This is a genomic window from Pantoea sp. B623 (assembly GCF_024814475.1).
In the GTDB taxonomy this organism is placed as follows: Bacteria; Pseudomonadota; Gammaproteobacteria; order Enterobacterales; family Enterobacteriaceae; genus Pantoea; species Pantoea ananatis.
Map to the genome: position 1 here is coordinate 3,443,000 of NZ_JANUXM010000004.1, position 461,373 is coordinate 3,904,372.

Consider the following 461,373-nt stretch of genomic DNA (forward strand, 5'->3'; position numbering starts at 1 on the left):
GTGTTTCTGGGTCAGGAAAAGCGTGACTACACGCGAGCAACGACGTCACAACGCTGCGTACGTGCCGGCGGGAAACACAACGATCTTGAAAACGTCGGTTATACCGCACGTCACCACACCTTTTTTGAAATGCTGGGCAATTTCAGCTTTGGCGACTACTTCAAAAAAGAAGCTATTGCGTTTGCCTGGGAACTGCTGACCGGCGAGCAGTGGTTTAAGCTGCCCAAAGAGCGCCTGTGGGTCACCGTGTATGAAACCGATGACGAAGCTTACGATATCTGGGCCAACGATATTGGCGTTCCCCGTGAGCGTATTATCCGTATCGGTGATAACAAGGGCAGCGCCTACGCGTCAGATAACTTCTGGCAGATGGGTGATACCGGGCCTTGCGGTCCCTGCAGCGAAATTTTCTACGACCACGGCGACCATATCTGGGGTGGACCACCGGGCAGCCCTGAAGAGGATGGCGATCGCTATATTGAGATCTGGAACATCGTTTTTATGCAGTTTAACCGTCAGGCGGATGGCACGATGTTGCCATTACCTAAGCCCTCTGTGGATACCGGGATGGGGCTGGAACGTATTACTGCGGTTCTGCAGCATGTTAATTCAAACTATGAAATCGACCTGTTCCAGACGTTGATTGAAGCGGTTGCGAAGGTCACCGGCGCGACCGATCTGAATAATAAATCCCTGCGCGTTATTGCCGATCACATTCGTTCCTGCGCCTTCCTGATTGCCGATGGCGTCATTCCGTCGAATGAAAACCGTGGCTATGTCCTACGTCGTATCATTCGCCGCGCCGTACGTCACGGCAATATGCTGGGTGCTAAAGACGCATTCTTCTACAAGCTGGTTGCACCACTGATTCAGGTCATGGGCGCGGCAGGCGAAGAGTTACAGCGTCAGCAGGCACAGGTTGAGAACGTTCTGAAAAGTGAAGAAGAGCAGTTTGCTAAAACGCTTGAACGTGGCCTGGCACTTCTGGACGAGGAACTGGCAAAACTGCAAGGTGATACATTGGATGGCGAAACCGTCTTCCGCTTATACGATACCTTCGGATTCCCTGCCGATTTAACGGCTGACGTTTGCCGTGAACGTAACCTCAAAATCGATGAAGCCGGTTTTGAAAAGGCGATGGAACAGCAGCGTCAGCGCGCACGTGAAGCCAGCGGCTTCGGCGCAGACTACAGCAATGTGATTCGTATCGACGCGGCTTCGTCGTTTAGAGGCTATGAGCAGTTGGATCTGACGGCGACCGTCAAGGGGCTGTTCGTGAACGGTGAAGCCGTTGACGCCCTGTCTGCCGGTCAGGACGCGGTGATTGTGCTGGATGAAACGCCATTTTATGGCGAGTCTGGCGGTCAGGTGGGCGACACAGGCGAGCTGAAAGGCAATAACGCGCTGTTTAGCGTACAGGATACGCAAAAATATGGGCAGGCGATTGGTCATATTGGCAAACTCAGCAGCGGACAATTACGCGTTGGCGATCGTCTTGAGGCGGTGGTTGATGAGGCGCGCAGGGCTCGTATTCGTCTGAATCACTCCGCAACGCATCTGTTGCATGCTGCATTGCGTCAGGTTTTAGGTGAACATGTTGCTCAGAAGGGCTCGTTGGTTAACGACAAATATTTGCGTTTTGACTTCTCACATTTTGAGGCCATGAAACCTCAGGAGATTCGTCAGGTCGAAGATATTGTTAACGCACAGATCCGTCGCAATTTGCCTGTTGAAACCCGTGTCATGGATCTTGAGGCGGCGAAAGCCAAAGGCGCGATGGCCCTGTTCGGTGAAAAATACGATCAGCAGGTTCGCGTTCTGACCATGGGGGATTTCTCGGTTGAGCTGTGTGGCGGAACGCACGCTGCGCGAACCGGTGATATCGGCCTGTTCCGCATTCAGGCCGAGTCCGGTACTGCCGCAGGGATTCGCCGTATTGAGGCGATCACAGGCGAGGCGGCTCTGGCACAGGTTTATGCGCAGAGTAGCCAGCTACAGGATATTGCCCAACTGGTGAAAGCCAACAGCAGTAACCTGAATGAAAAAGTGCGCGGGCTGGTTGATCATCTGCGTTCGCTGGAGAAAGAGTTACAGCAGTTACGCGATCAGCAGGCGGCGCAGGAAAGTGCGCAGCTGGGCAATCATGCGGTCGACGTCAAAGGCGTTAAGCTGCTGGTGACTGAGCTCAGCAACACCGATCCGAAAATGCTGAGGACCATGGTGGATGATCTGAAAAACCAGCTGGGCTCGGCGATTATCGTGCTGGCTACGGTAGCAGATGGCAAAGTGTCACTGATTGCTGGCGTAACGAAAGATTTAACCGACCGTGTTAAGGCTGGGGAACTCATCGCCGAACTTGCGCCTAAAGTGGGTGGTAAGGGCGGTGGCAGACCTGACATGGCGCAGGCAGGTGGCAGTGATGCTACTGCACTGAAAGGTGCGCTGGCAGGTGTTGAAGGATGGGTTTCGAGCCGTCTGTAATGAAATAAAATAATTCATCGTAGCAAGCGCCAGAACTGATGTTCCGGCGCTTTTTAATACGATGTTAAATTTGCTAGTGACAAAGTCGGGTTGATGTAGCGTATTTCGGCTAAACTATTTATCAGCAGAATGTATTGGCGCGTTGATGTGCAATGGTGTATTTCTCATAGCCTGTGTACAGCGTTAAGTGATGGATAACGCCGGGAAGCTTTATCAAGCCCGACTCTTTTAATCTTTCAAGGAGCAAAGAATGCTTATTCTAACTCGTCGAGTTGGTGAAACCCTCATGATCGGTGATGAGGTGACTGTAACGGTACTGGGCGTCAAAGGTAACCAGGTCCGCATTGGTGTTAACGCACCAAAAGAAGTGTCTGTGCATCGCGAAGAGATTTATCAGCGCATCCAGGCCGAAAAAACGCAACAAACCAACGTTTGACAGATTCAGCGTCTCGCACCTGTGCGAGACGCTACCCTTTGTTCCCACAGTCTCGCTTTTTCTTTTTCCTCGTTATCTACCCTTTTTGTTAACTTCATCATCTTTGATTGTTGATTATTCACTCTTTTTGCGGTCATTTTGTCCCAATTGCCTGTCATTTGTGCAAACGGAAAAAACCTTCCGAAAAATTGTTTGACTTATAAGTGCGGGAAAGTAATATGTGCGCCACGCAGTGCCGATGAGCAGAAACAAGTTCAGAAGCGCAGTTCGGAAGAACGCGTAAGGTGAGGTGGCCGAGAGGCTGAAGGCGCTCCCCTGCTAAGGGAGTATACGGTCAAAAGCTGTATCGAGGGTTCGAATCCCTCCCTCACCGCCATTTCCGATGCATCCGTAGCTCAGCTGGATAGAGTACTCGGCTACGAACCGAGCGGTCGGAGGTTCGAATCCTCCCGGATGCACCATATCGTTGAATATGGATATGTTGATGTCAGGCGAAGCGCCGCAGAAAACATTGTCGGAACAGAGTTGTAAAGTGAATTAGCAATTCCTTCATGGTGAGTCGTTAGCACCCTGCGTTGTACAAGAATTTCATAATGCATCCGTAGCTCAGCTGGATAGAGTACTCGGCTACGAACCGAGCGGTCGGAGGTTCGAATCCTCCCGGATGCACCATATTTTTCGGTATGGACGTGTATTCCTGGTCTGTAAGACATAGTCGATTTGTCAGGCAGAGCCAGGGAGGATAACGTTGCTTCAGCAACGGCCCGAAGGGCGAGGCGTCAGCCGAATAATCCTCCCGGATGCACCATTCTTCGTATTATCCCCAGGTTGATTTCTGCCAGTCCATAAAAGATTACCTATGCATCCGTAGCTCAGCTGGATAGAGTACTCGGCTACGAACCGAGCGGTCGGAGGTTCGAATCCTCCCGGATGCACCATATTTTTCGGTATGGACGTGTATTCCTGGTCTGTAAGACATAGTCGATTTGTCAGGCAGAGCCAGGGAGGATAACGTTGCTTCAGCAACGGCCCGAAGGGCGAGGCGTCAGCCGAGTCATCCTCCCGGATGCACCATTCTTCGTATTACCCTCAGGTTGATTTCTGCCAGTCCATAAAAGCTTTCCTGTGCATCCGTAGCTCAGCTGGATAGAGTACTCGGCTACGAACCGAGCGGTCGGAGGTTCGAATCCTCCCGGATGCACCATATTTTTCGGTATGGACGTGTATTCCTGGTCTGTAAGACATAGTCGATTTGTCAGGCAGAGCCAGGGAGGATAACGTTGCTTCAGCAACGGCCCGAAGGGCGAGGCGTCAGCCGAGTCACTGTCTTGCGAATCTTCTGGCCGAAATCCCCCGCATATGACCTGTGAAGCCATCGTGTTATCAGGCGCAGGACAACACTGTTCGTTCTCTCTGTTTACTCAGACGATCTGAGAACGCCTCACCTGAATGCCCTCAAACCACACCTGTGTCGCGCAAGCTTCGGTTTATGCGGCCTGAACGCGTTCGGGCTTTAAGGCGTGAGCGTAGTCGCGATCTTGTGCCAGAATCACATTGATTGTGGTGATACATTTTCTGCTGAACATTGTTAATCCTTGATAACATTCCTGGCATAGCGCTTACCTTGTGCATCGCTGCTAAAATCACAGGGAATTCGCGACCTTACAGGCTTTCCAACCCGATCACCTTTATCTGAAAACTAAAATAGCTAATGCTTTCAAAGCATTTGCTGTTCATCCCGCCTGGCGACAACCTACGCACATTCAGCTAAAGTAATGGCTCATTTGTTGGAGGTCCTCAGTGACAATCTACGATCAATACGACGCCCTGATTTTCGATATGGACGGTACTATTCTTGATACTGAACCGACACATCGAAAAGCGTGGCGTCAGGTGCTGTCACGCTATGGCCTGGCGTTCGATGAAGCGCGCGTAACGGCGTTCAACGGTGCGCCCTCATGGCAACTGGCGAAGTTCATTATTGAAACCAATAATTCAGATCGCGATCCTTATTTGCTCGCCGCTGAAAAAACGGCAGCGGTAAAAGCGATGCTGCTGGATAACGTGCAGCCGCTTCCGCTCATGGAGGTCGTCAAGGCGTACTATGGCCGCCGCCCTTTGGCTGTGGGTACAGGTAGTGAGCACGCTATGGCTGATGCGCTGCTCAGCCAGTTGGGTGTCAGAGATCTCTTTTCTGCTGTGGTGGGGGCCGACGACGTGCAGCGTCACAAGCCTGAGCCCGATACCTTTCTACGCTGTGCTGCGCTGATGGGCATCGCGCCAGAGCGCTGTGTGGTGTTCGAAGACGCTGATTTTGGCGTGCAGGCAGCGAAGGCCGCAGGAATGGCCGTGGTTGATGTTCGCCTGCTGTGAGCGAAACACTGGCTTATGTGTCTTTATTGAGTAGCAGCTTTCTCAGTGCGACGTTACTTCCGGGTAGCTCAGAGGCGCTGTTAGTTGCACTACTGATCGCGAAAAGCGCATCAGTTTATGGGTTGATTTTAGTCGCATCGTTAGGGAATACCCTGGGTGGCTTGACCAACATAATTTTGGGTCGCTTATTGCCGTTAAAACGTCAGGGGCGATGGCATGAGACAGCGATGACGTGGTTGCAACGGCTGGGGCCGGCAGCACTGTTGTTAAGTTGGCTACCGGTTGTAGGCGATCTGCTCTGCGTTCTTGCAGGTTGGTTACGCTTTGGCTGGTTGCCCTCGATACTGTTTCTGGCTATCGGTAAAACGCTGCGTTATATCGTTATTGCGACCGCCACATTACAGGGCATGGAATGGTGGCATTGATTCGTACTGATTCGGGGCTAGGGTTAACACTATGCTGAACAAAAATAAATTATTCACACAGCGGGAGGTTAATGTGATCCCCGACGTATCAAAAGCGTTATCCTGGCTGGAAGCGCATCCTGATGCACTTAAAGGCATTGGCCGTGGCATTGAACGTGAAACGCTGCGAGTGCAGCCAGATGGTCATCTTGCGACGACCGCGCATCCAGATTCACTGGGGTCGGCGCTTAAGCATGACTGGATCACCACCGACTTTGCTGAAACGCTGCTGGAGTTTATTACCCCGGTTGATCACAGCATCGATCACATGCTGGCGTTTTTGCGTGACGTTCATCGTCATGTTGCCCGCGAACTCGGTGAAGAGCGCATGTGGCCTTTCAGCATGCCTTGCCTGATTGAAGATGCGGATAAAATTACGCTGGCACAATACGGCAAATCCAATATCGGTCGTATGAAAACCCTTTACCGTCAGGGATTAAAGAACCGCTATGGTGCGTTGATGCAAACCATCTCCGGTATCCACTACAATTTCTCGCTGCCGTTGTCCTTCTGGCAGGCCTGGGCGGACGTAAAAGATTATGAAAGCGGTAAAGAAACCATTTCTGCCGGTTATCTGCGGCTGATCCGCAACTACTATCGTTTTGGCTGGATCATCCCTTATCTGTTTGGCGCATCGCCTGCAATTTGTTCCAGTTTCCTGCAGGGCGGCGAGAGCGCACTGCCGTTTGACACCGATAATAAAGGTACGCTCTGGCTCCCCTATGCCACTTCGCTGCGTCTGAGTGACCTGGGCTATACCAATAAGTCGCAGAGCTCGCTGGGTATTACCTTTAACTCTCTTGAGGGTTATGTCAGCGCCTTGAAAAAAGCGATTAAAACGCCTTCTGAAGACTTCGTGAAGATGGGCACGCGGGATGCAGACGGAAACTGGTTGCAGCTGAACACCAACGTCCTGCAGATTGAGAATGAGCTCTATGCGCCGATTCGTCCCAAGCGCGTTACCCGATCCGGTGAAGCGCCTTCCGATGCCCTGCAACGTGGCGGCATCGAGTACATCGAAGTGCGCTCAATGGACATTAACCCTTTCTCGCCCATCGGGGTGGATGAAAACCAGGTGCGGTTCCTGGATCTGTTCCTGATTTGGTGCACGCTGGCAGATGCGCCAGAGATGAGTTCTGATGAATTGCAGTGCAGTCGGCAGAACTGGAATCGCGTGGTGCTGGAAGGGCGCAAACCCGATCTGAAAATTGCAGTCGGCTGCGGTGAAGCAGAGTATTCACTGGTCGAGGTCGGCAAGACACTGTTTGCTGATTTGCGCCGCGTTGCGGAAGCGCTGGACAGCAATCAAGGCACAACAGAATATCAGCAAGTCTGTGACGAACTGGTAGCATCCTTCGACGATCCTGAGCTAACCTATTCGGCGCGTATTCTTAAAGCCATGAAAGAAAGCGGCGTGACGGGAACGGGCATCGCTCTGGCAGAGCAGTATCAGCAGTTGCTGGTTAACGAGCAACTGGAAGTGCTCAAGCCGGAAGACTTTGCGCGTCAGGCACAGGCGTCCGTTGCCGCGCAGCAGCAGCTTGAAGCGAATGATACGTTAGATTTTGAAACCTATCTGGCTGGCCGGGAAGGGTAGAAAAGAAAAAGGCCACATCAATGTGGCCAAATTAACATCTCTGTTGTCAGGGATGGATGATAACAAATGCGCGTCTTTCATATATTCAGACGCTGGACGATCGGAAAAGTTTCATCGTTCTCAAAAAATTTTTCAGACCAAGAGGTGACGTATGCCATTACTGGATAGTTTTACTGTTGATCACACCATCATGGCCGCGCCCGCAGTGCGTGTAGCAAAAACCATGAAGACTCCCCATGGCGATACGATTACTGTTTTTGACCTGCGTTTTTGTCGCCCCAATATCGACATTCTGACTGAACGTGGGATCCACACGCTTGAGCATTTGTTTGCGGGCTTTATGCGTAACCATCTCAACGGTAACGGCGTAGAGATTGTTGATATTTCACCTATGGGTTGCCGCACAGGCTTCTACATGAGCCTGATTGGTACACCAGACGAGCAACGTGTGGCACAAGCCTGGAAAGGCGCGATGGAAGACGTGCTGAAGGTGAAAGATCAGAACCAGATTCCAGAGCTCAACGAATATCAGTGTGGCAGCTATAAACTGCATTCTCTGGATGAAGCTCAGCAAATTGCCCGCAACGTGCTGGCGCAGGAGATCGGTGTTAACCACAATGACGATCTGAAACTGCCTGCCGAAAAACTGAAAGAGCTGCACATCTAGTCAGTTAGGTTAGTCCGGACAGTAAAACGCCGCACATGAGCGGCGTTTTTTTATAACAGCGCCTGCATGACGACGGCGGGCTTTTCAAAAACCTGCGGGTCAGGCGAAAAAAACCGCCTTGCAATGAACTGCACCCAAAAAGTTGGACACCCAACTGAGTAAGGTGCAGTTTTTTATGAGCATCAGGATCCTACGGATTGCTTGAGCGGTGTCTGTGGTGTGATGCGAACCTGCTTAATCATATTGTCCTGCACATCCAGAATATCAACATCATAGTGATTCACCTGAACGCGCGTGTTCACTGTTGGAATCTCTTCCAGTGCTTCCAGTAACATACCGTTGATGGTACGCGCTTCCTGCTCAGGCAGTTGCCAGTTGAAGGCTTTATTGATCTCACGAATATTCGCGCTACCTTCAATCAGCACGGAGCCATCATTTTGCGGCATCACTTCTTCAGCCAGCGACGGAGACATTGAGGTCGTGAAATCACCCACAATCTCCTCCAGAATGTCCTCTATCGAAATCAGGCCTTTGATATCGCCGTACTCATCCACGACCAGACCGGTCTTTTTCTTGTTGCGCTGAAATTTCACCAACTGAACGTTGAGCGGCGTGCCTTCGGGAATGTAGTAGATCTCATCGGCGGCACGCAGCAGCATTTCTTTCGTAAACTCTTTTTTCTCGGTCATCATGCGCCAGGCTTCGCGCACCCGCAGCATCCCCACACAATCATCCAGCGAATCACGGAACAGGACAATGCGGCCGTGCGGTGAATGGCTTAACTGACGGATGACTGATTTCCAGTCATCGTTGATGTTAATACCAACAATCTCGTTACGCGGCACCATAATGTCGTCCACACTGACCTTTTCAAGGTCCAGTACAGATAACAACATATCCTGATTGCGGCGCGACATGTGCGTACGCGATTCGTAAACGATGGTACGCAACTCTTCTTTACTGAGCGCTGAACTGATCGCACCATCCGCCCGGATGCCCACCAGTCGCATCAGCAGTCGGGTAATGGTGTTAAGCAACCACACCAGGGGCAGCATGATGTATTGCAGCGGACCGAGCAGAAAGCTACTGGGGTAAGCGACTTTTTCTGGATAAAGTGCAGCAACCGTTTTGGGCAGCACTTCTGCAAACACCAGTACAACAAATGTCAGGATACCGGTCGCGATCGCGACACCGGCATCGCCATACAAACGCATCCCTACAATAGTACCAATGGCGGACGCCAGAATATTGACCAGGTTATTACCGATAAGGACCAGGCTGATGAGGCGATCCGGGCGCTTTAACAATTTTTCGACGCGGCGGGCTGCGCGATGGCCATGTTTAGCCTGATGGCGCAGTTTATAACGATTGAGCGTCATCATGCCGGTTTCAGAGCCTGAAAAATAGGCTGAAACCAACACCATAATGATGAGTGTGACAATCAACGTCGTGGTCGAAACATGTTCCACCGCAAAACTTCCTTTTATTAAGAACTGTGAATGAGCAGGTGTTGCAGTACGCGACTGCCAAAGTACGCCATCGTGAGCAGCGCTGCGCCGCCGCAGTTAAACCACACTACGCGGCGACCGCGCCAGCCTTCATGATAGTGGCCCCAGAGCAGAACGATGTAGACAAACCAGGCAATAATCGACAGCACGGCCTTATCTACGTTTTCGGCGCTGAACAGGTCATGCATATAAAACAGGCCGGTACACAGCACCAGCGTCAGTAACACAACGCCAACCTGGGTGATGTGAAACATTTTACGTTCAATGGTCAGCAGCGGTGGCATGTCCTGAGTGAAAGCCAGTTTTTTGTTCTTAAGCTGGTAATCAATCCACGCAAGCTGCAACGCGTACAACGCCGCGATGATGAGCGTTGCATAGGCAAACAGCGACAGCCCGATATGAATCATAATGCCGGGCGTGGTTTCAAGGTGCGTAATAAACGCATTCGGGACAAAAGTGGCAAAGGCCAGGTTAATTAATGCAAAGCTGTAAACAATCGGCAGCAGTAGCCAGCCACGATTTCGGGAGGCAACAATGGTCATGATTGCACAAATCAGCAGGCTGACCAGAGAGCCGATATTCAACAGGCTAAGATTTTGCCCGCCATCAACGGCAAAGATACGCTGCTGCAGGGCGACAGCGTGCGTGACTAACGCCACACAGGCCGACAGCACAGCTAACCTGCGCCAGCCGCTTTGACGCTTCAACAGGCTGGGGATGATGAGTGCAAGACTCAGGGAGTAGGCGAACAGCGCCACAATCGAGAAAACGGACATAGTTCCTTTCAGGCATCAGTCAGATAAAGGAAAAGGGCAGTATAGCGCCAGCCGCAGCAGGCTCCAAACGATCTGAGGTGGAATTGAAGAGGAACTGAGGTGGAAGTGAAGAGATCGCCTCGGCTTCGTGTTATAATCCGCCGCATTCTGCCGGTATGGTGCCTCGCGATTTTTTTTAAGTGAGAGACAATGTTTGACAATTTAACCGATCGTTTGTCGCAAACTCTGCGCAATATCAGCGGCCGCGGAAGGCTGACTGAAGACAACATTAAAGATACGCTGCGCGAAGTGCGCATGGCGCTGCTGGAAGCTGACGTTGCGCTGCCGGTGGTGCGTGACTTCATTAATCGCGTCAAAGAGAGCGCGGTAGGCCACGACGTCAACAAAAGCCTGACGCCGGGCCAGGAATTTATCAAAATTGTCCGTAACGAACTGGTTACGGCGATGGGCGCAGAAAACAACGCGCTGGATCTTGCCGCACAGCCGCCGGCCGTTGTGCTGATGGCCGGTCTGCAGGGTGCGGGTAAAACCACCAGTGTCGGTAAGCTGGGTAAATTTCTGCGTGAAAAGCACAAGAAAAAAGTGCTGGTGGTATCTGCTGACGTTTATCGCCCGGCGGCGATCAAACAGCTTGAGACACTGGCACAGCAGGTCGGTGTGGATTTTTGCCCCTCGGATCTGAGCCAGAAGCCTGTTGATATCGTCAACAACGCGCTGCGTGAAGCCAAACTCAAGTTTTATGACGTATTACTGGTCGATACCGCGGGTCGTCTGCACGTAGACGAAGCGATGATGGACGAGATTAAACAGGTTCACGCCGCAATTAATCCGGTAGAAACCCTGTTTGTCGTGGATGCCATGACCGGTCAGGATGCGGCGAATACCGCCAAAGCCTTTAATGAAGCGCTGCCGCTGACAGGGGTTATTCTGACGAAGGTGGATGGCGATGCACGTGGTGGTGCTGCCCTGTCTATTCGCCATATCACCGGCAAGCCGATCAAATTTATGGGGATGGGCGAGAAGACCGATGCGCTGGAAGCTTTTTATCCTGACCGCATTGCCTCGCGTATTCTTGGCATGGGCGACGTGCTGTCGCTTATTGAAGATATCGAAAGTAAAGTTGACCGCGCGCAAGCGGAAAAACTGGCGAAGAAACTGAAAACCGGCGACGGTTTTGATCTCAATGACTTCCTTGAGCAGTTAAAGCAGATGCGTAACATGGGCGGTATGGCGAGCCTGATGGGCAAGCTGCCGGGCATGGGGCAACTGCCAGACAACGTGAAATCGCAGATGGATGACAAAGTGCTGGTGCGCATGGAAGCCATCATCAATTCGATGACACGCAAAGAGCGTGAAAAACCAGAAATTATCAAAGGTTCGCGCAAGCGCCGCATCGCTACCGGCTCGGGCATGCAGGTGCAGGACGTTAACCGCTTATTAAAGCAGTTCGACGACATGCAGCGGATGATGAAGAAAATGAAGAAGGGCGGAATGGCGAAAATGATGCGCGGCATGAAAGGTATGATGCCGCCAGGTTTCCCAGGACGCTAAGGGGTTCCACAAAAAAGCCTGGGATTACTCGGTTTAGGTTGCTTTTTGCGCCAAAATGAGTAAAATTTTCGGGCTTTTTATACAGCACCCGGACCCCGTTCCTCGATGGGGGCCGGGTGTTTTATTAACTGAAGAGGATGTTATGGTAACAATTCGTTTGGCACGTCACGGCGCTAAAAAGCGTCCGTTCTATCAGGTCGTCGTCACTGACAGCCGCAATGCACGCAACGGTCGCTTCATCGAGCGCGTAGGTTTCTTCAACCCGATCGCATCTGGTCAGGCAGAAGGTCTGCGTCTGGATCTGGATCGTATCGAGCACTGGGTTGGCCAGGGCGCAACGCTTTCTGATCGCGTTAACGCGCTGATCAAAGAAGCAAAGAAAGCAGCTTAATCTGTCACGGTGGTGAGCATGAGCAGACAACTTGCCGCACAGGCACCTGTTAACCCGATTGTTTTGGGGAAAATGGGTGCGGCATACGGCATTCGCGGCTGGCTCAAAGTGTTTTCCTCCACTGAAGACGCTGAAAGCATCTTTGACTACCAACCCTGGTTTATCCAGCGCGCCGGTAAATGGCAGCAGGTGGAACTGGATGGTTGGAAGCACCACAATCAGGACCTGATCATCAAAGTCAAAGGCATTGACGATCGGGATGCGGCGGCACAGTTGACCAATTGCGAAATTCAGGTCGACTCGACGCAGCTGCCTGCGCTGGATAACGGTGAGTACTACTGGAAAGACCTGATGGGTTGCAAGGTAGTCAACGTTGAAGGCTACGAACTGGGTAAAGTCGTCGATATGATGGAAACCGGTTCGAACGACGTTCTCGTCGTGAAGGCAAACCTGAAAGATGCGTTTGGTGTACAGGAGCGGTTAATTCCGTTTCTTGATGAACAGGTTATCAAGAAAGTCGATCTCTCTACTGGCCTTATTGAAGTAGATTGGGATCCTGGTTTTTGATCTCCGAATCAAACGGTAACGTAACGGCGAAGACAATGTGGATTGGTGTAATTAGCCTGTTTCCAGAAATGTTTCGCGCTATTACCGATTACGGGGTAACTGGCCGGGCAGTAAAAAATGGCCTGCTCAGCGTTCAAAGCTGGAGTCCACGTGACTTTACGCACGACCGGCACCGTACTGTGGACGATCGTCCTTATGGTGGCGGACCGGGAATGCTGATGATGGTACAACCTTTACGGGATGCCATCTCCGCAGCGAAAGCAGCGGCGGGAGAGGGTGCCAGGGTGATATATCTTTCACCTCAGGGCCGCAAACTTGACCAACAGGGCGTTTGCGAACTGGCATCACGAGACAAGCTCATCCTTGTCTGTGGTCGCTATGAAGGGATTGATGAGCGCGTAATCCAGACCGAAATTGATGAAGAATGGTCAATCGGTGATTACGTTCTCAGCGGCGGGGAACTGCCAGCAATGACGATGATTGACGCGGTTGCCCGGTTCATTCCGGGAGTACTCGGCAAACAGGCGTCAGCCGATGAGGATTCGTTCTCTGACGGATTGCTGGATTGTCCGCACTATACCCGACCTGAAGTGTTAGAAGGGATGGACGTTCCGCCAGTTTTGCTGTCGGGCAACCATGCCGATATTCGCCAGTGGCGCCTGAAACAGTCGCTAGGCCGTACCTGGCTAAGAAGACCTGAACTTCTGGAAAACCTGGCTCTGACTGAAGAGCAAGCAAGGTTGCTTAAGGCGTTCCAACAGGAACACCAGCAACAAAACGATGATGCGGGAGAGTGATCTTCCCTGACTATCAGTTTACCCAGGATAAGAGATTTAATTATGAGCAACATTATTAAGCAAATTGAACAAGAGCAGATGAAACAGGACGTACCTTCCTTCCGTCCGGGTGATACCGTGGAAGTGAAAGTATGGGTCGTTGAAGGTTCTAAAAAACGTCTGCAGGCATTCGAGGGCGTGGTTATCGCTATTCGTAACCGCGGTCTGCACTCTGCATTCACTGTTCGCAAAATTTCTAACGGCGAAGGCGTTGAGCGTGTCTTCCAGACTCACTCTCCGGTAATTGACAGCATCGCTGTTAAACGTCGTGGCGCTGTGCGTAAAGCCAAACTGTACTACCTGCGTGAGCGTACTGGTAAGTCTGCTCGTATCAAAGAGCGTCTTAACTAAGGTATCGCTAACGCGACATCTAAAAGTTAATAGCAAACAAGGGGTTGGCAATGTGCCAGCCCCTTTTTTATGCCAGTGCCTACAAAATGCCTACGCCGAATGTTTGCCGTCATCTGCAGGCAAAGTGTGCCAGACCAAAGCGCTGTCTCACATAAAGGAAAACCTGTCGGAACAGAACAGGTATCTTTGCGATGCTGTGCATGCCAACCGCCGGGATGCTGCGTAACGCAATCTGCTCGTCATCGGACACAACCGATTATTCTCTTATTCAATCTCATTGCCCTAAGGACAGGTTTTGAAAGACGTCGTTTTTTTAGTTTCCGGCTTTATATTTTCGCTCGCCTCATTCTATTCAGCCCGATATGCACTGGAAGGCAACAAGCATAAGTGGCTTTGCCGCTGCCTGACCGCAGTCTGGGTAAGCATGGGATTCGTGTTGTTTCCCCTTTTTCTTGCGCTGGGGTTGTATGGTCCGGCCCTTATCTTTGTGGCGGCTAACGTGATCCTTGTTTGGGCAGGCCGCGAACACAAAAAGGAACTGGCACGTAAGAACAAAACGTCCACGGCGGTGACGGCGCATGTGCCCCTGGTCGAGGTTGATATGCCCTGGCTGAGTCTAAAAGAGATCGGGTTCAGCTATTTTGACTACGAGGGTAAGGTGGCTTACCGGCGCGTGGATGTGGAGTCCTGCGATGGGATGTTTATCAAAGGCTATTGTCATTTCCACAGAGAGATGCGCGCATTCGAACTGGTACGGATCGAATCCGGCATTATCATTCTGCGTAATACCGGGAAAACCATAGACGTTAACAGCTGGCTTGTCGCTTATGTTGAGGCCTACGACCGCTGAGTACAATCTCATGCCTTTTCATGAGGGGCGCTGGAAATGATAGATCGCCGCGTTGACCGGCCCGCTGTCTAAAACAATTAAACCATAACGGTAATCGATAAAGCGCCCGCCACTCTTTTCCGCTACACGTCTGCTGGCGAAGTTATTCTCAACCGCCAGCAGTTCTATTGTCTGTACATCCGGGCGCGCAAAGCCAAATTCCAGTAACAGCTTTACCGCTTGCGTGGCAACACCCTGACATTGCGCGTCACTGCGAACCCAGTACCCCAAAGCGCAAAACTCTCCCGGTTTTTTAGCAAAGCGAAAGCCTGCACCACCTAACAGGCGGTTCTGGGCATCCACGATGGCAAATTCTTCTGCTTCTTTAAGTGCGCGTTGTAAGTGTGTAAAGCGAATCCAGCTTTCGGCTTCATCCGGCTGATAATCCGGATGCGCCCAACTCATCCAGGGCAATAACGTATCCAAAGAGTCATTAACGGCTACGGTGAAGGCCTCAATATCGCTTAGATCAAAAGGACGCAGGCGAATGGCTGCGGTGGTCTGGGTCATGTTTTCGTCCTTGTCAGTTAACGTATCAATATTAACAGGGGGATTTCGGTGGTGGAACAGATGCTATGTATATTTATGTTTACATAATGACAGCCTGACTGATTGTGTTTTTATTTTTTTAATTCATTGATATTAAATATATTTTATTGATATTTTCAGGTGTTTTATTTTTGATGGTAAATAAAGTGTACATAAGGGATTGTCGAGTGTACTCATTATGATACAGTTTCATCTCTCCTCCATGAGGATCCCGTGACCGCATAAATGAGTGTAAAGGACAGGACGATGCAAAAAGACGCGTTAAACAATGTTCATATCGCCAATGAGCAGGTGTTGATTACTCCCGAAGAGCTTAAAACGAAATTCCCGTTGAGCAATGCGCAGCAGGCGCAAATCGCCGCCTCGCGCCAGACGATTGCGGATATCATTGCAGGCCGTGATTCCCGCCTGTTAGTGGTTTGTGGCCCATGCTCAATTCACGATACAGAAGCGGCTCTGGATTATGCGCGTCGTCTGCAAAGCCTCTCTGAGCAGGTGAAAGATCGACTGTACCTTGTTATGCGCGTCTACTTTGAGAAACCCCGCACGACCGTTGGCTGGAAGGGGTTAATTAACGATCCTTACATGGATAACTCATTTGATATGGAAGCGGGTTTGCACATTGCCCGTGAGTTGCTGGTGAATCTTGTCGATATGGGCTTGCCGTTAGCGACGGAAGCGCTGGATCCAAACAGCCCGCAATATTTGGGCGATCTTTTTAGCTGGTCGGCGATTGGCGCACGCACGACGGAATCACAAACCCACCGTGAAATGGCTTCAGGCCTGTCAATGCCGGTGGGCTTTAAAAACGGTACCGACGGCAGCCTGGGGACGGCGATAAATGCCATGCGCGCGGCGGCAATGCCTCATCGGTTTGTGGGTATCAATCAGTCAGGCCAGGTTTGCCTGTTGCAAACACAGGGAAATCCTGACGGGCACGTTATTTTACGCGGCGGCAAAGCACCAAACTACAGTCCGGAAGACGTGGCACAATGTGAAACGGCCATGCTTAAAGCGGGACTCCGCCCGGCCTTAATGATAGATTGCAGCCACGGTAACTCTGATAAAGACTACCGCCGTCAGCCTGGCGTCGCGCAATCGGCCATCGATCAGATCAAGAAAGGCAACCGTTCGATTATTGGCCTGATGCTGGAAAGCCACATTAGCGAAGGCAATCAGTCTTCCGAGCAGCCGCGCAGTGAGATGAAGTACGGCGTCTCTGTTACCGATGCCTGCATCAACTGGAACGTCACCGAGGCGTTACTGCGCGAAATGCATGATGAGCTAAACGAGGTTCTGTCGGCGCGTCTTTCACACGAGGTGTAGTGGGCAATGGTGGCTGAATTAACTGCATTACGCGAACAAATTGATACGGTAGATAAAGCACTGCTGGATCTACTGGCAAAACGTCTGGAACTGGTAGCGGAAGTCGGCGAAGTTAAAAGCCGCCATGGTTTGCCAATCTATGTTCCGGAGCGGGAAGCTTCTATGCTGGCGTCCCGTCGCAAAGAGGCAGAAGCGCTGGGCGTGCCTGGCGATCTGATTGAAGACGTATTGCGCCGCGTCATGCGAGAATCCTATACCAGCGAAAATGATAAAGGGTTTAAAACCCTGCGTCCCGAGTTACGTCCGGTGGTGATCGTCGGCGGTAATGGCCAGATGGGACGCCTGTTTAATAAAATGCTGACGCTGTCGGGCTACCAGGTAAAAACGCTGGATAAAGATGACTGGGATCGGGCGGAAACGCTGTTCAGCGATGCCGGTATGGTGATCATCAGCGTGCCTATCCATCTGACCGAGCAGGTGATTCAACAACTCCCTACGCTGCCGGATGACTGTATTCTGGTGGATCTGGCGTCCGTCAAGAATCGCCCCCTACAGGCGATGCTGGCGGCGCATCAGGGACCGGTACTCGGTCTGCATCCTATGTTCGGGCCGGACAGCGGCAGTCTTGCCAAGCAGGTTGTTGTCTGGTGCGATGGGCGGCAGCCGGAAGCCTATCAGTGGTTTCTGGAGCAGATACAGGTCTGGGGAGCGCGCCTGCATCGCATTGGGGCAGAAGAACACGATCAGAACATGGCATTTATCCAGGCGCTGCGCCATTTCGCGACTTTTGCTTATGGCCTTCACCTGGCTGAAGAGAATGTCAATCTTGATCAGCTCCTGGCTTTGTCCTCGCCCATTTACCGGCTTGAGCTGGCAATGGTGGGCCGCCTGTTTGCACAGGATCCGCAGCTGTATGCGGATATCATTATGTCGTCTGAAAATAACCTGAACCTTATCAAACGTTATTATCAGCGCTTTGGTGAAGCCATTGCCCTGCTGGAAAAAGGTGATAAAAACGCCTTTATTGCCAGCTTCAACCGGGTAGAAGAGTGGTTTGGCGATCACGCCAAGCGCTTTTTGGTTGAGAGCCGAAGCCTGCTGCGCTCGGCGAACGACAGCCGGCCATAAGCTAAAAAGGCATCCAGTTGGATGCCTTTTTACTGATTACTTGTCGGGTTCAACAGGAATGATATTTTCGCTGGGGTAGCAGCCAAGTACTTTTAACGAACGCGTCATTGCCCTCAGCTCTTCTAATGCCTGCTGCATCTTTTCAGACTGCAGATTGCCCTGCACATCCAGATAAAACATCTCTTCCCACGGGTTACCGTTGATAGGCCGTGATTCCAGTTTGCTCATAATCAGGTTGTGCTGGCGCAAGACCAACAGTGCGTCAACCAGTGCACCCGCCTGCTGGCCGGTTGCCATGATCAGCGTCGTTTTCGCCGAAATCTGATCGGATACTTCGATGGGCTTACGGGCCAGGACAATAAAGCGTGTGTGATTCTGCTGTTGGTTGGCCAGATTACGCTCCAGCACCTGTAACTGATACAGCTCGCCACCGGCTTCGCTACCGATCGCCGCGACATTAGGTGAGTTGAGCGCGGCCACTTTTTCCATGGCAGCGGCGGTGCTTTCGGTGTAGACAATCTTCCAGTGCGGGAAGCGGTTAATGAAGTGGCTGGTCTGCTGAAAAGGCTGCGGATGGCTGTAGACCGTTTCAATCTGTTCCAGGTCGCTCTGGCTACTGACCAACATACAGTGCTCAATCGGAAGCGTCAGTTCCCCTACGATAGAGAGGTTGGTCTGTTGCAGCAGGTCGTACACATCGTTGATTGAACCGGAGCTGGTATTCTCGATCGGTAAGACGGCGTAATCCGCCGCGTTATTCTCCACCTGCTTGATAATGTCATGAAATTTCAGGCAACCGCATTCAACCATGTTACTGAAATGACGCGCGGCATACTGACGGGCAGCCAGATGAGAGTAAGAGCCTTTCGGGCCTAAGAAGGCGATGCGGGCCGCATGAGCATGCGTATGGTTGAGGTTTTTTTGCAGCAAGGCCTGCTGAGTCAGAACCGAATCTTCAATCACTAACTGAAACAGGCGGGTAATGTAGTGCGCATCCAACTGATGTTTTTTACCCAGTACGATGAGGTGCTCAATCAGTGCGCGTTCACGTTCGACGTCGCGGACAGGGCGGTGCGTTGCCAGCTTCGCCTTTGCAACCTCCACGGCCAGCAAACGCCGTTCAGCGAGTAACGTCAGTAGTTTTTCATCAACGGCGCTGATTTTATCACGCAGTGCCAGAAGCGGATTGTCCGGGGTCATAAGGCTCACCTGTAAGCTATCCAATAAAAAAGCCTCCCGATTGGGAGGCTTTGTTGTTCGTCTTCGCTTTCTTTTTACACGACGAATGGCCTCCCAGTCAGGGGAAGGTAAAAAAGAAAGCGAAGAAAAACGACAGTGTTTTCATGACAGGTTCCAAAAATAAGCTGTTCTGAGAGTAACCGCACAGATGAAAAGCTGTCAACAAAAAACGCGCCCGTAGGCGCGTCAGGAAGGTGAGGACAAAACTTACTCTTCGGCGGCGGGGGTAAAGTCTTTAACGCTGGTGGCCGCGCGGCGCGCTTCAGATTTGTGCTGCACTTTATTAAGTTGGCGCTCGAGTTTTCCTATTAGGTCGTTGATAGCAGTGTACATATCGTCATGTTTGGCACTGGCGACCAGTGTACCGTTTGGCGTATTAATCGTGGCGTCTGCCACAAACTCTTTGGATTCTTTCGACAGAACGATATGCGGGTTAATCAGGTCGGTTTGCCACTTTTCTAGCTTGGCGAGACGGTCTTCGACGTGTTCACGGATGGCTGGAGTAATTTCCATTTGCTTACTGGTAATATTCACGATCATTATGCTTACCTCTCTGTGATTGCCGTCTGAATGGATCCAGCATAGCGCGATATCTCTGTAGATTTGTGATTTTGATCACAAAAAAATGTCACTTTTTGTCAACTACAGCAAATTGTGAGAAAGAGCGAGAATGTGGCCGAAAAGCCTTGAAGCTAACACCTTATCAAGGCATTCTTGATAAGTTAGCTCAACAGGTAAATCAACATTTTGCCTGTTTTATGCGCATAAAAAAGCAGCCTCCAGGGCTGCTTTTTTTTGTGGCTCAACGCGCGAACGTCTCAGTCGTTGTTTGCTGCGATAATTTTTGCGACTTTATCCGCCTCGGCGTTCAGTTGCAACTGGCGATAGGCGTTTTCCATCAGCGGTAATGCATCGTGCGTCGCCTGCGTGTCCGGATAATCGCGCATCATGCCTTCAACACGGTTAACAACCGCGACATAGGCCCCACGCTTGGTATAGAATTGCGCCACTGAAAGCTCATATTTTGACAAACGGTCTTTCAGATAGACCTGACGTTTATAGGCATCGGCTGCATATTGGCTGTTTGGATAGCTGCGCAGCAGCTGTGCAAAGTCGCGGAATGCATCACGAGCATGGGTAGGATCGCGATCGGAACGGTCGATGCCGAAAAAGCCCTGCAATGCCGAATCATCCAGCGCCATATCCGTCAGCCCTTTCATATAGATGACGTAATCGATATTAGGATGCGTAGGATTTAAACGCATAAAGCGGCTGATGGCAGCCTGCGCCATCGGCAGATCGGCATTTTTATAGTACGCGTAGATCAAATCCAACTGAACCTGCTGCGAATAGGGACCGAATGGGTAACGATTATCCAGCGCTTCCAGTTGCTTAATCGCCGCTTTAAAGTTACCGTCCTGCAGCTTTTGTTGCGCTGTAGCATAGATTTCAGAAGGCGGGTTGTCCGGTACCGCGTCATTTGAGCCGGAACAACCAACAAGTGCCAGGCTCAGTGTGGCTGCAGCCACCAGATATTTCATACGCGTCATGACGAAGTGATTATCCTCAAAATGTTATGGCGGAAGCTGTCCGTATAGCTCCCGGTAATGACCAGGTACGATAGCACATTATATTAAACGGCATCGCCGTAAAACCCAACGTTAACGAAGAAGCTGTATATGGCACAACAAGTTCAACTCACCGCAACGGTATCCGAATCACAACTCGGACAACGTTTAGATCAAACTTTGGCGGAATTGTTCCCTGATTATTCACGTTCCCGCATAAAAGAGTGGATCCTTAACCAGCGCGTCAGTGTCAACGGCACTGTGACTGATAAGCCGAAAGAAAAAGTGCTCGGCGGCGAGCGCGTGACCATCGATGCTGAGATCGAAGAAGAGCAGCGCTGGGAACCCCAAAATATCCCGCTGGATATCGTCTACGAAGATGAAGATATCATTGTCATCAATAAACCACGTGACTTTGTGGTGCATCCGGGCGCGGGCAATCCTGATGGCACCGTACTCAATGCGCTGCTGCATCACTATCCCGCCATTGCCGATGTGCCGCGCGCGGGCATCGTTCATCGCCTGGACAAAGATACAACCGGGCTGATGGTCGTGGCGAAAACCGTCCCGGCGCAAACGCACCTTGTCGACGCCCTTCAGCGCCGTGAAATTACACGTGAATATGAAGCGGTCGCCATCGGTACGATGACTGCTGGCGGCACGGTCGATGAACCGATTAGCCGTCACTCGACTAAACGTACGCATATGTCCGTGCATCCCATGGGGAAACCGGCTGTCACTCACTATCGCATCATGGAGCATTTCCGTGCTCATACGCGGTTGCGTCTGCGCCTGGAAACCGGCCGTACGCACCAGATCCGTGTGCATATGTCGCATATTAATCACCCTCTGGTGGGCGACCCGCTTTACGGTGGCCGTCCGCGTCCGCCAAAAGGCGCATCGGAAGACTTTATTACCACGCTGCGCGGATTTGATCGCCAGGCGCTGCATGCGACGATGCTCCGGCTTTACCATCCTATCTCTGGGATTGAGATGGAATTCCATGCCGCGATACCTCAGGACATGATTGATCTGATTGATGCGCTGAAAGCGGATACAGATATGTTCAAGGATCAGCTGGACTGGCTATGAGCCTGATTATTCCACAATGGCCGGCACCCGATCGGGTGCGTGCCGTCTCAACGTTACGGCAGGGCGGCGTGAGCGAGGGGAACTGGCGTTCGCTTAATCTCGGCAGCCATGTCGGTGACAAGCTGCATCATGTGGCAGCCAACCGTGAGCGGCTGATAGCGGTTGCGGCGTTGCCCGCGATGCCGCAGTGGCTGGAGCAGGTTCATTCCATCGACGTTGCCTGCCTGAGCGCAGGGGGAACCGCGCCGCTACAGGCAGATGCTTGTATCACACGGGAAACGGGCGTGGTATGTGCAATCATGACGGCTGACTGCCTGCCTGTGCTGTTTTGTTCGGATGACGGCCGTGAAGTTGCTGCGGCTCATGCAGGATGGCGCGGGCTGTGTGGCGGCGTACTGGAAAATACCCTGGCACAGTTTCAGGCTGCGCCCGGCAATATTCACGCCTGGCTCGGGCCGGCCATTGGTCCTGATGCGTTCGAAGTCGGTGCAGAAGTGCGTCGCGCGTTTATGGATCACGATCCTGAGGCAGCTGCCGCTTTTCGTCCGGCGGGGGAAAAATTCTACGCGGATATCTGGCTACTGGCCCGTCAGCGGCTGCATGCTGCAGGCGTGAAATCAGTGAGTGCAGATTCACGTTGTACCTTTAGCGAGCAGGACGATTTCTTCTCCTATCGTCGGGATGGCATCACCGGCCGTATGGCAACTTTAATTTGGCTGTTATAGTCTTAGCCCGTAAGACGATCCAGACAGCGCGTTTTTTAGTCCTTTTTCAGGTCATTAACCTTGAATATTTGAGGAATGACCTCATTTTAATCTCCAGTAGCATTTGACCTGTAATGGGAGGAATTATGCGTCTGGATCGTCTTACTAATAAATTTCAACTCGCTCTGTCCGACGCGCAGTCTTTGGCTTTAGGACAGGATAACCAGTTTATTGAACCCTTGCACCTGATGAGCGCGTTGCTCAAGCAGGAAGGGAGTTCCGTTGCGCCCCTGTTGTCCTCAGCCGGTACTGACGTAGCATCGTTACGTACGCAAATTGATCAGGCTATTGACCGTTTGCCGCAGGTAGAAGGCAGCGGCGGAGATGTGCAGCCATCATCCGACCTGATCCGAGTGCTTAACCTGTGCGATAAGCTGGCACAGAAGCGCAACGACAACTTTATCTCATCAGAATTATTTGTTTTGGCAGCCCTGGATTCACGTGGCTCGCTGGCGGACATATTGAAATCCGCAGGCGTCACCAACGAAAAGCTCACCAAAGCGATTGAACAACTTCGTGGAGGCGACAACGTGAACGATCAGGGTGCTGAAGATCAGCGTCAGGCTTTAAAGAAATATACGATCGATCTCACCGAGCGCGCCGAGAAAGGCAAGCTCGATCCGGTGATTGGGCGTGATGAAGAGATTCGCCGTACCATCCAGGTACTGCAACGTCGTACTAAAAACAACCCCGTGTTGATTGGTGAGCCCGGCGTAGGTAAAACCGCCATCGTCGAAGGGCTGGCGCAGCGCATTATCAATGGTGAAGTGCCGGAAGGGCTGAAAGGCCGCCGTGTGCTGGCACTGGATATGGGCGCGCTGGTGGCAGGGGCTAAATACCGTGGTGAATTCGAAGAGCGTCTGAAAGGCGTGCTCAGCGACCTGTCTAAGCAGGAAGGCAACGTCATTCTGTTTATTGATGAGCTGCATACCATGGTGGGCGCGGGTAAAGCAGATGGTGCAATGGACGCCGGCAATATGCTGAAACCTGCGCTGGCGCGCGGCGAGTTACACTGTGTCGGCGCTACCACGCTGGACGAATATCGCCAGTATATCGAGAAAGACGCAGCGCTGGAGCGCCGTTTCCAGAAAGTGTTTGTGGCAGAGCCCAGCGTTGAAGATACCATCGCGATTTTGCGGGGTTTGAAAGAGCGTTATGAGTTGCACCATCATGTGCAGATCACTGACCCGGCTATCGTCGCGGCAGCAACGCTTTCTCATCGCTACATAGCCGATCGCCAGTTGCCAGATAAGGCGATTGACCTGATTGATGAGGCGGCATCCAGTATCCGTATGCAGATTGACTCCAAGCCGGAAGCACTGGATCGTCTGGAGCGCCGTATTATTCAGCTGAAGCTGGAACAGCAGGCGTTGAAGAAAGAATCTGATGATGCCAGCGTCAAACGTCTGGATATGCTGGAAGCCGAGCTCAACCAGAAAGAGCGTGAATATGCCGAGCTGGAAGAAGAGTGGAAAGCGGAAAAGGCCTCGTTGACCGGCACGCAGAATATCAAAGCGGAGCTGGAGCAGGCGCGCCTTACCCTTGAGCAGGCACGTCGCTCAGGCGATCTGGCACAGATGTCTGAACTGCAGTACGGCAAGATCCCGGCGCTGGAGAAACAGCTGGCTTCCGCTACACAGTCTGAAGGCAAGACGATGAAGCTGCTGCGTAACCGCGTAACGGACGTTGAGATTGCCGATGTTCTGGCGCGCTGGACCGGTATTCCGGTCGCCCGGATGATGGAAGGGGAGCGCGACAAACTTCTGCGTATGGAGCAGGAACTGCATTCACGAGTCATCGGACAGGATGAAGCGGTTGAAGCGGTTTCCAATGCCATTCGCCGTAGCCGCGCAGGTCTGGCCGATCCTAATCGTCCTGTCGGGTCGTTCCTGTTCCTGGGCCCAACAGGTGTGGGTAAAACGGAACTGTGTAAATCACTGGCTAACTTCCTGTTCGACAGTGACGATGCGATGGTTCGTATCGACATGTCAGAATTTATGGAAAAACATTCTGTGTCGCGGCTGGTGGGCGCACCTCCGGGTTATGTCGGCTATGAAGAGGGCGGCTATCTGACTGAAGCGGTTCGCCGTCGTCCTTATTCTGTGATCCTGTTGGATGAAATCGAGAAGGCGCATCCCGATGTCTTCAATATTTTGCTGCAGGTTCTGGATGATGGCCGGTTGACGGACGGACAAGGGCGCACCGTTGATTTCCGCAATACGGTCGTGATCATGACCTCTAACCTGGGCTCAGATTTAATTCAGGAACGTTTCGGCAATCTGAATTATCCCGAGATGAAAAATCTGGTGATGGGCGTAGTGGGTCAACATTTCCGTCCAGAGTTCGTGAACCGTATTGACGAGGTAGTGGTGTTCCATCCGCTGGGTGAGAAACACATTGCGTCTATTGCACAGATTCAACTGCAGCGGCTGTACAAACGTCTGGAAGACCGAGGCTATCAGCTGCATATCTCTGATGCGGCGATCAAACTGTTGGGCGAAAACGGTTATGACCCGGTTTACGGTGCGCGTCCACTGAAACGCGCTATCCAGCAGCAGATAGAAAACCCACTGGCACAGCAGATTCTTTCTGGTGAGCTGGTCCCGGGCAAAGTGATAGAGATGGACGTAAAAGACGATGTCATTACTGCCCACCAGTAAAGGCATATTTATTAAAAACGGGCGTTACGCCCGTTTTTTGTACGCGGAATCTGTGGTTTTGACTTTTTTTAAAGCGTATTGCCTGGAAAGTAATCACTCGAAAGATTTATTTGAATTAGCGCTTGTCAGCCTAAAATATTTGCCTATAATGCGCCTCCACTGACACGGCACAACGGCTTACGTAACGCGGTGTTCAGCAGGAGGCTCCCAGGAGTTTCCGCCGGAGAAAAACTTCTGAAAAAGAGGTTGACTCTGAAGGAGGAAAGCGTAATATACGCCACCTCGCGACAGACGGTTAACCCGCTGTTCGCACTGCTCTTTAACAATTTATCAGACAATCTGTGTGGGCACTCGCAGGATTGATATCAGCGTCTCCGGACGTAAAAAATATCAAAGCCTCACGAGTGAACACATAATGAAATTCATTATGACGTTTTACAGATGAGCACCGCTGGACTTGTTTCAGCAAATCAAACTTTAAATTGAAGAGTTTGATCATGGCTCAGATTGAACGCTGGCGGCAGGCCTAACACATGCAAGTCGGACGGTAGCACAGAGGAGCTTGCTCCTCGGGTGACGAGTGGCGGACGGGTGAGTAATGTCTGGGGATCTGCCCGATAGAGGGGGATAACCACTGGAAACGGTGGCTAATACCGCATAACGTCGCAAGACCAAAGAGGGGGACCTTCGGGCCTCTCACTATCGGATGAACCCAGATGGGATTAGCTAGTAGGCGGGGTAACGGCCCACCTAGGCGACGATCCCTAGCTGGTCTGAGAGGATGACCAGCCACACTGGAACTGAGACACGGTCCAGACTCCTACGGGAGGCAGCAGTGGGGAATATTGCACAATGGGCGCAAGCCTGATGCAGCCATGCCGCGTGTATGAAGAAGGCCTTCGGGTTGTAAAGTACTTTCAGCGGGGAGGAAGGCGATGTGGTTAATAACCGCATTGATTGACGTTACCCGCAGAAGAAGCACCGGCTAACTCCGTGCCAGCAGCCGCGGTAATACGGAGGGTGCAAGCGTTAATCGGAATTACTGGGCGTAAAGCGCACGCAGGCGGTCTGTTAAGTCAGATGTGAAATCCCCGGGCTTAACCTGGGAACTGCATTTGAAACTGGCAGGCTTGAGTCTCGTAGAGGGGGGTAGAATTCCAGGTGTAGCGGTGAAATGCGTAGAGATCTGGAGGAATACCGGTGGCGAAGGCGGCCCCCTGGACGAAGACTGACGCTCAGGTGCGAAAGCGTGGGGAGCAAACAGGATTAGATACCCTGGTAGTCCACGCCGTAAACGATGTCGACTTGGAGGTTGTTCCCTTGAGGAGTGGCTTCCGGAGCTAACGCGTTAAGTCGACCGCCTGGGGAGTACGGCCGCAAGGTTAAAACTCAAATGAATTGACGGGGGCCCGCACAAGCGGTGGAGCATGTGGTTTAATTCGATGCAACGCGAAGAACCTTACCTACTCTTGACATCCAGAGAACTTAGCAGAGATGCTTTGGTGCCTTCGGGAACTCTGAGACAGGTGCTGCATGGCTGTCGTCAGCTCGTGTTGTGAAATGTTGGGTTAAGTCCCGCAACGAGCGCAACCCTTATCCTTTGTTGCCAGCGATTCGGTCGGGAACTCAAAGGAGACTGCCGGTGATAAACCGGAGGAAGGTGGGGATGACGTCAAGTCATCATGGCCCTTACGAGTAGGGCTACACACGTGCTACAATGGCGCATACAAAGAGAAGCGACCTCGCGAGAGCAAGCGGACCTCATAAAGTGCGTCGTAGTCCGGATCGGAGTCTGCAACTCGACTCCGTGAAGTCGGAATCGCTAGTAATCGTGGATCAGAATGCCACGGTGAATACGTTCCCGGGCCTTGTACACACCGCCCGTCACACCATGGGAGTGGGTTGCAAAAGAAGTAGGTAGCTTAACCTTCGGGAGGGCGCTTACCACTTTGTGATTCATGACTGGGGTGAAGTCGTAACAAGGTAACCGTAGGGGAACCTGCGGTTGGATCACCTCCTTACCTGAAGATACCTTCCCGCGAAGTGCTCACACAGATTGTCTGATAGAAAGATAAAGAAGCAAGACGGCTGCGAAGTCGAGACACGTCAGTGTCCCCTTCGTCTAGCGGTTAGGACTCCGCCCTTTCACGGCGGCAACAGGGGTTCGAATCCCCTAGGGGACGCCACTTGCTTGGTGACAGGTGAAAGGTGTCTCCACGAAGTATCTCAAAACTGGCCTCAGGGTCACGTTTGAGATATTTGCTCTTTAACAATCCGGAACAAGCTGAAAATTTGAAACGACGCATTGTCGTGTTCCTCCGTAATAAGGAACACAGCACAACGCGTTCGAGTCTCTCAAAAGCTCACGACACGCAGCGTAAAACGCCTGTGGGTTGTGAGGTTAAGCGACTAAGCGTACACGGTGGATGCCCTGGCAGTCAGAGGCGATGAAGGGCGTGCTAATCTGCGATAAGCGCCGGTAAGGTGATATGAACCGCAACAACCGGCGATACCCGAATGGGGAAACCCAGTGTGTTCCGACACACTATCATGCAGTGAATACATAGCTGTATGAGGCGAACCGGGGGAACTGAAACATCTAAGTACCCCGAGGAAAAGAAATCAACCGAGATTCCCCCAGTAGCGGCGAGCGAACGGGGAGGAGCCCAGAACCATCATCAGCTTGTGCATCAGTGGAAGCGTCTGGAAAGTCGCAGGGTACAGGGTGATACTCCCGTACACAAAGGTGCACAGGCTGTGAGTTCGATGAGTAAGGCGGGACACGTGGTATCCTGTCTGAATATGGGGGGACCATCCTCCAAGGCTAAATACTCCTGACTGACCGATAGTGAACCAGTACCGTGAGGGAAAGGCGAAAAGAACCCCGGCGAGGGGAGTGAAACAGAACCTGAAACCGTGTACGTACAAGCAGTGGGAGCCTCTTTATGGGGTGACTGCGTACCTTTTGTATAATGGGTCAGCGACTTATATTCTGTAGCAAGGTTAACCGCATAGGGGAGCCGCAGGGAAACCGAGTCTTAACTGGGCGTTAAGTTGCAGGGTATAGACCCGAAACCCGGTGATCTAGCCATGGGCAGGTTGAAGGTTGGGTAACACTAACTGGAGGACCGAACCGACTAATGTTGAAAAATTAGCGGATGACCTGTGGCTGGGGGTGAAAGGCCAATCAAACCGGGAGATAGCTGGTTCTCCCCGAAAGCTATTTAGGTAGCGCCTCGTGAACTCATCTCCGGGGGTAGAGCACTGTTTCGGCTAGGGGGCCATCCCGGCTTACCAACCCGATGCAAACTGCGAATACCGGAGAATGTTATCACGGGAGACACACGGCGGGTGCTAACGTCCGTCGTGAAGAGGGAAACAACCCAGACCGCCAGCTAAGGTCCCAAAGTCATGGTTAAGTGGGAAACGATGTGGGAAGGCCCAGACAGCCAGGATGTTGGCTTAGAAGCAGCCATCATTTAAAGAAAGCGTAATAGCTCACTGGTCGAGTCGGCCTGCGCGGAAGATGTAACGGGGCTAAACCATGCACCGAAGCTGCGGCAGCGACGCTTATGCGTTGTTGGGTAGGGGAGCGTTCTGTAAGCCGTCGAAGGTGGCCTGTGAGGGTTGCTGGAGGTATCAGAAGTGCGAATGCTGACATAAGTAACGATAAACAAGGTGAAAAACCTTGTCGCCGGAAGACCAAGGGTTCCTGTTCAACGTTAATCGGAGCAGGGTGAGTCGACCCCTAAGGCGAGGCCGAAAGGCGTAGTCGATGGGAAACAGGTTAATATTCCTGTACTTGGTGTTACTGCGAAGGGGGGACGGAGAAGGCTATATCAGCCGGGCGACGGTTGTCCCGGTTTAAGCGTGTAGGTGTGTGTTCCAGGCAAATCCGGTTCACTTTACACTGAGGCGTGACGACGAGGCACTACGGTGCTGAAGTGATAAATGCCCTGCTTCCAGGAAAAGCCTCTAAGCATCAGGTAACACAAAATCGTACCCCAAACCGACACAGGTGGTCAGGTAGAGAATACCAAGGCGCTTGAGAGAACTCGGGTGAAGGAACTAGGCAAAATGGTGCCGTAACTTCGGGAGAAGGCACGCTGGCGCGTAGGTGAAGGGACTTGCTCCCGGAGCTGAAGCCAGTCGAAGATACCAGCTGGCTGCAACTGTTTATTAAAAACACAGCACTGTGCAAACACGAAAGTGGACGTATACGGTGTGACGCCTGCCCGGTGCCGGAAGGTTAATTGATGGGGTTATCCGCAAGGAGAAGCTCTTGATCGAAGCCCCGGTAAACGGCGGCCGTAACTATAACGGTCCTAAGGTAGCGAAATTCCTTGTCGGGTAAGTTCCGACCTGCACGAATGGCGTAATGATGGCCAGGCTGTCTCCACCCGAGACTCAGTGAAATTGAAATCGCTGTGAAGATGCAGTGTACCCGCGGCAAGACGGAAAGACCCCGTGAACCTTTACTACAGCTTGACACTGAACACTGAGCCTTGATGTGTAGGATAGGTGGGAGGCTTTGAAGCGTGGACGCCAGTCTGCGTGGAGCCGGCCTTGAAATACCACCCTTTAATGTTTGGTGTTCTAACGTAGGCCCGTGATCCGGGCTGCGGACAGTGTCTGGTGGGTAGTTTGACTGGGGCGGTCTCCTCCCAAAGCGTAACGGAGGAGCACGAAGGTTGGCTAATCCTGGTCGGACATCAGGAGGTTAGTGCAATGGCATAAGCCAGCTTGACTGCGAGAGTGACGGCTCGAGCAGGTGCGAAAGCAGGTCATAGTGATCCGGTGGTTCTGAATGGAAGGGCCATCGCTCAACGGATAAAAGGTACTCCGGGGATAACAGGCTGATACCGCCCAAGAGTTCATATCGACGGCGGTGTTTGGCACCTCGATGTCGGCTCATCACATCCTGGGGCTGAAGTAGGTCCCAAGGGTACGGCTGTTCGCCGTTTAAAGTGGTACGCGAGCTGGGTTTAGAACGTCGTGAGACAGTTCGGTCCCTATCTGCCGTGGGCGCTGGAGAATTGAGGGGGGTTGCTCCTAGTACGAGAGGACCGGAGTGAACGCACCGCTGGTGTCCGGGTTGTCACGCCAGTGGCACTGCCCGGTAGCTAAGTGCGGAAAAGATAAGTGCTGAAAGCATCTAAGCACGAAACTTGCCCCGAGATGAGTTCTCCCTGAGCCTTTAAGGCTCCTGAAGGGACGTTGAAGACGACGACGTTGATAGGCCGGGTGTGTAAGCGCAGCGATGCGTTGAGCTTACCGGTACTAATGACCCGTGAGGCTTAACCTTACAACGCCAGAGGCGTTTTGGTAGAGAGACGATTTAAATTTTCAGCATTGTTTACCGGATAAAGAATTTAGTTCTGTTCTGCGGACGTGAGTCCGAAGGATTTTGCGCTGAGTGCAAGGCGGCAACCGAGACGGGGTGAAGGAGCATACTGAGGTATGTGACTGAGCGGCGCGAGGGAAGCCAGCGCGGCAGCAGCGTGAAAGACGCAGGACGGAGCACAAAGAATTTGCCTGGCGGCTGTAGCGCGGTGGTCCCACCTGACCCCATGCCGAACTCAGAAGTGAAACGCCGTAGCGCCGATGGTAGTGTGGGGTCTCCCCATGCGAGAGTAGGGAACTGCCAGGCATCAAACAAGTAAAAAAGCCCTGAACGAAAGTTCAGGGCTTTTTTACTTGCGTAACCGGTGAAAAGCGGGGCGTCAGACCGGCTGTCCTGCACGGCCGGGACCGCGCGAGCGCCTTCCGCGTCATTAAAACCGCCGGATCGGGAAAATGGCGCGTGAGAAAGCCGGATGGCATGCCGCGCCCGGCGTCATATACCTGCACCCCCTGCCCAAAGACGACGAACCGCCCGATCATCGTGATACAACAAACGCCATCGATACAAAAGCCGCAGGTCAACAAAAGCCGCAAGTACCTGACCGCAATCCACCGCATTCCTTCTCTGTTTGAGATCCAGCACAATGCAATAGCTGTTTTTTTAACCGATAGCATTAATCAGGCAACAAGGAATTTGCCGACTACCCAGCTATGAAGGGTAGAACGAGTGAAAAGCAACTTTGCATTGCATCCTGCAAAATCGCGACACCGTTAAACCGGTAGCGGATGCGTTTTCTTCACTTCTCTGAGCGAAATCGAAGAATTAATACTCAGTATCCCCGGTAATTTACGCAGTTCCTTTTCGATAAAAAGACTGTAATGGTCTAAGTCGCGCGCCACGACCTGTAAAAGGAAATCAGCTTCACCGGTAATGTTGTGGCAGGAAAGCACATAGGGATTGGCATTAATCCTGTCTTCAAAATCCCGCGTTGCCGCTTCACTGTGCTGGCTACAGACCAGACGGACAAATGCCATCACGCCAAAGCCCACTTTTCTGCGGTTAACCACCGCCTGATAACCCTCAATAAACGCCTCATCCTCAAGCCGTTTCAGACGTCGCCATGCAGAAGCCGGGCTAACATCCAAATCCTGTGAAAGTTTAAGACTCGATACCCTGCCGTCCTGCTGCAGATAACGCAGCAGCGCCAGATCTTTCTTATCAAGAAGACTCACTGAAATATCCACTCAACCATTGCATGTTTGATGAAAGATAATTTCATAAATAATTATCCGCCTGCAACAGATGAAAAGTAATTTCCGGATCGAAAGGTATAATTTTATGAACGCCTACGATGAGGGTTTACTGATGAAAGCAGTGATATACGAGTCATTTCTGTCGCCGCCGATGCTGCAAACGGTCCCGGACCCTACTCCCGAGCCGCACGGCGTTGTGATTCGGGTCAAAGCCACCGGTGTTTGCCGAAGTGACTGGCACGGCTGGGTCGGGCACGATCCCGATATTCCTCTGCCTCATGTGCCGGGACACGAATTCGCAGGCACAATTGAAGCCGTTGGCAACGCGGTGACTAAATGGCGGCCGGGCGATAATGTCACGGTACCCTTCGTATCGGGGTGCGGCTTTTGTCACGAATGTCATACCGGTAATCAGCAGGTCTGTGACCATCAGTTCCAGCCTGGCTTCACGCACTGGGGATCGTTCGCCGAATACGTAGCGATACAGCAGGCCGACTTAAACCTTATCGCACTGCCGGACACGCTGAACTTCACTACCGCAGCCAGTCTCGGGTGCCGTTTTATTACCTCGTTCAGGGCAGTGGTCGATCAGGGAAGAACGTCGGCAGGACAGTGGCTTGCCGTGCACGGCTGTGGCGGTGTGGGACTTTCCGCCATCATGATCGCGAATGCGCTCGGAGCAAACGTGGTGGCGGTGGATATTTCGGATGAAAAGCTGCAGCTGGCCCGTGATTTGGGTGCAGTTGCCGTAGTAAATGGCGCTCGCGTGCACAATGTGGCGGAAGCGATCAGAGAAATCACCCAAGGCGGAGCACATGTGTCACTGGATGCGCTGGGTCATACGGTGACCTGCGTGAACTCCATTCATTCCTTAAGAAAAAGAGGCAGGCACATCCAGATAGGCCTGATGGCGGGCGAACACAGTGTACCGCCCATTCCAATGGCCAGCGTTATTGCTAACGAACTGGAGATTATTGGCAGTCACGGCATGCAGGCTCATCGTTACGGCGACATGATGAACATGATTGCCACCGGTAAACTCTGTCCTGAAAAGCTCATTGGCCGCACCATCAGCCTCAAGCAATCCATAGAAGCGTTAATCAATATGGATAAGTTTGAATCACCGGGCGTCACGGTAGTCACGACGTTCTGATGCACTAAAACACCGGCCTGTCTGCACTGCTCGTACACATGTTGTAGAGAAAGGTCGGTCGTTTTTGATATCCGTAGCGGGCTGGCGCGGTGGTCTGACACTTTCAGTTGTTACAGCAAATTAACAACATAAGTCACATTTTGTCATCCAGAACCAACACCTCTTTCCGTTTTATTCCCGTCCATGCTTTACTCAACGCTTTAACGCTGCTTATCAGCATGGAGCCGAGGCATAGCATGTCAGATGTGATCAACAATCCACAATCGCAGTTGCTCGACAGAAAAAAACGTATCTGGGCCATCGTAGGTGCATCCTCAGGTAATCTCGTCGAATGGTTCGACTTTTATGTGTACTCGTTTTTCTCACTCTACTTTGCCCATATCTTCTTTCCGCAAGGGGATACGACAACCCAGTTGCTCCAGACGGCAGGCGTGTTTGCCGCAGGCTTTTTAATGAGGCCGATTGGCGGATGGTTATTTGGCTATATTGGTGACCGCCACGGGCGAAAAAAATCCATGCTGATTTCTGTCTGTATGATGTGTTTCGGATCGCTGGTCATCGCCTGTCTGCCGGGCTATAACAGCATTGGGATAGCCGCGCCAGCCCTGCTGTTACTGGCTCGTATGTTCCAGGGGCTGTCGGTGGGCGGGGAGTACGGCACAAGTGCAACCTATATGAGTGAAGTGGCCCTGGAAGGGCGCAAAGGCTTTTATGCCTCCTTTCAATACGTCACCTTAATTGGTGGGCAGTTAGGCGCTGTGCTGACGGTGGTGGTGCTGCAGTTCATCTTAACCGACCAGGAGCTACGCACATGGGGCTGGCGCATCCCGTTCTTTTTAGGCGCTGCGCTGGCCGTGGTGGCGTTATGGCTGCGCCGCTCTCTGGACGAAACGTCCGATAAACAGAGCCGTGAGCATCGGGATGCCGGTAGCGTCATTGGCCTGTTACGTAATCACACCAAACCCTTCCTGATGGTGCTGGGCTTTACGGCGGGCGGTTCGTTGAGCTTTTACACTTTTACAACCTACATGCAAAAGTATCTGGTAAATACCTCTGGTATGGATGCGAAAACCGCCAGTGCATTGATGACCGGTGTGCTCTTCGTCTATATGCTGCTGCAGCCCGTTATTGGCGGTTTGTCGGATAAAATAGGCCGACGCACGTCCATGATGATTTTCGGTGCCGGTGCAGCAATCTGTACCGTACCCATCCTTACCCTGCTGCAAAACGTACAGAGTCTGGGCATGGCATTTGTTCTGATTATGCTGGCACTGCTTATTACCAGCTTTTACACCTCGATCAGTGGGATTCTGAAAGCTGAGATGTTTCCGCCGCAGGTGCGAGCCCTGGGCGTCGGGCTGTCTTATGCGGTGGCGAATGCGATCTTCGGTGGGTCTGCAGAGTACGTGGCGTTGCTGATGAAGCACAAAGGGATGGAGACCACCTTCTTCTGGTACGTGTCTGCGATGGGCGCGCTGGCGTTTCTGGTTTCGCTGCTGCTCCACCGGCATGGGAAAGGAATTAAGCTGTAGCAGAGGAAAGGAGTGCCGCAGGCAGGCTGCGGCATTCTGAGGGTTTACAGTATGCGGCTGATGAGGCGGTCAATACGAATACGGCGTAGACGGCGAATCAGCTTACGCACTTTCGCCGGGTAGTCAGCGATGCTCTCCAGCTCGCGAAAGTGTCCAACGACCGTGGTATGTTGACGGATCAGCATCAGCTCATGCTGTCGTTGTTCGGCCAACTGCTGATGCGGGTCGTGGATCAGTACCGCATTCTCGAGATCCAGCCGCCAGGCGCGGGGATTAAGATTGTTGCCTGTAATGAGCTGCCACTCATCGTCAACCCACATTCCTTTCAGGTGATAGCTGTTTTCACCGTCTTTCCATAAACGTACGGTCAGCTGCCCGTTGCTAACGTAGTACTGCAGCCGGCTTAAAAAGCGACGCAGGTTAATTTCGTAGAGGTAGGGCAGTGCACCGATGATCTTAAATGGCTGATCGGGTGCGATATAGAAGTCATTCGCTGTTTTATCACCCACGATGATCTCAACGTCACGACCCTGACGTAGCAGGCCAATGATATTGCGCACCAGCAGCGCAGGCAGGTTGAAATAAGGCGTGCAGATGGTGAGCTTCTTTTCAGCGCAGGGCATCAAATGGAAAATGGTCTTGTTCAGCAGGCTACGCTTGCCCAGGCCGACCAGTGGCGTCACGGTGAGTTCATCGTTGCCGGCGTTGCCTTCAAACTGATAGTTGAACCCGCGCAGGTCCTGACGAAACTGACGCGTTTCATTTTTAATTTCCGGACTGGAAGGACGCTCAGCATAGTCCAGGCGATTGACTGCCTCGGCGTCTTTTAAATGGTGGTTGATCCATTCAAACATGGTGTCGGCCAGCGCGGGATTACGAATGAGCTGGTAGCGATCGTAGCGATATTTATCGTGCTGATGCAGGTAAACGTCATTCAGGCTGGCCCCGCTGTAGAGCAGCGTATCATCAATGATGAAGCCTTTCAGATGCAGTACCCCGAGTGCCTCGCGAGTATTAACCGGAATGCCGTAGACAGGAATGACATGATCGGGATGCTGTTGGGCCATCTCACAATACCAGTCGGCATTGGTCACGCCTCGTGCAGCACCAATGCGGCCACGTTGGGCACGGTGCCAGTCGACTAAAATACTGATGTCGAGCTGTGGGCGAGCGAGTTTCGCAGCATACAGTGCATTCATGACGGCGCGGCCCGCATCGTCATTTTCCAGATAGAGTGCGACGATACAAATGCGCGATTGCGCTGACGCAATCTTTTCCAAAAGCGTCTCACGAAATTCGGCGGGCGAATAAAGCGTCGACACATCCGCAACAGATTGTGACAGTTTAGGCAGCTGTGCGAGGTGTTGTTGGTGTTTATTGCGTTTAAATTTAGACAACATCACAGTGCACTTCTTCTCGGTTCATTGTATGGCCTTTTGCCACCAAATCAGGGTCATAACGCTAAATAATAACATCAACCACGACGAACTGGGCGATTTTTACTTTTCTCTACACGGCAAACTGACATTATCCTGTAACAAAAGCTTAAGACTGACGATGCCATCGTCCATTTGGACATCCACGTCAAAGTTGAGTTTTTTCGCCAGCGTCACCATGCCGCGGTTGCCGGGCATGGTAATGCCATTCAGTTGTTGCAGGCCATGCGCGCGGGTGTAACGGATCATTTTTTCCAGTAAACGTCTTCCCATCCCCAGCCCTTTAAGATCGGAGCGCACCAGTACCGAAAACTCGGCATCAACGTTGTCTGCATCCGAAATCGCGCGGGTCACACCGATGATTTCTGGCTGCCCCTGATGCTGCCGAACGGCGACAATCGCCATCTCCCGGTCGTAGTCAATCTGCGTCATATTGGCCAAATCGTCATGGGTGAATTCATTAATTTCGCTAAAGTAGCGGTAGTAGAGATCTTCTTTCGTCACCTGGCTGATAAAGTCACGCAGCAGCGGTTCATCTTCCGGCAGGATAGGGCGGAATAAGCAATGCTGACCGTCCTTCAACTCGACCTGTTCTTCCAGGTGCTGAGGATAGGGTCGGATGGCCAGACGCGTTTCACTGTCACCGTCAAAAGGCGCAAGCGTCAGCGTAACGTCCAGTAAGGTGAAATCGCTACCTGCCGCCAGCAGTGGATGAATATCCAGCCGTTGTATTTCCGGGCAATCTACCACCAGGTTGGAGACCTGAACCAGCAGTTGGCTCAGGCCAGCTACATCAAGCGGAATCAAGGCACTTCGGCTGCGGACCTTGCCGCTTTTTATTGCCTGGATCACCAGATAGCGCGCCAGGGTCATATTCAGCGGCGGCAAAGCAACCGCCGCCTGTTTCTCTGCCTGCCACTCTACGCCGCCTTCACCCAGCATGATGATAGGGCCAAACAGCGCATCCTGCTCCACCACAATCCGCAGCTCCTGGGCACCAGCCCGGTTCGCCATGCTCTGCACCACCAGTCCTTCAATACGCGCGTGCGGCAGCGTCTGCCTGACCCGGTCAATAATCGCGTCCGCCGCGCGTTTAACTTCGGCGGCGTTACGTAGGTAGAGCATGACGCCCTGCACTTCAGACTTATGCGCCACATCGGGCGAACGGAGCTTCAGCGCGACCGGATAGCCGGTTTGTTCAGCAATCGTGACGGCGTCCTCACTGTCTTTTGCTATCCAGGTGGGTAACGTCGCGAGGCCGTAAGCTTTAAGAACGGGCTGCACTTCGTGCGTATCCAGCGACAGGATGCCCTTATCCAGCGCCTGAGACAGCAACTGGTGGGCCTGAGCGCTGTCCTGGGTCAGGTTTACCGGCAGGGCGGGGGTTTCCCGCAACAATTTCTGGTTACGCCGGTATTCAACCTGATGCATAAAGGCTGTGACGGTGCCCTCCGGCGTTCGCCAGGTGGGAATGCCGGCCTGAGTAAAAGCACGGCGCGCCGCCTGAGAGGAGAATTCGCCGCACCAGTTGGTCAACAGCGTGAGCTGTTTTCCGCGCGGATGCTGATGAATAAGCTGAATGATTTTCTCTGCGGTTTCGGTCGCCGGGGCAACAGCGCTGGGGGCATGAATAATCATCAGGGCATCTAAATCATGGCTGTCGAGCAGGACGGCCAGGCAGGCCAGATAGCGTTCCGGCGTTGCATCGTCCTTTAAATCGACCGGATTGCCGTGCCCGACGCCTTCCGGCAGAACGGCACTAAGCTGCTCTATCGTTTGCTCGCCCAGCGTGGCGAGCTTACCGTTGCGGGCATAGAGTTCATCTAACGCCAGCGCGGCGGGAGCCGCGCCATTGCTGATAATCATCAGCCGGTGCCCGCGTGGTGGACGCATATGGCTCAGGGACTCAACTGCGGTGAACAGCTCGTGCGTATCCTGCACCCGTAACAAGCCCGCACGCTGGATCGCCGCATCCCAGGCGGCATCGAGACCGCTGTGCGTACCAAGCAGCGCCTGTGCCTGCCGACTGCGGCCGCTTTTGATAATCAAAATAGGTTTGTTACGGGATGCGCTACGGGAGGCCGAGACAAACCGGCGGGCATCGCTAAGGTGTTCAAGATAAAGCAGAATCGCGCTGGTTTTGCCGTCACGGGCCAGAAAATCCAGCAGATCGTCCACGTCGGTATCCAGGCTGTCGCCTAAGGCGATAAACCATGAAAAACCCAGGTTACGTTGCTGCGCCCAGTCAAGGATGGTGTTGGAGACGGCTGATGACTGCGATATGAACGCAATACGGCCTTTGGCGATGGGAACAGGAGAAAAGCTGGCGTTAAGCCCCTGCCACGGGGCCAGCAATCCCAGACTGTTTGGGCCTAACAATCGGATCTGCCAGCGGCTGGCGCAGGCTTTTAACTCGGCGAGCTGACTGGCGGGGGCGGAGAGGATGATGCAGGCTTTACAGCCTTTCTCGCCGAGCTGTTGTAACAGCACCAGATTTCTTTTGTGATGGGTACAGATCACCGCCAGGTCGGGGGCGAAGGGCAAACTGTGAATATCAGGCCAGGCCAGCACGCCGCTAACGGCTTTATATTTTGGCGTCACCGGCAACACCGGGCCGCTAAAGCCGCCCGCCAGCAGATTACGCATCATAAAATAGCCTGCCCGTCCCGGCTTGACCGAGGCGCCGATTACCGCAATTGATTTTGGTCTTAACAGCGCTTCCAGTCCACGTTGACTCATCACCTTCTCCATTCGTCGGCATTTAGGGGAGTGTAAACGCTTTTGGGCTTTTTTACCGTCGGGCAGATCCCAGCCTGAATAATGACAATCGGCCTGCCAGGGCGAGTGTTACTCCTCCTGGCCGGGATGATGCGGCTTACCGGCAAGATAGGCCTGACGGAACTGCTCAAAGTGCAGGGTCAATGCCTCGCCAGCCGCACGGTCGCCGGCCTGGTGCAGCAGCGCCGCGGCAATCTCTGCGGTGCAGTGCTGACCTTCGCCATGCGCTTCGCGCAGCCTGTAGCGGGACGGCGCGGTGACGTTGAGCGAGATCACCGGAAAGCGGTCAAGCCAGGGGCTTTTACGAAACATCTTGCGGGCTTCATTCCAGGTACCATCCAGCATGATAAACAGCGGCGGTTTACCTGACAGCGGCGGCGAATGCACAATCTGGCGACCTTCATCGGCGTAAGATGCAGGGAAAACCACCAGGGGCTGATAAGCCTCACTGGCCACGGCCTGCAGCAGTAAAGGATCGGGCTCGGTGCGTGACCAGCTAAAGGCCTGGGTATCTGGCAAGACGTCGGCGATCAACCGGCCCGTATTACTTGGCTTCATCGGTTCGGTATCAAACATCACCAGACAAAAGCGACTGCGGGCAGACTGCACACGAATGCTGGCGCACAGACAGTGTTTTTCCGGCAACAGACATCCCTGGCAACGAAGCACACGGTTCCCACGCGCCAGAAAGGGACGTGTGGCGCGGGCCAGACGTTGGGCACGTAAACGCAAAACGGCATTTTCAGACATGATTATTCAGGACAGGAAAAAGCGTAGTGTAATCGAAGCGTCGGACAAAGGGAAAAGGCCAGCACGGGCTGGCCTTTTGCGCTTACAGGGATTCGTCGAGCCACTCGTTGAAGGGCGCTTTCGGCATGGCACCGTTTAGCATGTCCACCATCTCACCTTTCTTAAAGACCATAATAGTAGGAATGCTGCGAATGCGGAAGCGACTGCTCAGCGCCGGTTCGGCCTCCGTATTCACTTTAATGAAGCGCACCTTGCCGCTGCGCTCCTGTGCGACGTCTTTAAACACCGGGGCAAAATTAACGCAGGGGCCGCACCATGGCGCCCAAAAGTCCACCACGACCGGCAGATCGTCCTGCAGATAGCTGTCCAGCGTGGCGGCGGTGGCGTTGATGACCTCGCCAGAAAACAGGCTTTCGCCGCAACGACCACATTTGGCACCATCGGCAAGCCGTTCTTCGGGAACGCGATTGGTTGCCTGACAAGACGTGCATACCGTATTCATATAAACCTCTGATAATGAACTAGAGCACTTTGCTCAATATTGTCCATTATGAAAGGGTGGTAAGATCGTCTCAATGTGGATTGCTCTATAGGTACAATAGTTGATAGCTAAGCGCAGTCACATCAGGTAATCTTCGCGCTCTCAATGCAGGAGGAAGAAATGAACGACGAATTTAAAGGCAAAAGTGGTAAGGTCAAAGTCATGTATGTGCGTGGCGAAGATGAGCAAAGCGCGCGCGCGCCGAATCCTCGTACAGGCAAAGGTGGCCGTCCTGCTGCTCGCCGTGAAGACAATCGTCGTTCATCCGGCCCGCGCACTGAGCGTAGTGAAGAAGGCGGACGCGGCACAGGCCGTCGCAGCGATAGCGCGCCACGCCGCAACGATCGCGGCAGCGACAATCGTGATGCTTACGGCAGCAGTGATTCCCCATGGCGCACCGTCTCCCGCGCGCCGGTCGTGGAAGACAACAAACCGGAAAACCCAGGGATCAGCGGTAAAGGCGTGGTGGACGTTGAGCAGATTCGTCGCCAGCGTCTGGAAGAAACCCGCGTTTACGGTGAAAACGCCTGTCAGGCGCTGTTCCAGAGCCGTCCTGAATGCATCGTTCGCGCCTGGTTTGTGCAAAGCGTGACGCCACGTTTCCGCGATGCGCTGCGCTGGCTGGCGGCTAACCGCAAAGCCTATCACGTGGTCGATGACGCAGAGATCACCAAAGCTTCCGGTACTGAACACCACGGCGGCGTCTGCTTCCTGATCAAGAAACGCATGGGCATGGACGTAGCAGAATGGCTTAACAAGGCCGAAAGCAAAGACTGTGTACTGGCGCTTGAAGATGTCAGCAATCCCCATAACCTTGGCGCGATCATGCGCAGCTGCGCGCACTTTGGTGTGAAAGGTCTGCTGGTTAACGATGCCTCGCTGCTGGAATCCGGTGCAGCGGTTCGCACGGCGGAAGGCGGCGCTGAACACGTTCAGGCTATCAGCGGCGCAACCTTTAATGAAGGCCTCGAAGCCTTCCGCAAAGCGGGTTACACCATCGTGACGACCTCGAGCCATCAGGGCACATCCCTGTCTGACGCGGTGCTACCGGCCAAAATGGTACTGGTGTTGGGTCAGGAGCGTGAAGGCTTGTCTGACAGCACGTTCCAGCAGGGCGATATGAGCCTGTCGATTGGCGGCACCGGCAACGTGGAAAGTCTGAACGTCTCCGTCGCTACCGGCGTTCTGCTGGCCGAATGGTGGCGTCAGAACGCCTGATGTTAGCTGATGTATGGTGCCGTGAAACGTGCCATACAGGTTCAGCGTTCCCGGCGGGGCGTGAAAGATGCTCCGCCAGCCCGTTACCCCGCCTTACCCTCCCCGGTGTCGGATGTAGCCTGTTCAACATGTTCGTCCATCTCATCAAGCGCCCGTTGATTATCCAGCCCCCATTGATACAGCTGCTCTACCGGTTCCGCGAAGGTCTGGCCCAGCGCCGTTAACGCATAGTCGACTTTGGGTGGGATCACGTCGTAAACATGGCGGGTGATCAATCCGCGCTGCTCCAGCTCCTTCAGCGTCTGAAACAACATCTTTTTTGATATCCCCTGCAAACTTCGCTGCAACTCGCCCGTGCGTGCGCGGCCTCCCGGCCAGTGATACAGCGCATGCAGCACCATCGGATTCCACTTGGCAGAAAAAAGATCCATGAGTCGGCGCGGCGGTGAATCCACATAAAAAACCAGTTTACCCTCTACCCAGGCAGGCATCGTCTTCTCCCTCCTTTATGGTCACCAAATGGTAACTACTATCAATAATGGCTCTATTTAAGTAGAGTTTGCCGCCCTCCGTTATCAAAAGCCAGTCACTATGAGAGGCACCATGAAAATTAATGCACTGATCGCGCACGATGCGACCCAGCCCCTTACCGCCGGCCAGATCGCGCTGCGTCCGCTTCAACCGCAGGATGTCCGGATAGAAATCCTTTATTGTGGCGTTTGCCACTCAGATTTGCATATGGCACGCAACGAATGGGCGGTAAGCCATTATCCCCTGGTGCCAGGACACGAAATCGTTGGACGGGTGAGCGAAACCGGTAGCGCTGCCACCCGATTTACGCCGGGTGATATTGTTGGCGTGGGCGTGATGGTGGATTCCTGCCGCACCTGTCATTTCTGTCAGCAGCAGGAAGAACAATATTGTGAAGCCGGTTTCACTGCGACCTATAACGGTACGGATAAATACACCGGTGAATCTACCCGAGGCGGCTATGCTGAGCACGTGGTGGTCGATCAGGACTTCGTGGTTTCGGTGCCACAGCACCTGCCGTTGGCCGGTGTTGCGCCGTTGCTGTGCGCAGGCGTCACTGTCTGGTCACCGCTGCGCCATTTTAACGTGAAAACGGGCGATAAGGTTGGCGTGATTGGCCTGGGTGGGTTAGGCCACATGGCGGTGAAGCTGGCGAGTGCGCTGGGAGCTGAGGTGACGCTTTTCACCACGTCGGCTGACAAAGCCGCGGATGCCCGCCGTCTCGGTGCCCGTCATGTGGTGGTATCACGCGATGCTCAGGCTATGCAGGCCAGCCAGAACGCGCTGGATCTTATCGTTGACTGCGTGGCGGCCCCGCACGATCTTGACCCTTATCTGGCGACGCTCAAAACCAATGGCCGCCTGGTGCTGGTGGGCATTCCCGACAGTCCGCACGCTTCACCGAACGTGACGCCAATGGTGTTCCGTCGTTTAAGCATCAGCGGCTCGTCCATCGGCAGCATTAAAGAAACCCAGGAGATGCTGGATTTCTGCGGCGACAACAACATCACCGCAGACATTGAGATGATTCGTGGAGAGCAGGTCGAAGAAGCCTTTACGCGAATGCTAAAAGGTGACGTGAAATACCGGTTCGTGATGGATATGAAAGCGACGCGCTGGGCGTAAAAACGGGTTCTGGCGGGCGTGACTTCCACGCCAGAACCCCATCGCGTTCGTCTAGTGCGCACCACCACCACCGCCACCGGCGGTAAAGGGCGGACGGGCAAACCAGATCAGCACCAGCAGCACCAGAAAGACGCCCGCCGACGCCCAAAAAATCTCGTTGGCGGAAATGATCAATCCCTGATTGGTGATCTGCTGAGCGATGTACGCTGAGGCCTGCTGATGCGTCATGCCCATCCCCTCAAGCTGACTGTACATCTGCTGCGCATTAACGTTATAAGGCGTCACCGATTCGCTGAGATTACTGTGATGCATTGCCTCACGATCCGTCCACATCGTGGTGGTGATCGACGTCCCTATCGAACCCGCCAGCGTACGCACAAAGTTCGATAAACTGGACGCCGCCGCCATCCGGTCGGGTGTCAAACCCGACAGCGTAATTGTGGTAAGTGGCATAAAGAAGCAGGCGACCGCGAAGCCCTGAATAAACTGCGGCCAGGCCGACGCGCCAAAGTCCATGCCCGGTTCAAACGTGTAAGCGCGCCAGTAGAAACAAATGGCATACATGATGAAACTGAAGGTGACCAGTTTCCGCATATCAAGCTTATGGGAGAACCGACCAATGATGGGCGACAGGATAACCGGGATAATCCCGACCGGCGCTGAGGCCAGCCCTGCCCAGGTCGCGGTATAACCGTAGACCTCCTGCAGCAACTGCGGCAAGAGAACGATCGATCCAAAATAGAGCATGTAGGCCAGGCTAATGGATAAGCAGCCTATGGTGAAGTTGCGCGATTTAAACAGCGACAGATCGACTATCGGGTGATCGTCTGTCAGCTCCCAAATCAACAGCATCACCAGCGCCAGCACCGCGACAATCGTCAGCACAATAATTTCTGTTGAGCTAAACCAGTCCAGCTCTTTACCGCGATCCAGCATCACCTGCAACGAGCCAACCCCGACCACCAGCAGCACCAGGCCAACGGTATCAATGGGGCGGATCTGGGTAGCGGTTTCACGACCACGCAGGGTTTGCAGCGTGAGCATGATGACCACAACACCAATCGGCACGTTGATAAAGAAGATCCAGCCCCAGTGATAGTTATCACTGATCCAGCCGCCGAGAATGGGGCCACATATGGGGGCCACAATCACCGTCATCGCCCAGAGTGACAGGGCGATACTGCGTTTTGCAGGCGGATAATTATTCAGCAGCAGGCTTTGCGACAGCGGAATCAACGGACCTGCAACGATCCCCTGAATTATCCTGAAGAAAATCAGCATTTCCAGGCTTTCGGACATGCCGCAGGCCCAGGAAGCCAGCGCAAACAGGATGGTCGACCAGGTAAAGAGTTTGACTTCACCGATGCGTTTGGCCAGCCAACCCGTTATCGGAATCGAGATGGCGTTTGCCACCCCGAAAGACGTGATGACCCAGGTCCCCTGGGAGTTTGAGGCCCCCAGATTACCCGCAATGGTCGGTATAGCAACGTTCGCAATGGTGGAATCCAGAACCTGCATGAACGTCGCCAGGGAGAGCGCAATGGTCATTAAGACCAGCGGCATCCCTTTAAGCGGTGCTTGTGCCATTACAGCCTCCGGGTGATCATCCGGCGTTCGCGTGGACGATATCGGTAATCAGCTTATCAACCGGTGCAAGGTCAATGGCCAGGGCGTTGCTGCTGTAGGCAGCCTGCTGACGAACGCTGGTAGCCAGTGCGCTGCCGTCTTTATTATCGGTATCAATTTCTACCAATGTTGACAGCCCGATACGCAGAGGATGTTTAGCCACTTCGTCCTGATTCAACTCAATACGGACCGGCAGACGTTGAACCACTTTGATCCAGTTACCGGTGGCGTTTTGCGCCGGCAGCAAGGAGAACGCGCTTCCGGTTCCCATGTCCAGACCGACAACTTTACCGTGGTAAACCACATCGTCACCGTAGATGTCCGCCACAACGGTTGCCGGTTGGCCGATACGCACGCCAGCCAGTTGGGTCTCTTTGAAGTTAGCGTCTACCCACAAGTCGGTTGCAGGCACCACCGCCATCAGCGGCGTACTGGTATTGATTTGCGAGCCAACCTGCACGCTGCGGCGCGAGACATAGCCATCCATTGGGCTGCGAATGTCAGTACGTTGCAGTGCCAGCCAGGCATCACGCAGCTGTGCCGCACTCTGCTTCACGGCAGGCTGGTTTTCCAGAGAGGTATTCAGGATCATCGCCTGGTTCGCGTTATACTGCTGAACCGCCACATCCAGCTCCGCTTTCGCTGAAGCCACGGCATCGCGTGCATGTTGCAGCTCTTCACGCCCAATCAGGTTAGAGGCGCCCAGCGGCTCGCGGCGTTTCAGGTCGGCCTGCGCCTGATCTAACGCGGTCTGACGGAGCGCAATGGTGGCCTGATACTGTTTCGCGTTGATCATCTCCTGATGTACCTGGCGCACGCTGGTCGCCAGCCCGGTCTGGGCTTTTTCAAACGCCTGCTGTGCGTCGGTTTTATCCAGCGATACCAGCACATCCCCTTTTTTGACAAAATCGGTATCATCAAACCAGACTTTATTGACGCTGCCTGAGACCTGGGCCATCACCTGCACCTGGTTACCGGCAACGTAAGCATCGTCCGTTTCCTGATAGTGGCGTAGCACCAGGTACCAGTAAACGCCCCACGCAATGCCAAGCAGTACGACGACCAGCGCCAGTAATAGCAGCGCGCCTTTGCGCTTTTTCTTCTTGTTATTTACTGGCTGATGCGGGCTTTGCGCCTCTGATGCACTCATTTATTTCTCCACGTTTTCCACTTAATCGGCGGGTTAAACTCCGTTTTCACCATCGCCCGAGCCAAAAAAGCCAGCGACTAAGCGCTGGCCGGATAAAAGAGGGTTAAAATAACGATTTCGTCAGGTGATTGTGTCGCAGATCTTGCTATTACCGCGACAGGGAAGCAGTTAGTTTATCTTCTTCCATCTTATCCAGACGGGTAAGCAGCTTGCGGGTGATGTTTTCCAACTGTGACTTCTCATCACCGGTCAGTGAAGACCACAGGTATTGCAGGCTCTGATGTTGAGGCGGCAGCACCTGCTGCAGAAATGCATTGCCTTTGTCGGTCAGATGCAGATGCAGACAACGGCGATCCTGCGCGCTTTCACGACGTTCAATCCAGCCCCGTTTTTCCAGCTCATCGGCAATGCGCGTGGCATTAGTCCGTGAGGAACCCAGGGCGGTGCTCAGCTCAGAAGGCTGAATGCTCTGGTCTTCCTGCGCATCCAGCGTCAGTAACGCCATAAACAGGGTTTCATTAATACCCTGTTCTTTAAGCATTTTGTTGCGATTGTCCAGCAATTTACCCTGCATATGCATGCAAAGGCGCGTCAGGAGAATTTCCTGGAAGGGGAAATCCGTGTGACGATTGGCACGGATATTTAACATTTGCTCAATGGGCGTAAACGAACTTTCCATTAGAAAAAACCTCACTAATTTCAACTTTTATAATCACCACGGTGGCAGCGTCATTGCTGAGTATTCTGGCCTTAACAGGTCATCCTCAGGCTGTCGCACTGTGGTAGTTCAAGATCTGTCCTTGACCCCAGGGTAAAGGTTTTGCGCATCGATTTCATACGCGTTGGTCGTACAGTGAAACGGTACGACATCAAATGATTGCAAAAGAAAAAATAACTGGCGTGAATAACTTTGGGCCAACGATAGCAAACTCACACTCCGCTGAACAGGCTAAATCACACTATTCTGGCTATTCCTTTGTTCCAGGCGATGATTCCGCCACCAGATCAGTAAATTCAGGCAAGTCAGTGTCGCACCGGCCGCGCAGACGCCATACCAGCCCGCGAAATGGTAGGCATTGGCCGACAGCAATGAGCCTAGCGCACCGCCAATAAAGTAGCTGGTCATATAACCGGCATTCAGTCGGTTTCGTGCCTCAGGCTGGCGTGCATATATCACGCTTTGATTGGTGATGTGCACGGCCTGAACCGCCAGATCCAGCACTAAGATGCCGACAATCAGCGCCACAAGCTGCTGCGCGCCCCAGGCAATGGCCGCCCAGGACAGCAACATCAGCAGCAAGCCTGCGCTGGTGGTGAGTTTGGCATGACCTCTGTCCGCCAGCGAGCCGGCTTTCCTTGCTGCCAGCGCCCCGGCGGCGCCGACCAGTCCCAGTAACCCGATTTCTCCTTCCGAGAAACCGTAAGGCGTGGCAGAGAGCAGAAATGCCATTGATGTCCACAGGATGCTGAAATTCGCAAAGGTAAGACAGCCGGTAACGGAACGGGTGCGCAGCACAGGATCGGCGGCATACAGCCGAAATAGGGAAATCAGCAATTGCGGATAATTCAATGAAACAGAAGGTGTGATGCGCGGCAGCGTGCGCCACAGCGCAATCGCCATCAGCAGCATAAATACGCTGGCGACCCAGTATACGGTTTGCCAGCCACCTAACTGCGCCAGCCCGCCCGCAACGGTTCGCGCCAGCAGGATGCCCAGCAGCAAGCCGCTCATGACCGTGCCGGTAACGTTGCCCCGCTTTTCCGGCTCTGCCAGCGTCGCGGCCAGAGGCACCAGAATCTGGGCCGCCACCGAAAAGAGTCCGGTGATCACCGTGCCTAACAGCAGAAAGGGAAATGAGGAAGAGAGAGCAATGATCACCATGCCCGCCGCAGCCAGCACCATCATGCCCACTATCAGGCCGCGCCGTTCCAGCATATCGCCAAGCGGGACCAGCAACAGCAGCCCACAGGCATAGCCAAGCTGTGCGCTGGTCACAATGAACCCCGCGAGCGCCACCGACAGGTCAAAGTGCTGGGCAATGGTATGAAGCAGTGGCTGAATATAATAATTGCTGGCAACACAGAGGCCAGTGGCAACGGACATCAGTCCCACCAGTGCAGACGTTAAACCAGGGCGAGATGTTGTCATAGGGAGGCAGAGGTAAATATTAATAAAGTGGCGTTAATAATAACCTAAAAAATTATTTGAGAGCTATGTTTATGTCATGCGCCTGTTAATCAGTCATAACGGAAAAAGGGCAGACAGGTGTCCGCCCTTCGTCTGCCTGCCGAGCCTTACTGAGTCGCGGCGCGCGCGTCGTTAATCCACTTATCAAACTGGGCCTGATGGCCCTTGATCCAACCGTCTACGTGGCGATTGATATCCTCTTCAGAATTTTGCCCTGTGTGCATGGCGGCATTTTCCGCATTGATATCACCAATCGGCAGTGTCATCTCGGCAAACAGTTTCGCGGCGGCGGGATTTTTTTCCGCCCAGGCTTTGTTGGCCACAATGTGCATCGTGTTGACCGGGAAGCCATAGTTCGCGCCGTTAGCCAGTTTGGTATCCACGCCTTTCTGTTCGCCCGGCAATGAAGAGAATGGCACCTGCAGCCAGACAACGTCGCGGCCCGGTTTAAGCACATCACTCAGCCAGTAAGGCGTCCAGGTGTAGTAAAGGACAGGTTTTCCCTGTTTAAAGCGCGCCAGAGTATCCGCGATCATCGCCGAATAGTTGCCCATGTTGGCGGTGACGGTGTTGCTCAGGCCATAAGCTGTGTTTTGGTGGTTAATGACCGCCTCGCAGCCCCAGCCAGGCGTACAGCCAGTCATATCCGCTTTGCCATCGCCATTGCTGTCGAAAAGCTTGGCAATCTTGGGATCTTTCAACTGGGCGATATTGGTGATGTGATACTTTTCAGCCGTTTTTTTGTCGATGAGATAGCCCTGAGCCGCGCCGGAAACATAGGTTCCCTCGCGATAAAACGCCTGGCTCCCGCCTGCGGCTTTATACATATCGTCATGCAGTGGCCGCCAGTTGGTTGCCAGGAAGGTCGCATCACCCGAGGCGATGGTGGTATAGGCGACGTTGTAATCCACTTCGCTCGGTTTCTCAACGGTATAGCCCAGCTTCTCCAGGCCCCGGCTCACGAGCAGCGTCTGAAAAGTCTCTTCGGCAATCGTACTTTGTACCGGTTTCACCGTGATGCCTTTACCCGGCAGATCGGCCGCGAAAGCGTGAGAAGCAGAGAAAGTGGCCAGAATGGCAACGGCAGCAGGGAGCGTCTTGCGCATGATTATTCCTCGTTTTTATTGTCGCGATAACGGCGGCAGCTGACTGCCGCGCTCAAGATTCAGGATTGACGGAAAGGACGCGTCAGCAGGCCAATGGGGCCGGTGTGGTACCAGTGGCGACGGCCACGGCTGCGTTTGTCACGCGCCACCGACTGCGTCAGGCGGTCAAGGATAATGGCCAGAATCACGATGCCGACGCCGCCCACGGAGGCCAGGCCCATGTCCAGGCGACCAATGCCGCGCAGCACCATCTGGCCCAGTCCACCCACGGCAATCATGGAGGCAATGACCACCATCGACAGGGCGAGCATCAGCGTCTGATTCACACCCGCCATGATGGTGGGCATGGCCAGCGGCAGCTGTACCTTAAACAGCAGCTGGCGCGGACTGGCGCCAAAGGATTCACTGGCTTCGATCAGGTCGGCAGGAACCTGTTTAATTCCCAGGATGGTCAGCCTGACAATCGGCGGCAGGGCAAAAATGATGGTGACGACGACGCCCGGGACATTCCCGATACCAAACAGCATGACAATCGGCACCAGGTAAACGAAGGCCGGTGTGGTCTGCATGGCGTCCAGCAGCGGACGCACAATACGTGCCGCACGTTCACTGCGCGCCAGCCAGATGCCCATAGGCAGGCCAATGATGATGCAAAACAGCAGGGCGGTGAGCACCAGCGCCAGCGTAATCATCGCCTGCGACCAGGCACCAATGGCGCCAATGGCGATCAGCGAAATCAGCGTGGCAATGCCCATTGCCGGACTGGCGATTTGCCAGGCGATTAACGCAAACAGCGCGATAGCCACCGGCGCGGGCATGCCCAGCAGCAGCTGTTGAAACGCGCTGAGGATATAATCCACCGGTACGCGAATGCTTTGAAAGACCGGACGGAAATGATTCACGACCCAGTCGATCCCTTCGGTGACCCAGTGATCCAGCGGAATCCAGGTTTTATGGAACGGATCCATAATAGTGAAATGGTCCGCCTGGGGTGCAGGCGCGTTGTTCAACCAGTCTGTGCTGCCGCTGGAGCCTGTCGCGGCACCGCCATCTGGCGTGCCCCACGCATCTGCACCGCCGGTGGCGGCATGATGACCGCTGTCGGCGGCACCGCCCTGATCTGCGGCACCCGACCAGGGATCGCTCGCCGGGGCGCTCTGCGTATCGGTGGTCGTGGGGTTACCCCATGGGGTTGCTGTGTCTTTACTCATTGCTGGCTCCTTCACGATCTAAAGCACGTAGCAGCGTGCTTTTCGATATCACACCGACGTATTGATTTTCTTCTCCCACCACCGGAACGGCACAGGGAGCCTGCGCCACGTGTGAGAGCAGTTCGTTTAACGAGGTCGTGGCAGGAACCGCCGCTGGCGCGTCGAGCAGGGCGCTTTCCAGCCCTTGCCCTGCCGCCAGGGCCGCCTTGAGAGAATCGGTTGACACTACGCCGATGAATTTCTGTTTCTCCAGCACGTAGCCGTAATCACGATCTTCTTCCTGCAGCAGTTGTATGGCCGAGCGCGGGCCTAATCCGGTCGCTTTGCGAATGAGCGCGCCAGCATTTCGGCGTGCAATATCGTTAGCGCTAAAGACGTGACTGATATCGACGCCGCGGAAGAACGTGCGGACATAATCATTGGCGGGATTATTCAGGATTTCATCGGGTGAGCCGACCTGAATGACTTCACCATTTTGCATAATGGCAATACGATCGCCAATGCGCATGGCTTCGTCCAGGTCGTGTGAAATAAATACGATAGTGCGCTGATGTCTGGCCTGTAATTTCACCAGCTCATCCTGCATTTCGGTACGAATTAAGGGATCGAGTGCAGAAAAGGCTTCATCCATTAATAAAATATCGGGATTAATGGCTAAAGCGCGTGCCAGACCTACACGCTGACGCATGCCGCCTGATAGCTCATCAGGATAGGCGTGGGCGTAATTCTCCAGCCCAACCTGACGTAATGCCTCAAGGGCTTTTTCCTGACGTTCTGCTAAGGGGGTGCCGGCTAATTCCATGCCAAAAGCGGCATTATTTACAACGTCAAGATGCGGCATTAAGGCGAATGACTGAAATACCATGCTGATCTTATTTCGGCGAACCTCACGCAGTTCGCTGTCCGATATTTTTGCAATATCGACACCGTCAATAATCACCTGGCCGCGCGTCGGCTCTATCAGACGATTGAGAAGGCGAACCATGGTGGATTTCCCTGAACCGGATAACCCCATGATGACGAAGATCTCGCCTTCTTCAATGGCCAGACTGGCATTTTTGACACCGAGCGATAAGCCTGTTTTTTCGAGGATTTCCTCTTTACCACAGCCCTTATCAATATATTTAAATGCCCTCTGTGGATTATCACCAAATACCTTATAAAGATTTTTTACTTCTAATTTTATTGTCATCCGTAATTAATGCCCTGATTAAATTATTTTAATGTAAAATGACGTACCCTGGTTCAATTTAAGCAGGCTATAACCTGACATACTCAGATTATCTGTCAACCCTGGTGTGAAATATTCATGGCTTGAAATCACGCCTTATCGCGATAATTTCCAGTCATCACAAGGGATGCGGGGAGATGAATTTTTTATGATTTATTTTGAAAAACGACAGTAATTAGACCGTGCAGTGCTGAGATATTGGCAGAATGACGAGCGGAAGGGAGGGAATGAATAAGAAATAATGACGCTGATTTAAGGGAAATAACAGCTTATTAATCAGCGCCAGTAATCATGACCGCCTGTGACCTGTTATGACGGCACAGACAACCTTAGAAACTCCAGTCTTCGTCTTCGGTTTCGACCGCTTTGCCCATTACGTATGAGGAGCCCGAACCCGAAAAGAAGTCGTGATTTTCATCCGCGTTTGGGGATAACGCCGACAGAATTGCCGGGTTAACCTGAGTTAATTCTGCCGGGAACAGCGCTTCATAGCCAAGATTCATCAAGGCCTTGTTGGCGTTGTAGTGCAGGAAGGTTTTTACTTCTTCCGCCCAGCCGACATCGCCATAGAGCGCTTCTGTATAAACAACCTCGTTTTCATACAGCGCCAGCAGCAGATCGATGGCGAACTGCTGCAATGCTTCGCGGCGGCCTTCATCAACCTGCTCAAGGGCTTTCTGGTACTTGTAGCCAATATAGTAGCCGTGAACGGCCTCATCGCGGATGATGAGCCGAATCAGATCGGCGGTATTGGTCAGTTTGCCACGGCTTGACCAGTACATCGGCAGCCAGAATCCTGAATAGAACAGGAACGACTCCAGAAAGACGCTGGCGATTTTTTTCTTTAACGGATCGTCAGCGCGGTAATGAGTAAGAATGATCTCGGCTTTATTTTGCAGCGCCTGATTCTCTTCGCTCCACTGATAAGCGGCATCCACATCGCTGGTATGACACAACGTCGAAAAAATCGAGCTGTATGAGCGGGCATGTACCGCCTCCATAAAGCTGATATTCGACAAGACGGCCTCCTCATGCGGCGTCAGCGCATCGGGCATTAAGCCCGGCGCACCCAGCACGTTCTGGATGGTGTCCAGCAGCGTCAGGCCGGTGAATACGCGGATGGTCAACTGCTGATGCTGTTTATCCAGCGTCTGCCAGGCCGGCAGATCGTTGGACAAGGGGACTTTTTCCGGCAACCAGAAGTTGCTGGTCAGACGGTTCCAGACTTCAAGATCTTTCTCATCCTGAATACGGTTCCAGTTAATGGCATGAATTTGTCTGAGTTGCATAATGGGTTCTCACAGTGCGCAGGAGACGCAGCCCTGAATTTCAGTGCCTTGCAGGGCCATCTGGCGCAGTCGAATGTAGTAAAGCGTTTTAATCCCTTTCTTCCAGGCGTAAATCTGCGCTTTATTAATGTCGCGCGTGGTCACGTCATCCCGGAAAAACAGGGTTAATGACAGGCCCTGATCCACATGTCGGGTCGCCTCTGCGTAGGTATCAATAATGGCTTCCGGCCCAATCTGGTAAGCGTCCTGATAGAGTTCCAGATTGTCGTTGGTCATGAAGGGAGCCGGATAGTAAACGCGACCGGTTTTGCCCTCTTTGCGGATCTCTATTCGCGACACAATCGGATGAATACTGGACGTGGCGTGGTTGATATAGGAGATCGATCCGGTAGGCGGTATCGCCTGCAGGTTTTGATTATACAGCCCCGAGGCCATCACCGATTCACGCAGTGCCAGCCAGTCGTTGTGACAGGGCAAGCTGATGCCCGCATCGGCAAACAGGGCGGCGATGCGGGCGGTTCGCGGCTGCCAGTCGCTTTGCAGATATTTGTCAAAATACGCGCCGGTGGCATAGGTTGAGGCGCTAAAACCGTCGAAAGTCTGCTGGCGCTCTTTTGCCAGCTGATTCGAGGCACGCAGGGCATAATAAGTCACACAGTAAAAATAGAGATTGGTGAAATCCAGCGCCTCGGGTGATCCGTAAGCAATGCCTTCACGGGCCAGGTAACCATGCAGGTTCATCTGACCCAGACCGATAGCATGCGAGCGGCGATTGCCTTCCGCAACGGAGGGAACCGAGCCAATGTCACTCATATCTGACACCGCAGTCAGCGCCCGAATTGCCGTTTCCACCGTGTGGGCCAGATCGCCAGAATCCATCGCATGGGCGATATTCAGCGAGCCAAGGTTACAGGAGATATCTTTGCCCATGCGGCGGTAGCTGAGATCCTCGTTGAATTCGCTGGCGCTGTTCACCTGCAAAATCTCTGAGCAGAGGTTGCTCATATTGATGCGACCGGCAATCGGGTTGTCCCGGTTTACGCTGTCCTCATACATGATGTAGGGATAGCCTGATTCGAACTGGATTTCCGCCAGCGTCTGAAAGAAATCGCGCGGCTGAATATAGGTTTTACGGATTCTGTCGTCCGCCAGCATCTCCGCGTATTTCTCGCTGATGCTGATATCGCCAAACGCCTGACCGTAGATTCTTTCAACATCGTAGGGCGAGAACAGCGCCATCGGCTGATTCTCTTTGGCAAGCTGGAAGGTGATATCCGGAATGACCACGCCCAGCGACAGCGTTTTAATGCGGATTTTTTCATCGGCGTTTTCGCGCTTGGTATCCAGGAAGCGCAAAATATCCGGATGGTGAGCATTCAGCCAGACTGCGCCGGCTCCCTGACGCGCGCCGAGCTGGTTGGCATAAGAAAACGCATCCTCCAGCATTTTCATCACCGGAATAACGCCGGAAGACTGGTTTTCAATGCGCTTGATCGGCGCGCCGGACTCACGCAGGTTCGACAGCAGAAACGCCACGCCGCCGCCGCGTTTAGACAGCTGGAGCGCAGAGTTCACGGCCCGGCCAATCGACTCCATGTTGTCTTCAATGCGCAGCAGGAAGCAGGAAACCAGTTCGCCGCGCTGTTGCTTGCCGCTGTTCAGAAACGTCGGCGTGGCGGGCTGAAAACGGCCACTCAGGATGGCTTCCAGCACCGAGCGCGCCAGGGTTTCATCGCCCTGTGCCAGCGTCAGCGCCACCATACAGGCACGCTGCTCGAAGGTTTCCAGGTAACGCTTGCCATCAAAACTTTTCAGGGTGTAGCTGGTGTAGTACTTCCACGCACCCAAAAAGGTCTTGAACGCAAAGCCCCATGCATCGGCTTCGTCGTGCAGCCCGCAGACAAAGTTAAAATCATACTGATTAAGTACGGAAGCTTCGTAGTAGCCTTCGGCGACCAGATAGCGCAGGCGCTCTGCGATGCTGGCAAAGTGCTGGGTGTTGGGCTGCACGTGCTGAATAACAAACTGACGTGCGGCCTGCTGATCCTTATCAAACTGGATACGGCCGTCAGCGTCATACAGGTTCAGCATGGCGTTCAGCGCATGGTAATCCAGCGCTACGTCGTTGAGGGTATCTGTCGTTGCCAAAATTGGGTTACTCCCGCTTTCACATTGGCGATATCGTCGGGGGTTCCCATCAGTTCAAACCGATACAGGTAGGGAACCTGACATTTCTTAGCAATGATGTCGCCAGCCAGGCAGTAACCTTCGCCAAAATTACGGTTACCGGCGGCGATAACGCCGCGTAAGCCGTTGCGGTTGGCGTCATCATTGAGAAACTGAATAACCTGTCTGGGCACCGCACCGCGGTGGCTGCCGCCGCCATAGCTGGGCACGACCAGAATATAGGGCTGGTCAATGTGCAGCTGTTGCTTCGCGTCAATCGGTATGCGGCACGCGGGCAGGCCCAGACGGAGAATAAACCGATGGGTGTTTTCCGACTGGCTGGAAAAATAGACCAGTGGAAACATGCGGCTATCCGCCCATCGCCACGGACTGAGACAGGCCAGCTATCTTGTCAGGGCGGAACCCACTCCAGTGATCGTCACGCGTCATGACGACCGGTACCTGGCGGTAACCCAAGGCCTTGAGGTTATCGATGGCCTCCGGTTGCGTATCCAGGTTGATGAGGTGGTAGTCGATGCCCTGACGATCCAGTGCATTTTTCGTGGCATTACACTGGACACAGTTGTTTTTAGTGTAAATAATAATGCGCATGATTCGTATTCCTCTTTCATTGCGGTGCCGCTGCGGATAACGAAGTTTTTTTCCATGAATCAGGCTTCGTCCTTGCAAACATCTTGTGGTGTGACAATGAAATGAATACTAGATGTAGCGTTAATTGCGGTCAAGCGTACTATATATGGGGTTAATGGCCCCGGATGCGGCAAGCCAGTGGCGACGCGCCCTGCCACGTGAAAAAATATTTTGTAAAGCCAGTTGCGCAAAAAACAGGCATAAAAAAAGCCCCGCTCATTGAGCGAGGCTGATGATAACGGCAGGGCAGGGATTAGCGGCGGGACACTAACAGCGCGCCCAGCACAATCCCGACCGCAGCGCCGATGCCGACACCGTACCAGGGTTTATCATGCACATAGGCATCAACCTGATAGCCGGCATCGCGGGCGGCCTGCGAAACACGATTGCCGCCACCGTTTAATTTCGCACGGGTTTGCTTCAGCAGCGCTTCCGCCTGGCTGCGGGCTGAATTAACCTCATCCTTCGCTTCGCTGCCGTAAGATTTCAGCAACGCTTCAAGTGAATCAGCCAGCTCGTTCACATCCTGATTGATATCAATGTCATCGTTTTTTTGCGTTCGATTAAACATTTTTGGCTCCCTTGTCATTAACACGTAATACTCAATGTAGACCACGTTTGACTTAACGAGGCGCGGGATGGCCCTTTAGGGAAAATTCCGAATGCCCGTGTAGCCACGCTGATGTAAGGTTGCGTGGCTTTTGAAGAGGAGAAGATCAAGCATGTATTTACGACCAGATGAGGTAGCGCGCGTACTGGAAAAAGTAGGCTTTGAAGTCGATGAGATTACACCACGCGCTTATGGCTACCGTCGTGGCGACAACTATGTTTATGTTAACCGCGAAGCGCGTATGGGGCGCACGGCGCTGATCATTCACCCAACGTTGAAAGAAAAAAGTCAGCCTTTTGCCGAACCGGCGTCAGAAATGAAAACCTGTGATCACTACACGCAGTTCCCTCTCTACCTAGCGGGTGATTCGCAGGAACATTATGGTATTCCACACGGTTTCAGTTCCCGCATGGCGCTTGAACGCTATATACAGAGCGTGTTCGGCTAGCGCATCCCGCCCCGTTAACGCGGGGCAACGATCCCTTCCCGTCGATGCCTGACCGTTTCGCCCGTTGCATTTCGGCGCCGTAATGCGTATAAATCTGCTGCATATAGATGTTTAGACGTCCATACGGATGGGATATATGAGCGAGCAGACGACTTCTTCGCAGGATCAATTTAAGCGAACCATGAAAGTTCGCCACCTGGTGATGCTATCGCTGGGCGGCGTCATCGGGACCGGCCTGTTTTTTAATACCGGCTACATTATTTCCACCACCGGGGCCGCAGGCACGCTGCTGGCTTATCTGATTGGTGCGCTGGTGGTATGGCTTGTGATGGCCTGCCTGGGTGAGCTGTCGGTCGCCATGCCTGAAACGGGGGCATTTCACGTCTATGCCGCTCGCTATCTGAGCCCGGCCACGGGCTATACCGTCGCCTGGCTGTACTGGCTGACTTGGACCGTCGCGTTGGGCTCCAGCCTGACGGCGGCAGGGTTCTGCATGCAGTACTGGTTTCCACATGTGCCGGTCTGGCTATGGTGCCTGGTCTTCTGCATCGCCATCTATCTGCTCAACGTGATTTCCACCCGTTTCTTTGCCGAAGGGGAATTCTGGTTTTCCATCATCAAGGTCATCACGATTGTCGCCTTTATCGTCCTGGGCGGCGCGGCCATGTTTGGCTTTATCCCGATGAAAGACGGCACGCCCGCGCCGGGTTTGAGCAATATCACCGCACACGGCTGGCTACCTAATGGTGTATTACCGATTCTGATGACGATGGTCGCGGTGAACTTTGCCTTTTCCGGCACCGAGCTAATTGGCATTGCCGCAGGCGAAACCGAAAACCCGCAAAAAGTCGTGCCGCTGGCCATTCGCACTACCGTCGCGCGCCTGATCCTGTTCTTTGTCGGCACCGTTTTCGTGCTGGCCGCCTTAATTCCAATGGACCAGGCCGGCATCGTTAAAAGTCCCTTTGTGCTGGTATTTGAGAAGATCGGCATTCCCTGGGCGGCAGATATCATTAACTTTGTGATACTCACGGCCATCCTGTCTGCGGCGAACTCGGGTCTGTATGCCTCAGGCCGCATGCTGTGGTCGCTGGCCAATGAGAACACGCTGCCGCGCGCCTTCGCCCGGGTCAACAAACGCGGGGTACCGCTGCTGGCGATAACGGTCAGTATGATCGGCGGCCTGTTGGCGCTGTTCTCCAGCGTGGTCGCGCCGGATACCGTATTTGTGGCGCTGTCTGCTATCTCTGGCTTTGCCGTGGTGGTCGTGTGGTTGAGCATCTGCGCGTCGCACTACGTTTTTCGTCGTCGTCATGTGCAACAGGGTAAATCGCTGCAGGAACTGGTTTATCGCGCGCCGCTGTATCCGCTCACTCCCATCCTGGGCTTCCTGCTTTGCCTGCTGGCCTGTGTGGGGCTGGCTTTCGATCCCTCGCAGCGTATTGCCCTGTGGTGCGGAATTCCGTTTGTGCTGTTTTGCTATGGCGCTTACCATGTCACGCACAAAAAAACACAGGCTAAGGAGGCCAGGGATGTCGCATAATCCTGTTTCGCGCGCATTACAACAGTCTGCCCCGCTAATTCTTGACGGCGCGCTGGCGACCGAGCTTGAGGCACGTGGTTGCGATCTGGCGGATGCGTTATGGTCCGCTAAAGTGCTGGTGGAGAACCCTGAGCTGATTTACCAGGTGCACTACGACTATTTTGCTGCCGGCGCGCGCTGCGCCATTACTGCCAGCTATCAGGCAACGCCGCAGGGCTTTGCGGCGCGGGGCCTCAACGAAACGCAGTCTCTGGCGCTGATCGCGCAAAGCGTCGAACTGGCTAAACGTGCCCGCGCAGATTATCTGGCGACGCAGGCCGAAGCAAAGATCCTGCTGGTGGCGGGATCGGTCGGACCTTACGGCGCGTTTCTGGCCGATGGATCGGAATACCGGGGGGATTACGCGCTGCCAGAGACTGAAATGATGGCGTTCCATCGCCCACGGATCAACGCATTACTGACGGCGGGCGTGGATGTACTGGCCTGCGAAACGCTGCCCTCCTTTGCAGAAGCCCAGGCGCTGGTTGCCCTGTTAGGCGAATTCCCTGACAGCCGCGCCTGGTTCTCGTTCACGCTGCGTGATGCCGAACACATCAGCGACGGTACGCCGCTGCGTGAGGTGGCGGCTTACCTCAATGCGCAACCGCAGGTGGTGGCATTAGGAATCAACTGTATTGCGCTGGAAAGCGTTACGCCGGCCCTGCAGCAGCTCCAGCGCCTGACGGACAAACCGCTGGTGGTCTATCCCAACTCGGGCGAGCAGTACGACGCCAGCAGCAAAACCTGGCACTCTGCGCCCTCTGGCTGCACCTTGCATGACAAGTTTAGCGAGTGGCAGCAGGCCGGAGCCCGGCTCATTGGCGGCTGCTGCCGCACCTCCCCCAAAGACATCGCGGCTATTGCCCGGCATTGTCAACCGCAATAAAGCGGCAGAATCGGGCGATGATAGCCCGATTGAGACAGATGAAAAGGTGGGAAGGGCGGTTTACACTGTGCTTCCTGACTTTTATCGGATCCTTCCATGAAACAGCACATTCTGGCGCTTGCCGCCGCGATGCTTCTGAGCGGCTGCGCCACCATTGTTGGCACTGAAACTCAATCGGTTCTGATCGATTCACAGCCGCCGGGCGCGCGTTTTACCGTGCAGGATGAAAACGGCCGCCCGGTTGCGGAAGGATACACGCCGAAAACCGTCGTCCTGGAGAAATCCAACCACCGCTACTTTGGCAAAAAACACTATCTGCTGATGCTGGAAAGTCCGGGCTATGTGCCAGTAACGGTGCCAATTGAGGCCCGCGCCAACCTCTGGTATCTGCTGGGAAATATTCCCCTGCTGGGTTTACCCGGTTGGTTACTGGTGGATCCGTTCTATGGCGGCATGTACAACCTCGAGCCAGAGCATCCCAGCCCTTACATGAATCCGGTCGGCGCGCGCGGCTGATTACTGGGCAGTGGGTTTGACCATGCTGCCCTGGGTTTTATGCCGTTCCAGATACTGATGCTGGAAAATGCACATACGGATCGTATTGCGGTACTCGCCATTGATAAAGAATTCGTGTTTTAGCACGCCTTCGATCTCAAAACCGAGTTTGCTGTAGATATGGATCGCTTTCTCATTTTCCTGATCGACAATCAGGTACAGCTTGTACAGGTTGAGGACTGAGAAACCGTAATCCATCGCCAGTCGGGCGGCCTGGGTTGCCAGGCCTTTGCCCTGATGGGTCGGATCGATGATGATCTGAAACTCAGCGCGGCGATGGACATGGTTAATTTCGACCAGTTCCACCATTCCCGCTTTTTGCCCCTCATGTTCCACCACGAAACGTCGCTCGGTCTGATCGTGAATGTGTTTGTCGTAGAGATCGGACAGCTCAACAAAAGCCTCATACGGCTCTTCGAACCAGTAGCGCATGACGCTGGCATTGTTATCAAGCTGGTGCACAAAGTGCAGATCTTCTCTTTCCAGCGGGCGGAGTCTGATGGTCATTATCTTTCCTTACTTAGGCTGGAGCGGCAATGTGCTCAACGATCCGCCCCTGCGCCATGCGTACGGCACGGTCACACATATGGTCAATCACGTCAGGATCATGACTCACCAGAACCATGGTCAGGCCATCCTGACGCTTGAGATCGTTAAGCAGATTGAGGATTTCAGCCTGTATTGACATATCCAGTGCTGATGTCGGCTCATCCAGCAGCAGTATTTTGGGCTGCAGCAACAGAGCGCGAACAATCGCCACGCGCTGACGCTGGCCGCCGGACAGCTGATGAGGATAACGATCGGCTAACGACGGGTCCAGCCCGACATGGCGAAATCTGTCATCAATACGATCGTCAATGTTATCCTGCTTAAGCAGCCTGAGCGGCTCAGCCAGCGTGCGGCGCAAACGGTGGCGCGGATGCAGGGAAGCATAAGGGTCTTGAAACACCATTTGCACGTCCTGGCGCAGCGCACCGGTAAAGGTTTTGCCTGGCTGCACCGGATGCCCGGCCAGCTGCATCTCGCCCTGCCAGTGGGGATTCAGTCCAGCCATAACCCACAGCAGCGACGATTTACCACAGCCGGACGGGCCGACCAGGCCAAAGCACTCACTGGCGTTCACCTGAAGATTCACGTCGTGCACCACCGTGCGGAGATCGTAACCCTGCTTGTGTGACACACTGAGGTTATGCAAATTAATCATTGTGGTTGGCCTCCAGCGCCGCGCGGTCCAGAACCGGCAGCGGTTGTCCATGTGTTGCTTTACTGGGACGGCATGACCACAGCGTGCGGGTGTAGGGATGCGTGGCCTGAGGCAGATCGGCGGCCGGCAGCGTATCCAGCACCCGGCCTTTGTACATCACCATAACCCGCTCGCAGTGTTCCGAGACCTGTTGCAGGTCGTGGCTAATCAGCAGCAGGCCCATGTTGCGTGACTCAACCAGTTGGCGGATCAGCGACAGCACCTGATCGCGCATGGCGTGATCCAGCGCGGAGGTCGGCTCATCCGCAATCAAAAAAGCCGGATCGGTAATCAGGGCGATCGCCAGCATCACGCGCTGGCCCATACCGCCCGAAAGCTGATGCGGATAGAACTGCATCAGGGCTCGCGGATCGGGCAGGCCCACCGCGTCCAGCATATCGCAGACTTTTTCTTTTCGTTCCGCCCGACTCAGGCGGCGATGCAGAATCAGCGGTTCTTCAACCTGCCAGCCGATCGTCCGCGCCGGGTTCAGCGCATACTTGGGATCCTGCATCACCATGGCCACGCGATCGCCACGAAGCTTACTCCAGCTGCGTTCGTTCAGGGTCAGGGCATTTTCACCGGCGACCTGGAGCTGGGTAGCCTGCAGATGCAGTGACGGAGACAGCAGTCCCATCAGGGTTCGTGCAGTAAGGGATTTGCCAGAGCCGGATTCGCCGACCAGCGCCACGCGCTCACGCCCGATAGAAAAGCTAATGTTATCGACCAGCGTCGCGTCGTCGCTGCGGATGCTGAGCGACTCTACCAGAATGTTATTTTGCATGTCGGGTATCCAGTCGGTCACGCAGGCCATCGCCTGTCAGGTTAAAGGCCAGGCTGGCAAACAGAATGGCCGCGCCGGGTGCAGCAGCGACCCACCACTGGTCAAATATGACCTTACTGCCTTCTGCCACCATTGAACCCCACTCGGCGGTCGGCGGTTGCACGCCCATGCCAAGGAAGCCCAGTCCGGCGGCCGCCAGAATAATCCCACCCAGGCTGAGAGCGGCGCGCACCACCGCGGTGGGCAGGCACAGCGGCAGAATATGGCCGAACATCAGGCGAAAACCGGTAATCCCCTGCATTCGGGCCGCCGCCAGATAGTCGCTGCGGCGCAGCGCCAGGGTTTCGGCTCGTGCCTGGCGGGCAAACGGAGGCCAACTGGTCAGCGCCAGAGCCAGCGCGCCGTTCATCAGTCCCGGTCCCATCATTGCGACCAGCGCCAGCGCAATCACCAGGTTAGGCAGCGACAGAAAAATATCCGTAATGCGCATTAATACGCGCTCGGTCCAGCCGCCCGCGTAACCCGCGGTGATCCCCACCAACAGGCCAACCGGAATGGTCAGAACCAGGATCAGCGAAACCAGCAGCAGCGTAGGGCGCGCGCCATAAATCACTCGGGAGAGTAAATCGCGACCAAATCCATCGGTGCCGAACCAGTGTGCAGCCGAAGGGGGCAGCAACCGGCTGGCGATGGTTTGCAGATTCGGATCGTAGGGGGCAATAAGCGGGGCCAGAACTGCCATCAGAATCAAAATCGTCACCAGCGTCAATCCAATGGTTAACGAGGTTATGCGGCGACGGCGGCGACGGGGTCGCACCGTTTCAAGTTCAGTGAGTTGTTGCGTCATCGTGTTCTCGGGTCGGTTAACCAGGTGAGGGCATCCGCCAGCGCGTTAATCAGGATAAAGCAGCCGCCGATCAGTAAGGTGGCGCCTAAAATCGCCGGCACATCGCCAGAGAAAAGCGCATTGGTCATGTAGCGCCCCACGCCGGGCCAGGCAAATACGGTTTCCGTCAGGACCGAGCCTTCCAGCAAGGTCGCGTAAGAGAGCGCAATCACGGTAATCAGGGTGCCGAGCACGTTGGGGAAAATATGGCGCAACAGAATGCGCCCCCGTCCCGCGCCTTTGGCTCGTGCCAGCACCACATACTCTTTGCTGCTCTCTTCCAGCAGCGCCGCACGCAGCAGGCGGGTAATGCCTGCCATCGCCAGCAGGCCCAGGATCACCACCGGTAACCATAAGTGCGCCACCGCATTCCAGAATATTTCCCGGTCACCCGACAGCCAGCTGTCAATCAGCACGAAGCCGGTTTTCGGCTCCAGCGTATAGGCCCAGATATCATCCAGCCGCCCCGGTCCGGCAGACCAGTGCAGAACCGCATAAAACAGCAACAGGCCCAGCAGGCCCAGCCAGAAAACCGGCACAGAGTAGCCCAGCAGGGAGATAAAGCGGGCGACGTTATCAATCCAGCTGCCGGGTTTCCACGCGGCAATCAGTGCCAGTGAAACGCCAAAGATGACGGCAAAAATCATCGCGCAGGTCGCCAGCTCAATGGTGGCCGGAAACGTCTGAAGCAGGTCGCTGCTCACCGGCTGGTTGGTCAGGCGGGATACGCCGAGATCGCCGCGCAGCAGGTGTTCAATGTAGTGCCAGAACTGCATCAGTACCGGCTGATCTAATCCCAGATCGTGACGCACCTGCGCATAGGTCGCTTCGCTGGCATGATCGCCAGCGATTTGCTGTACCGGATCGATAGGGGACAGATGCGACAGCATAAAAGTGAACGCCAGCAAACCCAGCAGGGTGATCGCCAGCGACAGCAAGCCTGATGAAAGGCGGCCAACGCGCCGCCAGACATGCCGGGCGGGCCCGGCAGAAGAGGCAGACTGTGCCATTACTTCGTTACCTGCGAGTAGTAAACCATGTCCGGGTTGATGCCCTGAACATAGCCCTTGAGGTTATCGCGCAGGGCGATGAGGTTTTTCGCCTGCAGGCCAATCACATAAGGCGAGCTTTTCAGCACTTCACGCTGCATGGCCTGATACAGCTCAACGCGTTTTTTCGGATCGCTTTCAGCCGTTGCCGCCAGCACCTGTTTGTTCAGCTCCGGAATGTGCCAGTCGGAACGGTAAGCAATCGTCTTGCTGCCATCTTCCGGGTTATAGGCAAATGACGCGGCGTTGGTGTTCGGATCAAAGTAGTCTGCGCCCCAGGCGTTGATCGTACCTTCGTAATTATGCGCTTTGACGCGGGTCGAGACTTCAGAGCTCAGTCCCGGTAACACTTCCACTTTCACGCCGCCCTTGGCAAAGCTGCCCTGCAGGGCCTGAGCGATATCCAGGTAGGGAGGCTGATTGCTGGTAGACAGGGTGAAGCTGACGTTAGTCAGGCCGGCCTTTTTCAGAATCGTTTTGGCTTTTTCAGGATCGTAACTGTAGGGGTTGTCGTTTAATGCACCCAGAAAACCTTTCGGCAGAAACGTCTGGTGCACATCGAACTGGCCTTTCAGCAGCTGTCCGGCAATGCCCTTGTAGTCAAACAGGTAGCGCGCGGCTTCCCAGAAGGCCGGATTTTTTAAGGCGGCGTTGTTTTTGTTGCCGATGTTGAACTGAATGTAATACAGCGAGGCCATCGGAATGGCTTCGGTTTTCACACCGCTTTTGCCCTGCAGCGAGGCGATCTGATCGGCCCCCAGGTTACGGGCGATGTCTGCATCACCTTGCTCAAGCAGCAGACGGCGGGCCGCGGGTTCCGGCACGTTCTTGATCAGAATATTTTTGATCTTTGGCGCCCCGGCTGGAGAGGTCGGATTGGCGGTCAGGATCACGGCCTGGTGCATCACGACCTTGCGAATCTGATACGGGCCGCTACCGGCGGAGTGCGTGGCCAGCCAGCCGTTCCCCAAATCGCCTTTTTCGGCGTGCGCGCTAACGGTTTTTTCATCGACGATGGAGGACACCGGTGCTGACAGCAGGCTCAGCACATAGGCCGGGCTGACGTCGGCCGTCCAGCTGATTTGCACATGGTCGTCATCGACCTTTTTCAGGAAGCTATCCACATTATCTTTATTCCAGCCGAGCTGGGTAAGAATAAAGGAGGGATCCAGATTCAGTTTCACGACGCGACCCAGCGAGAAGATCACATCTTCCGGACGCAGTGGATTGCCGCTGGAGAATTTAGCGTCTTTACGCAACGCAAATGTCAGGCTGCGATTGTCACTGCCTGGCTGCCAGGACGTTGCCAGCGTGGGTTTTAAATCAATTGGGTTCTGCGGGTCGGACTGGACCAGCCGCTGATAAATATTGGTGAACGCCTGTACGCTGGTGAGTTCAAATCCCTTCGCCGGATCGAAGCTGTCGGCATCATCGGTCGACTGCACCACGACTAACGTATCTTTTGGTGTGGCAGCATTGACGCTAAAGGCGGTGGCCAGTGACAAGGCCAGTAGTGATGGAATTATTTTTTTCATGGAAAATCCTTGCCTGAGAAAGTAACGCGAGTGTACGAAAGGGCTCATGCAAAGAATAGTCCATTATCGGCTAATGATATGCAAAAAAGTTATAACAAATGCAGCCCGGTTATAAGACGCAAACAAAATGGCTGTGCGAAACAGAAACGGTTAATAAACGAGATGGCGATTGAACGGTTATTTTCCTTTACCCGAAGGGCCCGGCGTTTATACTACGTGAAAATATTTGCAGGAGTCATACATTGGACAGTCACCCTAAACGCGATTTAACTCCGGCAAGCTAACTGCATTTCGCTGCTTGCCACACGGCGGGCAGCAATCCCTTCTTTAGATCACGATTGCTCTCCTTGAAATTAACGCTGTAGTCACCGCGAGAGCACGCTATGTTGATGTATATTCTGGCACTTTTTCCTCCGCCTCGACAGGCGTAGCTGCGGGCTGCGCACCCTTTCACTTTCAGCTTTCTTTTGCTTTGCGTTTATTTCGCAAGGCCCGACATCTGTCGGCCTGATATTACGGCCGCAGGGTGGGGAAAATAACTTTTTCTATGAGACGGGCTGATTCAATAAACCGGTAATCACCGGAAAACCAGGCATGCATTATTTGGCATGCAGGATATCTGTTGCTTTAAATCAGGGAGATGTCGACATGAGCGACATGAAACTCGAACAAGCCGCGATGGCTTACCATGCGCATCGTGCAGCAAAAAAATCAAACACCCCTTATGCCATTGAACGTGAAGCACGTTATCGCACCGATGTGACGCTGACGAATCTGCACAGCAGCTTTGAGGGGCTGACCCATGCGGAAGCCAGCGCACGGCTCAATGACTATGGTCGTAATGAAGTCATGCATGAGAAGGCGCCCTCTGCGTTTATCCAGCTGATTACGGCATTCAATAATCCGTTTATTTATGTGCTGATGGTTCTGGCACTGGTGAGCTTTATAACGGATTACTGGCTGCCGTTGCGGGCTGGTCAGGACACCGATCTCTCGGGCGTGACGATTATTCTTACCATGGTAACGCTGAGCGGGCTGCTGCGTTTCTGGCAGGAGTTTCGCACCAATCGTGCCGCTCAGGCGCTGAAATCTCTGGTGCGCACTCAGGTGACCGTGCTGCGTCGTGAAGAGGGCTGTGCGATCTCCCGGCGCTATGATATCGATATGCGCGAACTGGTGCCGGGGGATGTCATTTTACTGAGCGCGGGCGATCTGGTGCCTGCCGATGTGCGCCTGCTGACCTCACGCGATCTGTTCATCAGTCAGGCGATCCTGACCGGGGAATCCCTGCCGGTAGAAAAAAACGATCTCAGCGCAGGCGTGGAGATTGAAGAGCAACCCGGTCGCAGCGTGCTGGAGCTGAAAAACAGCTGCCTGATGGGGACCAATGTTGCCAGCGGCACGGCCAGAGCGTTAGTGGTCGCCACCGGCAGCGAGACCTGGTTTGGTTCGCTAGCGGCCTCTCTGTCCGGCCGCCGTCCACAGACATCGTTTGACCGCGGCGTGAACAGCGTTTCCAGACTCCTCATCCGTTTTATGTTGGTGATGGTGCCGATTGTCTTACTGCTAAATGGCTTTACCAAGGGCGACTGGATGGATGCCATGCTGTTCGCGCTGGCCGTTGCGGTGGGCCTGACACCGGAAATGCTGCCCATGATTGTCAGCGCCAATCTGGCAAAAGGCGCCATTGCGATGTCGCGCCGCAAAGTGATTGTTAAACGCCTGAACGCCATTCAGAACCTGGGAGCAATGGATGTGCTCTGTACTGATAAAACCGGCACGCTGACACAGGACAATATTTTGCTGTCGGCGCATCTCAACGCTAACGATGAAGAGGATGCCCGCGTCCTGCTTCTGGCATGGCTTAACAGCAGCAGCCAGAGCGGTGCGAAAAATTTAATGGATCGCGCCGTGCTGAAGTTTGGTGAGCAAACGCTGTCTAAAGCGCAGTGCAGCCAGTTTCAGAAAGTGGATGAGCTTCCTTTCGACTTCGTTCGTCGTCGTGTCTCGGTCATCGTGGAGGATTTGCAAAGCCACCGCCCGTTGCTGATCTGCAAAGGCGCTGTAGAAGAAATGCTGGCGGCGGCGACCACGCTACGTCAGGGCGATACCACTCTTCCACTGTGCGAGCAAAAGCGCGCAGAGCTGCTCGCGCTGACACGGCATTATAACCAGCAGGGTTTTCGTGTGTTGCTGGTGGCCACGCGTGAGCACGGGATATCGGTGCCGCTCAGCCGTGAAGATGAGTGCGAATTAACGATTGAAGGCCTGCTGACATTCCTTGATCCGCCTAAAGAGAGCGCGGGCAAGGCGATACAGGCACTGAAAGACAGCGGAATTCGCGTTAAAGTGCTGACCGGCGATAATCCCCTTGTGACGATGCGCGTCTGTCAGGAAATCGGGCTGGCTTCAGAAGCCATGCTGACCGGTAATGAAATCGAGGCCATGAGTGACGACGATCTGCGCCGGGACGTCGAGCGCTGCATGATCTTCACCAAACTTACGCCTCAGCAGAAGTCACGCGTGCTTAAACTGCTGCAACAGAATGGACATACCGTTGGCTTTCTTGGCGATGGCATTAATGATGCGCCTGCGCTGCGCGAGGCGGATGTCGGCATTTCGGTCGACAGCGCGACGGATATTGCCAAAGAGTCGTCCGACATTATTTTGCTGGAAAAAGACTTAGCGGTGCTGGGCGAAGGCGTACTAAAAGGGCGTGAGACCTTTGGCAATATCATCAAGTACCTGAACATGACGGCCAGTTCGAATTTCGGCAACGTGTTTTCCGTGCTGATAGCGAGTGCGTTTATTCCTTTTCTGCCCATGCTCTCTGTACAGCTACTGATTCAGAACCTGATGTATGACGTCTCTCAGTTGGCGTTGCCCTGGGATAAAATGGATCGCGAGTTTCTGCGCAAACCGCGTAAATGGGATGCGGGTAACATCAAACGTTTTATGCTGTGGATGGGGCCAACCTCTTCCATTTTCGATGTCACAACCTTTGCGCTGATGTGGTATGTGTTTGGCGCCAACCACGCCGGTGCGCAGTCGCTGTTCCAGTCCGGCTGGTTTGTTGAAGGTTTACTGTCCCAGACGCTGGTGGTGCACATGTTACGGACGCAGAAAATCCCCTTTGTTCAGAGCTGTGCCCGGTTACCAGTGCTGCTGACCACGCTGAGTATTTCCGCCGCCGGTATTCTGCTGCCGTTCTCGTCGCTTGGCGCAATGGTCGGGTTAGTGCCCCTGCCATGGCACTATTTCCCCTGGCTGGTGCTGACGCTATTCAGCTACTGCCTGGTCGCGCAGGGAATGAAAATGTTTTATATCAAACGTTTCGGCCGCTGGTATTAATCCGGCTGCAGGAATAAACCGATAACGTCATAAACGACAGGTGGATGCCGAAACCGCGTTGGCAAGGCATCCACCGCCCGCCGTACTCTCCCCGCATTGCTGCCGATCGCACACTTTGTTTTGGATCAATCCGTCGAAAGTGATGCCATAAATGTAAGCAAGCTACTGGTCATTCCCTCTCTCCCGCCAGATTTCTCTGATACAATTTGCACATTATTCACCGCGCCAGCGTCGGGGGATCTTGAGGTGAGCCGGTATGGGGCAGGCCGCGTTCACTGCCGCGGGTGCAGGTTGTTAACCACCTGAACCTGCGATCACCACGACGAGGGCCGGGTCCTGTCGTAGCGGATTCCGCATTCACCGTTTGTGTGCCTTCGCGAGCCATTGCGCTTTTGTCCCATGCCGATAAGGGTTTGTTGCCACGCATGTGTTGCTTATTGATTAAACACGCAGTTTGTTGCCGGAGAACAGGATGCAACAAACGGAGTATGTGATTGACGATTTGGTGCGGTTTATACCGGCTCAGGGCCTGCTATGCCTGGTGGATTCCAGCGAGACCAGCGTGCCGCTATCGCCTGCCTGCAACCATTTACTGGAAATGTTCCTGAAAAGCGCCGGCGTCGTGCTGGCCCGCGAGCAGATCCTGGATAACTTCTGGCAAGAGACGGGCGCAACGCCTTCTTCCAACAGCCTCAATGCCTACGTTTCCGCCATTCGACGCGGGCTGTCTTCACTGGGCATAGAGCAGGAGGCGATTACCACGGTGTACAAGGTGGGCTTCGTTTTCAATCCCGCCATTCGCATCCAAAAATCGGCCCTCCAGCCCCCAAATCCCGCGGGCGAACCGGCGTCCACTTCCACTTCCACATCCGTTACGCGACGCAGCCCGCGCGCCTACTGGCTGTCTGGCGGTTTTATCTTGCTGTTACTCGGCGTGCTTCTTCTTCCGCTGCTTCTGAAAGAGAAAAGCATCACGCCCGTCAGCGTCGCCCGGCTGGACGGCTGTGACGTCTTTTATCTTCCCGTTCACCCCGGTGAATCGACCTTTCCTGCTGAACGTGTGTGGCACAAGCTGATTGCAGACAGCGGAATGGCGTGTCAGAAGGGCGGTCGGTATATGTTTTATGTGGACAGAAATGTCACGGCAGGCCACAGCGGCAACGTCTATGTCTCCTACTGCGTGAGAACGAAAGACGAAAAAATAGCGTGCTCAAATTATACCGAGCTGGGATGGAGGCCAGATAATGATAAACCCTAAACGACGCCTCGCCTTATTGCTGTGCCTCATCATTGCCCTGGCGGGCGTGGTCATTTATGCCAGCTATTATTACGTGCGATCGCACAGTGACATGTTTGAATTTACCTGCGCGGCTAATTTACAGCAGCGCGATGCCGCCACTGACTTTCATCTGGACGCCAGTTTTGTGCTGACGCTGCGTTATTCTGGCGACGCAATGGTCTCCGTTGATGGCATCGTACATAAAAATGGCAAGGATTACGTATTAAGGCGTAATGCCGAATTCCACTATTCACCTTATATTCAGTCTCTGTATAAACTCAATCATTTCACCCTTCATCCGGGTCTGCGGGATAATGTTCCTGACAGCGTATTGAATACCAACTTCTCCTATCTTTATATCAGCAAAATAACCGGTATGAACGATGCCGTACTTATCGGTAGCCGTGTATTGCCACTGATTGTCTGTCATACCCGCTAACGGATTGACCGGGCGGGCACGAGCTTGCCTGCCGCTCGCCTGTCCTCATTCTTCTTGCCTCACCGCTGCCTTTGTCTGGTTTATTATTTTGTATTTATTTATAAATTCAGAATATTAAATCTAAAAACAAGCGTGGATAAGTGTTTGTGGTTGCCTGAGGGCGGTAATTGTTAAATTGCATCGTCGGTTAAGGTTGCGGTCGGTTGTGGCAGAGAGCCGTCGCCGATACGCGCTTATACAAGCGTTTGATTTCGAAAATGAAGTCGGATTTTTACCTTACGGGGAGCCAGCGATGAAAAATTTAGCTTATAAAATTCAGTGTGAGGCGAAATGGAATCAGCTTCAGGAAACGGAAAAAAAACCAAAAATGAAAGATGTGATGATGTGCCTGATAAAGCGCCAGGCGGAAGGAATCATGACTCGTGATGTCGCGGATGAATGCGATATGTCTATTTATGCTGCGCGAAACTGGTTATTGAAACTGGAAAACAGTGGTTTATTAAAAAAAGAACCCGGGGGTAAATCCTGCAAGTGGTTCATCCTCTGAATTTTAATTATCTTATTTCTGTCGTGATAACAGGCCCAGCCCTGAACGCTACGCTTTTTTTAAGGGACAACACATTATCCGCATGGCAACGGCGTGCATGAAAGGAAAAAGCGCCAGCTTAGTATGGCCTGGGGAAAGGGGAATAGCGCAGCAGCAAGCTGGCTGCCCATGATGAGATTTCGGCCAGCACGGCAAAAACGCCCTCGTCTCAAGCGCGCCGTAGCACGCGACCAGTCTGGCAGCCCGACAAGCAGCCCGTCCTTGCACAGAAAGAGGCCTGAAGGGGCACGACCGAATAAAAGCTGAGAGTAAACACAAACCGGCAGGCAGAACAGGCGATCACAAACGGCTGGCCGGGCGCAGCGGAAACGGTGACATCGCGTTAAACATTTAACGCAGCACTGAATCAGGCATAGTAATGAATATGCTTCTTGCCATGGACGGGCGACGTCTCGATTTTCGTCCTGACCTTGAACACGTCCCACAGAAGCGACTCAGTGAGTATCTCATCAGGCGTTCCCTGCGCAATCAGTTCGCCCTCCAGCATCACAATCAGCCGGTCACAAAACAGCGCCGCATGATTCAGATCGTGGATGGCGACAATGCTGGTGACCGGAAGCTCGCTAATGAGTTTCATCAGCTGGATCTGATGGTGAATATCCAGGTGGTTAGTGGGCTCATCAAGCAGAATTTCATTAGGCGCCTGGGCTAATGCTCTGGCGATGTGTACGCGCTGGCGTTCACCGCCGGACAGACTCTGCCAGCCCTGATCGCAGCGTGAGCACATATCCACCCGCGTCAGCGCGGCTTCCACTATCTCATCATCGTGATGTGTCCAGCTGGAAAAAGGGGAGTGATGCGGGATCCTCCCAAGCTTTACGACGTCACGTACGGTCATATTGGCGCTGGTTAACGCATGTTGCTCAACAAAAGCCACACGGCGGGCAAGCTGCTTTCTGGCAATCAGGGACAGATCCTTGCCATCCAGCATCACCTTGCCCGTGTGTTGCTTACGCAGACCGGCCAGCAGGCGCAGCAGCGACGATTTACCGGATCCGTTGGGCCCCAGTAAGCCCACGGTTTCGCCCGACGAGACCGCCAGGGATACATCGTTAACGATGACTTTTTTTCCTACCCGCCAGGTAAGATTTTCCGCGCTGATGCTCATTATTGCGTCCTGGAGCGATAAATAATAATTGCAAAGAAAGGCACGCCAACCAGCGCGGTCACGACGCCAACCGGCAGGCTCTGCGGCGCAATCAACATACGTGAAGCAATATCCGCCAGGACCATCAGAATCGCGCCCGCGATGGCACAGGCAATCAGTAAGCGGCTGTGTAGCGGGCCGAAAAAGAAGCGCATCACGTGGGGAACGACCAGGCCGACAAACCCGATCGAGCCAGCCATACTGACAATCGTGGCGGTCATCAGGGCGGTTGCCGTGAACAGCACCAGACGCACCACGCCGACCGGAATCCCCAGCGAGGCGGCGGCGTCGTCACCAAAGGTAAATGCGTCCAGCGCGCGGGAATAGTACAGGCAGACCGCTAAACCGATGACCACTATCACCAAAACCAGCTGAAACTCAGGCCAGCGCACGCCGCTAAAGCTACCCAACAACCAGAACATCACGTCACGCGCCTGTTGGGCATTGGCTGAGGTACTGATGGTATAGGCGGTAATCGCATTGAAAAGCTGCGACGCTGCCACGCCCGCCAGAATGGTACGCTCTGTGCCACCGCGTGCGCCATTGGTGAGCAGTGCAACAAAGGCAAAGGCGGCAAAGGCGCCGGTAAAGGCGCCCAGCGACAGGGAAATCGCACCGGCCCCGACGCCCGAGACCACGATCAATACCGCACCCGTCGATGCGCCGGCAGAAACGCCCAGTACGTAAGGTTCGGCAAGGGCATTTTTCAACAGGCTTTGCAGTACAGCACCGCAAATGGCCAGACCGGCACCGCTCAGCGCCGCAACCAGCGCACGGCTTAAACGAAAGTCCCAGATAACGCTTTCGTGAATACGGTTCACGGGCACATCCGTCATACCCAGTTTATTGGTCACGGTGTACACCACGGATTTCAACGGTATCGATAATTCGCCTACGCTGACGCCGAGCGCGATAACCATAAACAGCACGACGATGGCGATGATTGCGACAGCAATAAAACCCATGCCACGTCGTGCCTGAACAACCCCTTCACGCATTAATTCAGGCCCATCTTACGTAACTGTTCGCCAACCTGTTCTGCCCCGTAAAGGGTACGAATCGTCGGGTTCATTGCCTGACCGTCCATCACCACGATATGGCCTTTCTTCACCGCATCCAGCTGGCTGACCGCCGGATCGCTTTTCAGGAACTTAATCTTTTCTTCGGCGTTATCCAGTTTCCAGCGATTACGGTCAAGGCTGGTCACAACGATCACATCCGGATTGGTGGCAATAATGCTTTCCCAGCTCACGGTGGGCCATTCAGTTTCAGTGGTAATCGCATTATGGCCGCCTAACACATTGGCAATAAAACCGGATGCGCCGTTCTTACCGCCGACGTAAGCGTCGGCAGAGGGCGAGGAGCTGGAGAACCAAAACAGGAAGGAGAGATCTTTCTTACCTTTCGGGAAGGCTTTTCTCAGGGCGCTTTCGCGTGCTTTAAAGTCGTTGATCACCTGCTGGCCGCGATCTTCTACGTTAAAGATTTTGGCAAAATCGGCGATCTCTTGATAAACGTAGGACATATTCCACAGCGTGGCACGGCTACCGTAGATATCGCCGGTGTTCTGTTTTGTGGCACACATGCCTGGAGACAGATAGGTGTTGATGCCCACTGACTCAAAGTCTTCACGTTTGGCGACCTTGCTGTTCGGCCCCATCAGCAGCTGGATCTGTGCCGCAACAAAATCGGGGTTCTTCGCCAGAATGGATTCCAGCGTTGGGATCTCGACGGTCAGTACCGGCACTTTGGCATTTTGTTCCGCTAACTGCGGTAAGACTTTGGTCGGCCAGAATGCGCTGGCCACCATTTTGTCCTGCAGTCCCAGCAGCAGCAGAATTTCAGCGGTATTCTGCCCAAGCGCCACCACGCGTTCAGGTGCCTTGGTGAATGTTTCTTTCTGACCACAGTTTTCAATCGTCAGAGGATAGGTGGTTGCCCAGGCGGAACTCGTTGTCAGGAAAATAAAACTTAACAGGCTAAGCATTTTTTTCATTAGTATCTGTCCATTAATAAATGAGACTGCGTGCTTTTAACATTCTGGCGCGGCGGATTTTATCAGACCTAAAATGTAAATAGAAATCATTATTATATGAGTTGGCTTTTAGCTGAAATGTATAAAAATTACTTGAGTGAAAGAAATCAACGTGCCAGCCTGGTCATTATTAAAATAAATAACACTGAGCTAAAACAGATGAGTAAACCCTTCATTACAATTAGAGGCGTAATAGTTAATGTAATGATAGATGAAATAATATTAACCATAGGAAGAGGGTGAAGTACGGCAATGCGCGGTTTAGCGTTCCTGACTGACTGACTGACTGACTGACTGACTGACTGACTGACTGACTGACTGACTGACTGACTGACTGACTGACTGACTGACTGACTGACTGACTGGGTTGCGGGCGCGTTACGCGGGAAGGCGTCTGCGTTGCCCCGGCGCGGCGCGTCGGCAGCGCCAGCGACGTTTTCGGCTAGGGCTGGCGGCTCCATCTCTGCTCCATCATTCACACAAACTCCAGCAATCTATTCTGCTTATCATCCTGCCACTTTCGGGGAGGATAAGATGAAGACGCTGAACTATATCGCTAAATATGTTGAATATAACCTCAAAATCATCAGGTGTTTTTTAATTAGCGACGTACTTTTCCATACGCAACGACTGCGCCCGTTGTTAAACAGAGAGCCGGATCTGATTCATCCTGTCACGTTGAATGAAAAAATGTGCTACAGGCTGCTCTATGACAGGAAGCCGCTTTATACGCTGCTGGCAGATAAGCTCGCTGTCCGTCACTACGTTGCCAGCCGCACGGATGAAGTCACGGTCGCGCCCTTAATTAAGACCTATAAAAGCACCAAAGAGATTGATTTTGCCGCGTTGCCCGATACCTTCGTTTTAAAGTGCAATCACGACAGTGGCAGCACGATAATCTGCAAAGACAAAACGGCGTTCGATAGTCAGTCTGCTTTATTAACGCTGGATTTAGCCCTGAAAAAGAACATGTATTACTGCACGCGAGAGTGGCAATACAAAGACATTACGCCCACCATTCTGTGTGAAGAATATATTGAACTGTTTGAGGGAAGGGACAGAAGCACTACGCCCGAGATGTTGCGTATTCACTGCTTCGACGGCAATGCGAGCATTATCGAAGCCGACTTTACTGATGAACAGGGCAGGGAGTACGTGAATGTGTACAACAGAAAATGGGAACTGCAGCCCTTCCAGATAGCCTATCCCCATCATCCGGCTTTTATACCGGAACCGGCGCTGTTTTATCGCGCCCTCTCTGCTGCGCAGGCGCTGGCAAAAGATATCGACTATTGCCGGGTCGATTTAATGCTGAAGGACGACAGCCTGTACTTCAGCGAGATCACGCTTACGCCACAGCGCGGTAAGCTCAAAATCATTCCCCAGGAATGGGACGCGATACTTGGCGCGATGTGGCAACAGCAGGCGTACCATAAAACCTTCCGCCTGCCTTCAAGCCCAGAGGTGGATTTGCGCTAGTCAGCGTCAGGCCAGCGCAGTAAAAAAAGGGAGCCGCCCTGGGATGATGTGCGGTAACGAATATCGCCCCCGTGAGCCTGCATAATCGCCTTCGCAACGGATAAACCCAGCCCGCATCCCGCCGGGTTTATCGCACGACCTGCGGCGCCGCGTTGAAACGGCTCAAACATATGACGCTGGAAATCGTCGGGCACGCCCGGCCCCGTATCTTCCACCTCAATAAAAAACAGGTTGTCCCGATATCCGCTTCGGACCCTGACGATGCCCGGCGTGGCGTAATTAAGCGCGTTATCAAATAAAATGGTCAGGCACTGGATAATGCGCAGCGGATCACACCGCGTAACGGCATTATTTTGCTCAATGATGAGGTTAAATCCCTGCTCCTGAAACGGGTGACCAAACGATGCGCCAACGTTTTCCAGCACATCGCTCATTGCCACGGCTTTCACATCCAGCGTAAAGGATCCGCCTTCTGCCGCTCCCACGACGCGCAAATCGTCGATAAGCCGTGATAATCCTTCTGTCTGCCGCAGCAGGCTTTTGAACAGCGGCGGATCGGGTTCAAACACCTCTTCAACCAGCCCCTGCAGCCTGCCGCGTAAAATCGTGACCGGCGTTCTGAGTTCATGGGCGATCGCCGCATTCCAGGACTTTCTTTGGTTGTCCAGCGTCTGCAGCTTTTCCGCCATTTCGTTAAAGTCCCTGACTAACGTATTCACCTCCCCTAGGCTGCTCTGACTGTTTGCGGCGCGGGCGCTCAAATCGCCCTGAGAAATCCGGCGCAAACTGGTGGCAACGGAACTCAGGGGATTCAGTATCTTGGAGGAGAGTTTGAAAGCAAACAGTAATGCAATCAGGAAGCTGATTATCGAGCTGATAGCGATCCAGACCCAGTCAAAAACCGTCATGCTTTCACTGTTGCTGGCGGACAAACCGCCGGGGAAGTTTTCAATAATGAAGCTGTAAAACAGATAGGAACCGACCACGGCCACAATAATGATGGTGAACGTCAGGGACAGCATAAACAGAAGAATTTGCCGACTGAGCGCTTTATCTTTATTCACTTCTGTTCACCCAGCCGATAGCCTATCCCACGAATGCTTTCCGGTACGCCGTTTAAGCCACAGCCTTCAAATTTTTTACGCAACTTACTCATGTGGCTGTCTACGGTTCTGTCGAGCGTGTCGCTTTCGGGCAGGCAGGCATTGAGCAGCTCTTCACGGCTGAAGACCTTACGGGGATATTTTGCCATGTGCGTCAGAAGCTTGAATTCTGTGGTGGTCAGCACCGGCGTAAACGTCTGTCCACCGCTGTGGATCTCCACACAGAACTCATCGGTGTAGATGGTCATAAAGCGGGTTCTGATCAGGGATTGAGGGACAGCCTGATTTTTTGCTCTGCGCAGCACGGCCTCAATACGGGCGACCACTTCCGAAGGATTAAAGGGTTTAACGATATAGTCATCGGCACCCAGGCGAAGCCCCATCAGCTTATCAATATCCTGATCCAGCGCGGTCACCATGATCACCGGCGTGTTGCTTTCTTTACGCAACGTTGAAAGCACATTCCAGCCATCGATTAGCGGCAACTGGATATCCAGCAGCACCAGGTCAGGCTGTAAGGTTTTAATTAAGGCCAGAGCGCTTTCCCCCTCTGCCGCATGTACCGCTTTCATTCCGGCGCGTTTGATATAACTCATTAATATATCAGAGATTTCAAAGTCATCCTCAGCCACAAGGATTAGATTGTCGTTGCTCATAACGCCCTCAAAATTAAAAACACCTGTTGCGGATGATGGGGCAGCACAGCCGGAGGAGAAGCGCGTACTTTCATCAGGAACATTACGCCTGTCATGACAGGCAGACCAGCAAAAGCACTGCGCACAGCATGAAACCCACAATCAGACCTTAGCCAAAAGAAAAGCAACGTCACGCGGCGACAGAAAGCATGGAACGCCTGTTAGCTGATGCACCACTCTCTTTGCAGGATGGCGTAAATCTGCGTATTTTCATAAATCGCGATGCCATTGTGATCCGTGAATGACACATGCTCTTTAAAGCATCCTTCCAGCCGCATCCCCAAACGCTGACATAATCGCTGCGAACCCGCGTTGTCATCGGCGACATAGGCATAAATCCGCCTGACATTTTTTATCCGAAATAAATAATTAAACAGGCAGATTGCGGCTTCCTGAGCATAGCCATGGCCTTGATAGGCAGGATTCAGATACCATCCCACGTTCCGGGTACGGGCATCCGGTTCTTCGTCATCGCAGGCAAAAAGATGACCGATTAATTCGCCTGTCTGTTGCAGACACAGGGCAAACTGCGTGGCGTCAATGCTCCTTTTCCGCGCCTCCTTGACGGCGGCCTCAAGATCGGCCAGTTTCTCATCGAAAAAGCAGGCCGGATAAGGCGCGGATAAATAATTTAACAGGCCCTGAGCATCCTGTTGCAAAAAACGCCTGATGAAGACGCGTTCACTTTCAGCTATTTTCATCTCAAACCCTTTCCCGGGATAAAATAAAGGCGAATACCTTGTAATTTTGTGCCCTGATAATCTCTGTCCCTGTCAAAGTTCAGCATATATTATGTCCTGCGCTTTTAAATTGTCTATCGAATATATTGCGCGGTGTGCGACGTTTTTTTATTTTTACCGATCCATACTCTCTCCATAAACTTTACATAATAGGTCATTGTCAGGCGGGTACACTCCGGAATAATGCGCATTATTGGAGAGTATTCGTGATGACGCCGCGTAATTTAGTGAGGTCCGGTTTTTGCTTTTTATTTTTGCTGCTGTTCACCACTGGTTTGCATCCTTCCGGCGTCACACCGCTACAGCAAGCGTTAAGCGTTAAGGGGAGAAGCGTGATCGCGACGATGTATCGGCCTGTGAAAAAGATTAATCGCCATGAGCGAAACGCCCAGACGCCGTTCTGGGAGGCGGTCACCACCAATGCGCTGGCCTGCCGGGGCGGGCGCGTGACCCGGCTCCTGTATAAGGCCGCGCTGCGCCGACTAAAGGAGGCGTAATGCACACAGCAAACAAGCCAGTTACCACCACGATGAATTGACAGACTGGCGTCTCACTCTAAAAAGCGCGCACACCTGCGGGGCTTGCAGCGTAACAGGTGACGGTTTTCTGCCCTCATCTTTTTTATATTCAGTCAGGGTAAATCATGCCTCAGTTTTTTATTAATCGACCGGTATTTGCCTGGGTTATTGCCGTTTTTATTATTTTGTTTGGCCTGCTCTCCATTCCAAAATTACCCGTAGCGCTTTATCCCTCGGTGGCACCGCCGACTATCAGCATCACCGCCTCATATCCAGGATCAACGCCGGAAACCATGAACAACAGCGTGGTGGCGCTGATTGAGCGTGAGCTTTCATCGGCAAAGCACGTGCTGTATTACGAATCGTCCAGCGATACCAGCGGTATGGCATCCATTACGGTGACTTTTGCGCCCGGCACCGATCCTGAGCTGGCTCAGATTGATGTGCAAAACCGTATCAAAGTGATTGAGCCGCGCTTGCCCCAGGTCGTGCGGCAGAATGGCCTGAGCGTTGAGGCCTCGGGCGCTAACTTTTTGATGATCGTCGGGCTGACGTCTAAAGATGGCAAACTCACTGAGGCCGATCTGAGCGACTACTTTTCACGCAATATCACGGAAGAGCTTCGTCGTATTGAAGGCGTGGGCCGCGTGCAGCTGTTTGGCGCAGAGAAAGCGATGCGGGTCTGGGTCGATCCGGTCAAGCTTAGCCAGTATCGCCTGACCGTCAGCGATATCAGTCGGGAAATCAACACGGAAAATACCCAGATCGCGCCCGGACGGACCGGTGACGCACCGGCGGTTGCTGGCCAGCAGGTCAGCTATCCGCTACTGGTCAAAGGCCAGCTTGGTTCACCCCAGGAATTCGCCAGTATTACCCTGCGCGCCAATCCGGATGGATCTCGCGTGGTGCTGAGCGACGTGGCGCGGGTTGAGCTCGGATCGCAAACCTACAGTTTTGCCACCCGTGAAAACGGACGCGTCTCTACCGCGGCAGCGATTCAGCTTTCGCCAGGCGCCAATGCGGTTAAAACCGCAGAGCGGATCAAACTCCGTCTGAACGAGCTGCGTCAGGCTATGCCAGAGGGAATGGCTTACAGCATTCCGTTTGATACGACGCCCTTCGTGAAGATCTCGATTGAGAAGGTCATTCATACCTTTATCGAAGCCATGATACTGGTCTTCCTTGTGATGTATCTGTTCTTACAGAATGTTCGCTATACCTTTATCCCGGCGATTGTTGCGCCGATTGCGCTGCTGGGCACCTTTACCGTGATGCTGCTGGCGGGATTCTCGGTCAACGTATTAACCATGTTCGGTATGGTGCTGGCGATTGGAATCATCGTTGACGATGCGATAGTGGTGGTGGAAAACGTCGAACGAATCATGACGGAAGAGGGGCTGGGCCCGAAAGCGGCAACGCAAAAGGCGATGAAGGAGATTACCGGTGCGGTCATCGGGATTACGCTGGTGCTGAGCGCGGTCTTTATCCCGATGGCGATGGCCAGTGGTTCCGTTGGGGCGATATACCGGCAGTTTACGCTCTCAATGGCGGTTTCTATCCTGATCTCCGCCTTCCTGGCGCTCAGCCTGACGCCGGCGCTGTGTGCCACGCTGTTAAAACCTGTTGATCGGCATGCTCATCAGAAAAAGGGCTTCTTTGGCTGGTTCAACCATAAGTTTGCAGCAATGACTTACCTTTACGGCCAGGGCGTAAGCTGTTTATTAAAACGGGTAGGCGGTGCGTTAGCGGTTTATGCGGCGCTGTGCCTGCTGTTCTTCCTGGCGATAAAAAACCTGCCGTCTTCGTTTCTGCCGGAGGAGGATCAGGGCTACTTTATGACCTCCATTCAGCTCCCCTCGGACGCGACCAGCGAACGCACGCTGAACGTGGTAAAAGCTTTTGAACAGCAGGTGCTTTCAAGCCCGGCGACGCAGTCAACTATCGCGATAATGGGGTTCAGCTTTGCGGGTTCCGGGCCTAACTCCGCCATGGCTTTCACCACCTTAAAAGGATGGGAAGATCGTCAGGGGGCCACCGCCTTTTCTGAAGCCGCGCGCGCGCAGAAAGTGATGTCAGCGAATCCTGAAGCGGAAACCTTTAATCTGATCCCCCCGGCTATTGACGAGCTGGGGAACTCATCGGGCTTTACGTTGCGCCTGCAGGATCGCGGCGGCAAAGGCTATGCGGCGCTGAAAAAGGCGGAGGAGCAGTTGCTGGCGCTTGCGGCGAAGAGTTCTGTCGTCCGGGATGTGTACGTTGACGGCTTACCCGATGGGCAGATGATCCGGCTTAATATCGATCGACAAAAAGCCTTTGCGATGGGCGTGGCTTTTGATGAGATCAGCCAGACGCTTTCCGGCGCGATAGGTTCGCTTTACGTCAATGATTTTCCCAACAGCGATCGTATGCAGCAGGTCATCATTCAGGCCGATGCGAAATATCGTATGCAACCCGAGGATATTCTCAGGTTATACGTGCGCAATGCGTCCGGCGGAATGGCACCGCTCGCTGAGTTTGTTCATGCGGAGTGGGAAACCTCCCCGTTGCAGCTGGTTCGTTATCAGGGTTATCAGTCAATCAAGATAACCGGCAATCCCGCACACGGCTATTCAAGTGGCGATGCGCTGAACGAGATGAGCCGGCTGGCGAAACAGCTGCCAGAAGGTTTTGCAATAGAGTGGACCGGTGGCTCGTTACAGGAGCAGCAATCGGCCTCTGAAGCGCCTATGCTGATGGTGCTGTCCATGCTGGTGGTGTTCCTGGTGCTGGCGGCGCTTTATGAAAGCTGGTCAGTGCCGGTCTCCGTTATGCTGGTCGTGCCGCTTGGCCTGCTGGGCGCGGTCATTGCCGTCAGCCTGATGGATATGCAGAACGACGTATTCTTCAAAGTTGGGATGATTACGATTATTGGACTGTCGGCAAAAAATGCCATTCTGATTGTCGAATTTGCTAAGCAGATGCACGAAGGCGGCAAAGGGCTGGTTGAGGCAACGCTGGAAGCCTCGCGGATGCGTTTACGCCCGATCCTGATGACGTCGCTGGCCTTTACCCTGGGCGTGGTACCTTTGATGCTGGCTAGCGGAGCAAGTGCCAGAACGCAGCAGGCGATCGGCAGTGGCGTATTTGGTGGCATGATCAGCGGCACGCTGCTGGCCATATTCTTTGTACCCCTGTTCTATTTTTCAGTGATGAAGGCGGTCGAAAAACTAAAACCGAAGCAGCGCTAAGCGCCTCTGAATCAGGCCGGGCGAGGGCAACATAGCCATTCGTCCGGTTGTCGGGTCAGATAGCGCACTAGGTTGTTAAGATGGCGTGATGATCTTTACTGCTGTGAGGTGGCGTGACTGCGCCGCTGGCGTCAGTGCATGAGGGATGGCTGAGGAAACCGATTAGCGGTGCGGCATTCTGGCTTCGAACGCTTTGCCACTAAAGCGGGCATATTGCCCTGTAAGGCGCCAGAAGGCAGGCTGAGTCTCGGTGTAGATTTCAGCGGCCAGCACCAGACGGCGCTGCACATCTTCAGTCAGGTCAAGCTGTGTCCAGGGAATAAAGTAGCGTTGGCTGTCAGTCAACAACAACCACATTGGAGAACCACAGCCGGGGCAAAAATAGCGTTTACCCTGTAAAGACGAGGTGAAACATGAGGGCGAGGCTGACTGCCTGAGTAATGCTGGCGCACTGGCCGCTTCCATGTACATGGCAATCCCGCCTGACCATTTTTGACACAACGTGCAATGACAGGCATGCACGTTCAGTTCATCGATCTCGACGGCGAACTGACACTCACCACAAAGGCAACGCCCGGTAAATGTTGTCAAAACCATCCTTGTACCCCAGAGCGGTAAATATGCGGGTGATAAAAAAGCCAGCTCTGAGAGCTGGCTTAACACGAGTGCGTCGGAATTAGAATTGATAAACCAGGCCGACGGCCAGAATATTGTCAGTTGAAATGCCCGCTGCCTGAGTGAAGTCGGTTTCATCCAGCAGGTTGATTTTATAATCGATGATGGCTGACATATTTTTGTTGAAGTAATAGGCCGCACCTAAATCAACATATTTCACTAAATCCCGGTCGCCAAAGCCTTCAAGATCTTTCCCTTTTGATTGCAGATAAGCGATGCTGGGGCGCAGACCAAAGTCGAACTGATACTGCGCAACGACTTCGAAATTCTGTGCTTTGTTGGCGAAGCCTGGGTTGCCATTACCAACGCGTGTGGCATTGTAGGTTTGGGTATATTGTGCCGCCAGATAAACGGCATTGGCATCGTATTTCAGCGCGGCTGAATACGTTTCGGCATTATCACCCTCACCCAATGCCAGACCGTTCTGGTCCAGTGTGCGTTTGGAATGAGAATAGGCCACACCGGCATTGATGCCCAGAGGAGAGGCATAGGTCACTGCTGCACCGTAGCCGTCGCCGTTTTGCTTCGCAGCATTACGGTTATTATTCGTCACACTGTTGCCTTCACCATCAGCACCGCCGTTTCTGCCTTGATACTGTAAGGCAAAGTTAAGTCCGGATACCAGGCCAAAGAAGTCGGTATTACGGTAGGTCGCCAGGCCATTGGCACGTTGTTGCATAAAATTATCGGAGCCATAGGTGTCGCCGCCAAACTCCGGCAACACGTCGGTCCAGGAGGTAACATCGTAAACCACGCCGTAGTTACGGCCGTAGTTGAACGAACCATAGTCACCGTATTTGAGCCCCGCGAAGCCTAAGCGCGTCCATGACTGGCTCTCAGATTTTTCATCGCGGTTCGCCTGCATGTTGTATTCCCACTGGCCAAATCCGGTCAGTTGGTCGGTGATCTGCGTTTCCCCTTTTACACCGAGGCGAGCATATGAATTATCACCACGCTCACCTTTATCACTGGTGAAATAGTGCAAACCCTGCATTTTACCGTAGAGATCTAATTTATTACCGTCTTTGTTATAGATTTCTGCAGCATTTGTTACACCTGCTGCTAACAATGTAGTTACTGCCACTGCAACTAATTTAAGTTTCATGAGAGAAATCCTGTAGTTTTATTTTATATTAACCAGAGCCACTGATGGATGAGGCGCGCTTAAATGGCTCACTATTTTTAAATGACAATGCGGTATGAATTCAATAATAAGTTTCCTGCCATTTCGATTTGTTTGTGTTTGTATGATCTGCGTCTAAATAGAAGGGCTGGTGTGTTTTCTGTTTGTCTTAAAATTATTGCTTTTATCTTTTCGTTGTTGCTATTTTTGGAATTATCCGTTGTTTTTTATGGGTTCTTTCTTTTGTTCTTATTATGACTTATTTGTTAATTGTTTTTTCTGACATGCTCTGTTTTTTATAACTTCATTAATAAAAGAATAAAGATGAGGGAAGTGTTTTTACGTAATTAAAGGTTTTGCATTTATTGACACGGAAGGTGAGATCTTACCATAAGAGACGGGTTGATAATGTACAGCGTCTCTATTGCACTCTGTTAAAATAGTGTTTAATAAGAACGAGGTGTTTAAAAAAGTGGATATGTTTATCACAAGTATTTGTTAACCGCGTTTATCTTCCCGGATCTGCGTCCTCAGCAAAACTGTTGAGTTTCTCAATATCCATTCACCGTTAACTGCCTCACATCTTCACTTTCAGAATGAAATGGTTAATCAATCTCTCTTTTCTTTTTGAAAAGCTCCCGTTTTTTATTCGTGATAATTATCACGCGTATCATCACCCAAACTCAAGGGGATAAGGTCAGGGCGGCAGCCATCCTTGGCATCAGCCCGACCACCCTGTGGCGTAAGTTGAAAGAGTACGATCTTAACAGCTAACCGCGGCTGGCGAAGCGGCTTTGATGTGGTCAATAAATGCTCTTAACGCCGATGACATATAGTGGCGATTAGGATAGTAAAACTGCAGGCTGGGCTGCTCTGGTAACCACGCTTCCAGTACCGGAACCAGACGGCCAGCTGCCAGTTCATCTTTTACCTGTTCGTGATAGAGGTAGCCCAGTCCGGCACCGCACAGCACGGCATCACGTTGAGCGTCCATATCGTCCAGCAGGATATTACCGGCCGGAAGTATCTCAAGCCTGCCTTCCGGGCCGCTGAATTCCCATTGATAAATGCGACCGCTGCCGTGACGGAACATCACGCACTGATGATTCATGATGTCACGCGGGTGCTCAGGCGGTGCATGGCGGGCGAAATAGTCCGGGGTTGCCACCACAACCAACCTGATTTTGGGCCCAACGGGAAGCGCGATCATATCTTTTTCAAGCCTGCTGCTGAGGCGAATACCCGCGTCAAATCCCTCTTTCACGATATCGACCAGCCGGTCTTCCGTTGTGATTTCCACACGGATATCCGGATAAAGCCGACTGAATGTTGCCACCAGTGGGATTAACACCATGCGCGAGGCAAGACGCGATGAGTTAATTTTTAGCGAGCCCATGGGCGTCTGACGAAAACAGTTAGCCTCATCGAGTATCACATTGATTTCATCAAAGGCCGGGCGCAAACGCTCATACAGATTTGCTCCGGCTTCTGTCAGGGCTACGCTACGCGTTGTGCGATTGAACAGCCGGATTTTCAGCCGCTGCTCAAGTTGCTTTATTGCGTGGCTAACCGCCGAGGGCGACAGGCCAAGCTCGTCACCGGCCGCGCGAAAACTTTTGTGCCGTGAAACCGCGATAAAGGTCGCAAAGTCATAGACGTTCAGTTTCATTGGTGAAAATCTCTCATTAACCCATCTCAAATCATACGTTTCACACACTAATGTGGCGAGCGTAATGTGAATGCCTCAACACAAGATGAGGTGAAAGATGAAATCAACAAACCTGTATATCGTCTGGTCACATCCCCGTGCCGATTCACTCACCGCACAGATGGTGGAAAGCCTGCGCCATCGGGGGGAGCAGCGGGGCGCACATGTTAAGACGCTGGATCTCTACCGCAGTGGCTTTGATCCGGCGATGCGGGAAGAGGACGAACCCGAGTGGCAAAATCCGGCTAAGCGCTACTCACCGGAGGTGCATCGTCTGTTCAGTGAGCTTGACGATCGTGATGCGATCATTTTTGTCTTTCCGCTGTGGTGGTACAGCTATCCCGCCATGCTCAAAGGCTATCTGGAACGCGTATGGAACTATGGTCTGGCCTACGGTGAAAACAGCGCGTTAAAAGATAAAAAAGTACGCTGGCTGGCGCTGGTCGGCGGTTCTCAGCAAACCTTTATTAAATATGGCTGGGAGAAAAACATCACGGATTACATGATGGGCGTTACGGGCTATCTGGCGATCGGTGACGTGGAGGTTCATTTCCTCTATAACACCTTGGGTGTTGAGGAGACGATTGATGACAGCCACTCGCATTATGAGCAACTGTTTGCACAAGCGCAGGAGGTCGTAGACAGCACCATTGAATAAAGCATGGCAGGGCGATCGCTGCCCTGCAAAACGGCGTACATGACAGCCTGGCCTGTATCGGGCGTCGACAAGAGATGACCAAAATGAAAATAGCCATAGCGTGCCTGTTACTGATATCCGGCTCTGCCATTAGCGCGGTGGGCAGTTGCGATGTCATTGGAGGTGGGGCGCAGTATCAGGATCGTCTTACGCCGGATAACGTCGCCCACTATGTTACTGTCCGCACTTTCGATGCGTTGAAACAGGCTGTCGACAGCAATCATCCCTTCATCTATGTTCCGGGTGATGTCACCATCACGGTGCCGAATCAGCCACAGGCATTGCGCATTAAAGCCGGGCAGACGCTTTTTAGCAATCGTGGTGAAAAAGGCAGTCGGGGCGCTTTATTACAAACGCCATGGCTCAATGACGGACTTAATCAGTATCCCGTGTATGTTGTTGAGGCTAAAGCAAGGATAACCGGGCTGCGTATTGAAGGCCCCTCTGGACAACCGGACACGCCGAATAAAACGATTGGCATCCAGTTTTTACCCGGCACCGATCATATTGATATCGACAACAATGAGATTTATCACTGGCCGTGGGCCGGGATTAGCGTAAAAACGTCCGTCGACAATAAAATTCATCACAACGTTATCCACGATAATATCCGTACCCAACTGGGCTACGGTGTGGTGGTACAAAATGGCCATGCCCAGGCCGATATCTACTGCAATACCTTTAACGCTAATCGTCATGCTATTGCAGGAAAAGGCGATGACGGTGAGGGCTATCACGCTTATAACAACCTTGTGCTCAATGGCGGAGCACGGGGCGCTTACCATCAGTTTGATATGCACAAGGGCGCGCAGGGCCATGGCGGGAAAAACATCATCATAAACAATAATCTGTTTGATTATGGCCGCTACGGGACGTCAAACCGAGGCAGTGTTTATATTCGAGGTGTACCGACCGACGGGCCGGTTAGCGTTAACGACAATCTGTTTACCCAGCCTTGGACGGTAGGCTTGCAAACCGCAGTAGGTGGTGTGCCTGGCTCAATCCCGCCGGTTGAGGAGATTAAACGCCACAATCGTTTCAGTGTGGCGGCACATTACAGCAAAGATGCGGCCGGATTTTGTGTTGTCTCCGTGGCAGAGCACAGGATGCCGGTGAACTGTGAGTCGGTTGCTTCTGTGCTTGAGAAATAAGTAATGGCGAGACAGCACAGAAAACCGGTCATCGGTTGCTGCGGGCCACCTTGTGATGTGGCAGATGGAAACGTACTGAACGACTGAACCTCACCACCGGCGTTTCAGGTTCCTCCCCATGATATCCTGCGGAGGAACCTGTCCAGGATCAGTCATAACAGGTTTTGGGGGCACCGCGCACGGCCATTCATTGTGCTTCAGCCTCGGACGTTTCCGGCACAACGGCGGGGTTTTTTTTGCCTAATAAGGCCAGCGCGTGTTGCTCTCCCCACTGCTTTAACAGCCCAAGCAAGGGCGCAAGCGAAGCGCCTTCTTCGGTCATGCTGTACTCCACCTTCGGCGGAACTTCAGCATACACTTCGCGATGAATTAACCCGACGTTTTCCAGTTCCCGAAGTTGCCGCGTGAGTACCCGCGGCGTGATATCACCCAGCCGTCTTCTTAGCGCATTAAACCGCAGCGTTTCGTTTTGCAGGTGGTAAAGAATCATCCCTTTACCCTTGCCGCCAATCAGTTCCAGCGTGGCTTCAACCGGGCAGGCCACCGCATCGTAATTTTCATATCCTGGGGTTTTTACAGTATCCAAAATGTACCTATATCACCTAAATGACCGTATTTAATAAAATGCACATATGGTCTATGTTTAGCAACTGCTGATTAAGACATCCCTCTTTTAACGGAGAAAAGCATGAAAGCACTTACCCTTAAAGCACCAGGCGGACTCAACAATATCCATGTGTCTGACATCGCCGATCCGGGCCAACCGGGCAAAGGTGAGATTCGGGTCGCTATCAAAGCCGGCTCCCTGAATTTTCACGATCTGATTGTCGCTACCGGGCAGTTTCCAACCGAAGATGGCCGCATCCTGCTGTCTGATGGCGCAGGCGTGGTAGAAGCCGTTGGCGAAGGCGTTAAGGATTTCCGCGTGGGCGACAGCGTTGTGTCAACCTTCTTTCCCGTCTGGCTGTCCGGCAAACCTTCCGCAGAAGTGGGAGGCTTTGCCCATACGCCGGGCGACGGCATTGATGGCATGGCCAGTGAGTATGTCGTGCGTTCGGAGAATGCCTTTACCCATGCCCCGCAAGGCTGGACGCACACCGAGTCGGCCACGATCACCACGTCTGGCCTGACAGCCTGGCGCGCCCTGATCACTGAAGGCAAACTGCAGGCCAACGACACGGTGCTGGTGCAGGGAACGGGCGGCGTGTCCATGGCCGCCCTGCAGATCGCCAAAGCGATGGGCGCGAAAGTGATCGCCACATCCTCATCAGATGAAAAGCTTAAGCACGTTAAAGCGTTGGGTGCCGATGAAACCATCAACTACCGCACCACTCCGAACTGGGGCGATAGCGTCCTCGCACTGACCAACGGCGTGGGCGTGGATCATGTTGTTGAGGTGGGCGGCCCGGCGACGCTGGGCGAGTCACTGAAAGCGGTCAAAATCGGTGGGCACATCACCCAAATCGGTATCATTTCCGGCGATGAAGCAACGCTCTCCATTCTGTCTGTTCTGGCGAAGCAGGTCACCATTAAAGGCGTGATCGTTGCCAGTCGTCAGGACCAGATTGACTACGTGAAGGCGCTGGAAAGCATGAACCAGAAGCCGGTTATTGACCGGACGTTTAAATATGACGATATTGCCGAGGCCTTCGCCTGGCAGCAGAGCGGCTCGCATCTGGGCAAAATCTGTGTTGAGTGGTGACAGATAGATAAAGTGGGCATGTAAGCCTTGTCATAAGAGGCGAAAACCTGCTTGTCGTCGGTCAAAAAAGGGTGCATACGCTGTGCACCCTTTTCAACAAAACCCCCTGCACAGCACGGGTAAGTGAGCGGTGTTATCATCCAACGGCTCGAACCTCGTCTGACTTGCAGGCTCTGCCCCTCTTCATCATCCTTTAGTCATTATCATGAATATAATACGCGGCATCAGCAGGCTGAAAATCGGTCATTTCGCCTGTGGCGATGCCCGTGGCTAATGCCTGCTTGTTGTCCAGCAGCTTATGGTTATCTTCACTGTAGGTGATCTTTTCAATCTGCTCGTCAGTGAGGTGGGTGCAGGACTGATAAATCGTTTTTATCATGTTCCGGTATCTGCTGGTAAATTCGGTTTTCTCGTCCAGCATATTTTCACTGACATTGCTACGCGGCGCGTTTCCAACGGTTGGCGCATGCAATAAGAAAATGCTGTCACCCATAACCTGCCTCTTTTGTGCGCCGCAGTAGATCATCGTCGCCGAGGACTCGACGGAGGAGGCGTTCACGGTCGTAACGGGAATGGGGGAGTTTTTAACGATCTGATAACCAATTTTCCCGGCATCAATGTCACCACCGGGGCTGCTGATATAGAGCAGCACCTGCGTGGCTGATTTATAATTCTGGCCGATCTCGTCGAGCACGGATGAAAGCGACATCACCTTATTAAGCGTGACCACGCCGGTAAAAAACACCTTTACGGATTTAACCGTATTTGGCGGGCGTTTGACGTCAACGACTCTGTTGATAGCAGCCAAAGAGGGTGCACTGATCGTAATAAACAGGGCCGCTATCAAAGCGTTATATTTCATTGTTGAATCATCACTCCGTTTTTTTCATTTCTTATCAGCCACAGGGATTTTATGCAATGCCGATTGGTTATTTGCAGGGCTTTGTTACCCTTTAATATATTTCACATTATTATTTATCAGGCATTTTTAATCGTTAGGGTGCGAATTTTTTTTCCTCGCGATAGTAATAGCGTGAATCTCGGAATACCTGATGCTTAACACTGTTTTGGATATCGCGAAACCTGTTATCAGTGAACACCTGCGCCTCTGAACGGAGTGCTGTCACCTGAAAGCAAATGGCGGCGCATGGAGGATAATCCAGCTGTCGAGTGATTGCCGGATGACCGTGAATGCGTTGACCAGGCACGTTCGACGCGTGCACTGAAGGCGCTCTCAACACAAAACGCTGTCAGTGTCGGTCAGGTCATCGATTCGCGCCTTATCCTGTGTGTATTTTCGCCTGTCTGCGCTCGCGTGCAGTGAAAACATGAAGAGACCTTCGCGCGACATCACGTTTTTAGTGGCGGTGTATTAAGGCGCAAAATGAAACTGATAAGATGCCTTTTTTAAATTGTTACTGCTGCGGCAGGCAAAACCTGATTTCCTGGCCTGTGCCGGAAGTCGGGTTTTTTTGTTTCTGGGGTTCTGATGAAAATCGCCAAAATACTTAATAACAATGTGGTGGTTGTTCTGGATGAGCACGGACGTGAGCAGGTTGTTATGGGCCGGGGGCTGGCCTTTCAGAAACGGGTCGGTGAAGAACTGGATAAACAGCGCGTCGAAAAGGTGTTTGCGTTGCAAAACGATGAGCTGGTTCACCGCCTGGGGGAACTGCTCAACCAGATCCCGCTGGAGGTCATGACGACCTGCGATCGCATTATCGAACGGGCAACAGAATGTCTGGGAAAATTGCAGGAAAGTTTGTACATCACCCTGACCGATCACTGCTACTTTGCGATTGAGCGGCAGAAGAAAGGGCTGGCGATAAAAAATGTGCTGCTGTGGGATATCAAACGTCTTTATCCCAAAGAGTTTGCGCTAGGGCAGGAGGCCAGGCAAATCATTGCCCGTCGTCTTCACACCGAGTTGGACGAGGACGAGGCGGGTTTTATCGCGTTGCACCTGGTCACGGCGCAACTTAACAGTGAAATGCCTGAAGTGATGCACGTCACCCGGGTTATGCAGGAAATCCTGCAGTTGGTGAAATATCAACTGAGGCTGGAGTATCAGGAGGAATCGCTCAGCTATCAGCGTTTTGTGACGCATCTGAAGTTTTTTGCGCAGCGTATGTTAACGCGCACCGTGGTGGAAGATGATGATGTTTCACTGCATTCAGCCGTAAAAGACAACTATGCGAAAGCCTGGAAATGCGCGGAGAAGGTTTCACAGTATCTACAGCAAAACTATCAGCGTGAGCTGACAACAGAAGAGATTGTGTTTCTTGCCATTCATATCGAACGGGTAAGAAAAGAGGCGCATTAAGCCTGATTAACACAGGATTGTAACTGCATTGCGCAGGCAAAACCTGAGCGCGGCCCATGACACACAAGGGGGCCGTTCTCAGGTTTTTTTATTTTTAACGGATGCCAGCGGCATCGCTCTGAGGACATCAACATGAAATATCAACCGTTGGCCAGGGATATTCTCAGCCACGTCGGCGGCAAAGAGAACATCGTCAGTCTGGTGCATTGTGCCACGCGTCTTCGCTTCCGGGGCAGGCACCCTGGCACCCTGGCACCCTGGCACGCAGTCACAAGAAAAGCTTCTACTGGTATCAGGACGTGATTGCATCCAAAGGCGCATCGTTAACAGCCCGTCCTTAACAGCATAACGTCCCTCAGGCGGGTTGAGGCTGTGCGATTCTGTTGCCTCAGCTTGCCTGCCATTTTGCGGCTGGCCTCTGTCTCGTCGGCAGCCGACGCTGCCACATCATCCATCAGGCGACTCTGCCTAACGCCAGCCTTGCCGGTCTCTGCTGATATTTTGACTGTCGCATTTCCCCAACATCGCTCCCGTTTAAAAGCGTAAAAACTCCTCCAGCGTCACATATCGCCGCTTATGCTGATACCTTTTTGTGACAAATAACACAACCTCATAACATTTACCTGCGGCGGAAAAAGTTTGACCAGATAATGAGTGTACTTTGTACACCACGGTTTTACAGAGTAAAACAAACGATGTATCCAGGCGTAAAACCATGACAATTCTGCGAGGAACACCATGTTTGAAAAGATGCCGAATGGCGCATTAACCTCCGATATCGAACAGCAGACCGTAAAACGCGTGATAAGACGGATCCTTCCCTTCCTGATCGTCTGCTATCTGATCGCTATCATTGACCGGGGCAACATCGGGATGGCGGCGTTGCAAATGAACGAGGATCTCGGCCTGTCCAAAGCGGTATTTGGTCTGGCAAGCAGTCTGTTTTTTGTCGGCTATTTTCTGTTCGAAGTGCCCAGCAACTTAGCGATGCAAAAGATTGGCGCAAAGATTTGGATATCTCGCATTATGGTGACGTGGGGCATCGTGTCCGTCTGCACCGCCTTTGTTTCAAGCGCTGAAATGCTCTATTTCCTGCGCTTCTTACTGGGTGCTGCCGAGGCGGGGTTTTTTCCCGGCGTTATCCTGTATTTGACCTACTGGATCCCCGGTAAGTACCGCGCCCGCGTCATCGCGACGTTTATGGTGGCCATTCCGGCGGCAAACTTTATTGGTTCACCGATCTCGGGCGCAATACTCTCGCTGGATGGCTGGTTCGGGTTACGCGGCTGGCACTGGCTGTTTATTTTAGAAGGCATTCCAGCCGTGCTTTTAGGCGTCGCCGCCTTTTTCCTGTTAAGCAATCGCCCTGAAAATGCGACCTGGTTAACCGAAGAGCAGCGCAACTGGCTCAGCACCACGCTGGCTGAAGAGAACGCAAAACGTAAAGTGATTGGTCATATTTCGTTGTGGCAGCTTCTGCGTCACAAACATATCTGGGTGATGGCGCTGATTTACGCAGGGGCTTCGGCTGCCGGTTCTACATTGAGCGTCTGGTCGCCGCAGTTGCTTAAGTCGTTTGGACTCGACAACTTCACCACCGGGCTGGTCAACGCGATTCCTTATGGCCTGGCGTCGGTGTTAATGATTGTCTGGGGACGTAGCTCTGACCGCACGGGCGAACGCCGCTGGCATACCGCGTTAACGCTTTTCCTGATCGCGGGTGGGCTGCTCTCTGCCTTCCTTACGCAGTCGCTGGCGGGAAGCGTGGTGATTCTTTCGCTGGTTCTGATTGGTGCTTACTCCATGAAAGGCCCGTTCTGGGCGCTGGCGTCCGGCTGGATGTCTTCTACCACCGCAGCGGCGGGCTTAGCGGCTATCGGCGCAATGGCGAATTTGATTGGTGGTGGCCTGATGGTCAACGTCTACGGCATTATCAGTGAGCAAACTGGCAGCCATGCGCTGGCGATGGTGCCACTGGCGGTACTCTGCGCGGCGGGCGGTATCGCGGTGCTGATCATGGGCCGCAAAAGCGCCGCAAAAATCGAGGTTGATCAGAGCCTGTCACCGGCAAGCAAATAGTGGGTTCAACCTGAAAAACCAGTAAAGCGCCTGCGGGCGCTTTTTTTGTAGCCGATGACATGGCGGAATAATGCTTAACAGGAAAAGGTAAAGGCGCCGGAGCGCCTCAGGGGAGGGGATGACTATGCTTTGCGGTAAGGATCTTTGATTAACGCTACGGTAAACGCGCCAATCAGCAACACGGCGGAAACTGCCAGCAGCGCCCACATAAAACCCCCGCTTGTCTGACGCACATAACCAATAAGCGAAGGCCCGACAAATCCTCCCAGATTGCCGACAGAAACAATCATGGCTAATCCGCCTGCGGCCGCGCTTCCTGTGAGACAACCCGAAGGCAGTGCCCAGAATGACGCCTGAAAAGCCAGAATGCCGCTGACGGTAAAACAGAGCGCAAGCATCTTCACCACCGGCTCATTCACGACGGCGCTGCAGGCCAGCGCGATGGCGGCGATAACCAGCGCAGCGCTGATCCAGCGAATGCGGTGGCCGGAGGCATTGGCCCGCTGCGCCCAGAACAGCATGCTGAAGGCACCACAAATATAAGGTAGCGCGGTCAGAAAACCCGTGGCGGTATGGCTCACGCCAATCTGCTTGATGATCTGCGGCATCCACAGGCCCACGCCGATAGAACCGACAATGCCGCAAAAATTAATGAAAGCCAGCAGGTAAAGCAGGGGATTGCGCAGCGCGTCACGCAGGCTGGCACCGTGCGCCCTTTCAATTTGCTGCTGCTCGTTTGCCAGTCGTCGGCTCAGCAACGTTTTTTCCGCCTCGCTCAGCCAGTTGGCCTTTGCCGGGCGATCGTTGAGGAAGAACAGGCACAGGACGCCGAGGATAACGGCCGGAAACCCTTCCAGCAGCAGCAACCATTGCCAGTTACGAATGTGTTCATGCCCGGTGAGTTGCATCAACATGCCGGATAAGGGCGCGCCGATGATATTGGCCACGGGGATGCCGACTAAAAATGCCGCCGTGATTTTTGCACGCCAGCTTCCGGGAAACCAGTAGGTGAAGAACAGATAAATACCCGGTGTAAAGCCTGCTTCAGCCACGCCCAGGCAAAAGCGGGCAAAGGCAAAGCTGACCGGCCCGGTAACGAAGGCGGTCGCCATGGAGATGATGCCCCATGAGATCATGATGCGGGCGATCCAGATACGAGCCCCCACTTTTTGCATAATCAGGTTACTGGGCACCTCAAACAGAAAATAGCCGATGAAAAACATCCCGGCACCAAACCCGAACTGCTCAGCCGTAATGCCCAGATCGGCGTTCATGCCCAGTGCGGCGAAGCTGACATTGGTGCGATCCAGATAACTGACCACGTAGCAGATGAAAATAAAAGGCAGGATACGGCGGAACGCTTTAGCCGCCGCCCGTTCGCTTTGTTCAAAATCAGTTTGATTCATGTCTTCATGGGATGCAGACACGGCTGCTGGCTCAACAGGTGAGCCAGTGCTTACAGAATGCAGATTCATGGTTGCCTCCGCTGCGTTCAGAAAACGCAGTGTTGTTCTCAGAGAAAATCGGTGGACAGGAAGGGCAGTGGATGGCCTGGTGTTTTCATTGAACAGGTAAGAATGCTGCCGCTGACCGATTCGGTAATAAACAGCTGCTGTAAATTTTCGCCACCAAAACAGAGATTGGTGGTGGAGCGTCCGGCGGGACTGGTGAGAATTTCTGCGGGCTCAGCCAGATCGTTCAGCAGCCAGACGCGGCCCAGGCCAGGGTTGGCAATCAGCAGCTTGCCGTGCGCGTTCATGGCTAATCCATCGGGACCGCTGGGGCCGTGCGAGGTAAAATACTGACCGACCTTGCTGACTGAACCATCGCGCTGAAGCGGCACGCGCCAGATCGCATTGCCACGCGTCATTGCGACATACAGCACTTTTTCGTCTGGCGACAGCACCAGTCCGTTTGGGCTTGGGCAGTTATCCAGCAGAATATCCAGCCTTCCCTCCTGGCTGAGCCGATAAACCCGTCCTGTGGGATCGTGCAGCCCGGTTTGCCCCTGATCGGTGAAATAGAGGTTCCCCCGGCTGTCGGGCGTTAAATCGTTCACGCCGCGAAAACTCTCGCTGTTACGGCGCGACAGCCATGGCGTGATTTTTTGCGTTTTGAGACAGAGCTTCATTAACCCGTGACGATAATCCGTAATCAGAAGCGTCTCCGGACCGACAAGTTTCATGCCGTTGGGTTCGCCATCGTATTGCACGACGATGTCCCAGTTGCCTGCCATATCAACGCGGAATATCCGGCCATAGGGAATGTCGGTCAGGTAAATACAGCCCGAAGGATGCCAGACCGGCCCTTCAAGAAAAGAGTCGGTAAGCTGGCCGCCGCGATTCGCGGTGGCCCAGGCATTGTGACGGTCAGGTGCGCGGAAGCGGTCGGGCAACCGGGTAAAAACCGATGTCTGCCTGACCTCCGGTGTGGTCAGGCACATCATACGGTGGCTTCCTTTTGCGCTAATACCTTAAGCAGATTGGTCACGGAGGCCGTGCCCATTTTCACGTAAGAATTATCACTCACGCCGCCGATATGCGGCGTAATGATGACGTTTTCCACCTTCTGCCAGATGTGCGGCGCAGTCAGCGGCTCAACGGTAAAGCTGTCCAGCGCCGCGCCGCTGAGTCTGCCGCTGTTAAGGGCACGAATCAGGGCATCATCATCAATCAGTCCACCGCGCGCGGTATTCACCAGCACGGCGCCGGGTTTGAACTGTGCCAGGGCCTGGTCATTGATCATCTTGCTGTTTTGCGCGGTCAGCGGACAGTGCAGCGACACAATATCTGCGCGCGCATACAGCGTGGCTAAATCGTCCACCTGCTCACAGCCTGCGGGCAGCGTTTTCGCCCAGGGATCGTAAGCTATCACCTGCATGCCAAACACCCGACCAATGTCCGCCACCCGGCCGCCTATCGCCCCCAGCCCAACCAGCCCAAGCGTCCGGCCTTCAAGTTCAAGCGACTTGTGGGTGGATTTATCCCAGTAGCCGTCACGCATCCGGCGATCCAGCGGGATCAGGGATTTGGTGCAGGCCAGAATCATGGCCCAGGTATGTTCTGCCACCGCTGCCGCATTGGCACCAGGCGCAGACTGGACGCTGATGTTTCGTTCGGCCGCCGCCGTTTGATCGATAACGTCAATGCCGCTGCCATGCTTGGAGATCACGCGCAGGGCAGGCGCTGCATCCATGATGCGGGCGTTAATTTTTCCATAGCGCACCACAATCCCGACCGGATTGTGCTGCTCACAAAGCGCAACCAGATCGTCTTCTGACGGCTTAGTGCCCGCAAAGACCACCTCATAATCCTCCAGCATCGCGAGCGCGGCGGGAGCGATGTCTGCGCCGGTAATGATGACAGTGTCCTTTTTACGCATCACAGTTCCTCCCCTTCCGCTAACATGCCCGCTGCACGCAGGGCACCGTTCAACCAGCCCGGCCTTTTGTCACCGGCTTTGATCGCCGCAATACGGCGGGTTTCCATATCCAGTTTTTTCGCCGCGAGCTCCAATACCACTTCTACTTCATCGCGTGGCACCACCACCACGCCATCGATATCACCCACCACCAGATCGCCTGCGTTAATCGTGGCGCCGGCAACAGAAACCGGGTAATTCACGCGACCAGGAATGAACTTCGTTGGGCCACAGGGATTGAGCCCGGCCGAGAAAACGGGATAGGTATGCGTGCTCAGTGCGTCCGCATCCCTGACCGCACCATCGATGATAATCCCGGCAATGCCTGATGCTTCGGCCTGGGTTGCCATGATCTCGCCTAACAGCGCGCAGCTGATATCGCCCTTGCCATCCACGACGATGACATCGCCGGGTTTGGCCACCGCCAGCGCAGCATGGATCGCCAGGTTATCACCCGGGCGCACTTCCACTGTCACCGCCGGCCCGGCCACTTTCATATGTGTGCCCAGCGGTTTGATACGGCCATGCAGCGTGCCGCGTCTGCCCGCGACATCCGCAATAATCGCGGCCTGAAATTCAGCGGCACGTCTGACATAATCACTGCTGACTCGCGTAACGTCTCGGTTGATCATCGGTTTTTCGTTCGCGGACATGGGTCACCTCACAGGTTGTTTGTTTTACAGAGTAAAACTGTGTTGTACATAGTGAAATAACTATATCGGTGACACTGACCACGGCGCCAGTGTTGCGAGCTTGTTTGTGATGTAAACAAGATGTGACTCACAGTTTCGGGTACACTCGGTGCCAGCAAAAATCAGGAGAAGCGAAATGGGAAACGAAGGCGTTAATGCGGTAGAGAAGGCGCTGGCCTTGCTGGATTGTTTTAAGCCAGGCGAAGAAAGCCTGTCCCTGACGACGCTGTCGCAGCTTTCGGGCTACCACAAAACCACCGTTTATCGACTGATGAATTCGCTGGAACGTATGAGTTACGTGGTCAGAAGGGATAACGGCATTTACACCCTGGGGCCAAGGCTGCTTTATCTGGGCAAGCTCTATGAACAGTCGTTTCATCTGGCCAGCGTGGTTCAGCCCGAACTGCAAACGCTGGCCTTAGCCACAAAGGAAAGTGCCAGCTGGTATGTGATTGATAGCGGCCAGCGTCTTTGTGTCTTTCGTGCCGAATCCTCAGATGGCTTACGGCATACGCGACTGCCAGGCTCGCTGTATCCGTTGGACAACTCCGCAATTGGTCAGGTGCTGCGTCACTGGGGGATGGGCGAAACCTTGTTTGACGACGCACCGGATTTACCGCTCTATACCTCGGGCGCGCGCGATCCCCATACTGCCGCCTTTGCCATCCCGGTGTTTGGCGAAGGGGATAAGTTAGCCGCAGCCCTGGCGTTAACCGGCCCATCATCACGGTTAACGCTGGATCGCAAAGAGGCGGGATTAGGAGAACTGATGCGAGAGTCCGCAGCCAGACTTTCCGCTCAACTCGGCGCGAGAAAAGCGTTCTGTGATGTTGTTTACGCACACAGCGCGTAAAAAACCTGTTGCTGAACGCGTGCATAAATACAGCCACAGGCTCTACATGCACGCGTTGGCCCGCAGGTTGACTGAAAGCGCCGATGGCATAACCACCTGCGTTTCGCCCGGTGCGCAAGGTTAACGGTAGTAAACCGCAATGTGCTGTCCCGCCACGGTTTCAACCGCGACAGGTATTTCAAAAAGGCGCTCAATAAGATCGGGTTTCATCATATCAGCCGGCGAGCCGCAGAAAAAAACCGCACCGTTCTTCATGGCGATAATATGGTCTGAATACGTCGAGGCGAAGTTAATATCATGGATAACCAGGATGATGGATTTTCCCAGCTCGTCAGCGGCGCGCCGTAGCTGCTTCATCATGGTCACGCTGTGTTTCATATCCAGATTATTCAGCGGCTCATCCAGCAGCACGTATTTTGTATTTTGACACAGCACCATCGCGACAAAAGCGCGCTGTCGCTGGCCTCCCGAGAGTTCATCAAGATAACGTTCAGCAAGCGGGAGCAAATCCAGAAAATACAGTGCCTGATGGATATGATGCTTATCGTTTTCCGTGATGCGCCCTTTGGAATAGGGATAGCGACCGAAACTCACCAGATCGTACACTGAGAGCCGGCTGGTGACCTGATTTTCCTGCCGCAGTACCGACATAATTCGCGCCAGCTTCTCGCTGTGCGCTTCATTGACGATGAGCGAATCGATTCTGACCTCACCGCTGTCGGGCTTCAACAGGCGGCTAATCACCGACAGCAAGGTTGATTTGCCTGCCCCATTGGGCCCGATGATTGAGGTAATGCCTGATGAGGGCAGGGTTTTGTTGATGTTTTTAAGGACAGATAACGGGCCGTATGCCTTATTCACATTCACAACTTCAATCACGTCGCCACCTTTTTCAGAATCAGGTAAATAAACAGTCCACCGCCTAAAAATTCAATAATGACGGACAGCGTGCCCGCCATGTTAAACACCTGCTCCAGGATTAACTGTCCGCCCGTCAGCATGATGATGCCAATCAGCACCGTACCCGGAAGCAGGTAGCGATGACGCCACGATCCCACCACGGGCCAGGCAAGGTTGACCACCAATAGCCCCAGAAATGTCATCGGCCCGACCAGCGCAGTTGAAATTGCCACCAGGAGCGAAACCAACAGCAACAGACCGGTGACATAACGCTGAAAAGGGACACCAAGTGCCGTCGCGCTATTGCGCCCTAACGCAATAACGTCCAGGCGGTGCCGTATGCGCCAGACGATAATCGTGATTGCAGCAATCAGCACGGCCGAAAGGGCCAGCACCGCCGGGTCAGCATGGGTAAAGGTGGCAAACATCCGGCTTTGCAGCACCGCGAATTCGCCAGGGGAGAGTAAACGTTGCATCAGACCCGAAAGGCTGCGAAAGAGGGTGCCAAATACCAGGCCCGTTAACAGTACCCGGTGAAGATCCAGCCCACTGCGGTTAAATAGCCAGCGATAGAGCAGCGTGGCAAAGATCATCAACAGTGCCGTTTCGCCAAGAAACGGCACCATACTTCCCAGTTGGCTCAGTTGCGAAAGCTGAACAAAAAACACCAGCAGGGTTTGGATAAACACAAAAAGCGACTCAAGGCCCATGACCGAGGGCGACAAAATGCGATTTTGCGTGATGGTTTGAAAAAGCAGCGTACTGATGCCGGATGCAAAGGCGACCAGCGCGATGGTGAATAAAATCTGCCCCCGATGTTTTAATACGTAGCTGATGTTTCCCTGCAGATGCAAGGTCATAAAGACAAGGGAAACAATGACCGCAAGCAGGGCTAAAAGGCTGATTCGCCAGACGGGCGAGGAGACGTTTTTCAGGGAGCGGGACAGCGGTGACAGATCAGTTGCCATAGCGCCTTCCTCTGATAATCAGCACCAGAAAAACCGCCGCGCCCAGTACGCCGAGTAAGGCACTGACCGGGACTTCAAAGGGATAAATAATCAGCCGCCCCAGGATATCGCAGCTTAAAACCAGTATGGCACCTGTCATCGCGACCCAGGGCACGGTGCGGCGCAGGTTATCGCCGAAAATCATGCTGACAATATTCGGCACAACCAACCCCAGGAAAGGCAGAACACCGACGACAACGATCACCACGCCGCTGACAATGGCGATCATCGCCATCCCCGTTAACTGGATCTGGCGATAGTTCAGCCCGACGTTAACCGAGAAGTCCTGGCCCAGACCGGCCACCGTGAAGCGATCGGCAATCAAGGCCGCCAGCAGGGTAATCAGTCCGACAATCCAGATCAGCTCATAGCGGCCCTGCATTACACTGGAAAAGTCACCGGATTCCCAACTGCCCAGCGACTGCAGGATATCAAACTGCATCCCCAAAAATGTCGTTACCGAGCTGAAAACGGCGCCCAGCATGATGCCAGCCAGCGGCACAATAAACGCGCTTTTCTGCCGAATGCGCTGAATGAGCAGCATAAACAGCACCGTACCGGCCAGCGCAAACAGGGAAGCGATGCACATTTTGACGATAACGGGCGCCGCCGGATACCAGACCATCACCAGCAGAAGCCCCAGGCTTGCGGACTGGGTTGTACCCACCACAGAGGGCTCAACAAAGCGGTTCTGCGTCAGCATCTGCATGAGCTGGCCTGCCACGCTCATCGCGCTGCCGGCAAGCACCAGCGCGACAGTACGTGGAAAGCGGCTGACAAACAGAATTTCCCGCATCTCGGCATCGTGCCACACGTCGATTAATGACATGCGGGTTACGCCCGTGACTAAGCTCAGCATAACCAGCGTAGACAGCAGCCCCAGGCCGATGAGATAAGCCCCGTATTTCATTCAGGCTGCTCTCTGGCAGCGAGCAGTTGTTGTTTGATCTGGCTCATCATGAGGCTGTAGCTCTGGATCCCGCCGGCAATATACAGCGAGGCGGAATCCAGCCAGATAATCTGCTGCTTTTTCCATGCGGTGGTGCGGCGCACCAGCGGATTATCCAGAACCTGACGGGCCGACAGGCCTTCTTTACTGCCGATGGCGCTGTCACGGTCCAGAACGAACAGCCAGTCTGGGTTTGCCTGCATGATCAACTCGGGCGAAATAGCATTGCCATGTTTGCTGGCATTGGGCAGAGAGAGTGCAGGCTTGAACTGCAGCACATCAAAAATAAAACCAAAGCGGGAGTGCGGCGTATAGGCGCTGAGTTTGCCGCCGTTAACCATCAACATCATGGCGCTTCCCGACCGGGCGGCGAGGGGGCGAAGGTCTGCAATCTGCACGTTAAATGCGGTTAAAACGGCTGTTGCCTGCGCCTGTTTGCCAAAGATTTCCCCCAGTTGCGTCGTGCGCTGCGTCAGGCTTTGCATGAAATCATGCGGGTCAATATCCAGAGAAACGGTGGGGGCGATACCGCTGAGTTTGTTGTAGGCCGCCAGGGCTCTGCCACCGGCAAAGATCGCCTCCGGTGCGGCGGCGCTTAAGGCTTCATAGGCGGGCTCAAACAGCGTTCCGGCATTGAAATAGCCCTGACCATTATATTTAGCCAGATGCGCCGGATAGGTGAAACCGGCTTGCGGGACGCCCGCCGGTGTAATGCCTAATGCATCGGCAATATCCAGCGTGGACGGATTGAGGATCACCACGCGTTGAGGATGCTGCGGCAACGTCGTGGTTCCCTGCAGGTGCGCGACCCTGACCGTTGGTGCTTCACCAGCAGATGCCGGAGGCAAAACCGTCAGTACCCAGGCCAGGGGCAATAAAATCGACAGAAACGGGAAACGCATGTGTTCTCCTTGCGCGTGGTTAGGGTCCGTATAAGGTCAGTGGTTTTGGGTTATATGCAGTTCTGAATACCTGCTCTGCGCGCCTGTATCACGCAGCGGCCGCAATGCATAAAACGTGATGCCGGGCCAGTTACTGTTCAGGCTGCTCTCTGTCCATCCCATGCTCGCTGAGATAAATCATCCTGTGACGGCGCCATTGACGGGGCGGCGTGAAAGCATCAGTGGGGCGATCAGAATGACGCCGTTATTGAGGCATACATCGCCTGCTTTACGCGCCTGTATCACGCAGCGGTCGCAATGCATAAAACGTGATGCCGGGCCAGTTACTGTTCAGGCTGCTCTCTGTCCATCCCATGCTCGCTGAGATAAATCATCCTGTGACGGCGCCATTGACGGGGCGGCGTGAAAGCATCAGTGGGGCGATCAGAATGACGCCGTTATTGAGGCATACATCGTGCGGCCGGGAACCGCGTAGTTGTTGCCTGAAACCCCGCTTGAGGATGGATGGTCAGAGACAGGGTTTTTATCAAAAAGATTGTCCAGCCCGGCATTAAACTTAAGGTTTTTCGTTGCCCGGTACTGGCCAGACAGGCCATAAATCATGTAGGCATTGCGGATGCGTGCCGTCGCGGTATTGCCTCTCGCCGCCTGGTCTGCGCTGCTGTTCAGCCCCAGCATCTTTCCGTAGTATTTTGCGGTAAATGAAAGGCTGATGTCGTCATTGACCTGCCAGTCAAGGGAGGACCACGTGGCGAGCGTTGGCGTTGTCACGAGCATCACGCCCAGAGAATCTTCGGCTTTGAGCATTCGCGTGAACGTATTACTCAGCGACAGGCGCTTCATCCAGGGGCCCATTTCTTCTGAAATCAGGGGAAGGGTCACATTGCCTTCCAGGCCCTGGGTTCGCGCCGTATCAAGATTGACGCGTTCAAGCCAGTAGCGGCCTGAGGTATCACCGGGTAAATAGCCAACAGGCGCAGAGGCGATTTTGTCTTTGAAGCGGCTGTCGAAGAACGTCAGCCCCGCGCTCCATCCTTCATAATCGAAGATCGCGCCCACTTCCCAGTTTTGTGACGTTTCAGGCTTGAGTTTATCGCTGCCCATCGTGTAACAGCCGCCGCCGTGGTAATCGGCATAGCCGTTACATCCAGCGCCTTTGGAGGATTCAATAAAGCCTTTGCTTGCCTGGCGCACGCTGGGTGCTTTAAAACCTTCTGAATATCCCCCTTTTAACGTCAGCGTATCCGTGGCCTGCCAAACCAGATAGGCGCGTGGCGTTGTCCTGTTACCGTAATCGGTATTATCTTTGCGCAGGCCCAGCGTCAGTGAAACAGTATCCAGCAGGTCGATTTGATCTTCGACAAACAGGCCGGTACTTTTGGCCTGAGCGTGATGTTTGCCATAGCTGCTGGAGGCGTCCGCTACCACGCCAACAGAGCGAGGGTTGTTCAGCTCTTCTTTTTTCCACTGCGCGCCGACAGTCAGATTATGCGGTAAACCGAATTCAAATGGCAGGTTAATATCGCCTTCAACAATGCGTTCTTGATTCCACAGCGCCACATCCTGACTGCCCGTCACCGTACCGCCAGAAATTACCGGAATATCGGTTACCCAGTTTTTAAATTTATTTTGATAAACGTTCAGCTTTGCCGTGCCGAAATCAAAAATACCGCGATAATCGAGCGCATAATTTTCACGTTCAAGTTTATCCACACCGCGCAGCGCAATTTCACTGCCATCCATGGATTCACCGGGAATACCTCGCTCGGTTCCCTGCTGAGTGGAAACGGCGATGCGCTGATGAGGGGTGATATCCCAGCCGAGTTCTGCGCCGTAATTTTCATTTTTGCGGCCCTCCTGGCCGCTTCCCCAACGCAACGCGTCGGTTTCGCTTTTATCCGCTTCGCGCTTGTTCCACGAACCGTTAACACGCAAATCAAATCCCTGGCCCAGCGGACCGCCGATGCTGCCTGTCCAGGTCTGGGTATTGCCCCGGTTGCCATCCTGCGGCCGTCGGGTGCCTGCCGTTAATGCGCCGTGCCAGGTATCGCTATTTTTCTTTGTGATAATATTCACGACTCCGCCCATTGCATCCGAACCATAGAGCGCGGACATGGGCCCTCTGACCACTTCAATGCGTTCAATCGCATCAACGGGGATCCAGTTAATATCGTCGAAATAGTTTTGCTGGGTGCTTTTAATACCGTTACTTGAGCCGATGCGTTTGCCGTCAACCAATAACAGCGTATAAGCCGCGGGCATACCGCGCAGTTGAATACCGGAACTGACGTCTGTGCCAATGGCTTTGGTCACGCCTGCGACACGTTCAAGAATATCGGCAAGGTCCGTGGCGGATTTACCAATGTCTCTTTCCAGCTGTTCTGCCGTGATAACAGAGATTGATGCAGGGGCATCTTTCAGTCGCTGTTCAATCGCCGATGCCGTTACCACCATGACATCTTCACTGTCTTCATTCCTGTCAGACTCAGCCAGAGCGGGGGAGATCATGCCAACAGCGGGAACCAATAAACTCGTGGTAATATGGCGAGTGATTTTTTTCAACGGCATCATAACGATTAATCCTTTAACGATTGTCATCCAGTTGATATATCCCTGAGCGAAAGAAATCATAATTCCATATGCAAATGGGAATCAACTCAATAATCATTATCAATTGCCGGAAAAATAAATCCGTCATGAAACTGAGTGGTTTTTTTAACGAATTAAATTGCCAGCAAGCGTCGTAACAATACCAAGGTGCCACAAATGCGCCTGAGCTAACTGATTAAGACTGCACGGTTTTGGGATTATCTTTGGCTAAATTTAAATTTTCATTAACACTGGCTTGAATAATGAGTTGTCTATAAGTCACGCTTAAATATTAGATATTCTCTTCTTTATCTCAGAAGACATATACAGGCAATTAACAATTTCGGGCTTGGTTATTAACTTTCAATAAGCGTTTTATTTATATTTTAACGATGATCAGGCCGGAATTGCGGTGCAGATAACGCGTAATCTGCGGGAAACTGGAAAATCAGGCGAATCTTTTATTCAGAATAATGATGAATATCGTATTCAGAGGCGGTGGGGATATTGCAGTGGATGGCGGGCGCATCCGCTAAAACGTGTTCCGGGGATGCTCAATCCTCAGACACGTTTTTGACGTCAACGCGCCTTTGACACTCCGCGGCTCTCAGAGGAAAGGGACGCGGCGTTCGGATAGCGCATTCACCTTTATTGTCCACACCGAACGGCCAGCAAAGTTGTGCCGATGGTTTTGTTATCCATGGACAGAGACTGGTCTAATACCTGTACTGGCCAAAAAACGCGGCCAAGGCGTTGGCAGTGGCTTCGGGCTGTTCCTCCGGCTGGAAGTGCCCGCAATTAGCGATGTGCTGGCCGTGTATATCATCGCCGTAGGCTTTCAGCGTCGCCGCCATATCTGCAATCGAGCCTTGATCGGCGGACAGCCCCAGTACCGGCATGACCAGTCGCCCCTGCCTGACCAGCTCCGCATTTTGCGCGGCCGACTGAGACAGCGCTCTGTAAAACGCCAGCCCCGCGCGTAAGCCCCCCGGCGTTTTAAGCAAGCGCTCATATTCGCTCAGTTCAGTCTCGCCATAACAGCTGTGGTTAGCGGCTTTCTCGCGAAAAAACCATTCCAGATAAATGCGCTCACGGCCTGCCAGCAAGGCTTCAGGAAGATCCGCTACGGCATGAAAGGCAAAGTGCCATGTTTTCCAGGATTTGTCAGAAGCCGACGGCAGTTTATCCGGTAATGATATGCCCGGAATACCGGCATCCATCAACGTCAGCGCCCGTATTTCCTCGCCATATAACATCGCATAGGTAAAGGCTACCCAGGCACCGACGTCGTGTGCGGCAAGAAAGTACGATCCTAAACCGAGTGAATCGATAAAGGCATGCAGCCGCGTGGCAACCGTTTGAGTGTCGTAGCCGGAAAGCGGCTTATCGGTGTCCCCCTGGCCCGGCAAATCAACGGCGATAATTCGGTATTGATCAGCCAGAGGCTGCATGACATGTCGCCATGCAAACCAGCTTTCGGGAAAGCCGGCCAGCAACACCAGCGGAAAGCCATCCTCACGACCGCCCGTGACATAATGAAAGCGCAGACCTTCTATTCGGGAAAAATGGTGACTAAAACCATCGGGTGCAGCAGGGAGCATGAGAGCAGACATAGGGTTTTCCTAAAGTAAAAGTACATTACCGGCTTACCACCGCCATGGCGCGTTGTAATCATCCGCCGCTTAAAATGGTGAACCAGGTGCATGGACCAGATGAGTCATGAAGTCCGCTGCAACGGCAATATCGCCCCGGCGAGCGCGGCCTCAACAATCATGCGTTACGCCAGAACCTTCAACGCCTGAGCCACAAAACGCTCAGCATCGTCGGTGAGGGTTGAGGCTTTACCGATGACGCGCATTCCCTGAAGCAACGCCAGAATCACCTCGGCAGCGGCGGTTTCGTTGGTGGTCGCGGCAATGGAGCCGTCCTGTTTTCCGCTTTTGATCAATTCCGCAATGTTGCTGCGCCGCGTTGCCAACTGTTTTTCGAGGCTGGTGGCTGCAGCGCCGAGCTGGTCGACGTTAGTGACACCTGCCACCACCATGCAGCCCAGCTTGCCCTCTTTCCCCTGACTGAGCTCAACGTAGTCCCGCAGCAGTTCAGCAAGCTTGTCTTTAGCTGTCGTGGCCTTTTCCAGCCGGGTTTTTATGTGCTCTTCACGAAGAAACACATACCGTTCAAGCGCCATGGAAAAAACGCCCTGTTTGTCTTTATAAGCCTTGTAAACGCTGCCTGTACTGAGGTTGGTCGCTGCGGTGATGTCGCTGATGCTGACGTCACTAAAACCACGATCGCGAAATAGCCTGATGGCCCCATCCAGAAATTGCGCTTCGTTAAAAGCACGCGGTCGGCCCACAGAGGATTGTGCACTGCCGGTATGGGAAGGGGGTTTCATAGCTAATCTCCAATTAGGAAATGATCGTTTCCTTTTTAGAGCATGGAGGGGGAGGCTGTCAAGGGGGAGGATGGGAAGGCGGGTTTTTTGGCTGGCGGAATCTGTATTTGTATCTTAATTTGTTGAAATATATATATAATATTTTTATTCTGAAGGTGAGGGTATACCTAAACGTATACCAATCAAGCTCCATTGAATATCACTAGGATTGTAAATCATAGAATTTTTCTCATACTGCATGAAGCCCTCTTGAACACCAATCACTCTATTTGTAGGGCGCGAATTATGTAATAGGGCGTGCGTATAGAACATAATGCCCAGCACATCCAGTTATATTCATTAAAATCTCAACATCTTTGAGTGTGTTTCCAGTTATCGGAATCAGATGATGATAAAAGTCGCGTGTAATTTTTACTTTATTCATTGTCAACAAATGGTCTTAATTTTTCAGAAATAAACTGGTTAGGCTTCCAACCACCACACATTTTATCAAGGAAGAAAGTATCGAAAGCTGAAGCCGCAATCCCTGTCAAAGGTCCAGCGAATCCTAAAGCAGTACTTGTCAGATAGCGCAAGGCTTTTCCTGGACCATCACTTAACCATCCTTTAGATGTAATGTCATCAATGTAATTTGAAAGAAGTACTTGATCTGGGGATTTACCTTTTAGCCATTTTTTAAATTTTTTAGCTCTGGTGAGAAGTTCTAAAAATTCCTCAAATGTTCTGTTGCCAGAATTAAGTACTGCTGAAATATTAGGACATCCGTCTAAAGCTATTTCATAAAAGCTGTTAAGGCCTTTTTGATTCAATTTAGCTCTAGTTAATATTTGACTGTTTTTTACTTGAATGATTTTAGATTCTGTTGCCGAAGTATAAAAATCCCCACCATAATGAGCGGCTAAAATCAGTCCGCATGATGCGCTCAATATTCCGGCAGCAATATTTGCAGGGGTGTAGTTCTCATTTTCAGAGGTTTTAGTATTTTGAAATTCATTGATTCGATTAAAGTCTATGTTGGTTGAGACTCGGAATTTGTTATTTTCTGGAAGAACTCTATAAATTATTTCTTCAGATTTTATATCGCCAGGCAATAAGCTTTCAACAATAGTGCGAGCTGCTGAGGAAATGTATACTTCATCGTGTAAATCTTTATTGGCTGCCGATATTATCCCTCCCTCTATAAAATGATTGCTTGTCAGTTTTTTTAATGTTGCATTTTTTTTGAAACGATCAATGAAGTTTTCAACTTCTTTTTTTGTAAAACCCTCTCTGAGAATTCTAAATTCTAATCTTTTTTTCCAGTTTTTGAGCTCGCCAGAGTTTTCCCCGCCAGATATATATGCACTTAAAAGCATGTATTCTTTTTCAAAATTGTTGTTTTCGGTATAAACTCCCAAAAACTCTTCAATATAGGTAGTCTTTACATCGGGGTGGGAAATCAATTTTATGACGCCATGAAGCCCGATTTTTTTGATAAGGCCAATAAGAGTGGATGTGTCCATTACAATATGAACATTCTGATAAAAAAGTAACGCTTCAGCTATTTCGCCAATGGTTATGGATGGTCCGTCGATTGAGCGATTTAATACAATTGACTCGAACATTTATCAGTTGTCCATTTTGTAATTTAGTTGAAAGTGCCATTTTTCATTGCAATACCGGTACAGTAATGACAATTTTAGATGAGGCAATGCTTCACTTGCAATTATTGATGTCTAAATTTTTTTTACTAGTAAAAAAGCAATAATGCAATCTAATTTCAATTTGGAACTATAACTTTTGGTGGTTATTGCGGGAGTGGTAGTTAGTATCATACTGCTTTAGCCCCATGTCAGGAGATACAAGAAAGTATTAAAAGAGTATAAAAAAGTTGCACCAGTAAAAAAGATTTTATGAAAAATTATTCACACTGTTCACCTTTTTATTTTGTCTATTTATATCATATGGTTAACGGGTGATGAATGGGTGAAGGGTGACGCATATCCTTCACCACGGGTGAACGATGGGCGTAAAAAAACCGGCTTTCGCCGGTTCAGGTTGTCATACTGCGTTCGGATCGTCGCACTTCGGCAGCCAGTCGGCGCTGCTTTCGTCCGTCAGGCCGAGGTTGGTCTGCATCCCGAGCTTCGTGCGCCGCTTCAGGTAGCTTTTGCCGTACTCACGCAGGATGCTCTCCAGCGCCTGGCTGAAGGTCTTCATGCTGAGCGGGTTGCGGTAGCCGTTGGCCTCCATGTACGCCAGATAGGCGTGATACAGGTAGCGCTTCGGCTGCAGGGGCCGGATGCTGGCGTTGCCCATGTGCAGGCCGTTCGGCTCGGCGGTGGCAAACAGGTAGCCGCAGAAGTCCACCATCGGGTCGGCGTCGCGCTTGATGCGCATGGCCTCGCCGGAGTTCTGCTGCTGCTGAAGCAGCGCGCGGGCGTCCTGCGGGTTGCTGAAGCGCTGCATCAGCTGGCGCACGATGACGGCCAGCTCCGCCTGTATCTTCTCCTTCAGCTGCGGGTCGCGCTCGTCTGCCGGAATGATTTCCGCGAAGTGCAGGATGACGCGACGGCGCGACACACCCCCGCTGCGGTCGGTGAAGCGCATCGGGTTGTTGTTTACGGCCAGAATCACCGCCGGGATGTGGGTCGAGTAAGCGTCGCGGTACTTCGGGTCAACGGACACCGCATCGCCGCCGGTAATCGCCTTGATGCCCGCGCCGTCGCCGCTCCACTTCTCCTGGTCGGGCAGGCGGATGAGCGAAAAGCCGATGACCGAGGCGCGCTCGCGTGACGACTCCAGCGTCTCGATGGTGGCCGACACGGCGTTATCCGTTCCTGCCAGCATGGTGGCGATTTCCGCCATGATGCTCTTGCCGCTGCCGCCGGGGCCGGTGACCTCCAGAAACAGCTGCCAGTCGTAGCGGTTCGCCAGCACCATGAACAGCGCGGCCAGAATCACGTCCCGCTTGTCGGCACAGCGTCCGGCGGCGCGGTCAAGCCACTGCCAGAAGTGCGGCGCGTTGCTCTCCAGCGTTTCGCCCGCCACCGGGCGGGTGTAGTCCACATCGCTGACCGTGCGCAGCCAGTTCTCCCGCCGGTGCGGGCTGAAGGTGCCGCTGCGGGTGTCGAGCACGCCGTTGCGGAATCCGATGAGCTGGCGCTGCGGCGCGGCCTGCTGGGGCAGCATCAGCTTCAGCGTGTCCACCACGCCCGCCACCTTGCCCGCCGAGAACGGGGCGCGCAGGCGCTGAAACAGCTTCGCCACGTCGCGCCCGAACTGGTTGCCGGAAATCACCTTCCACGCCCCGGCCTCATAGCGGCAGAGGATTTCGCCGCTGGCGTCCACGGCCAGGTTGCGGCCGTAGTGCTCCGCAACGCGCTCCGCCTTCTCGCTGGCGCTCATGGCCGTAAACTCGGCCTCGCTCATGGTGTCGAACGGGCTGGCGGCGGGCGGGGCCGAGGCCTCGCGCAGCGCCTGCCGGGTGGCGTCCTCCCCGTTCGCGGTAAAGGCGTCGTTCCAGTCGCCGAAAACCGGCGGCAGGGCAACCGTTGCGTTGCAGGCCGAGGCGGCGTGCTTCGCCTTACGCTGGCCGTCGCCGTTCAGGTCTCGGTCGGCGGCAATCACCAGCGGCAGCGCCGGGTGCTTTTCACGGACGAGGCCGGCCAGGGAAAGGAGGTTAGCGGACGACAGGGCAACCCACACCGTGTCACCCGTCAGCGCGTGCACGGTCAGCCCGGTGGCGTAGCCCTCGGTGAGCCAGATGCGTTTCGGCGTACCTTTACCGCTCAGGACGTGGCAGGCGCCTTTCACCTGGCCGCCTTTAAGCGTGCGCTTGTCACCGGCGGCGTTAATCAGCTGGACGTTAACCAGCGCGCCGTCCGCGTCGTGCAGCGGCACCATCAGGTCGCCGGGGCGGTAAGCGGTCAGCGCCACCTTGTGCGGCTTCGTGAGCGTCAGGCAGGAATGCTCCGGCAGCCCCTTGCGGGACAGGTAGGCGTTGCCCGTGACCGCTTTTGCGCTGCTGACCAGCTGCTGCGCCAGCGCGGCCGCCGCCGTGCGGGCGGCCTCGTCGTCCGGCTCTGGCGGTACGGCCTCAGTCACCGGCGGCAGGTTGCCGGTCAGGTCGTTCACGCGCGCGGCGGCCCCGGTCAGGCTGACGCCCAGCGCCTTCTGCACCAGGTCCATGCCGTCACCGGCCCCGCACTGGTTGCAGAACCACGTCCCGCGCCCCTCTTTATCGTCAAAGCGGAAGCGGTCTTTGCCCCCGCACACCGGGCACGCCGTGTGCCGGTTCTTCACCACCTTCACGCCCAGCGCGGGCAGGATGCGGGGCCACTGGCCCCGCGCGGCGCTGGCCGCGTCTGATACGGTCATTTTCATTGTGTTTTCCCTCAGTGCAGCGGCGCGTCGTGGATGCGCCCGCAGAGTTCGTCCATCACCACCTGGCCTAAAAAGCTCAGGCACGGGGCGGCCTTCAGCGGCCCGGCGGTCAGCAGGTCGTCGAGCAGCGCGCAGGCAATCTCCAGCCCGTGCGTCCGGCCGTGCTGGCGCAGGTAAAAGCCCTCCAGTTCGGTCTCAATGGCGCGCTCCAGGCGGGCCAGTGTCAGGCCGCAGTGGCGCTTCTGCTCACGGCACAGGGTGAGCCAGGCGCAGGCCACGGCGCGGCGTGACAGCGCGGCGCGCAGCTCAGGGGACAGGTTGCGTGCGTTCATGCGCTCACCTCCCCGTTCATCCAGCCGTCGCGGCAGCGGGTCACCACGTCATCCAGCTGGCCGGTGATGAGGAACAGCAGCGAGGCCAGCTGTGCGCTGTCGGCAGGCTCCGGCGGGGTGCAGCAGTCGCGCAGGGCCGCCGCGTCACAGGCCAGACGCCCGGCGTTGCGCAGGTGCTCCAGGCGGGCGAGGTCGTCAAGCGTAATGGTGGCGTGGTTCATGCGCGCACCTCCGCAACCGGCAGGCGGGCAGCAAAGGCCAGTACGTAGTCGCGGGCGAGCAGCTGGCGGGCGGCGCGTTCGGTGGCGGCGGTAGTACGAAGCATCTGCACGCGGGCGTGACGCTCACAGCGGTGCACGGCGGCAAACACAAAGACAAATTCTGAATGAGGGGAAGTCGGGACGGTAGCCATAAGGGCAGTCTCCAATGTTAGTAGCATACAGCTACCACCGGAAACGCCAATTTCACTGGTGGTAGCCCAGACGGGGTTGGCGTAACCGGCAACATTGGAAACCGGCGCTTCGTGAGAAGCCCCCGCCTGAGCCACCATTACACGGACGGCACAACGGATACAGGACCGTCGCCCGAAAAATGGGTGCATCAGAGCACAGACACAAAAAAAGACGCAAGGCGCGTCTGGTGTCGCCAACGTTGTATTCAGGACGCCAATCCCGGCTGCCGATTTTGCGACAGCAGAGACAATGTACCAGGGAAGGCCCCCGGCGCGCAAGCCGGGGAAAGCAGGAAAATGCAGCATGACGGACAGTCTCAGCGGTGGGTGAAGGTCATGTCGCACGGCCCTGACTCCGGGCGGCGATGCGTTCGTTCATCCAGGCGTTCACCTCGCTGGCCGCCCACGCGACGTTCTTGCCGCCCAGTGAAATCTGCGCGGGAAAGGCGTCGCGGCTGATGAGGTCGTAAATGGTCGAGCGGGACAGGCCACAGACGTGAATGACCTCCGGCAGGCGCATGAAACGCTCCTGAAGCGGCGGCGCGTAAGGGGCTGACGGAGCCGCCGGGGCGGAAGATGGTGCGGTTAAAGCGGTGTGCATGGGCTACCTCTCGTTGATTCCATACAGAGCCGGGCGGGTGCGTCCGGCATCGGGCAGCTCTTTATTCTGAGTAAATTTCTTACGGAATCAACAAGTGAAATTTGTCTGGCGGCTCATACGCCGGGCGCAACTTTTGTGCGGTTTGCCAGTGTTTGCCTCTGTTTGCCATATATTGACATATAGTGACATTTTGATTTTTTCCAGTAACGAAAGGGGATAAATAAGGGTCTTTATATGGATATTTATTATAAGTGGTGCAGGGTTTTAACCGTCACCGGGGGTGAAGGATGGTGAACAGTGGGTGAAGGATGCTTTTTAAACTGTTCACACTCTAATTTACTGTATTACTTATCTTTTTCTTTCTGGTGAAGAATAGTGAAGGATTTATATAAAACTAAAAGCTGAGCAGTGGGTTTCGTGAGACCTTTCCCTGGCTCGCCAGAAGAAGGGCTTTTTGTCTGAGTCGTCACACAATGTCATCCGGTGGCACCGCCTGTGCCAGCCCCGGCACAATTGACTTACTGAAAACGACCACACAGGAAGCCGACATGACCGACACCGCTTTATCCCTTCCCGCCGCCACGCAGGCCGCGCTTGATAAGGTCAGCACCGCAAAGGCGGCATGGCTTGAGGCCCGCCGCGTGCAGGCCGCCGCCGCTGAAAATGCAGAGACCATCCGCCAGCGCCGTGCGGAAACCGAAGCCACCGCGAACGCACAGAACGACGAGTGGCGCGCCCTGTTCCGCGACAGCAGCGGAGCCATGACGCCGGAAATGCGCGCGCTGCGTACCGAAATCGCACTCAACCGCGAGACGCTGGAGGAGTTCGATGCGCTGCTGGCCTCCCACGCCGAAGAAACGGCCCGCCTGCCTTTCGAGACCGCCGACCGGGCGCAGGAGTACATCAGCGCCCACAACAGCCTGGTGGAGCTGCGCGCCATGCAGCTCTGGCAGGACTTCATGCGTGACCACGGCCAGCCGCTGATTCAGACGCTGAGCCTGCTGCACATCACGCTGGGCCGTCAGGCCGCGCTGGTCACCGGCGTGGTGGACTCCGTGAACGACCCCGACAGCGTGCTGAAAAACTTCATCAAGCGTCACATCACTGAACCGGCCGTTTCCGGTGAGGCCATGCCCGACAGCGACCCGGTGTTCCGCCTGTGCGGCGTGTCTCCCGACGCCACCGCCAGGGCTGACGCGGGCCGCACCCTGTCACCGGCCGCCCGTCACAAGGCCAGAATCCGCCTGGAGTCAAAGCAGAAGGAAAACCGCTGATGGCCCTGAAATGTCCCGAATGCGGTCAGGTGGCCCACACCCGCACCAGCGCCTACGAGGCCCCGTCCGTCAAGCGCACCTGGTATCAGTGCCAGAACCTCGACTGCTCCTGCACGTTCACCGCGCTGGAGAGCGTCGAGAAAATCATTATGAAGCCCAACAGGTCCGTGGCGGCAGAGCCGGAGCCGGAAAGTGATGCGCCGGTACGCCAGCCGCAGACTCTGGGCCGCTACGGCTCCGCCTGCACCCGTAAAGACCGCCACGCACAGCCCTGACAGAGAGGAAAAGACATGACACAGAAGCAGATGACCGACGAAGAGATTAAGGCAACCGGCCAGTACGTGGGTCAGCTTGTGGCACGGAGTCAGAAGCCGCTTAAGGATGCGGGCTGGCTCATGAAGCTGCCCGAAGATGAGTTAGCAGAACAGAGCGCCGCGCTGGCGAAAAGCCTTCCGGCTGGCTGGCTGCCCCGCATTCAGGAACTCCAGAAAAAAATGATGGAATGGCTGGAGGCCAAAAAGGCCGAAGCCGCCGCCAGGGAGAGCGTTGAGGCGCTGCGCCAGAGCCAGGCACAGACGGAACAGGCAGGCCAGGATAACCGGGCGCGCTTTCGTGAGCTGCTGGAGCAGAACGGCGGCACCGTCACGCCGGAGATGAAGGCGCTGCGTGCGGAGTATCTGGAGCAGCAGGAAACGGCGACCGAGCTGGCCGGGCTGATTACCCAGAGGGAAAAGCAGTTGCCGGGGCTGGCCGACGTGACCGGGCAAAAGGCTCACGCTTACATTACCTGCCATGAGCGCATTATGGACGAGCGCATCGATGCGCTCATTGACGAATTTTTTATCTTCCACGCCATTGAGCTGACCAGCCTGCTCAGAATGAAGTACAGCCAGTTTGAACGGTATGGCTCACCCCATGCGCCGGGTGTGCTTGAAGGGGCAAACGATGCAGACACGCTGTACCGTGGATATATTATGAATCTGATGCTGAGCTGGACAAATACAAAGCTGCCGCTGATGTTCCGTGATGATGTCATCAGCCTTGCCGGTCCCTACCCCTTCAGGGGTGCCGGAACTGACCGGCGTAAGCGTAAACGGTTCCCAGGCCAGAAATAAAAAAAAACCACAGCCCGGCACCTGCCGGGCTTTTTTGCGTCTTCTACGCGAGTGCATGTCTATGCTGCATGAAAACGCATGAGTCTCAGGCACCCAAAAGTGGCAGCAAAGGCCAGCAGCGGCGCGGCTCGGAGCCTCTCATGCAGGTGCATGAAAACCGCTACATGAAGTGCGCAGGCGTGGCGGGGCTACGAGAGCGCGCTGGCGGTCATAAGCGCATTCATTTTCTCGATCTGGGCAAGTCTTAATGATAAGCGGATTCATTTGGATAACAATGGTTACTACAAGTGAGTTTGAGGCAATGGCAAGGCTATGAGGGGTGTTAGTGAGGAGTAAAAAGCGTCACTTGGAGGTAGTAGGAGTCATTCATTTTAAAAGACAAATAGTTTTTTTCTGAATCATTTAATACGTTTCCCATACATTCGCTTGGCATACGCGGCTGATGTGTAAGTGGCATTGCGCCGAGATAAGCAATATGCATAATGAATGAGAAATCAAATATATCACTTAGAAGTGAATGTTATAAAAAATAAATAGTAAGAATAAAAGCATATTGATATTCAATAATTTTTGGAAAATAAGATGCAGTGCGCGCGAAAATTAATATTTATGGCTTATATCTGAGGGGGTAAAATGGATATTCAAGAAAATAAAGAGAAAATAAAGCTCCAGTTTGATATTATAAAGAGAACTGATGGTTATATTGCTACTACAAACAACAAGGCGGCTTTGCTCTTGGCTGCAAACGCTGCAAGTTTAACTGTAATTTCAAATAAGATTGAAGGGTTTAATGGGCTGTTTCTAAATAATTCTCACTATAACTTATTTTTTTGTGTGATGGTTTTTTTAATTTCTTCGTTTATAGCTTTTTCTGTTATCTATTCTTTGCGAAGCATTGTCCCGAAAATGAAGGCAATAAATAAATCTAATGAGGTGAGTAATTCACTTATTTCATTTGTTTTTATAGAGAGTGAAAGCGGTTATGATGAATATTTTAGAAAATATAATAGCGAGAGTGATGAAGGTTTATTGCGGGATATGTGTACCCAAAGCTATATCTTGGCAGGAATTGCTAAGGAAAAGTTCTTGTTATTTACTAAGGCAGTTAGATATTTGAAGTGTGCATATTTTTGTATTGGCTTTCTTTGTTTATTAAAATTTGTTGATTTTGCAAATGGAGTTCTATTATGAGTTTGAAAGATATTACGGAGAAAAACTTTAAGGGTGTAAGAAATACATCATTAAAAAAAAGAATGGCTATGGATGGTGATTCTTCAGTAGGTGTTGAGAGTTGGAGTGAGGAAGCGGTAGTCATTACCGAGTCCTTTTCAACAAGCCCTAATAATTTCTCAGAGTATGATTATCAGCGTGAGATTAGGCCTCTATTTGATAAGCCTGGATTAAACGAACATAAGATTGGTACTCATCCTGAACTTACAATGCTAAATGGTCTTAGTACAACGCATAACCAATATATTGTAACGATGTTTATTGATATACGTAAAAGCTCACGCCTATCACTTCTATTGCCACTAGAACAAGCCTATATTGTTAAAAACAGAATACTTCAAGCCTGCATTGACATCGTTCGAGCACTAGACGGTTATCCTCATCGACTTATGGGGGATGCTTTAATGGCTTTCTTCGGTAGATCTGATGTAAGCAAAGAGAATGCAATAGCTGATGCAATAAATGCTGCATCAACACTCAGATTGATTTTGAAGGATTATATATTTCCATCATTGAATGAGGATCTCGGTACTGTAATTGATTTAGGGGTTAGAATTGGTTTGGATTATGGTTCAGAAGATGAAGTTATCTGGGGAAACTTTGGTTTAGGAGAATCGTGTGAAGTAACAGCATTAGGGCTTCCAGTAGATATGACAGCGAAGTTACAGCAATTAGCAGACAAAAACACAGCTATGTTAGGCCAAGGAGTTTTAGATTATGTGGATTTTCCTCTCGATTATACTATGTCAAAATTTAAAGCAGGACGAGAGATAGAGTTTATAGAACCGAATATAACAGATAAAGAAGGTAAGGCTATAGATAGGCGAATTAGATTATTAAATATGGATAAATATCAAAGCTTGTTACCTTTTAAGTTAAATGATAAAAAAATGTCCGCGCAAACTTTATACCCTAATCATTTTCTTTTTGGGTGTTATGTTGATGAAGGTGGTCAAGAAATAGAATATAAGTCGTTATCTCGGTTTTTACCTAAAGAAAAAAAATTAATATTTAAATTAAAGATTTACCCAGGCTTGAGTGATCTTAATATTATTTTTTGCAAAAAAAATCATGGAGAAGAAGCTAAGAACAACCTATCCGAAGATTATACTGTTCGTGTTGAAAATGGAAATTTGATTAAGGTTGATAACGCATATAGAGTAAATTTAATGCAGGATGATGATGGTTTAATTTTAACTCTATCAGAAGGGACGTCATTTAGAGGACTACATACGATGGAGGTCATTATTCGGGGGCGTACGGCAGCTATTTTTTATCGTAATATCATTGGGGTGTATATCTTATAAAGACAATGGCAGTGTTTACACTGCCTATGAATTAGATACATGGTTTCCCCACCAATCCATAAGTTCTTTTCTCCGTTCAAGATAAGTTGAGCGATTATAAGCTCTTCTGACTTCATTTTTATCACTATGCGCTAATGCTGCCTCAATGACATCAGAATTAAAACCTTCTTCATTTAAAGCAGTACTCGCAATTGACCTCAGGCCATGTGCGACCAATTTCCCGCCATATCCAATCCGTTTTAGCGCAGCATTAGCAGTTTGGCTATTCATCGGCTGCTTTGGGTCATTCCTGCTAGGAAAAACATGTTCACGATGAGCACTGATAGGCTTCATTGCTTCTAGAATATCTAATGCTTGAGGTGATAAAGGAACAATATGTTCTCGTTTTGCCTTCATGCGTTTGGCTGGGATTATCCAGAGCTTGGCATCGAGATCGATCTCTGCCCATCGTGTACCAGAAGCCTCAGAGGGGCGTACAAGGGTCAAGAGTTGCCATTCAATCAGGCAACGAGTGGGAACGGATAGATTCGACATCACCAGTGAACGTATAAGCTTCGGCAATTCTTCCGGCCTTAATGTAGGCATATTTTGCTTTTTGGGTTTTTCAAAAGCCATACCTATCCCAGACGCAGGGTTAACATCAATCAGCCCGATATTAACTGCATAAATCAAAATCTCATTAATTCGCTGAACCATACGGCGGACGGTTTCAAGAGCACCACGGGCCTTGATCGGCTCCAATGCTTCAACGAGCTTGCGGGCTTTGATTTCCTGAACCGGAATCTCGCCAATGGCAGGAAAAACGTCTCTTTCAAGAGAGCGCCAAATGTCCTTCGCGTAATCCGGCGTAACGCTGGCCTGTTTCAAAGTAAACCAGTTAGCCGCCACGGTTGAGAAAATGCTATCTAAGGCAATCTGCTGCTGTTCTGTGGCCTGTTCTGCCTGAGCTTGTGGGTCAATGCCGTTTGCTAACAACGAGAGGTATTCAGCGCGTAGGCGTCGGGCATCAGCCAGCGACAGAGCAGGGAAGGCACCCAGGCCCATCATGGTGCGCTGCTTTGTCGCTGGCCTTTGATAACGGAAACGCCAAAGCTTCTTTCCTGTGGTTTTCACCACCATAAAAAGTCCGTCGCCATCATGCAGCGTCAGATCTTTATCAATGGCTTTGGAACGAAGTATTTCTGTGTTGGTGAGAGGGCGCGTAGTCCTTGCCATGCGGAGCTTTCCTGCGTTAATTGGTATACGTTATTGGCATACATTCTACCGTATACCAATTCGTATACCAATTATCACCGGATTTTGCCGGCTTTGCTCGGACTATTACAGACACAAAAAAGCCCGCAGGGCTTGTGCCATGCGGGCTTTCAGGATTTCACCGGACGTATCCGGATCATTATGTGGTGGAGCTGGCGGGAGTTGAACCCGCGTCCGAAATTACTACACCGTCGGCACTACATGCTTAGTACAGTCTTTACATTCGCCGGTCAGCTGCGGACAGACACGCCACTAACAGACTAGCCTGATTCAGTTTAACGCTTCAACCCCAGGCAAGGCATCCACGCGATCTCTTTTGGGTTTGACCTCTCTTGATCCCCGTCCTAAGAGCGGAGGCTAGGGAGAGAGGGCTCTAAGCAGGTTATTAAGCTGCTAGTGCGTAGTTTTCGTCGTTTGCGACTATTTTTTTGCGGCTTTTTACGAGGCCAACCGCCCCTCGGCATGCTCCTAAGGCTTCACAATCCCGTCGAATCCAGAATCAGCCCCAGAACTTCAAATACTAGCAAAAAAGCGTATCGAAATCCAGTGTTTAACGATTGGCGTTCTTCATGATACGCGCTTTATCCATTTGCCATTCGCGATCTTTGATATCATTGCGCTTGTCGTGCTCTTTCTTACCGCGAGCAACGCCAATCTTTAGCTTACACCAGGCGTTCTTCCAGTAGAGCGACAGCGCCACAACGGTATAGCCTTCGCGGTTCACACGGCCGTAAAGTGAGTCCAGCTCACGCTGCTTTAACAGCAGTTTACGGCTGCGGGTAGGATCGCAGACCACGTGCGATGAGGCTACCGCAAGCGGTTGAAAAGTGGAGCCGAACAGATAAGCTTCACCATCACGCAGCAGAATGTAGCTGTCGCTGATGTTGGCTTTACCTGCACGGAGTGATTTAACTTCCCATCCCTGTAGCGACAGGCCGGCTTCGAACTCTTCTTCAATGAAGTATTCGTGGCGGGCGCGCTTGTTCATGGCAATGGTGGCAGAACCGGGTTTGTGTGCTTTTTTCTTTGTCATAATGCCGCGTATTTTACATCACTTGGTCGGTTATCGCATCCCCAGTCCAGCGGGGCAGCAGGAAACAGGGTATTCTAGCACACCATGGCAATGAGGAATTTTTGTTTAATCGCTGAAAATGCTATTATTTAGCGGTTTTGTGACGAACAGGAACCATTATGGCTCAGATTAGTCGTTCGGCGCTTGTCCCCTTTAGCGCCGGACAAATGTACCAACTTGTAAATGATGTGGATGCTTACCCGCAATTCCTGCCGGGCTGCACCGGAAGCCGCGTACTGGATGCCTCAGAGAATCAAATGACGGCTTCAGTCGATGTGTCGAAAGCGGGCATCAGCAAAACGTTTACCACCCGAAATACGCTGACCGACAACCAGAGCATTCATATGCAACTGGTCGATGGGCCGTTCCGTAAGCTCACCGGCGGCTGGCGCTTTGTCGATCTCGGGGATGATGCCTGTAAGGTCGAGCTGAGTCTGGAGTTTGAGTTCACCAACATGCTGGTCGAAATGGCATTTGGTCGAATCTTCAAAGAGCTGGCCAACAGCATGGTGCAGGCCTTTACCCAGCGCGCCAAAGAGGTTTACAGTGCCTGATATCTCTGTCGAGGTGGTGTACGCCCTGCCTGAAAAACAGTATCAGCATTACGTAAAACTGGAAGAGGGCAGCACGGTTGAGCAGGCTATCCGCAAATCAGGCTTGCTGGAACTGCGGCCTGAAATCGATCTCGCCAGCAACAAGGTGGGGATTTACAGCCATCCGGTAAAACTGAGCGATACTGTACAGGAAGGCGACCGGGTTGAGATCTATCGCCCGCTGATTGCCGACCCGAAAGAGCTTCGTCGTCAACGAGCAGAGCGCGCGGCAAGCAGTAAAAAATAATCTCTCGGTTCGATTTCTGAGCATGAAAAAGGCGCTGATTAGCGCCTTTTTACGTTCTGTCTTTTACGTTCGCTCTTACTGCGTTCGATGGTGCTAAGTCGCCTGTCGGTAACGACCCTGGCTTCCTGGATTAATTATCCTGTGAAGAAGACAGCGCGGGCTTGTTATCGATGTTGGTCAGTACGCCGCTACGGTCAAAGGTCAGGGTCAGCGTTTGCTGTTTCACCTTCTCGTGGCCTGGCTCCTCACGGAAGACGTAGTACCAGACATTGCTGCCAAAGGGATCTTTCATCATTGGCGTACCCAGCGTATAGGCAACCTGCTGCTGAGTCATACCGGTGTGAATCTTGGCAACATCGTTAGCAACCAGATAGTTGCCCTGATTGATATCGGGGCGATAAACAACGCGCTCTAAAGTGGAACATCCGGCGGTCATCATTAACATTACCACTGCCGCGGCAGTCAGCGTTTTACAGCGCATCTATACATTCCTTTTCCGGGGCGAAACGCCTTTTACAGGCTGTTCTTCTGCCATCAAATTCTGAACTCTGCCTGCGGCAGGCTTTATTATTCAGGCGACATTAGCTGTCGATGATAATAAACCTTTTCGCTATTGGAAACCTCTACAGAGCATGCATATGACCACGCTGTGGTAAAAAAGTGCGTATCAGGCCGCTAAAAGTTCTTTCGCGTTAGCCAGTGTGTTGCGGGTGACCTCGCTGCCGCCCAGTAACCTCGCCAGTTCCTGCAGGCGTGCGCGCTTATCCAGAGGCTGCATATGCGTTTCTGTCATTTCGCCATCGGTTTCCTTGCTGACAAAGAAATGCTGATGGCCACAGCCCGCAACTTGCGGCAGGTGGGTTACGCACATCACCTGGGTAGATTCGCCCAGCTGACGCAACATTTTACCCACTACCGCAGCCGTCGGACCGCTAATCCCCACGTCAACTTCGTCGAAAATCATCGCCGGCGTTTCCATTTTCTTCGCGGTGATAACCTGAATCGCCAGCGCGATACGCGACAGCTCACCACCCGAGGCGACTTTCCCCAGCGGTTGCAACGGCTGTCCGGGGTTGGTTGTTACCTGAAAATCAATGCGGCTGGCGCCGTCGGCGGTCAGTTGCTCCGGGTTAAAAATCAGCTCAATGGCAAAGCGGCCGTGCGGCATCGAGAGCAGATGCATGCTTTGGGTAATCAGCTGCTGTAGCTCGTTGGCATAAAGGGTGCGTTGCGCATGCAGTAGCTCCGCGCACGCCAGGGCTGCCTTGTAGTGTTCGGTTACCAGCGTCTGCAGGCTTTCCTGATCGCTTTCCTGCTGTGACAGCAGTTCCGCTTCATCGAGTAGTTGCTGGTGCACGGCGGGCAGGCCCTCTGGTGCCACATGGTGCTTGCGGGCCAGGGCGATTTGCCGGGAGATACGCTGTTCCAGCTCATAGAGGCGGTTCGGATCCAGATCCAGACTGTCGCAGTAGTGACGCAGTTCGTCACTAGCTTCGCTCAGCTGAATGGCGGCTTCTTCCAGCAGGTTATAAACGCCGCTGACCTTGTCATCCATCGCAGTGAGTTCAGACAGCATCTGACGCGCGCTGTACAGCATGCTGTTCAGATTGGTGTCGTCACTGTCGGCTAACAGCTGCAGCGCCTGCTGGCTGGTCGACAGCAGTTGACCGCTGTTGGCCAGGCGTTTGTACTCTTCGTCAATCTGCTCAAATTCCCCTGCCACCGGCGCAAACTCGTTCAGCTCTTTAAGCTGGTACTGCAACAGCTCACGGCGGGATTCCCGCTCCTGCGCCTGTTGCTGATGCTGCGCCAGCGTGCGGCAGCTCTGGTGCCATGTCTGATAGGATGCCCGCATCTGAACGAGCAGGTCGTCATGACCGGCGTAGGCATCCAGCAGGTGCTTTTGATGATCGGGTTTGAGCAGCAGCTGATGGGCATGCTGGCCGTGGATTTGGATCAGCAACTGGCCCAGATCGCGTAACTGCGAGAGAGGAACGGCCGTACCATTGATAAAGCCGCGTGAGCGACCATCGGCGCTGATGACGCGGCGCAGCAGGCACTCGTTGCCGTCGTCGAGATGATTATCGCTCAGCCAGCGCTGGGCAGACGGCGACGCTTTAATTTGAAAGCGCGCACACAGGTCAGCACGGCTGGCCCCCTGACGCACCATGTCCGCATCGGCGCGACCGCCGAGGCACAACCCAAGCGCATCGATAGCAATAGACTTACCTGCACCGGTCTCACCGGTGATGGCGGTCATACCGCGTTGGAAATCAATGTCGAGCTCACGAACGATAGCGAAATTGCTGATGGTCAGTTGTGCCAGCATAGCGTCACCTGTATGAATAAACACATATGGTTTTTCATACAGTATAAACTGGTTTTTTATCCAGTAAAGAGGGCGCGCTCATTTTCAGAACAATTTTTTTGACCAGCCCAGTTTTGAACTCAGCGTATTGAAATAACTGTAATTTTTAGGATGGATAAGGTTGAGATGATTTTCGCTACGGCGAATCAGCACATCTTCTCCTTCCTGGATAGGCAGCGCAATCTGGCTGTCACAGCTGATCTCAAGGTCGTTACGCCGTGCCGAGAAACGCAGCCGAATCGTACTGCTGCTGTTGATCACCAGCGGGCGCGCCGACAAGGTGTGCGGGAACATGGGCACAATGGTAATGGCGTCCAGAGAGGGCGTTAAAATCGGGCCGCCCGCTGAAAGCGAATAGGCGGTGGAACCGGTAGGCGTGGAAATAATCAGGCCATCGGAACGCTGCGAGAAGGCAAAGACTTCGTCGATGTACACTTCAAACTCGATCATGTGCGCGACTTTGCCCGGATGCAGCACCACTTCATTGATGGCGCTGCCAATACGCGGGGAGCAATCCGTCTTGCAGACCTGCGCTTCCAGCAGAAAGCGGCTTTCGACAAAATAGTTGCCGTTCAGCACTTCATCGAGCTGGTGATGGGCGTTATCGGGGTCAAGATCGGTTAAAAACCCTAAATTACCGCGGTTAATGCCAATCACTTTTATGTCATAACGCGCCAGTACTCTGGCGGCACCTAACATATTGCCGTCGCCGCCCACCACCACGGCCAGATCGGCCTGTTGGCCAATCTCAGCCAGCGTACCGGTCTGAACATCCCCCAGCGACAGTTCCTGTGCAATCTGCTGTTCAACGATAACGGGATAGCCTTTGGCAGTCAGCCAGCGACACAGCATCTCATGTGTAGTGAGCGCGGTAGGATGGCGTGGATGGCCCACAATACCAATGCAGTTAAAGTGTTTGTTCATCGAGTGGGTGTTCCTCATAAGCCAAATCGGCACGATGATGTGACGTGTTCCCTTGAATCCGTCAAACCAATCCCCATAATAAGCCAACCAGCGACGTGAATGTGCAAAACGCGGAGAAATTCATGAGTAGTAAAGAACAGAACACCCCAAACGAGCAAGTCTCAGACGAAATTCAACAGGATCAACACCAACCTCAGGACGCGGAGACAGCAGTAGAGGTGGATCCGCGTGATGAGCGCATCGCTCAGCTTGAAGCTGAGTTAGCCCAGTTGCAGACGGGCGTGCGTGATGCGCAGCTGCGTGCGCAGGCAGAAATTGAAAACGTTCGCCGCCGCACCGAGATGGATATTGAAAAAGCGCACAAGTTTGCGCTGGAGAAGTTTGCCAATGAGCTGCTTCCGGTGATCGATAGCCTGGAACGTGCACTGGAACTGGCCAACAAAGAAGACGAGAAGTCTGCCTCTATGGTTGAAGGCATTGAGCTTACGCTGAAATCCCTGCTGGGCGCGGTGCGTAAATTCGGTGTTGAAGTGGTCGGCGAAACCGGTGTGCCCTTTAATCCTGAAGTGCACCAGGCGATGTCGATGATGGAGTCTGAGGATGTCGAGCCTAACCACGTAATGATGGTCATGCAACGCGGTTATACGCTTAACGGCCGCCTGCTGCGTCCGGCCATGGTTGCCGTGGCGAAAGCGAAAGCCTGATTACTGTCTTACCCTGCAAACGGCCGCGCTCTGACGCGGCCGTTTGTGATTATGGCGTTTACTCAGGTAATACCGGCGTCCAGTTAATCGGCGTTTTACCGGCATCGCGTAACAGCGCATTGGTTTGGGAAAAATGCTGGCAGCCAAAGAAGCCACGATGCGCGGAAAGCGGGGAAGGGTGCGGCGCCTGCAGCACGTGATGGCGCTGGCGATCGATAATGCTGCCTTTCTTCTGGGCGTGCGAGCCCCACAGTAGAAAGATCACGCCTTCACGCTGTTCATTGATAGCTTTAATCACCGTATCGGTAAAGGTTTCCCATCCCAGCCGGGCGTGAGAGTGCGCTTTACCGGCTTCAACGGTCAGTACGGTGTTCAGTAACATCACGCCCTGTTCCGCCCAGCTTGCCAGATAACCATGGCTGGGCCGCTCAAACCCCGGAATGTCCTGCTGCAGCTCTTTATACATGTTCTGCAGTGACGGCGGCGTCTGCACGCCCGGTAGCACAGAGAAAGCCAGCCCGTGTGCCTGGTTCGGGCCGTGATAAGGGTCCTGCCCCAGAATCACGACGTTAACGTCACCTAATTCGGTTAAGCGAAACGCGTTAAACACATCTTTCTGTGGCGGATAAACCGTTACGCCTGCGGCCCGCTGATTCGCGACATGCTTCAGGGTTTCAATGAAGTAGGGTTTTTCTTTCTCTTCGGCCAGCACGTCGTGCCAGGTCAGCTTTTCAGCCATGATCAACTCCCTTGTATTTCGAACCCTAAGCTTAGCGTTTCAGTCTTCAGACATGAAGCCCAAAAATTTTTGAAGAATTAAACAAAATTTTCTTAAGACGGGTTTTTAAAATCAAAAGCTTACCAGGGAGGCGATAAAACGCCCGGCGGTAATTGATGCAGGTCAAAACTATGGCAGACATCGGGTGGTATACCAACAGCTCAAATTGACTGAGTCACGGTGTAGACGAAGGTCGCACCTTGCAGGAGGGATTGAAATGATCACAGGTATTCAGATTACCCAATCGAGTAATCCGGCGTTAATTAACTCTTTCTGGCTGCTGGACGAAGAAAAAGCCGAAGCGCGCTGCCTCTGTGCCGTTGCAGGCTATCAGGAGGATCAGATTGTGAAGATTGGAGAGTTAGGCGACGTGGCTTACCGCGACGTGCCGGTTGAGGTGAAACCTCAGGTTCGCGTAGAGGGCGGTCAGCATCTCAACGTCAACGTATTGCGCCGCGAAACGCTGGAAGATGCCGTGAAACATCCCGAAAAGTATCCCCAGCTGACGATCCGTGTTTCAGGCTATGCCGTGCGCTTTAACTCACTGACCGCGGAACAGCAGCGCGATGTGATTGCCCGTACCTTTACTGAAAGTTTGTAACGGATCGGGCGCTGAAATAAAACGCAGCGCCTGTCTGCGAAATTTATAAATGTTAACAACATGATAGATTTTATTGGGTAAGCGCGCGTTTGGGCTGGCAGGCCAGCGTCACCTATTCGATGCTAAAATCACGCTAAACGCGTATTTACAGGCCTTATAAAAACAAAAATCGCCTCACTGGAGGCGATTTTTTTAAGTCCGTGCTGATTTATTCCGCACTCTCGCTGCCCGGCGTACTGCCGCTCGGCTTGCGACGCTTGCCCACGTTTTTGAGGTCACGGTGACGCTTTTTAACCCGCGGTTTCTCTTCTTCTTTCGCTTTTTTCTCTGCACGCTTGGCAAGCGCCTTTTTCGACGGTTTTCCCGTCGTTTTCGCCGAAGGCGCGCGCGTAACAGGACGCAGCTCGTCAATCACCCGGGCTTTAATCGGTTCATCAACGTAGCGGCTGACTTTACCGAGCAGCAGATGGTCGTGTGCTTCAACCAGCGAAATCGCGATACCTTTACGACCGGCCCGGCCAGTACGGCCAATGCGGTGCAAATAGGTGTCAGCGGTGCGCGGCATATCGAAGTTGATGACGTGGCTGACATCGTCGACGTCAATACCACGTGCGGCAATATCGGTCGCCACCAGCACATTGACGCGCCCCTCGACCAGGCGTTTAATCGCCTCATTGCGCTTAGCCTGCACCATTTCACCTTCAAGGTAGCTGGTGCGGATACCGGCATCATGCAGCCAGCTGACCAGCTCGTGCAGACGTTCACGCTTGCGCACAAACACAATTGAACGGGTCACTTCCGGCTGCTTTAACAGATGAACCAGCAGCTTTGTCTTGTGCTCAAGATCGTCGGCGCGGTGATACCACTGCTGGATCTTCTTACGCTCGCGACGGCTGGGATCGGCTTCCAGTTCAACCGGTTCATTCAGCAGACGCTCTGCAAAATCCTTGATATGCTCGCCTTCCAGCGTGGCAGAAAACAGCATCGTCTGTTTGCGCCAGCGCGTTTCGCCCGCGATGGTTTCAATATCCTGAGCAAAGCCCATGTCCAGCATGCGGTCGGCTTCATCGAGGATCAGCGTTTCAACGGCGCGGCAGTCAAAGTTTTCTTCTTTAATGTATTGCAGCAGACGACCGGTGGTGGCAACCACGACATCCTGATTTTCGCTAAACACTTCAGCGTGGTTCATGAAGGCCACGCCGCCAGTGATGGTGGCGATATCCAGATGCGTGTGTTTCGCCAGTTCCCGTGCCTGGTCGGCAACCTGCATGGCCAGCTCACGGGTTGGCGTTAAAATTAAAATACGCGGCGGGCCAGACTTCTTGCGCGGAAAATCGAGCAGGTGCTGCAACACCGGTAATAAATACGCGGCGGTTTTCCCGGTCCCGGTAGGTGCCGAACCCAGAACGTCGCGGCCCTCCAGCGCGGGGGGAATGGCAGCAGCCTGAATTGCTGTCGGGCGCGTATAGCCTTTCTCCTGCAGCGCTTCAAGCAGGCTTTCGTCGAGTTCAAGTTCGGAAAATGTGGTTACGGTCATGTTCTACCTCAGTTTGGGGCGCTGATTATAGACAGATCGAACATAATCTTCATCTGTTTATCGGTATTGACTGCGCCAGATTACGTCAACGGCGTGAATTCCCCAACCCACCACGTTACACTTACGCCTTGCCGTACGGCAGGATAAAAGGTGAATGGTCGCTGAGTATGATGCAGGACAAGCCGCAGGCGCGGCCACAATTAAAAAAGAACGGTTTTACCTTCAAGCAGTTTTTTGTTGCACATGACCGCTGTGCGATGAAGGTCGGCACAGATGGTATTTTGCTGGGCGCATGGGCACCGGTCGCCGGGGTGAAGCGGATTCTCGATATCGGCACCGGTTCGGGCCTGATAGCCCTGATGCTGGCCCAGCGTACTCCGTCGAATGTCGACGTGGATGCCGTAGAGTTAGATCCGGACGCCGCACAGCAGGCGCATGAAAACATCCAGCAGTCGCCGTGGGCAGCGCGAATGCAGGTTCATCAACAGGATATCGCCCAGTGGGCTGAAAACTGCGAAGCGCGTTACTCGCTTATCGTCAGTAATCCTCCTTACTTTGATCCCGGTGTAGCCTGCGCAACCCCGGCAAGAGACAGCGCACGTGCCACTGGTTCATTAGATCATCAGACGTTATTGCGCTGTGCGGCCGCGCTGATCGAAGAAGAGGGGTTTTTCTGTGTGGTCTTACCCGAAGCGACAGGGCAGCAGGTTATCGCGCTGGCACAGGCTGACGGCTGGCACTTACGCTTTCGTTTTGATGTAGCAGAGTACGCACATCGTCCCCCGCATCGGGTTCTGCTGGGCTTTTCCCCCAGCCCCGGCGAAACCCTGTTTGAGCGGCTGGCTATTCGCGATGCAGACAGGCAGTACTCAGACGCCTGGCAAAGCCTGACGCGTGACTTCTATTTGTTTATGTCCTGACCCGGTTGCAGCACGGTAGGCTGGGCCTCAGGGAGCAAATCCGGATAGTCGCGGATAAAATGCAGCCCGCGGCTCTCTTTTCTCTGTAGTGCACAGCGCACCATCAGCTCAGCCACCTGCACCAGGTTACGCAGCTCCAGCAGGTTATTGGACAGGCGGAAATGATGGTAATACTCGTCTATCTCCTGTTGCAGCAGGGTAATGCGGCGCAGTGCCCGCTCCAGCCGCTTGGTGGTGCGGACAATGCCCACGTAATCCCACATAAACAGCCGCAGCTCATGCCAGTTATGCTGAATCACCACCCGTTCATCGGCATCATCCACCTGGCTGTCGTCCCAGGCCGGCAGGTTATCAACGGCTTCGACCTCCGGTAAAATACGCAGCAGATCCTCTGCTGCCGACCAGCCATATACAAGGCATTCGAGCAGCGAGTTGGAGGCCATGCGATTGGCACCGTGCAGGCCGGTGTAGCTGACTTCACCGATGGCATACAGGCCGTTGATATCCGTACGGCCCTGCGCGTTGACCATGACGCCACCGCAGGTGTAGTGCGCGGCAGGCACCACCGGGATCCTGTCTTTGGTCAGATCGAAACCAAAGGTCAGCAGTTTTTCGTAGATCATCGGGAAGTGTGAACGCACAAAGGCTTCAGGCTGATGGCTGATATCCAGATACATACAGTCAACGCCAAGGCGTTTCATCTCGTGATCGATGGCGCGGGCGACAATATCGCGCGGCGCCAGTTCAGCGCGCGCATCGAAGTCGGGCATAAAACGCGAGCCGTCCGGCCGCACCAGCCAGGCGCCTTCGCCGCGCAGTGCTTCAGTGAGCAGAAAGTTTTGTGCCTGGGGATGAAACAGGCAGGTCGGATGAAACTGGTTAAACTCCAGATTAGCCACGCGACATCCCGCCCGCCAGGCCATCGCAATGCCATCACCGGAGGCGATATCGGGGTTAGTCGTGTACTGATACACTTTGGCCGCGCCGCCCGTCGCCAGCACCACGGCACGTGCGCGGCAGGTCTCAACCCGTTCACGATTACGGTTCCAAATCCAGGCCCCGGTCACCCGGCGCGGGCCCGGCAGGCCGAGCTTATCCGAAAGAATCAGATCCACCGCGTTGGTGCGCTCGAGAATGCGGATATTGGGATGATGCAACGCTTTGCCTACCAGCGTGGTTTCCACTTCGCGACCCGTCGCATCCGCGCTGTGCAGGATACGGCGGTGGCTGTGGCCGCCTTCACGCGTCAGGTGATAGCGCATCTCGCCTGCAGCCTGCGGATCGGTATCAAATGCCACGCCGTTATCAATCAGCCATTGCACGCAGTGCCGCGCATTGCTGGCCACAAAGGAGACGGCGGCCCGATCGCATAAACCTGCCCCCGCGATCAGCGTGTCTTCCACATGTGAATCAATGCTGTCGGTTTCGTCAAAAACCGCCGCAATCCCGCCTTGCGCATACAGCGTCGAGCCTTCATTGACCTGCGCTTTGCTTAATACGGTGACCTGATAATGCTCTGCCAGACGCAATGCCAGCGACAATCCCGCTGCACCGCTGCCGACGATAAGGACATCACACTGATAATCAGAGGAAGAGAAAGTTGTCATAGTGTTTAATTTACTAAACAAGAATGGACCGAGCATAAGCGTTTGGACATTTTTTGTGAAGTATTTTGAACATAAACGCGGCAATATGCGTGTCTGAAAATTAATTCATTAGTGATATCAAGAGGTTAATGTTTTGCAGGTTTAAATCGGGTTTTTTATACCAAACTTAATCGATTACAAGGATTTAAAGATGAAAAAGCTGTTGTCATAGGTTACTCTGCCTGCGATTTGCGCGCGTTACACTGAACGAAAATGAACAAACTGTGTGATTTTGCCGCAAAGTGGCTTAAAAGAGGCCGAGAGTGAACTTTTTGCCACGCAATGACTCAAAGCGCATGCTTGCTCAATAGCGGTGTGCTGGCAGTTCCTTAACGCATAAGAAAGTATTTGGGGAGACATTACCTCGGATGAGCGAGCAGTTAGCGGACCAGGTTCTTGTTGAACGGGTTCAGAAGGGGGATCAAAAGGCGTTTAACTTACTGGTAATTCGTTACCAGCATAAAGTGGCGAGCCTGGTCTCACGATATGTCCCTTCAGGCGATGTGCCTGATGTCGTTCAGGAATCATTTATTAAGGCTTATCGTGCGCTGGACTCGTTCCGGGGCGATAGCGCGTTTTACACCTGGCTGTATCGTATAGCAGTGAATACAGCAAAAAATTATTTGGTCGCTCAGGGGCGTCGTCCGCCTTCCAGTGATGTTGATGCAATTGATGCTGAAAACTTCGAAAGTGCGGGCGCATTGAAAGAAATTTCGAACCCTGAGAACTTAATGTTGTCAGATGAACTGAAACAAATCGTCTTTCGTACCATCGAGGCGCTTCCTGAGGACTTGCGAATGGCAATTACCCTCAGGGAACTTGACGGTCTGAGCTATGAAGAGATCGCCGTCATTATGGATTGCCCGGTGGGCACGGTCAGGTCCCGTATCTTCCGTGCACGTGAGGCCATTGATAATAAAGTTCAACCGCTTATCCAACGTCAGTGATAACGGCTACTGGAAGGGTATTAGGCATGCAGAAAGAAAAACTTTCCGCTTTAATGGATGGTGAGGCTTTAGACAGTGAGCTGTTTTCAGCGCTGTCTAAAGACGCAGAATTACAAAAAAGCTGGGAACGCTACCATCTTATCCGCGATACCATGCGCGGTGACGTGGGCGAGCACCTGCATTTTGACATTGCTGCACGCGTCGCTGCTGCGATTGAAAAAGAGCCTCAGCGCAACGTCACAACCTTGATCCCCGAAGCACAGCCCGAACCTTCTCGCTGGGAAAAAATGCCGTTCTGGCATAAAGCTCGCCCGTGGGCGGCACAGATTACCCAGGTTGGTGTCGCCGCCTGTGTTTCCCTGGCTGTTATCGTTGGCGTTCAGCACTATAACCAACCGGGTAGCGGCAGCGTCGAAAGTTCTGATTCGCCGGTCTTCAACACCTTACCTGTCATGGGTAAAGCCTCTCCCGTGAGCCTTGGCGTGCCATCGGATGCCTTTGGCAACGGTAATGCGACTCAGCAGGTGCAGGATCAACGTCGTCGCGTGAATGCCATGCTGCAGGACTATGAACTCCAGCGTCGCCTGCATGCGGATCAGCTGCAGTTCGAAACCAATGCGCCTAAACAAGCGCAGGCCAATGTCCCTGGTAATCAGTCATTAGGAATGCAGCAGCAGTAATGAAGCCGCTATGGTATGCCGTCAGCCTTCTGGCAGGCAGCCTGTTGTGGTCATCTGCCGCCCCAGCGCAGGTTTCTGCGTCTGGGGCGTTATTGCAGCAGATGGAGCAGGCAAGCCAGACCCTCAACTACGAATTCGCCTACATTAACGTTTCCCGCCTTGGCATGGAATCTCTGCGCTATCGTCATGCGGTTATCGACGATCGCGTTTATGCGCAGGTGCTGCAGATGGACGGTCCGCGTCGTGAAGTGATTCAACGCGGCAACGACATCAGCTATTTTGAACCTGGCATTGAGCCTTTCTCGCTACCGGGCAACCACATTGTGGATGCGCTACCGTCCATTATTTATGCTGATTTTAGCAAGCTGGATACCGCCTACGATTTTATCACCGTGGGCCGTTCACGCATTGCCGACCAGATGTGCGACGTAGTACGCATCGTTTCACGCGATGGCACGCGCTACAGCTACGTTGTCTGGCTGGACGTGGATACCAAGCTGCCGCTCCGGGTCGATTTGCTTGACCGGGATGGTGAAACGATGGAGCAGTTTCGCGTTATCAGCTTCGCGGTGGACGATGGCGTTCGCAATCTGATGCAGGGGCTGGAGAAAGCGAATTTGCCGCCGTCGCTGTCGTTAACTAAAACCGATAACGTTTCGTTAGACTGGCAGCCCGCCTGGCTCCCCGCTGGCATGACGCTGGTCTCGCAAAGTCGTCGCACCATTCCCGCGTTAAATAAATCGGTTGAATCACGGCTCTACAGCGATGGCCTGTTTAGCTTTGCGGTCAATGTCACTCCGGCAGATAAAAACAGCACCGCACAGACATTGCGCACGGGACGTCGTACGGTGCAAACCGTAATACGCGATAATAACGAAATTACGGTCGTCGGCGAACTACCGCCCGTGACGGCCAAACGTATCGCAGACAGCGTCGAATTCGGGGCAAAAAAATGATGAGAGAATGGGCCACTGTGGTGGCATGGCAGGATGGCATCGCCACGCTGCACACTGAAGCTAAAACGTCCTGCAACAGCTGTCAGGCACGTAAAGGCTGCGGTAGCCATATGCTGAATAAGCTGGGGCCAAAGAACGCGCACGTGATGCAGATCGCCAGCAGCAAGCCGTTGACGCCGGGCCAGCGTGTTGAACTCGGTATCAAAGAGAGCAGCCTGCTGGGTTCCGCGCTGCTGGTTTATATGACGCCTCTGTTTGGCCTGTTCCTGTTTGCCGGCCTGTTTCAGGCGCTGTTTGGTAGCGACCTCGCGGCGGCCTGCGGCGCTCTGTTAGGCGGCGTGGGAGGCTTTATCGTGGCCAAAGGTATTTCGATGAAATTTGGCGATCGCGAGGCATTCCAGCCCGTTATTTTGAACATCGCTTTGCCGCCGGATGCACTGCGCGTTGAAAGCGAAGCCTGATCCTCACTCAAGCCGCACTTGCTGCGGCTTCTGTCATTATGGCGCCTCGCCAAAAACTGTTTCGCTTCCACAACGTTCCATTCTTTTATGCGCGGCCTTAACAGTGTAATATGCGTCGTCATTAATGAGGCTGACAGGATTGTGGGTTAAGAGCGATCTTCCTGAATGTGTCTGTGCTCAGGTTTCTAACTGATTCTCTACGTGAAGATATTCCTATAAATGAAGCACATAAGAAATTTCTCCATCATCGCCCATATTGACCACGGTAAATCCACGCTCTCTGACCGCTTAATTCAGATTTGCGGGGGATTAACCGATCGCGAGATGGCCGCGCAGGTTCTTGACTCAATGGACCTGGAGCGTGAACGTGGCATTACTATTAAGGCGCAGAGCGTAACGCTCGATTACAAAGCAAAAGACGGCGAAACTTACCAGCTCAATTTCATCGACACGCCGGGACACGTTGACTTCTCGTATGAGGTTTCCCGCTCACTGGCCGCCTGTGAAGGCGCACTGCTGGTGGTTGATGCCGGACAGGGCGTTGAAGCACAAACCCTGGCCAACTGCTACACCGCGATTGAGATGGATCTGGAAGTAGTGCCGGTGCTGAATAAGATCGATTTGCCAGCCGCCGATCCCGATCGTGCCGCGCAGGAAATCGAAGACATCGTAGGCATTGACGCGACCGACGCCGTGCGTTGCTCAGCCAAAACTGGCGTGGGCGTACCTGAAGTGCTGGAGCGTTTAGTTCGCGACATCCCGGCACCAGAGGGCGATCCGGATGCCCCTTTGCAGGCGCTGATTATTGACTCCTGGTTTGATAACTACCTCGGCGTTGTATCGCTGGTGCGCGTGAAAAACGGCACTATGCGCAAAGGCGACAAAATCAAGGTGCTGAGCACCGGGCAGGTCTACAATGCTGACCGTCTGGGTATCTTCACGCCGAAGCAGGTTGACCGTACCGAGCTGAACTGCGGTGAAGTCGGCTGGCTGGTGTGTGCCATCAAAGACATTCTTGGCGCACCCGTGGGCGATACGCTGACCACGGCACGCAACCCTGCGGATAAAGCCTTACCCGGCTTTAAAAAAGTGAAGCCGCAGGTTTATGCCGGTCTGTTCCCCATCAGTTCTGATGATTACGAAGCGTTCCGTGATGCGCTGGGCAAGCTGAGCCTGAACGATGCCTCGCTGTTCTACGAGCCAGAAAGCTCAACGGCGCTGGGCTTTGGTTTCCGCTGTGGCTTCCTTGGGCTGCTGCACATGGAGATCATTCAGGAACGTCTGGAACGCGAATACGATCTGGATCTGATTACGACCGCGCCGACGGTGGTGTACGAAGTGGAAACCACAAGCGGTGAAGTCGTCTACGTGGACAGCCCTTCGAAGCTGCCACCGCTTAATAATATTGAAGAGCTGCGCGAACCGATTGCCGAGTGTCATATGCTGCTGCCGCAGGAATACCTGGGCAACGTCATCACGCTGTGCATCGAGAAACGTGGCGTTCAGACCAACATGGTTTACCACGGCAACCAGGTGGCGCTGACCTATGAGATTCCGATGGCGGAAGTGGTTCTCGACTTCTTTGACCGTCTGAAATCAACGTCTCGGGGTTATGCCTCACTGGACTACAATTTTAAACGTTTTCAGGCCTCTGACATGGTGCGCGTTGACGTTCTGATTAACTCAGAACGTGTTGATGCGCTGGCGCTGATTACCCACCGTGAAAACGCACCTTACCGTGGACGTGATCTGGTTGAGAAAATGAAAGAGCTCATCCCACGTCAGCAGTTTGATATTGCGATTCAGGCGGCAATTGGCAACCACATTATCGCTCGCTCAACCGTTAAACAGCTACGTAAGAACGTACTCGCCAAGTGTTACGGCGGCGACGTCAGTCGTAAGAAAAAGCTGTTGCAGAAGCAGAAAGATGGTAAGAAGCGAATGAAGCAGGTCGGTAACGTTGAGCTGCCGCAGGAAGCATTCCTCGCCATTCTGCATGTCGGAAAAGACAGCAAATAAGGATCTCAAATGGCTAATATGTTCGCCCTGATACTGGCGATAGCGACGTTGATTACCGGCATTCTTTGGGTGATCGATCGTATTAAGTGGGCACCAAAGCGCCGTGCGTTGCAGGCGGCGGCGCAGGCGCAGGCGGGCGGAACACTCGACAGCAAAGCGCTGGCGAAGATGGCCCCTAAGCCGGGCTGGATTGAAACCGCCGCATCGGTGTTTCCGGTGCTGGCCGTGGTGTTCTTTGTGCGCTCGTTTGTTTATGAGCCATTCCAGATCCCGTCCGGCTCTATGATGCCAACCCTGCTGATTGGTGACTTTATTCTGGTCGAAAAGTTTGCGTATGGCATTAAAGATCCCATTACGCAAACGACGCTGATCCCTACCGGGCATCCAAAACGGGGCGATATCGCGGTGTTTAAATACCCGAAGGATCCCAGCCTGGATTACATCAAGCGCGTGATCGGTCTGCCTGGCGATCGGGTGACCTACGATCCGTACAGTAAAACGCTGACCATTAATCCGGCCTGCGATAACGGCAAGCCTTGTAGCAAAGCGCTACCCGTCACCTATAGCAATATTGAACCCAGCAAATTTGTTCAAACGTTTAGCGGGTTTGATGGTAACGAAGCGGGTAATGGTTTCTATCAGCTACCGCTGAATGACACCATGCGGGGGGGATTACGTCTGGCGACGCGCAAAGAAACCCTGGGCGACGTAACGCATGACATCCTGTTGGTGACAGAAGCACAAAGCCAGGCGAGCATGTACTATCAGCAGCCCGGCCAGCCGCAGGCCAGTTGGGTCGTGCCGCAGGGGCAATATTTCATGATGGGTGATAACCGCGATAACAGCGCCGACAGCCGCTACTGGGGCTTTGTTCCCGAGCGTAACCTGGTGGGTAAAGCGGTCGCCATCTGGATGAGTTTCGAAAAACAAGAAGGTCAGTGGCCAACCGGCGTACGACTCAGTCGTATCGGTGGTATCCACTAACCATAGCCTGACAGTCAGGTGAAAAGGGTGGCCCTCCAGGTGGGGGGCCACTGCACACCAAACAGAATGAGTTGGTTCTCCAGCCCTGTTTGGTATGCAGAGTGACAGACGCAAAACAGAACTGGAATCGCATGAACCCCATCTTGATTAACAAGCTTCAGCGCAAACTGGGCTACACTTTTACACATTCTGAACTTTTACAGCAGGCCCTGACCCATCGAAGCGCCAGCAGTAAACATAACGAACGTCTTGAGTTTTTAGGCGATTCCATTCTCAGCTATGTGATTGCTAACGCGCTCTATCACCGTTTTCCACGCGTGGATGAAGGGGATATGAGCCGTATGCGTGCTACCCTGGTCAGGGGAAATACGCTGGCAGAGATGGCGCGCGAGTTCGATTTGGGAGAATGCCTGCGTTTAGGCCCCGGTGAATTAAAAAGCGGGGGCTTTCGCCGTGAGTCCATTCTGGCGGACACCGTCGAAGCGCTGATTGGTGGCGTTTTCCTCGACAGTGATATTCAGACGGTGGAAAAACTGATCCTCGACTGGTATCAGACGCGCCTGGACGAAATCAGTCCGGGTGACAAACAAAAAGATCCCAAAACGCGCCTGCAGGAGTATCTGCAAGGCCGGCATCTGCCACTACCCAGTTACTTAGTCGTGCAGGTACGTGGCGAAGCCCACGATCAGGAATTCACCATTCACTGTCAGGTGAGTGGCATGGCAGAACCGGTGGTGGGCGTAGGCTCCAGCCGCCGTAAAGCCGAACAAGCAGCCGCCGAACAGGCGCTGATTAAACTTGGTCTGGAATAGTATTATCCCGGCGCTTTAACCGGCGCTAAAACCTCAGGATTCGAATGAGCGAAAACGTTACATACAGCGGCTTTGTCGCGATAGTTGGCCGACCCAACGTCGGTAAATCCACCTTACTGAACCAGCTACTGGGGCAGAAGGTTTCGATTACGTCGCGTAAGCCGCAAACCACTCGTCACCGCATTATGGGTATCCATACTGAAGGCGCCTACCAGGCGATCTATGTGGATACGCCAGGCCTGCACATGGAAGAGAAACGGGCGATTAACCGCCTGATGAACCGTGCTGCCAGCAGTTCTATCGGTGACGTTGAACTCATCATCTTTGTGGTGGACGGCACGCGCTGGACGCCGGATGACGAAATGGTATTAAACAAGCTGCGCGATGGCAAAGTGCCCGTGCTGCTGGCGATCAATAAAGTCGACAATATTCAGGACAAAAGTATTCTGCTGCCGCACCTGCAGTTCCTGAGCCAGCAGATGAACTTTATCGATATTGTGCCGATTTCAGCAGAAACCGGTAAAAATGTGGATACCATCGCCGCCATTGCCCGTAAGCATCTGCCGGAATCTGATCATCACTTCCCGGAAGATTACATTACCGACCGTTCGCAGCGCTTTATGGCCTCAGAAATCATCCGTGAAAAGCTGATGCGTTTTCTGGGGGCCGAACTGCCTTACTCGGTCACGGTTGAAATCGAACAGTTCGTGTCGAATGCGCGCGGCGGTTATGACATCAACGGTCTGATTTTGGTCGAGCGTGAAGGGCAGAAGAAAATGGTGATTGGCAACAAAGGCGCCAAAATCAAAACCATCGGTATCGAAGCCCGTAAAGACATGGAAGAGATGTTCGATGCGAAAGTGCATCTCGAACTGTGGGTCAAAGTTAAATCCGGCTGGGCGGACGACGAACGTGCGCTGCGCAGCCTGGGTTACACAGACGATCTCTGATTAAATGGAAGGCTGGCAACGCGCCTTTGTGCTGCATAGTCGTCCTTTCAGCGAGACCAGCCTGCTGCTTGATCTGTTTAGTGAAAGTGAAGGCCGCGTACGTGTTCTGGCAAAAGGGGCACGTTCACGGCGTTCCCAACTGAAAGGCACCTTACAGCCTTTCACGCCTTTACTGGTGCGCTGGAGCGGGCGCGGGGAAGTCAAAACCCTGCGCAACGCTGAAGCGGTCTCCCTGGCATTACCTCTCAGTGGCATCACGCTATACTGCGGCCTGTACGTTAACGAGCTTTTATCTCGGGTACTGGAACAGCACATTCCCTTCTCTGAACTGTTTTTCGACTACCTGCAATGCATTCAGATGCTGGCGGCAGGCGAAGGATCACCAGAGCCTGCGCTGCGCCGTTTTGAGCTGGCGCTGCTGGGGCATTTGGGTTACGGCGTAGACTTCCTGCACTGTGCGGGCAGCGGTGAACCGGTCAGCGAAGCCATGACCTACAGCTACCGTGAAGAGAAAGGCTTTATTGCCAGCCTGGTGCTGAACCAGCGTAGCTTCACCGGGCGTGAACTGCAGGCGCTGTTTACCCGTGAATTCCCGGATGCAGAAACCCTGCGCGCAGCCAAACGTTTCACGCGTATGGCCCTCAAACCCTACCTGGGCGGTAAGCCGCTAAAAAGCCAGGAGCTTTTTCGCCAGTTTACCCCGAAAAAAAAGCCCACTATTTCTGACGAGACAGAGCACTGACCGTAGCCTGGCCTTATCTCTGCGCGGTACACTCAACGCAATGACCATAATGAACCGAGGATTGTCATGGCTGAGTTACTGTTAGGCGTGAATATCGACCATATCGCTACCGTTCGCAATGCGCGTGGAACCCATTATCCCGATCCGGTACAGGCGGCGTTTATCGCCGAACAGGCGGGTGCAGACGGCATTACCGTGCACCTGCGCGAAGATCGTCGCCACATTACCGACAGGGATGTGCGCATCCTGCGCGATACCATTGAAACGCGCATGAATCTCGAAATGGCCGTGACCGAGGAGATGCTGGCTATCGCCTGTGAAATCAAACCGCATTTCTGCTGCCTGGTGCCGGAAAAGCGCGAGGAAGTCACCACCGAAGGCGGACTGGACGTCGCGGGCCAGCAGGAGAAGCTGAACGCCGCGGTGAAACAGCTCAGCGAAGCGGGCATTCTGGTGTCCCTGTTTATCGATCCCGATCACCGCCAAATCGAGGCGGCGGTGACCAGCGGCGCGCCCTATATTGAAATTCATACCGGTGCCTATGCTGAAGCGCCTGAAGGCCCAGCGCGCGACGCTGAGCTGGCACGTATCCGTCAGGCCGCCACCTTTGCTGCCAGCCGTGGGCTAAAAGTTAACGCCGGTCATGGGCTGACTTACCACAACGTACTGCCAATCGCCGCCCTGCCGGAAATGCATGAGCTGAATATCGGTCATGCGATTATTGGACGTGCCGTGATGAGTGGTCTGCCTGAGGCGGTGAAAGCCATGAAAGCACTGCTGCGAGAAGCGCGTCGCTAATGGCTATCCTGGGACTGGGCAGCGATATCGTCGAAATAGAACGCATTGCCGATGTGATTTCACGTTCAGGCGATCGTCTTGCGCGGCGTGTCCTGAGCGAGGCCGAGTGGCAGCAATATCAACAGCACCGTCAGCCGGTTCGTTTCCTGGCCAAACGTTTTGCGGTTAAAGAGGCGGCGGCAAAAGCCTTTGGTACCGGCATTCGGGGCGGGCTGGCTTTTAACCAGTTCGAAGTTTATAACGACGCGCTGGGTAAACCGCTGCTGCGTTTCTTCGATCATGCCGCCGAGGTGGCGCAACGTCTTGGCGTGCAGCATGTGCATGTCACGCTGGCAGATGAGCGTCACTATGCTTGCGCAACGGTGATCATCGAAAGTTAACCGTGCAGCTGCACAAACTTATCCCACAGCGCATCGCGTGATTCGATGTGCTGTGGATCAATGACGATCGTGTTATCAATCGGGCAAACGCGCTGACAGGTTGGAAGATCGTAATGACCCACGCACTCCGTGCAGCGGCTCACATCAATTTCATAGATTGCCTCACCCATCGCAATCGCCTGGTTCGGGCATTCAGGTTCGCACATATCGCAGTTAATGCATCGTTCGGTAATCAGTAGAGACATCGCGGCTTCTTAATCAAGGCATCGTAGTGGTCGTGCTGCTGTATCGGGCAACGTTCGTCGCAGAGAACGGGCCAGCACCTTACTTCAGACGTTCGGTCCCAAACAGGGCAGCGAGACGTCCTTACTCTGGCTGTTTTTCACCTGCTGACAGCCGGCAGGACAGTAGCATATTTTGTTTATCACAAAAATGATGCAGGTAAACGAAGTGTTGTTGCCGCCGTGTTTATCTCGCCGCTCAGCGCGTTATTGCAACCGCAATGCGCCATTCAGCACTTGAGCATTGAGGCCAGCCTGGCTGGCCTCTTGTCCGGTTATGTCGATTCGCCCTGCCTAGATCAGTTTCTTAACCAGAGCTTCGCTGTGACGAATATGGCTGGATGCTCGCTCAGGATCGTTCTGCACCAGGGCCATAAACAGCAGGTCCGTCAACGCCAGCTGCGCGGTGGTAGATGAGATGGCGGCGCTGCGCGTGCTCTGCTCTTCTGCCACGGTGTACAGGCAATGGGTGGCGCACTGCTGCAGTGTGTTAGGCGTAAAGCCGGTAAAGGCCAGCACATCCGCCCCTACGCGAACGGCTTCCTGAGCGGCAAGGTTGATTTCACGTCGTTCGCCGGTGTAGGAGATCGCCAGCAGCACATCGCCAGATGACATAGCCTGAACACTGGCCAGCAGCGCGTGCATATCCTGTTCCGCCACCGCATTGATACCAATTTTCATCAGCTTCCATGAAAAATCCTTTGCCACCAGGCCGGACGCGCCAATGCCGACCAGCAAAATGCGGCGTGCGCGCTTGAGCAACTGCAGGACGGCGTTTAATTTCTCTTCACTGTTGATATCCAGCGTGGCACGAATCGCAGAGAGCTTCTCCGTGAGTAATTTTTCCCCCACGGCTTTGAGCGGATCGTCGCTCAGGATCTGGTTGTGCACGGTGATGGCATCTTTATCCGCCAGCGATTCACTCAGCGCCAGCTTAAGTGCCGGAAAGCCTTTGTATCCCAGTTTTTGTGCGAATTTAACCACGCTCGACTGGCTGACCCCGGATTCTTCCGCCAGCTTTTGTGAACTCAGATGCCGTGCCCGATCCGGTTGTGACAGTAAAAAATCCGCCAGCCGACGCTCGTTCAGCGCCAGAGAGGGATAAAGCTGGCGAATGCGCAGCAATGAACTCATGCTCAATCCTCATGATTTAGCGGATGTTCCGCATGGAATAAATGATTCTATGCGCATTGTAGTCACTGGAATAAAAAATGACAGCCATCGCCTCGTTGGACGAAGATGACTACAATAGAGGCTGTTGATGCCAATTAGGTAAAAAGGAGTGTTGTTTGACCAACGATATACAACGTCGCGTGGTGTTTTTCGACCTTGATGGCACATTGCACCAACAGGACATGTTTGGCACCTTCATGCGCTATCTGCTGCGCCGCAAGCCGCTTAATCTGCTGCTGGTGGTGCCGTTGCTGCCGGTTGTGGGCGCGGGTTTATTGTTTAAGGGACGCGCCGCGCGCTGGCCGATGAGTTTGCTGCTGTGGTCGATCACCTTTGGCCGCTCTGAAGCCACACTGCTGCGGCTGGAAGCCGAATTCGCGCAATGGTTTCGACAACGCGTTAAAGCATTTCCCGTGGTGCAGAAACGACTCAGTGAATACCTTAGTAGCGATGATGCCGATGTCTGGCTGATTACGGGCTCACCGCAGTCGCTGGTGGAGCAGGTCTATTACGACTCCGCATTTCTACCGCGGGTGAAGCTCATCGCCAGCCAGATGCAGCCCGGTTTAGGCGGACGCATATTGAAAATGCGCTGTCTCGGCCATGAAAAAGTGGTGCAGCTTGAGGAGCAAATCGGCACGCCCTTACAGCTGTATAGCGGTTACAGCGACAGCAAACAGGATAACCCGCTGCTGTTCTTCTGCCAGCACCGCTGGCGCGTCACCCCGGGTGGCGAATTACAACAGCTGGAATAACCGCTGTCACGCTTCGGTTTTACGGATTCGATGGTTATAATGCGCCGCTTTTTTGCTGCCGGGAGTGGTCTGCGTGACTCAAGAACAAGATGAATACTGGATGCGCCGGGCGCTTACGCTGGCGCAGCGCGCATGGGAGCAGGGCGAAGTGCCGGTCGGTGCGGTGCTGGTTCAGGGCGATCGGGTGATAGGCGAGGGCTGGAACCGGCCTATCGGGCAGCACGATCCCACCGCCCATGCGGAGATCATGGCCTTACGTCAGGGCGGGAAAGTGCTGGAGAATTATCGCCTGCTCAATACCACGCTTTACGTCACGCTGGAGCCCTGCATTATGTGTGCGGGCGCGATGGTGCACAGTCGCATTGGCCGTCTGGTTTATGGCGCGCACGATGTAAAAACCGGCGCAGCCGGCTCACTGATTGATATTCTGGGACATCCGGGAATGAATCATCAGGTGGCGCTGCATCAGGGAGTGCTGGAAGAGGAGTGCGCGGCAATGCTGAGCGACTTTTTCCGCATGCGCCGCCAGCAACAAAAAGCGTTGCGTCAGGCGCAGCGCGAAAGTTAATTCATTGCCACCTCAGGCGTGACGGCAGGATAACCTTTGCCCAGCTCTGCCTCCAAGGCCGCCTGTTGGGCAATGCGTTTTTCCTGCTCCTGCAAATAGCCCACCAGGCTAATTTCATATTTGCGGATATTCTCCACGTAATTATAGGCTTCCTGCCCGCGTGCATAGCCATAGGTGGTTTGTGAGTAGTAGCGCTTCTGGCTCAACATGGGGAGCCGCAGTTTAACATCTGCCCAGCTGTCGGGATTTCCACCCTGTTTAGCCGTGAGCTTACGCACATCCAGCATATGCGCATAGCCCATGTTATAGGCCGCCAGGGCAAACCAGATACGCTCATCTTCCGGAATCGTTTGTGGCACCTTTTCCATCATGTTTTGCAGATACTCGCTGCCGCCACGGATGCTCTGCTCAGGATCGGTACGGTCACCTACGTCAACGCTGTCAGCGGTATTCCGCGTTAACATCATCATGCCGCGGACGCCGGTAGGCGACGTCGCCTGCGGATTCCAGTGCGACTCCTGATAGGAGATCGCCGCCAGCAGCCGCCAGTCGATATTTTTGGCGTACTTTTCAAACAGGGGTTTTATATCGGGCAGCACGTTATCAATGGAGCGCAGGAAGGTGCGGGTATCCACGTAGTCGAAGGTGCCGACGTGACCGAGATATTTCTCTTCAAGTCTTGCCATCGCCCCTTCTTCTCCCATGCTGTTAAAGAAATCCAGCATGGCGGCGTTCAGGCTGTCATCGCTTTCGTGCGGTAAATACCACGTTACCGGTTCTTCATCGGTGACGTCGAAAGCCACAGCCAGTTGGGGATGAATGCGCTGAAGCAGGGCAATCGTCACGGAATCGCCAATCGTATAATCCAGCTTGCCCTCAGCCACGGCTTCCAGCAGGGCTTTCGGACTTTGATCGGTCGAAATGGCCCAGTCGAGATCGGGATAGTGATTCGCCCGGGCGTTTTTAAGCGTCGACAGATAAGCCGATCCAGAGGCAACAACCAGCCGCCCCTTTAAGTCACCCAGGTTTTTTGGCCGCGGTTTGTCCACGCGATAGACCAGCTGCTGCGAAACGCTGTAGTAGCCCGGACCGATCTGATAACGCGACAAACGCTCATCGTTATAAATCAGACCTGCCGCCAGCAGATCCGCTTTGCCGTCGTCGAGCGCATCGAACAGATCGCTGAGGTTGGCGCGCACCGTTATATCAAGCTTAACGCCCAGATAATCGGCAAAACGCTTCGCCAGCTCGTAGTCCATCCCGGCCGGTGCTTTATTCACGGTGTAGTAAGTCAACGGCGAGTTTACGGTACTGACGCGTAGCACTCCCCGTGATTTAATCTGTGAAATCGTATCTTGTCCTCCCCCGTACCAGGGAATAGACGGCCACAGTGCCAGAGCCAGCAGCACGGTAAGCAGACCGATAACCAGATAATTAAATTTTAGGCGTTTCAAATAGTTATCTCTCGATGGCTCCAAGGCCTCTGTCTTTTAAGGCAGTATTGATCTTGTTTTAACTCCCAGAGCGAGGGGCATTTTGCGCAACAAACACCGGCAGAGCAACTTATAAAGCAATTTTTGCGCAAATTTCAGGCAAATCTTGATGGCCATAAATTTTGCGCAAACGGTTTCGTCGCGGAGTGGGTTTCTTTATAATACGCCCCGTTTTCCCCTGTTGCGCCCAATGAAGCGTCGCCCGGCGCTTCGAAGACGAGAGATCTTATGATGGAAATTCTGCGTGGTTCGCCCGCCCTGTCGGCATTTCGTGTAAACAAATTGCTGGCCCGCTTTCAGGACGCTCATCTGCCGGTGAGTGATATTTACGCTGAGTACGTCCATTTTGCCGATGTCAGCGCGCCGCTGAGTGAGGATGAAAAATCCCGTCTGCAGCGCCTGCTCAAGTACGGTCCTTCTCTCGCTGAACATGCGCCACAAGGGCGTTTAATTCTGGTCACGCCACGTCCTGGTACGATATCGCCGTGGTCATCAAAAGCCACAGACATTGCTCATAACTGCGATCTGTCGCAGGTGCGTCGTCTGGAACGAGGCATGGCCTTTTATGTCCAGGCACCTCAGCTTTCTGAAAGCCAATGGCAAACGCTGTCCGCACTGCTGCACGACCGCATGATGGAAACGGTTTACAGCGATTTCAGCGAGGCTGAGCAGCTGTTTGCTCACCATGAACCTCAGCCGGTCAAAAGCGTTGATGTGCTGGGTGAAGGCCGTCAGGCGCTGGTTCAGGCCAATATGACGCTCGGCCTGGCGCTGGCCGACGACGAAATTGACTACCTGCTGGCGGCCTTTACCCGGCTGGGACGCAATCCGAACGACATTGAACTTTATATGTTTGCCCAGGCGAACTCTGAGCACTGTCGCCACAAAATCTTTAACGCTGACTGGATCATCGACGGCGAAAAACAGCCTAAATCACTGTTTAAAATGATTAAGAACACCTTCGAGCAAACGCCGGATTATGTTCTGTCAGCCTATAAAGATAACGCGGCGGTAATGGAAGGCTCGGAGGTCGGTCGCTTCTTCGCGGACGCAGAAAAGGGTGAGTACGCCTATCACCAGGAAGCCGCGCACATTCTGATGAAGGTTGAAACGCACAACCACCCAACCGCGATTTCGCCCTGGCCTGGCGCGGCAACCGGCTCCGGCGGTGAAATTCGTGATGAAGGCGCCACGGGGCGCGGTGCCAAGCCGAAAGCGGGCCTGGTCGGGTTCTCGGTGTCGAACCTGCGCATCCCCGGCTTCGAACAGCCCTGGGAGGAGGATTTTGGTAAGCCAGCGCGCATTGTCAGCGCGCTGGATATTATGACCGAAGGCCCACTGGGCGGCGCAGCCTTTAACAACGAATTTGGTCGTCCGGCCTTAAACGGCTACTTCCGGACCTATGAAGAGCAGGTTAACAGCCACAACGGGACTGAACTGCGCGGCTACCACAAGCCCATTATGCTGGCTGGCGGCATCGGAAACATTCGTGCGGACCACGTTCAGAAAGGTGAAATCACCGTCGGGGCCAAACTGGTCGTGCTGGGCGGGCCGGCGATGAATATCGGCCTGGGCGGCGGTGCGGCATCATCCATGGCATCAGGCCAGTCCGATGCGGATCTCGACTTTGCATCGGTGCAGCGTGACAACCCTGAAATGGAGCGTCGCTGCCAGGAAGTGATCGACCGTTGCTGGCAACGGGGCGATGACAACCCGATTCTGTTTATCCACGATGTGGGCGCGGGCGGCCTGTCCAACGCCATGCCGGAACTGGTCAGCGACGGTGGACGCGGCGGTCGCTTCAACCTGCGCGACATCCTGAGTGATGAACCGGGAATGAGCCCGCTTGAAGTCTGGTGTAACGAATCACAAGAGCGCTATGTGATGGCCGTTGCCCCTGAAAAGCTGGCCGAGTTTGCTGCCATTTGTCAGCGCGAACGTGCGCCGTATGCGGTGATTGGTGAAGCCACCGAAGAGCAGCACCTGACCCTGAACGACAGCCACTTTGATAACAGCCCGATTGATATGCCGCTGGACGTCCTGCTGGGCAAAACCCCGAAAATGACGCGCGATGTGGTGAAACTGCAGGCGAAGGGCGATGCCCTGCAGCGCGAGGGCATTACGCTGACGGACGCGGTAAATCGCGTGCTGCACTTGCCAACCGTAGCGGAAAAAACCTTCCTGATCACCATCGGCGATCGCAGCGTAACCGGCATGGTGGCGCGCGATCAGATGGTGGGCCCCTGGCAGATCCCTGTTGCTAACTGCGCCGTTACGACGGCCAGTCTCGACAGCTACCATGGCGAAGCCTTCGCGCTGGGCGAGCGTGCGCCTGTCGCACTGCTGGACTTCGCCGCCTCGGCCCGTCTGGCCGTGGGTGAAGCGCTGACTAACCTGGCGGCGACGCCGGTCGGTTCGCTGAAGCGCGTGAAACTCTCGGCTAACTGGATGTCTGCAGCAGGCCATCCGGGGGAAGATGCGGGCCTGTATGACGCTGTAAAAGCCGTCGGTGAGGAACTGTGTCCGGCGCTCGGCATCACTATCCCGGTGGGTAAAGACTCTATGTCGATGAAAACCCGCTGGCAGGAAGGCACCGAACAGCGCGAAATGACCTCGCCGCTGTCGCTGGTGATCACGGCTTTTGCAAGGGTAGAAGACGTACGTCGCAATGTGACGCCACAGCTGGTCGCCGATCGGGACAACCTGCTGCTGTTAATCGACCTTGGCAACGGCGCTAACACCTTAGGCGCGACGGCGCTGGCTCAGGTTTATCGTCAACTGGGCGACAAGCCTGCTGATGTCCGTGATGCAACGCAGCTGGCTGGCTTCTTTAATGCCATTCAGGCCCTGGTCAGCCAGCAAAAACTGCTGGCTTACCATGACCGCTCAGACGGCGGCCTGCTGGTTACCCTGGCGGAAATGGCTTTCACCGGTCACTGTGGCATCGAAGTCGATATCGCGGCGCTGGGCAGCGATGCACTGGCTGCGCTGTTCACCGAAGAGCTGGGGGCGGTGATTCAAATCAACGCGGCGGATCGCGAATCCGTGGAGCAGATTCTTGCTGAACATGGCCTGGCGCACTGCAGCCATGTGCTGGGCAGCGCACAGTCGGGCGATCGCTTTGTGATTCGCTCAGGCGACAGCGCGGTTTACAGCGAAAGCCGCACCACCTTGCGGACCTGGTGGGCAGAAACCACCTGGCAGATGCAGCGTCTGCGTGATAACCCGGCCTGTGCCGATCAGGAACATCAGGCAAAGCAGGATGACACCGATCCCGGGCTGAACGTTAGTCTGACCTTTAAGCCAGACGAAGACGTTGCGGCACCGATGATTGCAACGGGTGCGCGTCCACGCGTTGCCGTGCTGCGCGAGCAGGGCGTTAACTCGCATGTGGAAATGGCGGCCGCCTTTGATCGGGCAGGTTTTACGGCGGTTGACGTGCATATGAGTGACCTGCTGGCGGGCCGGATCGATCTGGAACCTTTCCAGGCGCTGGTGGCCTGTGGCGGTTTCTCCTACGGTGACGTATTGGGCGCCGGTGAAGGTTGGGCGAAATCCATTCTGTTTAACCCGCGCGTACGCGATCAGTTCGAGTCGTTCTTCCATCGCCCACAAACGCTGGCACTGGGCGTGTGTAACGGCTGCCAGATGATGTCTAACCTGCGTGAATTGATTCCGGGTAGTGAGCTGTGGCCGCGCTTTGTCCGTAACCAGTCTGAACGTTTTGAAGCACGCTTCAGCCTGGTTGAAGTAGCTGCCAGCCCGTCGTTACTGTTGGATGGCATGGCCGGTTCCCGTATGCCGATCGCCGTATCGCACGGCGAGGGCTTCGTGGAGGTGCGTGATGGCGCGCACCTTGCCGCACTGGAATCGAAAGGGCTGGTGGCGCTGCGTTATGTCGATAACACAGGCAAAGTGACGGAAGCCTATCCGGCAAACCCGAATGGCTCACCAAACGGTATTACTGCGGTGACCAATGAAAGTGGACGCGTCACAATTATGATGCCGCATCCAGAGCGTGTGTTCCGCACGGTCAGCAACTCATGGCACCCGGCTGAATGGGGCGAAGACAGCCCCTGGATGCGCATTTTCCGCAATGCACGGAAACAATTGGGTTAAGAGCGGCGAAAAAAGACCGGGAGGCCTGAGTGCCTCCCTTTTTTTATTCCCCGTTTGTTGGCAAAAGGAGACATACGTCACCTTTTGTTGTCGCCGATTGGTGACATCTATCTTTATGATTTCTATAGATTGAAAGGGAAAAGCAAAATTGTGTTGGTATCTGGCGACACTTTTAGCGGACCAGACAGTCTGAAATGAGCGAAGTCAGCTGAATGGTTTTTTCAAAATATTGATTACAAAGGTATTTTAGAAACTGGCATGAACCTTGCTATACTATGCCTGTTGCTCATTCATCTGTTTATGATTGCCACCCCACAGCGGGCAGAGCTCATAAAATCCGAATGACGCACCAAACGGAGCCTGTCGTCCACCCAACCGATAATCGTATGTTCTGCATCGTTATCAAGCATCGGACGCAACGTTGAGTTAGGCTCCACCCATTCTCGCGTACTGCTATGGCGGTGCGTCAACGGCAGGCCATCGCGCCTGCCGTTTTCTTTTCTGCCTCTTCCTTCTCTGGGCTGACTCCGCTAGCATCCGGTAAGCGTATCTTTAAGGAAGCCGTCGCGTGAAAAAATGGCGTTTATTTCCCGGGTCCCTGCGCCAGTTGGTGCTGATGGCCTTTTTGCTGGTGCTCCTGCCGCTGTTGGTGCTGGCCTGGCAGGCCTGGGAAAGTCTCTCAGCGTTAAGTAATCAGGCTGCCGACACTAACCGAAATACCTTTACTGACGTCAGGCGCAGCGAGGCGATGGCCCGCACCGCTATCGAGCTGGAACGGAGTTATCGCCAGTACTGTGTGCTGGGTGATACGTCTCTGGCAAAGCTCTATCAGACGCAGCGTATCCGCTATGGTCAGATGCTCAGTTCCCATGCCGACAGCCTGCCCGATTTACCGGCGTTTAAAACGTTGCAGGCCATTTTGCCGCAGCTGGAAACCATGCAGTGCGATAATGGTAATCCTGTGACCGGTGCGTCACAGGCGCTGGAAAAATTTTCAGCGACAAACGTGCAACTGGTGCAGGATACGCGAGAAGTGGTGTTTGCACGTGGTCTGCAACTGCAACGTGAAATAGCCGACCGTGGTCAGTTTTTTGGCTGGCAGGCGCTTATCCTGTTTATTATCAGCCTGACGTTAACCCTGCTGTTTACCCGCATGATCATCGGCCCGGTAAAAAGCGTAGAGCGGATGATTAACCGACTTGGCGAAGGACGCGAACTGGGCAGCAGCATGGTGTTTCGCGGTCCGCGCGAGTTACGCTCTTTGGGGCAACGTATTATCTGGTTAAGTGAACGCCTGGCCTGGCTGGAAACCCAGCGACATGAATTTTTACGTCATCTTTCACACGAACTTAAAACGCCGCTTGCCAGCCTGCGTGAAGGTACAGAGCTGCTGGCTGATGAGGTTGCGGGCATACTGAATCCTGAACAGAAAGAAATCGTTTCAATACTGGATAACAGCAGTCGCCACCTGCAACGCCTTATCGAACAGCTACTTGATTACAACCGCAAACTGGCTGATGGCCCGATTACCCTGGAAACGGTGGATCTGAATGACATCGTGTATGACGTTGTTAATGCGCATGCACTCTCAGCCCGAACCAAGCTTATGCATGTCAATATCGATCTTAAAGCCACAGATTGCCTGGCAGAACCTATGCTATTGATGAGCGTGATTGACAACCTCTACTCTAACGCCGTGAACTATGGCAATGAATCCGGTAACATTTGGCTGCACAGCCAGCGGCAGGGCGATCGGATAATCATCGATGTTGCTAACAGCGGTACGCCCATTCCCGAAAATGAGCAGGAGATGATTTTTGAACCTTTTTTCCAGGGCAGTCATCAGCGTAAAGGGCCGGTCAAAGGCAGCGGACTGGGGTTAAGCATCGCAAAGGATTGTCTGCGCCGCATGCACGGTAGCCTGCAACTGGTTACCCGTGACGACGCTGATGTTTGTTTTCGCATCGAACTGAACACCACAGCCGGGAAAGTCTGAAGCATGAAATTTTTCACCGCCCTCGTGATAAGCGCACTGAGCAGTATGATGCTCAGTGGGTGTGCCTCATCCCCGGTCACCACAACAGCCCAGCCCGCTTCGGGCAGCGTTGTGGTGCCCGAAGCACGGCTGGTCGACTATCTCACTATGCGCTGCGTCGATATCTGGCGTATTGAGAATAGCGCCGCCATGACGAATCCCCTTTACTGGATGCGCAGTATAGACTGTGCCGAACGACTTTCTCCCGCTGAAGCAAGAGCGGAGGCACATCGCTGGCCGGTGGACAGCTGGTCGCGCGCCTTTAAGCAGGGGGTATTAATGGCAAACGGCAATGTGACGCCACTGGAACGCCGCGACTATATCAACGTGCTTGATGGCTACAGCGAGCAGTTCCCCCCCAATATGCGTGCGTTAATTCAGCTCTGGCGCAGTAATCAGGTCGCCCAGCTTGAACTCAGCGCCATGCGGTCACGCTACGCCCATTTGCAACAGAGCAGCGATGCCCAGTCAGATTCGCTGCGTCAACAACAGATAAAACTGCGTCAGCAGCTCAGTGATACCCAGCGCAAACTCGAGCGGCTAACCGATATTGAGCGCCAGCTTTCGTCGCGCAAAACCTCTGATATGCCTGACGGCAGTCACGGAACGGCACTGCCACAAGAGGAAGATCAGTAATGGTGAAACAAGCGGCCCACCTGCTTTTAGTGGATGATGATCCCAGCCTGCTCAAACTGTTAGGTATGCGCCTGACCAGTGAGGGATATCAGGTGACGACCGCGGCCAGTGGGCCCGATGCGCTTCGGCTGTTGCAGAAAGAGAAGATCGAGCTGGTCATCAGCGATCTGCGCATGGATGAAATGGACGGCCTGGCATTATTTGCTGAAATTCAAAAGCGTCACGCGGGTTTACCGGTCATCATTTTAACGGCGCATGGTTCAATTCCGGAAGCCGTAGCGGCAACGCAGCAGGGCGTGTTCAGCTTCCTGACTAAGCCCGTGGATCGCGATGCACTGTATAAGGCGATAGACGAAGCCCTGGCGCAGCGAGCGCCAGTCAGCGACGACCGCTGGCGTGAAGCCATAGTGACCCGTAGCCCGCAGATGCTGCGCTTACTTGAACAGGCACACATGGTTGCCCAGTCAGACGTCAGCGTGCTGATTAACGGGCAAAGCGGCACGGGTAAAGAAGTCCTGGCACAGGCTATCCATGCCGCCAGCCCGCGCGCGCAAAAGCCGTTTGTGGCCATTAACTGCGGTGCCTTACCTGAGCAGCTTCTGGAATCAGAGTTGTTCGGTCACGCCAAAGGCGCCTTTACCGGCGCGGTCAGCGCGCGTGACGGCCTGTTTAAAGCCGCGGAAGGCGGCACGCTGTTTCTGGACGAAATTGGCGATATGCCGCCTGCACTGCAGGTGAAGTTACTGCGCGTGCTCCAGGAGCGTAAAGTCCGGCCGCTGGGCAGCAATAATGATATCGATATTGATGTCCGGATTATCTCGGCCACGCACCGGGATCTGCCGAAAGCGATGGAAAAAAATGCGTTTCGCGAAGATCTCTTTTACCGCCTGAACGTGGTGAACCTGAAAATCCCCGCGCTGCATCAACGTACCGAAGATATCCCACTGCTGGCTAACCATTTGCTGCGTCAAACGGCAGAACGGCATAAGCCGCAGATACGCAGCTTCTCCGTCGATGCGATGAAGCGCCTGATGTCTGCCAGCTGGCCAGGTAACGTGCGTCAGTTGGTTAACGTCATTGAGCAGTGTGTCGCACTCAGCTCCTCGCCCGTTATCAGCGATGCGCTGGTAGAGCAGGCGCTGAGTGGCGAAAACAGCGCGCTACCGACCTTTGTTGAAGCACGGAATCAGTTTGAACTTAACTATCTGCGTAAGCTGTTACAGATGACCAAAGGGAACGTCACCAACGCCGCGCGTCTGGCTGGACGTAACCGTACCGAATTCTATAAGCTGCTGTCACGGCATGAACTGGACGCCAGCGACTTTAAAGAGTAATTTTTTGCCCCCATAGTCTGCGGCGCTGCCAGCGACATTTATACTTTAATAACCCTCTAACCATGGAGGGCTCGAGGAAAGGATCTGACATGAAAAAGATCGATGCAATTATTAAACCCTTCAAGCTCGATGACGTGCGTGAGGCACTTGCTGAAGTCGGCATTACCGGCATGACCGTGAGCGAAGTAAAAGGATTTGGTCGCCAGAAAGGCCATACGGAACTCTACCGTGGCGCAGAGTACATGGTGGACTTCCTGCCCAAGGTGAAAATCGAAATGGTTGTCGGAGATGATATCGTTGATACCTGCGTCGAAACCATCATGCGCACCGCACAAACCGGAAAAATCGGCGACGGTAAAATCTTTGTTTTCGATGTTGCCCGCGTAGTGCGCATCCGTACTGGCGAAGAAGACGAAGAAGCGATTTAATTCACTTTAGATGCAAAATCTTTAGCTGAAATCCCGGCGATGTTGGAAAAGTTTCATTCGTCGAGATCTCGCCCCGTCCTGATATGAGGGAGGGGCGAAAAGCTGTCTGTTTCACCATAAAGTGTTACCCCCGCCCGCGTTAACGCAGCACTGCACACCGAACGGCTGGCACCACTGCTTCAAGGGCGTCGTTCGCAGTCGCCGATTCATATCTCTTTATGTGGACCGAACAGCTCATAGTGAATTCTGTCCGCCGTAATGCCGACCGCATGCAACTGCTTAACGATAAATTGCATAAAGCCAAGTGGCCCGCATAGATAAAAGTGGGTATTCACATCCCGCAGCCGCGCTGACAGGGTCGCCAAATCCATCATACCTTGCGCATCGTAGCGGCCTGCATCGGGTTCGTCCGGCTCGCGATACCAGATGTGCTGTTCAAAATCAGGAAGCAGAGCACCGGTGGTGGTCACTTCGTCTGCGAAGGCATGCTGTTTGCCATTTTCGGCGGCGTGAAGCCAGTTGACGGGCGCCAGATGCCGCTGTGCAGCCAGCGCGTGGAGCATTGCCAGCATTGGGGTTTGTCCAACGCCGGCGGAAATGAGCGTGACCGGCGTTGTCGGGCTCACCTGCAGGAAAAAATCGCCGTGCGGGGCGGCCAACTGCACTTCACTGCCGACTTCTGCATGCTGATGTAGCCAGCCGGACAGGATTCCCTGCGGCGCCTGTTTCACCGCAATACGGTACATTTTCTCGTTGCTCCCTGTGGTTAGTGAGTACTGACGAATTTGATGATATTCACAACCTGCGGGCTGCAAGTGAAGCGTCAGATACTGACCGGGTTTAAAGGGGGCAACCGGACCCCCGTCCACAGGCGTAAAAGTAAAGCTTTTGATCACGGCACTCTGCTGCTCAATCGTGCTGATGCGAAACGGCCGCGTCCCGCGCCATCCGCCTTTTTGCTGCTCCGATGCCTGATAAATCGCTTCTTCGCGCTGGATAAACACATCCGCCAGTACGCCGTAAGCACGTCCCCATGCTGCCAGCACGTCATCACCGGGATTCAACAGTGTTTTGATGGTAGCAAGTAAATGCTCACCCACAATTGCATACTGCGCGGGCTGAATATTCAGGCTGGTATGTTTTTGCGCAATTTTTTCAACAGCTGGCAGTATCGCCGTCAGGTTTTCGAGGTTTGCGCCGTAGGCACATATCGCATTGAACAGGGCTTCACGCTGCCCGCCGTTACGCTGATTATTCATGTTAAAGACATTTTTTAGTTCAGGATGCTGAGCAAGCATGCGGTCATAGAAATGAGCAGTCAGATCGGGACCGCAGGCGGCAAGGGCGGGAAGGGATGATTTCACGGTAGCAATAGTCTGAGCATCAAGCATGGCAACACCTCATTTAAAGTTGCATTTTAAATGCATCTTATGATCGTTTCTTTCATGCTGTAAATCTCATGCTGGGTTTTACTGGCAGCAACTGGCCGGTTTTCGCGACAAAAGCGCAAAAAATCTTTTACAGAGTGAAAAAATGATATTGGCGGGCAATCGTTGCAAAAAGGGGATAAAAAGGCATGGCGCCTCGGTAGCCAAACGTTTGCGTAAAAAGAGGGAATTCACCCTACCTTACCCCGATAAAACGGTTTACACTGTCTGCCTTCGCCCTCAGGGGCGTAAATTGCCGATTTAAAGATAGCCAGTCAGGAGATGCGGATGTTAAAGCGTGAAATGAACATTGCCGATTATGATGCCGAGTTGTGGCAGGCGATGGAGCAAGAGAAAGTGCGTCAGGAAGAGCACATTGAACTGATTGCTTCTGAAAACTACACCAGCCCGCGTGTTATGCAGGCGCAAGGTTCTCAGCTCACTAACAAATATGCCGAAGGCTATCCGGGCAAGCGCTACTACGGTGGCTGCGAATACGTAGACATTGTTGAACAACTGGCTATCGACCGTGCTAAAGCCCTGTTTGGCGCTGACTATGCGAACGTGCAGCCTCATTCTGGTTCTCAGGCTAACTTTGCCGTTTTCACCGCGCTACTGCAGCCCGGCGATACCATTCTGGGCATGAACCTGGCACACGGCGGTCACCTGACACACGGTTCACCGGTTAACCTGTCGGGCAAACTGTACAACGTTGTGCCTTACGGCATCGACGAAACCGGTAAAATTGACTATACCGAACTGGCCGAGCTGGCACAGACTCATAAGCCTAAAATGATCATCGGCGGTTTCTCGGCGTATTCCGGGATTTGCGACTGGGCTAAAATGCGTGAAATCGCTGACAGCGTTGGCGCATGGCTGTTTGTGGATATGGCGCACGTTGCCGGTCTGATTGCTGCGGATGTTTACCCTAACCCGGTTCCACATGCACATATCGTGACCTCCACGACGCACAAAACCCTGGCTGGTCCGCGCGGCGGTATCATCCTGGCGCAGGGCGGCGATGAAGAGCTGTACAAAAAGCTTAACTCAGCCGTCTTCCCTGGTGGACAGGGCGGCCCGCTGATGCACGTGATCGCCGGTAAAGCCGTGGCCTTCAAAGAAGCCATGGAGCCTGAGTTTAAAGCCTACCAGCAGCAGGTCGCCAAAAACGCTAAGGCAATGGTAGAAGTGCTGATCGCGCGTGGCTATAACATCGTATCAGGCGGCACCTATAACCACCTGTTCCTGATCGATCTCGTCAGCAAAAACATGACCGGTAAAGAAGCCGATGCCGCACTGGGCCGCGCGAATATCACCGTAAACAAAAATAGCGTGCCAAACGATCCGAAAAGCCCGTTTGTCACCTCTGGTGTTCGAATTGGTACGCCTGCCGTTACGCGCCGTGGCTTTAAAGAAGCAGACGTACGCGAACTGGCCGGTTGGATCGCAGATGTGTTAGACAACATCAACGATGAAGCCACCATTGAGCGTACCAAGCAGAAAGTACTGGATATCTGTGCGCGCCTGCCGGTTTACGCATAATCCTTTCTGTTGAAAACACAGTCTGACAAGAGGATGGCCATGGCCATCCTTTTTTATTGCCTGCATAACCCGGCTCTGACAAAGTAACGACCACATATCATTGCCTGGACGCATCATTGCTGGAGGGAACATGGCAATCGGCTCCGCCAAGTGGCTTGGACTAAGCTACTTCACCTACTTTTTCTGCTACGGCATTTATCTTCCTTTCTGGGGCGTCTGGCTCAAAGGTGTGGGCCTGAATGCTGAACAAATTGGCCTGCTATTGGGGTGCGGCATGGTGGCGCGCTTTGTGGGCAGTTTATTCATCGCCTCTCAGGTTAAAAATCCCGGACAATTGATTACGGCATTACGCCTGCTAGCCCTGCTGACCTGCTTTATTGCGGCGGGCTATTGGGTTGGGCAGCAGTGGATGTGGCTGCTGTTAGTCATGACCGGTTTTAACCTGTTTTTCTCGCCGCTGGTTCCTTTAAGCGATGCACTGGCCGCCACCTGGACGCAGCAAATTGGCCTTGCCTACGGGCCCGTTCGCTTGTGGGGTTCGCTGGCGTTTGTGATCAGCTCAGCCCTGACCGGTATGCTGGTGAGCGCCTTCTCTTCGCAGGCGATCTTAATGCTGCTGTCGGTTGGGTTGGTCAGTATGCTGGCAGGAATGCTGCTTACCCCGCGTACCCATCCCCAGGGCAGCGAAAGGCAGGGCAGAGTGGGTGGCGGCTGGCAGGCCTGGCGCGATCTGATAAAGGAAAACGCGGTCTGGCGCTTTATGGTGTGCGTGACGTTATTACAGGGCGCACATGCGGCTTATTATGGCTTCAGCGCCATCTGGTGGCAGGAGAGCGGTTATTCTGCATCGGTAGTGGGTTATCTGTGGTCGCTGGGCGTGGTAGCGGAAATCGTGGTGTTTGCCTTAAGCCATCGACTGTTTCACCGCTGGCGCGCACGGGATCTGCTGTTGCTGTCAGGCATCTGTGCGCTGCTTCGCTGGGGACTGCTCGGCGCCAGCACCGCGTTGCCGCTGCTGATTGTGGGGCAACTACTCCACTGCGGTAGCTTTACGGTATGTCACCTGGCCGCAATGCGCTTTATCGCTTCACGGCAGGGGGCGGATGTGATCCGTTTGCAGTCGCTCTATTCGGCGCTGGCAATGGGCGGCGGAATTGCCGTCATGACCATGATTTGTGGCGTACTCTTTACTCACCTGCACGGTCATCTCTTCTGGGTGATGGCGCTGGTGGCACTGCCCGCACTGTTCCTGCGGCCGCGTCAGGATTCCAGCAAATAGCGAATGCGTTGCTGATGGTATTCAGTCAGCGGCAGTTCGGCGTGGATAAGTGGGGGAGAGAAAAGGGGCAGCGAGGTGACATAAGGCGAAATAATGACATCGACTTCGCGCGGTGCGCCGTCGCGCTGGAAATCTTCAACGCGCTGATAGGTGATGTTAACAGGCAGCAAGGTGATCTCGCGGATTTGCTGCTCGACATCCTGTTCCAGTTCGGGATCGTCACCGGTAAGCAGCAGCACCTGTTTTTCCTGCAATGCGCTGCTTTGCATCAGCCACGCACCGAAAATCACCGTCACCAGGCTGACCTCTTCCGGCGCGAACTGAACCTGAAATGTCTGCTCGAAAGCGTCCAGTGCCTGCTGTGTGGTGCGCAGCAGGCGCGGATAAAGCCTGGTTACGTCTTGTGCCACACTGTCATCAATAGCCATTGTAAAGTAGGTTCGATCCAGCGCCTGTGCCAGGTGGGTATATAACTGCTGCTGGAGTTCGGTGCGGTCATGAAAAGTGGTGCCGGCGACGTGCTCAAAATCATCAATGAGCCGCTGTGTGGCGCGCATCAGTCGCTGCTCGCTGGGATGGTCGACAAGGCTGGCGTCCGGAAAATGGATCAGGCTAAATAACAGCGTCCAGAAATCCGTTTCGCTGGCGTCCGGCGTCAGATGACAGCGCTTTTGCCAGTGATGAATAACATCTTTTGCGGCCTGACGTTCTGCTTTCGCTGACAGCCATGCCTGCTGCTGCGCCGTAAAGATCGCAGGCTGGCGCTGGCACAGGCCGTATTTCATAAATATTTGTAAAAAGAGTTGATCGCGCGTGCTGAACGGGCGATTAAGGCACAGGCTGCAGTGTTGGATCAGCGCCTGTAAATTGGTTTCATCGTACAGCGCTTTTTCAATTTTCATCTGCTTCAGACGCAGGCGTAAGGGCGCGGCAAAATGCTCGCAGACAAAGGCCTGCGACAGTCGCAGGCTGCGTCGCAAATTATGGATTAAGCAAATGCGTCGATCCAGCTCTGTACCATGAATGCGCAGGCTGCCATCCACCATCTGATGAAGTTCCAGTCGATGATAGCGCTGTATCTCATCACCCACTTCCGCGATGTCCTGTCTCGCAGTGGCGATGTCCACTCCGTTTAGCAGGCTTAATCTTTTAAGCGTCAGTGCGGGAGCGGGCAGAAACAGCAGTAACAACAGATGACAGCGACGCTGTGAACCGGTGAAGAGTGGTGCTGAAGATGTAGCAGAACTCATCAATCATTATTCCAGCAGGCTATTTTTAGCTAAGAATAGTCAACCTCCTGAACCCTTGAACGGTTTACCCGTTTTTTTTGTTCAGAGGTTTAAGGCGGGTCACAAAATTTTGTTACTTAAGAAACCTTTTCATCAGGAACGTTACTTTATAACATTATGAGACGCATGTTTTTTGCACTATTTACCCTGGTCAGTTCGTCAGCGCTGGCACATCCACACAGCTTTATTGATATGAAAACCGAGCTGGTCACGAAGGACGATCGTTTTACCGGCCTGAAAATGACGTGGACCATGGATGAGATTACCTCCGCCGACCTGCTGTATGACGCGAGCGATGCCAAACCGGGAACGGTGGTATGGAAGAAACTGGCGGCGGGTGTGATGGCGAACGTGCTCGGGCAACATTACTTTTCCGAAATCTGGCATAACAAGCAGCGGGTGAAGTTCTTGAATTTACCAACGGAATACAATCTGTCGCGCAGCGGCAATAAGGCGGTACTGGAATTTGTTCTGCCACTGGCCGAGCCGCCTTTACTCAAAAATGAACGCTTTGAGATTTTAACCTTCGATCCGACCTACTTCGTGGATATGTTCTACGACAAATCTGAGGCGTTAACTGTACCGCAAGCTTTACAGTCACGCTGTGCATTCACCTTACATACGCCCAAACCGGATGACTCTTTGAAACAGTATGCGCTCTCGCTCGACAAGGCAGATGCGCCGCCTGAGGATATGGATCTGGGAAGGCAGTTTGCACAAACGGTGATACTGACATGTCACTGACGCTCACGACCCAAGCCAAAAAACGGCTGTGGCCGCTGGCACTGTTTACGGCAGGGTTGGTTACTCTGGGCGCGGCCATCTGGCTGCACTGGCCCCAGATACTTCTGCAAAGCGTGCTCTGGCAAAAAGTGCTGCATCGCCAGATGACTCAGCTCCTGCAGCAGGTTGCCGAGCAGCCTCATCATGCCGGACTGTCGTTACTGGCATTCAGCCTGATCTATGGTGTCCTGCATGCCTTAGGGCCGGGTCACGGTAAAGTCGTGATCACGACTTTTCTGGCAACGCATCCGGCAAAACTAAAAACCAGCATGAAACTCACGCTACTGGCCTCGTTGCTACAGGGCTCAGTGGCTATCATCCTGGTCACGCTGATGCTGGTGGTGCTGAAAACCTCATCGCGGCAGCTGCACCTCAGCAGTTTCTGGCTGGAGAAGAGCAGTTATGTGTTGGTTATTGCCCTGGGTATCTGGATAGGCTACCGGGCGATAAAGGCGCTTTGGCTGCTGTTGCGTCCTCAGCCGACAATGAGGATTCATGCGCTGCGCCCTCATCATCAGCATGATGAACACTGTGGCTGTGGCCATGCGCATTTGCCCAGCGCACAGCAAATGGCGGGCGCCGTTAATGGCAAAACGCAGCTGTTGGTGGTGATCTCCATGGGGCTGCGTCCCTGTTCAGGCGCGATCATGATGCTGCTGTTTTCTAAAGTGATTGGCGTGTATCTGTGGGGCGTCCTTTCTGCCGCCGTTATGGCGGTGGGGACCGCCCTGACCATTTCTGCCATTGGCTTACTGGTGCAGCGTTCCCGCGCGCTGGCGCAACGTCTTGGCGCGGACAGCCAGGTGGGTAAAGGTGCGCGCAGCCTGTTGCCTGTGCTGGCGTTAGTGGGCAGCCTGACGTTGATTGTTGTGGGCTGTGCGCTCTGGCAGTCTGCTCAGCCTGGTTTTACCGGCGGTATCCGACCCTTTTAATTTCTGCGGCGGCGGAAGATATTCCCCGCTGCCGGGATCCTCGCATTTTCGCTTCGCAACTATTTTTATTTTCTCTTGCACGTTGAGTGGTGAAAATAGTTTTCACTGACTACGCTGTTTATAGTTATTGCGAACCCCTGTCTGGGAATGAAAAAAACGACACTCACCTGCTATGTGTTGCGAGGGAAATATCTCATGGCTGATACCCGTATTAATAATGGCTACAACGATCCGCTCGTCACCGGAGCGGCAGGCTTACCCCTTAAACGCATTTCCTGGAGTGCCGTTTTTGCCGGTGTAATTTGTGCTTTGATTATTCACATATTATTAACCTTGCTGGGTACGGCAATTGGTGCTACCACCATTGACCCTTTGCAGGAAGATAATCCATTTAAACATCTGGGAACGGGTGCCCTGGTCTGGACGGCCATTGAAATGCTGATCGCTATTGCCGCCGGTAGCTACGTCGCCGGTCGCCTGGCGCAGCGTGAAGGCGCACTGCACGGCTTGCTGATGTTTGGTATTAGTACCGTCTTAACTATTTACCTGGCCGTGAGCCTTGCCAGTAGCGTATTAGGCGGCGCCATGAATATTCTTGGTACGGGTTTCCAGGCAGTAGGAAGTGGTATTTCAGCCGCTGCGCCATCGGTTACCCAAATGGCTAAAGAAAAACTGCAGCAAAATAATATTAATTTAGACAATATGCAGCAAGAACTGGAAACGACGCTGCGTCAAACGGGTAAGCCCGAATTACAACCGGAAAATCTGAAGCAGGATGCGAATAATGAAGCGCAGAATGCCGAAAATCAGGCAAATAACACGGCTAATCATCCACAAACGGCAGACACAGATTTAGCAAACTGGTTTAAAGGCGTTATTGCTCGTCATTCAGATACTTTACAGGCCGCCGATCGTGATGCTTTAAAAAATATTATTAAAGCGCGGACCGGAAAAAGCGATCAGGAAGCTGAGCAGATCGTCAATCAGGCAGAACAAAGCTATCAACAGGCTATGCAGAAATATCAGGAACTGAAAAAACAGGCAGAGCAGAAAGCGCGTGAAGCCGGCGAGCAGGCGGCGAAAGCAACCGCGAAAGCCAGCTGGTATGCTTTCTTTATCCTGATTATTGAAGCGGTACTGGCAGGCGTGATGGGAATGGTAGGACGTCGTACTCAGCCACGTCAGGTGTTAACGCACGAACGTCGTTAATCCCAAGGCAATAAGAAAGGCGGCACGTTATCGTGCCGCCTTTTCTTTTAGCGCTTCAGCGCTTCGCTCAGCTCTTCGCGCATCGCCGATAACAGCGATTTCACCACGCGAGGGTTACCGGCAACGATGTTGCCTGAATGCAGGTAGCCGTGGTTGCCGGTGAAGTCAGTGACCAGTCCGCCCGCTTCGCGCACCAGCAGTTCACCCGCCGCGAAATCCCACGGTTTCAAACCAATTTCAAAGTAGCCATCAACGCGGCCTGCGGCGACGTACGCCAGATCCAGCGCAGCGGAGCCGGTGCGACGGAAATCGGCACACTGCGTAAACAGCTTGGTCATGATGTTCATATAAGCTGGGGCGTGCTGTTTGAGCTTGAAGGGGAAACCGGTGGCAAGAATGGTGCCATCCAGATCGCGAGCGATACTGCCGCGCAGGCGGTAACCATTCAGCTGCGTGCCCTGTCCGCGTACGGCGCTGAACAGTTCATTACGCATAGGATCGTAAACGACAGCCACTTCTGTACGGCCTTTAATACGAACGGCAATAGAAACAGAGAAGTGGGGCAGGCGTTTAATAAAGTTGGTGGTGCCATCCAGCGGATCGATTACCCATTGAATATCCTGATCTTCGCCCTCAAGCTCACCGCTTTCTTCAGTGATGATGGTATGTTTTGGGTAAGATTTACGAATGACTTCGATAATCAGGCGTTCTGCGTCGCGGTCAACATTCGTTACGAAGTCGTTGCTGCCTTTCTGGCTGGCCTCGACAGCGTCCGGGGTTTCATAATTCTTGGCAATTAAATTTCCGGCCTTGCGCGCTGCGCGCACGGCAATGTTGAGCATTGGATGCATCGGTATCTCTCGCTGGATGTTAAAGAACGGGGAAAACGGCGCGGAGTATAGCAGGGTGTTCGGTAAATGTCCTGCTTTATGTTAGAGTACGCGTCATCATTTTCTGACCGATCCCAACTCTTATGCTGCAAAATATTCGTATCGTGCTGGTGGAAACTTCTCATACCGGCAACATGGGCTCCGTAGCGCGCGCCATGAAAACCATGGGGTTAACTAACCTCTATCTGGTGAATCCGCTGGTGAAGCCAGACTCTCAGGCTATCTCTCTGGCGGCGGGTGCCAGTGATGTTATCGGTGAGGCAAAGATTGTAGACTCCCTGGATGAAGCCATTGCCGGGTGCAGCCTGGTGGTCGGCACCAGCGCCCGCTCGCGATCTCTGCCGTGGCCGATGCTGGACGCCCGGGAATGCGGCGTGAAAAGTATTGAAGAAGGGCAGCAGGCGCCTGTCGCGCTGGTGTTTGGCCGTGAACGCGTCGGACTGACAAACGACGAATTGCAAAAGTGTCACTACCACGTGGCCATTCAGGCGAATCCGGAATACAGCTCGCTGAATCTCGCGATGGCCGTGCAGATCATTGCTTATGAAGTGCGTATGGCCTGGCTTCAGGCGCAAGAGAACCAAACCCCAAAACCGCAGTACGACGCTTCCCCTTATCCGCTGGTGGACGATCTGGAACGCTTCTATCAGCACATGGAAAACATGATGCTGGAAAGCGGGTTTATCCGTGAAGCCAACCCGGGCCAGGTCATGAGCAAACTGCGTCGTCTGTATACGCGCGCCCGTCCTGAACGCGATGAGCTCAATATTTTGCGCGGTATGCTCTCGTCTTTCGAGAAGCGAAAAGGAACCAGAACGGACGGCGAATAATAGTTGAGTAAATTACCAGGTTAAATACTTGAGCAATTTACTTGGTTAAATAGTTGACCAAATTACTCAGGAATGTCAGACTTGCTGCCATCTTCGCTAATCCTCCGATAACCGGACGCTATTGAGGTTGTATGCTATGAGACTGACATCCAAAGGACGTTATGCTGTTACCGCCATGCTGGACGTTGCCCTTCACTCTCACCAGGGCCCGGTTCCACTGGCAGATATCTCTGAACGCCAGGGCATTTCGCTCTCCTATCTGGAGCAGTTATTCTCGCGTTTACGCAAGCATGGCCTGGTAGCAAGCGTTCGCGGGCCGGGCGGCGGTTATCTGCTAGGTAAAGAAGCCAATGCGATTGCGGTGGGAGAAGTGATCACGGCGGTAGATGAGTCCGTGGACGCCACCAAGTGTCAGGGCAAAGAAGGCTGCCAGGGCGGCGAACGCTGCCTGACTCACGTCCTGTGGCGCGATCTGAGTGTGCGCATTAGTGAGTTCCTGAACAACATTACGCTGGCTGAGCTGGTGAATAATCAGGAAATCCTGGACGTGGCCGACCGTCAGAACGCCAATGACAACCGCCGTTTCCAGAACTCCCGTTCTCAGGAAATCAACGTGAACCTTCGCGCCTCGTAATCCTCCTCTTCTCCGGCCCTTACTGCTAACGCGGTAGGGGCTGAATCTGCTATAAATACGTATGATTTTCTATACGGAGCTGTAGCGCAATGAAATTACCGATTTACCTGGATTACGCCGCTACCACGCCGGCCGATCCGCGTGTGGCCAGCAAAATGATGCAATTCCTGACGCTGGATGGCACGTTTGGTAACCCGGCCTCTCGTTCACACCGTTTTGGCTGGCAGGCCGAAGAAGCGGTGGACGTTGCGCGTAATCAGGTGGCAGAGCTGGTGAATGCTGACCCGCGTGAAATCGTGTTTACCTCCGGTGCCACCGAATCCGACAACCTCGCCATTAAAGGCGCGGCCCAGTTTAATCAGGCGCGCGGCAAGCACATCGTTACCAGCGTAACCGAACATAAAGCGGTGATTGATACCTGCCTGCAACTTGAACGTGAAGGTTTCGACATTACCTGGCTGACGCCCGCCGCGAATGGTCTGATCGCGATTGAGGATTTGCGCGCTGCACTGCGCGATGACACCGTTCTGGTGTCGATCATGCACGTGAACAATGAAATTGGCGTGATTCAGGATATCGCCGCGATGGGCGCGCTCTGCCGCGAACGTGGCATCCTGTTCCATGTTGATGCCACACAGAGCGTAGGTAAGCTCCCTGTCGATCTGAGTGAACTCCCTGTCGATCTGATGTCCTTTTCCGCCCATAAAGTGTATGGCCCCAAAGGGATCGGCGCGCTGTATGTGCGCCGTAAGCCGCGCGTTCAGATCGATGCACAAATCCATGGTGGCGGCCATGAACGCAATATGCGCTCGGGCACCTTACCTGTGCACCAGATCGTGGGGATGGGTGAAGCCTATCGCATTGCCCGTGAAGTCCGCGAAGAAGAGATGGCCCGCTTGTCTGCCCTTCGGGATCGGCTGTGGCAGGGGCTGCGCCAGACCGGCGGCGTCAGCGTAAATGGCGATTTGCAGCACAGCTGTCCCAACATTCTCAACGTAAGTTTCACTGACGTTGAAGGTGAGTCATTGATCATGGCGTTAAAAGATCTTGCGCTGTCGTCTGGATCGGCCTGTACTTCTGCCAGTCTTGAACCCTCCTATGTCCTGCGTGCGCTTGGCCTGAACGAAGAGCTGGCACACAGCTCGCTTCGCTTCTCGCTGGGCCGTTTTACCACGGAAGACGAGATCGATTATGCCATCGCGCTGGTGCAGAAGTCCGTTACGCGCCTGCGTGAACTCATGAAGTCATGATGCATTTGCCAGCCGAGGCTGACAAACTGTGCGCCGACAACATCTGCGGCGTGCAGCGTAACATCTGAATGAAAAAGCCGTCTTAAAACAGGCTGGATGAAACGAATAACGAATACGGAGCCCTACAATGAATACACAACCGATGAATATTACGCTCAGCAGCCAGCCCGCCGATGCGCGCTGGGGCGAAAAAGCGCTGTTAAGCAGCAATGATAACGGCATGACCCTGCACCTGCGTGAAGCGGATGCCTTGATGACCATTCAACGGGCCGCCCGTAAACTGGATGGCCAGGGCATTCGTCATGTTTCACTGGCTGGCGAAGGCTGGCACCTTGAGCAGTGCTGGGCATTCTGGCAGGGTTATCGCGGGCCTAAGGGCAAAAACCAGGTGGACTGGCCGCAACTGGGTGAACACGAGCAGGCGGAGTTCGATCGCCGCCGCAAAATTGTTGGCTGGGTGCGCGACACCATTAATTTACCAGCCGACGATCTGGGCCCGGAAACGCTGGCGCACAGCGCCATTGACTTACTCAGTGAGCTGGGTGGTGAGGCCGTCAGCTATCGCATCACCAAAGGCGACGACTTACGCGAACAAGGCTACATGGGGCTGCACACCGTGGGGCGCGGCTCTAACCGCCCGCCGGTCTTTCTGGCGCTGGATTTCAACCCAACCGGAGACAGCGAGGCGCCTGTTTACGCCTGTCTGGTGGGCAAAGGCATTACCTTTGATACCGGCGGCTACAGCCTGAAACCGAGCGCTGGCATGGACTCAATGAAGTCGGACATGGGCGGCGCGGCCACCGTCACCGGTGCGCTGGCGCTGGCGATCGCGCGCGGGCTGAATAAGCGGGTCAAACTTTACCTCTGCTGCGCGGATAACATGGTCAGCAGCAATGCCTTCAAACTGGGCGACATCATTCGCTACCGCAACGGCAAGTCGGTAGAGGTGATGAACACCGACGCTGAAGGCCGCCTGGTACTGGCTGATGGCCTGATTGATGCCAGCGAGCAGAACCCAACGCTTCTGATCGATGCGGCAACCCTGACCGGTGCCGCGAAGACGGCGGTCGGCAATGATTATCACGCGCTGTTTACCTTTGACGATGGCCTGGCGCAGTCGGTGATGGGCAGCGCAGTCAGCGAAAACGAACCTTTCTGGCGTTTGCCGCTGGCGGAATTCCATCGCAACCATCTGCCGTCGAACTTCGCCGACCTGAACAACATCGCCAGTCCGGCGCATTCGGCAGGTGCCAGCAGCGCTGCCGCGTTCCTGTCGTACTTCGTCAGCCACTATCAGCAGGGCTGGTTACATATTGACTGCTCAGCGACCTATCGCAAAAGCGCGGTCGATCAGTGGGCTGCCGGTGCAACCGGTCTGGGTGTCCGTACCCTCGCCAACCTGTTACTGAAATAAGCGTAATCCAGCGGTGACCTGGTCACCGCTTTCTCAAGGTAGAAGTAAACTATGAACCGTCTTGAAGAGGTGCTGAAGCTGGCCGCGACCGAGCCTGCGCACCGGCCTGAATTTTTCCAGCTGTTGCTGGAAGCTGACGTCTGGGTGCCCGGCGAAAGCACCAGCCAGCAACTGGATGCCAGTACGCCGGTGGATCTCCAGCACTGGGAAAAAGAGGATGGCAGCAGCGTTATTCCGTTTTTTACCTCCGAAGAGGCGATGAGCGAAGCCGTCGAGAGCGAACAGGCGTATTTACGTTTACCCGTGCGCACCCTGTTTGACATGACGCGTGGCGAAACCCTGTTTTTGAATCCAAAACTGCCGACGGGAAAAGAGTTTTCCGCTGCGGAAATCAGCCATCTGCTGGGCGAAGAGGGCAGTGCACTCACTCAGCAAAGCGTGCTGGAAGGCGGGCAGTCGCTGCTGCTGTCGGAAGTGGCAGAACCGCCTGCCCAGATGATTGACTCTCTGACCCAACTGCTCAGCAAATATAAGCAGGTGAAACGCGCCTTTGTTGCCAGCATTCGTGAACGCGCGGATGAGGAACCCAACCTGCTGATTGGGATTGAAGCGGACAGCGATATTGAGGCCATTATCCAGGCCGCTGGCAGCGTCGCCAGCGACACGTTACTGGATGATGCACCCATTGATATCTGCGAGGTCACGGCAGACGATCGCGGCATCAGCCACTTCTTTACCGCCCACATCACGCCCTTTTATGAACGTCGCTGGGGGAGTTTCCTGCGCGAGTTCAAAGGCGGTCAGCGTATTATCTGACAACGCGCGCGGCCTCACCGGCCGCGCGTCTTCTTATTTCGCAATCGGCAAATCGTCCCGGCTTCCCCATTCGCCCCAGGAACCGTCATAGAGCGTAGCCTCCCGAACGCCCAGCGACGTCAGCGCCAGAATCAACACGACCGCCGTAACGCCTGAGCCACAGGTGGCGACAACGGGTTGCGTCAGGTCCACGCCCGCCTGGGCAAACAGGGCGCGCAGTTCGGACGCCGGCTTCAGTTGTCCCTGTTCAACCAACAGGTTCCACGGCAGATTCAGACTGTTGGGGATGTGCCCACGATGTAAGCCGGGGCGTGGCTCATCTACCTCGGCATTGAAGCGGTTAGCCGCTCGGGCATCCACAATCTGTGCGCCGCCTTCATGGCTAATCAACAGCACGTCAGTCAGGCGTTTCACCAGCCCGTCATCGAACTCAGCCTCGAATTCGCCCTCAGGCAGGCTCACTTCCCCCTCCGCCAGCGCAAAGCCCGCGGCTTTCCAGCCCTGCAAACCACCAGCCAGAATGGAAACCTGGGCGACGCCGAAAGCGCGCAGCATCCACCAGGCGCGCGGGGCAGAAAACAGGTTGCCCTCATCATAAACAATCAGATGTTTATCACTGTTGACGCCAAGCTCGCGCATGGCCACGGCAAAGCTTTCAGCGCGCGGGAGCATATGCGGATAGGGGCTGGTGTGATCGGAAAGTGCTTCAATATTAAAGAAAGGTGCCTGGGGCAAATGACCCGCCAGGTATTCAGCCTGGATATTGCGAACCGCATCCATGCCTGGCGGCAGCATACGTGCGTCCAGTACCTGCAGCGTTTCATCGTTGTAGTGTTCTTGTAACCAGTCGGCGGACACAAACAGTGGCGTCGTCATAACAACCTCATCTCAGCAATCTGTCATGCCAGTGTCGGGTAATGTGCACACCATCTCAAGAGAAGCGTTGATTAAATGCGAGCGTTGATGTGAAATTGCCCAGCGTTATATAACAATTCCCCTGGGGCCCGGTGAAGGATTTACCATGAAAAAACGCATTAACCGGCTGCTGTTCAGCATGCTGATCGGTGGTTCGCTGCTGTCTGTCGCCACCTTACCTGTTTTTCCTGTCAGTGCAGAAACCCCTGCAGCCAGCGCGCAGGCCAGCAAACCACTCACCATTATCGATCTCTCTGAATTACAGCTTGATGGCGCGGCGGCGCTGGTTTTAACCTTTAATCAGCCGCTGGATGACAAGCAGGATCTGGCGCAAAAGGTCAGGTTGATCGACGATAAACACGGCAAAGTCGATGGTGGTTGGGAGCTTTCCAGCAATCGTAAAGCCCTGCGTTTTCGCCATCCTGAACCCTCTCGTCAGTTCACCGTGACCGTCGATTCGGGCTTGCGCGCCGCCAGCGGTGAGACGCTGACAACGGCCTACAGCAAAAAAATCACTACCCGCGACATTGAGCCGATGGTGGGCTTTGCCAGCCGAGGCTCCCTGTTGCCGTTGCGTATCGCGCAGGGGCTGCCGGTACTGGCGTTGAACGTAGACCAGGTGGATGTGGATTTTTTCCGAATCAAAAATGCGGGCCTGGCGGAATTCCTTTCCCAGTGGAATTACGGTAACAACCTCTCTACCTGGCAATCTCAGGAACTGCTGAAAACCAGCCAACTGGTGTATACCGGCCGCTTTGAACTCAACCCGGCCCGTAACACGCGGGAAAAACTGCAGTTGCCGCTGAAAGACATTAAGCCGCTTCAGCAGCCAGGGGTTTATCTGGCGGTCATGAAGCAGGCGGGCACTTATCACTACAGCATGCCTGCGACGCTGTTTACCCTGAGCGATATCGGCCTGTCGCTGCACCGCTTTCCCACCCAGTTTGAACTCTTCGCACAGAGTCTGGAAAACGGCGCACCGCTTTCCGGCGTCAGTATCAGGCTGTTGAATGATAAAGGCCTGGTGCTGCAAAACGGCACCAGCGACAGCAGCGGTCATTTGCGCCTTAATGCAGACGAAAAAGGCAAGTTCCTGCTGGCCATGAAGGGCGAACAAACTTCGCTGATCGACCTGGCGCGCCCTGCTCTGGATTTAGCCGAATTCCCCGTAGCGGGGCCCGAAGGCTATGACAAACAGCTCTTCGTCTTCGGCCCACGAGATATTTATCGGCCTGGCGAAACAGTGATCGTCAATGCGCTGCTGCGCGATGCGGACGGCAAGCCTTTACCTGCCCAACCGGTTAAGGCTGAGCTGGTACAGCCAGACGGCGAGGTAGTGCGCACGGTGGTCTGGCAGCCGCAGGACGGTTTCTATCAGCAGCGGTTTGCTTTACCGGCTTCGGCGATGACCGGCGGCTGGATGCTGCGGCTGAATACCGGTGATAACCAGCTGCGGCAGTGGCATTTCCGCGTTGAGGATTTTCTGCCTGAGCGCATGGCATTAACGCTGAAAAACGATGAACAACCCCAGCCTGCGGATGCCGATATTACGTTCGACATTGAGGGGCGCTATCTGTATGGCGCGCCTGCGGCAGGGAATCAGCTGCAGGGACAGCTCTATCTGCGTCCGGCCCGTGAGGCGGTTGCTGCGCTGCCGGGCTACCAGTTTGGTGACATCACCGAACAGGGCCTGAAGCGCAGTCTGGACGATGTCGATCTTAAGCTTGACGCCAACGGCAAGGCGCAACTGACCGTGGATAATCAGTGGGATCAGCTTCACTCACCGCTGAACCTGATACTGCAGGCCAGCCTGCTGGAAACCGGCGGTCGTCCGGTCACCCGACGTGCTACTCAGGCCATCTGGCCGGCGGACGCGTTGCCCGGTATCCGTCCGCTGTTTGGCAATAAGGCGATCTACGATTACCGCAGTGACAGCTATCACGATGAGCCGACCGTGCCGGAAAACAGCCTGGCAGAATTCGATATTGTTTATGCCAACAGTCAGGGCGCTAAGCTGGCGGCAGATAAGCTTGACGTACGCTTAATTCGTGAACGGCGTGACTACTACTGGAGCTTCTCTGACAGTGAAGGCTGGCAGTCACGTTACGATGCCAAAGACCTGCAGGAAGATGAGCAATCTGTCAGCATTCCCGCTGACGGCAGCACCAAGGTCAGCTTCCCGGTTGAGTGGGGCAGCTACCGGCTTGAGGTCCAGTCGGGTGAAAAAATCATCAGCAGCGTGCGTTTTCAGGCGGGCTATGACTGGCAGGATAATACCAATGGTACAGGCGCGCTGCGTCCGGACCAGGTCAAACTGAAGCTGGATAAAGCGGCATACCAACCGGGTGAAACCGTCCATTTGCAGGTCGAATCGCCCACGGCCGGAAAAGGCTATCTGATGGTGGAATCCAGCAGCGGGACGCTCTGGTGGCAACCCTTAACGGTGCCGCAGGGTGGAACCCAGGTGGACGTGCCGATCGCGGCCAACTGGCAGCGCCACGATCTCTATTTCAGTGCCATCGTGGTGCGGGAAGGGGACAAAACCAGTGGTGCCACGCCGAAACGGGCGGTCGGACTGTTACATCTGCCGATGGCGACCGAGGCGCGACGTTTAACGCTGACGCTGGACGCACCCTATAAGGTTCGTCCTGAGCAGAACCTGACGGTGAACGTTCAGGCCAGCCGTGAAGGCGGCCCGCTGCCTGACAAGGTGCACGTCCTGCTGTCAGCGGTAGACAGCGGTGTGTTAAGCGTGACGGATTATAAAACGCCCGATCCCTGGACGGCTTTTTTCGGTCGCAAGCGTTATAACGTCGATCAGTACGATGTGTTTGGTCAACTGATTGAAAGCGGTGGACGGCTGGCTGCTCTGCGCTTTGGCGGAGACGGTGAAGACGAATCCATGACGCGCGGCGGTAAAAAACCGGTCACCCACGTCAATATCGTGGCGCAGCAGTTGCAGGCCGTTACGCTGGATAAAAACGGCAAGGGTGCCATTACGCTGCCCATTCCGGCCTTTAACGGCGAGTTGCGCTTAATGACGCAGGTCTGGAGCGATGACAGCTTTGGCGCTGCCGAACGTAAGCTGGTGGTGGCTGCCCCGCTGGTCAGCGAACTGGCCACGCCGCGTTTTCTGGCCAGCGGCGACAGCGCTTCACTGGCGCTGGATATCACCAATCTGACGGACCTGCCGCAAACGCTGAAGGTCGATTTGACTGCCAAAGGTCTGATAGGACTGTCGGGCGCGGCCACACAAAATGTGACGCTGGCAAAAGGCGAAAGGACCACCTTGCAGGTGCCCGTGACGGCGAAAACCGGGTTTGGTGACGGCGAAGTGCAGGTGCAGATTTCAGGACTGAACCTGCCCGGTGAGACGGTGCGGCCCAGCCAGCAGACGTGGAAGATTGGCGTCAGGCCGCCTTATCCTGCGCAAACCCTCAATTTTGCCGCTGTGATTGACCACGATCGCCCCTGGCAGGTCACGGCGGCGGCGTTTGCGGGTCTGGATGCAGAAACCCTGAGTGGACAACTGACCCTGAGTAATCGTCCGCCTTTAAATATCGCCAGCTACATTAGTGCGCTTTATGCCTATCCCTATGGCTGTCTGGAGCAGACCACCAGCGGTCTCTGGCCGTCGCTCTATACCAGTCAGGCGCAGCTCAGCGCTATGGGGATAAAAACCAGCAGTGATGACGTTCGTCGGGCCGCCGTTGACACCGGCATCGCCCGTCTGGCCGGGATGCAGCGTGCTGACGGCAGCTTTGGGTTGTGGAGTAAGCAGAGTGAAGAGGAGTTCTGGCTCACACCTTACGTTACTGACTTTTTACTGCGCGCCAGCGAAGCGGGCTATGCCTTGCCCCCTGACGTGATTGATCGGGCTAACGCACGGCTGCTGCGTTATTTACAGGACCCTTCACAAATTACCGCTAGTGGCAGTGCCGACACCGATGCATTGCGTTTCAGCGTTCAGGCTTATGCCGGCCTGGTGCTGGCGCGTCAGCAGCGTGCGCCACTGGGCGCGTTGCGTGCGCTTTATGAAAAGCGTGACAAGGCCAAATCGGGGCTGGCGCTGATGCAGTTGGGTGTCGCGCTGAAGCTGATGGGGGATGGACAGCGTTCGCCGCTGGCTGTGATGCAGGGCGCCACGCTGTCACGACCTGAAAGCAGCTGGTTTGGCGACTACGGCAGTACGGTGCGCGATGAGGGGATGATGATCGCCCTGTTAGCGGAATATCAGCTGCAGCCGGAACTGCAAAACAGCCTGCTGCTCTCTTTGTCGAAAGAGCTGAACGGCAAGCGCTGGCTCTCTACCCAGGAGAACAATGCGCTTTACCTGGCGGCGCGCACGCTGCAAACCGCACAGGGTAAGGATTGGCAGGCGATATTACAGGGTGATCAACCGCCCGTAAGCAGCAGTGGGCCTGTGAATAAAGGGCTGGATAGTCAACAGCTGGCGCAAGGCGTTGACGTGAGCAATCCCGGCACGGCACCGCTGTATGGCAGCCTGAACGTGGTGGGTTATCCGCTGACGCCGCCGAATCCGGTCAGCCATATGCTGTCTGTTAAGCGAGAGTACTTCACCCTGGACGGTAAACCGGCGGATCTCAATAATCTTCGCAGCGGTGAATTGCTGGTGGTCCGTCTTACCGTGGCCGCGAAACGCCGCATCAGCGATGCGCTGGTCGTGGATCTGTTACCGGCCGGACTGGAGCTGGAAAACCAGAATCTGGCAGACAGCAGTGCCAGCCTGGGTGACAGTGCGGATGCGTTAAAAGAGAGCATGATGGATATGCAGCAGGCCAACATCCGGCATATTGAGTTCCGTGACGATCGCTTCGTTGCCGCGCTGGCAGTGGATACGTATCGTCCTGCAACCCTGATGTATCTGGCGCGCGCAGTGACGCCGGGTATCTACCATATGCCGCCACCGCAGGTGGAATCGATGTACGTACCTGAGTGGCGGGCGATTGGTGCGACGCCGCAACAGCTGCATGTACAACAGTAGCCGGGCCGGGTTGTGATCAAAAACAGGCACATCAAAAAGCGGTGGGTAGCCCTGCCGCTTTTTATTCTGGCCTTGCTGCTTATCCCGCTGATTCTGGATCGGTTATTCCCCTTGCCCCTTAAAGAGGTTCAGCCCGCACGTGTGGTGGTCGCCGAGGACGGCACACCCCTGTGGCGCTTCGCTGACGACCAGGGCATCTGGCGCTATCCGGTCACTCCCGCTGACGTGTCGCCGACGTACATACAGGCGTTGCTGACCTATGAAGATCGCTGGTTTTGGTACCATCCCGGGATTAATCCGCTCGCCCTGCTTCGCGCGGCCTGGCAGGACCTGCGTCATGGCAGCGTCATTTCGGGTGGCAGCACTTTAACCATGCAGGTGGCCAGAATCATCGACCCACAGCCGCGAACGCTGCGGGGCAAGCTGATTCAGGCATGGCGCGCTCTGCAACTGGAGTGGCATCTCTCTAAATACGACATCTTAACGCTTTATCTTAATCGTGCGCCCTTTGGCGGCACGCTGGAAGGGATTGGAGCGGCAAGCTGGAGCTGGCTGGGTAAAGCGCCGTCACAGATGACAAGGGGCGAGGCGGCGCTAATGGCCGTATTGCCACAGGCACCCAGTCGTTTGCGGCCCGATCGCTGGCCAGAGCGGGCTGAAGCGGCACGTAATAAGGTGCTGGATCGGCTGGCGCAGTATCATGTCTGGTCGCCCCGACGGGTCGCTGAAATCCGCCAGGAACCGGTCTGGCTCCCGCCGCGCCAGATGCCGCAGATGGCGCCGTTACTGGCGCGGCGACTGTTATCGATGACTACGCACGATAAAATCGTCTCTACGCTGGATCCGTCGCTGCAGCGCGAGCTGGAAAGCATGGCGCTGAATGTGAAAAACCAGCTTCCTCCGCGCACCTCACTGGCGATACTGGTGGTGGATCACACCACTATGGCGGTGCGGGGCTACGTCGGTTCCGCCGATTTCGGCGACGACAGCCTTTTTGGTCATGTGGATATGATTGCCAGCGTTCGCTCGCCGGGATCGGTCCTGAAACCCTTTGTCTACGGCATGGCGCTGGACGAGGGGCTCATCCATGCCGAGTCTTTACTGCAGGATGTTCCACGTCGTTTTGGCGATTACCGTCCGGGTAACTTCGATACCGGTTTTCATGGCCCGGTCAGCGCCAGTGAAGCGCTGGTGCGATCACTCAATCTGCCCGCCGTGCAGCTGCTGGAGGCGCTGGGCCCAAAAAATGTGGCCGCACGCCTGCGCAATGTGGGGCTAAATCTACGTTTCCCACCGGGTACAGAGCCTAACCTGTCGTTGATTCTCGGCGGCACCGGAGCGCGCATGGATGATATCGTGGCGGCCTATAGCGCCTTTGCCCGACATGGCAACGCCGGTCAGCTGCGCTGGATGGCAGACCAGCCCTTACAGGAACGCCCACTGCTTTCGCCCGGTTCGGCCTGGATCATCCGCCGTATTCTGGGCGGTGAGGCTCAGCCTGCGGGTAATGGCAGCGCGCCTGCGGTGGTACCGCTGGCATGGAAGACCGGCACCAGCTACGGCTACCGTGACGCCTGGGCCGTGGGAATCAATCCGCGTTATCTGATTGGCGTTTGGGTCGGACGACCCGATGCAACGCCGGTTGCGGGGCAGTTTGGTTTCGCGTCTGCGGTTCCCGTCATGAATCAGGTTAACAACGTACTGATGAACCGCCTGGCCGGGCGGGCAGTCCCCACCGATCCGCGACCGGCGTCGGTCAGCGTGGCAGGCATCTGCTGGCCTGGCGGGCAGCCGCTGCCCGAGGGAGACGAAAACTGCCGACAACGGCGTCAGAGTTGGGTGCTGAACGACACGCTGCCGCCGACCTTGCTGGCACCGGGACAGGAAAGCCTGAGCGGATTGCACCTGCATTACTGGCAGAACGAACAGGGCTTACGGGTTGCGGCGGATTGCCCACGAGCCATCAGCCATGAACGTCTGGTGTGGCCTTTGCCGCTGGAAGCCTGGCTGCCGCCGCAGGAGCGTCGGGCGCAGCGCTTACCGGCGGTTGATCCCCGGTGTCCGCCCTTGCAGCAGGGCAGTAGCGCGCCGCTGATTGTGACTGGCGTTATAGACGGGCAGCGCGTTCAGCCGCTGCCGGGCAATACTACGCTGGTGATACCGGTCGCGGTGCAGGGCGGTCAGGGCGTTCAGCGCTGGTGGTTTTTAAACGGCGAGCCGCTCGAAACGCAAAGTCAGAACGGCACCCTGTCGCTACCTCTTGATCGGGCAGGGGACTATCAGCTGGTGGTCATGGATGAGGCCGGTCAGCTGGCCTCTGTCGTTTTTACCCGTGGGTGAGTGTTTTTTGCGCTAAATCAGAGTTGAAAAGTATTAGCCCCGACTCAGATCAAGATTTTTCAATAAATTATGGGTTCGGTGATAGGCAACGTCACACTCAACCCCTATAATCGGCGCCGTTTCTTAGCCGGGGCGCGCGCCCTCGGTTTCTTCAGAACGTCAAGACAGAGGTCATCATGGCAATCGAACGTACTTTTTCTATCATCAAGCCAAACGCCGTCGCTAAAAACGTGATCGGTGCCATCTACAACCGTTTTGAAAGCGCAGGCTTCAAAATCGTTGGCGCAAAAATGCTGCAGCTGAGCAAAGAGCAGGCTGAAGGTTTTTACGCAGAGCACCAGGGCAAGCCGTTCTTCGACGGTCTGGTTGAATTCATGACGTCTGGTCCGGTTGTGGTTTCTGTACTGGAAGGTGAAAATGCCGTTCAGCGTCACCGTGACCTGATGGGTGCAACTAACCCTGCTAACGCGCTGGCTGGCACACTGCGTGCAGACTACGCTGACAGCTTCACCGAGAACGCAACCCACGGTTCAGATTCTGCCGAATCAGCCGCCCGTGAAATTGCCTATTTCTTCGGCGAAAACGAAATTTGCCCGCGCACCCGTTAATTGCTTAACGACTGACGCGTACAGGGCTTTACAAAAATCTGCTGAACACGGGCAACTCTAGCCTGTTATCAGGCAGCAGATGTTGTACAATATTGCGCCTTCATTGAGCCAGCTTAGTGAAGGCGCAATTTTTTTCTTTTCCCAACAGCGCCATAACGTGTAACAACGAGGCCAGAGAACATTATGTCCGAACAGATTGTGACGTCCGCGTCCACCTCGCCTATTTCCGTCTCACCCAAAAGCCAAAAAATCAACCTGCTGGATCTCAACCGTCAGCAAATGCGTGAGTTTTTTGTCTCGCTCGGTGAAAAACCCTTCCGTGCCGATCAGGTGATGAAGTGGATTTACCACTACTGCTGCGATGATTTCGAGCAGATGACCGACATTAACAAGAAGCTGCGTAACCGGTTAATGGAACTCACCGAAATTCGCGCCCCGGAAGTGGCTGAAGAGATGCGCTCAACGGATGGCACCATTAAATGGGCTATTCGCGTCGGCGATCAGCTGGTTGAAACGGTGTATATCCCGGAAGGGGATCGCGCCACCTTATGTGTCTCCTCTCAGGTGGGTTGCGCGCTGGAGTGTAAATTCTGCTCGACGGCGCAGCAGGGCTTTAACCGCAATCTGCGCGTGTCAGAAATTATTGGTCAGGTCTGGCGTGCCGCAAAAATCGTTGGTGCGGCCAAAGTGACCGGTCAGCGTCCTATCACCAACGTGGTGATGATGGGCATGGGTGAGCCGTTGCTCAACCTGAATAATGTGGTTCCGGCCATGGAAATTATGCTGGATGACTTCGGTTTTGGTTTGTCGAAACGCCGTGTCACCCTGTCGACCTCGGGCGTTGTGCCTGCCCTGGACAAGCTGGGCGACATGATCGACGTTGCCTTGGCGATTTCGCTGCATGCGCCAAACGACAAACTGCGTGACGACATCGTACCCATTAACAAGAAATACAATATTGAAACCTTCCTGGCGGCGGTTAAACGCTATATTGGTAAGTCCAATGCGAACCAGGGACGCGTCACGATCGAATACGTGTTGCTGGATCATGTCAACGACAGCACCGATGACGCGCATGAACTGGCGGCATTGCTGAAAGAAACGCCGTGTAAGATCAACCTGATTCCATGGAACCCCTTCCCCGGGGCACCTTATGGTCGCAGCTCGAACAGCCGCATTGACCGCTTCTCCAAGGTGTTAATGGATTACGGCTTTACCACTATCGTGCGTAAAACCCGTGGCGATGATATTGATGCCGCCTGCGGCCAGTTGGCCGGGGAAGTGATTGACCGTACGAAACGCACCCTGCGTAAGAAAATGGCGGGCGAAGCCATATCTGTGAAGGCGCTCTGAAAGGCTGACTAACAGGGTTTTCCATTCCGTCTCTGCGTGGCAGGCTGCTGCCAGCCACAGCGATAACAGGATGGAAAGGCGATGGGCAAAGGGATGTGCACGGCATTACTGGCCGTTTTTGTTGTAAGCGGTTGTGTCCGTTCGCCGACCCAACCGGGGGCAGCGGAGCTTCGTTTGCAACTGGGTATGCACTACCTCGCGGTAGAGGATTATCCTGCTGCGCGCCGTAATCTCTTACGGGCGCAGGCGGCCGCTCCCCAGGATTACCGCGTACCCCTGGCATTGGCCCGGCTGGCTCAGCGGCAGGGGCACACTGCCGCAGCGCATTATCATTTTCAGCACGCGCAGCGAATTGCGCCACATAATGGTTACATCCCTAACAATTACGGTGCGTTTCTTTGCGCTTTAGGGCAGTATGATGAAGCGCATCAACAGTTTATCCGGGCGAAGGGTGCGCAGGAAGGAGACGCCCGTATCGATGCGTATGAACTGTCGGGGTATTGTTATCTGCGGGCAGGAAACAGAGAAGCAGCGCGTGCTGCTTTGTCGTATGCGCTCGATGCGGACCAGAGTAAAGGAGCGTCGCTACTAGCCGAAGCTGAAAGCGCGGTCGAAAATGACCAGTGGGCTAACGTAGCGCTATTATTAGAGCTTTACCAGCCGCTGCCGGAGACGGCACGCAGCCTGGCGTTACACATACGTTTCGCCGCGCAACAGGGAAATGCCGCAGACGTTTCACGTTATGGCGACCAGTTAGCGCGACGTTTTCCGCAATCGATACAGTACCAGCGTTATTTAGCTAATGAATACTGAAGCCACTCAAGAAAATTCTGCAGTTCATTCCACAGGTACACGCCTGCGTCTGGCCCGTGAACAAATGGGACTCACGCAGCAACATGTTGCTGAACGCCTGTGCCTGAAACTTACTACCGTACGTGATATTGAAGAAGACAAATCACCTGCGGATTTAGCCTCTACCTTCCTGCGCGGTTACATCCGTTCTTATGCGCGTCTGGTGCACATTCCTGAAGAGGAACTGCTGCCGATGATGGAAAAGCAGACGCCGGTTCGTGCCGCAAAAATTGAGCCGATGCAAAGCTTCTCCCTGGGCAAACGGCGTAAGAAACGCGACGGCTGGCTGATGATTTTTACCTGGCTGGTGGTCTTTGTCGTGATCGGCCTGACAGGCGCCTGGTGGTGGCAGAACCATAAAGCCTCACAGGATGAGCTGGTGTCGATGGCCGATCAAAACGGCAGTAACAGCGACAGCAGCCAGTCTATCCCCCTGGGACAGACGAACGGCGCATCAACCGATAACAGCACCAGCGTGCCGTTGAGCAATAATGCCGCCAGCACACCGGCGAACGCCGATGAATCCACCGGCACGGCGCCTGCTGAAAACAGTAACAGCAGTAACAGCACTGCCGCGGCTGCCCAGCAGGAAGAGAATAACGCCGTTGTTTCGCCTTCTCAGGCACCGACTTCGACCAGCCCCGCACCGGCCAGCACCAATACGGCGCAGCAGATGCCAGTGGGCGCGGCGGCGGTTAGCGAACCGGCGGCGGATCCGAATGCCGTGGTGATGACCTTTACCGGCGACTGCTGGCTGGAAGTCAGCGATGCAACGGGTAAGAAACTGTTTAGCGGTATCCAGCGCAGCGGTGGCAAGCTGAGCCTGTCTGGCACGGCTCCCTATCGTCTGAAAATTGGCGCGCCATCCGTGGTTCAGGTGCAATATCAGAATAAACCCGTTGATTTAAGTCGCTTTATCCGTAATAACCAGGTTGCTCGCCTGACGTTGGGTGCGCAATAACAGCGTATCGCGTGTACCGGGCAATTGTGGAGAAGAAATATGCATAACCAAGCACCCATTATCCGTCGTAAGTCTAAACGTATTTACGTCGGCCAGGTGCCCATTGGCGACGGTGCGCCAATCGCCGTTCAGTCGATGACCAACACCCGCACGACTGACGTAGCCGCGACGGTCAATCAGATCAAAGCCCTTGAGCGCGTAGGCGTCGATATCGTCCGCGTCTCGGTGCCCACCATGGATGCCGCCGAAGCGTTTAAGCTGATCAAGCAGCAGGTGAACGTCCCCCTGGTGGCAGATATCCACTTTGACTACCGTATCGCGCTAAAAGTCGCGGAGTATGGAGTGGACTGCCTGCGTATCAATCCGGGTAATATCGGTAATAACGAGCGTATTCGTGCGGTGGTTGACTGCGCCCGCGATAACAATATCCCCATTCGTATCGGTGTTAACGCCGGATCGCTGGAAAAAGATCTGCAGGAAAAATACGGTGAGCCTACACCGCAGGCCCTGCTGGAATCGGCGATGCGCCATGTCGATCATCTGGATCGTCTTAACTTCGATCAGTTTAAAGTCAGCGTGAAAGCCTCTGATGTTTTTCTGGCGGTTGAATCCTACCGTCTGTTGGCAAAGCAGATCGAGCAGCCGCTGCATCTTGGTATTACCGAAGCGGGCGGTGCACGTGCCGGTGCGGTGAAGTCGGCGATTGGTCTGGGGCTGTTACTGGCCGAAGGCATTGGCGACACGCTGCGTATTTCTCTGGCAGCCGATCCGGTTGAAGAGGTAAAGGTTGGCTTTGATATCCTGAAGTCGCTGCGCATCCGCTCTCGCGGGATCAACTTCATCGCCTGTCCGACCTGTTCACGTCAGGAGTTTGACGTCATTGGCACGGTAAACGCGCTGGAGCAGCGACTGGAAGACATTATCACGCCGATGGATGTCTCCATCATCGGTTGCGTGGTGAATGGGCCTGGCGAAGCCACCGTTTCTACGCTTGGCGTGACCGGCAGTAATAAGAAAAGCGGCTTCTATGAAGATGGCGTGCGCCAGCGCGAACGTCTGGACAATGACGATATGATCGATCAACTGGAAGCGCGCATTCGTGCCAAAGCGGCCATGCTGGATGAAACCCGTCGTATTGACGTGCAGCAACTGGAAAAATAATCCGTTGCGTGTACGGCGTGCATGACTTTTTTAGCTGAACCTGTGCGGTTTCATCCTCATGAGGTATGATGCCGGACAGGTTTTTTTGCATTAAGAGATTTTAACGTGGCGAAGAATATTCAAGCGATTCGCGGGATGAACGATTTCCTGCCTGCGGATACGGCCATCTGGCAACGGGTTGAAGATGTACTGAAGTCAGTGCTGGCGAGTTATGGTTACAGCGAAATTCGCTTACCCATCGTAGAGCAGACTCCTCTTTTCAAACGCGCAATTGGTGAAGTCACCGATGTGGTTGAAAAAGAGATGTATACCTTTGACGATCGCAATGGCGAAAGCCTGACGCTTCGTCCGGAAGGCACGGCGGGCTGCGTGCGCGCAGGTATCGAACACGGTCTGCTTTATAACCAGGAACAGCGCCTGTGGTACATGGGGCCGATGTTCCGCTACGAGCGTCCTCAGAAAGGGCGTTACCGCCAGTTTCATCAGATAGGCGTTGAAGTCTTTGGTCTGCAGGGGCCGGACATTGATGCCGAACTGATCATGCTGAACGCACGCTGGTGGAAAGCGTTGGGCATCGCCGACCATGTTCGTCTGGAACTGAACTCCATTGGTTCGCCTGAAGCCCGTGCCAACTATCGCGATGCGCTGGTGGCGTTTCTGGAACAGCATAAAGAGGCGCTGGATGAAGACTGTAAGCGCCGTATGTACAGTAACCCGATGCGCGTGCTCGACAGTAAAAATCCTGATATTCAGACGCTGCTGAACGATGCGCCTCAGTTGGGCGATTATCTGGATGTGGAATCCCGCGAGCATTTTGACGGGCTGCGCGCGCTGTTAGACGACGCGGGTATTGCTTACACGGTGAATCAGCGGCTGGTGCGTGGGCTGGATTATTACAACCGCACGGTAATTGAATGGGTTACCGACAGCCTGGGCTCCCAGGGTACCGTTTGCGGTGGCGGTCGTTATGATGGGCTGGTAGAACAGTTGGGTGGCCGTGCCACACCGGGTGTCGGTTTCGCAATGGGAATGGAACGCCTGGTGTTGTTAGTGCAGGCGGTGAATCCGGAATTTGAACCCGCGCGCAATGTCGATGTCTATGTTATCGCTTCAGGTCAGGGCGTTCAGTCAGCGGCGATGCAGCTGGCAGAAAAACTGCGCGATCACCTGCCTGAAATGAAACTGATGACCAACTTTGGCGGCGGTAACTTCAAGAAGCAGTTCGCCCGTGCGGATAAATGGGGCGCCCGCGTTGCCCTGGTGCTGGGCGAAGATGAACAGAAGGCCGGTCAGGTCGTGATTAAAGACCTGCGCAATGGCGAACAGCAAACGCTGGCGCAGGCGGACGCGGCTGCTGCACTGCGCACGCTGTTGCAGTAAGCGTGTCAAAGCACAACCATTGAAAGGAGAAGGATTGCGTGGAAGTTTATAGCAATGAGAACGAACAGGTTGATGCGCTGCGTCGCTTTTTCGCCAACAACGGTAAAGCCTTAGCCGTAGGCGTGGTTATCGGGATTGCTGCACTGGGCGGCTGGCGCTACTGGTCCAGCCATCAGCAGGATTCCGCGAAAACTGTATCGGCAGAATACCAAAAAGTCACCCGTGCGATGCAGGCCGGTAAGCCAGAAACCCTGGAAGCCGTCAACACGTTCGCCAGCGAAAACAGCAATACTTACGGTGCCCTGGCGGCCCTGGATCTGGCTAAGCAGTATGTCGACAGCAATCAGCTGGACAAAGCCGCTACCTTGCTGCAAAACGGATTGAAAGATACTAAAGATGCCAACCTGCAGGCGGTTATCAACCTGCGCCTGGCACGCATTCAACTGCAACAGAATCAGGCTGATGCGGCACTTAAAACCCTTGACAGTGTGAAGGGTGATGGCTGGACAGCCATTGTTGCTGACATCCGCGGCGAAGCGCTGCTCAGCAAGGGCGATAAGCAGGGCGCGCGCGATGCATGGAGCAAAGGCGTAGAATCTGACGCGTCTCCTGCACTGAAGCAAATGATGCAGATGAAGATGAATAACTTAAGCTAAGCCAGTCAAGAGAGAGCGCATGGAATTACGTAAATACCTGCTGCCGGGGCTGATTTCAGTCACCTTGCTCAGCGGTTGCTCGCTGTTCAGCGGCGAAGAAGATGTAGTGAAAATGGCCCCATTGCCGAAGGTGGAAAACCAGTTTACGCCTCAGACGGTATGGAGTACCGGCGTGGGTGATGGTATCGGTGATTTTTACTCCAACCTGCACCCCACCTGGCAAGACGGCACCGTTTATGCTGCTGACCGCTTTGGTATCGTAAAAGCGCTCGACGCGGCCGATGGTAAAGAAAAATGGAAAGTCGATCTCTCTGAGAAAACCGGCTTCTTCTCGAAAAACCGTTCTGCCATGCTGTCCGGCGGCATCACCGTGAGCGGCGATCGCCTCTATATTGGCAGCGAACGCGGGCAGGTCTATGCACTGAACACCAGCGATGGTGCCATTGCCTGGCAGGCGAAAGCGGCGGGTGAAGCCCTGTCGCGCCCTGTGGTCAGCGATGGTCTGGTATTGATTCATACCAGTAACGGCATGTTACAGGGCCTGGATCAGGCCACGGGAGCGGTGAAGTGGACCGTCAACCTGGATATGCCTGCGCTGTCACTGCGCGGAGAATCTGCGCCGTCTGTGGCCTTTGGTGGCGCCATTGTGGGCGGCGATAACGGCCGTGTCAGTGCCGTTATCCTGAACCAAGGCCAGCTGATTTGGCAGCAGCGTATTTCACAGCCCAGCGGCGCAACGGAAATTGATCGCCTGAGCGATGTGGATACCACGCCGGTCATTGTCAACGGCGTGGTCTATGCGCTGGCTTACAATGGCAACCTGACCGCACTGGATTTACGCTCAGGTCAGATTTTATGGAAACGTGAAATCGGCGGCGTTAAAGATCTGATTGTCGATGCGGGTCGCATCTACCTGGTCGATCAGGACGATCGTGTGATTGCGCTGAATGCGGATGGCGGTGTCGCTATCTGGCGTCAAAGCGAGCTGCTGCATCGTAATCTGACTTCACCGGTTCTCTATAACGGCTACCTTGTGGTCGGCGACAGCGAAGGTTACCTGCACTGGATGAACACCACCGATGGTCGTTTTGTTGCCCAGCAAAAGCTGGACAGCTCAGGCTTCCAGACTGAGCCAGTGGTCGCCAGCGACAAACTGCTGATTCAGTCGAAAGACGGTGAAGTTTACGCCATTACTCGCTAACGGGTAAGTTGTCAGGCAGGGTGGTTCCCTGGCACAACGGCTCCTGATTTCATCAGGGGCCGTTTCGTTTTTAGTCAGGCATGGTATCCTTAGCGCCTTAAGCCTGAACTGAGCGGCTAAAGCCGTTATAATCACGCCATTCGGGCGATTTAATACATTATTGAGGCATTGTTATGGTACCTGTGGTCGCGCTGGTTGGGCGTCCCAATGTGGGAAAATCTACGCTATTTAACCGTTTAACCCGCACACGAGATGCGCTGGTAGCGGATTTTCCTGGACTGACTCGCGATCGCAAATATGGTCGCGCCGAAGTGGAAGGGCGCGAATTTATTGTTATCGATACCGGCGGTATTGATGGCACCGAAGACGGTGTTGAAACGCGCATGGCGGAGCAGTCGCTGCTGGCGATCGAAGAAGCCGACGTTGTGCTGTTTATGGTCGACGCTCGCGCAGGCATGATGGCCGCCGATCAGCAAATTGCAAAGCATCTCCGCTCTCGTCAAAAAGCAACGTTTCTGGTGGCGAATAAAACCGACGGACTGGATCCGGATCAGGCGGTGGTGGATTTCTATTCTCTGGGCCTGGGTGAAATTCACGCTATCGCGGCCTCGCACGGTCGTGGCGTAACCAGCCTGCTGGAAACGGCGCTGCTGCCGTGGATGGAAAAGGTCGATCCGGTTGAGGTCACCGAAGAAGATGAAAACGAAGCTTACTGGGCAGCCTTAGCGGCAGAAGAAAACGGTGAGGAAGAGGAAGAAGAGGACGATTTCGATCCCACAACCTTACCGATTAAGCTGGCGATTGTTGGCCGTCCTAACGTAGGTAAGTCTACGTTGACTAACCGCATCCTCGGTGAAGATCGCGTGGTCGTTTACGACATGCCGGGCACCACCCGTGACAGTATCTACATTCCGATGGAACGTGACGGTCGCGAGTATGTGCTGATCGATACGGCGGGCGTACGTAAGCGCGGTAAAATTACGGATACGGTAGAGAAATTCTCAGTCATTAAAACGTTGCAGGCGATCGAAGATGCCAACGTCGTCATGCTGGTGATTGACGCCCGCGCCGGCATTTCCGATCAGGATCTGTCGCTGCTGGGCTTTATTCTCAACAGTGGACGCTCCCTGGTTATCGTCGTGAATAAATGGGATGGCCTGTCGCAGGAAGTGCGTGACGAAGTCAAAGAGACGCTGGATTTCCGCCTGGGCTTTATCGATTTCGCACGCGTGCACTTTATTTCTGCGTTGCACGGCAGCGGCGTAGGCAACCTGTTTGAGTCCGTTACGGAAGCCTACGACTGCTCTACAAAACGTGTCAATACCTCCCTACTGACGCGCATCATGAATATGGCGGCGGAAGACCATCAGCCACCGCTGGTTCGCGGTCGTCGCGTTAAACTGAAATATGCCCATGCGGGCGGTTACAACCCACCGATTGTGGTGATCCACGGTAATCAGGTTAAAGACCTGCCGGATTCCTACAAACGTTATTTGATGAACTATTTCCGCCGTTCACTTAACGTGATGGGAACGCCCATCCGCATTCAGTTTAAAGAGGGTGAAAATCCTTACGAAGGCAAACGCAATCTGCTGACGCCGACGCAACAGCGCAAACGTAAGCGTCTGATGGCGCATATGAAGAAGAATAAGCGTTAATTGATCGAGGGCCAGGTGGCCCTCTTTTTTTTGCCCTAAGATTGCGTTTATTTGCATAGTCGGATGAAAATATGCGCGCAACGTGTGAAAAATGTTATCAACCCCTGGCCCCTGACGAGATCGATCTTATCTGCACCGGGTGCGGTGTTCGTTATCGCTACCAGCCTGTCTGCCCCGACTGCCATCAGCCCCTTGAGCAACTCAAAAGTTGCGGCGCGACCGACTATTTTTGTCATCATAGTCACGGCTTAATTTCCAGACGTCGTCTCACTTACAGGATTTTTCCTGTCTGACGCCTGGCCACTTCAACCTGCAACACATGAAGATCCCAACGCTGCGAACCGTAACGGCGTAAAAATTTGTAGCGAAAATGCTATTGCTTCGTAACAAACCCGTTTAAACCTTCACGGGATAACGTACCAGGTGGTACAATTTTTCCGCGTCATGACGGGGGCGCCCCGTGCGGGCTGTCTCCGGAACACATCATTCATTTCATGAACGCGGGTCCGCTTTAATTGGAATAAAACAACGCTGCTTCTTTTACCTGCAACGTGACCGGCGATGAGCCGGGTCGCGCACAGGGCTGGAGCGGTTTTGTTTATCAGGAGAGTAAGTGTTATGGCTGAAACATCATCTCGATCCGGTAAAGGGTTGAGAATATGGTCCGTGCTGCTCGGGCTGGTGCTACTGGCAACCGGCCTGTTCTTTGCGGTTGGCGGGGGACAACTCGCGACGCTTGGCGGCAGTTGGTATTTTCTGGTTGCAGGCATCGTTACGGTGCTGTCAGCCATTCAGTTTTTCCGTGCGAAATCCTCCGCGGTTGTCCTGTTCCTGCTGGTGTTTGTAGGAACGTTAATCTGGGCCGTCATTGACGCCGGACTGCAATTCTGGCCTCTGGTTTCCCGCCTGATGGTGCCTGCAGGTCTGATGATTCTGGCGTTCATCACCTGGCCTGCGCTGCGCAAGCGCGAAAACAAGCCTTCGCTGGCAAAAGTGTCGTATGCCTTTTCTGCCGTGATTGCCGTAGGCATGGTCGCTACCTTAGTTCAGATGTTTCAGCCCCATCCTACCGTTGCCTCAACCGGTCAGGAACTGCCGCTGATTCCGGTAGATAAGTCAAAGCAACAGCAAAACTGGGATCACTACGGGAATACCGCAGGGGGAAGCCGCTTTGTTGCGCTGGACCAGATTACTCGCGATAACGTGAAAGATCTGCAGGTCGCCTGGACTTATCACACCGGCGATATCCCTGAAAGCCCAACCGGCAATGGCGCTGAAGATCAGCAAACGCCGCTGCAGGTGGGAAATACCGTTTATCTTTGCACCCCGCACAACAACGTGATCGCGGTGGAAGCCGACAGCGGTAAGCAGATTTGGAAGCGTGAGATTAATGCTCAGGCAGAAGTCTGGCCGCGCTGCCGTGGTCTGGCCTATTTTGATGCGACCAAACCGCTTACCCAGCCAACCCAACCGGGTTCTACGCCGGTTCCTGGCGTTACGCTGGCGGCCGGAGACAGCTGCCAGCGCCGTATTCTGATGAATACCATCGATGCGCGCCTGATTGCCATTAATGCTGATAACGGCGAGTTCTGTGAGGACTTTGGTAACCACGGCATCGTGGATCTCAAAAAGGGCCTGGGCGATGCGCCCGATCCGCTTTATCAGCTCACCTCTGCACCCACGATTGCCGGTACCACCGTTGTCGTAGGCGGGCGCGTGGCTGACAACGTTAAAACAGATATGCCTGGCGGCGTGTTACGCGGTTTTGACGTGATCACCGGCCAGATGCGTTGGGCCTTTGACCCGGGCAATACCGATCCGAATGCTATTCTGATGCCGGGCAAGGACTATACGCGGAGTACGCCAAACTCATGGGCGCCGATGTCCTACGATCCGGCCATGAACACCGTGTTTATTCCGATGGGAAGCTCATCGGTTGACCTGTGGGGCGCAAACCGCAACGCACTCGATCATAAATACGGTGCCTCCGTACTGGCACTCGATGCAACAACCGGTAAAGAGAAGTGGGTTTATCAGACCGTGCATAACGATCTGTGGGATTTCGATCTGCCGATGCAGCCGAGCCTGATCGACTTCCCGATGAAAGACGGCAGCACCAAGCCTGCGGTCGTGATCGGCGGCAAAACCGGCATGATCTTTGTGCTGGACCGGATGACCGGCAAGCCACTGACCAAAGTGGAAGAGCTGCCAATGCCGCAGGGACATATCCCTAACGAGCAGTACACTAAAACCCAGCCGCATTCGACCGGTATGCCGATGATTGGTAATCAGACGCTGAAAGAGTCCGATATGTGGGGGGCCACGCCGTTCGATCAGCTTGCCTGCCGTATCGCCTTTAAATCTATGCGCTATGACGGCCTGTTTACCGTGCCGGGCACGGATAAGTCGCTGAGTTTCCCGGGTTCGCTGGGCGGTATGAACTGGGGCAGTATGTCCACCGATCCGAATAACAACCTGTTGTTTGTTAACGACATGCGTTTAGGATTGTGGGTACAGATGATTCCGGTTGATACCAGCAAGGTTTCCCGTGGCAGCAACGGCGGTGAGGCGATCAATACCGGCATGGGCGCCGTTCCACTGAAAGGTACGCCTTATGCGGTGAATAAGAACCGATTTATGTCACCGCTGGGCATTCCTTGCCAGGCTCCCCCGTTCGGTACCTTGTCTGCTATCGATATGAAAACGCAGAAAATCGTCTGGCAGGTTCCGGTGGGTACCGTGCAGGATACCGGTCCGTTCGGGATCAAAATGCGCGCGAAAATGCCAATCGGCATGCCAACGCTGGGCGGCACGCTGGCAACCCAGGGCGGCCTGGTGTTTATCGCCGGTACGCAGGATTACTATCTGCGTGCGTTTGATAGCGCAACGGGTAAAGAAGTGTGGAAAGCGCGTCTGCCCGTTGGCAGTCAGGGCGGCCCGATGAGCTACGTCTCGCCGAAAACCGGCAAGCAGTACATTCTGATCTCAGCAGGCGGCGCGCGTCAGTCACCGGATCGCGGTGACTACGTGATTGCTTATGCGCTGCCAGACAGCAAGTAACAGCAAGCGATAACGGGTAAAATAAAAGGGCCGCTCGCGGCCCTTTTTTTGTGCTTATTTTCCGTCCCGGAAGAGCGACACCAGCTCCGGCGGGGCCGACTGTTCCGGTATCAGGATCACCACCGTACCGGCCTCACGGCGCGTGGCGTACTGGATCTGGATACGAAAATAGCGCTGATCCCCGCATCCTACCTTAGTGGCTTTATCCTCTGACTCGCCCAGCGGCATCGCCTGCTCCAGCACTTTGCAGACGCGCTGTTTCTCTGGCGCAGGAAGTTCACCTAAGGGAAAACGACGCTCGCTGCGTAAGCCGGGGATAAAAGCAAAGCCACCTTCGCGCGTCACCACAATGGTGGCGTCGTCGGTAAGTTCGGGGAGTTGACTCATAATACGCCTACCTCTTTCCACGCCTGTTCAATTTTGCTGCCGACGGAACGATCAAAGCGCTTTTCACCGTGCTGCACGGTCAACTGTGCAAAGGTTTTGAAGTCAGCATCCTGATGCAAATTATCATCACACAAGGTGTCATACCACGCTTGCCCTGCCTGTTCCCAGGCAAAACCACCTAGTGCTTGTGCTGCCAGATAAAAGGCACGGTTAGGAATGCCAGAGTTCAGGTGCACGCCGCCGTTGTCTTCTCGCGTTTTAATATAGTCGTCCATATGGCCCGGTTGCGGATCTTTACCCAACATTGGGTCGTCATAAGCGGTGCCGGGGTGCGACATCGATCGCAAGCCTTTGCCATTGATGCCTTTCGCCAGCAGGCCTTCACCAATGATCCAGTCGGCCTTATCGGCAGTCTGTTTTTTACTGAACTGCTTCACCAGGGAGCCAAAGACATCGGACATGGATTCATTTAGCGCGCCAGCCTGTTCAAAATAGATCAAACCGGCTTCGGTTTCTGTGACACCGTGCGATAACTCATGCGCAACAACATCAATAGCGATAGTAAAACGGTTAAAGATCTCACCATCGCCGTCGCCGAACACCATCTGCTGTCCGTTCCAGAAAGCGTTCTGATATTTTTCACCATAGTGAACGGTTCCCGCTAATTTCAAACCGTTATTGTCCAGAGAATTGCGTTTATATATCTGCCAGAAGAAATCGTGTGTGACGCCAAGATAGTTCCAGGCCTCGTCGGCGGCAACGTCACCATTTGAAGACTGGCCTTCTTTACGCACCAGGGTTCCCGGCAACGTTTCTTTGTTTTTGGCATCATAGATTTCACGCTCAATCTTCCCGGCCTGCGTGGTTTTCGGCGCAGCCGTCTTTTGCCAGTGCTCCGCCATCAGGTGCTGAACGTGGGTGAGGGTACGGCGCGCCTGCTCCTGCTGATGACCGGAACCGTGGGCGATAATCTTACGGAGAATATAGGGAGGGATAACGCTGAAAGCCATTGTAGACTCCTTGGCACGAGGGATGTACCAGGAAGTATAGTTAAGAAATGCTTTTCTTTCGTTTCGGTTTTTCGGGAATAAGCTGCGTGACCTGACTTTCTACCCAACCATCATCGAGACGGGTACGCAGTAAATCGCCTGTGCTCACCTGACGCGTTTTTTTCACCACCTGGCCAGCGTTGTCGGTCGTGACGCTAAATCCACGCGCCAGCGTGGCTAACGGACTGACGCCTTCCAGCTGGGCCGCAAGCTGACCGAAGCGGTTTTTGTCACGGTTAAGCAATTTTTCCATGCTTTGTTGCAGGCGATAGTGCCAGCTTTGTAGGCTTTTTTGCGCCAGATACAGGCGCTGCTGTGGCTGCTGCTGCGCCAGGCGCTGTGACAGGCGGTCCTGCTGGCGAGTGGCATTGCGAAGCCGCTGTTCCATCGCCTCGCCCAACCGCTGCTGCAGGCGAAACAGTGCGGTTTGCTGGCGAGCCAGACGCAGTTGAGGATGCTGCTGCTGCAGGCGATGATCCAGGCGACTGAATACCCGCTGCTGGCGCGCCAGATAATAATCCATTGCCATCTCCAGCCGCTGTTGCTGTGACTGCAGCTGGCGCAGGAGTTCAAGTTGATTACGGCTGACAATCTCTGCCGCAGCGGAAGGCGTTGGCGCGCGCAGGTCAGCAACAAAATCGGCAATGGTGACGTCGGTTTCATGGCCAACCGCGCTGACCACGGGAATGCGACTGGCAAAAATCGCACGCGCAACGCGCTCGTCATTAAAACTCCACAGATCTTCCAGCGAACCGCCGCCGCGACCCACGATCAGCACGTCGCACTCGGCACGCTGGTTCGCAAGCTCAATGGCGCGCACGATAGCGGCAGGCGCATCTACGCCCTGAACGGCAGTGGGATAAATCACAACGGGCAGTGAGGGATCGCGACGATGCAGCACGCGCAGAACATCGTGCAGGGCTGCACCCGTCGCAGAGGTGACCACGCCAACCTGCTTAGCCGGCTGTGGTAAGGGCTTCTTGTGTTCGGGTTCGAACAAGCCTTCCTGCGCCAGCCTGGCTTTAAGTTGCTCAAACTGCTGCTGCAGCAGGCCTTCACCGGCGGGATGCATACTTTCAATAATCAGCTGATAATCGCCGCGCGGTTCATAGAGTGTGATATTTGCGCGAACCAGGACCTGCTGGCCATGCTGGGGACGGAACGTCACACGACGATTACCGTTACGGAACATGGCGCAGCGGACCTGGGCGCCATCATCTTTCAGGGTAAAGTACCAGTGGCCAGAAGCGGGCTGGGTGAAATTGGAGATCTCGGCGCTGAGCCAAACCAGGCCCATCTCATTCTCCAGCAGCTGACGCACTGTCGTATTGAGACGGCTGACGGTAAAAATATTGGCGTTTGGCGGCAGCGACATGTGACGAAGATCAAATTCCAAATCAGTAGGTTAATCAGTCGATACTACATTGCTGATTGCGCGGATCAAGACTTTTTCTCAAATAATAGTGGAGGCAATCGATTACGGCCTGTATAATGCCGCGGCAATATTTTATCTATTCTCACGCACCCGAGGTGGAGTATTGCCATGTTAAGAATCGCTAAAGAAGCACTCACTTTTGACGACGTCCTGCTCGTTCCTGCACACTCCACCGTCCTGCCGAATACGGCCGATCTCAGCACTCAGCTGACCAAAAACATTCGTCTGAATATTCCCATGCTTTCTGCTGCAATGGATACCGTGACCGAAGCGGGTCTGGCTATTGCGCTGGCGCAAGAGGGCGGTCTGGGCTTCATTCACAAAAATATGTCGATTGATCGCCAGGCAGATGAAGTGCGTAAGGTTAAAAAGCATGAAAGCGGCGTCGTCACTGAACCGCAGACCGTGTTGCCCACCACCACGCTGGCGGAAGTGAAAGAACTGACCGAACGCAACGGCTTTGCCGGTTACCCGGTCGTGAACGCGGATAACGAGCTGGTGGGCATTATCACCGGTCGCGATGTGCGCTTCGTCACCGATCTTACCCAGCCCGTGACGGCCGTGATGACGCCAAAAGAGCGCCTGGTGACGGTGAAAGAGGGTGAAGCCCGTGATGTCGTCCTGCACAGAATGCATGAAAAGCGCGTAGAAAAAGCGCTGGTCGTGGATGACAGCTTCCACCTGCTGGGGATGATCACCGTTAAAGACTTCCAGAAAGCCGAACGTAAACCTAACGCCTGTAAAGATGCGCAGGGTCGTCTGCGCGTCGGTGCGGCTGTAGGCGCCGGTGCGGGCAACGAAGAGCGCGTAGATGCGCTGGTTGCTGCCGGTGTGGACGTACTGCTGATTGACTCGTCGCATGGCCATTCAGAAGGCGTACTGCAGCGTATCCGTGAAACCCGCGCTAAGTATCCTGACCTTGAAATCGTCGGCGGCAACGTTGCAACAGGTGCGGGCGCGCTGGCCTTGGTTGAAGCTGGCGTGAGCGCAGTTAAAGTCGGTATCGGCCCTGGCTCCATCTGTACTACGCGTATCGTTACCGGTGTGGGTGTCCCTCAGATCACCGCCGTTTCAGATGCCGTGGCTGCGCTGGAAGGCACCGGCATTCCGGTTATCGCGGACGGCGGTATTCGTTTCTCTGGTGATATCGCGAAGGCGATTGCCGCAGGCGCATCCTGCGTCATGGTGGGATCGATGCTGGCAGGTACCGAAGAATCACCGGGTGAAATCGAACTTTATCAGGGCCGCTCTTTTAAATCCTACCGTGGAATGGGCTCGCTGGGCGCTATGTCTAAAGGTTCGTCGGATCGTTACTTCCAGACCGATAACGCTGCGGACAAGCTGGTGCCAGAAGGTATTGAAGGCCGCGTGGCTTATAAAGGCCGCCTGAAAGAGATCGTGCATCAGCAAATGGGTGGCCTGCGTTCCTGCATGGGCCTGACCGGCTGCCAGACCATTGATGATCTGCGTACCAAAGCCGAATTCGTGCGCATCAGCGGCGCGGGCATCAATGAAAGCCACGTGCACGACGTGACCATCACCAAAGAGTCACCGAACTACCGCATGGGTTCATAACCCCGTAAGATTTCCCGCCCGGCAACAGCCGGGCGCTTTACTTTAAGTCACCGTTCTGGAAACCCCTCAATGACGACGGAAAATATCCATAAGCACCGCATTCTGATTCTCGATTTTGGTTCTCAATATACGCAGCTGGTTGCGCGCCGCGTACGTGAGCTTGGCGTGTACTGTGAACTCTGGGCCTGGGATGTCACCGAAGAGCAGATTCGCCAGTTCAATCCAAGCGGCATCATTCTGTCTGGCGGCCCGGAAAGCACAACCGAGCATGGCAGCCCGCGCGCGCCTGACTATGTGTTCACGGCTGGCGTGCCGGTTCTGGGTGTTTGTTATGGCATGCAGACCATGGCGATGCAGTTGGGCGGCAAGGTGGAAGGATCCAACGAGCGTGAGTTTGGCTATGCGCAGGTTGAAGTCAACACGGCAAGCGCCCTGATTCGCGATATTGAAGACGCCATCAGCGCAGCCGGTAAACCGTTGCTGGATGTCTGGATGAGTCACGGTGACAAAGTGACCGCTATCCCTGCTGACTTTGTTACCGTTGCCAGTACAGAAACCTGTCCATTTGCCATCATGGCGAACGAAGAGAAACGCTTCTACGGCGTGCAGTTCCATCCGGAAGTGACGCATACGCGTCAGGGGCTGCGCATGCTGGAACGTTTTGTTATCGATATTTGTGAATGTGAAGCGCTCTGGACACCGGCAAAAATCATCGAAGATGCCGTCGAGCGTCTGCGCGTGCAGGTCGGCAACGACAAAGTGATTCTGGGCTTATCTGGCGGTGTGGATTCGTCAGTGACCGCCATGCTACTGCATCGCGCCATCGGTAAAAACCTGACCTGCGTATTCGTCGATAACGGGCTGCTGCGCCTGAACGAAGCTGAGCAGGTGCTGGACATGTTTGGCGACCATTTTGGTCTGAATATCGTTCACGTTGATGGCGAAGCGCGTTTCCTGGACGCCCTGTCCGGGGAAAACGATCCGGAAGCGAAGCGTAAAATCATCGGCCGCGTCTTTGTTGAAGTCTTTGACGAGCAGGCACTGCGTCTGGAAGACGTGAAGTGGCTGGCGCAGGGTACCATCTATCCTGATGTGATCGAATCGGCTGCCTCTGCTACCGGTAAAGCGCACGTGATCAAGTCGCACCACAACGTCGGCGGCCTGCCGAAAGAGATGAAGATGGGCCTGGTCGAGCCGCTGCGAGAGCTGTTTAAAGATGAAGTGCGCAAGATCGGTCTGGAGCTGGGCCTGCCTTACGATATGCTCTATCGTCATCCGTTCCCGGGGCCAGGCCTTGGCGTGCGCGTACTGGGTGAAGTGAAGAAAGAGTACTGTGACCTGTTGCGTCGTGCGGATGCCATCTTTATTGAAGAGCTGCATAAAGCCGATCTCTACAACAAAGTCAGCCAGGCCTTTACCGTGTTCCTGCCTGTACGTTCTGTTGGCGTTATGGGCGATGGCCGCAAGTATGACTGGGTCGTTTCACTGCGCGCGGTAGAAACCATCGACTTCATGACCGCCCACTGGGCGCACCTGCCGTACGACTTCCTGGGCCGCGTGTCCAACCGCATCATCAACGAAGTTAACGGTATTTCCCGGGTAGTTTATGATATTTCCGGCAAGCCACCGGCGACGATTGAGTGGGAATGATTTACAGCCTTTTGCTGACGATTGACACCGATTTGTAAAACCCTTGAGCCATCAGCGTTTGCTGGTGGCTTTTTCTTTTTATCGATTGATAACGATTGCTGAAAGCCACAATTTACCGTCGGTGTTTTTGACGGTATGGCCGATCCGTTGTACGCTCCAGATCCTTTTTTACCGTTACCAGATTGGTAGCGGTGACGGTATTCGGAGCCGACCATGCTTACAGACACAAAGATAAAAAACCTCAAGCCGCGCGATAAGGCGTACAAAGTTGCAGACCGTGAAGGGCTCTATGTATCCGTGCTGCCGGGCGGCACCATCTCATTCCGCTATGACTACCGGTTCAACGGGCGCCGCGAAACCCTGACGATCGGTAAATACGGGCCTGACGGTATCAGCCTGGCCGAAGCACGTGAGCAACTCAATACCGCTAAAAAGCTCATATCTTCAGGCGTGTCGCCGTCTGCGGCGAAACGCGACGGTAAAAAACAGATTGCCGGCGCCGACAGGCTTAACCATTTTACCGTCAAATACATGGAGCATGCCCGCCTGGCTGACAGTACGCGCGCGATGAAACAGGCCGTAATCGACAGGGATATTCTGCCCGCGCTGGGCAATAAGTTGATGACGGAGATAAACACGGCGATGGTTCGTGACCTGTGCGACAGGATTGTGGCGCGTGGTGGCCGGGCAACAGCCGTTCAGGCCCGCGAGATAATCGCCAGCATTTACCGGTATGCAACTGACCGCGGGCATGAGTTCACCAATCCCGCCGAACGTATCCGTGCTTCATCGATCGCTACGTTTGAGCCGCGCGTCACCACGCTTACACCTGCAGAAATCGGTCTGTTCTTTCGCTCGCTCGATAACGTTTCCACGATGGCCACGCTCAAACTTGCCGTGAAATTTGTCATGCTGACAATGGTCAGGAAAAGCGAATTCACGCACGCTGAATGGGATGAAATAGATTTCAAACGGATGTTATGGAAGATTCCGGCCGAGCGGATGAAGGGATCAAGAGAGCATGTCATCCCGCTTTCAACACAGGCTAACGATCTGCTGGTTGGCCTTAAAATGTGTGCTGGTGGCAGCCATTATCTTTTACCGGGTCGATATGATATGGCTAAGCCGCTGTCAAATGCAGCGCTTAACAGGGTGTTGACGATTACGATTGAGGCTATAAGAGAATCAGGGGAGAAGATAAAGGATTTTACAGTACACGACATCCGCCGGACGGCCAGCACGCTTTTGCATGAGGCGGGTTATCCGTCAGACTGGATAGAGAAGAGTCTGGCCCATGAACAGAAAGGCGTGCGCGCGGTTTACAACAAAGCGGAGTATCTCCCGCAACGCACGTTCATGCTGCAGCAATGGGCCGATATGGTGGATGGGTGGACAGAGGGGAGTATCGAAGATTTGGTGCCTTTCTCACCGTTAAAATTTGAGCAATGGATGTCTCAGCGTTCAGGGTGATCGCCAAGTGTTTTATCTGCCAGGGTGGCAGACAGATAAACCAGCCCCGCCGGAAGCCAGAAAATGCAGATCCAGAATGATGCAAGCGAGTGCGGCGGGCTTTCCAGACGGCCCAGAAGGTAGGCAGCAACAATCAGATACAGAGTAATCAAAATCATGCAGCCTCCCCACGTTCGCCAATTAGAGAACGCCCCGTATTCATCAATGCGTCACGATCCACATAACCAGTGTGGCCAGCTGCGGGGCGGTAAGGGTTCCAGATGATAAGCATTGAGCCTTTGTTATTTCCATTTACCGGCTTACCTGTGTCAGCGCGGACAAATGAAAGACGCCCGCCGGTGATAAATCTGACCTCAGTGCATGCCTGCCGCGCCAGATTAAACCATCCCACCGACGTATCTGCCGGAACAAGCATTACTGTGCCAATACCGTTAATGCACTCCTGATTGGCTTTTTCCACCCACGGCGTGATGCTGGAATAAGGTGGGTTACACCACACGAAGCCGCCACCGAAATGCTTTATCCAGTCAGCCTTTAGTGCATCCTGTTTCTCAGTCAGATAACAATGGTGAAGCGCATTATCTGCGCTGGCTGCCACGTCACCACAAAAACGGAACTCAGCATTGATACCGGCAAACAGTTCTGGCGGTGTGCGCCAACTGTCACGATGCTCTGGTGGTGTATTACTACCGCCATAATCGTTTAATACGGATGGTTGCATAATTTCAGTTGGGTTAATTTCCACAGGCTCCTCTGAAGGCTTTAATGAATTCTGCGGCGACTTGCGGGACGATGGCATTGCCATAACCGCGCAATCGTCCCACTCTGGCGGGAATCCCATTAGCCAGCGGGAATGTGCCGGATTCAACTGGCCGGTACTTTCCATCTCGGCAGCCGAGCCAGTCAACATCTGACCAGAAGCTGTGATGCGGATTGGACCAAACGGCTGCATCTTCGCAAGCGCCCTGCGGTAATCGCCGCTCATTTGACCGTGACTCGCTGGAGAGTCGGGTACTGTAACCGGCGTGGGCCACGGTGCTAGCCCTTGCTCCGTTGCATAATCCAGCCTGTCGAACGTCCGATCCTTGCCGTCCTTCCGTATTACCGTCTTCCCGCTGCCTTTGAAGTCGTTCGCCGGCGGTGTCGGCCACGCTGTCATAAGCACCTGCGTTTGAAGGGGTTTCCCCATCCCCTTTCCGTGTTTCTCCTTGCAGCGCTGGTTCCGGTCCTCCCACTGTTTCATAGTGCTGTGCATGGTATTCGAACATGTCGGAGTTACCCAATCGCTGCGCTCCAAAGAACAATCTGTCTCTTTTGTGCGGGGCGCCGACGCTGCACGCTGGCAATACGGCCGCCCCGCAGGAGTAGCCTTTGTCTTCCAGGTTAAGGAATACAAAATCGAGCCAGTGTTTGCTAATTGCCGCTGCAACCTGTTCGCCAAAGAAGCATTGAGGTTTGCACTCTCTGACGAGCCTGAGAAGGACGGGCGCGAGGTGGCGCTCGTCGTCAAATCCGAGAGACTGACCGGCAACGCTAAACGGCTGGCAAGGGGGTGATCCTGTCCAGAGTCGATTGCTTGCTGGTACTCCTGCCAACTGGAGTGCAAGGGGCCACCCTCCGACTCCGGCAAAGAAATGACATTGTGTGAATCCTTCCAGATCTGAAGGGGTGACCTCTGTGATTGATCGTTCATCGACATACCCATTCGGGATTAACCCCGCCTTAATCAATTCACGCAGCCAGTCGGCCGCGCCTTTATCCCACTCGTTGTAGTAGTTCATGGCGATTCACCGCAACTCGCGGGCCTCGCGCAACAGCTGATCCATCTGGTAAATGTGGCTTGTCTTGCGACACTCATCGAAAATGATGTTGACGCTGTTGCATGGTGTCAGCCGGCGATTGGCATTGCTCAGGCGGCGGTTAATCTCGCTGATTTCAAAATCCTGACTGGCATCACGCAGCCAGCAGATAAAATCGCGGCCATGTTGATGCCGGAAAACTATTCCGGCTTTATACAACTTGCTCAGTGCGCACATTGAGCTGTCACGACGTAAACCCTGCTTTTCAAGGTGAGCGTGGATATCGACAGAGCGCGCTGATCCTCTCTCTTTGAGGAAAGCGTAAATCAACTCTTTGGCTGTCATGGTTAACCTGCCATGCGCATCATGCTGCGCTGTTTCTGGTGGTTGGGGTTAGCTTCAAACTTCGCGGCCAGTGACGGGTCACGCACTGCGGCCGCCGCGTTACGCTGGCGCTCATCGAGCCACGCCTCTACTTCGTCCTCGTTCCAGGCAACAGTGCGGTTGGTTAACGGGAAACGCTTGGGAAACTCGCCTTTTGCTTCCATCTGGTTGATGGTGTACTCGGACAGTGGCACCTTCTTCAGCAACTGGTCCTTGCGGATTGCACCTTTCATAATTCTTTCTCCAAAGAAAAGGGCGCTCTGCGGCGCCCATAGGTTTTCACTGGTGTTGGTTAAACGTATTCGGCTTTCATGTCAGCCAGGGTGATAGAGAAGCCTTCGTGCAGGTCATCGCCCAACTGTCCTTTTAGGCGCTGCAGGTCTGCTTCAACTTTCAGGAAGGTTTCTTTCGCATCGGGCGCGCTGGCGTCCAGGCTGTTGATCGCAGCTTCAATCTGGCGGCGGGCATCGTGATGTTTGTAAGCTTTCACAGCCCGAGCGCGCAGAGAACGGAAGGTTGATTCTGTGAGATTATCTTTATGCTCAGTAATTTTATTGCCCGTCACCTCTGCGGATTCAACAGAATCAATCCCGTCTACAAGTGCGGATAGCAGGTGAACTAAATCTGCATTTTCCCCGGGTTCCGCTACAGCACCGGATGCCAGGCTGGCATTACTGATCATGTTGTTTAGATCGGTGGTGGTGCTGGCTGGGGTGATGTCGCGCTCAGTGCGCTCTACAGGTTCAAACTCGTCTGGCGTGTAAACCCCCAGGATGACTTCAGGGCAATACAGTCGGCCCCAATATTTAACGCCGAGATAAGCCATTTGCTGCTTAGGATTTGTCACCCACAATGGCGAGTTGCGCACGACTATGCCAGATAGGTGAATTGGCTCGCACCAGGTTATTTCGTTTTCACCCCGCAGCCGAGCACCAACACGGATGGTCAAGCCTTCTTCATCGGAATCAGACCAGGCTTTTACGCGCTCAGTTTTTTCGTAGGTGCCGCCACCCTTTGCTGGTTTTTGAACCTTAACTTCTTTTGTTTTTGTGCATTTTGACCAGTCACCGGCATACTCGTAATGGAATCGACCGACGATTACGTTAGAGCTGGAAATCACCGCGTTTACCAGCTGAGCCTCATAGCCCAGCACACCGTTGATGACGTGTGTTTTCTGTGCCACTGCGTATGGGTTCATACCCCACTGCATTGCCTGCATAACTACCGCCATGCAGTCAGCAGGCTTACCAACAAAGTGAGCCGGAACACTGATAGTTGAATCAGCCATCAGATTTGCAAAGGTGGTTAACTGGTTCAGTGCTTGCGGGTTGAATACCGCATTGCTGGCGCTGATTGTTGATGGCTGATTGTTTACATCGACTAAATCATTCATGCCTGATTGTCCTTTTTGCGCGCCCATGCCGGGCGAGAAAGAGATTCAACGCCGCCCCATGAATTGGTCAGGCGGCACTGGTGATAGGTTTGAAGGTCACGGCGATATAGTTCGTGGCCCACGGCAACATCTTCCTGTTCGAGCTGAAAAACCCGGACCGGATAGCGGCCGCAGTCGATCGACTCGCTGACGGCGATAAAGACAAACTGCGGGTATTCGTTGAAGTGCTGATAGAAGCCATCGCGATACATGGCGTCCTGCACGTGATACCGGAATTCCTCGACGTGACGCGTAAAGCGGTCCATGTCTGCCACTTTCTTCACGTCCACGATTACCGGCTGTTGTTTCAGAAAGCGGTCCGGGCGGATCCGGCAAAGTTCGCCAGTCTGCTCGTCATCCCAGTAAATGGACGCTTCACAGTGGCCATCTGCTTCCAGGAAGAACCGCGCCGCCGGGTGGGCCATGGCGCTGGCCTGCATCAGCTTTAGTTTGCGGTGTTGCTCATGATCCAAAACCGTTTTACCGGTAAATGCGCAGTCTTTGAGAAATTCGGCTTCTGCGGCCTTTCCCTCATTGGTGCGACGGTTGAACTGAGGCGCTTTGATGAACCGTTTATCGAATTCATCAGGCTCAAGCAGGATGCAGTGCAGCGCGGTACCCATATCAAGTGCCTGCAACTTTTCTTCATCCTGCGGCGCCTGTTTGCGCCACTGGTAAACAGCCGGGTTGATAGCGATATCGTCCAGCTGTGATTTGCTGACACCGGCGCCGGAGTGATAAGCCTCATTGCTGATGTCAAAATAAAGCCCCGGATCATTCGGGGCTAATGAGATTTCAGGGTTAGTTGTCATGGCATCCATTCCTTTCCCAACCAATCTTTGTCACGCCAGTCGATTTCGGCCTGCTTAACGCAGATTTCATCGACCATGTTTGCAAAGGCGTCCTGAGCAAAATCAGCGTCGATACTTGGCATACTGAAACCGAAAGGGCGGCGCAGGGTCGCAACATCAACCGGCCACTGTTCCTTAAGCGTTTCCGCGCGCTCGCGGATCCACTCGTCTTTTTTTACTGACGCATCGTGCTGTTGCCAGCGTGTTTCCTCGATGCGTTCGTGAACTGCATAAGCGCTCATAAGCACCTCAGTAGTTAATTGACACGGCGCTGATTTTTCCCAGCACGATTGCAGTTATGCACGCCTTTGCCTGATCTTCTGGTATGCCAGCGGCAATAAGGTCTGCAACAGCCTGCGCGTTGATTACCCGGCGATGCTCTTTATCAGCGGCGCGTGCGGCAACTTCATCAGCCTGCCGTTTTTCTTCAGCAACTCTCGCTGCTTCAGCAGCTGCGGCGCGCTGGCGTTCAGCTTCAACAGCTTCCTGTCTTTCACGGTCTGCCTTTTCTCGAGCCTCACGTGCTTCACGTTCTGAACGCTCAATGGCTGCCAGGCGGTCACGTTCTGCCTGTTCAGCTTTGGCCTTTAAATCGGCCTCGCGCCGCTCTGCTGCTTCCCGCTCATCCTTTGCTTTCTGCTCTGCAATGCGAGTTGCTTCTTCTGCCGCCTCGCGCTTTAACTGCTCATCGCGCTGGCGCTGTGCTTCAGAGGCCTGCTGCTGGCGCAGCCTTTCAAGCTCTGCCGCTGCGTCTTCGCGCTTTTTAGATTCAGCCAGCGCGGCCTCAAGCTTTTGCACAGTTGCGTCTTTAGCAACGCCAGCCTCTGTTGCCAGTTCCTGCCAACTGTCTCCCAACTCAACAGCTTTGGCTGAGATAAGCCGATCGCTGATGCTCTGCGATGGCAGGTAGTTACCAACGTCGTCCACGACATCGGCCAGATCTCGCAGATCAGCAATACGCTTTTGAAGTGCTTCTACGCGTGCCTTTTCGGCGTTTTCCCACTCGGTCAGAGGCTGGCGGGTTTCATCACGTATGCGATCGCACTCTGTTACGAACCGGCGCAGCTCAGCTTCAACAACCTTGGGTTGCTCTTTCAGGCGCTTAAGGTAGTCGCGCCCAGGCTTTTCAATAGCTGTTTTGCTGCGGGAAACCTTTGAAGCCAGAGAGGCGATTCGGTCACGGCCTTTTTTACTGCTAAGGTCAGGCGTCTCGTTCACGGCCTGGCGGATTTTCTCGATGTACTGATCGAGACCGTTTTCGACGTAAAGCGCAGGGGCCTGTTCGTCGGAAATGTTGATAACGACTAATTCAGTGCCTTCAGACATATTTTTTACTCCATGTCAGCCGCGACGCTGGCGGCCATCTTTTGTGTGAATACCCATTCAACACCGGCTTTAAAGCTGCTGAACTGCTGTTCAATGCCCAGCACGCATGCGGTGAAAATGAACATCCCGTTTTGGTAACGATATTTCATAATCGAATCCAGAATTACCGTTTTGGTAATAGTTGATTGCACGACAAATTACCCTTCAGGCCATAAGCCTGGTGGGCGATCTTTCGGAACTGATCACGGTTTACGACCTGGGTGTAACGCTGCTGAATGATGGTCATTCGCCAGAGATACCCACATGCCATACGGACTATTACGAACGGCTCTCCCTTCTCATCAGTTAGTTGCATAGCTGTCTCCGGAAGAGGAATAATCACTGTCACTTTCCAGGCAAGCATTCCGGTTTGACGGGTCAGCGTTGCCATCTGGTGGGCTGCCAGATTCAGGTTTGTGAATGCCCGTTGCGGATTGTTAAAGAGCGTCAATTACCAAATTGGTAACTATTGAGGCTAATAATAATCGCTTGGCTGAAGATGTCAATCGTTAACGAGAGAAAAAATTACCAAAAAGGTAATAGTTACTGCGATGGTGATGCGACGGGGGTTGGGTATGCTGATTCTGTTTTGCGGATGGATCAGTTATCGCTGGTGCTTTTTGCCTGGCTGATAACGAATGACACAAAGCTGCTGATCTTCTCTTTATCGGAGGCATCCAGCTTTGAATAGGCGTCACGGTCATAGTCAATCATGCGATCGTCATGTGCCGGGATAAGCAGCTCGTAACCGCGGCGCCCGAAACCTTTGGCAATCGAATTCACCGTGCTGATTGTCGGGTCGATTTCCTGGTTGAGAACGCGCCCGATAGTGGACTGGGTAACGCCGCTGGCCTGGTGCAGTTTTCCCTGAGTTCTCAGGCTCTCAGATTTATCCATCCAGACGCGAAGGTTGTTTGCCAGGACTTCACGGATCTCTACATCGGGATTGGCAGGCATGACATTATCGCGGTCATTGTCGAGCCAGTAATCTTCCAGCTTCAGAAGGCGCTCAATCTTGCGTGCTGCAGCGCTGCCCATAGGTTTGTCACGCGTCCACCTGCTGATGAGGTTTGGCAGCATGTTCAGGGCCTGGGCCATTTTAGTCTGATTTCCCTCAAATCGGGCTTCGAGCAAATAAATCAGATTCGCTTTACGGATCCCGGAGATAGGTTTCATTTTTTCCTGGTGCTCAGATTTAGGTTAGTGATGACTGAGTGCATTTAAACCGATGTTACCTTTCTGGTAAATGCACCAGATTGGTAATTAGTGTTGCGAAACGCTACCGCATAGGTAACAATTCGATGATTGAAATCGTTATCTGGAGGCCCACATGGAGCCGTTTGACTTCAAAGAGTTCTGGCAGGGTTTGTCGACTGAAGAAAAGAAGCAACTGGCTAAAGAGGCTGGTACCACAACGCATTACATCAGGACTCATCTGGTTTATGCTCGCCGCGTTCCGACGCGTAACTACATGACAGGGTTACAAAAAGCCTGCGCCAAAATCGATCCGGCTATTACCACTGAAAGGCTGCTATCCTTCTTCTACTCTGCTGCCTGACCTGTTACCCGCCACGCTTTAAAGCCGCCTTTATGGCGGTTTTTTTATATCTGCAACTTCCTAAATTCCCTTACAAAACAACCAATCGTTACCAAATATGCAAATAGTACTTGATTAGTCTGAATAAAAGTTAAAAATAGTCGTAATAGTAAACGTAGGAGAAGTAACCAAATGAAAATCATTACTCGCATGGATGCCGCAAAAGCGGGTCTGAAGCGTTACTACACCGGCAAGCTGTGTAAGCACGGCCATAAAAGCGAGCGTTACGTTTATAACGGCCATTGCGTGGAGTGCGCGATGAATTCCAGCCTGCGTCGCCAGGCTGAGATAAAGCAAATCATGGAGAGCGCCGCGGATAGTAATTCGCTGGGGGTGATTTGATGGCTGGAGACTGGATCAAGATGCGCGCCGATCTTCATACGCATCCGAAAGTTGTCCGCATGGCGTCCGCATTGAAAGCGGACAGATTGCGGATAGTTGGCGGACTACATTCCGCATGGTGTCTTTTCGATGTCCATTCTGTTGATGGTTTTCTCGAAGGATACAGTCCGGACACACTCGACGACCTGATCGGCTTTCCTGGATTTTCTCGCGCAATGATTAATGTTGGCTGGCTTGAAGAATCCGATGAAAGCCTTGTCATGCCTCGCTTCGATGCCCATAACGGCCAGTCTGCAAAGCGAAGGGCACAGGATGCAGATCGCAAAAGAGAGCGTAGAAATGTCTCCAAAACGTCCGCATCAGAAGCGGACAAATTGCGGACCAGAGAAGAGAAGAGAAGAGAAGATAAAGATCAAACCCCTTATATAACGCGCGAAGAAAAATTTCCTGCGAGTCAGGTTTCACATCCGTCACAGGTTCAACCGGTGAACGTCCCTTCTGGAAAATTCATGCTGACGCGTGACTGGGTTCCATCGCCTGACTTTTTCATGAAAGCGGCACAGTGGGGAGTGATTTTAAATCCTGATGAATTTAAGCCTGAGCATCTGACCTCGTTCCTCGATTACTGGATCGGGGAGGGTAAAGCATTCACTCACGTCCAGTGGGAGCAGAAGTTTGCCCGCCAGCTGGAACGCATCAAAAACGACCTGGCCAAGCAAAAAGGCAAAACAGGCCTCGACTTCAATAACACAGACTGGATCCACCCAATCAGAGACGAATACGCATGAACAACATCACAACGCACTTACAGAATTTCAGTTTCAATCAGCCAGCGCATTCGGCAATGGCATCAGGCAACAACTCTCGCGAAGAGTGGGATCATGCCGCCAGCTTGTTCAATGGCATTTTTGACCAGCTGCGCGCCGCGTTCCCGGCCAGCAGCACTACGTTCAGAGCGCAGTCTGATATCGATGCCTTCCGTCAGCAGTGGGTAAGATCGTTCATGGAGAACGGGATCACCACCATGCAGCAGATTGATGCAGGCATGCGGCATGCCCGCAGGCAGCAAACGCCCTACATGCCTTCACCGGGTAAATTTGTCGCCTGGTGCAAAGACAGCTCGACAGTGCTGGGTGTCACCACAGAAGAAGCCATGGCAGAGTTTCACCGTTACAACCGTGATCGAGGCCTGACTAAGTCGCCCGAGCAATTCAACTGGTCAAAGCCGGTTCTGTACTGGGTGATCACCGATGCGCGCCAGGCGATGATCCAGCGCTGCATGACGGAATCAGAGGTTGAAACGTTCATCACCCGCAAGCTGAACGAGTGGTCGAAGAAGGTAGCAGCAGGTGAGCAGGTTCCCGATCCAGTACAGATGATTGAATCCAAACCCAGGGCAGCAGCGCATCAGCCGTCGCCGAAGGATTACGAATACCAGTACATGCCGAACGCGGCTCATATGGGCAGTGTCACCCCGGCACAATGGCTGCTGGAGGAATACAAAAGGCGTAAGGCAATGGGTCTTAAAACGTAGTCATGGGATAAATAATTACTGAAATGGTAACAAATCCTTCGCCAGCGCAATCAGATTCAATTGAACGGGGTAACAACTTACAAACGGGCTATGAGTTTTAAAAACGGGCTATGAGTTTTAAAAACGTCTCAGAATGCATTACAGCGCGTTTTAGAGGAATACGAAGAAAGCGCAAAAGTGCGCATTTTTTTACTTGCCAGTTATTACCAAATTGGTAATAGTAACCAGATAGGTAACACGATGCATAAACGATTACATGCGCTGGGTCGACTCAAGACCGGCCAGATGAACAAAACCGAAAGCGCCTACGCAAACCACCTGGAGTTGCTCAGGCGCGCCGGGCAGGTCGTCTGGTACCGCTTCGAAGGGATTAAGCTGCGCCTTGCTGACAACTGCTTTATCACCGTGGATTTCGCCGTGATGTACGCCAGTGGCCAGCTTGAAATGCACGACGTGAAAGGATCAAAGCGGATTTTCAGCGATGACGCCCGGGTGAAAATGAAGGTCGCCGCAGACGCGTACCCGTTCGTTTTCAAAGCCGTTTACCCAAAACCCAGGGCGACAGGCTGGGATGTAGAAGAGTTTTAAACAGGTTAATCAGAGTAGTAAAAAGCGTGTTAAGTGACAAAAACGTGATTTCTTATAACGGTCTGAGGTGAAAAATATTTATGGAAAATAACAAGTTAAGTGATGTTAACTCGAAAAGCGGTAGTGAGTTAATCGCTATTGCTCACGGCATAGCTGCCAACTTCGAATCGCCGGCCACTGAATTGCTGCGTGAACTGGCCAGCCGACTGGAGTGCTCGATCATCCGTGGTGATGAGTTGCAACAGAAGCTGGATTCGATGGCGGCAGAGAATGCGGCGCTTAAATGTAAAAATCTTATCGGATATGTGAAGGATGCTGACGTAGCAGATGTTGCCAATGGGCGCGTTGGTAGCCTTATGCCAAATGATGTTTTTGGCGAAAAGCCTGTCTATCTATCCGTAGAGACCCCAGTCACCGACACTTACCTGAATTCAGTGCGGGCGGATGCGGTATCCAATCTCTGGAATAAATCTTTGCGGGACGTCGCTCATGTACTGAATGACATTCGCGCATTTGATGACAGTTCGGAGGCTGCGGGTATTGTCCATTCAGAAATAAAAGAGCGAGTGGATGATTTTGTCGAAATCCTCCGCTCCGGCACCCATGACACTGCGGATAAGGCGGGTGCCAAATGAAAGAGTGCCCAATCCTCTTAAACGCCGAAATGGTTCGTGCAGTTCTGGACGGCGGGAAGACGCAGACGCGTCGAATTTTGAAGGTTCAGCCGCATGCCGGTGTTCGCAACTCAGTCTTCGTTAAATCAGGCTATGAAGACGGTCATGGGAAAGAGCTGGTTTGCCCGTTCGGTGCAGTAGGTGATCGCCTGTGGGTGCGTGAGACGTGGGCGCGATACAACATTGACCAGGATACCCACGATATTGCTTATCGTGCCACCACTCCAGACGATTGGCCGAAAGAAGGTCGCTGGCGTCCATCAATCCACATGCCGCGCTGGGCTTCCCGCATAACGCTGGAGATTACCGGCGTTCGTGTGGAGCGGTTGCAGGATATAACCAACCAAGACGCTATGGCTGAAGGTATTGGTCATCTCTATGCATACGACGAATCTCAGCCAACACCGAAAGACGCCACAAGACGTTTTGCTGAACTCTGGCAATCCATCTACGGTGCTGACAGCTGGCAGGCTAATCCGTGGGTGTGGGTTATTGAGTTTAAGCGCGTGGAGGTGGAGTGATGGCGCTTACTAAAAAACAGCGCGCTGAGTTGCGCTTTAAATTCGGCGGCAAATGCGCGTACTGCGGCTGTGATCTTCCTGAGAAGGGGTGGCATGCGGATCATGTCGAGGCTGCATTGCGAAAATGGGAGTTTGGCCCTCGCCGCCAGGATGGAACACGCCGGACAGTAGCAACAGGAGAACACTGGCGTCCCGAGAATGACGTTATCGGAAACCTATTCCCAGCATGCGCACCTTGCAATCTCTTCAAGGCTACTTTCACCCTGGAGTGTTTTAGAGAGCAAATAGCAGCGCAGGCAGAGCGGGCAAGATTGTACAGCGTCAATTTCCGCACAGCGGAACGTTTCGGCTTGGTTGAGGTGGTAGATAAACCCGTGGTGTTCTGGTTTGAGGTTTATCGGGAGACAGCAGATGCCTAAATCCCCCGCCGAACGCAAAGCCGCGCAGCGTGCCAGGCAGGCCGCTGCAGGTGTCAGAAAGCTGGAAATTGTTCTCGATGAGCAGGAACTGGCGATGCTTGAGCAGAACTGTGCCGCTCGCCGTCCAGGTCGCGAGCCCTACGAAATGGCAGAGTATATCGCTCTGCTTATTCGCCAGGACGATGCGCGTGTCCGTAGCCGGTTCAAATCGATGATGAAGCGCCAGTGCGGTAAGTGTGGTGATTGCCTGCCTGTGCAGGATTGCCCACTCAAAGAAGAGTCAGCCTGTTGGGTTAGTCTTGGATGGCATGAAACCAAGTTAGCACTGTGACATGTCACGGCAAAAACAGCCTCGTCTATACTGCATTCAGGTATTCGACGGGGCTTTTTTATATGCGGACATTCATCAGCGGCGGCGTTAATTTTTACTTTCTGTCGCCGGGCGACAAGGTGCCAGAACCGGATGGCGGTTTTATTGGCGCCTATGCCATCTGGCAGCGTGAAGATGACAAGTGGGATGTGCGCTGGTGCAGAGGGGCAGTCAAATGGCAGGAGATAACGAATCAGTATTTCGACACCGAAAACGAGGCTTTCAATTTTGCTTATGAGCACCACGGGAAAAAAGAGGATGAAGGGTACCGGCTTGCGCCTGGCAGAAATCCGGACGAATGATGACACGAACCTAAATAAATCAGGCCACCAGTTTGGTGGTTTTTTTTTGCATGGTATGATTACCAAAACGGTAATTATATTGCGAGGTGTTACCAGTGCCTAAGCCACAATCCACGAAGCCGCTGACCGAACAGATGGTGCGGTACTGCGAAGAGCGTATCAAGAACCCCGATGACAAGACAGGTTGCGCTATTGCCGCCGGCTACTCAGCAGCCACAGCAGCGCAGGCCGCAAGTCGTCTTGAAGCCGATCCGCGCATTCAGGAGCGCATCGCTCACCTGCGCCAGGCGCGAAGCCGCCGGACAAAGATTGACGCCGATTATGTGCTGAAAAGGCTGGTGGAGATTGACCAGATGGACGTGCTAGACATCCTCACAGACGAAGGCAGCCTGAAACCGGTGAGCCAGTGGCCAAAGGTCTGGCGAACGTCACTCAGCGCCATGGACATTAACCGGATCCGTATGGCAGGCGCTGACGGGCAGGAAGATATCGAATCGACCATGCAGAAAGTGAAGTGGCCGGACAAGGTGAAAAACCTTGAACTGATCGGTAAGCACGTAGGTGTAAGCGCGTTCAAAGAGGTGCAGGAGCTTAACATAAACGTGAGCCTTGCCGACAAGCTGGCCGCCGCCCGCAAGCGCGCCGCCAGTGCTAAAGGTGGTGAAGATGAGTAGCGCCGCCCAGCTTGAGGCCCAACTGATAGAAGATATTGGCGCCTTCACGCATGACCCATACGGCTATGCAATGTACGCATTCCCCTGGGGCGAAGAGGGCACCGACCTGGCTTACTCGAAAGGCCCGCGCAAATGGCAGGAGCAGGCGTTTAAAGAGATTGGCGATCACCTGCAGAATCCGGAAACACGGCACCAGCCGCTGATGATTGGGCGCGCATCCGGGCACGGGATCGGGAAATCTGCGTTTATCTCGATGCTGGTCAAGTGGGGCATGGATACCTGCGAGGACTGCAAGGTGGTGGTGACAGCCAACACCGAAAACCAGCTGCGCACCAAGACGTGGCCAGAGATTGCCAAGTGGCAGCGCCTGAGCATCACACAGGACTGGTTCACCTGCACCGCCACAGCGATTTACAGCAACGATCCGTCGCATGCCAAGTCGTGGCGCGCTGATGCCATTCCGTGGTCAGAGAACAACACAGAGGCATTCGCTGGCCTGCACAACGAGCGTAAGCGCATCATCCTGATATTCGACGAGGCATCCAACATCGCCGATCTGGTATGGGAGGTTGCCGAGGGTGCGCTGACCGATGAGAACACGGAAATAATCTGGGTGGCGTTCGGTAACCCGACGCGTAACACCGGCCGTTTCCGTGAGTGTTTCCGTAAGCTGCGCCACCGCTGGAAAACCGCGCAGATTGACAGCCGCACCGTAGAGGGCACCAACAAAGAGCAGATTCAGAAGTGGGTAGACGACTACGGCGAGGACAGCGACTTTGTGAAAGTGCGTGTGCGCGGCCTGTTCCCGTCGGCTTCAGAGGCCCAGTTTATCCCTACAGGACTGACCGATTCGGCCGTAGGCAGGGTGATTACGCCAGGTCAGATAGCGCATGCGGCCACTGTTATCGGCGTTGACCCCGCGCACCAGGGCGGCGACCCTGCGGTGATATACCTGCGACAGGGGCTGCACTGTAAGAAGCTGGGAGAGTACCAGCGCACGACCGATGATGTATGGTTTGCCAAAATCATATCGAGCTTTGAGGATCAGTATCAGGCCGATGCGGTATTCATCGATTACGGTTACGGAACGGGCGTGAAATCCGTTGGCGATAACTGGGGCCGCAACTGGCAGCTGATACAGTTTGGCTCGGGATCAACAGACCCTCAGATGGCGAACAAGCGTGGCGAAATGTACAACGCAGTTAAGACCTGGCTGAAAGACGGCGGCCAACTTGACAGCCAGCAGGTGGCAGAGGAATTGTCAGCGGCAGAATACAAGGTCAGGCTGAAAGACAGCCGCATCGTGCTGGAGGATAAGGCGAGTATCAAAGAGCGCCTGGGTAAATCACCGAACGACGCCGACGCACTGGCGCTTACGTTCGCCTTTCCTGTGGTTAAAAAGCTGCAGTATGTTGGCAGTCAGGAGCAAGGCCGCAGTGAAACAGAATATGATCCTTATTCTTGTTGATTACCAGATTCGGCATGCAAGTCGGGTTCATTTTTGGCTGGTCCGCCTTGCGGAATATTATTAGCAAAGTTAAGGAGGTTGAGTTTAATATATTCATAATTAGATCTCATGTTCATTGGAGTGTTTAATTGCGATCTTTCAATTATATCAAATAACATGTTTATTTTTTGTTTGTTTTGCTCCACGAACGCATTTACTTCATCTTGCATCAGTTGTAAGTTTTTTGCTTCGTTAACTTTTTTCGTTAAGTTGGTCTTTAACATTAAGGCTTCATTGAATGTGGCTTCATTTTTTATTTCAAGCTCCTTTATCATAACCTCTTGGTCAATGATTCTCTTTGTCAGAGAGTCAGTCACTTTCTCACGCTCAGATGCTGGACCTAGCTTTTCATTTAGCTTTGCCAATTCATCAGTCGCCTGCTGCATTCTGTTTGCCTGGTGTTCAAGACTAAGTACAAGATTATTTTTATCCTGAGTAAGCTTACTTACAGACTCTGTTAATTCATAATATGTAGCATTAAGATCCTGCGTGTTCTTTTTGGCTCTTGCCGCGCGCTCATTATCTTCTTCCATTTCTCGGTTTTTTTCTGCACGAACTTTTAATTTTTCGAGTTCGATGGACTCAGCAAGATTTATAACCTTCTTCTTTCTATCTAAACTTTCTTCTTCTTTATCAATATTGAAAACTTCAATCTCATCTAAAATGGATTTATGTATTTTTGCAAGGCGGTGCATAACGAATGGGTAGAGTAAAGTAAATGTGGTTGCTATCGCGACCGGCCAAAAAATACTATAGGAGTAAGGAAATATCCACCAATGGTCTTCACTGGGTGATGGGAAATGATTTTTAATGTAATCAATTCTCTCAGCTATATACATGTTCGACATGAATAAGAAGGCTATCTTCTCCCAGTTCCATGCAATCCACGTTATGACCAGACTGCCGAAGAAATTGTTCTTAGCCCGAAAAATGACGGCTTCTTTAACTGGATTGATGAAAATATCTTTGAGTGCTGATGTGATTTCTTTGACTGCTTCGCTCATGAGGAGTAACCAGATTGGTAATGATTTTTAATGAATCTTACCTTGTGATTACGATTAGGAATAGTCTTAACAGTAAAAAAATGCCCGCACGAAGCGGGCCAACCAGATTACAGACTCAGGATTGTGACTCTTCGGACACAGATATAAACCCTCTCAAAGGCTTATGCCTGTATCAAAAAAATGGCGGCATCAACGACAAATTGGGTAAAACGTTGAGCCGCCCAAATCCAACACAGCATAACGGTACTTCGGCACATCGGTGAGAGCACTCAGCGCCTCTGTGGCGCGCCTGAACGCCCGCCAAATGCTCTCGCCTGATGTGTTCGTGGGGTCTACTTCCCTCCTGTCACGGTTCTTTCCCCGCGTCACCATGTGTTCATTCGGTACATGAAACCCTTATGCCGGCCTTCCACCGGCTCGCCGCCTTTACTTTTAAGCCCAATATACTGCTACGGTAATCCGGGCTATGGCCGACGTGTCAGCGCTCTCCACGGCTTAACTATTACCATTATGGTAACTTATGTCAAATTATTTTCTGTATAGTGGTTAAAATAATGCGTATGTGGTTTAATTTTGGTAACTATCCAAAGGAGTTACCGACATGTGCGTGGGTTCTAAACCGTCAGTACCATCAGCGCCTGCAATTCAGGCTGCGCCACAGGAACAGGATACGGCTGTAGTCAACGCCCGCGATGAGGAAGAACGCCGCCGCCGCGCTGCTGCCGGTCGTGCTTCCACCATCCTGACCGGTTCACAGGGCGTCACTTCTCAGGCCAACACCAGCAGCAAAACGCTGCTCGGTCAGTAATAAACCGGGGCGATCATGGCTGAGCAAGAAACGCTGAAGCAGAGATTAAACAAACAGTTCGGCCTGTTGAATCAGGAGCGGACAACATTCGATCCCCACTGGCGTGACCTGTCTGATTACATCAGCCCGCGCTCCAGCCGCTTCCTCGTTTCCGATGCAAACCGTGATAACCGCCGCAACTCGCAGGTTGTTGACCCTACCTGCACACTGGCTGAGCGCACACTCTCCAGCGGCATGATGTCCGGCATAACCAGCCCCGCGCGCCCGTGGTTCACGCTGTCAGTTTCAGATCCAGCCATGAAAGATTACGGTCCTGTTAAAGTCTGGCTGGAAGATGTTCAGCGCCGCATGAATGAGATTTTCAATAAATCGAATCTCTATCAGTCATTGCCGATCGTCTATGCGCAGCTTGGCACTTACGGCACGGCAGCCATGGCGGTGCTGGAAGATGACGAGGACATTATCCGCACGTACCCGTTTCCAATCGGGAGCTACTACGTATCAAACAGCTCTCGTCTGAGCGTTGACACTGTATTCCGCAAATTCCGCATGACTACCCGCCAGCTGGTGGAGCAGTTCGGCCTGGATAACGTCAGTGAAACCGTTAAAGGCCAGTGGAATACGCGCTCAACAGAAACATGGCACGACGTCATGCACGCCGTTTATCCCAACGTAAACCGCGATACCGGAAAGCTGGACGCCAAAAACAAGCGTTACAGCTCTGTGTATTACGAGTGCGCCGGCGATGACAAGATACTGCGTGAATCAGGATTTGATGAATTCCCCATCCTGGTACCGCGCTGGGAAGTGAATGGCGAGGATGCGTATGGCAGCAACTGCCCGGGCATGACCGCATTAGGCCAGGTCAAAGCGCTGCAGCTTGAGCAGAAGCGTAAAAGCCAGCTCATCGATAAAGCGACAAACCCACCGCTGGTTGGGCCTTCATCGCTCAAACAGCAACGGATATCTCAACTGCCTGGTGCTGTGACTTATCTCGATCAGTTGACAGGGCAGGACGGTCTGAAGCCGCTTTACATGGTCAATCCGAACACCGGTGACCTGCTGAACGACATTCAGGACACGCGCGAAACTATCCGCAGCGCCTACTTTGTCGACCTGTTCCTGATGCTGCAAACCATCAATACCCGCTCCATGCCAGTGGAAGCGGTTAACGAATTACGCGAAGAGAAACTGCTGATGCTCGGCCCGGTGCTTGAGCGCCTGAATGATGAGTTTCTCGATCCGCTTATCGACCGGGTATTCGCCATCATGTCCCGCAAGGGCATGCTGCCACCTGCGCCGGAAGTTCTCCAGGGTACCGCGCTGCGCATTGAATATATCTCGGTAATGGCCCAGGCGCAGAAGTCTATCGGCGTCAGCAGCATGGAGCGTTTTGTTGGATTCGTCGGCAGCATGGCACAGGCTAAACCGGAAGCGCTGGACAAAATCGACGTCGACAAACTCATCGACAGCTATGGCGACTCTATCGGCGTATCGCCAACCGTCATCGTTCCCGAAGAGCAGGTGCAGCAGATTCGTCAGCAGCGTGCGGAACAGATGCAGATGGCACAGCAGATGCAGATGGCCCGCGAGGCTATCGGCGGTGCCAAGGATTTAAGTCAGGCGAATCTTGAAGGCCAGAACGGCCTGACCGCCGTAGCGGGAGCAGCACAGCAATGACTGATTTCGAGCAAAGCCAGGAGCTGGCAGACCAGCAGTTACAGCAGCGCCTAGCCGCAGAACGTGAGCGCGATGATCTGATTCACGTCATGGAAAGCCCGCAGGGCCGCCGCGTCATCTGGAAGGTTTTGGAAAGTGCTGGCGTGTTCTCAGTCACTTTTACAGGCGACAACAACTATACCAATTTCAACGAAGGGCGTCGCAATGAAGGCCTGCGACTGTTCACTGACGTTATGAAGCACTGCCCTGATCTCTATCTGACCATGGCTAAAGAAGCCGGAGAGAGCGAGGAAAAACCCTGATGCCTTTTACCGACATTAAGTTTGTGCGCACGTCATCCATTGCAGAGCTGGAAACAATGCTGCCACCGATGCTGAAGCAGGGCTATCAGCCTTACGGCGCCGTGCAGATTCGTAGCTCATCGAGTTCTCAGGGTGGCTATGACTTCTTTCAGGCAATGGTAATGGGCGACAGCTCTGTGCTGGCTGCCAATCAGAAGCTGCTGACCGATGGTGACAGCGTGACCGTGCAGAACAGTGCCGGCGTCGCGGTTAGCGGTACGCACAAGATTTCCATCGTCAACGGTGTGCCGGTTCTGAAGCTCGATCCAGCCGTGGCCACCCTGGCAAACGGTCAGGTCATTAACAGCGTGCCCGTCACCAATAACGCAATTCTGGCGGTTGGCACCACAAACAGAAAAGTCACCAGCACTGTATCGGCTGGTTCAGTCACCAATTTAGCGATCGTCTAAGGGGTTTTATGAACGCGTTATTTCGCAAGATTTTCAACGTCCGGTTTCAGTCGGAAGCAGCCGGGGCCGAAGCTCCAGCAGCAGGTGCCGATTCAGGCGCGCCATCGGCAGAACAGACAGCACAAACCGGAACTGACCAGCCATCAGGCACAGAAGGCGTTAGTTCTGAAGGAAATGATGGTCAGCCAGCGGAAGGTGAGGCGGGCAAAGAAGGCGATGGCGAAGGCAAAAAGCCTGAAGAACAGAAGAAACCAGAAGGCGCGCCAGAAGCCTACGAGTTCAAAGCTCCCGAAGGCAGCGAGCTGGATAAAGCAGCGGTAGAGCAGTTTGAACCTATAGCCCGCGAACTGAACCTGTCACAGGAGCAGGCGCAAAAACTGGTCGATCTGTACGGCACAAAAGTCATGCCGCAGCTGATGAAGCAGCAGGCAGACACCTGGCAAAAGCAGGTTGCCGACTGGGGCACCGCGACCAAAGAAGATAAAGAGATCGGCGGCGAAAAATTTGAAGCCAATCTGACCCGCGCTAAGCAGGCGATGGATAAATTCGCCACGCCGCAACTGCGCGAGTTTTTAGAGACAAGCGGCATGGGCAACCATCCAGAGTTGATCCGTGTGTTTGTGAAGGTTGGCGCGGCCATGTCTGAGGACAGCCTGGTCACGTCAAATGAGAAAGGCCAGCGTTCGGCGGCCGACGTACTTTATGGCAAAAACTGAGGATAAAAATTATGGCTGTTAAAGGCTTAACTGCGCTGACGCTGGCTGACTGGGGTAAGCGCGTAGATGGGAACGGCAAAATCGATAAGATTATCGAATTGCTGGGCCAAACCAACCCGATCCTGGACGATATGCTTTTTGTCGAGGGTAACCTTCCTACCGGTCACCGCACCACTGTGCGTTCAGGATTACCAACGGCAACCTGGCGTTTACTTAACTACGGTGTGCAGCCAAGCAAATCCACTACCGTGCAGGTCACCGATGCAGCCGGCATGCTGGAAGCTTATGCAGAGATTGATAAATCTCTTGCTGATCTGAACGGTAACACCAATGAATTTCGCCTGTCTGAAGACCGCGCGTTTATTGAAGCGATGAACCAGCAGATGGCTCAGACGCTGTTCTATGGTGACACCAGTGTTAACCCCCAGCAGTTCATGGGATTGTCATCACGCTATTCCACCAAAGCTGCTGGCAACGGTCAGAACATTATTGACGCTGGTGGTACCGGCACCGATAACACGTCTATCTGGCTGGTGGTGTGGGGTGAAAACACTGTTCACGGCATCTTCCCGAAAGGCCAGAAAGCAGGTCTACAGCATCAGGATCTGGGTGAGCAAACCCTCATTGATGCTAACGGCGGTAAATACCAGGGTTACCGCTCTCACTATAAGTGGGATAACGGTCTGACTCTGCGTGACTGGCGCTATGTAGTTCGCATTGCAAATATCGATGTGAGCGATCTGTCTGTTGCTGGTTCCGCTGCCAATATCGTCACCCTGATGATTAAAGCGCTGCATCGCATCCCTAACCGCGGCATGGGCAAGCCGGTGTTCTACATGAACCGAACAGTTGGCCAGGCGCTGGATCTCCAGTCACTGGACAAACCCTCTCTGGCCATCAGCGTCAAAGAAACTGAAGGCGAATGGTGGACTGCTTTCCGTGGCGTCCCGATTCGTGAAACTGATGCGATTCTCGAAACAGAAGCGCGCGTAGTTTAACCCCTGACTAATCCGGCGGGCTGATACCTAGCCCGCCTAATGGAGAAATAAAGATGATCCTCGACAAACTGTTGATGTTCTCCGAAGCACAGGCGGTGACCGCTTCTGCTGCTTCAACCGACGTTATTGACCTGGGCCCAATCGACGGCACGCGCCGTGACATCGGCGTTGGCTACCCGCTTGAATTCTGGGCGACCGTGAATACCACTGCGGCCGCCGCTGGCGCAGCCACGGTCAACATTCAGTTGCAGACCAGCCCTGATAACAGCACCTGGACCACGCTCACCTCTACGGGTGATCTGGCATTGTCCGCGCTGACTGCTGGCAAGCGTGTCATGTCACAGAAGGTTCCCCAAGGTGTTCAGCGCTATCTGCGCGTGAACTACGTTGTTGGCACCGGTCCGCTGACTGCTGGCGCATTTACCGCCGGTATTAACCTGGATGTGGATAACAACGCACCGTATCCGATCCGCTCTCGCATCACTGGTTAAGGGGCGCGTAAATGTCAGAAGTCACTAAAGAAAAGGCGAAGTATCGCGTTATGCGCCTGTCCCACATTCATAACAACCTGTGGCCAGAAGGCTCAGAAGTTGAGTATGACGGCGAGCCGGGCACCGCGCTGGAGCCTTTGAACGCTGCTGCTGAAGCAGCAAAGAAAAAGGCCGAGAAGAAAGGTAAGGCTGTTGAAGTCATCGTGCCAAACGGAATCGACAACCCGCCACCCGCTGGCGGAAACGGTCAGGGTGATGAAGATCTGGACAAACTCAGAGAAGAATATGAAGGACTCTTTAACGAGAAGCCTCACTTCAACTTCAAAGCCGATACCCTCCGCGAAAAAATTGCAGCGAAGCGAATCGAACTCGGTCTGTGACCGGCGATAAGACAGGGGCCGGTTGGCCCCTTTTTTCAGGAGCATTTTATGAAAGTCGTCAACATGAAAACCGGCACCGAGTCAGTGGAAGGTGAAAACGGACAGACTGAAACCCGCGACGAATACCCGTGGGGTTTACGTATTACGCTGAACAGCGATGCACTAAAAAAACTCGGTATCGATCTGCCAAAGGTTGGCGACATGATGGCACTGGGCGGACTGGCTAAAGTCGTTGGCGTGAGCGTTCGCGAGTCAGAAAACAGCGATTCGCACAGTCAGGTCGACTTACAGATCACTGACTTTGGCATGGAAAAATCAGACGCTACTCCGCCAAAAACAGCGGCCGACACGCTGTACGGATCGGAGGACGATTAATGGCATCGGTCATCGAAATCTGCAACATTGCACTCAGTCGCCTGGGCAACAGCCGCACCATCAACAGCCTGACTGAGAAAAGCAAAGAGGCGGGCCTTTGCGACCTGCACTATGAGTCTGCCCGCCTTGAGGTGCTTGCAGACTTTGACTGGAACTTTGCTATCAAACGCGTTGCGCTGGCCGACACAGGAGCAGCGCCAAGCGACTGGCAATATGCCTACCGTTACCCTACTGACTGCCAGCGCATCGTCGATATCATGGTGCCTGGCATGCGTAACCCCCCGGAACGTTGCCGTATTGAATATCAGACAGGCTCGGATTCCGAAGGTACAGGACGACTGATTTACACGGATCAGCCTGATGCCTGGCTCCGTTACGTCAGTGATATTTCAGACCCCAATATGTTTGACCCGCTGTTCCGCAGCGCGCTGTCATGGAAGCTGGCCAGCGAAATCGGAATGCCACTGGCATCAGCTCCCAATCTTGTCCAGAACTGCCTGACAATGTATTCGCAGATTATTCGCAGCGCGGGCAGCCACTCAATGAATGAGAGCCAGGAACCTGTAGAGCCGCAGAGCGAATTCACCAGTGCGAGGTTAAGCTGATGTCCAACAGTATCATCCAGCCCTCATTTGCCGGTGGAGAGATTGCACCAAACGTATACGGCCGCATTGACCTGGCAAAATATTCCGTATCCCTTCGCCGGTGCCGTAACTTCATTGTGCGCCAGTATGGCGGCGTAGAGAACCGCCCCGGCACGCGCTTCATTGCAGAGGCAAAATACCCTGAAAAAAAATGCCGCCTGATTCCTTTCCAGTTTTCTACTGTCCAAACCTATGCGCTGGAGTTTGGTGACGGTTATATGCGTGTATTCAAAGACGGCGGCCAGGTGCTGAATTCTGCGGGTGCTGTTTATGAGATTGCCACCCCGTATCAGGAAGCCGATCTGTTTGAACTGAAGTACACGCAATCAGCCGACGTAATGACAATCTGCCATCCCAACTATGCGCCCCGTGAGTTGCAGCGTTATGCGCACGATAACTGGGCGCTGGTAGAAGTATTAACCAGCAACGGGCCTTTCGAAGACGTCAATATCAATAAGTCCGTTAAGGTTTATGCGAGTGGCGAAACCGGCACGATCACACTGACTGCAAGCAGCGCTATTTTTGGATCTGAGCAAAACGGCAAACTTTTCTACCTGGAGCAACCCGCTGTTGATTCTGTTCCAGTCTGGGAAACTAGCAAGTCTGTATCTGTAGGGGTTGTAAGACGAGCTGGAAACAATTATTACCGTGCAAATACAGCAGGCAAGACAGGTAGCTTGAGACCTTCACACACTGAAGGAATGGCCTGGGATGGGTGGGGCGGTAGCGGCGATGGAGATACTGGCGTTCAATGGGAGTACCTACAGTCAGGTTTTGGTATATGCAGAATTACTGCGGTTGCAGGAAATGGTTTGTCAGCAACTGCTGATGTGATATCCCGCATTCCGTCTAACGTTGTTGGGAGTGGTAACGCCTCATATAAATGGGCCCGCTTCGCTTGGAACAGCGCCAATGGCTACCCTGGCACGGTGGTCTATTATCAGCAGCGCCTTTTCTTCGCCGCATCGCGCGCCGCACCACAAACCATCTGGTCGAGCCGGTCGGGAGATTATAAGGACTTTGGCAAAAGCTCACCCATTGCTGACGATGATCGCATTACATACACCTATGCCGGCCGTCAGGTAAACGAAATACGCCACCTGATTGATGTAGGATCCCTGGTTGCACTGACGTCAGGCGGCCAGTTCAAGATTAACGGCGACCAGAACAAGGTGCTTACGCCAAGTTCTTTCTCTTTCAGCTCACAGGGGGCCGACGGCGCCAGCTCAACACCGCCCATCACAGTAAGTAATATCGCTCTGTTTATCCAGGAGAAAGGCAGCGTTGTGCGTGATCTGGCTTACTCCTTCGACGTCGATAGCTATCAGGGTAGCGACCTTACCGTGCTGGCTAATCACCTGTTTCAGGGTTACCAGCTTACTGACTGGTCATTCTCTGTCGTACCTTACTCAGCAGCCTGGGCTATTCGTAACGATGGCATGTTACTGACCCTGACTTACCTGCGCGATCAGCAGGTTTTTGCGTGGGCACCGCAGCCTACTGATGGGAAATTTGAGTCGACGTGCAGTATCAGCGAAGGCACAGAGGATGCTGTTTATTTCACCGTTCAGCGGACCATTAATGGACAGTCACGTCGCTATATTGAACGGCTTTCAACGCGGCAATTCAGTTCAGACGTTGACGCTTTTTTCGTCGATTGTGGACTGAGCTACGATGGCCGTAATACTGACTCGTCACGGGCCATGACTGTTGGCACTGCTGATGGCACCTGGAAATGGTCATCACCTTTGACGCTGAGTGCCTCTGGTTCTGCCTACTTCACATCGGCCAATGTCGGTGAAGAAATCCACATACCTTACCAGCAGGTTGAGGATGATGAGCTCGTTGATAAAGTCCTTCGGTTAAAAATCGGGGCCATTATTTCGTCTAACCAGGCTTCTGTCACCGCTAACCACGATATTCCCGTAATGCTGCAGAATTTTCCAGTTACGAATTGGGGTAAAGCTGTATCTCATTTTTCAGGGCTTAATCATCTGGAAGGTAAAACAGTCAGCATCCTGTCAGATGGCAACGTTGAGCCTCAGAAAACCGTAACTGGCGGCGCTGTTGATATCAGTGCGCCGGGTGCCGTCGTCCATATTGGCCTCCCGGTAACAGCAGAGTTTGAAACCCTGGACGTGAATATTTCCGGACAGGAAACGCTGCTTGATAAAAAAATGATCATTTCTCAGGTTAGCCTGCTGGTCAACTCCAGCCGGGGTGTGTTTGCCGGTACCGACGGCAAAAACCTTTACGAGTATGCGCAGCGGGAATATGAGTTTTATGACAACCCCGTTGAGGATGCTACCGGAACGATCGATATCAGCATTGATGCTAACTGGGGAAAAGGTGGACGCGTGTATGTTCGCCAGGAAGATCCGCTGCCACTCTCAATCCTGGCTGTAATCCCGTCTGTGTCAGTGGGGGGAAGATAATGCCAGAGGTTTCCATAGTTTCCGCCACGCCGGAGCATGCCGCCGAACTTGTCTCAAACGTGAGACAGGCCGACATAGAGGAATTTGAATCAGGCTGGTCAATGACGCCTGCGCAGGTACTGGACTATGGACTGAACCGGTCTGCATTTTGCTGGGCCGGGCTGGTCGATGGTGAGGTGGTTGCTGTTTTTGGTGTGACGCCAGCGAGTATTTTAACCGGTTATGGAACGCCATGGCTGATTGCCTCAGACAAGCTTGAAACCCATTCCCGCGTTTTTATTCGCCACAGTCGCTCTTTGCTCGCTGGCATCCTTGAGTCATTCCCTCGTCTTGAGAATTATGTAGATGCCAGAAACATTGCGGCCAAACAATGGCTGCACTGGCTGGGATTCAAACTTGATGAACCAGCACCGGCCGGACCCAACGGCATGCTGTTTCACCGCTTCACCCTGGAGAGAAAATAATGTGCGGACCCGTTGCTATCGGTGTGGCCATGCTTGCAGCTACGGCAGCCTCTGCCTACAGCCAGCGCCAGCAGTCTAAATATCAGTCAGAGCTTGCCAACTACAACGCTGATCTGCAGGAGAAATCAGCCGACGCCGCAATAAATGCTGGTAACGCGCAGGCAGATCAGATGCGTGCCCGAGCCCGCCAGCTTTCAGGAACGCAGGCTGCGACTATGGCAGCCAACGGCGTCGACCTGGGCGGCGGAACAGCCATTGATGTCTTTGGTGATACTGCGCAAATGGGCGAGCTTGACGCGCTGACTACAGTGAACAATGCCAAAGCCCAGGCCTACGGCCTCCAGACGCAGGCTGCGGGTAGCCGTTCACAGGCCTCAGCGCTCAGCTCTTTTGGAAATCAGCAGGCGGGCATGACGTTGCTTAATGGGGCGCTGGGTGCTTATTCGGGATATTCGTCAGCGGGTGGTAAAAGCCCGTTCTCATCATCTTCTTCTGTCGGCGGCTCCACTAACTCAAACGCATTTGGCGGACTGAAAAACAGTCGTTATGGCAGCAACAGCTTTACCTTTTAAGGACTGAAAACCATGCCAACGGTACCTACGTATAACTCCAGGCAGACCAGTGACCAGGGATTGCCAGCACCACAGGTAAGCGTACAGACCAGCCCTGATAATTTCGGGGCCGGTCTGGCAGAAACCGGTAACCGGATTGCCGGTATTCTTGCTGATGAACAGCACAAGGCGAATGTCGCACAGAGCCAGAATGCTTTGCTTCAGTTTCAGTCTTTCGCTGAGGATCAGTTCAATAACACTGACAACGGTCTGTACACTAAGCAGGGTAAAAATGCAGTAGGTCAGTCAGAACTGGTCCTGTCTAATATCCGTGGCAAAGCTGAAGAACTTTCGCAGCAGGTGCCGGAGTCAATGCGGCCGCAGTTCATGCAGCAGATCAATCAGGCCGGTATGCAGTATAAGCGGCAGGCTAACACGTATGAGATTGGTCAGGTCAAAGAGTACGAGGAAGGCCAGTTTAAGGCGTTACAGCAGGCCACAGTGACAACTGCTCAGGGGCAGTACAACGACCCACAGGCATTCACTGCGACCGTGAAGCAGGGCTTTACAGCGATAGACCAGTTTGCTGACGCTCATGGCTGGAGTGATGAAGAGCGTGCCAGCGCGAAAAATAAACTGAAAGAGCAATCAGCTGATGGTGCGTTGTCCGACGCGTCTACGCAGAACTATATGGACTTCATCAGCCGGAACGGTGAGCCGGGGGATTATGCCGGAGCGGTCCGCGTTTCCGGTTCAATCGGTGATGCGCGGGGGCTGCGTAATAATAACCCTGGCAACATTGAAGCTGGTAAAAACACATGGGACGGGCAGACCGGAAGTGACGGGCGCTTTGCAAAATTCGTCACCCCTGAACACGGTATCCGCGCGCTGGGTAAAAACCTCATGTCGTATGGCAGTCAGGGATACGATACTGTCAACGAGATAGTGAACCGATGGGCTCCCGCCAGCGACGGCAACAACACAGCGGCCTATGTGAAAGCGCTGTGCAGCCAGTTGGGTGTAAAGGCTGATGACCAGCTAAACCTGACAGATATCAACGTACTCAAGAGCCTGGCAACTGGCATCGTCAAACATGAAAACGGGAGCGTGCCATACAGCGCCGACCAGCTTGATACCGGGATCCGTGCTGCTCTTGGGCTGACGGCACTGGATACACCAAAGCGCTATACTGGCAACGCTGCCTTTGATTCTGCTTCGCCCGAGGCACAGGCCGCCTATCTGCGCCAGGCAAAATCAATGCAGGGGCAGGCGCAGACACAGCTTAAGGCGCAGCTTACCGATCAGCTTTCCGATGCAAAAGCTGCCTACATGAAAGGGGTTGAGTTCAGCAATCCACCGTCACAGCAGCAGCTTATCGCCGCCTGGGGTTACCGCGAGGGCACGCAGCGATTCAACGATCTGCAGAATGACCGTGTTGCCGGCCAGTATATTGGCTCTTTCCGTACCATGCCGACAGCCAGCATTCAGCAGTATGTTGCCGGGCTTAAAACCGAGTTAGGCAACGGTGAAGGGTTTGCCAGCCGTTCAGGCGCTTATGACCACGTGGCCGCCGCGGCTAAGCAGGTCATTTCAATGCGCGAATCAAATCCCTATCAGGCTGCTATGGACATCGGAGCATACAAACCGATCACAGGAAGCAGCCCGGCGGACATTACCGCAGAAGTGAAAAACCGCGCAGCGGCATCTGGCCAGTTGCAGCAAATTGGCATCAATGCCCCAATCCTTTCCCGGGAAGAGGCGGCAAATGTCAGCAATCAGGTGCGTGGCACCACGGATGTCAACCAGTCAATCTCGCTGTTACAGAGCTTTGGCCGTAACCTCCAGCCTGATGCCCTGCGCAAAGTCGCTTCAGCTATAGCGCCTGACAGCGCAGCAACAGCGTATTCAGCGCTGATCCTTGGCAAGCCTGATAATCAGTATGACAACCGCTCTCCTGTCATCCCGTACAGCCAGTTTGTGCCTTACAAGCCAACGATGAATAAGTATGACGTGGCTAAAACCATCCTCCAGGGCGACCAGTTGATCAACCCGACCAAGGCACAGAAAGAGGCTGGCATCAGCCCGGTCAGGTTGCCATCGGACGACAAGTTGAAACAGACCTTTGATGATGCTGTCGGATCATCGTTCTCACACAACCCCCAGGCGCGCCAGATGGCATGGTCTATCTATAAATCTGCCTATGCAGGTCTGGCTTATACCAATGGTGACAATGATGGCGTGAACACCAAAAACGTTGACAGCGACATTGCTGAAAAGGCCGTGCAAATGGCAACCGGCGGGGTTGTCAAAGGCTTCAATGGCGGTGATGTGGTGATGCCTTTTGGCATGGATAAATCGACGTTTAAGGATAAATACACTGCTGCAGCAGGCGAAGCATTAAAGGCCGCCGGACTCAATCCATCCGGGCAGAACAATTTTATTCCGGTTAACGTCGGTGACAGTCAGTACCGGCTGGTGACCGGCAGCGGTCGCTGGGCCACAGACCCACGCACCGGCGCGCCTGTAACAGTGAGGGTCCAGTAATGTCTGACTTATTTTCACTGGCCCCAGAGGGTCAGGCGTGGGCAGATAATCAGGCAGCGGCAAAGCCAGCACAGCCTGATGATTATGATCCACGGTGGTATGCGGGTAGTGGCTCCGCGCTTTTCCGTGGTGCTGCAGAGGGATCTATCGGCCTGTTACAGACCGGTGTTGAAGCCGCAAAGCTTTCCCCTACCTACAGCAGCCTACGCGGCATCGTGCCAGATTTGGATGAGGTGGTAGACAAGAACTTTACCGAGGTTCAGAAATCGCTCAACGATGCGCGTGAGGCCGTCAAACCAGCGCCAAACAGCCAGGGTATAGCTGCTGATATCCTTGAAGGACTTGGCCGCTTTGCTCCAGCCATTGGTGCAACTGTTGCTGCCGGACCGGTAGCGGGTGGCGCAGTCGCGTTCGGCAGCAGCCTGGAATCCACAAAGCAGGACTTTCTGGCCAAAGGGGTAGATGAAGATACGGCCGGAACGCTGGCGCTTGAACAGGCCAGCGCAGACGCGCTTGGGATGGCGCTACCAGCTGGGTTAGGTGCCAGACTGGCAACGAGATTACTTTCCGGCGTGGCTATCAATACGAGTTTTGGTGCGGCTAACCGTTTTGCCCTGGGCGAGACACTGGAAGCCAATGGCTATGAAGAACTGGCAAAGCAATATCGTTTATGGGATAAGCAGGCCATGCTGGTGGATGGTGTGCTGGGCGCAACGTTTGGTGGTGTACATCACCTAACGGCACAGCGCGCTGACACTGCACTGGCTGATACGCAGTCAACATCGCCAGAAACGATCAATGCCGAATCGCCTACAACATCGGCTAACGACGCGCTCGACGCGCCGCCGGTTGCCGACACGGTGCCCGCTCAGCCAGAAGTTACCTACGAGTCACGCATGGCAGAGCTACAGCAGCTGTCTGATCAGGTGCTCAGTCGTGGTGACCGTAAGGCGCTTTCGCAGCAGGTTTACGACCTGCAATACCAGCATGACCAGGCGACTGCGCAGCTGCAGCAGATAAAGGACACGCCATTATCAGGCAGCGGCAAAGCACTGGCGCAGGCCCGCGCACAGCGTACCGCTCAGGTGAATGAACTGGATATGCGCATAGGTCTGCTTAAAGAGCAGATTGATCAGCGCGGCGCAACCCTGGCCGACAGCAGTCCGGGCGGCAGGTTCTACGATGCCCGCTCAGATCTTTCACGTATAGAGCAGGGGCTGGTTCCAGAAAGCATGCGCGGTCTGGTACCGGAAGCGGGGATTAAACCAAGTGATGTAGATGCCGCCCATGTGATGAATGAGGGGCTTTATTACGATCTTGAATCTTCTCCTGTAGTGCATGCAGATAACGCAAGCCTGAACAGTCATGTAGCAGCTATGGATCAGGCATCGCGCCAGCTGATGTCTGGGGAGCCTGTTAACGTATCAGAGCAGGTCCGCTCTCTTGCCGGTGTTCCCCATCCTGACGCTATCAGCGCAGGCGAGGCGCAGCGCGCCACCATGGCAGAAATCTACCGCGATAACGGTATCCCCGAGACGACCCGAGCACCACAGGATAATCCGGCACCCCAGGTCAGGGATGACAGCGCTTTCACTTCTGGCCGCCAGGCTGAAACTTTGGCCCCGGAGCAGGTGAGTATCGATCCTGACTCGGGTGAAACGCTTTCATCCAACAGCTTTGACCTGATGATTGCCCGTGACATGTCACGCCTTAATGACGAAATAACCGTAAGTCATCCTGATACAGGGGAGCAGGTAAGCCTGGCACAGGCACTAGCTGACCTGGATAATCAACTCGCTACTGTGCAGAAAGAATCTAACGTATACAGCGTGGCCGCTACCTGCTTCCTGAGGAACTCATAATGAAACAAGCCTGTGTTGATGCCATCACCCAGACGCTGGGCCGCCAGCCCAAAGCAGATGAACTTAAAAACATCGAGGACCGGATTAAGGAAGCGGTGCGGCAGTTATCCCGTACCAATGCCAAAAATGGGAAAGGCGGTATCCCTGATGCTGAGACATACAAGCAGGCCGCAGATCTTGTTGCCCGCCGCGTAGTACATGACGTTTTCAAAAAGCGTCAGCGCCTGGCACAGAACGCCATAGCCATTAACAAAGTGACCGAGACACTTAACCGCAATGTGCCGCTGGCGGAACAGACACCGCAGAATCTGGCTCAGTTTATTTTTGCCGGCCGAAAGGTTTCTGACGGTAAAGAGATTGATGTGGTATCAGCCGAAGAGCTGGCAACAGGAGCTTATCAGGACTGGACGCGCCAGCTGACTGCTGAAATAACGGCAGCCGGTGACGATGTGCAGAAATTTTTTAATGTATTCGATCCACGCATGGGAAAGTCCTATCAGTTGCAGCTGCTTAAAGAAATTTATGGCGAGGACACGGGCAACGCCGCGGCTAAAAAAGTTGCGAAGATTTGGGGCGATATCACTACGCGCGCCCGGCAGGAAATGAACGATAACGGATTTGATATTGGTTTGCGTGATGACTGGCACCTGCCTTATGTCGATGATGCCGACATGATCCGTGCAGCAGGTCGGGAAGATTGGCTGAATACCCTTCCACCAGCCGAAAGGCTACAGGCGCGAGTTGCTGGCAGGATGCCTCCTGGCGACTGGGCCCGCCGTAAGTGGGTCGACGATATTTATAACACCCAGGACAGAACGCAGTTTGTTAACCCTGACGGCACGCCAATGAACGATGTGGAATACCGCGAGGCGCTGGAATACATCTTCGAGAGTAAGGCCACTGACGGCGCGCAGAAGCTGGAGCCCGGCGCATTCGCCGGCACTGGTGGCATTAAAAATCGCGGTTCACAAAGCCGCGTGCTGGCGTTTAAAGATGCCGACAGTCATTTCAACTACATGGAGAAATATACACAGCAACCTGTTGTTGGCGTGATGATGGGCCACCTGCAATCAGCCTCCCGCGACCTGGGCGTGGTTAAAGCTTTTGGCCCAGATGCGGCCACTAACTTCCGGTTAATTGCGGATCGCGTCTATCAGAAATCAGTGAGTATTGACGGCGCCGCCCGCCCGGTTGAGAAAATGAATAAAGAGCGTGAGCTGGTCAATCGCATGTTTGACTCAATGGCGGGGCTGAATGGCGTCAACAGCACCAGCGTTTTCTCATCAGTTGTGGGGGGGCTCCGTAATCTGATGACCTCAGCCATGCTCGGATCAAGCGTCATTACAGCCACATCCGATCAGGCTGTAATGAGGGCGGCCGCACAGGCTTTAGGGTTTGACCGCAACGGGATGCGCCTGTCTGCTACCACCTTACGCAACCTGTTCAGCGGCGACGCCAAACGCGCCAACGCCGAGATAGGTCTGATGGTCGATGCTCACTCGGCTGTGATATCGAAGATGGGCGGATTTGACCTGACGCGCGGTATTACCGGCTGGTTCGCCGAGAAGACGCTGAAATGGTCCGGGCTGATTGCCATGGACCGGGCAAACAAGGCGGCATTCGGGCTGCTGATGTACAAAAATATTGGTGATATGACACGAAGGTTTGCCACAATTGACGACCTTAAGGGCAGTGATAAGGCTTTGCTGTCACAAAAAGGCTGGAGCGCGCAGGACTGGTCGATCATGGCTGCAGCAGATTTAAGGCCAATGACCACTGGCGGACACATGGGGATGACCCCTGACGCAATCTATGCTGTTCCGGATGCCAGGGTTACGGAGATACTGGCCCCGCAGATTGAGCGCGTGCGCGCCGGTGCAGATGAGGCACTGGCCAGCCTGGGAGCTATGACAGATTCGCGTGCCAAAAACCTGCGCCAGGCATATGACGCAGAGGTTGAGCAGACAGTTAATCGTATGGTGCGTAACGCGCGGGCTGAAGCGGCTCAAAAACTACTGGGCATAACCCATGGGGAAATGACACAGGCTATCACCACGGCCACAGGCATAGACACCTACGCCCGGGATCAGGGTGGTGAGTTGCTGAAAAGTTTTATGCTGTTCAAGACCACGCCTTTTGCAGGTTTCCGGCAGATGGTCACGCGTGCTCAGGATCTGGAGCGGGTGCCGGCACTTAAATTTCTGGCAGCTTATATCGGCGGCACGACTCTGACCGGCATGTTTGCAAACCAGATGAATGCACTGTTGTCAGGCAATGACCCTATTGATATGACAAAGCCAGGCGCATGGGTGGGGGCCACGCTGAAAGGTGGCGGTTTCGGAATCTATGGAGACTTCCTGTTTCAGGACCATACTCAATACGGTTCCAGTATTGCGGCAACACTGGGCGGCCCGAGCCTTGGGCTGGCAGAATCACTGATGAAGCTGCTGATCACGAATCCACAGAAGGCCATGCAGGGCGAAGAAACATCATTCGGTGCTGACGCTATTAAAACAGCCAGGATGATTACCCCGTTCGCTAACCTGTGGTATACGAAAGCTGTAACGAATCACCTGATCCTGCAACAACTGCAGGAGATGGCAAATCCTGGCTATAACGACAGGGTGCGCGACAGGGCACAGAATCAGTTTGATGTCAGCAGCTGGTGGAATCCCGGAGACACATCACCGCGACGCGCACCGGATTTCGAGAAGGCAGTGGGAGAGTGATGGACATAATTTTTAAGCTGATGACTATCGCAGGTTGGTTCTTTTTGGTGACAGCGGGAGTAATCATTACATGGGTAGTGGTAGTCAAACTGACAGAGAAAAGAATCGTTGGGGGCTTTGGCGCTGGCGTGATATTTGCCATGGTTGCCTTCCTGGCTCTCTGGCTTACCAGATGAGAACACAGCCCGCCTTGGCGGGTTTTTTTATTACCATTTTTACAGCGCGGAGGGCTGATTCACTGATTGTGGTAATAGTGCTAACTCTTACGAGCGCAATCAAGAAGGTATTCAAGGTGGGTTACCATGTCTGCCTTAATCTTTTTCGTGGATGATACATAGTTAAAAAGGGCATTAACCTCATCCCTTGCACCTGCAACATTGTTGCCTTTGCTCTCGAGTTCCGCGAGCAAGCGAACAATTTTCGAATCCTGTGAAAGCCGCTTAATCCCTTCATCGCTATAGAGTTTTTCCGTATAAGAATCGTTTCCAGGGTAATGATATTCAGTGTTGTTTTTCATATTTTTCGCCCTCCTGATAATACTGTATATTTACACAGTAGATAGCGCAAGTTTTTGCATGTCATCCAGACCAAAAAAATTAATAATTAAGCCGTATTCGACTATTACTAAATACTCACATACGCATTAATTGGGGTATGCTTACCTGATAATTCAACGCCAGGAGCATGCCACAAATGACCGTATCAACCATAGTTAATCATGAGCAATACGAGGGAAATGGTACGGCCACCACATTCCCTTACCGATTTAGAGTTTTGAAAGACAGCCATATCATTGTCACCGTCTCTGATTTATCAGGCAACCTCATCGTACTAAGGCAGAGTGTAGATTACGACATTACAGGTGTCGGAAACGTAAGTGGCGGCAGTGTGATTCTGAGGTCACCCCTTCAGAAGGGATTTAGCATTTCACTTGATCGCGACCTGCCTGCTGTACAGGAAACAGACCTCAGAAATCAGGGCCGTTTTTTTGCTGAAACGCATGAGGACGCGTTTGATTACTTAACGATGTTAGTACAGAAAGTAAGCTCTTTTTTTACACGGGCATTGAAAAAGCCGTCTTTCATAGCAAAATATTATGATGCTGAAGGGAACCAAATTTCCAACCTCGGCGACCCGGCAAATGATCTTGATGCGGTTAACAACAGAACTTTGCGTAACTACGTTGAGAAAGCTGTTGCCGGTGTTACAGGTGGTTTTGGCTGGTTTATTCAGTATGGTATCGGCGCTATTTACCGAACCTTCCAGGATAAGCTCAGGGATATCAAGAGCGTTAAAGACTTTGGCGCAAAAGGCGATGGCCTTACAGACGACAGCGATGCCATCCAGCTTGCGGCGAATAACGGCTGTCTGTATTTTCCACCAGGCAACTATTTAGTATCGAAGGATATAATCCTTACGGTGACTAAAGATTGCGTTATTAAGGGCGCATCCCGAGCAGATACCACCATCATTTACACAGGAACGGGGACGCTCTTCTCCGCAAAATTTCCTGACAGCATTCGTTTTGTTCAGGTGTCTGAAATTCGTGTTATGACAAACACCCTTGCTAAAGCAACAGCATTTTATTTTGAATGGCCTGAGGACTTTGAGCATGGGCTTGTTCAGCGCGGCTCCTTCTTTAATGTTTCCATCCGAGGCCTTGACGAATACGAAAATGGTTTTAACTCCTGTGTGCATATGCACCAAGGAGATAACATCAATTTTATCAACTGCGAGTTTAAGGGGGCTGGTGGTAGCACCACTGTAACTCAGGCGTATAATACTCGTTGTGCGATCGGGGTAAATATCACGGGAAGATTCAGCCCGGTTGAGTATAGATTCAGTAATTGCTACTTCGGTAGCTTCTATCAGGGTATAAAAGTAGAAGATACGGCCGAGGGAATTTATATCAGCAACTGCATCCTTTTAAACGTCAGGCATGCACTGTATTGGGTCACCGGTCTTTGGTCGCCAAACTGGCCAGACAATCCAGGTTCTTCTGCTGCTGGCAGGCCATTCCTATCTATCCATAATAGCCATCTTAGCTTCTATGAGTATGGTGTTTACACCTCTGGAGTTATCTGTATCCATGAGACTGACATACTCACCTACCACCACCAAAGTGCAACGCAAAATGGCATATCTTTTGCGCATGGAAATGCCACAGAGGTTTCTATTGTTAATTGCGAGGCATGGGGGTTTAATGCCAGTTACTATAATGATGGCGTAGATTTCTTTCAAAATGTCACATACAGCAAAGTCCGTGATCTAAGGTTTGTAGCCGCTGCCAATAACTCAGCACGTTATGCAGTTCAGTTACGCCCTGGTTGCACAAACAACGATATCTATGGCGTTATCAGGCGTAAGAGTGGCGGTACATTTGTTAATAACATTACAATAAACGAACTGTCGGGTGGGCTAAATAATATAGGCGTCAGGGGAGGGTTGTTTTATGCTACCGCTACGCAGAATGTTTCTTCTGGATTAAGCTCTGTTGTTAACTATGGTGCCCGAGATTATGACCCTGAAAATTTGTGGTCTGGATCGGGTGGTAGTATCACTATTCCATCTGGTGTATCTAGAGTTAGGCTAAGTGGTGCCGTACTATTTGACTCAGCAACAACCGCATCCACCAGAGAACTATTTTTTTTAAACAACGGATCATCAGCCCGAGGAGTGGGGCAGCAGTCAGTTACCTCTGTGGTAGGAAAAGGGACGTACATGAACATTACCAGTGCAGTAATTTTGGTAACTCCTGGAGATGTGATAACGATGAATGTAAGGCACGATGATGGGCAGACCAGAACCCTTCAGGCGAACCTTACTTGGTTGCAGGTAGAAATAATTTCCTGACATTCGAAAAAAAATGCAGGGTGTTTCAACACCCTGCAGATCTTTATTTGATGTTCGTAATATAACAACCGTAATAATCGGTTTTTCCAATCATATTATAAAAGTACCATTCATCCCTGTTATTTAAGTATCTATATCCATGGTTATCGTTAATTATCCCGATTTCATATCCTTTTTTACACTTGTCTGTTCCTATTGATTTTATAATTTCACTCTCTCTCATCTTTAACTTTTCTCCGTAGGTTGAGTAAATGCACAAGGTATAAATTCCAAAGCATGTAGACAAAAATAACAATGCAACTGATGCCTTTTGAAGTTCAAACTTTTCAAATGCCTTTGAGGAAGCATGGCATATAAATGAGTACATAACGCACCATGAAAAAAGAAACCCTCTTGCCTCAGTGTATGGTGATGCCATCATGGAGCCGACGACTAATACAGACGATAAAATAAGGCACGCATGGTACTTTCCGAAAAGTTTAAGCTTTGCAAGATATATAACAGATATAATAGAAAGAATAAAAATAACTGATGATGTTGAAAAGAAAACAAAAACAACGTCTGCAAATCTATTTGAGTAGTGGACTAATAAGTCTTTATTCACTGGTATAACACTTGAATAATAGGCTCTTCTGGCCGAAGTGGAAGGTGCTGCCATCAATGACAGCCAACCTATAAAAACAAAAAAAACAGGAAGGTAATTTATTATTTTTCTTCTTCCTTCCCATACACAAAGAATAAGAAGTGAAACAAACAGAGAAAATGGAACATTCTCGAAGCTAAGGCCTGCAAGTATACATATTGATAAGTATAGGGAAAATATTAACTTCCTTTTACTCAAAATCTCGATGTTAGATCTTCCAGAATATGGGATTACTACTAGCAAGGTTAGTATCATTGGTTGAAGGTAGCCAGAATTTGCCGTTTTCCAGAAAAAAACCTCCATTCCGGGCCATATTATAAACATAAACCCTGCGCAATAAATAGATGCAAGCTTCCAGATGCTCCCATCATTTTTACTGCACGCCATAGCAACCACTATAGAAAATACAGGAAAAGAAAGAGAGTAAATGACAATTGACATCCAGCGCGGAAAGCTTAATTCGATAATAGCTAATTGCTCTCCAAGTCGGGCATTCCAACCATTTATTTGATTATAAGATTTACCTATTGCGTAGCTTATCCTTTGAAAAAAGGATTCATCATGAAACAATCTTGTCAGCCCATAATCTTCCCCAGCCATAGGTGACATAATCACAATCGCTATAAATAGCGCAAATGAAATCCAGGCGAATAAAACAAAATCTTTTGACTTACTATCTCTCATTTTTTCAATCATCTTTTTTTAAAGTGTATTTTGGGCGCTGTTTTGTCTCAATGTAAATTCTGCCTATATACTCTCCCAGAACACCAATGCCAATCAGTTGAACCCCACCAAGAAAAAGAATTGATACCAATATTGAAGGATATCCTGCGACTGGGTTTCCCCAGATTAGCTTGTCTGCAATCATCCATAAGCCGTAAAAGAAAGATAGCCCGGCAACGAAGAAGCCAATGTAGGACCATATACGCAGCGGGAACGTTGAGAACGATGTTATTCCCTCTAATGCCAGATTCCACAGTTTCCAGCCATTGAACTTTGTGGTTCCGGCTATACGTTTACCACGTGTATATTCAACGATTTCAATTTTACCGCCAACCCATGATAGTATCCCTTTCATGAACAGGTTACGCTCAGGAAGAAGTTTAATACTCTCAACAACATCGCGAGAGATTAATCTGAAATCGCCCACGTTTTCCTCAATTTTTGGCGAGCTGATTTTGTTGTGCAGACGATAGAACCACTCTGCAGTCTTACGCTTCATGTAGCCGTCAGTGTTTCTGTCAGTGCGCTTAGCCAGCACCATATCTGCACCTGATTGCCAGCGCTCAATCAGCAAAGGTATAACCTCGAGCGGGTCCTGCAAATCGACATCAATGGGGATAACCGCATCGCCAGTGGCGCATTCTATGCCTGCAAAAAGCGCTGCTTCTTTGCCGAAGTTTCTGGTAAAGAATACATTCCGGACCAGCGGGTCTCTTTCTTTCATATCCTTCATTAGTTGCGGCGTGAAGTCAGTGCTACCATCGTCTACAAAGACAATTTCAATTTCATATTGCTTCAAAAAATCTTTGTATCTCACCGCGCTATGAAAATGCCCTATTGCATCTTCTTCATTAAAAACAGGAACCACTAAAGAAATTTTCACTTCTGCTCCTTAAATATAAATAATTTTGAAAACAGAAAACCGCAGACCAGACTTACACCTGAAAATAAAATTATAGTTATGACAGGTTTTAAATTCATGGTGTCTCCCATCCAGCCAATGGTTGAAGCCATTGCTCCCATGATAAACACATACATCATGTACCTGATGGTTGTTGCTTCTGAGTCGAACGTCCACTTAGCGTTTACGAAAAACGAGAAGGTGACGGCAACACAGAATGCAATAAAGTTAGCCAATGCCTGGCTGGTGTAGAAAAAATTATAAGCAACGAGGAATACCATCCAGTGAATGGCCGTGTTAAGAATTCCTACCGAAAAATAGCGTGTAAATAAGTTTAACATGTGTCGGAGTCATTAAGGATTTTCCTCATATTACCACTTACCAATTAGGTAACAAACCTAAGATTACACCTAAAATTACCAATAACCCACATATGCATTATTGTGTATAGTATCGCCATTAACTACAGTGGAGGTGTGCTATGCACTATGCAGGTGGTTTCCATGACTGATCCTTTGTCCGTGACCGGCACAACCTCGGTGACTATTGGGTTGAGTGGATCGGCGTGGCTGGCTTTTTTTAATGGTGTCCCGCCTGAAGTTGTGCTTGGCGCGTTTTCTGGCTCGGTTATATTCGTCACCGCTGCACAGGAGTACCCGATCAAGAAACGGCTCATTCTTGCCCTTGTCAGCTTCATCGCAGGCGTAATTGTTTCCCGCCCAGCTGCTTCTCTCATTATCGCAATCATTTCTAAATGGGCGTCCGTTTCGCCAGATTCGATAGAGATTAAGTCAGCTTATGCAGGTGCCGCGCTGATTATGTCAGTCGTGGCTGTAAGACTTTTGATGCATCTCTATAAGCGGTCGGGTGATCCTCAGGCAGCCTTAAAGAGAGGCTCTGATGATGACAAGTTATGAAGTGCTCCAGGCAATAAATGCAATCCTGTGCGGCGTGATTGCGCTCAGGCTGATGACGTTCCGCCGTGAGCGTTCAACGCATAAGCCAGCTGGTGGCTGGCTTGCTTACGCCATTATCGTAATCTGCGCTTCTGTTCCCATCCGTGTCGCCTACGGCTACCACGTCAGCACTGACTGGGCCGACCTCCTCATCAAAGTCCTGCTGTGTGGCGCGCTGCTGAAAACTCGCGGCAACGTCATGCAGCTTTTCACTATCGCTAACCGGGGAAAAAAACGTGAAAACTTCCGATAACGGCATTGCTTTGGTAAAGGCTTTTGAGGGGCTAGAAACGAAAGCCTATCCAGATCCTGCGACAGGCGGCGCACCATGGACAATCGGGTATGGCCACACGGGTAATGATGTTCGTCCAGGCACCGTCTGGAATCAGGCGCAGGCTGAATCAGTACTGCGCTCTGACCTGGTATATTTTGAATCACTCGTCTCTAATGCTCTTACCACTACCGTCAGTCAGAACCAGTTCGATGCGCTGGTCTCTTTTTGCTTCAACGTCGGACCGGGTAAGAAGGGCGTAAAAGATGGGCTGCTGGTTCTGAAAAATGGTAATCCGTCCAGCCTCCTGCGCCTCACCAATGCACGCGATTTCGATGGAGCGGCACGCCAGTTCAAATACTGGTGCAATGCAGCCGGCAAGCCAATGAAAGGTCTGATCCGTCGCCGGGCTGCTGAAGCTGCTCTATTCAGCGGGGAAACTGCTTCCGATGCGATAGCAATCGGCAAGGCGGCCGCATGATACCTGCCTTCCTAAAAGCCTACTGGAAACCGCTGGCGGCCTTCTTGCTTGTAGCCGGGGGCTTATGGCTTGTCCATCAGATCGGTTATTCGTCGGGGCGGGCTTATGCCAATCAAACCTGGCAGGATAAATGGGATAAGCGTGACAAAGCAGATGCTGAATCAAGGCTGGTTTTCACTCAGGAGCAGCGACGCACTGAGCTGGCCCGCCAGGCTGCCATTGATAAATTACAGAGAGAAGCCGATGAAGAGAATCGCAAAGCTAATGCCGATCGTATTGCTGCTCAGCGTTCTGCTGACAGGCTGCAACTCGGCATCGTCGAAGCCATCACCCAGTTACAGCGGCGACGTGGCGGCGATACCGGAACTGCCAGCAGCGGGAAGGTTAGGCCAGTCTCCTCCGATCTGCTTGCCAACCTGTACCAGGAAATTGACGCAACAGCGGGAGAACTGGCGGAAGAGGCTGACAGGCGAGGACGTATTGCCATGACCTGTGAAAGGGCTTACGATGCGGTACGCAATTCACGTCTCGACCCACCCGATAAACAGGCCAATAAATAGTCACTTTACTCCGGTGTCGGTATGGCAGACGGTATCGAGTAAATAGAAATCATCTTACTTATTAATTATCAGTTAGTTACGATATCAGTACACGATTGAGTGGGAATGATTTAGCGTCCGGCTCAGACCGACAGTAAGCAGTGTAAAACGAAGCCCGCGTTATGCGGGCTTTTTGCATTTTAGCTCCCGCATTGTCTGGCCGATAGTCGCTTCGCCGGAACGGCGAGGGATATCACTGAATTTCGCCTGCAAAATGAGTTCACGTTGAACAGCGCACGGCGCTGAAGCGAACTTAGGATCTACGCCAGGCGGCAGGCAGGAGACGTACGACGCGAAGCTCGGTGACGACAATCCCCACCAGGATTAGCGCCGCTCCTGCAAGTTTTTCCGGCGGCAAACGATCGCCCGCGAGAAAATAACCAAAAATCCCACTAAACACAGGTTCGCAAATCAGTATCAGGGCGACCTTTTCCGGGGCCAGCACAGCCTGAGCACGATTCTGAATGGCGTACGCCAGGGCTGTTGCGAACAGGGCCAGTGACAGGATTGTTAATGCTGTCGGCAGCGAGTGAGGTAAAGAAAACTGGTCACGGGCGACGCTCCATAACAAAGAAAGCACGCCAACGATGCCGAGTTGTATCGATGTTGATGCCAGGGAAATATCAGGCGTTGTGAAAGTCGACACGATGACGATGTGTACGGCGAAGCACACCGCACAACCCAGAATAAGTAAGTCACCATAGTGTACCCTGAACCCGTCAAGGCTGAGTAAGCCAAGCCCAAACACGGCAATGGCGGTTCCTGCTGCCTGTTTAGCACTGGGGCGTCCTCTGCCGATGAGATAGATACACAACGGCGTGAAAACGGTGCACAAGCCTGTGATGAAGCCGGCATTGGAGGGCGTTGTGTAAGCTGTGCCGGATGTCTGTAGGGAAAATGCAGCGAAGAGCACGATGCCCGCCAATACCGCACTCACCCAGTCACGTGGCTTCAGGTGGCGAAAAGAACGGATCGAAAAGGGGAGAAGCGCGAAAGCCGCCAGGGTAAACATCCACGCGTTCAGGGTGGATGCGGCCATGAAGCCCAGCGTGTCGTGCTTCGCAACGAAGCTCCAGCCCCACACCGCCGTGACGGCTAAAAGCGCGATTGACCAAAGGATGCGATATGACATAGTTGTCCCTTAGGCAGGCATTTATACCGAATGCCTGGCTCAGAATTGTATGTCAGCGGTACCCAAAGCGGCTTACGATAATTCAGTAAAAAGCTCCTGGCAATCCTTAACGCTGTTCCTGCGGCGGCTATCCGAAATTTCAACTGTTGATGACGCGAAGTAGCGAGTTAGAAGGGGTCAGTACAAGTTGCCAGCAACCGGGAATTTGATAAGGTCAGGGTTCTGTGGCTGGCGGTGGTCGGGATGAGCAATGAGCAGACGTTGATAACATTACTGCCTCGCTACAAGCCTGCTTAACGGCGGGTTTTTCCTTTCACTGGTCGAAGGCCGTTTTTGGGTGAAGGCATAAATACTTGCGCGGAGTGGAGAAGGGTGATCACGCCCTGATGCCTGTCAGCATTTAAGCCAGAAAAAATCAGCCGGTGCTATCCGGCTGATTTTATTTACCGCATGTCTGCACGAACAAAAAAATATGAATCCGCTGTCGGGCGATGTTTACTTAAGGTGTTCCTTCAATTCCGCTGACGCCTGGCCAATCGCCGTGCGTACCGTCGGCTCTTTACTCAAGGCATTCAGCAAACCAAAGTCGTGAATCATGCCGTTATAGCGGGTCACCGTCACCGGTACACCGGCGGCATCCAGCTTACGTCCAAAGGCTTCACCTTCATCGCGCAGCACGTCGAGTTCGGCAGTCTGAATCAGCGTTGGCGGTAAACCGGCCAGTTGCGCCTCAGTGGCACGCAGCGGAGAAGCCAGAATGTTATTCCGATCTTTATCTGACGTGGTGTAGTTATCCCAGAACCACTTCATCATGTTTCGGGTCAGGAAATAGCCGTTGGCGAATTGCTGATAAGACGCATCATCAAAATGGGCATCGGTGACGGGCCACAGCATCACATCGTAACGAATCGCCGGGGTTTTATGTTGTTTGGCCTGCAGCGCGACGGCGGCCACCATGTTGCCTCCCACGCTGTTACCGACCAACGCCAGGCGCTTACCGTCAACGCCAATTTCAGCACCGTGTTCGGCTACCCATTTTGTCGCTTCATAAGCCTGGGTAATCGCGACCGGATAATGGGCTTCTGGTGAGGGCTCGTAATTCACAAATACCGCCGCAGCGCCGGATTCGTTCACAAGGTCTCGCACCAGACGTTCGTGCGTCGGGAAGTCACCCAGCACCCAGCCGCCACCGTGGAAGAACATGAATACCGGGAGCACGCCGGTTGCGTGTTCGGGTTTGACAATCGTCAGTTTGAGCGGCTTGCCCAATGCTGTGATGGTTTTTTCAGAAACCTGTGCGGGTGGCAGTGTGGCACCTTGCTGCGCGCCGGTGAGTACCGCGCGTGCTTCTTTAGGCGTTAAGGTCTCAATGGGCTTACCGCCGCCACTGTTCAGTGCTTTAAGAAAGGCGGCGACGCCAACGGTAGGTTCAGGCGCATTCTCCACAGGGCTGGCCCATGCTGATGTGATCTGGCTGGCTAACAATAAAGCACCTGCGGTGAGTTTCACGTTCATTTTAATTTCCTTGTGTTTGCGATTAAGTAGTGCGCTATTTAGTTTGGCTAAGATGGCAGGTATTTCTTGAGTTGTAAACTACTAAATAGTGCGCTATTTAAATTTCATGACTGACGCGAGAACAATGCTGATGGCGAAAAGGCGCGGGAAGAGGCGTGGCGTCTGTATTGGATGGCATTTTTTACGATTTACCCGTGGGTGAATCAATTTCGTGCCAGTTGTTTTTTTGAGCGCTACACTCATCTCTGAACCGCAACGCTGTCAGCGTGTAAAACAGCCTGCGTGTGTCCATTTCACGGCATGATAGCGACGGGCAATCAGGCTTTTTGATGACTCAAACTCAAGGACTGAATTAACCATGTTTAAGCGTCTTCTCTCTTCTCTGCGCAATAAAAACCAACCCGCCGATACCGCACCAGACGAGCCCGCTCAAGAACGGGAGATGATTGTTGCTTACGATGCTCATGGACAGGAAATGCACATTGCACGCAATGAATGGCGTGAGAAGGTCTTTCTGCCGGATCTGGAAAAGAAGTGGGATGATGCGGACGCCTTGTACACCGCGATTCTGATGGGGTTGAAAGACGCCTTTGCTTCCGATCTGGTTGCGGCAGCGGAGCGCCTGGTGGACATTGACCGTAATCCTGAACGAAGTCATACCCTCCACGGCATTGTACTGATGGAAACCGGCCACCTGGATGCGGCAGAACAAACCCTGCGAGAGGGAATGGATAAATCAGGCGCGACAGGAACCTTACTCACCAATCTGGCGAAAGTCTTTGCCGAGCGCGGTGAGGACAAACGGGCAGATGACACGCTCTGGCAGGCTATTCAAACCGATCCGAACCTGGATAACGGTTTACTCTGGTGGGTGAGCATTCAGCGCGAGCGCGGAGGCGAGGATGCTTACATTGAGGGATTGCGCAGTGTTGCCGCGATGCCGGGAAGCTGGCGAGCACAGCTCTGGATGGCCCGTTTTTATCTGGAGCATAACGAAACCGACAAGGCTCGTGGACTTTATGAAGAGGTGCTGTCGGGTGGACGGTACGATGCTGAGGCGCTGTATATGATCTCTGGCGACCTGGGGAAAAATGGCGAGATTCCGCTTCTGATTTCGCTGGTTGCGCCCCATTACGATGTTCAAAAGCACGATCCTATGGCCGGTATAAACTTATTGCAGGCTTATCTTGAGTTGGGGCAGACGGATCAGGGGCTCACGCTTCTTAACCAGCTGTATGCACTCAATTTTGCCCCGATCAAGCAGCATCTTGATTATTACAGACAAGAGTTTGAAGAGAAACGCCGCCAAACGGAACCCGTTCAGCAGGTGGCGCCTGATGATGTGAAAATCACAACGTTATCCGTTACGCAGCCCATTTGGCATTACGGCTTATGTAAAGCCGACTGGCTGTTTAACCAAAAACCTGAAGAGACAGCGAAGATCGGTTTCTTTGCGTTATCAAAAATACCGGATGGCACCGCAGCCCAGGGCATACAGCGCGAAGATGAGCTTGGCCGACTGTCGCGCGCGATTCCGCTCTATCTCGCTGAAGCCGTACATTACTGGAGTGATTATGCGGCGTGCACCTATTTTCTGATGGCGGAGGGCCACGGTCCTGTTCTCACTGGCCAACCGATGGTGGGTGAGGATATTTATGAGATCCTGCCGCCTGACATGAAGTATGTGGTGACGGGGGAAATTGGCTGCACTGGCGAGGGCGAACAGCGTCGTTGGCAGATTGCGTTGTCGCTGTGGAACTGTAACACGCGCAGTAAACAGTCGACTGAAACTGAAGAGGTAACGGATGCCGGTTTAGGCAACGTGATGCAGGCGTTGGAGCAAAAATTACTGATGCAGGCCGGCCTGAAGCGTGAACAACCACTGGATGCCTTTTATCAACGTCCTCCGGCTGACGCGTTGCCTGTCTATCTGACCGGGCTGGGGCAATCGTTAATGCTGACGTTGCTGGCTAACCAACAGGTTCCGTATTCGGAGGTCTGGAATGAGCGCGCCATGTTGGACTGGCCGCTGAATATTCTCCGTCACTGGCCATCTCTGACTGCCGCTAAAATCATTTATCTTTCCGGGTTGGGCAAAGCTTTCGATTATCACTCGGAGGCACTGCCGGGCTACCAAACATCCAGCCTGGAATTGCTGAGAATGGAGAGCAGTCAAAGCAGCGTGATTGCAGGACTCCCGCCGCTGATGTGGAAAATATTTGGCATCGAAGGTGAGATAAACTCACGCAGCCAACCTGTCGCGCCGGAGGCGCAGCAGCGCTATGAAGCGTGGTTGCAACGTGTAGCGGAAAAGGCGATAACAGGCTAGTTTTCAGACGGCGGGTTCAAGATAACCTATGCTGTTGTTGAAATAGCCAGGCATGAAATGCATCTGGGATCTGTTATCTGCTTCGAGCATGGGTGAAGTGCAGGCTTCGCGTGCCTTCGGGATTGGCTCTGACGCCTTCTGTACTGACCGCAAAGCAGAGGGCAGCCCAGACCGGTCGCGCGCTGAATGCGCGCGGCGAGTATCCCTGCTTGCTTCCTGAGCCTGAGTCGAGGCGGGTTTCAGGCTGGCTGATTCTGCGTATAGCCCGCCTCTTAGCATACTGGTGGTGACAGCCATCACGGCCGCTTGACGTTGCGTGATGGCGGGCGTTGCGTCTGCAGCCACTCACCAGCTTGAGCAAATATTGCGATGACATCGCAGCATAGTTAGTGAATACAAACCTTCTATTTCATTGCAAAATCATCCCTTATCTTTTACCTGCAGGAACCGCGATGCTGCCTCTGAAAATCTTCAGTCTCTGTTTTCTCACCGTGATTTTGCTGTCGCTTGCGGCCAGCCTGGCACAAGCCACTCATGGCAACAACGCTACCGGCCAGGGTGGCTGGGCAACGGCCCGAAGGGATTCGGCTGGTGTCGCGCCCGATCCACAGGCCAACGCCAGTCAGGCCATCGTTCAGGTCTATGCCGCACCGACATACGGCTGGAAAGGCGCTATCGCGGTGCACCCGTGGATTATCTTTAAACGTGCAGGTGAAAGCCGCTATACACGTTACGAAGTCATTAGCTGGGGGAGCGGCGATAAGGTAAGACGTAATTCATCGTTGCCTGACGGCTACTGGTACGGGGCAAAACCGCGGCTGTTGGTCGAGCATCGTGGCCGGGATGCGCAAAAGCTGATCCCGCAGATTGAAGCCGCCATAAAATCCTACCCCTGGCCCACCACCTATCGCGCCTGGCCCGGGCCGAACAGTAATACCTTTATGGCGCACATTGGTCGCAATGTGCCGGATCTCAAGCTTGATCTGCCTGCCAACGCCCTGGGAAAAGACTACCGGCCATTATGGCGCCCCGTGGGCTTGCCGCCGTCAGGTCGTGGGGTTCAGGTATCAATACTTGGCGTCGCGGGCATTACGCTGGGGGCGGAAGAAGGGGTTGAAGTGAATCTTTTGGGACTGAGCGCGGGGATAGGCTTTGCGCCGTTTCGGCTAAGACTGCCTTTTATTGGCGGTTTAGGAAAAAATAATCTGCAGGAAAATAAAATCTGACAGCCGTTTGGTGGATGACGCGGCAGGCGAAACAGGTTACCCGAGTGTTGGGTTGCCGCGTAACCCCACTTCGGGTTGTCTTAACCGTTACGGTCTGCCTGAGTCACATCATCCGTTTTAACAGACGCCAAAATCGCCATCTTCATGGTAGAGATTTACGCTGTCCGCGTTAACTTCGATTTCTTTTTGAGTGGCATCGTCCACGCGAGCGCACCACAGCGTTTCTCCTTCGGCACGTAGCACCACCATTTTGGGGCCGCCCGTTTTCGATTGTACCAGGTCATCAGTTTTAAACATATTTCCTCCGTTGTGAGTATTGATTTTAGTCCATCACGCCAGACTGACACTTTTTTGCGTAACCTTTTCCATTTTAGCCGCAACCTGTTTTACCTGCTGCCCGACAACCCCCATGCTGCTCATCTACCGCATTAAGCATAAATGAGTTGTCAGTTGACAATTCATTAAAAACAAGGAATGATATGCACCATGGTGGACAGAAAGCGACATCCCAGCAAAGAGATTGAAGCCGCATTATGTTACGCAGAGTTCCATGGTTGGCTGGTGGTTGCTAAGGGCCATCACGCATGGGGCAAAATGTACTGCCCGGCAAATCTGTCGGCGTGCCGCTGTGGTGAATACTGTCTGACCTGTATCTGGCGCACCCCGAAAAGCGCGCAAAACCATGCCAAAGCGCTGCGGCGCGTGGTAGACAACTGTATCGCCACCCGTGAGTGGAAAAAGAGGGAAGGATTATGACGGACTATCATTTCACCCTGCGGTTTGAACTGCCTGAATCAGCCAAATCCATCGACGCATTACTGGAAAAACTGGCGGAGGCAGGATGCGACGACGCGCTGGTCGGTGCCGGTATGGCAGGTAAGCTGGCACTGGAGTTTACGCGCCACGCCGACTCGGCGAGTCACGCACTCGGCAGTGCGATAGAGGATGTGCAGTCTGCCATTCCGGGCGCAGTCATGGTTGAAGCCGCACCTGACTTTGTCGGCTTAACCGATGTCGCCGATCTTATCGGCGTATCCCGTCAGAACATGCGGAAACTGATGGTCACGCACAGCAAACAGTTTCCGCTACCGGTTCACGATGGCAAAACGGCCATCTGGCATTTAGCCGATGTGCTGGAGTGGCTGGCACAGCGTAATCACTACCAGCTGCCTGCGGTCACCTGCGAGCTGGCACAGGTGACGCGTCGGCTTAACGTGATGGGATCCCTGCAGCGCTACGGTTATCAACATTCGTGATCAGTGTGGTATCAGAAAGATTGTCGCCAGGCCCAGAAAAATAAAGAAACCACCAGTATCGGTGATGGCGGTAATCAAGACGCTTGAGCCCACGGCGGGATCGCGTTTCATTTTCGTCATGACCAGCGGCACCATGACACCCATAACCGCAGCCAGCAGGAGATTCAGCACCATCGCCAGCATCATGACGCCGCCCAGCGCCATGTTATCGTACATGAGCCAGGTCACTCCGCCCATAATGGCGCCCCAGAACAGGCCGTTAATCAAAGCGACGCCGAGTTCACGCATAAACAGGAACGAAAAGTTCCCCGGCTCAACCTGATGCAGGGCCAGGGCGCGAACAATCATGGTGATGGTCTGATTACCGGTGTTCCCACCTATCCCGGCAATAATCGGCATGAGCGTAGCTAGGGCGACAATCTGCGAGATAGTTCCTTCAAACAGACCAATGACGCGCGAGGCAATAAATGCCGTACACAAATTGATTGCCAGCCATGCCCAGCGGTTGCGCACGGATTTGCGCACCGGCGCGAAAACATCTTCTTCCTGACTGATCCCACCCATTTTTCGGATATTGCTTTCGTTCTCTTTGTTAACGAGATCAACCACATCTTCAATGGTGATGCGGCCGATGAGTTTACCCTGCGCGTCAGTTACCGCCGCTGAGATCAGGTTGTAACGTTCAAAGGCACTGGCTGCATCTTCGGCTTTATCATCAAGCTGAAACGTGGTGGGATGCGAATTCATCACGTCGCTCACCATGGTCTTGGGTTTGTTCAGCAGAATAGCGGTTAACAGCAGTTCGCCCAGCAGTTGGTTGTTTTCATTGGTGATAAAGATTTTGTCTGTACCGTCCGGCATGCTTTTGCCTTTCCGCAAAAAGCGCTGCACTGTGGCTAAGGTCACATCCTCGCGCACCGTGAGGATATTGAAGTCCATAATCCGGCCCACGCGATCCCGGTCGAACTGCATCACGCTCAGGATGCGGGCGCGCAGGTTAGGCTCAAGCGAGGTCAGCAGGCGTCCGGTGAGGTCGCGTGGCAGGTAACGTACCAGCCAGGCCTGATCGTCAATGTCCAGGGGTTCCATGGCCTGCAGGATGGCGCGATCGCTCATCTCTTCTGTCAGGCTGTCCCAGACGGTTTCAGAGGCTTCAACCAGCACATGACCGCGTTTCTCACCCGGTACCAGGCTCCAGAGTGCCAGACGCGCTTCTTCAGGCAAGGCTTCAAGAATATCGGCAAGGTCAGCGGCATGAAGCTGGCTGATGTCTTGCTGCAGAATTTCACGATTTATCGCATTTTCACGTTGCTGCTCAGCGGTGAGATGGCTGGCTTTATCCAGCAATTCATCCACCAGATCGTGCTCATTGAGCAGCAGCGTCAGAATACGATGACGAATTTCACTTAAACGTTGAGTGTGTGAGGCAGACACATTGCATCCCTATAGTCTGAAAGCACTTGCACGAAGTGTAGCGTTTTGACCGAAAAAGGGATGTAAAAAATGGCGCTGATGCAGGGGATCGCGCGTCGATTAATCAGGTTATGACATCTTATGATTAACGGCTGTCAGAAAGCGTGGTGATCGCCGGAGGCGAGTCGGTTTGTTTTTGCTGATGATGCTCGAAAGCCGCGGGCAGGATAAAGACGAGGCGACTAAACAGAATGATAAAACTGATGAGTAAAACAATCCGCGTCATGCTGACGCTTTTTTTACGTCTTCGTGGAGAAAGGGCGCTGTTCACGCAGTGTAATTCCTGTAAAAACCCAAGACGGGCGACAGCAATATTTAGTCACAGTCGCCCGCTGAAATCAACCGCTGTTTAAAAAAAATACAACAATGTTAATAACTGGCTTTCTGCGCCAGGAGCGTCGCAAACCGGCAGTTTATCCGGTTGCCATTTTCATCTTTGCGGTGTAACTGACCCCAGTTTTCGTTGTACTTCACAATGTGCCAGTTGCGATAGTAATGACTTAACTCGCCGGATTTAAAGGCAAAAGGGAAGTCAGACGGACAGGGGGCATCCTCGGTATTCATGGCGGCAACAATCAGGTTGAAGCCATTTTTCACGGTGCAGGCCTGCATATCGGCAATCAGCTGGGGGATAGTTTCCGGCTGTAAAAACATCATCACCACCGTAGAGATCGCCAGCTGGTACGCGCCGTTGAAACGCACCTGGTTTAAATCCTGCTGCGCCGTATGAATGCCGGTCAGCCCTTCGGCGGTAATAATCTGATTCAGGCGTGCCAGGCTTGCCGGATTATGGTCCCAGGCAGTCACTTCGAATCCATGTTGATTCAGAAACAGCGTGTTGCGCCCGCTTCCGCATCCCAGGTCAAGCGCTTTGCCGGGCGTCAGCTTAGGCAAGGCGTCAACCACTTCAGAATGGGTGGGCGTTAAGCCGTAGGTATCGGCAAAATAATGTTCAGTTCGTAATGTCATCGTCATCGGTTCGGTGATGCGGGCAGTCAGTGCCCGCACGATCAGGCTTCTGCGAGAATCAGTTTCCAGCCGGTTACTTCATCCCAGTAGGTTTGCTCACGCTCCAGGTCGAGTTGCACCAGGTTATTCTGACTGAAATAGCCTGCCGGAAAAGTGAGCGTCCAGTGGCCGTCATCGCAGGTGAGTTTTAACGCGTCCGGGCGAGTCGTGGCCTGGCGCTGGTTATTCAGCAAGGTTCCCAGACGAAGCAGAAAGATAAGGGGCAAAAACTGCTTCTTCTTAAACAGCGTCACGCGCGGCAGCTCATCTACCTTCACCGCTTTACGGTGAAATCTGACCAGCGCCGCCAGCAGCATTTGCTGATCCTGATTGAAGCCTGGCAGGTTGGTGTTCTGCAGGATATAGGCTGAATGGCGCTGTAAACCACTGTGATTGATGGTCAGCCCCACCTCATGCAACATGGCAGCCCATTTCAGTAGCGCAGCTAGCTGCGGATTCGCCAGTTTGGGATTTTGATCGCGCCACTGCAGATAGAGCTGTTCCGTCGTCTCCAGTACGCGTCGAGCCTGATCGCTGTCGATGGCGTAGTGATTCGCCAGGCTCTGAGCCGTACGGCTGCGAATATCCCGATGGCGGAAACGGCCTTCCATTTCGTACAGCACACCTTCACGAAGTGCGCCATCACTCAGCGTCAGTTCACGGATAGCCAGCGCGTCAAAGACGCCGCAGAGAATGGCCAGGCCCGGAACGAACACGCTTTTACGCTCCTCAGACAGGCCCGGCAGGCTCAGCGCAGCAAAGGACTTGTGCTTAATGACTTCGTCATACAGTTTCGTCAGGCGCTCAGGGGTAATCAGCTTCTCTTTCTCACCCATCGCCAGCAGCACCTCACAGGCGGCTTTGATGGTGCCAGACGCGCCCAGCGCATATTGCCAGCCGTGCAGACGGTACTGCCAGGCCAGCGTTTCCAGCTTCTGCGTGGCGGCCAGGCGGGCGCGACGAAAGTTCTCAACGCTGATTTCACCGCCGGGAAAATAAAGCTGGGCAAAACTCACGCAGCCCATGCGGCGGCTTTCTACCAGCTGCGGCTCAAAATCTTCACCGATCACTAATTCCGTTGAACCGCCACCGATGTCGATGACCAGCTTGCGGCCTTTTTCCGGCTGCGTATGTTCAACGCCCATAAAAATCAGGCGCGCTTCTTCGTGACCGGAAATCACCTCAATCGGGTAAGGAATAACGTCAGCCGCGCGCTGCAAAAAGGTTTCGGCATTCACCGCCTGCCGTAACGTATGTGTGCCCACGATCGTCACGTTGCTGGCGTTAAAGCCCTGCAGACGTTCAGCAAACAGCGCCAGGCAGTTCAGCCCGCGTTCCATCGCCTCTTCGCTCAGGTAATTTTTGGCATCCAGCCCATCGGCCAGATGTACCCGTTGCTTCAGACGCCCCAGAACCTGCAAAGCGCCATCCACCACGCGGGCAATTACCATGTGGAAACTGTTGGAGCCAAGGTCAATTGCCGCAAACTCTTGAGGTTTCGGCGTACTTTTTTGGGAGATAGGCATAGGCGTTATTCAGGTTGTTCCAGCTTCTTAATGTAATCGTAAATGGCCATCTGCGACCGTACTTTACGACGATTACCGCGCTGAACGTACTGGTTAGTCAGCTCTTTATCCACAACACGTGCTTTAACGGTGTCGCTAAGCTGAATAGCAATAATGTCCAGGATGCGCTGCTTTATCTGTGGATCAAGGATCGCCACGGCCACTTCGATGCGATAATCAATGTTACGCGTCATCCAGTCCGCGGACGAGAGAAACACTTTCTTATCACCACCGTTTTCAAAAATGTATACGCGGTCGTGTTCCAGGAAGCGGTCAACAATACTGATCACACGAATGTTTTCACTGATCCCGGGCAAGTCTGGAATCAATGAGCACATTCCGCGCACCAGTAAATTAACATTTACGCCAACGCTGGATGCGGTATAAAGCCTGTCTACCAGCCCTTTGTCCACCAGGTTGTTAATTTTCAGCGTAATCCCACTAGGGCGTTTTTGCTGCGCGTTGGCGATTTCGTTATCGATCAAATCATACAACATGCGACGCGAGTTTTGCGGAGAAACCATTAAATGGTCAAAGGTCACCGGGCGATAGGGATTTTCAATAAAGTTGAAGACCCGGCGCACTTCATTGGTGATACGTGCATCGGCGGTTAACAGGGAATAGTCCGTGTAAAGGCGTGCCGTTTTTTCATTGAAGTTACCCGTACCGATGTGGGCGTAGCGCACGATCTCCTCGCCTTCCCGGCGGGAAATCAAAAACAGCTTGGCGTGAATCTTCAGCCCGGGCGCGGAGAAAATAACGTGTACACCGGCTTCCGTCAGGCGTTTTGCCCAGTAAATATTGGCTTCTTCGTCGAAACGGGCCTGCAGCTCGACTACAACGGTCACTTTTTTCCCGTTATAGGCGGCATGAATCATCGCATCCATAATGCGCGAATGCTTGGCGACGCGGTAAATATTGATTTTGATCGCCAGCACGCTCGGGTCGAATGACGCCTGACGTAACAGTTCAAGAACATGCTCGAAGGTGTGGTACGGATAGTAAAGCAGCACGTCGCGATTACGAATGGCATCGAAACCGTTGCGGAAACCGTCAAAGCCAATATGGCGGATTTGCGGCATCGGCCGGTTAATCAGGTTGTTCTTCCCGACGTTAGGGAAGCCGATAAAATCTTTAAAGTTGTGGTAGCGCCCCCCCGCCAACACGGAGTCGTAATTTGAAATCGACAGCTTGTCGCACAGCAGCGCCACCATCGAATCCGGCATGTCGCGCTGATAAACAAAACGCACCGGTTCGGCGGTCAGACGCTGTTTCAGGCTGGATGACATCAGTTCCAGCAGGCTGGATTCCATTTCTGTCACCAGGTCGTACTCCGCATCACGCGTCATTTTCATCGAATAGGCGTTGAGCGTGTCGTAGTCATAGAAACCTTTAAAAATATCATCCAGACAATACCGCAGGATGTTATCAAGCAGGATCATAGGTTTACGGCGACGGGGAGGTTCGGCTGGCAGATTGATGAAGCGTGGCACTTTATCCGATGGAATTTCCAGCAGGGCGTACTGAATATCCTGACCGCGAATAATTTCAACCGCCAGGTAGGTGTAATCGTCTTTCAGAAACTCGGTTAAATCGGTTTCATGAGTAATCAAAATCGGCGTGATGTGCTGACGCAGCTCATGCTTAAAGTAGTGGCGCAGCCAGCTTTGCTGGTTAGGTGACAGCTGGCGTTCGTTTATCAGGAATATTTGATTACGCGCCATCTCCAGCAGCAGGTCGTTATACAGGGCGTCAAATTCCTGATCTGACTTCAGGACGCGCTGTTGGATCTTTTTTAACAAATGGCGTGGCGTGCTGGCGGAGCCTTGCTCTTCGCCAATCAGGATACGGCGTTTCAGATCGGCAAAACGTACCTTGTAAAATTCGTCGAGGTTGTTCGAGTAAATACCTAAAAAACGCATACGTTCAATCAGCGGATTACCTTTATCTGCCGCTTCCTGCAAAACACGTTCGTTGAAGCACAACCAGCTCATTTCTTTTTCGATATAAAGCTTTACCTGACCCATTCTCACTCCGTATGACGGTTGCAGGACTGACGACGATACAGTATCCAACAGCATTATGGCGAGAGTATGGCAGGGTTGTCCAACAGCAAAAGTTGTCTTATCAACCAGCTACGGGCAACATAGCGACTCATTTCCGCCGCATAACCAGGGCCGCATGAGCGTAAACCATATTCCTGTGCAGTTTAGCGATCGCCGACGTCGTGCTATTGACCGTTTCACGCGGCGCCTCGTCACGTGTTGCGGAGCGGCCATTCTGCTACTGATGATGCTGTTGTTCTTTTGGTTGCTTTGGGTGGTCCTGCCGTTATTCAGCGCGCCGGGCGTGCAAAGCGTCAGCAGCCAACGTCTGTGGGATTCGGCACCGGCTCTGGCGATAGGCAATCTGGGCGACGTAGGCTGGCGCATCAGCCGCGACGGAAAGGCGCGCTTTATTCCGCTAAACGGACAACCGGCAGCCCCGGCATTAGGGCTTTCGCCCGTGCCGGAGCAGATCGTGACCAGCGCAGACGACAAGACGTTGCTGCTTAATGCCCAGGGCAGTTTAACCCTGCTGCAACCGGTGATAAGCCAGGGCGAAGGCGAATGGCATTTCCCATTGGGCGATAAGGTGTTTCGCCTGCCACAGGGCGGAATAAAAAAGATGGCGCTGGCCACGATTACCCCTGACCAGTGGCGCATCGCCGCCTCCGGTGAGTCCGGAGTAAACCTACTGACGCTGGGCACCAACCAGCAGGCGTCGCTGATTACGCTGCCGGCCCAGCAACCTCAGCATCTGTTACTGTCGCCCAAAGGCGACCTGCTGTATACCACCGAAGGTAACCTGCTGCAGGTCTGGCAAATTGATGACGGGCGAGCCTGGCTGCGTGAAACGCAGACGCTGGCTCAGCCGCCCCGGCAGTTGCTGTTACTGGCTGGCGGGCAAAGCCTGCTGATCCAGGATGACAGCGGCATTTCTCAGTGGTTCTCCATAGCGGGTCAACACGGCCTGCGCTTACACCGCATCCGGACCTTTGAGCACAGCGCCGGACAGGCCACGATGATCGGTGAGCCACAGCGACGGGTGTTTGCCACGGTTGATCAGACCGGCATGCTGAAGGTGTTTGCCAGCAAACAGAACGGGCCTATCCTGCAACGGCAGCTGGCCGCTGGTATTCTTCAGGCCCAATTCTCCCCCCGTGGTGACAGCCTGCTGCTGGAGCGGCAGTCAGGCTGGGAAACGCTGAAGCTGACGAATCCCTGGCCGGATGTGACCTGGCGTAATTTCTGGCAAAAAATCTGGTATGAAAACTATCCCAAGGCTGACTGGGTCTGGCAATCCACCAATGCCGGAGACAGCTACCAGGCGAAATTCAGCCTGATCCCAATGGTCGTGGGCACGCTGAAAGCGGCCAGTATGGCTCTGCTGTTTGCCACGCCGCTGGCGCTGGCCGCCGCGATGTATACCGCGTGGTTTATGGCACCGGGCCTGCGTCGTTGGGTTAAGCCCGGCATTGAGATGATGGGGGCGCTGCCCAGCGTGGTGATCGGACTGATCGCCGGATTATGGTTAGCGCCGCACGTAGGCCAGGCGTTAGTGGGCGTGCTGCTGCTGCCCGTGACGCTTGCCGGCAGCCTGCTCGGCTGTGGCGTAGTGAGCCGTCGCCTGCCTGAGCGCTGGCGCCAGCCAGGACGAGAGGTGTTGTTGCTTCTGCCTGTGCTGCTGAGTGTCACTCTGCTGACGTTAGGGTTGCCGACCCTGATCGTACCCGATGCCGGGGACTGGCTACCGCATTACGCGCAACGTAACCTGTTGGTGGCGGCGCTGGCGATGGGGTTTGCGCTGGTACCGTTAATTTTTACCCTGGCTGAAGATGCCCTGTTTAGCGTGCCGGCTTCGCTGGGACAAGGATCGCTGGCGCTGGGTGCCACGCCCTGGCAAACCCTGACGCGAGTTGTGCTGCCGGGCGCGTCGGCGGGGATTTTTGCCGCCTTGATGATTGGCTTTGGCAGGGCGGTCGGCGAAACCATGATTTTATTAATGGCGACGGGTAATACGCCGCAAAGTGAAGGCGGCTTGTTCAGCGGCCTGCGTACGCTTTCCGCCAACATCGCGATCGAGATGCCTGAAGCGGCCGTGGGCAGCGCCCATTACCGAATTTTGTTCCTGAGTGCGTTTTTATTGCTGATATTTACGTTAATGATTAATACCCTGGCAGAACTCATCCGGCAGCGCCTGCGCCATCGCTTTAGTCAGTACAAGGAGCAGGCATGACGGTGATGCGACAAAACGACCGCTGGCGCTGGTTAACGGCCGGGGCCGTGACGGTGTGCCTGTTGGCGTTTACCTTATTGATAGGATTGCTGGGATGGCAGGGGCTGCGTACCTTTTGGCCTCATAAGGTTGAGCTCTATACCTTTACGCAGCCTGACGGCAGTCACACCCGGCTGCTGGGTGAAACCCTTGAGCGGCAGTCACAGTATCCGGCCCCGGCTGGCAATGCAGATGACCCGCACGCGACGCTGCATCGCTATTTGATTAAAACCGGCAACCGTGACTGGGCCGCACCGGATTTTCGTATTGCGCTCAGCAAGAATACACCGGCAGTCAGCCAGCCTGAGGCCATCATGGTGTTACAGCGCCGCAGTCACGGCAATGCTTACGGCTGGCTTGTGGGCCTGCGCGAAGACAATGAAGCGCTGACGGCCAAAAACATCAATGCACTTTTACAGCAGCGCCTTGAACAGGTGCAGATTCTGGTACGTCAGGCCAACGAAATCCGTCGTGTTGATATGGCCCGGCTGAATCAGCAACTGGATCAGCTAGACGATCAGGCTGAACAGCAGCGTGAGGCAAAGCAGTTTGATTTGCAGGCGCAGTCAGAATATGACGCCAATCAGGCTGCACTTGAGCGTCGGCTTATTCAACTCAATGACAGGCTGAACAATCTGCAAGAGGAAAGTCAGCGTGACGCCTTAATTCTGCGTGACGTTAACGGTATCGAGCACAGTATCCCGCTGTCGCAGATCGTGGCGGCCTGGCAACCCAATGCCATGACGTTGACAGAAAAAACAGGGCGCTTTTTCCACCAACTGTGGCGCTTCGTCAGTGATTCGCCTGCCGAGGGCGAAAGCGATTTTGGCGTTTTCCCCGCCATCTTCGGCACGGTTCTGATGGTGCTGCTGATGTCCGTGGTTGTTATGCCGTTGGGGGTGATTGCAGCCGTCTGGCTGCATGAATATGCCGGACGCAATGCCTTGACCCGACTGGTACGCATCGCGGTGGTGAACCTGGCGGGCGTGCCATCCATTGTCTATGGTGTGTTCGGTCTGGGCTTCTTTGTCTGGCTGGTGGGCGGTTCGGTCGATCGGCTGTTCTACAGCAGCGCGCTGCCGAATCCCACCTTCGGTACGCCGGGCTTGCTCTGGGCATCGCTCACGCTGGCCCTGCTGACCCTGCCGGTGGTGATCGTGGCAACAGAAGAGGGCTTATCCCGCATCCCGAACAGCCTGAGACAGGGATCGCTGGCGCTCGGGGCGACGCAGGCCGAAACCTTATGGAACGTGGTGCTGCCGATGGCGGTTCCGGCGATGTTAACCGGGCTGATTCTGGCGGTAGCGCGCGCCGCGGGCGAAACCGCGCCATTGATGCTGGTCGGCGTGGTAAAAATGGTACCGGAATTGCCGGTTGATGCGGTGTTTCCCTATCTGCACCTCGACAGAAAATTTATGCATCTCGGCTTTCAGATTTATGATTTAGCCTTTCAAAGCCCCAATACCGAAGCCGACCGGCCGCTGGTGTTTGCCACGGCGCTGCTGCTGGTGCTCATTATTCTGTTGCTGAACCTGCTAGCCATGGGCCTGCGTCACCGTCTGCGTGAACGCTATCGCCTGATGACTCAATAACTGACGATGACTACAATGCCCGAAACTGATATTGCGCTAACCGTTGAACACCTTTCGCTCTGGTACGGTGAGCGCCAGGTGCTTCAGGATGTCTCGCTGCAGCTACCCAAAAACCGTATTACCGCCCTGATTGGGCCGTCCGGCTGCGGCAAATCAACGTTGCTGCGCTGCTTTAATCGTATGAATGACGTGATCGATAACTGCCGCATCGACGGCGAGATTCTTCTGGAGCAGCAGTCGATCATGCGGCCTGCCCAGGATGTCTCGGCGCTGCGTCGCCGGGTCGGTATGGTTTTCCAGCGGCCCAATCCTTTTCCGAAGTCGGTCTACGAAAACGTGGTGTACGGATTGCGCTTGCAGGGCGTGCGCGACAAGCGGGTACTGAATGAGGCCTGTGAACGTGCACTCCGTGCGGCGGCGTTATGGGGAGAAGTGAAAGATCAGCTGGCACAGAATGCCCTGACGCTCTCCACGGGGCAGCAGCAGAGGCTGGTTATCGCCCGCGCCATTGCGATTGAGCCGGACGTGCTATTACTGGATGAGCCGACGTCGGCGCTGGACCCGATTTCAACGCTGGTGATCGAAGAACTGATGAGCACCCTGAAACAGCACTTCACGCTGGTGCTGGTCACCCATAATATGCAGCAGGCCTCACGTGTGTCGGATTACACGGCCTTTATGCATCAGGGATCGCTGGTGGAGTTCGACACAACAGACAGGATTTTCACGACGCCGAAGGTGCGCCGGACGGAAGATTACATCACCGGACGCTATGGCTGAAAAGGGCAGGGAGCCCGGCTCCCTGCCTGTTACTCGTGGGCGTAGCCCTGAAGCGGTAACGGCTTACCATCCAGCCAGGCCTTTCCCTCACGCATGGCCAGGCGGCCTTCAACAAACCAGTTAATCACCAGCGGATAGATGGCATGTTCCTGATGTTGCACGCGCTCGGTAATGTCCGCTTCGCTGTCTTCGGCAAAAACGGGCACCTTGGCCTGCAGAATCACCGGACCACCGTCCAGTTCATCCGTTACGAAATGCACTGACGTGCCATGCTCCGCATCGCCATTTTCCAGGGCCTGGCGGTGAGTATGCAGTCCGGGATATTTGGGCAGGAGCGACGGGTGAATATTCAGCAGTCGGTCGTGATAATGCGCCACAAAACCCGGGCTTAAAATGCGCATATATCCTGCCAGCACCACAACATCCGGCGCACAGGCGTCGATCTCACGCATAAGCTGGCGATCAAAACTTTCACGGTCGCTAAAGTCACGGGCGTCCAGGGCAATAGCCGGAATGCCTGCCCGCTCTGCGCGGACTAAGCCATAGGCGGAGGCTTTATTACTGAACACGGCAGCGACGCTGCCGTGAATACGCCCGTTTGCACAGGCGTCAAGGATGGACTGAAGATTACTTCCGTTGCCGGAGATCAGCACAACCAGCTTTTTCATGACGTGATGACCACACGCTCTTCCGCTTCTGATGCCTTAATCACGCCGATTTTCCAGGCATTTTCACCGGCGGCGCGCATTAGTTCAACGGCTTTATCCGCGTCGGCAGGGCTCAGGGCAATCAGCATACCCACGCCACAGTTGAACGTACGGTACATTTCGTGACGGCTGACGTTACCGGCCTGCTGCATCCAGCTAAACACAGCCGGCCATTCCCAGCTTTTTTCGTCAATCACGGCCTGGGTGTTATCGGGCAGCACGCGTGGAATGTTTTCCCAGAAGCCGCCGCCGGTGAGATGCGCGATAGCATGCACATCGACCTGTTCGATCAGGCTCAGAATGTTTTTGACATAAATGCGGGTAGGTTCCAGCAAATGATCGGCCAGCGGTTTGCCTTCGAGCTGCTCAACCTGCGGATCGGTCCCGCTGACTTCCAGAATTTTGCGCACCAGAGAATAACCATTGGAGTGCGGGCCGCTGGAGCCTAATGCGATCAGGACATCGCCGTCCTGCACTTTGCTGCCGTCAATGATTTCTGATTTCTCAACGACGCCAACGCAGAAGCCGGCCACGTCGTAGTCTTCGCCATGATACATGCCCGGCATTTCGGCCGTTTCGCCGCCCACCAGTGCACAGCCTGACTGCAGGCAACCCTCGGCGATACCGGTGATGACCGCCGACGCGGTATCCACATCCAGTTTGCCAGTGGCGTAGTAATCCAGGAAGAAGAGCGGTTCAGCGCCTTGTACCACCAGATCGTTGACACACATCGCGACCAGATCAATGCCGATGGCATCGTGGCGCTTAAGATCCATCGCCAGACGCAGTTTAGTACCTACGCCGTCGGTGCCGGAGACCAGCACGGGTTCACGGTATTTTTGCGGCAGCGCACAAAGCGCACCGAAGCCGCCTAGTCCACCCATGACTTCCGGGCGACGCGTCTTTTTCACTACGCCTTTAATACGGTCAACCAGAGCGTTACCAGCATCAATATCAACACCGGCGTCTTTGTAACTGAGAGAGGTCTTGTCGGTCACTGCGAGGTCCCCACGCGAGTTGCGGTTGGTGGTTTAATATAAAGCGCGGCAATTCTACCAGCGCAGGCAAACGTTTGCGAGTCTCAGATTGCGTCCCCGGCGATTTTCATCAATCCTTACTTTGCCATGACAAAATGCCTCTGATTGCGCAAGCACATGTGGCACTGCGGCGAAAAGGCGGTATAATCCCGCGATTTTTTTTTAGCTCAACTCACTCCGGGAGAACAACAATGAAGATCGTGGAAGTCAAACACCCGCTGGTCAAACATAAACTGGGACTGATGCGTGAGCATGATATCAGTACAAAGCGTTTCCGCGAGCTGGCCTCTGAAGTCGGCAGTCTGCTGACGTATGAAGCGACCGCCGATCTGGAAACCGAAAAGGTCACCATTGAGGGCTGGAATGGCCCGGTTCAGGTTGATCAAATCAAAGGTAAAAAAATCACCGTCGTGCCTATTCTGCGTGCCGGTCTGGGCATGATGGAAGGCGTACTGGAGCACGTACCCAGCGCGCGCATCAGCGTTGTTGGCGTCTACCGTGATGAAGAAACGCTGGAGCCGGTGCCTTACTTCCAGAAACTGGTTTCGAATATCGAAGAGCGCCTGGCACTGGTGGTTGACCCCATGCTGGCCACGGGCGGCTCAATGATTGCCACGATAGACCTGTTAAAGAAAGCGGGCTGCAGCAGTATCAAAGTGCTGGTGCTGGTTGCGGCACCTGAAGGGATTGCCGCGCTGGAAAAAGCGCATCCGGATGTGGAGCTTTACACCGCTTCTGTGGATCAGGGGCTTAACGACAAGGGTTATATCATCCCAGGCCTGGGTGATGCCGGTGATAAAATCTTCGGCACCAAGTAATGATGAAAATCCGCGGCGCCATGCATCACGCTGTTTTCAGCCTGCAGCAGCAGGCCGAGCCGCTTTTTTCTGTTGTAACACATAAAGAAATGAACCAGCCGACCAGAGAGTCGGCTTTTTTTTGCCTGAAAACAGACCACTCACTCAAGGGGACTTTTAATGACTCGTCGCGCTATCGGCGTTAGCGAACGGCCGCCATTACTGCAAACGATTCCGCTCAGCCTGCAGCATCTGTTCGCCATGTTTGGCGCCACCGTGTTAGTGCCAATTCTGTTCCACATCAATCCGGCGACGGTATTGCTGTTTAACGGTATCGGCACGCTGCTGTACCTGTTTATTTGTAAGGGAAAAATCCCCGCCTATCTGGGTTCCAGCTTTGCCTTTATTTCACCCGTGTTGCTCCTGCTGCCGCTGGGTTATGAAGTGGCGCTGGGCGGTTTTATTCTGTGTGGCGTGTTGTTCTGCCTTGTCGCGCTGATCGTTAAAAAAGCCGGAACAGGCTGGCTGGACGTGATGTTTCCGCCAGCAGCAATGGGGGCCATCGTTGCCGTCATTGGTCTGGAACTGGCTGGCGTGGCCGCGAATATGGCGGGGCTGCTTCCAGCCGAAGGCCAGTCGCCAAACGGCACAACCGTGTTGATTTCGCTGGTGACCCTGGCGGTTACCGTTTTTGGATCGGTTTTGTTCCGTGGATTTATGGCGATCATTCCTATCCTGATCGGTGTGCTGGCCGGTTACGCGCTTTCCGCCTTCATGGGCATCGTTGACTGGAGCGGCGTTGAACAGGCGCACTGGTTTGCCTTACCGACGTTTTATACGCCGCGCTTTGAATGGATTGCCATGTTGACCATTCTGCCCGCCGCTCTGGTGGTCATTGCCGAGCATGTGGGCCACCTGGTCGTGACGGCGAATATCGTTAAAAGAGATCTGGTGCGCGATCCCGGACTGCATCGTTCCATGTTCGCCAATGGCTTATCGACGGTCATTTCCGGGTTTTTTGGATCAACCCCGAACACGACATACGGCGAAAACATTGGCGTCATGGCGATTACCCGCGTTTACAGTACCTGGGTGATTGGCGGCGCGGCCATTTTCGCGATTTTACTCTCCTGCGTCGGCAAACTGGCGGCCGCTATTCAGGCGATTCCGGTGCCGGTGATGGGCGGCGTATCCCTGCTGCTGTATGGCGTTATCGGCGCGTCAGGTATCCGTGTCCTGATTGAGTCCAAAGTGGATTACAACAAAGCGCAAAACCTGATTCTGACCTCCGTTATCCTGATTATTGGCGTCAGCGGGGCGAAAGTGCATATCGGGGCTGCCGAGCTGAAAGGTATGGCGCTGGCCACGCTGGTCGGCGTTGCGCTGGCCTTAATTTTTCGCGTCATTTCCCTCCTGCGTCCTGAAGAAGTGATTCTGGATGCGGAAGACAACCGCGAGTCGTAATCCCACCGTCAGCGGTCAAAAGTCGGGCAGGGATGCCCGATTCATCTCTGGCCGAAAACTATGATAGACTTGCCCCGATTTTTGCTTGTTCTCTTGCTGAGGTGCTTCTGAACACGCCGGCACAATTGTCATTGCCACTCTATTTACCTGACGACGAAACCTTCGCCAGCTTCTGGCCGGGTGAAAACCCCTCGCTTATTGCCGCGATTAAGGGTGCGCTTAGCCAGCAACATGGCAGCTATCTTTATTTCTGGTCTCGTGAAGGGGGCGGTCGCAGCCATCTGCTGCATGCCGCCTGCGCTGAAATGTCTGCACGCGGCGAAGCCGTGGGCTATGTGCCGCTCGATAAACGCACCTGGTTTGTCCCGGACGTGCTGGAAGGGATGGAGCAACTGCCGCTGGTTTGCATCGATAATATTCAGTGCATTGCGGGAGAAGAGGCCTGGGAAATGGCGATTTTCGATCTTTATAATCGCATTCTGGAAACCGGCAATACCCGGTTGTTTATTACCGGCGATCGTCCTCCTCGTCAGCTCAATCTGCATCTGCCCGATCTGGCATCGCGCCTCGACTGGGGGCAGATTTATCGTCTACAGCCGCTCTCCGATGAGGATAAACTGCAGGCTTTACAGCTGCGCGCCGGACTGCGGGGATTTGAACTGCCTGAAGACGTCGGGCGCTTTTTGCTAAAGCGCCTTGACCGAGAAATGCGCACGCTGTTTGATACGTTGGATCGTCTCGACAGCGCATCCATTAGCGCCCAGCGTAAGCTGACGATTCCTTTCGTAAAAGAAACCCTTGGCCTCTAAAGGATTTCCAGTACCGCTTCTGGCGGACGTCCCAGGCGGGCGCGGGCGCCGTTGATCACAATCGGTCGCTCAATCAGTTTGGGATTTTCCAGCAGCGCGTCCAGCAACGCGCTTTCCCCGATGTCAGGCCGATCCAGCCCCAGCGCCGCATAAAGCGGATCCTTACGACGCATTAACTCACGGGCACTTTGCATACCCAGCTTTTGCAGCAGGATCTGTAACGTCTGGCGATCCGGCGGCGTGTCCAGATAGTGCACGATCTCCGGGGCGATGCCGCGCTCTGCTAGCAGCGCCAGGGTTTCCCGGCTCTTGCTGCAGCGCGGATTATGATAAAAGGTCACCATACTGTTTATCCTCGTTGATACTGCTTAAAGCGTTGCTGGAGCTGGCGTAGCTGGTCGATGCGGGCATCGTAACGGGCCTGTTTCAGGCTGCCGAGCGGCACCAGTGAACTGGCCCGGCTTAGGGCGCTAATGGCCTGATCCAGCTGGCCACTCAGCGCCAGACTTTCGGCGCGGGCAAAGAGCTCCTCATCTGTCAGCCCCTGCTGCGCGGAAGCCTGGGCCAGCAGATCCCATCCGTTGGTATCGTCTTTATGGGTCCAGGTATAGCGGTTGAGAATGCGGCTGGCGTTCGCCGGCTGTTTCGCTTCCACATAGGCATTAGCGAGGTTCAACTGGACGACCGGGCTGGTTTTTGAGGCCTGGGTCGCGGTCAGCATCGCTATCGCCTGCTGCGGCTGATTCAGGCCGATATCAATGTCAGTCATCAGGTCCAGCAGCCAGACATTTTCAGGTTGTTTTGCCAGTAACGGTGCCACGATCCTTTTCGCCTCACCAAAGCTTTTAGCCTGCAGGAACTGCACAGCTTTACCGTACTGCGAGGCCAGCTGTTCGCGGGAATTACCGTTAGCATATTGCGTAAGCAGTTCGTCCGTTAACTGGTTACGGCCAGTCGAATACATGCCTAAGGACCGCACTTTGGCCAGATAAAAGTCTTGAGACGACTGCACCACCACCGGACGCATCTGGTTCGCACGGTTGCGCGCATCGGCAAGACGGCTGTCAGGCAGGGGATGGGTTAACAGGATTTCCGGAGGCTTCGAAGAAAAGCGGCTCTGATCGGCCAGTTTTTGCAGGAAGTTGGGCATGGCTTGCGGGTCAAAACCGGCGCGCTGTAACACCTGAATACCGATGCGATCGGCTTCCTGTTCATTATTTTGGGTAAAGCTGATAATCCCCTGTTGGGTGCCGGCCAGCGTACCGGTCAATGCGGCCATGCCCATTTGTGGGCTGGCCATCGCCAGTAAAATTGAACCCAGCGCGCCCACCCAGGTGAGCGGTGCATTACGTTTTTGATCTTCCATTGCCCGCGCCAGATGGCGCTGCGTGACGTGGGAGATTTCATGGGCCATGACTGAGGCCAGCTGGCTTTCGTTATCCGTAAAACGGAACAGGGCCGCATGCAACACCACGTTGCCACCAAAGAAGGCGAAGGCGTTGAGCTCATCGTTCTGAATCAGGAAAAAGTGGAAGGGCGTTTTAACGGCGTCCGCATGCGAAACCAGCCGCTGCCCAAGTTGGTTGATGTACTGATTCAGCAAAGGATCGTTAATCAGCGGGGCACTGGCGCGGAGCTGGCGGACGTAGAAGTCGCCCATCTGTAGCTCCTGATTAATCGACAGGGTCGATCCTGCCGTGGTCCCCATATCCGGCAGCGAATCACTGATATCCGCACGGGCGGTCAACGGGCCGGATAACATCAGTGCAGGGAGTAGCGCAGCAAGCAGCGTCTTTTTAAACCGGTTCAACATGCCTTAATCCTGTAATGAATCCCTGATTTGGACAGGTAAGCAGCGGAAATGTTCTGTTTTTTCAGCAACAGCGCTACGGTCTTCGTATCTTAACCACAGCCAGGGAAGAATGAAATGGCGTTATGGCAGCCGGGATCGACGCATTGCCCCTTCCGGGCTTATCGGGTGCTTGCTAAACCCAACCGCCCTGTATCAGCAGTCAGAAAAAGGCATTCGTCGTGCTGCCAGCGCATTGACGACGTGGTGAACCGCTGTCACCGCAATGTCATCTTCCCGTGATGTTGATGTCACACAACCCCGTTAGGTTAAGCGCCAATGAGATCGATCTCATTATCGATTAACCGGGGGGGAAATGAGTGATTTAATCAGCGTGGCGGTTCTGGCCGGCGTTTCGCGAGCAACCGCGGCGCGTGCCTTTTCCGATCCCCATCTGCTTAAGCCCGGCACGCTGAAAAAAGTGCTGGAGGCCTCGGAGCAGTTGGGGTTCAGACCTAACCACATTGCGCGCCAGCTCCGTACGCAAAGCTCCACGACGCTGGGCGTTTTGCTGCCTTCGCTCAGTAACCCGGTGTTTGCCTTGCAGCTTCAGGCCATGGAGCAACAGGCGCGTCTGGCGGGCTATGGCCTGCTGGTGGCCACGACCGATTACCAGCCAGAGCGTGAAGCCGCCATGATTGAACATATGCTGCGCCAGCGCGTCGCGGGCATGGTGCTGACCGTCTCCGACGCGGACAGCAGCACCGTATTAGCCCCGCTGGCAGAGGCGCGAATGCCCTTTGTTCTGGCGCATAACGTGCCGCAACAGCAAAACTGGCGCTGCGTCTATGTCGATAACCGTCGCGCAATGGCCGAAGCCACGGCGCACCTTATTGCGCTGGGTCATCAGCATATCGTGATGGCGGCGGGACCGATGCTGCAGTCGGATCGTGCCCGTCAGCGTTATCTTGGCTATTGCGATGCGATGCAGCAGGCAGGATTTGTCCCGAGGGCGCTAATTGATATGCCCAGCCATACCCAATCCAGATTCGAGCCCCTTTTACCGCTGATCAACAGCCCGGACCCACTGACCGCCGTCATCTGCAGTAACGATCTCCTGGCGATCAGCCTGCTGGGCGCGGCCGCCCGTGCCGGCATTCAGGTCCCGCACCAGCTGTCGGTCATGGGGTTTGACGGCATTGCTATAGGCGAACAGCTTTCACCCTCGCTGGCCAGCGTGGTACAGCCCAGCGATCGGTTAGGTGCCTGTGCCATCGATATGCTTCTTCAACCCTCTCATGATGACTCGTGCCTGCTGGACCACTGGTTGCGTTCAGGCGAGAGCATCGCTGCAGTCTTTCATTCGTCAACATCAGGGAACCATCATGTCTACACACAATAAAATCACCGTGCTTGCCAGGGCGGCGCTCTTCACCGCCTGTGCATTTTCCAGCCAGCTGGTGCAGGCTGCTGAGAATGCTATCTGCTACAACTGTCCACCTGAATGGGCAGACTGGGCGACCGAGCTTCAGGCCATCAAAAAAGATACCGGCATTGTGGTGCCGCAGGACAACAAGAACTCCGGGCAGGCGCTGGCTCAACTGGTCGCCGAGAAAGATAATCCCGTTGCCGACGTGGTGTATTACGGCGTCAGCTTTGGTATCCAGGCGGCTCAGGCAGGCGTGATTGCTGACTATAAGCCGGCCAACTGGGATCAGGTGCCGGCAGGCATGAAAGATCCGGAAGGGAAATGGGTTGCGCTGCATTCCGGCACGATGGGCTTTATGGTCAACGTAGATGCGCTGGGCGGTGCACCCATTCCAACATCCTGGGACGATCTGCTGAAGCCAGAATACAAAGGGATGGTGGGCTATCTCGATCCGGCCAGTGCGTTTGTGGGTTACGTGGCCGCCGTGGCGGTGAATCAGGCCAAAGGCGGCAGTATGCAGGACTTCACTCCCGCGCTGACCTGGTTTAAAAAGTTGCAGGCGAACAAGCCTGTCGTGCCGAAACAGACGGCCTATGCTCGGGTGATCTCCGGCGAGATCCCCATTCTGCTGGATTACGACTTCAACGCTTATCGCGCCAAATATAAAGATCATGCCAATGTGGTGTTTGTGATCCCGCAGGAAGGGACGGTCACGGTGCCTTATGTCATCAGCCTGGTGAAAAACGCCCCGCACGCCGCTAACGGCAAAAAAGTCATGGACTACGTGCTGTCGGATAAAGGCCAGGCCATCTGGGCCAATGCCTATCTGCGCCCGGTACGGCCTTCAGCCATGTCTGCCGAGGCCAAAAAGCGCTTCCTGCCAGACAGTGATTACGCGCGCGCGCATACCGTGGACTATCAGCAGATGGCCGATGCACAGAAAGCCTTCTCTGCCCGCTATCTGAGTGAGATTCGGTAATGGCAGCGTCTGACGCCCGCAGCGATTTACCGGTGGCAACGCGCCACCGGTCACGCCGACGCGAGCAGGGGGCAAACTGGCCATGGATGCTGCTGCCAGCCTTACTGTTTTTTGCCGCGTTCTGGCTGTTACCTTTTGCCCGATTATTACAGATGGGCATGACGCCGGATCGCAGCACACATCACAGTGGCTACTGGACGGTAATTACCCAGCCGCAGTATCTGCAAAGCCTGGTGAATACCGTGCTGCTGTCGCTGACGGTAACGCTACTGACGTTGGTCATCGCCACCGTCGTAGGGTGCTTCCTCGCTCGCCAGCGTTTCACCGGACGCGGCACTCTGCTGGCACTGCTGACCTTTCCTCTGGCGTTTCCCGGCGTGGTGGTGGGGTTTTTAGTGGTGATGCTGGCAGGACGACAGGGCGTGCTGGCGCAGATCAGCCTGCGCCTGTTTGATGAGCGCTGGACGCTGGCCTACTCACTCACCGGGCTGTTCATTGGTTATCTCTACTTTTCGCTGCCGCGCGCCATTGTGACGTTGGTGGCCGCGAGTGAAAAACTGGATCGCTCGCTGGAAGAAGCCGCCCGTTCGTTAGGCGCCAGCCAGTGGCGCATTGTCTGGGATGTGATCGTGCCGGGACTTAAACCGGCACTGCTCTCCAGCGGTGCGCTGTGCTTTGCCACCAGTATGGGCGCATTTGGCACCGCGTTTACCCTGGGAACCGACCTGAGTGTGCTGCCGCTGACCATTTATGGCGAATTCACCAACTACGCTAACTTCGCCACGGCGGCGGCGTTATCGGTGGTCATGGGCGCTGTCGCCTGGGCTGGCTTAATGCTGGCGCGCGTACTCACCCAGTCAAAACAGGAGCCGTCATCATGAAGCGCCGTGGGCTGTTTTACCTGCAGGTCGCGATCACCACACTGACTGCACTGTTCATGATTGTGCCGGTGATCCTGTCGATGCTGGCGGGCGTGACGCAGAACTATTTTGTTGGCCTGCGCAGCGGACTGACGCTGAAATGGGTGGCGCAGGTTTGGGAGATGTACAGCGACACCTTTTGGCTGTCGTTGCTCATTGCTGTCAGCTGCTTGATCGTCACCGTGGCGATCGGCGTACCGGCCGCCTGGGGCTTACTGAAATCGCCCTCTCGCTGGGCATCGCGCATTGAAGAGTGCCTGATGTTGCCGGTGGCGCTTCCGGGCCTGGCCACCGCACTGGGCATTATCCTGCTGTATGGCCAGTTCAGCAGCCTGCGTGACAGCTGGGTGTTTATCCTGATTGGTCACGTCCTTTTTACGCTGCCGTTTATGATCCGCCCGGTACTGGCGGTGATGCAGGCGATACAACTGCCCCGACTGGAGGAGGCTGCCGCCAGCCTCGGGGCCGGCTTCTGGCGTCGCTTTTTCACCGTGGTGGTTCCCAACTGCCGCAACGGCATTCTCGCCGGGGCCTTTATGGTAATTACGTTATCGGTAGGCGAATTTAATATCACCTGGATGTTGCATACGCCACTGACCAAAACCCTGCCAGTGGGCCTGGCCGACAGCTACGCCTCGATGCGGCTGGAAGTCGGTTCTGCTTATACCCTGATCTTTATTTTAATGATTCTACCGCTGCTGTTGATGCTCAACGCCTGTAATCACTGGCTTGAACGCCAGTCTCGCCAACAACCAAGGGAGGAAAAAGCATGATTGTTGATGCGGTTAACGTCACGCTACGCGGCTGTGCGCGTCGCTTTCATCACCATCAGGCGCTGCACCCACTGGATCTTAGCGTACGCGCAGGGGAAACCCTGGTTCTGCTGGGCCCGTCCGGCTGTGGCAAAACGACAACGTTGCGCATTATCAGCGGGCTGGAGAGCACTGACGCGCCGGGTGAAGTCTGGTTTGACGATCGCAACGTGACCGACCTGCCTATTGAGAAGCGTAACGTAGGAATGGTGTTTCAAAACTACGCCCTGTTTCCCACGCTTAACGTGGCGCAGAACGTAGCCTATGGGCTGAAAGTGCAGGGCATTCCGCGCCACGAGCGTGAGGCCCGGGTCAACGAGATGCTGGAACTGGTCGATCTCACGTCACTGGCACATCGTCATATCGACAAGCTCTCCGGCGGGCAGAAACAGCGCGTGGCGCTGGCAAGAGCGCTGGCGGCACGGCCTAAAGTGCTGCTGTTTGACGAACCGCTGGCGGCGCTGGATGCCAAACTGCGTGAGCGTCTGCGTCTGGAAATCGGGGGCCTGTTAAAAAAGCTGGCTATCACCGCCGTGTATGTCACTCACGATCAGCAGGAAGCTATGGCGCTTGGCGATCGTATCGCCGTCATGGAGCAGGGGCGCCTGGTGCAGATCGATACGCCGCAGGCCATCTATCAGCGTCCGGCCTCGCGTTTTGTGGCGGATTTCGTTGGCGCGATTAACTGCATCGCACGTGACGATCAAGGCCATCCGGTGCGTTTTTGTCGACCAGAGGATGTGCTGCTGGCAGACGAAGGCCGCTATGCGCAGCACGGCTGCATTGTTGCCAGCACCTTTCTCGGCGCGTCTCAACGCCTGATGATTGATATCGGGCTGGACAAGCCGATTCAGGTTGAACGTCACGCACGGGAAACCTGGCACGCCGGGCAGCGAGTGAGCTGGTCGCTGGCTGAGCAGGCCGCACTCGAATTTACCCTTTAAGGAGTCAACGTTTGTCCGTTAAACCTGTGCTGATTGCTCAAATCAGCGACTTGCATATTAAAGCGCACGGTCGTCTGTCGTATAAAAAAGTCGATACGTATAATGCCCTGTTACGGGCGATCGCAACCCTGAATGGCCTGACGCCCCGGCCCGATGCGGTGGTCATAACCGGCGACCTGGTGGATTTTGGTACGGCAGAAGAGTATCAGACGCTGCGGCAGGCGCTGGCCACCCTGGCGTTGCCGTTTTACCTGATGGCGGGAAATCATGACGATCGCCAGGCGCTACGGGCGGCGTTTCCCGATCATCCCTATCTGCAACAGGGCCCGACGCTCAACTGGCAACGGGAGGTTAAGGGGGTTCAGCTACTGGCGCTCGATTCCAGCGTGCCGCAGCAGCCGTGGGGCGAGCTTGATGAACAGCAGCTTGACTGGCTGGATGCCGCACTGACCGCGTCACCGGACAGCCCCGCGCTGGTGATGCTGCATCATCCGCCCTTTGTCTGCGGTATCGATCATATGGATCGCCAGCGTTTACGCGCCCCTGCTGCGCTGGCGGCGATCGTCAGTCGTCATCCGCAGGTCGAACGTGTGCTGTGTGGCCATGTACACCGCGCGATTCAGACCCGCTTTGCCGGTACGCTGGCCTGCATTGCCCCCGGCGTGTCTCATCAGGTTGCGCTGGATCTGCAACCGGATGGCCCGGCAAACTTCATGCTGGAACCGGCAGGATTTTTACTGCATCGCTGGCATCCGCAGCAGGGAATGACCACGCATCAGTGTGCGATTGGAGACTATGATGGCCCCTGGCCCTTTTATGATCAAAACGGGTTAATCGATTAAAAGCCATACGGGCTGACTTTTTGGTTAATGCCGCGCTTAAACCTGCTCAAATTGTCCTACAGCGTGTAAACTTACACGCTGTAGGACCGCAATCACGATAAAAACAACAGAGTCAGGCACAGCAAAATGAATCTTTGCACTGTGGCGTTCCCGCCATGCTCATAAATTTCCGTCCCCGGGCGGACTTACGCACGCTTATTGCGCTGCTGGTTATTGCCAGCATAGTCATCACGCTTGCCAATAATTTATATGCAACCTGGCGTGTGCAACGCATGGTGCTGATCGACAGCACCCTGGAAGCTAACCGCGCTTACGCTGCCAAACTGGCCTCTACCAGCGAAGTCTTTTTCCGGCTGGCGCAGTCCCAGTTGCACTTCAGTGCTAATTTACTGGGAAAAGATTTCAATAATGAGGCACTGCTCAAAGCGGAAGTGAACCGTCTACGTGAGCAGACCGACAGTTTTAACTCGGTCGCCGTGGTGGATGAAACGGGTACGGTGCGCGCAATTTCTCCCGAATCGCTGACCTTAACCGGGATGCATCTGACCAGCGATGCGGCCCGCGAAGCGCTGCAGACCCGGCAACCGCTGATTAGCAGACCGACACTCTCTGCCGCCAATAACCTGCTGATTTTTGTCTCATGGCCCATCTGGAATAACCAGGGACGCTATCTGGGCTATATTGGCGGGACGATTTACCTGAAAAAGAAAAGTATTCTGAATGCGCTGCTGGGTGAACAGTTTTATCGCGACGGCACCAGCGTATTTGTTCTCGACGGCGATAATCAGGTGCTGTATCACCAGAACCGCCAGATGGTGGGCAAAACCATGTCGCCACTGATGAGCGATCGGGAACGTCAGGAAAAAGATAACGGCTCGCTGGTCTTAACTGAGCCCGACAAACCGACCCGGCTGGCCGGCTACGCCATTGTCCCCACGACGGGCTGGATGGTGGTGGCGTTGAAACCTGTCGACGTCACGCTGCAACCGCTGTCGGGGTTGCTCCTGAAAGTCCTGAAGCATTCAGTGCCCTTTGCCTTACTGACCTTGCTGGTGGCGGTCATTCTGGCACGGATGATTGCCATGCCGCTCTGGCAACTGGCCCGCAAGGCCAGCAAGATTGATGCCTCAAGCGCCACCTACGAAATTGGCGGCATTCGGGCATGGTACTTTGAGGCCGCCCAGGTTAAACGGGCGCTGTTAACCGGTATTGGGCTGGTACAGGACAAAATTGGTCGGCTGAGTTCGGAAGCGCAGACCGATTCGCTAACGCTGTTACTCAACCGCCGCGGGCTTAACGCGGTACTCGATTACTACCAGACGATGCGCCAGCCTTTTGCCGTGCTCGCCCTGGATATCGATCATTTCAAAAGCGTCAATGACAACTGGGGACACGACGTCGGCGATCGGGTGATTCGGCAGGTGGCGCAGACGCTACGACAGAGCGCCCGGCAGTCGGATGTGGTCTGCCGTAACGGTGGTGAAGAGTTTTTAATGCTGTTGCCTAACACGCCTCTGAAAGAAGCTGAGGCGACGGCCGAGCGCATTCGCATCAGCATCGCGGATAACGCTATCGAGGCGGTCGGCCATATCACGATTTCCATCGGCGTAGCGGAATGGGATGCCCGGCGGCCGCCGCTGGAAAGCAGCCTGAAGCGGGCTGACGATGCCCTGTATCAGGCTAAGAACAGCGGTCGCAACTGCACCGTGGTTGCCAAACGCGTAAAAGCCTCTTGATCAAGACTGTGCGCTAACGGTTTCTGGCCCGCCCGGCAATCCGGGCGAGCCATCAGGAATTGATATGCTCGCGGCAGTAGCGTCGCTTCCAGCTGGCAGGTGTTAAGCCTGTATGCTTACGGAATATCTGACGGAAATAGCCCACATCATTGAACCCACACTGACGCGCTACCTCGGTTAACGGCAGCTTATCGCCGATCAGCAGCTTTTCTGCCATTAATACGCGCTGCCGGTGAAGGGCTTCCGTCAGCGTCAGGCGAAACACGCGCCGGTAAACACGTCCCAGATAATCGGCATTGCAATGCAGCGTTTTCGCCAGCGTGGAGGTTGAAAGCGCCAGGTGATACTGCGTGCGAATAAGCTGATTGGCTTTCCAGGCCAGGTCAACGCCGGGGCTGTCGACAACATCCTCGTGCAGCGCCGGAGCCGCGAGCTGCTGCAGTATAAGCAGTAAAATACATTCCAGTGCGACGCTGCGGTGAATGTTTTCCTGCTCGCTGAGGAACTGCCGGAACAGGGCGATGATATAGGCCGGATCGCCAACGCGAGTATGCTGGGGAAGGTGGAGCAGTGCCTGGTGTAAGCCATGCTGCTCAGGCTGTTTCTGCCAGTCAAAATGCAGCCAGTAAAATTTCAGATCGGCCGGAAAAATCCCTTCTCCCACATGCAAATGCCCTGGCCTCAGCAGCAGGCTTTCGCCCGCCTGCACGCTGAACAGCTCGCCATCCTCCCGAATCGTTAACTGCCCGCGTTCAACGAAAATGATCTCCCAGGAGGTCAGCCTGCGTGCAGGATGGGTTCCCACGCCGCGCGAAATAAACAGCCCGCCATTTTGCACCTGTATCGGAAACGTTATGGATAATTCGAACATCGTTATTCATTTTCCCGCTGCTACGGAGGTAATTGATGTCTTTCTCTCTGATTATTAACTAAAAAAAAGACATGTACCTGATCCAGTTCACACTTTGCTTCACAGGTCGGAATTACCCCGTTTTTATACTTTTTTGTGCTCTTGTTGGTGAACGGATTCCTGACAAAATAAATCGGGTTAAGCGCTAAAACACCAATAAGCCCGGCATAAAGCGGGCAATCCTCTCTGTCCTGCATGAGGCATTTTAAATGACTTCTACGACTATCGCTCAGGCCGATCTTAGCCCGTCGGCTACGCAGAGTGCGCTGTCCCTGCGAGAGAAAATAGGTTACGGCTTGGGTGACGCCGGTGGCACGGTGATCACCTGCCTGATCACCAACTTCCTGACGTTTTTCTACACCGATGTGTTTGGCTTAACGCCCGCACTGGTCGGCACCCTGTTTATGGTGCTGCGCGTGTTTGACGCGGTCTCCGATCCGGTGATGGGCGTCATTGCCGACAGAACCCATAGCCGTTGGGGGCGCTTCCGCCCGTGGCAGCTCTGGGTGGCCGTTCCCCTTGGCCTCATTGGTGCGCTGACGTTCACCGTGCCCGCCGTCAGCATGGACATGAAAATTGTTTGGGCGTTTGCCACCTATCTGCTGCTCTCTGTCAGCTATACCGCCATCAACGTGCCCTATTGCGCGCTGATCAACACCATGACCACCCGCCACACAGAAGTGCTGGCCTGCCAGTCATGGCGCTTTGTATTGTGCGGGGGGGCCGGGTTTCTGGTTTCGGTAGGGCTGCCGTGGCTTGTCGCGGTGTTGGGTAAGGGGAATGCGGCCCTGGGCTATCAGTCTGGCGTCGGTATCCTGTGCGCTCTGGCGGTCGTGATGTTCCTGTGTTGCTTCTTTTGGGTCCGCGAGCGCGTACCGCTGGACAGCCTGGGCAAATTTACCCTGCGTGAGCATCTGGCCGGGCTACGCAAAAACGATCAGCTGTTGCTGATGCTGGTGATGTCTTTTTTGCTGATTAACGTGTTTAACATTCGCGGCGGCGGCTACATGTACTTCATTACCTATGTGTTACAGGGCAGCACGGCTTTCACGTCGCTGTTTTTTACCATGGTGACGTTAGCCTCCATTGTGGGAGCGGTGATCGTGAACCCGCTTTCCAGGCGCATTGACACCGTCCGGCTGTATTACTGGACCAACCTTGTGCTGGCCGCACTCGCAGTCATGATGTGGTTCCTGCCGGTCGGGCCGTCATGGCAGATATTGTGGCTGGTGGTGATCCTCAGTAATGGCATCATCCTCGGTTTCACTCTGCCGCTGCATTTTGCCCTAATGGCCTTTGCTGATGACTACGGCGAATGGAAAAACGGTGTCCGCTCGTCGGGCATGAATTTCGCGTTTAACCTGTTCTTTATCAAGCTTGCCTGGGCCTCCAGCGCCGTCATTATCAGCCTGCTGTTTGTCATCGTGGCTTATAAGCCAGGGATCGGCAATCAGACGGCTGCCTCCCTGCACGGTATTACCGCCACGGAAACCCTGTTACCGGCGCTGTTCCACCTGTTGCTGGCATTCACCATCCGCGCCTGCAAGCTCACTAACCCGATGATGGCGCAGATCGCCCACGACCTGCGTATTCGCCATGTTCCGTCTTGAGGAGAGTAAGATGTCTGTAAATGAAGTCGATCTGCATAAGCTGACTATCCACGATCCGTTTCTCGGTAAGTATCAACAACTGGTGCGGGAGGTGGTCATTCCTTATCAGTGGGAGGCGCTTAACGATCGGATCGAGGAAGCCGATCCCAGCCATGCCATCGAAAACTTTCGCATCGCGGCTGGCCAGCAGGACGGGGAATTCTACGGCATGGTGTTTCAGGACAGCGATGTAGCGAAATGGCTGGAGGCGGTGGCCTGGTCGCTTTGCCAGAAGCCTGACGCGGAACTGGAGAAAACGGCCGATGAGGTGATTGAGCTGATCGCGGCGGCGCAGTGCGAGGATGGCTATCTCAACACTTACTTCACCGTGAAAGCGCCGCAGGATCGCTGGACCAACCTTGCCGAGTGCCACGAGCTTTACTGCGCCGGGCACATGATTGAGGCGGGCGTGGCATTTTACCAGGCGACCGGCAAACGCCGTTTACTGGAGGTGGTGTGCAGGCTCGCCGACCATATCGACAGCGTCTTCGGCCCTGAGGAGCATCAGCTGCATGGTTATCCTGGCCATCCCGAGATCGAGCTGGCGCTGATGCGGTTGTATGAAGTGACTCAGCAACCACGCTATCTGGCGCTGGTGAATACGTTTGTCACGCAGCGCGGCACCCAGCCTCACTTCTATGATATTGAGTACGAGAAACGCGGTCAGACTTCCTACTGGCATACCTATGGCCCGGCATGGATGGTGAAGGACAAGGCTTACAGCCAGGCGCATCAGCCTCTTGCCGAACAGCAGCACGCAGTGGGCCACGCGGTGCGGTTTGTTTATCTGATGACCGGCGTAGCGCACCTCGCGCGTCTGAGTCAGGACGAAGGAAAGCGTCAGGACTGCCTGCGGCTGTGGCACAACATGGCTCAGCGGCAGCTTTATATTACGGGCGGAATCGGCTCCCAAAGCAGCGGTGAGGCGTTCAGCAGCGATTATGATTTACCTAACGACACGGTATATGCCGAAAGCTGCGCGTCCATTGGCCTGATGATGTTTGCCAGACATATGCTGGAAATGGAAGCCGACAGCCAGTACGCCGATGTGATGGAGCGCGCGCTGTATAATACGGTACTGGGCGGTATGGCGCTGGACGGGAAACATTTCTTCTACGTCAATCCGCTGGAGGTGCAGCCGAAAACCCTGCATTTCAACCATCTTTACGATCATGTGAAACCGGTGCGCCAGCGCTGGTTTGGCTGTGCCTGTTGCCCACCGAACATCGCGCGTTTACTGACCTCGCTCGGTCACTATATCTATACGCCGCACGAGAATGCGCTCTTTATCAATCTCTACGTCGGCAACCGGGTTGATGTGCCCGTCGGCGATCGTACGTTGGGTATCCGTATCAGCGGTAACTTTCCCTGGGAGGAAACGGTCACGATTTCTGTGGATGTCACCCAGCCCGTAAAACATACGCTGGCGTTACGACTGCCTGACTGGTGCGAGGGGCCGCAGGTGAGCTGCAACGGTGAGGTGGTGACGGATCGCGCCCGCAAAGGCTACCTGCACATTGAACGGATTTGGCAGGAGGGCGACACGCTCACGCTAAAGCTTCCGATGCCGGTGCGCCGGGTGTACGGTAATCCGCTCGTGCGTCACGTGGCGGGTAAGGTGGCTGTCCAGCGCGGGCCGATAGTTTACTGCCTGGAGCAGGCCGATAACGGCGAGCAGTTACACAATGTATGGCTGCCCGCGTCTGCGGCGTTCAACACCTTTGAAGGGAAGGGCGTCTTTGCGCACAAGGTGTTAATCCAGGCTGAAGGGGTGAAAAAGACCGCCCACGAGCCAGCGCAACAGCCGCTGTGGAACTACGACCGCGCACCGGCTGCACCGCAGAGCCAGACGTTAACGTTTATTCCCTGGTTCTGCTGGGCGAACCGGGGAGAAGGGGAGATGCGTATTTGGGTAAACGAAGCCTGACCCAGAACATTGACCGACAGCGGGCCGGAAAGGCGTTCGGCCCGCTGTGAATAGAATCGGTGGCGATTCGCCTGCCAGTGGACCGCCTCAGCCAGGTTCAAACTCCCGTTAACAGGGACGTGCAGGCCCGCCATCGCCCGGTCAACGAAAGCTGTCAGGCCACAGACTGCTTTTCACATCTTTCCCACACCAGAATATCCGGTACAATCATGGCCCTTTTTGACGTTATGGACCCAACGGCATGCTGGCTTTATTGATTCAATGGTACAAACGCCGTTTTAGCGACCCGCAGGCGATTGGCCTGCTGGTGATTCTGCTGGCGGGATTCTGCATTCTTTTCTTTCTGAGTGGGTTGCTGGCGCCCTTGCTGGTGGCGCTGGTTCTCGCTTACCTGCTTGAATGGCCGACGGTACGGCTGCAACGCATTGGCTGTACGCGGAGCTGGGCGACCAGCATCGTGTTGGTGCTGTTTGCCGGGATTCTGCTGGTTCTGGTCTTGATTGTCGCCCCCGTCGCCTGGCAGCAGGGCATCAACCTGACGCGGGATCTGCCCAACATGCTGAACAAGCTCTATCTGTATGCGGCGGGTTTACCCCGACGTTTCCCCGCCCTGGTCGATGCGGGTATCATTGACGTCATCGTTGAAAACCTGCGCGGTCGTCTTAGCGGGGTAGGCGATTCGCTGGTGAAATATTCCCTGGCCTCGCTGGTAGGCTTGATGACCCTGATGATTTATCTCGTGCTGGTGCCACTCATGGTGTTCTTCCTGCTGAAGGACAAAGAGCAGATGCTGAACGCCGTTCGGCGCGTGCTGCCGCGCAATCGCGGGCTGGCAGGGGAAGTGTGGCAGGAGATGAATCAGCAAATTACTAACTACATTCGCGGCAAGGTGCTGGAAATGGTGGTGGTCGGGATCGCCAGCTGGCTGGCTTTCATGTTCCTCGGCCTTAACTACTCGCTTTTGCTAGCCGTATTAGTGGGGGTTTCGGTTCTGATCCCCTATATCGGCGCGATGCTGGTCACCATTCCGGTTATTGGCGTAGGGTTGTTTCAGTGGGGGCTTGATAGCGAGTTCTGGACGCTGTTAACCGTCTATCTGGTGATTCAGGCACTGGACGGCAATGTGCTGGTGCCGATTTTGTTCTCAGAAGCGGTCAATCTGCATCCGCTGGTGATCATCTTGTCAGTGGTGATCTTTGGCGGAATGTGGGGATTCTGGGGCGTGTTTTTTGCGATTCCGCTCGCCACCCTGGTCAAGGCGGTGGTGCACGCGTGGCCTGAAGCCCCGCTGGATGAAACGCTGAGTCGCTAAACGTTCAGGGCGCGGACGATGCCGCGCCCTGAAGACATCAGGCTGACTTGAGGTAGTCCATCACGATGTCGTGGTGGTTTGACGTTTTGAAATCGTCGAACACCTTTTCGATTTTGCCATTCGCATCCACCAGGAAACTGATGCGATGAATGCCGTCGTAGGTTTTCCCCATAAAGGTTTTTTCACCCCAGACGCCAAACTGCTCGCAAACCTGATGCTCCTGGTCCGACAGCAGCGTGAAGTTAAGCAGCTCTTTTTCTGCAAAACGTGACAGCTTTTCGGGTTTATCCGTGCTGATCCCCAGCACCTCGACGCCAGCTTTTTTCAGCTCATCCATGTTGTCACGCAGACCGCATGCCTGCACGGTACAACCCGGCGTCATGGCTTTTGGATAGAAATAGACCAGAACACGCTGCCCCTGGAAGTCGGCTAAATTTACTTGTTCGCCATCCTGATCGGGCAAGCTAAATTTCGGTGCGGTATCACCGGCTTTCAGTGGATTCATCACATCTCTCCATTTTGAGTTCATGCTGTGGTTAATACACCAAGAGGCGAGAAACTGCCAAATGGAAAATTATCTGTTTCAGACGTATTCCTCACCTGACTGCACTTTTAACGTAGCAGAACAGTCACGGGGGCGCTCGTCTTTACCTGCCGGGTGCGGCCAGTTCACGATTATCGGCATCGCTCAGGCTGTAGAGACGCAACGAACCCTGCGCGTTAAGCTCCTGGCATAATTCATTAAAGGCCTGTTCAAAGGCCGGACCATCGCTCCGCGTCGGGCTGTGCGCCGTCATCTGAATATAGAGCGTAGCGGGCCTGTCGTGCTGGGCTGGCTGAATGCGTGACACCAGTTCAGCGATGTTCATCAGGTGCTTGTCCGTTAAATCCGTAAAGCGCTCAATAATATGCGGTGAGTCAGCGACTTCGACCTGAATAAACGCCGTATCCGGCATCGGAGGGCGGGCGGTCGCATGGGTGCGTTTCATCACGATGAGCAGCTCCAGCTCTGCGCCTTTAAGCGGCAGCGTTGACTCAATCAGCGTAATGGCGTTCCAGCTACCGGACAGCAGCATAATGAACGTGAATTCATCCCCAAGCATGGCAAGGCGACTGTCTTCAATGTTGCAACCGCAACTGCTGACGTGACGGGTAATCGTATTGACGATACCCGGGCGGTCAACACCCAGTGCGGTGATCACCAAGTGGTGGGGTTGAGATTGCTGCAAAATAGGATTCCCTGTGCATTTGCTAATAACCATAAGGTAAACATAAAAAAAACTGCTGACAAGCGCGGGAATAGCGGAGCTTGCTTGCTTTTCCCTAAGTGTAAAACGTACCATGAAGCACTTGTTTGTCGAGGGGATCGCCAATGTTTACGGGAAGTATTGTTGCACTCGTTACGCCGATGGATGACAAAGGTAATGTCTGCCGTGCGAGTTTGAGAAAACTGATTGATTACCATGTCGCCAGCGGTACGGCGGCGATCGTTTCCGTCGGCACCACCGGCGAGTCTGCCACGCTGAGCCATGACGAACATGGTGATGTCGTGCTGCAAACCCTGGAACTGGCGGATGGGCGTATTCCCGTGATTGCCGGAACCGGTGCGAATGCCACCGCTGAAGGCATCTCTCTAACCAAACGCTTTGAAAATTCTGGCGTTATTGGCTGCCTCACCGTCACACCTTACTATAACCGCCCCACGCAGGAAGGTCTGTTTCAGCACTTTAAAGCGATTGCCGACAGTACCAGCCTGCCACAAATGCTGTATAACGTACCTTCGCGCACCGGCTGTGATATGTTGCCGGAAACCGTTGCCCGCCTCGCCGAAATCAAAAATATTATCGGAATCAAAGAGGCAACGGGGAACTTATCCCGTGTCAGCCAGATCCAAGAGCTGGTTAATGATGAGTTCATCCTGGTGAGCGGCGACGATGCCAGCGCACTGGACTTTATGCAACTGGGCGGCAAAGGCGTCATTTCGGTGACGGCTAACATAGCAGCACGCGAAATGGCCGAGCTGTGCAGGCTCGCACAGCAGGGTAATTTCGTTGAAGCTCGCCGTCTCAATCAGCGTCTGATGCACCTGCACCAGACGCTTTTCTGTGAACCTAATCCAATCCCGGTTAAATGGGCGGCAAAACAGCTAGGATTAATCGCTAATGACACGCTGCGTCTGCCAATGACACCACTGACTGCGGTTGCACAGCCGAAAGTGGAGCAGGCGCTGGTGAAAGCGGGTTTGCGATAATTTAGGGAGTTTGAATGAATTACTCAGTAAAGCGGTCAACGATTGCAACAGTGGTGGGGCTTTCCACCCTGATGCTATTGTCGGCCTGTTCGAACGATCAGCGTTACAAACGCCAGGTCAGCGGTGATGAGTCCTACCTGCAGGCCAGTGGTCTGCGGGAGCTGAAGGCACCGTCGGGCATGATTCTGCCTGTCCAGAACGGGGAATACGATATTCCGCCTTCAACCAGCAAAGCGCCGGTTGGCAAGCAGCTGGATATTCGTCCACCGGCCCAGCCTCTGGCTCTGATGAACGGCTCACGCGCCCAGTTCAGTAATAACACTGGTGTGCTGATGTTTGATAACAGCCGGGGATCGATTTGGTCGCAGGTTGTCGGTGTCGTCCAGTCTAATAACTTCCCGATCGCTTCCCGTAATGACGCCGGACAACAGCTGACCACCGACTGGGTACAGTGGAACCGTGCAGACGAAGATAAGCAGTACCGTGGTCGTTACCAAATCAGCGTTCAGTCGCAGAGTTATCAGCAGGTCCTGACCGTCCGTCTGCTGGAGCTGCAGCAGGAAGGCAACAGCGTGACCTCGCCAGTGCAGATTCAGCGTTATACCGCGCAGATGCTGAACGACATCGCCGCAGGGATGGACAAGATCGCCACCGCGAATGAAAACGCTGCCGCCGGCCGCGTCAGTGATGCGATTGATGTGCAAAGCGGTGCCGACGACACCGGCCTGCCTATGCTGGTGTTACGTACGCCTTTCAATGTTGCCTGGCAGCGTCTGCCTGCGGCCATGAGCCGTGTAGGAATGGACGTCACCGACAGCACGCGCTCAACCGGCAGCATGAAAGTGACCTACAAAGCGCCGGGCAGCAGCACCTGGGACAGCGTGGGCGCCAAAGATCCTGAGTTGCCAAACGGCGATTACAAGGTTCAGGTTGGCGACCTCGACAACCGTACCAGTCTGCAATTTATTGATCCTAAAGGCCATGTGCTGACGCAGGCGCAAAACGACGCGCTCGTGGCAGTGTTCCAGGCCGCAATGAACAAATAAAAAATTACCCCAGGCCGGAGATTCTCCGGCCTTTTTATTTCGTTTTTTGGCATAATAGCGCGAGACGAGGTAATCGATTGCGTCACGGCAATCAACGCAAAATGCCTGCCTCAGAACCGGATCTTTCATGTTTGGAGTTAAATAAGATGCAAAAGCGAGCTGAGTTGTATCGCGGTAAAGCGAAAACCGTATACAGCACCGATAACCCGGATCTGCTGATACTTGAATTCCGCAACGATACATCAGCAGGCGACGGCGCCCGCATTGAGCAGTTTGATCGCAAGGGCATGGTGAATAACAAGTTCAACCATTTCATCATGACGAAGCTGCAGGAAGCGGGCATCCCGACACAGATGGAAGCCCTGCTGTCAGATAACGAAGCGCTGGTGAAAAAGCTGGACATGGTCCCGGTCGAGTGCGTAATCCGTAACCGTGCGGCCGGTTCGCTGGTGAAGCGTCTTGGCGTTGAAGAAGGGATTGTGCTGAACCCGCCGCTGTTCGACCTGTTCCTGAAGGACGATGCTAAACACGATCCGATGGTTAACGAATCTTACTGCGAAACCTTTGGTTGGGTCAGCAAAGAGAATCTGGCCCGTATGCGTGAGCTGACCTATAAAGCCAACGACGTACTGAGCAACCTGTTTGATAAGGCAGGTTTGATTCTGGTGGACTTCAAGCTGGAGTTTGGCCTGTTCAACGGCGAAGTGGTACTGGGGGACGAATTCTCACCCGATGGTGCGCGCCTGTGGGACAAAGAAACCCTGGATAAAATGGACAAAGACCGTTTCCGTCAGAGCCTGGGTGGCCTGATTGAAGCCTATGAAGCGGTAGCCCGTCGCCTGGGCGTCAAACTTGACTGAGTAACGCTCAGCAGGTCACGAAAAGGAGAGCGCAGGCTCTCCTTTTTCATTTTGGTGTAAAGCTGGTGATTGCGCCGTCACGCATCTAAAATCATGCCATCTGAGTTAATACGCCACAGGGAGCAAAAACCATGCGCTGGCAAGGACGTCGCGAAAGCGACAATGTCGAAGATCGCCGTAATCAGTCATCCGGTAACCGGGGAGGACGCATTCCTCTGCCACGCGGCAAGGCGGGCATTATCATGCTGATTCTGGTCGCGGTGGCGGGTTATTACGGTTATGACCTGACCCCGTTGCTGACCGGGGGCGAGGTGACATCGGGCAACCAACAGCAGCAGCAGCGCACCGCCAACCCGAATCAGGATGAGGCGGCAAAGTTTACGTCGGTCATGCTGGCGACAACCGAAGACACCTGGGACAAGTTGTTCAAACAGATGAACAAACAGTATACGCCGCCGAAGCTGGTGATGTATCGCGGCGCTACGCGCACCGGCTGCGGCACCGGACAGTCTGTTATGGGGCCCTTTTACTGCCCGGCAGACCAGACTGTTTATATCGATCTGTCATTCTATGACGAAATGAAAAACAAGCTTGGGGCAGGCGGCGATTTTGCCCAGGGCTATGTCATTGCGCATGAAGTCGGCCACCATGTGCAGAAGTTGCTGGGCATTGAACCCCGGGTACGTCAGATGCAGCAGGGGGCCAGCCAGACTCAGATTAATCAACTGTCCGTGAAAATGGAGCTTCAGGCCGACTGCTTTGCGGGCGTCTGGGGCCACTATATGGAACAGGAAAAAATCCTCGAAGTGGGGGATTTACAGGAAGCGTTAAACGCAGCCGAAGCCATTGGTGACGATCGTCTGCAGCAGAAAACCCAGGGCCGGGTTGTGCCGGACAGCTTTACGCATGGTACGTCCGCGCAGCGGTATACCTGGTTCAAACGCGGATTCGACAGCGGTAACCCTGGCCAGTGCGACACCTTTGCTCTTAAAGGATGAACCTGAAAGCAGCGACCTGTGCCATGCAGGCCGCCGGTATACGGCGGCTGGCCGTGATCGGCGGCGAAGCCGACTGGTGCCGGGACACCGCGCTCTCATGGAGCCAGACGCTGGAAGGCGACTGGCTGTGGCTGAGCGATAACCCACCGGAAACCGGCACGCACTGCGCCCCGACCGCATTTCGTACGCTGCTGGGGCGTGAATTCCATCATGCCGTGTTTGATGCCCGCCAGGGGTTCCATGCCGAGGCGCTGGCGGCGCTGGCCGGAACGCTGACGGCCGGTAGCTGGCTGCTTCTGTTAGTGCCCCCCTGGGCGCGCTGGGCGCAGCAGCCCGATGCGGACAGCCTGCGCTGGGCTGATGTCAGCGAGCCGATTGCCACGCCCCATTTTGTCCATCACCTGCAACGCCTGACGGAAGACGATCAGCAGGCGCTGTTGCATCAGCAGCCGCAGCCGCTCGCGCTGCCCAACTGGTCGTCTCGGCCGGCCTGGCACTGTCAGGCCGCGAGTCAGCAGCAAAGCATTCTGCAAGAGCTGACGCATTTTTCTGCTGGCGTGGCGGTCATCACCGCCGCGCGCGGCAGAGGCAAATCGGCGCTCGCAGGCATGCTGGCGCGACAGAATACGCGCTGCCTGGTAACCGCACCGGCAAAAATTACCACCACAGTGTTAGCCTCTTTCGCCGGAGAACATTATCGGTTTATGGCACCGGATGCGATTCTGGCGCTGCCCGACCAGCCCGAGTTTGACTGGCTCATCGTGGATGAAGCCGCGGCCATTCCCGCTCCGCTGCTCCATGCGCTGGTAGCACGTTTCCCGCGCGTGTTGCTGGTAACGACCATTCAGGGTTACGAAGGCAGCGGCCGTGGCTTTATGCTCAAGTTCTGCGCTGAGCTGCAGCAGGTGCGCTACTTTACGCTGGACGAACCGTTACGCTGGGCTCGCCACGATCCCCTGGAACACTGGCTCAACCAGGCTCTGCTGTTTGAGGATGCCGCTGAAACCCCGTCCCTGGAGGAGCGTGCGCCCCGGCGAGCAGAGGCGTCTGATTTCGCCGCCCAGCAGGCGGCTTACCAACTGCTGACCAGTGCGCATTACCGCACCTCACCGCTGGATCTGCGTCGCCTGTTGGATGCGCCAGGCATGCATCTGTGGCTGGCGGGCGAGGTTCCAGCGCTACAGGGCGCGCTATGGCTGGTAGAAGAGGGCGGGCTGACGGATGAACTGGCGCAAGCGGTATGGGCGGGCCACAGGCGGCCTCGCGGTAATCTGGTGGCGCAGTCGCTGGCCGCGCACGCCGGGCTGACGGAAGCCGCCACGCTGCGCGCCTTGAGAATTAGCCGGATTGCCATTGCCGCACCTGCGCGCCGCCGGGGAATCGGTAAGCAGCTGGTGGCCGCCGCCTGCGCGGATGCTGCCGGATATGATTACCTTTCGGTCAGCTTTGGCTACACTGAACCTCTCTGGGCTTTCTGGCAAGCCTGTGGCTTTACGCTGGCGCGAATTGGCAGTCAGCGAGAAGCCAGCAGCGGTTGTTATGCGGCGATGGCCGTGCTGGGGCTGACGACGGCCGGCAAAGCGCTGCAGCAGAAGGCGGAGGGAAGCCTGGCCCGTGACTGGCCGCTGCTCAGACCGCATATTCCGCTGGACCTGCCGCTACCGGCAGCCTGTGACCACGCGTTTACCCGGCACGATGCCTGGCTGGCCGCCGGTTTTGCCTGGGCGCAACGCCCGCTGGAAGCAAGCCTGGCGGTACTTCAGCGGCTGGTTGGCATCAGCCAGCAGCCTTTGCCGCTCCTGCGACAGGCGGTGAACGCCGACACCAGTTTGGCTGAACTGGCTCAGACTGCCCGGCTCAACGGACGCAAGATGCTGATTACGGCCTTACGCGCTGAAGCCGCCGCTGCGCTACTGGCGTTACCCGGCAGAGAAGGCGAAGCGTTGCGTGAGCAATTGCAATAAATCCACCAAGACATTCAAATATTCCCACTATCATCCTGCGCCCGGGGGCGTAGAGTAGTCGCAGGAGGTCGATATGACACTGAAATATGTAATTGTTCAGCAGCCCACTCAGGCTGCCCAGCTGTTTCTGCTTTATCATGCCGTGGGGGACAATCCCGACGCGATGGGCCAAATTGGCAGCTGGTTTGCTAAAACGTTTCCGGCGGCGCTGGTGGTGTCGGTGGGATCGCCGGGGCCGGGCGGTCAATGGTTTAACGAAGCCGGCCTGCATGATAAAAGCGAGCAGGCCTGTGTAGACAGCAGCATGCCGCAGTTTGTCGAGTCGGTGCGTCACTGGCAGCAGAAAAGCGGGGTGCGTCCCGAAGCCACGGCACTGGTGGGGTTTTCACAGGGGGCCAGCATGGTGCTGGAAGGCATCAAAGCCCACGACGATCTGGCTGGCCGGGCGGTTGCCTTTAGCGGTCGCTTTGTGACGCTACCGGAAAAGGCCAGCACGCGGACTACCGTGCATCTGATCCATGGTGATTATGATGACCGTATCCCGCTGATGCAGGCGCAACAGGCGGAACAGCGTTTAACCGCGCTGGGCGGTGATGTCACGCTGAATATCGTAGAGGATTTGGCGCATGCCATCGATCAGCGCAGCATGGATTTTGCGCTGCATCATTTGCAGTATACCGTGCCGAAACGTTACTTCGATGAAGCCTCAGGCGGGGCAAAACCTGGCGATGACGATGTCATTATGATGATGTAACCGCGCGCCCTCGCGATGGCGGGGGCGCATGACCGTTATTTTTTCTTCGGCCAGTTGTCGTCCTCGTCCCACTTGTCGTTGAAATCACGATGAGGCGGGAGATCGGGTTTGTTATCCATAAATTTTTTATGATCGATGCGTTTCAGATCTTTATAGACGTTCATTAACACGCCCACCATCAGCAGGATCACCAGGATCCACCAGTAATCTTTAATAAACTCCATAGGCCCGCTCCTTCCCTCGCTGTCAGGCGATCAATTGTTCCATGATGCGTTGATACATCCGACTCAGCATTTGTAAGTCTGATGCTTTCACGCATTCGTTAATTTTGTGAATCGTGGCATTCACCGGACCCAGTTCCACCACCTGCGAGCCCATACGAGCGATAAAACGTCCGTCAGAGGTTCCACCAGAAGTCTGCAACTGCGGCTTAATTTCATTATAGTGCGTAACGGCGTTGACCACGGCATCAACCAGCTTGCCGCGTGAGGTCAGGAATGGCTGGCCGGAAAGCTTCCACTCAATGGTGTAACGCAACTGATGGCGGTCCAGCAGTTCTGCGACACGCTGCTGAATCAGGGTATCGGTGAGTTCCGTACTGAAACGGAAGTTGAACTGCACAAACAGCTCGCCGGGGATGACGTTGTTACTGCCGGTTCCCGCCTGAATGTTGGCGATCTGCATGCTGGTGGCCGGGAAAAAGGCGTTACCCTGATCCCATTCCGTGGCGACCAGCTCGTTAAGCGCCGGCAGAGCACGGTGCACGGGATTATCCGCCAGTTGAGGATAGGCTACATGGCCCTGTACGCCATGCACGGTCAGGTTCGCGGTGATGGAGCCACGACGACCATTTTTCACGACGTCACCCACGACTTCGTTGCTGGAAGGTTCTCCGACCAGGCAATAATCCAGACGCTCGTTACGCGCCATGAGGCGCTCAACCACTTTTACCGTTCCGTTCGCGCCGCTGGCTTCTTCGTCAGACGTAATTAAAAAGGCCAGACGCCCCTTGTGATGAGGATGAACGGCGACAAACCGCTCGGCGGCAACAACCATGGCGGCCAGCGATCCTTTCATATCCGCTGCACCGCGCCCAAACAGCATGCCGTCGCGGATGGTGGGTTCAAACGGGGGATTAATCCAGCGGCTGGCATCGCCCGGGGGAACAATATCGGTGTGGCCGGCAAACGCCAGGGTTTCGCCTTCGCCGCGCGTGGCCCAGAAATTCAGCGTGTCGTTGATGTTCATGGTTTCGATGTGGAAACCTATCGCTTCCAGGCGTGCAATCAGCAGCGCCTGACATCCGGCGTCATCGGGGCTGAGAGAAGGGCGACGAATAAGCTGCTGCGTCAGCTCAATGACCGGACAAAACATATTATGACTTCTCCTGAAGACGATTCTGGTAAAGAGATTCGTTGAAGCCCAGCAGCAGCGAGCCGTCGGGTGCGCGCAGGACAGGGCGCTTGATGATAGCGGGCTGGGCCAGCATCAGCGCTTTTGCACTGGCGGCATCGGTGATGGCCTCGCGCTCTGCCTCGGGCAGCTTACGCCAGGTCGTGCCGCGCGTGTTGAGCAGATCCTGATAGCCCAGTACGTCGATAAACTGCTGCAGCTGGTCACCGGTCAGGCCGTCAGCACGATAATCATGGAAGCGATAGTCCACGCCCGCCGCCTCTAAACAGCGACGTGCTTTTTTAATCGTGTCGCAATTTTTAATCCCAAACATGACCCACTGCGCGCTCATCGCCTGCTCCTGTCATTAAAATCAGCTCTGGAGTTTACCATAGTGTGATCTGATGCAGCATCCGCCCGATCGCGCCTGTATCGAAAAATACCCTGCATAGAGGCGTTTCCCGTCGGGGGTAAACGGTTTCAGTTTTGCCTCTAATGATTTCGCGGTTTATCATTTCGGAATTAAGAATTTCCTTAATTGTGATTTTTAGGCTACGTCCTGGTCAAAACCGCATTAAAACCTGTCAGCTTAGGCCCTTGCTGAAGTGTGCGTCAGCCAGCAAATCAGAAAATACTCAGCTTTTTGTCGCCTTTGCCGATAGTAATGACAGGTGTAAACGTATTCACCAGGCGAAAAAAAAGGCGTAATATTGCCACTACAATAAGAGAGGGTTCTATGATTGACACCGAAATGGGGAACTGGAAAGAATTCATCGAAGCGATGTTACGCAACAAGTAACACGTGAGGAGAAAAGCAGGGCACTTTCCCCTCTGCTGTAATTCTGACCACACACACGAATAAAACGGCCGCTGCGAACAGAGGCCGTTTTTTTTTGCCTGATTGAGGCGCCGTCAGGCAAGCGGGTTAATCAGTCCCGATGCTTCTCTTTCAAGGGAAAGCGGCGACGCACCAGCACAAAGAACAGCGGCACAAACAGAATGGCCAGAATCGTGGCAGAAATCATCCCGCCCATCACGCCCGTTCCCACAGAATGCTGACTGCCGGAGCCTGCGCCGCTGCTGATCGCCATCGGCAGCACACCGAAGATAAAGGCCAGCGACGTCATCAGGATCGGCCGCAGGCGCTGGCGTGACGCCGCCAGCGTCGATTCAATCAGTTCGCCTCCCTTACTGTTAAGCTCGTTAGCAAACTCGACAATCAGGATGGCGTTCTTGGCCGAAAGCCCGACCACGGTCAGCAAGCCCACCTGGAAATAGACGTCGTTCTCCAGCCCGCGCGTCCAGGTGGCAATCAGCGCACCGATCACGCCAAGCGGGACGACCAGCATGACAGAGAACGGGATCGACCAGCTTTCATACAGGGCTGCCAGGCAGAGGAAGACAACCAGCAGCGAAACCACATACAGCGCGGGTGCCTGAGAGCCCGATAACCGCTCCTGATAGGATGCCCCCGTCCACTGGAAACCCACGCCAAGCGGCAGGGATTCGACCAGTTTCTCCATTTCATTCATCGCTGTACCGCTACTCACGCCCTCTGCGGCTTCCCCCACGATTTCCAGGGAGGAGTAGCCGTTATAGCGTTCCAGACGCGGTGAACCGGTTTGCCAGCGGCTGGTGGCAAATGCCGAGAAGGGCACCATGGTGCCACTGCTGTTACGCACGTACCATTTATCGATATCGCCGGGCAGCATGCGATAGGGCGCATCAGCCTGTACATACACTTTTTTTACCCGTCCACGATCCAGAAAGTCGTTCACGTAGCTTGAGCCCCAGGCAGTGGCTAGCGTGTCGTTAATGGTATCCAGTGATACGCCCAGCGCCTGGGCTTTGCGCTCATCAATATCAATTTGCAACTGCGGGCTGTCATCAAGGCCGTTATGACGGACACGGGACAGGAGCTTATCTTTGCTGGCCTTGTCGAGCAGCATGTCGCGCATCGCCATGAGCTTGTCATGCCCGATGCCGCCATGATCCTGTATTTCCAGGTCAAAGCCCGATGAGCTGCCCAGACCGGTAATCGCCGGCGGACTGCTCGCAATGACCGTGGCCTCATTGATGTGTTTGAACGCTTTTCCGGCGCGCTTAATGATGGCGAACGACGTGCGATCGGCCCCGGGTCTGTCACCCCAGTCTTTCAAACGAATAAACAGACGCGCGACGTTCTGCCCGTTCCCGCCAGGGCCGGAACCGATCGTTGAGAAGACCGACAGCACGTTATCTTTCTCTTTCGTCAGGTAGTACTTTTCCACTTTAGCCACTACCGCCGAGGTCTGATTCATGCTGGAACCGGCGGGAAGCTGGACCTGGGTCAAAATCATGCCCCGATCTTCCTGGGGCAGAAAAGACGAAGGCAGATGAAGAAACAGGAACGCCATGATGCCAATAATCCCCACATACAACAGCAGCCAGCGGCCCCCCGTGCGCAGAATGTGGGCGACACCACGCTGATAGCGGTCGGCGTTGCGGTTGAAATGGTGGTTAAACCAGCGAAAGAAGCCGCGCTCGCCGTGATGTTCCCCTTTGGCGATGGGCTTAAGCAGCGTGGCACACAGGGCGGGTGTCAGGATCATCGCGACCAACACCGACAGGATCATGGCGGAGACAATGGTCACCGAAAACTGGCGGTAGATTGCTCCGACGGTGCCACCAAAAAAGGCCATGGGAATAAATACGGCGGAGAGTACCAGCGCAATTCCGACCAGTGCCCCCTGGATTTGCCCCATCGATTTGCGGGTGGCAGCGCGCGGCGAGATCCCTTCCTCGCTCATGATACGTTCAACGTTCTCGACGACCACAATCGCATCGTCCACGAGCAGGCCTATCGCCAGCACCATAGCGAACATGGTCAGGGTGTTGATGCTGTAGCCGAAGGCAAAGATCACACAAAAGGTGCCAAGCAGCACAACGGGCACCGCGATGGTAGGGATTAACGTGGCCCGGAAGTTCTGCATAAACAGATACATCACGCCAAATACCAGCAGAATAGCTTCCAGCAGGGTTTTGACCACGTCGGTGATAGAGGCTTTAACAAAGGGCGTGGTTTCATACGCGATTTTCGCTTCCAGCCCGTGCGGAAAATAGTGTGATAATTCATCCAGCCGCGCCCGCACCAGTTTATCGGTGTTCATCTCGTTGGCACCGGAGGCCAGTTTTATGCCCAGGCCGGAAGCGGACTGGCCATTGTAGCGGCTGAGGGAATCGTATTTTTCAGCGCCGAGCGCCACCGTTGCGACATCGCCTAGCGTCACCACGGAGCCATCGGGATTATTCTTCAGGGTAATCGCTTTAAACTGGTCGGGGGTTTGCAGCATCGCCTGCGCGTTCACCGTGGCGTTCAGCGCCTGATTATTGACGGCCGGTAGCCCGCCCACCTGGCCCACTGCAACCTGGGTATTCTGGGATTTTATGGCATTGACCACATCATCGGTGGTCAGGGCATAGGCGGTCAGCTTGTAGGGATCGAGCCAGATGCGCATAGCATATTGCGTACCGTAGGCATCCACTTCACCCACCCCATCAATACGGCTTAAGGGCTCCTGAATATTACTGGCGACATAATCAGCAATATCTTGTTTGTTCATGCTGCCGTCAGTTGAGACAAACGCCACCATCAAAATGTTACTGTCGCCGGTTTTATTGACGGTCACCCCTTGTGACTGCACCGGTTGAGGTAACTGGCGCAGGGCCGACTGCAACTGATTCTGAACCTGCTGACGGGCTTCATCAGGATTGGTACCCGCGGTAAAGGTGAGGGTGATTTGCGCCTGGCCGGTATTACTGCTGTTGGAGGACATATACATCAGGTTATCGATACCGGTCATGTTCTGTTCGATAACCTGGGTGACGGTATTTTCCAGCGTTTGCGCTGAGGCGCCGGGATAAGTGGCGGTAATACGCACGTTGGGCGGGGCGAGATCGGGATATTGCTCAACAGGAAGTGAAATAATGGCGAGCGTGCCGCAAAGACACAATAAAATAGCCAAAACCCAGGCGAAAATTGGGCGGTCGATAAAGAAATTCGACATTGAACCGACACTCCTCACTGCTTTTATTATTAATATGAGCGATGCAGCGCGTGACGCACAGAAAAATCCACGCAAACTACGCACGGGTAGGACTCTACTTTACGTGCGAGGCGGGTTTGAAAAGTGGAGAAATTGTAGAGAATGTGTAAGTTTGCGCGTTTTTTATCAACTGTTTCGGCGCTCAATCCACATAATTGTTGCAGCAACGCGTGAACGTACATCAAGTTTGCGCAGGACATTACGAATGTGGACCTTCACCGTTTCTTCCGAGATATGAAGTGCATGAGCCACGTCTTTATTAGACAAGCCCCGCGCCACTTCCTGCATCACGCCGCGTTCGCGTTCGGTCAGCAAGCGGAAGGGATCGTCACTGTTATGTCGCATGGACAGAGCGTGCCTTACCGCATCGCTAAACACCGTCTCACCATGTAGGGCCTGCATGATCTGGCGCAACAAGATTTCGGGTTCGCTGTCTTTGAGTAAATAGCCGTCCGCTCCTGCATCCACCAGGGCGTAAATGTCGCTGCGCGCGTCAGAGACCGTCAGCACCAGAATACGTGAGCTGATGCCTTCATGACGAAGCGCTTTTAACGTATCCAGCCCTGACATCCCTTTCATGTTGAGATCGAGCAGGATGATATCCGGTGTCAGACGGCGGGCTTCCGCCAGCGCTTCAGTCCCGTTACTGGCTTCAGCGATGACCTGCAACTGCGGCTCCAGCGCCAGTAGCTGGCGGATGCCCCGGCGCATAAGGGGATGATCGTCCACGATCATAATGGTTAAAGCAGGTTGTGCCATGTTAGCTCCCTGTGCACTGGATGTCAGACGGCGGTACGGGCAGTACGAACGATCGGCTTTCCAGACCGTTCCAGAATGGTGATGCGCAGAATGTTGATTGTAATGGTTAATTCTGCCTTCAGGTGTTGATCTGCCACATCTTGTATGATCTCAGGATGTTATTAAAATACATAATGGCGGGCAACAGCACTACTCACGCGGCAGCGCCGGACGCGATGGAAAACGCAGTGTGACACGTGTTCCGCGTGGTTGTGCCGTAATCTGTAAGGATCCGGCTAGCCGTTCAGCCCGCTCCGTCATGGTCGTCAGCCCGTAATGCCCCTGCGGTTCCTCTGTCGTGCCGATCCCAATACCATCATCCGTCACGCTCAGTATATGTTCGCCTTCATCTGTGTGCTGATAGTCGAGGGTAATCATCTGTGCATTTGCATGGCGAATGGCGTTAAGCAGCGCCTCGCGGGCAATCTGGAGTACGTGTACCTGCTGTTGAGCATCCAGCGCCTCAAGCCCTGCCTGGCAGGTGAAATGGATGTCGGCCTCAGACTGCTTCTGCAAGGGGGCGATCATTGCGTGCAGTGCGGCCATCAGATCGGATTTTTCAATCGTTAAACGGAAGGTGGCAAGCAACTCACGGAGCTGACGGTAAGCTTCAGCCAGCGCAAGATCGAATTCGGCAATAATGTCATGTGCTGCCCTATCGCGCGCATCGACAGTGCGCCGCAGCAGCGTCAGTTGAATACGCAGGTAGGTCAGTGCCTGAGCCAGCGAATCATGCAGCTCGCGTGCAATGGTGGCGCGCTCTTCAATTAATAGCATCTGCTGCTGCTGTTTTTGGGTCTGCCAGATCCAGACTGACCGGGCCAGCATTGCCGCCAGGCTCTGCATTAATGCTGCAGGCGGCGTCGTAACGGTCGTTTGCCAGTGCAGGGTGCCAATAGGGTGATCGCCCTGCAGCAAGGGTAACTGATGCCAGGCCTGAGAAGGGGCGATTTGCCCGGACTCAAAGGTAAACTGCTCACCTTCCATGCGGATAAACGCAAGCTTTTCTCTGTCAAGCACGCTGGCTAACACGCTGTCGAACAGAGCCGGATGCAGGGGGCCGCGCGTTAAAATCTGAGAGCTCTGATAGAGCAGCGAAAGCGTGCGGTTTGCCTGGGTCAGATCCCGGGTTTTATCGCGGACCCGCTGCTCCAGAAGCTGATAGTGCGCGTGCAACTGGGCGGCCATGCTGCTAAAGGTGTGTGACAGCACCTTAAGTTCATTCTGCTGCTCGACGTGCAGAGGCGGGAACGCAAAATTGCCCTTTTCCACATAACGACTGGCGGTGACCAGCGCGTTCAGCGGCTTAACGACCTGCTGACGGGTAAAGCGTATCGTCATCAACGCCAGCGCCACGATCGCCACCAGGCCCGTCAGGCTACTGATCGCCACCACCCGCATTTTCAGTTCAGCATAACGCTGCAGTTCCAGAACAAAGCGGTCAATTTCCTCCACGTAGACCGGCATCTGAAGCTGCCAGGCTTCTGCTGCATCGGCATCAAGATGCTGAGCTAACTCCGGCCAGCCCGCGCGCAAACGTTGATAGTGGTTAATAACTTTATGTGGCACCCAGGGGCGGTCGAGGCCTTGTAAAACGGGGGCATCAAGGGTGTGCTGGAACTGCGCCAGATGCGCTACCAGCAGGCGAGGCTCCAGCCTGGCATCCCAGGCCAGCCGGTAACTCTGCATCCGTAGCGAACCGGCCAGATTAATGGCTTCCGCGTCACGCAGGCTGCTGGAAAGGGTGAGCAGAGCCAGGCCGGTTGTCAGCAAAGCCAGCAACACAATCAGCGTTAAAGACTGCGCAATACTTCGGGTAACAGAGCGTTTAACAATCACAACAAATAACCCCTTCAGTAACAGGGAAGGATAAAAGAGGTGGCAGAGGACGCCTGGTGACCTGTCATGAAATAGCCCGAAATGAGACCGTTCAGCAGCTTTACTCACCCGGATTGACGTTTCCCAGGAATACCGACGTCAGACCGACCATTACTCGCACAGCTTTACAACTCACAAAGGTTGCCTTGCATTGTCTCGCCAATAATCAATTACGTGTTTAACCACAGCGACCAACGCGAGTACAGGAGTATTTATGAAACGATTACCTGCTTACCTCACCGCCGCCCTGTTGGCCACTGCGTCATTTTCTACCTTGGCCGCCACGGCGGTGGACCAACGCGAGGCACAGGATCTGCAAAAAATCGGCAGCGTCTCTGTTTCCAGCGTAAATGGTTCACTTGACGATGTGACTCGCCAGCTTTCACAACAGGCGAAAGCCGAAGGCGCCAGCCATTTCCGGGTCATCGGTGTGAACACGCCGGGTGATTCCAGCCTCTGGACCGGCACCGCAGAGATTTACCGCTAAACCCTCTCTATTCCATCCCTGTAGTGTTTACCGGCCAGCCAATGGCCGGTTTTTTTGTGATCTCAGAAAAATTTTTTACAAATCGTCCCGCATATCCCCTCGGTATATTTTGCTTCGATGTTACATAACGGTTAGGATTCATCGCCGTAAATTCCCGCGCCGCTTTCCGTAAACTCACAGGCGGACGCACAGAGGAAGACAACCCATTTCGCAGTGCTGAACGCAATCGTTTGGATGCGCTATGACTTATGGTCAGGACAAACAGGAAGGCTATGAAATCTACAAAGAAATCCGCAGCGGACATGCGCGCTGCGAAACGACGCTGGCTCAATTCCCACGACTCCGGCTATAAGAAGGCCATGGGCAATCGTCACGTGCAGATGATTGCCATCGGGGGAGCCATCGGTACGGGGCTGTTTCTGGGCGCAGGCGCCCGTTTACAGGCGGCAGGTCCGGCCCTCGCCATCATCTATCTGGTCTGCGGTATCTTCTCATTCTTCATCCTGCGCGCACTGGGCGAACTGGTTTTACACCGTCCCAGCAGCGGAAGCTTTGTCTCCTATGCTCGTGAGTTCATGGGCGAGAAAGCCTCATATGTGGCGGGCTGGATGTACTTTGTTAACTGGGCCATGACCGGGATTGTGGATATCACTGCCGTTGCGCTTTATATGCATTACTGGGGCGCGTTTGGTGATGTGCCGCAGTGGGTATTTGCGTTAGGGGCGCTGGCGATTGTCGGTACCATGAACATGATCGGCGTAAAGTGGTTCGCCGAAATGGAGTTTTGGTTCGCGCTGGTCAAAGTGCTGGCGATTGTCATTTTCCTGGTTGTCGGTGTCGTGTTCCTCGGCACGGGTAAACCGCTCGATGGAAATGCAACCGGCTTCCACCTGATCACGGATAACGGCGGCTTGTTCCCGCACGGTCTGTTGCCGGCGCTGGTGCTGGTGCAGGGCGTCGTATTTGCCTTCGCCTCGATTGAACTGGTCGGTACGGCAGCAGGCGAGTGTAAAGATCCGGAAACCATGTTGCCGAAGGCGATCAACAGCGTTATCTGGCGTATTGGTTTGTTCTATGTCGGTTCCGTGGTGCTGTTAGTGATGTTGTTGCCGTGGAATGCCTACCAGGCTGGGCAAAGTCCGTTTGTGACCTTCTTCTCTAAGCTGGGCGTGCCTTACATTGGCAGCATTATGAATATTGTGGTGCTGAGTGCGGCGTTATCCAGCCTGAACTCCGGTCTCTACTCGACCGGCCGTATTCTGCGCTCAATGTCGATGGGCGGTTCCGCACCGAAGTTCATGTCTAAAATGAGCAGCCAGCAGGTGCCCTATGCCGGGATTCTGGTGACCGTCGGCGTCTATATCATCGGCGTGGTGCTTAACTACTATGTGCCGTCTCAGGTATTTGAGATCGTATTAAACGTGGCGTCACTCGGCATTATCTCTTCCTGGGGCTTTATCGTGCTTTGCCAGCTACGCCTGCGTAAAGCGATCAAAGAAGGCAAGGCAGACGACGTCAGCTTCAAGCTGCCAGGCGCGCCTTTTACCTCATGGCTGACGCTGCTGTTCCTGTTCAGCGTACTGGTATTGATGGCGTTCGACTATCCAAACGGCACCTATACTATCGCCTCCATTCCGTTGATTGCGTTGATTCTGGTACTGGGCTGGTTTGGCGTGCGTAAGCGTGTGAACGCCATTGCAGCGACCGAACACGATCATCACGAGCACGACGGTAAATCGTCGTAACCGAGACGTTTCGCATAGAATGCCAGCCAGCGTGCTGGCATTTTTTTTGCCTGTGAGGATGGACGATGACGTGCGCAAGGCCCGTAATTCAGATAGTTTTCTTTTAACGTACGTCCTATTATCTCAGGCTCCCTTTCTGTCGCTGCGGAGCGTCCATGTCCTTCAATATCAACATCATCAAAGATAAGCTGCTGTCAGAGAACTGGTTTGTCCTGCGTAATATCACTTATGAGATTACCGACAACCGGGGCGAACTCGTGCGTCACAAGCGTGAAGTTTACGACCGCGGCAACGGTGCCACCATTCTGCTGTATAACCGTGACAAGAACAGCGTGGTACTGACGCGCCAGTTCCGCATTGCCACCTACGTTAACGGTAATGAAGACGGTATGTTGATTGAAGCCTGTGCAGGCTTGCTGGATGATGACTCGCCTGAAGACTGCATTCGCAAAGAGGCCATTGAAGAAACCGGCTATGCGGTGGGCGAGGTGGAAACCCTCTATTCGGTTTACATGTCGCCGGGCGGCGTGACCGAGCTGGTGCATTTCTTTGCGGCTGAATATCACGACGCGCTGCGGGAAAATGCGGGCGGCGGTGTAGAGGATGAAGCCATCGACGTGCTGGAAATCACGTTTCCTGAGGCCATGCAGTGGGTGAAAGCGGGGCGCATCCGCGATGGCAAAACCATTATGTTATTGCAGCATGCGCTTATTGCAGGCTGGCTCACGCTCTGATGGAGTACAGAGCAGACGCGCCACCAGGCGCCTCTGCCTGAATGTTACGCGCAGGCCAGCACGCTTTCGGCCACGCATTCCGGGTGCGCCTGCAGGCGCGCCAGTGCATCGGCATAAGCGGGCATAGCATGAGCGGCTCCCTGTCGTTCAACGCACAGGGAGGCAAACGCTGCGGCGAACAGTGCAGCCTGTTCCAGAGAAACGCCGGCGGCCAGCCGGGCAGCCAGCGCACCGTTAAAGGCATCGCCCGCGCCGGTTGTATCAAGCGGCGTGGCGGGAAACACCGGAATATGCAGCAGCTGTTGCCCGTCAGACAGTAAGGCGCCCGCCGTACCCAGGGTAATAATTACCTGACGTGCGCCCTTGCGGTGCAGCACAAGGGCGGCCTGCCGGGCGCTGGCGAGGTCCGTGACCTTCACGCCGGTCAGCAGCATGGCTTCGGTGCTGTTGGGCGTCAGCAGATCGACCTTTGCCAGCAGAGCGTCACTGATTTTTTGAAACGGTGCCGGATTAAGGATGACAAAGGTATTTGCCGCCCGGGCATGATCGATCATGCGCTGAATCGCGCTCAGATTATTTTCCAGCTGTACCAGCAAAATATCCGCCGCGGCAACGGTCGGCCTGCAGCGCGTCACTTCCGCTGCGCTGACGGTGAGATTCGCCCCAGGATAAACAGAAATCATATTCTCAGCGTCATTACCGGCCACGTAAATCAACGCATTGCCGGTGGGTTTCTCTTTGCAGGTGAACAGCGTAATGGCATCAAAGCCGGTTTTTTCCAGATGCCGGCGGGCAAATATGCCGAAGTCGTCGTTGCCCACTTTGCCGATGTAGTGCACCCGGGCGCCCGCACGAAGCGCGGCGGTGGCCTGATTCGCGCCTTTGCCGCCGGGCCCCATCATGCTGTGCTGGGCAATTAATGATTCACCCGGTAGCGGAAAGCGGGCCATGCCTGCCACGATATCCAGGTTGAAGGAACCGAACACGCACACTTTGCCTTTCATTTTTCCCCTCCAAAACAGCGCTCGGCGGCCAGACAGGCACCGCGACAGCCCGTGTGATCGGTCGCATGGCTGAAAACGATTTTTAAACCCTGGCGCGTAACGGGCGGTCGCAGATGTTGCTGAATGGCGCTGCGCAACTGCACCAAGGGAAAATCCGCCATCGACAGTACGCCACCGCCCAGAATCAGGTACTCGGGATCCAGAATGTTCATTTCGCTGGCGATCAGCTGTGCCAGCCGCTGCACAAACGCCCGCAGATCAGGGTGATCGCCATGCCGGGTAAAGAGTTGCGAAATCCCCGTATCCGGCTGTTGTGCTGCCGCCCAGGTGCTGAGCCAGTGACCGGATATCAGGGTTTCGGCACAGCCCCGGTTGCCGCACGGGCAGGGCAGGTCGTTGTTCGCCAGCGGAATATGGCCCAGCTCGCCTGAGCCGCCATGATGACCATGATAAAAGCGGCCTTCCAGCCACAGGCTATTACCCAGACCGGTGCCGGGATATAACCCCACGGCATTATTGGGTAACGTCTCCAACTGCAGCAGATCCCACAGCATCAGGTGGTTCACATCTTTATCCATGGCAACCGGAACGCCAAGGCGCGCGCTGAGCCGTGCCACGACGGGTTGTTGATCCAGCGCCTGAATAAAGGGCAGCGAGATCACCTGCTGGCGGTCACGGCTGAGAATGCCGGGCAGGCCAAGCATCACCCCGCTTACCGGCTGCGCCTCCAGCGTTTCGCAAATCAGATCGCCAAGCGCGACCAGCGCATCCGCCTGTTGCGACCAACTGGCGGTCGGCACTTTACGGAAGCCGCACCAGTTCCGGCCTTCTTCCATCAGCTGCAAACGGGTACTGGTGCCGCCAATATCAATGCCAAGCCAGCGTGATTTCATGCAGACTCCTGCGCCAGTCCCTGCGCGGCATCAATACTGTCGCGCATCATTGTCCAGGCGGTGGAGAGATCGTCATGCAGGTTGAACAGGCCCGAGGTGCCGACAATCAGCACTTCCGCTCCGGCTTCCAGCAGGGTGCGATAAGTGCGTTGATTACAGGAGCCATCGATCTCAATCAAATAGTGGTGGCCGTGGGCGCGTTTTAACGCACTGAGTGCCCGAATCTTCTCCACCATTTCCGGTATGAAGGGTTGCCCGGCATAACCCGGATCCACCGTCATCACCGTGATCTTATCCAGCAGATGCAGGTAATGATGAATAAAGGACACCGGCGTGGCGGGGTTCAATACCACGCCCGGTTTTTTCCCCAAACTGCGAATCAGGTTGATCACCCGGAAGGCATCCCGATTGATCGTCTCTGCGTGCGGGCAAATATAGTCCGCTCCGGCGTTGGCGACTGCCTCAATAAAATCGGTGGGCTGCTCAACCATCAAATGCACATCGATAGCCACTGGCGTGTGCGGGCGAATTTGCTCAATAAAGAACGGTGACAGCGTGATATTTTTGACGTAGTGACCATCCATGATATCAACATGCAGGAAGTCAGCGCGGGTGTTCAGCACAGCCAACTGCTGCTTGATCTCCATCAGGTTCATACACATCAACGACGGGGAGATTTGAATTCGCATCATACTTCCTTTTTCTCAGTCAGAGGATTCAGTACCGCACTCAGGCGCTTGCTGCGCTTCATGGCACGGCGTTCATTGAGTCGGGCTTTACCCTGTTTCACGGCCAGCACCACAATCAGCACTGCGCCCCACATCGCCAGGCTGACGTGCTGGCTGATATTCATCAGGTTGAAGCCAGTTGAGAGGATCTGCAGGGCAATCAGCGCCAGCACGACGCCAGTCACACGGCCAAAACCGCCGTTGGGATCGGTGCCGCCAAGAATAATGGCCAGCACGGTCAGCAGCAGGTACGCATCGCCATAGCCCATACGCGCAGAGTTAAATCGCGCCATCATCACGAGCCCCGCCAGCACGCATAGCAGGCTGGAAATCACATACACCAGCACGATCATGCGATGCGTATTAATTCCGCTAAACCAGGTGGCATTAATGTTGCTTCCGCCCATATAGATGCACTTACCTGCACGGGTTTTCCCCAGGAACACCGCCAGCAGCGCCGCGGCCACGAAAAAGACCCACAGCGGCAGAGGAATGCCCAGCAGCGTGTCGGCGCCCAAAGCGCGCACCACCGGCGGCATGCCGCTCACCGCGGCGCCTTTTGTCAGCCAGATGCCGATGCCGTTGAGGGTAATCATGGTGGCCAGGGTCACCAGAATGGGATGGGCACCTATGCGGGTTACCATCACGCCGGTGATCAGGCCAATCAGTGCAGCAATCAACATGGCACCCAGCACCGCCAGCAGCAGCCAGGCCAGCTGCTGACCGGTTCCCGCCCCGTCTGGCAACATGCCGAGTAGCACCCAGGCGATGAACAGGCTGGTCAGATTGGCGGTGGTAATAATCGCCAGGTTTAATCCGCCACTCAGAATGGCAATAAACATCGCCAGGGTGAGCAAGCCCAGCTCAGGCAGTTGAAAGGCCATGCTGAGAAAGGTGGAATCGGTAAAAAAACGGCCGGGCAGCAGGATGCTGAACAGCGCCAGCGCAAACGCGATGAGCAGCAGCAGGCCGGTATTGGTACCGTCAGGTTTCAACGCAGTTAAAGGTTTCATGTGTGCTTCTCCCATCAGACAAAGCTGACGTCAGTCTCTTTGCGCTTTTTATAGTGCGTGACGGCGATGGCGACTATAATCACGCCACCGACCACGATGTTCATGAAATAGTTGGATACGCCAATCAGGTTGAGGCCGTTCTTTAAAATGGCGATCAGGAAAACCCCCATTAAGGTGCCGCTGACCGTGCCTTTTCCGCCCATCAGGCTGGCACCACCCAGCACGGTGGCAGCCAGCACATCCAGTTCACCGCCGACCAACGCGTTTGGCACCACTTCACCCATGCGATAAACCTGCACCAGTCCGCCAATGGCCGCCATCGCCCCCAGCCAGCCGTAGGCAAAGAGGTGAATCAAACCAACGCGAATCCCGATGCGCCGCGCGGACTCCGCATCACCGCCCACGGCATAAAGCTGGCGGCCCAGATGCGTTTTGTTGAGTAACACGGCCGTCAGGGTGGCGATGACCAGCAGGACGAGCAGGGGCAGGCCAAGCTGAAACGTCTGGCCCTGCCACTCAAACGGCAGCACGCTGCGAAGGGTGATCCACCATTCAGGCAACTGATAGAGGCTGCGTCCGCCGGTTGACCACATCAGCAGCCCAAACAGCAGCGACTGCATGCTGATCGTGATGATGATGGAGACCACCCGCAGCCAGGTAATGAGCCAGGCGTTGATCATGCCGAACAGCGTGCCGCAGGCCACCGCCAGGCCAATACTCAGCAGGGCGTGATCAAACTGATAGTGCACAAACAGGGAGGCGATGAAGTACTGCACCACCGAGGCCACGGCAGCAAAGGAGATATCGATGCCGCCGGTGACCAGCACCACAAAGAGCCCTAGCGCGAAGATGCCGGTGACCGCATAGCTTTCGGCTAAATCCAGCAGGTTTTGTACGCTGAGGAACTGGTCGCTGGACAGCGAAAACACCCCAATAAACAGCAGTAAAACCCAGGTCAGCCAGCCCTGGCTGGAATGAGGACGTAAACGGGATAAGTCAGGCATTGATGACCTCCGCCAGTTGCTGTTCTTGCACTCGGTCTGGCTGGTATTCGGCATGGATCGTCCCCTCACGGAAATGCAAAATGCGGTCGCAGTTGTGCCAGACCTCCGGGACTTCATCGGAAATCAACATAATCGATAAGCCTTCTCGCGCCAGTTCGTGGATCAGCTGGTAGATACTGGCCTTCGCGCCGACATCGACGCCGACGGTGGGCGAGTCAAGAATTAACAGGCGAGGTTGAGTGAGTACCCACTTGGCTAAAACAATCTTTTGCTGGTTGCCGCCGGAAAGCGTGGAAATTGCCTGCTCGGGATCGGCAACCCGGACGCCAAGCTGCTGAATCCACTGCAGGATTAGCCTGTTCTTACGGTATTCATCAATCAGGTGAAAGCGGTTTTGCAGCTTATCGAGAATCGGCAACACCATGTTATCGGCCACCGACTGTTGCTGAACCAGTCCCAGCGTCAGACGGTCTTCTGAGACATAGCCAATACCGGCTTTGATGGCGTCTTCATGGCTACGGAAGCGTACCGGTTTCGTGTCCAGCCAAATCTTGCCGCTGTCGGGCTGGGTCATACCAAATAGCGACAGAGCCAGCTCGGTACGACCCGAACCCAGCAGGCCACAGAGCCCCAGCACCTCGCCTTCGTACAAACGAAAATTCACGTCGTGGTACTGCCCGCTCCGGCTGAGGTGTTCGACTTCCAGCAACACGCGATCGCGCCTGCGCGTGACGTTTTTCAACGGATATTCCAGCTTCTGTCCGGTCATCAGTTCTGTCAGACGGTGCGGCGTCATGTCCTGTGCTGGCCAGCTGCCAACCCTGCGGCCATCGCGAATAACCGTCACCCGATCGGAGATTTCCAGTACTTCATCCAGTCGATGGCTGACAAACACCACACAGATGTTTTTCTGTTTGAGATAGCGCACCGTGCGCAGCAGCTGATTCACTTCTGTTCGGGTTAGCGAGGCTGTGGGTTCGTCCATGATCACCAGCCTGGCATCGGCAACGAGTGCCCGGCAAATCGCGACCTGTTGCCGCTGGGCAATGGAGAGGTGCGCCACTTTCTCGTTGAGATCGAGTTCAAACTGAAGCTCGTCAACGATACGTCGGGCGCTGGCATGCAGCCTTTTACGCTGATGCCAGCCGAACAGGCCACGCAGGTTGTGTTCAAACGCAATGTTTTCGGCCACGCTCAGGTTAGGGAACAGAGACAGATCCTGATAGATCACCTGTATACCAAAGTCTCTGGCCTGCTGGGTTGAGAGGCGGGGCAAAATTTCCCCTTCGCCCAGACGGATCTCGCTGCCCTCATCCGGCGCATGAACGCCTGAAATCACCTTAATGAGCGTGCTTTTGCCACAACCATTCGTCCCGGCAAGGCAGTGCACTTCTCCGGCCAGCAGCGTCAGCGAAATATCGCTCAGCGCACGATGACCACCAAACGTTTTCGACAACGCATCTAACGTCACGAGCGTCTGCGGTGCGACAGGTCTCATCTCTACAGCCCCAGCTTAATCAGTTTCGGCAGGTTGGCTTTATCCAGGCTTTCGGTGTTATTGCCCAGAAGGGTATGCGTCGTGTCATCGACCCGGACCTTGCCTAATCCCTCAATGGTCATGCCATCTTTAATGGGCGTGTTTTTCTCCATCATCTCGGCAAGACGGACAAACACTTCACCGGCCGTATGGGGATTCCAGATATAGCCGCCTTTGATCGCGCCCCGATTGACGAGCTGCGCGCCCTGGCCCGGACTGAAGGCTCCGATGACGCACACCTGGTTAACCTTATTGCGGTTCATTACGGCCCGGCCTGCGCCGATAGGGCCCTGTGAGCCAAAGGCTAAAATCCCTTTCAGATTGGGATATTTAGACATCAGCTCGTTGGTGGTACGGATAGAATCATCCAGCGATTCGCCTACGCCAAATTTGTCGGTGACCAACTGCATTTTGGGATAATGCTGTTTTTGATACGCCAGCGCAGCGTCGGTCCACTGCTGGTGGAGCGGCACCGTCAGGCTGCCAACGTACATGGCGTATTGCCCATCATCGTGCATACAGGCTGCCAGCGCTTTCATATGGTTGATGCCGTGCGTGGCTGCATCCACTAACTCAAAGTCCCAGTTGGCGAATTTCTGACCCGGTGATTCATGGGTAATCACTTTGATGCCCGCATCGCGCGCCCGCTGTAAGACGGGCTCCAGGACTTTAGGATCGTTGGGGACTACGCCAATGATATCGACTTTCTGCGCAATCAAATCCTCAATAGCGCGTACCTGCAAGGCGGGATCGGCTGCGGTGGGTCCGACCATCCATGCATCTATGCCGCTTTTCGCCGCTTCACTTTTAATCCCGGCTTCCATCGCGTTGAACCATGGAATACCGCCAATTTTCACCACGATGCCCATACGTATTTTTTCTGCTGCCTGAGCCTGGAATGCGAATAACGCGATCAGGGAGCAGGCGATAAGCTGTTTTTTCATAGTGACTCCATTTATTGATTAATAAGCTGCACGGACTGAGGCCGTTGTGAACAGTCGATAATATTTACCCCGTTCCACGCCAGTTCCTGTTCCAGCTCTTTATCTTTTAACTGGTCGGTAATAAGAAAATCCACATCGCGATAATGACAAACACGCGCGAATGAGGGCCGAAGAAACTTAGAGCTATCCATTAATAAATGTTTGCGTTCAGCTGCCAGAATGAGTTGTTGTTTTAAATGTGCATTATGTTCATTCCCCTCGCGTAAATAACCGTCGTTGCCCAGGCTGCTACAGGAAAAAAAGATTTTATTTATTTGAAACTCTTTTAACGGTTGTTCAGTTACGATACCGTGAAAATCTTCATAGCGATCGGAATATTCGCCACCCAGGCAGATCGTGCGAATACTGCTGCGCGCCGCCAGGGTCTGCACAATGCGTAAAGAATTAGTTAATACAGTTAATTCAATATCCGGTAACTGTCGGGCCAGATAAAAACACGTGGTACTACTATCGAGTAATAAACAATCACCTGGGCTAATAAACCCCAGCGCCCGCTTAGCAATGGTCATTTTGGCATCGACATGTTCATTAATTCGCTGCCGGAAAGATAATTCATACTCATTAATGGCCCGGTTATTTATCTGAATGGCTGCATTATATTGTTTAACCGGAACAGCGCCGCCATGGCTTCGCTGGAGTATGCCTTTCTTTTCCAGTTGCGCTAAATCCCGACGAATCGTTTCCTGCGAGACCTGACATAAGGCGGTCAGTTCAGCGACAATCACGCGTCCATTACGCATTAATTCATCAATAATTCTCTGCTGGCGTTCAATCGGCAACATGCTGGCCTCCGAGGGTTATAAAGTACTGGAAGGCACGCGGCAAAAATGTGGCCTGAGCGTGGCTACGCAGGTCACTCTTCTCACAGCGTGCGTAAAGAGATATTTGTTGGGTTTTTATGAAAAACTATGTAATAGGTATATTAAAGACGTGACTGATATCACTAAATTAGGGTTATTTAACCGTAAGAAATAGGGCTGACAGGCTTTTATGCCTGCACCTGTGGCGACTATAACATGCCTGTTTTTGACCGTTTATGTGTATTTGACCGATTCGACTGGCGGGAATGTCCGACGAATCCGATTGAGCGCAACAGAGTGAAACAGCATGATGACTATTCTGCAGAGATCACCGCCTTTCTTTTGTTGTAAAGCGGATGTTTTTTAGTCGGTTAGCTGCGCTTGCTGAGCACTTCACAGAATGCGGCCCTCGTGACGTGCGCTATTGCGCTATCATCTTCCACTCAAAGAAGTTGGGGTTCGCTTTTCTTAATGTGGTATGGGATGAAATCGCTGTTTGCGTTGTCTGTTTTTATGGTTGCCGCTGCTCAGGCTGATCCGGTACAGAAGCTGTTTTCTGACTGGCAACTCACCTGCAATAATGCGGCGCATTGCGTTGCGCGCAGCATACCTGGCGACCAGGGCCTGGTTATGACGCTTTCCCGCAGTGCGGGATCCGATGACAAACCGTTACTGCGCATCGATTACGGCAGCGCATACAGCGGCGCGCTGCCCGGCCCGGCGCTGCAAGATAATCTTTTAGTCGATCAACGTCGGCTGCGGCCTGACTTCAAGCACTGGACGGTTGAGCCACACCATCTTGCTACCAGCAATCCTATCGCCATTAACGAATTTCTTGAACTGACCATGGATGCGAAAAGCCTGCAGCTGACGTTCAATGCCGGTCCGCAGATCTCGTTGCGCGGTATGAAAGCCGCGTTGTTATTTATGGACGATGTGCAGGGCCGGGTGAATAGCATGAGTGCCTGGGTCAGGCGTGGAGGAAGAACCGGCGTCCCGGCCGCACCGGCCGTACCGCAACTGCCGCCGGCGATGGCTGCGCCTGCGCCACTGACGCGTGACGAGACCAGCGGGCTGATCGACTACGGAACGTGGCGGGTAAATTCGGATACCTGTTCCCTTGATCCCCTGCGCCGCGAAGTCAGCGTCTCGCCGCTGACAGACAAAAAAGCGCTGCTGCTGGTCAGCTGTGAAATGGGCGCATATAACGTGATCGATCTGGCTTTTGAAGTAACGCGTGCGCCGCCCTATGTGGCGCGTGGGATTACGCTGACCTTGCCTTTTACCCCGCCGGGCGCATCAGAGCGCCAGCTGGAGCTGATTAACGCAGATTATGATGCGGCAAGCGGGCAACTCTATACCTTTGGCAAAGGACGCGGACTTGGCGACTGTGGTACCGCGACCCGCTGGCAGTTTGACGGCGAGCATTTTGTTTTAGCCGAGTATGCCGAGGAGTCAACCTGCGATGCCTGGCACAGCAGTGACGACTGGCCCACGCTTTGGGTGAGCCAGTCAGCCTCATCAGCGGTGAGCGGTTAAGGAATCGCCTGGACCATCATCGGCGAGCCGTTCTGATTGCCCACCAGCTCAGCGAGCAGGTTGTTTACGCCGTCACTCATCGGCGTAAAGCGCGTCAGAGGCGAGCGGGTAACGACCACAAAAACCCCGACGTTTTGCTGGGGAACCATCGCCATATAGGTGATGAAGCCGCCGCCGCCGCCGGTTTTCTGGATAATGCCAGGGCGACCGTTGGCCGGCCCCATATAAACCCACCCCATTCCCAGCGCGTCGGCTTTGCCCGGCACGTCCATGCCGTCAACTTTATGCAACTGGTCGCGACGGTAGATCAGCGTCTGCAGGCGGTCGATCTGTGGCGTACGGTGATTTACCGAGGAGTTGAGGAACTGCTGCATCCAGCGGCCCATATCATCAGGCGTCGAATATACGCCACCGCTGCCGATGGCCGCCAGCGTGTTATTACAGGGGCTGGCGCCTTTTTCCGCCACCATCAGGCGTGCGCACTGCTCAGGTGACGGCGTAAAGGTGGTGTCTTTCATCCCCAGTGGACGGGTAATTAACTGCTGCAGCAGGGCAGGATAAGGCTTACCGGCCGCGCGCGACAGCGCATCGCCCAGCAGGTCATAACCGAGATTGGAATAGGCCGCATTGGTGCCGGGGGCGGCTTTAAGGCTGGCCGTGTTTAACCAACGCCAGCGTTCACTCTGTGTCGGCCAGACAAACACCGGACGATGGGGTTTGCCGCCGGGCTGCTCTCGCGGCAGACCGCTGGTATGGGTAGACAGGTTAATCAGCCGAATGGGCTGACCATCAAAACTGGGCACCCGCTTTCCGGGCGGTGCATATTTACTGAGCGGATCGTCAAGGCGAATCTCCCCGCGCTCGGCCATCTTCACCATGACTTCACTGGTCATCAGCTTGCTGAGTGAGGCAATACGAATTAACGAATACTTTTGGGGGCGAATATTGTTTCCTGGCCGCGTGTCACCAAAGCTGGCGAAAACCCGCTGATTACCATCTATTGCGACCAGCGCCATGCCTGTCGCACCGCTGGCATAGAAGATATGCTCCGCATAGCGGTCAACAATTTGGGATGCCAGCAACGGATCGGGCGCAACCTGCGCCATGCTTTTAAGGGGAAGCAAAGAAACCAGTAGAGCCAGTACGTAAGGAGTGCGCATTTTCAACGGAGAGGGCTTCGCTATAGGAATCGGGTGAAAACCTATAGTAATCAGTTTGCGGATGACGGGAAGAGCAAAGGACAGTTTTTTTTGTTTCGGATTACAGCATGCGGGCCAGACGGGCCGGTGACGTCATGGGATTGGCGCCGCATTTTGCCCCTGAAAGCCACCTGACTGAACCGGCGCAGGGCGAGCGCGGGACACCCGTTCGGTCAGGTGCGTTTGTACATGCGCCGGGGATGGCCCACCTTGCCATACAGCATTTCGACCGTCAGAAAGCCGGTTTCCACGCAGTGCTCCAGGTAGCGGCGGGCGGTCGTTTTACTCAGCCCGGTTACTGTCATCACCTCATCGACCGAAAAAAGGCGCGTTGTGGCGGGCGTAAACAGTGTCTGAACCCGGGCCAGGGTATTTTCCTCAATGCCTTTGCTGCCGTTATCGTGCGGGTAGTTCTTCGCCTGCAACTGATACAGCACATCGACATTTTTCTGATCGACAATTTTCCATGTGCGCTGTTGGTCTGCAAAGGCGATGAAGTTGGCAAGCGAGCGGTTAAGGCGTTTCCAGGATACCGGTTTAAGCACGTAATCAAAGGCACCGTTGCGAATGGCCTGGCTGCAGGTATCCATATCACTGGCCGCCGTAATAAAAATAATGGAGCAGTTCGCGTTGGCCAGCAACGGATCGCCAATCAGGGTGATGCCTTTGCCATCAGGCAGGTAGTTATCCAGCAGCACCAACTGTGGCGCGGTCAGTTCAAGCTGCTGTCTGGCTTCTGCCAGGGAGCTGGCTATGCCGACCAGCCTGAGCTCAGGGTGCTTACCAATCAGTTCTGCATGAAGCTGAGCCAGTTCAGGCTCATCTTCAACAATCAGGACAGTAACAGGATCATGTTGCATCGCGGACGTTCTCCGTTTCCGTTACGGGACAGCTGTTGGTTTGCGCACAGGGGATAAACAGCGAAAACACCGCGCCACGGGGCACGTTGTCGCTGACCTCAATGGTTCCCCCTGCACGGGTAATATAGCTTTCGGTTAAATACAACCCGATGCCGTGATCGCCTCGGGTTTTGGTGGTCATGCCACGTTCAAACATGCGCTCGCGGATCGCCGGAGTAATGCCCACGCCGCGATCCGCCACTTCGATGATCAGCTCACGGGTACTGAGTTTAATCAGTACTTCAACAGGTTCATGAGGCAACGGGGCGCGCTGCGTGGCTTCAATGGCGTTGTCCAGCAGGTTGCCAATCACCGAAATCAGTTCGGCATCGGAAAGCGTGGGAAACGGCTTATCCATCAGGCACGCGGGATCAAAGTGGAGAATGACGCCTTTTTCTCTGGCGCGCGCGGCTTTGCCCAGTAATAAGCCGCACAGCAGAGGCGAAGTGAATCGAGCCGAGACAAAGTCCAGCAACTCCTGCTCGTGCTCGGACTGCGCTTCAATGTAACCAATCGCTTCGTCAAAACGCCCCATGTGCAACAGCCCGGAAAGCGTGTTCATGCGGTTAAGCTGTTCATGACGCATGATGCGCAGGTTATCGACATAACGTTTCACCTGGCTGAGTTGGGCGCTGAGGGAATCGATGTCGTTAAAATCGCGAAAGGTGATCACCCATCCCATTAGCGCGTCCTCCAGCATGATACGCACCCGGCTGGCGATGACGGTCAGCGAGTTAAATTGGCAAATCTCATCGTGGGTATCTTTTTCCAGCATCACGGGCTGCGATAAAAAGGGCACCGGGGAGACGATCTGGCTGACAGACTCGCCGCGCAGCGCCTCGGCGGACTGTGACAGTCCCAGCAGCTTGCGGGCAGCCTGATTAATCACTTCGATCCGCAGTTGTTCATTGATAACAATGACGCCTTCATAGATCGATTCCATCATGGCTTTTTGCTGGCGGACCATCAGGCCGATCTCGCGCGGTTCCAGCGAGAAAATCTGTTTTTTAATATTGCAGGTAAAAAACCAGGAGAAAATAAACAGGGCAATAAGCACCAGCGCCGCCACGATCAACAGGTTGATCATGTTGCTGAAGGTGATGGCATCCAGATAGCGGGCGAGGTAGCCAACGGAAACAATACCGACGACCTGGCCGCGGTCGTTGAGGATGGGTGCCTTACTTCGCAGTGACATTCCCAGGCCGCCTGTCCGAATGGTGGTGATACTTTTCCCTGCCAGCACCGCTGCGTTATCGCCGCCCACCAGCGGTTTGCCAATCCGGTTCGCCGTCACCGAGTGAAAAAGATGCAGGGCCTGGTTATCGCCAATCACAATAAAACTGGCATCGCTTTTACGGGCGATAGCCTTCATCAGCACATTGATGGTCGGGATGTCACGATCCGCCACCGCTTTTTTCAGTTCCGGAATCAGCGCGATCTCGTCTGCCTGAACCTTCGCGCGCATGCTCATCGCCTGATAAAGCTGCCGGGTGATGCTGACGTAATAATAGCTTCCCAGTAACACGAACAGGACAGACGAAAAAACCACGAGCGAAAGAAACAGCTTCGTTTGAAATGACAACTTCATGACTGTCACACGTATTTTGGAATAATAACTTCAATGTATCATCTTTTTAACAATAGGAACTACATCGGTTTAATTGTTTGATAAATAGTGATTTTTATCGATTACCTACGCTAAAAAAGCCCCTTAAAAGGCTGAGTAACGGCAGCGGGGAATAAAAACCATAAACACCACGGCGATTATCACGATGCGGATCACGCTCTGGAAATAACACCATTAAAACTTTATGCCAGATACCTTCTTCTTCACGTAATTCCGCCTTTTTTCCCGGCATCCTGAAAAAAAACGATGACGCAAAGAGGATAATAATGAGCTCACCTGATAATTCTTTTCTGTCTGACACGCTGACCCGTTCACCGCGCAGGAAAACCCTGAAAGAGCAGTGGTGGCATATTATGGATAACTGGAAAGTCGGGATTATTCCTCTGCCGCTGTTTGTGCTGGCCGGTGCGCTCATTGCGGTAGACTGCCTGAGTGGAACGCTAAAAAGCGATATCGTGGTCATGGTCGCCACGCTGGCCTTTTTTGGCTTTGCCTGCGGAGAGTTTGGCAAACGCCTGCCCGTGGTGGGGCGTTTAGGGGCAGCGGCTATCTGCGCCACCTTTATTCCTTCTGCGCTGGTGTACTACGGTTTGCTTCCCGACATCGTGGTAACGTCCACGACGCAATTCTACAAATCGACCAATATTCTCTATCTTTACATTTGCTGCATCATTGTTGGCAGCATCATGAGCATGAACCGCACGGTGCTGATCCAGGGCTTTCTGCGCATCTTTTTCCCCATGCTCTGTGGTGAAATCGTGGGGATGATTGTCGGCATGGGCGTGGGTTTAGCGCTGGGGCTGGAACCCTTCCAGATTTTCTTTTTCATCATTCTGCCCATTATGGCGGGAGGCGTCGGTGAAGGTGCCATTCCGCTCTCCATCGGCTATGCGGCATTGCTCCATATGGATCAGGGCGTGGCGCTGGGCCGCATCCTGCCCATGGTTATGCTGGGTGGCGTGACCGCCATTATTATCTCCGGCTGTCTGAACCAACTGGGTAAACGTTATCCGCACCTCACCGGGGAAGGCCAGCTGATGCCAAACGTGACCAATGTTGAACCCGAGCCGCTGCAGTCCGTTTTCTCCGGTAAAGTTGACGTGACGGCGATTGCGTCCGGGGCGCTGCTGGCGGTGCTGCTCTATATGGTAGGGATGTTAGGGCAGAAGCTGACAGGACTGCCTGCGCCGGTAGGGATGCTGTTCCTGGCCGTGCTGGTAAAACTGGTGAATGGGGTTTCTCCGCGTATTCTGGCCGGTTCTCAGGTGGTCTATCGCTTCTTCCGCACGGCGGTAACCTATCCGGTTCTGTTTGCCGTCGGTGTCGCCATCACGCCCTGGCATATTCTGGTTACCGCGTTTACGCTCACCAACCTGCTGGTGATTATCAGCACGGTCAGTGCGCTGGTCGCAACGGGCTTCTTTGTCGGGAAAAAGATTGGCATGCATCCCATCGATGTTGCCATTGTTTCCTGCTGCCAGAGTGGGCAGGGCGGTACGGGCGATGTGGCGATTCTTACCGCCGGTAACCGCATGGGCCTGATGCCGTTTGCGCAGATCGCCACGCGCATCGGCGGGGCCATTAACGTTTCGCTTTCGTTGTTATTACTGAGCCATTTTCTCAAGTAAACCTGTTACGCCGACTGAAGCGCTCGCAAAGCAGCATGGCTCCCGAACGGTGCAGGCGTGAGATAGCCTGAATCCCTTGCCGGGAGTAGGGCTGAGAAAGCGGGAGAGGCTGAGAGAGACGAAAGCAGGCGTTCAGAAAAGCGACGTGCCAGCGCAGGGCTGGCACGTCGTGTTGGCCAGGCGACCTGAGGCAAAGCAGCAGGTCGCTCAGCAGCAAGTAGATTATGCGGGTTTCAGCAGTGCTTCTGCATGGCTGACGATGTTTTCCACCGTAAAGCCAAATTCAGCAAACAGCTTCTCGGCCGGCGCCGACTCGCCGAAGGTCGTCATGCCCACAATGGCACCGTCCAGGCCAACATATTTATACCAGTAGTCGGCGATGCCTGCTTCTACCGCCACGCGCGCTTTAACCGCAGAAGGCAGCACCGACTCACGGTAAGCGGCATCCTGTGCGTCAAACAGGTCAGTGGAGGGCAGTGAAACCACGCGCACCTTGTGACCGCCAGTTGTCAGCTTCGTCGCGGCACCCAGGGTTATTTCTACCTCGGAGCCGGTCGCAATCAGGATGATGTCTGGCGTGCCGTCGCACTCCTTCAGCACATAACCGCCGCGCTTGATGTTAGCCACCTGCTCTGCGGTACGCTCAGGCTGAGCCAGGTTCTGACGCGACAGGATCAGCGCTGTCGGGCCATGGTGGCGCTCAATCGCTGCCTGCCAGGCGATTGCCGTCTCCACCTGGTCACAGGGGCGCCATACGCTCATGTTTGGCGTCACGCGCAGGCTGGCAATTTGCTCAACCGGCTGGTGGGTTGGGCCGTCCTCGCCCAGGCCAATGGAGTCATGGGTATACACCATGATCTGCCGGGCCTTCATGAGTGCCGCCATGCGCGCCGCGTTACGGGCGTACTCAACGAACATCAGGAAGGTGGCGGTATAGGGCACAAAGCCGCCGTGGTGGGCAATGCCGTTACCGATCGCCGTCATGCCAAATTCACGCACGCCGTAATGGATGTAGTTTCCGGCCGGATCGTCTTTGATGGATTTTGAGCCAGACCAGATGGTGAGGTTGCTCGGTGCCAGGTCGGCAGAACCGCCCAGAAACTCTGGCAGCAGTTTGCCATAGGCTTCCAGGGCATTCTGCGAGGCCTTGCGGCTGGCAATTTTTTGCGGATTGGCCTGCAGCTCGGCAATAAACTTCGCGGTTTCCGCTTCCCAGTTTGCCGGCATGCCGCCGTTCATGCGGCGCTCGTATTCGGCGGCCAGCTCTGGATAAGCCTGCTTATAGGCCGCCAGTTTGTTGTTCCAGGCTTTTTCGCGCTCAGCGCCGGCCTGTTTGGCATCCCACTGCTGGTAAATCTCTTTGGGGATCTCAAACGCCGGGTAGTTCCAGCCCAGTTGCTTACGGGTCAGGGCCACTTCTTCTTCGCCCAACGCCGCGCCGTGGGCTTCTTCTTTACCGGCTTTATTCGGTGAGCCAAAGCCAATGACCGTACGGCAGATGATCAGTGACGGCTTATCGGTGACGCTCTGCGCTTCCTGAATCGCGGCTTTAACCGCATCGGCGTCATGACCATCGATTTCACCCACCACATGCCAGTTATAGGCTTCAAAGCGTTTGTGCGTATCGTCGGTAAACCAGCCTTCGGTTTCACCATCAATAGAAATACCGTTGTGATCGTAGAAGCCAATCAGTTTGCCCAGTCCCAGCGTACCGGCCAGCGAGCAGACTTCATGAGAAATGCCTTCCATCAGACAACCGTCGCCCATGAAAACATAGGTGAAGTGATCGACGATATCGTGATCGGGACGGTTAAACTGGGCCGCCAGCGTGCGCTCAGCAATCGCCAGACCTACGGCGTTCGCCAGGCCCTGGCCCAGCGGACCCGTGGTCGTTTCCACGCCTGGCGTATAGCCAATTTCCGGGTGGCCCGGCGTTTTAGAGTGGAGCTGGCGGAAGTTTTTCAGTTCTTCAATCGGCAGATCGTATCCGGTCAGGTGCAACAGGCTGTACAGCAGCATGGAGCCGTGGCCATTTGAAAGGATAAAGCGGTCACGATCCAGCCAGGCGGGGTTGGTTGGGTTGTGCTGGAGGAAATCGCGCCACAGGACTTCGGCGATATCAGCCATGCCCATTGGCGCACCAGGATGACCTGATTTTGCTTTTTGTACCGCATCCATACTTAATGCGCGAATCGCATTAGCCAACTCTCTGCGTGAGGACATAAAGGGTCTCCCTTGTTAAGCATCAGGGCGGGAGTGCTCCCGCCCGGTAAAAGAGGGGAAAACTACAGGCGCGCTGCCAGCACATCTTCCAGTTTTTGCTGGTCAACGGCGAACTGACGAATACCGTCAGCCAGTTTCTCTACCGCCATCGGGTCCTGATTATGTTCCCAACGGAATTCGGCTTCGGACAGCGGGGAAGGCTGGTGGAAACATTCGGTTGAGGGTTCGAGCTTGCGCTCTACGGGCTCCTCACTGTTTTGCAACTCTTCCAGCAGGTTAGGCGAAAGCGTCAGGCGGTCACAACCGGCCAGGGCAAGCACCTGCTCAACTTTACGGAAGCTGGCGCCCATGATGATGGTGTCATAGCGGTGCTTCTTGTAGTAATCGTAAATGCGGCGTACGGATTTCACGCCGGGATCTTCATCCACGTGATACGGGTCCATCGGTTTGCGGGTGTTGTACCAGTCGTAAATACGGCCCACAAAAGGTGAAATCAGGTAAACACCGGCTTCGGCACAGGCACGGGCCTGCGCGAAGGAGAACAGCAAGGTCAGGTTGCACTGGATACCATTTTTTTCCAGTTCTTCAGCCGCCTTAATGCCTTCCCAGGTGGAAGCCAGTTTGATCAGGATGCGTGAGCGGTCAATGCCGTGTTCTTCATACATGCGAACCAGCTTTTCCGCTTTCGTGACGCACATGCCACGATCGAAGGAGAGGCGCGCATCCACTTCGGTCGAAACACGGCCCGGTATGCTTTTCAGGATTTCCATACCGAGATTGATTGCCACTTTGTCGCTGGCGTTGATGATCTGCGTCTCTTTGCTGCCGCCCTGCTTTTTCGCATAGTCGATGGCGTCATCAATCAGGTGTTTGTAAGGCTGGAGAGCAGATGCTTTCAGAATAAGCGAGGGGTTGGTGGTCGCATCTTGTGGGTGATAATTTCGAATCGATTCGATATCGCCACTGTCAGCCACCACGGTAGTGAACTGTTTAAGGGCTTCAAGCTGGTTCATTTCTACACTCCTTGAAAAAAACGTTGTAACGAAAGGGAACACCTCTGGCCTCGTGCCCTAATCAGTGCAGACATTACCGGTCGCAGTAACGCCGACTCACCACCTTGCAACAGACTGGGTGCAGTGAAAATGCGTTTTCTCTGAATGTTGTGCGATGAGGGTAGCGCGCAATCATCCGAGATGACATTTCAGCGGATAACGACTGCCCGGTTATTAAGAATAGCAGCCATGACAAATGACGCAGACCAGACTGTAACAATCTGTGCCTTAAGAAATGAGGTTCTTTGAAGCGCCTCACCGCTTTGCGGTTGTCTGCTTTCTATACTGGGCGTTCACTTACCTGGCGAAGAAGGATGTCAAATGGATGACCAACTGAAGCAAAGTGCGCTCGATTTTCACCAGTATCCCACTCCCGGCAAGATTCAGGTCTCGCCCACTAAACCGCTGGCCACTCAGCGCGATCTGGCCCTGGCCTATTCACCCGGCGTCGCCGCACCCTGCTTAGAAATTGCCGCCGATCCCCTGGCCGCCCATAAATACACCGCACGCGGTAATCTGGTGGCGGTTATTTCTAACGGCACGGCGGTGCTGGGCCTGGGCAACATTGGTGCGCTGGCCGGTAAGCCGGTGATGGAAGGCAAGGGCGTTTTATTTAAGAAGTTTGCCGGTATTGACGTCTTTGATATTGAGGTCGATGAGCACGATCCCGATAAGCTGATCGAGATCGTCGCGGCGCTGGAACCCACCTTCGGCGGTATCAACCTGGAAGATATCAAAGCGCCAGAGTGTTTCTACATTGAGCAGCAGCTACGGCAACGCATGAAAATCCCGGTGTTCCACGACGATCAGCACGGCACGGCGATTATCTGCACGGCGGCGGTGTTAAACGGGTTGCGTATTATCAAGAAGGCGATTTCCGACGTGCGGCTGGTGGTCTCCGGCGCGGGCGCCTCGGCGATTGCCTGCATGAATCTGCTGGTCGCGTTGGGTTTGCAGAAGCACAATATTCAGGTGTGCGATTCAAAAGGGCTGATCTACCGTGGGCGCGAGCCCAATATGGCGGAGACCAAGGCCGACTATGCGGTTGAGGATCAGGGAAAACGTACGCTGGCCGAGGTTATTGAGGGCGCCGACATTTTTCTGGGCTGCTCTGGCCCGGATGTCCTGACGCCTGACATGGTCAAAACCATGGCCAGCGATCCGCTGATTCTGGCGCTGGCGAATCCGCAGCCAGAAATTCTGCCGCCGCTCGCTAAGGCCGTGCGGCCCGACGCCATTATCTGCACCGGCCGTTCTGACTATCCTAATCAGGTGAATAACGTCCTGTGCTTTCCGTTTATCTTTCGGGGAGCGCTGGATGTTGGCGCAACGGCCATCAATGAAGAGATGAAGCTGGCGGCGGTACACGCGATAGCCGAGCTGGCGCAGGCGGAGCAGAGCGATGTGGTGGCTTCGGCCTATAGCGATCAGGACCTGAGCTTTGGCCCGGAATATCTGATCCCCAAACCCTTCGATCCCCGGTTAATTGTGCAGATCGCCCCGGCGGTGGCGAAGGCGGCGATGGATTCCGGTGTGGCGACCCGGCCCATTAGCGACTTCGACGCCTATCGCGAACAGCTCACGGAATTCGTCTATAAAACCAATCTGTTTATGAAACCGATTTTCTCTCAGGCGCGCAAAGCGCCGAAGCGCGTGGTGCTGGCAGAGGGGGAAGAGGTTCGGGTGCTGCATGCGACGCAGGAATTAGTGTCGTTGGGGCTGGCAAAACCTGTTTTGATAGGCCGCCCGAACGTTATCGCGATGCGCCTTGAAAAGCAGGGGCTGAAGATCGAAGCCGGAAAGGATTTCGAAATCGTCAACAACGAATCCGATCCCCGTTTTAAAGCATACTGGAACGAGTATTACCAGATGATGAAGCGGCGCGGCGTAACGCCCGAGCAGGCACAGCGCGCGGTGATCGGTAATCCGACGCTCATTGGGGCCATCATGGTCTATCGCGGTGAAGCGGATGCGCTCATCTGCGGCACCATCGGGGATTACAACGAGCACTACGAGATTGTGGAGAAAGTGCTGGGCCTGCGTTCCGATGTGAAAGTGGCAGGGGCCATGAATGCCTTGCTGCTGCCGCACGGCAACACCTTTATTGCGGATACCTACGTAAATGAAGATCCCACACCCGAGCAGTTAGCGGACATCACGTTAATGGCGGCCGAAACCGTGCGGCGATTTGGTATTGAACCGCGGGTTGCCCTGCTGTCGCACTCCAGCTTTGGCACCTCAAATTCTCCTGGCGCTCGAAAAATGCGTGACGTACTGGCGCTGGTGCAGCAGCGCGCACCTGAGCTGGAAATTGACGGCGAGATGCACGGCGATGCGGCACTGGTAGAGAGCATTCGTCGGGAGATCATGCCCGACAGCCCGCTGAAAGGCAGCGCCAACCTGTTGATTATGCCCAACGTGGAGGCGGCACGAATCAGCTACAACCTGCTGCGCGTCTCGCACGCTGACGGCGTGACGGTGGGGCCGGTGCTGATGGGGATGACCAAACCCGTGCACGTACTCACCCGCATCGCCTCCGTGCGGCGCATCGTTAATATGGTGGCGCTGGCGGTGGTAGAAGCACAAACCCAGCCGCTGTAACACAACGGGGCCGCATGCAGCCCCGATTTTCACCTTCGCGCATGAAAGCGCTGTTAACTTTGTCTTCCTGCCCGTTACGCGGGGCAGGAAGACGAACGTCACTCGGGCAGGTTAAGCCAGTTCTTCACCGGCAGAAAATCGCGGTAGAGCGCGGCCTCTGGCGAATCCGGCTCAGGATGATAATCATATTCCCAGCGTACCAGAGGCGGCAGAGACATCAGAATCGATTCCGTTCTGCCTCCGGTTTGCAGGCCAAACAGCGTGCCGCGATCCCACACCAGATTAAATTCCACGTAGCGACCACGACGATAGAGCTGAAACTGACGTTCACGCTCGCCAAACGGCAACGACTTGCGGCGCGCCACGATGGGCTGATAGGCGTCCAGGAATCCCCGGCCCACCGCCTGAATCAGCGCGAAGCTTTTTTCAAAGCCAGGCAGATGAACATCATCGAAGAATAGCCCACCAATCCCGCGCTGCTCGTCACGGTGTTTTAGGTAGAAATAGTCGTCGCACCACTTTTTAAAGCGCGGGTACACGTCCTCGCCAAAAGGCTGGCAGAGATCAAAAGCCGTCTGATGCCAGTGCAGCGCATCCTCTTCGAAACCGTAAAACGGTGTCATATCGAAGCCGCCGCCAAACCACCAGATAGGCTCGGCACCCGGTTTTTCGGCAATAAAGAAACGCACGTTGGCATGGCTGGTCGGCACATAGGGATTGTGCGGATGAATCACCAGCGACACGCCCATGGCTTCAAAACTGCACCCGGCCAGTTCAGGCCGATGCGCGGTAGCGGACGCGGGCATCTGATCGCCATGAACGTGCGAAAAGTTGACGCCGGCCTGTTCAAAGACGGCGCCATCACGCAGCACGCGGCTTCGTCCGCCGCCGCCGCCGGGGCGCTGCCAGCTGTCTTCAATAAAATGGGCACCGCCGTCTTCGGCGGTCAGCTTGCGACAAATCTCATCCTGCAAATCCAACAGGAACGTTTTTACACGGGAGATATCTGGCATGTGATGAGCTTCTCTTGGTAAAAATTGGACGTGATTATAGCTGATTCATTATGACATTCGGCGATCGTACTCATCAAAGTAGTTGATTATTCCCGTGGCGATAGCCGACGCGATTTTTTGACGAAACGCGCTGGTGCCCAATAGCTGCTCTTCCCGTGGGTTGGTGATAAACGAGGTTTCCACCAGTACCGAGGGAATCGACGGCGATTTTAATACGGCAAAAGCGGCCTGTTCGGTGTGCTGACTGTGAAGGTGGTGCACCGGCCGGATCTGATCCAGCACATGTTTACCCAGCGTCAGGCTGTTCTTAATGGTATCCGTTTGCACCAGGTCAAACAGGATCTGCTGCAGATAGTGATCCTGCGCTTCCACCTTTGCGCCACCGACCTTGTCGGCATCGTTCTCTCTGTTCGACAGATAGCGCGCCATGCTACTGCTGGCACCGCGGTTGGACAGGGCGAAGACTGAGGCGCCGTTGGCATCGGGGCTGGTGTAGCCATCGGCATGGATGGACATGAACAGATTCGCGCCATGCTGATGGGCAATTTCCACGCGCTGATAAAGCGGAATAAAGTGATCGCTGTCGCGTGTCAGCCGCACTTCAATGCGGGGATGGGACTGCAGCTCACGGCGCACGTTGTTGGCGATTTCTAAGACAATATGTTTCTCTTCCGCGCCTTCTTCGCCCACCGCACCCGAATCAATCCCGCCGTGCCCCGGATCGATCATCACAATGCGTTTACCGTTACTGGCGGGTGGCTTGGGTGAGGAGTGACGAGAAGAGAGCGAAGCCTGCTGTTCTTTCGCCTGTACGGCGCGCGGGGACAAAACAGCCAGCGCCAGTCCTGACAGCAGAAGCTGGCGGCGGTGAATCAAACGTTTAAGCAAATGCATGTGCAGGTCCATAAGCAACAATCATGCAAAGTGTTATAGCGTAACGTTAGCGCCAGGGCGATCTTTCAAGCATTTCAGGTTATTACTTTGTATTTCAGCCCACTAACAGCCAAATCCCTTTTTTTTAACGTTGCCGCCAGTGGGGAGGGTTGCGCCTGACGAAGAAAGCGTGATAATCAGCAAATTGTGGTAAATAGCAGGAAAAGAAGATGGAAATCCGCACCTTCCGCCAGGAAGACTTTGAAGAAGTGATCACGCTCTGGGAACGCTGTGATTTGTTACGCCCGTGGAACGATCCGGAACTGGATATTGAACGCAAAATGCATCACGACGCCGATCTTTTTCTGGTGGCTGAAGTGGGCGGTGAAGTTGTCGGAACGGTCATGGGCGGCTACGACGGGCATCGCGGGGCGGCCTACTATCTGGCCGTGCATCCTGATTATCAGGGGCGTGGTTTTGCCAATGCCTTGATGAACCGACTTGAAAAAAAACTCATTGCGCGCGGCTGCCCAAAAATCCATTTGATGGTGCGTGAAGAGAACGATCAGGTCGTCGCCTTCTATGAAAAACTCGACTATGAAACGGTCGATGTGGTGTTGCTGGGTAAACGTTTAATCGAAGATCGTGAATATTAATTCCGTCTGGCCGCCTGAAGAGTACGACGATAAAGGTCAGCTGCGTCTGCCGTTTCTTTTTTGGCTGATTCTGCTGCTGCAGTCGCGTACCTGGCTGTTGCTGATCATGGCTGGCGCCTCACGCCAGCAGGGAAACGATCTTCTGGCGCTCTTTTACCCCGATCGCCAGGCCTTCTGGGTAGGGCTGGCGCTTGGCTTACCGGCGCTGGCGGGCCTGCTAATGACCGGCTATCGTTCGCGTTTGCCCCGACTGTGGCGCAGCTGGCGTCAGGTGTTGATGCTTTCCGTAGCAATTAACCTGATTTGGCAAGGCGCACAGCTGTATCTGGCGGACTTCCTCAGTTCACCGCTTCCCCTGTTACTGACGCTATTCGATCTGCTCGCGCTGCTCTGGTTATTCAGCAGCGTTCGGCTTCGCGCCTGCTTTTTACCCCAACCGCATGCTGAATAAACTTTTTGCCGCTTTGCGACTCCAATCAGTTCTGCCTTAGTGTTCTTTTATTAACAGGAGTTTTCATGAAAGCTGTTCGTTACACGTTACTGACTGTGGCCATGCTGGTCAGTGGGTGTGCCAGTTCCTCCGGTACTGATGCTAACAGCAGCCAGCAGGTAAGCTGGTGGAATCCACTGAGCTATCACTGGTCTGCCGCGCTGCCGTGGAACTGGTTTGGTTCCTCGCTTACGGCCACAGAGCAGGGCGTGGGCGGCATCAATGGCTCAACGACCATGACCGAAGCCGCCATAAAAGAGGGGTTGAAAGGCAAGTACGATCTGCGTCAGGGCATGCGCGGCCATAACGGCCAGGTGGTGTCGTTCTGGCAGGCTATGGATGACGGCAAAGTGATGCTGGTGATTTATGGTCAGACGCAGGTCGATCGCATTGAGGTGCTGGACAGCCGTATCGCCAGCGCCGATGGCAGCAAAATCGGTGACGCTTTCAGCGCCAAATTCGACAAAGCCTTCAACAACTGCGTGCTGGCGAGCGGACTGGACAACCGTGACGTGGAGTGCCGCGCGCCCAACAGTCAGCATCTTCGCTATGTCTACAGCGGAACCTGGCACGGGCCAGAAGGGTTGATGCCGTCGGATGACACACTCAAGAGCTGGACGCTCAGCAAAATTGTCTGGCAGCGCTAAGTCTTTTTTCACACCGCTCAACCGCAGGGCATAACCGGCCCTGCGCGTCCAATTCTGTTTTTCGTCTGTCTTTTCCCGCCGCCTTATGCCTTTTTCGACTTTGAAATCAGCAAACGATATATAAAACCGTTACGGGTTTACGCTGAGTTATAAATAAACTGCTGTATCTGCAGATGAGATCTGCATCAAATTTCCTCAGGGTGAACCATGACCTTACCAGCGATGAAAAAAATCGTGAGCGGACTCGCACTGTCGCTGAGTCTGGCCGGTGCCGCAAACGCGACCGAGCTGTTGAACAGCTCTTACGATGTCGCACGTGAATTATTTGTCGCCCTGAATGCGCCTTTTGTCAGCCAGTGGGATGCCAGCCATCCTGACGACAAGCTGACCATTAAGATGTCCCATGCCGGGTCATCCAAACAGGCGCTGGCGATCCTGCAAGGCCTGCGTGCCGATGTGGTGACCTATAACCAGGTCACCGATGTGCAGGTGCTGCACGATAAAGGCAAACTGATCCCTGCCGACTGGCAAACCCGCCTGCCGAATAACAGTTCGCCGTTTTACTCCACCATGGCGTTCCTGGTGCGCAAGGGAAACCCAAAGCAGATTCACGACTGGTCCGATTTAACCCGTGACGATGTGAAGCTGATTTTTCCTAATCCCAAAACCTCGGGCAACGGACGTTATACCTATCTTGCTGCCTGGGGCGCCGCCAGCAACGCTGACGGGGGCGATCAGGCTAAAACCCGCGCTTTTATGACAAAATTTCTGAAAAATGTTGAAGTCTTCGATACCGGTGGCCGAGGTGCTACGACCACCTTTGCTGAACGCGGTCTGGGCGATGTGTTGATCAGTTTTGAGTCTGAAGTGAATAACATCCGCAACCAGTACGGCAAAGACGACTACGAAGTCGTGGTGCCTAAAACCGATATTCTCGCGGAGTTTCCCGTTGCCTGGGTAGATAAAAACGTCGAGCAGAATAAAACAGCCGATGCAGCGAAAGCCTATCTGACCTGGCTGTATTCTCCTGCGGCGCAGAAAATTATTACGGATTTCTATTACCGCGTGAACAATCCGCAGTTAATGGCGCAGCAAAAAGCCCGTTTTCCTGCCACGAACCTGTTTCGTGTTGAAGACATTTTTGGCGGCTGGGATAACGTGATGAAAACCCATTTCGCCAGCGGTGGCGAGCTAGACCAGTTATTAGCGGCGGGGCGGTGATCATGTTTGCAGCCAGCCAAAAACGCGTCCTGCCCGGTTTCGGTCTCAGCCTGGGCACCAGCCTGCTCTTTACCTGTCTGGTGCTGCTGCTGCCAATCAGCGCACTGATTATGCAGCTGTCGCAGATGACGTTGCAGCAATACTGGGACGTGGTCACCAATCCGCAGCTCATCGCAGCCTATAAGGTCACGCTGCTGTCGGCCGGTGTGGCCTCACTGTTTAATGCCGTATTCGGCATGTTAATGGCGTGGATCTTAACGCGTTACCGTTTTCCGGGCCGCACGCTGCTCGATGGTCTGATGGATCTGCCGTTTGCGCTGCCGACCGCGGTTGCTGGCCTGACGCTGGCCGGTCTGTTTTCCGTGAACGGCTGGTATGGACAGTGGTTCGCGCATTTTGATATCAAGATCTCCTATACCTGGATCGGTATCGCGCTCGCGATGGCCTTCACCAGTATTCCGTTTGTGGTGCGTACCGTGCAGCCGGTGCTGGAAGAGCTGGGGCCTGAATATGAGGAAGCGGCTCAAACGCTGGGCGCCACGCCCTGGCAGAGCTTCCGCCGGGTCGTTCTGCCTGAAGTGGCACCGGCCTTACTCGCGGGCACCGCGCTGTCGTTTACCCGCAGCCTGGGCGAGTTTGGTGCGGTAATCTTTATTGCCGGCAACATCGCCTGGAAAACCGAAGTGACCTCGCTGATGATCTTCGTGCGCCTGCAGGAGTTTGACTATCCGGCAGCCAGCGCCATTGCCTCGGTCATTCTGGCGGCATCGCTGCTGTTACTTTTCGCTATCAACACCTTACAAAGCCGCTTTGGTCGTCGTCTGGGAGGCCATTAATGGCAGAGATTTCGCAACTCAATCATGCCGACCGCCAGCCTGTTAACTGGGCCAAGTGGCTGCTTATTGGTATCGGTGCGCTGATATCCTTGCTGCTGCTGGTCGTGCCGATGGTGTCCATCTTCTGGGAGGCCCTGCATAAAGGACTGGGCGTCACCTTAAGCAATCTGACCGACAGCGACATGCTCCATGCCATATGGCTCACGGTGCTGGTCGCATTGATTACCGTGCCGGTGAATTTAGTGTTCGGCACGCTGCTGGCCTGGCTGGTGACACGCTTTACCTTTCCGGGACGTCAGCTGCTTTTGACGCTGTTCGATATTCCCTTTGCGGTATCGCCTGTCGTGGCGGGCCTGATGTATCTCCTGTTCTGGGGCATTAACGGCCCGGCGGGCGGCTGGCTGGATGCCCATAATATTCAGGTGATGTTCTCCTGGCCTGGCATGGTGCTGGTCACCGTCTTCGTTACCTGTCCGTTTGTGGTGCGCGAACTGGTGCCGGTGATGCTGAGCCAGGGCAGTCATGAAGATGAAGCCGCGGTGCTGTTAGGTGCCTCGGGCTGGCAGATGTTCCGTCGCGTGACGCTGCCGAATATTCGCTGGGCCATGCTGTATGGCGTCGTGCTGACCAACGCCCGCGCGATTGGTGAGTTTGGCGCGGTTTCCGTGGTTTCGGGTTCTATTCGCGGTGAAACCTACACCTTACCGCTTCAGGTTGAATTACTGCATCAGGATTACAACACGGTGGGCGCCTTTACTGCCGCAGCCTTACTGACCGTGATGGCAATCGTGACGCTGTTTCTGAAAAGCATTGTGCAATGGCGTTTAGAGCAACAGCACAAACGCCTGCAACTGGAGGACAATCATGAGCATTGAGATTAACCAGATCAACAAATCCTTTGGTCGCACAGCGGTGCTGAACGATATCTCACTGGATATTCCGTCTGGCCAGATGGTGGCCTTACTGGGGCCGTCCGGTTCCGGTAAAACCACGCTGCTGCGCATCATTGCTGGACTGGAACATCAGAACAGCGGTCAGATTCGTTTTCACGACCACGATGTCAGCCGCCTGCACGCCCGCGATCGCCAGGTCGGATTTGTCTTCCAGCACTATGCGCTGTTCCGTCATATGACGGTCTTCGACAATATTGCCTTTGGCCTGACCGTGCTGCCGCGCCGTGAGCGTCCGTCCAGTGCGGAAATTAAAAAACGCGTCACGCGCCTGCTGGAGATGGTGCAGCTTTCCCATCTGGCGAACCGTTTCCCGGCCCAGCTTTCGGGGGGGCAGAAGCAGCGCGTCGCGCTGGCAAGAGCCCTGGCCGTGGAACCGCAAATCCTGTTGCTGGATGAGCCCTTTGGTGCGCTGGACGCTCAGGTGCGTAAAGAGCTGCGCCGTTGGTTACGTCAGCTGCACGAAGAATTGAAGTTCACCAGCGTGTTCGTCACCCACGATCAGGAAGAGGCGATGGAAGTGGCCGATCGCGTGGTGGTGATGAGCCAGGGCAGCATCGAACAGGTGGGGACGCCGGATGAAGTCTGGCGCGATCCCGCCACGCGCTTCGTGCTGGAATTCCTGGGTGAGGTTAACCGCTTCGACGGTGAAGTGCATGGTTCTCAGTTCCATGTCGGGGCGCACCACTGGCCGTTAGGCTATACCTCTGCACATCAGGGCGCGGTCGATCTGTTCCTGCGCCCGTGGGAAATCGACGTTTCGCGCAGAAGTAGCCTGGAAACGCCGCTGCCCGTTCAGGTCTTAGAAGTGAGTCCTCGTGGTCACTTCTGGCAGCTGGTGGTGCAGCCAACGGGATGGCAGAGCGAGCCCTTCTCGCTGGTCTTTGACGGTGAACAGACCGCGCCGTTGCGCGGCGAGCGCCTGTTCGTGGGGCTGCAGCAGGCCCGACTGTACCAGGGCGCGACACCGTTACGGGCGGTTGCCTTTGCACACAGCGCCTGATATTTTCTTTTTTCACGCAGGGCGGGACAGTGTCCCGCCTTTTTAATGACCTGAATACCGCGATAACCCGGGCTGTGGCCTGGATCAGGGCGGAGAGGGTTTTGCCAGGAAATGCATCGTGACCACTCTGGAAGACACCATCGGCAATACGCCGCTCATCAGATTACAGCGCCTGGCGCCTGACAACGGCAGTGAAGTCTGGCTTAAGCTGGAAGGCAATAACCCTGCCGGTTCAGTGAAAGATCGGGCCGCCTGGTCGATGATCCACCAGGCTGAGTTGCGCGGCGACATTACGCCGGGCGACCAGTTGATCGAAGCCACCAGTGGCAATACCGGCATTGCGCTGGCGATGATTGCCGCGATGAAGGGGTATCGGCTGCGGCTGCTGATGCCCGACAACATGAGTCAGGAGCGGCAGGATGCGATGCGCGCCTACGGCGCAGAACTGGTGCTGATTAGCCGCGAGCAGGGGATGGAAGGCGCACGCGATCGGGCTCAGGAGATGGCGGCACGGGGCGAAGGAAGGGTACTGGACCAGTTCAATAACCCGGATAACCCGCTCGGCCATTACCAAACCACCGGGCCTGAGCTGTGGCAGCAGTCGAAACAGCGAATGACCCACTTTGTTTCCAGCATGGGTACCACGGGAACCATTACTGGCGTAGGCCGGTTTTTAAAGGATCACCAGACCGGCGTTAAAGTGATTGGCCTGCAGCCTACCGAAGGCAGCAGCATTCCCGGCATCCGCCGCTGGCCCCAGGCTTACATGCCGGGCATTTATCGCCCTGAGTTGGTGGATGACATCATTGATATGGGACAGCAGGAAGCCGAAGAAACCATGCGCGCGTTAGCGCGACGTGAAGGCATCTTCTGCGGCGTCAGTTCCGGCGGTTCGGTTGCTGGCGCACTGCGCATCGCCCGGGCGAATCCGGGGAGTGTGGTGGTGGCTATCGTCTGCGACCGGGGCGATCGCTATCTCTCAACCGGAATTTATCAGTAGCGTCCTCCTCAATACCGATGCGTTAAAAAAGGCGTGTGTTGCCCACCAGGGCGCATAAGCCTTTTTTATTTACCGGAGTTGGCACTATGCTTAGTCGCATCTGTAAGGATCGCGTAAAACCGGCTGCGCATTACGCTGGCTCGGTTCAAAATAGCGCCAGTTACGCATGAGAGATAACAATGAAAATCTTGCTGGTAGATGACGACGTAGAGTTAGGCACCATGTTAAGCCAATACCTGATAACAGAAGGTTTTGACGCTCAGCTGGTGTTAACCGGCAGTGCCGGGGTTCAGGGAGCGCTGTCGGGGGAGTTTAGCGCCATGATACTGGACATTATGTTGCCCGATATGAGTGGCACCGACGTGCTGCGCCAGGTACGTCAGCAAAGCCGCCTGCCGGTAATTATGCTGACCGCCAAAGGCGATAATATTGATCGGGTCATCGGGCTGGAAATGGGCGCGGATGACTATATGCCCAAACCCTGTTATCCCCGTGAACTGGTTGCGCGTTTGCGCGCGGTCCTGCGCCGGGTTGAGGAGCTTGCACCGCAGCAGGACAAAAAAGAGATACTGCAGTGGGGCGAGCTCACCCTTAATTCTGCCAGGCGGATTACGGAGTGGAAGGGCAAAACGTTTGACCTGACCGCCTCAGAATTTAACCTGCTCGATTTGCTGCTGCGTTCACCCGACCGGGTAGTGACGAAAGACGAACTGTCAGAAAAAGGTCTGGGCCGACCGCGCGAAGCTTACGATCGCAGCGTGGATGTTCACATCAGTAATATTCGTCAGAAGCTCAGTGCGCTCACGGCGGAGAGCATTACGATTGAAACCGTTCGCAGCATTGGCTATCGCATTCGATGAGTCACAGCTATCGCGGACGCATGTTCTGGAAAATCCTGCTGGGCTTTTGGCTGGTATTTTTCATCATCAGCCAGCTTATCTGGCTGGGTTTTTCACTTTCCGGAACCCGCCACCATCCGCCTGAACTCCAGGTAACACAGCGTCTGGCGGATGTGTTAATGGCATCAGCCACGTCCGTGCTGGAACGTGAAGGGCCAGCCGCACTCAAGGTGATGACAGCAGAGTGGACGCCTGAGGAACGCCAGTTCCTGAGCATAAGTCCTGTTGATGACCTTCAGCCCGCCGTCAGCGCGCCGCCGCCGGTTTCCGATACCACTGATAAATCGTTTTTCCCCAATCGGTTGGTGCGTCAGGTAAAGGGTGCAGACGGCAACGATTATGAACTGATGTACGACCTCAGAGGAATGCGTGAGCTGAGTCGGGAAGGGCGACCACACAACTTTCTGAACATACCTGAACCCATGTTTATTTTTGCTGGCTCGGTAGGGCTGCTGTTCAGTTTGCTATTGGCCTGGAACCTGACCCGGCCAATGCGACAGCTACGCGAAGGGTTTTCGCGCGTGGCTAATGGGGATTTACGCGTCCGGCTTTATCCGGCACTGCGTAAACGCCACGATGAGCTGTCGAGCGTGGCTCAGGCATTCGATGCCATGGTAGAACGGCTGGATACGCTGGTGAAGGCGCGTGAGGCGCTGCTTCATGATATCTCTCACGAACTGCGCTCACCGCTTGCTCGCCTGCAGTTGGCCACCGGGCTGGCACGTCAAAGGCCAGAGAATGTCAGTACCTCACTGGATCGCATTGACGAAGAAGCGCAACGGCTTGATAAGATGATCGGCGAGCTGTTGACTCTGGCGCGTGCAGAACACGAAAGCATGCCGGGAGAACACTATTTTGACCTTGCGGGATTGCTGGAGGCGGTGGTGACAGACTTACGTTATGAAGCGCAGATCCCCGGTGTGGATGTTGTGTATGACGTTGATGAGCGCGCCGATCATACGGTGCGTGGCAATGCGGAACTGTGCCGCCGTGGCATTGAAAACGTATTACGCAATGCGCTGCGCTTCTCGCTGCCGGGACAACGTATTCATGTGAGCCTGAAGGTGGAATCGCAGTGGCTGGCTATTCACGTACGTGACCAGGGGCCGGGTGTGGAAGAAACCAAACTTTCCAGTATCTTTGACCCGTTTGTACGCGTGAATTCTCCGCTGATGGGCAAAGGTTACGGGCTGGGGTTGGCTATCGTACGTAAAGTGGTCTTGGCGCATCATGGGGAAGTGCACGCCGTTAACCGACCGGAAGGCGGGCTGGAGCTCACGCTGCGTTTGCCGCGCTGGCAGCCGGATTAACGCGGAAAACGAACATAAAAAAACGGCACCCTCAGGTGCCGTTTTTCGTTTACTTCCTGATGCGAATCACAGGGGTTTCACCCACAATGACCTGACCAGAAAGCTTCGTCAGATCTTTGATTTCATCCATGTTGGAGATGACAACAGGCGTCAAGGTTGATTTCGCTTTCTCTTCCAGCAGCGCCAGATCGAACTCAATAACCACGTCGCCTTTTTTAACCTTCTGACCTTCTTCAGCGATACGTTTGAAGCCTTCGCCTTTAAGTTCAACGGTATCAATACCGAAGTGAACAAAAAGCTCAATGCCGTTATCTGATTCGATTGAAAATGCGTGGTTGGTTTCGAAAATCTTGCCGATAGTCCCGTCAACCGGAGCAACCATTTTGTTGCCGCTTGGTTTGATCGCAATACCGTCACCCACGATTTTTTCTGCAAACACCACATCTGGTACGTCTTCAATGTTCACGATTTCGCCTGACAGAGGCGCTACGATATCAATTGTCCCAGCGCTATCTGTTTTTTCGCCAAAAAGTTTAGAAAACAAACCCATGATCTTCTCCTAAGCAGTAATTTGGGGCCAGCATCTCGTGGATCAGCAGAGCGTTTTTTCTTTAATGAACTTGTTAACCAGGTTCATTAAGTCTTCCGCCGTAGGTTGAGCCAGTGCCTGCTCTGCCAACGCCTTCGCATCTTCGAAATGTGTATTACGAATAATTTTCTTGATGCCAGGGATAGAAATGGCACTCATGCTGAATTCGTCCAGCCCCATTCCCAGTAACAGTAGTGTAGCACGTTCGTCACCTGCCAGCTCACCACACATGCCAGTCCATTTACCTTCAGCATGAGACGCATCAATAACTTGCTTGATGAGGTTCAGCACTGACGGTGTCATTGGGTTATACAGGTGCGAAATCAAATCATTACCACGATCTACTGCGAGAGTATACTGCGTCAAATCGTTTGTCCCAATGCTAAAGAAGTCGACTTCTTTAGCCAGGTGGCGGGCAATCACGGCTGAGGCAGGCGTTTCGACCATAATGCCGACTTCGATTGACTCATCAAACGCTTTGCCTTCTTCGCGTAACTGCGCTTTAAGCATGTCCAGCTCGGCTTTCAGACTGCGGACTTCTTCGACCGAAATAATCATCGGGAACATGATACGCAGCTTGCCGAACGAGGAGGCACGCAGAATGGCGCGCAGCTGAGCATGCAGGATCTCTTTACGATCCATCGCGATACGAATAGCACGCCAGCCGAGGAAGGGGTTCTCTTCTTTTGGCAGATTCATGTAAGGCAGGTCTTTATCACCGCCAATGTCCATGGTACGCACGATAACGGCCTGCGAGCCCATCGCTTCAGCAACGGCTTTGTACGCCTGGAACTGCTCTTCTTCGGTCGGCAGCGAATCGCGATCCATAAACAGGAACTCGGTGCGATACAAACCGACACCTTCAGCGCCATTACGCTCTGCGCCGGCGATATCTCGCACGGTGCCGATGTTGGCGCAGACTTCAACCTGATGACCATCCAGAGTTACCGCGGGCAGATCTTTCAGCTTAGCCAGTTCATGTTTTTCGGACAGGTACTGGTTCTGAACCGCTTTCAGCTCTTCCTGAACGGCGTCAGACGGATTGACGTGAATCGCATTGTTCACGCCATCCAGAATGATGAAGTCACCGTTTTTAATGGAGGTGGTCACGTTACCGGTGCCGACGATCGCAGGGATTTCTAACGAACGCGCCATGATAGACGTGTGCGACGTCCGACCACCCAGGTCGGTAATAAAGCCCAGCACCTTTTTCAGGTTTAGCTGTGCGGTCTCTGACGGCGTTAAATCTTTCGCCACCAGAATAGATTCGTCCTGGATTGCGCTCAGATCGACAATGTGCAGACCTAAAATATTTTGCAGCAGGCGTTTACCGATGTCGCGCACGTCCGCCGCACGCTCTTTCAGGTATTCATCATCCAGCTCTTCCAGCGCTTTAGCCTGAGCGTCAATCACGGAATTCACCGCGGCATCGGCAGTTGCGTGATCTTTTTTGATCAGGTCGGTGATTTCCTGCTCCAGCTCTTCATCTTCCAGCAACATGATGTGGCCTTCGAAGATCGCTGCTTTTTCTTCACCCAGGGATTCGCTGGCTTTGATGCGAATGGCTTCCAGCTGTTCAGCCGCTTTGCCGCGGCCCTGAAGAAAGCGCTGGATCTCCTGCTCAACCTGATCATCTGAAATCTTTTTACGGTTGATGACGATCTCGTCTTCTTTCAGCAGCAGAGCTTTGCCGAAAGCGATACCTGGTGATGCTAAAATGCCTGAAATCATAACCCTACCTTTTAATCACGATGGCTGACTGGACTCGTTGCATTGCCATAGTCGTGGGACACGTACTCTACGAAAGCAATAACGCGGACAGTTTGTCCGCGATCAAGATGTTGCACGCAATGGCGCAGAAGAGTCGTTTTAAAGCGGTGCAGAAAGGAGATTACTCCAGTTCCGCCATCAGCTTAACTAAATGCTCTACGGCTTTTTGCTCATCTTCACCTTCCGCAGAAAGGGTCACAACGGTGCCCTGGGTCAGACCCAGTGTCTGCAGCTTAAACAGGCTTTTAGCGCTGGCAGATTTACCATTGGAGGTGACAGTGATTTCTGACTGGAAGGCTTTAGCTTCTTTGACAAATTGCGCAGCAGGGCGAGTATGCAGTCCGTTTGGTGCGGTAATGGTAACTTCTTGCTGGAACATTCTATTTCCCCAACTTTTTCAGGATTAGTGTTATGGATCTAAAGTCTAGCCTGGAGCCCTAACTTTAGCCTGTGAAGGTGCGCGGGTATACATCTTACTGTCTAACAATGCGCTTGAATGAGTCTTTCATTCCCGCTGAGTGTCAAAAAGCGATTTGAGCACGTCACCGGTTAATTATGCCGTGATTTGCCCTTTCACTAAATCTGAATCTTGACTCAGCTTGATCCACTTCAAAGGAGGATTAATTTCAGGCTTCGAAATAATTGGCAGTCTAAATACCAGAGCCACGTGAGTGAAATCAATCTGCGACATGGTGAAAGTGAGATCTGGGCCACAAAAAAGCACCCATCCGGGTGCTTTTTAGGCATTTATCCGCACCCGTTTCGGGCTATTGCAGCTCTTTTTCGGTAAAGAGATCGGCAAACAGGGCAGTACTGAGATAGCGTTCGCCGGAAGAGGGGAGAATCACGACGATATTTTTATTGGCGTAAGCTTCATCTTCCTGCAGCTTCAGCGCGGCGGCAACGGCGGCGCCAGATGAAATACCGGCCAGGATGCCTTCTTCTTCCATCAGACGACGTGCAGTGGAGATAGCTTCTTCGTTGGTGATAGCCACTGCCAGGTCAATCAGCGACAGCTCCAGGTTGCCTGGAATAAAGCCAGCACCGATCCCCTGAATCTTGTGGGGGCCGGGTTTCAACTCTTCGCCCGCCATTGCCTGGGCAATGACCGGTGAGTCGGTTGGCTCAACCGCGACCGTGATCAATTCTTTTTTGCCTTTGGTGTTTTTTATGTAACGACTTACCCCGGTCAGGGTACCGCCGGTACCCACACCGGCGATGAACACGTCCACTTCGCCATCCGTATCTTCCCAGATTTCCGGGCCGGTGGTCTTTTCATGAATTTCCGGGTTAGCCGGGTTGCTGAACTGCTGCAGCAGCAGGAATTTGTCTGGATCGCTGGCAACAATCTCTTCAGCTCTTGAGATGGCACCTTTCATGCCTTTTGCGCCTTCGGTCAGCACCAGATTTGCGCCTAACGCTTTCAGCAGCTTGCGCCGCTCAACAGACATGGTATCCGGCATGGTGAGCGTCAGTTTATAGCCGCGTGCCGCCGCCACGTAGGCCAGCGCGATGCCGGTGTTGCCGCTCGTCGGCTCAACCAGTTCAATGCCAGGCTTAAGAATACCGCGTTTTTCCGCGTCCCAAATCATATTGGCACCGATACGGCATTTCACACTGAAGCTCGGGTTACGGGACTCCACCTTCGCCAGGATGCGGCCGTTACCGATGCGGTTCAGTCGAACCAGCGGCGTATGACCAATTGTTAAAGAGTTGTCTTCATAAATCTTGCTCATAGCCTGTCCTTAACTGTATGAATTATTGGGAACCCTCAGAGCATACCTGTTCTTCTTTCTGGCGGAAGGAAAGAAATCATATATCTATATGTCTCATGGCAATAAGACCTGCCAAAAATTGCATAAAGATAGTTGATGATTTAGCTCAGGTGCCACGAGCAAGCTTCGCACGATAACGATCGACCCACATTGCCGTTGCGCCACAAACAGCTACCGGCATAATGGCCAGATTAACGACCGGAATCATCGTAAACAGGCTGACCAGTGCACCAAACTGCATGTTTGCCGTCTTGTGTTGACGCAGCGCCTGGCGCATCTGCTGAAAACCCACCTTGTGGTTATCGAAAGGATAGTCACAGTACTGAATCGATAACATCCACGCGCTGAACATAAACCATAAAACGGGCGCGACGGTCTGCCCAAAGCCCGGAATAAAGTAGAGCAGCAGTAAGCCCAGCGCGCGTGGCAGGTAGTAGCCCAGCTTCTGCAATTCGCGTTTCATAATGCGGGGAACATCTTTGAGCAGGCCTACCCAGCCGCTGTCAGGTAGCGGTTTCCCGGTCAGGCGGGCTTCCAGTTGTTCGGCCAGTAGCCCACAAAAGGGGGCGGCAATCAGGTTGGCAAGGGTGGAAAAGAAATAACTGAACACCAGTACCACGGAAATCACCGACAGCGGCCACAGCAAATAGCTCAGCCACTGCAGCCAGTCGGGAACGTGGGACATTAACTGCGGGATCCAGCTATCAAGCTGGTAAAAAAGCCACACGAAAGCCCCGCCCAGCAGAAGGATGTTGACCAGTAAAGGGATAATCACAAAGCGTCGAATACCGGGCAATCTGACCAGCTTCCAGCCCTCGCTGAAGTAATGCAAACCGTTAAAAGCGGAAACCGAATTGTTGACAACCATAAAGCCCGTTCTCCTGAAGATGGTAAGGCGCGTCTACTATAACCTGGCTTTTTCACCTCTCCAGGTGCCGTTTGGGTAAAAAAACAGCGAAAAAGCGTGGGTGGTCTATCTTATTTGTGAGAAAATACTGCACAGACTTGCACTTATCTGGCAGGGCAAATACAGTTAGAGAATAAAGTTTGCCGCGGTGGCAAGGTATTGGAACAACAGAGAATACAATGATGCAGGATTTGCGTCTGATATTAATCGTTGTTGGCGCGATCGCCATTATAGCGCTTCTTATTCACGGACTGTGGACCAGCCGTAAAGAGCGCTCTTCAGTGTTCCGCGATCGCCCGCACAAACGTTTGAAACAACGTGATGAACATGATGATGAGACGCTTACCGACGACGTTGATGACGGCGTGGGTGAAGTGCGTGTGCGCCATGCCCGCGACCATCAGGAACCTCACTTCGATGATATTCGCGATACGCAGCCAGACGAGCAGCACGCGCCTGTAACGCCACAGCGTGCACGTCAGCCTGCCACATCAGCGCCGGAAAGCGATCCCCTGTTTGCGCCAGCACCTAAGCCTGAATCCGCACAGCCGCGGCCAGCGCCTGCACGCCAACAGCCCGCGCCTCAGCCAACCTTTGTTGCGCCACCGGTACAGGCAGATCCTCTGCTGGATTCTGACCCGCTGGATAGCGTTCAGCCCAATCCCGTTTATCAGGCTGAGCCTGAACCCGCGCCTGAGGTCGTCAGCCCGCCGCCGCCTAAGCAACCTGAAGCGCGCCCTGCAACCAGCAGCAAGCCGAAAGAAGCGGTGCTGGTTCTGCATGTCGCCGCCCATTCCGGTGGTCAGCTAAATGGTGAAGCCCTGTTACAGGGGATTTTGCAGGCCGGTTTTCAGTTTGGTGAAATGAATATTTTCCATCGTCACCTCAGCCCGGCGGGCAGCGGCCCTGTGCTGTTTAGCCTGGCCAATATGGTGAAACCTGGCTCGTTCAATCCGGATGAAATGACTGATTTCACCACGCCCGGCGTGTCTATTTTTATGATGGTGCCGTCGTATGGCGATGCGAATCAAAACTTTAAGCTGATGCTACAGTCCGCACAGCGTATTGCGGACGATGTGGGCGGTGTGGTTCTCGATGACGAGCGCCGTATGATGACGCCACAAAAACTGGAAACCTACAAAGCGCGTATCCGCGATGTGGTTGAATCCCGGGACTAATCCACACTTTTTCAATTTGTTATGATAAACCCCCGCCTGTCGGGGGTTTTTTATCTGATGGGGTTATATGAAATCCGTCCAGGAACACATCACCGAACTGCGCACGACGCTGCGCCATCATGAATACCTTTATCACGTTATGGACGCACCGGAAGTACCGGATGCGGAATATGATCGCCTGATGCGCGAGCTACGCGAGCTTGAAGAACAGCATCCTGACCTGATTACGCCTGACTCACCTACGCAGCGCGTCGGGGCGGCTCCCTTAATGGTGTTTGAGCAGGTCCGGCATGAAGTGCCCATGCTGTCACTGGATAATGCCTTTGACGAAGCCAGCTTCAGAGCATTTAACAAGCGCGTGCAGGATCGGCTAAAAAGCAGTGACGATCTGGTCTACTGCTGTGAACTCAAACTGGATGGCCTGGCCGTGAGCCTGTTGTATGAAGACGGACTGTTAACCCGTGCGGCAACCCGCGGTGACGGTACGACTGGCGAGAATATTACAAGCAACGTGCGGACAATCCGCGCGATCCCACTGCGGCTCAAAGGCGAGAACATTCCTGCCCGCGTCGAAGTGCGGGGCGAGGTGTTTATGACGCAAAACGGCTTTGAAAAGCTGAATGCGGAAGCGCGCCGCACCGAAGGTAAAGTCTTTGCCAATCCGCGCAACGCCGCGGCGGGTTCACTGCGCCAGCTCGATCCCCGTATTACGGCAAAACGACCACTCACGTTTTTCTGTTATGGCATTGGCCTGCTGGAAGGTGGCGAGATGCCGCGCAGCCATATGGCGCGTCTGCAACAGTTTAAAGCGTGGGGCTTGCCGGTCAGCGATCGTATTCGTCTGGTTCATAACGTGGATGAAGCGCTGGCCTTTTACCACGAGGTTGACGCGCAGCGTGCAGAACTGGGGTTTGACATCGACGGCGTCGTGATCAAAGTCGATTCTCAGGATCTGCAGGAGAAGCTGGGCTTTGTCGCCCGTGCGCCGCGTTGGGCGGTAGCCTTTAAGTTTGCCGCTCAGGAGCAGATGACCGTCGTGCGCGACGTTGAATTCCAGGTGGGCCGCACTGGCGCGATTACGCCTGTGGCGCGCCTGGAGCCGGTGCAGGTCGCTGGCGTAATGGTCAGCAATGCGACCTTGCATAACGCCGATGAGATAGAACGTCTTGGTTTGCGTATTGGCGATAAAGTTGTGATTCGCCGTGCTGGTGACGTGATTCCTCAGGTGGTGAATGTCGTTGTCAGCGAACGCCCTGAAGACGCGCGTGAAATCCTGTTCCCTTCCCACTGTCCGGTATGCGGATCCGATGTTGAACGCGTCGAAGGCGAAGCTGTCACACGCTGTACCGGCGGGTTGATCTGTGGTGCTCAACGTAAAGAAGCGCTGAAACATTTTGTCTCGCGCCGCGCCATGGACGTCGAGGGGATGGGCGATAAGATTATCGATCAACTGGTAGAGAAAGAGTACGTCAAGACGCCGGCAGACCTGTTTCGATTAACCCGTGAAACCTTAACCGGCCTGGATCGGATGGGGGCGAAATCGGCGCAGAATGTGGTCGACGCCCTGGAAAAAGCCAAATCCACTACGCTGGCGCGTTTCCTGTATGCGCTCGGTATTCGCGAGGTTGGCGAAGCGACCGCGGCTAACCTGGCTAACCACTTTGGCGAGCTGCAAAAGGTAATGGATGCCGATCTGGACGCGCTGATCGCAGTGCAGGATGTGGGCACCGTGGTGGCGAAGCACGTACGTCACTTTATGGAAGAAGAGAGCAATCGCGACGTGATTCGCCAGCTGGTCGAAGACATTGGTATCAACTGGCCCCAGGTGATGGTGGTTAAAGCGGAAGAGATTGACAGTCCGTTTGCAGGCAAAACCGTGGTGCTCACCGGCTCGCTGTCACAGATGAACCGTGACGACGCGAAAGCGCGCCTTACCGAACTCGGCGCGAAAGTCAGTGGAAGCGTATCGAAGAAAACCGATCTGCTTATCGCGGGCGAAGCGGCCGGTTCAAAACTGGCGAAGGCGCAGGAACTGGGCATCGAAGTGATCGATGAAGCTGAAATGATTCGTCTGCTGGGAGCCTGACATGGACAAACAGTATCTGGTTGAAATAGCTAACACGGTCATGCCGTTTGGCAAATACAAAGGCCGGGTGCTGATTGATTTGCCTGAACCTTACCTGCTGTGGTTCGCCCGCAGTGGCGACTTTCCTTCAGGACGTTTAGGTGAGCTGATGCAACTGACGTTGACGATTAAAATTGAGGGGCTGGAAGGCCTGGTGAAGCCCCTGAAGCGCGGTGAGTAATTACGCTGCCTCGTTATATTGAGCAAACGAGGCAGCGATTTTCTACGCGTTTCGGTTATTTCTGCGATTCCACCACGGCGGCTTTATCTTTTTTAGCCTGCAATGCATTGGTTTTCTTATAACGCCCGGCAATAAACGAACACACCATCAGCTGCACCTGATGAAAGATCATCAGTGGCAAGACGATAATGCCCACGGCGCTGGCGGGGAACAGAATGTTCGCCATCGGCACACCGTTTGCCAGACTCTTTTTGGAACCACAGAACAGGACAACGATCTCATCCTGACGGCTGAAGCCAAACAGGCGAGAGGCAAAGTAGTTAATCAACAGAACGATAGTCAGCAGCAGTAGACATCCCGCCAGAATCCACAGCAGCGTATCAACGCCAACCCGTTTCCAGATGCCGTTTACCACCGCTTCACTGAAGGCGGAATAGACCACCAACAGAATAGAGGTTTGATCCGTAATACCAATCAGACTCCGGTTTCTTTCCACCCAGCCGCTGATCCAGCGACGTGACAGATGGCCTAAAACAAAAGGCACCAACAGCTGCAGCATGATTTTACCCACCTGCTCAAGGCCATCACCCGGTCCGCTGTTGTTAACGTCCATAACCAGATTCACCAGCAGGGGAGAGATAAATACGCCCAGCAGGGAAGATGCCGAGGCGCTACAGACCGCGGCAGCAACGTTTCCGCCCGCCATTGAGGTAAAGGCGATAGCTGACTGTACCGTGGCCGGTAAAATACACAGATAGAGGAAGCCGGTATAAATCTCGGCACCAACTTTTACCGGATGCCACCAGACAATTAACATACCGATAGCCGGGAACAGCACAAAGGTACTGCACATAATCCAGAGATGGAGCCGCCAGTGGCTGCTACCGGCAATGATTTTTTCCCGCGACAATTTGGCGCCATGCATAAAGAAAAGCAGCGCAATCGCGGCGGTGGTCAGGTACTGAAAAAAGTCAACAAAATGACCTCTGGCAGGAATAAAAGAGGCCAATAATACGGTGATGATAAGCTTTATCATCATTGGGTCTATACGTAAAAATCCCATCGTTAAAATCCGGTTAAATTTAGGCTGAGGTGATTGTGCGCGATGTGGGTTTAGAAATAAAATTGATTTATTAGATTAATCTATGTGAGAAATCGATGAATTACTCTTTGCGTCAGCTACGCACCTTTGTTGCTGTAGCGCATTACGGCGGTTTTAGTCAGGCAGGGCAGGCTATTGGTCTGAGCCAGTCGGCCGTAAGCCACAGCATAAAAGAGCTGGAAAATGAAATTGGCGTTCGCCTGCTGGACAGGACGACGCGCGAAGTCGTGCTGACCGAGGCGGGCCAACAGCTGGCCTCCCGCATGGAAAGGCTGCTCGAAGAGATAAACACGACGCTGCTTGATATTCGCAGCTACGGTGAACAGCGCAGTGGCACGGTGCGAATCGCGGCCAGTCAGACCATCTCTGCGCACCTGATGCCGCAGTGCCTTGCTGCCAGCCAGCATAGCTATCCGGACATAAAAATCATTTTGCACGACCGCGTACAGCAGTGGGTGTTAGAAAGCGTCCGCAATGCTGAAGTGGATTTTGGCATCGTCATCGGACCGCTTAACGACACCGATTTTGACGGCTGCGCTATTCTGGATGAACCTTTTTTGCTGTTGTGTCGTGAGGACGATCCGCTTGGCGAGGTAGCACAGGCGCAGTGGTCTATGTTGGACGGCAGGACGATGGTGCTGCAGGATTACGCTTCAGGCAGCCGGGTATTAATTGATGCGGCTTTACGCCAGCAAAATATCAACGTTAATGTCGTTCAGGAGATCGGCCATCCCGCAACGCTGTTTCCTATGGTCGATGCCGGCATTGGGATTAGCATTTTACCGGCGCTAGCGTTACCGCTTCCGGCAGGACGGGCGCTGACGGTGCGCCGTCTTTATCCGGAGATCAATCGCACCCTGACTTTAATTAAGCGTAAAAATCGCTCATTAACGCCAGCGGCCGAAGCGATCTGGCAGGAGGTGCGTCAGCAGGCAAGATTGCTGACGCAACAACGCGAGTCAAGACCGGCGTTTTAGATATAGACATCGAGTTGATTGGTCTGCGTCGGGCGGTTAACGCCATCTGCAGATGCAGTATTACCTTCTTTTTGCGCCTGCTTTGCTTCAGCTTTCTGTTGCTCTTTGCGTTGTAACTGCTGGATTTGCGCTTCTAAAACCTGGATTTGTGCCTTAATCGTATCTTGCTGCTTCTTTTTCTGCTCTGTGGTCATCGTCTTATCGTCACCCAAACTTTTCAGTTGGTCGTTGAGACGAGAAATCTGCTTATTCAGGCTGGCGATTTGTGATGCGGTATCACTTGAGTTGGTTGTGTCTGATGAACTGCTGCTTCCGATACTCGGCGTGCTGGTTAATATCGTTGTCATTATGATCTCCTTGCAAATAGACGTTTTAGGTTATCGGACGCTTGCCGCAAAAGCTTAATGCCCCAAAATGTTAATTTTACGAAAAGATTCTTACAGTCTGGCGTCAGGGCGGATAAATTTGGTGGCTCGTGCAGGATTGCCTCGGCCTGGTGGGCCTCGCCCTGCGGGTGATGCTGGCGCATCAGACTGAATCGCTTTGCGATTCAGTCGAACCTGCAGCAGGTTCTCATCCTGCACTATAGACACTGGCGCACAGAAACGAAAAAAGCGCCTGAAGGCGCTTTTTTCTAAATTTGGTGGGTCGTGCAGGATTGCCTCGGCCCGGTGGGCCTCGCCCTGCGGGTGATGCTGACGCATCAGCCTGAACCGCTTTGCGATTCAGTCGAACCTGCGGCAGGTTCTCATCCCGCACGTTTTACGCACAGCAAAAAGGCGCCTTTAGGGCGCCTTTCAACATTGGTGGGTCGTGCAGGATTCGAACCTGCGACCAATTGATTAAAAGTCAACTGCTCTACCAACTGAGCTAACGACCCGAAGTGGTGGGTGATGACGGGTTCGAACCGCCGACCCCCTCCTTGTAAGGGAGATGCTCTACCAACTGAGCTAATCACCCATATCTTATCTCTTGTCACTGCGGGCCACCTTAAACCTTCTTAAGAGTGGTGGGTGATGACGGGTTCGAACCGCCGACCCCCTCCTTGTAAGGGAGATGCTCTACCAACTGAGCTAATCACCCATATCTTATCTCTTGTCACTGCGGGCCACCTTAAACCTTCTTAAGAGTGGTGGGTGATGACGGGTTCGAACCGCCGACCCCCTCCTTGTAAGGGAGATGCTCTACCAACTGAGCTAATCACCCCCGCTGTGTGGAGTCGCATTATAGGGATAGTTGATTTTGAGTCAACGCTTTTTAAAACATAATTGTGCGTTCGGTTTAATTTTAAACATCCCGTAGGGATTTTATCCAATGTGCTGGTTTTCTTAGCAGAAATACAGGCTTTGCTGCCGCTCTGCTGTCTTGCATGCATTGAGGATTCATCATCAGATGCTAGAATATGCGCACTGTTTTCGCGTCTAACCCGTTTTTTGTCATCCAGACAACGAACCTGCGCATTTAAGGCAATACTGAATGAAAATCAAAACTCGCTTCGCGCCAAGCCCTACCGGCTTCTTACACGTAGGTGGCGCTCGTACCGCACTCTACTCATGGCTCTTTGCCCGTCATCATCAGGGCGAGTTTGTACTGCGCATTGAAGATACCGATCTTGAGCGTTCTACACCGGAAGCCATCGAAGCTATTATGGATGGGATGAACTGGCTGAGCCTGGACTGGGATGAAGGCCCTTATTACCAGACCAAACGCTTCGACCGCTACAACGCCGTCATTGATGAAATGCAGGAAGCGGGTACTGCCTATAAATGTTACTGCTCGAAAGAACGTCTTGAAGCGTTGCGTGAAACGCAGATGGCCAACGGCGAAAAACCCCGCTATGACGGCCGCTGCCGTGACAGCCATGAGCATCATGCCGCTGATGAGCCGCATGTAGTGCGCTTCCGTAATCCACAGGAAGGCTCTGTTATTTTTGACGATCAGATTCGCGGTCCGATTGAGTTCAGTAACCAGGAGCTGGACGATCTGATTATCCGCCGTACCGATGGCTCACCGACTTACAACTTCTGCGTCGTGGTCGATGACTGGGATATGGGCATCACCCACGTTGTGCGCGGTGAAGACCACATCAACAACACCCCGCGTCAGATCAATATCCTGAAGGCGATAGGCGCACAGGTACCGGTTTATGCCCACGTTTCGATGATTCTGGGTGACGACGGTAAGAAACTGTCTAAACGTCATGGTGCAGTAGGCGTGATGCAATACCGTGATGACGGCTATCTGCCAGAGGCGTTGCTTAACTATCTGGTACGTCTGGGCTGGTCACATGGCGATCAGGAAATTTTCTCTGTCAAAGAGATGACGGCGCTGTTTAGCCTGGACGCGGTCAGTAAATCGGCCAGCGCCTTTAATACCGAAAAACTGCAGTGGCTAAATCACCACTATATTAATGCGCTGCCGCCTGAGTACGTGGCAACCCATCTGCAGTGGCATATTGAACAGCAGAACATTGATACCCGCACTGGCCCGGAACTGGCAAAGCTGGTGACCTTGCTGGGCGAGCGCTGCAAGACGCTGAAAGAGATGGCCGCATCGTGTCACTATTTCTATCAGGATTTTTCAGAATTCGATGCCGATGCCGCGAAAAAGCATTTACGTCCAGTCGCGCGTCAGCCGCTGGAAGTGGTTCGCGACAAGCTGGTCGCATTGACTGACTGGAATGCAGAAACGGTGCATCAGGCTATTCAGCAGAGCGCGGATGAGCTGGGTGTGGGCATGGGCAAAGTCGGCATGCCGCTGCGCGTCGCCGTCACCGGCGCCGGTCAGTCTCCCGGACTGGATGTGACGGTGGAAGCCATTGGCCGTAGCCGCAGCGTTGAGCGTATTGAAAAAGCACTGGCCTTTATTGCTGAGCGTGAAGCACAGAGCCAGTAACCGTTCTCTTCCACGAGAGGCGGCTTGCGGCCGAGCGCTTTCTGGCATTAACCGATGAAGGCCAGGCCGCGGGACGTGATTGTCTGAGACGAAAAAAAACCGGAAGCATCGCGCTTCCGGTTTTTTTATTGTTCGTGAATGCCCAGTCGGTCAAGCACACCTTTTATCCCTTCCCGCAAAATCAACGCCGTGAGCTGATCTTGCTCGTTCTGACTCATTTGCTGGACAGAACTTATCAATAACGCAGGTAATGAATTCGGTGGGGGAGTATAATTTGCCGTGGGTTCATTAAGGTTGCGCGTCGACTGAATGAAACTTTTCACGCGTTCATCAATATGAATCAGTCTGGCTTTTCCGCCCTGAACGCCGGGTTTTGGCGTGGTCGTCCAGTTCTCGCGTTTGATCCATTTGTTCACCGTCTGCCGACTGTAGCCCGTTTCGATTGCCAGTTCTTCCGGAGTTAGCCATTCCTTTTTCACGATGCTGTCCCTGTTCAATACATTAGCCATACATATTACAGCAAATCGTAACGCGTGAAAGTAACAGGAAACGAAATTGCCTTTTGTCTCTCAACAAAAGGCAGGGGATTGTTTATTGCGCAGTGCTTGGCTGCTCGGGTGCGGGGCGGAAAGCGAGGAAGTAAGCCAGACCAACGAAAACGGCACCGCCGACGGCATTACCTAAGAATACCGCCACGAAGTTAGGCAAATATTCAGCCCAGCTCATCTGTCCGGCAAAGATCGCAGCAGGAATAATGAACATATTCGCCACAACGTGCTGGAAACCAATGGCCACAAACGCCATGACCGGGAACCACATCGCGAAAATTTTGCCGACCACATCTTTACTGGCGAAGGCCAGCCACACGGCAAGACATACCAGCCAGTTACAACCGATGCCAGAAATGAACGCATGCAGGAAATCGGCATGGACTTTGGCATTCGCAATCGCCAGCGTCTTTTTCAGGTAATCACCCTCGGTCATGGCCAGCATGTGGCCAAAGAACCAGGCGATAGCGATGCTGCCAAGGAAGTTGGCAATCGTTACCCAGAACCAGTTGCGTAATACGCTGTAGCCACTAATACGGCGTGCAAACCAGGCAACAGGCAACGTCATCATATTACCGGTTAACAGTTCGCCACCGGCCAGAATGGTCAGGATCAATCCCACCGGGAACACCGCAGCCCCTAAGAAGCCGCCAAATGAGCCCCAGTCAGCAGGGAGAGAGTTAATGACATGAACATCCAGCAAGAAACCTGTAGCAATAAAGGCACCTGCCATGAAGCCAAGAATGATTAAGGAGCTAATGGAAGCATGGCTTTTTGCCACGCCAGCCTGAATCGCCAGTTGGGCGATCTCTTTGGGTGTATGCAGCGACATATATTCTCTATTGATTTTAGTATTGGAGCGAAAACGCCTGGTTGAAGAACGGTGCGCTGGAGAAAACCATGCAGCCGTATTAGATAGCGGGCTAAGTTTTACACGACATTACCGGGAAGACAAGATAATTCCCATAACATATTTAACCGTGAATTAACTTAACTGCCGATAAAAAGTTACTCTTCAACCAGGCTCCTTTCACGATGTTAACAAGGGCAGGAGAGAAACAAACGCACGTCATCACGCTGAGTTTGCCGTCTTTTTCAGCGATCAAACACAGAATGTGATTTTGCCGTTGACACTCCATGGGGGGTTGCATATTATGCCGTCCGTCGCTTAACACGACGGTTTTTTCGGTTCGGGGCTATAGCTCAGCTGGGAGAGCGCTTGCATGGCATGCAAGAGGTCAGCGGTTCGATCCCGCTTAGCTCCACCAAACTTCTTCCCAAAAGTTTGGCACTGAAAAAATGATTTCCAGATGTGGGGGTATAGCTCAGCTGGGAGAGCGCTTGCATGGCATGCAAGAGGTCAGCGGTTCGATCCCGCTTATCTCCACCAAATCTCTGGTTTCTCAGCCTTTCTGATATTTCTCTTCGTCAATCCACACACAAGCGTATATAGCGTGCCTGTGCGATTTATCCTCTTTGACGTTATCTTTCTGCAACACAGCAGGCGTTTATCACCTGGCGTTGTGCCTGAATTCAGCCTAATTGTTGCGTCAGCCATCGACGGAAGTCATTAAGCTGTAGAATAAACGCCTCAGCCGTCGCCCGTGGTGCCTGACTTTCTGCGAAAAAGAAGGCTATTGCCGCTTCACGCGCCGGATAACGCGCCGGATAACGCGCAACGAACCGCTCAACGTGCTCCTCAAGGCTGCGCGGCCAGTCCGTGTCGCTATCTTTACGTAACATATTGGTGGCGCGAATCAGCTTTTTGGCAGCCGCGCGCTGAAGTGGCCGCTGCTGCCAGGGCTGGCTGGCGCGGGACAGACGCGTTGCATACTCGCTCAGCACCTCTGTGACATCGCGGTTTATCGCCCAAGCCAGCGCGCGGGATGGCCTGTAAAGCCCAAAAAGCGCAGAGAGATCCTGGCCATAGAGACAACGGCAATGGTGCTTCAGCCAGAATCCCCAGGAAAGGCTGTTCTCCGGCGCGCGGGCCTCATCGAGCGTGCCGATATCAAAATCGACTTTACTCACTACCGGATGCTTTACGGCCAGCGCCTTTTTCAAAGCGGCCAGGCTGTTTTGCTGCGCCCGATCAGGTGAATGGCGGAATATCAGGCACAGGTCCAAATCAGATTCTCCCTCAACGGCGTTTCCCGACGCTACGCTGCCGTAAAGATAAACGCTGTGCAGGCTATCCCGATAGTTAGCGCTCAGGTGGGCCAGGGCATCGTCAATGACAGCCTGAAACGCGGGCTGAACGTCTGCAAAGGGCAGGGTAACAATAAAACCCTGTGGATCCAGACTCATAATGGCTCCTGTATGGCAAACACAGTCGATAACTGAACGATGCGGAGGTGCGTGGTAAACCGCGAGATCTTCCGCTTAGCAGACAAGGGCAGTATTTATCAGGGCGACAGATGGGGTCAACTTTCTTGCCCGGCACTCAGGTTCCGGCGGACAAGGGGTTATGGATGGGAGGGTGACAAAAAAGGCGAGTCGTTTGACTCGCCTTAATGTGGGCAGAACGCGAACTCAGAATGCCAGTACCAGGCCTGCAATCGCCGCAGACAGCACGCTGACCAGCGTTGAGCCGTACAGCAGTTTCAGACCGAAGCGTGAAACCACGTTACCTTGCTCTTCGTTCAGTCCCTTGATGGCGCCAGCGACGATGCCGATAGACGAGAAGTTGGCGAATGAGACTAAGAATACTGACAGGATGCCTTCCGCGTTCGGTGACAGCTGACCGGCAATTTTCTGCAGATCCATCATGGCTACAAACTCGTTGGAAACCAGTTTGGTTGCCATGATGCTGCCGACCTGCAGGGCTTCGCCTGATGGCACGCCCATCACCCACGCAAAGGGGTAGAAGACATAACCCAGCACGCCCTGGAAGGTCACGCCGAAGATGAAGTCAAACAGCGCGTTCAGGCCCGAAATCAGTGCGATAAAACCGATCAGCATGGCTGCAACGATGATGGCGACGCGGAAACCGGCAAGAATGTACTCGCCCAGCATTTCAAAGAAGCTCTGACCCTGATGCAGATCCTGCAGTTGCAGATCTTCTTCGCTGTCAACGCGGTAAGGGTTGATGAGCGACAGCACGATAAAGGTACTGAACATATTCAGCACCAGCGCAGCGACAACATACTTAGGTTGCAGCATGGTCATGTAAGCGCCCACGATAGACATGGAAACCGTCGACATCGCAGTGGCCGCCATGGTGTACATACGGCGTTGAGACATTTTGCCCAGAATATCTTTGTACGCGATAAAGTTCTCAGACTGTCCCAAAATCAGAGAGCTTACGGCGTTGAAAGATTCCAGTTTGCCCATGCCGTTGATCTTAGACAGCACGGTACCAATTCCACGGATGACCCATGGCAGGATGCGGAAGTGCTGAAGAATACCAATCAGGGCTGAGATGAACACGATGGGGCACAATACGTTCAGGAAGAAGAACGCCAGGCCTTTATCATTCATGTTACCGAACACGAAGTTGGTACCCTGAGCGGCATATTTCAGAAGATGATCGAAGAAACCGGCAAATCCTTTGACGAATCCCAGACCGGCTTCCGAGTTCAGGAAGAACCATGCCAGAACGATCTCAATAACCAGAAGCTGTACGATGTAGCGAACCCGAATACTTTTTCTGTCGTGGCTGACCAGCAGGGCCAGCACGCCAACGACCACTAGTGCTAAAAGAAACTGCAAAATATGGGACATGATTGCTCCAAATTTGAGGAGGATTGTATTTTGCTGCGTATTCTATGTAACGGCTTACCGAAAAACGAGATCTCCACCACAATATAAGTATTCAATATCGCCAATTTTCTCAGAATACTCTCACCGATCACGCCCTGTAACCAAATTGTTCACATCATATTCACTTAAACCTATTGTCTGTAATTTAAACAACACGTAGAGTAGGGGAATTGCGCCTGACCTTGAGGCATTCTGCACCTCCAATTTATAGCAATGGCTATACTTTATAGCACTATCTATTACACTGATTACTAAAACCGCATTTCACTTGCACCTGTGTCGCTTTAAGCTGCACAGGTAAACCAACGACAGGGTAGCCAATATGTTTGAAAGCCGTGCCGCCGAGCGCGCCGCTCGCGGAGCAAGAAAAGTGAAACTCGCCCTGTTGGGGCCCGCGTTTATCGCCGCTATCGGCTATATCGATCCGGGCAACTTTGCGACCAATATCCAGGCGGGTGCTGCTTACGGTTACCAGCTCCTTTGGGTCGTGGTATGGGCCAATATCATGGCGATGCTTATCCAGTTGATGTCAGCCAAATTGGGCATTGCGACGGGCAAAAACCTCGCGGAACACATCCGCGATCGTTTTCCCCGTCCGGCGGTGTGGTTCTATTGGGTACAGGCGGAGATCATCGCGATGGCGACCGATCTCGCAGAATTTATCGGTGCCGCTCTGGGCTTTAAACTGCTGCTGGGTGTGTCCCTGATGCAGGGCGCTGTGCTTACCGGCGTGGCCACCGTGCTTATTTTGATGCTGCAAAACCGTGGGCAGAAGCCGCTGGAGCTGGTGATTGGTGGCCTGCTGCTGTTTGTGGCGGCAGCGTACATAGTGGAGCTGTTTTTCTCCCAGCCCAAGGTCAGTGAACTGGTGACAGGTATGGCGCTGCCGTCTCTGCCCAACGCGGATGCGGTCTTTCTGGCCGCGGGTGTGCTGGGCGCCACCATTATGCCGCACGTGATTTATCTGCATTCTGCATTGACCCAGGGAAAAAGCAGTGACAGTCAGGCCCGGCGCTATTCATCCACCAAGCTTGATGTCGCCATTGCCATGACCATTGCGGGATTTGTCAATCTGGCGATGATGGCCACGGCCGCTGCCGCCTTCCATTTTAGCGGCCACAGCGGGATTGCCGAGCTCGATCAGGCTTACACCACGTTGCAGCCGTTACTGGGCCACGCTGCCGCCACGGTGTTTGGCTTAAGCCTGGTCGCGGCGGGGCTGTCTTCTACCGTGGTGGGCACCCTGGCCGGACAGGTGGTCATGCAGGGATTTATAAAATTCTATATTCCGCTGTGGGTGCGACGCGCAGTAACCATGGTGCCTTCGTTTATTGTGATCTGGGCCGGCTGGGATCCTACGCGCGTGTTAGTCATGAGTCAGGTGTTGCTGAGCTTTGGTATCGCGCTGGCTCTCATTCCGCTGCTGGCCTTCACCGGCAACCGTGAGCTGATGGGCGAGGCATTGGTCAATTCACGGCTGATGCAAAACACCGGCCGCGTCATCGTGGTGCTGGTGGTGAGTCTTAACGCCTATCTGCTGATCGGCCAGATGATGGGAATGTAATGCCGCTGCCTGGCAACCCGTCAGGCAGCCCATATTTAGCTTTTAAAGCCTGTTGCCTTGAGCTTTATCCGTATCCGTTTATATTTTCTTCTGTCTTGTTGATTCAGGAGCGGAACGATGCGGACACCGGATTATCCTTCAGAAGACCAGCCAAAATGGGCTGCGGTCGACGACTACTTTTCTCAGCAACTTATTCCTGCCGATAGCCATTTTCAAGCCGCGCTTGTCGCCAACCGTCAGGCGGGGCTGCCTGCTCACGATGTTTCTGCCCTGCAAGGCAAGATGCTCGGGCTGTTTATCAAAATGATTAATGCCTCACGTGTGCTGGAAATTGGCACGCTGGGAGGTTACAGCACCCTCTGGATGGCTCAGGCGCTGGGTGCGGAAGGTAAAATTACCACTCTCGAAGCTGACAGCCATCATGCGCAGGTTGCCAGGCAGAACATCCACCGTGCAGGGCTGGCCGAACGTGTCGATCTGCGTCTCGGTGCAGCACTGGACGTGCTGCCTCAACTGCAGGGGCCGTTCGACCTGATCTTTATTGATGCGGATAAGCGAAACAATCCGCACTACCTGCGTTGGGCAGTCACTCTGGCGCGCCCCGGCACGGTCATTATTGCCGACAACGTTGTACGAGGCGGGGCGGTAACAGAGGGGACGTCCACAGACTGCAACGTGCAGGGCGTGCGTGAATTTTTCCAACTGCTTGCCAGCGATCCCCGGCTGGACGCGACGGCGATTCAAACCGTAGGCGAAAAGGGCTGGGATGGCTTTGTCATGGCCAGAGTGAAGTAGAGCTGGCACTATCACCTCAGGTGGCCTGCCAACCCGTACGGGCTAACAGGCGCGCTTTAGCGATAGCGTTCAGGATAGCGATGGTGTTCGCGGCGTTCAGCGTGCCAGTGGCGATGCTCATGCTCCCAGCGATGTTGTCTGTCGCGTGCGTGCCAGCGGCGTTCGCGTTCCCACTGTTGATGACGTCGCCACGCTTCGTGTCGCCACCAGCGACGCTCTTTATAAGCATAGCGATCGTTAAACCAGCGCGGCTCACGCCAGTGGTGACCGTCCCAGTAATAACCTCGGCGATCGCGATCGCCCAGATGAAGCGTTACGCCGGGCGCGAGACGCACGGATGTATCTGAGGCCTGAGCGGTGTGCATTGCCAGCGGCATTAACATGGCTACAACGGCAGCCAGTAAGATTCCACGTATCATGATTTTCTCCTGACGGCAGCGTGTCTCCGCTGCTGATACGCTATTTTGTCGGTATCAGGCCGGAGAAACCTGTGGAAGCCGTCTGAAAAACCGTTAAAGCTCAAGGTTTGAGAGTTTTCTGGCGCAGCCGCCTGGCGAACCAGGCGGTGCGGTTACAGCAGCGCGGACTCAATTGCGGCCAGTTCATCATCCCTGAGGGGCGCCTGACTCAGCATTTGTAGGGCATCATCGATTTGCGCCGTTTTACTCGCGCCTATCAGTACCGAGGTAATGCGGGGATCGCGCAGTACCCACGTCAGCGCCATCTGTGCCAGCTTCTGGCCGCGCTGTTGCGCAATAGCATTAAGCCTGCGAACTTTTTCCATCTTTTCGTCAGTAAGCTGGCTTTCGTTCAGGAATTTGCTGCCGCTGGCAACGCGAGAATCCTGCGGGATGCCCTGCAAATAGCGATCGGTCAGCACGCCACCCGCCAGCGGCGAGAACGCAATACAGCCTGCTCCATGCGCATCCAGCGTCTGAAGTAATCCCTGCTCCGGTGTACGTTCAAAGAGCGAATAACGAGGCTGATGGATCAGGCACGGCGTGCCCAGATCGCGCAGAATCGCCATCGCGTCGGCCGCCCGTTCCGCGGGATAGTTTGAAATCGCCGCATACAGCGCTTTACCCTGCCTGACCACATGATCCAGCGCCCGCATGGTTTCTTCTAGCGGCGTGTCCGGATCCGGACGGTGGTGATAGAAGATATCGACATATTCCAGCCCCATCCGACGCAGGCTCTGGTCCAGGCTCGCGACCAGATATTTTCGGGAGCCCCAGTCGCCATAAGGACCTTCCCACATGGTGTAACCGGCTTTGGTCGAAATAATCAGTTCATCGCGATGAGCCTGAAAATCTTCACGCATGATGCGGCCAAAATTGACTTCGGCGGAGCCGGGAGGCGGGCCGTAGTTATTCGCCAGGTCGAAATGCGTAATGCCGTGGTCAAACGCGTGGCGCAGCAGTTGGCGGCTCACGTCCAGTTGCGTGTTGTCGCCAAAGTTATGCCACAGGCCCAGTGAAATCGCGGGAAGTTTCAGGCCGCTGCGCCCACTGCGACGCCACTGCATATGCTGATATCGGTCCGGATGAGGGAAAGCTGTCATAGTAAGGTCCTGAGTAAAAAACAATTAAATGTGCCAAAACCGCCTCAGTGTATACGCTTACACTCAGTATTAATTCGTGTGAAGTCGCATATTCACGGAATAATGCACGGTCGTAACGCGGGCTTGCCATGCAATGCATCGGCTAAATTTGCTGCCATTCTCGCCAAATTTTCGCCATGTCAGATACTTATCAGAACAATCCCCCTCAAAGGAATTCGCTATGTCCGATTTTACGGTTGGTGATTATCTGTTGGCTCGCTTACAGGAGTGCGGCGTCAGGCATTTGTTCGGCGTACCGGGTGACTACAATCTGCAGTTTCTGGACCGCGTTATTGCGCACCCGGATATTGGCTGGGTGGGATGCGCCAATGAGCTGAACGCCGCTTACGCCGCAGACGGCTACGCGCGTTGCACGGGCGCAGCCGCCTTGCTGACCACCTTTGGCGTGGGAGAACTCAGCGCCATTAATGGTCTGGCAGGCAGCTTTGCCGAATACCTGCCGGTCATCCACATCGTGGGCGCGCCATCAAGCCAGGCGATGCAGCAGGGGGATTGTGTGCATCATACGCTGGGAGATGGGGACTTCGGCCACTTCATCCGAATGGCGAAGGAGGTCAGCGCCGCAACGGCAGCGTTGACGGCTGACAATGCCACGGCTGAAATCGACAGGGTTATACTGACTGCGCTTCAGCAGCATCGTCCGGGCTATTTAATGCTGCCGGTTGACGTTGCACAGCGGCAAACCTCTGCGCCTGATCAGCCGCTAATGCCCACTACCGCGTCGTCTGATGAGGTGCGCATCGCATTTCAGCAGGCGGCAGAGCGGTTGCTGGCACCTGCGAAGCGGGTTTCGCTGCTCGCCGATTTTCTTGCCCAGCGCTGGCAACAGCAGCCGGCGCTGGCGGCCTTACGGGCAGGACGTGCGTTTCCCTGTGCCACGTTGTTAATGGGTAAAGGTGTACTGGATGAACAGCAGCCGGGCTTTGTCGGAACCTATGCCGGCGAAGGCAGTGAAGGTGACGTGCGGCAGCAAATTGAAGAGGTGGACGTGACGATTTGTGCTGGCGTGCGGTTTACCGACACCATTACGGCGGGTTTTACGCAGCAGTTCAGTCAGGCACGACTTATCGATATTCAGCCGCACAGCGCGAGCGTAGCGGGACAGACGTTTGCCCCGTTGTCGATGGCAGAGGCATTGCAGGCGCTGCTGCCTGTCTTCGAACGCCTGGGGGCAGGCTGGCAGGCCGCCTGTGCGCCACGGGCGGCAGAGCCGGTTTCCGACGCCGCCCTTATCAGCCAGTCTGCTTTTTGGCAGGCGATGCAGGAGTTTCTGCAGCCTGGCGATATTATTCTGGCGGATCAGGGAACGGCGGCATTTGGTGCCGCATCTCTGCGGTTGCCCGTTGGGGCACAGCTTTTAGTGCAGCCGCTCTGGGGCTCTATCGGCTATACGTTACCCGCCGCGTTTGGTGCGCAAACGGCCTGTCCCGGGCAGCGCGTTATCCTGATTATTGGCGACGGTTCGGCCCAGTTGACCATCCAGGAGTTAGGATCCATGCTGCGAGATCAACAGCATCCCCTCATTTTTCTGCTAAACAATGAAGGCTATACTGTGGAGCGGGCGATTCATGGCGCCGCGCAACGTTATAATGATATTGCCCAATGGAACTGGACAGCGCTGCCGCAGGCGATGAGCCTGGAATGCCAGGCGCAGAGTTGGCGCATCAGTGAAACCGTGCAGCTCCAGGCGCTGATGGCGCAGCTCACACAGCAGCGCAGGCTGTCGTTTATTGAAGTGGTGATGCAAAAAGATGACCTGCCGCCGTTATTGCGCAAAGTCTCAGCCTGCCTGAGCCAGCGCAACGGCGGTTGAGATTCGGAAAGTTGCCTCTGTGCAGGCCAGCCTAACGCGGTTAGGCTGTTGCACACACGAGTCAGACGCTCACCAATAACTTCGGTGAGCGTTGTTGTTTTATCGGCAGGATTTTATAGTGTCCTCCAACTCTTTAAGACCCCCAAGCGGAGCACCAGAAGAATGACAACTTATGCCTTGGTCGGCGATGTCGGCGGCACCAATGCCCGTCTCGCTTTGTGTGAGGTGGAAAACGGCAGCATCTCCCAGGCCAAAACATTCGCAACATCAGACTACGACAGCCTCGAAGCCGTCATCCGCCACTATCTTGATGAACAAAAGCAGGATATCAAAGACGGTTGTATCGCCATTGCCTGCCCGATTACCGATGACTGGGTTGAGATGACCAACCACGACTGGGCATTTTCGACCAAAAAGCTGAAAGAAAACATCGGTTTTGAACACCTGGAAATTATTAACGACTTCACCGCGGTTTCCATGGCCATCCCTATGCTGGGTGCGGAACATGTCATTCAGTTTGGTGGCAAAGAGCCGATCAAGGATAAGCCTGTGGCCATTTACGGCGCGGGTACCGGGCTGGGCGTGAGTCATCTGGTCCATGTTGATAAGCGTTGGGTCAGTCTGCCCGGCGAAGGCGGCCACGTTGACTTTGCGGCCAACAGCGAAGAAGAAGATCAAATCCTCGAAGTGTTGCGGGAAGAGCTAGGCCATGTGTCGGCCGAGCGCGTTCTGTCCGGCGCGGGGCTGGTCAATCTCTATCGGGCGATTGTGAAAGTCGATCATCGCGTACCCGAAAATCTCAAGCCCAAAGAAGTGAGTGAGCGTGCGCTTGCTGACAGCTGCACCGACTGCCGTCGTGCACTGTCGCTGTTCTGCGTAATTATGGGACGTTTCGGCGGTAACCTGGCCCTGAACCTTGGCACCTTCGGTGGTGTGTACATCGCGGGCGGTATCGTGCCGCGCTTCCTGGAGTTCTTCAAATCGTCGGGCTTCCGGGCGGCCTTCGAAGACAAAGGGCGCTTTCGCGATTATGTCGCCACGATTCCGGTCTATATGATCACCCACGATCAACCCGGATTATTAGGCGCTGGCGCGCATCTGCGCCAAACGCTGGGCCGCATTATCTAATGCCTGCCGTTGCCCTTCCCGGTGGGAAGGGCTGTGTCCATTCCGCCCTTCCCCTACAAGCGCATGAGCAGCCGAAAGGTTTTGACCTTGCTACGACTGACCGGCACCTGAAAATCCTTATCCCTTAGCTTCAGCAGATAAGTATTATTGAACCAGGGTTCAATCTCTCTGATCTTATTCAGGTTGACGCAGTACGAGCGGTGACAGCGAAAGAATTGCTGTTCAGGCAGGCGTGCGCAAAATTCGCTGATGTTCATCGACATCACGTAATCTTCGCGGCGCGTGTACACGAAGGTTAATTTTTCGTGGGCTTCAACGTAGTAAATATCGTTTACGTCGGTCACGATGATGCGCTCATCTTTGATCAGGTTAACTGTGAGGGCATGTTGCGCACTCGGTGCCTGGGTAATCGTATGCTGCTGTTGCCAGCTGGCTTCCAGCTTGTTGAGCATCGTGATAATACGTGACTCATGATAGGGCTTGAGAATATAGTCAAATGCTTCCAGCTCAAAGGCCTCGACCGCATGCTCTTTCCAGGCGGTAATAAAGACAATGAGCGGCTTGTGAACGAACTGATGGATATTCTGCGCCAGTAACATGCCATCCAGAGACGGGATATTAATGTCGAGAAAGATCACATCAACCCGGTGCTGTTGCAGATATTTCAGCACGTCGAGTCCGTCATCAAAGCAGGCTTCAATGTCAATTTTACTGTGCTGCTGAATCATCCAGCTCAGCTCTTGCTGGGCAAGGAATTCATCCTCTACGATGATGGCTTTCATGCAAGATTCCCCACCAATGGCTGTCCGTTTTTGCCCAGCGTAAAGGCAATCTCTGTGCCGGGTTGATGACGCACGATATGCAGCCCCTGGCCCGAAAGCAATTTGACCCGGTGATGCACGTTTAACAGACCGATTTTATTGCCCGGCATGTCGTTGCGCGCGACCTTGTCGATCACCTCATCGCTAATGCCTTGTCCTGTATCCCGCACGGCAATGCGGACCTTGTCGCCCAAATCGCGCACGCTCAGCGTGACCACGCCTTTGCCTTTACAGGGTTGAATGCCATGCACGATGGCGTTTTCGACCAACGGCTGAATCAGCAGGCTGGGCAGCGAGAAATGCAAATCCTCATCCACGTCATAAATCATCGTCAGCTTGTCGCCGAAGCGAGCCTGTTCAATGGCGATGTAATCCTTTACCTGCCACAGCTCTTTTTTAATATCGATCAGCTCATCGTCATTCAGTTCGAGGTTGTAACGCAGATAACGCGATAAGTTAATGACCAACTGACGCGCCGTATCCGGATTAAGGCGGATAGAAGATGAAATCGCATTGAGCGCATTAAACAGGAAATGCGGATTTATTTTACTCTGGAGCGCCCGCAGTTCCGCTTTATTGGCCATCTCTCGCAGCTGCTCGGTGCGGGAAACTTCAAGCTGGGTGGAGATAATCTGCGACAGACCCACGGCCATCTCTTTTAGTGAACCCGTGATACGGTACGCACGGCGATAGTAGATTTTTAAGGTGCCGGTAACCTGTCCTTTTTCCCGCAGTGGAATGACGATCATTGAATGAATGTCTTTTGTCCGATGGGCTTCATCATTGTTTTTAATGATGATTTTTCCGCTGTGAATCGCCTGAGCCGTGGTGGGGCTGATACCGTCATCGCCGTGCTGATAGTTGTGCTCGCCATAGCCAACATAGGCCAAAATCTTCTGTTTATTGGTCATGGCGACGGCATCCGCTTTGATTTCCCGCCGGATAATATCGCAAATGTTGCGAAGTGAATCGCTGTTCACCTGCCTGAACAGCGGCAGCGTCTGGTTAGCAATATCCAGCGCCAGCTTGGCCTGACGCGCTGCAATGGCCTCTTTCTCGCCCTCTACGCTCTGCACCAGCAACACGATTAAGCCAATGCTGGAGGCGCCGAGAATCATCGGCAGGGCGATTTCAGACACAATCGCCAGCCCCAGCGCGACAGGTTTGGCCCATAGCACAATCAGCAGCATCGTCAGACTTTCACAAAACATACCGCCCAGAATCCCTACCAACCAGCGCCGTTCGCGCTGCACCCGACGGTTGATTCCCCCCGCGACGATCCCGGCTATGATGCTGGTGATCAGGCAAGGCACAGAGGTAACGCCATGAACATCAATCAGAAAGCGGTGCAGGCCGGCAATCACGCCTGTGGCAATCCCCACCCAGGGGCCAAAGAGAATGCCGCCCGCCATCACCGCAATCACCCGCACGTTAAGCAGTGATCCCTCCACGTTAACGCCTGACCAGGTACTGAATAGGGCGAACAGGGAAAAAATCGCAATGACGGCGGCTTTTTCCAGCGAGGTATGCTCATCCTTTTGTAACAGCTGACGAAAAGGCCGGGTTCGCGTCAAAAAAAACAGGCAGATCAGCATCAGCGCGGCGCGATCAAAGACGGCGAGGAGCATGTTAAAGTGTGAAGTCACAGGCGACTCTTCAGCTATGTTAAAGAACGCCATGATAAAAAATGTGATGATGATGCGCCAGCATGCCTGACGGTCAGCGCGGCTGTTCATGTTTTAGATCAATTTATCTAAAACAGGGAAAAGCGGAAATGTTGAGTGCATTAAAGGGGAACAAGTTAGTCCTCGCTGAATTTGGGGCAGGACGCGGACGCCTGACAAGGTGATTCGCGCCGTTATCCTCGTTTAAGCCCTCGCTCGGGAGTAGAGTATGCAGGTAATGACTTCACGTTTGACGCTAACGACATTACGTCCTGAAGACTGGCAACTGTTCAGGGCTGTGCATGAAGATCGCGATACGATGAAGTGGGTGAGTGACATTCCCGACGAAGATGATATCCGCGAACGTTTCACCCAACGTCTGGCACCCTGGCAGGTGGGCAGTTTTCACATGTTGTGTCTGGTCGTCAGGCGGCGCGATAGCGGAGAGGCCATTGGCCTACTGGGCTGCACGCCGGAGTGGCAGCCTGCCCGCCAGGCCGAGATCGGCTACATGCTGCTGCATCGCCACTGTGGCCAGGGCTTTGGCAGTGAAGCCCTGGAGGCACTGTGTGAGTGTTTGTTTGATGCTGATTTCCTCAAACTCAAGGCGATGGTGGTAGAGGGGAACTGGGCATCACGTCGAATTCTGGAAAAAAATGGCTTCACGCTTCAGCGCACACTACAACATAATTATCTGTTAAATGACCGCTGGGTGAATGACTGGCTGCTTGAGCGGCTCCATCCGCAAATATAAAAAATTTTCTGCTCCTATCGACAAAGTTGTTATTGGCACGTTATGTTCTTGTTGTGGTCACCGCAGTGACCAGCGTCGCTCGGACGGTCCGGGCGCTAACGTTTTCCAGAGGATATCATGGCTGATAACAGCACAACCCGTCGTTTCTCACGCATTGAACGCCTGCCGCCTTACGTATTTAACATCACCGCTGAACTGAAGATGGCTGCGCGTCGGCGCGGTGAAGACATCATTGATCTTTCAATGGGCAATCCTGATGGGGCGACGCCGCCTCATATCGTAGAAAAACTGTGCCAGGTGGCACAACGCGAAGATACGCACGGTTACTCGACGTCGCGGGGAATTCCTCGTCTGCGCCGCGCGATTTCACGCTGGTATGAAGAGCGTTATCAGGTTGATATCGATCCGGAATCTGAAGCTATCGTCACGATTGGCTCCAAAGAAGGCCTGGCCCACCTGATGCTGGCAACGCTCGATCATGGCGACACGGTGCTGGTGCCTAATCCCAGTTATCCTATTCATATCTACGGCGCAGTGATCGCCGGTGCCCAGGTGCGTTCTGTACCGCTGGTGGAAGGCATTGATTTTTTCAATGAGCTGGAGCGTGCCATCCGGGAAAGCTATCCTAAACCCAAGATGATGGTACTGGGCTTTCCCTCGAATCCGACGTCTCAATGCGTCGAACTGGACTTTTTCGAACGCGTGATTGCGCTGGCGAAGCAGTATAACGTCCTGGTGATCCACGATCTGGCTTATGCCGATATCGTTTATGACGGCTGGAAAGCGCCTTCTATCATGCAGGTGCCGGGTGCACGCGATGTGGCAGTCGAATTCTTTACCCTGTCTAAAAGCTACAACATGGCAGGCTGGCGCATTGGCTTTATGGTCGGCAACAAAGAACTGGTCGCTGCGCTGGCACGTATCAAGAGCTATCACGATTACGGGACTTTTACGCCCTTGCAGGTGGCGGCGATTGCGGCGCTGGAAGGCGATCAGCAATGCGTGCGTGATATTGCCGAGCAATATAAACGCCGTCGCGATGTGCTGGTAAAAGGGCTCCACGAAGCGGGCTGGATGGTTGATATTCCTAAAGCCTCTATGTACGTATGGGCAAAAATACCTGACCACTACGCTCATCTCGGTTCACTGGAATTTGCCAAGCATATGCTGCAGGAGGCGAAAGTCTGCGTCTCGCCAGGCGTGGGATTTGGTGATTACGGTGACACGCATGTCCGCTTTGCGCTGATTGAAAACAGCGATCGTATTCGTCAGGCAGTAAGAGGGATTAAAGCGATGTTTCGTGCTGACGGCATTCTGCCAGGCAGCGTGAAAAGCATGGAAGAACAAATATAGTACGCCGCTGGGGCGACCGTCTGTCGCCCCCTACGGACTGCTTGCAGAAACTACAGCATCAGCACAAAGGTGCCGACCCAAAGCAGTACGAAGAAAGAAATTCCCATCAATGCATATTTCACACACGAACTCCTCTGAGCGGTTACGATATTGGCGATCCCGATCCAGCGCAACGCGGACAGAAGGGATAAGGCCGCCGTTCAGGTCAACGGTCAACGGTTTCCCGGACGAACTGAATAACTCAGTACAGGATCGGGGCTAATCTACGCGTATTCAGACCGAAAAGAAATAGTTTGGTTCTGAGAGTTTGTTCACATTTTTTACTGAGTGTTAATTTCCGGAACGGCGGACATCCCGACACGTAACTGGGCCAGATTCGGCTGCCCTTTATCCAGCACAATTTTCACCGGCAAGCGCTGAACGATCTTAGTGTAGTTGCCGGTCGCATTGTCGGGAGAAATCGCCGAGAATGTCGCGCCCGTCGCGGGTGCAATGCTGTCAACATGGCCGGTAAAGACCTGATCGGGTAACGCATCCACTTTGATGCGCACGGGTTGCCCGGGGCGAACATCTTTCAACTGCGTTTCCAGATAGTTGGCTGTGATATAGGTTTGCTGCAGCGGTACAACCGCCAGCAGACGCGTGCCAGCGGAAACCCAGGCCCCCAGCCGCACCGTACGCTGTCCCACCATGCCTGCCACCGGCGCCACAATACGGGTGTAGGAAAGATTCAGACGTGCCTGATCGACGTTGGCTTTCGCCGCGGCGACATCGGCCTGTGACGACCTGACGGCCGCCTGCAATACGCCAACCTGCTTAATGGCGGCAGCCAGCGCCGCTTCGCTCTGGCGCACCGTGGCCGTGGCCGAACGCTGTGCAGAACTGGCTTTTTGCTGCTCGTCTGCGGCCACCGTACCGCTTTTGTAAAGGCGGTTATAACGTTCAGCACTCTGACCGGCATACTGAGCCGTGGCCTGGCTGGCCGCGACGCTGGCCTTTTGCTGCGCAATAACTGACTGCTGTTGCTCCAGCTGTGCCTGGCTGCTCAACAGTTTGGCTTCACTGACCTGCAAATCAGCTTCGGCGCTTTCAAGCGCCACGCGATAATCGCGATCGTCCAGCGTGGCTAAGCGTTCGCCCGCCGCCACCTGCTGGTTATCCTTCACGTCGATATGGGCGACATAGCCGGACACTTTTGGCGCGACGATGGTGTAATCAGCATTCACCCAGGCATCATTGGTACGATGATCGTTACGGGTCATGACCGCCCAGACAGCCAGCGCCATCGCCAGTAAAACCAGCAGCAGCAGTGAAAGCAGCAGGGTTTTTCTCATTACTAAAGCACGCATATTCAGTTATCCCGACGTGGAGGTTGCAGAGTGGATCAAGGTTTGTGGCGGCCAGACCCGCTTGGGTAGCAGAGCAGTGATCAGCAGCAGCAGTAGCGCAAAACCGATCAGCAGCAGCCAGGTATCACTCAGGCCGAGCACCAGCGCCTGGTGCTTGACCTGGGTAGCGAAAGCGCGCAGGTTTTCAACAGAGCTTGCGCTGCCGTCTGGCAGAAGCGGATAGCGGCCACTGGCCTGGCCGCTGTCGGGGGCCGTCATCAGCCAGGGTCTGCTGGCCGCCTGATTAATCAGGATGCTGGAGTGAAACTGCTCACGATGGCTGACGAACCATGACACCAGGGTTGAGGCGGCGATGCTGGAGAATCCCCGCACGGTATTAAACATCGCCGAGGCGAACGGGCCTTCCGGCGGGGCAACGACGCTGGTGGCGCTCATCAGGACCGGCAAAATGACCATCGGTTGGCCCGCGGCCTGTAAGGCCTGAATCAGCCAAAAGTTGTCTCTCGCCCAGCCGGTGGTGATCTGCATGCCGAGCATACAAGAGGCGATAAGCAACCCCAGGCCGAGCGACAGCACCCAGCGACAGTCGATCCAGCGAATATTCAGCAGGGCGGCGATAAAGGGCGCGATAATCAGCTGCGGTAAGCCGATGGTTAAGGCCAGCGGCGCAAACTGGGCAATACGGAACCCCTCAACCTGAGCAAAATAGGTTGAGGGCAGCGCCGAGCCGGACAGTGACACAATGAGTACGCCCGCCAGTACCAGCAAGCCGTGCATCAAATTACGCCGCCTCAGCATCTGCAACTTAAACAGCGGCAGCGGATGAAACCACTCGTTAATCAAAAACACAATCAGTAGCGGCAACGCCGCAAGAAGCATGGCCGCAATGAGCTGCGAATCCAGCCAGTCGAGCCGTTCGCCTTGCGTGAGCACCAGAACGACCAGCGCCATGCCGCTACAGCCGGTAAGCATGCCAAACAGGTCGATCTGCTGAAACCGTTCGGTGCGCAGGGGATCCTGAGGTAATCCCCAGGCCATCAATACGAGGGCAATCAGCATGCCGGGCACGACCTGCCAGAACACAAACATCCAGCTGACTTCATCTGTCCAAAAGGCCGCCAGCGAGGCGGCCATGTTCGGGCCAAACGTGGCGGTAAGCGCATAGGCGCCCAAGCCATAAAGCTTAATCGGAGGGGGCAAAAATCGCAGCGCGACGGTCATCAGCATCGGGGGAAGCGCGCCGCCAAACAGGCCCTGCACGACGCGCAAGGCAATAAACAGAGCAGGGTTCGTCATCAGCGGCAGCAGCACGCCGGATAATAAAAAACCGGCGGACATGATCAGCGAAAAACGGCGCAGGGAAAACGTCACGGCAAACCACGGCGCAATCATCATGGCGGCGACTTCGGCGGCCTGATAAACAGAAATAATCCAGCTACCTTGGTCGTAGCCGATGCCCAGCGCGGCACGAATATCGGCCAGGGCGATATCACTGACCCGATCGTTAAGGCCTGACGTCAGTGCGGCGATCCAGACGCCAAGCAGGCCTAATGCCAGTCGCAGGGTAAAGGGATGCAGCGTCGGCGCATTGCCGGGCCGGGTTGTCATAGCAGGCGCTCTCATTATTATGGTTCGATGTATTGCAATGCGATACATCGCGGCGATATTACATGGCAATATGCTGTATTGCAATGCGGTACATGCTGTAAAACGTGCGCTTTTCGGGTTACAGTAAGTCAGCTCAAAAAGGACGACGCTATGACTCATCAATCATCCAGCCGCGAGGATGAAAAAACGGGCGGCATTCAGGTGATTGCCCGGGCGGCAAAAATTCTTAATGCCTTAGGCGAACATCCCAGTGGCATGAGTCTGGGCGAGATTGCGCAGGTGGTCGATCTGCCGCGTTCCACCGTACAACGTATCGTGGCAGCGCTGGATAGCGCAGAGCTGGTGCGAAGCAGCGGGGCGGGCGGGCTGCGCCTGGGGCCGGCTTTGCTGAAACTGCTGTCCAGCGTCAACACGGATGTGGTGGATTTAGTGAAACCCCTGCTGGAAAAACTCTCTGCCGATACCAATGAAACCGTATCGCTGGCCCGCGCAAGCGGCTCACAGCTGGCGGTTGTGCATTATGTTGTGGCGTCACGCGAGCTGCGTGTGGTGCCGCGCATCGGACTGGATCTGCCGCTTTACAGCACCTCAGGCGGCAGAGCATTGCTGGCGCTGGAAAGCGATGCCGACGTGCAGGCGAGGGTAGGCGATGACTGGCGCGAACTGACCGATAAAACGGTTAAAACGCTGGCGGCGCTTTTGCAGATGATTCACGAGGTGCGTAAAACCAGTATTTCCTACGATCGCGGTGAAACGCTTGAAGGCGTTTCAACCATGGCTTTCGCGTTGGATACGATCTTCGGCCGCTTTGCGGTGTCATTACTGGTGCCTACGGCACGTTTTAAGAAACACGAGGCACGTTATCGTGAGGAAATGCTGCAATGTAAACAGGCGCTGATTCGCGAAATTGGCAAAATCGCCGCTGTTGAAGGATAACGTCCCGATGAAAACAGTCTTAATGGCTATTGATAACACCCCCGTTGCGAAGAAAGTGATTTCCCTGACGATTGAAGAAGCGCTGGCACATCGTGCAGAAGTGATGGTGTTATGCTGCATCGATCCCGCTTATTCATCCTGCAGCCAGCCTATCGATATTGATGCAGGTGAAGATCCGGCGGATTTTGTCGCGGCTCAGGATGAACAGAATACCGCTGAAATGGTGGTGCGCCATGCGCTGGCTCCCTTATTGCAGGCTGGAATCAAGGCGCGGGGCATGATACTGGCCGGCGAAGCGGCGGACACGATTGTGGCGCAGTCGCAACAGTTAAACGCCAGCATGATTATTATGGGGCGACGCCATTTGTCTCCCTTTAACCGTTTATTGAAAGGATCTGTGAGTGCGGCCGTTGTTGAACGCGCGCATTGCCCGGTACTGATTGATGTGCGTAAGGATTAACAACGTAGTATGACTTCCCTGCTTTTAATTACGCTGGTGGCCTTTGTGCTGCTGGCGATTATCATTTTTATGTTGGTCAGAACGACCCGGTTGCGCGTCTGGCAGGGCATCGTCCTGTTTATCCTGCCGCTTATCCTGTCGAATATTTTATTGTTCAAGTGGATTTTGCCTCAGCAACAGCAGGAAAAACGCTACGAACGGGCTGCGGACTATATGGCGCAGGCAATGGTCTATCGGGTATTGCGTACTCAGGAACCGGCCCTGTGGCAATTACTGACACGCGAACTCGCCCACAAACTGCGTGAAGGGGAACCCATGATTCAGGCCGTTGGCGAGCTGAGAGGCTGGCTGACGGATGTGATTAATCAGCGTCTGATGCGCGCGTCAAACCATGCCATCGTTAATTACATTGGCGTTTCTGTCGAAGAAATGCAGGCGCTAAATAAACGCGATCCCGGCCTCTGTTTTCAGTTTCTCTACCCGCAGGTGAAGGGCGGCGTGAATCTGGCAAAAACGCTGCCGGCCGCGCTGAACCAAAAAGAGGCGGAAGCCACTGAATATTTGCTGCTTAACAGCCTGGCGGAAGAACAGCCGATGGATCGCGATCAGGCTCAGGATGATTTGAAGAATATTGTTGATCGCCTATACCAGAAATGGGGCGATAAGCTGCAGCAGCTCAATATGCCAGCAGACACGGCAGTGGACCGTTCTTCAATGTGTGCCATGTCCATCGATCTCTACAGTGCAATTCTCGCACTCCCGGACAAGCAGGCCGCGAATCTGCTTCGTAGAATGATTGCGCTTTCCGGTGAGGGATAAGCAAAAAAAGCCCGCTTAACGCGGGCTAAATTGAGAGGCTTTTTTTAGTGAGGCTTTTTATTAGTAGAGTCATACCTGGTGTTGTGCTTTGACTGTTTCTCGTTAGATGCAGTTTCGCAGTTTAATGGCACATTATGCCAACTGTTTACCCGTATTGAATCAATTGGTAAAACTTCGTAAATACGCGACAGTCGCGTACTATTCCTATAGATACGCATTTTGCAGCACCTTACACTGCGTCAAAATGTGAGGGAAAAATGAAAAAAACACTTATTGGTGCACTGGCACTTATTTTGCTGAGCGGCTGTACCGCCAGCAAACCCGGGGCGTTTGAGCGGGTCGATGAAGACACCTCCTCAAATACGGTACAGTACCGTTTCGATCCGTCAAAAGTTAATCGCGATGCCATGGAAATTGATGTGGCGAAATACTGCATGGATAAGGGTTTTGATAAGGTAGAAAATCTGCCTGCTCAGGACAGCACAATACCAGGCCTGAAGAAAACCTGGTATCAGTGTAATTACGCGGTGAAGAGTTAACGAATAAAACGAGGTGGGATTGAATCCCACCTTCTTTTTTATATTATGCTGTGTGAAATCTTTGCCCTTCAGTTTTTCTCATATCTGGCGGACATCCTTTCCTGTCGCCGCCTGTCGCTATCCTGCCCTGATATCATTTTTGACCCGCTGATAAAATAACCCGCTGATACTGTGGACAGAACCGTGGTACTTAATGCTTTCATACGACACCTCCACTTTTTCGATGCTTAAAATATTACGCTGAAATAGTGGAGTAAACATGTAGCCAGTGTAGAGTTACTTCGATAGTTATTTCTTTATATTTCAAAACGGGCGGGGGTGGATAAAGAATCTGACTATTCCAATCAGAACAGGATGAATAAGCGCTAATATGCGTAAGACCTGTCTTAAAAGCAAGTAAGAAAAGCGTTGTCCCGGTTGGGGAAATCGGAGCTACATTATTAGCAGGTCTATAAAGGGAGGCAAACATGGCTCACAAGGTAAAAAATATTCTGCCACTTCAGGCGGAGTTAGCGGAATGCCCGCTTTGGTCGGTAAAGGAGCAGGTATTGTGGTGCGTTGATATCCTGGCACCGGCGATTCATCGTTTTGATCCCCTTAGTGGCGAACTGACGACCTTTCCTCAGCAGGAGGAGGTAGGGTGCATAGGCTTGCGTGAACAGGGCGGTATCATCGCCGCGCTGCGCGGTGGCGTGTGGCTGCTGGATGAGCAGGGCAAACCACAGAAAAAAGTGGCTGATAATCCCGGTATCGCGGAGAAAAGCCGGTTCAATGACGGACGTGTCGATCCCTGGGGCAATTTCTGGTGCGGCAGCTTGTGGGAGCCACAGGATAAAAACGGCGGTTTGCTGTGCCGTGTGACGCCAGACCTGAAACTAGAGGTGAAAGCGCGTGATATCAAGATCTCAAACGGCGTGGCATTCTCCCCCGATCGCCAATGGATGTATCACACGGATACGCCCAATGCAGTGCTTTACCGCTATCCGTTGGATGCGCAGGGCGAACCGGGCGAGCGGGAGGTTTTTCGACGTTTTGACGCCAGCGGCGGTTTACCCGATGGTGCAGCGGTAGACCGCGAAGGTTTTTACTGGTCGGCACTCTTCGATGGCGGCCGGGTTGTGCGCATCCATCCTCAGAGTGGTGAAATCGTCGATGAGATCAGGCTGCCGGTTAAATGGCCAACGATGGTGGCCTTTGGCGGCAGCGAGTTAAAGACGTTGTATATCACCAGTTCACGAGAAAATCTCAGTAAAGAAGATCGGGAACGTTATCCGGAATCGGGAGATATTTTCGCGGTTGAGCTGGACGTGGCCGGCATGGCGGAACCGCTGTTTCGCGGCTAAAAAGGGAGGCCAGGCTGTCCTGGCCTCTGAAATTACTGGCGTTGCAGCAACGGCGCGCTCCCGGACTGACTCTGCGGCATCCGGATAGTGAGCGACAGCAGTAAGGACATGACCAATAGCGTCATGATAAGGCTGAACGTCACGGTAAAACCGCCAAACAGTGAGGCAACCAGCGATCCCAACACGCTGCCAATGCCGAACCCCAAATAAATCAGACCATAGTTTTTCGTCAGGTTATTCAGGCCGAAAAAGTCACTGACCAGCGAAGGGAACACGGTAATCGTGCCGCCGAAGCTGAAAGCGACACAGGCCAGCGACAGGAAAAAGGTGGTCTGGTTCATGTGCGTAAACAGTAATACGCTCATGCCTGTCAGAGCGATCAACTGGGCCAGGGAAATAACCCGGATACGAACCATTTTGTCCGACAGGACGCCCAGCACCAACCGACCACTCAGGTTAGCGACGGCAATGACGGTGACCGCGTTAGCCGCTGTCTGAGTGCTGAGGTGCACCAGGCCTTCCCCGATATCTTTGGCGACGCCAATGACGTAAAGCCCGCTCATGCACGCCGTCAGGAACATCAGCGCCAGCATCCAGTACTGCGGAAGGCGCACTGACTCAGCGAGCGTATAATTGCGGGTTGCCTGATGTTGCGCCGTTGACGAACGTTGCAATGGCGCATCGCGCATCATCAGCGCACCGATAACTATCATCGTCATGGCTAATAACCCCCAGAGAATAAAGGTTTTTTCAAGCCCAAACTCAGCCAGTAGCGCTCCACAGATAAATTTGAAACCCAGGCTGCCCAGGCCGTAGGCACCAATCGCGCAGGCGGATATCATCCCTTTACGTTCAGGAAACCATTTCACGCAGTTAGACAATGTCATCAGGTAACCTGCGCCGTCAGCCAGCCCCAGTAGAATGCCTGCGCTCAGGTACAGCATGACCAGGTTATCGGCATGTGAAGTCAGCCATAAGCCCAGCGCCATCATTAATCCCGCGCCAATCGTCACCTTACGGACACCAAAACGTTCCTGCAGCTTACCGGCAAGCGAAGAGGCTACCGCCAGGCCCAGACTCAGTAATCCAAATGAAAAGGCCACCTGGCTCACCGATGCCGCCAGCTTTTGCGACAGCTGACCGTTAAACAAACTCCAGGTATAAACCGATCCCAACGCAAACTGGGTAATCACTGTGCCGAAAAGGGTTAACCAGCGTGTACGCTGACCAACAGCCTGTTGTCGCTCATTCATTATTTTTACTCCCACAGGAAAACTGGAAACTGCGGCCAGATTAAACAAATGCCTGACGCGCGGGAGGGAAAAGAGCATGAACGGAATGCAGAATGGAATGAAATGCCGTGAGAGCGGCATGAATGGCAGGCGCGATAAACGTAACCAGACTAACCATGTGATGAGTTCAGGTAAACAGACGTAAGGGAATGTTACAGGTAGCGGTTTTTACCGGCAGGTTGCATGTTTTTTTGCCAGGCTTAAAGTCCATTCAACAGGAGGAAATATGAAAGACCGGACATATGAATCCATCACCAGTGAGGATGAAGTTTGCTGCATTATCGGTCAGGCAGTGATCGAATTGAGCACAGAGCAGCAGCCTGTCACGAAATCTACGCTGGCGCTAAAATTATTGTCAATGGCGGATCGTGACAGCGACGATGAGCGAGTTCTGCTCTACTGGATTGCGCGCAAGGCGATCAATCAACCACAATATCTTGTCAATCAGCAGCAACAATGGGCATGAGGCTCTGACAGGAAAGGGTTCCACGCCCGGTACGGTTCAGCGTAACGCACAGCGCGTAATCGTAACGCGTACAGCACACCTGAAAACTGACCGTAAAATCGTGGTAAAGCCAGGGATGGCATCGACCTCCTCATCTCCCCCAGTGATCTCTCTTCCCTGACCCGGCTGCCGTTTCACTTTACATTCTGATCTGTCTCGCGCTGTGGCGCTTCCCGATGCTGCGGCCCGCGCTCTGGTGAGTCTGACGCAGGACGGGGCGGTTCAAAGAATCGGATGGAAGACGCCCGCGGACCTGTGATCACACTCAGACATATTCCCCCTGCTGACAGGCTCCACCCGTTGTGGGAATAATGAATGCCTGTTTTCCCTGCCGGAGAGGTTTATGAATTCAGTCCCCCTCAAGTGCCTTGGCGTAATGATACTCGCTATCCTCGCTACGGCATGCAGCCCTTCATCCAATGGTCACATTCCTCTGGGTAAATGTGACGTCAAAGGGACTTACAGTATAAATTTCCCACGCTTTGACGAAACGGCACAGCAGTTAGCCCATGCATCTGGCTGTTTTATTGAGACGGACTTGTCACGAACCGGCGCTGTCAACGTCAATCCTGTGCAGGGAACCATGACGATTCGGGAAGCGGTCAGTCAGGCGATTAAAGGCACCTCACTTACCATCGTGGCGCAAAAACCGGACACCATCACCGTTGAATAATCAGGGCGAAGAATATGCGTAACTTAGCGGCGCTAACAGGAATGGTGTGGCTCTTATCCGTGTCAGCCTGCTACGCCGGTCATGGCGGAGCGGACAGCAATGGCGGAAGTGGCCTTCCAGGAAAGAACGGGCAACGCGGGATGGCGGGCTGTCCCGGTGGCACGCCACGCTCAACAGACGGTCACTTTTATTTGCCGGGTACACAGGAGCGGTGCAATCCGCCCTCTGCCAAAAAACACCACTGGGGCCCGCAGCGGAGCGTTGAGAGCATTTAGGCTAACCCGCCTGAATGCCTCACGGGCACGTTAAAAGGTGAGAACGATGAACCCTGACGCTTTTTTGCCCCTTGCGGGCCAGTTTTATCGCGCGGTGTTATCTGAGAATGCCCGGGCTGTCCTCGCTGCGCCCGGGCTGCAAAGTGCTGGTCGTTATCATCGGCAGGGGCAATCAGCGTTATATATGAGCCCCAGGCCTGAATGGTCTGTAATCGCGGTTTCAGGTTACATGCGGGAAGATGGCTTACCGCGCGTGCTCATTCCGCTACGCGTGATGGGGGCCAGGGTTGTCGATCAGCGGGATAAAGCACGTTGTCTGCAAATGGGAATTATCCCCGAGCTATCGAATCGCCCCTGGCGTCCCGCGCTGCAGCAGGGACAAACGCCGGACGCCTGGGAAAATGCGGACAGAGCAAGAGCATTAGGCGCCGATGGGATAATTGACTGTTCCCGTATGATTCCCGGGGGTTGGCACCTCTGTCTGTTCCGCTGGAATACAGAGAATGCGCCATGCGTTGCGGTATGCGGCAAACCCATTACGATCACGCTTTCACAGAATGGCCCCAAATGGGGATTATAACGGGTGCAGTGCAGCCGAAAACCTCCCCTCTGAAACCCTTCAGACAGGTGAATAACATGAGAACCGCTTCTCTGCTGCTGTGCTCGCTCCTCCCATTAATGGCCCTGGCGACAGCGCCAGATTATCCGGGATGCGACCTCAATGTGCAGCATCAGCTGATGGCGGCGCCAGTTGGCAGCATGACGGACGTGCGTGAGGCGCAAATTGTTATGCGTGCCGATGTCCTACAGGCCGATATCGGCAAAGCCCGGAAAGCGCGCCAGCTCACGCAGCCAGAAGCCCGCGCGCTGTGGCAGGACATTGCACAGGTGCGCAAAGACAGTGCCCGGTGGGTGAAAGTCCAGGGGTTTTTAAGTGCGGCGGAGCGGGCCAGTTATGACCGCGCGCTGGATCGCGTGGCGGTGCAACTCTGTAAACGCGGATGAACCCTGACAAATTAATGTTTTGATCAAAATGGATAATCTGATTTCACTGTCAGTTGCCTTAAAAACAACTAAAAAAGCAATGCTTTTCTATTTTCATAATTCATATTTATAACGCCGTTCACAATTATACGCTTTTCCACTCTTTAACCGAAAATACCCTACTTTAGCTTTACTAAAGCCTGTGTCCGGAAATCACAGAAAGGATGGACGTTATGCTCGCTATCCCTGCCGATATTTGCGCCCGGCACGTCACGCGCTTTAACCGGCATTTTCCTGCCAGACTGTAAACATGCCCCTCAGAAACTATTTTTTTATTTATGAATGTTTTTAACGAATCAATGTGGTTTGGGGGCTTTACTATGTCGTCATAAAACCGGCCTTTCGCCAACCGCGGCATCATGCAATGTGCCCGGCGCAGGGTACGCCTTAAAATCACATCCGCAGGTAAAATGCCGCTGGCGGAGCTGGAAACGATCGGATTTTTCACAAGCGGAGGTCAGGTGCAATGAAATAATTTCGAAAAAGGATAATATTATCCGGAATAATTATTAACCGTGTGGTTTGTATCAAGTCATAATTTTTTGACATGGGCGTCATCATAACGAACGCGTGCTGTGCGCGCACGAATCTATATTGGGAATGTTATCACTTTGAGAAGAAAGCAGATGCCCTTAAGAATATTCGTCTCACTTAATATGTAACTCTGATGTATTTTACTTTTCGATCTTTAATTCTACATTTTTACACTTTAATGAGATAATAAACTATAGTTTAAATTTATCTGGTTTTATCTACTTTGCGGCAAGATTAAATTAGTATTAAAGATCGTATATACATTTAATTTCTTTATTTTGTTTGTAAATCAAAAACTCCAGTGCATAATTGGCTTTGCCATTTTTAAGGTGTGTTTTTAATTAATTTCTATGCTTTTGTTAAATGTATAAATATTTGTTAAATAGATATTGATCTGTTTGATGATATTTATTTGTTATTGCATTAATCAATTAACGGGATTAAATAGGTATGAAAATTAATAAAGTTGCAGTGGTTTTGATGCTTGCTCTGGGAATGGGCGCAACAGGTGCGCATGCGGCCAATCAGGGACAGGGAAAAATCACTTTCCATGGTCATATCATTGATGCTGCATGTTCCATCGGGAGTGACAGCGAAAAACAAACTGTTGAACTGGGCCAGATTTCAGCTCGACAGCTAGAAGATCAAGGAACATCCAGCCCAAAAGTTTTCACTATTGATCTGGAAAACTGCCGCATGAACAGCACCGACGATGGCAATGGTAACACTGTTATCACCTCGCCAACGGTGAAAGTGACCTTCGGTGGAACGGCTGCAGTAAAATCCGATGGCTCCACAGATAATAATAAGTTCGGCATTATGGGCACCGCATCCGGTGCGGGCGTGGTGATCACCGACGCGTCCAGCGCAATTATTCCCGTTGGCGGTTCCAGTGAAGCCCGTACCTTAATTGAAGGCAATAATACGTTGGCATTCTCTGCCTATCTGCAGGGACTGGACGACAATAATGCGATTAAATCCGGTGAGTTTACCTCGATTGCTGACTTTACGTTGGCGTATGACTAAGAGCTGATCACAAACGTTTCCCCTACCCGGTCAGCTCATGACCGGGTAGGGGAGTTATCTACAGGCATAAACAGGATGCATATTGTTTATTTGCGTTTGACGCTATTCATCTTTTTTATTTGCCATTTCACTGTCCAGGCGTCCCCGATTAAAGATGAGGGGCAGGGCCGTGTTTACGTTAATGGTCAGATTCTGACATCGGCGTGCAATATTCATACTGAAGATGTCTGGCAAGAATTTGTGTTCGATTCACTTACGCCGCATATCGTAGAGAATAATAATGGGCTCAATGAAAAACGATTTTCCATTCGCTTAGTGAATTGTGATCTTAGAGATGAAGATAAATGGCGAAGCATAGCGTTCACCTTTTCAGGTGAGGCGGTTTCTCACGCGCCCTCTTTATTTTCGCTGAGGGGCGAGGCCAAAGGGATTGCACTCAAAGTGACTGACAGTGACGGCGAGCAGGCATTGCCGGGCATACCTATGCACAGCGTTGTCCTGAGTCAGAATGAACATCAGTTTGATTATGTTATGCAGGTGGTTCCGGATGGAAAATTCTATATAGAAGGCGACTGGGCGGGTGCAATACGTTTTATGCTGAGTTATCAGTAAATCCCTTTCTTGCACGATTCGCTATAACAAAAGATAACGTAAATGGGTAAACCACAACTATTACATCGATATTGTCTTTTTTTTAGCGTTTTAATAACGATGTCGGGTTATTGCGGCGATACACGCGCTGTTGAATTTAATACTGACATTCTTGATGCCGAAGATCGAAATAATATTGATTTATCCCGTTTCGCCCGTGCGGGTTACATCATGCCGGGTACCTATAGTCTCACACTTCGGTTGAATGAGCGGAATATCATTGAACAGGAGGTGGTGTTTAAAGAGAAGAAAGGTGCCGAAGAAGTGCAGGCCTGTCTGACGCCTCAGCAGGTTGAGTTACTCGGTCTTAAGCACGATGCGCTGGCAAAGATAAGCTTTGACCATAATGACGACTGCGCTGATTTTTCCGCGCTGGACGGTGTCAGGCTGCGCGGCGATCTTTCAACCTCGTCGCTCTATATTTCGGTACCCCAGGCCTGGCTCGAATATCAGGATGCCACCTGGCTGCCGCCTTCACGCTGGGAGAATGGCGTACCGGGGGTAATGCTGGATTATAACATCAATACCAGCTTCACCCGTCCGGTACACGGCAGTCAGTCACAGCGAGCCAGTGCCACCGGTACGCTCGGTGCAAACAGCGGCCCCTGGCGTTTGCGAGGCGACTGGCAGGCTAACTACAACAAGACCGGCGGCTCCAGCGGTGGCACGACCCAACGTATCGACTGGAGTCGCTTTTACCTTTATCGCGCGCTGCCGTCGCTTATGGCAAAACTCACCCTGGGTGAGGATTATCTTCGATCGGATATTTTTGATACATGGCGCTTCACCGGCGCGTCATTGGTCAGCGATGAAAGCCAGCTGCCCCCCAGGCTGCGCGGCTACGCGCCGGAGGTGAGCGGCATTGCACGCACCAATGCCAAAGTCATCATCAGCCAGCAGGGACGGATCATTTACGAAACCATGGTGGCGGCAGGACCGTTCCGCGTGCAGGAACTCAGCAGTGCGGTGAGTGGGCAACTGGACGTAAAGGTGGAAGAGCAGGACGGTAGCGTACAACACTTTCAGGTCACCACCGCCACCGTGCCCTATCTGACCCGGCCGGGCCAGGTGCGTTACAAGCTGGCCACCGGGCGACCCTCCGATTTCCACCACCATGTGCAAGGGCCGACATTTGGCACCGCCGAAATATCATGGGGCGTGGCTAACAGTTGGTCACTGTATGGCGGGAGTATTTTCTCTGCGGACTATCACAGTCTGGCCATTGGTGTGGCGCGTGATCTTTACCGGTTTGGTGCGCTCTCAGCTGATATCACCCAGTCTGCAACATCGTTACCGGACAGGGGACATTTACAGGGCCGTTCCTACCGTTTGAGTTATTCAAAGCGCTTTGACGACTTCAACAGCGATTTGACCTTTGCGGGCTACCGTTTTTCCGAACGCAATTACATGACCATGACGGAGTACCTTGACGCGCGCTATCGCAATGGCGTAACGGGCAGCAGTAAAGAACTTTATACCGTTACGGCGAGCAAAAGTTTTACGGATCTCAACCTTTCTGCCTACCTGAGCTGGTCTCACCAGACGTACTGGGATCGCCCGCGTGCCGACCGTTACAGCCTTTCTGCCAGTCGTTATTTCGATCTGAACCGTTGGCGCAATCTGTCCGCCACCGTTTCCGCCGTGCGAACGCGCGATTACGGCCGTAAGGATGATGCGCTCTGGCTAACGATAAGTGTTCCTTTTGGTCAGGGGACGGCCAGCTACAACGGCAACTGGAGTCAACAGACTTACAGCCAAACCGCAGGATGGTATGAACGCCTGGAAAACGGTGACAGTTATCGCCTGTCGGCCGGAACGCGAAGCGGAAAAAGCGAGAGCATCACGACCCAGGCGAGCGGGCTGTACAGCCACACAGGAACGGCTGCAGACATCACCGCCAATCTGGGCTGGCAGCAGAACGGCTATACCTCAGCGGGCTTGTCGATTAGCGGCGGCCTGACAGCGACCAGCGAAGGGGGCGCGCTCCATGGCAGCAGCGTCAGAGGAGGCACCCGAGTGTTGGTCAGCACCGATGGCGTGGCGAATGTGCCGGTGGGCCGTAATGGCATGACCAACCGATTTGGCCTGGCCGTAGAACCCTCCGTACCCGGCTACTATCGCGCCACGGTCAAGGTAGATGTGAATCGGTTGCCGGATGACATCGAAATCAGTAGCGCGCCCGTTGCGGAAGTTTCACTGACCGAAGGGGCGATTGGTTTCCGCCGTTTTGACGTGCTCAAGGGTGCGAAAGTCGTGGCGACTGTCGCGATGGCTGACGGCACTTTTCCTCCTTTCGGGGCCAGCGTGCGCAATGCAAAAGATCAGGAGTTAGGCATGGTGAGTGAAGGGGGCTTAGCCTGGATTTCAGGGGTTAAACCCGACGAGGTGCTGACGCTGTTCTGGGGCGACAAGGCACAGTGCCGGGCAACGCTTCCGTCACTCATCCCCGACAGTCAACTGCTGCTGCCCTGCGAGTAACCTTCCCATGCAGCCTGTCTGGGATCTGAAAGCAAACGTATACAAGGTGCAAACGAGATGATGAAAAGACGCAAGGATAGGTGGGCATTACTGTTGATAACGAGTGTGCTGGCGACGTTGGCAGGGCAAACAGCGCAGGCCGCCATTGCCCTTGATCGCACGCGCGCCATTTTTAACGGAGGCGAAAAAAATCTCATCCTGAATATCAGCAACGACAATCAGAAAGAGCCCTATCTGGCTCAGGCCTGGCTGGAAGATGCACAGGGCAATAAGCTCACCAACTATCTCAGGGTCACGCCGCCCGTGCAGCGCGTGGAGCCGGGCGCAAAGAGCGTCATTCGCATTACCGCGTTGCCCTCTTCCGCCTCGCTGCCGCAGGACAGGGAAAGTGTGTTTTATTTCAGCGTCCGGGAAATTCCGCCGCGCAGCGACCGCGCCAACGTGTTGCAACTGGCCCTGCAGACCCGAATCAAACTGTTCTATCGACCAGCCAGCATCACCCCTGAGCGCTTCAGCCGCCATGATGATCAGTTAGTCCTGCACAAAGTGAAAGGCGGTTTCCGCGTGGAGAACCCAACACCTTATTACATGACGTTGCTGGGGATCATCAGTAAAGGCAATCGTGCTGTTGAGAAAAGCTTTGTGCCCGTCATGATCGCCCCGATGTCGAGCGAGACGGTGAAGTCCTCGGTTTCCCGCGATCCGCAAATTATCACCATTAATGATTTTGGTGGAAAACCTGTTCTGCCCTTTCTCTGCCAGGGCTCGGTATGTCGGGCCGATCCCGTGGCCGTCACTCAGCACTGAAGAAGGAGACAGAATAGTGATAGTACGAGCGTCTGAACTCTATGTCGGATGGAAACACATGATGGCAATAACCCTGATCGCAGTGCCGCTGATATCCACGTTCCCGCGAGCTCACGGACGGGAAGCCCGGTGGGAAAATACGCTAAGAGGAATGTTGCAGGCCTCAGGCTCATTGATCACCTCGCCCTGTGTATTAATGCCGGAATCTCAGGTTCAGCATATTACGCTCAGCCCTGTTGCGTTGGCGGCGTTAAACAAGACAGGCGATGTCACTGTGCCCGTGGATATTCATCTCGTACTGGATCACTGTCCCAGCGGCGCCCGGCATTCTGGCACCCCACAGGACCTGCGCCACAGGTTATGGCTCGCCGATCAGCGCTCGGTCAGACTGCGTCTCCTCGGCGACAGGGCCAATGATGATGCGCGATTTTTCAGCATAAAAGGCGCATCCGGTCTTTCTCTGCGCATGGAGGATTCTTTGGGTAACCTCCTGATTCCCGGCCTGTTAAGCCAACCCGTTCCGCTTGCCGAGGGGCGCAATGACCTGGTACTCAAAGCACAGCTCTGGCGTAACCGCGATCCGCTGGAAGCGGGCGAGTGGCAGGCCGTTATCAACATTGGCATGGAGTACGAGTGATGGAGAACCTAATCCGTTTTCGTCGCGCGGGCGGTGGTTTGCTGATAGCGATTGGCCTCACGATGTTCACCGCGCTGCTGCTGGTCAGGGCGAAAGCGGATGCGGGATCAACGGACGTTGTGTTCCGCGGAACGCTGCTTGCCGTGCCCTGTCTGGTCGACATGGATTCGGTGGATCAGACGGTAGCCTTCTCGCCCATCGTCGCCCGGCACTTTACCACCAATCATCAGTCCTATCCGGTCGACTTTTCCATTGCGCTAAAAGAGTGTGACCTGTCTGTCGGCTCGCAGGTAAGCGTCACGTTTTTTGGCGATAAAAACGCCGTAAATCCTGCACTTTTTGCGCTGAATGGCACGGTGGAAGGGTTGGGGCTGGCGGTCAACGATGCTCAGGGTAACGCGGTACTTCCCGGTGTGCTTCAGCCGCCTGTTGAACTCACCGACACGGAAAATCGGCTGGAGTGGCTGGCCCGATTGCAGCGTACGGCCGCAAATGGCGAGGTCACGTTAGGGGAATACAGTGCAATGATCACCTTTCAGTTGCAATACGAATAAAACAGCACCGTTACTGCCGCCTTGTAGTCAAGGCCGCAAAGCGCACAGCATCAGGAGGTACAGCCGTTGAATATCTTCAGCTTGTTAGATCAAGGCCATCAAGCCGGTACTCAAACTCATCCGGCCAGCGTGCGCGGCCGGGTACTGATCAGGGAGGTGATATGCGTAACGAACGCCTGAAACAACAGTGCCTTGCCGTGCTGGGCACCGCCAGGGACGTGGACAAGGGACTGTCCACCCGAGACATCGCTGACGCGCTGGATATTAGCGTGTACAAAACCCGATTGCTGTTGCTGGATCTTGAGAAAGAAGGGCGGGTCAAGGCGCTGCCGCGTGAAAAGCCCTGGCGGGGGGCGGCCCGGCGCTGGGCGGGTCGTTGATGACTGGCACAAATGTGTGTTCAAACGCCTTCTTCCAGCTTGGGCTTGAGGCGATACAGCAGGCGCTGTCAGACCATTTGGGCAAGCAGATTCGCCTTCAGGGATTCTACTTTCCGACGATGCAAGCGCTGCTCGCCTGGAGCATGAATCCACGGCTCGCAAAGGGATGCATGATTGTGATTGCCGGCAGTAACCCGGTGCTGTCGGTGTTAAGCGGCCTGGTGGATCCGAAGCGCATCCTGCTGTCAGACGCGGGCGAATCCCGGCAGGCACTGATGGAGAAACTTTACATCAAGGCGCGATGCGCGCACCTGAAGGTGCCGGTAAAAAAAGAGGCCATTTACCTGACCCGGCGTGAAGTGATCTATATGCGCGCCTTTATACAGGGCAAACCACACCAGTCACACAGTAAACGTGACAGCGGTATTCGACTGGCTGTGATGAAGAAAATTGGGGCAACAGGGCCGGTTTCTCTGCTGATTCGTTTTCGCCTGTTGCGCGGCCTTAAAAGCGATTACCTGCTGAAACCTGCCCGGTTAGCGCACGGGCAGGCGGTGGAACAGCGCGGCGGCATCCCGCAGAACATCACGCCGACTGCGCAAAGAGACAGGCGTTGCCTCGGGCAGCCGGAAACACAACAGGACATTTTGCTATGTGGACAAAAGCGATATTGATAAAGCTCTGGGCCATTCTGGCGCTGGCAGGCAGTGTGAATGCCCATGGCGCGCTGACGGTTGATCGATCGCGCCTGATCCTTAATCAGGGGGAAAAGTCGATCAGCCTGAACGTAACCAACCGCAATGAAAAAGATCCCTACCTGGCGCAGGGCTGGATGGAAGATGTAGACGGAAAAAAAATCAGCGGTCCGCTGATGGTAATGCCGCCGGTGCAGCGTGTTGAAGCGGGCGGCAAGACGCTGGTGCGTATTCAGGTTCTCCCGGCCATCTCGTCGCTGCCGACAGACAGGGAAAGCGTTTTCTACCTTAATCTGCGGGAAATACCGCCAAAATCGGCTAAAGCCAACGTCCTGACGCTGGCGATGCAGATCCGGCTCAAAGTCTTCTATCGCCCTAAAGGACTGAACGTGGATCCGATGTCAGATACGGTCCCCGGCACGGAAACCCTGACGCTGATTAAGCAGGGAAACCAGTATGAAGTGCACAACCCAACGCCCTACCATTTTTCCTTCGTCGAAGTCAGACGAAGCCTGACCGGAAGCGGACTGGCACGTTTTGAACCCGTCATGGTGGCACCGAAAAGCCGCCAACTGCTCAGTCCGACCGTCAGTGAGTTAGGCAGCACGCCGGTTCTGATGTTCGTCAGCGATTACGGCAGCCAACGGTTGTTGCCGTTTATTTGCAACGGCAACACCTGCCAGGCAGAGAAATCGCGCATACCGAATGAGATTTCCTTTAGGCAACAGCAGGCGGAGCGCAATGAAAGCTAAATTCAGGCTGTGCAGCCTTCTGCTGCTGACTGCATTCATGGCGAGCAGCGTACAGGCAGAGGTTAACAATGGGGATATGACCACGCTGACCATCCGCGGCATTCTGGTGGAGACGCCGGAATGCGTGGTCAACAACCAGGAACCCATCGAGGTGGACTTTGGTGAGGATGTGGTGATTAGCCGAATAAACGGCGTTGATTATAAAAAGACACGAATCATGTACAGCCTGCTGTGTACATCCCTGGCTAAACAGGGGCTAAAAGTCACGATTATCGGCGAACCGGCTGCATTTAATACTTCGCTGCTTGCAACCAGCAAATCGGCACTGGGTATTCAGTTAATGCATGAGAATGCCGCGCTGTCGCCGGGCAGCAGCGTTGCATTCAATTATAACGACGGCGCGTTGCCCGAATTATGGGCCGTGCTGGCAGTACAGAACAACGCTCTGCCCACGGCCGGTACCTTTACAGGTAATGGAACGATGGTGTTTGAGTATCAGTAAGGAGCCAGCATGCACCCTGTTTATATTCCGCTCGTGTTTAGCGCCGTATTCTGCTTGCCGGTTAACGCAGCCAGTGAGAACCCGAAGGCGGATGTGACGTTTCGCGGCACGCTAATCGAACGTATTCCCTGCACCGTTAATAACGGTGACACCATCACGGTGAATTTTGGTGATGATGTGATGACAACCCGGCTGGACGATGACAACAGCAATGTTTACAGCCGGGAGGTTGTGGTTCCGCTGGACTGCAGCTCACGCGATGTGCGGTTGCGCATTGATGGCATCACCTCGGCGTTCAACCCTGAACTGCTTGCCGGTCATCAGGCGGGATTCGGTTTTCGCCTGATCTATGGTGACAGAACGATGCCGCTCAACGACTGGATCCAAACGAACGTCAGCGCGCAGGGCATGCCCGATCTCACCTTTACCGTTCGGCCCGTCAGGCAGGAGGGCGTAACGCTCAACGGCGGAGAGTTCAGCGTCGTCGCGTCTTTGATAGCGAATTACCTGTAAACATGGAACATCATGACAAATCAAGGAGTCAGGATGCCTGGTTATGAAGGATATGCGAAAGGTCGACATCGGTGGCCCGGAATACGGGTGGGCAGTCTGCTGTTGGGGGGATTAGCCCTGATTGCACCCGATGTCTACGCGAACAATCTTGCGCTCAAAGGAACGCTTATCACCCCGCCGTCCTGCATCCTTAACGGAGACAGCACGCTGGAAATCAGCTTTGGGGAAAGCATCAGAATTAAAAGCGTTCCCGATGGTCTGTATCGCCAGGCCGTTAACCCGGGGCTGGAGTGCGATAGCAGTAATCTGGCATGGAACCTGGTGTTAACCGTCGCCGGTACAGCGGCAGGATTTGATAACGAGAGCGCAACGGTCGTGACCGCAGAGCAGGCGGATCTGGGCGTGAAACTGTATATCGACGATGCGGCGTTTGAACTCAACAAAGCGTACAAGGTGAATGGCCAGACGCTACCGAAGATAGAAGCCGTGCTGGTTCAGCGTGAAGGTGCGGAGCTGGATGAAGGCGATTTCACGGCCAGGGTAACGTTACGCGCTGAGTTTCAGTGAAAACGGCGGGTGCCTTACCTTGAAAGGTGACGCCCACACGGCGCGGTTTTCACTCAAGGCGCCTCTCTGTCGCGAATCCTGTGGCGAAAGGCGGAGCTTAAGGCCTTTTGTAATGAATAGTCTGTGAGGAAACCTCATGCGTTTTTTTTATTTCCTAACCAGCGTGTTTTTTCTGCTGTTTTCGTCATGCCCGGTGAAAGCCTTATTGCATGAGAATGCACCTTTCCCGATTTTTGTGGGTAACACGCAAAAAGTGCCCGGCACACAGGTCGAATTTCATGTCGGACGCGCCACGAGTTACATCGATCCCCATCAACCTCACTACGTTACGGCAAACTCAGGGATTGCGATTTATTTTTACTGGTGCACACAAAGTGGTGGCAGTTGTGCAGGCCCCGGGAATACCAGTGTGCCACCCGAAAATATCATTGCTCGCGGGGAAGGCTGCCCCACCGATGACATACATCAATTTATCGATTGTCTGCATGAGAAAATAGATCCAGGCGGGCAATATATGGCGACCGTCCCTGATAATGTGGGGTCAGATTCGCGGCTGACGCGCGGCCGAGTTTGTTTACGCTATCTCAATGATGTTAATTCGGTGCTCGGCACAACGTTTACCTCCAGTTATAACTCTTGCAAGTTATCGCCGCCGACCCAAACCTGGTGCGCGATGGAAACTCCTAATGTGGATATCGATTTTGGCATAGTCCATGTGGGAGAGGCTGAAGGACAGACGCGGGAAAAGGATATCAGCGTGTATTGCTCGGGACCGGCCAACTATATTATCGATCTGACAAGTGAAGATTCCTCTGTCCCTTTAAGTAACGGCATGAAAGCCGAATTAACTATCGATGGGCAGTTGATACAATCCCAAAGGCTGGTTTCAACGGAGCAAGGCTCAACGACTTATAAGCTGCAAGCGGAATTGAAGGGGCAACCTGTGGCAGGGGCTTTTAACAGTACAGCAATACTGTTTATTTCCTACCCGTAATCGTGCTGGCAGGATTGATATTTACCGGGCCTGACAGGGCACAATGTTGAACGGGCCATTCTGGTCGGATCTAAAAGCCTGTGGGAAGCCAGGCCTGTTAATCATCGCCCTCTGAGTCAGGATTACAGGGGGGAACTGTTTTCACGTTGAATGCGCCCCACTCGTGGGCGCTGCATTTTAACCACGCAGTGAGACTGAGATGTCAGCTAAATCCCTGGCGATCCCCGCCATCCTGTTGGGCAACGTTATGCAGAACCATGGCGGCGGCCCCAAATGCGACGGTATCCGTGGCGGAGATATCCGGCAGGCAGATCTCGGGTTGCACGACACGGCTGCCCTTTAAGCTATCCAGCCTGGAGAAGTCGAGCCAGACCGCGAGCCGTTCACGAACGCTTTGAGGCAGTGTTCCCCCCACATAGATCGCCGCAGGGGCAAGAACAGCGTTCAGCATAAAGCCCAGACGGGCGATTTCCGGGCCTGTTCGTTCGATCCATTCGTCGAGAACGCTGACGTTTTCAGTAAGGAATCGCTGCCAGATGTCTTGTGAGCGCCCATCCGGTATCTGGCCGAGGCGATGCTGACACCATGCCGCAAGGTCAGTAAAGGAGGGGCGGGGCCTGTCGAGTGGCAGTAACAGACCAATTTCGCCCGCGTTGCCAAGATGACCGCGATAACGCTGTCTACCCAGAATAATGCCGCTGCCGACGCCTTCTGACAGATAGAGATAGAGAAAGTCTTCATGATTAGCCGCATTACCCAGTGCCATTTCACCCATCGCTGCAGCATTGGCATCATTCTCAATTAACACCGGACAGCCCAGCGCCTGCTGAATGGACTCGAACAGTCCGGGTTCATCCCAGGAAAGCACCTCGGGAGCCAGATGAAGGGGAGCAACGCCCCGCTGGAATCGCGTGGGCATGGCAATGCCTGCACCAATCACTAAAGTATCCGGAATGTGGTTTCTCTCAAGCAGGGCTCTGTGCCCCTTCTGAATCGCTGATCGGGCCGTGGCGAAGGTATCGTAAAGGCCGCGCAGCTCAATTTCGTCAACCCGCTTCCCTGTGAAATCAAGCAGCATCAGCGTAATGGAGAAGCGGCTGGCATGAACTCCAACGGCATAACCAATGGCGGAATTCAGCGTGAGATCAATGTGCGGAGCGCCCCGGCCAGACGGGCGACGCGCCCCTTCGACGATGATCCCTCGCCTGATGAGATCGCGGGTCATCATGCTGACGGCCGCCGCTGTTACGCCACAGCCCTCGGCGAGCTCGGCACGCGATGCGGCGTGGTTGCGACGCAGATAACGCAGCACCGCAGACTGCGTTGTTCCGATTCCTTCCCAATGCTTCGATGAAGTCAATGCCGCTTCTCCCTGTCGTTGTCGCGTGGTCATGAACCTGTCATTTAAATAAATTAACTTACTTAAATAATAGGTACAACGGGAATAAAAACCATGTCGAAAAAACGCACTCTCCTGGCAAGCGTAATGATTTCCGCGCTCTGTGTCGGCATTGCCCATGCCGAAGAGATCACCATCAAACTCTCCACGCTTGCTGAGCGCAGCGCACCCAACCGCATCACCAATATTGAAGATGCCGCCGACATCATGAACAAGCAATTCAAGGCTGCGGGTGTCGATAAACATATTGTGATTCAGGCCAACAGCAGTGCGGTCAAAGGCTGGGACGACTTCGCGATGGACATGCTGAAGGCGATGTCCGTCGGGCAGGGGCCGGATATCTATGTACTGCCTCATGAGTGGATTGGCCAGTTTGCTAAGGACGGTTATGCCTTGCAAATGAACGATAAGATCGCTGCTGCGCCGTGGGTCTACAGCGATATCCTGCCTGTGCTGTGGGATGCAGCAAAAGCAAACGATGGCAAGATTTATGGCATACCGCAGGATGCCGAAATACGCATGTTTTTCTACAACAAAGATATGTTGAGAAAAATCGGCAAGGATGAAGCTTTTATTAACGCTATCCCTGCCAGGGTGGAATCCGGTGATTTTACGCTTGACGATCTGACTGCGCTGGCCAAAGAGGTCGTGGACGGTAAAGCGGCCCAGTATGGCATGCTGCACCGCCCGAACGTGGGTATTGATTATCTTATGGTTTTTCAGTCATACGGCGTGAAATTTATGGATGAGAAGACCGGCAAACTCATCTTCCCCAAAGCGGAAATGGCCGACGCCCTTGGCTGGTATGCGCGTAATGCTAAGCAGGGCGTTACGCCTGTCGATAATACGGCGATGAGCTGGGATGCCATTCAGGGTGCGTTCAAGCAGGAGAAGGCGTTTATTTTCCACCAGGGCGTTTGGGCGGTAGCCTGGCAACTGGGTGACAAAAATGGGGCCGTCTGGCCGTCGGACAAAGACGGTTATTTTCATAAGATAGGCTGGATTCCTGCTCCCGCGGCCAAAAAGGGCGGCCAGCCCTCAAACCTGTCGCATCCGCTTCTCTATACGGTGAATGCCAAAAGTAAAAATGCCGACATCGCTGCCGAACTCGTGGCACTGGCAACGTTGCCCTATTTTAACAACGAACATGCCGTAACCTCCTATCACACCGCCATCAGCAACGCGCAAACGGCGATGCCGAAATACCGGGATAACTGGGTGTTGTCTGCTGCCTCGCCCATGATGGCGCATGCGAAGTTCGTGCCCAATCAGACGCAGTTTGGCAGCTACAACAAGGTACTGTTCAGCGGCCTTCAGGCCGTGGAAACAGGGAAAATGACCGCAAAACAGGCCGTGGATTTTATCGCTGAAGAGTTAGAACTGCAGTTCGGCGACGATATAGAAATCCGTTCGTCCGTTGCCAGCAAATAGGGTTTAGCCCGCCCAATGCGATCGTTAATATTGAGGGAGGTGAGATGATGTCGCAGTTCCAGCCACGGGCGCACCGACCCGCCCGGCCCGTCTTCTATCTCGCGCCCGCTATCGCGCTGTTGGTCGTTTTTTTCCTGGCGCCCATCATCGTCAATACCGTTATCGCCTTTACCGATATGGGCGCGAATCTTCGGGTCGGTCAATTTACACTGCATAACTTTGAGCGGATTGTGTCGCGTGATGCGCGTATTCCTGGCGTGCTACTAACAACGCTGATTTATGTAACGGCGACGCTGTTTCTTTTCAATGTCGGGCTGGGTGCGCTGCTGGCTATCACATCAACGGCAATCCCTGACCGACTCGGGAATCTGTTTCGCGGTCTCTGGCTTTTGCCGCGCATGTCACCGGCCGTGCTCTACAGCATTCTGTGGATATGGGTGGCCGATCCCACGCCGTCCGGTTTGCTTAATCAGATAACGGGTTCCTTCGGGCTGCAGCCGATGAATCTGCGCAATGATTTCCCCTTGTTTCTGATCGTGGTGGCAAATGGCCTGGTCGGCGCATCCTTTGCCATGGTCATTCTGACGTCAGCGATTCGTTCCATCCCTTCACATCTTGCCAATGCGGCACGGATAGATGGGGCGAGCGAGTGGGGCGTGCTGCGTTATGTTGTGGCCCCCGCGCTGTCTCAGCCCATTCGATTTATTACGATCTATCAGGGGCTCTCCCTGATGACGACCTACGAATACATTCTGCTCATCACCGGGGGCGGTCCCGTTTACGACTCCACACCTTATGCGCTCTACATCTACCGTCGTGCCTTTGAAAATGGTGCTTATGCCTATGGTGCTTCCCTGGCGCTGGGGTTGATGGTGATCGGCGTCGCCGCGACCTTAATACAGTGGCGTGTCAGCAATATGCGCGCGACATTCGCCGCGCCGAAAATCGAGGTATTGTGATGTCACTCGTCCAAACCACATCGGTTGCCACATCGAAATGGGCCCGTCTTGAACGCAGAGGTACCGTCAATCGTGTCGGCTTCCTTTCTGTGGTCATTCTCTTCCTGACGCTGATTTCGGTTCCGATCCTGCTGCCTTACCTCTGGCTTCTTGCGAAATCCCTGACCACCTCTGATGCATCTATCAGTCGGCTTGTTCTTTGGCGCACCAGCGCCATTGCGGGCGTGGCTTATCTCGGCGCGCTCGTGCTTGCTTTTATGGCAGAGCGCTTGCGCAGGCCGGTATTGTCCTGGAGTGCGCTCGGCATCATCGTGCTGCTCCTCGTGATGATCTTTCTGATGCCCTATCTGACGTTGCACAACTACCGGTTTCTCTGGCTGCGGGATATCGCGAATACCGGCACAACGCGTGTGGATCTGATGCCGTCGGTCTGGACGGCACTGGGCAGCTCCCTGATCTTTGCCGTCTCTCAGACGCTGATTGTGACGATCGTCGCCACGCCAGCAGCCTACGCGCTATCCCGCTTTGCCTTTGCCGGCCGGGAAAATTTTCTTCGCGGTTTGCTGCTGTTACATGCTTTCCCCGCGCTGGCACTCACCATCGCCATCTTTATCCAGCTCCACTATATGGGCCTGCTCAACCATCTCTCCGGCGTGGTGATGGTCATGAGTGCGCTGGAACTGCCCTATGCGATCTTTGTTCTTAAAGGCTTTTTTGACGGCGTGCCCTGGGATATTGAGATGAGTGCGGTGACTGATGGTGCCACCCGTTTTCAGGCCTTCCGCATGGTGGTGTTGCCCCAGGTGCGCAGCGGACTGATTGCGATCGCCACCTTTACCTTTCTGCGCGGTTGGGAGGAGTACGTCTTTGTTCAGACATTACTCATCGACAAAAGCCAGATGACGATGAGCCTCTACCTCTTCTTTGTTGCACAGGACAATACGGGTGCGGATTACGGCATGATCGCCGCCGTCGGCATTATTTACCTGCTCCCCGTGCTCGTTCTCTACACCTTCACGCAGAAATACATCACCCAAATGAGTTTTGGCGGTATTAAGGGATAATTGTCATGGCCTCGATCACTCTCAACAATGTCACCAAAAACTGGGGCGAGACCCAGGTCCTGAAACCGATCAATCTTACCATCGAGAACGGCGAATTCGTCGCCATCCTCGGGCCATCTGGATGTGGTAAATCAACGACGCTGTTTCTGCTGGCGGGGCTTTATGCGCCGAGCAGTGGTGAGATCGCGTTTGACGGGCACAATGTCAATCGCATTGATGCCCGCGATCGTAATGTCGGTATCGTCTTTCAGTCTTATGCGCTTTACCCGAATTTGACGGTGCGTGAGAACATCGCGTTTCCGTTGCGCTTTAAAAAATTAGATAGAGATCAAATCGCCAGGCGCGTGGAAGAAGCGGCCAGTCTTGTACAAATCAGCGCACTACTCGATCGACGTCCGTCGCAGCTTTCAGGTGGGCAGCAGCAGCGCGTGGCGCTGGCTCGCGCCCTGGTCAAGGAACCGAATATCCTGTTACTTGACGAACCCCTTTCTAACCTTGATGCAACACTCCGTATCACCATGCGGACAGAGCTTAAGAATCTTCAGAAACGTCTTGGCTTCACCACCTTGATCGTCACTCATGACCAGATGGAAGCCATCACCATGGCCGATCGGATTATCTGTATGAATCAGGGCGAAATCGTCCAGATCGGTACGCCAGAGGATCTTTACCGACGTCCTGACGATCTTTTTGTGGCAGGATTTATCGGCTCGCCGCCCATGAATCTGGTGAAGGGGCAAGCCCTGGGGCGCTTTCTGCAACTGGGACAAATGTCACTCGAACTGAATCACGGATACGATGGCCCCGTCTGTTTTGGTCTGCGTCCGGAGGATATCAGCCTGGTTGCCCCTGATGATGCGCCGCTATGTGGAGAGGTGATGACCGTTGAGCCGATAGGACGCGAAGTGTTTTACACGATCGACACGCCAGCCGGCAGGCTCCATGCACTGGAATACGGTGAAGCAGTGCGTCATGCGCCCGGTTCCCGAATCGGTATCGCATGCCAATCCGCGCTGACCCTGATTTTTAATTCGTCCGGTAAACGCATCGTCGATCTTCATGCCAACCTCTCCGTATTCTGCCATACCGGCAAACATGTCCATGCTGCCAGCTAACAGGAAATTACCCTAATGACCCGAATCGTCTCACACCGTGGCGCCAACCATTTCGCGCCAGAGAACACCTTCTTTTCCGCAGACCTGGCGCTGGAACAGGGGGCTGATTACATTGAGCTGGATGTGCGAGAAAGTGCCGATGGCGTGCTCTACGTTATCCATGATGAAACGCTGGATCGTACCACTAACGGCACCGGCCCTGTGGGTCATGCCTTATCGCGCGATATCGATGCGCTGGATGCAGGAAGCGGATTCGACGAGCGCTTTAAAGGTGCCATGGTGCCGCGGCTTGATGCTTATCTTGAGCATTTGCGCGGTCGCGCGGGCGTTTATATCGAGCTGAAATACTGCGATCCGGCTAAAGTAGCTGCATTGGTACGGGATCTCGGTATGGTCCGTGACACATTCTTCTTTTCGTTTTCCGAGGAAATGCGCCGCGGTCTTCAGGCCGCCGCGCCGGACTTTCGTAAAATGATCACCCTTGATATCGCGATGTCGCCCTCTCTTGTGAGAACCGTTCATCATGCATCGCTCATTGAGTTGAGCGTAGAACAGATGCGTAATCGAGCCATCCTTGAAGCGAGCCGTCAGGCCGAGCTTGAAATCATGGTTTATTACGGTGGTGACGACATAGCAATTCATCAGGAAATCGCGGCGGCGGGCGTCGATTATATTAACCTTAATCGGCCGGATATTTTTAGTACAATACGTAATCAAACAGCCATGTAATATGATCGAATAGCGCACCTGAAGGTGTTTTTCATTGGGAAGCACCTTTAGAACGTCGAAGCAAAATACTGCTTTGAAATCAAAATAATCTCGATGTTTGAATTGGACGAAGGTAGTGCAAGGTTTTTACAATGAAGAGAATATTTGGATAGTGAATTCTGATTTGATAAAAGTGTATTTCCAAAGGATGTAATTTGTACGCATAAGCGAAAAGATGTTTAACGTAAATGATTTTTTAAATGGTGCTATTTTTTATTATTACATTTAAGTTATATATATGCATGCCGAAAAATATTTTCTTTTTTATATGTTAATTTCAATTTGAAACTCATTAAGGGTGAAAAAGGAAAAGCGAAAAATATTCTGACATTCTCTATCTTTAGATATTTTTGAGAAGGTTTTAGCTTGGTGGCTATATTTTAATTGTGTGATGAGTGTCATGGTTTTTTTGTTCAGGCAAGGTTTTCATTCTGTCTGAAACGATCTGAAAAGTTGCCTTGGATGTGCTGAATTTTTATAAAGCAACCAGGTTATATCTATTTTTTAATTTTCAATCTTTATTAAAAGCAATGATTTGACGTAAAGAAAAGAGCTTGGGAGTGATATGTTTCTTTAAATACATTGATATATGATTGCTGTGCTGGATTACTCCTATAAAAGAATTCGATGATAATTCTCCGTCAACAGAACATGTGGCATCTTAACTTTAAGCTATGATATGATAAATTTAATACCATATCGACTCAGGGCGCACTGAATGAACGATTTTGAGCAAAAACTTCTCGATAACGGTTTTTCTGCCAAGAATATCGGTAAACTCAAAAGCATCATTAACAAAGATGAATCTAAAAAAGACACACTTCAGAGTCTCGTGATTGATCTTAGCAAACGCTTTTGGGGAGGGGTCATTGCTCTGGTTATTTTGGCTCTAATTGGATTGAACGGCATTTTTAATGCAGACTCTTCAAATGCCATCCCATACATCATCGTCCTGACTTTCGCTTTCTTCGTGGTGTATTTCGTCACGCCTCTTAACTTAGCCTGGAAATCATACAAATTTATCAGGAAGAATAAACATTAGTTCTGTGCAGGATTGTTTTTCATTTGGTAAAGGTTCATACCTATTCCAGTTCCCTTGTGTATAGCACCCAAACCTTTGAGAGCGAGTGCTGGTTTACTCAGAAGCTGGACTTTGCGATAGTGATCGGTTGGTAGATATTTGTATAACCTCCATGCTTCAGGTTTTAGGGTAAGCTTGAAAAGGCCATAGTATGATGTTGTCAGGTCCACGACCTGGTAGGTTAACAATCCTAAGCGCTTATCAAAACCGAGAAAATCGGCTGCGTCTTCATATTTATCTCTTACTGGGTTAGATGGGTGAGGCACACCACTTAGCTTACCTATACTCTCAATCCCAGAACCCACACCATTCATCACCAGGGCTGAGCCTGCCACTACTCCGATAACATTGCCTGTTGTTACAGAGCCTACGATTAGACCAACCCCTGCAACAATTTGCATGCCACTCAGCACGACGCCGATACCGTCAATGACATACCCAATGACTTTTTCATGGTCATGGTAAAACTGCACAGAAGACGATACGACAGCTTCTCCTGTTCTGAGCATCCTGTCTTGAATCTTCAAGTTTTGGGTTTCCTGCTTGAGATTTTGGATGCACTCCTGACATTTGTCATCCGAGGTAGCAGTGCGGATGGTTTGAAGCTGCGAGCGGCTAAACTCTCGCACTTCATCCTGAAACTTCAGGCGAACAAGGGCATCCTTGAGATGGAACTGTGAGAGGGATGTTGCCACATTGACTAAGTGGTTGGCCTCCAGGCTTGCCATAGTCAGAAAGTAGCTTGATTGCCTGTTTCTGTCCCAGTAGTTGTCCATAACGATACCTTTGTTTAGCAGGATTTATCGAATATTAAAGTAGCGTGGGTTAAGAAACAAAACAAATACATCCAAAGCAAGGTTTGAAGAAGAGGGGGCAATGAACCCGGGATTTGACGTAGCGAAGGACAGGAGAGATTGATTCGTCTTTAACGCTTCGTCATGTAAGTGGCCTGATGTTGTTTATGAAGACACATCTAAGTTTTTAGTAGCTTAACTGAAGGAAGAAGGGTTCAGATGAATGTCTAAAATGAGGTTAAGTAGACTTGAAGAAAGGCATACATGGTGTCCCCTGCAGGAATCGAACCTGCAACTAGCCCTTAGGAGGGGCTCGTTATATCCATTTAACTAAGGAGACGCCAGCGCAGTATACCGCAGTTAGGCGGCAGGATTCACTACACCGCCGCGCGTTTGCTCATTCTGTCAGCAATTTAGCGTTCTTCTTGTTGCTGCTGACGTTTTTTCTCCGCTTTACGTCGTTCCGCTTTCGCCTTTGCCTGGGCAGCTTCGCCCATATCATTGCGAATCTGCGCATGGCTGATCAGGGCGAAAATCAACGTACCGCCCGTCAGATTGCCCAACAGCGTCGGGATAGCAAAGGGCCAGAGAAACTCGGTCCAGGGAATGCTGCCGTTAAATACCAGGTAAAGCACTTCGACGGAACCCACCACGATATGCGCCAGATCGCCCAGCGCGACCAGCCAGGTCATCATCACAATGACAAACAGCTTGGCGGCACCGGCATAGGGGAACATCCAGACCATGGTGGCAATGATCCAACCTGAAATCACCGCATTCGCAAACATCTCGCCCGGCGTATGTTCCATTACCTTCATGCTGATGTCGGTAAAGGCCTGGCGGGTGGCTTCATCAAAAATCGGCATTTCAGTAAACGCCAGAGCTGCGAACGCTGTCCCGATAAGATTACCCAGCAGCACAATGCCCCACAGGCGAAGCAATAAGCCAAGATTGCTCACAGTGGGTTTGTGCATAAAGGGCAGGACGGCGGTCACGGTGTTTTCAGTGAAAAGTTGCTGCCGTGCCATAATCACAATCACAAAGCCAAAGGTGTAGCCAAGATTTTCCAGTAAAAACGCGCCGGGCACGCCATCCAGATGCACCTGAAAAATGCCCTTAGCCATCAGCGAGGCGCCCATCGACAGCCCGGCAGCGATAGCTGACCACAGCAGCGCCATGCCGTCACGTTCCAGCTCTTTTTCCCCGTCCTGACGAATCTCCTCATGGATAGCGGCGGCGCGAGAGGGCAGGGCGTCTTCATCCACTTCAATATCCTCCTTGCCCTGTTCTTTCTCTTCGCTGTCTACGTCGTTAGGTCCCTGACTGGTGCTTGATGAAGGCTTCATGTTTTCTCCTGGTAACAGTGCAAATGCGTTATAAGCGTAGTCGTTTTTTGGCCCGCGAAATTGTTTCTACAACAGCTAACAAAAGTTACAACATTTTGCTGTGGTGCGCTTTTTGTCCGCTTAACGTCGTGAAAAGCACGAATATCTAACCTCAGTGGGAAAGGGGGCCGCGCACGGTCTTCGGCACACTGCAACATTGTGCTATCATTTGCGCCTTATTTGGCTGGCGCGATTTACCCCTCCATGTTGGAAATCATGAATCTGCTTTGTGTGCGTGATGAACGTGCGCTCTTTGAGGCGCTCACGTTTCGCGTGTCGGCAGGTGATATCGTACAAATTGAAGGGCCAAACGGGGCCGGTAAAACGTCGCTGCTACGGATTCTGGCCGGGTTGAGCACGCCTGAACACGGCGAGGTGCGTTGGCAGTCGCAGCAAATTCATCAGCAACGCGATGTCTGGCATCAGGCCATGCTTTATCTTGGGCATCTGCCGGGGATCACCTCGGCGTTGTCGGCGCTGGAAAATCTACGCTTTTATCATCCGAACTGCCGCGATGAGCATATTTTTACTGCACTAGCCAGCGTCGGACTGGCGGGCTATGAAGACGTGCCAGCCGCGCAGCTCTCTGCAGGGCAACAGCGGCGAATCGCGCTGGCCCGGCTGTGGCTGACCCAGGCAACCCTGTGGATTCTGGATGAACCCTTAACCGCTCTTGATCCTGTCGGCGTCGACACCTTAATGGGGCGCTTTGCGGAACACGCGCAACAGGGCGGTTCTGTTATTGTGACGAGTCATCAGGCGCTGCCGGGGCTGAACGGCCAGATAAAAACCGTTCGCCTGCATGCCATGGAGTGGCAGTAATGTTGTGTCGTCTTATTCAACGTGAATTACGCATCGCCTGTCGTCGCGGTGCGGAGGTGGTTAATCCACTGTGGTTTTTCCTGATCGTGATTACGCTTTTCCCGTTGGGTATCGGTCCCGATCCTCAGCAACTGGCCCGGATCGCGCCTGGTATTGTCTGGGTTGCCGCGTTGCTCTCCTCGCTGCTGGCGCTGGAAAGGCTGTTTCGCGATGACTTCAATGACGGCACGCTGGAGCAACTTTTATTGTCTCCCACGCCGCTACCGGTCATGGTGCTGGGCAAAGTGATTGCCCACTGGCTGGTCACCGGCTTGCCGTTAATCCTGCTTTCGCCGCTGGCGGCTCTGTTGCTGTCCCTGGATATCCCGAGCTGGCGAGCGGTGGCACTGACGCTGCTGCTGGGAACACCGACGCTGAGTTTTCTTGGCGCAATTGGGGTGGGGCTGACTGTGGGATTACGTCGTGGTGGCGTGCTGCTCAGCCTGTTGGTCCTGCCGTTGGCGATTCCTGTCTTGATTTTTGCCAGCGCGGCCATTGATGCCGCAGGACAGGGCGTCGCCATTGGCGGTTATCTGGCGTTACTGGGGGCAATGCTGGTCGCGAGTGCAACGCTGGCACCTTTTGCCACCGCCGCGGCGTTGCGGATTACGCTGCACTAAATCAGCACGCCTCAGACGTGTTATTAGCGTTTATTTTAATGTGAGCAATTGAACATGTGGAAAGGATTACATCAGCTGGCTAAGCCCGAACGGCTCTATCAGTTGTGCGGTCGCCTGCTGCCGTGGTTTGCTCTGGCCAGTGCGGCGGTACTGCTGCTGGCCTGGGTATGGGGATTTGGCTATGCACCGGCAGACTACCAGCAGGGTGACAGCTTTCGCATTATGTATATCCACGTTCCGGCGGCCATGTGGTCGATGGGGATATACAGCGCGATGGCCGTTGCGGCGTTCACGGGGCTGGTCTGGCAGATGAAAATGGCCGATTTAGTGTCAGCGGCGATGGCGCCAATCGGTGCCGTGTTTACCTTTATCGCGCTGGTCACCGGTTCTGCCTGGGGCAAGCCGATGTGGGGAACCTGGTGGATATGGGATGCCAGACTGACGTCAGAACTGGTGCTGCTGTTTTTATATCTGGGCGTGATTGCGCTGTATCAGGCCTTCGACGATCGTCGCATGGCCGGGCGGGCCGCAGGCGTGCTCATTTTGGTCGGGGTGATCAATCTGCCCATCATTCATTTCTCTGTGCAGTGGTGGAATACCTTACATCAGGGATCGTCCGGGTTGCTGCAACAGGCGATCGCGCCGCCGATGCGCACGCCGCTGCGCTGGGCCATCCTGGGTGACCTGCTGTTGTTTATCACCTTAACGCTGATGCGCTTACGTAACCTGATTCTGCTTACGGAACGTAAACGTCCCTGGGCAATTGCCCTGGCGAAGACAAGGAGCAAAGTATGACGCCCGCTTTTGCCTCATGGCATGACTTCGTTGCCATGGGCGGCTACGCCTTTTATGTGTGGCTGGCGGTGGCAGGCACGCTGGTGCCGCTTTTCGCCCTGATCTTGCATAGTAGGTGGTCACACCGACGTTTGCTGGCGGACATTCGCCAGCGTGATGCACGGGAGCGCCGCCTGCGAGCGGCCAACGTTCAACGTACCGCCAACCATACGGCAGGAGAAGAGAAGTGAATACCCGCCGTCGTAATCGCCTGTATGTCGTGGTGGCGATCCTTGCCGGACTTGGACTGGCGACCGCACTGGTGATGTATGCGCTGCGGTCCAATATCGATCTGTTTTATACGCCGGGTGAAATCCTGGAGGGAAAAGGCGATGCGCACATCAAGCCTGAGCCCGGACAGCGCCTGCGCGTGGGCGGCGTCGTGATGCCTGGCAGCGTAACGCGGGATCCCCACACGCTGGCGGTTTCCTTCCAGCTTTATGATGGTCGCGGTGTGGTCAACGTGAGCTTTGTCGGCATTTTACCGGATCTGTTCCGCGAAGGTCAGGGCGTTGTCGCGCAGGGCGTACTTGAACCCGGCAACCTGATCAAAGCCAAAGAGGTGCTGGCAAAACATGATGAAAACTACACGCCTCCCGAAATCAGCACCGCGATGAAACCCGCACCCTCTGCGCAACAGGCCGCGAATAACCCGGCAGGACGTACACCATGATGCCAGAACTGGGCAGTTTCTTACTCTGTCTTGGATTAGCGTTGGCGCTGCTGCTCAGCGTCTATCCTCTGTGGGGCGCCTGGCGCCAGGATGCCCGCCTGATGGGCATGGCGCGTCCGCTTGCCGTTGGCCTGTTTGCCTGCGTCGCGGGGGCTTTTATGCTGCTGGTCTGGGCGTTTATCGTTAACGATTTTACCGTGAGCTATGTCGTCAACAACTCAAACTCACTGCTGCCGGTTTACTACCGCATTGCGGCCACCTGGGGCGCGCATGAAGGATCGTTGCTGCTGTGGGTGCTGCTGCTGAGTGGCTGGACGCTGGCCGTGGCAATTTTCAGCCGCGGTATGCCGCAGGACGCGCTGGCTCGGGTGTTGTCGGTAATGGGAATGATCAATCTGGGCTTTTTGCTGTTTATCATCCTCACCTCCAATCCCTTCAGCCGAACGCTGCCCGATTTTCCCGTAGACGGTCGCGATCTTAATCCAATGTTGCAGGATATCGGCCTGATCTTTCATCCGCCACTGCTGTATATGGGCTATGTCGGATTCTCCGTGGCCTTTGCTTTTGCCATCGCCTCATTAATGGCGGGACGGCTGGATACCGCCTGGGCGCGCTGGTCGCGTCCCTGGACTACCGCCGCCTGGTTATTCCTGACCATTGGCATCGTACTCGGTTCCGCCTGGGCGTATTACGAACTGGGCTGGGGCGGCTGGTGGTTCTGGGACCCGGTGGAAAACGCCTCCTTTATGCCGTGGCTGGCGGGCACCGCCTTAATGCACTCGCTGGCGGTTACGGAAAAACGCGGCACCTTCAAGGCCTGGACGGTGCTGCTGGCTATTACCGCGTTCTCCCTGAGCCTGCTCGGCACCTTCCTGGTCCGTTCCGGCGTACTGGTCTCGGTACATGCTTTCGCCTCCGATCCGGCGCGCGGCATGTTTATTCTCGCATTTTTGGTCATCGTGATTGGCAGCTCGCTGCTGCTGTATGCCATTAAAGGCGGCCAGGTGCGCAGTCGGGTGCAAAATGAGCTCTGGTCGCGAGAATCTTTTCTGCTGGGGAATAACGTGCTGCTAATCGCGGCCATGCTGGTGGTCCTGCTCGGCACGCTGTTACCGCTGGTGCATAAACAGTTAGGGCTGGGCAGCATTTCCGTTGGCGAACCCTTCTTTAATACCATGTTCAGTTGGCTGATGGCTCCGCTGGCGTTAATGCTCGGTATTGGGCCGTTAGTGCGCTGGCGACGCGATGAGCCACAAAAGCTGGTTCGTCGTCTGCTGATAGCGCTGCTCGTGACGCTGCTGGCCTCCGTGCTGCTGCCCTGGTGGTTGCAGGATCGTGTTGAAGCCATGACGGTGGTGGGATTACTGATGGCGGTATGGATCATCCTGTTGACCCTGATGGAGCTGCATGAGCGTGCCACTCATCGTCATCGTTTTTTTACCGGATTACGTCACCTTTCGCGCAGTCACTGGGGCATGGTGCTTGGACATCTCGGCGTGGGCGTCACCGTTATTGGCATTGCGTTCAGTACCCAATACAGCGTTGAGCGCGACGTGCGCATGAAAGCTGGCGACAGCGTCGATATCCATCACTACCATTTTGTTTTTCGTGATGTTCAGGACTTACAAGGCCCTAATTACAGCGGCGGCGTGGCGGTCATTGACGTTTCCCGCAAGGGCAAGCCGGAAGCCGTGTTGTATGCGGAAAAACGCTTTTACTCTGCCGCGCGCACCATGATGACCGAGGCGGCGATCGACGGCGGCTTTACCCGCGATCTTTACGCCGCGCTGGGTGAAGAGCTCAGTGACGGTAGCTGGGCGGTGCGTATCTACTACAAACCCTTCGTCCGCTGGATCTGGTTTGGCGGCTTGTTTATGGCCGTCGGAGGGCTGTTCTGTTTGCTGGACCCGCGCTATCGCTCGCGCAAGAAAGCCGATCGCGAGGTGCGGACATGAAAAAAATTCTGTTTATTCCGCTGGGATTATTTTTACTGCTGGCTGCCGCGCTGCTGTGGCAGCTGTCACGTAATGCGGAAGGGGACGATCCTTCACGGCTGGAATCGGCCTTAATTGGTAAGCCCTTGCCCGTGTTCAGGCTGGAGGCGCTGGATAAGCCAGGCAAAACCTATGATCAGCAAACGTTGATCACCGGTAAACCACTGTTGCTGAACGTCTGGGCAACCTGGTGTCCGACCTGCCGCGCCGAGCATCGCTATCTTAATGAGCTGGCAGAGCAGGGCGTTCGGGTTGTAGGGTTGAACTACAAAGACGATCGCCAGAAGGCAGTAACCTGGTTGAACACGCTGGGTAATCCTTATGCGCTCAGCCTGTATGACGGTAACGGGATGTTGGGCCTCGATCTCGGCGTTTATGGCGCACCTGAAACCTTTTTGATTGATGGCAAAGGCATTATTCGCTATCGCCATGCTGGCGATCTGAACCCGCGCGTCTGGCAACAGGAAGTCAAACCCTTGTGGGATAAATACACGAAGGAGAGCGGCGCATGAGATCCCTGATGATGATGCTCTGTGGGCTGCTGTTTAGCGCCAGCCTGTGGGCCGCGATTGATACCTATGCGTTTGACTCCGTGGCGCAGGAGGAGCAGTACCGTGAAATCACGGCCTCGCTGCGCTGTCCCAAATGCCAGAACAACAGCATCGCCGATTCTAATGCGATGATTGCGTCAGATATGCGGTTGAAAGTTTATCAACTGATGAAGCAGGGGCAGAGCCGTCAGCAAATCATCGACTATATGGTGGCGCGTTATGGCAATTTCGTCAGTTACCAGCCGCCTGTCACGCCCTCAACACTGATCCTGTGGGCTGGCCCGGCGCTGTTTGTGATTGTGGGCGGTACCGTGATCGTGTGGCGTAGTCGTCAGCGTAAAACCCGAAGCGAGCTTGATGACCAGGAACAACAGCGTCTGGCGGCGATTCTGAAGTCGGACAGGAAACGATAATGGCCGTTTTTTTACTCACGATTTTTCTGCTGCTGCTGGCGGCCTGCATACTGTTTTTAGCCGCAGGCTGGCGTCAACGTGAAACCCACACGGCAGCGCGCGACAACCTTAATACGCATTTTTATCGGCAGCGGCTGGCTGAGATGACCCTGGACGAAGAGCAGGGCGTGATTGCCGATCGCGCCGTGATGGAGCAGGAGTTACAGCAAACCCTGCTTAGCGATATTCCGCCCGCTACGGATGCCCACTCGCACCGCAGCCGTCGCTGGGTGCTGTTACCCGGCCTGATCGTTTTAGTTATCGTGTCACTGGCAAGCTATCTTAAAACCGGTGGCTTAACGCAGTTAAGTGGCTGGCTCCAGGTGCAGGAAGTGTATCAGGCGCTGCGCGCCCAGCTCATGGATCCCCATGCCCGGCCACTTACCCAAGAGCAGCTCTCTCGCCTGCAGCTCGGTTTGCGCAGCCAGCTGCAAACCGAACCTGATAACCTCAGTGGCTGGGCGATGCTGGGCCGCCTCGGTATGGTACTCAACAATGCCACGGGCGCGCGTCAGGCTTTCGAGCATGCGTTGCAGCTGGCACCGAATAATTTTGCCCTGCAGCAGGATTATGCTGAGGTGCTGACGCGATCGGGCGATCCTCAGGATAACCGCCAGGCCGGGCTGCTGCTCAAGGATCTGCTTAAACAGCATCCGCAGGATATCCGCACCCTAAGCCTGCTGGCCTATAATGCGTTTGAACAACAGCAGTATTCGCAGGCGATAGACAGCTGGCAAACCCTGTTGCAGGTGTTACCGGCCGACGATCCTCGTCGTGAGGGCATTGCGCGCAGCATTGAACACGCTAAAACCGATGCCGGGCAGCAAAGCAGTCAACTAACGGTCGAGGTCACGCTTTCTCCCCAGGCAGAAAAAATGTTACCGCCGGGCGGAGTCATGTATATTTCGGTGACTGACGGCGTCTCGCCCGTACCGGTCGCGGTGAAGCGCATATCGCCCGGACATTTTCCCGTGTCGCTGACGCTGGATGACAGTAATGCGATGTTGCAAGAGCGACGTCTTTCAACGCAGAAACAGATTCAGGTTCGCGTCAGGATTGCACGAAATGGCCGTGCAAATCCTGAGCCGGGTGACTGGTTTGGCGTCAGCACGGTAGTCCCCTGGGATGGCCATCAGCACATTGACGTCGCGATTGATAAACAGCAGCCTTAACCGGCTGGCGTCTGGCAATGTCTGAATCTGCCAACCGCACGGGAGATATCAGCTATGCTTGCTGGACTGCGCTGATCTACCCGCTGAAACTCAGCAGGGTATAAATAACTTATATGCACAGGGAGAAAAAAATGGATCACCGCCTGACCAGCCTGGCTTTGACCAGTGTGCTTCTGGTTGGTTGTGCCAGTTCAAAGCCTGCTGACGATGCGCCTGCAGGGCGTAGCGATCCGCTTGAAGGTTTTAACCGCACAATGTTTAACTTCAACTATAACGTGCTGGACCCTTACGTGCTGCGCCCTGTGGCAGTGGCCTGGCGCGACTATGTTCCCGTGCCTGCGCGCGCGGGCCTCAGCAACTTCCTGGGCAACCTCAGCGAACCTGCCAGTATGGTAAATGCGATTCTGGTCGGCGAGCCGCGCAATGCAGGTATCCACTTTACACGTTTCTTCCTGAATACGGTGCTGGGGCTGGGCGGTTTCATTGATGTCGCCGGTAAAGCCAATCCGGAACTGGCGCGCCAGGGACCGCAGCGTTTTGGTACCACGCTCGGTCACTATGGCGTGGGCTATGGCCCTTATGTGCAGTTACCGGCCTATGGCAGCTTCACGATACGTCAAGACGGCGGTGATTACGTCGATACGCTTTATCCTGTGCTTGGCTGGTTGACCTGGCCCATGTCCATCGGTAAATGGACGCTGGAAGGCATCGAATCGCGCGCACAGTTGCTGGACTCGGATGCTATCCTGAAACAGCAACGCGATCCTTACGCCTTTATCCGTAGCGCCTACTTCCAGCGCTACGACTTCCTGGCGCGCGGCGGCAAGCTGAAGCCAGAAGAAAATCCGAATGCGGCGGCGATCCAGGACGATCTGAAAGACATTGATTCGCAGTAAATCATGGCCCGCCTGAAGCCGCCTGTCGCAAGGGCGGCCTGATAAGCGGCCCGGGGTGATGACGTGAAGCTGTTACAGGGTTGTCACCAGGCTGCATGACGTGTGACGTTCCCATGAGCAATAAAAAAGCGACACTCAGTGTCGCTTTTTTTATGCATTTCGCGCATCAGAACTTGTAGTTGAAGCTTGCGCCATACAGCCAGGCTTTACCACTAGAGTTAAAGGTATAGGAGCCTTCCTGCACGGTCACTTTCTGACCGTGCATGTAAGACACGCCGACGTCTACCGATGCATCGTCGTTAAACGCATAAGAGGCACCGGCGCTCAGCCACAAACGGTCCTGATCCGGGATAGAGATAGAACGCTTGTCAGCCGGAACCGGGCTGTCATCAAAGGCGATACCGCTGCGGAAGGTCCAGTTTTTGTCGTACTGGTAGGTGGTACCCAGTGCGATGCGGTAGGCATCGTGGAAACCTTCATCTTTATAGAACAGCGTCTGGCCGTTTGAGCCCGTTGCTTTCAGCTCCTGAAACTGACTCCAGCTGGTGTAGGCCAGGCTATAGTGCACGGCCCACTGTGGTGCCACTTTATGCCAGCCTGAAACTTCCCACATTTCCGGCAGGTTCAGGGTCAGTGACCCCGGAATGGTGTTACCGCTTGTGCCAAAAGGCGCACCGGGGATGTTAAAGGCATTGAGGGCAGTAGGCAGATTACTTTTGTAATCCCCATCGAAATCGATTTTCACTTCAGAGCGGTAGGTGAAGCCGAAACGGTTGTTTTCATCGACTTCATAAAGAATACCGGCGTTCCAGCCATAGCCCCATTCATCTCCCTTCAGACGAGCAATCTGGGTATCCGCAGGAATTCTGAGTGCCGAGAAGGATTCGCCAGCGTAGCGCTCAATTTTTGCTTTGGCATAAACCGCATCAAAGCCCACACCGAAGCTGAAGTGTTCATTAAGACGATAGGCCGTACTGAGGTTCAGGTTAGCGGTCATCAGATCGGTTTTTCCACCGAATCCGCCCGCGGTATAACCGTTGTTAAACTCTGTCGCCAGGCCGTAGTTAGACGTCGCTGACGCGCCTACCCACCACTTGTCATTGATCGGCTGGACGTAATGCAGGTTAGGGATCCATTGGTTCGGTGCGATGTTTTTCGCGTCCAGGCTGCGGCCCGTCGGGCTTTGGCCACTGATATCCACTTCAGGATCGATGTAAACCGCACCGATTGAAAATTCAGGGCGGTCCATGAGTGCCATGGTTGCCGGGTTACGACTGGCTGAGGCCGCCGTATCACCCATTGCGCCTTCGCCAGAATAAGCGCGACCTAAACCAATGGAAGAAAATTCATTTAACTGAAATCCGGCTGCATATACGTTAGAGGAAATAAGCGCTACTGCAGCTGCCACGGCTGACTTTGCGAACAGGTTTTTATGGTTCATGACCACAACCTCATGTGAATTATTATTTAACGTTGTGACGTCGCGTAACAAGGAACGGCGGATTGTATGGACTGATGTCAAATGCACATATCAGACCAGTGCGGAGAGTATAGGTCCGACCTGTACACATGTTGCAATATTGTTTTTAAAATATTTCCAATTTGATAGGTGAAAATTCGATCTGCTTAACACTTCTCGGGAATAAATGGGCAGAGCGGCAGGAGCAAAACTGATCCACATCAAATTTTATTGTGATATTCGTCACTTAGCGCGGTGTGTGTAGCGGGTTGATAAGCCAGAGCGTAAAATTTTCAGCAGAAAACTCATCCACCTTATGATGTGATGTCAGGAGAAAATCATGACAAATGCTTTAAAAAAATGTAGCGCGACGGAAACGGCTGCCTGCTGTTGCGTTGATGTTGGTACGGTGATGGATAATTCAGACTGTACGGCCAGCTGGTCAGCATGGTGTAAAGATCGCGCCGATGCCGAAACGAAACTGGCGCAGCTGACGGAAAGGGCGCGGCAAGTCGAGTCAGAACCCTGCGTTATCGATTCCAGCATGGTAGAAGAGGCCGGTGGCGTGCAGCTTAATATCGACTTTACCTTTAGCTGTCAGGCCGAAACCCTGATTTTCCAACTGGGTTTACGTTAAACATTTCGGCGCCGCTGCTCCGCGGCGTTTTTCATTTTCGTGTTTCTTATCTCACTTTTCTCCTCCTGATGTTGGCGGCGCACCCGCTTGTGGTTAACACTGTGGATCAGGTCAGACCTCTTTCGGCAATGATGCCTCGGTCACGATGTACAGGTGGATACAATGAGCAAAGCGCAGTCACTGCTGACGCGTAATGGCGAGCGCATCGCCATCACCCACGGATTACGTACGCCTTTTCTTCGCCAGGCCACGGGTTTTCACGGCATCCCTGCGGTTGAATTGGGTCGCATGGTGATCAGCGAAATCATGGCCCGAAGTGAACTCCCGGTTGAGGTGATTGAGCAACTGGTCTACGGTCAGGTGGTGCAAATGCCGGAAGCGCCAAATATTGCACGTGAGATCGTCTTAAGCAGTGGCCTGAGCGTCAATACCGATGCTTATAGCGTCAGCCGCGCCTGCGCCACCAGCTTTCAGGCGGTGGCAAACGTCACCGAAAGCTTACTGGCAGGTACGATTTCTGCCGGCATCGCAGGCGGTGCGGACTCCTCCTCTGTGCTGCCCATTGGGGTCAGTAAAACGCTGGCGCGCGCGCTGGTGGATATGAATAAAGCGCGTGGCTTTTCACAGAAGCTGCACATTCTCCGGCGGCTGCGCCCTAAAGATCTGTTACCGGTTCCGCCTGCCGTTGCGGAGTACTCCACGGGATTACGTATGGGGGATACCGCAGAGCAGATGGCCAAAACGCATGGCATCAGCCGGGAAGAGCAGGATGCGCTGGCCCTGCGCTCGCATCAGCGCGCGGCCCAGGCCTGGCAGTCAGGCGTACTGAGTCAGGAGGTGATGGCCGCCTTTGTGCCGCCGTGGAAAGCGCCCATCGAGCAAGATAATAATGTGCGTATGGATGCAAAAGCCGCCGACTATGCCCGGCTGCGTCCGGCATTTGACCGTCAGCACGGTACCGTTACTGCGGCAAACAGTACGCCGCTTACCGATGGGGCTGCTGCGGTCATTTTAATGCGTGAAGGCCGGGCAAAAGAGCTTGGAATACAGCCGCTGGGCTATTTACGCAGCTATGCGTTTACCGCTATCGACGTCTGGCAGGACATGCTGTTAGGGCCGGCCTACGCCTCGCCGCTGGCGCTGGATCGTGCCGGGATAGCCTTAAAGGATTTGACGCTGATTGATATGCACGAAGCCTTTGCCGCTCAGACGTTAAGCAACCTGAAAATGTTTCGTGATGAACGTTTTGCCCGGGACGTGTTAAACCGCGCCCATGCGCTGGGCGAAGTTGACGAGGCACGTTTTAATGTCTCGGGCGGATCGATCGCCTTTGGGCATCCGTTTGCCGCAACCGGCGCACGCATGATTACCCAGACGTTAAATGAATTACGCCGCCGGGGCGGCGGGCTGGGTTTAGTCACAGCCTGCGCCGCCGGGGGTTTAGGGGCAGCAATGGTTCTGGAGGCCGAATAATGGAACAGAGCGCGTTCACATTACAGATGCGGGACGATCATGTAGGCGTGATCACCATTGATGTACCCAATGAAAAGATGAATACGCTTAAAGCGGCATTCGCGGCACAGATTGCGGTAATTATTGCGGAAGCACGCAAGCATCCGCAACTGCTGGGGCTGGTGCTGATTTCAGGCAAACCTGACAACTTTATTGCAGGGGCTGATATCAGCATGATCGATCGCTGCCAGAGCGCCCACGAGGCAGAAGCGCTGGCCAGACAAGGGCAGGACGTGATGGCGGCGATTGCGGCATTGCCATTTCCTGTGGTGGCGGCAATCCATGGTGCTTGTCTGGGCGGCGGGCTTGAGCTGGCGCTGGCCTGCAACGCGCGCATCTGTTCGCTGGACGATAAAACCCGTATTGGCCTGCCTGAAGTGCAGTTGGGGCTGCTGCCGGGGTCGGGCGGCACGCAGCGCCTGCCTCGCTTAATCGGCGTACAGAAAGCCTTACCGCTTATCCTTACCGGTAAGAACCTGCGGGCCAGGCAGGCGAAAAAGCTGGGCATTGTTGATGATGCCGTGCCGCAGGCCATCCTGCTTGACGCCGCCGTTGAACTGGTGAAGAAAGGGAAATACCGCAGAGCGCCGCTGCCCCTGCGCGATCGTCTGTTGCAGGGCCCGATGGCTCGTCAGGCGCTGTTCGCACTGGTCAGACGCGAAACCGATCGTAAAACCCAGGGTAACTACCCAGCGGCACGACGCATTATCGAGGTGGTTCGCATCGGCCTGGAGCAGAGCAGCCAGGCCGGTTACGCCGCGGAAGCGCGGGCGTTTGGCGAACTGGCGATGACGCCAGAGTCGGCCGCGCTGCGCAGCCTGTTTTTCGCTTCCACCGCCATCAAGAAAGAGAACGGCACCCAGGCTGAACCACGACCACTCCAACGGGTCGGTGTGTTGGGCGGCGGGCTGATGGGCGGCGGGATCGCCAGCGTCAGCGCCGTTAATGCGGGGCTACCGGTGCGCATCAAGGATATCAGCCTTAAAGGCATCAACCATGCCCTGCAAACCAGTTGGGATCTGCTGAGTAAAAAAGTGAAACGCCGGCAAATCAGTCCGGCACAGCGTCAGCAGCAGATGGCGCGCATCAGCGGCAGTACCGACTATCAGGGATTCACCCAGCGCGATATCGTGATTGAGGCGGTCTTTGAGGACCTGGATCTGAAAAGACAGATGGTGGCGGACGTCGAGGCGAACTGTCAGCCTCAGACGATCTTTGCTTCCAATACCTCATCGATTCCCATTGCCGAGATTGCGGCGACGGCACGGCGCCCGGAGAACATCATCGGCCTGCACTATTTTAGCCCGGTGGAAAAAATGCCGCTGGTCGAGGTGATCCCGCATGCCACGACCTCGCCTGAAACGCTTGCCAGTACGGTAATGCTGGCACGGAAACAGGGTAAAACGCCGATAGTGGTGGCCGATAAACCTGGTTTTTACGTCAACCGTATCCTCACACCTTACATCAACGAGGCCATGCGCTGCGTGGTGGAGGGGGAACCGATCGATCACATTGATCGGGCGCTGGTGAAGGCGGGATTCCCTGTTGGGCCGGTTCAGCTACTGGATGAAGTTGGCATTGATGTCGGCAGTAAGATTTCACCGGGCCTGCAGCAGGCTTATGGCGAGCGGTTTGCCGCGCCTTCCGCGCTGGATGCCGTGATCAAAGACGGTCGCAAAGGACGCAAAAACGGTAGGGGATTCTACCTGTACGGATCGTCGCGTCTGGCGCGTAAGAAGGTCGATCCGGCGGTGTACGGCTTAGTGAAGACCCGGCCGGTGGCAAAGCAAAGCGGCGCGCAGATTGCCGAACGGTGCATGATGATGATGTTAAACGAAGCGGTGCGTTGCCTGGATGAGCAGGTTATCCGCTCGCCGCGGGACGGCGATATCGGTGCGGTGTTTGGCATTGGTTTCCCCCCCTTTTTGGGCGGGCCGTTCCATTACATCGACAGGCTGGGCGCGGCAGAAATCGTCAACAGATTAACGCGGCTTCAGCAACAGTACGGGGACCGTTTTGCGCCCTGTGACGCGTTGCTGCGCGCAGCGGAGCAGCAGACAAAGTTTTACACTTCTTCATAAATTCGAATACCCACTCCGATTCAGGGGGTTAGAAACGCGCCGCACAAGCGTGAGGCGCTGCACGAATCTGACAGGTGCTTATTTAATAAACAACCGGTTGACTATACTGAAGTCATTAGGGTACAACACGACGTTCATTCGCAGAATGAAGCGCCTGATGCGGATGCATCAGGCGATGTCGACAAACAACAGCGGTGCTTTATGCAAGTTTTTATCATGCGTCACGGCGATGCGGCTCTTGAAGCTGCCAGTGATTCAGTCAGGCCTTTAACGCTTTGTGGATGTGACGAATCACGTCAAATGGCGAACTGGTTAAAAGGTCAGTCTGTTGACATTGAACGTGTACTGGTCAGCCCCTATCTCCGTGCGCAGCAGACGCTTGCCACATTTCGTGAGGCGTTCCCTTTGCCAGAAGGGGAGGATATTTTGCCGGAACTGACCCCCGGCGGCGATCCCGGTCTGGTCGGATGCTATTTGCAGGCACTGGCGAATGAAGGGGTTAAATCGGCGCTGGTTATCTCCCACTTGCCACTGGTGGGCTATCTGGTGTCGGAGCTTTGCCCCCAGGAAACCCCACCGATGTTTGCCACCTCGGCCATTGCCTGCATTGACTTCGATCCGGCTGAAAGTCAGGGTAAACTGTTATGGCAGGTCAGCCCCAAAAAACTCGCGAAAGCGATGTAATAATGTCGGGCCATTTACTGGCCCGAACATGAAAACGACCCCCGAACGTCATTCCCGTCTGCTTCTTTCCCTGCAGGTCAGGCAATCACAAAACGTGATACTGAGCCCGCCAGCGTTTGCGCCTGGTCATGGAGCGCGCTTGCCGCCGCAGAGGACTGTTCCACCAGGGCCGCGTTTTGCTGCGTCACGTTATCCATTTCAACGATAGCCACGCCGACCTGCGCAATGCCGCGGTTCTGCTCTTCAGACGCGTGAGAGATCTCGTTCAGTATCTCTGTCACATTGCTGACCGAGGTGACGATTTCTCCCATAGTGTTACCTGTCTGACTGACCAGCTGTGAACCGGCGCGGATGCGGGCAACCGAGTCCTGAATAAGCGCTTCGATTTCTTTTGCCGCCAGCGCGCTGCGCTGCGCCAGATTTCTCACCTCACTTGCGACGACGGCAAAACCACGGCCCTGTTCGCCAGCCCTTGCCGCTTCTACCGCGGCGTTCAGTGCCAGAATGTTGGTCTGAAACGCAATACTGTTAATGACGGAGGTGATCTCGGAGATTTTCCCCGAGCTGGCAGAAATTTCATCCATGGTGCTGACGACATTGGTCACCAGCTCTCCGCCACGGCTCGCCGTGTCAAAGGTTTGCTGCGCCAGCCTGCTGGAATGATGAATATTATCGGCGTTCTGTTTTACTGTCGCAGTCAACTGCTCCATGCTGGCTGCCGTTTGCGCAAGGGCCGCTGCCTGGCTTTCTGTCCGTGCCGATAAATCATTATTCCCGGAGGCGATTTCTGCGGAAGCCTGGCTGACGCTGGTGACGCCGCTGCGAATCCCGCTGATAATCCGTCGCAGTTCATCGCTCATCTCGCCTACCGCGCGCATGAGCTCGCCCAGCTCATCCCGACGGGTCGAGTTGAGCATGATGCTGAGGTTGCCACGCGCCATCTGGTTCGCCACGTTCAGCAGTTCAGAAAGTGGACGCGTCAGCTGTCGGGTAATAAACAGGGCGATAACAATACCGGCCACGATGGCAGCGATAACAATGGCGGCCATTAACCACACGGCCTGTCCGGCATCGTGATTGGTGGCATCCAGCTGTTGCGTAAACAAGTTATTGCTCATGTCCGTCAGGGTCTTACCCGCAACCGCCAGCTCGGCCGTGGCCTCTTCGCCTGCTTTCACGGAGGCCATCAGCGCATTAATGTCAGCTTGTTTCCCGTCAAGCTGTTCGCTGATTTTTGCGAGCGTTGCACTGTCTGCCGGGTTAAGGCGAGGCGCAACCTGTGCGATAAGCCCGACGGTTTCAGTGAGGAAGTTGCTGAGTGCGCTGCGATCGGCATCTTTGTGCTCAAGGCCAAAGAGTTTCACCCGCACCGCGACGCCAGCCAGATGCTTATTGATTTCCTGTAAGGCTGCAGCAACCTGCGCGTCATTGCTGCTGCTCGTGGCAAGCTGGCTGATCCCCCGCATTTCTTCTTCGACAGACAGGCTTTGTAAAGCCTGAGCCCCATTACGGACGGCCTGCACGGTTTCGGCCCGTTTCTGCCGGTAAGTGGCAATGGCGGACGGCATCGCCGTAATCATGGCCTGCTGACTGGCATCCCAGCGGAAAGCGCCCAGGTTTTTCAGATTCTGATCCACCTCTTTCAGCATGGTTTCGTTTATGTCGATGAATTTCTCATCATGCGTTTTAACGAACTGCAGTCGGGCATCTTTGGCCTGTGAAAACCGATCGTTGACACTTTTCAGCTCCCTGAGCTTTTCGGCCCGGACGCTAATATCGTTGAGGTTTTTAATACCACATATCGCGACGGCCAGACTTAAAAGCAAAATCAGTCCAAAACCGAGCATTAACTTTTTACCTACGTTTAAATTCTCAAAAAAATGACTTAATGCGCTCATTCAAAATGTTCCCTTGGTCAATACGCCAAAATGTTGAAGCCTAATGTGCCTAAATGCCTAGACGTTATCGGCAAGGGGGAAGTTGTATTCAATATAAATAGTTTCTTAAGCAAATAGTCTGCGTCAGCCTGAACAGAAAGCAGCAGAACGCCTGGCCAAACAGGGGCGGGATCGGGCGTTTAAGGGGTACGGCGTGTGAGTCCGTTTAACGGGCTCCCCCGTCAAAGGGGGAGGCAGCGGGGCAAGGTGCTTAAGCCGTTTTGCTGCCTGAATGTCAGGGCAGCTCTGGCGGTTGCCACTCTTCTACTTCAATCAGCACCAGCAAGGCAGCGTCGCCACCAAACATTTTAGGTGCCTGGTGAAAGGCCATTACCCAGGGATGTTGAGCCAGCCAAAGCGGCGTTTGCTGCTTTAGAATATGTTTACCATGTCCGGTCATCACGCTGGCGCAAAAAAGGTGTTCGCGACGACAGGCGGCAATTAGCGCGCCTAACTCCTGCTTGGCCTGCATCTGTGTTAACCCATGCAGATCGAGAAAAATCTCTGGCGTATAATCGCCCCGACGCAGCTTTTTCAGCTCAAAATGGCTCACGTCCGCGCGCACATAGCGCGTCGCCCCTTCAGTGGAAAGCAGCGGCTGGAACTCATCGGAAAAGTAGTGGCTGTTATCCGCCTGTTCAGACAGCAGCCTTTTTATCGGCACTTCCCGGGTTTTAACCGCCGGTTTGTGTACGATAGTGTCTTGTTTTAACTGACGCGTTCCTGTCATCAACTGGCGAAACAGCGCTTGATCATCCTGGCTCAGGGGGTTTTTTTTACTCATGGGTGGTGAATCATGTCTGAGGTGGCTGATTAACAGCAGAAGCCGATACCTTACCGTTAACCGTCATTAATTGTCAGCTTTTTCACCTTGCTGCGCTGAATTCTCCTCGGCTTCGTGGCAAACTATCGGCCGAATTAGTAAAAGGCCTGCGGAGGGCTACGTGGACAAAATTTTCGTCGATGAGGCAGTGAACGAACTGCACACCATTCAGGATATGCTGCGCTGGTCAGTGAGCCGCTTTACGGCTGCCGGAATCTGGTACGGACACGGCACAGATAACCCCTGGGACGAAGCTGTCCAGCTGGTCCTGCCCACGCTGTGGTTGCCCCTGGATATCCCTGAAGACATGCGTAACGCGCGCCTTACGGCCAGCGAACGCCATCGCATTGTTGAGCGCGTCATTCGCCGCGTGAACGAGCGCATCCCGGTCGCCTATCTCACGAATAAAGCCTGGTTCTGCGGCCATGAGTTTTACGTTGATGAACGGGTTCTGGTTCCGCGTTCGCCCATTGGGGAACTGATTGAAAACCGCTTTGCCGGTCTGATCACGGACAAACCGCGACATATTCTGGACATGTGCACCGGCAGCGGCTGTATTGCGATTGCCTGCGCCTATGCCTTTCCGGACGCAGAAGTGGATGCAGTGGATATTTCCCACGATGCGCTGGCGGTCGCCGAGCAAAATATTGAAGAGCACGGCCTGATTCATCACGTCACGCCGATCCGCGCCGATCTGTTCCGCGAACTCCCGCCGGTGCAGTACGACCTGATCGTGACGAATCCGCCCTATGTCGATGCGGAAGATATGGACGATCTGCCGAGCGAGTATCAGCATGAACCCGAACTGGGGCTGGCGGCGGGCAGCGATGGCCTTAAACTGGTGCGCCGCATTCTTGCCTGCGCGCCGGGCTACCTGAGCGAGCAGGGCGTGCTGATTTGCGAAGTGGGCAACAGCATGGTGCACATGATGGAACAGTATCCCGATGTGCCCTTTACCTGGCTGGAGTTCGACAATGGCGGCGACGGCGTCTTTATGCTCACCCGCCAGCAGATCGTGGATGCACAGCACCATTTCTCATTTTATAAAGACTAAAAGGATGGGCGAACTTTCGCCCGTCAAACCGTAACAAGGAATCTCAATGGCCGGAAACAGCATCGGACAGTTCTTTCGCGTCACCACCTTTGGTGAATCTCACGGTATTGCCCTGGGCTGTATTGTTGATGGCGTGCCGCCGGGCATCCCGTTAACCGAAGCCGATATCCAGCACGATCTCGACCGTCGTCGTCCAGGCACGTCGCGCTATACCACCCAGCGCCGTGAGCCGGATCAGGTGAAAATTTTGTCTGGCGTGTTTGAAGGTGTGACCACCGGTACCTCGATCGGCCTGCTGATTGAGAACACCGATCAGCGCTCGCAGGATTACGGTGCCATTAAAGATCTGTTCCGTCCTGGCCATGCGGATTACACCTATGAGCATAAGTACGGTACGCGTGACTACCGTGGTGGCGGCCGTTCATCAGCACGCGAAACCGCGATGCGCGTGGCTGCTGGGGCGATTGCCAAAAAATATCTGCAGATGAAGCACGATATTGTGGTTCGCGGCTATCTGGCGCAGATCGGCGACGTGGCCTGTGAACTGAAAGACTGGAGCATTGTGGAAGAGAACCCTTTCTTTTGCCCGGATGCGGACAAGCTGGACGCGCTGGACGAGCTGATGCGCGGCCTGAAGAAGGAAGGCGATTCGATTGGGGCCAAGGTTACGGTCATGGCGGAAAACGTACCACCAGGCCTGGGCGAGCCGGTTTTTGATCGCCTGGATGCCGACCTGGCGCATGCGCTCATGAGCATTAATGCGGTGAAAGGGGTAGAAATCGGCGACGGTTTTGCTGTGGTTAATCAGCGTGGCAGTCAGCATCGCGATGAAATTCGCGCTAGTGGTTTCCAGAGCAACCATGCGGGCGGTATTCTGGGCGGCATCAGCAGCGGTCAGACCATCAGCGCCAATCTGGCCATGAAGCCCACCTCCAGTATTACCGTGCCGGGGAAAACCATCACCCGCGACGGCGAGGAAGTGGAGATGATCACGAAAGGTCGCCACGATCCCTGCGTGGGCATCCGTGCCGTGCCGATTGCCGAAGCCATGATGGCCATCGTGCTGATGGATCATCTGCTGCGCCAGCGCGCGCAGTGTGGCGATGTGAACTCCACCGTGCCACGTTGGTAAGCCAATGAAAATTTTGCTGATGGTGAGCGCGCTGTTGTTGAGCGCGGCCAGCCTGGCGGCGACGCCGTGGCAGCGCATCCAGCACCCGATTGCGGGTCAACCGACGGCTATTGGTGGCTTTGCCAATGGCTGTATTGTGGGTGCGCAGGCTCTGCCGCTTAATTCGCCTGATTATCAGGTGATGCGTCAGGATCAGCGCCGCTATTTCGGGCATCCCGATCTGATCCTGTTTATCCAGCGCCTGGCCACCCAGGCCCATAGCCTCCAGCTAGGAAACGTGTTGATTGGCGATATGGGCATGGCGGCGGGCGGGCGCTTCAGCAGTGGACATGCCAGCCATCAAACCGGGCTGGACGTGGACATCTGGCTGCAACTGCCTAAAACCCGCTGGAGCGCGCAGCAGCTGCTTAAGCCCCAGCCGCTGGACCTCGTCACCGCCGACGACAAGAACGTGGTGGCGCGCCACTGGCAGCCTGAGATTGACAGCCTGATTAAGCTGGCGGCGAAAGATGAAGATGTCACGCGTATTTTCGTCAATCCGGCGATTAAAAAGCAGCTGTGTGCCGATGCAGGCACAGACCGGGCCTGGCTGCGTAAGGTGCGCCCGTGGTTTGCGCATCGCGCCCACATGCACGTCCGTTTGCGCTGTCCGCAGGGCAGCCCCGACTGTGAAGAGCAGGCACCGCCGCCTGCCGGTGACGGCTGCGGCGCAGAACTGCAAAGCTGGTTTTTGCCCAGGCAGCCTGGCTCTGCACCGGTGAAACGTGAACCGCCGCCGCTGCCTGCGGCCTGTCAGGCACTGCTGGATAAACATCTACTGTAAGGGTTCCCATGGAATGGTTCGTTGTCAGCCCGTTGTTGGTCGCGCTGCTGTTTTTCATTGCGCTGCTGGCAGGTTTTATTGACTCCATTGCGGGCGGCGGCGGACTGTTAACCGTTCCCGCGTTGCTGGCGGCCGGGCTGTCACCGGCTCAGGCGCTGGCAACCAACAAGCTGCAGTCGGTCGGCGGATCGTTCTCGGCCAGCCTCTATTTTGTCCGGCGCGGGGCGATTAAGCTGAGCGAGCAGCGGCTGAATATCGCCATGACCTTTTTGGGGGCGGTTGGCGGTGCCATTCTGATCCAGCACCTTCAGGCTGATTTTTTGCGTCAGGTGCTGCCGCTGTTGTTGATTGCTATTGGCATGTGGTTTCTGCTGATGCCGCGCATCGGTGAAGACGATCGCGTTCACCGCCTGCAGGGGCTGCCTTTTGCCCTGGTCGGCGGTGGCTGTATCGGCTTTTATGATGGCTTCTTTGGACCCGGTGCGGGCTCTTTCTACGCGCTGGGCTTCGTGACGCTATGCGGCTACAACCTGGCGAAAGCCACCGCCCACGCCAAACTGCTCAATTTCACCTCCAACTTGGGCAGCCTGCTGTTTTTTATGTTTGGTGGCAAAGTGGTCTGGGGCACGGGACTTATCATGATGCTGGGGGCTTTTTGCGGGGCTCGCCTGGGCGCCAGGCTGGTGCTGGCACGCGGACAAAGGCTGATTCGCCCGATGGTGGTCATCGTTTCGGCGGTGATGAGCATCAAGCTGCTCTGGGACAGCCACGGCAGCGAATTCATGGCCTGGCTGAGCACGCTGAATCTGTAATACTTTTACGTGATGACTTAATGACAACAACACATAATTACGCGCAGCTTATTAGGCTGTTTGATGACTGCTTTAGCCACGATTTTCAGACCCGTCTAATTAAAGGCGATGACGAACCGATCTATCTTCCAGCGGATGATGAATCACCATGGAACCGGGTGGTTTTTGCTCATGGGTTTTATGCCAGCGCGCTGCATGAAATTTCACACTGGTGCATTGCTGGCGAAGCCCGGCGTAAGTTAGTGGATTTTGGCTACTGGTATTGTCCGGACGGACGCGACGCGCAAACGCAGAGCCAGTTTGAAGCGGTTGAGGTGAAGCCACAGGCGCTGGAGTGGATGTTTTGTGTAGCCGCAGGCTTTCCCTTCAACGTCAGTTGTGACAATCTCGAAGGCGATTGTGAGCCAGATCGCATTGGCTTTCAGCGTAAAGTTCATGCCCAGGTCATGAGCTATCTGGCGTCGGGTATTCCTGACCGCCCCGCACGCTTTATTTCAGCCCTGGCTGACTATTATGGCAGGCCTTCTCTGACCGCATCGCAGTTTCCCTGGCCGGACGATCTGTGATGCATAAGGGACTTAATAACAGAGGAATGATGAGATGATCGCAGAATTTGAGGCACGTATTCTGGCCCTGATTGACGATATGGTTGAGCACGCCAGTGACGATGAGCTATTTGCCAGCGGTTATCTGCGCGGCCACCTCACTCTGGCAGTCGCTGAAGTGGAACTGCTGGACGACCACACGCCGCAGGCGCTACAGATTCAGGTGACACGTAGCCTGCAAAATGCCATTGCTGCCGGGGAGTTATCGCCACGGGACCAGGCGCTGGTGATTGGCATGTGGGATAACCTGTTTTTACAGGCCCGTCAGACGGCCTGAGTAGTCAGGGCGGCAGACCGCCCTGTGCTATTTCCCCGCTTTTTTACCCTTCAGTAGTTTTCTTACCCAGTAACGATTGGGATGAAGCGCCGCGAGCGTGTTGAGGTCCAGCGGCTGGGGTTCACCGCTAAGCTGAGCCGCCAGCACTTCCGCCGCCAGGGGGGCGCTGCACAGCCCGCGTGAGCCAAGCGCACCAAACAGATAAAGGCCAGGGAAACAGGGCGCCATTTCGCTCTCGGCCTCGCGGGCGCGCTGCTGAGCAAGATCGGCATAAACGTCAAGCGTTGCCACGTAATCCGGCACGCTGCCGACCATGGGCAAATGATCGCGTGTGGCGCAGCGCACGCCATTGCGCGCCTCGCCCTGACTGACGTCCACGTCATTCACCCAGTCGCTGTGTGGCAGGCAGTGCTGCAGACGGCTGCGGTTTTGCTGCTGATCGTCTTCGCGATAGGCGGTAGAGGTGTCGCCACGATGATAGCTGGCCCCGATACAGTGCGTACCAAACTGCGGGCTGGCTGGCGTGAGGTAGCCGTCATAGCAAAGTACCGTTTTCAGTGCCGACAGGGCCGGTGAAGCCGGGATATGGCTGACCTGACCGGCGACCGGGTAAACCGGCAGGGCATCGGTCTGAGGCAGATCGGTCATGGCATGACCATTAGCCAGCACCACAGCCTGATGCTGGGTTGCGGGCTTTTCGTCAAAGGTTAACTGCCAGCCTTGCGGAACCTGCGTCAGTGCGGTGACGCGGTGCAGCCAGTGAATGCGTAATCCAAGCTGCTCGCAGTGGGACAGCAGGGCTGTGGTTAATTCGGCCGGGGCCAGCCAGCCGCCCAGTGGATAAAATATACCGCCGCAATCCAGCGCCACATTTGCTAACGCGGCTGCCTCGTCCTGGTTGACGCCAAAGGCGACCTCAGTCGGTAGGGCCATATCCAGCATCTGCGCAATCTTACTGGCACTTTTCTCGTCCCAGCCCAACTGCAATACGCCGCTCCAGTCATGTTCATAAGGCAGATCGAGTTGATCATACAGGCGACGGGCAAAACTGAATGCGGCAGGAAAGAAAGCCGCCAGGGCAGGATCGTGCTGGTTAAGGAGCGGATAGAGCGCGCCCTGACGATTACTGGACGCCCCCAGCGCGGGCGCCTCGTCAGCGCAGTAGAGCGTCACGCGAAAGCCCCGGCGAAGTAAGGCAAGGGCCAGCGTCGCGCTGGCAACGCCGCCGCCGACCAGGGCGATCTCCTTACCGGACAGGGCAGGGCGCGCATACCAGGGCTGGCGATGAGTCAGCGCAGGCGCGGCCTCAAGCGAACCGCACAGCATTTCCCGTTTCGGCCCAAAGCCTTTACGCCGGGTCACCGCAAAGCCCGCCTGTTGCAACCCGCGCCGCACAAAACCCGCTGCCGTAAAGGTTGCAAATGTGCCCCCTGGCCGGGCCAGTTTCGCCATCGACGCAAACAGTTCCGGCGTCCACATATCGGGATTTTTCGACGGCGCAAAGCCATCCAGAAACCAGGCATCCACCTGGCGATGCAGACTGTCATCAAAATTATCAATTAGCGCATTAATATCGCCTAACCACAGGTCCAGTGTGACGCGGCCCGAATCAAATAACACCCGCTGGCAGCCTGGCAGTGCCAGCGGCCACTGGTGCTGGAGCTGTTCAGCCCAGGGGGCCAGTTCGGGCCAGTGCTGGTGGGCCGCCGTTAAATCGGCCTGCGTCAGGGGGAATTTTTCAAAACTGATGAAGTGCAGACGTTTTAGGGGCGCGTCAGGATAATGTTGCTGGAAGGAATCAAAGGCCTGCCAGAGCGTGAGAAAGTTCAGGCCTGTGCCAAACCCGCTTTCGGCAACAATGAGCAGATCGCGCGGGTGCTGATGAAAGCGTTGTGGGAAATCATTGCCACCCAGAAAGACATAACGTGTCTCTTCCAGACCGTTGTCATTGGAAAAATAGACGTCGTCAAACGCTCGGGAAACAGGTGTACCCTGTTCGTTCCAGCTCAGTCTGGCGTGTTCAACCTGGGGTGTTTTCACAGTAAAGGCTCATTTTTCAGGGAGTGTCAGGATCTTATCGGTCGGAGTGACATGACGCAAATTTACAAAAGGAAATGGCTGATCGGACTTGTTCGGCGTACAAGTGTAAGCTAGAGTGCTCGTCAAATAACAGAAGTGGTGAGGAAGATTGAATGAAACGTGCTGTGATTACTGGCTTAGGGATCGTTTCCAGTATTGGTAATAACCAGCAAGAGGTGCTGGCATCTCTGCGTGAGGGCCGCTCAGGCATCACTTTTTCCCAGGAGATGAAAGATTCCGGCATGCGTAGTCACGTCTGGGGTAACGTTAAACTCGATACTACCGGCCTCATCGATCGCAAAGTTGTGCGTTTTATGAGTGATGCGTCCATCTATGCTTACCTGTCTATGGAAGAAGCCATCAAAGATTCTGGCCTGAGCAACGAAGCTTACCAGAATAACCCTCGCGTAGGTCTGATTGCAGGATCTGGCGGTGGTTCCCCACGTTTTCAGGTTTTTGGTGCGGATGCCATGCGCAGCCCACGCGGTCTGAAAGCCGTAGGGCCTTATGTGGTGACTAAGGCAATGGCGTCAGGCGTTTCAGCCTGTCTGGCTACGCCGTTTAAAATCCACGGCGTGAACTATTCAATCAGCTCTGCCTGTGCGACCTCCGCGCACTGTATCGGTAACGCGGTTGAACAGATTCAACTGGGCAAACAGGATATCGTTTTTGCGGGCGGCGGCGAAGAGCTGTGCTGGGAAATGGCCTGTGAGTTTGATGCAATGGGCGCACTTTCTACGCGTTATAACGACACGCCAGAAAAAGCCTCACGGACCTATGACAACGAACGTGATGGCTTCGTCATTGCGGGCGGCGGCGGTATGGTCGTGGTTGAAGAACTGGAACATGCGCTGGCGCGTGGCGCGCACATCTACGCTGAAATCGTGGGCTATGGCGCAACGTCGGACGGAGCAGACATGGTTGCGCCATCCGGTGAAGGCGCAGTGCGCTGCATGAAGATGGCGATGCACGGTGTGGATACGCCAATCGACTACCTGAACAGCCACGGAACCTCTACGCCAGTCGGTGATGTGAAAGAGCTGGGTGCCATTCGCGAAGTGTTCGGCGACAACACGCCGTATATTTCTGCAACCAAAGCGATGACCGGCCACTCCTTAGGGGCGGCGGGCGTGCAGGAAGCCATCTACTCGCTGCTGATGCTGGAACACGGTTTTATTGCCCCAAGCATCAATATCAGCTCGCTGGACGCGGCGGCAGAAGGGATGAATATTGTGACTCAGCCAACTGAAAAAGCGCTGACCACGGTAATGTCAAACAGCTTTGGCTTTGGTGGCACCAACGCCACGCTGACAATGCGTAAATACCAGGCTTAATGCCCGGTTAAAAACGTGACGTCGCGCTGCCCGGCACGACGTGAACCCTGTGAAAAGGTCGGCTTGCCGGCCTTTTTTGTTTTGATTATCCCTCAGCGACGGTTGGGTGATGAGCCCGATGAAAGCAGCCTCACCAGCTTATCGCACCCGGCCACTATCTCATCTGGCGTCAGCGCCGCAAAACCCAGAATCCACCCTTGCTGACGCGCGCCATCGCCGTAGAGCGGACTCAGGCGAGGCAGCAATAACCCCATCTTCTCGGCCTGTAAGCTCAGCCTCGCTTCGTCGCCCTGCCGCAGAGCAACGGTTGTCTGCAGTCCACCCGGGCAGGGAAAGGGGCTGAGCCAGGGCGTCAGGCGTTGTGCTATCTGCTCGAGTAAGCGATCGCGGCGGCTATGGTAAAGCTGGCGCATCAAACGCAGGTGGCTGGCAAAATGCCCCTGCTGCATAAATTCCGCCGTTACCGCCTGGGGCAGCAGGGCGCTGTGCCCGTCAAGCAGGCTGCGCGCGCGACCTAAGGGCGCGACCAGCGGGCCGGGCACCACCATCCATGCCAGACGTAGCGACGGAAACAGCGATTTTGAAAATGTGCCGAGGGTAATGACCCGGTTATCGTTGTCGAGCCCGTGCAGCGCAGACGCAGGGCGATCGTCATAGTGAAACTCGCTGTCGTAATCGTCTTCAATCAGCCAACTGCCGTTGCGCCGTGCCCAGTCCAGCCAGGCCAGACGGCGCGGCAGGCTTAATGACACGCCGGTGGGATACTGATGCGAAGGCGTCAGATACATCAGCTTTGCTGTTCCGGCTTGAGGAATCGCCCCCTCGGCATCCACCTGAATGCCGCGCACCCGTGCGCCTGCAGCAAGAAAGGCATTGCGCGCCCCCGCATAGCCCGGCTCTTCCATCCAGATCTCATCACCGGGATCAATCAGCATTAACGACAGCAGCTGCAGCGCCTGCTGTGAACTGGTCAAAATAATCACCTGCTCAGCCTCACAGTGAACCCCACGAGACAGGGCAAGGTAGTCTGCAAGCGCGTGGCGAAGTGGCAGGTACCCCAACGGATCGCCATAGCCCATGACGCCAGGGCCTGCGGTGCGCTGCACGCGGGCGGTTAAGCGCCGCCAGAGGGGATGAGGAAAGGCGCGCAAATCTGGCGAACCTGCCGAAAAGGCATACGGAAAGGGCGCATCCTGACAACCGCCTGTCGCCAGTATCTGATGGCCGCGCTGCGAGAAATGCGCCATGCGGTCAGCGCGGGGGCGCGGCGCGCTGACCGGCAGCGTGATGGCAACGAAGCTACCGCGACCGGACTCCCGCCGCAGGTAGCCTTCACTTTCAAGCTGAGCGTAAGCCGCTTCAACCGTAACGCGTGACAGATTCAAATCGGCAGCCAGCTGACGGCTGGAGGGCAGTTTCTGACCCGCCTGAAGGTGCGCGGTCTCTATCCACTGGCGAAGCGTGGCGCACAGGCGGTCGCGCAGACCGCCGGTTGCCTGATGATGAAACAGTTGCAGCAGCGGGGAAGTCATCGTGGTCTTATTGGCTCATTGAAAGCGGTATTATCCAGCAGTCCACTTTGCCGTAAACTGCCAGTCTGCCACAACAGGAGAAAAAACGATGTCATCTGTTTTAGGTTTTCCCCCCGCGTCACCGCAGCAGAGCCTTGCATATCTGCAGGCCAAACTGGCTTATTACACCGATGCCTGGGATCTGGCTGACGATCTGGCCCATCAGCGACCGGGCGTTGTCGTCATTGATGCCCGTCAGATCGAGGCTTACCGCGCCGGTCATCTCTGCGGAGCAATAAATTTTCCGCATCGGGAAATGAATGAAGCCAGCACGGCCGAACTGGATCGCAACCTGCTGTATGTGACGTACTGTGATGGCATTGGCTGCAATGGTTCGACCAAAGCGGCTTATCAGCTGGCGTTGCTGGGATTTAAGGTCAAAGAACTGATTGGCGGGCTGGATTTCTGGAAGCGCGATGGCCATCCCATGGCATGGGGCGACGAGCCGGGAGAATGGCCGCAGACGGCTTCTGCGGCATCCTGTGGGTGTTAACTTACAGCACCAGCCAGAGTAAAAAGGCCAGAACGATTAACCCGACGACCGCGCTCAGCACCGGGCGCGCTGCCAGCGGCTGCAGGACAGGCGGCAGCGAGCCGGAGATGGGCGCCCAGATGGGATGCGGATTCAGTTCGTTATCGGCCAGGGCTTGCTCGTGTGCTCTTTCTGCGCGACGTGCAAACAGGAAGTTAAGCAGATCCTGGGTTTGCGTCGGGGTCAGCACCATCTGAGGCGTGGCCTGAAAGCGTTGCAGGCTGTAGTCTTCCAGCATCTGCTGTTCACGCTGATCCAGAGGGTGTTTCAGCGAGGTTTCAATCAGCTGCAACGTTGGCGCACTGTGCTGGCTTAACGTCTGACGGACCTGTAAATACTGAGTGAGCAGCGGATAGTGGCGTGACGGGATCGGATCGCCACTGGTCAGGTTTACCAGCTTTAGTGCGGCGGTCCATATTTTGCCACTGGATTCGCCCGTTGCGGCAGCCAGGCGAACAATTTGCTGATTCAGCGCCTGATGCTCGGCAGGCAGCAGCGTGCGATCGCTGCTGCGGCTCTGCTGAGGTTGCGGAATGGCCATCTGACCATTTTGCAGCATGGTCAGCACCTGACGAAGCTGATCCTGGGTTAATGCGCTCAGCACCGTCTGACCAAACTGCTGGCGGATAAAATCACTTACCGCCTGGCGGTTATTGCCTTTGGGCAACAGGTCGGTGAGTTGCGTCATTAACTGACGCGTACCGTGACCGGTCTGCACCTGCGCCAGGCGGTTGTTAAGAAACTGCTCCGCAGCCGGAAAATGGCGTGACTGGAGTTCTGCTTCGCTTTTAACACCGACTTCATGACGCAGGCCGGCCCAGAGCTCAGGCGCTTTAAGCGTGCTGAGCGACATGATGCGCACAATCAGGCGCTCAAGCGTCGTGCGCTGGGCAGGAGAAAGGGGTTGTTCACCGGCAACACTTCCCGTACGCGGGGCGTCAGTTTGCGGATTAACAGATGAACGATCGCCGACCGGCACACCGGGGCCGCTGACAGGTTGCATGGCGGATTCCTTGGGAAACAGAACAGCGTGGGGTGCGCCGGAAACAGAATACACTATGATAACAAAAGCCCCTGGGAAATCCACGGGGCTTGTGTGTTTCGAACAAAGATTTACTTACTGATGCGCGGGAGCGGGCTTACGGCGCAGCCGTTTCCATAGCAGCGGCACGATTAATACGGCAACGGCGAGGATCAACAGGACTTTCGCAATCGGACTTTCCCACAGAATGCCCATCTCACCGTTGCTGATCGACAAGGCACGCCGCAGGTTTTGCTCCAGCATTTCACCCAGCACGAAACCCAAAATCAGCGGTGACATGGGGAAATCCATTTTCCGCAGGATATAGCCGAAAATCCCCAGTCCGACCATCAGCAGCAGGTCAAAGGTGGTGCTGTGCACCGCATAAACGCCCACGGCCGAGATGGCGGCGATAGCCGGAACTAAAAACCACAGCGGAATCGTCAGCATCCGCGCAAACACGTTGATCATCGGGATGTTCATGATCAGCAGCATCAGGTTACCAATCAGCAGCGCGGCAATCAGTCCCCAGACGATATCCGGCTGTTCGGTAAACATCGCAGGTCCAGGCGTGATGTTGTATAGCGTCAGCGCACCGACCATGACCGCGGTGGTGCCGGAACCGGGAATGCCCAGAGTCAGCATCGGAATAAACGAGCCGCAGGCGGAGGCATTGTTCGCCGCTTCCGGCGCAGCCACACCGCGAATATCGCCCTTACCAAACTGATCGCTGCCAGTGATTTTTTTCTCGGCCATGTAGGCGATAGCACTGGCGATAGTAGCGCCCGCGCCGGGCAGCACGCCCACAAAGAAGCCGATAAATGAGGCACGCAGTGTGGCACCCGTAGACATAGCGGCCTCTTTCATATTGAACATCATGCGGCCACTGGCACGCAACACTTTCTGCCCGCTATGGGTGGATTCCAGCATCAGCAAAATTTCGCTCACTGAGAACAGGCCAATGACGACCACGACAAACTGGATGCCGTCAGAAAGGTGAACGCTGTCAAAGGTGAAGCGATAGACGCCGGTATTCGCGTCCACGCCCACGGTCGCCATGCTCAGCCCGATCAACGCCGACAGAAATGATTTAAGCGGGTTCTGACTCATCATGCTGCCCAGACAGGCAATGGCGAAGACCATAAGCGCAAAATATTCGGCTGGGCCAAACGCCAGCGACCAGCGGGCCAGCAGCGGTGCGAATAAGATGATGCCGATGATAGCGATGGTGGAACCGACAAAGGAGCTGACGGCAGAGATAGAGAGTGCCACGCCCGCTTTTCCTTGCTGCGCCATCGGATAGCCATCCAGTGCGGTCATAATGGCGCCGGCATCGCCCGGAACGTTGAGCAGTATCGACGAAATACGTCCGCCGTATTCACAGCCCAGATAAACGGTGGCCAGCAGAATCAATGCGGATTCTGCTGGCAGGTGCAGGGCGAACGCCAGCGGCATCAAAATCGCTACGCCGTTGATCGGCCCGAGTCCCGGCAGTAAGCCTACGATGGTGCCGATAAAGCAGCCGATAAGGGCAATCAGCAGATTTTCCGGCGTCATGGCAACGGCAAAGCCGTGCATCAGGAAAGACCAGGTTTCCATCATTTCTCTCCTTAATTAAACAGGCTGCCAGCAGGCAAGGTAACGTCCAGTAGATGGTCGAAGGCGTAAAACAGTGACCATCCCATTACACCGCCGGACAGCACAGCGGCCCACCAGCGCGCGCCAAACAGCAGGCCGATACCAAACGTCAGCAGCGAGGTCGCTAATGGGAAGCCCAGGGTTTCAAACATCCCGCCGTACACCAGCATCATCGCCGCCAGCGCCACCAGGCGTTTCAGTGTGGCGGGCGTGGGCCACTGGATGGCATCCGGTTTTCTCAGCAGCAGCATCACGGCACAGAAAGCCATCAGGCTGAGAAGCACCAGCGGAAAAGGACGTGGGCCGACAGGTTCATAGCTGTATTCACTCTGAATCTGCCAGGCGATAACCAGTCCCGCCAGGCACAGCACTAGCCACAAGGTGGCAAAAATACGATCGCTCATGATCTCTCCCGCTTACTTAGCCAGACCAAAGGATTTCGCCTGCTCGCGATAGGAGGCAACCTGGTCTTTCACGTATTTATCCAGTTCAGCGCCAAACATATTGAATTCGAACAGGCCACGCAGTTCGCGCTGCTTCTTGAATTCCGGGGTTTGCACCATTTTCTCAAAGGCGCTCTGCCACCACTGATAATCGGCATCGCTGACTTTAGGGCCAAGATAGAAGCCGCGAATAATCGGCCATTCCACGTTAAAGCCCTGCTCTTTGGCGGTAGGAATCGAGGCCAGCTGATCGGGCAGGCGTTTGTCTGCCATTACCGCCAGCACGCGCAGTTTGCCCCCTTGTAAATGCGGCACCATCTCGCTGAGATCGCCCGACATCACCTGAATATGATTACCCAGCAGGGCGGTGACGACTTCACCACCGCCTTCAAACGCGACATAGCGCATTTTGCGCGGATCAATACCGGCTTCTTTTGCGACCAGCGCCGTTTTCATCCAGTCCTGGCTGCCGATAGAGGCACCCGCACCCACCACCACTTTGGTGTGATTTTTTTTCATATCCGCCATGAGTTCGCCCAGGTTTTTCCACGGCGCGTCTTCGCGCACGGCAATCATGCCGTAATCGGTGCCGACCGCCGCCAGCCACTTCACGTCATCAACCGAGTAGCGACCAAATTTTCCCTGCGACAGGTTCAGCAGCGATCCCCCCGAAAAGGCCACGACCGTACCGGCTTCGGCAGGACGCTGCGCAACGATCGCGTTATAGGCCACCGCGCCTACGCCACCTGGCATGTAGGTAATGCGCATCGGCTTCTCGATCTGCTTCGTTTCCATCAGCGAAACCTGAATCAGCTTACAGGTCAGGTCAAAACCGCCGCCGGGTTTAGCCGGTGCGATGCATTCTGTTCTGTCGGGTGCAGCAGCATAACCTGATGAGGAGAACATAAGAGCCAGTAGGGCAGAGGCGAGGGCGGTGTGGATTATTTTTTTCATCGTGCGCTCCATCTTTGTTTCAGAGTGTGATTACTACCGACTATTCGGTGTTATTGAATTGTTAAAACAGCAACCTTTCATTTACCTTTCATTCATGAGGTTTAGTGAAAGGATGTGATATGCGTCTCTTACTGGTGGAAGACACGGCCGAGCTGGCGCGGTGGTTACAGAAAGCGTTAACACAAAAAGGCTTCGCTGTGGACTGGGTGGCGGACGGCCTGGCGGCCGATCACAGCCTGCAAAGCGAAGATTATGCGCTGGTCGTACTGGATGTCTCTCTGCCGCGCCTGGACGGCATTGAAGTATTAACCCGGCTGCGCCGCCGGGGACAAACTGTGCCGGTACTTATGCTGACCGCGCGCACTACGCTGGATGACCGCGTGCGCGGTCTGAACACCGGGGCGGATGACTATCTGACCAAACCCTTTGAGCTGGATGAGCTGGACGCGCGCCTGCGAGCGCTACTGCGGCGTTCTCAGGGGCAATCGCCACAAAACCAAACGCTGGGCCAGTTGGTGCTGAACGGCGAGGGTTACTTTTTGCTGGCCGAAAAACCGCTGGCGCTGACGCCGCGAGAATCCAGCGTGCTGACCACGCTGATGCAGCGTCAGGGTCGCCCGGTCTCGCGGCAACATTTGTATGAACAAACCTTTACGCTGGCGGATGAAGCCAGCCCGGAAAGTATTGAACTCTATGTGCATCGGGTGCGCAAAAAACTGGCCGGAAGTGATGTCGGTATTGTGACGCTACGCGGTCTGGGTTACAGCCTGGAAACCCTGGCATGCGATTAATCACCTCGTTACGGGGAGAGCTGCTCGCCTGGCTGGGACTGCCATTGCTCCTGCTGTGGATTCTGTCGGTTTATACGCATTACCAGAGCGGCCTGGCGGCGGCGAATCAGGCCTACGATCGTTCGCTGCTGGCCTCTGCGCGCACCGTTGCCGAGCGGCTGGTGGTACGTCATCAGCATCTGGAGGTCGATGTGCCCTGGGTCGTGCTCGACAGCTTTGAGCGCAATATGAACGATCGCCTGTTTTACCAAGTGATTTCGCCCCAGGGTAAAACGCTGTCGGGTTATGACGGGCTGCCGCCGATTCCGGCCACCAGCGAGATGTCTGAAGCCTATCCTGCGTTAGTCCATTTTTATGACGGGTTTTACCAGAAACAGCGCATTCGGGTCGCGGCCTTATGGCAGCCGGTCAGCGAGGCGGGCGTGGAAGGTATGGCACTGGTGCTGGTGGCGGAAACTATCCATTCCCGTGAGGCGTTTGCCCAGGGGCTGATGCGGACAGCCTTACTTAGCCAGAGCGCGCTGGTGCTCATCGCCTTGTTGCTGGCGAGCATGATGCTGCGCCGGGTATTACGGCCTTTACGTCGGCTGTCAAAGATTGTCCTGCGCCGCGACGGTGCTGAACTGACCCCGCTGCCTTCGCTGCCCTGGTCGGAACTTCAGCCGCTCATTGTGGCCTTTAACCGCTATCTGGAACGGCTGAGAAAATTGCTGGCACGGCAGGATCGGTTCAGCGCCGATGCCGCGCATCAGCTGCGCACACCGCTCACCATTCTGAAAACGCAGATTAGCACGGCGCTGGATAGCGATCGGCCCGAACAGTGGCGGGAAAGTCTACAGAGCATGCACTACACGCTGGATGACACCATTCTGCTCACCGACCGTTTGTTACAACTGGCGCGCATCAAAGCCCGCCACGGGGAAGATAAACCCATGACGAGAGTGGATTTGGCGGCAGTGGTGCGTGAAGCGTGCCTGAGTCGTTATGCAGCGGCGCGCGCGAAACAGATTGACCTGGGTTACGAAGGGGATGAGCACTGTGAGGTGAAAGGCGATGCGCTATTGCTGGGCGAGCTGTGCGCCAACCTGCTGGATAACGCGATTAAGTACACGCCAGCGCAGGGCATCATTACGGCCCGCGTAGAGAACGGCAGGCTGCAAATTGAAGACTCAGGACCGGGGATTAGCCGGGAAGAGCAACAAAAAGCACTGCGGCCTTTTATCCGGCTGGATAATGCCGCGATGCAGGCCGGAGCGGGCATTGGGCTGGCGCTGGTGCAGGATATTTGTGCCTGGCACGGGGCGGCCGTCACGCTGGAGAGCAGTCCGTTACTGGGCGGACTGCGTGTTTCCGTCAATTTTAGCGCGGATCGGCCTTGATCGATTTGCGCGCACTAAGAGGCCTGCGCAGCCGCTGTGCCAGCAAAACGCCCGTCAGCGTCAGACCGCCGCCGATCCAGTGATAGCTGTGCAGATGCTCATGCAGAAACAGCACCGCAATCAGGGCGGTAAAAACCGGCGTCAAATTCATAAAGATGCTGGTGATGCTGGCACCTAATTTTTGCACGCCATGGATCCACAGCCAGGGGGCAAGAATCGAGGCAAACAGCCCGGCAAAGGCCACCAGCGGAAGGTTATGCGGCGTAAGCGCCACGTCCGGCGTCATCAGAAAGCCGGGTAACAGCAACAGAACGCCAAAGGCAATTTGCACATACAGGCTCTGCCAGACCGGCAGCGGAATTGACCAGCGTTTGGTCATCACGCCATAAAGCGCATAGCTGGCTGAAGCCGCCAGCATCATGGCTTCACCTGCTCCGATGCCGTGATGCAGCAACTGATCAAGATTGCCTGCGCTGACCAACCAGATTAAGCCACAAAAGGAGATCAGGCTGCCCGCCAGAATCCCCACGGTCGGGGCAATGCGCAGTATGACCACACTGAGCAATACCGTTAACAGTGGGATTAGCGCGGCGATGATACCCATAAACAGGGCGCTCACGCTGTGCGCGGCATAGTAGGCCAGGCTTTGGTACAGCGCCATGCCCAGCAGACCCAGAACCATCAAGCGCAAGAGGTGCGGCCGGATCGTCTGCCATTGCCGTATCACACCCGGTAACACAAACGGGGTCAGGACCAGCAACGCCAGTAACCAGCGATAAAAAGAAATCGCCGCAGGCTCGATGGCACTCGCCGATAATTTATTAACGATAGCATTAACCGACCAAATTAAGACCGCAAACAGCGGGAACAAAAAGAACATAATATGACTCCAGCCTCAGACCCGCCGCAGTGTACGCCTGTGTTGCCCCTTTCTGCCAGCCTTAGCACTCACTGCACAGCGTGGTTAGGCTAACGCGGGGCTTTTGTGCCAAAATAGCGCCCTTAAATGCAACACACAGGAAAGCCGTGGTGAAAATTCTCGTCGATGAAAACATGCCCTATGCCCGTGAACTCTTCAGCCGCACGGGCGAGGTGGTCGCTGTCCCTGGCAGGCCGCTTCCTGAAGCCCAACTGGCCGATGCCGATGGCCTGATGGTGCGTTCCGTGACCCAGGTTAACGCTGCGTTACTGCAGGACAAGCCCGTAAAGTTTGTCGGCACGGCAACCGCGGGCACAGATCATATTGACGAAGACTGGCTTGAGCAGGCGGGCATTGCCTTCTCTGCCGCGCCGGGCTGTAACGCGATCGCCGTCGTAGAGTATGTTTTTTCTGCCTTGCTGCTGCTGGCGGAGCGCGACGGTTTTCAGTTGCGCGATCGCACGGTGGGCATTGTGGGCGTCGGTAACGTGGGCGGGCGATTGCAGAAACGCCTTGAAGCCTGGGGCGTAAAAACCCTGCTGTGCGATCCGCCGCGCGCTGACCGGGGTGACAAAGAGGATTTTCACTCGCTCGATGCGCTGGTGGAGCAGGCCGATATTTTAACGTTTCATACGCCGCTGTTTAAATCTGGCCCCTACAAGAGCTGGCATCTGGCCGATGCCGCGCGGCTGATGGCCCTGAAGCCCAACGCCATTCTGATTAACGCCTGCCGCGGCCCGGTGGTGGATAACGCCGCGCTGCTGGAAGTCCTGAACATGCGTCACGATCTCAGCGTGGTGCTGGACGTCTGGGAACCTGAACCGGATCTCTCCCTGGCGCTGCTGGATAAGGTGGATATCGCGACGGCCCACATTGCTGGTTACACCCTGGAGGGCAAGGCGCGCGGCACCACCCAGGTTTTTGAGGCCTGGTGTGACTTTATTGGTCAACCGCAGCAGGTGCCGCTGAGTAGCCTGCTACCGACGCCGGAATTCAGCCAGATCAGCCTGAACGGGCCGCTCGACCAGCCAACGCTGAAACGGTTAGTGCATCTGGTGTATGATGTGCGCCGCGATGATGCGCCTCTGCGAAAAGTGGCGGCAAAACCGGGCGAGTTTGACCGCCTGCGCAAACAGTATGAAGAGCGTCGCGAATGGTCATCATTACAGGTGAACTGTGATAATAAAGCCACCGCTGAGCAGCTTATTCAGCTGGGCTTTAACGCCATATTATCCTCAACCTGATGGGTTCAGCCGGGTAACGCGCGGCTGAAGGTAGGGATAATTCTGAATCCCCGGGCGGTGACATCACCGCCTTCTGTTTTTATGTCATTGTCTGAGGTAAACCAACATGTCTGACGGCTGGAATATTGCGCTACTGGGCGCAACAGGCGCAGTAGGGAACGCTGTACTGGAACTACTGGCTCAACGCCAGTTCCCGGTTGGTGAATTGTATTTGCTGGCGAGCGACAACGGTGCCGGTGAAATCAAACGTTTTGAAGGACGTTCTGTGCGCGTTGAAGACGCGGCCGGGTTTGACTGGTCACAGGCGCAGCTGGCCTTTTTTGTTGCCGGTCGCGATGCATCAGAACGCTATGCCGAAGAGGCGGCGGGCGCGGGCTGTCTGGTGATCGACAGCAGCGAGCTGTTTGCCCTGTCACCGGACGTGCCGCTGGTGGTGCCGGATGTGAATCCACAGGTGCTGGCCGATTACCGTAATCGCAACATCATCAGCGTGGCGGATAATCTGGTGAGTCAACTGCTGACGGCAATCAAACCGCTGGTGGATGCGGCAGGTTTGGGCCGTTTACAGGTCACCAATCTGATCTCTGTCTCCACCCACGGCAAAGTGGCCGTGGATGCGCTGGCCGGTGAGAGTGCGCGTCTGCTGAACGGCGTGCCCGCTGACGAGCACCACTTTGGCCGCCAGCTGGCCTTTAACCTTCTGCCGCAGCTGGCAGATAGCGAAGGCAGCGTAGAAAGCGAGCGCCGCCTGGTCGATCAGGTACGCAAAGTCCTGCAGGACGAGGGTTTGCCCGTGGCGGTCAGCAGCATTCAGGCGCCGGTATTTTATGGCAATGCGCAGATCGTACATATTGAAAACCTGCGCCCGCTGTCGGCGGAAGAGGCAAGGGCAGAGCTGGCGCTGGCTGCGGATATTCATCTGAGCGAAGAGGATGCGGTGCCGACGCCGGTTACCGATGCTTCGGGCAGCGATGAACTGAGCATTGGCTGTGTGCGTAACGACTACGGCATTCCTGAGCTGTTGCAGTTCTGGTCGGTGGCCGACAACGTCCGTTTCGGCGGTGCGCTGATGGCGGTGAAGACCGCTGAGAAGCTGGTTCAGGAGTACATGTACTGATGTCAGAAGGTCAGACACAAAAACTGGCACTGGGCATCGAGTACGACGGCAGCCGCTACTATGGCTGGCAACGTCAGCAGGAAGTGCGCAGCGTGCAGGAAAAGCTGGAACGGGCGCTGTCGAAAGTGGCCGACCATCCGGTCAGCGTGTTCTGTGCCGGCCGCACCGATGCTGGCGTACACGGCACCGGCCAGGTAGTACATTTTGAAACCGTTGCGCAGCGCGCCGATGCCGCCTGGACGCTGGGCGTGAACGCCAATCTGCCAGACGATATCGCCGTACGTTGGGTCAAGGCGGTGCCGGACGACTTTCACGCGCGTTTTAGCGCAACCGCCAGGCGTTATCGCTATTTGATCTACAATCAGCGGCTCCGTCCGGCGATTCTGGGTAATGGCGTGACGCATTTTTACTATCCTCTGGATGTAGAAAAGATGCAGCGCGCCGGACAGTGCCTGCTGGGCGAGAATGATTTTACCTCTTTCCGCGCCGTGCAGTGTCAGTCGCGAACGCCGTGGCGCAACGTGATGCACCTGAACGTCACGCGCCACGGGCCTTATGTGATTGTCGATATTAAAGCCAATGCGTTTGTGCACCATATGGTGCGCAATATTGTCGGTAGTCTGATGGAAATTGGCTGCGGCAATCAGTCAGAATCCTGGATGGCGGAACTGCTGGCGGCTAAAGATCGCACGCTGGCGGCGGCAACGGCGAAAGCCGAAGGGCTTTATCTGGTGGCGGTGGATTATCCCGTGCATTTTGCTTTACCTCAGCCGGCGATGGGGCCATTGTTCCTCGCGGATTAATTAACCTTACGTACAAGGGATCGTTATGGAGTTTATCCATTTTGTGGTCGATTTTATTCTGCACATTGATGTGCATCTGGCCGAATTAGTCGCGCAGTATGGCATCTGGATCTACGCCATCCTGTTTCTGATTTTGTTCTGCGAAACGGGCTTAGTCGTCACGCCGTTTTTGCCGGGTGATTCACTGCTGTTCGTGGCAGGGGCGCTGGCCGCGTTGCCGGGTAACGATCTCAACGTGCATCTCATGGTGGCGCTGCTAGTCATCGCCGCTATTCTGGGGGACGCCGTGAACTACACCATCGGCAAACTCTTTGGCGAACGGCTGTTCAGCAACCCGAACTCGAAAATTTTCCGCCGCAGCTATCTGGATAAAACCCATGCCTTTTATGCCCGGCACGGTGGGAAAACCATTATCCTGGCGCGCTTCGTGCCCATCGTGCGGACCTTTGCGCCTTTCGTCGCCGGAATGGGGCACATGTCCTACCGCCACTTCGCCCTGTTTAACGTCGCGGGCGCGCTGGCCTGGGTGCTGCTGTTTTCCTATGCGGGTTATCTGTTTGGCGATTTGCCCGTGGTACAGGAAAACCTTAAGCTGCTTATCCTCGGGATCATCGTGGTGTCGATTCTGCCAGGTGTGATTGAAATCTGGCGCCATCGCCGCCAGGCTAAGCAGTAAAATTATCCCTGAGTAGCCGCGTTGCTCAGGGGTAAGACCAGATTTTTATCCACAGTCTTAATTGGTTGTGGTTTAATGAGCGACATTTACCGTCTGCTGAAGCGGTTTTCAGCAGTATCAAGACGACTGGACCAGGTCAGTTTTAAACAGAAAGGTCATCAATGAGCTGGATTGAACGCATTCTTAATAAAAGCAACATTACGCCCACAAGTCGCGCCAGTATTCCGGAAGGAGTGTGGACGAAATGCGACAGCTGTGGCCAGGTACTTTATCGTGCCGAGCTGGAGCGTAATCTTGAGGTCTGCCCTAAGTGCGACCACCACATGCGCATGCATGCCCGTGAGCGCCTGGCGAGCCTGCTCGATCAGGGCACGCTGGTTGAGCTGGGCAGCGAGCTGGAACCCAAGGATCTGTTGAAGTTCCGGGATTCCAAAAAGTATAAAGATCGTCTGGTTGCTGCACAGAAAGCCACGAATGAGAAAGATGCGCTGATCGTGATGAAAGGTCAGCTGCACGGTATGCCGGTTGTGGCGGCCGCCTTTGAATTCGCCTTTATGGGCGGCTCAATGGGATCGGTGGTTGGCGCACGTTTCGTCCGGGCTGTTGAGCAGGCGCTGGAAGATAACTGCCCGCTGATCTGCTTCTCCGCCAGTGGCGGTGCGCGTATGCAGGAAGCGTTAATGTCGCTGATGCAGATGGCCAAAACCAGTGCCGCGCTGGCGAAAATGCAGGAACGCGGTCTGCCGTATATTTCGGTGCTGACCGACCCGACCATGGGCGGCGTGTCTGCCAGCTTTGCGATGCTGGGCGATCTGAATATTGCCGAACCTAAAGCCCTGATCGGCTTTGCGGGTCCACGTGTGATTGAGCAGACCGTTCGTGAAAAACTGCCGCCGGGCTTCCAGCGGAGTGAGTTTTTGATCGAGAAAGGGGCGATTGATATGATCATTCGTCGTCCGGAAATGCGCTATAAACTGGCGAGTCTGCTGGCAAAAATGATGAATCTGCCCGCACCGCTGCACGACGGTGAAGCGTTCGCACCTGCGACGAGCCATCCGGAGAGCAACGAGGCCTGACAGGAGACAGAAGGCGCGCAGGTCGCGCCTTCCACCAATGCACCGTATACCTTGCGGCTTTCATCGGGTATAAATTTGCAAAACGGGACATATGGACAATCTTCACCTTCCTCAAGCCACGTCGCCTTTGGCCACGTGGCTTTATTATCTTGAGCACCTCCACTCTCAGACGATTGAACTGGGCCTGGATCGTATTCGCCAGGTGGCGCAAGGTCTGGACCTGCTCAAGCCTGCACCCTTCGTTTTTACCGTTGCGGGCACCAATGGCAAAGGTACCACCTGTCGCACCCTGGAAACCTTACTGATGGCAGCCGGCTATCGGGTTGGGGTTTACAGCTCGCCGCACCTTGTGCGCTACACCGAGCGCGTCCGGATTCAGGGGCAGGAACTCAGTGAAGCCCAACACAGCGCCAGTTTTGCCGACATTGAGGCCGGACGGGGTACGGTTTCTCTGACCTACTTTGAATTTGGCACGCTCTCGGCGCTTAACCTGTTTAAGCAGGCGGGGCTGGATGTCGTCATTCTGGAAGTCGGGTTGGGCGGTCGGCTGGACGCGACCAATATTGTCGATGCGGATGTCGCGGTGATTACCAGTATCGCGCTGGATCATACCGACTGGCTTGGCCCGGACCGTGACAGTATTGGCCGGGAAAAAGCCGGTGTCTTCCGCCAGGCGAAACCCGCCGTGGTCGGTGAACCTGATATGCCTGCCACAATTGCTCAGGTTGCCCGTGAAAAAGGTGCGCGGTTAATGCAGCACGGGCGCGACTGGCACTATCATCAGCAGGCAGAGAGCTGGTCGCTGCGCGATGCGCAAGGCGAGCTGCATGATTTACCGCTGCCTCAGGTGCCGTTGCCGAATGCGGCTACCGCACTGGTGGCGCTGCGCGCCTCCGGGCTTAACGTGAGCGACGCAATCATTCGTGCGCATCTGCCGCTGGCGATTTTACCGGGACGCTTTCAGACCATCAGCGAATCCCCACGGGTGATTCTGGACGTTGCCCACAATCCGCATGCGGCGACCTATCTGGCCTCGCGACTGGCTGCATTGCCGCAAAGCGGACGCGTCCATGCGGTTGTGGGGATGCTGCACGATAAAGACATTGCCGGTACTCTGGCGGCCCTGGCACCTCAGGTGGACTGCTGGTATTGCGCACCCTTGGCCGGTCCGCGCGGTGCCAGCGCGGAGCAGCTCATGGCGCACGTAACGTCCGCTCAGGCATTTGCGGATGTTGAACAGGCCTGGCACCAGGCGCGCCAGCAGGCGGAAGCGCAGGATATTATTCTGGTCTGCGGCTCTTTCCTGACGGTGGCGCAGGTTATGGAATCGATTGAAACGGAGAAAGGACGTGGCGAGTAAGTTTCAAAACCGTTTAGTCGGTACCGTTATTCTGGTGGCCGTCGGCGTGATCGTATTGCCGGGGCTGCTGGATGGTAAGAAAAAACATTATAAAGAAGAATTTGCCGCGATCCCGCTGGTGCCCAAACCCGATGACCAGCAGGACAGCGAAATGGTGCCGCCGGTGACGCAGTCGCTGCCTGCACATCCGCCAGCAGGCGCAGGCAGTGCGGTCAGCCATTCTGATACGGATGATGATGCCGCCGCCGAGGGCAGCAGTCAGCCCGAGCAAAGTAGCGAACCGAGCGTGGTCTCACCGCCACCGGTCCATTCGTCTCCGGCCACGACAGCGCCGAAAGCCAGGCCGGTTGAGCCAACCCGACCCAAACAGGTTGAGCAGGCTAAACCGAAGTCGGTCGAGCAGACGCAGAGCAAACCGGTAGAAAAAACCAAACCGGTTGAGCAGGCTAAGCCTGTTGAAAAAACTAAACCGGCCGAGCAGTCGCAGCCGGCGGAAAAAACCGCGCCTGCGGAGCAGCCCAAAGAAACGCAGCCTGCCGGTCAGGCTTACGTTGTTCAGTTAGGCGCACTCAAGAACGCCAGCAAGGTTAACGAGATTGTGGCGAAACTGCGCCTGTCGGGTTACCGGGCCTATACCGTGCCGTCTACGCCCGTGCAGGGGCAAATCACCCGCATTTATGTGGGGCCGGATGCGTCAAAAGCCAAGATGCAGGCGGCCGTCGGCGAGCTGAAGAACGTTTCAGGCTTGAGCGGCGTGGTTAAGTCTTACAGCGCCCGCTAAAGCGCCGATTGGCGCTGCCGATAGAAATAACAGGCAGCGCCAATCGGGATGAGAACGGCAGTGCCTGACCCGGCTTAACGCTAAATTTCTGACAACTTTTCAGCCTGTTAGCGGGGTGAAAATGACACAGGCGAAGACGGATTTTTTCATCGCCTTTTTTATGGATGCAGAACCTGAAAACCCCTACGCAAACGTTTTCTTTTTCTGTTAGAATGCGCCCCGAACTGGAAGCAGGGGTGCAATGGCACTGGCGCTGGAAGAGTTCATGATCTGGATTGATTACGTCATTATTGCGGTAGTTGGTTTTTCGGCTTTGGTCAGCCTGGTTCGAGGGTTTGTCCGCGAAGCCTTATCTCTTGTTACCTGGGGATGCGCGTTTTTTGTCGCCAGTCATTACTATGCCTACCTTGCAGTCTGGTTCACAGGTTTTGACGACGAACTGGTTCGTAACGGAATCGCGATTGCGGTGCTGTTCATCGCGACCCTGATTGTGGGCGCAATCGTGAACTACGTTATCGGCTCGCTGGTTGAGAAAACTGGCCTGTCGGGAACCGATCGGGTATTAGGCGTTTGTTTCGGGGCATTGCGTGGTGTGCTCATCGTGGCCGCTCTGCTGTTCTTCCTGGATACATTCACGGGCTTTTCAAAGAGCCCGGACTGGCAGCAGTCTCAACTTATTCCCGAGTTCAGTTCTATAATCAGGTGGTTTTTTGACTACCTGAAAAGCACGTCGAGTTTTTTGCCCCGGTGAGACCACCGGGCGTACGGCTTAATGAGGAAATGACAACATGTGCGGTATTGTCGGTATCACCGGTTTCATGCCGGTCAACCAGTCGATCTATGACGCGTTAACGGTGCTCCAGCACCGTGGGCAGGATGCCGCAGGCATTTGTACCATCGATGCGCTGAACTGCTTCCGCCTGCGTAAGGCTAATGGTCTGGTCAGCGATGTTTTCGAAGCGCGTCATATGCAACGTTTACAAGGCAACATGGGGATTGGTCACGCACGCTATCCTACCGCGGGCAGCTCCAGCGCTTCTGAAGCCCAGCCATTCTACGTTAACTCGCCGTACGGTATTTCCCTTGCCCATAACGGTAACCTGACCAATGCCCACGAGCTGCGTAAGCAGCTGTTCGAAAAAGGCCGTCGTCACGTTAATACCACCTCCGATTCTGAAATCCTGTTGAATATCTTTGCGCAGGAACTGGATCGTTTTCAGCACTATCCGCTGGAAGCCGATAACGTGTTTGCCGCCATCGCTGCCGTCCACCAGCAGGTGCGTGGCGCCTATGCCGTGGTGGCGATGATCATCGGTCACGGCATGGTCGCCTTCCGCGATCCTAACGGCATTCGGCCACTGGTGCTGGGCAAACGCGTCATTGCCGATGGCCGTACCGAGTACATGGTCGCCTCCGAAAGCGTGGCGCTGGATACCCTGGGTTTTGAATTTATCCGTGACGTGGCACCGGGTGAAGCGGTTTACATCACTGAGCAGGGGCAGCTTTCAACCCGTCAGTGTGCCGAAAATCCAAAAAACAATCCTTGCCTGTTCGAATACGTCTATTTTGCGCGTCCGGACTCCTTCCTGGATAAGATTTCGGTCTACAGCGCCCGCGTGCGCATGGGCACCAAGCTGGGTCAGAAGATCGCCCGCGAGTGGGAAGATCTGGATATCGACGTGGTGATTCCCATTCCGGAAACCTCGATGGATACCGCGCTGGAAATCGCCCGCATCCTTGATAAGCCTTACCGTCAGGGGTTTGTGAAAAACCGCTACGTGGGCCGCACCTTTATCATGCCGGGCCAGCAACTGCGCCGCAGCGCCGTTCGCCGCAAGCTCAACGCTAACCGCGCTGAGTTCCGCGACAAGAACGTGCTGCTGATTGATGACTCAATTGTTCGTGGCACCACCTCCGAGCAGATTATCGAGATGGCGCGAGAGGCGGGCGCGAAAAAGGTCTATCTTGCGTCTGCCGCGCCGGAAGTGCGCTTTCCTAACGTCTACGGCATTGATATGCCCAGCGCGACCGAGCTGATTGCCCACGGCCGTGAAGTGGAAGAGATTCGCCAGATTATCAAAGCAGATGCGCTGATTTTCCAGGATCTCGATGACCTTATCGAAGCCGTACGGGAAGAGAACCCGGATATCGTGCAGTTTGAGTGCTCCGTCTTTAACGGCATCTACGTGACGAAAGACGTCGATCAGGGCTATCTTGAATATCTGGAATCCCTGCGTAACGACGATGCGAAAGCCATCGCCCGTCAAAACGAAGTCGAAAACCTCGAACTGCATAACGAAGGGTAAGCGAACCTGAATGTAAAAAGGAGGGCGGGATTTATCCCGCCCTCTGTGTTTTCTGCCGGTCTGCGCTATTATGGTGCACTTTGCCACTGCAAGGTTGAACGATGAAACGACTCATTATTGGTATTTCGGGCGCAAGCGGCGTGATCTATGGCGTCCGGCTATTGCAGGTCTTGCAGCAGATCAGCGACGTGGAAACCCATCTGATCATCAGCCATGCGGCACGTCAGACGCTGAGCCTGGAAAGCGACTACAGCCTGCGGGACGTCCAGGCGCTGGCCGACGTGGTTCATGACGTGCGGGACATTGCCGCCAGTATCTCCTCCGGGTCGTTCAAAACGTTGGGCATGGTGATCCTGCCGTGCTCAATGAAAACCCTGTCCGGTATTGTTCACAGCTACAGCGATTCGCTGCTGACGCGCGCAGCAGACGTGGTGCTGAAAGAGCAGCGTAAACTGGTCCTGTGCGTACGTGAAACCCCGCTGCATATTGGTCATCTGCGCATGATGACGACCGCGGCCGAACTGGGGGCCATCATCATGCCGCCGGTGCCGGCGTTTTACCACCGTCCAACCACTATCGAACAGCTTGTCGATCAGACCGTTAATCGGGTCATTGATCAGTTTGATATTGAACTACCGCAGGACTTGTTTGTGCGCTGGCAAGGTGCATAAGCGTGTTCTTTCGCCCTTCTTTGGTGCAGAAACGCGGGAGCGATCACTGTTCCTGCATTTCTTGAACTAAAAGTTCACAACATCGCTTTTTCTCTGCGACATCACTGATATATTCCTTTCACAAACCCAGTCTTTTCGTCACCAAACGGGCGGCTGGGCAGACGGCAAAACTGCAGAACTGGCATGAAACATGCACAGGAAAAGGCAGTGTTCGTCGCAAACACACATCATGCATCACATAACAATAAGCAATTTACTTGAGGGTAATCTATGAAGAAGCGTGTTCTGGCTCTTTCTTTAATGTTGGGCCTGTCCAGTGCGGCCAGCGTATTTGCAGCAGTACCGACCTCGATTCGTGTCGGCACTGACCCAACATATCCGCCGTTTGAGTCGAAAAACGCGCAAGGACAGCTGGTTGGTTTTGATATCGACCTGGCTAACGAAATCTGTAAACGTATCCAGACCAAGTGTACCTATGTAGAAAGCGATTTTGATGCGCTGATTCCGTCGCTGAAAGCGAAGAAAATCGATGCCATCATCTCCTCGCTGTCCATCACCGCTAAACGTCAGGAAGAGATTGCGTTCTCAGACAAACTGTATGCCGCTAACGCACGCTTAGTCGCGCCGAAAGGATCAAAAATCGAGCCGACGCCTGAGGCGCTGAAAGGCAAGAACATCGGCGTGCTGCAGGGCACTACTCAGGAAACCTACGCGAATGAGTACTGGCGTCCAAAAGGCGTAACCGTAACGCCTTATGCCAACCAGGATCTGGTCTATCAGGATCTGACCGCCGGCCGCATTGACGCCGCCTTCCAGGACGAAGTTCAGGCCGCCGAAGGCTTCCTGAAACAGCCTGTCGGTAAAAGCTATGCGTTCGCAGGTCCGGCCGTGAAAGACGATAAAATCTTCGGTGTCGGAACCGGTATGGGATTACGTAAAGACGATACCGAGTTGAAAGCGGCCATCGATAAAGCATTTGAATCAATGCGTAAAGACGGTACCTACGACAAAATTGCGAAGAAATACTTTAATTTCAACGTGTACGGTGACTGATCTGTCGTCCTCGCCTCTGTTGTTCGCATAACAGAATAAGCCCTGGGTTGTCCCGATCCCTCTGGTCGGAGCAACCCTGTGTCATCGGCTATGCGAGAACAGAAGCTGCGCTGCCCGTCTGCACGACTGCGCAGCGTCGTTTCCACCCCACGACAGGACCTTTTCCATGTTGTATGGCTACTCTGATGTCATTTTAAAAGGCACGCTGGTTACGCTTGAGCTCGCCCTGAGCTCGGTGCTGCTGGCGGTGATCCTGGGTCTGATTGGCGCAGGCGCGAAGCTGTCGCGCAATCGCCTGCTGTCACTGATTTTTGAGGGCTACACGACGCTGATTCGTGGCGTGCCCGACCTCGTTCTGATGCTGCTGATTTTCTACGGCCTGCAGATCGCTCTCAACCATCTCACCGATGCGCTTGGCCTGGCCCAGTTCGATATCGATCCCATGGTGGCTGGCATCATCACCCTGGGCTTTATCTATGGCGCCTATTTTACCGAAACCTTCCGTGGCGCCTTTATGGCGGTGCCAAAAGGGCAGATTGAAGCCGCCACGGCGTTTGGTTTTACCGGTTCGCAGGTTTTCCGCCGTATCCTGTTCCCTGCGATGATGCGCTACGCGCTGCCCGGCATCGGTAATAACTGGCAGGTGATCCTGAAAGCCACGGCGCTGGTTTCCCTGTTGGGGCTGGAGGATGTGGTAAAAGCCACGCAGCTGGCAGGTAAAAGCACCTGGCAGCCGTTTTATTTTGCTATCGTGGCGGGCGTGATTTATCTGGTCTTTACCACCTTGTCTAACGGCATTCTCTGGTGGCTCAATCGCCGCTACACGGTCGGCGTGAAGAGGGCGGAGCTATGATCGAGATTATTCACGAATACTGGAAGTCGCTGCTCTGGACAGACGGTTATCGCTTCACAGGCGTGGCGATTACGCTATGGCTGCTGATTGTCTCGGTCGTACTGGGCGGCTGCATGGCCGTGTTGCTGGCGATTGCGCGTGTATCACCCAATCGTTTTATCAGCCTGCCGGTGTGGCTCTTTACCTATGTGTTTCGCGGTACGCCACTCTATGTGCAACTGCTGGTGTTCTATTCCGGCATGTATACGCTGGAAATCGTGAAAGGCACAGAGCTACTGAATGCGTTTTTCCGCAGCGGCCTGAACTGTACGCTACTGGCATTTACCCTTAATACCTGCGCTTACACCACGGAAATTTTTGCCGGGGCGATTCGTGCCGTGCCACACGGTGAAATCGAAGCGGCGCGAGCCTATGGCTTCTCGACCTTTAAACTGTATCGCTGCATTATTTTGCCTTCTGCACTGCGCACGGCCTTACCGGTTTACAGCAACGAAGTCATACTCATGCTGCACTCTACCGCACTGGCCTTTACCGCAACCGTGCCTGATTTGCTGAAAATCGCCAGGGACATTAACGCGGCAACCTATCAGCCCTTTACCGCGTTCGGCATTGCGGCCGTGTTATACCTGATTATTTCTTACGTGCTGATTAGCCTGTTTCGTCTTGCGGAACGTCGTTGGCTGGCGCACGTGAAACCTTCTTCATCGCATTGAGTAAGACTATGGCTGATAACAAATTAAGCGTCACCGACCTGCATAAACGTTACGGTGAACATGAAGTATTAAAAGGTGTGTCATTGAACGCCAATGCGGGCGATGTCATCAGTATTATTGGCTCGTCGGGTTCCGGGAAAAGTACCTTTCTGCGCTGTATTAACTTCCTCGAAAAGCCGAGTGAAGGCACCATTGTGGTCAACAAGACCGCTATTACCCTGGTACGCGATACGGACGGCCAACTGAAGGTGGCAGACAAGGAGCAGCTGCGCCTGCTTCGTACCCGTCTGACCATGGTCTTTCAGCATTTCAACCTGTGGAGCCACATGACGGTGCTGGAAAACGTTATGGAAGCGCCGATTCAGGTGCTGGGCCTGAGTAAAGCGCAGGCACGTGAGCGCGCGATTACCTATTTGAACAAGGTCGGCATCGACGAGCGCGCGCAGGGAAAATATCCCGTCCATCTCTCGGGAGGGCAGCAGCAGCGCGTCTCCATTGCCCGCGCGCTGGCGATGGAGCCGGAGGTGCTGTTATTTGATGAGCCCACCTCAGCCCTGGATCCTGAGCTGGTCGGCGAAGTGCTGCGTATTATGCAGAAGCTGGCCGAAGAGGGGAAAACCATGGTGGTGGTCACGCACGAAATGGAATTTGCCCGTCACGTCTCCAGCCACGTCATTTTCCTGCATCAGGGGAAAATTGAGGAGCAGGGGCCACCGGCTGAATTATTTGGTCAGCCCAAGAGCCCGCGCTTACAGCAGTTCCTGAAGGGATCGCTTAAGTAGGCAAGCTATCGGTTATTCAGCAGGCGCACGGCGGTGGCTTCATCGGTCACCAGGCCCGATATCCAGCCGCCGTTCAACGCCGCCTGAATAGCGGCATATTTTCGCTCCCCGCCGGCAAAGCCGATGATATTGCGCGTCGTCTGGCTTTCCAGCGCCACGCTGGTTAACAGCGCATCGGTTTCCCCTAACACGCGTTCGCCCTGCTGATTGAAGAAATGACCGAGCATTTCCCCGACCACGCCGCGCGCATTCAGCGCCTGCACCTGGCTGTCTGTGATAAAGCCTTCGGCATGGAGCGGGCAGCCGGGATTGACCTCCCCAATTCCCAAAAAGGTGACGTGGGCCTGTCGTGCACGGTTGACCACGCGCTGATAGACCTGATGCCGGCACCACATCTGCTTGTCGTCTGGGCTGTCGGCGAACAGCGGGGCGGGAATGAAGAAATACTTGCCCTGCATTTTTTCAGACAGCTTAAGCGGCACGTCGTAGCGGGTGCCTGAGTCGTCGCGGGCGATGGCCCCAATCATGGAAACACAGTGATGCTGCGGTCGTTCAACCCAGGGAAGCGCATCAATAATGGCACGCAGGGTTTTCCCCGAACCGATGCCAAACACCTGCGGCTCGTCGTTATTGATAAACTGCGACATCACCTCTGCGCCTTCTACCGCCAGCATTTGCTGTATGGCATTGTCGTCCAGATCGCCGGAAGGCACCACGCGGCAGTGCTGCAGGCCAAATTTCTCCTGCACGTCGTGCGCCAGACGCAGGCAGTGCGTCACGGGGTGGGCGATCTTTACGCTGACCATGCCCATTTCACGCGCCCCGGAAATCAAACGCTGGGCCACCTGGCGCGACAATCCCAGTGCCCGGGCGATCTCCTGCTGTGTTAACCCAGCGACGTAATACATCCAGGCGGCACGTGCCGCCAACTCCTGTTTCTTCTCTTCTTTGTTCATTGCGCCATTCCCTTCTCTGCGGATCGCCATTTTATCGCGCAATCTGTTTAAAAGCCTATCAGGGCAAAAGCTCAATTAACGGGCCAATGTCTTAAATGTGAAATTAATCACAGAACCTCGACGTTACCTCTGATTAACATATGTGCATCGGGCAAATGCCCTTAATTTAAACAAATGCCTAAAGAGGTCATGATGACACCATCAGTTTGGATGCATATCGGCGCAGGCTCTTTCCATCGTGCCCATCAGGCATGGTATCTGCACCGCCTGATGCAGCAGGGCGATAGCCGCTGGCATATCGCGCTGGGCAATATCCGCGATGACGCAACGCCGTTACTGACGCAGCTAACCGCCCAGCAAGGGGAATATGTGCTGGAGACGGTCACGCCTGAGGGCGAGCGTCACTACGAGACCATTACCTCCATTCGGCAGGTTCTGCCGTGGGACAAAGAGATCAGCGCGCTGGTGCAGCAGGGCGCCGATCCATGCACCCGGGTGATCGCCTTCACCGTGACCGAAGCGGGTTACTATTTAACACCGGAACATGAGCTTGACCTGCAGCAGCCCGATATCCAGGCGGATCTGAATGGCGAGGCGCGAACCTTGTATGGCGCGCTGGCGCGTATCCTGACGGCACGCGTCGCCAACGGTGGCGCGCCCGTAACCCTGTTGAACTGCGACAATCTGCGCCATAACGGTGAGCGTTTCCGTCAGGGTTTTTTGGCCTTCCTTGCGGCAAAAGGGGCAGATGAGCTGGCCGCCTGGGTGCGTGATAACACCACCTCGCCGAATACCATGGTGGATCGAATCACCCCGCGTCCCACGCCTGACGTCGCGGAGCGCGTTCAGGCGGCAACCGGTAAAGATGATGCGGTGCCGGTGATGGCGGAGTCCTTTATCCAGTGGGTGATCGAAGACGATTTTATTGCCGGGCGTCCGGCGCTGGAGCAGGTGGGCGTCGAGCTGGTCGAGTCGGTGTTGCCCTGGGAAGAAGCCAAGATTCGTATTCTTAACGCCACCCACAGCGCTATTGCCTGGGCGGGCACGCTTATCGGTTTGCTTTACATTGATGAAAGCACCCGGCAGAAAGCCATCCACCAAATGGCATGGGAATATGTCTCACAGGATGTCATACCTTCACTTTCACCCAGCCCGCTCAACCTGGCGGAGTATCGGGATGTTGTCCTGTCCCGCTTTAGCAATCCGTGGATAAAAGATACCAACCAACGGGTGGCCGCTGACGGTCTGTCAAAAATTCCCGCCATGGTGACGCCGACGCTGCGGGAATGCTATCAGCGCGGCACGCCGCCTGCGGCCAGCCTGGTGCTCCCGGCGCTGTTCTATCTGTTTTTGCAACGCTGGGCCAGTGGCGAGCTGCCTTATGACTATCAGGATGGCGTGCTGCAACCTGAAGTGGTTCAGCTGTGGTTTGCCCATGCCGATCCGTTACAGGCTTACATGACCCAGACGTCCCTGTTTGCTGAGCTGGCCACATCACAGGATTTTCATGCGCGGCTTAGCACCACCGTCGCCGGGCTGGAAACGTGGCAAGTCCAGCCAGAACAACCGCTGGCCGTAGTTTAGGGGGCGAATATGTATCTGGGTATCGATATCGGCACCTCTGAGCTTAAAGCGCTGATCGTGAATGCGCAGGGCGAGATCGTGGCATCGGAACATGCCGCTCTGGCCGTGCAGCGCCCCCATCCGCACTGGGCAGAGCAGGACCCGCATGACTGGTGGCGCGCCTGCCATCAGGTCATCACGCGTCTGCGTCAGCAGGCACCTCTGGCCTGGTCTGCGATAGAGGCGATTGGGCTGTCAGGACAAATGCACGGAGCGGTGCTGCTGGATGAGCAGGGTGAAGTTTTACGGCCCTGCATTCTGTGGAATGACACGCGCAGCGCGGCAGAATGCCACTGGCTGGGTCAGCATCATCCCGAAATCATGCACATTAGCAGCAATATGATCATGCCGGGCTTCACGGCCCCAAAGCTGTGCTGGGTGGCCCGGCATGAGCCTGACTGCTTTCGTCGCATTAGCAAAGTGTTATTGCCAAAAGATTACCTGCGCTGGCGCCTGACCGGGCGCTTTGTCACCGATCCCTCGGATGCCGCGGGCACCTTATGGCTGGACGTCGCCAAACGCGACTGGTCAGCGGCACTGCTGGCCGCAACGGGAATGCGTCGTGACCAGATGCCTGCACTCGTCGAAGGGAATGCCGTCAGCGGCACGTTACGGCCGGCGATTGCCGACGAATGGGGGCTCTCCTCGTCGGTCATCATTGCAGGCGGCGGCGGGGATAATGCCACCTCGGCGGTTGGCGTGGGCGCCGTGAATCCTGGCGATGCGTTTATTTCACTTGGCACCTCTGGCGTCATCTTTGTGGTTAATGACCGGCTGCAGGCCGATCCGCAGTCAGGCGTGCACGCTTTCTGCCATGCGCTGCCTGACCGCTGGCACCAGATGAGCGTCATGCTCAGCGCCGCAAGCTGCCTGCGCTGGCTGTGCCAGTTGCTCTCGGTCAGTGAAAACCAACTGCTGGAAGAGATTGCTGCGCTGGGTCCGGCACAAAAACAGCAGGCCCCGCTTTTCTTGCCTTATCTCTCTGGAGAACGTACCCCGCACAACGATCCTGATGCGACGGGCGCGTTTTTTTATCTGCGGCACGAAACCCAGCGTGCCTTACTAGGCTATGCGGTGCTCGAAGGCGTAACCTTTGGCCTGGCCGACGGCCTGACCGTCTTAGGGGAAGGACGGCGTGCCATTACCCAGTTCAGCCTGACCGGCGGCGGCGCGCGCAGCAGCCTGTGGGCGCAGCTGATCGCCGATGTGCTGGCGCTGCCTGTCGTGACGCATCCCGCCAGCGCATCCGGTGCACTGGGCGCGGCGCGCCTGGCCTGGCTGGCTGCGGGCGGTGATGAAGCGCAGGTGTGTCTTAAACCCCCGATACAGGCGCGCTTCCTGCCCAATCCTGAGGTTCGTCAGGGACTGCAGCAACGGCTGGCTCAGTTCCGTGAGCTTTACCGTCAACACTCTCAGTCCCGTTCGCTGGCCTGATTAACCTGTAACCAAACAGAGAAGGACGATCGTCATGCACTCTACTGCGTACTGGTTTGGCTTGCCCAAACATCTGATCTGGGGATTTGTCGCCATCGCTGTTTTTATGGCAGGTGACGGTTTCGAGATGGCGTTCCTGTCACGTCATATTACCGATATGGGATTCACGCCGGGGCAGTCGGCGCTGGTGTTTACCTTTTACGGTTTAGCGGTGGCGCTGGCCGCCTGGGCATCCGGTGTGGTGGCGGAGCTGATTACGCCGCAGCGCGCTATGCTGATCGGTTTTATCTTGTGGGTTGTCATGCATGCCCTGTTTATGAGCCTGGGGCTCGGGATGCGCAATTATCCTCTTATGCTGCTGTTTTACGGTATCCGTGGCCTGGCCTATCCGCTGTTTATCTACTCATTTATGTTGCTGCTGGTGCAGGTGCTGCCACGGGAACGGCTGGCGGCTGCCACGGGCTGGTTCTGGGCGATGTATTCGGTGGGCATCGGCGTGGTCGGGAGCTATCTGCCCAGCCTGATCATTCCTTCTATTGGTGAAACCGGCACGCTCTGGCTGGCGATTGGCTGGGTAACCTGTGGCGGCTTGCTGGCCTATTTTAGCCTGCGCAACGTGCCGGTCGATCGTTCTCGCGTCAACTTACCCCTGCGGGAAAAAATGACGGAAATGTCGCGTGCGGTGACTATCCTGTTCACCAACCAGCATGTGTTTTACGCCTGTCTGATCCGCATTATTAATACGCTGTCGCTGTTTGGCTTTGCCATCATTATGCCGCTGCTGTTTGTGGATCGGCTTGGGTTTACGCTGTCAGAGTGGTTGCAGATTTGGGCGGTGTTCTTTTTTGTCACCATTTTTACCAATATCTTCTGGGGCATCATGGGTGAACGTATTGGCTGGATTCGCCAGGTGCGCTGGTTTGGCTGCCTCGGCATGGCGATCTCCAGCCTGGCGTTCTATTACCTGCCTGTCTATGCCGGTCACAATTTCCTGGTCGCCCTGATTCCTGCCGTGATGCTGGGCATTTTCGTGGCGGCCTTTGTGCCCATGACGGCGGTTTTCCCTACGCTGGAGCCCCATCATCAGGGCGCGGCCGTCTCGGTGTATAACCTGTCTGCAGGCATGAGCAATTTTGTTGCGCCCGCCATCGCCTCCATGATGCTGCCGTTCTTTGATATCGTCGGCGTGGTGTGGGCTTACACCTGCCTGTATGTGTTTGCCGGTGTGCTGACGTTTATCATCCGCGTACCGCAACCGAATCACGGCGCGCTGCGTTCCACGGTGAAGTCGAAAACCGCGGTCACCTCTCAGTAAAAAAGGGAAGGGGAGCGAGTGCTCCCCTGATCCTCAGCTTTTCACCACATCCTGTAATGCATTCTGCAGCTCATACCAGCGGAAGCGAAAACCCGACGCCTCCAGCCGTTTTGGCAGCACATGTTGCCCACCCAGCACCAGTACAGACGATTCTCCCATCATCAGCTTGATGGCACTGGCGGGCGTTCGCATGAAAGCCGGGCGGTGCATCACCTCACCCAGGGTAGCGGCAAACTGCCCATTGCGCACGGCGTAGGGCGCAACCATGTTAAAAGGGCCGCTACAGGCATCATCGTCGAGCAGCCACAGAATGCCGCTGACCATGTCATCAATGTGGATCCACGGCATATACTGTTTGCCGCTGCCAATCGGGCCACCAATTCCCAGCTTAAACGGCAGTTTCATTTTACTCAACGCGCCGCCTTCTCGCGTCAGCACCACGCCGGTACGCAGCAGGCAGACGCGGGTGCGCTCACTCTGCGCGGTCAGCGCCAGCTGTTCCCAACGGGCGCAAAGTTCGTGGGTGAACTCGTTCTGTCCGGGATCGTCCTCGGTTAATACCACGTCGCCCGTGTTGCCATAAAAGCCCGTTGCCGATCCCGAAATCAAGACGCGCGGTGGCGTGGTACTGGCGTTAATCAGGGAGGCAATGCGCTCCGTTATCTGCCAGCGGCTCTCGCACAGCTGCCGTTTGTGGGCCTCTGTCCAGCGTTTATCCGCGATGGGTTCACCGGCCAGGTTGATAACGGCATCCACGCCATCCAGCGAGTGCTGTTGCGCCAGGCCTGACCAGAGCGCGATATCTTCCCCCAGCATGTCTCGTGCAGCGGCAACGTCGCGCGTGACCACGCTGACCGTGTCGCCACGCTGTTGCAGACGTGGAATAAGATGGCGGCCAATAAGCCCGGTTCCACCGGTAATTAAGATATGCATAGTGCGGCTCCGTCTGATTTTTTATTTTTTGCTTACTTCATCATAGAAGAGTCGTACCCGTGTGGCGTGAGCCGCTTCGTAATTTAGTCAGTTGAGCGCAAACATCGGACCAGCGCCTGGTTGTTTTCAGAAATAAAAATCGGTAAAGATGATGCACCCCTGTCAGCTATTTGAGGTAGCAGATGAATTACCCCTCCATCACCCTGTGGTCAGATTCATCTTTCTTTAGTCCTTATGTCATGTCGGCTTATGTTGCGCTCAGCGAAAAAGGGGTGCCTTTTAGCGTAAAGCGTATCGATTTATCGCAAAACCAGCAGCATGCTGAGGCCTATCGCGATCTGTCGTTAACCTGCCGCGTTCCGACCTTACAGGTCGATGACTTTATGCTGAGTGAATCATCGGCCATCTGCGAATACCTCGAAGAGCGTTTTGCTGCCCCTGAATTTGAACGCCTCTATCCCAAAGATCGCGAGAAACGCGCCCGCGCCCGGCAAATTCAGGCCTGGCTGCGCAGCGATCTGATGCCCATTCGCCAGGAGCGCCCTACCGAGGTGTTATTTGCCGGTGAGCGCTTTGCGCCCTTGTCGCCTGCAGCCGTTGAGGCCGTCGAAAAACTGATTGCCGCTGTTCAGCGCCTGTTGCCAGAACGTCAGCAAAATTTATTTGGTGAGTGGTGCATTGCAGATACCGATTTGGCTGTCATGCTTAATCGACTGGCGCTGCATGGCGATACCTTGCCTGCGCGTTTGCAGCACTATGCTGAGTTTCAATGGCAGCGGGCATCAGTACAGTTATGGCTAACGGAAAGCGGCAAAAATCGCTAGCGATCGGCGCTTGCTCAAGTTGTCATAAGTGATTACCTTACGACACACTATGATATAGGTGTGGCAAACAGCGCGTGCATAAAGACACGCTAAACAGGAAAGGGTTACGGATGGTGGATCAAACTGCTGGTGGCGAAATCGAATGGGTCGATATCGTAAGCGAAGAGAATGAAGTCGTTGCACAGGCCACGCGTGCGCAGATGCGCGCGCAATGCTTACGTCACCGCGCGACCTATATCGTGGTTCATGACGGTATGGGGAAAATACTGGTTCAGCGCCGTACTGAAATCAAAGATTTTATGCCAGGCAAACTGGATGCGACGGCTGGCGGCGTAGTGCAGAGTGGCGAAGACATGCTTGAATCGGCGCGGCGTGAAGCCGAAGAGGAGCTGGGCATTGCGGATGTGCCTTTTGCAGAACATGGCAAATTCTATTTTGAAGATGAGCATTGCCGCGTCTGGGGAGGATTATTCAGCTGTGTGTCGCACGGCCCTTTTGCTATGCAGGAAGAAGAAGTGGATGAAATTTTCTGGATGACCCCGGATGAAATCACCGCCCGCTGTGATGAGTTTACCGATGATTCACTCAAAGCCTTATCCCTGTGGCTGAGCCGCAACAACGAAAACAGTCACTGATACCTTCTGTTAGCTTTGCGGGCGGTCGTGGCCGTTCGCAAAGCGGGCACGCGGCGTTGATCGCCGCCTCATTCGCCTGATGATCAACTTCCCGCTTTTAGTGGAACGCCGTTTGCGCTCAACGACGTGGCGCGTGCCGTAGAACATGCGGCACAGCATGCTGGCCCGTTTCAACAAACTGTGGTGGTACCGCCCGTTCAGCGCCTGGCGTGATTTTGCCCATGACCAGGCTGACAGAGGCTGGGTGCGCACTATCCAGATCAGACAACCGCCCACACGTTAACAATGTGGGCGGTTTAACAACCGGAACCGGTTTCCTGAATGTTATCTAAACCGGCTGTGGCTGGCGCATCTTTTCCCCGCGCCGCCGCAGGACTTCCATGACGATCAGTAACAGGAGCGAAGCCGCAATCATAATTGTGGCGGCGGCCGCGATAGTGGGATCGAGGTTTTCACGAATACCGGCAAACATCTGAATCGGCAGCGTCCGCTGCGTTGGGCTGGCAAGAAACAGCGTCACGACAACTTCATCAAATGAGGTGGCAAACGCGAACAGTGCCCCGGAAAAAACGCCCGGTGCAATCAGCGGCAGGGTGACTTTTCGAAACGCCAGCAGCGGAGAGGCACCGAGGCTGGCAGCGGCCCGCGTCAGATTGGTGTCGTAGCTTTTCAGTACGGCGACCACCGTGATCACCACAAAAGGAACGCCCAACAGGGCATGGGCTAACACCAGGCCGAGGTAGCTGTTCAGCAGTGACAGTTTGGCAAAGAAGAAAAACATACCAACGGCGATGATCACGACGGGCGCCACCATGGGAGAGATAATGATTGCCATCACCAGACCTTTGCCGCGAAACTCGCCGCGCACCAGGCCCATGGCGGCCAGCACGCCCAGTACGCTAGCCAGTAGCGTGGCTAGCGGCGCAACCAGCAGGCTGTTCATTAACGCACCTATCCACTCCTTCGAGTGAAAAAAGGCCTCGTACCAGCGCAGCGAAAAGCCACTTAGCGGATAGCTCAGAAACGAACTTTCGTTAAACGACAGCGGCACAATGACCAGAACAGGCACAATCAAAAACAGCAGTGCCGCTGCGCCGTAAAAATTAAACAGGTAACGCCAGACCCGCAGCAACGTCGAACCTTGTTGTTTCATCATTTGCTCCTTAACGTACTGCCGCCTCGGATGACGTCCGGGTGACACGTGAATACACCACATACAGCAACGTCACGATAATCAGCAACTGGCTCCCCAGGGCGGCGGCCATGCCCCAGTTCATGGTGCTGTTGGTAAAAAAGGCGACAAAGTAGCTGACCATTTGATCGTCCGGCCCGCCCAACAGCGCTGGCGTAACGTAATAGCCAATCGCCATCATGAACACCAGCAGCGCGCCTGCGGTAATCCCGGCATAGGTCTGCGGGACATAGACGCGCCAGAAGGCCACAAAGGGATGGGCACCCAGCGACACGGCCGCCCGGACATAGCTGGGAGAAATCCCTTTCATGACGGCATACAAGGGCAGCACGATGAAGGGCAGCAGGATATGCGTCATAGAGATGTACACGCCGACCCGGTTGAACACCAGCGTGAGCGGACTGTCGATGAGCCCTGTCGCCATCAGCGTCCGGTTAATTAATCCTCCTGACTGCAGCAGGACAATCCAGCTGGCGGTACGCACGATCAATGAGGTCCAGAAGGGCAACAGCACCATAATCATTAGCAGGTTGGCGCGGTTGGACGGCTGCTTCGCCAGCCAGTAGGACAGCGGATAGCCCAGGCCCACGCACAGCAAGGTGACCACGGTCGCCATCCACAGCGTACGTAGCAGAGCGTTCACATAAAGCGCCTGATCGGGGGACTGCGCGACGATGTCGCCGGTCTTTGCATCAACCTTGTGGTCAAACACTGACAGCAGGTAATAGCTGGTATAGGGTTTGGCTACGCGCTTGAGGGTTTGCCATGTAGACAGCTCGCCCCACAGGGGCTGCTTATCAATGAGGGTGGCTTTGACGTTAACCCCATCCTCGGGGGCCTGGCGGGGCACGGCCAGGATCAGGCGACGAAACGCATTGTCTTCATAACTCAATCGCTTCGCAATGCCAGAGATCTGGCCCTGCTCGCGCGCCGCGCTGACTTCCTTCGCCAGCGTGGCAAACAGGCTTTCATCCGGCAGCGCCTTGCCGTTCCATTTAGCCAGGGCCTGGCTGGTTTGCGGAAGTGCGTCGTGAAGCTCAGGGTTATTGACGCTCATACTGAGGATAGAGCCGATGGGGAACAAAAAGCACACCACGACGAAAATCAGTAACGGGGCAACTAAAAACAGGGAGCGTTGTGTTTTTAACCAACCTGCCCGGTTAAATTGCTGGCGCAGACTGAACGCGCCTTCCGTACGTCTGACGGGCGCTGAATTCATCACGGGGTTTTGACTCATGCCGATCTCCTGAAAGGGGGCTGCCGGAGCGGGTCCGGCAGCGGGTTATTTCGCGGCCCAGGCGTTAAAACGCTGTTCCAGCTCTTCGCCATGTTCCAGCCAGAATGTGGCGTTAACCTGAACGGCTTTGGCCATGTTTTCCGGTGCCGTTGGCAACTGAGCCAGACGATCGGCCGTCAGCAGTTTGCCTGCCTTGATATTGGCGGGGCCATAAGGAATATTTTCGGCATACACTTTTTGGTTCTCGGGCTGCAGCGAGAAGGCGATAAATTTCTCTGCCAGCGCTTTGTGCTTTGAGCCTTTCACAATCGCCCAGTTATCGAAGTCGTACAGGTTGCCGTCCCAGACGATTTTGAAATTATGACCTTCTGCCTGAGCGGTGCCGATGCGGCCGTTATAGGCCGATGCCAGCGTCACGTCGCCTGAAACCAGCCACTGCAGGGGCTGCGCGCCCGATTCCCACCACTGAATATTCGGCTTTAGCTCATCCAGTTTCCTGAAGGCACGATCGACGCCCGCCGGGGTTGCCAGCACCTTGTAAACGTCTTCGCGCTTCACGCCGTCCGCCATCAGCGCGATTTCCAGCGTGTATTTCGCGCTCTTACGTAGGGCGCGTTTGCCGGGGAATTTTTTCACATCCCAAAAATCTGCCCAACTGGTGGGGGCGGTTTTGAGCTTGTTGCCATCGTAGGTCAGTACGGTAGACCAGACGAAGAAGCCCGCACCACATTCGCTCACGCTCCCCTTGGCAAAGTCGGCTTTGTTGCCTAACTTGCTCCAGTCCAGGGTTTCAAACAGCCCTTCTTCACAGCCCCGCTCCAGTTCCGGGGTTTCCAGTTCTACAACATCCCAGCCGACCTGTTTGGTTTCAACCATGGCGCGGATGCGTGCCATTTCGCCGTTATATTCACCGGCTTCAATGCTGTCCTTCCCCGAGGCCATGAAAGGCTTATAAAACGCTTTATCCTGTGCGTCCTTGTTGGTGCCCCCAAAGGACACCACAGTAAGATTTTCGGCCTGTGCCTGGATGGCCACCGCTGCCAGAACCAGTGCCGCTATGTTTTTCATCATCCCCGAACTCCTGAATTATTATGTTCAGGCAGATTCCTCTGCCCGGTGTTTGCCTTGCAATCATGATGCCAGGGGCTGACCCGCAGCGGAACGTGCGGCGCGTCAGCCCGCGAAACCTAATACTTGCCCAGGATACGGTTCAGCAGATTCAGTGCTGTGCGGAACTGCGCGTCCGGAATGGTGAGAGGGTAGAGGAAACGAATAACGTTGCCGTGTACGCCGCAGGTGAGCAGCAGCAACCCTTCGTCCAGCGCCTCTTGCTGAATAGCTTTGGCGATGTCTGCGCTGGGTTGGCCTTCGCTGTTGGTGAATTCAGCCGCGATCATAGAACCGCGACCGCGCACCTCTGCCAGCGCACTACAGCCTGCGCCCTGCAGCGTTTCCGTCAGTTGCCCGCCTAACAGCAGGGCGCGCTCGCACAGGTTTTCATCGCGAATGACCTCCAGCACGGCCAGCGCAGCGGCAATGGCCGGTGGGCTTCCTGCATAGGTGCCACCCAGGCCGCCGGGCAGGGGCGCATCCATTACGTCAGCCCGTCCTGAAACCGCCGATAGCGGCATACCGCCCGCCAGGCTTTTTGCCATGGTGATCAGGTCTGGCTGCACGTCAGGATAGTATTCACTGGCAAACAGCTTGCCGGTGCGGGCAAAACCACTTTGGATTTCATCGGCGATCAGCAGAATGCCATGTTGATCGCACAGCGTGCGCAGGGCGGTCACAAACGCTGGCGGCGCGACATTGAAGCCGCCTTCACCTTGAATGGGTTCATAGATAATGGCCGCAACCTGTTGCGGGCTGATATCGCAGCGGAAAATGGTTTGTAAACTCTCCAGCGCGTCATCGACGCTACAGCCATGCAGTGCATTCGGGTAGCGGGCGTGAAATACTGAGCTGGCAAAGGGGCCGAAACCGGTTTTGTAGGGGACCACTTTGCCCGTCAGCGACATCGTCATGTTGGTGCGGCCGTGAAAGGCCCCCGTAAAGGCGATGACGCCGGGACGGCCGGTTGCCGCGCGGGCAATTTTGACCGCGTTCTCAACGGCTTCTGCGCCGGTGGAGAAAAAAGTGGTCTTGGCGGGGCCGCTTACCGGCACCAGCGCATTCAGTTTTTCCGCCAGGGCAATATAATTTTCGTAAGGCACAACCTGAAACGCGGTGTGGGTAAAATGATCGAGCTGTTCTTTGATGGCGGCGATCACTTTGGGATGACGATGTCCGGTATTCAGCACGGCAATGCCTGCGCTGAAATCGATAATTTCACGGCCCTGGTGATCCCATAACGTAGCGTTTTCTGCTTTCACCGCATAGAAATCGCACATCACGCCCACACCCCGCGGCGTAGCATTGAGACGACGGACCTGCACTTCACTGTTACTCATAACGCGACCTCATGGTGTTTGTTGCCATATTGTTACAGTGGAATCTGCCTCCTTGCTTTTTAGCGTTTTCAGGGTTTTATAATCCAGAGCCAGTTTTTTTTATTTTGAGGTACCAATTTTGCGAAGCTTACTCGGTGACCTGCTTGCACAACGTCTGGCCTCGCTTTCCGGCGGTACGCTGAATAAGCGATTGTATGATGTCTTGCAGGCAGCGATTCAGGACGGATCCATTGCCACCGCGACGCGACTGCCCGCCAGCCGCGACCTTGCTCGCGAACTTTCTGTCTCACGTAATACCGTGCTGGCAGTCTATGAACAGCTTCAGTCTGAGGGCTATGTACAAACCCGCACCGGAAGCGGCACCTTCGTCAGTACCGTGCTGCCGGAACAGGTGCCGGGTGAGCCGCTGATCAGGCCCGTCACGCCGCCGATGAAACCCGTCAGACTGTCGCGACGGGGTTCACGCCTGCTGGCGAGCAGCGGTGCCGGGAGCCATCAGTGGGGGGCATTTATGCCCGGTGTGCCGGACGTCAGCCATATGCCGCACGACATCTGGCGCAAAATTCAGCTCCGCCTGAGCCGACGGCTGCCGGTTGAAAACCTGAGCTATGCCAGCCACGGCGGCTGTGTTGAGTTACAACAGGCGCTGGCGGATTACCTGCGGGTGATCCGTTCGGTGAACTGCACCCCCGAACAGGTACTGATCACCGCCGGAACCCATCAGTCGCTGGATCTACTGGCGAAAATGCTTTGCGATCCGGGAGACAGGGCCATCGTCGAAGAGCCGGGATACTGGGGGATCCGCAATGTGCTGGCGGTGAACGGCGTCACGCTGATCCCCACGCAGGTTGACGATCAGGGGCTGGTTTTGCCGCCCGAGCAGCCAGACAGCCCGGTGCCTCGCCTGATCTGTGTGACGCCTTCTCACCAGTATCCTCTCGGGGCGGTCATGAGCCTGCAGCGGCGCCATGAATTACTGGAGCGCGCAAAAAGCAGCGGCAGTTGGGTGGTGGAAGATGACTACGATGGCGAGTTCCGCTTTACCGGAAGTCCCATTCCTGCGCTACAGGGCCTGGCGACGGATGCCCCAGTGATTTATCTGGGCACCTTCAGTAAAACCTTGTATCCCGGCATCCGGCTCAGCTACATGGTGGTGCCTAAATCCCTGGCGGCACGGATGAAAATGGCGCACTCCGAGCTGTATCGCGGCGGCTACGGGTTAGTACAACTCACGCTGGCGGAGTTTATTCGGGAAGGGCACTATGCGGCCCACGTACGACGCATGCGGCAGATTTACAGCCGCCGCCGTGCTGCGCTAGTGGAGGTGATTAGCACATCGCTGGGCGCCGACTGGATAGTGCATCACAGCAATGCGGGGTTGCATCTGGTTCTCAGGCTGCCGGACAGCATTGACGATGTGGCCTTTAGCGCAGAGCTGGAACAGTGCGGTGTATTAACACGTCCACTGTCGTCCTATTATCTTCGGGGCACGCCGCAGCGAGGATTGCTGCTGGGTTATGCCTGTGTTGACGAAACCGCCATTCCCGCCGCGTTCGCGCCCATCCTGACCCGGTTGCAACATCACCTGCAGGTGGCGTCTGTCTCGCCCTGATGCACCATCAGTGCGCATCCTTGGTATTGCCTGATTCTGTGATAACTGTCACGTTAATTTAATGTTAAATTTAAAAAGACAATAAAATACAATGGCCTGCAAAGTAAATTTGTAAGCCATTTCTTTTTAGATTGTCAAATTCTGCTTGTGCAAATCAAATGCGTTGTGGTAGTGCTAAAAAAAGGCCCGACAGGATTCGCACGTCAAAAGGATGATGCATGAATCGTGCCGAAACCCTTTTTCATCCTGTTTACGAGATTACGCCATGAGAAATTTTGTCAGTTTTCGGAATATCAAAAAGAGCTACGACGGCGACAAGCTGGTGGTGCGCAACCTCAATCTGGATGTGGCAGAAGGCGAGTTTTTGACCCTGTTAGGGCCGTCAGGCTCCGGGAAAACGACCAGCCTCATGATGCTGGCAGGATTTGAAACGCCCACCGATGGCGAGATACTGCTGCGTGATAAACCTTTGCACACGTTGCCGCCGCATCAGCGTGATATCGGTATGGTATTCCAGAACTACGCGCTTTTTCCCCACATGACGGTGGCCGAAAATCTGGCGTTTCCTTTGTCGATTCGCCGTTTGAGCAAGGCCGATATTGCCCAGCGAGTTAAACGGGTGCTGGATATGATTAAACTCACTTCGCTGGCAGACCGTTATCCCGCACAGATGTCTGGCGGTCAGCAGCAGCGGGTGGCCCTGGCGCGGGCGCTGGTATTTGAACCTAAACTGATCCTGATGGACGAACCGCTGGGAGCGCTGGATAAACAGCTGCGTGAACACATGCAGATGGAAATTAAGCAGCTGCATAACATGCTCGGGCTGACCATTGTTTACGTCACTCACGATCAGAGCGAAGCCATGACCATGTCTGACCGGGTGGCGGTCTTTAACGACGGCATGATTCAGCAAATGGACAGCCCGAATAAGCTTTATGAACAGCCCGACAACGCCTTCGTGGCGCAGTTTATTGGCGAGAATAACAGCCTGCTGGCAACCCAGTCAGGGCAGCAGGGTGATTACTATCAGGTGACGCTGGATAACGGTATCCAGCTGGATGCGCTGAAGGTGCGGCCCAGTTCTCCGGGCAAGAAAATACAGCTCAGTATCCGCCCTGAACGCATCAACGTAAATGCAGCCAAACCGGGCGATCAGTCGGTCCAGGCCCGAATCCAGCAGTTTATCTATCTGGGGGACCACGTGAGAATGCTGACGGAAGTTGCTGGTCAGGGAAACTTTATGGTGAAAATGGCCTCATCGGAGGTCTCACCCGGCTGGACGGCGGGCAGTGAAGTGACCTTGTCCTGGCAACCTCAGCACCTGCGCGCGCTCGACGTTACGCTGCAATAGGCATAAAAAAAGAGCATGCAGTCTGCATGCTCTTGTTCAACGGGAAGGGATTAACCTTCAGCCTGCTGCGACTGAATCGCCGTCAGGGCGATGGTGTAGACGATATCGTCTACCAGTGCGCCGCGTGAGAGGTCGTTGACCGGCTTACGCATGCCCTGCAGCATTGGCCCGATTGAAATCAGGTCAGCGGAACGCTGCACCGCTTTGTAGGTGGTGTTACCGGTGTTGAGATCCGGGAAAATAAAGACCGTTGCGCGTCCGGCAACCTGCGAGTTGGGCGCCTTGGATTTTGCCACGTCTTCCATAATCGCCGCGTCGTACTGCAACGGCCCATCAATCACCAGATCCGGGCGTTTTTCCTGCGCAAGACGTGTGGCTTCACGCACTTTCTCCACGTCGCTTCCGGCACCTGAATTACCGGTTGAGTAGGAGATCATGGCGACGCGTGGATCGATGCCGAAGGCTTTCGCTGAATCGGCAGACTGAATGGCAATTTCTGCCAGCTGTTCAGCCGTTGGATCGGGGTTAATCGCGCAGTCGCCGTAGACCAGCACCTGCTCCGGCAGCAGCATAAAGAACACGGATGACACCAGTGAGCTGTTGGGCGCGGTTTTGATCAGCTGTAACGGCGGACGAATGGTGTTGGCCGTGGTATGTACCGCGCCCGAGACCAACCCGTCAACTTCCCCGCTTTCCAGCATCATGGTGCCCAGCACCACGTTATCTTCCAGCTGTTCCTGCGCAACCACCTCGGTCATGCCTTTGCTTTTGCGCAGCTCGACCAGACGCGGAACATAGTTCTGACGCACCACTTCAGGATCGACTATCTCAATGCCTTTACCCAGCTCAACGCCCTGGGCTGCCGCAACGCGCTGGATTTCATCCGGATTGCCCAGCAGGACACAGGTCGCAATGCCGCGGTCGGCACAGATTGCTGCGGCTTTAACGGTACGGGGTTCATCCCCTTCCGGCAGAACAATGCGCTTGCCAGCCTTGCGAGCCAGTTCGGTTAACTGATAGCGGAAAGCCGGCGGCGACAGGCGGCGACTGCGTTCAGACGTGGCGGTCAGCGACTCGATCCAGTCCGCGTTAATGTAACTTGCGACGTATTCCTGGACTTTTTCAATGCGCTGCGTGTCATCAACCGGTACTTCGAGGTTAAAGCTTTGCAGGCTGAGCGAGGTCTGCCAGGTATTGGTTTTGACCATGAAGACCGGCAGGCCAGTCTGGAAGGCGCGATCGCACAGTTTGGCGATGCGCTCGTCAATTTCATAGTTACCGGTTAAAAGAATGGCACCGATCTCAATACCGTTCATCGCGGCCAGACAGGCGGCAACCAGCACGTCAGGGCGGTCAGCCGAGGTGACCAGCAGCGAGCCCGGGCGGAAATGCTCAAGCATGTGCGGGATGCTGCGTGCGCAGAAGGTCACTGATTTGACACGGCGGGTCTGAATTTCACCTTCGTTAATAATCCGGGCGTTCAGGTGGCGGCACATATCAATGGCGCGGGTTGCAATCAGGTCGAAGCTCCACGGCACACAACCCAAAATGGGCAAGGGACTGTTGGCAAACAGCTGGTCAGGATTGATATTCGCGATGCTGGCCTTCGATGAGTCATCGAAAATTTCAGACAGGTCAGGGCGCGTACGGCCCTGCTCATCAACGGGCGCGTTCAGCTTGTTGATGATCACACCGGTGATGCTTTTATTCTTCGAACCGCCAAAGCTGCTTTGTGTCAGTTCAATACGCTCTTTGAGCTGTGCGGGAGAATCGTTACCCAGCGCGGTCACGAAGACGATTTCAGCGTTTAACGTTTTGGCGATTTCATAGTTCAGCGCGCTGGCAAACTGGTGCTTACGCGTAGGCACCAGGCCTTCAACCAGAACCACTTCAGCATCCTGCGCATTGGCGTGGTAGCGGGCAATAATTTCTTCCATCAGCACGTCTTGCTGATTAGAGCCCAGCAGCGATTCCACACGGGACATCGGCAGCGGCTCTGCGGCCGGGATGCCTGAACTCTTGCGCACAATGCTTGTGGTCTGGTCAGGTGCATTGCCGCCCGCACGCGGTTGTGCAATGGGTTTGAAAACGCTCAGTCGAACGCCTTTACGTTCCATGGCGCGAATAACGCCAAGGCTAACGCTGGTCAGACCGACGCTGGTGCCGGTCGGAATGAGCATAATTGTACGTGACACGATTGAACCTCTCAGATTTCACTGGGTGTCAAAACAACGCCGTCAGCCGGAGCTGACGACGAAAGGAGATCAGGCGGTAAGGCGAGCGGCATCTCGGGCAATCACTAACTCTTCGTTAGTGGGGATCACCACTGCCGGGCGAGTGCCTTCTTTGTTGATAAAACCTGACTTGCCAAAGCGAGCCGCCAGGTTGCGCTCGTGGTCAATGTGAAAGCCCAGCAGCGCCAGCTTGTCCAGGGTCAGCTCACGCACCATCGCCGCATTCTCACCGATACCGCCGGTGAAGACCACGCCATCGAGACGACCGTCCATCAGCGCGGTATAGCTGCCAATGTATTTGGCCAGACGGTGGCAGAAGACATCCATTGCGCGTTTAGCATCGTCTTTGGTGGCGTAGTTGTCTTCAACATAACGGCAGTCGCTGGTGACTTCGGTCAGCCCTAACAGCCCCGACTCTTTGGTCAGCATCTTGTTAATGGCATCGACGCTCATGCCTAGAGTGTCGTGCAGGAAGAAGATAATGGCCGGATCGATATCGCCGCTGCGGGTGCCCATGACCAGGCCTTCCAGCGGGGTCAGGCCCATAGACGTATCCACACACTCACCGTTACGGATAGCAGAAACAGACCCGCCGTTACCGAGATGACAGGTAATGATGTTCAGCGTTTCTAGCGGCTTATTCAGCATTTTTGCCGCTTCGTGGGTGACATAGTAGTGGCTGGTACCGTGTGCACCGTAGCGGCGCACGCCGTGCTCTTTATACAGGGCATACGGCAGCGCATAAAGGTAGGACTCTTCCGGCATTGTCTGATGGAAAGCCGTGTCAAAAACCGCCACATTCTTGTCAGATAAGTGTGGGAAGTTTTTCATGGCTTCATCAATGCCAATCAGGCCCGCTGGGTTATGCAGTGGTGCAAAAGATGATGCATCTTTGATACCCTGCACAACAGACTGAGAAATGACCACTGACTGCGTAAGTTTTTCGCCGCCGTGAACAATACGGTGACCTATTGCAGCGATTTGTGCTGAAAGCTCTGGTTTTTGTGCCAGAATTGTTTTAACAATGAAATTCAGCGCTTCGCTGTGGGCTGCGCCAGCACCTAAAGGTGCTTCCTGCTTCTGACCATCAAGTTTCCATTTGATCCGTGCTTCGGGCAGGTGGAAGCATTCAGCCAGACCCGAGAGGAATTCTTCACCGCTGGTGGGATTAAGGATGGCAAACTTGAGAGAAGAGCTGCCGCAATTCAGAACCAGTACTAACTTACTCGACATGGAAGTACCTATTTGTTAAAAGTGGCTAAAAATAACGCAATCAGACTTACAGCGTAGCCCATCGACGCAGCCAGATTAATGACAGAAGTCATACCCAGGTCAAAATAGTGCGTTTTATGCAAAAAAAATTGAGTCTTTACGCATAAATTTGAAATTTCGCTTAAAACGGGCCTTGTCGTCTCTGTTACAAGGGAAGTTGCGGCAGTGACGCTGTTAAAACGGCGTCAGAATAGCCGGAGTCACCTTTAAAGACAAAAATATTTGAAGGATGTTACGTAAAGTTGTGTGGTTATAATTATTTTTCAAAAAATACAGTATTAGTTGAGGCGAGCCATGGCGAATGAATCTCACACCGGCTGGTTCCGGATGTTTCAACGCGGACAGCATTATATGAAGACCTGGCCCAACGATAAACGCCTGGCACCGGTCTTTCCTGAGAACCGTGTATCGACGGCTACGCGCTTTGCGATTCGCTTTATGCCGCCGCTGGCGGTCTTTACGCTCACATGGCAGATAGCGATGGGTGGGCAATTGGGCCCGGCAGTGGCAACGGCTCTCTTTGCCTGTAGTTTGCCTATGCAGGGATTATGGTGGCTGGGTAAGCGATCCGTCACCCCATTGCCGCCCACGCTGCTGCGCTGGTTCCATGAAGTGCGCACGAAGCTGGAAGCCGCAGGTCAGGCGATCGCACCGGTTGAAGGCAAACCAACTTACCAGGCACTGGCCGATCTGCTTAAGCGCGCCTTTAAACAGTTGGACCGCACCTTTCTGGACGATCTTTAACCCGCACCGTGCAGAAATTATTGCACGCAAACCTGCGGTTAAATCAATGAAAAGCGATGTGGCTACGCCCGCATCGCTTCCCCTGTGTAATTATCTTTCCATCGTATAAAACCTGAACAGCCCGCGGGCTGGAGGACAAGATGATGGAAATGACCCACGCGCAACGTTTGATCCTGACTAACCAGTACAAAATCATGGCAATGCTGGAACCGGAGAACGCCGAACGTTTTCGTCGCTACCAGACTATCATTGAGCGTGGCTATGGCCTGCAAATGCGGGAGCTGGACAAAGAGTTTGGCAAGCTCCCCGAAGAGACCTGCCGGACGCTTATCGACATTATGGAAATGCACCACGCGCTACAGGTCTCCTGGGCTAATCTCAAGACCCAAGGCGATATCGACCCACGACGTCTGGCGTTTCTGGGGTTTGATGCCGCCACGGAATCCCGCTATCTCGGTTATGTGCGGTTTATGGTGAACATCGAAGGGCGCTATACCCATTTTGATGCGGGAACGCATGGCTTTAATGCGCAAACGCCGATGTGGGAAAAGTATCAACGTATGCTGGCTTTGTGGCAGACTTGTCCTCGCCAATACCATTTAAGCGTAAACGAGATTGCGCAAATCATTAACGCCTGATGAGGAGTGACGCGTGGAGTACAGTGGTTTTTTATTTGATTTAGATGGCACCTTAGTGGATTCGCTACCCGCGGTTGAACGCGCCTGGAGCAACTGGGGTGCACGTCATGGCATTGCGGCTGATGAGATTCTGGACTTCATTCACGGAAAGCAGGCGATTACTTCACTGCGCCACTTTATGGCGGGCCAGTCAGAAGCGGCAATCCAGGCCGAGTTTCTGGCGCTGGAAAAAACGGAAGCAGAAGACACGGACGGCGTGCGGGCGCTGCCAGGCGCAAAAGCGTTGCTCACGCAGCTGAATGCGTTGCAAATCCCCTGGGCGATTGTCACCTCCGGCTCCGTGCCGGTGGCGCATGCGCGTCACAAAGCAGCAGGTTTACCTCAGCCTGCCGTGTTTATTACGGCCGAACAGGTGGCGAAGGGCAAGCCAGAACCCGATCCTTACTTACTGGGTGCAGAAAGGTTAAAGCTGTCGCCAGCCGACTGCGTAGTGGTAGAAGATGCGCCGGCCGGCGTGATCGCCGGGTTAGCTGCGGGCTGTGCCGTGATCGCCGCGAATGCGCCTGATGATACGCCACGCATTGACGAAGTGGCGCTGCGCCTGACTTCACTGGAATCGCTGGTGGTCACCAAACGTTCGACGGGCAAGTTTGCGTTTCACCATCAAGGCTAGGTAAAAGGGCGGCGTGAAGCCGCCATTGTCAGAGCGGCGTGTCCTGCGAGATTTCGTCCAGAGACAGGCTAAAGCTGGGAATGAATACCTCCACGAAATAGCTCATTTCGGGCGAACGACGCTGATTCAGGGTTTTTTCCAGCCGCGCTTTTGCTAACAAAAACTCATTATTCCCGGCCGACAGCTCTTCCAGGCATTTTACGTAGGCACAGATCGCATCGGCTTGTTTCACGACGGCTTTTTCTTCCTCACTGTGCAGATGCTCATCAATCAGCGGACGGTAAACATCCTGCAACTCGTCCGGCAGCATCTCAATCAACTTCTGCTGCGCGATTTTCTCAATCTTTTTGTATTCGTGGGCGATCTGCGCGTTGTAGTACTTCACCGGCGTGGGTAAGTCTCCGGTCAGCACTTCACTGGCGTCGTGATACAGCGCCATCATGGCGATGCGCTCGGCATTAAGGTTGCCGTTAAACTTCTTATTTTTAATGATGGCCAGCGCGTGGGCAACCATCGCGACCTGCAAACTGTGTTCAGAGACGTTCTCGGTGCGCACGTTGCGCATCAGCGGCCAGCGGTTGATGAGTTTGAGACGGGAAAGGTGGGCGAAGAAATGGCTCTGAGTCATGGTAATTCCTGTTTGCGACAGGGGAGAGGCGTGCTCTCCCCGAAATCACATCAGTATAGGCGCATCCGGACTACTGGCGGTAGCCTTGCAGAAAACGGCCAAACTTATTGATCGCCATTTCCAGATCGTCGACGCGCGGCAGCGTCACGATGCGCAGATGATCGGGCCACGGCCAGTTAAACGCCGTTCCCTGAACCAGTAGCACTTTCTCCTGTAGCAGGAAATCCAGCACCATTTTCTGATCGTCGTGGATATTGAATTTTTTGGCATCAATACGCGGGAACATATAAAGCGCGCCCTGCGGCTTCACACAACTCACGCCGGGAATATCGTTGATCAGTTCCCATGCGCGCTGACGCTGTTCATAGAGCCGCCCGCCAGGCACAATAAATTCACTAATGCTCTGATAGCCGCCCAACGCAGTCTGAATGGCATGCTGCGCGGGGACGTTGGCACACAGACGCATGGAGGCCAGCATCTCCAGCCCTTCGATATAACCTTTAGCATGCTTTTTGGGGCCGTTTAGCACCATCCAGCCCTGGCGGAAACCCGCTACGCGATAGGTTTTAGACAGGCCGTTAAAGGTTACGGTCAGCAAGTCCGGCGCCAGTGCAGCAATAGAGTGATGCTGTGCGTCGTCGTACAGAATTTTATCGTAGATCTCGTCAGCGAAAATAATCAGGTTATGCTGGCGGGCAATCTCAACGACTTCCATCAACAGTGCTTTGCTGTAAACCGCACCGGTTGGATTATTGGGATTGATAATCACGATGCCGCGCGTGCGTGGCGTAATTTTACTGCGGATATCATCCAGATCCGGGAACCAGCCTGCGGACTCATCACACAGGTAGTGCACGGCTTTGCCGCTTGAGAGCGACACGGCCGCGGTCCACAGCGGGTAGTCAGGTGCCGGCACCAGCATTTCATCACCGCTGTTCAGCAGCGCCTGCATGGCCTGGACGATGAGTTCAGAAACACCGTTGCCGATATAGATGTCTTCCACCGTGACGTCGCGCATGTCACGCGCCTGGTAGTGCTGCATGATGGCTTTACGAGCAGAATACAATCCTTTGGAGTCACAGTATCCCTGTGCGCTGGGAAGGTTACGGATGACATCAACCAGAATCTCGTCCGGCGCTTCGAAGCCAAAGGGGGCCGGATTGCCGATGTTCAACTTAAGAACTTTATTACCTTCTTCTTCAAGGCGTTTAGCCTCTTTTAAAACCGGTCCACGAATGTCGTAACAGACATTGTCCAGTTTGCCGGATTTATCAATTTGAAAAGTCATTGTGGCCGCCTTAATGTGCAGAATCCTTGTGCCTGCCGCTGAAAACAAACCTGCACAATGTACTCTCCTCAGGCCGACAAAAGAAGGGCAGGGCGCGGTTTTGGCGTGTTCAGCATCTTTGTCTCCAGCCAGACGATGGAATGCGTATTGGTTATCAAGCAGGCCGGTTGTAACGTTTGTTTTTTTGAGTTTTATTAGTTTATTATGCTGCGGTTAAAAATTGAGCGCTGAGTAATGTCTGCTTTTATTTTGCCGATAATGAACCTGAAGGCCGTAAAACAATCTGAGAATCTGTGATGCGTCATGAGTGAAATAGTTTAATTATGCTTTATTGATGCATAAAATTTGCACGCAAAAAGCGGCCTCAACTCAGAGTAACCTGAAAAAAAACGATGGTGCATAATGTTAACTATCTTATATCAAAGGTTTTTTATAAGATTTTCAGGGCCGGGAGAGACAACCGGGAGCATCATCAATGCATGTTTCATCGCTGAAAAGTCGTATTTCCTGTTTTCAGGCAGGTTACGTCCGCTCAGGACATTCTCGAAGGGATGTAAGATGCTATTTGATCAAAATATGCAATGCTTTTCACAAAAACATTTCCATTTTGCGGTCAAAAATGATTAAGTATAATTTACTATTTGATGAGATTAAACGCTGCGTACCGTTAGCGTATTACAGACCCGTTTACCCCTGCCTGAGGGCACTTTGGGGGTAGGAAAAGACAACTACACAGCTTCCCGCATTTTTGCATCCAGTGCCTTCGGTACAGAAGTTGTCTCTGTCTTCAGGACCCGGTTTCCCTGTTTTGCAGGGAAGTACCGTCTTCCTCCGTAAGTAAATTTTATGTCGGCCCTTTGCCGGGACGCCATGAAGCATCATTACCGCTTATCGCTTTGATAAGCTTGTAATAACACCAGGATAGTAGTTCTTAAAAATCTAATAAGTGAAGAAAAAACATGACTAATGCAAATCGTCCGATACTCAATCTCGATCTCGATCTGCTCCGGACTTTTGTTGCTGTAGCTGACCTGAACACCTTTGCAGCCGCTGCTGCTGCGGTGTGCAGAACGCAATCGGCAGTGAGTCAGCAGATGCAACGTCTGGAACAACTGGTCGGTAAAGAGTTGTTTGCCAGACATGGCCGCAACAAGTTGTTAACTGAACACGGCATTCAGCTTCTGGGCTATGCCAGGAAAATCCTGCGTTTTAACGATGAAGCCTGTACTTCACTGATGTACAGCAACATCCAGGGTGTACTGACGATTGGCGCTTCTGACGATACCTCAGATACCATTCTGCCGTTCCTGTTAAACCGCGTGACCTCTGTCTATCCAAAACTGGCGATTGATGTTCGCGTGAAACGCAATCCGTTCATGATGGAAATGCTGAATCAGGGCGAAGTTGACTTAGTCGTCACGACGTCAAGCCCGGGTAACTTTACCCATCAGGTTCTGCGTACCTCTCCGACCCTGTGGTATTGCGCGGCGGATTATGTGTTCCAGCGTGGAGAAGCTATTCCACTGGTACTGCTTGATGAACCCAGTCCGTATCGTGATATGGCGATTGATCATCTCAACGAAGCCGGTATCCCGTGGCGTATCTCTTACGTTGCATCAACCCTGGCGGCCGTTCGTGCGGCAGTCAAAGCAGGATTGGGTGTAACGGCGCGTCCGGTAGAAATGATGAGCCCGGAACTGCGCGTGATGGGCGCAGCAGAAGGCTTGCCGGTTTTACCTGATACACAGTATCTGCTGTGCCGTAATGCCGACAGCGACAACGAGCTGGCGCTGGCCATCTTTAATGCTATGCAGTCCACGCACGATCCGTACAACATGGTGGCCAACGCTGACGGCACGCTGTTGCTGGATGACGAAGAGTAACATTTTCACGCTGTCGCAAAAAAAACGTCATTCACCGGTAAGATAATGGCTGTAAACAGGCCTCTTGTTCTGTAAAAAGAACAGGAGGCTTTTTTTTGACCTTTTTCCTGCGAAATAAAAACCCGCACGGAGACGCTGAGTTTATCGCCTGCCCGCAAGCATTTCAGGGCGATGTAAATGGCGGGCGAGAGGCAAAATGTAAAATATTTGATTCGAATCAGTCTGATAACTGCTGAAATTTAACACAAAAAAGATAATTCTGTGTTCTGGATCAACAAAATAGCCATTCCCAAGGGAAGGAAAACCCCCGAAATCCTGTCAAAATATGAGGGTTAATTGCACGATCCATGCGCGCAAATACCCGCTACACTAAAATTACCCTTACAGACTGAAGCGATTTAGCTGGAAACACGCGCATCATATGTTAATAATATGATGCAGGTGTAAAATAAAGTTTGGATACTTTTGTCAAAGTTGACAAAAGGTTATAGAAAGGAGTAAAAAACCCCATAAAATTGCTGCTTATTGCAGAGTAACAGCAAAATTTGTAAGGTTTTTATCCTTCCCTTTGAATCGATGTGGTGAGTTTGCTGCCAGAACCCGAGCAGGATGCCCGCGCCACTTTTGATGAGTAAGCAATGAGTATGTCAACTACCACCGAAATCATCGCTCAGCATTGGGCATTCGTCGTATTTATCGTCATCGCTTTTGGCCTCTGTGCGTTCATGTTAACCGGAGGCTGGCTGCTTGGCGGCAGAGCGCGTGCCCGTTACAAAGACACACCTTTTGAGTCCGGCATTGAATCCGTCGGTGACACTCACCTCCGCTTATCAGCAAAATTCTACCTGGTAGCGATGTTCTTCGTTATCTTCGACGTAGAAGCTCTCTTTTTATACGCATGGGCGACCTCTATCCGTGAAAGCGGCTGGGTCGGCTTTGTGGAAGCCGCAATTTTCATTTTGGTGCTCCTGGCGGGCCTGGTTTATCTGGTGCGCATTGGCGCGTTGGACTGGACGCCTGCACGCCGGCGAATCGTGGTTAAAACGCCCACGGTAAGTCACACCAATCCTCATAAGCAGTAAAAGAGAGGCAATAAGATGGACTATACGCTCACCCGCATAGACCCAAACGGTGGTGAGAACGACCGTTACCCTCTGCAAAAGCAGGAAATCGTCAGCGATCCGCTGGAGCAGCACGTTCATCGCAGCGTCTACATGGGCAAGCTCGAACACGCCCTGCACGACATGGTGAACTGGGGACGTAAAAACTCCCTGTGGCCTTACAACTTTGGTCTTTCATGCTGCTACGTTGAGATGACCACCTCCTTCACCGCCGTGCACGACGTCGCGCGTTTCGGTGCAGAGGTTATGCGTGCATCGCCACGTCAGGCCGACTTCATGGTCATTGCCGGTACGCCGTTTACCAAAATGGCCCCGGTGATTCAGCGTTTGTACGATCAGATGCTGGAGCCGAAATGGGTGATTTCCATGGGTGCCTGTGCCAACTCAGGCGGCATGTACGATATCTATTCTGTCGTGCAGGGCGTTGATAAGTTTCTTCCGGTTGACGTGTATATCCCGGGTTGCCCGCCGCGCCCTGAAGCTTACATGCAGGCACTGCTGCTGCTGCAGGAATCCATTGGCAAAGAGCGCCGTCCCCTTTCGTGGGTGGTCGGAGACCAGGGCGTTTACCGTGCCAATATGCAGTCTGAGCGTGAACGTAAGCGTGGCGAACGTATTGCAGTAACCAACCTGCGTACACCAGACGAAGTTTAAGTTAACCGTATGGATGGAATCAGTGCCTGCAGCAGACAACACCACAAATTAATGCATGGCACCATCCTGACGCCTTCATTTGAGCGCCTGTTATCAGGCCGGAATGGTGAGTAACGTATGACAGATTTGACCACGCAAGATCTCGCTCAGCCGCTATGGCAAACCCGGGATCACCTGGATGACCCGGTGATCGGCGAGCTGCGTAATCGTTTTGGGCCGGATGCCTTTACCGTTCAGGCGACCCGCACCGGTATTCCGGTTGTTTGGGTAAAGCGTGAACAGCTGCTGGAAATCATTACATTCCTGCGAAAACTTCCTAAGCCGTACGTCATGCTGTATGACCTGCATGGCATGGACGAACGCTTACGTACCCACCGCGCCGGTTTACCTGCCGCGGATTTTTCCGTTTTCTACCACCTACTCTCGATTGAACGCAATCGCGACATCATGCTCAAGGTGGCTTTATCTGAAAACGATATGCATGTGCCGACCATCACCAATATTTTCGCCAATGCCAACTGGTATGAGCGCGAAACCTGGGAGATGTTTGGTATCACCTTTGATGGTCATCCGCATCTGACGCGCATTA

General features: G+C 54.2%; 436 protein-coding genes, 13 tRNA genes, 3 rRNA genes, 3 other RNA genes, 2 pseudogenes and 1 other annotated feature (2 of these 458 only partly in view). Of the genes and pseudogenes, 277 read left to right on the forward strand and 180 right to left on the reverse strand.

What is annotated here, in order from left to right; all coding sequences use genetic code 11:
* The 11 genes from alaS to luxS form a co-directional block, all read left to right on the forward strand.
* A protein-coding gene (gene alaS, locus NXS97_RS17980; RefSeq protein WP_116220033.1) for an alanine--tRNA ligase crosses the window boundary here: on the forward strand, positions 1-2,481 show its 3' portion. 147 nt of this gene lie to the left of the window's left edge; only the last 2,481 of its 2,628 coding nucleotides appear in the window; its start codon lies beyond the left edge, outside the window; the stop codon is at positions 2,479-2,481.
* A 250-nt stretch (positions 2,482-2,731) separates the two neighbouring features.
* Entirely contained in the window at positions 2,732-2,917 is a 186-nt protein-coding gene (gene csrA, locus NXS97_RS17985) for a carbon storage regulator CsrA (protein WP_006120718.1), read from the forward strand.
* Between the two features lie 283 nt (positions 2,918-3,200).
* A tRNA-Ser gene (locus NXS97_RS17990) sits at positions 3,201-3,293 on the forward strand.
* A gap of 8 nt (positions 3,294-3,301) precedes the next feature.
* A tRNA-Arg gene (locus NXS97_RS17995) sits at positions 3,302-3,378 on the forward strand.
* A 134-nt stretch (positions 3,379-3,512) separates the two neighbouring features.
* Positions 3,513-3,589: transfer RNA gene (locus tag NXS97_RS18000), tRNA-Arg, on the forward strand.
* Between the two features lie 189 nt (positions 3,590-3,778).
* Positions 3,779-3,855 (forward strand) — tRNA-Arg (locus NXS97_RS18005).
* 189 nt (positions 3,856-4,044) lie between these two features.
* Positions 4,045-4,121: transfer RNA gene (locus tag NXS97_RS18010), tRNA-Arg, on the forward strand.
* A gap of 602 nt (positions 4,122-4,723) precedes the next feature.
* A complete protein-coding gene (gene yqaB, locus NXS97_RS18015) occupies positions 4,724-5,290 on the forward strand; it encodes a fructose-1-phosphate/6-phosphogluconate phosphatase (protein WP_024471530.1) in 567 nt (188 codons plus the stop codon).
* A complete protein-coding gene (locus NXS97_RS18020) occupies positions 5,287-5,715 on the forward strand; it encodes a YqaA family protein (RefSeq protein WP_013026901.1) in 429 nt (142 codons plus the stop codon). The genes yqaB and NXS97_RS18020 overlap by 4 nt, the downstream gene beginning before the upstream one ends.
* A gap of 31 nt (positions 5,716-5,746) precedes the next feature.
* Positions 5,747-7,351 (forward strand): glutamate--cysteine ligase, encoded by a 1,605-nt coding sequence (gshA, locus tag NXS97_RS18025; protein ID WP_013026900.1) that lies wholly within the window; start codon positions 5,747-5,749, stop codon positions 7,349-7,351.
* A gap of 151 nt (positions 7,352-7,502) precedes the next feature.
* Entirely contained in the window at positions 7,503-8,018 is a 516-nt protein-coding gene (gene luxS, locus NXS97_RS18030) for an S-ribosylhomocysteine lyase (RefSeq protein ID WP_013026899.1), read from the forward strand.
* Positions 8,019-8,200: 182 nt separating this feature from the next.
* On the opposite strand, the gene NXS97_RS18035 is transcribed toward luxS, so the two are convergent.
* Together NXS97_RS18035 and NXS97_RS18040 are read right to left on the reverse strand one after the other, a co-directional pair.
* Positions 8,201-9,487 carry an HlyC/CorC family transporter gene (locus NXS97_RS18035; RefSeq protein WP_013026898.1) on the reverse strand — a complete coding sequence of 429 codons (1,287 nt, stop codon included), beginning with the start codon at positions 9,485-9,487 and terminating at the stop codon, positions 8,201-8,203.
* A gap of 17 nt (positions 9,488-9,504) precedes the next feature.
* The gene (locus NXS97_RS18040) at positions 9,505-10,302 is read right to left on the reverse strand and encodes an inner membrane protein YpjD (RefSeq protein WP_259232604.1); all 798 of its coding nucleotides are present in this window, start codon (positions 10,300-10,302) and stop codon (positions 9,505-9,507) included.
* Positions 10,303-10,491: 189 nt separating this feature from the next.
* On the opposite strand from NXS97_RS18040, the gene ffh reads away from it, so the two are divergent.
* The 6 genes from ffh (at position 10,492) to NXS97_RS18070 (ending at position 14,848) form a co-directional block, all read left to right on the forward strand.
* Complete coding sequence (ffh, locus tag NXS97_RS18045) at positions 10,492-11,853, forward strand: signal recognition particle protein (protein ID WP_013026896.1); 1,362 nt, start codon at positions 10,492-10,494, stop codon at positions 11,851-11,853.
* 142 nt (positions 11,854-11,995) lie between these two features.
* Positions 11,996-12,244 carry a 30S ribosomal protein S16 gene (gene rpsP / locus NXS97_RS18050; RefSeq protein ID WP_007893313.1) on the forward strand — a complete coding sequence of 83 codons (249 nt, stop codon included), beginning with the start codon at positions 11,996-11,998 and terminating at the stop codon, positions 12,242-12,244.
* Between the two features lie 18 nt (positions 12,245-12,262).
* Positions 12,263-12,811, forward strand: a complete 549-nt coding sequence (rimM, locus tag NXS97_RS18055) for a ribosome maturation factor RimM (RefSeq protein ID WP_014594416.1) — start codon at positions 12,263-12,265, stop codon at positions 12,809-12,811.
* Between the two features lie 35 nt (positions 12,812-12,846).
* Positions 12,847-13,608, forward strand: a complete 762-nt coding sequence (trmD, locus tag NXS97_RS18060; RefSeq protein ID WP_014594415.1) for a tRNA (guanosine(37)-N1)-methyltransferase TrmD — start codon at positions 12,847-12,849, stop codon at positions 13,606-13,608.
* 42 nt (positions 13,609-13,650) lie between these two features.
* The gene (gene rplS, locus NXS97_RS18065) at positions 13,651-13,998 is read left to right on the forward strand and encodes a 50S ribosomal protein L19 (protein WP_013026892.1); all 348 of its coding nucleotides are present in this window, start codon (positions 13,651-13,653) and stop codon (positions 13,996-13,998) included.
* Between the two features lie 295 nt (positions 13,999-14,293).
* On the forward strand, positions 14,294-14,848 hold the full coding sequence (locus NXS97_RS18070) for a hypothetical protein (protein WP_019104712.1): 555 nt from the start codon (positions 14,294-14,296) through the stop codon (positions 14,846-14,848).
* An 18-nt stretch (positions 14,849-14,866) separates the two neighbouring features.
* Here NXS97_RS18070 and NXS97_RS18075 read toward each other — a convergent pair whose 3' ends face one another.
* A complete protein-coding gene (locus NXS97_RS18075) occupies positions 14,867-15,397 on the reverse strand; it encodes a GNAT family N-acetyltransferase (protein WP_014594414.1) in 531 nt (176 codons plus the stop codon).
* 285 nt (positions 15,398-15,682) lie between these two features.
* Between NXS97_RS18075 and NXS97_RS18080 the strand changes: the two genes are divergently transcribed.
* Both NXS97_RS18080 and tyrA read left to right on the forward strand, forming a co-directional pair.
* Positions 15,683-16,762, forward strand: coding sequence for a 3-deoxy-7-phosphoheptulonate synthase (locus NXS97_RS18080; protein ID WP_014605181.1), 1,080 nt, complete (start codon positions 15,683-15,685; stop codon positions 16,760-16,762).
* 6 nt (positions 16,763-16,768) lie between these two features.
* Positions 16,769-17,890, forward strand: a complete 1,122-nt coding sequence (tyrA, locus tag NXS97_RS18085; RefSeq protein ID WP_112900712.1) for a bifunctional chorismate mutase/prephenate dehydrogenase — start codon at positions 16,769-16,771, stop codon at positions 17,888-17,890.
* 36 nt (positions 17,891-17,926) lie between these two features.
* On the opposite strand, the gene pheA is transcribed toward tyrA, so the two are convergent.
* The 4 genes from pheA to bamD all read right to left on the reverse strand — a co-directional run bounded on the left by pheA (position 17,927) and on the right by bamD (position 20,679).
* On the reverse strand, positions 17,927-19,090 hold the full coding sequence (pheA, locus tag NXS97_RS18090; protein ID WP_014605182.1) for a bifunctional chorismate mutase/prephenate dehydratase: 1,164 nt from the start codon (positions 19,088-19,090) through the stop codon (positions 17,927-17,929).
* A 22-nt stretch (positions 19,091-19,112) separates the two neighbouring features.
* Positions 19,113-19,236, reverse strand: a sequence feature (Phe leader region).
* Positions 19,188-19,235: a hypothetical protein gene (locus tag NXS97_RS18095; RefSeq protein WP_193372328.1), complete on the reverse strand. Its 48-nt coding sequence runs from the start codon at positions 19,233-19,235 to the stop codon at positions 19,188-19,190. (Overlaps the previous feature by 48 nt.)
* 100 nt (positions 19,237-19,336) lie before the next feature.
* Positions 19,337-19,669, reverse strand: a complete 333-nt coding sequence (raiA, locus tag NXS97_RS18100) for a ribosome-associated translation inhibitor RaiA (RefSeq protein ID WP_013026886.1) — start codon at positions 19,667-19,669, stop codon at positions 19,337-19,339.
* A gap of 278 nt (positions 19,670-19,947) precedes the next feature.
* Entirely contained in the window at positions 19,948-20,679 is a 732-nt protein-coding gene (gene bamD / locus NXS97_RS18105; protein ID WP_013026885.1) for an outer membrane protein assembly factor BamD, read from the reverse strand.
* Positions 20,680-20,808: 129 nt separating this feature from the next.
* Here bamD and rluD point away from each other — a divergent pair, with 129 nt between their 5' ends.
* The 8 genes from rluD to NXS97_RS18145 all read left to right on the forward strand — a co-directional run bounded on the left by rluD (position 20,809) and on the right by NXS97_RS18145 (position 31,189).
* Positions 20,809-21,789: a 23S rRNA pseudouridine(1911/1915/1917) synthase RluD gene (gene rluD, locus NXS97_RS18110; RefSeq protein ID WP_116220032.1), complete on the forward strand. Its 981-nt coding sequence runs from the start codon at positions 20,809-20,811 to the stop codon at positions 21,787-21,789.
* A complete protein-coding gene (yfiH, locus tag NXS97_RS18115) occupies positions 21,786-22,514 on the forward strand; it encodes a purine nucleoside phosphorylase YfiH (protein WP_116220031.1) in 729 nt (242 codons plus the stop codon). The genes rluD and yfiH overlap by 4 nt, the downstream gene beginning before the upstream one ends.
* Before the next feature lie 125 nt (positions 22,515-22,639).
* Entirely contained in the window at positions 22,640-25,213 is a 2,574-nt protein-coding gene (gene clpB, locus NXS97_RS18120) for an ATP-dependent chaperone ClpB (RefSeq protein WP_014605184.1), read from the forward strand.
* 479 nt (positions 25,214-25,692) lie between these two features.
* Positions 25,693-27,234: ribosomal RNA gene (locus NXS97_RS18125) — 16S ribosomal RNA — on the forward strand.
* A 90-nt stretch (positions 27,235-27,324) separates the two neighbouring features.
* Positions 27,325-27,399, forward strand: a tRNA-Glu gene (locus NXS97_RS18130).
* A gap of 213 nt (positions 27,400-27,612) precedes the next feature.
* Positions 27,613-30,518: ribosomal RNA gene (locus NXS97_RS18135) — 23S ribosomal RNA — on the forward strand.
* A gap of 229 nt (positions 30,519-30,747) precedes the next feature.
* Positions 30,748-30,863 (forward strand): 5S ribosomal RNA (rrf, locus tag NXS97_RS18140).
* The 16S, 23S and 5S rRNA genes sit together here with 1 tRNA gene alongside, the layout of an rRNA operon.
* Positions 30,864-31,009: 146 nt before the next feature.
* The gene (locus NXS97_RS18145; protein ID WP_072137105.1) at positions 31,010-31,189 is read left to right on the forward strand and encodes a hypothetical protein; all 180 of its coding nucleotides are present in this window, start codon (positions 31,010-31,012) and stop codon (positions 31,187-31,189) included.
* Positions 31,190-31,327: 138 nt separating this feature from the next.
* On the opposite strand, the gene NXS97_RS18150 is transcribed toward NXS97_RS18145, so the two are convergent.
* Positions 31,328-31,789, reverse strand: a complete 462-nt coding sequence (locus NXS97_RS18150) for an Lrp/AsnC family transcriptional regulator (RefSeq protein ID WP_014605185.1) — start codon at positions 31,787-31,789, stop codon at positions 31,328-31,330.
* Positions 31,790-31,895: 106 nt separating this feature from the next.
* On the opposite strand from NXS97_RS18150, the gene NXS97_RS18155 reads away from it, so the two are divergent.
* Positions 31,896-32,963 carry a zinc-dependent alcohol dehydrogenase family protein gene (locus NXS97_RS18155; protein WP_200286816.1) on the forward strand — a complete coding sequence of 356 codons (1,068 nt, stop codon included), beginning with the start codon at positions 31,896-31,898 and terminating at the stop codon, positions 32,961-32,963.
* 236 nt (positions 32,964-33,199) lie between these two features.
* On the forward strand, positions 33,200-34,495 hold the full coding sequence (locus NXS97_RS18160; RefSeq protein WP_116219790.1) for an MFS family transporter: 1,296 nt from the start codon (positions 33,200-33,202) through the stop codon (positions 34,493-34,495).
* A gap of 44 nt (positions 34,496-34,539) precedes the next feature.
* Here NXS97_RS18160 and pssA read toward each other — a convergent pair whose 3' ends face one another.
* The 4 genes from pssA to trxC all read right to left on the reverse strand — a co-directional run bounded on the left by pssA (position 34,540) and on the right by trxC (position 39,961).
* Positions 34,540-35,895, reverse strand: coding sequence for a CDP-diacylglycerol--serine O-phosphatidyltransferase (gene pssA / locus NXS97_RS18165; RefSeq protein ID WP_014605188.1), 1,356 nt, complete (start codon positions 35,893-35,895; stop codon positions 34,540-34,542).
* A 99-nt stretch (positions 35,896-35,994) separates the two neighbouring features.
* Complete coding sequence (locus NXS97_RS18175) at positions 35,995-38,670, reverse strand: bifunctional acetate--CoA ligase family protein/GNAT family N-acetyltransferase (RefSeq protein ID WP_116219791.1); 2,676 nt, start codon at positions 38,668-38,670, stop codon at positions 35,995-35,997.
* Between the two features lie 108 nt (positions 38,671-38,778).
* The gene (locus tag NXS97_RS18180; RefSeq protein WP_072137102.1) at positions 38,779-39,459 is read right to left on the reverse strand and encodes a tRNA-uridine aminocarboxypropyltransferase; all 681 of its coding nucleotides are present in this window, start codon (positions 39,457-39,459) and stop codon (positions 38,779-38,781) included.
* 82 nt (positions 39,460-39,541) lie between these two features.
* On the reverse strand, positions 39,542-39,961 hold the full coding sequence (gene trxC / locus NXS97_RS18185; protein ID WP_013026875.1) for a thioredoxin TrxC: 420 nt from the start codon (positions 39,959-39,961) through the stop codon (positions 39,542-39,544).
* 159 nt (positions 39,962-40,120) lie between these two features.
* Here trxC and NXS97_RS18190 point away from each other — a divergent pair, with 159 nt between their 5' ends.
* Positions 40,121-41,218, forward strand: a complete 1,098-nt coding sequence (locus NXS97_RS18190; protein WP_116219792.1) for a tRNA/rRNA methyltransferase — start codon at positions 40,121-40,123, stop codon at positions 41,216-41,218.
* Positions 41,219-41,301: 83 nt separating this feature from the next.
* Here the strand turns inward: NXS97_RS18190 and NXS97_RS18195 are convergent, their stop codons facing one another.
* Positions 41,302-41,709, reverse strand: a complete 408-nt coding sequence (locus tag NXS97_RS18195) for a helix-turn-helix domain-containing protein (protein WP_072137101.1) — start codon at positions 41,707-41,709, stop codon at positions 41,302-41,304.
* Positions 41,710-41,821: 112 nt separating this feature from the next.
* Here NXS97_RS18195 and NXS97_RS18200 point away from each other — a divergent pair, with 112 nt between their 5' ends.
* The gene (locus tag NXS97_RS18200) at positions 41,822-42,874 is read left to right on the forward strand and encodes an NAD(P)-dependent alcohol dehydrogenase (protein ID WP_015699651.1); all 1,053 of its coding nucleotides are present in this window, start codon (positions 41,822-41,824) and stop codon (positions 42,872-42,874) included.
* A 51-nt stretch (positions 42,875-42,925) separates the two neighbouring features.
* Here NXS97_RS18200 and emrB read toward each other — a convergent pair whose 3' ends face one another.
* The 12 genes from emrB to NXS97_RS18260 form a co-directional block, all read right to left on the reverse strand.
* Positions 42,926-44,461 (reverse strand): multidrug efflux MFS transporter permease subunit EmrB, encoded by a 1,536-nt coding sequence (emrB, locus tag NXS97_RS18205; protein ID WP_013026871.1) that lies wholly within the window; start codon positions 44,459-44,461, stop codon positions 42,926-42,928.
* 16 nt (positions 44,462-44,477) lie between these two features.
* Complete coding sequence (gene emrA / locus NXS97_RS18210; protein ID WP_013026870.1) at positions 44,478-45,650, reverse strand: multidrug efflux MFS transporter periplasmic adaptor subunit EmrA; 1,173 nt, start codon at positions 45,648-45,650, stop codon at positions 44,478-44,480.
* A gap of 148 nt (positions 45,651-45,798) precedes the next feature.
* Complete coding sequence (gene mprA, locus NXS97_RS18215) at positions 45,799-46,329, reverse strand: transcriptional repressor MprA (protein WP_014594402.1); 531 nt, start codon at positions 46,327-46,329, stop codon at positions 45,799-45,801.
* 270 nt (positions 46,330-46,599) lie between these two features.
* Positions 46,600-47,799, reverse strand: a complete 1,200-nt coding sequence (locus NXS97_RS18220; RefSeq protein WP_105077885.1) for an MFS transporter — start codon at positions 47,797-47,799, stop codon at positions 46,600-46,602.
* A gap of 146 nt (positions 47,800-47,945) precedes the next feature.
* Positions 47,946-48,944 (reverse strand): glycine betaine/L-proline ABC transporter substrate-binding protein ProX, encoded by a 999-nt coding sequence (proX, locus tag NXS97_RS18225; protein WP_116219793.1) that lies wholly within the window; start codon positions 48,942-48,944, stop codon positions 47,946-47,948.
* Positions 48,945-49,003: 59 nt separating this feature from the next.
* Positions 49,004-50,155 (reverse strand): glycine betaine/L-proline ABC transporter permease ProW, encoded by a 1,152-nt coding sequence (gene proW, locus NXS97_RS18230; protein ID WP_116219794.1) that lies wholly within the window; start codon positions 50,153-50,155, stop codon positions 49,004-49,006.
* Positions 50,148-51,347, reverse strand: a complete 1,200-nt coding sequence (gene proV / locus NXS97_RS18235) for a glycine betaine/L-proline ABC transporter ATP-binding protein ProV (protein ID WP_015699654.1) — start codon at positions 51,345-51,347, stop codon at positions 50,148-50,150. The genes proW and proV overlap by 8 nt, the downstream gene beginning before the upstream one ends.
* Before the next feature lie 368 nt (positions 51,348-51,715).
* A complete protein-coding gene (gene nrdF / locus NXS97_RS18240) occupies positions 51,716-52,675 on the reverse strand; it encodes a class 1b ribonucleoside-diphosphate reductase subunit beta (RefSeq protein ID WP_013026864.1) in 960 nt (319 codons plus the stop codon).
* A gap of 9 nt (positions 52,676-52,684) precedes the next feature.
* Complete coding sequence (nrdE, locus tag NXS97_RS18245) at positions 52,685-54,823, reverse strand: class 1b ribonucleoside-diphosphate reductase subunit alpha (protein WP_028715557.1); 2,139 nt, start codon at positions 54,821-54,823, stop codon at positions 52,685-52,687.
* Positions 54,793-55,206 (reverse strand): class Ib ribonucleoside-diphosphate reductase assembly flavoprotein NrdI, encoded by a 414-nt coding sequence (gene nrdI / locus NXS97_RS18250; RefSeq protein WP_013026862.1) that lies wholly within the window; start codon positions 55,204-55,206, stop codon positions 54,793-54,795. Before nrdI ends, nrdE begins: the two co-directional genes overlap by 31 nt.
* A 4-nt stretch (positions 55,207-55,210) precedes the next feature.
* On the reverse strand, positions 55,211-55,453 hold the full coding sequence (locus NXS97_RS18255; protein WP_014605200.1) for a redoxin NrdH: 243 nt from the start codon (positions 55,451-55,453) through the stop codon (positions 55,211-55,213).
* A gap of 292 nt (positions 55,454-55,745) precedes the next feature.
* A complete protein-coding gene (locus tag NXS97_RS18260; RefSeq protein WP_014605201.1) occupies positions 55,746-56,063 on the reverse strand; it encodes a DUF883 family protein in 318 nt (105 codons plus the stop codon).
* 151 nt (positions 56,064-56,214) lie between these two features.
* Here NXS97_RS18260 and NXS97_RS18265 point away from each other — a divergent pair, with 151 nt between their 5' ends.
* The 4 genes from NXS97_RS18265 (at position 56,215) to NXS97_RS18280 (ending at position 59,534) form a co-directional block, all read left to right on the forward strand.
* A complete protein-coding gene (locus NXS97_RS18265) occupies positions 56,215-56,550 on the forward strand; it encodes a DUF2002 family protein (protein WP_014605202.1) in 336 nt (111 codons plus the stop codon).
* Between the two features lie 136 nt (positions 56,551-56,686).
* On the forward strand, positions 56,687-58,093 hold the full coding sequence (mmuP, locus tag NXS97_RS18270; protein ID WP_116219795.1) for an S-methylmethionine permease: 1,407 nt from the start codon (positions 56,687-56,689) through the stop codon (positions 58,091-58,093).
* On the forward strand, positions 58,083-59,018 hold the full coding sequence (gene mmuM / locus NXS97_RS18275; protein WP_015699657.1) for a homocysteine S-methyltransferase: 936 nt from the start codon (positions 58,083-58,085) through the stop codon (positions 59,016-59,018). The genes mmuP and mmuM overlap by 11 nt, the downstream gene beginning before the upstream one ends.
* A gap of 96 nt (positions 59,019-59,114) precedes the next feature.
* Positions 59,115-59,534, forward strand: a complete 420-nt coding sequence (locus NXS97_RS18280; RefSeq protein WP_015699658.1) for a hypothetical protein — start codon at positions 59,115-59,117, stop codon at positions 59,532-59,534.
* Here the strand turns inward: NXS97_RS18280 and speG are convergent, their stop codons facing one another.
* From speG to NXS97_RS18310, 6 genes are read right to left on the reverse strand one after another with little or no spacing between them, the layout of a single operon-like run.
* Complete coding sequence (gene speG / locus NXS97_RS18285; protein ID WP_013026855.1) at positions 59,535-60,080, reverse strand: spermidine N1-acetyltransferase; 546 nt, start codon at positions 60,078-60,080, stop codon at positions 59,535-59,537. It lies immediately after the preceding gene.
* A 13-nt stretch (positions 60,081-60,093) separates the two neighbouring features.
* Positions 60,094-60,777: an ABC transporter ATP-binding protein gene (locus NXS97_RS18290; protein WP_015699659.1), complete on the reverse strand. Its 684-nt coding sequence runs from the start codon at positions 60,775-60,777 to the stop codon at positions 60,094-60,096.
* Complete coding sequence (locus NXS97_RS18295; protein ID WP_022623562.1) at positions 60,770-61,600, reverse strand: ABC transporter ATP-binding protein; 831 nt, start codon at positions 61,598-61,600, stop codon at positions 60,770-60,772. The genes NXS97_RS18290 and NXS97_RS18295 overlap by 8 nt, the downstream gene beginning before the upstream one ends.
* Positions 61,590-62,447, reverse strand: a complete 858-nt coding sequence (locus NXS97_RS18300) for an ABC transporter permease (RefSeq protein WP_116219796.1) — start codon at positions 62,445-62,447, stop codon at positions 61,590-61,592. Before NXS97_RS18300 ends, NXS97_RS18295 begins: the two co-directional genes overlap by 11 nt.
* Positions 62,444-63,496: an ABC transporter permease gene (locus NXS97_RS18305; protein WP_013026851.1), complete on the reverse strand. Its 1,053-nt coding sequence runs from the start codon at positions 63,494-63,496 to the stop codon at positions 62,444-62,446. The genes NXS97_RS18300 and NXS97_RS18305 overlap by 4 nt, the downstream gene beginning before the upstream one ends.
* Positions 63,496-65,070 carry an ABC transporter substrate-binding protein gene (locus NXS97_RS18310; RefSeq protein WP_019106312.1) on the reverse strand — a complete coding sequence of 525 codons (1,575 nt, stop codon included), beginning with the start codon at positions 65,068-65,070 and terminating at the stop codon, positions 63,496-63,498. Before NXS97_RS18310 ends, NXS97_RS18305 begins: the two co-directional genes overlap by 1 nt.
* A gap of 648 nt (positions 65,071-65,718) precedes the next feature.
* On the opposite strand from NXS97_RS18310, the gene mgtA reads away from it, so the two are divergent.
* From mgtA to NXS97_RS18330, 4 genes are all read left to right on the forward strand, one after another.
* Entirely contained in the window at positions 65,719-68,421 is a 2,703-nt protein-coding gene (gene mgtA, locus NXS97_RS18315; protein ID WP_259232632.1) for a magnesium-translocating P-type ATPase, read from the forward strand.
* A 472-nt stretch (positions 68,422-68,893) separates the two neighbouring features.
* On the forward strand, positions 68,894-69,679 hold the full coding sequence (locus NXS97_RS18320) for a winged helix-turn-helix domain-containing protein (RefSeq protein ID WP_072404144.1): 786 nt from the start codon (positions 68,894-68,896) through the stop codon (positions 69,677-69,679).
* Entirely contained in the window at positions 69,666-70,139 is a 474-nt protein-coding gene (locus NXS97_RS18325; RefSeq protein ID WP_013026847.1) for a hypothetical protein, read from the forward strand. The genes NXS97_RS18320 and NXS97_RS18325 overlap by 14 nt, the downstream gene beginning before the upstream one ends.
* Positions 70,140-70,344: 205 nt before the next feature.
* Entirely contained in the window at positions 70,345-70,686 is a 342-nt protein-coding gene (locus NXS97_RS18330) for a FaeA/PapI family transcriptional regulator (protein WP_258873275.1), read from the forward strand.
* A 406-nt stretch (positions 70,687-71,092) separates the two neighbouring features.
* On the opposite strand, the gene NXS97_RS18335 is transcribed toward NXS97_RS18330, so the two are convergent.
* The 3 genes from NXS97_RS18335 to NXS97_RS18345 are packed head-to-tail and all read right to left on the reverse strand — an operon-like array spanning position 71,093 to position 73,889.
* Entirely contained in the window at positions 71,093-71,854 is a 762-nt protein-coding gene (locus NXS97_RS18335; RefSeq protein ID WP_014605212.1) for an ABC transporter ATP-binding protein, read from the reverse strand.
* Entirely contained in the window at positions 71,854-72,891 is a 1,038-nt protein-coding gene (locus NXS97_RS18340) for an iron ABC transporter permease (protein WP_013026844.1), read from the reverse strand. The genes NXS97_RS18335 and NXS97_RS18340 overlap by 1 nt, the downstream gene beginning before the upstream one ends.
* A complete protein-coding gene (locus NXS97_RS18345) occupies positions 72,891-73,889 on the reverse strand; it encodes an ABC transporter substrate-binding protein (RefSeq protein WP_013026843.1) in 999 nt (332 codons plus the stop codon). Before NXS97_RS18345 ends, NXS97_RS18340 begins: the two co-directional genes overlap by 1 nt.
* Before the next feature lie 573 nt (positions 73,890-74,462).
* Between NXS97_RS18345 and NXS97_RS18350 the strand changes: the two genes are divergently transcribed.
* Positions 74,463-75,407: an ATP-grasp fold amidoligase family protein gene (locus NXS97_RS18350; protein ID WP_029569076.1), complete on the forward strand. Its 945-nt coding sequence runs from the start codon at positions 74,463-74,465 to the stop codon at positions 75,405-75,407.
* Here NXS97_RS18350 and NXS97_RS18355 read toward each other — a convergent pair.
* The 3 genes from NXS97_RS18355 to NXS97_RS18365 all read right to left on the reverse strand — a co-directional run bounded on the left by NXS97_RS18355 (position 75,404) and on the right by NXS97_RS18365 (position 77,906).
* Complete coding sequence (locus NXS97_RS18355; RefSeq protein ID WP_116219800.1) at positions 75,404-76,471, reverse strand: ATP-binding protein; 1,068 nt, start codon at positions 76,469-76,471, stop codon at positions 75,404-75,406. The genes NXS97_RS18350 and NXS97_RS18355 overlap by 4 nt on opposite strands.
* A complete protein-coding gene (locus NXS97_RS18360; protein WP_014594389.1) occupies positions 76,468-77,166 on the reverse strand; it encodes a response regulator in 699 nt (232 codons plus the stop codon). The genes NXS97_RS18355 and NXS97_RS18360 overlap by 4 nt, the downstream gene beginning before the upstream one ends.
* A gap of 200 nt (positions 77,167-77,366) precedes the next feature.
* Complete coding sequence (locus NXS97_RS18365; RefSeq protein WP_116219801.1) at positions 77,367-77,906, reverse strand: GNAT family N-acetyltransferase; 540 nt, start codon at positions 77,904-77,906, stop codon at positions 77,367-77,369.
* Between the two features lie 248 nt (positions 77,907-78,154).
* Here NXS97_RS18365 and NXS97_RS18370 point away from each other — a divergent pair, with 248 nt between their 5' ends.
* Both NXS97_RS18370 and NXS97_RS18375 read left to right on the forward strand, forming a co-directional pair.
* Positions 78,155-78,442 carry a hypothetical protein gene (locus NXS97_RS18370; RefSeq protein ID WP_041930876.1) on the forward strand — a complete coding sequence of 96 codons (288 nt, stop codon included), beginning with the start codon at positions 78,155-78,157 and terminating at the stop codon, positions 78,440-78,442.
* A gap of 146 nt (positions 78,443-78,588) precedes the next feature.
* A complete protein-coding gene (locus NXS97_RS18375; protein ID WP_116219802.1) occupies positions 78,589-81,690 on the forward strand; it encodes an efflux RND transporter permease subunit in 3,102 nt (1,033 codons plus the stop codon).
* A gap of 162 nt (positions 81,691-81,852) precedes the next feature.
* On the opposite strand, the gene NXS97_RS18380 is transcribed toward NXS97_RS18375, so the two are convergent.
* Both NXS97_RS18380 and ompC read right to left on the reverse strand, forming a co-directional pair.
* A complete protein-coding gene (locus NXS97_RS18380; RefSeq protein WP_026021031.1) occupies positions 81,853-82,281 on the reverse strand; it encodes a GFA family protein in 429 nt (142 codons plus the stop codon).
* An 85-nt stretch (positions 82,282-82,366) separates the two neighbouring features.
* The gene (ompC, locus tag NXS97_RS18385) at positions 82,367-83,470 is read right to left on the reverse strand and encodes a porin OmpC (protein WP_014605218.1); all 1,104 of its coding nucleotides are present in this window, start codon (positions 83,468-83,470) and stop codon (positions 82,367-82,369) included.
* Between the two features lie 669 nt (positions 83,471-84,139).
* On the opposite strand from ompC, the gene NXS97_RS18390 reads away from it, so the two are divergent.
* Positions 84,140-84,262 carry a helix-turn-helix domain-containing protein gene (locus NXS97_RS18390; RefSeq protein ID WP_228225577.1) on the forward strand — a complete coding sequence of 41 codons (123 nt, stop codon included), beginning with the start codon at positions 84,140-84,142 and terminating at the stop codon, positions 84,260-84,262.
* Here the strand turns inward: NXS97_RS18390 and NXS97_RS18395 are convergent.
* Positions 84,252-85,157, reverse strand: a complete 906-nt coding sequence (locus NXS97_RS18395; protein ID WP_022623555.1) for a LysR family transcriptional regulator — start codon at positions 85,155-85,157, stop codon at positions 84,252-84,254. The genes NXS97_RS18390 and NXS97_RS18395 overlap by 11 nt on opposite strands.
* A gap of 97 nt (positions 85,158-85,254) precedes the next feature.
* Here NXS97_RS18395 and NXS97_RS18400 point away from each other — a divergent pair, with 97 nt between their 5' ends.
* Both NXS97_RS18400 and NXS97_RS18405 read left to right on the forward strand, forming a co-directional pair.
* Positions 85,255-85,854, forward strand: coding sequence for an NAD(P)H oxidoreductase (locus NXS97_RS18400; RefSeq protein WP_064352250.1), 600 nt, complete (start codon positions 85,255-85,257; stop codon positions 85,852-85,854).
* An 83-nt stretch (positions 85,855-85,937) separates the two neighbouring features.
* Positions 85,938-87,044: a right-handed parallel beta-helix repeat-containing protein gene (locus tag NXS97_RS18405; RefSeq protein ID WP_246871030.1), complete on the forward strand. Its 1,107-nt coding sequence runs from the start codon at positions 85,938-85,940 to the stop codon at positions 87,042-87,044.
* A 187-nt stretch (positions 87,045-87,231) separates the two neighbouring features.
* On the opposite strand, the gene NXS97_RS18410 is transcribed toward NXS97_RS18405, so the two are convergent.
* Complete coding sequence (locus NXS97_RS18410; protein WP_042676877.1) at positions 87,232-87,630, reverse strand: helix-turn-helix domain-containing protein; 399 nt, start codon at positions 87,628-87,630, stop codon at positions 87,232-87,234.
* Positions 87,631-87,732: 102 nt separating this feature from the next.
* Between NXS97_RS18410 and NXS97_RS18415 the strand changes: the two genes are divergently transcribed.
* Positions 87,733-88,746: an NAD(P)-dependent alcohol dehydrogenase gene (locus NXS97_RS18415; RefSeq protein WP_105077896.1), complete on the forward strand. Its 1,014-nt coding sequence runs from the start codon at positions 87,733-87,735 to the stop codon at positions 88,744-88,746.
* 193 nt (positions 88,747-88,939) lie between these two features.
* On the opposite strand, the gene NXS97_RS18420 is transcribed toward NXS97_RS18415, so the two are convergent.
* Complete coding sequence (locus NXS97_RS18420) at positions 88,940-89,608, reverse strand: ATP-dependent Clp protease proteolytic subunit (protein ID WP_110015939.1); 669 nt, start codon at positions 89,606-89,608, stop codon at positions 88,940-88,942.
* Positions 89,609-90,235: 627 nt separating this feature from the next.
* On the opposite strand from NXS97_RS18420, the gene licT reads away from it, so the two are divergent.
* From licT to NXS97_RS18440, 4 genes and pseudogenes are all read left to right on the forward strand, one after another.
* Positions 90,236-91,069 (forward strand): BglG family transcription antiterminator LicT, encoded by an 834-nt coding sequence (licT, locus tag NXS97_RS18425; RefSeq protein WP_031284132.1) that lies wholly within the window; start codon positions 90,236-90,238, stop codon positions 91,067-91,069.
* A gap of 132 nt (positions 91,070-91,201) precedes the next feature.
* Positions 91,202-91,300 (forward strand): annotated as a pseudogene (locus NXS97_RS18430) (PTS transporter subunit EIIB); the annotation flags it as partial.
* Between the two features lie 20 nt (positions 91,301-91,320).
* A pseudogene (locus NXS97_RS18435) lies at positions 91,321-91,410 on the forward strand (hypothetical protein); the annotation flags it as partial.
* Positions 91,411-91,807: 397 nt separating this feature from the next.
* Entirely contained in the window at positions 91,808-93,148 is a 1,341-nt protein-coding gene (locus NXS97_RS18440; RefSeq protein ID WP_116219803.1) for an MFS transporter, read from the forward strand.
* 122 nt (positions 93,149-93,270) lie between these two features.
* Here the strand turns inward: NXS97_RS18440 and NXS97_RS18445 are convergent, their stop codons facing one another.
* From NXS97_RS18445 to NXS97_RS18460, 4 genes are read right to left on the reverse strand one after another with little or no spacing between them, the layout of a single operon-like run.
* A complete protein-coding gene (locus tag NXS97_RS18445; protein ID WP_116219804.1) occupies positions 93,271-94,623 on the reverse strand; it encodes an MFS transporter in 1,353 nt (450 codons plus the stop codon).
* Between the two features lie 38 nt (positions 94,624-94,661).
* On the reverse strand, positions 94,662-95,594 hold the full coding sequence (locus tag NXS97_RS18450) for an SMP-30/gluconolactonase/LRE family protein (protein WP_116219805.1): 933 nt from the start codon (positions 95,592-95,594) through the stop codon (positions 94,662-94,664).
* On the reverse strand, positions 95,591-96,529 hold the full coding sequence (locus NXS97_RS18455) for a hydroxyacid dehydrogenase (protein ID WP_015699684.1): 939 nt from the start codon (positions 96,527-96,529) through the stop codon (positions 95,591-95,593). The genes NXS97_RS18450 and NXS97_RS18455 overlap by 4 nt, the downstream gene beginning before the upstream one ends.
* A complete protein-coding gene (locus NXS97_RS18460; protein WP_014605231.1) occupies positions 96,529-97,221 on the reverse strand; it encodes a diguanylate cyclase in 693 nt (230 codons plus the stop codon). Before NXS97_RS18460 ends, NXS97_RS18455 begins: the two co-directional genes overlap by 1 nt.
* Before the next feature lie 175 nt (positions 97,222-97,396).
* On the opposite strand from NXS97_RS18460, the gene NXS97_RS18465 reads away from it, so the two are divergent.
* Positions 97,397-98,113 carry an IclR family transcriptional regulator gene (locus NXS97_RS18465; RefSeq protein ID WP_116219806.1) on the forward strand — a complete coding sequence of 239 codons (717 nt, stop codon included), beginning with the start codon at positions 97,397-97,399 and terminating at the stop codon, positions 98,111-98,113.
* A gap of 120 nt (positions 98,114-98,233) precedes the next feature.
* Here NXS97_RS18465 and NXS97_RS18470 read toward each other — a convergent pair whose 3' ends face one another.
* From NXS97_RS18470 to NXS97_RS18530, 13 genes are all read right to left on the reverse strand, one after another.
* A complete protein-coding gene (locus NXS97_RS18470) occupies positions 98,234-98,992 on the reverse strand; it encodes an ABC transporter ATP-binding protein (protein ID WP_116219807.1) in 759 nt (252 codons plus the stop codon).
* The gene (locus tag NXS97_RS18475; RefSeq protein ID WP_116219808.1) at positions 98,989-99,981 is read right to left on the reverse strand and encodes an iron chelate uptake ABC transporter family permease subunit; all 993 of its coding nucleotides are present in this window, start codon (positions 99,979-99,981) and stop codon (positions 98,989-98,991) included. The genes NXS97_RS18470 and NXS97_RS18475 overlap by 4 nt, the downstream gene beginning before the upstream one ends.
* Complete coding sequence (locus NXS97_RS18480) at positions 99,971-100,930, reverse strand: ABC transporter permease (RefSeq protein WP_105083398.1); 960 nt, start codon at positions 100,928-100,930, stop codon at positions 99,971-99,973. Before NXS97_RS18480 ends, NXS97_RS18475 begins: the two co-directional genes overlap by 11 nt.
* Positions 100,927-101,871, reverse strand: a complete 945-nt coding sequence (locus tag NXS97_RS18485; RefSeq protein ID WP_105083397.1) for a siderophore ABC transporter substrate-binding protein — start codon at positions 101,869-101,871, stop codon at positions 100,927-100,929. Before NXS97_RS18485 ends, NXS97_RS18480 begins: the two co-directional genes overlap by 4 nt.
* 423 nt (positions 101,872-102,294) lie before the next feature.
* Positions 102,295-104,442, reverse strand: a complete 2,148-nt coding sequence (locus tag NXS97_RS18490; RefSeq protein ID WP_246874110.1) for a TonB-dependent receptor domain-containing protein — start codon at positions 104,440-104,442, stop codon at positions 102,295-102,297.
* 734 nt (positions 104,443-105,176) lie between these two features.
* On the reverse strand, positions 105,177-106,073 hold the full coding sequence (locus tag NXS97_RS18495; protein ID WP_116219810.1) for an alpha/beta fold hydrolase: 897 nt from the start codon (positions 106,071-106,073) through the stop codon (positions 105,177-105,179).
* 164 nt (positions 106,074-106,237) lie between these two features.
* On the reverse strand, positions 106,238-106,855 hold the full coding sequence (locus tag NXS97_RS18500) for a TetR/AcrR family transcriptional regulator (protein WP_116219811.1): 618 nt from the start codon (positions 106,853-106,855) through the stop codon (positions 106,238-106,240).
* Between the two features lie 416 nt (positions 106,856-107,271).
* Complete coding sequence (locus tag NXS97_RS18505) at positions 107,272-108,459, reverse strand: hypothetical protein (protein ID WP_210515020.1); 1,188 nt, start codon at positions 108,457-108,459, stop codon at positions 107,272-107,274.
* Positions 108,460-108,895: 436 nt separating this feature from the next.
* The gene (locus NXS97_RS18510) at positions 108,896-111,220 is read right to left on the reverse strand and encodes a phage/plasmid primase, P4 family (protein WP_210515023.1); all 2,325 of its coding nucleotides are present in this window, start codon (positions 111,218-111,220) and stop codon (positions 108,896-108,898) included.
* Between the two features lie 11 nt (positions 111,221-111,231).
* Entirely contained in the window at positions 111,232-111,552 is a 321-nt protein-coding gene (locus NXS97_RS18515) for a DUF5375 domain-containing protein (protein ID WP_259232661.1), read from the reverse strand.
* Positions 111,549-111,773, reverse strand: a complete 225-nt coding sequence (locus NXS97_RS18520) for a hypothetical protein (RefSeq protein WP_088900631.1) — start codon at positions 111,771-111,773, stop codon at positions 111,549-111,551. The genes NXS97_RS18515 and NXS97_RS18520 overlap by 4 nt, the downstream gene beginning before the upstream one ends.
* Positions 111,770-112,309: a host cell division inhibitor Icd-like protein gene (locus NXS97_RS18525; protein ID WP_210515229.1), complete on the reverse strand. Its 540-nt coding sequence runs from the start codon at positions 112,307-112,309 to the stop codon at positions 111,770-111,772. The genes NXS97_RS18520 and NXS97_RS18525 overlap by 4 nt, the downstream gene beginning before the upstream one ends.
* A gap of 28 nt (positions 112,310-112,337) precedes the next feature.
* Positions 112,338-112,604 carry an AlpA family transcriptional regulator gene (locus NXS97_RS18530; RefSeq protein ID WP_210515032.1) on the reverse strand — a complete coding sequence of 89 codons (267 nt, stop codon included), beginning with the start codon at positions 112,602-112,604 and terminating at the stop codon, positions 112,338-112,340.
* 548 nt (positions 112,605-113,152) lie between these two features.
* Here NXS97_RS18530 and NXS97_RS18535 point away from each other — a divergent pair.
* The 6 genes from NXS97_RS18535 (at position 113,153) to NXS97_RS18560 (ending at position 117,530) form a co-directional block, all read left to right on the forward strand.
* The gene (locus tag NXS97_RS18535) at positions 113,153-113,878 is read left to right on the forward strand and encodes a septation initiation protein (RefSeq protein WP_210515035.1); all 726 of its coding nucleotides are present in this window, start codon (positions 113,153-113,155) and stop codon (positions 113,876-113,878) included.
* Positions 113,878-114,153, forward strand: a complete 276-nt coding sequence (locus NXS97_RS18540; protein ID WP_210515038.1) for an ogr/Delta-like zinc finger family protein — start codon at positions 113,878-113,880, stop codon at positions 114,151-114,153. The genes NXS97_RS18535 and NXS97_RS18540 overlap by 1 nt, the downstream gene beginning before the upstream one ends.
* A 15-nt stretch (positions 114,154-114,168) precedes the next feature.
* Positions 114,169-114,993, forward strand: a complete 825-nt coding sequence (locus NXS97_RS18545; RefSeq protein ID WP_210515043.1) for a hypothetical protein — start codon at positions 114,169-114,171, stop codon at positions 114,991-114,993.
* A gap of 68 nt (positions 114,994-115,061) precedes the next feature.
* On the forward strand, positions 115,062-115,241 hold the full coding sequence (locus NXS97_RS18550; RefSeq protein ID WP_210515046.1) for a hypothetical protein: 180 nt from the start codon (positions 115,062-115,064) through the stop codon (positions 115,239-115,241).
* 385 nt (positions 115,242-115,626) lie between these two features.
* On the forward strand, positions 115,627-116,184 hold the full coding sequence (locus tag NXS97_RS18555) for a Pycsar system effector family protein (RefSeq protein WP_210515049.1): 558 nt from the start codon (positions 115,627-115,629) through the stop codon (positions 116,182-116,184).
* Positions 116,181-117,530 carry a nucleotide-binding domain-containing protein gene (locus tag NXS97_RS18560; protein WP_210515052.1) on the forward strand — a complete coding sequence of 450 codons (1,350 nt, stop codon included), beginning with the start codon at positions 116,181-116,183 and terminating at the stop codon, positions 117,528-117,530. Before NXS97_RS18555 ends, NXS97_RS18560 begins: the two co-directional genes overlap by 4 nt.
* Before the next feature lie 24 nt (positions 117,531-117,554).
* Here the strand turns inward: NXS97_RS18560 and NXS97_RS18565 are convergent, their stop codons facing one another.
* The 3 genes from NXS97_RS18565 to smpB all read right to left on the reverse strand — a co-directional run bounded on the left by NXS97_RS18565 (position 117,555) and on the right by smpB (position 119,817).
* Positions 117,555-118,745, reverse strand: a complete 1,191-nt coding sequence (locus NXS97_RS18565) for an integrase domain-containing protein (RefSeq protein WP_259232664.1) — start codon at positions 118,743-118,745, stop codon at positions 117,555-117,557.
* A gap of 183 nt (positions 118,746-118,928) precedes the next feature.
* Positions 118,929-119,291: a transfer-messenger RNA gene (gene ssrA / locus NXS97_RS18570) on the reverse strand.
* Between the two features lie 43 nt (positions 119,292-119,334).
* On the reverse strand, positions 119,335-119,817 hold the full coding sequence (gene smpB / locus NXS97_RS18575) for an SsrA-binding protein SmpB (RefSeq protein ID WP_013026784.1): 483 nt from the start codon (positions 119,815-119,817) through the stop codon (positions 119,335-119,337).
* 158 nt (positions 119,818-119,975) lie between these two features.
* On the opposite strand from smpB, the gene NXS97_RS18580 reads away from it, so the two are divergent.
* The gene (locus NXS97_RS18580) at positions 119,976-120,410 is read left to right on the forward strand and encodes a type II toxin-antitoxin system RatA family toxin (RefSeq protein ID WP_013026783.1); all 435 of its coding nucleotides are present in this window, start codon (positions 119,976-119,978) and stop codon (positions 120,408-120,410) included.
* The gene (locus NXS97_RS18585) at positions 120,403-120,696 is read left to right on the forward strand and encodes an RnfH family protein (protein ID WP_013026782.1); all 294 of its coding nucleotides are present in this window, start codon (positions 120,403-120,405) and stop codon (positions 120,694-120,696) included. The genes NXS97_RS18580 and NXS97_RS18585 overlap by 8 nt, the downstream gene beginning before the upstream one ends.
* Before the next feature lie 130 nt (positions 120,697-120,826).
* Here the strand turns inward: NXS97_RS18585 and bamE are convergent, their stop codons facing one another.
* From bamE to nadK, 3 genes are all read right to left on the reverse strand, one after another.
* Positions 120,827-121,177 carry an outer membrane protein assembly factor BamE gene (gene bamE / locus NXS97_RS18590; protein WP_014605250.1) on the reverse strand — a complete coding sequence of 117 codons (351 nt, stop codon included), beginning with the start codon at positions 121,175-121,177 and terminating at the stop codon, positions 120,827-120,829.
* Between the two features lie 186 nt (positions 121,178-121,363).
* Positions 121,364-123,025, reverse strand: coding sequence for a DNA repair protein RecN (recN, locus tag NXS97_RS18595; RefSeq protein WP_116219823.1), 1,662 nt, complete (start codon positions 123,023-123,025; stop codon positions 121,364-121,366).
* Between the two features lie 84 nt (positions 123,026-123,109).
* Complete coding sequence (gene nadK, locus NXS97_RS18600) at positions 123,110-123,988, reverse strand: NAD(+) kinase (RefSeq protein ID WP_015699721.1); 879 nt, start codon at positions 123,986-123,988, stop codon at positions 123,110-123,112.
* A 122-nt stretch (positions 123,989-124,110) separates the two neighbouring features.
* On the opposite strand from nadK, the gene grpE reads away from it, so the two are divergent.
* Positions 124,111-124,692 carry a nucleotide exchange factor GrpE gene (gene grpE, locus NXS97_RS18605; RefSeq protein ID WP_015699722.1) on the forward strand — a complete coding sequence of 194 codons (582 nt, stop codon included), beginning with the start codon at positions 124,111-124,113 and terminating at the stop codon, positions 124,690-124,692.
* Between the two features lie 58 nt (positions 124,693-124,750).
* Here grpE and ung read toward each other — a convergent pair whose 3' ends face one another.
* A complete protein-coding gene (gene ung / locus NXS97_RS18610) occupies positions 124,751-125,431 on the reverse strand; it encodes a uracil-DNA glycosylase (RefSeq protein WP_014594344.1) in 681 nt (226 codons plus the stop codon).
* A gap of 256 nt (positions 125,432-125,687) precedes the next feature.
* Between ung and grcA the strand changes: the two genes are divergently transcribed.
* Positions 125,688-126,071 carry an autonomous glycyl radical cofactor GrcA gene (gene grcA, locus NXS97_RS18615; protein ID WP_014605253.1) on the forward strand — a complete coding sequence of 128 codons (384 nt, stop codon included), beginning with the start codon at positions 125,688-125,690 and terminating at the stop codon, positions 126,069-126,071.
* 208 nt (positions 126,072-126,279) lie between these two features.
* On the opposite strand, the gene srmB is transcribed toward grcA, so the two are convergent.
* On the reverse strand, positions 126,280-127,608 hold the full coding sequence (gene srmB, locus NXS97_RS18620; RefSeq protein WP_014594342.1) for an ATP-dependent RNA helicase SrmB: 1,329 nt from the start codon (positions 127,606-127,608) through the stop codon (positions 126,280-126,282).
* Between the two features lie 167 nt (positions 127,609-127,775).
* Here srmB and NXS97_RS18625 point away from each other — a divergent pair, with 167 nt between their 5' ends.
* A complete protein-coding gene (locus tag NXS97_RS18625) occupies positions 127,776-128,528 on the forward strand; it encodes a tRNA(1)(Val) (adenine(37)-N(6))-methyltransferase TrmN (protein ID WP_014605254.1) in 753 nt (250 codons plus the stop codon).
* Here the strand turns inward: NXS97_RS18625 and nadB are convergent.
* Complete coding sequence (gene nadB, locus NXS97_RS18630; RefSeq protein ID WP_019106769.1) at positions 128,510-130,171, reverse strand: L-aspartate oxidase; 1,662 nt, start codon at positions 130,169-130,171, stop codon at positions 128,510-128,512. The two genes, NXS97_RS18625 and nadB, sit on opposite strands and share 19 nt — an antisense overlap.
* A 371-nt stretch (positions 130,172-130,542) precedes the next feature.
* Between nadB and rpoE the strand changes: the two genes are divergently transcribed.
* The 11 genes from rpoE to acpS all read left to right on the forward strand — a co-directional run bounded on the left by rpoE (position 130,543) and on the right by acpS (position 139,903).
* A complete protein-coding gene (rpoE, locus tag NXS97_RS18635; RefSeq protein WP_006120509.1) occupies positions 130,543-131,121 on the forward strand; it encodes an RNA polymerase sigma factor RpoE in 579 nt (192 codons plus the stop codon).
* Positions 131,122-131,147: 26 nt separating this feature from the next.
* Positions 131,148-131,801: an anti-sigma-E factor RseA gene (gene rseA / locus NXS97_RS18640; protein WP_014594339.1), complete on the forward strand. Its 654-nt coding sequence runs from the start codon at positions 131,148-131,150 to the stop codon at positions 131,799-131,801.
* The gene (rseB, locus tag NXS97_RS18645; protein ID WP_014594338.1) at positions 131,801-132,757 is read left to right on the forward strand and encodes a sigma-E factor regulatory protein RseB; all 957 of its coding nucleotides are present in this window, start codon (positions 131,801-131,803) and stop codon (positions 132,755-132,757) included. The genes rseA and rseB overlap by 1 nt, the downstream gene beginning before the upstream one ends.
* Entirely contained in the window at positions 132,754-133,218 is a 465-nt protein-coding gene (gene rseC, locus NXS97_RS18650; RefSeq protein WP_013026770.1) for a SoxR-reducing system protein RseC, read from the forward strand. The genes rseB and rseC overlap by 4 nt, the downstream gene beginning before the upstream one ends.
* Before the next feature lie 219 nt (positions 133,219-133,437).
* Positions 133,438-135,237, forward strand: a complete 1,800-nt coding sequence (gene lepA / locus NXS97_RS18655; protein ID WP_013026769.1) for a translation elongation factor 4 — start codon at positions 133,438-133,440, stop codon at positions 135,235-135,237.
* Positions 135,238-135,246: 9 nt separating this feature from the next.
* Positions 135,247-136,221, forward strand: a complete 975-nt coding sequence (lepB, locus tag NXS97_RS18660) for a signal peptidase I (RefSeq protein WP_014594337.1) — start codon at positions 135,247-135,249, stop codon at positions 136,219-136,221.
* A 131-nt stretch (positions 136,222-136,352) separates the two neighbouring features.
* Entirely contained in the window at positions 136,353-137,033 is a 681-nt protein-coding gene (gene rnc, locus NXS97_RS18665) for a ribonuclease III (protein ID WP_014594336.1), read from the forward strand.
* Positions 137,034-137,077: 44 nt separating this feature from the next.
* Complete coding sequence (gene era, locus NXS97_RS18670) at positions 137,078-137,983, forward strand: GTPase Era (RefSeq protein ID WP_013026766.1); 906 nt, start codon at positions 137,078-137,080, stop codon at positions 137,981-137,983.
* Positions 137,984-137,987: 4 nt separating this feature from the next.
* On the forward strand, positions 137,988-138,725 hold the full coding sequence (gene recO, locus NXS97_RS18675) for a DNA repair protein RecO (RefSeq protein ID WP_013026765.1): 738 nt from the start codon (positions 137,988-137,990) through the stop codon (positions 138,723-138,725).
* 66 nt (positions 138,726-138,791) lie between these two features.
* The gene (gene pdxJ, locus NXS97_RS18680; protein WP_014605257.1) at positions 138,792-139,523 is read left to right on the forward strand and encodes a pyridoxine 5'-phosphate synthase; all 732 of its coding nucleotides are present in this window, start codon (positions 138,792-138,794) and stop codon (positions 139,521-139,523) included.
* Complete coding sequence (gene acpS / locus NXS97_RS18685) at positions 139,523-139,903, forward strand: holo-ACP synthase (protein ID WP_006120525.1); 381 nt, start codon at positions 139,523-139,525, stop codon at positions 139,901-139,903. Before pdxJ ends, acpS begins: the two co-directional genes overlap by 1 nt.
* Here the strand turns inward: acpS and NXS97_RS18690 are convergent.
* Together NXS97_RS18690 and NXS97_RS18695 are read right to left on the reverse strand one after the other, a co-directional pair.
* Complete coding sequence (locus NXS97_RS18690; protein WP_013026763.1) at positions 139,900-140,148, reverse strand: YfhL family 4Fe-4S dicluster ferredoxin; 249 nt, start codon at positions 140,146-140,148, stop codon at positions 139,900-139,902. The genes acpS and NXS97_RS18690 overlap by 4 nt on opposite strands.
* 330 nt (positions 140,149-140,478) lie before the next feature.
* Positions 140,479-141,318, reverse strand: coding sequence for a MurR/RpiR family transcriptional regulator (locus NXS97_RS18695; RefSeq protein ID WP_014594334.1), 840 nt, complete (start codon positions 141,316-141,318; stop codon positions 140,479-140,481).
* 155 nt (positions 141,319-141,473) lie between these two features.
* Here NXS97_RS18695 and yfhb point away from each other — a divergent pair, with 155 nt between their 5' ends.
* Positions 141,474-142,112, forward strand: a complete 639-nt coding sequence (gene yfhb / locus NXS97_RS18700) for a phosphatidylglycerophosphatase C (RefSeq protein ID WP_013026761.1) — start codon at positions 141,474-141,476, stop codon at positions 142,110-142,112.
* A 73-nt stretch (positions 142,113-142,185) separates the two neighbouring features.
* On the forward strand, positions 142,186-142,680 hold the full coding sequence (gene tadA / locus NXS97_RS18705; RefSeq protein WP_014605260.1) for a tRNA adenosine(34) deaminase TadA: 495 nt from the start codon (positions 142,186-142,188) through the stop codon (positions 142,678-142,680).
* Here tadA and mltF read toward each other — a convergent pair.
* Positions 142,677-144,134 (reverse strand): membrane-bound lytic murein transglycosylase MltF, encoded by a 1,458-nt coding sequence (gene mltF, locus NXS97_RS18710; protein ID WP_014605261.1) that lies wholly within the window; start codon positions 144,132-144,134, stop codon positions 142,677-142,679. The genes tadA and mltF overlap by 4 nt on opposite strands.
* Before the next feature lie 267 nt (positions 144,135-144,401).
* Between mltF and purL the strand changes: the two genes are divergently transcribed.
* From purL to glnB, 5 genes are all read left to right on the forward strand, one after another.
* Positions 144,402-148,292 (forward strand): phosphoribosylformylglycinamidine synthase, encoded by a 3,891-nt coding sequence (gene purL, locus NXS97_RS18715; protein WP_105087373.1) that lies wholly within the window; start codon positions 144,402-144,404, stop codon positions 148,290-148,292.
* Positions 148,293-148,860: 568 nt separating this feature from the next.
* The gene (locus NXS97_RS18720) at positions 148,861-150,288 is read left to right on the forward strand and encodes a HAMP domain-containing sensor histidine kinase (RefSeq protein WP_014605263.1); all 1,428 of its coding nucleotides are present in this window, start codon (positions 148,861-148,863) and stop codon (positions 150,286-150,288) included.
* A 3-nt stretch (positions 150,289-150,291) separates the two neighbouring features.
* Positions 150,292-150,963: a two-component system QseEF-associated lipoprotein QseG gene (qseG, locus tag NXS97_RS18725; RefSeq protein ID WP_015699730.1), complete on the forward strand. Its 672-nt coding sequence runs from the start codon at positions 150,292-150,294 to the stop codon at positions 150,961-150,963.
* Positions 150,963-152,297, forward strand: a complete 1,335-nt coding sequence (gene glrR / locus NXS97_RS18730; protein WP_014594327.1) for a two-component system response regulator GlrR — start codon at positions 150,963-150,965, stop codon at positions 152,295-152,297. Before qseG ends, glrR begins: the two co-directional genes overlap by 1 nt.
* Positions 152,298-152,386: 89 nt before the next feature.
* A complete protein-coding gene (gene glnB, locus NXS97_RS18735) occupies positions 152,387-152,725 on the forward strand; it encodes a nitrogen regulatory protein P-II (protein ID WP_003848647.1) in 339 nt (112 codons plus the stop codon).
* Positions 152,726-152,931: 206 nt separating this feature from the next.
* Here glnB and hmpA read toward each other — a convergent pair whose 3' ends face one another.
* On the reverse strand, positions 152,932-154,116 hold the full coding sequence (gene hmpA / locus NXS97_RS18740) for an NO-inducible flavohemoprotein (RefSeq protein WP_022623510.1): 1,185 nt from the start codon (positions 154,114-154,116) through the stop codon (positions 152,932-152,934).
* Positions 154,117-154,440: 324 nt separating this feature from the next.
* Between hmpA and glyA the strand changes: the two genes are divergently transcribed.
* Together glyA and NXS97_RS18750 are read left to right on the forward strand one after the other, a co-directional pair.
* Complete coding sequence (gene glyA, locus NXS97_RS18745; protein WP_015699732.1) at positions 154,441-155,694, forward strand: serine hydroxymethyltransferase; 1,254 nt, start codon at positions 154,441-154,443, stop codon at positions 155,692-155,694.
* A 130-nt stretch (positions 155,695-155,824) separates the two neighbouring features.
* On the forward strand, positions 155,825-156,973 hold the full coding sequence (locus NXS97_RS18750) for a 3-phenylpropionate MFS transporter (protein WP_019106084.1): 1,149 nt from the start codon (positions 155,825-155,827) through the stop codon (positions 156,971-156,973).
* Here NXS97_RS18750 and csiE read toward each other — a convergent pair.
* Positions 156,955-158,223, reverse strand: a complete 1,269-nt coding sequence (gene csiE / locus NXS97_RS18755; RefSeq protein WP_015699734.1) for a stationary phase inducible protein CsiE — start codon at positions 158,221-158,223, stop codon at positions 156,955-156,957. The genes NXS97_RS18750 and csiE overlap by 19 nt on opposite strands.
* Before the next feature lie 156 nt (positions 158,224-158,379).
* On the opposite strand from csiE, the gene NXS97_RS18760 reads away from it, so the two are divergent.
* From NXS97_RS18760 to NXS97_RS18770, 3 genes are all read left to right on the forward strand, one after another.
* A complete protein-coding gene (locus NXS97_RS18760; protein WP_116219824.1) occupies positions 158,380-159,006 on the forward strand; it encodes a DUF1007 family protein in 627 nt (208 codons plus the stop codon).
* The gene (locus tag NXS97_RS18765) at positions 158,997-159,977 is read left to right on the forward strand and encodes a nickel/cobalt transporter (RefSeq protein WP_013026748.1); all 981 of its coding nucleotides are present in this window, start codon (positions 158,997-158,999) and stop codon (positions 159,975-159,977) included. The genes NXS97_RS18760 and NXS97_RS18765 overlap by 10 nt, the downstream gene beginning before the upstream one ends.
* A 195-nt stretch (positions 159,978-160,172) precedes the next feature.
* Complete coding sequence (locus NXS97_RS18770; RefSeq protein ID WP_014605268.1) at positions 160,173-161,186, forward strand: YrzE family protein; 1,014 nt, start codon at positions 160,173-160,175, stop codon at positions 161,184-161,186.
* A 47-nt stretch (positions 161,187-161,233) separates the two neighbouring features.
* On the opposite strand, the gene suhB is transcribed toward NXS97_RS18770, so the two are convergent.
* Positions 161,234-162,037, reverse strand: a complete 804-nt coding sequence (gene suhB / locus NXS97_RS18775) for an inositol-1-monophosphatase (RefSeq protein WP_013026746.1) — start codon at positions 162,035-162,037, stop codon at positions 161,234-161,236.
* 122 nt (positions 162,038-162,159) lie between these two features.
* On the opposite strand from suhB, the gene trmJ reads away from it, so the two are divergent.
* The 5 genes from trmJ to sseB all read left to right on the forward strand — a co-directional run bounded on the left by trmJ (position 162,160) and on the right by sseB (position 167,020).
* The gene (trmJ, locus tag NXS97_RS18780; RefSeq protein WP_013026745.1) at positions 162,160-162,906 is read left to right on the forward strand and encodes a tRNA (cytosine(32)/uridine(32)-2'-O)-methyltransferase TrmJ; all 747 of its coding nucleotides are present in this window, start codon (positions 162,160-162,162) and stop codon (positions 162,904-162,906) included.
* 136 nt (positions 162,907-163,042) lie between these two features.
* Positions 163,043-163,540 (forward strand): Fe-S cluster assembly transcriptional regulator IscR, encoded by a 498-nt coding sequence (gene iscR / locus NXS97_RS18785; RefSeq protein WP_014594322.1) that lies wholly within the window; start codon positions 163,043-163,045, stop codon positions 163,538-163,540.
* A gap of 89 nt (positions 163,541-163,629) precedes the next feature.
* Entirely contained in the window at positions 163,630-164,790 is a 1,161-nt protein-coding gene (locus NXS97_RS18790; protein ID WP_116219826.1) for an IscS subfamily cysteine desulfurase, read from the forward strand.
* A gap of 127 nt (positions 164,791-164,917) precedes the next feature.
* Positions 164,918-166,204 (forward strand): aminopeptidase PepB, encoded by a 1,287-nt coding sequence (gene pepB / locus NXS97_RS18795; protein ID WP_013026742.1) that lies wholly within the window; start codon positions 164,918-164,920, stop codon positions 166,202-166,204.
* 51 nt (positions 166,205-166,255) lie between these two features.
* Positions 166,256-167,020, forward strand: coding sequence for an enhanced serine sensitivity protein SseB (sseB, locus tag NXS97_RS18800; protein WP_014594320.1), 765 nt, complete (start codon positions 166,256-166,258; stop codon positions 167,018-167,020).
* A gap of 33 nt (positions 167,021-167,053) precedes the next feature.
* Here sseB and sseA read toward each other — a convergent pair whose 3' ends face one another.
* Positions 167,054-167,896, reverse strand: a complete 843-nt coding sequence (sseA, locus tag NXS97_RS18805; RefSeq protein WP_013026740.1) for a 3-mercaptopyruvate sulfurtransferase — start codon at positions 167,894-167,896, stop codon at positions 167,054-167,056.
* Positions 167,897-168,041: 145 nt separating this feature from the next.
* On the opposite strand from sseA, the gene NXS97_RS18810 reads away from it, so the two are divergent.
* The 13 genes from NXS97_RS18810 to NXS97_RS18870 all read left to right on the forward strand — a co-directional run bounded on the left by NXS97_RS18810 (position 168,042) and on the right by NXS97_RS18870 (position 188,170).
* The gene (locus NXS97_RS18810) at positions 168,042-172,940 is read left to right on the forward strand and encodes an alpha-2-macroglobulin (protein ID WP_116219827.1); all 4,899 of its coding nucleotides are present in this window, start codon (positions 168,042-168,044) and stop codon (positions 172,938-172,940) included.
* Between the two features lie 12 nt (positions 172,941-172,952).
* A complete protein-coding gene (gene pbpC / locus NXS97_RS18815; RefSeq protein ID WP_116219828.1) occupies positions 172,953-175,280 on the forward strand; it encodes a peptidoglycan glycosyltransferase PbpC in 2,328 nt (775 codons plus the stop codon).
* Positions 175,281-175,456: 176 nt separating this feature from the next.
* Positions 175,457-175,888: a nucleoside-diphosphate kinase gene (gene ndk, locus NXS97_RS18820; protein WP_003848684.1), complete on the forward strand. Its 432-nt coding sequence runs from the start codon at positions 175,457-175,459 to the stop codon at positions 175,886-175,888.
* A gap of 183 nt (positions 175,889-176,071) precedes the next feature.
* Entirely contained in the window at positions 176,072-177,241 is a 1,170-nt protein-coding gene (locus NXS97_RS18825) for a bifunctional tRNA (adenosine(37)-C2)-methyltransferase TrmG/ribosomal RNA large subunit methyltransferase RlmN (protein WP_013026737.1), read from the forward strand.
* Between the two features lie 81 nt (positions 177,242-177,322).
* Positions 177,323-178,054, forward strand: a complete 732-nt coding sequence (gene pilW / locus NXS97_RS18830; RefSeq protein WP_015699740.1) for a type IV pilus biogenesis/stability protein PilW — start codon at positions 177,323-177,325, stop codon at positions 178,052-178,054.
* Positions 178,044-179,054 (forward strand): cytoskeleton protein RodZ, encoded by a 1,011-nt coding sequence (rodZ, locus tag NXS97_RS18835; RefSeq protein ID WP_014605274.1) that lies wholly within the window; start codon positions 178,044-178,046, stop codon positions 179,052-179,054. Before pilW ends, rodZ begins: the two co-directional genes overlap by 11 nt.
* Before the next feature lie 39 nt (positions 179,055-179,093).
* Entirely contained in the window at positions 179,094-180,215 is a 1,122-nt protein-coding gene (gene ispG / locus NXS97_RS18840; RefSeq protein WP_014594315.1) for a flavodoxin-dependent (E)-4-hydroxy-3-methylbut-2-enyl-diphosphate synthase, read from the forward strand.
* A 105-nt stretch (positions 180,216-180,320) separates the two neighbouring features.
* A complete protein-coding gene (gene hisS / locus NXS97_RS18845) occupies positions 180,321-181,595 on the forward strand; it encodes a histidine--tRNA ligase (RefSeq protein ID WP_013026733.1) in 1,275 nt (424 codons plus the stop codon).
* Between the two features lie 38 nt (positions 181,596-181,633).
* The gene (locus NXS97_RS18850; RefSeq protein WP_014594313.1) at positions 181,634-182,251 is read left to right on the forward strand and encodes a YfgM family protein; all 618 of its coding nucleotides are present in this window, start codon (positions 181,634-181,636) and stop codon (positions 182,249-182,251) included.
* Between the two features lie 19 nt (positions 182,252-182,270).
* A complete protein-coding gene (gene bamB, locus NXS97_RS18855) occupies positions 182,271-183,452 on the forward strand; it encodes an outer membrane protein assembly factor BamB (protein WP_013026731.1) in 1,182 nt (393 codons plus the stop codon).
* A 173-nt stretch (positions 183,453-183,625) separates the two neighbouring features.
* A complete protein-coding gene (gene der / locus NXS97_RS18860) occupies positions 183,626-185,110 on the forward strand; it encodes a ribosome biogenesis GTPase Der (protein WP_013026730.1) in 1,485 nt (494 codons plus the stop codon).
* Between the two features lie 71 nt (positions 185,111-185,181).
* On the forward strand, positions 185,182-185,403 hold the full coding sequence (locus tag NXS97_RS18865; RefSeq protein WP_014605275.1) for a zinc ribbon domain-containing protein: 222 nt from the start codon (positions 185,182-185,184) through the stop codon (positions 185,401-185,403).
* Positions 185,404-185,728: 325 nt separating this feature from the next.
* Positions 185,729-188,170 carry a glucose/quinate/shikimate family membrane-bound PQQ-dependent dehydrogenase gene (locus tag NXS97_RS18870; protein ID WP_028715463.1) on the forward strand — a complete coding sequence of 814 codons (2,442 nt, stop codon included), beginning with the start codon at positions 185,729-185,731 and terminating at the stop codon, positions 188,168-188,170.
* A gap of 54 nt (positions 188,171-188,224) precedes the next feature.
* Here the strand turns inward: NXS97_RS18870 and NXS97_RS18875 are convergent, their stop codons facing one another.
* From NXS97_RS18875 to xseA, 3 genes are read right to left on the reverse strand one after another with little or no spacing between them, the layout of a single operon-like run.
* Positions 188,225-188,557, reverse strand: coding sequence for a protealysin inhibitor emfourin (locus NXS97_RS18875; protein ID WP_015699744.1), 333 nt, complete (start codon positions 188,555-188,557; stop codon positions 188,225-188,227).
* Entirely contained in the window at positions 188,554-189,567 is a 1,014-nt protein-coding gene (locus NXS97_RS18880) for a M4 family metallopeptidase (protein WP_013026727.1), read from the reverse strand. Before NXS97_RS18880 ends, NXS97_RS18875 begins: the two co-directional genes overlap by 4 nt.
* Before the next feature lie 40 nt (positions 189,568-189,607).
* Positions 189,608-190,981, reverse strand: coding sequence for an exodeoxyribonuclease VII large subunit (gene xseA, locus NXS97_RS18885; protein ID WP_116197373.1), 1,374 nt, complete (start codon positions 190,979-190,981; stop codon positions 189,608-189,610).
* 168 nt (positions 190,982-191,149) lie between these two features.
* Here xseA and guaB point away from each other — a divergent pair, with 168 nt between their 5' ends.
* From guaB to NXS97_RS18900, 3 genes are all read left to right on the forward strand, one after another.
* Positions 191,150-192,616: an IMP dehydrogenase gene (guaB, locus tag NXS97_RS18890; RefSeq protein ID WP_013026725.1), complete on the forward strand. Its 1,467-nt coding sequence runs from the start codon at positions 191,150-191,152 to the stop codon at positions 192,614-192,616.
* A gap of 69 nt (positions 192,617-192,685) precedes the next feature.
* On the forward strand, positions 192,686-194,266 hold the full coding sequence (guaA, locus tag NXS97_RS18895; RefSeq protein WP_116219829.1) for a glutamine-hydrolyzing GMP synthase: 1,581 nt from the start codon (positions 192,686-192,688) through the stop codon (positions 194,264-194,266).
* 213 nt (positions 194,267-194,479) lie between these two features.
* Positions 194,480-195,736: a site-specific integrase gene (locus tag NXS97_RS18900; protein WP_259232677.1), complete on the forward strand. Its 1,257-nt coding sequence runs from the start codon at positions 194,480-194,482 to the stop codon at positions 195,734-195,736.
* Here NXS97_RS18900 and NXS97_RS18905 read toward each other — a convergent pair.
* The 12 genes from NXS97_RS18905 to NXS97_RS18960 all read right to left on the reverse strand — a co-directional run bounded on the left by NXS97_RS18905 (position 195,721) and on the right by NXS97_RS18960 (position 202,743).
* On the reverse strand, positions 195,721-195,894 hold the full coding sequence (locus tag NXS97_RS18905) for an MFS transporter permease (protein ID WP_259232679.1): 174 nt from the start codon (positions 195,892-195,894) through the stop codon (positions 195,721-195,723). The genes NXS97_RS18900 and NXS97_RS18905 overlap by 16 nt on opposite strands.
* Positions 195,891-196,457 (reverse strand): phage N-6-adenine-methyltransferase, encoded by a 567-nt coding sequence (locus tag NXS97_RS18910; protein WP_259232813.1) that lies wholly within the window; start codon positions 196,455-196,457, stop codon positions 195,891-195,893. The genes NXS97_RS18905 and NXS97_RS18910 overlap by 4 nt, the downstream gene beginning before the upstream one ends.
* A gap of 13 nt (positions 196,458-196,470) precedes the next feature.
* Complete coding sequence (locus NXS97_RS18915; protein WP_259232680.1) at positions 196,471-197,517, reverse strand: DNA cytosine methyltransferase; 1,047 nt, start codon at positions 197,515-197,517, stop codon at positions 196,471-196,473.
* Positions 197,518-197,523: 6 nt separating this feature from the next.
* Entirely contained in the window at positions 197,524-197,880 is a 357-nt protein-coding gene (locus tag NXS97_RS18920) for a hypothetical protein (protein ID WP_259232682.1), read from the reverse strand.
* Positions 197,881-197,882: 2 nt separating this feature from the next.
* Positions 197,883-198,152, reverse strand: coding sequence for an AlpA family transcriptional regulator (locus tag NXS97_RS18925; RefSeq protein ID WP_259232684.1), 270 nt, complete (start codon positions 198,150-198,152; stop codon positions 197,883-197,885).
* Between the two features lie 59 nt (positions 198,153-198,211).
* Positions 198,212-199,312, reverse strand: a complete 1,101-nt coding sequence (locus NXS97_RS18930) for a RecT family recombinase (RefSeq protein ID WP_259232685.1) — start codon at positions 199,310-199,312, stop codon at positions 198,212-198,214.
* Positions 199,309-200,163, reverse strand: coding sequence for a PD-(D/E)XK nuclease-like domain-containing protein (locus NXS97_RS18935; protein ID WP_259232686.1), 855 nt, complete (start codon positions 200,161-200,163; stop codon positions 199,309-199,311). Before NXS97_RS18935 ends, NXS97_RS18930 begins: the two co-directional genes overlap by 4 nt.
* Positions 200,160-200,444: a host nuclease inhibitor GamL gene (gamL, locus tag NXS97_RS18940; RefSeq protein WP_259232687.1), complete on the reverse strand. Its 285-nt coding sequence runs from the start codon at positions 200,442-200,444 to the stop codon at positions 200,160-200,162. Before gamL ends, NXS97_RS18935 begins: the two co-directional genes overlap by 4 nt.
* 7 nt (positions 200,445-200,451) lie before the next feature.
* Entirely contained in the window at positions 200,452-201,528 is a 1,077-nt protein-coding gene (locus tag NXS97_RS18945; protein WP_259232688.1) for a hypothetical protein, read from the reverse strand.
* A 5-nt stretch (positions 201,529-201,533) separates the two neighbouring features.
* Entirely contained in the window at positions 201,534-201,677 is a 144-nt protein-coding gene (locus tag NXS97_RS18950) for a hypothetical protein (protein ID WP_164482445.1), read from the reverse strand.
* 14 nt (positions 201,678-201,691) lie between these two features.
* Entirely contained in the window at positions 201,692-201,958 is a 267-nt protein-coding gene (locus NXS97_RS18955; protein WP_259232689.1) for a hypothetical protein, read from the reverse strand.
* Between the two features lie 209 nt (positions 201,959-202,167).
* On the reverse strand, positions 202,168-202,743 hold the full coding sequence (locus NXS97_RS18960) for a helix-turn-helix transcriptional regulator (RefSeq protein WP_210466968.1): 576 nt from the start codon (positions 202,741-202,743) through the stop codon (positions 202,168-202,170).
* A gap of 154 nt (positions 202,744-202,897) precedes the next feature.
* On the opposite strand from NXS97_RS18960, the gene NXS97_RS18965 reads away from it, so the two are divergent.
* From NXS97_RS18965 to NXS97_RS19020, 12 genes are all read left to right on the forward strand, one after another.
* Positions 202,898-203,125, forward strand: a complete 228-nt coding sequence (locus tag NXS97_RS18965; protein WP_164482443.1) for a hypothetical protein — start codon at positions 202,898-202,900, stop codon at positions 203,123-203,125.
* Between the two features lie 171 nt (positions 203,126-203,296).
* Positions 203,297-203,506: a hypothetical protein gene (locus NXS97_RS18970; protein ID WP_210487290.1), complete on the forward strand. Its 210-nt coding sequence runs from the start codon at positions 203,297-203,299 to the stop codon at positions 203,504-203,506.
* Positions 203,506-204,294 carry a DnaT-like ssDNA-binding domain-containing protein gene (locus tag NXS97_RS18975; RefSeq protein ID WP_259232691.1) on the forward strand — a complete coding sequence of 263 codons (789 nt, stop codon included), beginning with the start codon at positions 203,506-203,508 and terminating at the stop codon, positions 204,292-204,294. Before NXS97_RS18970 ends, NXS97_RS18975 begins: the two co-directional genes overlap by 1 nt.
* Positions 204,291-205,040: a replication protein P gene (locus NXS97_RS18980; protein WP_259232692.1), complete on the forward strand. Its 750-nt coding sequence runs from the start codon at positions 204,291-204,293 to the stop codon at positions 205,038-205,040. Before NXS97_RS18975 ends, NXS97_RS18980 begins: the two co-directional genes overlap by 4 nt.
* 240 nt (positions 205,041-205,280) lie before the next feature.
* On the forward strand, positions 205,281-205,628 hold the full coding sequence (locus NXS97_RS18985; RefSeq protein ID WP_259232693.1) for a DUF1064 domain-containing protein: 348 nt from the start codon (positions 205,281-205,283) through the stop codon (positions 205,626-205,628).
* An 80-nt stretch (positions 205,629-205,708) separates the two neighbouring features.
* A complete protein-coding gene (locus tag NXS97_RS18990) occupies positions 205,709-206,263 on the forward strand; it encodes a hypothetical protein (protein WP_259232695.1) in 555 nt (184 codons plus the stop codon).
* Positions 206,260-206,823 (forward strand): morphogenetic protein, encoded by a 564-nt coding sequence (locus NXS97_RS18995; RefSeq protein ID WP_259232697.1) that lies wholly within the window; start codon positions 206,260-206,262, stop codon positions 206,821-206,823. The genes NXS97_RS18990 and NXS97_RS18995 overlap by 4 nt, the downstream gene beginning before the upstream one ends.
* Positions 206,823-207,242 carry an HNH endonuclease gene (locus NXS97_RS19000; protein WP_259232700.1) on the forward strand — a complete coding sequence of 140 codons (420 nt, stop codon included), beginning with the start codon at positions 206,823-206,825 and terminating at the stop codon, positions 207,240-207,242. The genes NXS97_RS18995 and NXS97_RS19000 overlap by 1 nt, the downstream gene beginning before the upstream one ends.
* Positions 207,235-207,573: a hypothetical protein gene (locus tag NXS97_RS19005; protein WP_259232702.1), complete on the forward strand. Its 339-nt coding sequence runs from the start codon at positions 207,235-207,237 to the stop codon at positions 207,571-207,573. Before NXS97_RS19000 ends, NXS97_RS19005 begins: the two co-directional genes overlap by 8 nt.
* The gene (locus NXS97_RS19010) at positions 207,570-207,914 is read left to right on the forward strand and encodes a hypothetical protein (protein WP_259232703.1); all 345 of its coding nucleotides are present in this window, start codon (positions 207,570-207,572) and stop codon (positions 207,912-207,914) included. The genes NXS97_RS19005 and NXS97_RS19010 overlap by 4 nt, the downstream gene beginning before the upstream one ends.
* Before the next feature lie 95 nt (positions 207,915-208,009).
* Positions 208,010-208,588, forward strand: coding sequence for a terminase small subunit (locus tag NXS97_RS19015; protein WP_259232705.1), 579 nt, complete (start codon positions 208,010-208,012; stop codon positions 208,586-208,588).
* Entirely contained in the window at positions 208,581-210,056 is a 1,476-nt protein-coding gene (locus tag NXS97_RS19020; RefSeq protein WP_259232706.1) for a terminase, read from the forward strand. The genes NXS97_RS19015 and NXS97_RS19020 overlap by 8 nt, the downstream gene beginning before the upstream one ends.
* Here the strand turns inward: NXS97_RS19020 and NXS97_RS19025 are convergent.
* On the reverse strand, positions 210,044-211,099 hold the full coding sequence (locus tag NXS97_RS19025; RefSeq protein ID WP_259232708.1) for a hypothetical protein: 1,056 nt from the start codon (positions 211,097-211,099) through the stop codon (positions 210,044-210,046). The genes NXS97_RS19020 and NXS97_RS19025 overlap by 13 nt on opposite strands.
* Before the next feature lie 601 nt (positions 211,100-211,700).
* Between NXS97_RS19025 and NXS97_RS19030 the strand changes: the two genes are divergently transcribed.
* Genes NXS97_RS19030 through NXS97_RS19105 form a run of 16 tightly spaced genes read left to right on the forward strand, consistent with a single transcriptional unit; the run spans position 211,701 to position 228,527 of the window.
* Positions 211,701-211,907 carry a hypothetical protein gene (locus tag NXS97_RS19030; protein ID WP_210466980.1) on the forward strand — a complete coding sequence of 69 codons (207 nt, stop codon included), beginning with the start codon at positions 211,701-211,703 and terminating at the stop codon, positions 211,905-211,907.
* Positions 211,908-211,922: 15 nt separating this feature from the next.
* A complete protein-coding gene (locus NXS97_RS19035) occupies positions 211,923-213,587 on the forward strand; it encodes a portal protein (RefSeq protein WP_259232711.1) in 1,665 nt (554 codons plus the stop codon).
* Positions 213,584-213,889: a hypothetical protein gene (locus NXS97_RS19040; protein ID WP_259232713.1), complete on the forward strand. Its 306-nt coding sequence runs from the start codon at positions 213,584-213,586 to the stop codon at positions 213,887-213,889. The genes NXS97_RS19035 and NXS97_RS19040 overlap by 4 nt, the downstream gene beginning before the upstream one ends.
* Positions 213,889-214,338: a hypothetical protein gene (locus NXS97_RS19045; RefSeq protein WP_259232714.1), complete on the forward strand. Its 450-nt coding sequence runs from the start codon at positions 213,889-213,891 to the stop codon at positions 214,336-214,338. Before NXS97_RS19040 ends, NXS97_RS19045 begins: the two co-directional genes overlap by 1 nt.
* An 8-nt stretch (positions 214,339-214,346) precedes the next feature.
* Positions 214,347-215,054 carry a peptidase gene (locus NXS97_RS19050; protein WP_259232716.1) on the forward strand — a complete coding sequence of 236 codons (708 nt, stop codon included), beginning with the start codon at positions 214,347-214,349 and terminating at the stop codon, positions 215,052-215,054.
* Positions 215,055-215,065: 11 nt separating this feature from the next.
* Positions 215,066-216,052 carry a major capsid protein gene (locus tag NXS97_RS19055; RefSeq protein WP_259232717.1) on the forward strand — a complete coding sequence of 329 codons (987 nt, stop codon included), beginning with the start codon at positions 215,066-215,068 and terminating at the stop codon, positions 216,050-216,052.
* A 53-nt stretch (positions 216,053-216,105) separates the two neighbouring features.
* Positions 216,106-216,543: a Bbp16 family capsid cement protein gene (locus NXS97_RS19060; RefSeq protein WP_210526309.1), complete on the forward strand. Its 438-nt coding sequence runs from the start codon at positions 216,106-216,108 to the stop codon at positions 216,541-216,543.
* 11 nt (positions 216,544-216,554) lie between these two features.
* A complete protein-coding gene (locus NXS97_RS19065; RefSeq protein WP_259232728.1) occupies positions 216,555-216,923 on the forward strand; it encodes a hypothetical protein in 369 nt (122 codons plus the stop codon).
* Between the two features lie 48 nt (positions 216,924-216,971).
* Complete coding sequence (gene gp10 / locus NXS97_RS19070; protein WP_164482424.1) at positions 216,972-217,298, forward strand: capsid staple protein; 327 nt, start codon at positions 216,972-216,974, stop codon at positions 217,296-217,298.
* Positions 217,298-217,903 carry a hypothetical protein gene (locus tag NXS97_RS19075; RefSeq protein ID WP_259232731.1) on the forward strand — a complete coding sequence of 202 codons (606 nt, stop codon included), beginning with the start codon at positions 217,298-217,300 and terminating at the stop codon, positions 217,901-217,903. The genes gp10 and NXS97_RS19075 overlap by 1 nt, the downstream gene beginning before the upstream one ends.
* On the forward strand, positions 217,903-220,377 hold the full coding sequence (locus NXS97_RS19080) for a hypothetical protein (protein WP_259232732.1): 2,475 nt from the start codon (positions 217,903-217,905) through the stop codon (positions 220,375-220,377). The genes NXS97_RS19075 and NXS97_RS19080 overlap by 1 nt, the downstream gene beginning before the upstream one ends.
* Positions 220,377-220,841, forward strand: coding sequence for a hypothetical protein (locus NXS97_RS19085; protein WP_259232733.1), 465 nt, complete (start codon positions 220,377-220,379; stop codon positions 220,839-220,841). The genes NXS97_RS19080 and NXS97_RS19085 overlap by 1 nt, the downstream gene beginning before the upstream one ends.
* On the forward strand, positions 220,841-221,413 hold the full coding sequence (locus NXS97_RS19090; protein WP_210466991.1) for a hypothetical protein: 573 nt from the start codon (positions 220,841-220,843) through the stop codon (positions 221,411-221,413). The genes NXS97_RS19085 and NXS97_RS19090 overlap by 1 nt, the downstream gene beginning before the upstream one ends.
* 12 nt (positions 221,414-221,425) lie before the next feature.
* Positions 221,426-223,936, forward strand: a complete 2,511-nt coding sequence (locus NXS97_RS19095; protein ID WP_259232734.1) for a hypothetical protein — start codon at positions 221,426-221,428, stop codon at positions 223,934-223,936.
* Positions 223,936-225,798 carry a hypothetical protein gene (locus tag NXS97_RS19100; RefSeq protein ID WP_259232735.1) on the forward strand — a complete coding sequence of 621 codons (1,863 nt, stop codon included), beginning with the start codon at positions 223,936-223,938 and terminating at the stop codon, positions 225,796-225,798. Before NXS97_RS19095 ends, NXS97_RS19100 begins: the two co-directional genes overlap by 1 nt.
* The gene (locus NXS97_RS19105; RefSeq protein ID WP_259232736.1) at positions 225,798-228,527 is read left to right on the forward strand and encodes a hypothetical protein; all 2,730 of its coding nucleotides are present in this window, start codon (positions 225,798-225,800) and stop codon (positions 228,525-228,527) included. The genes NXS97_RS19100 and NXS97_RS19105 overlap by 1 nt, the downstream gene beginning before the upstream one ends.
* A gap of 256 nt (positions 228,528-228,783) precedes the next feature.
* Here the strand turns inward: NXS97_RS19105 and NXS97_RS19110 are convergent, their stop codons facing one another.
* A complete protein-coding gene (locus NXS97_RS19110; protein ID WP_259232738.1) occupies positions 228,784-229,044 on the reverse strand; it encodes a hypothetical protein in 261 nt (86 codons plus the stop codon).
* A gap of 176 nt (positions 229,045-229,220) precedes the next feature.
* Here NXS97_RS19110 and NXS97_RS19115 point away from each other — a divergent pair, with 176 nt between their 5' ends.
* Entirely contained in the window at positions 229,221-231,380 is a 2,160-nt protein-coding gene (locus NXS97_RS19115; protein ID WP_259232739.1) for a glycosyl hydrolase family 28-related protein, read from the forward strand.
* Positions 231,381-231,423: 43 nt separating this feature from the next.
* Here the strand turns inward: NXS97_RS19115 and NXS97_RS19120 are convergent, their stop codons facing one another.
* From NXS97_RS19120 to NXS97_RS19130, 3 genes are read right to left on the reverse strand one after another with little or no spacing between them, the layout of a single operon-like run.
* A complete protein-coding gene (locus NXS97_RS19120; RefSeq protein WP_259232741.1) occupies positions 231,424-232,707 on the reverse strand; it encodes a DUF6056 family protein in 1,284 nt (427 codons plus the stop codon).
* Between the two features lie 4 nt (positions 232,708-232,711).
* Complete coding sequence (locus tag NXS97_RS19125; protein ID WP_259232742.1) at positions 232,712-233,629, reverse strand: glycosyltransferase family 2 protein; 918 nt, start codon at positions 233,627-233,629, stop codon at positions 232,712-232,714.
* Positions 233,626-233,988, reverse strand: coding sequence for a GtrA family protein (locus tag NXS97_RS19130; protein WP_259232743.1), 363 nt, complete (start codon positions 233,986-233,988; stop codon positions 233,626-233,628). Before NXS97_RS19130 ends, NXS97_RS19125 begins: the two co-directional genes overlap by 4 nt.
* 162 nt (positions 233,989-234,150) lie before the next feature.
* Between NXS97_RS19130 and NXS97_RS19135 the strand changes: the two genes are divergently transcribed.
* Genes NXS97_RS19135 through NXS97_RS19150 form a run of 4 tightly spaced genes read left to right on the forward strand, consistent with a single transcriptional unit; the run spans position 234,151 to position 235,915 of the window.
* The gene (locus NXS97_RS19135; RefSeq protein ID WP_164482412.1) at positions 234,151-234,564 is read left to right on the forward strand and encodes a putative holin; all 414 of its coding nucleotides are present in this window, start codon (positions 234,151-234,153) and stop codon (positions 234,562-234,564) included.
* A complete protein-coding gene (locus NXS97_RS19140; protein WP_246871098.1) occupies positions 234,548-234,856 on the forward strand; it encodes a phage holin family protein in 309 nt (102 codons plus the stop codon). The genes NXS97_RS19135 and NXS97_RS19140 overlap by 17 nt, the downstream gene beginning before the upstream one ends.
* Positions 234,840-235,355 (forward strand): lysozyme, encoded by a 516-nt coding sequence (locus NXS97_RS19145; protein ID WP_259232745.1) that lies wholly within the window; start codon positions 234,840-234,842, stop codon positions 235,353-235,355. The genes NXS97_RS19140 and NXS97_RS19145 overlap by 17 nt, the downstream gene beginning before the upstream one ends.
* Positions 235,352-235,915, forward strand: a complete 564-nt coding sequence (locus NXS97_RS19150) for a DUF2514 domain-containing protein (protein WP_259232747.1) — start codon at positions 235,352-235,354, stop codon at positions 235,913-235,915. The genes NXS97_RS19145 and NXS97_RS19150 overlap by 4 nt, the downstream gene beginning before the upstream one ends.
* Before the next feature lie 292 nt (positions 235,916-236,207).
* On the opposite strand, the gene NXS97_RS19155 is transcribed toward NXS97_RS19150, so the two are convergent.
* Entirely contained in the window at positions 236,208-237,086 is an 879-nt protein-coding gene (locus NXS97_RS19155; RefSeq protein ID WP_116219830.1) for a DMT family transporter, read from the reverse strand.
* Between the two features lie 495 nt (positions 237,087-237,581).
* Positions 237,582-238,601 carry an alpha/beta hydrolase gene (locus NXS97_RS19160; protein WP_015699747.1) on the reverse strand — a complete coding sequence of 340 codons (1,020 nt, stop codon included), beginning with the start codon at positions 238,599-238,601 and terminating at the stop codon, positions 237,582-237,584.
* A 358-nt stretch (positions 238,602-238,959) separates the two neighbouring features.
* Between NXS97_RS19160 and NXS97_RS19165 the strand changes: the two genes are divergently transcribed.
* Positions 238,960-240,930 (forward strand): lipopolysaccharide assembly protein LapB, encoded by a 1,971-nt coding sequence (locus NXS97_RS19165; RefSeq protein WP_116219831.1) that lies wholly within the window; start codon positions 238,960-238,962, stop codon positions 240,928-240,930.
* 452 nt (positions 240,931-241,382) lie between these two features.
* Positions 241,383-242,156, forward strand: a complete 774-nt coding sequence (locus tag NXS97_RS19170) for a DUF3750 domain-containing protein (protein WP_116219832.1) — start codon at positions 241,383-241,385, stop codon at positions 242,154-242,156.
* Positions 242,157-242,273: 117 nt separating this feature from the next.
* Here the strand turns inward: NXS97_RS19170 and NXS97_RS19175 are convergent, their stop codons facing one another.
* Entirely contained in the window at positions 242,274-242,453 is a 180-nt protein-coding gene (locus NXS97_RS19175; protein WP_013026715.1) for a DUF2158 domain-containing protein, read from the reverse strand.
* A 189-nt stretch (positions 242,454-242,642) separates the two neighbouring features.
* On the opposite strand from NXS97_RS19175, the gene NXS97_RS19180 reads away from it, so the two are divergent.
* On the forward strand, positions 242,643-242,912 hold the full coding sequence (locus NXS97_RS19180) for a hypothetical protein (RefSeq protein ID WP_015699752.1): 270 nt from the start codon (positions 242,643-242,645) through the stop codon (positions 242,910-242,912).
* A complete protein-coding gene (locus NXS97_RS19185; RefSeq protein ID WP_015699753.1) occupies positions 242,909-243,412 on the forward strand; it encodes an AlpA family transcriptional regulator in 504 nt (167 codons plus the stop codon). Before NXS97_RS19180 ends, NXS97_RS19185 begins: the two co-directional genes overlap by 4 nt.
* On the opposite strand, the gene mgtE is transcribed toward NXS97_RS19185, so the two are convergent.
* The 5 genes from mgtE to ppk1 form a co-directional block, all read right to left on the reverse strand.
* Positions 243,413-244,846: a magnesium transporter gene (gene mgtE / locus NXS97_RS19190; RefSeq protein ID WP_013026712.1), complete on the reverse strand. Its 1,434-nt coding sequence runs from the start codon at positions 244,844-244,846 to the stop codon at positions 243,413-243,415. It lies immediately after the preceding gene.
* Between the two features lie 124 nt (positions 244,847-244,970).
* A complete protein-coding gene (locus NXS97_RS19195; RefSeq protein ID WP_013026711.1) occupies positions 244,971-245,156 on the reverse strand; it encodes a YfgG family protein in 186 nt (61 codons plus the stop codon).
* A 98-nt stretch (positions 245,157-245,254) separates the two neighbouring features.
* Positions 245,255-245,893 (reverse strand): tellurite resistance methyltransferase TehB, encoded by a 639-nt coding sequence (gene tehB / locus NXS97_RS19200; RefSeq protein ID WP_013026710.1) that lies wholly within the window; start codon positions 245,891-245,893, stop codon positions 245,255-245,257.
* A gap of 2 nt (positions 245,894-245,895) precedes the next feature.
* The gene (ppx, locus tag NXS97_RS19205) at positions 245,896-247,419 is read right to left on the reverse strand and encodes an exopolyphosphatase (RefSeq protein ID WP_014594297.1); all 1,524 of its coding nucleotides are present in this window, start codon (positions 247,417-247,419) and stop codon (positions 245,896-245,898) included.
* A gap of 5 nt (positions 247,420-247,424) precedes the next feature.
* Positions 247,425-249,485, reverse strand: coding sequence for a polyphosphate kinase 1 (gene ppk1 / locus NXS97_RS19210; protein WP_014605285.1), 2,061 nt, complete (start codon positions 249,483-249,485; stop codon positions 247,425-247,427).
* A gap of 154 nt (positions 249,486-249,639) precedes the next feature.
* Between ppk1 and NXS97_RS19215 the strand changes: the two genes are divergently transcribed.
* From NXS97_RS19215 to pstB, 3 genes are read left to right on the forward strand one after another with little or no spacing between them, the layout of a single operon-like run.
* Positions 249,640-251,736, forward strand: coding sequence for an ABC transporter permease subunit (locus tag NXS97_RS19215; protein WP_116219833.1), 2,097 nt, complete (start codon positions 249,640-249,642; stop codon positions 251,734-251,736).
* On the forward strand, positions 251,733-253,367 hold the full coding sequence (gene pstA / locus NXS97_RS19220; RefSeq protein WP_116219834.1) for a phosphate ABC transporter permease PstA: 1,635 nt from the start codon (positions 251,733-251,735) through the stop codon (positions 253,365-253,367). The genes NXS97_RS19215 and pstA overlap by 4 nt, the downstream gene beginning before the upstream one ends.
* A gap of 6 nt (positions 253,368-253,373) precedes the next feature.
* Positions 253,374-254,147 carry a phosphate ABC transporter ATP-binding protein PstB gene (gene pstB, locus NXS97_RS19225; RefSeq protein ID WP_116219835.1) on the forward strand — a complete coding sequence of 258 codons (774 nt, stop codon included), beginning with the start codon at positions 253,374-253,376 and terminating at the stop codon, positions 254,145-254,147.
* A 29-nt stretch (positions 254,148-254,176) separates the two neighbouring features.
* On the opposite strand, the gene purN is transcribed toward pstB, so the two are convergent.
* Both purN and purM read right to left on the reverse strand, forming a co-directional pair.
* Positions 254,177-254,815: a phosphoribosylglycinamide formyltransferase gene (purN, locus tag NXS97_RS19230; protein ID WP_013026704.1), complete on the reverse strand. Its 639-nt coding sequence runs from the start codon at positions 254,813-254,815 to the stop codon at positions 254,177-254,179.
* Positions 254,812-255,852, reverse strand: coding sequence for a phosphoribosylformylglycinamidine cyclo-ligase (purM, locus tag NXS97_RS19235; protein ID WP_013026703.1), 1,041 nt, complete (start codon positions 255,850-255,852; stop codon positions 254,812-254,814). The genes purN and purM overlap by 4 nt, the downstream gene beginning before the upstream one ends.
* Positions 255,853-256,082: 230 nt before the next feature.
* Between purM and upp the strand changes: the two genes are divergently transcribed.
* The 4 genes from upp to hda are packed head-to-tail and all read left to right on the forward strand — an operon-like array spanning position 256,083 to position 258,961.
* Positions 256,083-256,709: a uracil phosphoribosyltransferase gene (gene upp, locus NXS97_RS19240; protein ID WP_013026702.1), complete on the forward strand. Its 627-nt coding sequence runs from the start codon at positions 256,083-256,085 to the stop codon at positions 256,707-256,709.
* Positions 256,709-256,894 (forward strand): hypothetical protein, encoded by a 186-nt coding sequence (locus NXS97_RS19245; RefSeq protein WP_019106067.1) that lies wholly within the window; start codon positions 256,709-256,711, stop codon positions 256,892-256,894. Before upp ends, NXS97_RS19245 begins: the two co-directional genes overlap by 1 nt.
* Positions 256,869-258,152, forward strand: coding sequence for a uracil permease (gene uraA, locus NXS97_RS19250; RefSeq protein ID WP_013026701.1), 1,284 nt, complete (start codon positions 256,869-256,871; stop codon positions 258,150-258,152). Before NXS97_RS19245 ends, uraA begins: the two co-directional genes overlap by 26 nt.
* A 32-nt stretch (positions 258,153-258,184) precedes the next feature.
* A complete protein-coding gene (gene hda / locus NXS97_RS19255) occupies positions 258,185-258,961 on the forward strand; it encodes a DnaA inactivator Hda (protein ID WP_014594292.1) in 777 nt (258 codons plus the stop codon).
* Here the strand turns inward: hda and arsC are convergent.
* Entirely contained in the window at positions 258,958-259,305 is a 348-nt protein-coding gene (gene arsC, locus NXS97_RS19260; RefSeq protein ID WP_028715452.1) for an arsenate reductase (glutaredoxin), read from the reverse strand. The two genes, hda and arsC, sit on opposite strands and share 4 nt — an antisense overlap.
* Before the next feature lie 5 nt (positions 259,306-259,310).
* Positions 259,311-260,774: a M48 family metallopeptidase gene (locus NXS97_RS19265; protein WP_014594290.1), complete on the reverse strand. Its 1,464-nt coding sequence runs from the start codon at positions 260,772-260,774 to the stop codon at positions 259,311-259,313.
* 109 nt (positions 260,775-260,883) lie between these two features.
* On the opposite strand from NXS97_RS19265, the gene NXS97_RS19270 reads away from it, so the two are divergent.
* The 8 genes from NXS97_RS19270 to NXS97_RS19305 all read left to right on the forward strand — a co-directional run bounded on the left by NXS97_RS19270 (position 260,884) and on the right by NXS97_RS19305 (position 268,412).
* Positions 260,884-261,021: a hypothetical protein gene (locus NXS97_RS19270; RefSeq protein ID WP_155270044.1), complete on the forward strand. Its 138-nt coding sequence runs from the start codon at positions 260,884-260,886 to the stop codon at positions 261,019-261,021.
* A gap of 105 nt (positions 261,022-261,126) precedes the next feature.
* Entirely contained in the window at positions 261,127-262,152 is a 1,026-nt protein-coding gene (locus NXS97_RS19275; protein ID WP_013026697.1) for a substrate-binding domain-containing protein, read from the forward strand.
* Positions 262,136-263,158 carry an ABC transporter substrate-binding protein gene (locus NXS97_RS19280; protein WP_014605289.1) on the forward strand — a complete coding sequence of 341 codons (1,023 nt, stop codon included), beginning with the start codon at positions 262,136-262,138 and terminating at the stop codon, positions 263,156-263,158. The genes NXS97_RS19275 and NXS97_RS19280 overlap by 17 nt, the downstream gene beginning before the upstream one ends.
* Positions 263,158-264,039: an ABC transporter permease gene (locus tag NXS97_RS19285; protein ID WP_110015588.1), complete on the forward strand. Its 882-nt coding sequence runs from the start codon at positions 263,158-263,160 to the stop codon at positions 264,037-264,039. Before NXS97_RS19280 ends, NXS97_RS19285 begins: the two co-directional genes overlap by 1 nt.
* A complete protein-coding gene (locus NXS97_RS19290) occupies positions 264,036-264,851 on the forward strand; it encodes an ABC transporter permease (RefSeq protein ID WP_014605291.1) in 816 nt (271 codons plus the stop codon). The genes NXS97_RS19285 and NXS97_RS19290 overlap by 4 nt, the downstream gene beginning before the upstream one ends.
* Positions 264,848-265,834, forward strand: coding sequence for an ABC transporter ATP-binding protein (locus NXS97_RS19295; RefSeq protein WP_019106065.1), 987 nt, complete (start codon positions 264,848-264,850; stop codon positions 265,832-265,834). Before NXS97_RS19290 ends, NXS97_RS19295 begins: the two co-directional genes overlap by 4 nt.
* Positions 265,835-265,845: 11 nt before the next feature.
* Complete coding sequence (locus tag NXS97_RS19300; RefSeq protein WP_013026692.1) at positions 265,846-266,676, forward strand: phosphodiesterase; 831 nt, start codon at positions 265,846-265,848, stop codon at positions 266,674-266,676.
* A 155-nt stretch (positions 266,677-266,831) separates the two neighbouring features.
* Positions 266,832-268,412 (forward strand): sensor domain-containing diguanylate cyclase, encoded by a 1,581-nt coding sequence (locus NXS97_RS19305; protein WP_014594286.1) that lies wholly within the window; start codon positions 266,832-266,834, stop codon positions 268,410-268,412.
* Positions 268,413-268,464: 52 nt separating this feature from the next.
* Here the strand turns inward: NXS97_RS19305 and NXS97_RS19310 are convergent, their stop codons facing one another.
* The gene (locus NXS97_RS19310; RefSeq protein WP_013026690.1) at positions 268,465-269,283 is read right to left on the reverse strand and encodes an AraC family transcriptional regulator; all 819 of its coding nucleotides are present in this window, start codon (positions 269,281-269,283) and stop codon (positions 268,465-268,467) included.
* A gap of 248 nt (positions 269,284-269,531) precedes the next feature.
* On the opposite strand from NXS97_RS19310, the gene NXS97_RS19315 reads away from it, so the two are divergent.
* The 3 genes from NXS97_RS19315 to NXS97_RS19325 all read left to right on the forward strand — a co-directional run bounded on the left by NXS97_RS19315 (position 269,532) and on the right by NXS97_RS19325 (position 274,210).
* Complete coding sequence (locus tag NXS97_RS19315) at positions 269,532-270,932, forward strand: MFS transporter (RefSeq protein WP_112900105.1); 1,401 nt, start codon at positions 269,532-269,534, stop codon at positions 270,930-270,932.
* A gap of 10 nt (positions 270,933-270,942) precedes the next feature.
* Positions 270,943-272,898: a glycoside hydrolase family 127 protein gene (locus NXS97_RS19320; RefSeq protein ID WP_116219836.1), complete on the forward strand. Its 1,956-nt coding sequence runs from the start codon at positions 270,943-270,945 to the stop codon at positions 272,896-272,898.
* Positions 272,899-273,139: 241 nt separating this feature from the next.
* Positions 273,140-274,210, forward strand: a complete 1,071-nt coding sequence (locus tag NXS97_RS19325) for an AI-2E family transporter (RefSeq protein WP_013026686.1) — start codon at positions 273,140-273,142, stop codon at positions 274,208-274,210.
* Positions 274,211-274,247: 37 nt separating this feature from the next.
* Here the strand turns inward: NXS97_RS19325 and bcp are convergent, their stop codons facing one another.
* Both bcp and NXS97_RS19335 read right to left on the reverse strand, forming a co-directional pair.
* Entirely contained in the window at positions 274,248-274,715 is a 468-nt protein-coding gene (bcp, locus tag NXS97_RS19330) for a thioredoxin-dependent thiol peroxidase (RefSeq protein WP_014605294.1), read from the reverse strand.
* A gap of 142 nt (positions 274,716-274,857) precedes the next feature.
* Complete coding sequence (locus NXS97_RS19335) at positions 274,858-275,439, reverse strand: glycine cleavage system transcriptional repressor (RefSeq protein WP_089517136.1); 582 nt, start codon at positions 275,437-275,439, stop codon at positions 274,858-274,860.
* 143 nt (positions 275,440-275,582) lie between these two features.
* Here NXS97_RS19335 and dapA point away from each other — a divergent pair, with 143 nt between their 5' ends.
* From dapA to ypfH, 6 genes are all read left to right on the forward strand, one after another.
* Positions 275,583-276,461 (forward strand): 4-hydroxy-tetrahydrodipicolinate synthase, encoded by an 879-nt coding sequence (dapA, locus tag NXS97_RS19340; RefSeq protein WP_014594282.1) that lies wholly within the window; start codon positions 275,583-275,585, stop codon positions 276,459-276,461.
* A gap of 14 nt (positions 276,462-276,475) precedes the next feature.
* Positions 276,476-277,507 (forward strand): outer membrane protein assembly factor BamC, encoded by a 1,032-nt coding sequence (bamC, locus tag NXS97_RS19345; RefSeq protein WP_112900107.1) that lies wholly within the window; start codon positions 276,476-276,478, stop codon positions 277,505-277,507.
* A 146-nt stretch (positions 277,508-277,653) separates the two neighbouring features.
* Entirely contained in the window at positions 277,654-278,367 is a 714-nt protein-coding gene (gene purC, locus NXS97_RS19350; protein WP_014605296.1) for a phosphoribosylaminoimidazolesuccinocarboxamide synthase, read from the forward strand.
* Between the two features lie 131 nt (positions 278,368-278,498).
* Positions 278,499-279,365 carry a neutral zinc metallopeptidase gene (locus tag NXS97_RS19355; protein ID WP_013026680.1) on the forward strand — a complete coding sequence of 289 codons (867 nt, stop codon included), beginning with the start codon at positions 278,499-278,501 and terminating at the stop codon, positions 279,363-279,365.
* The gene (locus NXS97_RS19360; protein WP_112900108.1) at positions 279,362-281,329 is read left to right on the forward strand and encodes a tRNA(Met) cytidine acetyltransferase TmcA; all 1,968 of its coding nucleotides are present in this window, start codon (positions 279,362-279,364) and stop codon (positions 281,327-281,329) included. The genes NXS97_RS19355 and NXS97_RS19360 overlap by 4 nt, the downstream gene beginning before the upstream one ends.
* A 73-nt stretch (positions 281,330-281,402) precedes the next feature.
* A complete protein-coding gene (ypfH, locus tag NXS97_RS19365; RefSeq protein ID WP_014594276.1) occupies positions 281,403-282,083 on the forward strand; it encodes an esterase in 681 nt (226 codons plus the stop codon).
* 35 nt (positions 282,084-282,118) lie between these two features.
* Here the strand turns inward: ypfH and NXS97_RS19370 are convergent, their stop codons facing one another.
* The 3 genes from NXS97_RS19370 to NXS97_RS19380 are packed head-to-tail and all read right to left on the reverse strand — an operon-like array spanning position 282,119 to position 283,827.
* A complete protein-coding gene (locus NXS97_RS19370; RefSeq protein ID WP_013026677.1) occupies positions 282,119-282,307 on the reverse strand; it encodes a YpfN family protein in 189 nt (62 codons plus the stop codon).
* Positions 282,308-282,329: 22 nt separating this feature from the next.
* A complete protein-coding gene (gene dapE, locus NXS97_RS19375; protein ID WP_013026676.1) occupies positions 282,330-283,457 on the reverse strand; it encodes a succinyl-diaminopimelate desuccinylase in 1,128 nt (375 codons plus the stop codon).
* A 1-nt stretch (position 283,458) separates the two neighbouring features.
* A complete protein-coding gene (locus NXS97_RS19380) occupies positions 283,459-283,827 on the reverse strand; it encodes an ArsC family reductase (RefSeq protein WP_015699763.1) in 369 nt (122 codons plus the stop codon).
* Positions 283,828-284,211: 384 nt separating this feature from the next.
* Here NXS97_RS19380 and ypfM point away from each other — a divergent pair, with 384 nt between their 5' ends.
* Positions 284,212-284,274, forward strand: a complete 63-nt coding sequence (gene ypfM / locus NXS97_RS23340) for a protein YpfM (protein ID WP_139015967.1) — start codon at positions 284,212-284,214, stop codon at positions 284,272-284,274.
* Between the two features lie 130 nt (positions 284,275-284,404).
* On the opposite strand, the gene acrD is transcribed toward ypfM, so the two are convergent.
* The 3 genes from acrD to narQ all read right to left on the reverse strand — a co-directional run bounded on the left by acrD (position 284,405) and on the right by narQ (position 290,197).
* Positions 284,405-287,521, reverse strand: coding sequence for a multidrug efflux RND transporter permease AcrD (acrD, locus tag NXS97_RS19385; protein ID WP_014605301.1), 3,117 nt, complete (start codon positions 287,519-287,521; stop codon positions 284,405-284,407).
* Between the two features lie 165 nt (positions 287,522-287,686).
* Positions 287,687-288,319: a response regulator gene (locus NXS97_RS19390; protein ID WP_112900109.1), complete on the reverse strand. Its 633-nt coding sequence runs from the start codon at positions 288,317-288,319 to the stop codon at positions 287,687-287,689.
* 189 nt (positions 288,320-288,508) lie between these two features.
* Positions 288,509-290,197 carry a nitrate/nitrite two-component system sensor histidine kinase NarQ gene (gene narQ / locus NXS97_RS19395; RefSeq protein WP_112900110.1) on the reverse strand — a complete coding sequence of 563 codons (1,689 nt, stop codon included), beginning with the start codon at positions 290,195-290,197 and terminating at the stop codon, positions 288,509-288,511.
* Positions 290,198-290,450: 253 nt separating this feature from the next.
* Here narQ and NXS97_RS19400 point away from each other — a divergent pair, with 253 nt between their 5' ends.
* The 3 genes from NXS97_RS19400 to nudK all read left to right on the forward strand — a co-directional run bounded on the left by NXS97_RS19400 (position 290,451) and on the right by nudK (position 293,202).
* Complete coding sequence (locus NXS97_RS19400; RefSeq protein WP_013026671.1) at positions 290,451-290,723, forward strand: DUF1471 domain-containing protein; 273 nt, start codon at positions 290,451-290,453, stop codon at positions 290,721-290,723.
* 272 nt (positions 290,724-290,995) lie between these two features.
* The gene (gene ansP / locus NXS97_RS19405; RefSeq protein ID WP_116219837.1) at positions 290,996-292,468 is read left to right on the forward strand and encodes an L-asparagine permease; all 1,473 of its coding nucleotides are present in this window, start codon (positions 290,996-290,998) and stop codon (positions 292,466-292,468) included.
* 155 nt (positions 292,469-292,623) lie between these two features.
* Positions 292,624-293,202, forward strand: coding sequence for a GDP-mannose pyrophosphatase NudK (nudK, locus tag NXS97_RS19410; RefSeq protein ID WP_072138200.1), 579 nt, complete (start codon positions 292,624-292,626; stop codon positions 293,200-293,202).
* Positions 293,203-293,246: 44 nt separating this feature from the next.
* On the opposite strand, the gene NXS97_RS19415 is transcribed toward nudK, so the two are convergent.
* The 8 genes from NXS97_RS19415 to NXS97_RS19450 are packed head-to-tail and all read right to left on the reverse strand — an operon-like array spanning position 293,247 to position 301,167.
* Complete coding sequence (locus NXS97_RS19415; protein WP_015699767.1) at positions 293,247-294,206, reverse strand: ribokinase; 960 nt, start codon at positions 294,204-294,206, stop codon at positions 293,247-293,249.
* The gene (gene alsK / locus NXS97_RS19420) at positions 294,203-295,099 is read right to left on the reverse strand and encodes an allose kinase (protein WP_014594269.1); all 897 of its coding nucleotides are present in this window, start codon (positions 295,097-295,099) and stop codon (positions 294,203-294,205) included. The genes NXS97_RS19415 and alsK overlap by 4 nt, the downstream gene beginning before the upstream one ends.
* The gene (alsE, locus tag NXS97_RS19425) at positions 295,096-295,788 is read right to left on the reverse strand and encodes a D-allulose 6-phosphate 3-epimerase (RefSeq protein WP_015699768.1); all 693 of its coding nucleotides are present in this window, start codon (positions 295,786-295,788) and stop codon (positions 295,096-295,098) included. Before alsE ends, alsK begins: the two co-directional genes overlap by 4 nt.
* Complete coding sequence (locus NXS97_RS19430) at positions 295,788-296,840, reverse strand: ABC transporter permease (protein ID WP_072138199.1); 1,053 nt, start codon at positions 296,838-296,840, stop codon at positions 295,788-295,790. The genes alsE and NXS97_RS19430 overlap by 1 nt, the downstream gene beginning before the upstream one ends.
* A gap of 14 nt (positions 296,841-296,854) precedes the next feature.
* A complete protein-coding gene (locus NXS97_RS19435; RefSeq protein ID WP_105077655.1) occupies positions 296,855-297,844 on the reverse strand; it encodes an ABC transporter permease in 990 nt (329 codons plus the stop codon).
* Complete coding sequence (locus tag NXS97_RS19440) at positions 297,837-299,342, reverse strand: sugar ABC transporter ATP-binding protein (RefSeq protein WP_013026664.1); 1,506 nt, start codon at positions 299,340-299,342, stop codon at positions 297,837-297,839. Before NXS97_RS19440 ends, NXS97_RS19435 begins: the two co-directional genes overlap by 8 nt.
* 2 nt (positions 299,343-299,344) lie before the next feature.
* Positions 299,345-300,325, reverse strand: coding sequence for a substrate-binding domain-containing protein (locus tag NXS97_RS19445; RefSeq protein ID WP_112900111.1), 981 nt, complete (start codon positions 300,323-300,325; stop codon positions 299,345-299,347).
* Between the two features lie 11 nt (positions 300,326-300,336).
* Positions 300,337-301,167 carry a DeoR/GlpR family DNA-binding transcription regulator gene (locus tag NXS97_RS19450; protein ID WP_013026662.1) on the reverse strand — a complete coding sequence of 277 codons (831 nt, stop codon included), beginning with the start codon at positions 301,165-301,167 and terminating at the stop codon, positions 300,337-300,339.
* Between the two features lie 489 nt (positions 301,168-301,656).
* Here NXS97_RS19450 and NXS97_RS19455 point away from each other — a divergent pair, with 489 nt between their 5' ends.
* Entirely contained in the window at positions 301,657-302,724 is a 1,068-nt protein-coding gene (locus NXS97_RS19455; protein WP_014605307.1) for a DUF1176 domain-containing protein, read from the forward strand.
* On the opposite strand, the gene ampH is transcribed toward NXS97_RS19455, so the two are convergent.
* The 3 genes from ampH to NXS97_RS19470 all read right to left on the reverse strand — a co-directional run bounded on the left by ampH (position 302,721) and on the right by NXS97_RS19470 (position 306,410).
* Positions 302,721-303,884 carry a D-alanyl-D-alanine-carboxypeptidase/endopeptidase AmpH gene (gene ampH, locus NXS97_RS19460; protein ID WP_259232814.1) on the reverse strand — a complete coding sequence of 388 codons (1,164 nt, stop codon included), beginning with the start codon at positions 303,882-303,884 and terminating at the stop codon, positions 302,721-302,723. The two genes, NXS97_RS19455 and ampH, sit on opposite strands and share 4 nt — an antisense overlap.
* Positions 303,885-304,096: 212 nt before the next feature.
* Positions 304,097-304,783 (reverse strand): response regulator, encoded by a 687-nt coding sequence (locus NXS97_RS19465; RefSeq protein WP_112900112.1) that lies wholly within the window; start codon positions 304,781-304,783, stop codon positions 304,097-304,099.
* The gene (locus NXS97_RS19470; RefSeq protein WP_112900113.1) at positions 304,773-306,410 is read right to left on the reverse strand and encodes a sensor histidine kinase; all 1,638 of its coding nucleotides are present in this window, start codon (positions 306,408-306,410) and stop codon (positions 304,773-304,775) included. Before NXS97_RS19470 ends, NXS97_RS19465 begins: the two co-directional genes overlap by 11 nt.
* A gap of 305 nt (positions 306,411-306,715) precedes the next feature.
* Between NXS97_RS19470 and NXS97_RS19475 the strand changes: the two genes are divergently transcribed.
* The gene (locus tag NXS97_RS19475; protein WP_014594259.1) at positions 306,716-308,077 is read left to right on the forward strand and encodes a 2-hydroxycarboxylate transporter family protein; all 1,362 of its coding nucleotides are present in this window, start codon (positions 306,716-306,718) and stop codon (positions 308,075-308,077) included.
* A gap of 222 nt (positions 308,078-308,299) precedes the next feature.
* On the opposite strand, the gene tkt is transcribed toward NXS97_RS19475, so the two are convergent.
* On the reverse strand, positions 308,300-310,300 hold the full coding sequence (gene tkt, locus NXS97_RS19480; RefSeq protein ID WP_019106053.1) for a transketolase: 2,001 nt from the start codon (positions 310,298-310,300) through the stop codon (positions 308,300-308,302).
* A 62-nt stretch (positions 310,301-310,362) separates the two neighbouring features.
* Positions 310,363-311,313: a transaldolase gene (gene tal, locus NXS97_RS19485; RefSeq protein ID WP_014594257.1), complete on the reverse strand. Its 951-nt coding sequence runs from the start codon at positions 311,311-311,313 to the stop codon at positions 310,363-310,365.
* 360 nt (positions 311,314-311,673) lie between these two features.
* Between tal and maeB the strand changes: the two genes are divergently transcribed.
* Positions 311,674-313,953: an NADP-dependent oxaloacetate-decarboxylating malate dehydrogenase gene (maeB, locus tag NXS97_RS19490; RefSeq protein ID WP_013026654.1), complete on the forward strand. Its 2,280-nt coding sequence runs from the start codon at positions 311,674-311,676 to the stop codon at positions 313,951-313,953.
* A gap of 98 nt (positions 313,954-314,051) precedes the next feature.
* Here the strand turns inward: maeB and hemF are convergent, their stop codons facing one another.
* Both hemF and amiA read right to left on the reverse strand, forming a co-directional pair.
* Entirely contained in the window at positions 314,052-314,966 is a 915-nt protein-coding gene (gene hemF, locus NXS97_RS19495) for an oxygen-dependent coproporphyrinogen oxidase (RefSeq protein WP_013026653.1), read from the reverse strand.
* A gap of 48 nt (positions 314,967-315,014) precedes the next feature.
* Positions 315,015-315,860 carry an N-acetylmuramoyl-L-alanine amidase AmiA gene (gene amiA, locus NXS97_RS19500; protein WP_029568366.1) on the reverse strand — a complete coding sequence of 282 codons (846 nt, stop codon included), beginning with the start codon at positions 315,858-315,860 and terminating at the stop codon, positions 315,015-315,017.
* Between the two features lie 209 nt (positions 315,861-316,069).
* Here amiA and NXS97_RS19505 point away from each other — a divergent pair, with 209 nt between their 5' ends.
* The 10 genes from NXS97_RS19505 to NXS97_RS19550 all read left to right on the forward strand — a co-directional run bounded on the left by NXS97_RS19505 (position 316,070) and on the right by NXS97_RS19550 (position 324,851).
* Positions 316,070-316,495 (forward strand): GNAT family acetyltransferase, encoded by a 426-nt coding sequence (locus NXS97_RS19505; protein ID WP_006117810.1) that lies wholly within the window; start codon positions 316,070-316,072, stop codon positions 316,493-316,495.
* Positions 316,485-316,946, forward strand: coding sequence for a DUF2919 family protein (locus NXS97_RS19510; protein ID WP_064374162.1), 462 nt, complete (start codon positions 316,485-316,487; stop codon positions 316,944-316,946). The genes NXS97_RS19505 and NXS97_RS19510 overlap by 11 nt, the downstream gene beginning before the upstream one ends.
* A 65-nt stretch (positions 316,947-317,011) precedes the next feature.
* Positions 317,012-317,632, forward strand: coding sequence for an RpoE-regulated lipoprotein (locus NXS97_RS19515; RefSeq protein ID WP_014605310.1), 621 nt, complete (start codon positions 317,012-317,014; stop codon positions 317,630-317,632).
* A gap of 207 nt (positions 317,633-317,839) precedes the next feature.
* On the forward strand, positions 317,840-318,853 hold the full coding sequence (locus NXS97_RS19520; protein WP_015699780.1) for a sulfate ABC transporter substrate-binding protein: 1,014 nt from the start codon (positions 317,840-317,842) through the stop codon (positions 318,851-318,853).
* 2 nt (positions 318,854-318,855) lie between these two features.
* Positions 318,856-319,689 carry a sulfate/thiosulfate ABC transporter permease CysT gene (gene cysT / locus NXS97_RS19525; protein WP_014594252.1) on the forward strand — a complete coding sequence of 278 codons (834 nt, stop codon included), beginning with the start codon at positions 318,856-318,858 and terminating at the stop codon, positions 319,687-319,689.
* Positions 319,689-320,564, forward strand: a complete 876-nt coding sequence (gene cysW, locus NXS97_RS19530) for a sulfate/thiosulfate ABC transporter permease CysW (RefSeq protein ID WP_013026647.1) — start codon at positions 319,689-319,691, stop codon at positions 320,562-320,564. The genes cysT and cysW overlap by 1 nt, the downstream gene beginning before the upstream one ends.
* On the forward strand, positions 320,554-321,642 hold the full coding sequence (gene cysA / locus NXS97_RS19535; protein ID WP_013026646.1) for a sulfate/thiosulfate ABC transporter ATP-binding protein CysA: 1,089 nt from the start codon (positions 320,554-320,556) through the stop codon (positions 321,640-321,642). Before cysW ends, cysA begins: the two co-directional genes overlap by 11 nt.
* A 118-nt stretch (positions 321,643-321,760) precedes the next feature.
* Positions 321,761-322,642, forward strand: a complete 882-nt coding sequence (gene cysM / locus NXS97_RS19540; protein ID WP_028725107.1) for a cysteine synthase CysM — start codon at positions 321,761-321,763, stop codon at positions 322,640-322,642.
* 179 nt (positions 322,643-322,821) lie between these two features.
* Positions 322,822-323,502, forward strand: a complete 681-nt coding sequence (locus NXS97_RS19545) for a response regulator transcription factor (RefSeq protein ID WP_013026644.1) — start codon at positions 322,822-322,824, stop codon at positions 323,500-323,502.
* Complete coding sequence (locus NXS97_RS19550) at positions 323,499-324,851, forward strand: ATP-binding protein (protein WP_013026643.1); 1,353 nt, start codon at positions 323,499-323,501, stop codon at positions 324,849-324,851. The genes NXS97_RS19545 and NXS97_RS19550 overlap by 4 nt, the downstream gene beginning before the upstream one ends.
* Before the next feature lie 49 nt (positions 324,852-324,900).
* Here NXS97_RS19550 and crr read toward each other — a convergent pair whose 3' ends face one another.
* From crr to cysZ, 5 genes are all read right to left on the reverse strand, one after another.
* Positions 324,901-325,401, reverse strand: a complete 501-nt coding sequence (crr, locus tag NXS97_RS19555) for a PTS glucose transporter subunit IIA (RefSeq protein ID WP_013026642.1) — start codon at positions 325,399-325,401, stop codon at positions 324,901-324,903.
* A 42-nt stretch (positions 325,402-325,443) separates the two neighbouring features.
* Positions 325,444-327,171 (reverse strand): phosphoenolpyruvate-protein phosphotransferase PtsI, encoded by a 1,728-nt coding sequence (gene ptsI / locus NXS97_RS19560; protein WP_013026641.1) that lies wholly within the window; start codon positions 327,169-327,171, stop codon positions 325,444-325,446.
* A 160-nt stretch (positions 327,172-327,331) separates the two neighbouring features.
* Complete coding sequence (ptsH, locus tag NXS97_RS19565; RefSeq protein ID WP_003848868.1) at positions 327,332-327,589, reverse strand: phosphocarrier protein Hpr; 258 nt, start codon at positions 327,587-327,589, stop codon at positions 327,332-327,334.
* Between the two features lie 388 nt (positions 327,590-327,977).
* On the reverse strand, positions 327,978-328,946 hold the full coding sequence (cysK, locus tag NXS97_RS19570) for a cysteine synthase A (RefSeq protein ID WP_013026640.1): 969 nt from the start codon (positions 328,944-328,946) through the stop codon (positions 327,978-327,980).
* A gap of 145 nt (positions 328,947-329,091) precedes the next feature.
* Positions 329,092-329,853: a sulfate transporter CysZ gene (gene cysZ / locus NXS97_RS19575; RefSeq protein WP_013026639.1), complete on the reverse strand. Its 762-nt coding sequence runs from the start codon at positions 329,851-329,853 to the stop codon at positions 329,092-329,094.
* A gap of 218 nt (positions 329,854-330,071) precedes the next feature.
* On the opposite strand from cysZ, the gene zipA reads away from it, so the two are divergent.
* The 3 genes from zipA to NXS97_RS19590 all read left to right on the forward strand — a co-directional run bounded on the left by zipA (position 330,072) and on the right by NXS97_RS19590 (position 333,376).
* Complete coding sequence (gene zipA / locus NXS97_RS19580; RefSeq protein WP_014594250.1) at positions 330,072-331,070, forward strand: cell division protein ZipA; 999 nt, start codon at positions 330,072-330,074, stop codon at positions 331,068-331,070.
* A 67-nt stretch (positions 331,071-331,137) separates the two neighbouring features.
* Positions 331,138-333,156: an NAD-dependent DNA ligase LigA gene (gene ligA, locus NXS97_RS19585; RefSeq protein WP_014594249.1), complete on the forward strand. Its 2,019-nt coding sequence runs from the start codon at positions 331,138-331,140 to the stop codon at positions 333,154-333,156.
* A 1-nt stretch (position 333,157) separates the two neighbouring features.
* Positions 333,158-333,376 (forward strand): DUF3820 family protein, encoded by a 219-nt coding sequence (locus tag NXS97_RS19590; RefSeq protein ID WP_013026636.1) that lies wholly within the window; start codon positions 333,158-333,160, stop codon positions 333,374-333,376.
* A 55-nt stretch (positions 333,377-333,431) separates the two neighbouring features.
* Here NXS97_RS19590 and NXS97_RS19595 read toward each other — a convergent pair whose 3' ends face one another.
* Positions 333,432-334,439 (reverse strand): bile acid:sodium symporter family protein, encoded by a 1,008-nt coding sequence (locus tag NXS97_RS19595; RefSeq protein ID WP_013026635.1) that lies wholly within the window; start codon positions 334,437-334,439, stop codon positions 333,432-333,434.
* Between the two features lie 95 nt (positions 334,440-334,534).
* Here NXS97_RS19595 and NXS97_RS19600 point away from each other — a divergent pair, with 95 nt between their 5' ends.
* The gene (locus NXS97_RS19600) at positions 334,535-335,455 is read left to right on the forward strand and encodes a LysR family transcriptional regulator (protein ID WP_015699782.1); all 921 of its coding nucleotides are present in this window, start codon (positions 334,535-334,537) and stop codon (positions 335,453-335,455) included.
* Here NXS97_RS19600 and NXS97_RS19605 read toward each other — a convergent pair.
* The 7 genes from NXS97_RS19605 to NXS97_RS19635 form a co-directional block, all read right to left on the reverse strand.
* A complete protein-coding gene (locus NXS97_RS19605; RefSeq protein ID WP_013026633.1) occupies positions 335,452-335,802 on the reverse strand; it encodes a FlxA-like family protein in 351 nt (116 codons plus the stop codon). The genes NXS97_RS19600 and NXS97_RS19605 overlap by 4 nt on opposite strands.
* Before the next feature lie 119 nt (positions 335,803-335,921).
* Positions 335,922-336,053: non-coding RNA, RtT sRNA (locus tag NXS97_RS19610), on the reverse strand.
* A 43-nt stretch (positions 336,054-336,096) separates the two neighbouring features.
* Positions 336,097-336,228: non-coding RNA, RtT sRNA (locus tag NXS97_RS19615), on the reverse strand.
* 31 nt (positions 336,229-336,259) lie between these two features.
* A tRNA-Lys gene (locus tag NXS97_RS19620) sits at positions 336,260-336,335 on the reverse strand.
* Positions 336,336-336,339: 4 nt separating this feature from the next.
* A tRNA-Val gene (locus tag NXS97_RS19625) sits at positions 336,340-336,415 on the reverse strand.
* 47 nt (positions 336,416-336,462) lie between these two features.
* Positions 336,463-336,538 (reverse strand) — tRNA-Val (locus tag NXS97_RS19630).
* A gap of 47 nt (positions 336,539-336,585) precedes the next feature.
* Positions 336,586-336,661 (reverse strand) — tRNA-Val (locus NXS97_RS19635).
* Positions 336,662-336,931: 270 nt separating this feature from the next.
* Between NXS97_RS19635 and gltX the strand changes: the two genes are divergently transcribed.
* A complete protein-coding gene (gltX, locus tag NXS97_RS19640) occupies positions 336,932-338,350 on the forward strand; it encodes a glutamate--tRNA ligase (protein WP_029569055.1) in 1,419 nt (472 codons plus the stop codon).
* Between the two features lie 125 nt (positions 338,351-338,475).
* Here the strand turns inward: gltX and NXS97_RS19645 are convergent, their stop codons facing one another.
* Both NXS97_RS19645 and NXS97_RS19650 read right to left on the reverse strand, forming a co-directional pair.
* Positions 338,476-338,829, reverse strand: a complete 354-nt coding sequence (locus NXS97_RS19645) for a YfeC-like transcriptional regulator (protein ID WP_024471562.1) — start codon at positions 338,827-338,829, stop codon at positions 338,476-338,478.
* A gap of 112 nt (positions 338,830-338,941) precedes the next feature.
* A complete protein-coding gene (locus NXS97_RS19650) occupies positions 338,942-339,730 on the reverse strand; it encodes a formate/nitrite transporter family protein (protein WP_105077648.1) in 789 nt (262 codons plus the stop codon).
* A 360-nt stretch (positions 339,731-340,090) separates the two neighbouring features.
* Between NXS97_RS19650 and NXS97_RS19655 the strand changes: the two genes are divergently transcribed.
* Positions 340,091-340,166: transfer RNA gene (locus NXS97_RS19655), tRNA-Ala, on the forward strand.
* Positions 340,167-340,212: 46 nt separating this feature from the next.
* Positions 340,213-340,288: transfer RNA gene (locus NXS97_RS19660), tRNA-Ala, on the forward strand.
* A gap of 143 nt (positions 340,289-340,431) precedes the next feature.
* On the opposite strand, the gene NXS97_RS19665 is transcribed toward NXS97_RS19660, so the two are convergent.
* Both NXS97_RS19665 and NXS97_RS19670 read right to left on the reverse strand, forming a co-directional pair.
* Complete coding sequence (locus tag NXS97_RS19665) at positions 340,432-341,205, reverse strand: nucleotidyltransferase domain-containing protein (protein WP_112900114.1); 774 nt, start codon at positions 341,203-341,205, stop codon at positions 340,432-340,434.
* 225 nt (positions 341,206-341,430) lie between these two features.
* A complete protein-coding gene (locus tag NXS97_RS19670) occupies positions 341,431-342,621 on the reverse strand; it encodes a NupC/NupG family nucleoside CNT transporter (RefSeq protein ID WP_014594244.1) in 1,191 nt (396 codons plus the stop codon).
* A 361-nt stretch (positions 342,622-342,982) separates the two neighbouring features.
* On the opposite strand from NXS97_RS19670, the gene NXS97_RS19675 reads away from it, so the two are divergent.
* Both NXS97_RS19675 and NXS97_RS19680 read left to right on the forward strand, forming a co-directional pair.
* On the forward strand, positions 342,983-344,224 hold the full coding sequence (locus tag NXS97_RS19675; protein WP_013026627.1) for an Nramp family divalent metal transporter: 1,242 nt from the start codon (positions 342,983-342,985) through the stop codon (positions 344,222-344,224).
* A gap of 117 nt (positions 344,225-344,341) precedes the next feature.
* Positions 344,342-345,019 (forward strand): O-methyltransferase, encoded by a 678-nt coding sequence (locus NXS97_RS19680; protein WP_019106046.1) that lies wholly within the window; start codon positions 344,342-344,344, stop codon positions 345,017-345,019.
* Between the two features lie 56 nt (positions 345,020-345,075).
* Here NXS97_RS19680 and NXS97_RS19685 read toward each other — a convergent pair whose 3' ends face one another.
* Positions 345,076-345,438 carry a DUF2502 domain-containing protein gene (locus tag NXS97_RS19685; protein ID WP_064374160.1) on the reverse strand — a complete coding sequence of 121 codons (363 nt, stop codon included), beginning with the start codon at positions 345,436-345,438 and terminating at the stop codon, positions 345,076-345,078.
* Positions 345,439-345,590: 152 nt separating this feature from the next.
* A complete protein-coding gene (gene mgrA / locus NXS97_RS19690; protein ID WP_014594242.1) occupies positions 345,591-346,580 on the reverse strand; it encodes an L-glyceraldehyde 3-phosphate reductase in 990 nt (329 codons plus the stop codon).
* Positions 346,581-346,800: 220 nt separating this feature from the next.
* On the opposite strand from mgrA, the gene NXS97_RS19695 reads away from it, so the two are divergent.
* Both NXS97_RS19695 and glk read left to right on the forward strand, forming a co-directional pair.
* Entirely contained in the window at positions 346,801-348,453 is a 1,653-nt protein-coding gene (locus NXS97_RS19695) for a thiamine pyrophosphate-binding protein (protein ID WP_029569052.1), read from the forward strand.
* 162 nt (positions 348,454-348,615) lie between these two features.
* Complete coding sequence (gene glk / locus NXS97_RS19700; RefSeq protein WP_014594240.1) at positions 348,616-349,581, forward strand: glucokinase; 966 nt, start codon at positions 348,616-348,618, stop codon at positions 349,579-349,581.
* Positions 349,582-349,634: 53 nt separating this feature from the next.
* Here the strand turns inward: glk and NXS97_RS19705 are convergent, their stop codons facing one another.
* Both NXS97_RS19705 and NXS97_RS19710 read right to left on the reverse strand, forming a co-directional pair.
* Entirely contained in the window at positions 349,635-350,363 is a 729-nt protein-coding gene (locus tag NXS97_RS19705; RefSeq protein WP_013026621.1) for a LytTR family DNA-binding domain-containing protein, read from the reverse strand.
* A complete protein-coding gene (locus tag NXS97_RS19710; protein WP_026021025.1) occupies positions 350,360-352,030 on the reverse strand; it encodes a sensor histidine kinase in 1,671 nt (556 codons plus the stop codon). Before NXS97_RS19710 ends, NXS97_RS19705 begins: the two co-directional genes overlap by 4 nt.
* 265 nt (positions 352,031-352,295) lie before the next feature.
* On the opposite strand from NXS97_RS19710, the gene NXS97_RS19715 reads away from it, so the two are divergent.
* The gene (locus tag NXS97_RS19715) at positions 352,296-352,820 is read left to right on the forward strand and encodes a GNAT family N-acetyltransferase (RefSeq protein WP_013026619.1); all 525 of its coding nucleotides are present in this window, start codon (positions 352,296-352,298) and stop codon (positions 352,818-352,820) included.
* A 117-nt stretch (positions 352,821-352,937) separates the two neighbouring features.
* Entirely contained in the window at positions 352,938-354,173 is a 1,236-nt protein-coding gene (alaC, locus tag NXS97_RS19720) for an alanine transaminase (RefSeq protein WP_013026618.1), read from the forward strand.
* Between the two features lie 50 nt (positions 354,174-354,223).
* On the opposite strand, the gene ypdK is transcribed toward alaC, so the two are convergent.
* The 3 genes from ypdK to NXS97_RS19735 form a co-directional block, all read right to left on the reverse strand.
* Complete coding sequence (ypdK, locus tag NXS97_RS19725) at positions 354,224-354,295, reverse strand: membrane protein YpdK (protein ID WP_006120362.1); 72 nt, start codon at positions 354,293-354,295, stop codon at positions 354,224-354,226.
* Between the two features lie 198 nt (positions 354,296-354,493).
* The gene (locus NXS97_RS19730; RefSeq protein WP_014605319.1) at positions 354,494-355,522 is read right to left on the reverse strand and encodes an HlyD family secretion protein; all 1,029 of its coding nucleotides are present in this window, start codon (positions 355,520-355,522) and stop codon (positions 354,494-354,496) included.
* A gap of 6 nt (positions 355,523-355,528) precedes the next feature.
* On the reverse strand, positions 355,529-357,130 hold the full coding sequence (locus NXS97_RS19735) for an MFS transporter (RefSeq protein ID WP_029569051.1): 1,602 nt from the start codon (positions 357,128-357,130) through the stop codon (positions 355,529-355,531).
* A 150-nt stretch (positions 357,131-357,280) separates the two neighbouring features.
* Between NXS97_RS19735 and NXS97_RS19740 the strand changes: the two genes are divergently transcribed.
* From NXS97_RS19740 to NXS97_RS19760, 5 genes are all read left to right on the forward strand, one after another.
* Complete coding sequence (locus tag NXS97_RS19740) at positions 357,281-358,066, forward strand: IclR family transcriptional regulator (RefSeq protein WP_072138917.1); 786 nt, start codon at positions 357,281-357,283, stop codon at positions 358,064-358,066.
* A 7-nt stretch (positions 358,067-358,073) separates the two neighbouring features.
* The gene (locus NXS97_RS19745) at positions 358,074-358,526 is read left to right on the forward strand and encodes a universal stress protein (RefSeq protein WP_014605321.1); all 453 of its coding nucleotides are present in this window, start codon (positions 358,074-358,076) and stop codon (positions 358,524-358,526) included.
* 9 nt (positions 358,527-358,535) lie between these two features.
* Positions 358,536-359,345: a hypothetical protein gene (locus NXS97_RS19750; protein WP_028715437.1), complete on the forward strand. Its 810-nt coding sequence runs from the start codon at positions 358,536-358,538 to the stop codon at positions 359,343-359,345.
* Between the two features lie 257 nt (positions 359,346-359,602).
* Positions 359,603-359,884, forward strand: a complete 282-nt coding sequence (locus NXS97_RS19755) for a lipoprotein (protein ID WP_014605322.1) — start codon at positions 359,603-359,605, stop codon at positions 359,882-359,884.
* Positions 359,885-360,351: 467 nt separating this feature from the next.
* Complete coding sequence (locus NXS97_RS19760; RefSeq protein ID WP_116219838.1) at positions 360,352-361,227, forward strand: SMP-30/gluconolactonase/LRE family protein; 876 nt, start codon at positions 360,352-360,354, stop codon at positions 361,225-361,227.
* A 32-nt stretch (positions 361,228-361,259) separates the two neighbouring features.
* On the opposite strand, the gene NXS97_RS19765 is transcribed toward NXS97_RS19760, so the two are convergent.
* Positions 361,260-362,480, reverse strand: a complete 1,221-nt coding sequence (locus NXS97_RS19765) for an MFS transporter (protein WP_072404082.1) — start codon at positions 362,478-362,480, stop codon at positions 361,260-361,262.
* Positions 362,481-362,745: 265 nt separating this feature from the next.
* Here NXS97_RS19765 and NXS97_RS19770 point away from each other — a divergent pair, with 265 nt between their 5' ends.
* From NXS97_RS19770 to NXS97_RS19850, 17 genes are all read left to right on the forward strand, one after another.
* Complete coding sequence (locus NXS97_RS19770) at positions 362,746-362,985, forward strand: hypothetical protein (protein ID WP_013026608.1); 240 nt, start codon at positions 362,746-362,748, stop codon at positions 362,983-362,985.
* Positions 362,986-363,367: 382 nt separating this feature from the next.
* Positions 363,368-363,697 carry an STN domain-containing protein gene (locus NXS97_RS19775; protein ID WP_116219839.1) on the forward strand — a complete coding sequence of 110 codons (330 nt, stop codon included), beginning with the start codon at positions 363,368-363,370 and terminating at the stop codon, positions 363,695-363,697.
* A 321-nt stretch (positions 363,698-364,018) separates the two neighbouring features.
* On the forward strand, positions 364,019-364,552 hold the full coding sequence (locus NXS97_RS19780; protein WP_014594232.1) for an RES family NAD+ phosphorylase: 534 nt from the start codon (positions 364,019-364,021) through the stop codon (positions 364,550-364,552).
* Positions 364,553-364,608: 56 nt separating this feature from the next.
* Positions 364,609-364,977: a hypothetical protein gene (locus NXS97_RS19785; protein ID WP_234033852.1), complete on the forward strand. Its 369-nt coding sequence runs from the start codon at positions 364,609-364,611 to the stop codon at positions 364,975-364,977.
* A 1,023-nt stretch (positions 364,978-366,000) separates the two neighbouring features.
* Positions 366,001-366,576, forward strand: a complete 576-nt coding sequence (locus tag NXS97_RS19790) for a fimbrial protein (RefSeq protein ID WP_013026604.1) — start codon at positions 366,001-366,003, stop codon at positions 366,574-366,576.
* A 75-nt stretch (positions 366,577-366,651) separates the two neighbouring features.
* A complete protein-coding gene (locus NXS97_RS19795; protein WP_014605327.1) occupies positions 366,652-367,188 on the forward strand; it encodes a fimbrial protein in 537 nt (178 codons plus the stop codon).
* 42 nt (positions 367,189-367,230) lie between these two features.
* Complete coding sequence (locus NXS97_RS19800) at positions 367,231-369,705, forward strand: fimbria/pilus outer membrane usher protein (RefSeq protein WP_151243569.1); 2,475 nt, start codon at positions 367,231-367,233, stop codon at positions 369,703-369,705.
* A 57-nt stretch (positions 369,706-369,762) separates the two neighbouring features.
* Positions 369,763-370,512, forward strand: coding sequence for a molecular chaperone (locus NXS97_RS19805; RefSeq protein WP_013026601.1), 750 nt, complete (start codon positions 369,763-369,765; stop codon positions 370,510-370,512).
* Between the two features lie 58 nt (positions 370,513-370,570).
* On the forward strand, positions 370,571-371,149 hold the full coding sequence (locus tag NXS97_RS19810; RefSeq protein ID WP_228525783.1) for a fimbrial protein: 579 nt from the start codon (positions 370,571-370,573) through the stop codon (positions 371,147-371,149).
* The gene (locus NXS97_RS19815) at positions 371,149-371,703 is read left to right on the forward strand and encodes a fimbrial protein (protein ID WP_019106037.1); all 555 of its coding nucleotides are present in this window, start codon (positions 371,149-371,151) and stop codon (positions 371,701-371,703) included. The genes NXS97_RS19810 and NXS97_RS19815 overlap by 1 nt, the downstream gene beginning before the upstream one ends.
* Before the next feature lie 161 nt (positions 371,704-371,864).
* Positions 371,865-372,083, forward strand: coding sequence for a FaeA/PapI family transcriptional regulator (locus NXS97_RS19820; RefSeq protein ID WP_014605330.1), 219 nt, complete (start codon positions 371,865-371,867; stop codon positions 372,081-372,083).
* On the forward strand, positions 372,083-372,757 hold the full coding sequence (locus NXS97_RS19825) for a hypothetical protein (protein ID WP_116219840.1): 675 nt from the start codon (positions 372,083-372,085) through the stop codon (positions 372,755-372,757). The genes NXS97_RS19820 and NXS97_RS19825 overlap by 1 nt, the downstream gene beginning before the upstream one ends.
* Positions 372,736-373,530 carry a fimbria/pilus periplasmic chaperone gene (locus NXS97_RS19830; RefSeq protein ID WP_259232787.1) on the forward strand — a complete coding sequence of 265 codons (795 nt, stop codon included), beginning with the start codon at positions 372,736-372,738 and terminating at the stop codon, positions 373,528-373,530. The genes NXS97_RS19825 and NXS97_RS19830 overlap by 22 nt, the downstream gene beginning before the upstream one ends.
* A complete protein-coding gene (locus NXS97_RS19835) occupies positions 373,520-374,032 on the forward strand; it encodes a fimbrial protein (RefSeq protein WP_019106036.1) in 513 nt (170 codons plus the stop codon). The genes NXS97_RS19830 and NXS97_RS19835 overlap by 11 nt, the downstream gene beginning before the upstream one ends.
* Positions 374,033-374,041: 9 nt before the next feature.
* Entirely contained in the window at positions 374,042-374,545 is a 504-nt protein-coding gene (locus tag NXS97_RS19840; RefSeq protein ID WP_014594224.1) for a fimbrial protein, read from the forward strand.
* Positions 374,546-374,578: 33 nt separating this feature from the next.
* A complete protein-coding gene (locus NXS97_RS19845) occupies positions 374,579-375,112 on the forward strand; it encodes a fimbrial protein (protein ID WP_015699804.1) in 534 nt (177 codons plus the stop codon).
* A gap of 136 nt (positions 375,113-375,248) precedes the next feature.
* Positions 375,249-376,106 carry a hypothetical protein gene (locus NXS97_RS19850; protein ID WP_013026593.1) on the forward strand — a complete coding sequence of 286 codons (858 nt, stop codon included), beginning with the start codon at positions 375,249-375,251 and terminating at the stop codon, positions 376,104-376,106.
* A 202-nt stretch (positions 376,107-376,308) separates the two neighbouring features.
* Here the strand turns inward: NXS97_RS19850 and NXS97_RS19855 are convergent, their stop codons facing one another.
* The gene (locus tag NXS97_RS19855; RefSeq protein ID WP_042676770.1) at positions 376,309-377,499 is read right to left on the reverse strand and encodes an ROK family transcriptional regulator; all 1,191 of its coding nucleotides are present in this window, start codon (positions 377,497-377,499) and stop codon (positions 376,309-376,311) included.
* A 60-nt stretch (positions 377,500-377,559) separates the two neighbouring features.
* On the opposite strand from NXS97_RS19855, the gene NXS97_RS19860 reads away from it, so the two are divergent.
* The 6 genes from NXS97_RS19860 to NXS97_RS19885 all read left to right on the forward strand — a co-directional run bounded on the left by NXS97_RS19860 (position 377,560) and on the right by NXS97_RS19885 (position 383,884).
* Positions 377,560-378,936, forward strand: coding sequence for an ABC transporter substrate-binding protein (locus NXS97_RS19860; protein WP_014594220.1), 1,377 nt, complete (start codon positions 377,560-377,562; stop codon positions 378,934-378,936).
* A gap of 44 nt (positions 378,937-378,980) precedes the next feature.
* Positions 378,981-379,895 carry a carbohydrate ABC transporter permease gene (locus tag NXS97_RS19865; protein WP_200286851.1) on the forward strand — a complete coding sequence of 305 codons (915 nt, stop codon included), beginning with the start codon at positions 378,981-378,983 and terminating at the stop codon, positions 379,893-379,895.
* Positions 379,895-380,959 (forward strand): carbohydrate ABC transporter permease, encoded by a 1,065-nt coding sequence (locus NXS97_RS19870; RefSeq protein ID WP_105078817.1) that lies wholly within the window; start codon positions 379,895-379,897, stop codon positions 380,957-380,959. Before NXS97_RS19865 ends, NXS97_RS19870 begins: the two co-directional genes overlap by 1 nt.
* Before the next feature lie 5 nt (positions 380,960-380,964).
* Positions 380,965-382,074, forward strand: a complete 1,110-nt coding sequence (locus tag NXS97_RS19875) for an ABC transporter ATP-binding protein (protein ID WP_105078816.1) — start codon at positions 380,965-380,967, stop codon at positions 382,072-382,074.
* A gap of 15 nt (positions 382,075-382,089) precedes the next feature.
* A complete protein-coding gene (locus NXS97_RS19880) occupies positions 382,090-382,803 on the forward strand; it encodes a glycerophosphodiester phosphodiesterase family protein (RefSeq protein ID WP_014594217.1) in 714 nt (237 codons plus the stop codon).
* 757 nt (positions 382,804-383,560) lie between these two features.
* Positions 383,561-383,884, forward strand: coding sequence for a hypothetical protein (locus tag NXS97_RS19885; protein ID WP_013026586.1), 324 nt, complete (start codon positions 383,561-383,563; stop codon positions 383,882-383,884).
* Here the strand turns inward: NXS97_RS19885 and NXS97_RS19890 are convergent.
* The 3 genes from NXS97_RS19890 to NXS97_RS19900 form a co-directional block, all read right to left on the reverse strand.
* Positions 383,881-384,699: a DUF4225 domain-containing protein gene (locus tag NXS97_RS19890; protein WP_013026585.1), complete on the reverse strand. Its 819-nt coding sequence runs from the start codon at positions 384,697-384,699 to the stop codon at positions 383,881-383,883. The genes NXS97_RS19885 and NXS97_RS19890 overlap by 4 nt on opposite strands.
* 283 nt (positions 384,700-384,982) lie before the next feature.
* Positions 384,983-385,057 (reverse strand) — tRNA-Arg (locus NXS97_RS19895).
* Positions 385,058-385,130: 73 nt separating this feature from the next.
* A complete protein-coding gene (locus tag NXS97_RS19900; protein ID WP_014594216.1) occupies positions 385,131-386,063 on the reverse strand; it encodes a formate/nitrite transporter family protein in 933 nt (310 codons plus the stop codon).
* 243 nt (positions 386,064-386,306) lie between these two features.
* On the opposite strand from NXS97_RS19900, the gene ccmA reads away from it, so the two are divergent.
* From ccmA to mlaA, 10 genes are all read left to right on the forward strand, one after another.
* A complete protein-coding gene (gene ccmA / locus NXS97_RS19905; RefSeq protein WP_116219877.1) occupies positions 386,307-386,924 on the forward strand; it encodes a cytochrome c biogenesis heme-transporting ATPase CcmA in 618 nt (205 codons plus the stop codon).
* Positions 386,924-387,583 carry a heme exporter protein CcmB gene (ccmB, locus tag NXS97_RS19910; RefSeq protein ID WP_014594214.1) on the forward strand — a complete coding sequence of 220 codons (660 nt, stop codon included), beginning with the start codon at positions 386,924-386,926 and terminating at the stop codon, positions 387,581-387,583. Before ccmA ends, ccmB begins: the two co-directional genes overlap by 1 nt.
* Before the next feature lie 54 nt (positions 387,584-387,637).
* Positions 387,638-388,378 (forward strand): heme ABC transporter permease, encoded by a 741-nt coding sequence (locus NXS97_RS19915; protein ID WP_014594213.1) that lies wholly within the window; start codon positions 387,638-387,640, stop codon positions 388,376-388,378.
* Positions 388,375-388,608, forward strand: a complete 234-nt coding sequence (ccmD, locus tag NXS97_RS19920) for a heme exporter protein CcmD (RefSeq protein ID WP_014594212.1) — start codon at positions 388,375-388,377, stop codon at positions 388,606-388,608. Before NXS97_RS19915 ends, ccmD begins: the two co-directional genes overlap by 4 nt.
* Complete coding sequence (gene ccmE, locus NXS97_RS19925; protein ID WP_014605342.1) at positions 388,605-389,090, forward strand: cytochrome c maturation protein CcmE; 486 nt, start codon at positions 388,605-388,607, stop codon at positions 389,088-389,090. Before ccmD ends, ccmE begins: the two co-directional genes overlap by 4 nt.
* Positions 389,087-391,045: a heme lyase CcmF/NrfE family subunit gene (locus NXS97_RS19930; protein ID WP_116219878.1), complete on the forward strand. Its 1,959-nt coding sequence runs from the start codon at positions 389,087-389,089 to the stop codon at positions 391,043-391,045. Before ccmE ends, NXS97_RS19930 begins: the two co-directional genes overlap by 4 nt.
* Positions 391,042-391,596, forward strand: coding sequence for a DsbE family thiol:disulfide interchange protein (locus NXS97_RS19935; RefSeq protein ID WP_013026577.1), 555 nt, complete (start codon positions 391,042-391,044; stop codon positions 391,594-391,596). Before NXS97_RS19930 ends, NXS97_RS19935 begins: the two co-directional genes overlap by 4 nt.
* On the forward strand, positions 391,593-392,048 hold the full coding sequence (locus NXS97_RS19940; RefSeq protein ID WP_022623449.1) for a cytochrome c-type biogenesis protein: 456 nt from the start codon (positions 391,593-391,595) through the stop codon (positions 392,046-392,048). The genes NXS97_RS19935 and NXS97_RS19940 overlap by 4 nt, the downstream gene beginning before the upstream one ends.
* Positions 392,048-393,259, forward strand: a complete 1,212-nt coding sequence (gene ccmI / locus NXS97_RS19945; RefSeq protein WP_259232788.1) for a c-type cytochrome biogenesis protein CcmI — start codon at positions 392,048-392,050, stop codon at positions 393,257-393,259. The genes NXS97_RS19940 and ccmI overlap by 1 nt, the downstream gene beginning before the upstream one ends.
* Before the next feature lie 131 nt (positions 393,260-393,390).
* Positions 393,391-394,155: a phospholipid-binding lipoprotein MlaA gene (mlaA, locus tag NXS97_RS19950; protein ID WP_014605347.1), complete on the forward strand. Its 765-nt coding sequence runs from the start codon at positions 393,391-393,393 to the stop codon at positions 394,153-394,155.
* 166 nt (positions 394,156-394,321) lie between these two features.
* Here mlaA and fadL read toward each other — a convergent pair whose 3' ends face one another.
* A complete protein-coding gene (gene fadL, locus NXS97_RS19955) occupies positions 394,322-395,596 on the reverse strand; it encodes a long-chain fatty acid transporter FadL (protein ID WP_024471543.1) in 1,275 nt (424 codons plus the stop codon).
* Between the two features lie 358 nt (positions 395,597-395,954).
* Here fadL and NXS97_RS19960 point away from each other — a divergent pair, with 358 nt between their 5' ends.
* From NXS97_RS19960 to sixA, 4 genes are all read left to right on the forward strand, one after another.
* Complete coding sequence (locus NXS97_RS19960; protein WP_014594205.1) at positions 395,955-396,251, forward strand: YfcZ/YiiS family protein; 297 nt, start codon at positions 395,955-395,957, stop codon at positions 396,249-396,251.
* Positions 396,252-396,413: 162 nt separating this feature from the next.
* Complete coding sequence (fadI, locus tag NXS97_RS19965; protein WP_116219880.1) at positions 396,414-397,724, forward strand: acetyl-CoA C-acyltransferase FadI; 1,311 nt, start codon at positions 396,414-396,416, stop codon at positions 397,722-397,724.
* A complete protein-coding gene (fadJ, locus tag NXS97_RS19970) occupies positions 397,724-399,844 on the forward strand; it encodes a fatty acid oxidation complex subunit alpha FadJ (protein ID WP_116219881.1) in 2,121 nt (706 codons plus the stop codon). The genes fadI and fadJ overlap by 1 nt, the downstream gene beginning before the upstream one ends.
* A 201-nt stretch (positions 399,845-400,045) precedes the next feature.
* The gene (gene sixA / locus NXS97_RS19975; RefSeq protein ID WP_013026570.1) at positions 400,046-400,528 is read left to right on the forward strand and encodes a phosphohistidine phosphatase SixA; all 483 of its coding nucleotides are present in this window, start codon (positions 400,046-400,048) and stop codon (positions 400,526-400,528) included.
* Between the two features lie 77 nt (positions 400,529-400,605).
* Here sixA and NXS97_RS19980 read toward each other — a convergent pair whose 3' ends face one another.
* Together NXS97_RS19980 and smrB are read right to left on the reverse strand one after the other, a co-directional pair.
* Entirely contained in the window at positions 400,606-402,426 is a 1,821-nt protein-coding gene (locus NXS97_RS19980) for a methyl-accepting chemotaxis protein (protein ID WP_116219882.1), read from the reverse strand.
* A 274-nt stretch (positions 402,427-402,700) separates the two neighbouring features.
* The gene (gene smrB / locus NXS97_RS19985) at positions 402,701-403,249 is read right to left on the reverse strand and encodes an endonuclease SmrB (RefSeq protein ID WP_013026568.1); all 549 of its coding nucleotides are present in this window, start codon (positions 403,247-403,249) and stop codon (positions 402,701-402,703) included.
* Between the two features lie 160 nt (positions 403,250-403,409).
* On the opposite strand from smrB, the gene prmB reads away from it, so the two are divergent.
* From prmB to NXS97_RS20015, 6 genes are read left to right on the forward strand one after another with little or no spacing between them, the layout of a single operon-like run.
* Complete coding sequence (gene prmB, locus NXS97_RS19990; RefSeq protein WP_014605352.1) at positions 403,410-404,342, forward strand: 50S ribosomal protein L3 N(5)-glutamine methyltransferase; 933 nt, start codon at positions 403,410-403,412, stop codon at positions 404,340-404,342.
* A 46-nt stretch (positions 404,343-404,388) separates the two neighbouring features.
* Entirely contained in the window at positions 404,389-405,474 is a 1,086-nt protein-coding gene (gene aroC, locus NXS97_RS19995; protein ID WP_019106022.1) for a chorismate synthase, read from the forward strand.
* Positions 405,475-405,478: 4 nt separating this feature from the next.
* Positions 405,479-406,297: a penicillin-insensitive murein endopeptidase gene (gene mepA, locus NXS97_RS20000; RefSeq protein ID WP_022623444.1), complete on the forward strand. Its 819-nt coding sequence runs from the start codon at positions 405,479-405,481 to the stop codon at positions 406,295-406,297.
* 8 nt (positions 406,298-406,305) lie between these two features.
* Positions 406,306-407,109 (forward strand): sulfite exporter TauE/SafE family protein, encoded by an 804-nt coding sequence (locus NXS97_RS20005; RefSeq protein ID WP_013026564.1) that lies wholly within the window; start codon positions 406,306-406,308, stop codon positions 407,107-407,109.
* A 20-nt stretch (positions 407,110-407,129) separates the two neighbouring features.
* The gene (locus NXS97_RS20010; RefSeq protein WP_259232789.1) at positions 407,130-407,675 is read left to right on the forward strand and encodes an elongation factor P hydroxylase; all 546 of its coding nucleotides are present in this window, start codon (positions 407,130-407,132) and stop codon (positions 407,673-407,675) included.
* 34 nt (positions 407,676-407,709) lie between these two features.
* Positions 407,710-407,991 (forward strand): YfcL family protein, encoded by a 282-nt coding sequence (locus NXS97_RS20015; protein WP_013026562.1) that lies wholly within the window; start codon positions 407,710-407,712, stop codon positions 407,989-407,991.
* A 27-nt stretch (positions 407,992-408,018) separates the two neighbouring features.
* Here the strand turns inward: NXS97_RS20015 and mnmC are convergent, their stop codons facing one another.
* Positions 408,019-410,031, reverse strand: a complete 2,013-nt coding sequence (gene mnmC / locus NXS97_RS20020) for a bifunctional tRNA (5-methylaminomethyl-2-thiouridine)(34)-methyltransferase MnmD/FAD-dependent 5-carboxymethylaminomethyl-2-thiouridine(34) oxidoreductase MnmC (RefSeq protein WP_116219883.1) — start codon at positions 410,029-410,031, stop codon at positions 408,019-408,021.
* A 152-nt stretch (positions 410,032-410,183) separates the two neighbouring features.
* Here mnmC and fabB point away from each other — a divergent pair, with 152 nt between their 5' ends.
* Positions 410,184-411,404, forward strand: coding sequence for a beta-ketoacyl-ACP synthase I (gene fabB / locus NXS97_RS20025; protein ID WP_013026560.1), 1,221 nt, complete (start codon positions 410,184-410,186; stop codon positions 411,402-411,404).
* 92 nt (positions 411,405-411,496) lie between these two features.
* On the opposite strand, the gene NXS97_RS20030 is transcribed toward fabB, so the two are convergent.
* Positions 411,497-412,936, reverse strand: a complete 1,440-nt coding sequence (locus NXS97_RS20030) for a PLP-dependent aminotransferase family protein (protein ID WP_072138186.1) — start codon at positions 412,934-412,936, stop codon at positions 411,497-411,499.
* A gap of 88 nt (positions 412,937-413,024) precedes the next feature.
* On the opposite strand from NXS97_RS20030, the gene NXS97_RS20035 reads away from it, so the two are divergent.
* The gene (locus NXS97_RS20035; RefSeq protein ID WP_041930848.1) at positions 413,025-413,468 is read left to right on the forward strand and encodes a rhodanese-like domain-containing protein; all 444 of its coding nucleotides are present in this window, start codon (positions 413,025-413,027) and stop codon (positions 413,466-413,468) included.
* A 1-nt stretch (position 413,469) separates the two neighbouring features.
* Here the strand turns inward: NXS97_RS20035 and flk are convergent, their stop codons facing one another.
* The 4 genes from flk to NXS97_RS20055 form a co-directional block, all read right to left on the reverse strand.
* Positions 413,470-414,510: a flagella biosynthesis regulator Flk gene (gene flk / locus NXS97_RS20040; RefSeq protein ID WP_014605358.1), complete on the reverse strand. Its 1,041-nt coding sequence runs from the start codon at positions 414,508-414,510 to the stop codon at positions 413,470-413,472.
* A gap of 114 nt (positions 414,511-414,624) precedes the next feature.
* Positions 414,625-416,127 carry a tripartite tricarboxylate transporter permease gene (locus NXS97_RS20045; protein ID WP_259232815.1) on the reverse strand — a complete coding sequence of 501 codons (1,503 nt, stop codon included), beginning with the start codon at positions 416,125-416,127 and terminating at the stop codon, positions 414,625-414,627.
* A gap of 11 nt (positions 416,128-416,138) precedes the next feature.
* On the reverse strand, positions 416,139-416,570 hold the full coding sequence (locus NXS97_RS20050) for a tripartite tricarboxylate transporter TctB family protein (RefSeq protein WP_013026555.1): 432 nt from the start codon (positions 416,568-416,570) through the stop codon (positions 416,139-416,141).
* Positions 416,571-416,582: 12 nt separating this feature from the next.
* Positions 416,583-417,563: a tripartite tricarboxylate transporter substrate binding protein gene (locus NXS97_RS20055; protein WP_181901424.1), complete on the reverse strand. Its 981-nt coding sequence runs from the start codon at positions 417,561-417,563 to the stop codon at positions 416,583-416,585.
* A gap of 119 nt (positions 417,564-417,682) precedes the next feature.
* Between NXS97_RS20055 and tctD the strand changes: the two genes are divergently transcribed.
* Positions 417,683-418,354, forward strand: a complete 672-nt coding sequence (gene tctD, locus NXS97_RS20060; protein WP_014605360.1) for a transcriptional regulator TctD — start codon at positions 417,683-417,685, stop codon at positions 418,352-418,354.
* Complete coding sequence (locus NXS97_RS20065) at positions 418,345-419,733, forward strand: sensor histidine kinase (RefSeq protein WP_019106015.1); 1,389 nt, start codon at positions 418,345-418,347, stop codon at positions 419,731-419,733. Before tctD ends, NXS97_RS20065 begins: the two co-directional genes overlap by 10 nt.
* On the opposite strand, the gene NXS97_RS20070 is transcribed toward NXS97_RS20065, so the two are convergent.
* Positions 419,714-420,613: a DMT family transporter gene (locus NXS97_RS20070; RefSeq protein WP_105088688.1), complete on the reverse strand. Its 900-nt coding sequence runs from the start codon at positions 420,611-420,613 to the stop codon at positions 419,714-419,716. The two genes, NXS97_RS20065 and NXS97_RS20070, sit on opposite strands and share 20 nt — an antisense overlap.
* Positions 420,614-420,762: 149 nt before the next feature.
* Here NXS97_RS20070 and pdxB point away from each other — a divergent pair, with 149 nt between their 5' ends.
* The 14 genes from pdxB (at position 420,763) to hisP (ending at position 434,087) form a co-directional block, all read left to right on the forward strand.
* Complete coding sequence (gene pdxB / locus NXS97_RS20075; protein ID WP_078828824.1) at positions 420,763-421,896, forward strand: 4-phosphoerythronate dehydrogenase PdxB; 1,134 nt, start codon at positions 420,763-420,765, stop codon at positions 421,894-421,896.
* Between the two features lie 106 nt (positions 421,897-422,002).
* Positions 422,003-423,013 (forward strand): aspartate-semialdehyde dehydrogenase, encoded by a 1,011-nt coding sequence (locus tag NXS97_RS20080; protein WP_014594188.1) that lies wholly within the window; start codon positions 422,003-422,005, stop codon positions 423,011-423,013.
* Positions 423,013-423,816: a tRNA pseudouridine(38-40) synthase TruA gene (gene truA / locus NXS97_RS20085; protein WP_013026548.1), complete on the forward strand. Its 804-nt coding sequence runs from the start codon at positions 423,013-423,015 to the stop codon at positions 423,814-423,816. The genes NXS97_RS20080 and truA overlap by 1 nt, the downstream gene beginning before the upstream one ends.
* 25 nt (positions 423,817-423,841) lie before the next feature.
* A complete protein-coding gene (locus NXS97_RS20090; RefSeq protein ID WP_013026547.1) occupies positions 423,842-424,492 on the forward strand; it encodes a DedA family protein in 651 nt (216 codons plus the stop codon).
* A 161-nt stretch (positions 424,493-424,653) separates the two neighbouring features.
* A complete protein-coding gene (gene accD, locus NXS97_RS20095) occupies positions 424,654-425,568 on the forward strand; it encodes an acetyl-CoA carboxylase, carboxyltransferase subunit beta (RefSeq protein WP_013026546.1) in 915 nt (304 codons plus the stop codon).
* A gap of 91 nt (positions 425,569-425,659) precedes the next feature.
* Positions 425,660-426,928 (forward strand): bifunctional tetrahydrofolate synthase/dihydrofolate synthase, encoded by a 1,269-nt coding sequence (gene folC / locus NXS97_RS20100; protein WP_105082792.1) that lies wholly within the window; start codon positions 425,660-425,662, stop codon positions 426,926-426,928.
* On the forward strand, positions 426,918-427,709 hold the full coding sequence (gene dedD / locus NXS97_RS20105) for a cell division protein DedD (protein ID WP_015699833.1): 792 nt from the start codon (positions 426,918-426,920) through the stop codon (positions 427,707-427,709). Before folC ends, dedD begins: the two co-directional genes overlap by 11 nt.
* 265 nt (positions 427,710-427,974) lie before the next feature.
* Positions 427,975-428,460, forward strand: a complete 486-nt coding sequence (gene cvpA / locus NXS97_RS20110) for a colicin V production protein (RefSeq protein WP_026021019.1) — start codon at positions 427,975-427,977, stop codon at positions 428,458-428,460.
* Between the two features lie 37 nt (positions 428,461-428,497).
* Positions 428,498-430,015, forward strand: a complete 1,518-nt coding sequence (purF, locus tag NXS97_RS20115) for an amidophosphoribosyltransferase (protein ID WP_013026542.1) — start codon at positions 428,498-428,500, stop codon at positions 430,013-430,015.
* A 101-nt stretch (positions 430,016-430,116) separates the two neighbouring features.
* Positions 430,117-430,686 carry a UbiX family flavin prenyltransferase gene (locus tag NXS97_RS20120; RefSeq protein ID WP_013026541.1) on the forward strand — a complete coding sequence of 190 codons (570 nt, stop codon included), beginning with the start codon at positions 430,117-430,119 and terminating at the stop codon, positions 430,684-430,686.
* 270 nt (positions 430,687-430,956) lie between these two features.
* Entirely contained in the window at positions 430,957-431,739 is a 783-nt protein-coding gene (gene argT / locus NXS97_RS20125) for a lysine/arginine/ornithine ABC transporter substrate-binding protein ArgT (protein WP_014594186.1), read from the forward strand.
* Between the two features lie 166 nt (positions 431,740-431,905).
* Positions 431,906-432,592, forward strand: coding sequence for a histidine ABC transporter permease HisQ (locus NXS97_RS20130; protein ID WP_014594185.1), 687 nt, complete (start codon positions 431,906-431,908; stop codon positions 432,590-432,592).
* Complete coding sequence (locus NXS97_RS20135) at positions 432,589-433,305, forward strand: ABC transporter permease (protein WP_014594184.1); 717 nt, start codon at positions 432,589-432,591, stop codon at positions 433,303-433,305. The genes NXS97_RS20130 and NXS97_RS20135 overlap by 4 nt, the downstream gene beginning before the upstream one ends.
* A gap of 8 nt (positions 433,306-433,313) precedes the next feature.
* Positions 433,314-434,087, forward strand: coding sequence for a histidine ABC transporter ATP-binding protein HisP (hisP, locus tag NXS97_RS20140; RefSeq protein ID WP_013026537.1), 774 nt, complete (start codon positions 433,314-433,316; stop codon positions 434,085-434,087).
* A gap of 5 nt (positions 434,088-434,092) precedes the next feature.
* Here hisP and NXS97_RS20145 read toward each other — a convergent pair whose 3' ends face one another.
* Positions 434,093-435,043 (reverse strand): sugar-binding transcriptional regulator, encoded by a 951-nt coding sequence (locus NXS97_RS20145; RefSeq protein WP_014605367.1) that lies wholly within the window; start codon positions 435,041-435,043, stop codon positions 434,093-434,095.
* Between the two features lie 192 nt (positions 435,044-435,235).
* Between NXS97_RS20145 and dalD the strand changes: the two genes are divergently transcribed.
* The 3 genes from dalD to NXS97_RS20160 are packed head-to-tail and all read left to right on the forward strand — an operon-like array spanning position 435,236 to position 439,415.
* Positions 435,236-436,627, forward strand: a complete 1,392-nt coding sequence (dalD, locus tag NXS97_RS20150; RefSeq protein WP_116219886.1) for a D-arabinitol 4-dehydrogenase — start codon at positions 435,236-435,238, stop codon at positions 436,625-436,627.
* A gap of 9 nt (positions 436,628-436,636) precedes the next feature.
* Complete coding sequence (gene xylB / locus NXS97_RS20155) at positions 436,637-438,100, forward strand: xylulokinase (protein WP_015699838.1); 1,464 nt, start codon at positions 436,637-436,639, stop codon at positions 438,098-438,100.
* Between the two features lie 34 nt (positions 438,101-438,134).
* Positions 438,135-439,415: an MFS transporter gene (locus tag NXS97_RS20160; RefSeq protein WP_013026533.1), complete on the forward strand. Its 1,281-nt coding sequence runs from the start codon at positions 438,135-438,137 to the stop codon at positions 439,413-439,415.
* Positions 439,416-439,448: 33 nt separating this feature from the next.
* Here NXS97_RS20160 and NXS97_RS20165 read toward each other — a convergent pair whose 3' ends face one another.
* Positions 439,449-440,348: a TIGR01777 family oxidoreductase gene (locus NXS97_RS20165; RefSeq protein ID WP_116219887.1), complete on the reverse strand. Its 900-nt coding sequence runs from the start codon at positions 440,346-440,348 to the stop codon at positions 439,449-439,451.
* Positions 440,349-440,530: 182 nt separating this feature from the next.
* On the opposite strand from NXS97_RS20165, the gene yfcF reads away from it, so the two are divergent.
* Together yfcF and yfcD are read left to right on the forward strand one after the other, a co-directional pair.
* Positions 440,531-441,172, forward strand: a complete 642-nt coding sequence (gene yfcF, locus NXS97_RS20170; protein WP_116219888.1) for a glutathione transferase — start codon at positions 440,531-440,533, stop codon at positions 441,170-441,172.
* A gap of 110 nt (positions 441,173-441,282) precedes the next feature.
* Positions 441,283-441,807, forward strand: a complete 525-nt coding sequence (yfcD, locus tag NXS97_RS20175; RefSeq protein WP_014594178.1) for an NUDIX hydrolase YfcD — start codon at positions 441,283-441,285, stop codon at positions 441,805-441,807.
* A gap of 328 nt (positions 441,808-442,135) precedes the next feature.
* Here the strand turns inward: yfcD and NXS97_RS20180 are convergent, their stop codons facing one another.
* The 4 genes from NXS97_RS20180 to NXS97_RS20195 form a co-directional block, all read right to left on the reverse strand.
* Positions 442,136-442,960, reverse strand: coding sequence for an ABC transporter permease (locus NXS97_RS20180; RefSeq protein WP_014605373.1), 825 nt, complete (start codon positions 442,958-442,960; stop codon positions 442,136-442,138).
* Positions 442,961-442,970: 10 nt separating this feature from the next.
* Entirely contained in the window at positions 442,971-444,236 is a 1,266-nt protein-coding gene (locus NXS97_RS20185) for an ABC transporter permease (protein ID WP_116219889.1), read from the reverse strand.
* 45 nt (positions 444,237-444,281) lie between these two features.
* Positions 444,282-445,307 (reverse strand): ABC transporter substrate-binding protein, encoded by a 1,026-nt coding sequence (locus NXS97_RS20190; RefSeq protein WP_013026527.1) that lies wholly within the window; start codon positions 445,305-445,307, stop codon positions 444,282-444,284.
* A gap of 116 nt (positions 445,308-445,423) precedes the next feature.
* Entirely contained in the window at positions 445,424-446,686 is a 1,263-nt protein-coding gene (locus NXS97_RS20195; RefSeq protein WP_013026526.1) for a 4-aminobutyrate--2-oxoglutarate transaminase, read from the reverse strand.
* Positions 446,687-446,804: 118 nt separating this feature from the next.
* Between NXS97_RS20195 and NXS97_RS20200 the strand changes: the two genes are divergently transcribed.
* Both NXS97_RS20200 and NXS97_RS20205 read left to right on the forward strand, forming a co-directional pair.
* Positions 446,805-448,298: a PLP-dependent aminotransferase family protein gene (locus NXS97_RS20200; protein ID WP_105077764.1), complete on the forward strand. Its 1,494-nt coding sequence runs from the start codon at positions 446,805-446,807 to the stop codon at positions 448,296-448,298.
* 265 nt (positions 448,299-448,563) lie between these two features.
* Positions 448,564-449,649 carry an ABC transporter ATP-binding protein gene (locus NXS97_RS20205; RefSeq protein ID WP_014605376.1) on the forward strand — a complete coding sequence of 362 codons (1,086 nt, stop codon included), beginning with the start codon at positions 448,564-448,566 and terminating at the stop codon, positions 449,647-449,649.
* Positions 449,650-449,699: 50 nt separating this feature from the next.
* Here the strand turns inward: NXS97_RS20205 and pta are convergent, their stop codons facing one another.
* Positions 449,700-451,829, reverse strand: a complete 2,130-nt coding sequence (gene pta / locus NXS97_RS20210; RefSeq protein ID WP_014594171.1) for a phosphate acetyltransferase — start codon at positions 451,827-451,829, stop codon at positions 449,700-449,702.
* A gap of 84 nt (positions 451,830-451,913) precedes the next feature.
* Positions 451,914-453,116 (reverse strand): acetate kinase, encoded by a 1,203-nt coding sequence (gene ackA / locus NXS97_RS20215; protein ID WP_022623436.1) that lies wholly within the window; start codon positions 453,114-453,116, stop codon positions 451,914-451,916.
* 333 nt (positions 453,117-453,449) lie between these two features.
* Here ackA and yfbV point away from each other — a divergent pair, with 333 nt between their 5' ends.
* The 3 genes from yfbV (at position 453,450) to NXS97_RS20230 (ending at position 455,210) form a co-directional block, all read left to right on the forward strand.
* A complete protein-coding gene (gene yfbV / locus NXS97_RS20220; RefSeq protein ID WP_014605378.1) occupies positions 453,450-453,899 on the forward strand; it encodes a terminus macrodomain insulation protein YfbV in 450 nt (149 codons plus the stop codon).
* Between the two features lie 143 nt (positions 453,900-454,042).
* Positions 454,043-454,537: a YfbU family protein gene (locus NXS97_RS20225; protein ID WP_024472004.1), complete on the forward strand. Its 495-nt coding sequence runs from the start codon at positions 454,043-454,045 to the stop codon at positions 454,535-454,537.
* A 13-nt stretch (positions 454,538-454,550) separates the two neighbouring features.
* Positions 454,551-455,210: a sugar phosphatase gene (locus NXS97_RS20230; RefSeq protein WP_013026518.1), complete on the forward strand. Its 660-nt coding sequence runs from the start codon at positions 454,551-454,553 to the stop codon at positions 455,208-455,210.
* Positions 455,211-455,238: 28 nt separating this feature from the next.
* On the opposite strand, the gene yfbR is transcribed toward NXS97_RS20230, so the two are convergent.
* Complete coding sequence (gene yfbR / locus NXS97_RS20235) at positions 455,239-455,838, reverse strand: 5'-deoxynucleotidase (RefSeq protein ID WP_013026517.1); 600 nt, start codon at positions 455,836-455,838, stop codon at positions 455,239-455,241.
* A gap of 70 nt (positions 455,839-455,908) precedes the next feature.
* Positions 455,909-457,126: a pyridoxal phosphate-dependent aminotransferase gene (locus NXS97_RS20240; protein WP_014594167.1), complete on the reverse strand. Its 1,218-nt coding sequence runs from the start codon at positions 457,124-457,126 to the stop codon at positions 455,909-455,911.
* A 959-nt stretch (positions 457,127-458,085) separates the two neighbouring features.
* Between NXS97_RS20240 and lrhA the strand changes: the two genes are divergently transcribed.
* The 4 genes from lrhA to nuoC all read left to right on the forward strand — a co-directional run.
* Positions 458,086-459,009, forward strand: coding sequence for a transcriptional regulator LrhA (gene lrhA, locus NXS97_RS20245; RefSeq protein ID WP_013026515.1), 924 nt, complete (start codon positions 458,086-458,088; stop codon positions 459,007-459,009).
* 638 nt (positions 459,010-459,647) lie between these two features.
* Positions 459,648-460,091, forward strand: a complete 444-nt coding sequence (locus NXS97_RS20250) for an NADH-quinone oxidoreductase subunit A (protein ID WP_013026514.1) — start codon at positions 459,648-459,650, stop codon at positions 460,089-460,091.
* Between the two features lie 15 nt (positions 460,092-460,106).
* Entirely contained in the window at positions 460,107-460,784 is a 678-nt protein-coding gene (locus NXS97_RS20255; protein WP_006120026.1) for an NADH-quinone oxidoreductase subunit B family protein, read from the forward strand.
* 117 nt (positions 460,785-460,901) lie between these two features.
* Positions 460,902-461,373 carry the 5' end (the start) of an NADH-quinone oxidoreductase subunit C/D gene (gene nuoC / locus NXS97_RS20260; RefSeq protein ID WP_013026513.1) on the forward strand. The gene runs 1,328 nt beyond the window's last position, so the window shows 472 of its 1,800 coding nt (coding positions 1-472); it begins with the start codon at positions 460,902-460,904; its stop codon lies off the right edge, out of view.

Coding starts and splice junctions, on each gene's coding strand:
- csrA (WP_006120718.1), top strand. CDS start 2,732: ATGCTTATTCTAACTCGTCGAGTTGGTGAAACCCTCATGATCGGTGAT.
- gshA (WP_013026900.1), top strand. CDS start 5,747: ATGCTGAACAAAAATAAATTATTCACACAGCGGGAGGTTAATGTGATC.
- luxS (WP_013026899.1), top strand. CDS start 7,503: ATGCCATTACTGGATAGTTTTACTGTTGATCACACCATCATGGCCGCG.
- NXS97_RS18040 (WP_259232604.1), bottom strand. CDS start 10,302: ATGTCCGTTTTCTCGATTGTGGCGCTGTTCGCCTACTCCCTGAGTCTT.
- ffh (WP_013026896.1), top strand. CDS start 10,492: ATGTTTGACAATTTAACCGATCGTTTGTCGCAAACTCTGCGCAATATC.
- rpsP (WP_007893313.1), top strand. CDS start 11,996: ATGGTAACAATTCGTTTGGCACGTCACGGCGCTAAAAAGCGTCCGTTC.
- rimM (WP_014594416.1), top strand. CDS start 12,263: ATGAGCAGACAACTTGCCGCACAGGCACCTGTTAACCCGATTGTTTTG.
- trmD (WP_014594415.1), top strand. CDS start 12,847: ATGTGGATTGGTGTAATTAGCCTGTTTCCAGAAATGTTTCGCGCTATT.
- rplS (WP_013026892.1), top strand. CDS start 13,651: ATGAGCAACATTATTAAGCAAATTGAACAAGAGCAGATGAAACAGGAC.
- NXS97_RS18075 (WP_014594414.1), bottom strand. CDS start 15,397: ATGACCCAGACCACCGCAGCCATTCGCCTGCGTCCTTTTGATCTAAGC.
- NXS97_RS18080 (WP_014605181.1), top strand. CDS start 15,683: ATGCAAAAAGACGCGTTAAACAATGTTCATATCGCCAATGAGCAGGTG.
- tyrA (WP_112900712.1), top strand. CDS start 16,769: ATGGTGGCTGAATTAACTGCATTACGCGAACAAATTGATACGGTAGAT.
- pheA (WP_014605182.1), bottom strand. CDS start 19,090: ATGACCCCGGACAATCCGCTTCTGGCACTGCGTGATAAAATCAGCGCC.
- raiA (WP_013026886.1), bottom strand. CDS start 19,669: ATGATCGTGAATATTACCAGTAAGCAAATGGAAATTACTCCAGCCATC.
- bamD (WP_013026885.1), bottom strand. CDS start 20,679: ATGACGCGTATGAAATATCTGGTGGCTGCAGCCACACTGAGCCTGGCA.
- rluD (WP_116220032.1), top strand. CDS start 20,809: ATGGCACAACAAGTTCAACTCACCGCAACGGTATCCGAATCACAACTC.
- yfiH (WP_116220031.1), top strand. CDS start 21,786: ATGAGCCTGATTATTCCACAATGGCCGGCACCCGATCGGGTGCGTGCC.
- clpB (WP_014605184.1), top strand. CDS start 22,640: ATGCGTCTGGATCGTCTTACTAATAAATTTCAACTCGCTCTGTCCGAC.
- NXS97_RS18145 (WP_072137105.1), top strand. CDS start 31,010: ATGGCGCGTGAGAAAGCCGGATGGCATGCCGCGCCCGGCGTCATATAC.
- NXS97_RS18155 (WP_200286816.1), top strand. CDS start 31,896: ATGAACGCCTACGATGAGGGTTTACTGATGAAAGCAGTGATATACGAG.
- NXS97_RS18160 (WP_116219790.1), top strand. CDS start 33,200: ATGTCAGATGTGATCAACAATCCACAATCGCAGTTGCTCGACAGAAAA.
- pssA (WP_014605188.1), bottom strand. CDS start 35,895: ATGTTGTCTAAATTTAAACGCAATAAACACCAACAACACCTCGCACAG.
- NXS97_RS18175 (WP_116219791.1), bottom strand. CDS start 38,670: ATGAGTCAACGTGGACTGGAAGCGCTGTTAAGACCAAAATCAATTGCG.
- NXS97_RS18180 (WP_072137102.1), bottom strand. CDS start 39,459: ATGTCTGAAAATGCCGTTTTGCGTTTACGTGCCCAACGTCTGGCCCGC.
- trxC (WP_013026875.1), bottom strand. CDS start 39,961: ATGAATACGGTATGCACGTCTTGTCAGGCAACCAATCGCGTTCCCGAA.
- NXS97_RS18190 (WP_116219792.1), top strand. CDS start 40,121: ATGAACGACGAATTTAAAGGCAAAAGTGGTAAGGTCAAAGTCATGTAT.
- NXS97_RS18195 (WP_072137101.1), bottom strand. CDS start 41,709: ATGCCTGCCTGGGTAGAGGGTAAACTGGTTTTTTATGTGGATTCACCG.
- NXS97_RS18200 (WP_015699651.1), top strand. CDS start 41,822: ATGAAAATTAATGCACTGATCGCGCACGATGCGACCCAGCCCCTTACC.
- emrB (WP_013026871.1), bottom strand. CDS start 44,461: ATGGCACAAGCACCGCTTAAAGGGATGCCGCTGGTCTTAATGACCATT.
- emrA (WP_013026870.1), bottom strand. CDS start 45,650: ATGAGTGCATCAGAGGCGCAAAGCCCGCATCAGCCAGTAAATAACAAG.
- mprA (WP_014594402.1), bottom strand. CDS start 46,329: ATGGAAAGTTCGTTTACGCCCATTGAGCAAATGTTAAATATCCGTGCC.
- NXS97_RS18220 (WP_105077885.1), bottom strand. CDS start 47,799: ATGACAACATCTCGCCCTGGTTTAACGTCTGCACTGGTGGGACTGATG.
- proX (WP_116219793.1), bottom strand. CDS start 48,944: ATGCGCAAGACGCTCCCTGCTGCCGTTGCCATTCTGGCCACTTTCTCT.
- proW (WP_116219794.1), bottom strand. CDS start 50,155: ATGAGTAAAGACACAGCAACCCCATGGGGTAACCCCACGACCACCGAT.
- proV (WP_015699654.1), bottom strand. CDS start 51,347: ATGACAATAAAATTAGAAGTAAAAAATCTTTATAAGGTATTTGGTGAT.
- nrdF (WP_013026864.1), bottom strand. CDS start 52,675: ATGCAACTCAGACAAATTCATGCCATTAACTGGAACCGTATTCAGGAT.
- nrdI (WP_013026862.1), bottom strand. CDS start 55,206: ATGTTTCCACTGGTCTATTTTTCCAGCCAGTCGGAAAACACCCATCGG.
- NXS97_RS18255 (WP_014605200.1), bottom strand. CDS start 55,453: ATGCGCATTATTATTTACACTAAAAACAACTGTGTCCAGTGTAATGCC.
- NXS97_RS18260 (WP_014605201.1), bottom strand. CDS start 56,063: ATGTTTAATCGAACGCAAAAAAACGATGACATTGATATCAATCAGGAT.
- NXS97_RS18265 (WP_014605202.1), top strand. CDS start 56,215: ATGTATTTACGACCAGATGAGGTAGCGCGCGTACTGGAAAAAGTAGGC.
- mmuP (WP_116219795.1), top strand. CDS start 56,687: ATGAGCGAGCAGACGACTTCTTCGCAGGATCAATTTAAGCGAACCATG.
- mmuM (WP_015699657.1), top strand. CDS start 58,083: ATGTCGCATAATCCTGTTTCGCGCGCATTACAACAGTCTGCCCCGCTA.
- NXS97_RS18280 (WP_015699658.1), top strand. CDS start 59,115: ATGAAACAGCACATTCTGGCGCTTGCCGCCGCGATGCTTCTGAGCGGC.
- speG (WP_013026855.1), bottom strand. CDS start 60,080: ATGACCATCAGACTCCGCCCGCTGGAAAGAGAAGATCTGCACTTTGTG.
- NXS97_RS18290 (WP_015699659.1), bottom strand. CDS start 60,777: ATGATTAATTTGCATAACCTCAGTGTGTCACACAAGCAGGGTTACGAT.
- NXS97_RS18295 (WP_022623562.1), bottom strand. CDS start 61,600: ATGCAAAATAACATTCTGGTAGAGTCGCTCAGCATCCGCAGCGACGAC.
- NXS97_RS18300 (WP_116219796.1), bottom strand. CDS start 62,447: ATGACGCAACAACTCACTGAACTTGAAACGGTGCGACCCCGTCGCCGC.
- NXS97_RS18305 (WP_013026851.1), bottom strand. CDS start 63,496: ATGGCACAGTCTGCCTCTTCTGCCGGGCCCGCCCGGCATGTCTGGCGG.
- NXS97_RS18310 (WP_019106312.1), bottom strand. CDS start 65,070: ATGAAAAAAATAATTCCATCACTACTGGCCTTGTCACTGGCCACCGCC.
- mgtA (WP_259232632.1), top strand. CDS start 65,719: ATGAGCGACATGAAACTCGAACAAGCCGCGATGGCTTACCATGCGCAT.
- NXS97_RS18320 (WP_072404144.1), top strand. CDS start 68,894: ATGCAACAAACGGAGTATGTGATTGACGATTTGGTGCGGTTTATACCG.
- NXS97_RS18325 (WP_013026847.1), top strand. CDS start 69,666: ATGATAAACCCTAAACGACGCCTCGCCTTATTGCTGTGCCTCATCATT.
- NXS97_RS18335 (WP_014605212.1), bottom strand. CDS start 71,854: ATGAGCATCAGCGCGGAAAATCTTACCTGGCGGGTAGGAAAAAAAGTC.
- NXS97_RS18340 (WP_013026844.1), bottom strand. CDS start 72,891: ATGCGTGAAGGGGTTGTTCAGGCACGACGTGGCATGGGTTTTATTGCT.
- NXS97_RS18345 (WP_013026843.1), bottom strand. CDS start 73,889: ATGAAAAAAATGCTTAGCCTGTTAAGTTTTATTTTCCTGACAACGAGT.
- NXS97_RS18350 (WP_029569076.1), top strand. CDS start 74,463: ATGAAGACGCTGAACTATATCGCTAAATATGTTGAATATAACCTCAAA.
- NXS97_RS18360 (WP_014594389.1), bottom strand. CDS start 77,166: ATGAGCAACGACAATCTAATCCTTGTGGCTGAGGATGACTTTGAAATC.
- NXS97_RS18365 (WP_116219801.1), bottom strand. CDS start 77,906: ATGAAAATAGCTGAAAGTGAACGCGTCTTCATCAGGCGTTTTTTGCAA.
- NXS97_RS18370 (WP_041930876.1), top strand. CDS start 78,155: ATGACGCCGCGTAATTTAGTGAGGTCCGGTTTTTGCTTTTTATTTTTG.
- NXS97_RS18375 (WP_116219802.1), top strand. CDS start 78,589: ATGCCTCAGTTTTTTATTAATCGACCGGTATTTGCCTGGGTTATTGCC.
- ompC (WP_014605218.1), bottom strand. CDS start 83,470: ATGAAACTTAAATTAGTTGCAGTGGCAGTAACTACATTGTTAGCAGCA.
- NXS97_RS18395 (WP_022623555.1), bottom strand. CDS start 85,157: ATGAAACTGAACGTCTATGACTTTGCGACCTTTATCGCGGTTTCACGG.
- NXS97_RS18400 (WP_064352250.1), top strand. CDS start 85,255: ATGAAATCAACAAACCTGTATATCGTCTGGTCACATCCCCGTGCCGAT.
- NXS97_RS18405 (WP_246871030.1), top strand. CDS start 85,938: ATGAAAATAGCCATAGCGTGCCTGTTACTGATATCCGGCTCTGCCATT.
- NXS97_RS18415 (WP_105077896.1), top strand. CDS start 87,733: ATGAAAGCACTTACCCTTAAAGCACCAGGCGGACTCAACAATATCCAT.
- NXS97_RS18420 (WP_110015939.1), bottom strand. CDS start 89,608: ATGAAATATAACGCTTTGATAGCGGCCCTGTTTATTACGATCAGTGCA.
- licT (WP_031284132.1), top strand. CDS start 90,236: ATGAAAATCGCCAAAATACTTAATAACAATGTGGTGGTTGTTCTGGAT.
- NXS97_RS18440 (WP_116219803.1), top strand. CDS start 91,808: ATGTTTGAAAAGATGCCGAATGGCGCATTAACCTCCGATATCGAACAG.
- NXS97_RS18445 (WP_116219804.1), bottom strand. CDS start 94,623: ATGAATCTGCATTCTGTAAGCACTGGCTCACCTGTTGAGCCAGCAGCC.
- NXS97_RS18450 (WP_116219805.1), bottom strand. CDS start 95,594: ATGATGTGCCTGACCACACCGGAGGTCAGGCAGACATCGGTTTTTACC.
- NXS97_RS18455 (WP_015699684.1), bottom strand. CDS start 96,529: ATGCGTAAAAAGGACACTGTCATCATTACCGGCGCAGACATCGCTCCC.
- NXS97_RS18460 (WP_014605231.1), bottom strand. CDS start 97,221: ATGTCCGCGAACGAAAAACCGATGATCAACCGAGACGTTACGCGAGTC.
- NXS97_RS18465 (WP_116219806.1), top strand. CDS start 97,397: ATGGGAAACGAAGGCGTTAATGCGGTAGAGAAGGCGCTGGCCTTGCTG.
- NXS97_RS18475 (WP_116219808.1), bottom strand. CDS start 99,981: ATGGCAACTGATCTGTCACCGCTGTCCCGCTCCCTGAAAAACGTCTCC.
- NXS97_RS18480 (WP_105083398.1), bottom strand. CDS start 100,930: ATGAAATACGGGGCTTATCTCATCGGCCTGGGGCTGCTGTCTACGCTG.
- NXS97_RS18485 (WP_105083397.1), bottom strand. CDS start 101,871: ATGCGTTTCCCGTTTCTGTCGATTTTATTGCCCCTGGCCTGGGTACTG.
- NXS97_RS18490 (WP_246874110.1), bottom strand. CDS start 104,442: ATGATGCCGTTGAAAAAAATCACTCGCCATATTACCACGAGTTTATTG.
- NXS97_RS18495 (WP_116219810.1), bottom strand. CDS start 106,073: ATGTCTGCTCTCATGCTCCCTGCTGCACCCGATGGTTTTAGTCACCAT.
- NXS97_RS18500 (WP_116219811.1), bottom strand. CDS start 106,855: ATGAAACCCCCTTCCCATACCGGCAGTGCACAATCCTCTGTGGGCCGA.
- NXS97_RS18505 (WP_210515020.1), bottom strand. CDS start 108,459: ATGTTCGAGTCAATTGTATTAAATCGCTCAATCGACGGACCATCCATA.
- NXS97_RS18510 (WP_210515023.1), bottom strand. CDS start 111,220: ATGAAAATGACCGTATCAGACGCGGCCAGCGCCGCGCGGGGCCAGTGG.
- NXS97_RS18515 (WP_259232661.1), bottom strand. CDS start 111,552: ATGAACGCACGCAACCTGTCCCCTGAGCTGCGCGCCGCGCTGTCACGC.
- NXS97_RS18520 (WP_088900631.1), bottom strand. CDS start 111,773: ATGAACCACGCCACCATTACGCTTGACGACCTCGCCCGCCTGGAGCAC.
- NXS97_RS18525 (WP_210515229.1), bottom strand. CDS start 112,309: ATGCTGCATTTTCCTGCTTTCCCCGGCTTGCGCGCCGGGGGCCTTCCC.
- NXS97_RS18530 (WP_210515032.1), bottom strand. CDS start 112,604: ATGCACACCGCTTTAACCGCACCATCTTCCGCCCCGGCGGCTCCGTCA.
- NXS97_RS18535 (WP_210515035.1), top strand. CDS start 113,153: ATGACCGACACCGCTTTATCCCTTCCCGCCGCCACGCAGGCCGCGCTT.
- NXS97_RS18540 (WP_210515038.1), top strand. CDS start 113,878: ATGGCCCTGAAATGTCCCGAATGCGGTCAGGTGGCCCACACCCGCACC.
- NXS97_RS18545 (WP_210515043.1), top strand. CDS start 114,169: ATGACACAGAAGCAGATGACCGACGAAGAGATTAAGGCAACCGGCCAG.
- NXS97_RS18550 (WP_210515046.1), top strand. CDS start 115,062: ATGAAAACGCATGAGTCTCAGGCACCCAAAAGTGGCAGCAAAGGCCAG.
- NXS97_RS18555 (WP_210515049.1), top strand. CDS start 115,627: ATGGATATTCAAGAAAATAAAGAGAAAATAAAGCTCCAGTTTGATATT.
- NXS97_RS18560 (WP_210515052.1), top strand. CDS start 116,181: ATGAGTTTGAAAGATATTACGGAGAAAAACTTTAAGGGTGTAAGAAAT.
- NXS97_RS18565 (WP_259232664.1), bottom strand. CDS start 118,745: ATGGCAAGGACTACGCGCCCTCTCACCAACACAGAAATACTTCGTTCC.
- smpB (WP_013026784.1), bottom strand. CDS start 119,817: ATGACAAAGAAAAAAGCACACAAACCCGGTTCTGCCACCATTGCCATG.
- NXS97_RS18580 (WP_013026783.1), top strand. CDS start 119,976: ATGGCTCAGATTAGTCGTTCGGCGCTTGTCCCCTTTAGCGCCGGACAA.
- bamE (WP_014605250.1), bottom strand. CDS start 121,177: ATGCGCTGTAAAACGCTGACTGCCGCGGCAGTGGTAATGTTAATGATG.
- recN (WP_116219823.1), bottom strand. CDS start 123,025: ATGCTGGCACAACTGACCATCAGCAATTTCGCTATCGTTCGTGAGCTC.
- nadK (WP_015699721.1), bottom strand. CDS start 123,988: ATGAACAAACACTTTAACTGCATTGGTATTGTGGGCCATCCACGCCAT.
- grpE (WP_015699722.1), top strand. CDS start 124,111: ATGAGTAGTAAAGAACAGAACACCCCAAACGAGCAAGTCTCAGACGAA.
- ung (WP_014594344.1), bottom strand. CDS start 125,431: ATGGCTGAAAAGCTGACCTGGCACGACGTGCTGGCCGAAGAGAAAGAA.
- grcA (WP_014605253.1), top strand. CDS start 125,688: ATGATCACAGGTATTCAGATTACCCAATCGAGTAATCCGGCGTTAATT.
- srmB (WP_014594342.1), bottom strand. CDS start 127,608: ATGACCGTAACCACATTTTCCGAACTTGAACTCGACGAAAGCCTGCTT.
- NXS97_RS18625 (WP_014605254.1), top strand. CDS start 127,776: ATGATGCAGGACAAGCCGCAGGCGCGGCCACAATTAAAAAAGAACGGT.
- nadB (WP_019106769.1), bottom strand. CDS start 130,171: ATGCTCGGTCCATTCTTGTTTAGTAAATTAAACACTATGACAACTTTC.
- rpoE (WP_006120509.1), top strand. CDS start 130,543: ATGAGCGAGCAGTTAGCGGACCAGGTTCTTGTTGAACGGGTTCAGAAG.
- rseA (WP_014594339.1), top strand. CDS start 131,148: ATGCAGAAAGAAAAACTTTCCGCTTTAATGGATGGTGAGGCTTTAGAC.
- rseB (WP_014594338.1), top strand. CDS start 131,801: ATGAAGCCGCTATGGTATGCCGTCAGCCTTCTGGCAGGCAGCCTGTTG.
- rseC (WP_013026770.1), top strand. CDS start 132,754: ATGATGAGAGAATGGGCCACTGTGGTGGCATGGCAGGATGGCATCGCC.
- lepA (WP_013026769.1), top strand. CDS start 133,438: ATGAAGCACATAAGAAATTTCTCCATCATCGCCCATATTGACCACGGT.
- lepB (WP_014594337.1), top strand. CDS start 135,247: ATGGCTAATATGTTCGCCCTGATACTGGCGATAGCGACGTTGATTACC.
- rnc (WP_014594336.1), top strand. CDS start 136,353: ATGAACCCCATCTTGATTAACAAGCTTCAGCGCAAACTGGGCTACACT.
- era (WP_013026766.1), top strand. CDS start 137,078: ATGAGCGAAAACGTTACATACAGCGGCTTTGTCGCGATAGTTGGCCGA.
- recO (WP_013026765.1), top strand. CDS start 137,988: ATGGAAGGCTGGCAACGCGCCTTTGTGCTGCATAGTCGTCCTTTCAGC.
- pdxJ (WP_014605257.1), top strand. CDS start 138,792: ATGGCTGAGTTACTGTTAGGCGTGAATATCGACCATATCGCTACCGTT.
- acpS (WP_006120525.1), top strand. CDS start 139,523: ATGGCTATCCTGGGACTGGGCAGCGATATCGTCGAAATAGAACGCATT.
- NXS97_RS18690 (WP_013026763.1), bottom strand. CDS start 140,148: ATGTCTCTACTGATTACCGAACGATGCATTAACTGCGATATGTGCGAA.
- NXS97_RS18695 (WP_014594334.1), bottom strand. CDS start 141,318: ATGAGTTCATTGCTGCGCATTCGCCAGCTTTATCCCTCTCTGGCGCTG.
- purL (WP_105087373.1), top strand. CDS start 144,402: ATGATGGAAATTCTGCGTGGTTCGCCCGCCCTGTCGGCATTTCGTGTA.
- qseG (WP_015699730.1), top strand. CDS start 150,292: ATGAAATTTTTCACCGCCCTCGTGATAAGCGCACTGAGCAGTATGATG.
- glrR (WP_014594327.1), top strand. CDS start 150,963: ATGGTGAAACAAGCGGCCCACCTGCTTTTAGTGGATGATGATCCCAGC.
- glnB (WP_003848647.1), top strand. CDS start 152,387: ATGAAAAAGATCGATGCAATTATTAAACCCTTCAAGCTCGATGACGTG.
- hmpA (WP_022623510.1), bottom strand. CDS start 154,116: ATGCTTGATGCTCAGACTATTGCTACCGTGAAATCATCCCTTCCCGCC.
- glyA (WP_015699732.1), top strand. CDS start 154,441: ATGTTAAAGCGTGAAATGAACATTGCCGATTATGATGCCGAGTTGTGG.
- NXS97_RS18750 (WP_019106084.1), top strand. CDS start 155,825: ATGGCAATCGGCTCCGCCAAGTGGCTTGGACTAAGCTACTTCACCTAC.
- csiE (WP_015699734.1), bottom strand. CDS start 158,223: ATGAGTTCTGCTACATCTTCAGCACCACTCTTCACCGGTTCACAGCGT.
- NXS97_RS18760 (WP_116219824.1), top strand. CDS start 158,380: ATGAGACGCATGTTTTTTGCACTATTTACCCTGGTCAGTTCGTCAGCG.
- NXS97_RS18765 (WP_013026748.1), top strand. CDS start 158,997: ATGTCACTGACGCTCACGACCCAAGCCAAAAAACGGCTGTGGCCGCTG.
- NXS97_RS18770 (WP_014605268.1), top strand. CDS start 160,173: ATGGCTGATACCCGTATTAATAATGGCTACAACGATCCGCTCGTCACC.
- suhB (WP_013026746.1), bottom strand. CDS start 162,037: ATGCATCCAATGCTCAACATTGCCGTGCGCGCAGCGCGCAAGGCCGGA.
- trmJ (WP_013026745.1), top strand. CDS start 162,160: ATGCTGCAAAATATTCGTATCGTGCTGGTGGAAACTTCTCATACCGGC.
- iscR (WP_014594322.1), top strand. CDS start 163,043: ATGAGACTGACATCCAAAGGACGTTATGCTGTTACCGCCATGCTGGAC.
- NXS97_RS18790 (WP_116219826.1), top strand. CDS start 163,630: ATGAAATTACCGATTTACCTGGATTACGCCGCTACCACGCCGGCCGAT.
- pepB (WP_013026742.1), top strand. CDS start 164,918: ATGAATACACAACCGATGAATATTACGCTCAGCAGCCAGCCCGCCGAT.
- sseB (WP_014594320.1), top strand. CDS start 166,256: ATGAACCGTCTTGAAGAGGTGCTGAAGCTGGCCGCGACCGAGCCTGCG.
- sseA (WP_013026740.1), bottom strand. CDS start 167,896: ATGACGACGCCACTGTTTGTGTCCGCCGACTGGTTACAAGAACACTAC.
- NXS97_RS18810 (WP_116219827.1), top strand. CDS start 168,042: ATGAAAAAACGCATTAACCGGCTGCTGTTCAGCATGCTGATCGGTGGT.
- ndk (WP_003848684.1), top strand. CDS start 175,457: ATGGCAATCGAACGTACTTTTTCTATCATCAAGCCAAACGCCGTCGCT.
- NXS97_RS18825 (WP_013026737.1), top strand. CDS start 176,072: ATGTCCGAACAGATTGTGACGTCCGCGTCCACCTCGCCTATTTCCGTC.
- pilW (WP_015699740.1), top strand. CDS start 177,323: ATGGGCAAAGGGATGTGCACGGCATTACTGGCCGTTTTTGTTGTAAGC.
- rodZ (WP_014605274.1), top strand. CDS start 178,044: ATGAATACTGAAGCCACTCAAGAAAATTCTGCAGTTCATTCCACAGGT.
- ispG (WP_014594315.1), top strand. CDS start 179,094: ATGCATAACCAAGCACCCATTATCCGTCGTAAGTCTAAACGTATTTAC.
- bamB (WP_013026731.1), top strand. CDS start 182,271: ATGGAATTACGTAAATACCTGCTGCCGGGGCTGATTTCAGTCACCTTG.
- der (WP_013026730.1), top strand. CDS start 183,626: ATGGTACCTGTGGTCGCGCTGGTTGGGCGTCCCAATGTGGGAAAATCT.
- NXS97_RS18865 (WP_014605275.1), top strand. CDS start 185,182: ATGCGCGCAACGTGTGAAAAATGTTATCAACCCCTGGCCCCTGACGAG.
- NXS97_RS18870 (WP_028715463.1), top strand. CDS start 185,729: ATGGCTGAAACATCATCTCGATCCGGTAAAGGGTTGAGAATATGGTCC.
- NXS97_RS18875 (WP_015699744.1), bottom strand. CDS start 188,557: ATGAGTCAACTCCCCGAACTTACCGACGACGCCACCATTGTGGTGACG.
- NXS97_RS18880 (WP_013026727.1), bottom strand. CDS start 189,567: ATGGCTTTCAGCGTTATCCCTCCCTATATTCTCCGTAAGATTATCGCC.
- xseA (WP_116197373.1), bottom strand. CDS start 190,981: ATGTCGCTGCCGCCAAACGCCAATATTTTTACCGTCAGCCGTCTCAAT.
- guaB (WP_013026725.1), top strand. CDS start 191,150: ATGTTAAGAATCGCTAAAGAAGCACTCACTTTTGACGACGTCCTGCTC.
- guaA (WP_116219829.1), top strand. CDS start 192,686: ATGACGACGGAAAATATCCATAAGCACCGCATTCTGATTCTCGATTTT.
- NXS97_RS18900 (WP_259232677.1), top strand. CDS start 194,480: ATGCTTACAGACACAAAGATAAAAAACCTCAAGCCGCGCGATAAGGCG.
- NXS97_RS18905 (WP_259232679.1), bottom strand. CDS start 195,894: ATGATTTTGATTACTCTGTATCTGATTGTTGCTGCCTACCTTCTGGGC.
- NXS97_RS18910 (WP_259232813.1), bottom strand. CDS start 196,457: ATGCAACCATCCGTATTAAACGATTATGGCGGTAGTAATACACCACCA.
- NXS97_RS18915 (WP_259232680.1), bottom strand. CDS start 197,517: ATGAACTACTACAACGAGTGGGATAAAGGCGCGGCCGACTGGCTGCGT.
- NXS97_RS18920 (WP_259232682.1), bottom strand. CDS start 197,880: ATGACAGCCAAAGAGTTGATTTACGCTTTCCTCAAAGAGAGAGGATCA.
- NXS97_RS18925 (WP_259232684.1), bottom strand. CDS start 198,152: ATGAAAGGTGCAATCCGCAAGGACCAGTTGCTGAAGAAGGTGCCACTG.
- NXS97_RS18930 (WP_259232685.1), bottom strand. CDS start 199,312: ATGAATGATTTAGTCGATGTAAACAATCAGCCATCAACAATCAGCGCC.
- NXS97_RS18935 (WP_259232686.1), bottom strand. CDS start 200,163: ATGACAACTAACCCTGAAATCTCATTAGCCCCGAATGATCCGGGGCTT.
- gamL (WP_259232687.1), bottom strand. CDS start 200,444: ATGAGCGCTTATGCAGTTCACGAACGCATCGAGGAAACACGCTGGCAA.
- NXS97_RS18945 (WP_259232688.1), bottom strand. CDS start 201,528: ATGTCTGAAGGCACTGAATTAGTCGTTATCAACATTTCCGACGAACAG.
- NXS97_RS18950 (WP_164482445.1), bottom strand. CDS start 201,677: ATGAAATATCGTTACCAAAACGGGATGTTCATTTTCACCGCATGCGTG.
- NXS97_RS18955 (WP_259232689.1), bottom strand. CDS start 201,958: ATGGCAACGCTGACCCGTCAAACCGGAATGCTTGCCTGGAAAGTGACA.
- NXS97_RS18960 (WP_210466968.1), bottom strand. CDS start 202,743: ATGAAACCTATCTCCGGGATCCGTAAAGCGAATCTGATTTATTTGCTC.
- NXS97_RS18965 (WP_164482443.1), top strand. CDS start 202,898: ATGGAGCCGTTTGACTTCAAAGAGTTCTGGCAGGGTTTGTCGACTGAA.
- NXS97_RS18970 (WP_210487290.1), top strand. CDS start 203,297: ATGAAAATCATTACTCGCATGGATGCCGCAAAAGCGGGTCTGAAGCGT.
- NXS97_RS18975 (WP_259232691.1), top strand. CDS start 203,506: ATGGCTGGAGACTGGATCAAGATGCGCGCCGATCTTCATACGCATCCG.
- NXS97_RS18980 (WP_259232692.1), top strand. CDS start 204,291: ATGAACAACATCACAACGCACTTACAGAATTTCAGTTTCAATCAGCCA.
- NXS97_RS18985 (WP_259232693.1), top strand. CDS start 205,281: ATGCATAAACGATTACATGCGCTGGGTCGACTCAAGACCGGCCAGATG.
- NXS97_RS18990 (WP_259232695.1), top strand. CDS start 205,709: ATGGAAAATAACAAGTTAAGTGATGTTAACTCGAAAAGCGGTAGTGAG.
- NXS97_RS18995 (WP_259232697.1), top strand. CDS start 206,260: ATGAAAGAGTGCCCAATCCTCTTAAACGCCGAAATGGTTCGTGCAGTT.
- NXS97_RS19000 (WP_259232700.1), top strand. CDS start 206,823: ATGGCGCTTACTAAAAAACAGCGCGCTGAGTTGCGCTTTAAATTCGGC.
- NXS97_RS19005 (WP_259232702.1), top strand. CDS start 207,235: ATGCCTAAATCCCCCGCCGAACGCAAAGCCGCGCAGCGTGCCAGGCAG.
- NXS97_RS19020 (WP_259232706.1), top strand. CDS start 208,581: ATGAGTAGCGCCGCCCAGCTTGAGGCCCAACTGATAGAAGATATTGGC.
- NXS97_RS19025 (WP_259232708.1), bottom strand. CDS start 211,099: ATGAGCGAAGCAGTCAAAGAAATCACATCAGCACTCAAAGATATTTTC.
- NXS97_RS19030 (WP_210466980.1), top strand. CDS start 211,701: ATGTGCGTGGGTTCTAAACCGTCAGTACCATCAGCGCCTGCAATTCAG.
- NXS97_RS19035 (WP_259232711.1), top strand. CDS start 211,923: ATGGCTGAGCAAGAAACGCTGAAGCAGAGATTAAACAAACAGTTCGGC.
- NXS97_RS19040 (WP_259232713.1), top strand. CDS start 213,584: ATGACTGATTTCGAGCAAAGCCAGGAGCTGGCAGACCAGCAGTTACAG.
- NXS97_RS19045 (WP_259232714.1), top strand. CDS start 213,889: ATGCCTTTTACCGACATTAAGTTTGTGCGCACGTCATCCATTGCAGAG.
- NXS97_RS19050 (WP_259232716.1), top strand. CDS start 214,347: ATGAACGCGTTATTTCGCAAGATTTTCAACGTCCGGTTTCAGTCGGAA.
- NXS97_RS19055 (WP_259232717.1), top strand. CDS start 215,066: ATGGCTGTTAAAGGCTTAACTGCGCTGACGCTGGCTGACTGGGGTAAG.
- NXS97_RS19060 (WP_210526309.1), top strand. CDS start 216,106: ATGATCCTCGACAAACTGTTGATGTTCTCCGAAGCACAGGCGGTGACC.
- NXS97_RS19065 (WP_259232728.1), top strand. CDS start 216,555: ATGTCAGAAGTCACTAAAGAAAAGGCGAAGTATCGCGTTATGCGCCTG.
- gp10 (WP_164482424.1), top strand. CDS start 216,972: ATGAAAGTCGTCAACATGAAAACCGGCACCGAGTCAGTGGAAGGTGAA.
- NXS97_RS19075 (WP_259232731.1), top strand. CDS start 217,298: ATGGCATCGGTCATCGAAATCTGCAACATTGCACTCAGTCGCCTGGGC.
- NXS97_RS19080 (WP_259232732.1), top strand. CDS start 217,903: ATGTCCAACAGTATCATCCAGCCCTCATTTGCCGGTGGAGAGATTGCA.
- NXS97_RS19085 (WP_259232733.1), top strand. CDS start 220,377: ATGCCAGAGGTTTCCATAGTTTCCGCCACGCCGGAGCATGCCGCCGAA.
- NXS97_RS19090 (WP_210466991.1), top strand. CDS start 220,841: ATGTGCGGACCCGTTGCTATCGGTGTGGCCATGCTTGCAGCTACGGCA.
- NXS97_RS19095 (WP_259232734.1), top strand. CDS start 221,426: ATGCCAACGGTACCTACGTATAACTCCAGGCAGACCAGTGACCAGGGA.
- NXS97_RS19100 (WP_259232735.1), top strand. CDS start 223,936: ATGTCTGACTTATTTTCACTGGCCCCAGAGGGTCAGGCGTGGGCAGAT.
- NXS97_RS19105 (WP_259232736.1), top strand. CDS start 225,798: ATGAAACAAGCCTGTGTTGATGCCATCACCCAGACGCTGGGCCGCCAG.
- NXS97_RS19110 (WP_259232738.1), bottom strand. CDS start 229,044: ATGAAAAACAACACTGAATATCATTACCCTGGAAACGATTCTTATACG.
- NXS97_RS19115 (WP_259232739.1), top strand. CDS start 229,221: ATGACCGTATCAACCATAGTTAATCATGAGCAATACGAGGGAAATGGT.
- NXS97_RS19120 (WP_259232741.1), bottom strand. CDS start 232,707: ATGAGAGATAGTAAGTCAAAAGATTTTGTTTTATTCGCCTGGATTTCA.
- NXS97_RS19130 (WP_259232743.1), bottom strand. CDS start 233,988: ATGTTAAACTTATTTACACGCTATTTTTCGGTAGGAATTCTTAACACG.
- NXS97_RS19135 (WP_164482412.1), top strand. CDS start 234,151: ATGACTGATCCTTTGTCCGTGACCGGCACAACCTCGGTGACTATTGGG.
- NXS97_RS19140 (WP_246871098.1), top strand. CDS start 234,548: ATGATGACAAGTTATGAAGTGCTCCAGGCAATAAATGCAATCCTGTGC.
- NXS97_RS19150 (WP_259232747.1), top strand. CDS start 235,352: ATGATACCTGCCTTCCTAAAAGCCTACTGGAAACCGCTGGCGGCCTTC.
- NXS97_RS19155 (WP_116219830.1), bottom strand. CDS start 237,086: ATGTCATATCGCATCCTTTGGTCAATCGCGCTTTTAGCCGTCACGGCG.
- NXS97_RS19160 (WP_015699747.1), bottom strand. CDS start 238,601: ATGAACGTGAAACTCACCGCAGGTGCTTTATTGTTAGCCAGCCAGATC.
- NXS97_RS19165 (WP_116219831.1), top strand. CDS start 238,960: ATGTTTAAGCGTCTTCTCTCTTCTCTGCGCAATAAAAACCAACCCGCC.
- NXS97_RS19170 (WP_116219832.1), top strand. CDS start 241,383: ATGCTGCCTCTGAAAATCTTCAGTCTCTGTTTTCTCACCGTGATTTTG.
- NXS97_RS19175 (WP_013026715.1), bottom strand. CDS start 242,453: ATGTTTAAAACTGATGACCTGGTACAATCGAAAACGGGCGGCCCCAAA.
- NXS97_RS19180 (WP_015699752.1), top strand. CDS start 242,643: ATGGTGGACAGAAAGCGACATCCCAGCAAAGAGATTGAAGCCGCATTA.
- NXS97_RS19185 (WP_015699753.1), top strand. CDS start 242,909: ATGACGGACTATCATTTCACCCTGCGGTTTGAACTGCCTGAATCAGCC.
- ppx (WP_014594297.1), bottom strand. CDS start 247,419: ATGCCTATCTCCCAAAAAAGTACGCCGAAACCTCAAGAGTTTGCGGCA.
- ppk1 (WP_014605285.1), bottom strand. CDS start 249,485: ATGGGTCAGGTAAAGCTTTATATCGAAAAAGAAATGAGCTGGTTGTGC.
- NXS97_RS19215 (WP_116219833.1), top strand. CDS start 249,640: ATGAGCGTAAACCATATTCCTGTGCAGTTTAGCGATCGCCGACGTCGT.
- pstA (WP_116219834.1), top strand. CDS start 251,733: ATGACGGTGATGCGACAAAACGACCGCTGGCGCTGGTTAACGGCCGGG.
- pstB (WP_116219835.1), top strand. CDS start 253,374: ATGACTACAATGCCCGAAACTGATATTGCGCTAACCGTTGAACACCTT.
- purN (WP_013026704.1), bottom strand. CDS start 254,815: ATGAAAAAGCTGGTTGTGCTGATCTCCGGCAACGGAAGTAATCTTCAG.
- upp (WP_013026702.1), top strand. CDS start 256,083: ATGAAGATCGTGGAAGTCAAACACCCGCTGGTCAAACATAAACTGGGA.
- NXS97_RS19245 (WP_019106067.1), top strand. CDS start 256,709: ATGATGAAAATCCGCGGCGCCATGCATCACGCTGTTTTCAGCCTGCAG.
- uraA (WP_013026701.1), top strand. CDS start 256,869: ATGACTCGTCGCGCTATCGGCGTTAGCGAACGGCCGCCATTACTGCAA.
- hda (WP_014594292.1), top strand. CDS start 258,185: ATGCCCGATTCATCTCTGGCCGAAAACTATGATAGACTTGCCCCGATT.
- arsC (WP_028715452.1), bottom strand. CDS start 259,305: ATGGTGACCTTTTATCATAATCCGCGCTGCAGCAAGAGCCGGGAAACC.
- NXS97_RS19265 (WP_014594290.1), bottom strand. CDS start 260,774: ATGTTGAACCGGTTTAAAAAGACGCTGCTTGCTGCGCTACTCCCTGCA.
- NXS97_RS19270 (WP_155270044.1), top strand. CDS start 260,884: ATGAAATGGCGTTATGGCAGCCGGGATCGACGCATTGCCCCTTCCGGG.
- NXS97_RS19275 (WP_013026697.1), top strand. CDS start 261,127: ATGAGTGATTTAATCAGCGTGGCGGTTCTGGCCGGCGTTTCGCGAGCA.
- NXS97_RS19280 (WP_014605289.1), top strand. CDS start 262,136: ATGTCTACACACAATAAAATCACCGTGCTTGCCAGGGCGGCGCTCTTC.
- NXS97_RS19285 (WP_110015588.1), top strand. CDS start 263,158: ATGGCAGCGTCTGACGCCCGCAGCGATTTACCGGTGGCAACGCGCCAC.
- NXS97_RS19290 (WP_014605291.1), top strand. CDS start 264,036: ATGAAGCGCCGTGGGCTGTTTTACCTGCAGGTCGCGATCACCACACTG.
- NXS97_RS19295 (WP_019106065.1), top strand. CDS start 264,848: ATGATTGTTGATGCGGTTAACGTCACGCTACGCGGCTGTGCGCGTCGC.
- NXS97_RS19305 (WP_014594286.1), top strand. CDS start 266,832: ATGCTCATAAATTTCCGTCCCCGGGCGGACTTACGCACGCTTATTGCG.
- NXS97_RS19310 (WP_013026690.1), bottom strand. CDS start 269,283: ATGTTCGAATTATCCATAACGTTTCCGATACAGGTGCAAAATGGCGGG.
- NXS97_RS19315 (WP_112900105.1), top strand. CDS start 269,532: ATGACTTCTACGACTATCGCTCAGGCCGATCTTAGCCCGTCGGCTACG.
- NXS97_RS19320 (WP_116219836.1), top strand. CDS start 270,943: ATGTCTGTAAATGAAGTCGATCTGCATAAGCTGACTATCCACGATCCG.
- NXS97_RS19325 (WP_013026686.1), top strand. CDS start 273,140: ATGCTGGCTTTATTGATTCAATGGTACAAACGCCGTTTTAGCGACCCG.
- bcp (WP_014605294.1), bottom strand. CDS start 274,715: ATGAATCCACTGAAAGCCGGTGATACCGCACCGAAATTTAGCTTGCCC.
- dapA (WP_014594282.1), top strand. CDS start 275,583: ATGTTTACGGGAAGTATTGTTGCACTCGTTACGCCGATGGATGACAAA.
- bamC (WP_112900107.1), top strand. CDS start 276,476: ATGAATTACTCAGTAAAGCGGTCAACGATTGCAACAGTGGTGGGGCTT.
- purC (WP_014605296.1), top strand. CDS start 277,654: ATGCAAAAGCGAGCTGAGTTGTATCGCGGTAAAGCGAAAACCGTATAC.
- NXS97_RS19355 (WP_013026680.1), top strand. CDS start 278,499: ATGCGCTGGCAAGGACGTCGCGAAAGCGACAATGTCGAAGATCGCCGT.
- NXS97_RS19360 (WP_112900108.1), top strand. CDS start 279,362: ATGAACCTGAAAGCAGCGACCTGTGCCATGCAGGCCGCCGGTATACGG.
- ypfH (WP_014594276.1), top strand. CDS start 281,403: ATGACACTGAAATATGTAATTGTTCAGCAGCCCACTCAGGCTGCCCAG.
- NXS97_RS19370 (WP_013026677.1), bottom strand. CDS start 282,307: ATGGAGTTTATTAAAGATTACTGGTGGATCCTGGTGATCCTGCTGATG.
- dapE (WP_013026676.1), bottom strand. CDS start 283,457: ATGTTTTGTCCGGTCATTGAGCTGACGCAGCAGCTTATTCGTCGCCCT.
- NXS97_RS19380 (WP_015699763.1), bottom strand. CDS start 283,827: ATGAGCGCGCAGTGGGTCATGTTTGGGATTAAAAATTGCGACACGATT.
- acrD (WP_014605301.1), bottom strand. CDS start 287,521: ATGTCGAATTTCTTTATCGACCGCCCAATTTTCGCCTGGGTTTTGGCT.
- NXS97_RS19390 (WP_112900109.1), bottom strand. CDS start 288,319: ATGGCACAACCTGCTTTAACCATTATGATCGTGGACGATCATCCCCTT.
- NXS97_RS19400 (WP_013026671.1), top strand. CDS start 290,451: ATGAAACGATTACCTGCTTACCTCACCGCCGCCCTGTTGGCCACTGCG.
- ansP (WP_116219837.1), top strand. CDS start 290,996: ATGAAATCTACAAAGAAATCCGCAGCGGACATGCGCGCTGCGAAACGA.
- nudK (WP_072138200.1), top strand. CDS start 292,624: ATGTCCTTCAATATCAACATCATCAAAGATAAGCTGCTGTCAGAGAAC.
- NXS97_RS19415 (WP_015699767.1), bottom strand. CDS start 294,206: ATGAAAGGCAAAGTGTGCGTGTTCGGTTCCTTCAACCTGGATATCGTG.
- alsK (WP_014594269.1), bottom strand. CDS start 295,099: ATGAAATCACGCTGGCTTGGCATTGATATTGGCGGCACCAGTACCCGT.
- alsE (WP_015699768.1), bottom strand. CDS start 295,788: ATGCGAATTCAAATCTCCCCGTCGTTGATGTGTATGAACCTGATGGAG.
- NXS97_RS19430 (WP_072138199.1), bottom strand. CDS start 296,840: ATGAAACCTTTAACTGCGTTGAAACCTGACGGTACCAATACCGGCCTG.
- NXS97_RS19435 (WP_105077655.1), bottom strand. CDS start 297,844: ATGCCTGACTTATCCCGTTTACGTCCTCATTCCAGCCAGGGCTGGCTG.
- NXS97_RS19440 (WP_013026664.1), bottom strand. CDS start 299,342: ATGAGACCTGTCGCACCGCAGACGCTCGTGACGTTAGATGCGTTGTCG.
- NXS97_RS19445 (WP_112900111.1), bottom strand. CDS start 300,325: ATGAAAAAACAGCTTATCGCCTGCTCCCTGATCGCGTTATTCGCATTC.
- NXS97_RS19450 (WP_013026662.1), bottom strand. CDS start 301,167: ATGTTGCCGATTGAACGCCAGCAGAGAATTATTGATGAATTAATGCGT.
- NXS97_RS19455 (WP_014605307.1), top strand. CDS start 301,657: ATGTGGTATGGGATGAAATCGCTGTTTGCGTTGTCTGTTTTTATGGTT.
- ampH (WP_259232814.1), bottom strand. CDS start 303,884: ATGCGCACTCCTTACGTACTGGCTCTACTGGTTTCTTTGCTTCCCCTT.
- NXS97_RS19465 (WP_112900112.1), bottom strand. CDS start 304,783: ATGCAACATGATCCTGTTACTGTCCTGATTGTTGAAGATGAGCCTGAA.
- NXS97_RS19470 (WP_112900113.1), bottom strand. CDS start 306,410: ATGAAGTTGTCATTTCAAACGAAGCTGTTTCTTTCGCTCGTGGTTTTT.
- NXS97_RS19475 (WP_014594259.1), top strand. CDS start 306,716: ATGAGCTCACCTGATAATTCTTTTCTGTCTGACACGCTGACCCGTTCA.
- tkt (WP_019106053.1), bottom strand. CDS start 310,300: ATGTCCTCACGCAGAGAGTTGGCTAATGCGATTCGCGCATTAAGTATG.
- tal (WP_014594257.1), bottom strand. CDS start 311,313: ATGAACCAGCTTGAAGCCCTTAAACAGTTCACTACCGTGGTGGCTGAC.
- maeB (WP_013026654.1), top strand. CDS start 311,674: ATGGATGACCAACTGAAGCAAAGTGCGCTCGATTTTCACCAGTATCCC.
- hemF (WP_013026653.1), bottom strand. CDS start 314,966: ATGCCAGATATCTCCCGTGTAAAAACGTTCCTGTTGGATTTGCAGGAT.
- amiA (WP_029568366.1), bottom strand. CDS start 315,860: ATGCATTTGCTTAAACGTTTGATTCACCGCCGCCAGCTTCTGCTGTCA.
- NXS97_RS19505 (WP_006117810.1), top strand. CDS start 316,070: ATGGAAATCCGCACCTTCCGCCAGGAAGACTTTGAAGAAGTGATCACG.
- NXS97_RS19515 (WP_014605310.1), top strand. CDS start 317,012: ATGAAAGCTGTTCGTTACACGTTACTGACTGTGGCCATGCTGGTCAGT.
- NXS97_RS19520 (WP_015699780.1), top strand. CDS start 317,840: ATGACCTTACCAGCGATGAAAAAAATCGTGAGCGGACTCGCACTGTCG.
- cysT (WP_014594252.1), top strand. CDS start 318,856: ATGTTTGCAGCCAGCCAAAAACGCGTCCTGCCCGGTTTCGGTCTCAGC.
- cysW (WP_013026647.1), top strand. CDS start 319,689: ATGGCAGAGATTTCGCAACTCAATCATGCCGACCGCCAGCCTGTTAAC.
- cysA (WP_013026646.1), top strand. CDS start 320,554: ATGAGCATTGAGATTAACCAGATCAACAAATCCTTTGGTCGCACAGCG.
- NXS97_RS19545 (WP_013026644.1), top strand. CDS start 322,822: ATGAAAATCTTGCTGGTAGATGACGACGTAGAGTTAGGCACCATGTTA.
- NXS97_RS19550 (WP_013026643.1), top strand. CDS start 323,499: ATGAGTCACAGCTATCGCGGACGCATGTTCTGGAAAATCCTGCTGGGC.
- crr (WP_013026642.1), bottom strand. CDS start 325,401: ATGGGTTTGTTTTCTAAACTTTTTGGCGAAAAAACAGATAGCGCTGGG.
- ptsI (WP_013026641.1), bottom strand. CDS start 327,171: ATGATTTCAGGCATTTTAGCATCACCAGGTATCGCTTTCGGCAAAGCT.
- ptsH (WP_003848868.1), bottom strand. CDS start 327,589: ATGTTCCAGCAAGAAGTTACCATTACCGCACCAAACGGACTGCATACT.
- cysK (WP_013026640.1), bottom strand. CDS start 328,946: ATGAGCAAGATTTATGAAGACAACTCTTTAACAATTGGTCATACGCCG.
- cysZ (WP_013026639.1), bottom strand. CDS start 329,853: ATGGTTGTCAACAATTCGGTTTCCGCTTTTAACGGTTTGCATTACTTC.
- zipA (WP_014594250.1), top strand. CDS start 330,072: ATGATGCAGGATTTGCGTCTGATATTAATCGTTGTTGGCGCGATCGCC.
- ligA (WP_014594249.1), top strand. CDS start 331,138: ATGAAATCCGTCCAGGAACACATCACCGAACTGCGCACGACGCTGCGC.
- NXS97_RS19590 (WP_013026636.1), top strand. CDS start 333,158: ATGGACAAACAGTATCTGGTTGAAATAGCTAACACGGTCATGCCGTTT.
- NXS97_RS19595 (WP_013026635.1), bottom strand. CDS start 334,439: ATGGGATTTTTACGTATAGACCCAATGATGATAAAGCTTATCATCACC.
- NXS97_RS19600 (WP_015699782.1), top strand. CDS start 334,535: ATGAATTACTCTTTGCGTCAGCTACGCACCTTTGTTGCTGTAGCGCAT.
- NXS97_RS19605 (WP_013026633.1), bottom strand. CDS start 335,802: ATGACAACGATATTAACCAGCACGCCGAGTATCGGAAGCAGCAGTTCA.
- gltX (WP_029569055.1), top strand. CDS start 336,932: ATGAAAATCAAAACTCGCTTCGCGCCAAGCCCTACCGGCTTCTTACAC.
- NXS97_RS19650 (WP_105077648.1), bottom strand. CDS start 339,730: ATGTCGCTGCATACACCCAAAGAGATCGCCCAACTGGCGATTCAGGCT.
- NXS97_RS19665 (WP_112900114.1), bottom strand. CDS start 341,205: ATGAGTCTGGATCCACAGGGTTTTATTGTTACCCTGCCCTTTGCAGAC.
- NXS97_RS19670 (WP_014594244.1), bottom strand. CDS start 342,621: ATGTCCCATATTTTGCAGTTTCTTTTAGCACTAGTGGTCGTTGGCGTG.
- NXS97_RS19675 (WP_013026627.1), top strand. CDS start 342,983: ATGTTTGAAAGCCGTGCCGCCGAGCGCGCCGCTCGCGGAGCAAGAAAA.
- NXS97_RS19680 (WP_019106046.1), top strand. CDS start 344,342: ATGCGGACACCGGATTATCCTTCAGAAGACCAGCCAAAATGGGCTGCG.
- NXS97_RS19685 (WP_064374160.1), bottom strand. CDS start 345,438: ATGATACGTGGAATCTTACTGGCTGCCGTTGTAGCCATGTTAATGCCG.
- mgrA (WP_014594242.1), bottom strand. CDS start 346,580: ATGACAGCTTTCCCTCATCCGGACCGATATCAGCATATGCAGTGGCGT.
- NXS97_RS19695 (WP_029569052.1), top strand. CDS start 346,801: ATGTCCGATTTTACGGTTGGTGATTATCTGTTGGCTCGCTTACAGGAG.
- glk (WP_014594240.1), top strand. CDS start 348,616: ATGACAACTTATGCCTTGGTCGGCGATGTCGGCGGCACCAATGCCCGT.
- NXS97_RS19705 (WP_013026621.1), bottom strand. CDS start 350,363: ATGAAAGCCATCATCGTAGAGGATGAATTCCTTGCCCAGCAAGAGCTG.
- NXS97_RS19710 (WP_026021025.1), bottom strand. CDS start 352,030: ATGCTCCTCGCCGTCTTTGATCGCGCCGCGCTGATGCTGATCTGCCTG.
- NXS97_RS19715 (WP_013026619.1), top strand. CDS start 352,296: ATGCAGGTAATGACTTCACGTTTGACGCTAACGACATTACGTCCTGAA.
- alaC (WP_013026618.1), top strand. CDS start 352,938: ATGGCTGATAACAGCACAACCCGTCGTTTCTCACGCATTGAACGCCTG.
- NXS97_RS19730 (WP_014605319.1), bottom strand. CDS start 355,522: ATGCGTGCTTTAGTAATGAGAAAAACCCTGCTGCTTTCACTGCTGCTG.
- NXS97_RS19735 (WP_029569051.1), bottom strand. CDS start 357,130: ATGACAACCCGGCCCGGCAATGCGCCGACGCTGCATCCCTTTACCCTG.
- NXS97_RS19740 (WP_072138917.1), top strand. CDS start 357,281: ATGACTCATCAATCATCCAGCCGCGAGGATGAAAAAACGGGCGGCATT.
- NXS97_RS19745 (WP_014605321.1), top strand. CDS start 358,074: ATGAAAACAGTCTTAATGGCTATTGATAACACCCCCGTTGCGAAGAAA.
- NXS97_RS19750 (WP_028715437.1), top strand. CDS start 358,536: ATGACTTCCCTGCTTTTAATTACGCTGGTGGCCTTTGTGCTGCTGGCG.
- NXS97_RS19755 (WP_014605322.1), top strand. CDS start 359,603: ATGAAAAAAACACTTATTGGTGCACTGGCACTTATTTTGCTGAGCGGC.
- NXS97_RS19760 (WP_116219838.1), top strand. CDS start 360,352: ATGGCTCACAAGGTAAAAAATATTCTGCCACTTCAGGCGGAGTTAGCG.
- NXS97_RS19765 (WP_072404082.1), bottom strand. CDS start 362,480: ATGAATGAGCGACAACAGGCTGTTGGTCAGCGTACACGCTGGTTAACC.
- NXS97_RS19770 (WP_013026608.1), top strand. CDS start 362,746: ATGAAAGACCGGACATATGAATCCATCACCAGTGAGGATGAAGTTTGC.
- NXS97_RS19775 (WP_116219839.1), top strand. CDS start 363,368: ATGAATTCAGTCCCCCTCAAGTGCCTTGGCGTAATGATACTCGCTATC.
- NXS97_RS19780 (WP_014594232.1), top strand. CDS start 364,019: ATGAACCCTGACGCTTTTTTGCCCCTTGCGGGCCAGTTTTATCGCGCG.
- NXS97_RS19785 (WP_234033852.1), top strand. CDS start 364,609: ATGAGAACCGCTTCTCTGCTGCTGTGCTCGCTCCTCCCATTAATGGCC.
- NXS97_RS19790 (WP_013026604.1), top strand. CDS start 366,001: ATGAAAATTAATAAAGTTGCAGTGGTTTTGATGCTTGCTCTGGGAATG.
- NXS97_RS19795 (WP_014605327.1), top strand. CDS start 366,652: ATGCATATTGTTTATTTGCGTTTGACGCTATTCATCTTTTTTATTTGC.
- NXS97_RS19800 (WP_151243569.1), top strand. CDS start 367,231: ATGGGTAAACCACAACTATTACATCGATATTGTCTTTTTTTTAGCGTT.
- NXS97_RS19805 (WP_013026601.1), top strand. CDS start 369,763: ATGATGAAAAGACGCAAGGATAGGTGGGCATTACTGTTGATAACGAGT.
- NXS97_RS19810 (WP_228525783.1), top strand. CDS start 370,571: ATGATGGCAATAACCCTGATCGCAGTGCCGCTGATATCCACGTTCCCG.
- NXS97_RS19815 (WP_019106037.1), top strand. CDS start 371,149: ATGGAGAACCTAATCCGTTTTCGTCGCGCGGGCGGTGGTTTGCTGATA.
- NXS97_RS19820 (WP_014605330.1), top strand. CDS start 371,865: ATGCGTAACGAACGCCTGAAACAACAGTGCCTTGCCGTGCTGGGCACC.
- NXS97_RS19825 (WP_116219840.1), top strand. CDS start 372,083: ATGACTGGCACAAATGTGTGTTCAAACGCCTTCTTCCAGCTTGGGCTT.
- NXS97_RS19830 (WP_259232787.1), top strand. CDS start 372,736: ATGTGGACAAAAGCGATATTGATAAAGCTCTGGGCCATTCTGGCGCTG.
- NXS97_RS19835 (WP_019106036.1), top strand. CDS start 373,520: ATGAAAGCTAAATTCAGGCTGTGCAGCCTTCTGCTGCTGACTGCATTC.
- NXS97_RS19840 (WP_014594224.1), top strand. CDS start 374,042: ATGCACCCTGTTTATATTCCGCTCGTGTTTAGCGCCGTATTCTGCTTG.
- NXS97_RS19845 (WP_015699804.1), top strand. CDS start 374,579: ATGCCTGGTTATGAAGGATATGCGAAAGGTCGACATCGGTGGCCCGGA.
- NXS97_RS19850 (WP_013026593.1), top strand. CDS start 375,249: ATGCGTTTTTTTTATTTCCTAACCAGCGTGTTTTTTCTGCTGTTTTCG.
- NXS97_RS19855 (WP_042676770.1), bottom strand. CDS start 377,499: ATGACCACGCGACAACGACAGGGAGAAGCGGCATTGACTTCATCGAAG.
- NXS97_RS19860 (WP_014594220.1), top strand. CDS start 377,560: ATGTCGAAAAAACGCACTCTCCTGGCAAGCGTAATGATTTCCGCGCTC.
- NXS97_RS19865 (WP_200286851.1), top strand. CDS start 378,981: ATGATGTCGCAGTTCCAGCCACGGGCGCACCGACCCGCCCGGCCCGTC.
- NXS97_RS19870 (WP_105078817.1), top strand. CDS start 379,895: ATGTCACTCGTCCAAACCACATCGGTTGCCACATCGAAATGGGCCCGT.
- NXS97_RS19875 (WP_105078816.1), top strand. CDS start 380,965: ATGGCCTCGATCACTCTCAACAATGTCACCAAAAACTGGGGCGAGACC.
- NXS97_RS19880 (WP_014594217.1), top strand. CDS start 382,090: ATGACCCGAATCGTCTCACACCGTGGCGCCAACCATTTCGCGCCAGAG.
- NXS97_RS19885 (WP_013026586.1), top strand. CDS start 383,561: ATGAACGATTTTGAGCAAAAACTTCTCGATAACGGTTTTTCTGCCAAG.
- NXS97_RS19890 (WP_013026585.1), bottom strand. CDS start 384,699: ATGGACAACTACTGGGACAGAAACAGGCAATCAAGCTACTTTCTGACT.
- NXS97_RS19900 (WP_014594216.1), bottom strand. CDS start 386,063: ATGAAGCCTTCATCAAGCACCAGTCAGGGACCTAACGACGTAGACAGC.
- ccmA (WP_116219877.1), top strand. CDS start 386,307: ATGTTGGAAATCATGAATCTGCTTTGTGTGCGTGATGAACGTGCGCTC.
- ccmB (WP_014594214.1), top strand. CDS start 386,924: ATGTTGTGTCGTCTTATTCAACGTGAATTACGCATCGCCTGTCGTCGC.
- NXS97_RS19915 (WP_014594213.1), top strand. CDS start 387,638: ATGTGGAAAGGATTACATCAGCTGGCTAAGCCCGAACGGCTCTATCAG.
- ccmD (WP_014594212.1), top strand. CDS start 388,375: ATGACGCCCGCTTTTGCCTCATGGCATGACTTCGTTGCCATGGGCGGC.
- NXS97_RS19930 (WP_116219878.1), top strand. CDS start 389,087: ATGATGCCAGAACTGGGCAGTTTCTTACTCTGTCTTGGATTAGCGTTG.
- NXS97_RS19935 (WP_013026577.1), top strand. CDS start 391,042: ATGAAAAAAATTCTGTTTATTCCGCTGGGATTATTTTTACTGCTGGCT.
- NXS97_RS19940 (WP_022623449.1), top strand. CDS start 391,593: ATGAGATCCCTGATGATGATGCTCTGTGGGCTGCTGTTTAGCGCCAGC.
- ccmI (WP_259232788.1), top strand. CDS start 392,048: ATGGCCGTTTTTTTACTCACGATTTTTCTGCTGCTGCTGGCGGCCTGC.
- mlaA (WP_014605347.1), top strand. CDS start 393,391: ATGGATCACCGCCTGACCAGCCTGGCTTTGACCAGTGTGCTTCTGGTT.
- fadL (WP_024471543.1), bottom strand. CDS start 395,596: ATGAACCATAAAAACCTGTTCGCAAAGTCAGCCGTGGCAGCTGCAGTA.
- NXS97_RS19960 (WP_014594205.1), top strand. CDS start 395,955: ATGACAAATGCTTTAAAAAAATGTAGCGCGACGGAAACGGCTGCCTGC.
- fadI (WP_116219880.1), top strand. CDS start 396,414: ATGAGCAAAGCGCAGTCACTGCTGACGCGTAATGGCGAGCGCATCGCC.
- fadJ (WP_116219881.1), top strand. CDS start 397,724: ATGGAACAGAGCGCGTTCACATTACAGATGCGGGACGATCATGTAGGC.
- sixA (WP_013026570.1), top strand. CDS start 400,046: ATGCAAGTTTTTATCATGCGTCACGGCGATGCGGCTCTTGAAGCTGCC.
- NXS97_RS19980 (WP_116219882.1), bottom strand. CDS start 402,426: ATGAGCGCATTAAGTCATTTTTTTGAGAATTTAAACGTAGGTAAAAAG.
- smrB (WP_013026568.1), bottom strand. CDS start 403,249: ATGAGTAAAAAAAACCCCCTGAGCCAGGATGATCAAGCGCTGTTTCGC.
- aroC (WP_019106022.1), top strand. CDS start 404,389: ATGGCCGGAAACAGCATCGGACAGTTCTTTCGCGTCACCACCTTTGGT.
- mepA (WP_022623444.1), top strand. CDS start 405,479: ATGAAAATTTTGCTGATGGTGAGCGCGCTGTTGTTGAGCGCGGCCAGC.
- NXS97_RS20005 (WP_013026564.1), top strand. CDS start 406,306: ATGGAATGGTTCGTTGTCAGCCCGTTGTTGGTCGCGCTGCTGTTTTTC.
- NXS97_RS20010 (WP_259232789.1), top strand. CDS start 407,130: ATGACAACAACACATAATTACGCGCAGCTTATTAGGCTGTTTGATGAC.
- NXS97_RS20015 (WP_013026562.1), top strand. CDS start 407,710: ATGATCGCAGAATTTGAGGCACGTATTCTGGCCCTGATTGACGATATG.
- fabB (WP_013026560.1), top strand. CDS start 410,184: ATGAAACGTGCTGTGATTACTGGCTTAGGGATCGTTTCCAGTATTGGT.
- NXS97_RS20030 (WP_072138186.1), bottom strand. CDS start 412,936: ATGACTTCCCCGCTGCTGCAACTGTTTCATCATCAGGCAACCGGCGGT.
- NXS97_RS20035 (WP_041930848.1), top strand. CDS start 413,025: ATGTCATCTGTTTTAGGTTTTCCCCCCGCGTCACCGCAGCAGAGCCTT.
- flk (WP_014605358.1), bottom strand. CDS start 414,510: ATGCAACCTGTCAGCGGCCCCGGTGTGCCGGTCGGCGATCGTTCATCT.
- NXS97_RS20045 (WP_259232815.1), bottom strand. CDS start 416,127: ATGGAAACCTGGTCTTTCCTGATGCACGGCTTTGCCGTTGCCATGACG.
- NXS97_RS20050 (WP_013026555.1), bottom strand. CDS start 416,570: ATGAGCGATCGTATTTTTGCCACCTTGTGGCTAGTGCTGTGCCTGGCG.
- NXS97_RS20055 (WP_181901424.1), bottom strand. CDS start 417,563: ATGAAAAAAATAATCCACACCGCCCTCGCCTCTGCCCTACTGGCTCTT.
- tctD (WP_014605360.1), top strand. CDS start 417,683: ATGCGTCTCTTACTGGTGGAAGACACGGCCGAGCTGGCGCGGTGGTTA.
- NXS97_RS20065 (WP_019106015.1), top strand. CDS start 418,345: ATGCGATTAATCACCTCGTTACGGGGAGAGCTGCTCGCCTGGCTGGGA.
- NXS97_RS20070 (WP_105088688.1), bottom strand. CDS start 420,613: ATGTTCTTTTTGTTCCCGCTGTTTGCGGTCTTAATTTGGTCGGTTAAT.
- NXS97_RS20080 (WP_014594188.1), top strand. CDS start 422,003: ATGTCTGACGGCTGGAATATTGCGCTACTGGGCGCAACAGGCGCAGTA.
- truA (WP_013026548.1), top strand. CDS start 423,013: ATGTCAGAAGGTCAGACACAAAAACTGGCACTGGGCATCGAGTACGAC.
- NXS97_RS20090 (WP_013026547.1), top strand. CDS start 423,842: ATGGAGTTTATCCATTTTGTGGTCGATTTTATTCTGCACATTGATGTG.
- accD (WP_013026546.1), top strand. CDS start 424,654: ATGAGCTGGATTGAACGCATTCTTAATAAAAGCAACATTACGCCCACA.
- folC (WP_105082792.1), top strand. CDS start 425,660: ATGGACAATCTTCACCTTCCTCAAGCCACGTCGCCTTTGGCCACGTGG.
- cvpA (WP_026021019.1), top strand. CDS start 427,975: ATGATCTGGATTGATTACGTCATTATTGCGGTAGTTGGTTTTTCGGCT.
- purF (WP_013026542.1), top strand. CDS start 428,498: ATGTGCGGTATTGTCGGTATCACCGGTTTCATGCCGGTCAACCAGTCG.
- NXS97_RS20120 (WP_013026541.1), top strand. CDS start 430,117: ATGAAACGACTCATTATTGGTATTTCGGGCGCAAGCGGCGTGATCTAT.
- argT (WP_014594186.1), top strand. CDS start 430,957: ATGAAGAAGCGTGTTCTGGCTCTTTCTTTAATGTTGGGCCTGTCCAGT.
- NXS97_RS20130 (WP_014594185.1), top strand. CDS start 431,906: ATGTTGTATGGCTACTCTGATGTCATTTTAAAAGGCACGCTGGTTACG.
- NXS97_RS20135 (WP_014594184.1), top strand. CDS start 432,589: ATGATCGAGATTATTCACGAATACTGGAAGTCGCTGCTCTGGACAGAC.
- hisP (WP_013026537.1), top strand. CDS start 433,314: ATGGCTGATAACAAATTAAGCGTCACCGACCTGCATAAACGTTACGGT.
- NXS97_RS20145 (WP_014605367.1), bottom strand. CDS start 435,043: ATGAACAAAGAAGAGAAGAAACAGGAGTTGGCGGCACGTGCCGCCTGG.
- dalD (WP_116219886.1), top strand. CDS start 435,236: ATGACACCATCAGTTTGGATGCATATCGGCGCAGGCTCTTTCCATCGT.
- xylB (WP_015699838.1), top strand. CDS start 436,637: ATGTATCTGGGTATCGATATCGGCACCTCTGAGCTTAAAGCGCTGATC.
- NXS97_RS20160 (WP_013026533.1), top strand. CDS start 438,135: ATGCACTCTACTGCGTACTGGTTTGGCTTGCCCAAACATCTGATCTGG.
- NXS97_RS20165 (WP_116219887.1), bottom strand. CDS start 440,348: ATGCATATCTTAATTACCGGTGGAACCGGGCTTATTGGCCGCCATCTT.
- yfcF (WP_116219888.1), top strand. CDS start 440,531: ATGAATTACCCCTCCATCACCCTGTGGTCAGATTCATCTTTCTTTAGT.
- yfcD (WP_014594178.1), top strand. CDS start 441,283: ATGGTGGATCAAACTGCTGGTGGCGAAATCGAATGGGTCGATATCGTA.
- NXS97_RS20180 (WP_014605373.1), bottom strand. CDS start 442,960: ATGAAACAACAAGGTTCGACGTTGCTGCGGGTCTGGCGTTACCTGTTT.
- NXS97_RS20185 (WP_116219889.1), bottom strand. CDS start 444,236: ATGAGTCAAAACCCCGTGATGAATTCAGCGCCCGTCAGACGTACGGAA.
- NXS97_RS20190 (WP_013026527.1), bottom strand. CDS start 445,307: ATGATGAAAAACATAGCGGCACTGGTTCTGGCAGCGGTGGCCATCCAG.
- NXS97_RS20195 (WP_013026526.1), bottom strand. CDS start 446,686: ATGAGTAACAGTGAAGTGCAGGTCCGTCGTCTCAATGCTACGCCGCGG.
- NXS97_RS20205 (WP_014605376.1), top strand. CDS start 448,564: ATGAGAAATTTTGTCAGTTTTCGGAATATCAAAAAGAGCTACGACGGC.
- pta (WP_014594171.1), bottom strand. CDS start 451,829: ATGCTCATTCCGACCGGCACCAGCGTCGGTCTGACCAGCGTTAGCCTT.
- ackA (WP_022623436.1), bottom strand. CDS start 453,116: ATGTCGAGTAAGTTAGTACTGGTTCTGAATTGCGGCAGCTCTTCTCTC.
- yfbV (WP_014605378.1), top strand. CDS start 453,450: ATGGCGAATGAATCTCACACCGGCTGGTTCCGGATGTTTCAACGCGGA.
- NXS97_RS20225 (WP_024472004.1), top strand. CDS start 454,043: ATGGAAATGACCCACGCGCAACGTTTGATCCTGACTAACCAGTACAAA.
- yfbR (WP_013026517.1), bottom strand. CDS start 455,838: ATGACTCAGAGCCATTTCTTCGCCCACCTTTCCCGTCTCAAACTCATC.
- NXS97_RS20240 (WP_014594167.1), bottom strand. CDS start 457,126: ATGACTTTTCAAATTGATAAATCCGGCAAACTGGACAATGTCTGTTAC.
- lrhA (WP_013026515.1), top strand. CDS start 458,086: ATGACTAATGCAAATCGTCCGATACTCAATCTCGATCTCGATCTGCTC.
- NXS97_RS20250 (WP_013026514.1), top strand. CDS start 459,648: ATGAGTATGTCAACTACCACCGAAATCATCGCTCAGCATTGGGCATTC.
- NXS97_RS20255 (WP_006120026.1), top strand. CDS start 460,107: ATGGACTATACGCTCACCCGCATAGACCCAAACGGTGGTGAGAACGAC.